The following is a 456,426-nucleotide window of genomic DNA, read 5'->3' on the forward strand; positions in this document are numbered from 1 at the left end:
CGGAAACGACATCGCCGATGGCGCCGAGCTTCTCGACGCGTTCGAGGAGGATGATGTCCATGGGTCTAGCCCCCCTTACTTGACGATGTAGGGCAGCAGGCCGATGTGCCGGGCGCGCTTGATCGCCTGGCTCAGCTCACGCTGCTTCTTTGCGGAAACCGCGGTGATGCGGCTGGGAACGATCTTGCCACGCTCGGACATGAAGCCCTGGAGCAGACGCACGTCCTTGTAGTCGATGGCCGGAGCGTTCTTGCCCGAGAACGGGCAGGACTTGCGGCGACGGAAGAATGCACGTGCCATGGAAATCAGTTCCCTTCACGTTCGCGACGGCGCGTACGCTCGCGGTCGCTCTTGCGCATCATGACCGACGGACCAGCTTCATGCTCGTCGACGCGGATGGTCAGGTAGCGGATGACGTCTTCGTTGATCTGCGTCTGACGCTCGAGCTCGGCGATGGTGTCGCCGGGAGCTTCGATGTTGAGCATCACGAAGTGCGCCTTGCGGTTGCGCTTGATCTTGTACGCGAGATTCTTCAGGCCCCAGGTCTCGGTCTTGGTGACCTTGCCCTGGTTGGCTTCGACGATCTCGGTGGCGGCGGCGGCAAGCGCATCGACTTGCGCCTGGCTGAGGTCCTGGCGAGCCAGGAACACGTGCTCATACTGAGCCACGGCAGCTTCCTTTATCTTGTCTAACCGATCGCTGGCTTGTCCGCGGGATTGCGGGGCCCCTCCGGCTTTCTTCCTTCCCGTCCGGCATGCGGCATGGCGCACGAGACGGAAGGCGCGCCCTTAGCGTATCGGGCGAAGAACGCAAGCAAAAGCTGATCGGAAGCCCGGTGCCTGGCGGGGCTGCATGGGGTGCTCCGGTCCCCAAGTCTCTTGGCCTGCACGACTTTGTCCGGTTTCGCTTGATCGCCGGACCGTTACCCCGCATGGCTTGCGCATTCTCAACCTCAGGGGTTTCTTCTCAGATGGCTTCCGGCCTCGTAGCTCTTCTCGATGACGTGGCGGTGATCGCCCGCGCTGCCGCAGCCTCGCTGGACGACGTTGGGGTAGGAGTCGCCAAGGCCGGCAGCAAGGCGGCGGGCGTCGTGATCGACGACGCGGCGGTAACCCCCGGCTATGTCACCGACTTTACTCCGGAACGCGAGCTGCCGATCATCTGGAAGATCGCCAAGGGCAGCCTGTTTAACAAGCTCGTGATCCTGCTGCCGATCGCGCTGCTGCTGAGTGCTTTCCTGCCCTGGCTGATCACGCCGATCCTGATGATTGGCGGTGCCTATCTCGCCTTCGAGGGTGCCGAAAAGGTGATCGAGAAGTTCGGCGGCGAGCATCATGGCGAGACGCTGGAAGAACCTGTCGAGGATGTCGCCGCGTTCGAGAAGAGCAGGGTCTCCGGCGCGATTCGCACCGACCTTATCCTCTCGGCGGAAATCATGGCGATCGCTTTGGCGGAAGTGGCGGACAGTTCGCTGATTACGCGGGCGGTGGCTTTGGCGCTGGTCGGCATCGTCATCACTGCGGGGGTCTATGGCGCGGTCGCGCTGATCGTGAAGATGGACGATATCGGGCTGCACCTCGCCAAAAGGCAGGGTGCGGGAACGCAGGCTTTCGGTCGTATGCTGGTCAATGGCATGCCCAAGGTGCTGACGGTGCTGGCCTCGGTCGGGACGCTGGCGATGCTCTGGGTCGGTGGCGGGATCGTCCTGCACGGGCTGGAGGAACTGGGCGTTCCGGCGCCTGCGCATGTCGCGCATGGCTTCCAGCACTGGCTGGCCGAACTGGGTGGACCGCTGGGCGGTGCACTGGGCTGGCTGGGCTATGCTGTCGCTTCGGCGGTGGTAGGTCTGGTGCTGGGCGCGGTGATCGCGGTTCTGGTGCACCTCGCCGCGAAGGCTCGCGGCAAGGCGCACTGATCCCGCGCGCTTAGAGTCGGGCCAGCAGGTCTTTCGCGAAGACCGTCAGCGTATCGTCGCGCGCGCCCATTACGACCACGCGGTCGCCGGGTTGGGCGATTTGGACTATACGACTGGCGCAGTCTTCGCGGGAGGGCACGTATTCCGCCTTGCCGCCGTCCGCTTCGATGAGCCGCACGATGCGTTCGCTGCCTTCGGAGCGGTCCACGGTGCCGCCGAAATAGACCGGATCGCACAGGATCGTCATGTCGTCCGGCCCCAGCTTGGTCGCGAGCACTTCGGCCAGTTCATGGCCCATCTGCTTGAGTGGGCCGTAGCCGTGCGGCTGGAAGAACGCGATCACGCGGCCGGGATGGGCCTTGAGCGTCGCCAGCGTGGCCGAAACCTTGTCCGGGTTGTGGCCGAAATCGTCGATCACTGTCACGCCCGAGGACGAGGTGCCGACGATATCGAACCGGCGCGCCAGACCCACGAAGCTGCCCAGCGCCTCGACCGCCTCGGCCACCGAAACTCCGGCGGCATTGGTCGCGGCGATGGCGGCGAGGGCGTTGTAGAGGTTGTGGCGACCCGGCACCTTCAGGGCCAGCGCATGCAAAGTTCCATCCCGCCGATCCAGAACGGTGGCGGTCAGAGAGGTCGGTCCTTCGACCACATCGCTCGCGCCGATCTGGGCATCCGGCGATACAATGCCGAAGGTAACCAGTGCCTTGGCATGCGGGGCGAGGGCGGCGGTTTCCGCATCGTCGAGATTGATCGCCGATACGTCCGCACGGGCAAGGAAGTCGCCGAAAAGCTGGCGCAGTTCCTCAAGGCTCTTGTGGTCTAGGCTGACGTTGCCCAGCACCGCGACTTTCGGGCGATAGAGCGCGATCGAGCCGTCGCTCTCGTCCACTTCCGACACGAAGACCTCACCCTGACCCACGCGAGCGCTGGCGAAGGGTGCGTCGGGGCTAGCGAAGTTCTTCATCACCGCGCCGTTCATGATCGTGGGGTCGCGGCCCGCGTGGGTCATGATCCAGCCGGTCATGCCGGTGACGGTCGACTTGCCCGAAGTGCCGCCGATGGCAATCCCGAAGGGCGCGGCATTGAACAAAGTCGCCAGAAGCTGCGCGCGGCTCATGCGCGGGCAGCCGAACTCTTTCGCGCGCACCACTTCCGGCACCGTGTCTTCCACCGCTGCCGAGGCGACCAGTGTCTGCTCCGCGCCGGTGATGCCGCTGCCGTCCTGCGGGTGCAGGTCGAAACCGAGGCTTTCCAGCCAGGCGAACTTTTCAGGTGTGCGGCCCTGATCGCGACTGCGGTCCGATCCGGCGACTTTCGCGCCGTGTCCCTTGAGGATCAGCGCGAGCGGCAACATGCCCGATCCGCCGATGCCGCAGAAGAACCAGGGATGAGAGGTGAGGTCGTGATGCTCGGAAGTCATGACGCTTCGGTATGCGGCCTTGTTCGTCCTGACAACCTCGATAGGAAGGAGCCATGACCCGTATCGCAGTTTGTGCACCGTCCACCCCGATCACCCGCGAGGATGCGGAGGCCGTCGTCGCTCTGGCGGCCGCCGAGTTCCCAGAAGTGGAGCTGGTGATCCATGATCAGTGCTTCGAAGTGGAAGGCCATTTCGCCGGCAGCGATGCGCGGCGGATCGCGGCGCTGGTGGAGTGCGCGAACGATCCTTCGGTGGACGCGGTGTGGTTCGCGCGCGGCGGCTATGGCGCGTGCCGGGTGGCGGAAGCGGCTATCGGCAAGTTCACGCACGATGCGCAGGCGAAGACTTTCCTTGGCTATTCCGATGCAGGCTATCTATTGGGCGGGCTCTATCGCGCGCGCATCGGCAAGCCTGTGCATGGCCCGATGCTGGCCGATATCCGGCGCGAGGGCGGGGCGGAAGCGGTGCGCCGCGCGCTGCGCTGGCTGACCGGCGATGCCTCGGGCGTCGAGCCGACCGGCGACGATCACCCGCGCGTGGCGTTCAACCTGATGACGCTGGCGATGCTTTGCGGCACGCCGTTGATGCCGGGGCTGGCCAAGCATGTCGTGCTGGTCGAGGAAGTCTCCGAGTATCTCTACGCCGTCGACCGGCTGTTCTTCCACCTCACCGCGCACCTTGGCGGCGTGGCGGGGCTACGCCTCGGCCGGGTCAGCGACGTGCCGGAAAACGACCGTCCGTTCGGCATCGAGGCAGAGGAAATCGTGCGCCACTGGTGTGCGCATCACTCCATTCCCTACCTTGGCAGCGCCGATATCGGGCATGACGCGATGAACCGGATCGTCCCGTTCGGGCTTGCCGAACGACCGCAAGGTCAATAACGCGCCGCGCCACATAGAGAGATTCACAAACCGGCAGGGCGCAATTGCCCGCCCGCCGGACAGAAGGAGCCGCCAAGATGCGTGCATTCGTTTTTCCCGGACAGGGCAGCCAGAAGGTCGGCATGGGCGCCGAACTCGCCGAAGCCAGCGCCGTCGCGCGCGAGGTCTTCCAGGAAGTGGACGAGGCGCTCGGCCAGAACCTCTTCCGCGTGATGACGCAGGGCCCCGAAGAGGAGCTGACCCTGACCGAGAACGCCCAGCCGGCGATCATGGCCAATGCCATCGCCGTCCTGCGCGTGCTGGAAAAGGAAGGCGGCATTGCGCTCGCCGACAAGGCGGACTTCGTGGCCGGTCACTCGCTGGGCGAATATACCGCGCTCTGCGCCGCCGGTGCCTTCAGTCTTGCCGACACCGCGCGCCTGCTGAAGCTGCGCGGCCAGTCGATGCAGGCGGCCGTTCCGGTCGGCCTTGGCGCCATGGCTGCGCTGCTCGGTGCTGATATCGAAAAGGCGACCGCGCTGGCCGAAGCCGCCGCTGAAGGTCAGGTCTGCACTGTCGCTAACGACAACGACCCGTCGCAAGTCGTGATCTCGGGTCACAAGGAAGCCATCGAGCGCGCGATTGCGCTGGTGAAGGACCACGGCATCAAGCGCGGCGTGCTGCTGCCGGTGTCGGCGCCGTTCCACTGCCCGCTGATGCAGCCCGCTGCCGATGCCATGGCGGAGGCGCTGGCCAAGACTCCTCCGGGCAGCCTGCACGTGCCGCTGTTCGCGAATGTCACCGCCTCGGTCGTCACCGATCCTGCCGAAGTCCAGCGCCTGCTGGTCGAGCAGGTGACAGGCCGAGTCCGCTGGCGCGAAAGCGCGATCGCCATGCGCGAGGCGGGCGTCGAGACGTTCGTCGAACTCGGCGGCAAGGTGCTGGGCCCGATGATCAAGCGTTCGGCTGGTGAGGTGGAGGTGATCTCCGCTGTCACTATGGCCGAGATCGAGGAACTGGCGAAGGGCCTCTGATTGGCGCGCCGGGCTTGACCCGGAGCACTCTAAGGTTTGAAGAAAGGCCCCGTCCAGCGGGCCGTCGCCGCCGATCAGGCAGGCGATTCACGGAGATTTGAAAAGATGTTCAACCTCAACGGAATGACCGCCCTCGTCACCGGCGCCTCGGGCGGCATCGGTTCCGCCGTCGCCCGCGCGCTGGCCGCGCAGGGTGCGCGCCTTGCCATCTCGGGCTCGAACGCGGACAAGCTGCGCGCCTTCCGCGACGAGCTGGACGAGCACACCCCGCAGCACCTGCAGGACGTCGACCACGTCGCCATCGCCTGCAACCTGGGCGATCCTGAGCAAGTCGAGAAGCTGGTTCCCGCCGCGCTCGAATCGCTCGGCAAGATCGATATCCTGATCAACAACGCCGGCATCACCCGCGACAACCTCGCGATGCGCATGAAGGACGAGGAGTGGGACCAGGTCATCAAGATCAATCTCGAATCGACCTTCCGCCTGATGCGCGCCGTGACCAAGCCGATGATGAAGGCCCGCTTCGGCCGCATCATCAACGTCACCTCGGTCGTCGGCACCACCGGCAATCCCGGCCAGATGAACTACTGCGCGGCGAAGGGCGGCATCACCGCCATGTCGAAGAGCCTTGCGCAGGAACTCGCCAGCCGCAATGTCACCGTGAACTGCATCGCGCCGGGCTTCATCCGCACCGCGATGACCGACGTGTTGCCCGATGCGCAGAAGGACGCGCTGAACGCCCGCATCCCGATGGGCCGCATGGGTGAGGGCGACGACATCGCCTCTGCCGCCGTGTTCCTCGCCTCGAAGGAAGCGGGCTACGTCACCGGCCAGACGATCCACGTCAACGGCGGCATGGTGATGATCTGACGTGATCTCGGGATCGCCGCGGATGGTGAGGGTCGAACCTTGCGATCCGCGCGATCCCGATGCCGCGGCCGTGATGGCGCGCCTGTCACGGGCGCTGGCTGCCATCACGGGCGATTGCGGCACATCCTCGTTCGATCCGGGCGATGTCCTCGTTCCCCGTGCGTTGTTTCTCGTGGCGCGTGGCGGGGAGGGTGCCGTGATTGGCTGCGGCGCCTATCGCCCGCTGGATGGCGATATCGCCGAAATCAAGCGCATGTATGCCGAGCAAGGCTGCGGCGCTGCGCTTCTGGAGGCGTTGGAGGCGGCGGCCGTGGCCGATGGCTACCGCGAAGCTCGCCTCTCCACGCGCAGGATCAACAGCCGCGCGATGACTTTCTACGAACGGCACGGTTATTGCCGGATTGCGCCTTATGGACGCTATGTGGGCCGGGAAGAATCGGCTTGCATGGGTAAGGCCTTGTTTGAAGCACTTTGAATGCACTGCAGGCAATTCGCGTTCGAATGACCTGAAAAAGGTCCAAAATCCCCCCATTTATCCCCAGAAACGCCAAAGGGCGGGCAATAGTCGCTTGCCGCCTGTTTTCCGTTCGCTAGAGATATTCGTCCTGAAATTCGGGATGTGCGCATCCCTAGCCCGACCAAGGGGGACTTGAGGCTGCCATGAAGGCCACAATCGAACGTTCCACGCTCCTGCGCTGTCTCTCGCACGTGCAGTCCGTTGTCGAGCGGCGCAATACCATTCCCATTCTCTCGAACGTGTTGATCGAGGCCTCGGGTTCCGGGTCCTTGCGCATCATGGCGACCGACCTCGACTTGCAGGTCGTCGAAACCCTGGGCGCGGTCTCGGTAGAGCAGGCCGGTGCGATCACGGTTTCCGCGCACCTGCTGTTCGACATCGCCCGCAAGCTGCCCGACGGTAGCCAGGTCAGCCTCGACGCTTCGGACAACCGCATGGTCGTCAAGGCCGGTCGCAGCCGCTTCCAGCTGCCGACCCTGCCGCGCGACGATTTCCCGGTCATTGCCGAGGGCGAACTGCCGACCAGCTTCGAAGTGCCGGCCGCCACGCTGGGCCAGCTGATCGACCGCACCCGCTTCGCGATCTCGACCGAGGAAACGCGCTACTATCTCAACGGCATCTTCCTCCACGTCTCGGACGAGGAACTGAAGGCTGCCGCCACTGACGGCCACCGCCTCGCGCGCTTCACCCTGCCGCGTCCGGACGGCGCCGATGGCATGCCTGACGTGATCGTGCCGCGTAAGTGCGTGGGCGAACTGCGCAAGCTGCTCGAAGAAGCGCTCGACACCAACGTGCTCGTCGACCTTTCGGCCAGCAAGATCCGCTTCACGCTCGGCGGCGAAAACGGTGTCGTGCTGACCAGCAAGCTGATCGACGGTACGTTCCCCGATTACACCCGCGTCATCCCGACCGGGAACGACAAGCTGCTCAAGATTGATCCCAAGAGCTTCTTCGAGGGCGTGGACCGCGTGGCGACCATCGCCACCGAAAAGACCCGCGCCGTGAAGATGGCGCTGGAGCAGGACCGCGTGACGCTTTCTGTGACTTCGCCGGATAACGGCACGGCGGCGGAAGAAGTCCCGGCGGACTATGCCTCGGACGGTTTCGAGATCGGCTTCAACGCCAATTATCTCAAGGATATCCTCGGCCAGATCGACGGTGACACGGTGGAACTCCACTTGGCCGATGCCGGTGCGCCGACGCTGATCCGCCAGAACGACCAGAGCCCGGCGCTCTACGTTCTGATGCCGATGCGGGTCTGAGCTTACTGGCTCAAGGCAAACAAAAAGGCCGGGGCGTAACCCCGGCCTTTTTTGTGATCAGCTCTCCTGAATCGAGGGATGGGCCTTGGCGATCATGCGGTCGACCTCGACGAACTTCTCGCGCGGAGCGCCCTGGCGGGCATTGGCGACTTCGGCTTCGTCGATCTTCTGCCATTCGGTGAACTTCACGAAATCGATACCGCGCTTTTCGGCGAGGGCTTCGAAGCCGAGGCGGCCCGGCTTGCCGGTGCCGCCGTCGGGGCCAAGGTCGGCGTCGATCTTCTCGACGATCGCGAAGCCGTCCGGGCGGTTGGTGCCGATGGTGCCGGTCGGCCCGCGCCGCGCCCAGCCAACGCAGTAGAGGCCGGGCATGACCCGTCCCTCGACATTGGCGAAGCGCCCACCCTGTTCGTCATAGGGAACGTCGGGAATGCGCGAGGTCTGGTAGCCGATGCAGGCGACGACGATGCCTGCCGGGATGTGGTAGGTCTCGCCGGTGCCCACGGCCTTGCCGTCGACCAGCCTGGTGCGTTCGATCTCGATGCCCTCGACCCGGTCGGTGCCGAGGATTGCGCGCGGGGCGGCGAAGAAGTCGAACTCGATGGCGATGTCGCGGTCGGGACAGATCGCGCCATTGCCGTTGTCATTGGCCGTGCCCCCCGCCATCGCGAAGCTGCGCAAGTGACCCATGGTCTTGCGCATGCCGGGATCGAGCGCGGCATCTTCGGCCAGCGGCGGCAGGTCGGCGGGATCGACGCGGGGGCAGGCCCGCGCGAGCTTGGCGAGTTCGCCCAGTTCCTTCGGGGTCATCGTCACCTGGTGCGGCCCGCGCCGCCCGAGCACGACGATCCGCCGGATCTGCGACCCTTCCAGCGCCGAAAGCGCATGGGCGACGATATCGCTGCCCGCGAATTCCTCCCCGGACTTGGCGAGAATCCGCACGACATCGAGCGCGACATTGCCGTTGCCGACGATGACGGCGGTCTCATGGCTGAAATCGGGATGGAGTTCGGCGAACTGCGGATGCCCGTTGTACCAGCCGACGAAAGCCGCGCTGCCGAAGACATTGGGCAGGTCCTCGCCGGGAAGGCTGAGCTTGCGGTCGTTGGGTGCGCCGGTCGCCAGTACGACGGCATCGTAGAGTTCGCGCAGTTCGTCGATGGAGATGTCGCGACCAACCATGACATTGCCGACGAAGTGGACGTTGTCGCTGAGCGCGGTCAGTTCGTACCGCCGGGCGACGCTCTTGATGCTCTGGTGATCGGGGGCGACGCCGGTGCGGATCAGTCCGAAGGGAACGGGCGAGGAATCGAAGATGTCGACCCGGACATCGTCCCTCCACTGCTTGAGCGCTGCCTCGGCCGTATAGTACCCGGCCGGTCCCGATCCGACGATGGCGATATGTCGCATGGATGTTTTCTCCCAAGCGGACGGAAACTGGATCAGTGCGCCCGCCACTTGTGAAGCAAACATGCTTCCGGATCGGCGGCAAGTGAAATCCGGTGGGACGGGCTTCTCGTGACATATCCGGTAAGGATTGGATTTGCCCGATTATGGATTTGGTTGCCGGAACTTAACACTTTCGCAATGGGGGCAGGGCAAAAGCCGATGCAATGGTGTGGTTGGGGACCCAAGAGTCGAACGAAATCGCGCGCGAAAGTGCGACGAAATCCCGCGCGCCCGTAGAGCGCGCCGAGAAAGACACCCGAAACCCCGTTCCGAATTTCGCTTTCCTGCGCCCGCGCGGGCCGAGCAGCGATCCGCTGCATTTCTTCATCGCGCGGCGCTGGGAACTCATGGCGCCGGGTATCGTCTGCAACATGGTGGCGATGGGCGTCCTGTCCCGCAGCGCGCCGCAGCCGCTGTCGCTCTCGCTGGCGTTCGCGGCCATATTGCTCTGCCTGGGCGCGCCGCTGCTGGCGACATTGGAAGGGCGGCTCCATCACCGCAGCTGGAAGCGCTATCCGCTGATGCTGCTGGCGGTGGCGCTGCCGATGCTGCTGTTCGGCGTTGCGGCCGCGCAGTGGACCCATGATGCCGCCGCGCTGAACTGGCAGGTGACGATCAAGGGCTACGGCCTGCTGACCCTGCTGGCGACGGTGCTGCTCGAGCGCCGCCTGACCTCGATCGTTGCCGCGACGGTGGCCATATGGGCAGGGGCCTCGATCCACTCGGCTTCGCTGGCGACGCTCGGCCTGCTGGCGGCGGGCACCGGCATCGGACTGATCGTGGCGATGCGGCAGGCGCGGCTGGCCCGCGCGGAATCGACGCGGCTCGCGGCGCAGGAGCGCGAACAGCACCGGGCCGAGGAACTCCTGCGCGAATACGAGGAGACCGGGCAGGGCTGGTTCTGGGAAACCGACCGGCGCGGCATGATCGCCTATGTCTCGCCGCGGATCGCCGAACTGGTGGGCTGCCCCCAGGCGGAGCTTTACGGACGACCTTTCCTCAGCCTGTTCCGCCTGCGCGCCGAGGACCATGACAGCGAGCGCACGCTGGCCTTCCATCTCTCGACCCGTTCCTCGTTCCACGACATCGCCGTGCGCGCCGCGACCGACGAGAAGGACGAGCGCTGGTGGTCGATCAACGGCAGGCCGGTGCTGGACCAGTTCCACAATTTCCTCGGCTTTCGCGGCTCGGGCATTGATCTCACCGAGACGCGCAAGTCGCAGCAGCACGTCACTCAGCTCGCCCGTTTCGATTCGCTGACCAAGCTGGCCAACCGCTTCCAGATGTCGGAGTGGCTGGAGAAGGTCATCAACTCGCCGCGCATCGAGAACCGCGCCTGCGCCGTATTCCTGCTCGATCTCGATCGCTTCAAGCAGGTCAACGATACCATGGGCCATCCGGCCGGTGACGCCTTGCTCAAACAGGTGGCGGAGCGCCTGCGCGCGACGGTGGCCAACATGGGCAGGGTCGGGCGCCTCGGCGGCGACGAGTTCCAGGTGATCCTGCCGGGCTATCACCAGCACGAGGGCCTCGGCCATCTCGCGCGCCGGGTGATCGAGAACCTCTCGCAGCCCTATACCATCGATGGCACGCGGGTGACGATCGGCGCTTCGGTCGGCATCGCCATGTGTCCGGAGGACGGAACCACCGTCGAGGCGCTGATCCGCAATGCCGATCTTGCGCTCTATGCCGCCAAGGGCGGCGGGCGCGGGCGCCATCACTTCTACGACGACGATCTCCATTCCGATGCCCGCGAGCGCCAGCAGCTGGAACAGGACCTGCGCGACGCGATCGATGCGGGCGCGCTGGAACTGCACTATCAGCCCCAGGTCCATACGACGACCGAGCGGATCACCGGGTTCGAGGCGCTGCTGCGCTGGAAGCATCCCAAGCACGGCTATCTCTCGCCCGCGAAGTTCGTGCCGGTGGCCGAGGAAACCGGCCTCGTCTCGGAAATCGGTGAATGGGCACTGCGCAAGGCCTGCCGCGACCTCGCCGCCTGGCCGCATGACGTGCGCGTGGCGGTGAACGTCTCGCCGCTGCAATTCGCCAATCCTGAACTGCCTGCCGTGGTCACGCGCGCCATTGCCGAATCGGGCATCGATCCCGCCCGGCTCGAACTGGAGATCACCGAGAGCGTCTTCCTCGGCGAGGGCAAGTCCACCGAGGCGATGTTCGGCGCGCTCAAGGGCATCGGCGTGCGGCTGGCGCTCGACGATTTCGGCACCGGCTATTCCTCGCTCGGCTATCTGAAGAAGGCGCCGTTCGACAAGATCAAGATCGACCAGAGCTTCGTGCGCGGCGCCACCATCGAGGGCAGCCGTAACGGCGCGATCATCTCCTCGATCGTCGGGCTTGCCGAGGCGCTGGGGATGGAGACGACGGCGGAAGGCGTGGAGACGCTGGACGAACTGGACCTCGTGCGCCTGCTCGGATGCAGCCATGTCCAGGGCTTCATCTATGAAAAGTCGCTGACGGCGGCGGAAGTCATGGCCCGGCTCGATCGCGGCCTGATTGCCGTCGCCACCGGCCCGCGCTCGGCCCGCGCGCCGCGCCGGACGATGCTGCGCAAGGTCGTGCTGGAGCACGGCGGCCACATCTATCACGGGACGATCCGCAATATCTCCAGCACCGGGGCCATGGTGGAAGGCCTCTGGAACGTGCCGGTGGAGACCCAGTTCGGCCTCCATCTGGCCGATGACAACGTGGTTCTGGCCACGGCCCGTTGGTGCCGGGAAGACAGCATGGGCGTGGAATTCCTGCGCCCGCTCGAACTGGACGGCAGCGGCTCGGTTGTCTTCGCTCCCGCATGCGCCGAAACGCTTTCTGGCAGCGACGACGAAAGTTTGCTGCGCAGGGCTGGCTGACACGCTGAAAATGCGCGCGCACCGCATTTTCAAATGGTCCAAGCGCTGCTAACGGCGCATCCATGACCGAACTCGCCCAGATCCGTAATTTCTCGATCATTGCCCATATCGACCACGGCAAGTCGACGCTTGCCGACCGCCTGATCCAGCGCACCGGGGGCCTCTCCGACCGCGAGATGAGCGCGCAGGTGCTCGATAACATGGATATCGAGAAGGAACGCGGGATTACCATCAAGGCGCAGACCGTGCGTCTGAACTACACGGCCTCCGACGGGATCACTTATGAGCTGAACCTGATGGACACGCCGGGCCACGTCGACTTCGCCTACGAAGTCAGCCGCAGCCTTGCCGCCTGCGAAGGCGCGCTGCTGGTAGTGGATGCCGCGCAGGGCGTGGAAGCGCAGACCCTGGCCAACGTCTACCAGTCGATCGAGCACGACCACGAGATCGTGCCCGTCATCAACAAGATCGACCTGCCCGCCGCCGAGCCGGAAAAGGTGCGGAGCGAAATCGAGGAAGTGATCGGCATCGACGCTTCCGAAGCCGTCATGGCCTCGGCCAAGTCGGGCATCGGCATCGACGAAATTCTCGAAGCCGTCGTCGCCAAGATCCCGGCGCCCAAGGGCGACCGTACCAAGCCGCTCAAGGCGATGCTGGTCGATTCCTGGTATGATCCCTATCTCGGCGTCGTCATTCTGGTGCGTGTGATCGACGGCGTCATCAAGAAGGGCCTCAACGTCAAGTTCATGCAGGGCGGCACCGACCACCTCGTCGATCGCGTCGGCTGCTTCACGCCCAAGCGCATCGACCTGCCCGAACTCGGCCCCGGCGAAATCGGCTTCATCACCGCGCAGATCAAGGAAGTGGAGCAGGCCAAGGTCGGTGACACCATCACCACCGTGAAGCAGGGCGCCACCGAGGCGCTGCCGGGCTACAAGGAAGTGCAGTCGGTGGTGTTCTGCGGCCTCTTCCCCGTCGACGCCAACGACTTCGAGAAGCTGCGCGAATCGATCGGCAAGCTGCGCCTCAACGATGCCTCTTTCAGCTTCGAGATGGAATCGAGCGCGGCGCTGGGCTTCGGCTTCCGCTGCGGATTCCTGGGCCTGCTGCATCTGGAAATCATCCAGGAGCGCCTGAGCCGCGAATACGACCTCGACCTCATCACCACCGCGCCTTCGGTGGTCTATCGCCTGACGATGACCGACGGCACCGTGAAGGAACTGCACAACCCGGCCGACATGCCCGATCCGGTGAAGATCGACTTCATGGAAGAGCCGTGGATCAAGGCGGTGATCTACACGCCGGACGAATATCTCGGTTCGATCCTGAAGCTTTGCCAGGACCGTCGCGGTATCCAGAAGGACCTGACTTACGTCGGCGGCCGTGCGCAAGTGACCTACGAACTGCCGCTCAACGAAGTGGTGTTCGACTTCTACGACCGTCTGAAGTCGATCAGCCGCGGCTATGCCAGCTTCGACTATGAGCAGATCGGGCTTCAGGAGGGTGACCTCGTGATGATGAACATCCTCGTGAACAACGAGCCGGTCGATGCGCTGTCGATGGTGGTCCACCGCAGCCAGGCCGAACCGCGCGGTCGCGCGCTGGTGGAGCGTCTGAAGGACCTGATCCCGCGCCACATGTTCAAGATTCCGATCCAGGCGGCGATCGGCGCCAAGGTGATCGCGCGCGAGACGATTTCGGCCATGCGCAAGGACGTTACCGCCAAGTGCTATGGCGGCGATATCACCCGCAAGAAGAAGCTTCTGGAAAAGCAGAAGGAAGGCAAGAAGCGCATGCGCGAGTACGGCAACGTGCAGATTCCGCAGGAAGCCTTCATCGCTGCGCTGCGCATGGGCGAGGAATAAGGCTGGGAGCGGCCGGGCGGCATCGCTGCCGTCTTCCGGTCGCTCGGCTCCATCCGGCACTTTGCCGTTCATGACCTGCAAAAGGCGCGTACCGACAGGGTGCGCGCCTTTTGCATTTCTCGATCCGTTATCGATGCAATTGTGTTTGGTCCCTGGCCGATATCGGGCGACTCATTGCATGAGTAAGATTGGTTAAGCTTAGTCGCCTAAGTCTGACTGTGTCGGGGGACGATTCGGCCTGTAAGGCAATCGTTTTCGGCGCCATGTCGTGATTTGCGCCACATGCAGATCGGTCGGATGTGGTTAAATTGATACCGGTGACAGCTTGCCTGTAGCGGGTTGATAGTGCGATTGCAGACGATCATACTCCGCTACAAACGGATGACGTTTGCGGGGAAGGGCGGAACGAGGGTGGCTCGGTAGCGTTATGGACCTTGGGCGAACGGACGCTGGCGGCGACATGACGCAGTTGCAACGCATCATGACGGTTTTTCCGTCCCTGACTTCCAAGCAGCACGAAGTTCTGGCCTTCGTGGCCGAAAACCGCACGAGCAAGGAAATCGCCTGGGAACTCGGCATTTCCGAAAGCGCGGTCAACCAGCGGATCGAGGGCGTGCGCAGCCGCACCGGTTCCCCGCCCCGCGCCGAACTGGCGCGCGCTTACAGGCAGTACCAGCAGGACCAGAATCAGTCGGAGCAGGACGAAGCCTGTAATCCGCTACCAGAGAAGAATCCTCAGGTTCCGGCCATACCCCTCTTCGATGAGGATCGGGGCAGGGACGAACTGGTCGAAAGGCTCACCCTGGCAGATGGCGCCACGTTCAAGATAACGGCACCTTGGCAGGAAGAGAACTTCACCCGGGTCGTTCCGGAGGTGCTCGATGGAGCGAATGCGGGTCTCAGCCGCACGGCCGCCATGATTGCCATCGCCGGAGGACTTCTCCTCGTTGCGGTGTTCGGTCTGGACCTGGCGACCAAGCTGAGCGGCCTGCTTTGATCCAGCCTCCAGCCACGACGTTTTCAGGCGCATCGGTCGGGCCGGTGACGCAGGATGGGGGTCCTTATGTCGATCACGATTTCCGCTGCCACTGCCCGGATCGCGCGTCAGCTTCCCGAGGCCGAACTCTCGCTCGACTCCGCACTGCTGGCTTCGGCCCGCCTGATGGAATCGATGCTGCTGGCCCGCCAGGCGGACGGCGTGGCAACTTTCACCGGCCAGACGGCCCTGATGCGCCTCGCCAAGACGCAGCGCACCTTGCTCGAAAGCCAGAACGACATGATCCGCGTTCATCAGGAACTGCTGGGCATCGGCCGCGAGGTGAAAGCCATCGCCGACGAGCCGGAAGCCTGCCCGAACCAGGCACAGCTTGTGGACGGCGCGCCGATGGCTCAATCGGCCTAATCGGCCCAGGCCCAATTGCGGGTTCCGCGCGTTTCGGACGGCATGGCCATGGGGGGCTTGGATGCTGACCTGGGGCGCGCGGGCCTACCTCCAATATGGGGTCTATCTTCTTCTCTTCCTCGTGGCCTGGCGGCGCGGCGCGGCGCCTGAGCGCATCCTGGCCGGGATCATGCTCGGCATGGTCGTCGCCGACCGGATCTATCATCTGGGGCGCGGCACCGACCTGCTGGTCTATTACGGGGTCGATGTCGTTCATCTGGCGATCGACACGTCGAGCCTCATGGGGATCGGTTACGTCGCGCTTCATGCCAACAGGTTCTACCCGTTATGGATAGGTGGGGCGCAGATCATCGCCTTTTCGAGCCATTTCTACCGGCTGGGGATCGTGGATATCCACACGACGGCCTATCAGGTGATGGCGATCATGCCCTCCTACGTCCAGCTTCTGGCGATGGGGCTTGGACTCGGCTGTCACATGTGGCGGCAGAAAAGACAGGGCAATTATCCGTCCTGGCGCAGATACTCCGTCCGGTCGTCGGTGAGCGGAGCGAGGACGTCGCCCGCCGTCTGATCCAGCGCTTCGGATCACTGAGCACGATCTACACGGCCTCGGCGCAGAATCTGGCCGAGGAAATCGACGAAACGGGTCTCAATCGCCAGGCCATCGCCGCGATGATCCGTGCCGCGCGCGATCTCGCCGCCGTTGCCGGGCACGAGATGGTACTGGGCGAGCCCATCGACACGACCAGTTCCGCGTTCCGCCAGTATCTCGCGCGGCGCATGCTGGGGCGGCGCGAAGAGTGCGTCATGGTGCTGTTCTTCAACGGCGATGGCCTGTTCCTGGGCGAGGAGTTTCATGTCGGGACGCGCCAGTCGACGTGCGAACTGCCGCTCAGGCACACCGTGCGGCGGGCTTTCGATCTCGATGCCCGTCGTCTGATCCTGGCGCACAACCACCCCTCCGGCGATCCCAAGCCCAGCGCCGACGACCTGCAATCCACACGCACCTTCCGACAGGTCATGGCCGCGCTGGAACTCAAGCTGGACGATCATTTCGTCGTGGCGAAGGGCGGTATCTTCAGTATGAGCGACAACGGTCTGATTTAGATGGCGATTTGACTTAAGAGACGTGCAACCCGATTGTCGTAGAGGCTATCTATACCGGCAGGCGCATTCGCGCTTCACGTTCTTGTGCCGCACGTCCTCATGGAGATTGGGTTTGACCGACATCGTTACCGTACCGACCACGCCGTTCGAGGGACAGGCGCCGGGAACGTCCGGCCTGCGCAAGAAAGTGCGCGTGTTCCAGCAGCCGGGCTATGCGGAGAACTTCATCCAGTCGGTGTTCGATGTGGTGAATCCGGAAGCAGGCGCGATACTGGTGATCGGCGGTGACGGACGTTACCACAATCGCACGGTGATCCAGCAGGCCATCCGCATGGCCGCCGCCAACGGCTATGCCCGTGTGATCGTGGGGCAGGGCGGTATTCTCTCGACCCCTGCGGCCAGCCATGTGATCCGCAAGTACGGCGCCGCTGGCGGGCTGATCCTTTCCGCCAGCCACAATCCCGGCGGCCCTGACGAGGACTTCGGGATCAAGTACAATATCGCCAATGGCGGCCCGGCACCGGAAAGCGTAACGGGCGCGATCCTCGCCCGCACGAAGGGAATCGATCGCTGGCTGACCGTGGAGGCCGGGGATATCGACCTCGATACCCTGGGCGAGGTCACGGTCGGCGATCTGGTGGTACAGGTGCTCGATCCGGTCGCGGACTATGCCGACCTGATGGAAGAGTTGTTCGACTTCGATGCCATTCGCAAGGCCGTTTCCAGCGGCTTCACAATGCGCTTCGACGCGATGAGCGCAGTGACCGGGCCTTACGCGGTCGAAATTCTCGAAAACCGCTTGGGCTTTGCCGCGGGAACCGTAGTGAATGAAATACCGCTGGAGGATTTCGGCGGCCATCACCCCGATCCCAACCTGATCCACGCCAAGGACCTCTATGACGCGATGATGGGGCCGGACGCCCCAGACCTCGGCGCGGCATCGGACGGCGACGGGGATCGCAACCTCATCATCGGTCGCGGGCGCTTCGTCACGCCTTCGGATTCGCTGGCGATGCTGGCGGCCAATATCGAGATCGCTCCGGCTTATCGTGGCCGCTTGACCGGGATCGCCCGCTCGATGCCGACCAGCGCCGCTGCCGACCGGGTGGCCGAGGCGCTCGGCATCCCCTGCTTCGAGACGCCGACCGGCTGGAAGTTCTTCGGCAACCTGCTCGATGCCGGAATGGCGACGATCTGCGGCGAAGAAAGCGCGGGCACCGGCTCCGACCATGTGCGCGAGAAGGACGGTCTCTGGGCCGTGCTGCTCTGGCTGAACATTCTGGCAGTGCGCGATATCAGCGTCGACCAACTGACCCGCACCCACTGGGCGCGGTTCGGTCGCAACTACTATGCGCGCCACGACTACGAAGCGGTCGACAGCGAGGCTGCGGCCACTCTCATGAGCGAACTGAAAGCCGCGCTGCCGACGCTGCCGGACAAGACTTTCGGCCCGCTCACCGTCTCTCATGCCGACAACTTCGCCTATACCGATCCGGTCGATCATTCGGTCAGCGAGAACCAGGGCGTGCGCGTCCTGTTCGAAGATGGCAGCCGCGTGGTCTTCCGCCTTTCCGGCACCGGCACGCAGGGCGCGACCCTGCGCGTCTATCTGGAGTGCTATGAGCCTGCCACCGGCCATCTCGATGCGGATACCGGCGCCATGCTCGAGCCGCAGATCGCCGCCGCGCAGGAGATCGCGGGAATTGCGCGCCATACCGGGCGCACAATTCCAGACGTGGTGACCTGACCTTGTGATGCAGGAACCCGCCGCTCTCGCTTGAGGGCGGACGGGTTCCTACATCATTACCGCGCTGCTCTCGTAGACCCGCCGCACCAGTTCCGCCTGCCCGCGCACGCCCAGCTTGGCATAGAGCCGCTTGGAGTAGTTGCGCGCGGTTTCCAGCGTCAGACCCATGCGCTCCGCCGCTTCGGCGATGGAGTGGCCATCGGCCAGCGCCATCGCCAGTTCCGCCTCGCGGCGGGGCAGGTCGAAGATTTCGGTCAGGCGCTCGGCGCTGCGGTCGGAATGCGGGCGGGGCAGGGTGCAGAGCGCCAGGATCGCGGGAATCGCGAGGGCTTCGGCATTCCCGGCGGGCATCAGCAGTGCCTCGATATGCGGATTGTTCCGCAGCAGCACAGGCCGCGCGGAGGGCGTTGGGGCCTGAATCATGTCCGCCGCGATGGCCGCCAGCTTGCGCTCGGCGGCAAGGTCCAGGCCCAGCACGCGCTCGCCGGGACGCAGCACCGCGCCGCAATGCGCCTGCCAGAATTCCGCGAGCGCCGGATCAGCCTCCAGCACGCGCGCTTCGCCGTCGAGCAGCATCCAGCCCTTTCCCGTGCGTTCCAGCCCCGCGGCGTTGATCCGGGCCGAAAGCCGGTCGCGGTCCATCGCCACCAGGTTTTCGACCGCGATGGCTACGTAGGGGGCCAGGCTGGAAAGCAGGGCACTGTCGGCGGCGGAGCATTCGCGCGCGCGGGCCATCAGCAGCCAGGCGCTGTAGCGCTCGCCGCCAGCGATCCGTACTACGCGCGCATCGCCGATGCCGAGCCTCGCCATGCGGCGGCCGCGGTCGGCACGGGCGGCCGGGTCGTGGCCGATCATCTCCCCGATCGAATAGACCCGGCCCGGGCGCAGGCTGTCGTAGAGGTAGCGGTCGAGATCGAACGGTCCCGGCTGCTCCTGACCTTCGGCATGTGTTCGCAGGTCGATTCCGGCGTAATTCTCGACGATTGCGGCATGCGGGGCCTCCCCCATGCGGAGAACCAGACTGACGTAATCGGCTTGGGTGCGACGGCGCAGTCTTTCCAGAAATGTCGAAAATCGCGGATTTTCAGTGCCTCCGCGAAAGAGCGGGATCAGCAGATCGGTCTCGTCGTTGCTTGTGAGGGCCATAACCTCCCATATGGGAGGTTCGCGAAAATGTCATCCCTGCAATCGCTGTTGGAACAGGCCGAGGGGCACGCGCCCAGGCAGAGGAAGATCCGATGAAGACACTGACGCACCTGGAACGCCTCGAAGCCGAGAGTATCCACATCATCCGCGAAGTCGTCGCCGAGGCCGAGAAGCCGGTGATGCTCTATTCGGTCGGCAAGGACAGCGCGGTGATGCTGCATCTCGCCCGCAAGGCGTTCTATCCCTCGCCGCCGCCGTTTCCGCTGCTCCATGTCGATACGACGTGGAAGTTCAAGGCGATGTACGAGCTGCGCGACAAGATGGCGCGGGACAGCGGCATGGAGCTGCTCGTCTACCAGAACCCCGAAGCGCTGGAAAAGGGCATCAATCCCTTCGACCACGGCGCGCTCCACACCGACATGTGGAAGACCGAGGGGCTGAAGCAGGCGCTCGACAAGTACGGTTTCGACGCGGCCTTCGGCGGCGCCCGCCGCGACGAGGAGAAGAGCCGCGCCAAGGAGCGCATCTTCTCGTTCCGCACCTCTTCGCACGGCTGGGACCCGAAGAACCAGCGCCCGGAGCTGTGGAACCTCTACAACGCCAAGAAGGCGCGCGGGGAATCGATCCGCGTGTTTCCGATCTCCAACTGGACCGAGCTGGACATCTGGCAGTACATCCACCTGAACGACATCCCGATCGTGCCGCTCTACTTCGCCGAAAAGCGCCCGACCGTGGAGCGTGACGGCATGTTGCTGATGGTGGACGACGAACGCTTCCCGCTGAAGGAAGGCGAGGTTCCCGTCGAACGCTCGATCCGTTTCCGCACGCTCGGCTGTTACCCGCTGACCGGCGCGGTGGAGAGCGAGGCGAAGACGCTTCCCGAAGTGATCCAGGAAACGCTGCTCACCACCACATCCGAGCGGCAAGGCCGCGCCATCGACAAGGACGCCGGCGGTGCCGGCATGGAAGTCAAGAAGCAGCAGGGGTACTTCTGATGGCCGACGTTGAAACCAAAGAAGCGGTCTACGTCACCGACCAGCTGATCGCGGACGATATCGACGCATACCTCGTCCAGCACGAGCACAAGACGATGCTGCGCTTCATCACCTGCGGCAGCGTCGACGATGGCAAGTCCACCCTGATCGGGCGCCTGCTCTACGATTCGAAGATGATCTTCGAAGATCAGCTGGATGCGCTCCAGTCGGACTCCAGGAAGGTCGGCACGCAGGGGCAGGAAATCGACTTCGCGCTGCTGGTCGACGGTCTTGCCGCCGAGCGTGAGCAGGGCATCACCATCGACGTGGCCTATCGCTTCTTCAACACCGAGAAGCGCAAATTCATCGTCGCCGACTGCCCGGGCCACGAACAGTACACCCGCAACATGGTCACCGGCGCATCCACCGCCGACCTTGCGGTGATCCTGATCGATGCGCGCAAGGGCGTGCTGGTGCAGACGCGCCGCCATTCGTATCTGTGCCACCTGATCGGCATCAAGAACATCGTCCTTGCGGTCAACAAGATGGACCTGGTGGATTACAGCCAGGAGGTCTTCGACAAGATCCTGGCGGACTATACCGAGTTCGCCGCGTCGATCGGGATCGAGAGCTTCACCGCCCTGCCGATCTCGGGCTTCAAGGGCGACAACATCACCACGCTTTCGGACAAGACGCCGTGGTACAAGGCGCCGCAATACGCTGGTATCCCGCTGGTCGAGCATCTGGAAACGGTGGAGGTTCTCTCCTCGGTCGATGCCGAAAAGCCGCTGCGCCTGCCGGTGCAGTGGGTGAACCGTCCGAACCTCGACTTCCGCGGGTTCTCGGGCCTGATCGCTACCGGCTCGGTGAAGGCGGGCGACAGGATTCGCGTCCTGCCCTCGGGCAAGACCAGCACGATCACCCGCGTCGTCACGTATGACGGCGACCTGGAGGAGGCGGTCGCCGGTCAGTCGGTGACGGTCTGCTTCGCGGACGAGATCGACTGTTCGCGAGGGTCGGTGATCTCGGTCGCCGACAATCCGCCGCAGACCGCCGACCAGTTCGAATCGACTTTCGTGTGGATGGCCGACGAGGCCATGGTGCCCGGCCGCGCCTATTGGCTGAAGATCGGTACGCAGATGGTCTCCGCGACGGTTGCCGAGCCGAAGTACGAGATCAACGTCAACACGATGGAGAAGCTCGCGGCCAAGACGCTGGAGTTGAACGCGATCGGCGTGGCGGAACTGACCACCGACAAGCAGATCGTCTTCGAATCCTATGCCGACAACCGCACGCTCGGCGGCTTCATCCTGATCGACAAGATGACCAACGCCACTGTGGCGGCGGGCATGATCCACTTCTCGCTGCGCCGTTCGCAGAACGTGCACTGGCAGGCGGTGGACATCGATCGCAAGCAGCACGCGGGCCTCAAGAACCAGCGCCCGGCGGTGCTGTGGTTCACCGGCCTTTCGGGCTCCGGCAAGTCGACCATCGCCAACCTCGTCGAGAAGAAGCTGCACCGGATGAACCGGCACACCTTCCTGCTCGACGGCGACAACGTGCGTCACGGGCTTAACAAGGATCTGGGCTTCACCGAGGCGGACCGCATCGAGAACATCCGCCGCGTGGGCGAAGTCTCGAAGCTGATGACCGACGCGGGCCTGATCGTCATCACCGCCTTCATCTCGCCGTTCCAGGCGGACCGCGAGATGGTGCGTTCGATGCTGCCGGAAGGCGAGTTCTTCGAAGTGTTCATCGACACGCCGCTGAAGGTGGCCGAGGCGCGCGACGTCAAGGGTCTCTACAAGAAGGCGCGTTCGGGCGAGCTGAAGAACTTCACGGGGATCGACAGCCCCTACGAAGCGCCGCGCAATCCCGAAATCCGCATCGACACCACGGTCGTCTCGCCGGAAGAGGCCGCGAACCTCATCGTCGATACGCTGCTGGGAGACGCCTGATGAGCCTTAATGACGGCGATCTCGCCGCCCATCTGGCCGAAGTGGCGGGCAAGATCCTGCTCGACGTGAGGGCTTCCGGCCTGTTCTCGGGCAAGGCGCTGGGCAAGGCGGGGGACCAGACCGCCAACCAGTTCCTCTGCCACGCCCTTCGCGCGCAGCGGCCCGAGGACGGGCTGCTCTCCGAAGAGGAGAAGGACAATGCGGAGCGTCTCGCCAAGGAGCGGGTGTGGATCGTCGACCCGGTCGACGGCACCCGCGAATATGGCGAGGAGCGTGCCGACTGGGCGGTCCATGTCGGCATGGCGGTGGACGGCGCGCCGGTGCTGGGCGCGGTGGCGCTGCCGGGCGCGGGTGTGGTCCTGCGCTCAGACCAGCCCGGCGAAGTTCCGCCCGCGCCGGAAGTGCTGCGCATGGTCGTCAGCCGCACGCGACCCGCACGGGAAGCGACCGGCGTGGCCGAAGAGATCGGCGCCGAACTGGTGCCGATGGGATCGGCCGGGGCCAAGGCCATGGCGATCCTGCGGGGTGAGGCGGATATCTACCTCCACTCCGGCGGCCAGTACGAGTGGGACAGCTGTGCGCCTGCCGCCGTCGCGCTCGGTTGGGGGCTGCATGTCTCGCGCATCGACGGCAGCCCGCTCGTCTACAACCGGGAAGACGTTTACATGCCCGACCTGCTGATCTGCCGGAAAGAGCATGCCGAACTGGTGCTGGAGAAGGTGAAGGCCTTCCTTGCCTGATGCTACTGGCTTGGCGGCGTGGCCTGATCGCCGCCGAGCACGCGGTAGAGCGTGATGCGGTTGCTGGCGACGGCGAGGCGCACGGCGATCTCCTGCTGCCGGGCGCTGTAGAGGCTGCGCTGCGCGTCGAGGTTCTCCAGCGAACTGGTGATGCCCTGGCGGTAGCTGGCCTCGGTCAGGCGCGCGGTGTCGCTGGCGGCTGCGGTATAGCTTGAGGCAGCGCGCAGGCGTTCCGACAGCGTGCCCTGATCGGCGAGAGCGTCCGAGACTTCGCTAAAGGCGGTCTGGATCGCCTTTTCGTACGTGGCGAGGGCAGCGTCGCGCTGGGCCTTGGCCACTTCGACATTGGCGCTTCTGCCTCCGGCGTTGAAGATCGACCAGCTGGCGGCGGCCGTGCCGGTGGCGGCGAAGGCGCCCTTGTCGAACAGCGCCGAAAGCGCGTCGCTGGCGAAGCCGAGCAGGCCGGTCAGCGAGATCGAGGGGAACAGTTCGGCCCGCGCAGTGCCGATATCGGCATTGGCGGCGCGCAGCGAATATTCGGCCTCCACTACGTCAGGACGGCGCAGGAGCACTTGCGAACTGGTGCCTGCGGGCAGAACAGCCAGCGACTGGTTCACTTCGTCCACGCCGCCGGGCAGCAGGCTCTCGTCGAAATCGGTGCCGACGAGCAGGCGGATCGCATTGACGTCCTGCGCCAGAGCCGTCGTCTGCGAGGCGACATCGCCGCGAGCCGTTTCAAGCACTTGCTCGGCCTGTCTCAGGTCCGTTCGCGGAGCGACACCGCCCTTGAGACGGGCGCCGGTGAGGGTGACGCTGCGCTCGGCATTGGCGGCGGTCGCCTCCGCGATGCGCAGCAGGTCCTTGTCGGCCGCGTAAGTCGCCCAGGCCTGCGCGAGGTCGGCGACGAGGCCGAGCCGCACGGTGCGGGCCGCCGCTTCGGTGGAAAGCGCGGTGTTGCGCTGGGCCGCCGTGGCGCTGGCGTACTTGCCGAAGAAGTCGAGTTCGAAGCTCGAAATGCCGCCTTGCAGGGAATAGGACGAGCGGTCGCCGCTCGTGCTGCTGTCTGTCGAGCCGCCGTTCGTCTCGGTGCGGCTGGCCGAACCGCTCACGCCAATGGCGGGAAACTGGTTGGCCCGGACCACCCGCACTTGCGCCCGCGCGGCAGCGAGATTGGCGGCGGCGACGCGCAAGTCGCGGTTGTTGGCAAGCGCCTGCTCGACCAGCGACTGGAGCCGCCGGTCGCGGAAGATCTCGGTGTAGGAGACCAGCGGCAGCGCGGCTTCGCTCTGGGCGAGATAGGCGTCGCCGACGGGCCAGGAGGCGGCGACTGGCGACGTCGGTGCGACGTACTTGGGCGCCATCGAGCAGGCACCCAATGCAAGCGCGGGCAGGGTGAGGGCGGCGAGACGGAAGCGGATCATGCGGCGTCTCCCTTGGGCTGGCGGCGTTCCTGGATGTGCTTGCGGACTGCGGCAAGACCGTCGCGCACGCCGCGCCGCACGAGCACGAAGAACAGCGGGATGAAGAAGATCGCAAGCAGCGTGGCGGTCAGCATGCCGCCGACGACGGCGGTGCCGATGGCGATGCGGCTGTTGGCGCCCGCGCCGCTGGCGATGGCGAGCGGGATCACGCCGAAGATGAACGCGAAGCTGGTCATCAGGATCGGGCGCAGGCGGATGCGGGCGGCTTCGAGGGCGGCTTCGATCACCCGCTTGCCCTGGCGTTCGGCCTGTTCGGCAAATTCGATCATCAGGATCGCGTTCTTGGCGGCGAGGCCCATGGTCGTCAGCAGGCCGATCTGGAGATAGACGTCGTTTTCAAGGCCGCGCAGCGTCACCGCCATGATCGCGCCAAGCAGGCCGAGCGGAATGACGAGGATCACCGCGATCGGGATCGACCAGCTTTCGTAGAGCGCGGCAAGGCAGAGGAACACCACAAGCAGCGAGAGCGCATAGAGCAGCGGGGCCTGACCCGAGGAGAGGCGCTCCTGATAGGACGATCCGGCCCAGGCGACGGCGGTGCCGGGGACCTGGCTCGCCAGTTCCGCCATCACGTCCATCGCCGTGCCCGAGCTGACGCCGGGGGCCGGGCTGCCCGAGAATTCGTAGGCCTGGAGGCCGTTGAAGCGCGAGGACGAACTGGGCGCGGTCGACCAGCTGATCGTCGAGAAGGCCGAGAACGGCACCATCTGCCCGCTCGTGCCGCGCACGAACCAATTGGCAAGGTCTTCGGGGCGCGAGCGGAACTGCGCATCGCCCTGCACGAAGACGCGCTTGACGCGGCCCTTGTCGATGAAGTCGTTGACGTAAGTGCCGCCCCAGGCGGTCTGGAGGGTCGAGTTGGCGCTGGCGGCGGTGACGCCGTAAGTGGTCAGGGCGGGGGTGTTCGTCTTGATCTTCAGCGTCGAAACGTCTGGGAGATCGCTCAGGCGCACGTTGGTGAGGCGCTCGTCCGCAGTGGCTTTCGCGAGCAGTTCGTCGCGGGCCTTCTGGAAGTCCGCGCGGGCCATGCCGTTGCGGTTCTGCAGTTCCATGGTGAAGCCGGCGGACGAGCCGAGGCCGCGGATGGCGCCGGGGACCAGCGTGAAGACCTGCGCGTCGCGAAGGCCGCGGAACGCTCCGTTGGCGCGCTGGACGATGGCGTCGGCGCTGTTCTTCTTGCCGGGGCGCTGCTCCCAGTCCACCAGCGTGATGAAGGCCTGACCCGAGTTCTGGCCCGAGGCGCCCTGACCGCCGCCGGACAGCGTGAACATGCTGGCGACGTTGCCCTTCTCGTACTTGGTGAAATAGTCCTCCACCTGGCGCTGCACTTCCTCGGTGCGGGTGCGCGGCGAACCAGCGGGCAGGCGCCACTGGACCATGATCGTGCCCTGGTCCTCGTTCGGCAGGAAGCCGGTCGGCAGGCGCTGGAACAGGCCGTAAGTGGCGACGCAGGCGATTCCGAAGAGCAGGAGCCAGCGCCACTTGTGCGCGATCACGCGCTCCACGCGGCGGCCATAGGCCTCGGTCATGTTCTCGAAGCTGCGGTTGAACCAGGTGTGGAAGCGCTCCCAGGGGACCAGGAGCCAGGGCATGCGGCGCTGGATGAAGCCGGGCTTCTCTTCGCCTTCCTTCGCCTTGGCCTTGAGCAGGGTGGCGGTGAGCGCCGGGCTGAGGATCAGCGCGACCAGCACCGAGAGCACCATGGCGACCACGATCGTCAGCGAGAACTGGCGGTAGATCACGCCGGTCGATCCGCCGAAGAAGGCCATCGGCAGGAACACCGCCGAAAGCACCAGGGCGATGGCGATCAGCGCGACCTGGATTTCCTCCATCGACTTGATGGTGGCTTCGCGCGCGGACATGCCCGGATTTTCTTCGAGCAGACGCTCGACGTTCTCGACGACGACTATGGCGTCGTCGACCAGGAGGCCGATGGCGAGGACGAGGCCGAACAGGGTCAGCGTATTGATCGAGAAACCGGCGACGTAGAACACCGCAAACGTGCCGAGCAGCACCACCGGCACCGCGATCGCCGGGATCAGCGTGGCGCGCCAGCTTTGCAGGAACACGAACATGACGATGACGACCAGCACGATCGCCTCGAACAGCGCCTTTTCGACTTCCGCGACCGAGAGCTTGATGAAGGCGGTGGAGTCGTTGCCGTAGGTATATTCAAGGCCGTCGGGCATGCCTTCGGCCAGCTGCTTCATCTCCGTCTTGACCAGTTCGGCGGTCGCCAGCGCGTCGGCGCCGGGCGAGAGCGAGATGGAGATACCGGCGCCGGGGTGGCCGTTGATGCGGCTGATCGTATTGTAGTTCTCGGCGCCGATCTCGACGCGGGCGACGTCGGCGATGGTGACGACCGAACCGTCGGTATTGGTCTTGAGGACGATGTTGCGGAACTGCTCGGCGGTCTGGAGGCGCGAACCGGCGGTGACGATGGCGTCGATCGCCTGGTCCTTGGGCGCGGGCAACCCGCCGATCTCACCGGCGGCGATCTCGGTATTCTGGGCGGTGATCGCCGAAGTCACGTCGCTGGGCATCAGCGACACGGCGGCCAGCTTGGTCGGGTCGAGCCAGATGCGCATCGCGTGGGGGGCGCCGAACACGTTGACGTCGCCCACGCCTTCGAGGCGCGAGAGCGGGTCCTGGATGTTCGAGGCCAGATAGTCCGACACGTCCTGGTTGGAGCGGCTGTCGGTGGCGTCGTAGACGGCGACCAGCAGCAACTGGTCGGGGTTGGACTTGGTGACGGTGACGCCCTGGTTCTGCACCGCCTGCGGCAGACGGGAGAGCGCCGACTGGACCTTGTTCTGGACCTGGACCTGGGCGATGTCGGGGTCGGTGCCCTTGGCGAAGACCGCGCTGATCGTCGCCTGGCCGCGGTTCGAGGACTGCGAGTTGAAATAGAGCAGCCCGTCGATGCCGGTAAGCTGCTGCTCGATCACCTGGGTGACGCTGTTCTCGATCGTTTCGGCCGAGGCGCCGTTGTAGGTGGCGCGGATGTTCACCTGCGTCGGCGCGATGTCCGGATATTGCTCGTTCGGCAGGAAGGCCAGCGCGCCGAGGCCCGCCAGCATGACGATGATGGCGAGGACCCAGGCGAAGATCGGCCGGTCGATGAAGATGCGCGACATGGGAGGCTCAGCGACCCTTACCGGCGGAAGAAGCGCCGGAAGAAGCGCTGCCGGCCTTGCCGCTGGGCGGCACGACGGTCTGTGCGGTCGAGGCCGGAACCGGCTTGATCTCGGCGCCCTGCTTGAGGCCGTTCAGGCCCTGGACGATGACCTTGTCGCCCTTCTGGAGGCCCGAGGTAACGACGGTATTGGTGCCCTGGGTGCGGTCGGCGGTGACCTTGCGGCGGGCGGCCTTGTTGTCGGCACCGACGACCATGACATAGGCCGAGCCGTCGAAATCGCGCTGGACCGAGTTCTGCGGCACCAGGTAGGCGCCCGGATCGGTCGCCTGATCGAACACCGAGGAGACGAACATGCCGGGCAGCAGGAAGCCGTCCGGATTGGGGAACTTGGCGCGCAAGGTAACGGTGCCGGTATCCTCGGCAACGGTGACGTCCGAGAATTCGACGGTGCCGGACAGGGGGTACTGCGAGCCGTCGTCGAAGCGAAGATGAACCTGGGTGCTGCCCGGCGTGACGCCGCCTGCGGCCAGCTTGCGGCGCAGCGCGGTGAGGTCGGTTGCGGACTGCTGCATGTCCACGAAGATCGGGTCCATGCGTTGGATCACCGCCAGCGGATCGGTCTGGCTGGCGCTGGCGAGGGCGCCCACGGTCGAGAGCGAGCGGCCGATGCGGCCGCTGATCGGTGCGGGCAGGGTGGTGAAGCGCAAATTGATCTTCGCGGTGTCGAGCGTGGCGGCGTTCTGGGCGATCGAGGCCTTGGCCGATCGCGCCGTGGCGAGGGCGTCGATGTAATCCTGCTTCGCGACCGCTTCCATGTCGGCCAGCGGCTTGTAGCGCTGGGCCTTGGCACTGGCGGCCTCGGCGGTGGCGCGGGCGCTGGCGAGATCGGCCGAGGCCTGGTTGACGGCGGCGCGATAGAGGCTGGGGTCGATCTGGTAGAGCGGCTGTCCGGCGCGGACCATGCTGCCCTCGGTGAAGAGGCGCTTGACGATCACGCCGGTCACCTGCGGGCGGACTTCGCTGGTCTCGAAGGCGACAGTGCGACCGCTGAGCGTGACCGCGAGCGGAACGGCGGCAGGCTGCACCACGATATAGCCGACTTGCGGCGCGGGGCGCTTGTCGTCCTTCTTCTCGCCGCCCGAACAGGCGGCAAGGAGGGCAACCGAAATGAAGGCAAATCCGGCGTTGAAACCGGCCTGACGCAGAAAGGGGAATGCCGCAGTCGAAGAAGACGTGATTTTCAAGTCGCGCACCGTCAAAAGTCTTGTCGGCGCTGCTATTCAGCCAATTGTTGCCGCCCGCAAGCCGGGTTTTCGCAAGTGCGACAATTTGCGACTAAAAACGAAGATTCTGGCGCTTTTGCGACTTCCCATTACGTCAACTGCCCGCACTAACTGAGAGGCGAGCACGCCGCCTACTGGTAGCGTGCCAACATCTGGAGCGAGGCGGCGTAATAGTCGTTGGTGAGCACCGAAGGCTGGGCACTGCCGAGCAGCCGCCCCACGACCGCGGCGCCGCCAGCTGACATCGCATAGTTCGCTTCCTCGCCCGTCACCACGTCGACCCAGGCAGGAATCGGCTTGTTGGCGGAGAGGCAGCCGCGCCAGTAGGCGGCGATGTCAGGCACCAGCGACTGGCGCCCGCCCAGCGCCGCATAGAGCGGCACACGGATCGCGTCGTAGCCGAACCGCGGCGGCTTGTCGCGGGCCGGGGCGACCTGGTTCGGCGCGCTGATGACCACCCAGTCCGTCGGCAGGCGGTGCGGGCCGAAGCGGGAGAGGCGGGTGATCGCCTCGCTGTCGCTGATGACGCGGCCCCAGACCTGCTGGCCGTCCGCCTTGGCGAAAGCGTCGAGCGCGGGCCAGGCGAAGTAGGAGGGGTTCAGCGTCACTTCGTCGCCGTTGACGAAGCCCTGGATGCCCGGAAGCAGCAGTTGTCGGCCGTGCCGCTCGATCACGCAGTGGCTGCGCACTGCCGAGCGAATCTGCGCGGCGCGCGCGGTATAGTCGGCGCGGTTCCACCGCTGACCGGCCATGGCCAGCGCCCAGGCGATGACGAGATCGCCGTCGGTCGCATTGTTCTGGTCGGCCACCGGATTGGGCGCGGAAGGATCGTAGCGCCAGGCGTGGAGCGCCATGTCCGGGCGCGAGAGTTGGCTCTGGGTCCAGCCCGCGATTTTCTCGAAAGCTTCGGCATCGCCGGCCTTGTAGGCGAAGAGCAAGCCGTAGCTCTGGCCTTCGCTGTGGCTGACGCCGTTGTTGCCGGTATCGACGACGCGGCCTTCGGGCCTCAGGTACATGTCGCGCCAGGTGCGCCAGAAGGCGTCGCGCACGGGGGCGCGGCTTTGGGCGTCGGTGTTGCAGGCAGCGGTCATGGCCAGCATTGCCCCCAGGGTGAAGTTGCGGCGGGTCATGCCGCTATCGAATGGGAAATTCATGCCGATGCTTTCTCGTTGATCGACGTAATGCCGCTCAGCGCCCGTGGCGCAGTTCGACCATGTCGCCCTGCCACTGCGCGACCGTATGCAACGCGGGGCCGCTGCCGAGCACGCGGAACCAGGCGTCATAAGCGCCCTGCAGCAGGCCCAGCAGCATCGTGGTCCAGTTGTGCTGCTGGTCGGCAGTGAGGGCCTTGGGCAGGCTGCGGTGATGGACCACGATCGCATCGTCTCCCACCGCCAGCTGGATTTCGCCCCATCCAAGGTCCTGCCAGAAGCCGTTGATCCGCGCGGCGAGCACGGCGGCATCGCTGACGCCTTCGAGTGGCTCCAGCGCGGCCATACGCCGCCCGATCGCCGCGAAGAAGCCCTGGGCCTGGCTGGTGGGGGCGCCTTCGCAGACTTCGGCGGCGGCCATCATCGCGAAGAGCGCCAGCCCTCCGGCGCCGCTCTGTTCGCCTTCCGGGCGCGGAGAGGGGAATGCGTGCAGTTTCATCGGCCAGTGCTCCCGAAATTCTGTCTCACGCCGAACATGCTCCGGAACTCGTCGTAAGATCCGAAGGTGTTGTAGCTGGCCTCGCCGCCGATACGGGTGGTCGGGCTCAGCTTGTAATAGATAGACAGGTCGCTCGAAACCGCAAATCCGGTCTTGCTGATGCTGTCGTAATAGGAACGCACGTCGTTGTTGGCATCCTTGAGCGCATCGAGCACCGTCTGGAGCGGGGCGTTGATGGGATAGAGGTCGGTCTGATCCTGCTTGTAGCTCTGGAAACCGGGCGTGAACGAGGCGCGGATGTCGAAGAGTTCGTCTTCCATCGTGTAGTTCACCGGAAGGCCGACGCTGATGAAGTGCTGCGGGCTGAAATAGCCGCCGTTGCCCCAGGTGAAGTAGTTCTGGCTCTTGTCGTAGCCCTGGTAATTGACGTTGAGGCCCACGGTGAGGTTCGCGCGGGTGCCGTGATAGGCGCGCAGATAGCCGCCGACATTGGCCTCGAAACCGTTGTTGCGGGCGACGTTGGTGCCGCGGAAGCGATAGTAGCGGCCCTCGGCGTAGACGCCGCTGCCGTCCTCGTCATAGGACAGGCCCGCGCCGCCTGCCGTGCGCATGACCTGGCCCCAGCGCATGCCGGTGACGGGATCGCGGGTGCCCGCATAGGAAAGCACGCTGTCGGTCACGGGCTGGCGTTCGGCGAAGACCTTGCCGCGCACCGTGGGCGAGAGCTTGGGCGTGGCGGCGGCGCGGAATGTCGCCTCGGTCTTGCCCATGCCGACCGGGGTAGTGCCCGCTTCCAGTTGGACGCTGTCGCTTTCGTAGCCCGCCGAGAAGGCGACACCCGAGGCGTTCTGGGTCTGGGCGGCGGGGAACACCGAGGGTACTTCTGCGACGATGGACGCTGCCTCGATCAATCCGTTGGTGCCGAAGCGGGCCTGGCCGGACTGGTTGGCGCGCCCGGCATCGATCACCGAGGCTTCCGCCTTGGCATAGACGCGGCCGCCCGGCGCATCGGTGGAGAAGCGGGCCGAGCCCTTGATCTCGTCGAGCTGGCTGAGGCCTGCCTCGCCGGAGCGGCGGCGGTAGCCTGTGTCGATATCGACGCGCGGGCCGGTATCGTGAGACATTTCGGCGATCTGCGACTGGATCTGGGCGATAACCGGGTCTGCCGAGTAGGCGGTGGTCGAACCGGCATCCATGCCGGTGTCGCCATAGCTGCCAGTGTCGCCGTAACTGCTGCCGGTGGTCGGATAGGCCGCCGAGGCCATGGCGGGGGCGGCATAGCTCTGGCCGCCGTAGCTGGGCGCGGTGCCATAACCCGAGGGCGCGTTATAGGTGGGCGCAGCGGCATAGGAAGCGGGCGTGCCGGCGCTGCCGTATCCGCTCGAACGGCTGTTCGGAATACGGGTGCCGCCGCCGAGCGCGAAGGGGTTGACCTGCTGCGGTGTGGCCACCGGGCGATCCCGGAACGGGTTCGATCCGCCTGCCGGGGTCATCGCCGCGAAGGGATTGCCGCCTGCAAGGCCGTCGATCGAAGTGCCGCCCTGGCCGCGCGCATAGAGGTTGCGGGCTTCCTTGAGCATGGCCATCGCCGCGCGCTCGTTGCCGCGGGCGCGCTCGACATTGGCGAGCGATAGGCGCACCTGATAGTCCTGCGGGAAGGCGCGGAGCACATCGTTCTGGGCGCGGCGCGACAGGTCGTTGTCGCCTGCCGCCTGCGCCGTCTCGGCAAGGCCAAGCAGGGCGTCCTTGTCGCCCGGCTTGCGGGCGAGCACCAGTTGCCAGGTCTGCGCGGCGCGGGCGGGCATCTGGCCGCCCTGGTAGAGCCGCGCGAGACCGGCGAGAATGTCCATGTTCTCGGGGGCGGCAGCCCAGGCGCTCTGGAGAATGTCGAAGGATTCCGCGAAGCGACCGGCCTGTCGCGAACGGTCGGCCTGGCTGACCAGCAGCGCCGCGTTCATCCGCGCATAGGCCTGCTGGCCTTCCGCCGAAGTGCCCGCCATCGCGCCTGCGCGTTGCAGGGCCTGCTGGGCAAGATCGTCGCGGCCGACGCGGGCGAGCACGCCGATCAGGCCTTCGTAATCGGCCACGCTGGACATCGGCGCCTGCGCGGCGTTCTCGGCCACGCTGGCGGCGCCCTGCGCGTCGCCCAATTCGTAGAGCGCATTGGCGACGGCGGCCTGCTTGCCGACCGGGATCGCCGACATCGCGCCGAGCTGGCGCAGCGAGGCGAGGGCCTGGGCCTGCTGGCCCTGCGCGGCCATCGACTTGGCGCGGGCGATCGCGGCATCGGTCTTCACGCCGATCGCGAAGCTGCGCATCGGTGCGGTGCGCTGTGCCTCGGGGATCATGTCGATCAGGCGCGCGGCTTCGGTGGCGCGGCCGAGGTCGTTGTTGAGCAGGGCGGCGGCATAGAGCGCGTCGGGCTGGCCCATCGAGGTGAGCGAGCGCAGCAGCGATTCCGCTTCGGGCACGCGGCCGCGCTTGATCTGGAACTCGGCGAATTCGTAACGAATCCAGGGGTCGGTGGGATCGAGGACCAGACCGTTCTGGAACTCGCGCATGGCGCCCATGTCGTCGTTGTTGGCCGCGGCGGCGAGCGCACGGCCGCGGGCGGCGCGCATCTGCAGACGCTTGTCGTCGGCGCTGCCACCGCCTTGGCTTGCCTGGCGGTAGAGATCGGCGGCGTCGGCGTAGCGGCCCTGCTTCTCGTAGATGTCGGCGAGGATTTCGAGCGCCGGGCCGGGTTCCTTATAGCCCGAGCGGATCAGGCCTTCGGTCACCGACTGGGCATCGGCAAGGCGGCCCTGCGCCACGAAATTGCGGGCATCGGCAAGACCGGCGAAGAAGCGGGCGGAACCGAGGCCTTCGGCCCACTGGCTCGCCTTACCGTAGCGCGAGGCCTGTTCGAGGTAGTTTGCCGCTTCCGCGAAGTTGCTTTCGCGCAGGCGCACGAGGCCGAGGCCGCCGAGCGCATCGGGGTCGCGCGGGTTGACCGAGAGGGCGCGCTGGAACTGGCTGGCGGCGGAGGCGAGGTTGCCGTCCTCCAGCGCGTCGAAGCCCGCGACGCGGGCCTGCCCGGCGCGATTGGCCGAAGTGGTCGGGGCGGGGGCGCTGCGGGCGGGCGCGGCGGCCTGTGTCGGGCGCTGGGCGGGCGGCGCGGCAGGCGTGCGCGTCGGTGTCGGGCGCGCGGCCTGTGCCGGTTTGGCGGCAGGCTTGGCAGCCGGTTGCGGCGCTGGCTTGGGCGCCGCCGGCTTGGCGTTCAGCGCCTGATTGACCGAGGCATTGCCCGGATCGAGCGCCTTGGCGCGGCGCAGCGCCTGCTGGGCAAGGTCCTCACGGCCCTTGGAACGCCAATACTTCGCCTGTTGCAGCAACGCATCCACGCCCGCCGCCTGGGCATGGGTAACGCCGACATGGGTAACGGTCGTCGCGGTGGAGAGCAGGAGCGCCAGGCCGACGAGGCGCAGGCGGGTCATCGCGGCATTCATGCGTTATCGTCCTGCTGGCCGAGGCGGCGCTGGGCCTGGCGGCGGAAGTAGAGGTAAGCGGGGCTGGCGAGGACCGCAGCGAGCAGCAGCGAGAACAGACCCATCAGCATCGGACGTTGGCTGAACCAGTAGGCGAGCTTCATCCAGATCGGCAGCGAGCCGACCCAGTAGCGATCGCCGATGGCGAAGCTGGTCATGCCGTCGCCCTTGGTGACGGCAAGGTCGCCCTGGATCGCGGCGTTGATCTTCTTGTCGGCCATGCCGTCGACAAGGGCGGGCAGGGCGGCGGCATTGTCGGCCAGCAGCGCGACCACCGTCCGGTCGGACGAATAGGGCGAGCGGAAGCTGACGATGCCGGAGAACCCGCGCGCATTGTAGACGAGCGGCGCGGCGACCATCGGATCGTTGCGCTCGGTGCCGCCGAAGAACGAGGTGGCATATTGCAGCGGCGAGCGCTCGGTCACTTCGAGGTGGCCGTTGACGTAGCGAACGGGGGCCTTGTCGAACAGCGTGCCCGCCGAGGCGAGTTCCACGCCGCCCACGACCAGCACGTCCTGATCCTGAAGGTCCGCAGCCGAGACCGACGAGGTCACGGTGATGCCGGTGACCGGAACGCCGGTGGAATCGCCGAAGCGGCCCATCAGGTCGAGGAAGGCCTCGACCGAGGCGGGCGAGGGGTTGGCGGCCATGACCACGGTGGTCTCGGCAAGGTCGGGCGCCACCGTGAAGGGGAAGCCCGCACCCGCGAACGTGGCGAGGTCCGGCATCAGAAGCGCGTGATAGGCCGAAGTCAGGTCGATCGTGCTGTTGGGATCGATCGAGGTCCGGACGTTTTCCGGCAGGGTGCCGGTGCACTTCTTCTTGTCGGCGATGATCAGGTTGTAGTCGAGCGCCAGCTCGTTCTGGCCGAACAGGTTGTAGCGCGGCAGCACCACCTTGGCCGACGAATCCTGTCCGCGCGCGCCCGAGCCGCCGAACAGGTTGCTCCACCAGGTCGAGCTGAGCGGCAGGGTCTTGAGGTACTGGCCGTTGAGCGAGACGTCGAGGCGCGAGCCGCGCTGGTCGAGCCAGTCGGCCACCGGATAGCGATAGGTCAGGTTCAGGTGGCCGCCTTCGCGGGGCCAGAAGAACAGGTCGGGCGCGACGCGGAAGCTGGCGGTCAGCGGGCCGGGGCGCAGGCCCATACCCTGGAGCGCATAGGCAGACATGATCTTGCCGAGCTGCACCGGCTTGTCGGTGGAAATCCAGCGCAGCGCGCCGTAGCGCGGCCAGGCGGGAATGCGCACGCCGTCGAAGGCCATGCGCTGGCCGCCGAACACGCCGCGTCCGAGCGCGACGGCGCCTGCCGCCACCCGCAGGTCCGCGTCGTTCCGGCCCATCAGCACCAGCAGGGTGCCGGTAGGATCGGCCGGATTGCGCACGACCGCGGCGGTCGGGCCGGTGGCGGGGGCGATGTCGAGACCGGGGATCGACTGCCCGGCCTTCAGGAAGACCACGGCATTGCCCTTGGGCAGCGAGCCGTAGACCGGCTTGAACGAGAAGCCGCGATAGGATGCTAGCGAACCCAGCCACGAAGCGGTGGCGGCGGCGGCTTCCAGCTCGCCCTTGTGCGGCTGTCCGGCGAAGACGAAGGGCATGCGCAGCGGCACGTTCTGGCCCTTGTCGAAGAACGGCAGCGGCATGCGCGAAAGGTCGGGCTGGAAGGTGAGCGCCTGATATTCGACGTCGAGGAACGAGCGCGTGTTGCTGATGTTCGTCCAGAGCGAGCTGTGGAACGGGTCCTCGCAGTCGCGGGCGTAGTGGCCGAGGAAGCGGATGTTGAGCTGGTTGTCGCCGGGCAGCAGCAGGGCGCCGTTGATCGGGATACGCAGGGCGTGGCCGCCCGCTTCGGCGCGGGTCAGCGGCACGGCCTGGACCACTTCGCCGTTCACGATGACGACGAGCTGGCTGATGTCGTCCAGCATCTGTGCAGACCACGAGATCTGCAGCGTCAGCACGGCGGAGGTGACGACGCGATCCTGCCGCATGCCGAAGGGAATGCCGATCTCGCCCGCCGTGCCCTGAAGGCGGATCGGGCTGGCGACGCGCATGTCCTTGAGCGTCAGGCGCTCGCTGAGGCCGCCGCGCGCGGCGTCGGGCGCTCCATCGGCTGCGGGCGTGGCGGCAGGTGCAGCTGCCCGAACCGGCGCGGCGTGGACTTCACGGCTGCCGAGCACGATCGTCGCGACGCCCAGTGCCAGCGCGGTGGCGACACCGGCGGCCTTGGCCAGCGGCAGCAGGCCTTTGGCCTTCTTCTTCGCCTTCTTGTCGGCGGGGATCGCGGGCGTGCTGGGGGCCATGGCGCCCATGGCGCGGCGTTCGGCAAAATTGAGACGCAACATGCGTTTGATCGTCACCATGTCGACAAGGATGATGTCTGCCAGCGAGCGGAGGCCGCTGACTTGCGGATTGGGGCCGGTGGGCTGCCAGGCGTCGGCCCGGCCCATGACGGCGCGGACGAGGTGGCGGTTCGCCAGCATGTCCAGCTGTTCGAAGCGGACGAAGGCCTTGTTGCCGCTCATGCGCATCGTGCGAACCGGGATCGAGAGCACCTCATCGCCCATGGCCATCGTCATGTGCGTCACTTCGGCCTCGCGCGCGGGCAGTTCCACCGGCAGGGCGAGGGCGGCGCCGCCCATCGAGATGTCGATCGTGGTCGCGCCCAAGGTATGGCCGGAGGAGAGGTAGGCGGTGACCGGCAGGGCCACCGGGATGCGGATGTCCTGACGGGCCTGGCGCGTCTCGCGAGCGACCGAGACGGCGGCGAGCAGGATGATGAGGCTGAAGATCGCCCAGGCGCAGTTCAGCACCAGCGTATCGGTCTGGATGTTGAACATGTAGGGGAAGAACGCCCATTTCCCGACCGCGAGCGCGATGCCGCCGACCAGCAGGCCGATGCAGATCAGGTGCGGCTTCACCACGTCCCAGTCGAAGTAGGTCTTGTCCAGCAGCGAGCCCTTGTCGGTCACGTTGAACTTGCCCTTGCGGGGTTGGAACCAGGTCATGACGGTCGGCTTGACGAGGTGGAAGGCGAGAATCGTCTCGTAGACTTCGCCCCAGAACGGGCGGCGGTCGCCGCCCTGGGTGCGCTCGTTGGCCACGGATGAACAGAACAGGTGTGGCAGGGCATAGGCGAAGATCAGCGAGGCCGAGGCCTGGATGATGTTCTGACCGAAGATCAGATAGGCGAGCGGGCTGGTCAGGAAGGCGATGCGCGGTAGCGGATACTGGAAGTGCAGCATCGCGTTCAGGTAACAGAGGCGCTGCTGCCAGGTCAGGCCCTTGCCGAACAGCGGGCAGTCGATGCGCAGGATCTGCGTCATGCCGCGTGCCCAGCGGATGCGCTGGCCGACATGAAGCACCAGGCGCTCGGTGGCGAGACCGGCGGAAAGGCGCGCGCTGATATAGGCGGTGTTCCAGCCGGTGCGCTGCAGCTTGAGCGCGGTATGGGCGTCCTCGGTCACGGTCTCGCCCGCGAAGCCGTTGGTCTCCATCAGCGCCTCGCGGCGGATGATCGCGCAGGAACCGCAGAAGAACGTGGCGTTCCAGAGGTCGTTGCCGCCCTGGACCGGGCCATAGAACAAGTCGCCTTCGCCCGGCATCTCGCCCATCGTCGAGGCGAGATTGCGCTGCACCGGATCGGGCGAATACATGTGATGCGGCGTCTGGATCAGCGCGAGGCGCGGGTCGGTCTGGAACCAGCCCACGGTCAGCTGCAGGAAGGCGCGGGTGGGAACGTGGTCGCAGTCGAAGATCGCGATCAATTCGCCGTCGGTCTTCTTCATCGCCGCGTTGAGATTGCCCGCCTTGGCGTGAAGGTTGTTGTCGCGGGTCAGGTAGCCGCAGCCGGCTTCCTTGGCGAAAGCGCGGAATTCGGGACGCTTGCCGTCATCGAGGATGAAGATGCGGTAGCGGTCGACCGGATAGTCGAGGTCCATCGCCGCGAAGACCGTGTTGCGCACGATCTCCAGGCTCTCGTTGTAGGTCGGGATGTAGATGTCGACCGTGGGCCAGGTCTCGGGATCGCCCTTGGGTTCGATCACCGGCCGGTCGAGCGGCCAGCTGGTCTGGATGAAGCCCAGGATCAGGATGACCCAGGCATAGAGTTCGGCGAGGTAGAGGCCGGTGCCGAACAGGAATTCGGGCAGGGTGCCGAACGCCAGCGTCTGCGTCGTGCGCCAGAACATGTAGCGCGTGGACATCAGCACCGCGAGCAGGCCCAGCGCCAGTGAACCCTTGCGGCCCGGCCAGCGCTTCATGATGAGCGTGCCGAAGATCGTCACGCCCGCGAACATCCACTGGGCATTGATGTCGAGGGGGACCCCGATCACCATGGCCGCGATCAGGACGATCGGAACGATCGCCAGCAGTCGGACGGCGCGGTGCGAAACGAGCTTTCGGATCATGCGGCGCGGCTCACCGGAGCTATCCACGCCTGGGTCGTCGAATCGAGCGTGGGGGCAACGGCTTCCGCGATCTGCTGAACGTCGGACAGGGCGACACTGGCGGGCGCATAGCGGCTCAGCATCTTGAGCGAGGCGATGGATTCGGGAACCGCTTCGTCCATGCGGATGCGGCCGATCAGGCGCGGGCCGGCCAGTTCGCGGATGAAGGCGGAGCCGTGACGGCCGAGGCGGCGCGTCTCGTCCAGCGCATTGATGACGAAGGCGGTGCGGGCGAGGCCCTCGATACCGGCTTCGCCGAAGACCTGCGGCAGCAGCGCGAGGGTGTCGGGCTGGGCGTTGATCGTGCAGACGTGGGCGCAGGCATGGTCGATCAGGCGGCGGGCGAGGCGGGTTTCGCTGGAAGGCACGTCCACCACCAGCACGCGGTCCTTGCCGGGCTGGAAGTAGCCGAGATCGTTCAGCATCGGCACGAAGTCGAGATCTTCGGGCGCGCGGCGCCAGCTGCGCAAGTTGATGCCGCCGACCAGCACGGCTTCGTCAGCAGGCGCGGTGAGGGCGGGGAGGGCAATGGCCGGCGTCAGGCCGAAGTGCAGCGGCAGCGTATCGCGCGCGGCGATGCTCACCACGGTCACGTCTGCGCCCTGGGCGGAGAGACCCATGGCGAGGTGAGCGGCCACGAAAGTGTTTCCGGTACCCCCCTTGGGACCGTGACAGACGATCATCGGCATCAGATTTCCCCCCGGGCGCCAAGGTCCGACAAATGACGCAACATGGCTCGTACATCGCGAACCGGCTCTTCAACAACAGGTTTTGCAATCGATGGAGAAACAGATTGTTGCTCATAGCGGCTGAACAGGTTTTTCAGCGGCTCGGCAGCCAGTTCCGGATCGACAGTTTCGGTCTCCGGCACCGTGCCGTCCGAAACGGATTGGTCGAGAGTCTGAAGGCGCGGATCGCGCAACAGTGCCTCAAGGATCGGCCAGAGTTCCAGGTCGGAAAACCGATCCTCGAATTCCTTGTAGGCAAATTCGTTGCGACCCAATCGGTCCAGAAGGTTTCTGGCATCAATGCGCATGACAATCCCCGTTGTTGCCCGGTCAGAACTGGCAACTAATGGTTAACATCATCTTTATAGGTGAAATCGAGGTCCGAAAAACCCTGCTTTCGCAGCTTCTTTCACGCCTCGCCTTGTAAAATTCCGCCGGTTCAGCCCGTTTTTCGGCCGGTGTGCCCACATGTACCCTTATAGGAAGGGCGGAGCGGAATCGGTTTCGTATTAGCCTTGGGGCTAACGCCTGTTGCGATTCGTTAAGGGGGAGCTGCAAAGAAAAAGGCACCACCCTCAGAAGAGAGTGGTGCCCGGGGACGGGATCGAACCGCCGACACTATGATTTTCAGTCATATGCTCTACCAACTGAGCTACCCGGGCAAAACCAAGCTTTTCAGCGAATTTTCCGACTGCCGAAGCGGCCGTTCGCTGCTGGTGGCGGGCCTATGAAGAACCTGGACCGGCTTGGCAACCCTAAAATGACGATCTCGTTTCAATCGTCTTGTGGATAAATATCCGGGTCCGGATTTTGCGGTGCTGCCGGTCCGGGAATGGCATAGCCGTCGCCCAGCCATTGCAGCAGATCGCGGTCGCGGCAGGGCTTGGAGCAGAAGGGGGCATGCTGCGCATTGCGCGGCTTGCCGCAGATCGGGCACTTGGCATTGGCCCTTACGGTGGTGTTGTCGCTCATGACGTGATCGCCTGCGCGAATCCGCCGCCCAGTGCAAGGCCGGGGTCTTCCCGCCAGGCCAGCACGCGCCCGGTGCGGCGGGCGAGTTCGGCTTCCCATTCGCTGCGCACCCGCGCACGCACGCGGGGATGGGCGGTCAGCAGCAGCGTGCCGGGTTCCTGTACCCGCTCCGCCTGTCGCAGCAGCAGCCGGGCGCAGGCTCCGGCGGGATCGTGGCGCAGGCGGTGGAGAATCGAGGGGCGCTCCAGCCTGGCGACGAGATGGACGAAGCCGAAGCCGTTCATCGCGGTGTGCTGGTGCGGCCAGTGGTCGAGCGCCGCAGCGAGCGCTTCGTCCACGGCGCGGCGGTCCTCCTTGCCTTCCAGCGAGGGGAAATCGATGCCGATCGAGCCGCCGAGATCGAATTGTCCGACGGCCTGCGCGATAGCCGGGATCGCCGCCAGCGCGAGGGCGCGCGGGGGCAGGGTGCCGTCGATATCGATCAGCGTCATCGCCGGGGTAGGGATGACGAGAATCGCGCCGCCCTCGAAAGCGATCTCGCCGCCGAGCGCTTCGGCGAAGAGTTCGGGCCAGGGGTCCTCGGGGAACTTGCGGAGCGTGCGGACCGGATGGCCGGTTTCTTGCAGTGCTTCTGCCAGCGACGGGGCGGGACGGGGCGGAAGTTTCGTCGGCCTGGCCTGGGCGCGTTTCAGGCGCCCGGTCTCGGCCATGGCGGCGCGGGTGATCTGGGCGCGCAGCGGTGCGCCTTCGCTGGCTTCCGGCGGCAACCCGCTGATGAGCGCTTCCTCGCTCGAGGGGAAGCGCAAGGTGCCGCGCCTTGCGCCTTTGGCCCGGGAGACGAGCACGGCATCGGCCACTTCACCGGGGGCGAGAGCACCGTCCCATTGCAGCCGGGCCGCCAGCACTTCGCCGTTCTCGACGAGGATCGCGCGCGCTTCGCCGATCCCGTCCTCGACGAGCCACTCAGCCAATCGCGAATCCTGCGGCCTTCAGCAGGGCGCGGGTCTCGAACAGGGGGAGGCCGACGACGCCCGAATGGCTTCCGGCGATTTCCGCGATCAGGCCCTCGGCGCTGCCCTGGATGGCATAGCCGCCCGCCTTGCCGTCCCACTCGCCGCCGGCGATATAGGCTTCGATCTCTGCGGGCGAGAGCGACTTGAAGCGCACCACCGTTTCGGAAAGACGTTCGCGCAAAGTGCCGTCGGGCGAGCGGAGGGCGATGGCGGAAAGCACGCGGTGGCGACGACCGGAGAGCAGCGTTAGGCAGGCGCGCGCGGTGGCTTCGTCCTCGGCCTTGGGCAGGATACGGCGGCCGCAGGCAACGACGGTATCTCCGGCGAGGACGTGCGCGCTGTCATCTGCTGCTGCCAGCGCCTTTTCGCGCGCCATGCGGCGGGCATAGGCGCGGGGCACTTCCCCGGCAGCGGGCGTCTCGTCGATGTCGGCAGCGGTGACGGCGTGGGGCGCAATCCCCAGTCGGCCGATCAACTCGCGTCGGCGAGGGCTGGCCGAGGCAAGGATCAGCCGCAAGTCCGGCCGAGGGGCGGTCAGGTCTCCCACGGGAGACGCGAGATCAGTACTGACCGGGGCCACCGCGACCAGGCATGAAGCGGTAGGTGATGCGACCCTTGGTGAGGTCATAGGGGGTCAGTTCGACGAGAACTTCGTCGCCGACCAGCACGCGAATGCGGTTCTTGCGCATCTTGCCTGCAGTGTGGCCGAGAATTTCGTGGCCGTTTTCCAGCTCTACGCGGAACATCGCGTTGGGCAGGAGTTCGACGACCCGGCCGCGCATCTCGAGGAGTTCTTCTTTCGCCATTGGCGATCAATACCCGTAAGCTTGCTGATGATTGCGGCGCGCCATAGCCACGACTCACCGAAAATGGAAGCCTTGCCGTTCCAACTCTTCCCGGCGGGGCAGCGGTAGCGCGCTTTTCTCCGGCCGCGTTTCAAAAATGCCGCATCGAAAGTCTTCGCGGCGGCTTTGACTTTCGCAGGACAGTTCCCCGAACCAATTCGCCGGGAGGGCGCGACAAAATGTTACCCGGCAGCACCTTGCGGCGTCTTCGCAGACGCGGCATCAGCCTCGCCGCGATGGCGTGAATTCTTTTATTGGCGGAGTGTTGATTTGCGGTGCGTGCATCTGGCCCCTCTGCTTGGGTCGCTGGTCGCGGGCGTTTGCCTGCCGGCCCTGGCCCAGGCTGAAACTGTCCCGCTGTCCGCGGCGGGGGTAGCTCTTGGCGGCGCGGCGGTGTCGGGCGATCCGGTCGATGTCACGCCTCCCGAGGATGAGGAGAAGAAGGACGATCCGCTGGAAGTGACGAGCGGCGACATCGTCGTCGTCGCGCCGCGCATCCGCGGGCAGCTTGAGGTTCCGAGCGCGCCGATCGCGACGTTCGACGAGGGTGACATCGCCGCCTATGGCGCGGATTCGATCGGCGACCTGATCGATGCGATCTCGCCCCAGACCGGAAGCGGGCGTGGGCGCGGCTCTGGCATGCCGGTGATCCTCGTCAACGGCCAGCGCATCACCAGCTTCCGCGAGATGCGCAACATCCCGCCCGAGGCGATCCGCAAGATGGAAGTCCTGCCCGAGGAAGTGGCGCTGCGCTTCGGCTATCCCGCCAACCAGCGGGTGGTGAACCTGATCCTCAAGGACCGCTTCTCGGCGACCACGCTGGCGGGCGAATACAACCGCCCGACCCGCGGTGGCTACGACAATTACGAACTCGAAAGCGGGCTGGTGAAGATCGCCGGGCCGCGCCGCTACAACTTCAATGCCAAGTATACCGACACCTCGATGCTCACCGAGAATGAGCGGAACGTGCGCCAGGCGGACGGCTCGGTGCCCACGGTGGCGGGCGACCCGAACCCGGCGCGCTATCGCAGCCTTGCTGCTGCCGACGCCGAACTGGTGCTCAACGGCACGATGACGCAGAGCCTCGGCGAAAGCGGTCTGGGCGGCGCGATCACCGCCAACGGGTCCTACACCCGTTCGAAGATGACCACGCTTTCGGGGCTGGATACCGTCACGCTGGAATCGCCGTCCGGAAGCGAGGCGGTGCGTGCTCTGCCCGGTCCGCTGCGCTCGCAAGTGGTGACGGACATCTTCGAGGCCGGTCTCGGCTACAATACGATGATCGGTTCGTGGATGTTCAACGTCACCGGCGACGGCAGCTATACCGACGCCGAGACGCATACGGACAAGCGCCGCGATCTCTCCGGCTTGCAGGCGGATGCGCTGGCCGGGACGCTCGCTATCGACGGTCCCCTGCCGCTGGTGCCGGGGGCGGGGCGCGACTTCGCGCGCAGCCGCACCATGGCGCTGTCCTCGCTGGCGACGCTCTCCGGCATGCCGTTCCATATGCCTGCGGGGGATGCCAACCTTACCGTCAAGGGCGGCTACGATTTCAGCCGGGTCCGCAGCACGGATACGGCATCGAGCGGCCCCGCTGTCCGGCTCAATCGCGGCGACCTTTCGGGCGGCATCAATCTCGCACTCCCGCTCACCAGTCGCGGCGATTTCCTGGGCGGGATCGGCGATCTGGCGCTCAATCTCAGCGCGGGGCTGAACCATCTCTCGGACTTCGGCACGCTGACCGACTGGAGCGCAGGACTCACCTGGTCGCCCACCAGAAAGCTGACGATCCAGGCCAGCTATCTGTTCGAGGAAGCCGCGCCCAGTCTGGCGCTGCTCGGCGCGCCGAACGTGCTGAGCTATAATGTCTCGGTCTACGACTTCACCAAACGCACTACGGCGCTGGTGACGGTGCTGACCGGCGGCAACCCTGATCTCGTCAAGGAGACCCAGCGCGACATCAAGCTGTCGGCCACTTGGGAACTGCCGTTCATGGAACGCTCGAACCTGCTGGTGGAATATTTCCGCAATCGTTCCTCGAACGTCAGCGAGGCGTTTCCGATGCTGACGCCTGCCGTCGAGGCGGCATTCCCCGGTCGTGTCGAGCGCGACGAGAAAGGCAACCTGACCTATATCGACCGGCGCGCCGTGACTTTCGATGAGGAAGTGAGTTCGCGCATCCGCTGGGGCCTCAATTTCCAGGGCAAGCTCGGCAGCGATCAGGCTCCGAGCGGTCCTCCTCCGGGCGCTCCCGGCGCAGGCAAGCCCGGCCAGAATGCCGCGCCCCGTCCGGCGGGGCCGCCGATGATGGGACCTGGCGGCAAGGGCGGGCGCTGGAACTTCTCGATCTACCACACCTGGCGCTTCACCGACCGCGTGACCCTCGCGGACGGGGTTGCACCGTTCGACCAGCTGAACGGCGAGGCGCTCACGGCGGGAGGCGTGCCGCGCCATGCCTTCGAGGCCGAGGGCGGTATGTTCCGCAATGGCTACGGCTTGCGTCTCAAGGCCGAATGGGAAGCGCCCACCCACGTCAACGGCAGCGGCGCGCCGTCGAGTTCCGACTTGCGCTTCGGCAGCACGTTCGACGTGAACCTTCGGCTTTTCGCCGACCTCGGCCGGAACGAGGCGCTCGTGGCGAAGATGCCGTTCCTCAAGGGCGCGCGGGTCTCGCTGGTGGCCGACAACCTGCTCGATTCGCGGCAGAAGGTCACGGATGGGAACGGCGTCGTGCCGATCGCTTATCAGGCCGCCTATCGCGAGCCGCAGGGCAGGGTGCTCGGGATCGATCTGCGCAAGATGTTCTGAGGATTCATCGCGGCCGGGTCTACCCGATCCGGCCGCGATGTCCTATCTGGCGCTCATGGCGCGAACACCTGCCGGAACTCCCGAACACCCCCAGGGCACCGAACGCTTCAACGAGGAGCGGGCGACTTTCGCGCTGCGCGGCTCCGACCAGCCCGATCTCCAGACCGGGGTCGAGGCGATCCGCGAAGTGGTGCGCACTTTGCCCGCCAAGCCCGGCGTCTACCGCATGCAGGACGCGCGCGGCGACGTGCTCTATGTCGGCAAGGCCCGCGTGCTGCGCAACCGCGTGACCAACTACACGCAGTGGGAACGCCTGCCGATCCGCCTGCAACGCATGGTCAGCCAGACGCGCAGCATGACCATCGTCACCACCAATTCCGAGGCAGAGGCACTGCTGCTGGAAGCGCAGCTCATCAAGCGCTTCCGTCCCGCCTACAACGTGCTGCTGCGCGACGACAAATCGTTCCCCTTCATCCTGCTGCGCGCTGAGCACGAGTTCCCGCGCATCATGAAGCATCGCGGCGCGCGCAAGATGAAGGGCAACTATTACGGCCCCTTCGCCAGCGCCGGTTCGGTGAACACCACGATCAACGCGCTCCAGAAACTGTTCCTGCTGCGCTCCTGCACCGACAGCTTCTTCGCGAGGCGCGACCGGCCCTGTCTGCTTTACCAGATCAAGCGCTGCTCAGCGCCTTGCGTCGGGCGGATCGACGAGGCGGGATACGGTGAACTGGTGAAGGAGGCCAAGGACTTCCTCGGCGGCAAGTCCAGCGCGGTGCAGAAGAAGATCGAGAGCCAGATGGCCGAAGCCGCCGAAGCGCTCGACTTCGAGCGCGCGGCCATGCTGCGCGACCGTCTGCGTGCGGCGACCTTCATTCAGGGCAGTCAGGCGATCAACGCCGAGGGCATGGACAGCGCCGACATCTTCGCCATGGCCTGTAAGAACGGCCAGATCGGCGTGCAGGCCTTCTTCATTCGCGGCGGCCAGAACTGGGGCCACCGCGCCTTTTTCCCGACGCATACCGAAGGGCTTTCGGAAGAGGAGGTGTTCCAGAGTTTCCTCGCCCAGTTTTACGAGGAAGTGCCGCCTTCGCGGACGATTCTGGTCGACCGCGAATTGCCCGAGGCCGAACTCATGGCCGAGGCTTTCCGCGAGCTGGCGGGCGGCAAAGTCGAGATTTCGGTGCCCCAGCGCGGCAGCCGTCGCCGCCTGATGGATCAGGCCGTGCGCAATGCCGTGGAGGCGCTCGACCGCCGCATGGCCGAGCGCGGCTCGCGGGCGAAGATCTGGCGCGAGATGGCGGAATTCCTCGAACTGCCCGACCTGCCGCAGCGGGTGGAAGTCTACGACAACTCGCATATCCAGGGCAGCAAGGCGGTCGGCGCGATGGTGGTGGCGGGGCTGGAGGGCTTCCTCACCAGCCAGTACCGCAAGTTCAACATCCGCGAGGCGCAGTCGAACGACGACTTCGCGATGATGCGCGAAGTCATGACGCGCCGCTTCGGGCGGGTGCAGGAGGAAGACCCCGAACGCGAGAGCGGCACCTGGCCCGACCTCGTGCTGATCGACGGCGGCAAGGGCCAGATGAGCGCGGTGAAGGACGCGCTGGAAGAACTCGGCATCGAGGACGTGAACCTCATCGCCATCGCCAAGGGGCCGAACCACGGACGCGAGGGGCGCGAAGTGTTCCACTTCCCCGATGGGCGCGAGAAGATGCTGCCGGTGAACTCGCCGCTGCTGTTCCACCTCCAGCGGTTGCGTGACGAAGTGCACCGTTTCGTCATCGGCGCTCACCGGGCCAAGCGCAGCCGGGCGATCACCGCCAGTCCGCTCGACGAGATTCCCGGCATCGGTCCGGCCCGCAAGCGCGCGCTGCTGCTGCACTTCGGCACGGCGGGCAAAGTGCGCGCGGCGAGTCTGGCGGACCTCCAGCGGGCGCCCGGCGTCAGCGCGGCGGTGGCACAGACGATCTACGACTTCTACCATCCGAACGGCTGAAATTCCCGCTTTCGCAAGATTCTGCATGTTCGGCCCGGGTGGTCCGTAAGTTTCAGATTAAATTATGAAAAGTGGAAACGCAGTTTTGCCAATTGCCTGAATCGCGGCTAGGGCAGTTGTATGGCTGACAGTGATAGCAATTGGCGACTTTGGGGTGAACGGGACCCCTATTACGCAGTTCTTACCGATCCGCGCTTCCGCGGTGGTAGCATAGAGGATAATCGCAAAACTTTCTTCGAAAGCGGTGAACTCTTCATTCGGCACTGGCTTGCACAGATAGAGGCGCACTTTGGTGCTTTACCGCGCGGGCGGGCGCTCGATTTCGGCTGCGGGGTTGGACGGTTGACGCTTCCGTTGACGGACCATTTCGAATCGGTAGTCGGCCTCGATATCTCCCCGGCCATGTTGGAGGAGGCGCGCCGCAACAGTGTCGGCCGCCGGATCGACTACCTGTTGTCGGATGATGCCCTGTCCCGCGCGGAGGGGCAGTTCGATTTCGTGAACAGTTTCATCGTGTTGCAGCACATTCCGGTCAAGCGTGGGCTGAGGGTGCTGGACCGGTTGCTTGACAGTGTCGGCCCAGGCGGTGGCTGCCTGATCCAGTTTTCGATCCGGCGTCGGCACGGCTGGCGGCATGAATTGCTTTATCGACTGCGCCACCGCGTACCCGGCGGGCAAGCGCTGATGAACCTGCTGCGCGGCAAGGCGGTCGATGCGCCAGCGATGCAGATGAATGAATATTCGCTGGATGTTGTGCTGCGCCGGTTCCACGAATGCGGCTTTGCCGACATGCTGGTACGTTTCGAGGACCATGGCGGAACAGATACCGCGATGATTCTGGCGCGACGAGGCTGACGGGACAGCAAGCGTCCGCAGCGGTCCCGGGTTCGATACGAACGACCGACTCTGCTCGACGAACAGCATTTACGGCGGGTGGTGGTCCCGAGCGCTTCAGGCTACTACGCGCACATCCAGCGCGCGCATCACCGCGCGAAAGCCCCCGTTCTGCCTATTTCGCTGATCGGTCTTTCGGAGCCTTCCTGACCATGCGTTTTACCCTGCGTAACCTCACCACGGCCGGTGCCGTGATTGCCTTTGCCGTTTCCGCGGCCTTCTCCTCGCAAGCCTTTGCCGCATCCGTGCCGCCTGCCGCCTTGGGTGCGCCGGTGCCGCTGGCCGAGAGCGTGCCGAGCGACCTGCCGCGCAACGCCCGCCCGACGCACTATCGCATCGAAGTCACCCCCGATGCCGAGAAGCTGACGTTCACCGGCCAGGTCTCGATCGACCTCACCGTCTTCACCGCCAGCGATTCGCTGACTCTGAACGGCAACGGTCTCACCGTCTCCGCCGCGAAGCTGGTCGCCGAGAACGGCACGCAAATTGCGCTCCAGACCAGTGCCGACGAAAAGACCCAGACCCTGCGCTTCGCCGCCGGAAAGGCCATCGCTCTGGGCAAGTACCGCCTCGACGTGACTTATGCGGGCAAGATCGGCACGCAGCCCTCGGGCCTCTTCGCGCTCGACTATCCTGACCGTCGCACCGGCAAGGAGGTGCGCGGCATCTTCACCCAGTTCGAGGCGCCCGACGCCCGCCGCTTCGTCCCCAGCTTCGACGAACCCAGCTACAAGGCGACCTTCGACCTCACCGCCGTCGTCCCCGCCGACCGCATGGCCGTGAGCAACATGCCGGTAAAAGGGCAGGAAGTGCTCCCCGGTGGCCTCAAGCGCGTGACCTTCGGCACCACCCCGAAGATGAGCTCCTACCTGCTGTTCTTCGGCATGGGCGACTTCGAGCGCAGCGCCATGAAGGCGGCGGACGGCGTGGAAGTGGGCATTGTCTCGCCCACCGGCAGCGGCGCGAAGGCGGACTATGCCCGCGACGGTCTCGCCCAGATCCTGCCCTGGTACGACGACTACTTCGGCGTGAAGTTCCCGCTGCCCAAGCTCGACAACATCGCGGCCCCCGGCTCGTCGCAGTTCTTCGGTGCGATGGAGAACTGGGGTGCGATCATGACTTTCGAGCGCATCCTGTTGCTCGATCCCGCCGTGACCAGCCCCTCCGGCAAGCAGAGCATCTACAGCGTCCAGGCGCACGAAACCGCGCACCAGTGGTTCGGCGATCTGGTGACGATGGCCTGGTGGGACGACATCTGGCTGAACGAAGGCTTCGCCAGCTGGATGGCCGACAAGGTCACCGATCACTTCAACCCGGACTGGAACTGGAAGCTGAACGGCATCGACGGCCGCGAAGGCGCCATGGCGCTCGACGCGCTGCCGACCACGCACCCGGTGGTGCAGAAGGTCCGCACCGTTTCCGAGATGGAGCAGGCCTTCGATTCGATCACCTACCAGAAGGGGCAGGCGGTCATCTCGATGCTGGAGGACTACGTGAGCGCCGATACCTGGCGCGCGGGCATGCAGACCTACATGCGCAACCACGCCTATTCCAACACCAGCAGCCGCGACCTCTGGGCGGCGATGGAATCGGCGGGCGGCAAGGATGTGGACCTCATCGCCGAGGCCTTCACCCATACGCCGGGCGTGCCGCTGCTGCGTGTGAACGTCTCGGCCTGCGCGGGCGGCAAGACCCGCCTCGACCTGACGCAGGACGCCTTCTCGCTCGATCCTTCGACGCGGGGCGGCGAGAAGCCGACCTGGCCGATGCCGCTGCTGATCCGTGCCGGCAACGGCGAACCCATGCGCCACCTGATGACCGGCCGGACCGAGAGCCTGACCGTCGACAGCTGCGATGCCGTGCTCGTGAACGCAGGCCAGCTTGGCTACTACCGCACGCTCTACGACGGCAAGGCGCTCGATGCGCTGATCGCGACGTTCGGCTCGCTGGCGCCGATCGACCAGTATGGTCTGCTGCGCGACAATCTCTCGCTGTCGCTGGCCGGTTATCAGGACATGTCGGCGGGCCTGCGCTTGCTCTCCTCGGTCCCCGGTACGACCGACGCGACGCTGGCGGGCAAGGTCGTCGGCCAGTGGGAAGGCGTCTATGGCCTGCTCGACGACGCCAAGGTCAAGGACAAGCTCGCCGCGCGCATCTCGAAGACCTGGGCGCCGCGCCTCGACACGCTCGGCTTCGATCCGGTCGCGGGTGAACCGCTGACCGACACCAAGCTGCGCGCGCAGCTGATCGACACGCTTGGCTCCATCGGTGACAAGCGTGTCGTGGCCGAAGCGCGCCGCCGTCTCCAGGGCCTCGCCGCCGATCCCAAGTCGCTCGACGGCCCGCTCAAGGCGACCTGGCTCGGCGTCGCCGCCACCAACGCCACCCGCGCCGACTGGGACCTGCTGCGCCAGCAGGCCGCCAAGGCGGGCAGCTTCGTCGAACGCCAGCTCTACTACACAGACCTCGGCATGGCGCGCGACGAGGCGATCGCCAAGGATGCCCTCGCACTCGCGATTTCGGGCACACCGGACGCGACCAGCGCCTCGCAGATCATCGCTACGGTCGGCCGCGCGCACCCGGAAATGACCTTTGATTTCGTCCGCGAGCATCAGGCGGCGATCGACGGGCTGATCGAACACTCGGGCCGCGCGCGCTTCTTCGCACGCATCGTTGCGTCGAGCACGAATCCGGAGATGGTCGGCAAGATCGAGGCCTATGCCGCGACGCTTCCGGCCGACGAGGCGAAGCCGGTGGTGCAGGCTCTGACCGGGCTGAAGGAGCGTCTGGCCAATCGTCCTCGGCAGCGGGTTGAGGTTGCGGCTTGGGTTAAGAAGGCGAAGTAAAAAAGAGGGTAGATTCCGGGGGATGATCCCCCGGACCCTCGGAATGTCGTCGTCGTGCGCTACCTATCCGGTGTGCGCTCCCTGCGGCGCAGCCAATAAGTCTCCCGACGCAGCCATGAGCGCACAACGGATTTGGTCCGCGTGACCTAAACGGTATTGGGGGTGCAGGGGGTGTTGACCCCCTGCTTCTCCCTTACTTTCTGAACCTGCGAAGCACCCGCCAGGCCATAGCCTTGCCCTGGTTCCGCGCAGGCCACCGTCCTGTCCGGCGCGGCGTCAGTCCAAGCCCCCGCAGCCATCCGTTGAACGCCCGCGCGTCCGCTTCGGCGAAGCTCCATTCCGAGCGCCAGGTGATCGACAGCGAGACCGAGGGCGCGGTGCCGTTGCGCACGAAGTGCGGCGCCATGACCGGCACGTAGACGGCTTCTCCCGGCGAGAGCGCGAATTCGGTGCCGCCGGGGAGCAGGTCGTCGCGCCATTTGAGTTCGCGGCCGCCGCCGGTGTGGTAGGTTTCGTGCACCTGGTCCGGCGCGAAGCGGGGATCGCCGGCGGGGAACTGGGTCATGACCTTGGTGCCGCGCAGTTGCAGCAGGATATTGTGCTCGGGATCGAAGTGGTAGGGGGTGACGCCGCCTGCGGATGTGACGAAGGCGAAGGCCTGTAGCTTCATCATCCGGCCGGTCTTCGCTTCGATGGCGGGGCGCAGTTCGGCCAGGAGTTCTTCGAGCAGGCGGGCGTAGTCCGGGTGCTGTTCGATGTTCTTGATGACGGCCCAGGAGTTGGTCGTCTCGATCTCGCGGATGGTGCGGCAGATGGGAATGCCGGTCGGCGCTGGCTTGCCGTCGACGCCGAGGGGCTGGTTGCCGAAGTTGTACTCGACCGAGGCTGCGGGCAGCGATTCCGCGAGGGTGGCCAGCGCTTCCAGCGTCATCAGGGGGTGATCGCCGAGGGCGTGGGGCAGCTTGTGCGGCACTTCGGGGTAGTTCGCGGCGAAGCGGGCGCGGGTTTCCTCGGGGAAGACGGCGGTGCTGGCCGTTTTCGAGAACAGGTTCACGGGCGTTATCCTGCGGGGCTGCGCGCGATCTCGGCGCGGACGAAGTGGCGGAACAGGCGGCGGCGGATCGGGCTGCCGATGGCGATGGAGAGGCGCGCCATGGTGCGGCGTTCGCGCCAGAGGTGGTCGATCATCGGGTGGTCGGCGGCGGCGCAACTGTCGGTCCAGTCGATGTCCGCGCGTTCGAGAATGCGCAGGTTTTCGCGCTGGAGCAGGACGCCGGGGGAGAAGCGGGAATAGTCCTCGTCGAAGGCGGTCTTGAAGGAATAGGCGCCCGGCGGGGTAAGGAAGCTGGCGAGCATGGCGATGGGGCGGCCGTCCAGCGTGAGGGCGAGGCGTTCGAGGCGGCCGCGCTCGGCGGCGCCGTGCAGGCTGTCGCGGAAGAGGCTGTTGGTGGCGGCTTGGTTCGCCAGTGCGGAACCGGCCTTGCCTTTCCAGCCCGAGGCTTCGAGCGCGAGGAAGGCGTCGCACCATGCGGCCACATCGTCTGCGTCTGTGCGCCGCTCGACTGCGAGCGTTCCGAGTTCGGCAAGCCGGCTGGCCTGACGACGCAGTTCCTTGCGCTTCTTACCGGAAAGCGAGGTTTCCAGATAAGCATCCGGCGCGAGTTGCGAGGCGAGCAGGGCGCGGTCCTCGCGCGAGACGACTTCAGAGTGCCGATGCTGGTCGGTCAGGACCTCTGCAAGCGCGGCATGAAGCGGGCCTTCGAGCGGCAGGCCGCGCAAGTGCAGGAACAGCGCCCGGCCTGCCGTCTGGTCCGCCCAGTCTAGCACCGCGCGCCAGAATGCGATTTCCGCGCCGCGCCGGACCAGTGGAGCGCCGCAGAAGCAGTTGTCGTGGAGCCAGCTTGCGAGGTTCGGCACCGGCCAGCGATAGTAGCGCGGGCTGCGCAGGACCGGCAGCAGTCCGGCAAGCCGTCCGCCCATTTCGAAGCGCAGGATCGTGACGGCTTCGGTCTGCGGCAGGTGGCGCAGCGAGGGGAGGAGATACCAGCTTTCGAAAAAGGGATTGGGTTCGCTGGCTTCGAGGGCGAGGCGATCCCAGGCCGGAATCTCGTCTTCCAGCGTCCGCCAGGGCACGCAGCGCAGCGAAGGGGCCGCCGAGGCGGTCTCTTCGCGAACCGAATGGGCCTCTGGGTCGAACATGGTCTCGCCTGCTTATCCTCGGGGGCGGTCTAGCGCATCGCTCTCAAGGAAGTGCTAACGCGGGCATGTAAAAGCCCCGGCGGATCGCTCCGTCGGGGCCTTCTTTCGATCAGGTCCGCTCAACCCGCCGCCAGTGCCGCCAGCAGCAGCAGGGCGACGATATTGGTGATCTTGATCATCGGGTTCACCGCAGGCCCGGCGGTATCCTTGTAGGGATCGCCCACGGTGTCGCCGGTAACGGCGGCCTTGTGAGCTTCCGAACCCTTGCCGCCGTGGTGGCCGTCCTCGATGTACTTCTTGGCATTGTCCCAGGCGCCGCCGCCCGAGGTCATCGAAAGCGCCACGAACAGCCCGCCGACGATCACGCCGAGCAGCAGCGCGCCCAGCGCCGCGAAGCCATTTTCCGTGCCCGCGACGGCGGAGATCGCGAAGTAGACCACGATCGGCGCCAGCACCGGCAGCAGCGAGGGAACGATCATCTCCTTGATCGCGGCCTTGGTCACGAGGTCCACGGTCCGCGCGTAGTCGGGCTTGGACTCGTAGGTCATAATGCCGGGATTGGCCTTGAACTGCTCGCGCACGTCCTTGACCACGTCGCCCGCCGCGCGGCCCACGGCGGTCATGCCCATGGCCCCGAACAGGTAGGGCAGCAGCGCGCCGAGCAGCAGGCCGACGATGACGTAAGGGTTCTCCAGGCTGAAATCGACCGAGAGTCCGGGGAAGAACTCACGAAGGTCGGTCGTATAAGCGGCGAAGAGCACCAGCGCGGCAAGGCCCGCCGAGCCGATCGCATAGCCCTTGGTCACGGCCTTGGTGGTATTGCCCACGGCGTCGAGCGCGTCGGTCTTCTCGCGCACCGCGTCGTCGAGGCCCGCCATTTCGGCGATCCCCCCGGCATTGTCGGTGACGGGACCGTAAGCGTCGAGCGCGACGACCATGCCCGCTAGCGCCAGCATCGCGGTGGCCGCATAGGCGATCCCGAGCAGCCCGGCGAGCTGGTAGGCGATGATGATGCCCGCCACGATCACCAGCGTCGGCAGCGCCGTGGCTTCGAGGCTGATCGCGAGGCCCTGGATCACATTGGTGCCGTGGCCGGTCTCCGAGGCCTTGGCGATCGAGCGTACCGGGCGGTAGCCGGTGCCGGTGTAGTATTCGGTGGTCCAGATGATGAGGCCGGTGATGACGAGGCCGAGCAGCGCGCAGTAGAACAGCGTGCGGCCGGTGAAGCCGGTCTCGCCGATCGCCGCGTTGATGCCGCCGAGGGCATAGTCGATCGCCCACCAGATCGCCGGGACCGAGAGGACCGCCGTGACGAGGAAGCCCTTGTACATGGCCCCCATGATGTTCTGCGAACCGCCGAGCCGCACGAAATAGGTGCCGACGATCGAGGTGACGATGCAGACGCCGCCGATCAGCAGCGGCAGCGCCATCAGGCCGGAGAAGTTGTCGATGCCCTTCATCAGGAGGGCGGTCAGCACCATCGTGGCGCCGACGGTGACGACGTAAGTCTCGAACAGGTCGGCGGCCATGCCGGCGCAGTCGCCCACGTTGTCTCCCACGTTGTCGGCGATGACGGCGGGGTTGCGCGGGTCGTCCTCGGGAATGCCCGCCTCGACTTTGCCCACGAGGTCGGCGCCGACGTCGGCCGCCTTGGTGAAGATGCCGCCGCCGAGGCGCGCGAAGATCGAGATCAGCGAGGCGCCGAAGGCGAGGGCGGTGAGGCCCTGGACCACGGTGCGGTCCTCTCCGCCGACGTCATGCCCGCCGGGGCCGGTCAGATACCAGTAGAACACCGCGATCGCGAGCAGCGCCAGCCCGGCGACGAGCATGCCGGTGATGGCGCCCGCGCGGAAGGCCAGCGTCAGGCCCGGCTGCAACCCGGTCTGCGCGGCGGCGGCGGTGCGCACGTTCGAGCGGACCGAGATGTTCATGCCGATGAACCCGGCGACGCCCGACAGGATCGCGCCGATGACGAAGCCGATGGCCGAGACCGTCCCCAGCGTGACGACGATGATGAGCGCGACGACGATGCCGACTATGGCGATCGTCGAATACTGGCGCTTGAGGTAAGCCTGCGCGCCTTCCTGAATGGCCGCGGCGATTTCCTGCATCTTTTCGTTGCCGGCTGGCGAGCCGAGCACCTGGCGGCTGGTGACGAAGCCATAGAGAATGGCCAGAAGCCCCAGGACAATTGCGATCGTGACTGGATTCACAAAACGCCCCCTTTTTCCCAACGATGTACCGACGGGTTCTCCCGTTCTGAAGGTAAAGGGCTATAGACAAGCACGATTACTGGCAAGCGACTTCGTTTGCGGGCGATTTTCTCGGAATGGGAAGAGCGTGGGTGGTGGGCAGTTTGGTGACGGCATTGGGTTGATTGCGGATTAACTTCCGCCGGGCCTCAACCTCATCCCGCTCAGGCTGAGCTTGTCGAAGCCCGCCCGCAACGCCAGAGCATCAGGCAACCGGACCGCAGCGCCAAGCCTCGAGGCCTTCGACAGGCTCAGGCTGAGCGGTCAGCTTTGGGTGGATGGCGATCATTGTCGCAATCGTGAGCGAAGGTCTGCAATCCGAAGTTTCGGTTCAAAAGCCGCCCTTCCGGACACGCCGACAAAGCAGACGTTGATATCAATCCGACACGCCCGTAGCATTCAACAATGATATTCATTCGTGCAACGCTTCGTCTCTGCTTGACCATCGGCTGCAATGCCGACGCTATGATGCCGATTTTCGATGTTAGTCGCGGCAAAGCTTTGGAGTTTCTCTCTATCTCTTGTGAAGAGTCATGACTGCAGCCATCTCCATCGGGACATTGCTAACGCAAGTGCCAACCGGCGAAGACCGGATTTTTCGCGCCCCCATCACCGGGGCTATCGAGGAGCGATTTTTCAAGGTTCACGGCAACCGGGATTATATCCTCTGGCCTGATTGGCAAAACCAGCCGTCGATGGAACAGTCTCCATGGACAGGTGCTCGAACCATGCAGCGAATATCGCTTTCAACGCTTCCGTCGCCATTTGTGACGTTTGCAGGTGCTTCAGAACACCTCACAGACTTTTACTCCACCGCAGGCCATGTCTGGTTCCTTTCCGACCGTTTAGTGAATTTAATCGAAACTTTGGACCCAGGATCGCTCGACTGTCTTCCGATGACGATTGAAACTCAGGATAACGCCATCCCGTTTCACGCCGTGATGCCAGCGCGCAACATAGAAGCAGTGGATCCGATGCGCACAAATGTACGAATAGTCGACAAGAACTACTCTGGTCACTGGATTCGTAGCGTGGATTTCCCGGAGACCGTCGTGTTTCGATCTGAAGTTGTGAAAAATCTCCATACGTTTTCCGACATTGACATTCGTGGATGGTTTTGGTCTCGCGAACTCATTGAAGCGGCTATAAAATCCTGCATCAAGGGGCTATATACAACAACGATCGGCGGGCAATCACGTCAGGTGCATAGATTATAAGAGTCACCTATCCCGACATTGATGCCGTAGCGCTCGAAGCTGGGACGGCTTGAAAGCCGCCGTTCATTCCCAATGAGTTGAATGACCGACTTGGGGCGCAATCGGCTTTATGACGGCGCCCAGCACACGGCACCCTTAGTGCTGATACCCCAGCCTCTCCGGCAGCGGGACCGGCGCGCCGTTCCATTCCAGCGCGATGCCGCTGCCGTCAGTTACCGTGCCGATGGCATGGACGCTGGTCCCGAGTGCCTTGGCGGCGGCGCGGACGTAGGCGCTGTTCACGGGCGGGGCGGTGAACAACAGGACATAGTCGTCTCCTGCCGTCATCGCCGAAATGCGCTTGTCGAGATCGTCGCCGAGGGTGGCGACGAAGGCGCGGGAAAGCGGAACATCCTCGGCGTCAATGACGATCGAGACTCCGCTGGCCTCGGCCATGCGCCGGGCATCGACCAGCAGGCCGTCGGACACGTCCATCATCGCCGTCGTCAGCGGGGCCAATGCAACGCCAAGTGCCGGTTCGGGCATCGGGCGGCGGTAGCGGTCGGCCAGCCAGGCGGCTTCCGGGGTCTGCACCTTGCTGCCCGATGTGAGCAGTTCGAGGCCGAGGCCGGAATCACCGAGCGTGCCGCTCACCCAGACGAGATCGCCGTTTTGCGCGCCGCTGCGCGAGGGGACTGGGCAGTCCTCGGGGCCGCGGCCAAGGGCCGTCAGCGAGAAGCTGCGCGCCGAGCCTTGCGGCATGCGGACGGTATCGCCGCCGAGCAGCGGCAGGTGGAAATGGCGGCAGGCCAGCTCCATTCCGGCGAGGAAGGTGCGGTCCCACTCATCATCGCCGAGCGCGTGCGACTTGAGGCAGCCGAGCGGCTCGGCGCCCTTGGCGGCAAGGTCCGAGGCATTCACGGCGACGAGTTTCCACGCGACGTCCTCGGCCGGGTCGTCGGGCAGGAAGTGGACGCCTTCGACGAGCGTGTCCATCGTCAGCACCAGCTTTTCGCCGCCGAGTTCGAGCACGGCGGCATCGTCCGCAAGGCCCCGTGCGGCGGGGCTTACGGCAATGGCGCGCAAGGCGTCGATGAAGGCGAATTCGCGGGTCATGACATGACAATGGGCCCCGCAGGGCCCATTGTCGAGATCATGTGTGCACGGTCATGCCGCGCACAACAAGTGCAGCAATTCAGCGGACGTCCTTGGCCACGGCATCGAGCACGCCGTTGACGAACTTCGCCTCGCGCGCGTCGAAGAAGGCGTGGGCGACGTCGAGATACTCACCGATCGCCGCGCCGGTCGGCACGTCGGCGCGGGCGAGCAGTTCGTAGACACCGGCGCGCAGGATCTGCAGCATGGTCTTGTCGAGACGGGCCAGCGACCAGCCGTCGGCCAGCTTGGCGGAGAGCAGTTCGTCGATCTCGTCGCGGCGGGCGATCACGCCCTTCACCACGTCGTCGAAGAAGGCGACTTCGGCCTTGGCGTACTGGTCCTCGTCGATTTCCGCGCCGAGCCGGTGGCGGTGGAATTCGTCGAGCAGGATGGCCTGCGCGGTGCCTTCCATCTCGAACTGATAGAGGGCCTGGACGGCGGCGAGGCGCGCGGCGGAGCGGGCCTGCTTGGAATTGGGCTTGGAATTGCTCATCGGGAAAGTCTCACGGAAATGGAGCGCGCGTGCGCGGGAAGCCCTTCGGCATCGGCAAGGGCAACGGCGGCGGGGCCAATGGCCTCAAGCGCCGCCTGGTCGAGCTGGATGAAGCTGGTGCGCTTCATGAAATCGAGAACGGAAAGCCCCGAGGCGAACCGCGCGCGGCGCCCTGTGGGCAGCACGTGGTTGGGTCCGGCGACGTAATCGCCGACCGCTTCGGGGGTCATGCGGCCCAGGAACACCGATCCGGCGTGGCGGATCTGGCGGAACAGGATTTCGGGATCGTCGGTGGCGATCTCAACGTGCTCAGCGGCGAGGGCATCGGCCAGCGCCGGAGCCTCGTCGAAGCTGTCGACGACGACGATCACGCCGTAGTCGTTCCACGACTGGCGCGCGGTCGCCTCGGTGGCGAGGGCGGAGAGTTCGATCTCCACCGCTTCGGCAACGGCGTCCGCATAGGCGGCATCGTCGGTGATGAGAATCGACTGCGAGGTGGGGTCGTGCTCGGCCTGGCTGAGGAGGTCGGCGGCGATGCGGCGCGGGTCGTTCTTGGCGTCGGCGATCACGAGGATTTCGCTGGGACCGGCCACCATGTCGATGCCGACGACGCCGTAGAGTTGACGCTTGGCTTCGGCCACCCAGGCATTGCCGGGGCCGGTGATCACGTCGACGGGCGCGATCTTGCCCGTGCCGTAGGCCAGCGCGCCCACGGCATGGGCACCGCCCACGCGCCAGACTTCATCGACACCGGCAAGATGCGCGGCGGCGAGGACGAGCGCATTGACTTCGCCCTTGGGAGTCGGTGTGACGACGACGAGACGCTCCACGCCCGCGACTTTGGCGGGGATCGCGTTCATCAGCATCGAGGAGGGATAGGCCGCGCGGCCGCCCGGCACATAAAGCCCGGCGGCATCGACCGCGCGCCACACGGCGCCGAGACGCACCCCGGCGGCATCGGTGTAGTCGCGGTTTTCGGGCAGCTGAGCTGCGTGATACGCGCGGATGCGCTCCGCTGCGAGTTCGAGGGCGCTGCGCAATTCAGGCGATAGCGCCTCGAAAGCGGCGCGGCAGGTCTCGGCGTCGATGCGCCAGCCGGTCTGGTCGAGATCGTGGCCGTCGAAGCGGGCGGTGTAGTCGGCCAGCGCCGCGTCGCCCCGCTCGCGCACGGCAGCGAGGATATCGGCCACGTCGCGGGCCACGTCCGTCGCGCTCTCGCGGCGGTCGGCGACGACGCGCTGGAAGGCCTCGGCGAACCCGGCGTCCTTGCTGGAAAGGCGCTGCATTAGGCGGCGGCCTTCCGTTCGGCCACCAGCGCGCGGAAGGCATCGACCAGCGCGGCGACACGGTCGTCGGTCTTGAGGGCAGCGCGGTTGACGATCAGGCGCGCGGAAATGTCGAGAATGCGGCTCGTTTCGACGAGGCCGTTCTCCTTGAGAGTGCGCCCCGTGGAGACGAGATCGACGATGCGGCTCGACAGGCCCAGCGAAGGCGCCAGTTCCATCGCGCCGTTCAGCTTCACGACTTCGGCCTGCACGCCCAGCTTCTCGTAGTGCTTGCGTGTGAGGTTCGGATACTTGCTGGCGACCCGCAAGTGCGAGGGCAGGGCGCCGCCCACTTCGCCTTCACGCTCGGCGACCGACAGGCGGCAGTGGCCGATATCGAGGTCGACCGGGGCGTAGAGGTCGGGATAGGCGAACTCTTCCACCACGTCCGAACCGACGATGCCCACTTGCGCTGCGCCATGCGCCACGAAAGTCGCCACGTCGAAAGCGCGCACGCGGATCAGGCGCATGTCGCTGTTCTCGCACGCAAAAGAGAGTGCGCGGGACTTCTTGTCGTGGAACTCCGCCTCGGGCACCACGCCTGCACGCGCCATCAGCGGCAGCGCTTCGTCGAGGATTCGGCCCTTGGGCACGGCGAATGTCAGAGTTGTCGGCATGGTGCGCGCATTAGGCTGGCATTGCGGAAAGGGCAACCGGGATAAGAATCCCGGTCTCGGTCACTCTCCGGGCGCGCGGGCCTTGATGGCGATGGCGTGGACGCGCTGGCCGGGAATGTCGCCGAGCGCGGCATTGACGAGGCGCTGGCGCTGGAGGCGCGAAACGCCCGCGAAGGCGGGGCTTTCGATTTCGATGGTGAAGTGCGATTCGCCGGTGCCGTCGTCGCCCATATGGCCCGCGTGACTGGCGGAATCGTTGACGACATCAAGGTGGGTGGGGGCGAGGGCGGCTTCTAGAAGCTGCCGCATTTCCTGTGCGATCGGTCCGGTCATGACTTCCATTTAGGCGCTCGATCCCCCATCTGGAAGCCGGTGAGACATTCTAGATTTCATGGCAGGGTCGAATCCGGTGGTCGCGCGTGCAGCTGGCCGGGGTGCGAAGAGGCGGGCGAGTTCCGCGCGCCGGGCGCGCGGCTGCCCGGTTTCGACGGTCCGGGCGACTACCGCTGGTTCTGCCTCGACCATATTCGCGAGTTCAATGCGGGATACGACTATTTCGACGGCATGAGCGCGGAGGAAATCTTCCGCGCGCAGTCCCCGCTGCACGGCTGGGAAGCGCAGAGCCGCGCGTTCCGCCCCGATGCAGGCGTGGACGGCACCCCGCGCTGGGCCGATTTCGCCGATCCGCTGGAGGCCATCAGCGGCCGCGCCAAGGCGCACATGCGCCAGCGCCAAGCCGAGATGAAGTCCGAGATGAAGCCGGAGAATGCCCGCTTCAACCCCGAGGAGCGACGCGCGCTCGGCGTGCTGGGGCTGGACGGCGATATCGACAGCAAGACCCTGCGGCTGCGCTACACCCGGCTGCTTCGCCAGTATCATCCCGACCACAACGGCGGCGACCACAGCCGCGCCTCGCGTCTGCAAGGTGTGGTGGAGGCTTATCAGCTGCTGCGGAAGTCACCTGCCTTGGCATAGAAAGCGCATCGGCTTGGCTGGTGTGATCGATCGCCCCCCCGCGCCCCCGTCATCCATGCCTCCGCGGGAACAAGCCTGCTCCTCACCCCAGTTTCGCAGGCAAGGAAAAGAGGCCGATGAAGCGCTCGGCCAGCATTGCATCTCCCTCAACCGAGAGCTTGCCGCCCGCCTCCGCCACCGAACGCTTGCCGTAGAATACCGGCAGGAAGTCCGTCGCCGTTTCCGCCGAGAAACGCAGGTCGGTGGCGGTGAGATCCGTTCCGACAGGCTCGATCCGCAGTTCATCATGCCCGAGCGTGCCGACGAACCGCGCCGTGCCCACCTCGAAAAGAACGCGCAGCGCAAGATCGCTGATCCGCTTGGGCACCAGCATCGTCCGCAGCGAGAGCATGAAGGCCACCGGCGTCAGCGGCAGCATCGGATCGTGGCCCGGCGAGCGCACCGCCCAGCGGCCGAGTTCCTGCATTACCGGCTCCAGGCCGAGTCCCCATTCCGTCAAGGCATAGGCCTGTATCGACGCGGGCGGTGGCAGGGTTACACGGCGGACGATGCCGCTGGCTTCGAGGCTCCCCAGCCGCTCGGTCAGCACTTTGGCGCTGAGCCCCGGCAGGGCGGCGCGAAGGCCGTTGAAGCGGCGCGGGCCGAGCATCATCTCGCGCACGATCGGCAAGGTCCAGCGCTCGCCCACCAGTTCCATGGCGAAGGCCGCACCGCAGGCGTCGCGATACCAGCGGCCATGGGACGCGCCGTCCGGCGTGGGATTCATCTCGTTCATCGCAGGCGGTGTCCGTTTCGCCACGATGCGGTTTCTCTTTTCAACTTCATGGTTGCTTTTTGTAACCTGAATGCTCACCCTCCGGCAATAACGAATCGCCCTTAAGCGACCTCAAACCCCGGAGAGTGCCGATGCCCCGCAGCGAAACCGCGCGACCGGTCTTCACGGCCTATGCCGATGTCCCCCCGCCCGTGCGCGGCCAGGTCCGTGATCTGCGCCTGCGCTGGGCGCATGAGGAACTGGGCCGCGACTACCGGGTGGAGGAGCTCGACGTCTATCACCCGCGCCCGGATGTCTACCTGGAATGGCAGCCCTTCGGGCAAGTCCCCGCCTTCGACGACGGCGAGCAGCGCCTGTTCGAAAGCGGCGCCATCCTGCTCTATCTCGGCGAGCAGGACGCCCGGCTGCTACCGCAGGACCCCAAGGCCCGCTGGCAGACGATCACCTGGCTTTTCGCGGCACTGAACAGCGTGGAGCCGTTCGTTGCCCAGATCGGCGCGCTCGACTTCTTCCATGCGGGCAAGCCTTGGGCCGCGCAGGCCCGGCCGAGCGCGCTGCGATTGCTGGAATCGCGCCTCGCCAATACCGAGGCGGCGCTGGGCGAGAAGGACTGGCTCGCCGGACAGTTCTCGATCGCGGACATTGCGATGGTCACCGTACTGCGCATCCTCGATCATACGCAGATTCTCGATGGCTACCCTAAACTTGCCGCCTACAAGGCGCGCGGGGAAAGCCGCCCGGCCTTCCGCCACGCCCTTGCCGAACAACTCGAAAGCTACGCCTCTCCCGCCAACTAGGAGAACCGCAATGCCCTACGTCGATGGTTTCGTGCTTGCCGTGCCGCTCGCCAACAAGGACAAGTTTATCGTCCACGCGCGCGAGATGGACGAATACTTCCTCGAATACGGCGCCACCCGCGTCGTCGAATGCTGGGGCGACGACCTCCAGCACGGCAAGCAGACCGACTTCTTCCGCTCGGTGGAGGCCAAGGAGGACGAGACGGTCTGCTTCAGCTGGATCGAATGGCCGGACAAGGAGACCCGCGACCGGCAGATGGGCCTGCTCATGGAACTCATGAAGAACGACCCGCGCTTCGATCCCGCGAGCAACCCGCCGCCTTTCGACGGCAAGCGCATGATCTACGGCGGCTTCGATTCCGTCGTCGAACTGGGAGGAGCGTGACCATGGGCAACCCTGTCGGCAGCTTCATCTGGTACGAACTGCTCACCAGCGACATCGCGGGAGCGGCGGCCTTCTACCGCGAGGTCGTCGGCTGGACGATCTCCGGCGAGGCCGATCCAGATGCGGGCGGCATGGACTACCGCATGATCGTCCGCGACGACGGCGGCATGGCGGGCGGCGCGATGGAGATCACGCCGGAAATGGCAGAAGGCGGCGCAAGGCCGATCTGGTTGCCCTACTTCTACGTCGAGGACGTCGATGCGGAAGTGGCGGCGATCACGGCAGAAGGCGGCAAAGTGCAGATGCCCGCGATGGACATCCCGGTCGGCCGCATCGCCATGGTCGCGGACCCCCAGGGCGTGCCGATCTACCTGATGAACCCGATCCCGCCCGCCGACCAGCCGGATGCCTTCAGCGATGTCTTCTCGGTCTCCGAGAACCAGCACGTCCGCTGGAACGAGCTGGCCAGCCCCGATCAGGCCGGGTCCATGGCCTTCTACGGCAAGCACTTCGGCTTCACCTTCGACGAGAAGATGTCGATGGGCGAGATGGGCGACTATTGCTTCATCGGCCATCACGGGCAGACCCTCGGCGCGATCATGCAGCGCCAGGACGAGAACCAGCCGCCGGTCTGGATGTTCTACTTCGGCGTGCCCTCCATCGCTGCGGCGAAGACGGCCATCGAGTCGAACGGCGGACAGGTCCTGATGGGGCCGCACGAGGTTCCCGGCGGCGACTGGATCGTCGTCGCGCTCGACCCGCAAGGCGCCGGTTTCGGCCTCGTCGGCACGAAAGGCGACTGAGACGCGACGAGCTAAAAGGGCCATTGACGGCGGAGCAATGTTCTAGGATTGTTCTGCAACAGGACAGGACGATGGAGCAGGGATCATGGCCGATTACACCTTCTACACCAATCCGATGTCGCGCGGTCAGATCGCCCGCTGGGCGCTCCACGAAGCCGGGGCCGACTACCGGCAGGTGCTGATCGACTGGAAGGACAAGCCCTCCACGTTTCTCGCCGTGAACCCCATGGGCAAAGTGCCCACGATCGTTCACCACGCCGAAGGCGGCGACCGCACCGTCACCGAGGCCGCGGCGATCTGCCTCTACCTGGCCGAAATGCACCCCGAGGCGGGCCTGCTGCCGAGCGACGGCGAAATGGCGGACTATTACCGCTGGACCTTCTTCGCTTCCGGCCCGGTCGAGCAGGCGATCACCTCGCGTCACTTCAAGTGCGAACCCTTGCCCGAGCAGGAGATGATGGCGGGCTGGGGCAGCTTCGAGCGCACGATGAACACGCTGGAGAGCCATTTCGAGCAGGCGAAATACGTTTGCGGCGACCGCTTCACGATGGCCGACGTCTATGTCGGCAGCGCGGTGGACTGGGGCCTGACTTTCGGCACGATGCCCCCGCGCCCGGCCTTCGTCGCCTATGCCGAACGCCTTCAGGAGCGCGAGGCCTACAAGGCGGCCAAGGCGGTGGACAACACCCTGATCGCGGAGATGAAGAAATGACGGCAAAAAACCGCGTCTGCCTTTGGTACGACGCCGCCGCCGAGGAAGCGGCGAACTTCTACGCCTCGGTCTTTCCCGATACTCATGTCACCCGCGTCGTCCATTCGCCTACTGATTACCCGGATGGCAAGGCAGGCGATGTCATCACCGTCGAGTTCACGGTCATGGGCATCGAATGCATCGGCCTCAACGGCGGCCCGGCCTTCCCGCAGAGCGAGGCCTTCTCCTTCCAGGTCGAGACCCTGAACCAGGAAGAGACCGACCGCTACTGGGACGCGATCGTCGGCAACGGCGGTGCGGAGAGCATGTGCGGCTGGTGCAAGGACAAGTGGGGCCTTTCCTGGCAGATCACCCCCAAGGCACTCAGTGATTCCCTCACCAATCCCGACCGCGCCGCGGCCAAGCGCGGAATGGAAGCGATGATGACGATGCGCAAGATCGACATCGCCGCGATCGAGGCCGCCGTCGCCGGAACCTCTGCGTGAACCCGGAGCCGAGCCTCGAACTCTTCGGCCATCCCTTTTCGTCCTACACCTGGAAGGCGCTGATCCCGCTCTACGCCTATGACGTGCCTTTCGCGTTCCGGATGCTCGACCAGGACCATCCGGATCATGCCGAAGTGGTGCAGATGGCCGGGCCGCTCGGCAAGTTCCCGGTCCTGCGCGACGGCGAAAGCCTGCTGTTCGAAGCGACGACGATCATCGAATATCTCGATCGGCACCATGTCTCGCCGGGCATGCTGATCCCCGAAGACCCCGATGCGGCAACGGCGGTCCGCATGCTCGACCGGGTCTTCGACAACTACGTCATGAACGTGATGCAGATCGTCGTGGACGAGTACATCCGCGATGCCGCCGCCCCCGACCAGACCCGCTGCGCCGAAGCGCGGGCGCAGCTCGACCGGGTCTATGCCTGGCTGGAAGGCTGGCTGCGGTTCTACCCGCAGATCGACCAGATCTCGCTGATCGAATGCGCGGCGGCGCCCTCGCTGTTCTATGCCGACTGGGTCCACCCGATCCCCGAGGACCGCCCGCGCCTGCGCGCGTGGCGCGCCCATCTGCTGGCCCTGCCGCCGGTCGCGCGCTGCGTCGAGGATGCCCGGCCTTTCCGGACCTACTTCCCGCTCGGCGCACCCGATCGTGACTGAAAATTACCGCGATTGAGGAGAGACTGCATGAGCGATACGGATAACGAACTCTCGATCACCCGCACTATCGCGGCCCCGGTCGCGCAAGTCTGGGACGTCATGGCCAACCGGCAGGAGGAATGGTGGTGCCCCCGCCCCTGGCGCGTCGAGATCGACGAACAGGACCGCCGCCCCGGCGGCGTCTGCCGGATGACGATGTACGGCCCCGACGGCGAAGTCGCGCCGCAGAACGGCATCTATCTCGCCTATGACGAGGGCCGCCGCTTCGTGACCACGGATGCGGTTACGGGAGAGTTCCGGCCCGCCGGTCCCTTCATGATCGGCATCTGGGAAATCGCCCCCGAAGACGAGGGCACCCGCTACACCGCCAGCGCCCGCCACTGGCGCGAGGAAGACCGCAAGATGCACGAGGACATGGGCTTCGTGGACGGCTGGAGCGCCTGCGCCGATCAACTCGCGGAAATCTGCGAGCGGGAGAAAAGCTAAACTGGTCGTCCGTCAACTTTTGATCCGAAGCCGGCTTTTCGTTGGTGCCTTGCATTGCGGACCCCAGTTGCCTGATGCATTTTGCAGATCATGAAGTCGCCTCCTTCAAAATCCGCGCGCATGGAAATCCGCAAGGCCATGGGGAACCGTACGGTGCCTGGCCCATACGTGTGCCGTTATCATCGCGGGCCTGATTACCTCATTGCCCACGCCTGCTTTGATTGCAGAAAATCATGGAAACTACCCGAGGAGAGCACGGCGATTTGCCCTCAGTGTAGCAATCCATTGAGTTGGATGGGACGGGCATTCAAGGCGCCGAAAAAGACGAACATGGAGCAATGGCGGAAGGTGGAACGGCTCTGGAAGGCCGGATTCCGCTTTAATCCGAATACTGGTTGGCGTGACGTTCAGCCATATCCCATCCGGCTCCGTGATGTTGAGGCGTTTATTCGCCAGAACCAGAAGCATCCTTTCCGCGTATTCGTATAAGGTCCGCTAACCCGCATTTTTCGCGCAGAGGAGTTATGAAAGCGGACATTCCCATAAGCGTGAATACCGGAGAATTTCCGCATACGTGTTTATTTGTTCTATTTTGCGACGCAGCAGTTCCATGTGCTCCGATACCCGTCGCCGTGGTGATAGGCGTGTAGATCGGTCCAGCAATTGCGGCGGCTTAAAATAGTCGCGCATGGACGGAGGTGGGGGCCGGCAGACCGTGGATGACAGAGCTTTGATGTGCGGTTTGGTTATGCGGTTCCAAGTATGCATTCCAGGGCCGATGCGTGCTTGCAGCGGGTGCCGGCCATAAAAAGCTGCGCGAATGTTCCCACGCCGTTTCCTCCCGCTGCGCTTTCAATAAACCGCAAAGCCTGTTGCGGTGCAGCGCCCGCTTGTCTACGCGGTTAGACACGATGACTGAGACCGAGACCATGAAAGCCGAGAATCGCGACGCCACCGTGCTGGCTGCTCCCGACATCGAACTCGACGTGCGCGAGACCTTTGGAATCGATATCGACTGGAAGGTGCCTGCCTTCTCCGTCGCCGACGAGCGCGTTCCCGACCTCGACGAGACTTATGTCTTCGATCCGGACACCACGCTGGCGATCCTGGCGGGCTTTGCCTACAACCGCCGCGTCATGGTGCAGGGCTATCACGGCACCGGTAAGTCGACCCACATCGAACAGGTCGCAGCCCGCCTCAAGTGGCCGTGCATCCGCATCAACCTCGATGCGCACATCAGCCGTATCGACCTGATCGGTCGCGATGCCATCGTGCTGCGCGACGGCCTCCAGGTCACGGAATTCCGCGAAGGCCTGCTGCCCTGGGCGCTCCAGCACCCGGTCGCGCTGGTGTTCGACGAGTACGATGCGGGCCGTCCGGACGTGATGTTCGTGATCCAGCGCATCCTCGAAACCGAGGGCAAGCTGACCCTGCTCGACCAGAACCGCGTGATCCGCCCGGATCGCAATTTCCGCCTCTTCGCCACCGCCAACACGGTCGGCCTCGGCGACACTTCGGGTCTCTACCACGGCACCCAGCAGATCAACCAGGGCCAGATGGACCGCTGGAACCTGGTGGTCGGCCTCAACTACCTGCCCGAACCGGTCGAGACCGACATCGTCTCGAAGAAGGTGCCGCAGGTGGACGCCGCGACGATCTCGCAGATGGTCAAGGTGGCCGACTTCACCCGCCAGGGCTTCATGAACGGCGATATCTCGACCGTGATGAGTCCGCGTACCGTCATCACCTGGGCGCAGAACTCTGCGATCTTCAAGGACGTGGGCTTCGCCTTCCGTCTCTCGTTCCTTAACAAGTGCGACGAGACCGAGCGGGTGATGGTCGCCGAATATTATCAGCGCGTGTTCGGCAACGACCTGCCGGAAAGCGTCGTCGGCAAGGCCTGAGGTCTGCGGCGATAGAGAACAGGGAAGGGGAGGTCGCGGCCTCCCCTTTTTTGTGCCGAAGCGGGGACGATTTTCCTACAGACAGGCGGTGCTGTAGGATGGCGCCATGCTCTCCACGGCCTTTCATCCCGCTATTGTCCGCTACAAGGTGACAGGTCCTGCCGGGAGCGACTTTTTTCGCTCAGGACCGTGTCAACTGTGTCAACCAAAGTGTCACCTTGTGCAGGCGCGCTCAGTCTTCGGGATAGATCGCCTTCACGAAATAGAGTCCGTCCGGCGGCGAATTGAGGCCCAGCGCCTGACGGTTGCGGGCTTCCAGCGCCTCGGCGACCTGCCGTACCTCCCAGCGCCCCATGCCGACGAGCGCGAGGCAGCCGACCATCGAGCGGACCTGATGGTGCAGAAAACTGCGGGCCTCGGCCTCGATCAGCACCATCTCGCCCTCGCGCCGCACGTCGAGGCGGTCGAGCGTTTTGAGCGGACTTTGCGACTGGCAATGGGCGGAGCGGAACGTGGTGAAATCGTGCAGGCCCACGAGAATCTGCGCGGCGCGGTGCATGGCGGTCTCGTCGAGCGGCTTGGGCACCTGCCAGGCCTTGCCGCGCTCCAGCGTGAGCGGCGCCCGGCGGTTGGCGATGCGGTAGATGTAGGAGCGGCCGATGCACGAGAAGCGCGCATGCCAGTCGTCCGGCACCACCTCGCAACCGACCACCGCGATCGGATGGGGCCGCAGGCGGGCGTTCAGGCCTTCGGTGAACTGGAAGGGCGTGAACGGCTTGGCTATGTCGATATGCACTTTCATGCCGAGCGCATGGACGCCCGCATCGGTGCGCCCGGCGGCATGCATGCCCGTGGTCTCGCCGGTGAGCGCGAAGACGGCTTCCTCGACACTCTGCTGCACCGAAGGGCCGTGTGCCTGGCGCTGGAGACCCATGTAGGGCGCGCCGTCGAATTCGAGAGTGAGGGCGAAGCGGGTCAAGCGAGCCTCGTTCCGGCGGGAACGGCACGGCCGCGCAGCAGGTCTGCGGTGTCCATGGCAGGCTTGCCCGCGCGCTGGATGCGGGTGACACGCAAGGCGCCTTCGCCGCAGGCCACGGTCAGCGAATCGTCGAGCGTGACGCCGGGTTCGCCAGTGCCCTCCACGACATCGGCGGCGAGGACCTTGTACCGCTCGCCATCCAGTTCGAAGAAGGCGCCCGGTGCGGGCATGAAGGCGCGAACCTGCCGCTCGACCTGCTCGGCGGGAAGCGTGAAATCGAGCCGGGCCTCGGCCTTGTCGATCTTCTTCGCATAAGTCACGCCGTCTTCCGGCTGGGTGACGGCGCGGTGCACGGCAAGATCGCGCAAGGTGCCGACCATGAGCTGCGCGCCCCTTTCGGCGAGTTCCGTGGTCAGTTCACCGGCAGTCTTGCGCTCGATGGTGGTGCGCAGGGTGGCCAGCATCGGCCCGGTGTCGAGACCGATCTCCATCTGCATGATGGTGACGCCGGTGGTCGGATCGCCCGCGAGGATCGCCCGCTGGATCGGCGCTGCCCCGCGCCAGCGCGGCAGGATCGAGGCATGGATATTGAGGCACCCCAGGCGCGGCGCGTCGAGCACCGCCTGAGGCAGCAGCAGGCCATAAGCGGCCACCACGGCGATATCGGCGCCGAGCGCGGCGAACGTCTCCTGCTCCTCCGCGCCCTTGAGCGAAACCGGATGGCGCACCTCGATCCCGCGCGCCTCGGCTTCCTTGTGGACGGGCGAGGGGGTCAGTTCCTTGCCGCGGCGCCCGCCGGGGCGCGGCGGCTGGCTGTAGACAGCGACGACCTCGTGCCCGGCCTCGACCAGCGCGACGAGGGCGGGCACCGCGAAATCGGGCGTACCCATGAAGACGATGCGCATGGTGTGGGGAATTCTCCGAAGGTCTTTCTCAAAAGCTCCGGAGGCCCTATCTCCGCCGCCATGGCATCGCAAGAGATCGAGACGCTTACCGCCGCGCTGTCGCGCCTTCCCGGCCTCGGCCCCCGTTCCGCGCGCCGGGCGGTGCTCTGGCTCATCAAGCGGCGGGAGACCTCGCTGGTGCAACTGGTCGATGCCCTCGCGGCGGTGCGTGAAGCGCTGGTCGAGTGCCGCACCTGCGGCAATATCGATACCGCCGACCCTTGCGGCATCTGCGCCGATGCGCGCCGCGACGCGCGCTCGCTCTGCGTGGTGGAGGAAGTGGCGGACCTCTGGGCGCTCGACCGCGCGCGGCTGTTCAACGGTCGCTACCATGTTCTCGGCGGCCGTCTTTCCGCGCTCGACGGCGTGCGGCCGGAAGATCTGGCGATCGACAGCCTGCTGCGCCGCGTGGAGGAGGGCGGCATCGACGAAGTGGTTCTCGCGATGAACGCCACGCTCGAAGGGCAGACCACGGCGCACTATATTGCCGAGCGTCTCGAAGGACTTCCGGTGCGGATCACCCAGCTTGCCCATGGTCTCCCGGTGGGCGGTGAACTCGACTATATCGACGAGGGAACGCTGGCTCAAGCCATCCGCGCGAGGAGGCCCGTGGCCTAGGAGGCTGTTTGGAAATTCGCAGAATGCGAATTTCGCGGCACCGGCCCTCGCCCCCACCCGACCTCCCATCAGGATACACTCGTGGGAGGTCGGGTGGGGGCGAGGGCCGGTGCCGCTGACGAAAATGCCCCGTTTGGCATTTTCCAAACAGACTCTCGATCACTGTCATCGAAGCGTCCATCTTGCGAGAATCGGCCATCGCGCTTATTTGCGGGGCATGGCTATCCGTGAAATCCTCGAAGTTCCCGATCCGCGTCTCAAGCAGGTTTCGGTCCCCGTCGAAAAGTTCGACGACGAGCTGAAGACGCTTGTCGAAGACATGTTCGAAACCATGTACGATGCGCCGGGCATCGGCCTCGCCGCGATTCAGGTCGGCGTGCCGCTGCGCGTGCTGGTGATCGATCTCCAGCCCGATGACGAGGATGCGGAGCCGGAAGTGTGCACGTCGCACGGCGGCCACCACCACACCCACCAGCCGACGAAGCGGGAACCCCGGATCTTCATCAATCCGGAAATCCTCGATCCTTCCGAAGACCACACGGTCTATCAGGAAGGCTGCCTCTCGGTTCCCGAGATTTACGCCGACGTCGAACGCCCCTCGCGCATTCGCGCGCGCTGGCAGGACCTCGACGGTACGGTGCATGAAGAGAACATGGAGGGCCTGATGGCCACCTGCCTCCAGCACGAGATGGATCACCTCGAGGGCATCCTCTTCATCGACCACCTCTCGCGCCTCAAGCGCCAGATGGCGCTCAAGAAGCTCGACAAGCTGCGCAAGGCGGCCTGATTTCGCTGAATTGGGGGAAGCCGCTCTAAGGGCTGGCGTTCCCCTAATGTTCTGGCTATGCTGCCGGGATGGAAATCGCTGTCGTCGCCATTCTAGCGCTCGTTGTCGGTCTTGGGGCCGGCTGGTTCTTTGGTTCCAGACCGGCTGCGGACTGGCGAAATCGCTTCGAAACCCGTGATCGCGAAGCGCGCGAACTCGACGAGAAGTTCCGCGCCGCGATTCGCGATCTCGCTTCGGCTAGCGAACGCGCCAGCCGGGCGGACGAACTTTCCGATGCCCTCGAACGCACACGCTTCGAGCATAACCAAGCCATGGAACTCACCCGGCGCAGCCATGGCGATGCCATCGAGCGCCTCCGCAGCGAATTATCGGAAATCCTTGAGCGAACCCGCATCGCGCATGCCGGCAAGATCGAGGCGCTGAGCGACGAATTGAGGGTGAAAGCAGAGCAACTCGCCACTCTCCAGGAAAAATCGGCCAATTTCGACGAGCAGAAGCGCCTGCTGATCGAAGCGCAGGAAGCGCTGCGCAAGGAGTTCGAGAACGCCGGGGCCAAGGTTCTGGCCGGTGCGCAGGAAGCCTTCCTGAGCCGCGCCGGTGCGCGTTTCGAGGAAAGCGAGAAGGCCAATGCCGAGCGTATCCGCACGCTTCTCGCTCCCGTTGGAGAGCGGCTCAAGAGTTATGAGGAGCAGGTCGCCACGCTCGAAAAGCAGCGCACCGATGCCTTTGCGACGCTGACCGGTCAGCTCGTCGAACTGAGCGCCGGGCAGGAGCGGGTTCGCACCGAAGCCGCGCGGCTCAGTAATTCGCTGCGCAATGCCCCCAAGGCGCGCGGGCGCTGGGGCGAGCAGCAGCTCAAGAACGTGCTCGAACAGTGCGGCCTTACCGAACACACCGATTTCGAGACCGAACAGTCGATCGAGACCGAGGACGGGCGCCTGCGCCCCGACGCGATCGTGCGCATTCCCGGCAACAAGCAGCTGGTGATCGACGCCAAGGTTTCGCTCAACGCCTATCAGGACGCCTTCGAGGCCGATGACGAGACCGTGCGCAAAGCCTTCCTCGATCAGCACGCGGCCTCGATGCGCAACCACATCCAAACCCTGGGCAACAAGTCCTACCAAAGCCAGTTCGAGAATGCGCCGGACTATGTGCTGATGTTCGTGCCCGGCGAGCATTTCATCGCCGCCGCGCTCGACCACGATTCCAGCCTGTGGGACTATGCCTTCGAGCGGCGGGTGCTGCTCGCCAGCCCAACCAACCTCGTCGCCATCTGCCGCACTATCGCGCAAGTCTGGCAGCAGGAGGGCCTCGCCAAGGAAGCGCGGGAAATCGGCAAGCTGGGCAGCGATCTCTACGACAGCCTTGCCAAGACCCAGGACGACCTGAGCAAAGTCGGCGTGCATCTCGGCCGTGCGGTCAACAGTTTCAACGACTTCGCCCGCACTTACGAGGGCAATGTGATGAGCCGCGCGCGCCGCCTCACCGAGAAGCACATCAAGATCGGCAAGCGTGAGATTTCCGACGAAGTAACGCAAGTCGAAGCGGTGCCGCGCTTTGGTGCCGAGCCGGGTACTGCCGCTTTGCCGGATACGGGAACACTGCCCGAAGCGGCGGAATAGTCCTCAGCTACCGTCGGCGGTTCGCGTCGGGCGTTCCATGGGGCCGCCTTCGCGGACGAGTTCGGCGGTATGGCCGCTCGATTGCAGGATCATGTGGTTGCCGTCGATAGCGAAGCGCGGCGTCGCCACGAGCAGGGCGTTCACGGCCTTTTCCTGATCCCAGGCGGGAACCGTGCAGGTCATCTCGGTCAGGGCGAGAGGGCCTGCGATCAGGCGTTCCGAATCTATGCGCCAGGGGCCGTCCATGCGGTTACAGCCGACCTGAACACCGACTTTGCTGCCCTCGAACGTCAGGCGGGCATCGGCAGAGTCCGGCCTCTGGCCGTCGATCAGGGCAAATCGCCAGGTCGTGCGAGCGAGAGGCGAATCCTCGCCCTGAACGGAGCAGGCGGCGAGGGACGGCAGGAGGCAGAAGGTAAGTAAGGCTAAACGCATGGTCCGGGCACTCTACACGTCGCGGATGATGCCCGGATGAACGCGCTATTCAGTTTCCACCCTCAAGGTGGGCAAGAGCCTCGTAAGCGAGCACCGCGCCCGCGACGGCGGCATTCAGGCTGTCGGCCCGGCCGCGCATCGGAATGGTGACACGCAAGTCGCAGGCTTCCTCGTAAGCCTGCGGCAGGCCCTGCGATTCGTTGCCGACCATCAGGAAGCACGGCGCCGCATAAGGCGCGCGGCGATAGTCGGTGGGATCGCGCAGCGAGGCGGCCACCAGTTGACCGTCTCCGGCGCGCAGCCAGTCCTGGAATTCTTCCCAGCGGGCGATGGCGATCTTCTGCGTGAAGATCGCGCCCATGCTGGCGCGCACCGCTTCCACCGAGAAAGGGTCAGCGCAGTCGTCGAGCAGGATCAGCCCGCCCGCGCCGACGGCATCGCCGGTCCGCAGCATCGTGCCGAGGTTGCCGGGATCGCGCAGCGCCTGCGCCACCAGCCAGATCGGTGCGGCGGTACGGTCGAGATTGGCGATCCGCGTGTCGAACTCTGCGAAGACGCCCGCGACGGCCTGCGGATTGTCCTTGCCGGTGACTTTGGCGAGGATTTCCTCGTCCATCTCGACGACCTCGCCGCCCGCGGCGATGACGGCTTCTTCAAGAGCGTCCAGCAGCGGGTGCGGATCGCGGCCCACGGCCATGACCAGCATTTCCGGCACGATGCCGCATTCGCGGGCATCGGTCAGCAGGCGCAGGCCCTCGGCGAGGAAGCGCTGTTCCCGCTTGCGGTGCTTCTTCTCCCGCAAGGAGCGCAGGAACTTGACCAGCGGGTTCGAGAATCCGGTAATGGTGCGGCGATAGGCCGCGCGGTCGGCAAAGGTCATTCTTCGCCGAAACCGTCGCGCACGAGGGTTGCCAGGACCGAGAGCGCATCCTGCGCGCCTTCGCCCTTGCAGGCGATCTCGATGCTGTCGCCCTTGGCGGCGCCGAGCATCATCAGGCCGAGGATGGAATTGCCCGCCGCTTCGGTGCCGTCCTTGCCGACCGTGACGAGCACGGATTCCGGCAGTTCGGCGACATGGTTGACGAACTTGGCGCTGGCGCGGGCGTGGAGACCGCGCTTGTTCACGATGAGGACGGTTTCGCGGAAATCGCTCATGCGGCGTCCTGTCCGAGATATTCGCTGGCGATCGTGATGTAGTTGCGCCCGGCGTCGCGCGCGGCGGCGGCGGCTTCACGCACCGACATGCAGGCGCGCGCCTTGGCGAGACGAATCAGCATCGGCAGGTTGATGCCGGCGATCACTTCGACGCGGCCCGCTTCCATCAGCGAGATCGCGAGGTTGGAGGGCGTGCCGCCGAACAGGTCGGTGAGGATGATGACGCCTTCGCCGCTGTCCACGGCGGTGATCGCCTCGGCGATCTCGCTGCGGCGACGCTCCATATCGTCGTTGGGACCGATGCAGACGGTGGCGACCGCCGACTGGTCTCCGACGACGTGCTCCATCGCGTGTACGAATTCCTCGGCGAGATTGCCGTGAGTGACCAGGATCATGCCGATCATGCTGGGGTTTGGCTCCGAATTTCCTGCGAATGCGACCGGGTTATATAATCTTCTTTCACGCTACCGGACCCCTTCGAGAATTTCCCCCCTCGAGAAGATCAGCAGCCCGCGAGCCCAGGTTGCGATGCAACAATGTGGGCGAAAATCCCGCTTCGCGCAAGGCCGCTGCCATCTGCTCGGCGGTAAAAACGGAGCGGTGTCGCCCTCCGGTACAGCCGAAAGCGATGTGAACATAGGCCTTGCCTTGCGCGCGATAACGCGGAAGCAGCGGCAGGAGCAGGTCGCGAATCCGCGCAAATGCTTCGTCGAAGGCCGGATCCTTGCGGATATAGTCACCCACCGGAGCGTCCTGTCCGGTCATCGGGCGCAGCTCCGAATCCCAGTGCGGGTTGTCCACGAAACGCATGTCGAACACGAAATCGGCGAGCGGCGGCATCCCGCGCGAGAAGCCGAAGCTGGAGACGGTGATCGTCAGGTCTTCCGGTTCTTCGGCGGCGAAGCGCTCGCGAATCGCGCGTTGCAGGTCGTTGGACGTGAATTCGGTGGTTTCGACGAGAATGTCGGCCCAGCGGCGCAGCGGCGCCAGCAATTCGCGTTCGGCGCGAATGCCGGTGTCGACGGGCGCGTCGGCGGCGAGGGCGTGACGGCGGCGGGTCTCGTTGAAGCGGCGTTCCAGTTCCTTGCTCGAACAGTCGAGGAACAGCGTCGAGACTTCGAGGTCCTCGCGCTCGCCGAGCGCCTTGACCTGGGCGATGACCCGCTCCGGATTGAACCCGCGCGTGCGGCAGTCGAAGCCGATCGCCAGCGGCGACGGGTCGTCGGAGGGCTGGCCCTCGATCATGCGTTCCAGCAGGCGGACCGGGAAATTGTCGATGATTTCCCAGCCGAGATCTTCCAGCACCCGCAGCACCGTGGTCTTGCCGGCGCCGAGCATGCCGGTCACCAGCAGCACTTTCTGTCGCTGGGCCGGGGAGGGCGCGGATTGCGCGTCTTCGGGGGGGAGATCGTCCTGCATCCGGGGCTGTTTGCGCCGGGTTGCCGGGAAAGAAAAGAGGCGTTCTTACAGGTTTGTCACCCGGTGAGGCCATAATGCAACAACGCTAACTCCACCTTCAGCGCCAGGGGCTCGGCGCGGGGCGTGAGGCGCAGCGCGGGCAGTGTCACGCCCCCGATCTCGACGCTGCCTGCCGTCTCGATGAAGCGCGGTGCTTCGCTATCCAGCATGACGACCAGCGAGACCGGGGCCTCCTCGCGGCACGGGAAGGGCAGGATGCCGAGATTGCGGACTTCGATCAGACTGCGCGTGTTCGGATGGGGCTGCGCGAGGAGCCGTCGTTCGGATTCGTGAAGCAGCACGCCGTCGTCCCCGACAAGCTCGGCGCCGCGATCGATCAGGGCGAGAGCGAGGCTGGACTTGCCCGTGCCCGACGGCCCCTCGATCAGCACCGCGCGTCCCTCTATGGCAACGCAAGTGGCTTGCCGCGTGAAAGGCGCCGCAACCGTCATTCGCCTTGCCATGCCGGGAGCGAGATCAGCAGCCGTGCGCCGCGCGCACCGTCGGTGCGGTCGGTCGCGCGCAGCTTGCCGTAGTGCGCCTCGACGATGGTGCGGGCGATCGCGAGGCCGAGGCCGGAGTGCTTGCCGAATTCCTCGCTGGCGGGGCGCAGCGAGTGGAAACGCTCGAAGATTTTTTCGCGCGCGGCTTCCGGTATGCCGGGGCCGTGGTCGGAAACGGAAAGGGTGATCCGTCCTTCGCTGCGGCCCACGGCGACTTCGATGGGGGTGCCTTCGGGCGAGAAGGAGATCGCGTTGTCGAGCAGGTTCTGGAGCACGCGCTCCAGCCGCGAGGCGTCGCCGGGGACAAAGAGGTCGCCGTCGGCCTCGCGGATGACCCGGATCGGGCAGGCGCCGTTGACGCCGCGCTGTTCGCGTTCGGTGACGAGCGCGCGGACCAGTCGCAGCATGTCCACCGGCTCGAACGTCGTGCGGCTGAGTTCGGCGTCGATGCGGCTGGCGTCGGCGATCTCGGTGACGAGGAAGTCGATCCGCCGCACGTCGTCCTTGGCGATGCCGAGAAGCTGGCGGCGCAAGGCGGGATCGTCGACCCGTTCGAGGTTTTCGAGGGCGCTGCGCAGGCTGGTGAGGGGGTTCTTCAACTCGTGGGCCACATCGGCGGCGAAGCTCTCCACCGCGTCGATGCGCTGGCGCAGGGCGCCGCTCATGTCCGAGATCGCGCGGGCGAGCAGGCCGATCTCGTCGCGCCGGTCGGGCAGGCGCGGCACCACGACGCTGCGGTCGCGGCCGAGGCGCACGCGCACGGCGGCGCGGACGAGCTTGCGCAGCGGCTCGACGATGGTGCGGGCGAGGAACAGCGAAAGCAGGATCGAGACGGTCAGCGCTGCGCCGACGATGATGGCGAGCGTCTGGCGCGCCATGCGCACGTTTTCGGTGATGTCGCGGGCGTTGCGGGTGACGAGCAGGGCCTCGCCGCGCTTGCCGACCGGGGTTGCGGCGATGATGACCGGGGTGCGGTCCGGCGCGGCCTTGTGGCTCACTTCGGTGCGGCCACTGGCCAGCGCGGCGGCCACTTCCGGCCAGGCCGAGGCACCGGCACCCGGCGCATCGTGATAGTCCGCAACCGGCGGCGAGCCGAGCACCCAGTCCATACCCTTGTCGAGCGCGCGGGCGGCGTCCTGAAGCCATGGTTCGGTGGCGGGGTCGATGAGCCGGTAGGACGGCTTCGCCAGTGCGAAACTGTCGGCGACGAGCTTGCCGCTGCGGTCGAACAGGCGCAGGCGCAAGGCCTGGCCGGAGCCGATCCGCGCGATCAGGTCGCGGCGGTCCTCGGCGTTTTCCCCAGCCAGGGTGATGGCGACGACTTCGGCTTCCGAGCGGGCGAGGCGGAAGCGTTCGCCCAGCAGTTCGCGCCGGTAGGAGTCGATGTAGAACAGGCTTCCCGCCAGCAGGGCGAGCGCGATCACGTTCACCGCGAGAATGCGCGCCGTCAGCGAGACGCGCCATGACAGGCCGAGCCGGACGAGCATCGGTGCCTTGCGGCGCTTGCGCGCGGGATTAGGAGCCATCGGTGTAGGAATAACCGGCGCCATAGAGCGTATCGATGGCCGAGAATTCCGGATCGACGGCGCGGAACTTGCGGCGCAGGCGCTTGATGTGGCTGTCGATCGTGCGGTCGTCGACGTAGACGTCCTCGCTGTAGGCGGCGTCCATCAGCTGGTTGCGGCTCTTCACCACGCCGGGGCGCAGGGCGAGCGCTTCGAGGATCAGGAACTCGGTGACGGTCAGCGAGACCGGCTCGCCGTCCCAGGCCACCTGATGGCGGGCGGGGTCGAGGCTGAGGCGGCCGCGCACGACCGGGTCGGGCAGGTTTTCCTGCACGCTTTCTTCGTTGCTCGCCTTCGCCAGTTCGCTGCGACGCAGGATGGCGCGGATGCGGGCGACGAGCAGGCGCTGGCTGAACGGCTTGGTGATATAGTCGTCCGCGCCCATCGCCAGGCCGAGGGCTTCGTCCGGCTCCTCGTCCTTCGAGGTCAGGAAGATCACCGGCAGGCTCGACTGTTCGCGCAGGGCCTGGAGCAGGTGCAGCCCATCCATGCGCGGCATCTTGATGTCGAAGATGGCGAGGTCCGGCGGGTTCTCCAGCAGAGCCTTCAGCGCGGTCTCGCCATCGGTGTAGAGGCGGGTCGCGAAGCCTTCGGCCTGGAGACCGATGGAGACGGTGGTGAGGATGTTGCGGTCGTCGTCCACCAGCGCGATGGACTGCTGACGGGCCGGAACAGGGATCGATGCGATCTCTTCGAGAGAGGCTGGCGCGGGTGTGGAAGATGCCGTGGGGTCTGCCATGGGACTGCGCTGCGTTCCTTCCGATGAAACCGGGCGATGCAACCGGGCGACCGTGACTAGCCTCTGCCGGGGCGAGCGTCCACGCCTTTGCGGCTCGTCCCGAAATTGCCCCGGAATGGTCGAAGTGCATTCGTCCTACCTCGCTCGCTCCATTTATTTTTGCGAGAATTTGGCGGACAACGGCGGCGGGCGAACAATCGCCGACCGATTCTCGGGCAAAAATGTCGGGGCGTGTCCGGTTCCCGCCGGACCCGCCTTAAATGGAGGAGATGACATTGGCCGCTACCCTTAACTATCCGCTCGCCAGTCAAGGCATAGAAACCGGGGCGAAGATCCTGGCCAACCTGGGCACCGCGCCGCTGGTCGAGCAGGCCATCCGGAACGGCGAGGGCGTGCTGGCCGCAGATGGCCCGTTCGTCGTGGCGACCGGCAAGCACACCGGGCGTTCCGCCAAGGACAAGTTCATCGTCAAGGACGCCGAGACCGAGGATACGGTCTGGTGGGGCAAGACCAATGTGCCGATGACACCGGAGCACTTTGCCGCGCTGAAGGAGGATTTCCTCGCTGCGCTCGGCGGCAAGGACCAGCTCTATGTCGCCGACCTGTTCGGCGGCTCGCAGCCGGAACACCGCGTCAACGTGCGCGTGATCAACGAGTTCGCCTGGCACAACCTGTTCATCCGCACCCTGCTGGTGCGCCCGAGCGAAGCCGAACTGGCCGGGTTCGTGCCGGAATATACCATCATCGACCTGCCGAGCTTCCGCGCCGATCCCGAGCGCCACGGTTCGCGCACGGAGACGGTGATTGCGGTCAACTTCACCGAGAAGCTGATCCTGATCGGCGGCACCGCCTATGCGGGCGAGATGAAGAAGTCGGTCTTCGGCATCCTCAACTACCTGCTGCCGACCAAGGGCGTGATGCCGATGCACTGCTCGGCCAATATCGGCCCCGAGGGTGACACCGCCGTGTTCTTCGGCCTCTCCGGCACCGGCAAGACCACGCTTTCGGCGGACGCTTCGCGCACGCTGATCGGTGACGACGAGCATGGCTGGTCGGACACCGCCGTGTTCAACTTCGAGGGCGGCTGCTACGCCAAGATGATCCGCCTCTCGCCAGAGGCCGAGCCGGAAATCTTCGCGACGACCAAGCGCTTCGGCACTGTGCTCGAAAATGTGGTGATCGATCCCGAGACCCGCCAGATCGACCTCGACGACAACGCGCTGGCCGAGAACAGCCGCGGTTCCTACCCGATCGACTTCATCCCGAATTCTTCGGAGAAGAACCTCGGCCCGGTTCCGCAGAACATCATCTTCCTCACTGCCGATGCTTATGGGGTGCTGCCGCCGATCGCGCGTCTGACCCCAGATCAGGCGATGTACCACTTCCTCTCGGGCTATACCGCGCGCGTCGCGGGCACAGAGATCGGCGTGACCGAGCCGGAAGCGACGTTCTCCACCTGCTTCGGCGCGCCGTTCATGCCGCGTCATCCTTCGGTCTATGGCAACCTGCTCAAGGAGCGGATCGCCAAGGGCGGGGTGAAGTGCTGGCTGGTCAACACCGGCTGGTCGGGCGGCATGGCGACGATGGAAGGCATCAAGCGCATGCCGATCAAGGCCACCCGCGCGCTGCTCAACGCCGCGCTCGACGGTAGCCTCAATGACGCCGAGTTCAAGGAAGACCCGAACTTCGGCTTCGAGGTTCCGGTGGCAGTTCCGGGTGTTGACAGCAAGCTGCTCGACCCGCGCGGAGCCTGGGCCGACGGCGCCGAGTACGACAGGACCGCGCAGACGCTGGTGAAACAGTTCATCGACAACTTCACCCAGTTCGAAGCCCATGTCGACGAAGGCGTCCGCAAGGCGGCTCCCGTCGCGGCGTGATTTCTCGCTGAACAGCGCGCAATAACAACGGGGCCTCGGAACTTGCGTTTCGAGGCCCTTGTTTTGTCATCCAGACCGTGCATCTTCCAGTTCCCCTCTTTCCAGGAGAACGACCATGGGACTTTTCGACGGTATCCTTGGACAAGTCAGCGAACATGCCGATGTAGCGAACCTCGCCTCGAAGCTCGGCATCGAGCCGGCGCAGGCGGAAAAGGCGATTGCCGCGCTGGGCCTTGCGCATCAGGAAGAGGGGGACACCGCGCTGTTGGCGGCGGAGAAGACCGGCCTCGGCGTGGGCACGATCCAGCAGATCATCTCGGCGATCGGCGGCGAAGGCTCGCTCGGCCAGTTCGCCAGCCTCGTCGGCAGCGATCCGTCGAAGTTTACCGCCTTCCTCGACAAGGACGGCGACGGCAGCGTCATCGATGACCTGACCGATCTGGCCAAGGGCTTCTTCGGCAAGAAGTAGGCGCGAACGCGCCGTCCCGAATGTGATCCGGGACGGCGCTTCTCGTTTCGATCAGCCCGCCTTGCCGATGGCGATGTAGCTGTCGATGTTCTTCGCCAGCACGTCGAGCGGCACGTTGCCGCCGTCGACCACGGCTTGATCGAAGTCGCGCAAGTCGTAGCGCGTGCCGAGGGCCGCCTGGGCGCGGCTGCGCTGGCGGTTGATCTCGGAGTGCCCCATCTTGTAGCCGCAGGCCTGGCCCGGCCACGAACAGTAGCGGTCCACTTCGTTGACCACTTCCTCGCGCTTGTTGCCGTTCTGCTCCATGAAGAAGCGGACCGCCTGCTCGCGGCTCCAGCCCTTGGAGTGTAGGCCGGTATCGACGACCATGCGGCAGGCGCGGAAGGCGATCGACTGGAGATAGCCGAGCTGGCCGACCGGATCGTCGGCATAGGCGCCGAGTTCGTCGGCCAGCTGCTCGCCGTAGAGCGCCCAGCCTTCGGAATAGGCGTTGAAGGCCAGGATCGAGCGGATCAGCGGCAGGCGGTTAGCATATTCGCCCTGCCAGACGTGGCCGGGGATCGCCTCGTGATGGACCAGCGTGGGCAGGTCGTACTTGCGGTGCAGGTCGGTGGTGCGCAAGTTGATCCACATCTTGCCCGGCACCGAACCGTCGATCGAACCGGCGCCGCCGTAAGCGGTCGGCGCGCCGGGTTCCTCGGCCAGCGGCAGGCGGCGCACTTCGACATTGCCCTTCACCGGATCGCGGAAGGCGCGCGGCATCTGGGCGCGGATCCAGTCGACGCGCTGGCGGATGAAGGCCATGATCTCGGCGCGGCCGGGGTCGCCTTCGGGGAACATGAAGCGCTTGTCGGTGCCGAGCGCGGTCATCCGCTCGCCGACAGTGCCGGTGGTGTAGCCGAGTTTCCCCAGGATCGGGTCCATGCGGGCATGGAGCGCCGCCAGTTCCTCAAGACCGCGCTTGTGGATTTCCTCGGCGGGCACCGGGGTGGTGGTGCTGGCGCGCAAGGCCCAGGCGTAGAATTCGGCGCCGTGCGGACGCTCGCGCATGCCCGGATCGCCCTTGGCGAGGCCTCGCTGGCGCTTGAGTTCGGCGAGCTGGCGTTCGAGTGCGGGAACGACCTGCGCGGAAACGATGCCCTTCGCGCGACCTTCCCAGTCGCCGGGAATCGCCTTGGTGCGGCCGGTCAGCGAAGAGACGAGGCCGCCGCCGTTGTTGCGGGCGTCCTCGATCGTGCTGGTCATCTGGGCGATGGCGCGGTCAAGCAGGAAGTCCGGCGGGACGAGGCCCTGGTCGGTGGCCTTGCGGATGCGCTCCAGCTCGCCGTCGAGCTGACCGCCGAACTGCGAGAGGCGCGACACATAGGCCTCGGCATCCTCGGCGGTCTTCACCGGATGATCGGCGTCGAGGAACTTGGGGGTGTCGAGATAGGCGCCGACGTTCTGGATCACCACGTAGGGCGTATTGCGCCAGCCGCCCACGGCAACGTCGCCGTAAGGCTGGGCGAAGCCATCGAGCGAGGTCTTGTAGGCGCTGCGCACGACCGCAAGGCTGGTCTGCGTCGCATGGTCGAGGCCGCTTACCGGGAATGCCTCGACGCGGGCTAGGTCCTCGCGCAGGGTCCTGGCGACTGCGGCGCGGCCTGCAAAGGAGCGGTCCTCGGACTTGCTGCGCAGCGCGGCATGGGCACCGATATCGATGCCGAGGCTGGTCGCGTTCTCGGGATTGTGGTCCAGCAGACGCCAGGCGATCGAATCGAGCAGGGCGGCGGCGTCCTGCTGGTTCGAAGCGGTGGCGGCGCGCGCCACGCCGGGCAGGGCGATACCTGCTGTTCCGGCGGCGAGGAGCTGGAGGGTGGTGCGCCGCGAGAGGGAGGCGGCCGTCATGTCAGGGTTCTTCATGGCGGCGAAATCTGGCGAGGCCGCCTGTCCCTGTCAAACCCGCTCGCGCCGGGCGAAGGCCTGCGTTAGGGGATAAGCCATGGATATTGCCCTCTCGCTCATGACCCTGACCATCGCCGCGCTCGTGCTGGGAGCGATTGCGCTCTGGCGGCGGGGCGGCAGTCGCAAGCAGGCGGGGCTGATGCTGGTGCTGGCGGCGGTGCTCATCGCCAATGTCGCGATCTGGACGCTGCCGAATTCCGAGGGCGAGTCGCTGGTGAGGGCGGCAGATACGAAAAAGGCACCGGAGTAGGCCCCAGCGCCTTTTCGGTTCGACAGTATTTCCCGCTTATTTGATCGGGCAATCCGGCGCGAGGCGCATGTCGAGATAGTTGTCCACCGAGCGCATCAGGTCGTCCATCTCGTTCTCGAAGAAATGGTTCGCGCGCGGGATTTCATCGTGGTGGATGGTGATGTGCTTCTGCGTGCGCAGCTTGTCGACGAGCTTCTGCGTCGCGACCGGGGTGGCGACCGTATCGCCTGCGCCCTGGATCAGGATGCCCGAGGCCGGGCAGGGTGCGAGGAACGAGAAGTCGTACATGTTGGCGGGCGGTGCCACCGAGATGAAGCCGCGAATCTCGGGACGGCGCATCAGCAGCTGCATGCCGATCAGCGCGCCGAACGAGTAACCGGCGATCCAGGTGGTCGAGGCTTCGGGATGGATCGACTGTACCCAGTCGAGCGCTGCCGCCGCGTCGGACAGTTCGCCCACGCCGTTGTCGAAGCTGCCCTGGCTGCGGCCGACGCCGCGGAAGTTGAAGCGCAGGGTCGCGAAGCCGCGCGCGACGAAGGTCTTGTAGAGGTGCTGGGTGATGCGGTCGTTCATCGTCCCGCCCGCCTGCGGATGCGGGTGAAGGATCATCGCCACGGGCGCACGAGGACGCGGAGCGGGCTGGAAGCGGCCTTCGAGGCGGCCTTCGGGGCCGGGGAAGATGACTGCGGGCATGAGTTTCGCGAACCTGACCTGTTGAAACTCCCGCGAAAACGGCAGCGATTTGCTCGCCGGCCATCGCGGGAGTGGAAAAAGGGAAGATCGCTATATAGAAACCTTCGCTCCGAAAACAACTTTTCAAGCGATGTCAGCCCCACAGATCTATCTCGACCACGCGGCGACCACGCCGCTCCTGCCTCAGGCGCGCGAGGCGTGGCTGGAAGGCGCTGCGCTCTGGGCCAATCCGTCCAGTCCGCACAAGCAGGGCCGTGCCGCCCGCGCGGCGCTGGAAGACGCGCGAGAGCGGGTGAAGAAGGCGCTCGGCTGGCAGGGTGAAGTGATTTTCACCTCCGGGGCGAGCGAGGCTTTGGCGATCGGTCTCGGCCGGGCCAAGGCGGAGCGGCGGCTGGTCTCGGCGGTGGAGCACGATGCCGTGTTTCGCGCGGCACCCGATGCGCAGGAAATGCCGGTGCGGGAAGGAGAGGTCGATCCCGATGCATTGGCCGCTGCACTGGTGGAAGGCGGGCGGGCCGTGGTTGCTGTCCAGTCGATCAATTCGGAAACCGGCACGGTTCTGCTGCCCTATGCACATAACCCGTTGATCGAGCAGGTTCGCGCGGCGGGCGGGCTGGTTCTCGCGGATTGTTCGCAATCGGCGGGTAAGTCGCCGCTGCCAGAGGCGGACATGGTGGTGCTTTCGGCGCACAAGCTGGGTGGCCCGATCGGCATCGGCGCGCTGCTGGTCAAGGACTGGGCCATGCTGGAACCGAGTGGCGGGCAGGAGCGCGGCTATCGCGCCGGTACGGAGAACCTTCCGGGCGCGCTCGGTTTCGCGGCGGCTTTTGAAGCGGGGGGCATCGAGAACTGGGCGACGACAGCGGAGCAGCGCTTCGACTTCAGGAATGCGCTGTCGCGGCACGGCGAAGTTCTCCAGCCGGGCGTGCAATGCTCACATATCTTTGCTGTGGCCGCACCGCGACTGGCGGCGACGGCGATGCTGATCCGCATGGACGCCGCCGGGTTCGCGATCTCGGCGGGGAGCGCCTGTTCCTCCGGCACGCTTAAGCAGAGCCGGGTGCTCAAGGGATTCGGCATCGACGAGGACCTCGCCCGCCGCACCGTGCGCGTCAGCATCGGCTGGAATACGACGCCGGAACACCTCGACGCTTTCGCCGAGGCCTGGGCGCAAGTGAACGCATGATCTACCTCGACTATCAGGCGACCACCCCGCTGGCCCCCGAAGCGCGCGAGGCGATGCTGCCGTGGCTGGGCGGACCGGAAGCCATGGGCTTTGCCAATCCGCATAGCCCGCACCGTCCGGGCCGCGCCGCCGCCGCCATCGTCGAGGTGGCGCGCGCGCAGGTTGCCGCGCTCCTGCCGCCGGGAGGGCGCGTGATCTTCACTTCCGGCGCCACCGAGGCGATCAACCTTGCCTTGGCAGGAAGCAGCAGGAAGCGGCTTGCCGTCTCCGCCATCGAACATGCCGCCGTGCTGGATACCGCACGGGCGATCGATCCGGCGCTCTCCATTCTGCCGGTGGACAGCGAGGGGCTGGTCGATCCCGCCGCGCCGATCCCGGAAGGGACCGGCCTCGTCGCGGTCATGCAGGTCAACAACGAGATCGGCACTGTCCAACCGGTCGAGGCGCTGGCAGAAAGTGCCCATGCGATGGGCGCGCTGTTTCTCTGCGATGCCGTGCAAGGCGCGGGCAAGCTGGCGGCGCCCACCGGGGCCGACCTGATCGCGGTTTCGGCGCACAAGCTCTACGGCCCCAAGGGCATCGGCGCGCTCTGGGTGCGCGACGGGCTGGACCTCGCGCCGATGATCCATGGCGGCGGGCAGGAGCAGGGGCTGCGTTGCGGCACACTCAGCCCAGCACTTTGCGCCGGATTCGGCGCAGCCGCTGTGCTTGCAGCGAAGCGCATGGAGCAGGACGCGGCCCACGTCGAGGCCTTGTGGAGCGCCGCGCGGGAAGTGCTCTCGCGGTGGACGCTCAACGGTTCGGCGGAGCAGCGCTGGCACGGGAATCTCAATCTGCGGCTGCCGGGCCTCGACGTGGCGCGGCTCATGTCGGACCTCAGGAACATAGCCTTTTCTGCCGGTTCCGCCTGCGCCAGCGGTTCGGGACGACCGAGTCATGTGCTCAAGGCGATCGGACTTGCCGATTCCGATGCCAAAGCCTCTATCCGTCTGGGATTCGGGCGATATAGTGATCTCGGGGAGCTTAAGGATGCCTGCGAACGCATAGAAGCCGCAGCAGCGGCGCAGGGAGTCTGAGTTGCTGAACGTGAGGTTTTTGACCGCGGAAGGAAAACTCGTCGTGGCCGAGGCCGAGACGGGCGATGTCCTTCTGCGTGTGGCGCAGGGCGCCGGAATGCCGCTGGAAGGCACGTGCGAGGGCCAGATGGCCTGCTCGACCTGCCATGTGATCGTCTCGCCCGACTGGTTCGACCGGCTCGAACCCGCCTCGATGGACGAGGAAGACATGCTCGACCTTGCTGCCGGAGTGGCGCGGACCAGTCGCTTGTCCTGCCAGATCGAACTGAGCGAGGCGCTCGACGGGCTGGAAGTGCGCATCCCCGGCGTTTCGCGGGATATGCAGATCGGTTGATCGGTGAAAAATCGGAACGAATCGGGAAATCAAGTTCTGGAAAACGCTGGAATCCGACTTGGCACCGGGCCGAGCGCTGCTAGGTTCCCGGCATGGTGACCACGACCGACGAAGACTCAGATCCGTTCGACGCCATCGTCGATGCGCCTTTCGATGCCGCGCTGTCCGAGCGCTATCTCGTCTATGCGCTTTCCACGATCACGGCGCGTTCGCTGCCGGACTTGCGCGACGGGATGAAGCCGGTCCACCGGCGCCTGCTCTGGGCAATGCGGCAGCTCAAGCTCGATCCCGCCAGTGCCTACAAGAAGTCGGCCCGCGTCGTCGGCGACGTTATCGGTAAGTATCACCCGCATGGCGACGCCTCGGTCTACGATGCGATGGTGCGCCTCGCGCAGGATTTCTCGCTGCGCTATCCGCTGGTGCAGGGGCAGGGCAACTTCGGCAATATCGACGGCGATAACGCGGCCGCCTACCGCTATACCGAAGCGCGCCTGACGCGCACGGCGATCCACCTCATGGCGGGGCTGGACGAAGGCACCGTCGATTTCGTTCCCACCTACAACGGAGAAGAGAGCGAGCCGGAAATCTTCCCGGGTATCTTCCCGAACCTGCTGGCGAACGGCTCCACCGGCATCGCTGTGGGCATGGCCACTTCGATCCCCAGCCACAATGTCGCCGAGATCATCGACGCGACCTTGATGCTGATCGACAATCCCCATGCCGAGCACGACCAGCTCATGCAGGTCTTCCACGGCCCGGACTTCGCGACCGGCGGCCTCGTGGTCGACAGCCCCGACGCGATCAGCCACGCCTATGCCACCGGCAAGGGCGCCTTCCGCGTGCGCGGGCGGTTCTCGACCGGAAAGGATGAGGCAGGCAACTGGGAAGAAACCGGCGTCGAGAAGCTGGGCAGCGGCCAGTGGCAGCTGGTCATTTCCGAAATTCCCTACATGCTCGCCAAGGGCAAGCTGATCGAGCAGGTTGCCGCGCTTATCGCGGACCGCAAGCTGCCGATCCTCGAAGACATTCGCGACGAGAGCGACGAGCAGATCCGCATCGTCTTCGTGCCCAAGAGCCGCAATGTCGATCCCGAGATGCTCAAGGAGAGCCTCTACAAGCTCACCGATCTGGAAAGCCGCTTCTCGCTGAACCTCAACGTGCTGGATTCGCACCGCACGCCGGGGGTTTTGGGGCTGAAGCTGCTGCTGTCCGAATGGGTCTATAGCCAGATCGACATCCTGCTGCGCCGCACCCGGCACCGGCTGGAGAAGATCGCCTCGCGGCTGGAACTGGTCGCGGGCTATATCATCGCCTATCTCAACCTCGACCGGATCATCGAGATCATCCGTACCGAGGACGAGCCCAAGCCGGTGATGATGGCCGAGTTCGGGCTGACTGACCGCCAGGCCGAAGCCATCCTCAACATGCGCCTGCGTAGCTTGCGCAAGCTGGAGGAAATGGAGCTTCGCAAGGAGCACGAGGACCTGCTGAAGGAGCAGGACGAGCTCAACAGGCTGCTCGAAAGCCCGGCCCGCCAGCGTACTCGTTTGAAGCGCGATCTCACCAATCTGCGCAAGGACTATGCCGAGAACACCGAACTCGGCCGTCGCCGCACCACGATCGCGCAGGCGACGCCGACGGTCGAATTCTCGATGGACGCGATGATCGAGAAGGAGCCGGTGACGGTGATCCTCTCGGCACGCGGCTGGATTCGCGCGGCCAAGGGCCATGTCGCCTTGGACGGCGATTTCAAGTTCAAGGAAGGCGACGGCCCGGCCTTCGCATTCCATGCGCAGACGACCGACAAGATCCTGATCGCGGTGGACAACGGGCGCTTCTACACACTCGGCGCCGACAAGCTGCCGGGCGCGCGCGGTTTCGGCGAGCCGATCCGCACCATGGTCGATATCGACGCCGAGGCGCATATCGTCGCGGCGCTGCCCTATAAGCCTAAGGCGCAGCTGCTGCTCGCCTCGAACGTGGGGCGCGGCTTCGCGGCCGAGGCGGACGAGTTGCTCGCCGAAACCCGCAAGGGCCGCGCAGTCATGTCGACCAAGCAGGGCGTGCAGCTTGCCTTCGTGCGCGAGATTCCGGCGGAGCACGATCACGTCGCGGTCGTCGGCGACAATCGCAAGCTGGTGATCTTCAGCCTTGAGGAACTGCCGGTCATGGCCAAGGGGCAGGGCGTCACGCTCCAGCGCTATCGTGACGGCGGGCTGTCGGACATCATCACGCTCAAGCTGGAGGACGGTCTTTCCTGGACCATGGGCGGCGATACCGGCCGCACGCGGACCGAGAAGGATATGGTCATGTGGAAGGTCGCGCGCGGCGCGGCAGGCCGCCTGCCGCCAGTCGGGTTCCCGCGGGATAACAAGTTTCAGGGGTGAGCGTAGGGGGCATGTCTCAGGGCTCCCCAGTGTTCGTCATTGCGAGCGTAGCGAAGCAATCCAGAGTCGCGCAGAGCCGCTCTGGATTGCCGCGTCGGCTTCGCCTCCTCGCAATGACGAAGGGGGGGCTGAATGGATCGACGTTCGCGAAGGTGCCTTACGTCTCGGCTTGCGGATGATGCGGCACGAGGATCAGCGTCCGTCCCTCGACCCGCCAGCTCGCCAGCCGCGAGAGCAGGTTCATGCCGATGACGTTCTGGTCTTCCAGCCCCGGCGCCACCACCACGTCGAGTTGACGGGCGACGATGCTGCCGAAGCGAAGTTCGTCCACCGTGCCCAACTCGGCCGCGACAGTACCGTTGGCCGTGCGCATGGCGATGTTCTGGCGCAGCGGCTGCGCACGGACTTCGGCGGTATTGGCTAATCGTGGCGAGATCGCCGTCAGCGTCGCGCCGGTGTCGACGAGGAAATCGCCTGCGACGCCGTTGATCGTCGCGTGAACCCAGAAATGGCCGTCCGGCTTCATCGGCACGCGGGTCTCGCCGCCGCTCACGCTCTGGCGCGAGAGGCCGAGTTCCGGGAGTTCGACGCCCGGTAGGGCGAAGTCGGTACCGCTGGTGAGGCGGGTCGCCTGCGCCACCGTCAGCAGCAGCGCGGCGACGAGGCCGAGATTGCCGACCCCGCGAATGAAGCCGCCCAGCAGCGGCAAGGGACCGCGCAGCAATCCGCCCAGCACGGTGATGAAGATCGCCGCCAGTGCGAGCGCCAGCAGCGGTTGGCTCGCCAGGAAAGACAGGAGTTCGGGAAAGTCCATCAGCGGCCCATAACAGGAACACCCTGTCGGAATGCTGACCGGATCACGGCTTAGGTGCGGCGCGCGGCACGAGGATCAGGCGGTTGTTCTCGACCCGCCAGCTAGCCAGCTGCGAGAGCAGGTTCATGCCGATGACATTGGTTTCCACCTCGCCGTTAAGACGGGCCTGCACCCAGTAGTGTCCATCGGCGCGCAGCGGGATCACCGTTTCGCTGCCCTCGATCGCGGGCGGCCGCGTCTCGTCCAGCCAGAGTGCGGCTTCCGAGCGGGTGTTGTGGAGCGCGATCTGCGTCACCGTCAGCAGCAGGGCAGCCACGAGGCCGAGGTTCGACAGGTTCCGCAGGCTCTGGCCAAGGCGTGGGCGGCGTTGGGCCAGCATTCCCGCCGCCACTGCGACAAGAATCGCCAGGATGGTCAGCGCGAGCAGCGGCTTCGCGTAGAAAAGGCTGCCCAGCTCGCCAAGGCTCATGAGTTCAGGCCGGCCAGTTCGGCATCGAGCAGGGCCGAGACGCGGGCTTCGTCCGGGAAGCCCTCGGCGATCCAGCGGTCCTCGACCCGGCGCAGCAGGCGGGCGACTTCCGGCCCGGCGCCGACTCCGCGCGCGACGATCTGCCCGCCCTTGAGGGGGAAGGCCGGAACGTCCCAACCGGAAAGCGGCGAGGCATCGGCTCCGGCGATCAGCATGCGGTCCAGCGCGCTTTCGGTGCCGAGGCGGTAGGCGAGGGCGCGGGGCTCTCCGGTCTCCTCGGTGCGGGCGGCAGCGGCGGCGAGGCGCTTCTTCTGCGCGCCCGAAAGGCGGAAGCGCGAGGCGACCTGTTCGGCCAGCGGCACTTGCGCGGGCAGCAGCGCGGCAAGGCGGCGGATCGCTTCGGGGGCGATACCCTGCACCTGCTCCACTGCGACGAGAGCGGCGAGCGCTTCCGGGTCGGCCTCGGGCAGGATCACTGCCAGCACGCCGAGTTCGGCCATGCGGGCCACGGTCGGCGCCGGATCGGGCAGGCCGAGCAGGTTCATCATCTCCATGCCGACCCGCTCGCGCGACAGGCCCTTGAGGGTTGGCGCGAGTTCGGCGCAGGCGCTTTCGGCCTCCGGATCGGCAGGGACCGTGCCGAAGCGGGCCTGAAAGCGGAAGTAGCGCAGGATGCGCAAGTGATCCTCGCGGATGCGCTGCCGGGCATCGCCGATGAAGCGCACATGCCGTGCGGTGAGGTCCGCAAGGCCGCCGAACCAGTCGAAGATTTCGCCCGTGGCCGGATCGGCGTAGAGCGCGTTGATCGTGAAATCGCGCCGCGCCGCATCCTCGCGCCACTCGGTGGCGAAGGCGACGGTGGCGCGGCGACCGTCGGTGGAGACGTCGTGGCGCAAGGTGGTGATCTCGACCGGGCCGCCGGGCAGCACCGCCGTGACGGTGCCGTGCTCGATGCCGGTGGGGACATGGCGGATTTGCGCGGCCCAGAGCCGCTGCATGACGTCTTCGGGCAGCAGCGAGGTGGCCATGTCGATGTCCTTCACCGGCTGGCCGAGCAGGGTGTCGCGCACCGCGCCGCCGACGTAGCGGGCCTTGTCATGGCCGAGCGCGGCGACCAGCGCGGCAAGATCGTCGCGGGTCATCCAGTCGGCGGTCAGTTTCTCAGTCATTCCAGTTCAGCCTGCGGGCAAGATTGTGAAGGATGGCGCCGGTGACGCCCCAGATGCGGTGGTCGTGCCAGTTGATCTCGACGAAGGCATGGCGGGCGCCTTCGGCTTCGATCCATTTCGTCTTCTGGTTGGCCGGGTCGAGCACGAATTCGGCCGGGGCCTCGAACCACTGCGCCACTTCGGCAGGGTTCGGGACGATCGGCAGGTCGGGCGGGATAACGCCGATCACCGGGGTGATCTCGTAGCCGCTGCCGGTGCGATAGAGGTCGCCGGTGCCGATCACCTGCACGTCGCGAGGACGGATGCCGAGTTCCTCGTGCGCTTCCCTGAGCGCGCCCTCGACGGCGGTCTCGCCGGGATCGAGGCGGCCGCCGGGGAAGGCGATCTGGCCGGGATGGGCGCGCATCGTCGAGGGGCGGTGCAGCAGCAGCATGCCGGGGCGCGGGCGCTCGGTCAGGGTGATGAGCACGGCGGCGGGCTTGAAAGTCTCGATCCGGTTGATGCGCGGGTCGATCCAGAGTTCGCCGGGCGCGTCCTTCTTTCCGGCGGCAAAGCGGCGGGAGACATCGTCGAACAAGGTGCTCATGCCGGGAGGAGCCCGAAGCGTGCGCCCTGGCTCACCACCGTGAGGTCGTCCCCGCCCGCCAGCGCGATTTCGGCAAGCTGGCCGTAAGTGCTGCGGTTGAGGCGGGCCTCGGTGCCGTTGCGGACGCCGAGGTAGATCGCGGGCGTTTCAGGATCGCCCTCGCTGCGGATCGGGTGGTCCGGTCCGGCGATGACGAACTCGTCGGTGTTGAGGCGGAATACCAGCGTATCGCCGTCCTGCCGCACGTCGACGGCAATGAAGGGAGCGTCCTCGACTTCGATCGACAGCTTTTCGACCGGCGTGACCAGCCAGTGCTGGCCGTCCTTGCCCCGCAGCAGCAGCGAGGCGAAAGCGCGGACCATCGCAGGGCGGCGGATTTCGCCGCCCTGATGGAACCAGCGACCATCGGCGCGGATCGTCATCTCGCTGTCGCCCAGATGCTGCGGCGACCATTCGGAGACGGGTGGCAGACTGCGGGCCGCAACCAGCTCGGCCACCTGGGTGAGCGAGAGGGCGTTCAGATCGGGCGGCGGTTCATAAGGCATGGTTTCCCGATGCCAGATAGGGCGCTATGCGCCAAGGGCCAGATAAGGCGCTGTGCGCCAAGGGTAACAACCGATCAGCGCAGCCAGGGACCGAGCATGCCTTCGCGGGGCAGCACGGCGGGGTTCTCGCAGCGGACGAGCAGGCGGTGCCGCTCGAACGGGCCGGGCAGGTTCCAGCCTTGCGTCCACTGGTTGGTGTAGCCCCAGAAGCGGCCGTAGTACTCGGGATCGCCGACCATGACCTGCGGCAGCGGCGCGCGCGAATCGATACCCGCCATCGCCGCCGACATCAGCGCCTGACCGTAGCCCTGGCCCTGATGGCCGGGCATGACCGCGACCGGGCCGACCATGATCATCGGGTGGGCGCGGCCTTCCGGATCGTTGAGAGCGACCGGCCAGCACTGGATCGTGCCGACCAGCATCTCGTCGGCATCGAGCGCGGCGAAGCTGAGACCGGGGAGCCAGTCCACGCCCACGCGCACCTTGTAGGCAGTGCGCTTGTGTCGCTCGGGTTCGAACGCGCTGTCGAGCAGAGCCTCGACGAGAACGGGATCGACATTGTCGAGCGGAATGAGAGTGGCAGCTTCGGACATGGCGCGCGCCACTAGGTGCGGCGGGGGCATTTGTCGATTCAATTCGCAATGGGTCCCGCCGGTGTCATCCGGGCGAGCGGTCTGTTTCCACGTCATGCTGAACTTGTTTCAGCATCCATTTTGCCGAACAGACCGAAGCCCGAGCGGCGCGATGGATGCTGAAACAAGTTCAGCATGACGAAGGTTGTGAACGCGAGGCCTTGCCTCGACGGTTACGTTTTCGGTGTCAGTTTCAGCAAGTGTCCCGAGGCATCCGCCGGGCCGTCTTCCAGCAGCCAGATCGTGCCATCGGCGCCTTGCTCGATCTCGCGGATACGGTTTTCGAGCGGGTAGCGGGCTTCTTCCACCGCCTTTTCGCCGTCGATCCGGACGCGGATCACGCCGGGCACGGTGAAGGAGGCGATCAGCACCTGGCCCTTCCATTGCGGGAACAGCGCGCCCGAGTAGAAGATGAAGTCGCCCGGTGCGATCACCGGGTTCCAGCTGATCGCCGGGGCGGCGAGATCGGGGCGCGTGGAATTGCGGGGGATCGGCTTGCCGTCGTAGTGGTCGCCGTCCGACACCAGCGGCCAGCCGTAGTTCTGTCCCGGCTTTACGAGGTTCAACTCGTCACCGCCCGCCGGGCCGTGTTCGAGGTCCCAGAGCCGCCCCTGCGCGTCGAAGGCGAGGCCGAGCACGTTGCGGTGGCCGTAGGACCAGATCTGGTTGGTCGGCGCGGGCTTGTCGGCCCAGGGGTTGCCGGGCGCGGGCGTACCGTCGGGCAGGAGGCGGACGATCTTGCCGAGATTGGTGCCGAGGTCTTGCGCGGGCGTGAACTTCTGCCGCTCGCCGGAACTGACGTAGAGGTACTTGCCGTCGGGCGAGAAGGCGAGGCGGTGCGAGTAGTGGCCCTGTCCGGTGACTTTGGGCACCTGCCGCCAGATCACCGAAAGGCCCTGGATTGTGCAGGTCGTCGGCTGCGGGCAGGAGAGGGTGCCTTTGCCGACTGCGGCGCCGCGGGTGTCGCCCTGACCGGCTTCGGCCCAGCTCAGGTAGATCACCCGGCCGTCGAGCGTGGCGCCGCTCTGGTCCGGCGCGAAGATCACGTCGCCAAGGCCGCCCTGGCCGCCGTAATCGACCTTGGGGGCGCCGGAGACGGTGCCGGGAGTGCCGTCCGCGAGGCGCAGCTTGATCGTGCCCTTCTTCTCCGTGACGATCATCGCGCCGGTGGCCTTGTCGATCGCCATGGCCCAGGGCTCGTCGAAGCTGGCGACCTGTTCCACTTTGAACGGCGTTTCGTCGGAAGATGCGGCGGAGGCCTTGTCCCCGGTGACTGCGGCGCCGCAGCTTGCCAGCACGAGGGCGACGGGCGATACCGCCGCAAGGAACGATCTGGAGATAATCGGCTTCGTCATGACGGTCGCACCCCTGAAAGAATCTGGCCTGAATGAATCTGGCTTCCCTCTAACGAACCGCCTCGTCATCGGTGTCGATGAGGCGGGGCGAGGGCCTCTGGCCGGTCCGGTTGTGGCGGGCGCGGTGGTGCTGTGCAAGCCCCGGCCGTCCGGGCTGGACGATTCCAAGAAGCTCTCGGCCAGGCGCCGCGCCGAACTGGAAGCCGCGATTAAGCGCCGCTGCCGCTGGGCGGTGGGCGTGGTGGACGTGGAGGAGATCGACCGCATCAACATCTTCGGCGCGACGATGCTGGCGATGACCCGCGCCGTCGCCGCGCTGTGCGAGCAGATCGGGCAGGACCCGCACGAGGTGCTGATCGACGGCAACATGACGCCGATGAACCGCACCGCCGAGTGGCGCTGGCAGGCCCGCGCCATCGTCGGCGGCGATGCGATCGAGCCTTGCATTTCCGCCGCCTCGATCATCGCCAAGGAACACCGCGACCGCCTGATGCGCGAACTGGCCGAGGCGCATCCGCACTACGGGTGGGAGCGCAATGCCGGTTACGGCACGGCGCAGCATCTGGCGGCGCTGCGCCTGCATGGACCCACGCCGCACCACCGCCGCAGCTTTTCGCCGGTCGCGCAGCTGGAGATGGCGCTTTGACGGGCTTCACCGCAGCCTCGGTCGCCGGACAGGGGGGCAATTGCTTCCTCGTCACCGGGGCCAATACCGGAATCGGCTATGAGACGACCCGCGTGCTGGCGGCGCGCGGCGCGCGGGTGCTCATGGCCTGTCGTAGCGAGGACAAGGCGCGGCTCGCGATGGAGCACATCCGGATGGAAGTGCCCGGCGCCAATCTCGCCTTCGTGCCGCTCGACCAGGCCGACCTGTTCAGCGTCCGCGAATGCGCCGAGCAGGTCGCGCGGGATGAGCCGCGTCTCGACGTGCTGGTCAACAACGCCGGGGTCATGGTGCCACCGCTCGAACGCACGGTGCAGGGGCACGAGTTGCAGTTCGGCGTGAACCACCTCGCGCCTTTCGCGCTGACCGGGCTGCTCCTGCCCAAGCTGGCCGAGACGCCCGGCGCGCGTGTCGTTATCACGGCCAGCCTTGCGCATATGCGCGGGCGGATCGACTGGGACGATCTCGATGCCCGGCGCAGCTACCGAGCGCGCCAGCGCTACGGCGACAGCAAGCTGGCCAACCTGCTCCACCTGCTGGAACTGGACCGCCGCCTGCGCGCGGCCGGGTCGCCGGTACGTGCCATGGCCTGCCATCCCGGAATCGCCGCGACCGAACTCGGCCGTCATTCGCTGGGGTTCCGGCTGCTCTTCCCGGTGGCGGGCGTAGTGCTCAACAGCGCCGAGGACGGCGCCTGGGCGACGCTCCAGGCCGCGACCGACGCAGGTGCGCAGCCGGGCGAATACTATGGCCCGCAGCGCTTCTTCGGCATGTCCGGTCCTTCCGGCATCGCGCGGCGCAACGCTGCGGCGCGCGATGCGGTGGCGGCGCGCAGGCTCTGGGAAGTCAGCGTGCAGATGACGGGTATCGACTGCGGCCTCGCAGGGCTCTGAAGCGTGCTGCGAATGCCGGTTTGAATCTTTCCGGGGCAATGCCCTGCGGAGAAGATTCAGTAGGTCCGGGGCGAGCGTTCAGGGGCTTCCGGCAAGGACCTGAAATGCCGACCATCGGGAAATTTTTTGCGGTGAGTCCCGAGAGTCACAACCCCCATATCTTGAGTCTCCCGAGTCGATAGTGACTCGACATCTTGTGCCGGATTCGTTTTGTTCCGTTTGCTGAAGGGCTGAATCACTAGGGAATCCCACGAGTCGCGGGTTGACGTTGAGTCCGGAAAGACTCACTAGGGCGTCAATCCACAGTTCAATTTCCCGGAGCAAACATGGGCCAGATACTCGTCAAGCAGAAGATCCGCGCAGCCGCGCCGGCGCCTACGCCGAAGGAACTTCTGCCGCTTGGCCAGATCATTCCGGGCGACTGCATCGAAGCCATGCGCTCGATCCCCGATGCCAGCGTCGACATGGTCTTCGCCGATCCGCCGTACAACCTCCAGCTCGGCGGCGACCTCGCCCGTCCGGACGGCAGCCACGTCGATGCCGTCACCAACGACTGGGACAAGTTCTCCAGCTTCGCCGCCTATGACCAGTTCACCCGCGACTGGCTGACCGAAGCACGCCGCGTGCTCAAGCCCGAGGGTTCGCTGTGGGTGATCGGTTCGTACCACAATGTCTTCCGCCTCGGCGCGATCATGCAGGACATGGGGTTCTGGATCCTCAACGACATCATCTGGCGCAAGGCCAACCCGATGCCGAACTTCAAGGGCACGCGCTTCACCAATGCGCATGAGACCCTGATTTGGGCCTCGATGGGCGAGAAGTCGAAGTACACCTTCAACTACCGCGCGATGAAGACGCTCAACGACGAACTGCAGATGCGTTCGGACTGGGTCCTGCCGATCTGCAACGGTTCGGAGCGCCTGAAGAAGGGCGGCCGCAAGGTCCACCCGACGCAGAAGCCGGAAGCGCTGCTCTACCGCGTGATGCTGGCCACCACCAATGCGGGCGATGTCGTGCTTGACCCGTTCTTCGGCACCGGTACCACCGGCGCCGTCGCCAAGCGCCTCGGCCGCGAGTGGATCGGCTGTGAGCGTGAGGGCGATTACCGCGAAGCCGCGCTGGAACGCATCGAGATGGCTCTGCCGCTCGACGAACGCGCGCTCAAGACCATGCAGTCGAAGCGCAGCGCCCCCAAGGTCGCTTTCGGCACCCTGATCGAGACCGGCTGGATCAAGCCCGGCACCAAGTTGACCGACAAGAAGGGCCGCTTCGAGGCGGTCGTCCGCGCCGACGGTTCGCTGGCTTGCGGCAATGCCAATGGTTCGATCCATGGCCTCGGCAAGGAATTGCAGGAAGCGCCCTCGTGCAACGGCTGGACCTTCTGGCACCTGGAGCACGAAGGCAAGGTCAAGCCGATCGACGCGATCCGCCAGCTCTATATCCTCGCCACGGAGCCGTGAGGTTGGGGCGTAGCCTTCTCGCGCCCTTGTGAGCGTAACAAAGAAACCCCGGAGCGGCTTTTGTCGCTCTGGGGTTTCTTCGTTGGTTTCGCCTCTTCGCGGATATCCGGGGATTGAGCGTCGGCCTGGGTTTGAGAGGTGTGCCGGTTTGCGAGGCGCGCGATTAGTCAGAGGTAATCGCGCGCCTCGCAAAACCTGTTCTGCATGGGCAGCGCCCACGCTATGGGGCCAGTCATGACCCGCACCGTTTACATCCGCCCGACCGCCTTTGCCGACAGCCCTCAGAGTGAGGAGGGCGAAGCAATCCGCCTGGGCGGTTCGATGGCCTGGGCCAGCCGGTTCGCGCTGATCGTACGGGAGAACGGCAAGGTTCTCTCCCGCCGCCGGTTCGGGGCCGGAGAGGCCGCGGAGGCCCTGGCGACGCTTCCTGCCGATCTTGGTGCCGAGGCGGAACTCCAGTGGTCCAACTTGCGCAAAGTCCATGCTCCGCTGGTCTGTGGCGCGCGCACGATCCGGCTGGAGCAGCCGCAGATCGCCGGCATCCTCAACATCACGCCCGACAGCTTCTCTGACGGCGGCAAGTTCCTCGATGACGCGCAGATCGCCTCGGACCATGCCGCAGCGATGCTGGAAGCGGGCGCTGCGATGATCGACATCGGCGGCGAATCCACCCGGCCCGGCGCGGCGGCGGTGTGGGAAGGCGACGAACTCCGGCGCGTGGTGCCGATGGTCGAGCGGCTGGCGGCAATGGGTGCGGCGATTAGCGTCGACACGCGCCGCCCGGCGGTGATGGAGGCGACGCTGAAGGCAGGCGCGCATATCATCAACGACGTTTCCGCCTTGCGCCACGATCCGCGCAGCCTCGAATTCGCGGCGGCTTCGGGCGCGCCGGTGGTGCTGATGCATGCGCCGGGCGACGGCGACGATCTCCACTCGAACGGCAGCTATGACGATGTCGTGCTCGACGTGTTCGACTGGCTGCGCGAATGCCGCGACATCGCGGTGGCGGCGGGGATCGCGCCGGAGAACATCCTGCTCGACCCCGGCGTCGGCTTCGGCAAGACGCTGACCGAAAACCTCCAGCTCATGAACGGGCTGGCGCTGTTCCATGCCCTCGGCCAGCCGCTCTTCGTTGGGGCCAGTCGCAAGCGCATGATCGGCGCGCTGTCGAACGAGGCGCCCGCGCACCAGCGGCTCGGCGGCTCGGTGACGCTGGCGCTCAAGGCCATGGAGGCGGGCTCGCACGTCATCCGCGTCCACGACGTGGCGGAGACGGTTCAGGCCGCCCGCGTCTGGCGGGGGCTGCGCGATGCGGCGCTCACCGACTTCGCGCAGCTTCCCTGAACGCGCTCAGACTGCCAGATAGCCGCCGTCGACCGGATAGTAGGAACCGGTCACGAAGGACGCGCGCCCGGAGAGCAGGAAGGCCGTGACCGAGGCGATTTCCTCGGGGCTGGCGAGCCGGTTCAGCGCGTGCTTTGCCGCAAGCCCGGCGCGTTCCTCGGCGGTCATGGTCTTTTCCAGTGCGGGTGTGGAAACGAAGCCGGGGCCGACAGCATTCACGCGCAGGCCCGCATCGGCATAGTCGAGCGCGGCCACTTTGGTCATGCCGACAAGCGCGTGTTTTGCCGTGACGTAAGCGGCCGAGCCGGACCAGCCGACCGCGCCAAGGATCGAGGCCATGTTGACGATCGCGCCGCCGCCGCGCTCGACCATCGCCGGAATCTGGTACTTCATCGCGTAGAACACGCTGTTGAGATCGACGTCGATCACCCGCGACCAGGAATCGAGCGGGATATCCGCCAGCTTCATCGAAGGGGCACCGATCCCGGCATTGTTCACCGCGAAGTCCAGCCGGTCGAACATGCCGAGCGCGAAGGCGACCAGCGCCTCGTTCGCCGCCGGGTCCGCAACATCGAGCCGGAACACCGCCGTACGCTCGGCGCCGAGTTCCTGCGAAAGCGTGCGGGCGGCTTCCTCGTCGAAGTCGGCGATGACCACGCTGGCGCCGAGGCGCACCAGTTCGCGTGCCACCGCCGCGCCGATCCCCGAGGCAGCGCCGGTCACGATGCCTGCCTTGTCCTTGAAATCCATGATTTTCATCTCCTGCTGCGGGCTTAACGGCGAAGCTAGCAGGGAGTTCTCGATTGGCCGGGTGACTTGTTTGCAAGGCGCGCCGCGCGAAACGGCACGTCCTGTATTTTCGATTCCGGCGCGCGCTCAGGCGGCGTTGTCGATGCCGAGTTCGCTGAGCTTGCGGTAGAGCGTCGAGCGGCCGATGCCGAGCCGCCGTGCCACTTCGGTCATGCGGCCGCGATAGAGGCCGATGGCGAGTCGGATGACGTCGGCTTCGATCTCGTCGAGCGGGCGCAAGTTGCCATCCGCCGTATAGAGCATGACGCCCGCGCTTTCCTGCATCGGGTTGCCGGAGGCGACCGTCAGCCCGGAGCCGAGAATGTTGAGAAGTTGCGGGAAGTCTTCCGCGGTCAGCGCATCGCCGTCGCAGAACACCGCCGCGCGGAACAGCACGGCCTGGAGCTGGCGGACGTTGCCCGGCCAGTCGTAGGCGGCGAGCAGCGAGAGCGCGCCGTCGGTGATGCCCAATTCCCGCAGGCCTGGTTGCTCGCCGATGCGGGCGAGGAAGAAGCGGGCGAGGGCGGGAATGTCGCCGATGCGTTCGCGCAAGGGGGGTAGGCTGACTTTGGTGGGAGACAGCGCTTCCAGCAGTTCGGGTAGGAAATGGCCTTCGCTGACGAGGTCCTGCAAGGGCAGGTTGCTGGCGGCAATCAGGCGGGCGTCGATGCGGAACGAATGGCGCGCGCCGATCGGGCGCACGTCGCTCTTGCGGATCGATTCCAACAGGCGCTCCTGCACCGAGAGCGGCAGGCGGTCGATCTCGTCGAGCGCGAGCGTGGCGCCGTCGCAGTGCTGGAGCGCGCCGATCTGCCGGTCGAACGCGCCGGGGAAGGCGCCTTTCTCATGGCCGAACAGCGTGGATTCGATGGAGTTGGCGGGAAGGCCGCCGACATTGACGATCCGCAGCGGCGATTTCGAACGCGGGCTGGCCGCATGCATCGCCCGGATCAGCATTTCCTTGCCCGATCCGGTCTCGCCCTCGATCAGCACCGGACCATGCCCGCGCGCGGCCTTGGCGGCGACGGCCAGTGCCTTGCGGAAGTTCGGCGCGGCCCCGATCATCGATTCGAAATCGGGGTTGGAGGGCATCTTCTCGGTCAGCGGCGCCAGTTCGTCGCGCGGAGCTTCGCGGGTGGTGGCGGAGCGCAGCGCGTGCATCAGCCGGTCCGGTGCGACCGGTTTGACCAGATAGTCGGTCGCGCCCGCGCGCATGGCCTCCACCGCGAGCAGCGGCGAAGTGCTGGCAGTCAGCATCAGGATCGGCAGGGCCGGGCGGCGGGATTTCAGCTCTGCGATCAGTGCGCAGGCATCGTCTCCGGGAACCCATTGGTCGAGGACGATGGCGGAAAGCTGCATGCCCTGACGGGTGCCGAGCGTGGCGATCGCGGTTTCTGAATCGCGTGCGATGACCGTGCGCCAGCCTTCCCGCGCCGCCAGCGCGGAGATCAGGCGGCTCTGGGCCGGCTCGTCATCGATGAGCATGAGGAGGCGCTGTTCCTGGTCCGCCATAATTCGCCCGCCCGTATCGCCTCCTTGGTGTCGCCTAGCGGATCTAGAAGAAACCGGTAAAGACCAAATTAAGGCTCCGGTCGGTTCACCGCAAACAACGGAACTCTATTTGAAAATTCGCCTATGGCAAATCTTCTGGTGTTTGCGCCGGATCGTATCCGACCTGGATCAAATGACAGGGCGCTTGGCTCTTGATGCGGAAGCGTTCCTGCGGTTAAGTATCCTCCACAATAGAATAATGAGCAGGGGATACCGTTTCATGGCTTCAGGCAACGATATCAAGACCGCTACCGAGACCTACAACGGCTTCGTGAAGGTCACGGCCTGGAGCACCGGGATCATCATTCTCATCGTCGCCTTCGTCGTCAGCCTGATCGCCGCGTAAGTCGTGGCGACAGGCACGCGGATCGCCGTTCTTCGCGAGCGGGCATCCGGTGAGACGCGGGTTTCGGCAACGCCGGAAACCGTCCGCAAACTGATCGGCCTCGGCGCGCAGCTCGCGGTCGAGAGCGGGGCGGGGCTGACCGCCAGCATCGCCGATGCGGACTATCTCGCGGCGGGCGCCGAAGTCGGACCGGCCGAACAGGTGCTGGCCGGGGCGGATATCGTCTTCGGCATTCAGGGACCGGACCCGGCGCTGCTCGGGCCGGTTCGTCCGGGGGCCTGGATCGTTGCCGGGCTCGATCCCTTCGGCCAGCGGGCGCGGATCGAGGGATATGCGGCGGCGGGGTTGGAAGCGCTGGCGATGGAGTTCATGCCGCGCATCACCCGCGCGCAGTCGATGGATATTCTCTCCTCGCAATCCAATCTGGCAGGTTACAAGGCGGTGCTGGTCGCCGCCAACCTCTATGGTCGCGCCTTTCCGATGATGATGACCGCCGCCGGTACGATCAGCGCGGCCAAGGCTTTCGTCATGGGCGTGGGTGTCGCGGGATTGCAGGCGATCGCGACGGCCCGTCGCCTCGGCGCGCAAGTCTCGGCCACGGACGTGCGTTCGGCAACGAAGGAACAGATTCTATCGCTCGGCGCCAAGCCGATCTTCGTCGAGAACGTCGCCGGGATCGAGGGCGAGGGCTCGGGCGGCTATGCTACCGAAATGAGCGAGGAATACCAGCGCGCTCAGGCGGAGCTGGTCTCCAGCCACCTCGCCAAGCAGGACATCGTCATCACCACGGCGCTGATTCCGGGGCGGGCGGCACCGCGCCTGATTTCGGACGCCCAGATCGCGACGATGAAACCCGGCAGCGTGATCTTCGACCTCGCCGCGCCGCAGGGCGGCAATGTCGAAGGCTGCGTGGTGGACGAGGTGGTGGAGCGTCACGGGGTGAAGATCGTCGGCTACTCGAATACGCCCGCACTCCTGCCTGCGGACGCCTCGGCGCTGTTCGCGCGAAACCTGTTCAACTTCCTCTCCGCGTTTTGGGACAAGGAACAGGGCAGGCCCGTCCTCGACGAGGAAATCGGCAATGCCATCCGCCTGACTCAGGGCGGGAAAGTGGTTCACGAGCGGCTGCTCGCCTGAAGAGCGCTTAGAAGGGAAGGGGGCTCATGGACTTCATCTCGATCCTGTCGATCTTCGTATTGGCCTGCTTCGTGGGCTATTACGTCGTCTGGTCGGTGACACCGGCACTGCATACGCCGCTCATGGCGGTCACCAATGCGATTTCCTCGGTCATCGTCGTCGGCGCGCTGGTGGCCAGCGCGGCGCAGGGATCGCCGCTCGCGAAATGGCTGGGGCTGGGCGCGGTGGTGCTCGCCAGCGTCAATATCTTCGGCGGCTTCGCCGTCACCGAGCGGATGCTGGCGATGTACAAGAAGAAGGACAAGCCAGCGCCGAAAACCACCGATAACGGAGGCACGCGCTGATGGAGGTTCATGCCGTGAACCCATGGGTCGCCGGAGCCTATCTGGTGGCTGGTGTCTGCTTCATCCTTGCCTTGCGCGGACTTTCCTCACCGGCCACGAGCCGGCGCGGCAACCGCTACGGCATGATCGGGATGGGCATAGCCGTCGCGACGACGCTAGTGACGCACGAGATAGCCAGCCTGCCTGAGATCCTCGTCGCCATCGCGATCGGTGGCACCTTCGGCTTCGTGATCGCCCGGCGCATCCAGATGACGGCGATGCCGCAACTCGTTGCTGCCTTCCATTCGCTGGTGGGCCTCGCGGCGGTGCTGGTCGGCATTGCCGCCTACTACAACCCGGCGGCTTTCGGCATTCTCGATGCGAGCGGGCTGGATATTCTCAAGGGCAGCCGGATCGAGATGGGGCTGGGCGTCGCCATCGGCGCCGTGACGTTCTCCGGCTCGGTGATCGCTTTTGCCAAGCTCAACGGCAACATGAGCGGCGCACCGATCCTGCTTCCCGCCCGCCATGTCATCAATCTCGGCACGCTGCTCGCGATCGTCGTGCTCGTCGGCCTGTTCCACTGGAACACGCCTGCGCTGTTCTGGACGATCGTGCTGCTGAGCTTCGCGATCGGCTTCCTGCTGATCATCCCGATCGGCGGGGCGGACATGCCGGTCGTCGTCTCGATGCTCAATTCCTATTCGGGCTGGGCGGCGGCGGCGATGGGCTTCACTCTGCACAATACAGCGATGATCATCACCGGGGCGCTGGTCGGTTCCTCGGGCGCGATCCTCAGCTACATCATGTGCCGGGCGATGAACCGCAGCTTCCTGTCGGTGATCGCGGGCGGTTTCGGAGCTGAGGCCGGAGCGGGCGGCGCGGCTGCCGCGACGGATCGGCCGTGGAAGCGCGGTTCGGCCGAGGACGCGGCGTTCCTGATGAAGGAGGCGGAGAACGTCATCATCATCCCCGGCTACGGCATGGCCGTGGCCCAGGCGCAGCATGTCCTGCGCGAGATGGCGGACCAACTCAAGGCCCACGGCGTCGGCGTGAAATACGCGATCCACCCGGTCGCTGGCCGTATGCCGGGGCACATGAACGTGCTGCTGGCCGAAGCCAACGTGCCTTACGACGAAGTCTTCGAACTGGAGGACATTAACGGCGAGTTTGCCCAGTGCGACGTTGCCTTCATCATCGGCGCAAACGACGTGGTGAACCCCGCCGCCAAGACCGACAAGACATCTCCGATCTACGGTATGCCGGTCTTCGACGTGGAGAAGGCCAAGACGATCTTCTTCATCAAGCGCTCGATGGGCGGGCAGGGCTATGCCGGGGTCGACAACGACGTGTTCTATATGGACCAGACGATGATGCTCCTCGCCGATGCGAAGAAGATGGTCGAGGATATCGTGAAAGCGCTGGCGGACTGAGGCTGCGGCTCTATAGGGCCGCCCCATGTTGCGCATGTTCAAGCGAATCCTGCTGCTCGTCGGTCTTGTCTTCGTGCTCGTGCTGGGCGTCCATCTCTATGCGGGGTGGCGGCTGCACACGGCGCTGGTGGAGGCGGGTATATCGAAGCCGGTCGCCACCTGCATGACCAAGCGCATGGTCAAGCGGCTCAGCCTGCGGCAATTGATGAAGCTCCAGAACCTCGAAGGCGATAAGCCGACGCTCGGCGCCTGGGTGAGGGCAGTGAAGCAGGTCGACGACAGCAAGGTCATTCTCGTCACCACGTCGTCGGCGGCCTTGTGCAGGACGGGATTTGCTCGCTAGTAGGGCGCCGAGAGCCATCCTTCTTCGGGCCAGCCTGCTTTCGGGAAAGACACCAGCTTGACCCCTGAACCTACCCTCGCACCTTACGCTTCCGATCCGGCCCGTTCGCGCGGCCGCGAGTTTTTCGTTGACGCGGGCTTGCCGCGTGGCCAGCGCAGCCCCTACCAGCGCGACCGCGACCGGATCGTCCATTCGATCGCCTTCCGCCGCCTGCGCTACAAGACCCAGGTGTTTATCGCTCCGGATGGCGACCACTATCGCGTACGCCTGACGCACAGCCTGGAAGTGGCGCAAGTCGCCCGCGTGATCGCCCGCATCCTCCGCCTCGACGAGGACCTGACCGAAGCGCTCGCGCTTGCGCACGATATCGGCCATCCGCCTTTCGGCCATGCCGGGGAAGACGCGCTCGACGCGGCGCTGCACAAGGCGGGTGGGTTCGACCACAACGCCAATTGCCTGCGCACGCTGATGCGGATCGAGAGCCCTTATTGCGATCATGACGGGCTGAACCTGACCTGGGAGACGCTGGAAGGTCTCGCCAAGCACAATGGTCCGGTCAGCGAGCCGAACTGGGCGCTGGCCGAACTCGACGCGGCTTATGGGCTGGAGCTGGGCACTTATGCCTCGCTCGAAGCGCAAGTGGCGGCGCTGTCGGACGACATCGCCTACGACAACCACGATATCGACGACGGCCTGCGTGCGGGCTTCCTCGATCTCGACGAACTGCTCGCCCATCCCTTCATCGTCCCGCGCTGGGCCGAAGTCGAGCGCCGCTATCCCGGCGTACCGCGCGATCGCCAGCTCGCCGAGCTGATCCGCAGCCAGATCGGCTTTATGGTCAATGACTTGCTGGACGAAACGAAGAAGCGTCTGATCGGCATCGAGAGCGTCGATCAGGTGCGCAGCGCCGGTCGCCAGCTCGTCGCCTTCTCGCCCGAAGTCGAGGAAGGCGAGCGCCAGTTCAAGCGCTTCATGTACGAAAAGCTCTATTACCACCCCGAACAGCTTGAGACCGCCCGCCGCGCCCGCGCGCTGCTGGCGGAACTCTATTCGGCCTACTCGCAGGAGCCGGTGCTGATGGAGGAGAGCTGGATCGACGGACTGCCGCGCCACGAACCCGCGCGCAGCCGTCACATCGCGGATTACATCGCGGGCATGACCGACCGCTACGCCATCTCGTGCCATGCCCAGATCTACGGCAGCACCCCTGAAGGGTTGCGGAATGTCTGACTCCACTGCGGCGGGGCGACGGATCTGCCTCGTCGGTGCCAGCGGTCTCGTCGGTTCGGCGGTGATCGAGGAAAGCATCGGCCGCACCGATCTGCGCATCATCGGCGTGGCGCGGCGCGAAGTGTCCTTGCCCAAAGGCGCGCGGTTGGAAATCCTCCTCGGCGATACGGCAGAGTGGCCGGTCCTGATCGAGGCTGCCCATGCCGATGTGCTCGTCTGCGCGCTCGGCACGACCCGCAAGGTGGCGGGCAGCGACGAGGCCTTTCGATCCGTCGATCACGATCTCGTGCTGGAGACCGCCAAAGCGGCGCGTCTGGCCGGGATCGAGCGGATGATCCTGGTTTCCTCGGTGGGCGCCGATCCCGAGAGTGCTAATCTCTACTTGCGCACCAAGGGGGAGGTCGAGAACGCGCTGGGGGAACTCGGTTTTGCCCGTCTCGACATTCTTCGCCCCGGTTTGCTCCGCGGCAAACGCGAGGAAGACCGGCCGCTTGAACGGGCGGGGCAGGTGGTTGCGCCGCTGGCAGACATTCTGGTGTTTCATGCAAGGCTGCGCCGGTTCCGCTCGATTGCTGCGGTCCGTCTGGCGCAAGTGATCCTGGCGCTTTCCGGAGAAACTGCGCCCGGCCGGTTCGTTCACGAACACGATTCCATGGTGGAAATCCTGCGCGGCGCATGATTCTGAGGCGATATTCCGGCAAGTCGTGGAAATTGTGATGCAGTGCAGCGTGATTGCGTTGACTTGCACGCGGCGCTCCAGCAATTGACGAAACATCGCTGACAGCGCGGGAGAGACCTGCTGATTCGCCTATGCGAAGATGCAGGCGCCGAAGGAGCAACCGCCCCGGAATCTCTCAGGCAAAAGGACCGCGCAGCGTCGATAGCGAGACTCTGGAAAGTGTCTCATTCCCTTGGGATGAGGCCGCCGACGGTGTAACTTTGGCCTGCCTGTCATGGGCGTGCCAAGGGAAGCTCTCAGGTTTCCGTGACAGAGGGGGCACCTGGAATGGTGTACCAAACTGTGCGGAGTCATGTCTTGAGCGAATACCCGATTTCCGATTCCGATCAGGAACCCGAAGACCTCGCGCCGATGCTGCTGCCGCTGGATGGCTGGCACCGCGACCACGATGGCCGCATGGTCGAATTCGCCGGTTACATGATGCCTGTCCAGTATGAGGGCATCATGGCCGAGCACCTCTGGACGCGTGAAAGCGCGGGCCTGTTCGACGTCAGCCACATGGGCCAGCTGTACCTTTCGGGCGAGGGTGTGGAACCGGCGCTTGAAGCTGCGCTGCCCATCGATCTTTCGACGCTGAAGCTGAATTCGGTGCGTTATTCGCTGCTGCTCGACGAGAACGGCGGCGTGCTCGACGATCTCATGGTCACGCGTCAGGATGACGGCTTCTACGTCGTGGTCAATGGCGCGACCAAGTGGGACGACATCGCCACGTTCCACGAGCTTCTGCCTGAAGATGTGACGCTGAACCACCTCGATGACCGTGCGCTGCTGGCGCTTCAAGGCCCCAAGGCGGTCGACGCGCTTGAGCGCGTTGCGCCGGGCGTGGCCGCGCTGACCTTCATGAAGGGCGGCCGCTTCACGCTGGGCGGCGTCGACGCCTGGATCAGCCGCTCGGGCTACACCGGCGAAGACGGGTTCGAAATCTCGATCCCCGGCGAATCCGCCGCCGACGTGGCGGACCTGCTGCTGGCCCAGCCCGAAGTGAAGCCGATCGGCCTTGGCGCGCGCGATTCGCTGCGCCTTGAAGCCGGTCTTCCGCTCTATGGCCACGATATGGACCCCGAGCGCGGCCCGGTCGAAGCCGGTCTTGCTTTCGGCATCAACAAGCGCCGCCGCCTCGAAGGCGGTTTCCCCGGCGCGGAGCGTGTTCAGCGCGACTTTGCCGAGGGCACGGCCCAGAAGCGCATTGGCCTCAAGCTCGAAGGCCGTCAGGCCGCGCGCGAAGGCGCCAAGGTTTTCCATGGCGAACAGGAAGTTGGCGTGGTGACCTCGGGCGGTTTCTCGCCCTCGCTCCAGCGCCCCATCGCCATGGCCTATGTCGACGCGGCACTCGCTGCGGACGGCACGGCCCTTTCCATCGAAATCCGGGGCAAGAAGCTCGACGCCACAGTCGCAGCCATGCCCTTCGTCCCCAACCGCTATCACCGCTGAGGAACTTCTCCCATGACCCGTTATTTCTCGCAGGAACACGAGTGGATCGAAATCGAGGGTGACCTCGGCACCGTGGGCATCACCGACTATGCACAGGGCCAGCTGGGCGACATCACTTTCGTCGACCTGCCGGCCGAAGGCGCCACCTTTGATAAGGGCGATTCGGTTGCCGTCGTGGACTCGGTGAAGGCCGCTTCGGACGTCTACACCCCGGTTTCCGGCACCATCGCCGAAGCCAACGATGTTCTGGCCGACCAGCCGGAACTGGTGAACACCGACGCCGAAGTTGGCGGCTGGCTGTTCCGCATCACCCTGTCGGACGCTTCGGAACTGGAAGCGCTGATGGATGAAGCGGCTTACAAGGACTATGTCGCAAGCCTCTGAGCTTACGATCCTCCCCCACCGGGGGAGGGGGACCGCCGCGAAGCGGTGGTGGAGGGGTATCCCGGCCCGCGGCGTGGCTCCACGCCGAGAGCATGACACCCCTCCGTCAGCCCTCAGGGCTCTGCCTTTCCTTTGGCACCTCCCCTTGCAGGTGAGGATCTTCGAGATTTCTGACCAGGAAACCCCATGCGCTACCTTCCCCTGACTCCGGCCGACCGTGCCGAGATGCTCGGCGTCATCGGCGCCGCCAGCGTCGACGATCTCTTCGTCGATGTGCCCGCCGAAGCCCGCCTGTCCGGCCCGATCGCAGGCCTGCCCGCCCACGCCAGCGAAATGGCGGTGGAGCGGCACATGTCCGCGCTTGCGGCCAAGAACCTCTCGGCCGGCACGGCGCCGTTCTTTATCGGTGCCGGCGCCTATCGCCACCATGTTCCGGCCTCGGTCGATCACCTGATCCAGCGCGGCGAGTTCCTGACCGCCTACACGCCCTATCAGCCGGAAATCGCGCAAGGCACGCTGCAGGTGCTGTTCGAGTTCCAGACGCAGGTCGCGCGCCTGTTCGGCACCGATATCGCCAACGCCTCCATGTACGACGGTTCGACCGCGTGCTGGGAAGCCATCCTGATGGCCAGCCGCATCACCCGCAAGGACCGCGCGGTGCTGTCCAGCGGCCTCCACCCGCACTACGCCGAAGTGGTGCGCACGATGGCCAAGTTCACCGAAGACGACATCGTCTCGCTCAAGGCGCAGCTGGTTCCGCAGGCCGATGACGCCGCCGTGATCGCCGCGATCGACGACAAGACCTCTTGCGTCGTCGTCCAGTATCCGGACGTGATGGGCCGCATTCCCGATCTGGCCGCGATTGCCGATGCCGCGCATGCCAAGGGCGCGCTGCTGATCGCCGTCGTCACCGAGCCGGTTGCGCTGGGCATGATCGAGGCGCCGGGCGCGCTGGGTGCCGATATCGTCGTGGGCGAAGGCCAGTCGATCGGCGTGGGCCTGCAGTTCGGCGGCCCGTACCTGGGCCTGTTCGGCTGCCGCGAGAAGTTCGTGCGCCAGATGCCGGGCCGTCTCTGCGGCCAGACCGTGGACGCAGAGGGCAAGCGCGGCTTCGTGCTGACGCTCTCCACGCGCGAACAGCACATCCGCCGCGAGAAGGCGACCAGCAATATCTGCACGAATTCAGGGCTTTGCGCGCTGGCCTTCAGCATTCACCTGACCCTGCTGGGCGGTGAAGGTCTGGCCCAGCTTGCCGCCGTGAACCATGACAAGGCGCAGGCCATGATCGAGCGTCTGGCCAAGGTGCCGGGCGTGACGGTGCTGAACCAAGCCTACTTCAACGAGGCGACGCTGGTGCTGAACCGCGATGCCCGCGAAGTGGTCCGCGAACTGGCCGACCGCAAGGTGCTGGGCGGCGTCTCGCTCGGCCGCCTGTTCCCCGAGGATAGCGATCTCCACAACGGCCTGCTGGTGACGGCGACCGAGACCGTGACCGACGAGGATATCGAAACCTTTGCCCGTGAGCTTGAAGGAGTGCTGGCATGAACGCGGTAAACGCAAGCGGCTGGCGCCCGAGCATGGGTGAAGCCGGTGAGGGCACGACCTTCAAGACCGCCTCGGGCGACTACGGCCTGATGCTGGAAGAAGCGCTCAGCTTCGAACTCGGCTCCTCGGCCAAGTGCGGTGTTGATCTCGACACGCCCACACGCCCCGTTGCTTCGGGCCTCTCGAAGTTCCTGCGCAAGGCGGCGCCGGCTCTCCCGGGCCTGACCGAGCCGGAAGCGGTGCGCCACTACACCCGCCTGTCGCGCCAGAACTACGCGATCGACCTCGGGCCGTTCCCGCTCGGTTCGTGCACGATGAAGCACAACCCGCGCCTGAACGAGAAGATGGCCCGCCTCCCGGGCTTTGCCGACGTTCACCCGCTCCAGCCGCAGAAGACTGTCGAGGGCGCGCTGGAAGTGATCGAGCAGCTGGCCGACTGGCTGATCACGCTGACCGGCATGGCATCGGTGGCGATGAGCCCCAAGGCCGGCGCGCATGGTGAGCTGTGCGGCCTGCTCTGCATCCGCGCCGCGCTCGATGCGCGCGGTGAGAAGCGCGACGTGGTGCTGGTGCCGGAAAGCGCCCACGGCACCAACCCGGCAACCGCCGCTTTTGCGGGCTTCAAGGTGCAGTCGATTCCGGCGACGCCGGAAGGCCGCGTCGATGTGGAAGCGCTGAAGGCCAAGCTCGGCCCGAACGTGGCCGGCGTGATGATCACCAACCCCAACACCTGCGGCCTGTTCGAGCCGGAGATGAAGGCGATTGGCGACGCGGTTCACGCAGCCGGTGGCTACGTCTATTGCGATGGTGCGAACTTCAACGCCATCGTCGGCAAGGTGCGCCCCGGCGACCTGGGCGTCGATGCCATGCACATCAACCTGCACAAGACCTTCTCGACGCCCCACGGCGGCGGCGGTCCCGGTGCCGGCCCGGTCGTGCTGTCCGAAGCGCTGGCGCCTTTCGCGCCGCTGCCTTTCGTCAGCCGCGGTGAAGACGGCCGCATCCACCTCGTCGAGGAAGAGAACCGGGGCGAGGGCCATGCGCAGGCATTCGGCCGCATGGTCGCCTTCCACGGCCAGATGGGCATGTTCACCCGCGCGCTGACCTACATCCTCAGCCACGGCGCGGACGGTCTGCGCCAGGTGGCCGAGGACGCGGTGCTCAACGCCAACTACGTCCTGCGTTCGTGCGAGGACCTGCTGCCCGCTCCCTTCGCCAAGAGCGGCCCGTGCATGCACGAGGCGCTGTTCAGCGATGCCGGTCTGGCCGAGGGCTTCTCCACGCTGGACATCGCCAAGGGCCTGATCGACGAGGGCTTCCACCCGATGACGGTCTACTTCCCGCTGGTGGTGAAGGGCGCGATGCTGGTCGAGCCGACCGAGACCGAAAGCAAGGCCGGCCTCGACCGCTTCATCGGTTCGCTGCGCAGCCTTGCCCAGCGCGCCAAGGACGGGGACCAGAGCCTGCACAGCGCACCGCACTTCGCACCGCGCCGCCGGCTTGACGAAACGCTCGCGGCGCGCAAGCCTGTGCTCGTGTGGCAGGGCACGCCGGGTGAGCCGGGGACGCCCTCGCTGAGCGAGTTCGGGGGTAGCTGAAGACTATGGGGGGAAACGGATACGCGGCCTGGCTGCCGTTGGCGATATTCGCCGGGATCATGGCCTGGCGCTTTCGCAGCCTTGAAAAGGCCCGACCGCTCCGTCTCCCCCTACTCTGGATCGCGCCGGTGATCGTCACCGCGGCGGTCAGCTTCGCGCTTTACGGGATGCCGCCCAGCCTGCTGGGCTGGGGCGCGTTGGCGGCCGGTTTTGCCATCGGCGGCGGCATCGGCATGCAGCGCTCGCGCCTTATGCGGCTTCACGTCGAGGGCGAGGGGGCCGAGGCGAGGGTGATGATGCGCCAGTCGCCGCTGGCGTTACTGTTGCTGCTCGCGGTCTTTGCGGCGCGGCGCATGATCCTGCCCGGAGGCATGGCCATGGGCGCCGCGCATCCGGCAGCGAATGCGCTGATCATGACCGATGCCATGCTGGGCTTCGTTCTGGGCATGGTGCTGGTGAGCCGCCTCATTCTCTGGCAGCGGGCGCGAGCGATGGTGGCCGCGCATATCACGGACAGCTGATACTTCGGCTGCGGCGTTCATAAAAAATGCGGCGCGAAACGGGCTATTCCGTTTCGCGCCGCATTTTTTGAGCGGGTCGCTGAAGTCAGGTCGCGCGGTCGACTGCGTTTGCCGCCGATTCGATGTCCTGGCCCACGCCGCGAACGGTATTGCAGGCTGCGGCACCGAGCACGAGGCCCGAGACTGCGAGCGCCAGAACCGCTTTCCTGATCATGTCTGCCTTACCCTTCCAGAGGAGCGCCCGGAACGAGCGCTTCCAGTCGTCGCTAATCCATTCGGAAATCGAGGGGAAGAGGGCCGCGTTCACAAGCTGCCATGCCGATGCGGCGTTATGTCGCATCGGCATGGCAGTCGCTTTCTCGTTACTTGATGGCGTCTTCGCCAGCCTGGCCGACCGACTGGACGTCCTTGCCGGCGCCCTTCACCGTATTGCAGGCCGATGCCGAAACGACGATGCTGCCAACCACGAGGGCGAGAACGAGTTTCTTGACCATTGTCGGACTCCTTTTTTGCAGGTTCCCGGAAATTCATGCGGGAGCGATGGGAGCAACTCGCGGTCGGGCGCAGGGTTCCCGTTTTACGTCGCGCGGATGTCGGGAACGCTCTCTTCCGCGGCGCTTTCATCGAGCGCAGATGTGGGGGAGATTCGTTTCGACAAGTGATGCTCGCGCCAGGTGATGATCAGCCCGGCAGCGATGATGAGCGGCGTGCCGAGCCAGGTCGAGGCGGGGGGCAGGTGGTCGAAGATCGTGTAGCCATAGGCCGTAGCCCAGATCAGTGCGGTATAGTCCATGACCACGACGGTGGCGACCGCGCCATAGCGCAGCGCGGCGGTAATGAGCAGTTGCGCTAGCGTTCCGGCCAGGCCCACGGCCACCAGCAGCAGCCAGATATGCGGTTCGTGCCACCGGCCATAGAACGGCAGGAGGACGGATGCGAACAGCGAGCCGAAGAAGGCGAACCAGAACACGCAGGCGATCGGCGCCTCGGTTCGGGCGAGATCGCGGATCTGGAAACTGACCATGGCGACGATCACGCCCGCGCCAAGTCCGGCGGCGAGACCGGCGAGAGGGAGAGCTCCGGCCTCGCCGTCAATCAAGTCGGCGGGCTGGGTGATGACGAGCACGCCGATGAAGCCCAGCACGACGGCCAGCCAGCGCCATGGCCCGATGCGGTCGCGCAGGACGATGGCCGCAATCAGCACGGCGAAGAGCGGGGCGGTAAAGCCCAGCGTGGTCCCCACCGAGAGAGGCAGCAACATCGCCGCCGTCACGTTACAAACCAGGCCCAGCGTGCCCGAAGTGGCGCGGAAGGCGTGCGATGAGAGCCGCTTGGTCTTGAGTAGTCCGATGCGGCCCGTCGCCAGCAGCCAGCCGGCAATGAGCGGCACGGCCATGGCCTGTCGCCAGAACACCATCTCTGGTGCCGATACCCCGCGCTCGCCCGCCAGCTTGACGAGCATGAACATCGTCGAGAGCATGACCATTGCCAGCAGTCGCAAGGCGATGGCCAGCAGGGGGCGATCGGTACGGTTTTGGGCCGTATGGGTTTTGGGCACGCTCACCGCTTGGGCTTTAACTTCGTGGCGGAAGGAGGCAAGGGCGCCTCATGAACGATTCGGACAAGATCATGGCTGCCGTCGGCGGCCTGGCGGCGCTCGTGGCTGTCGTCGCCTGGATCGGCGACCGTCGCCGCATGAAGCGCAGCGATCTCGACAGCGTCGGCTTTATGCCGTGGACATCCGTATTCTTTTTTGCCCTGATGGCGGCGGTATTGCTGCTCGGCGTAGTTGGAAAGGATTTTTTCGGGGGCTAGGTCCGCTCAGAGGCAGGCTTCGAGGTAGGCCTGGTCGAAACCGAACTGACGTGCCTTTTCCAGCGTGTAGGGGCGCAGGCCGGAGCTGCGGAACTCGCCGATGATCTTGCCGTCATCGGTCTCGTCCAGATATTCGAACTTGAAGAGTTCCTGGGTGACGATCACGTCGCCCTCCATGCCGATCACTTCGGTGATGTTGGTGGTGCGGCGCGAACCGTCGCGCAGGCGCTTCACCTGCACGATGATGTCCACCGACTCGGCGATCTGGCGGCTGATGGCTTCCTTGGGGATCTTGATGTCGCCCATCAGGATCATGTTCTCCATACGGCCAAGGCATTCGCGCGGGCTGTTGGCGTGGAGCGTGCACATGGAGCCGTCGTGGCCGGTGTTCATGGCGGCGAGCAGGTCGAAACACTCGGCGCCGCGGATTTCGCCGAGGATGATGCGGTCGGGACGCATACGCAGGGCGTTCTTCACAAGATCGCCGATGGTGATCGCGCCCTGGCCCTCAAGGTTGGGCGGGCGGGTTTCCAGTGGCAGCCAGTGGGGCTGCTGCAGGCGCAGTTCGGCGGCATCCTCGATGGTAAGCACACGCTCGCCCGGATCGATCATCTTCGACAGGGCGTTGAGCATCGTCGTCTTGCCGGAGCCCGTACCGCCGGAGATCACCACGTTCATGCGGCAGGCACCGGCGATCTTGAGCGCGGTGGCCATCTTCTCGCTCATCGAACCGAAGTCCTTGAGCATGTCGATGGTGATCGGCTTCTCGGAAAACTTACGAATCGAGATGGCAGTGCCGCGCAGTGACAGCGGCGGCACGATCACGTTGACGCGGCTGCCGTCCTTCAAACGGGCGTCGGCAAGCGGCGTGGTCTGGTCGACGCGGCGGCCGACCTGGTTGACGATGCGCTGGGCGATCTGGAACAGGTGCTGTTCGTCGCGGAACTTGGTGGGCGCGAGCTGGAGGCGCCCCTTCTTTTCGATGTAGGTCTGGTTGGGGCCATTGACCATGATATCCGAGATGTCAGGGTCGTTCAGCAGCTCTTCCAGCGGGCCGAAGCCGAGCAGTTCGTCGATCAGCACTTTCTCCAGCGCGAACTGTTCGCGGCGGTTGAAGGTGATCTTGAGCTCGGCAAGGACCTCCATGATGATCGGACGGAATTCCTCGGACAGCTCGTCCTTGGTCAGCGTTGCGGCGGCCTCGGGATCGACGCGCTCCAGCAGGCGGGGCAGGACCTGTTCCTTGATCTTGTGGATCGAGGCTTCGAAGCCGCTATGATCGGACTGGTTTTCGTGCACGGCATTGGCACGGTCGGCGAGGCGCGACATGGCATCCTCGCGCGAATTCTGCGCAGCCGCCGGTTCGGGGGTGGGGAAGGGATCGCCCGGAATCGGTGCGGCGATTAGCTCACCTCCGACTTTGAGGGGCTTGGCCACGCCGAACGCGGGCCGGGCTCCCTGGCCCAGTCCGCCCATCCCGCCACGTCGCCCGAATGCCGTCATTTATTCATCAACCCTTTCAGCGCCGGAGCATCGTCAAATGGCGATAGGCCAGCGAATGGGCGCAGGATTAAGGTTGAAACTTTGATAACTTACTAATGCTGACGGAAAGCGGGACATGGTGATGGCGCATCAGAGCGAGGCTTGCTGGCTTTGCGGACGAGAATTGGGGCAGCGGATCGAATGGCACCATCCCGTGCCCAAGAGCAGGGGCGGACGGGTGACGGTGCCGCTTCATCCGATCTGCCATCGCACTCTTCATGCAACTTTCACGAACGCCGAATTGGGGAGGATGGGAGGCGACCGGGATGCCCTGCTAGACAATGAGCATGTGGCGCGTTTCGTTGCATGGGTAGCAGGCAAGCCAGCCGACTTTCACGCGCCTACTATGCGTAGGCGCTGATATTCAGCGACCGCCGCAGAGGCTGTAGACTCGCTGCTCCTGCCTCGGTTCTTCGAACGTGTGAAGCGTGAAGGATCGCATCTTGCGGCAGCTCCTCAGGTAGGCGCGCACGGCGTCGTTGTTTTCGATGTTTTGAGGCTCCCACTCATCAATGACGGCTTCGTATACGACAGTTTCCGGCCGAGCCTGCAATATGCGGCGGAGCTCGCGATGTTCATCCAACCCGGTAACGCCGGATTCGGCTTTATCGAAATAGTGATGCGGGAAAGCTATCGGTGAGGGTAGCGGCGCGTGAGTGAGTGCGTAGAGATAGTTTGCCGAACTATAGACCAACAATTTTCGATCCGGCGTTTGCGATTGGACGTAGGATGCGATTGCATCCCCACTGCGCCGCGCTTCACGCCTTTCCCGGAAGTCGAACTGTCCGCCAACGATAAAATTGTAGACAAGCATCATCGCTAATCCAGCCAATCCAACTTGGTTTCTGGCGCAATATCGCGCTGCCGGAATGCACAAGGGTGCAGCAAGCGGAAGGGCGTAATGGACATAGATGTTCGGGAATAGCAAAACTGCGGCGAAGGCGATTACAGTCCAACCGGCAAGGAACGCCAGTATGAGGAATGACTTTCTTTCACGCGTTGCGGCGATGAGGCCCATGGCCGAGAATGCGACAAAAGGGGCGAGCCGCCCTAGGACGACTGCACCTCGCCACAATCGAGTCTGAGGCGTTTCATATGCACGATTGAGATTGGATAGCACGAGTGCGTTCCACACCTCGCCAAAGTGCCCGATCACCGCGAAGTAGAGGAAAGTGATCAGGTATGGGGCCAGCGCAAGCACAGCGAGGGCAAGAACCTGAATGAAAACGCGGAAGCGGGGGCAGGGCGATCGCCAGAGCAATGCCAGGATGACGATACCGAAATAGGCACCTTCGATCGCCGCGACGGCCTTCACAGCCATGGCCAGGCCCGCGCATATGATCCCCAGGTAGACAGCCGGCGGAACTTTGCCTGAGCGAAGCCGATCCAGGTTGGTGGCGATGGTATAAGCAGCAACCAGCATGAGCGTGTTGTAGAACACCGGCGACTGACCTCCGCCGCCGCCGAAATGCGCCAGAAGCCCGTAGTAGCTCACGCCTGCCAGAAGCGCATATCGCACTTCGGTCAATCGCGCGGCCAGCCGGGTGATCAGGAAGGCGCCGAGCGCCGCGCTGATCGTGGCTGCGATCTGATAGGACAGGACGCTTTTCGAGATCAGCGCGCAGGCGGCATAGATCAGGAAAAGCACTGGGCCTTTGCGATCCCAGATATCGACGTAGAGCAACTTGCCCTGAAGCATGCGCTGTCCGACGAGCGAATAGAACTGCTCGTCTGTGTGGTAGGTCCAGTCCCCGAAAACCGTGATGCGCACCGCGAAAGCGACAACCACCAGCGTCGCGAACTGAAGCGCACAACTGCTTTCGAGCGCGGCGAGCGCGCCGGTCCAGAACGAAGCAGGGCGGCTGCGGAATTCCTCCGCAGCCGCCCCTGAAATTCGCGATTCCGCTGAAGTCATAGCAGTTTACTAACTGCTATCCCTTAAAGAACCGGAAAGCTGATCAGCCGACGTGCTCGGCAAGCACGGTCAGGCCCTTGTCGCCCACTTCGGCGAAGCCGCCGGTGATGCGGATCTCTTCCGGGGCGGCGCCGTCGGTCTTGTAGACCTTGAGCGCGCCGTCGGCGATCGTCGACATGAAGGGCGCATGGCCCTCCAGCACGCCGAACTCGCCTTCGGTGCCGGGGACGACCACCATGTGGACGTCTTCCGAGCGGACGAGCTTCGCCGGCGTGACGAGTTCGAAGTGCAGTGCCATGATCGATTACGCCTCTTCGGCCAGCTTCTTGGCCTTTTCGACCGCTTCGTCGATGCCGCCGACCATGTAGAAGGCTGCTTCGGGAAGATGGTCGTATTCGCCTTCGACGACGGCCTTGAACGACTTCACGGTGTCTTCCAGCTGGACGAACTTGCCCGAGATGCCGGTGAAGACTTCCGCAACGTGGAACGGCTGCGACAGGAATTTCTGGATCTTGCGGGCGCGGGCGACGGTCAGCTTATCTTCTTCCGAAAGCTCGTCCATGCCCAGGATCGCGATGATGTCCTGAAGCGACTTGTACTTCTGCAGGGTTTCCTGAACCTTGCGGGCGGTCTCGTAGTGCTCGGCACCGACGACGCGGGGTTCGAGAACGCGCGAGGTCGAGTCGAGCGGGTCGACGGCCGGGTAGATGCCCAGTTCCGAGATGGCGCGGTTCAGCGTGGTCGTTGCGTCCAGGTGGGCGAACGAAGCGGCCGGTGCCGGGTCGGTAAGGTCGTCCGCGGGGACGTAGATCGCCTGGACCGAGGTGATCGAGCCTTTGGTCGTCGAGGTGATGCGTTCCTGCAGCTGGCCCATGTCGGTGGCAAGGGTCGGCTGATAGCCCACGGCCGAAGGAATACGGCCGAGCAGAGCCGACACTTCCGCGCCCGCCTGGGTGAAGCGGAAGATGTTGTCGACGAAGAACAGAACGTCCTGGCCTTCCTGGTCGCGGAAGTACTCGGCCATGGTCAGGCCCGAGAGCGCGACGCGGGCGCGGGCGCCCGGCGGTTCGTTCATCTGGCCGAACACGAGAGCAACCTTCGAACCGTCCGAGGTGGCGTTGCCTTCGGCGTCCTTGGCGATAACGCCCGCGTCGAGGAACTCGTGGTAAAGGTCGTTACCTTCACGGGTACGTTCACCGACACCCGCGAAGACCGAGACGCCGCCGTGGCCCTTGGCGATGTTGTTGATCAGTTCCTGGATGAGAACCGTCTTGCCAACGCCGGCGCCGCCGAACAGGCCGATCTTGCCGCCCTTGGCGTAAGGGGCGAGAAGGTCGATGACCTTGATGCCGGTGACGAGGATCGAGGCTTCGGTCGACTGGTCGATGAAGGCCGGGGCTTCGGCGTGGATCGGGGCGAACATGTCCGAACCGACGGGACCACGCTCGTCGATCGGGTCGCCGACGACGTTCATGATGCGGCCGAGGGTCTTCGGACCGACGGGGACCGAGATCTGCTTGCCGGTGTTGGCGACGGGCTGACCGCGGGTCAGGCCATCGGTGCCGTCCATGGCGATGGTGCGGACGGTGTTCTCGCCGAGGTGCTGGGCGACTTCGAGAACCAGCTTCTGGCCGTTGTTCTCGGTCTCGAGGGCGGTGAGGATCGCCGGGAGTTCACCTTCGAAGGTGACGTCGACGACGGCGCCGATGATCTGGCTGATCTTGCCAGTGGCGGTCAGGTTTAGCACGGGTGCGGTGGCCATTTTGGTTTCCTTGCCTGCGGTTACTTACAGCGCTTCCGCGCCAGCAATGATTTCAACGAGTTCAGTCGTGATCGCGGCCTGACGGCTGCGGTTGTACTGGATGGTCAGCTTCTTGATCAGGTCGCCCGCATTGCGCGTCGCGTTGTCCATCGCGGTCATCGACGCACCCTGTTCGGAGGCGGCATTTTCCAGGAGGGCGCCGAAGAGCTGCGTGCGCAGATAGCGCGGCAGCAGCGCGGCGAGGATTTCTTCCTCTTCCGGCTCGTATTCGGTCACGGCGTCCGCAGCGGCAGTTGCAGCAACGGCCTTGGGTGCGGGGACAGGGATGATCTGCTGGTCGGTCGGTTCCTGAAGCAGCGCCGAGCGGAACTTCGAGTAGAACAGATGCGCGACGTCGAACTTGCCGTCCTCGTAGAGGGCGACCAGTTCGTTGGCGATGCGCTCGGCTTCGTCGAAGCCGGGGTCACGCACGTCGGTAGTGTCGAACATGTGCGCGATCTGCTTCGGGAACTCGCGGCGCAGCGGCGCGCGGCCCTTGCGACCGACGAGGTAGAACAGGACGGTCTTGCCCTGTGCTTCCAGTTCCTTCGCCTTGACGCGTGCGGCCTTGACGATGTTCGAGTTGAACGCGCCGCACAGACCCTTGTCCGAGTTGGCGACGACGAGCAGGTGCACCTTGTCGCTACCCGTGCCGGCGAGCAGCTTGGGGCTGTTCTCGCTGACGGTGATCTTGCTCGCGAGCGAGCCCATCACTTCGGCGAGGCGGGCAGCGTAGGGACGCGCGGATTCCGCGGCGGCCTGCGCCTTGCGCAGCTTGGCCGCAGCGACCATCTGCTTGGCCTTGGTGATCTTCTGGGTCGACTTGACCGAGTTGATGCGGCCTTTGAGTTCCTTGAGCGAAGCCACTCAATTTTCTCCATTGGTCATCCCAGCGAAAGCTGGGACCGTTGGCAACCAAGCAAAGCCTGGCCGAGAACTGCCCCGGTTTGCACCGGGGCGGCCCAGATCAGGCGAACTGCTTGGCGAAGGCGTCGAGCGCGGCCTTGGTCTGCGCCTTGGCGTCGTTGCCGAAGTCCTTGGTCGTGCGGATCAGTTCCAGAACGTCGGCATGCTTCTCGTGCATGAAGTCGAGCATTTCGGCTTCGTACTCGGTGACCTTCGCAACCGGCAGGTTGTCGAGGTAGCCGTTGGTGCCGGCGAAGATCGACACGGTCTGCTCTTCGAACTTCAGCGGCGAGAACTGCTTCTGCTTGAGCAGCTCGGTCAGGCGCGCACCGCGGTTGAGGAGCTTCTGGGTCGAGGCGTCGAGGTCCGAACCGAACTGGGCGAAGGCCGCCATTTCGCGGTACTGCGCCAGCTCCAGCTTGATCGAGCCGGCAACCTTCTTCATCGCCTTCGTCTGAGCCGAACCGCCGACGCGCGACACCGACAGACCCACGTTGATGGCCGGACGGATGCCCTGGTAGAACAGGCCGGTTTCAAGGAAGATCTGGCCGTCGGTGATCGAGATCACGTTGGTCGGAATGTAGGCCGAGACGTCGCCAGCCTGCGTTTCGATGATCGGAAGCGCGGTGAGCGAACCGTTGCCGTTCTCGTCGTTCATCTTCGCGGCGCGCTCAAGCAGGCGGCTGTGGAGATAGAACACGTCGCCCGGGTAAGCTTCGCGGCCCGGAGGACGACGCAGCAGCAGCGACATCTGACGGTAGGCGACGGCCTGCTTCGAAAGGTCGTCGTAGACGATCACGGCGTGCATCGCGTTGTCGCGGAAGAATTCGCCCATCGCGGCGCCGGTGTAGGGCGCGAGGTACTGCAGCGGAGCGGGCTCGGAAGCGGTGGCGGCGATGACGATGGAGTATTCCATCGCGCCGTTCTCTTCGAGCTGGCGGACGATCTGCGCGACGGTCGAGCGCTTCTGGCCAACGGCGACGTAGATGCAGTAGAGCTTCTTGCTCTCGTCGTCGCCCGCGTTCGCTTCCTTCTGGTTGATGAAGGTGTCGATGGCAACGGCGGTCTTGCCGGTCTGGCGGTCACCGATGATCAGTTCGCGCTGGCCGCGGCCGACGGGAACGAGGGCGTCGATCGCCTTGAGGCCGGTCTGCACGGGTTCATGCACCGACTTGCGCGGGATGATGCCGGGAGCCTTGGCTTCGACGCGGGCGCGCTTTTCGGCGACGATCGGGCCCTTGCCGTCGATCGGGTTACCGAGAGCGTCCACCACGCGGCCCAGCAGGCCCTTGCCGACGGGAACGTCGACGATGGTGTTGGTGCGCTTGACGCTGTCGCCTTCCTTGATCTCGGCGTCCGAGCCGAAGATCACGACGCCGACGTTGTCGGCTTCGAGGTTGAGCGCCATGCCCTGAACGCCATTGGCGAACTCGACCATTTCACCGGCCTGGACCTTGTCGAGGCCGTGGATGCGGGCGATGCCGTCACCGACCGACAGAACCGAGCCGACTTCGGAAACCTGGGCTTCGGTGCCGAAGCTGGCGATCTGGTCCTTGATGACCTTCGAGATTTCTGCTGCGCGGATATCCATTGTTCTGCCTTTCTTAGCCCTTCATGGCCTGGGCGAGCGAATTGAGACGAGTGCGGATCGAGCTGTCGATACGCTTGGACCCGATGGTCACGACGAGGCCGCCGAGCAGGTCGGGGTCGACGCTGGTCCTGACCTTGACCTTGCGGCCCTCGCGCAGTTCCAGCTTCTGGCGCAGTTCGTCGACCTGCTGGTCGGTCAGCGCGTGAGCGGACGTGACTTCGGCGGTCGATTCGCCGCGCTGGGCGGCAGCGATCGAAGCGAAGGCGCGAATGATTTCGGGCAGGGCGGCCAGACGGCGGTTGCCCGCCAGAACGCCCAGGAAGTTCTTGGTCAGCGGCGCGAGGCCGAGGACGTCGGCAACGGCTTCGATAGCCGCACCGGCAGCCTTGCGGCTGACTTCGGGGTTGCGAATCAGCTCGGCCAGATCGGCGCTTTCGCTGATGGCGAGGGCGATCTTGTCGAGGTCGGATTCGACCGTCGTTACGACGCCGTTCTCGCTGGCAAGATCAAACAGCGCCGAAGCGTAGCGTCCTTGCAAGCTGGCCTTGATGCCGCCGGAATTCTCCACGCGTGTCCTATCCTTACATCGGGTGGGCTGGGACACTTTGGGGCGCACGACAATGACGTGCCCCCCGGCCCGCAGACGGGGCGCGCATAGCGACGATAGTGTCATGATGCAAGCTGCCGGAGACGGCCTGGGGACAATGGCCGGGAAAGCGCTTTAAAAGCAAGGGGCGGGAAGTATCGCCCACGCGGCTGTTGCAAGGTCATGACAAAGGATTGAACGGAGTTTGCCATGACGTATCGAATCAGCGACCGGGCCGTTTCTTCAGGGACCGTCCATGCGATATGTTTGGGCGAGCAGCTGTCGAGCGGCCCGAGCGGCGGGCAACGGAGAAATAGTGTGAGCGGTAACGGGAATGAGGTGAGCGACGATCGTGCCTGGCAGGCGGTCGAGGCGCGCGACCGTTCGTTCGACGGGCGCTTCGTCACCGGCGTGCTGACGACGGGCATCTATTGTCGCCCCTCCTGTTCGGCGCGGCACCCCAGGCGCGAGAACGTGCGCTTCTTTGCCGATGCGGGCGCTGCGGAGCGGTTCGGGCTGCGCGCCTGCCTGCGCTGCCGCCCGAACGACGTCTCGCGCGACGAGGAGGCCGTGGCCACGGCGCTGCGGATGCTTGATGCGGGTGAGGAGAAGGCACCTGGGCTGGCCGAACTGGCCGAGGCGGTGGGCTATAGCCCGACGCATTTCCAGCGCGTGTTTAAGCGCGCGGTCGGCCTGTCGCCTTCGGAATACCTGCGGGCGCGGCGTGTCGAGCGGGCAGGGGATGCGATGAGCGGCGGCGCCAGCGTGACCGAGGCGATCTACGAGGCCGGGTTCGGCGCGAGTTCGCGCTTCTACGAGGCAAGCGAGGGGAGGCTGGGCATGAGCCCCTCTGCCTGGCGCGACGGCGGGCGCGGGGTGACGATCCACTGGGCCGTCGTGACGACGAGCCTCGGGCAGATGCTGGTCGCGGCGACCGAGAAGGGTATCTGCCGCCTCTCGTTCGAGGAAGGGTGCGAGGAACTGGCCGCGCGGTTTCCCAAGGCGGAACTGATCGAGGGCGGCGCGGCGTTCGAGAGCCTGCTCGAAAGCGTTGTAGCCGAAGTCGAGCAGCCGGGCCAGTCGCGGACGATCCCGCTCGATGTCCAGGGTACCGCCTTCCAGGAGGCGGTGTGGCGTGAGTTGCAGCGCATTCCTCCCGGCGAGACCCGCAGCTATGCGCAGATCGCGGCGGCGGTCGGCAAGCCCGGCGCGGTGCGCGCGGCGGGATCGGCCAATGGCGCAAACAATGTCGCGGTGCTGATCCCCTGTCACCGGGTGGTCCGCTCCGACGGCTCGATCGGCGGCTATGCCTATGGCGAGGCGATCAAGCGGGAACTGCTGAAGCGCGAGCGGTCCTAGCTCAGACGAACGAGTAGGGGTCGACGTCTATGTGTACCCTGACCCCGCGTGGGAACCGTAACGGCTCCAGCCACTCGCGCAGCATCTTCTGCAGTTCCGCCGAGCGCCGCGCATTGATCAGCAGGCGGAAGCGATGGCGCCCGCGCAGCAGCGAGAGCGGGGCGGGAGCCGGGCCGAGCACCAGCATGTCCGGATGGTTGGGCGCGGTGCCGCCAATGGCGCGGGCGGCGGCCTTGGCTTCGGCCTGATCCTCCGAAGAGACGATGATCGCCGCCCAGCGCCCGAACGGCGGAGCGTTGGCATCGCGCCGGGCCTCGATTTCGGCGGCATAGAAGGCATCGCGGTCCCCGGCGGCGAGCGCCGAGATCACCGAGGCTTCCGGATGACGTGTCTGGATCAGCACTTCGCCGGGCTTCTCGCCGCGTCCGGCACGTCCGGCGACCTGAGCGACCTGCTGATAGGTGCGCTCGGCCGCGCGCAAGTCGCCGCCTTCGAGGCCGAGATCGGCGTCGACCACGCCCACGAGGGTCAGGTCGGGGAAGTGATAGCCCTTGGTGACGAGCTGGGTGCCGACGATCACGTCGATCGCCTTGCCCTCGGCCTTGGCGACGAATTCGCCGACCGCTTCGGCTGTGTTCATGGTGTCCGAAGTGACCAGAGCGACACGGGCTTCGGGCAGGATCTCGGCCACTTCGTCGGCAATGCGCTCGACGCCGGGGCCGCAGGCGACGAGGCAGTCGCCGGTGCCGCATTCGGGGCAGGCCTCGGGCACCGGCACTTCGTGGCCGCAGTGATGGCAGGCGAGGCGCTGCGAGAAGCGGTGCTCGACCAGCCAGGCCGTGCAGTTCGGGCACTGGAAACGGTAGCCGCAGTGGCGGCAGAGCGTCAGCGGTGCATAGCCCCGGCGGTTGAGGAAGAGCAGCGACTGTTCGCCGCGCGCCAGCCGCGCCTTCATCTCTTCAACCAGGCGGGGGGCGAGCCACTTGCCGCGCTCCGGTGCTTCCTGACGCAAGTCGAGGATCTTGATGTCCGGCAGCTGCGCGCCGCCGAAGCGCGAGGGCAGGTCGATCTTGCGGTAGACCCCGGCCTCGGCAAGCTGCATCGATTCCAGCGCCGGGGTGGCGCTCGCCAGCACGACCGGGATCGCCTCGAACTTGGCGCGCATCACCGCCACATCGCGGGCGTTGTAGCGCACGCCGTCGTCCTGCTTGAACGAGATTTCGTGGGCCTCGTCGACGACGATCAGGCCGAGGCTTGCATAAGGCAGGAACAGCGCCGAGCGGGCGCCGACGACGACTTGCGCTTCGCCCGCCCCGATCGCCCGCCAGGCCCGACGGCGCTCGCTGGACTTGAGCGAGGAGTGCCAGAGGATCGGCGGCACCCCGAAGCGATGCTCGAAACGGCGCAGGAAGTTCTCGGTGAGGGCGATCTCGGGCAGCAGGACGAGCACTTGCCGCCCCAGCCGCAAGGCTTCGGCCACGGCCTCGAAATAAGTCTCGGTCTTGCCCGAGCCGGTCACGCCGTCGAGCAGGAAAGGGGCGAACTTGTGGGCCTGCACCGCCTCGACGAAGATGTCGGCGGCGGCCTGCTGGCCTTCCGAAAGCGTGGGCTGGGCGTGCTCGGGCCGGGCCGGGGGATAGCGGCGGTCGAGATCGACGACGACCGGCTCCAGCAGCCCGGCGCCGACCATGCCGCGCAGCACGCCTTCCGAGACCGAGGCCAGCTCGGCCAATTCCTTGATCGAGGCCTGCTCGCCCTGAAGCGCATCGAGCGCGGCGGCGCGCTGCGGGGTGAGGCGCGCTGGTTCCTGTCCGGTCAGGCGGTATTCGGTGGTCGTGCCGCCGCCGCGCAGCGCGGCCATGCTGCCCAGCGCCATGCGGGCGACCGAGGACAGCGAGGCGCAGTAATAGTCGGCGGTCCATTCGATCAGACGGCGCAGACGCTCGGGCAGGGGCGGCACCGGCAGCACTTCCAGCAGCGGGCGCAGCTTCGATTCCGGCACATCCTGTGTGCTCAGGCGATCGGGCTCCCAGACGATTCCCAGCACTTGCCGGGGGCCGAGCGGTGCAATCACTACGGCGCCGAATTCTATCGCCATGCCCTCGGGGACGCGGTAGTCGAGGACGCCAAGTGCGGCGTTGAAGACGAGGATTCGGACGCGTTTCATGTCACTTGCATATAGGCACTGCTGCCTGGGGGCGTGAAGGAGTTGATGATGGTGAACTGGGGAACAGGGGATAATTCGGCAGTGGCGGCTGAGAATATGGGTGCGGACTGGAGCCGTCGCGGCGTTCTCATGGGCCTGCTCGCCACCGGAGTGATGATGCTTCCGGGCTGCTCGACGCTTGCCGGTTCGGGGTCTTCGGCCAGTGCCGATCCGGTGCGCCGCCTCATGCGCACTTCCTCCGAGCGCGCCTTTGCGTGGCTCGGGCAGCCCGAGGGCTTCTGGACCAGCCCGGTCGCGCGCATTCCGATGCCGGTGCTGTTCGGGCGTCCGGGCAAGACGACCACCGGCGTGCTCAAGTCGAAGGCCTTCCGCGACAAGCTTCAGTACCAGCTCAACCTCTTCGCCACGCCCGGCGCGCGGGCGGCGGGGCCGCTGGTGCTCAAGACCGTGCAGAGCGTGGCGATCCCCAACCCGGGCGAAGTGCTGGCGGGCGGCAATACTGCGGCGACCACCTTGCTGCGCCGAACGATGGGCCCGGCGCTCGTCAATGCCATGATCCCCGAGATCGAGCGCGCCATCAGCGAGGCGCAGGACAAGACGCTCAACCAGGCGATCGCCGCGCTCAAGGGGGTGACGGTGCAGGACACCGCCCATGCCCTCGCGCTCGATGCCGACAACGGCATCTGGTACGAGATCGGTGCGGCCGAGGCTGCGATCCGTCAGGACCCGGCGGAAACTGGCGACGCGGTGCTGATCGGCGCGCTGAAGAAGGGCTGATTCGGCAGGCCGAGGGAAGGGTAGCGGGGACGGGCCCGCTTCCCTATAGGGAGCGCCAGAATCGGCGGGCACGGAACGCCCGTCGGCACCCCCGCACCACAGGAACCGCGCCATGAAGTTCTTCGTCGACACCGCCGACACCAACGACATCGCCGATCTCGCCGCCACCGGCCTGCTCGACGGCGTTACCACCAACCCCTCGCTGATCGCCAAGTCCGGCCGCGACTTCCTCGAAGTCACCAAGGAAATCTGCGGTCTCGTCGATGGTCCGGTCAGCGCCGAAGTCGTCGCGCTCGACCATGAAGGCATGATGCGCGAGGCCGAAATCCTCCGCAAGATCGCCGACAACGTCTGCATCAAGGTGCCGCTGACGATCGACGGCCTCAAGACCTGCAAGAAGCTCACCTCGGACGGCACGCTCGTCAACGTCACGCTCTGCTTCTCGGCTAACCAGGCCCTGCTCGCCGCCAAGGCCGGTGCCAGCTTCGTCTCGCCCTTCGTTGGCCGCCATGACGACAACGGCTTCGATGGCATGGACCTGATCCGCGACATCCGCCTGATCTACGACAACTATGCCTTCGAGACCGAGATCCTCGCCGCCTCGATCCGTCACCCCGTCCACGTCCTCGAATGCGCCCGCATCGGCGCCGACGTCGCGACGATGCCGCCGGCGGTCATCAAGAACCTCGTGAAGCACGTCCTGACCGACAAGGGCATCGAAGGCTTCATGGCCGACTGGGCCAAGACCGGCCAGTCGCTCTAAGAGAGATTGAGCGTCGCTTCCGGGACGAAGCCGGTGGCGACGCTCGATCATCCCGGCTTGCACCGGGCGGGCTAAGCCGCCATTGAGCGTGCCATGTCCGAAGAAACTCCCGTCGATCGCTTCAAGCTGGCCCTGACCGGCGCCTCTCGCGCCATTGCGCAGGACGCCGAAGTCGAGGTCAACTGGACCGCCGACGCCCCCAGCTCCACGGGCCAGACCTTCCGCGTGCCGATGCCCGGCCGCTCGATTCCGCAAGCCGCAGCCATGCAGGCGCGCGGCTATGCGGACAGCTTCGCGCTCCGCCTGAAGCACCACAACGACAAGCTGCACATGCGCAATGCCCCGGCCGATCCCTCGGCGCGGGCCTGTTACGACGCAGTCGAGACGGTGCGCTACGAGGCGCTCGGCGCCAACAGCTACGACGGGATGCGCGCGAACCTCGACGCCTCGCTGGAGGCGCGCATTGCCAGCGATCCGATCACCCGCGCGGACAGCCCCGACGGCGTGCCGATCCCGACCGCGCTGGCACTCCTGCTGCGCGAACGCCTGACCGGCCAGCCCGTGCCCGAAACCGCGCAGTTCGGCGTCGACATGGTGCGCCGCTGGATCGAATCGAAGGCAGGCGACGATTTCGAGGCGCTCGCCGGTTCTCTCGAAGACCAGAAGGCCTTCCAGAAGCTCTCGCTCGACATGCTCATGCACCTGGAGATGACCCAGGCCGAAAAGATCGAGCAGCCGCCCGAAGAGTCCGAGGACATGGACGGCGACGACGAGACCGAGGAAGACGAGACCGGCGACGAGAGCGGCAAGGAGGAGCAGTCCACCGAAATGGCCGCGGAACCCTCCAGCGGTCAGGACGAAGGCGAGAGCGAGGCCGAGGGCGAGAACTCGGACGAGATGGAAGACGGCGAAGAGGGCCAGGAAGGCGAGGAGGGCATGATGCCCGTCCGGCCCAACCGCCCCTGGACCGACATTCCCGAAAGCTTCGACTACAAGGTCTTCACCGAGGCTTATGACGAAGTTGTGGTGGCCTCCGAGCTTTGCGACGACGAGGAGCTGACGCGCCTGCGCGCCTATCTCGATGCCCAGCTCAAGGGGCTTCAGGGCGTCGTAACCCGGCTCGCCAACCGGCTCCAGCGCCGCCTCATGGCGCAGCAGAACCGCTCGTGGGACTTCGATCAGGAAGAGGGGCTGCTCGATGCGGCGCGGCTGGCCCGCGTGGTCGTCTCGCCCGGCCAGTCGCTGTCCTACAAGGTCGAGCGCGACGTGGAGTTCAAGGACACCGTCGTCACCCTGCTGCTCGACAATTCCGGCTCGATGCGCGGCCGCCCGATCTCGATCGCGGCGATCAGCGCCGACGTGCTGGCCCGCACGCTGGAGCGCTGCGGTGTGAAGGTCGAGATCCTCGGCTTCACCACCCGCGCCTGGAAGGGCGGGCAGAGCCGCGAGTCCTGGCTGGCGGGCGGCCGCCCGCAACATCCGGGCCGTCTCAATGACTTGCGTCACATTATTTACAAGAAGGCTGATGATCCGTGGCGCCGCGCGCGCAAGAATCTCGGCCTGATGATGCGCGAGGGCCTGCTCAAGGAAAACATCGACGGCGAGGCGCTGCTGTGGGCGCATAACCGCATGCTCGCGCGGCCCGAGGACCGGCGGATCATGATGGTGATCTCCGACGGCGCGCCGGTGGACGATTCGACGCTCTCGGTGAACTCGGCCGGTTATCTCGAAGCGCATCTGCGCCGGGTGATCGAATGGATCGAGGCGAAGTCGCCGGTCCAGCTCGTCGCCATCGGCATCGGCCATGACGTGACACGCTACTATCGCCGCGCAGTGACAATCATGGACGCCGAGCAACTTGGCGGCACGATGATCGAGCAGCTTGCGGGATTGTTCGAGGAAGAGTGAGGGTTTGAGAATCCCGTCGTCCCGGACTTGATCCGGGATGACGAAGGATTGACCTCGGCTCGGCCAGCCGCTTATGCGCGGACGCATATGACCGATGCATCTTCGCTGACGCTGTTCAACAGCCTGACCCGCCAACTGGAACCGTTCCAGCCCGTCCATGCCGGTGAGGCGCGGGTCTACAGCTGCGGGCCGACGGTCTACAATTACCCCCATATCGGCAATATGCGCGCCTATGTCTTCGCGGATATTCTCGGCCGGACGCTGAGCCATAAGGGCTACAAGCTCACCCACGTCATCAACATCACCGACGTCGGCCACCTGACCGACGATGCCGATGCCGGCGAGGACAAGATGGAGAAGATGGCGCGGACCCAGTCCCAGTCCATCTGGGACATCGCCGAACATTACACCCAGGCCTATTGGGCCGATATCAAGGCGCTGAACATCCGTCAGCCGGCCAAGTGGTCGATCGCGACCGACTACGTGCCGCAGATGATAGAATTTGCCGAGAAAATCGCTCCAAATCATTGTTATGAATTGGAAAGTGGTCTCTATTTCGACGTTTCTACCGTCGCCGACTATGGCCGCCTCGCGCGCGCCGTGACGGATGAAGGTGAGGGGCGGATCGAAGCCGTCGAAGGCAAGCGCAATGCCGCCGACTTCGCGATCTGGCGCAAGACCCCCGCAGGCGAGAAGCGGCAGATGGAATGGGATTCGCCCTGGGGGCGCGGCGCTCCTGGCTGGCACCTCGAATGCTCGGTCATGTCGGGAGACCTGCTCGGCTTCCCGTTCGACATCCATACCGGCGGCATCGATCACCGCGAGATCCACCACCCCAACGAAATCGCCCAGAACCAGGCCTTCTGCTGCAAGCCCGAAGACGCCTGCGGCCTCGACGTGCCCGCAAATTCCGGCGCCAAGATATGGATGCACAACAACTTTCTGGTAGAACGCTCCGGCAAGATGAGCAAGTCGTCGGGTGAGTTCCTGCGGCTGCAACTCTTGATCGACAAGGGCTATCACCCGCTCGGCTACCGCATGATGTGCCTTCAGGCTCATTACCGTTCGGAGCTTGAGTTCTCGTGGGAAGGCCTCGCCGCGGCGCTGGTGCGCCTCAAGCGCATGATCATCGTGGTGGAGCGGCTCAGTGATGTTGAGGCGGGCGATGCCGGTCATCCCAAGCTCGCGCCCATGCTCGACACTTTCGAGAAGGCGATCGGCGACGACCTCAACACCGCCGTCGCGTTGACCGCGCTGGAAGAGGTGCTGGCGGCCAAGAAGGTCGATCCTGCCGCCAAGCGCGCGGTTATCGAGCGGATGGATGCCGTGCTTGGTCTCGACCTCTTCGGCACGAGCCGCGCCGACTTGCGGCTTCGCCCGAAGAGCGCCGAAATCACCGAAGCCGAGATCGAGGACGTACTTGCTCGCCGCAAGGCCGCACGCGCTGAAAAGGACTTCGCCACATCCGACGCCCTGCGCGACGAACTTGCCGCCAAGGGCGTTGAGGCGATGGACGGCGATCCGCTCGGCTGGGAATGGAAGCTGGCCTGAAACGCCTGGAGCAGTTCCCGATCCGATTGTATCGGATCAACTGCTCTGAGCTTTTGGTTTGCCGCATTTTCCGAATCATCAGGTGATTTTACCTGATTAGAAAATGCTTTAGCGTTTGGGTGTGACCACCAGCTTGTAGGGCATGTAGAGCAGGACTTCGGACAAGCCCGAGCGTGCCCATTCGACGGGGCGATTGAGGCCTTCGATCTCCACGCCATAATCGGTGCCGAGGCGTGCGGCCATGGCCTTTGCATCGGCGGCGATCGCATCGGCGATCTGGCCGCGATATTGATCCGGAGCGACAACGGATAACGTGAGGTCGCCGGTCTGGGAGAGCAGGGCGCGCCCGACCGGTTTCACGGTTTTCACGAAAGCGGTGATCGCGGCCTGCGCCGACTGCGCATCCGTCGATCCGGTCAGCGGCACTTTCACGAGAAAGCTCGTGCGCTGGCTGTCGGGACGGGAATCGTTGCTCAGCGAAAGCGCGCGATAGTTCTGGGGCGTAAGCGGCTGGAGCGTTCGTTCGCCATACGCCAGTTGAACGCCCGCGCGCGGAGCGGCAGCTATGGCGCTGCGGATCATGTCGTAGATTTCGCTCTCGCGCTGCGCCTTGTCGCGCGTGTCGCCTGCGACGGTCACGTTCACTACTGCGAAATCAGCCTTCCGGCGCAAGCCTACGGCAGGCATGTCGGACGAATAATCGTCGGCATCCCGGCGCATGGCCGTTACCACGACTTCCAGCGCGCCTTCGTCCTGGGCCCTTGCGGCAGGCGCCATCGTTGCTCCCAAAAGTGCAACGGTCAGAATCACTCTCGCCCTTGTCATCGTAGTCCCCCGCGCCGATCTACCAAGTCTCAGATTTTCCCCAATTTCGGAGCCTGTCAATGACCATCGCCGTGATCAACGCCAAGTCACGCGCCTTGCTGGAGGGGCATCTTCCCGCCGGTATCGAGCCGCTGTGGTATGAGGATGGCGAGCAGCTTCTCGAACTGGCGCCGCGTGCCGAGATCGCTTGGCTGGACCCCGTCGCGCCGGCGCTGGCCGCCGAATTCATCGCCGCGGCAGGCAATCTGCGTTGGTACACAGCGCTGTCTTCGGGTGTCGACTGGCTTCCCCTGCCGCTCATTGCGGAGCGGGGCATCAGCTTGACCAACGGTTCGGGCATTCACGCCCAGTCGGTGGCGGAATATGCGGTGATGGGGATGCTGACCGTCGCGAAAGACTGGCGCGCCGTGGTACGGGCGCAGGATCGCCACGAGTGGCTGGCGCAGCCGCCGGGCAAGCGTGAACTCCTCGGCGCGAAAGTGCTGGTCGTGGGTGCCGGGGAGATCGGCGGCCGGATTGCTGAAATCCTTCGCGTGTTCGGCGCCGAAGTGACCGGCGTGCGTCGCCGTCCGGGGCCGAACGATCTCGGATCGGACGATTGGCGCGGTCAGCTCGGCCGCTTCGACTGGGTGATCGCGATCGTTCCTTCCACCCCCGAAACCCAGCGCATGTTCGGCGAAGCGGAGTTTTCGGCGATGAAGCCGGGTGCGGTTTTCCTGAACTTCGCGCGGGGAACGGTGATCGAACAGGATGCCCTGCTGGCGGCCATCGATTCGGGGCACCTTGGCGGCGCTTTCCTGGACGTGACCGAGCCGGAGCCGCTTCCCGCCGATCATCCGCTGTGGGCACGTGAGAATATTCACATCTCGATGCACCTGGCGGGGCGTGCGCAGGATACCCTGTTCGAGCGGGGTGCCGCGCGCTTTCTTGCCAATCTCCAGCATTTCGTGCGGGGGGAGCCGTTGGAGCACGGCGTCGATCTTTCGCAAGGCTACTGAGCGGGCATCGTTTCCGGAGCGCGAGGTGTCTTCGAGTGGAAAAGGCAGGGCGTTGGCCCTGCCTTTTTTGTTTTTGCCGATCAGGAATCTTCGAGCAGGAGCAGTTCGAGTTCGAGAGTGAGGCAAGGCGGCGGTCCGGCACAATGCTCAGCCTCGCTTACGGCTGCGTCCGCGACCAATTGACGGGGTATCGTGAATTCATGCTCGGGCAGGGCTTCGATCAGGCGGTCCCCATCGGCGATCGCGTCCTCGCCGGTGAAGGCAAGCGCGACGCTATGGCGCGATCCGGAAAATGTCGCGCTGTTCCAGGGGCGTTCGGCATGTCGCAGGAATTCGGCGCGCGTTCCCGCCAGCTTCAGGATTTCTGCCAGCAGAGGCAGCCATGGGCCCCGCGTATATGACCCTTGGCCGGATTCGCCCATGGCCATTCGAGCCGACTGGAGCATCGAGCGGTCGTGGGCAGGATTAACGTGCATAGGGGCTCTCCAGATAAATCGTCATGAAGGATCGGATGCGAGCGGCGGTCGGGCGACGGGGGCGGCGTCCGTTGCGCAAATCGCCGACGAATCGCGGGTCCTGCGCGGCGAGGCGACCGAACCGGGTCCAAGGCATCCGGGTGAGCCGCAGGAAGTGCTCTATCTGGCTCAGAAGCATGGGATGGGCGCTCCAAAACACGGGAATCGCGATTCTATGTTTCTATTATGTTCCATCCAAAAGCCCCTTGTCTAGGAAATTTCCTATGCGTAGGATTACAAGATGGAAAACGCCGAAATCCGCCGTCGCTTGCTGGAACTGGCCGAAGAACGCGGCATAAGCCTTTCTTCACTTTCCAGAATGATTGGAAAGAATACTACTTATCTTCAGCAATTCATTAGAAAAGGCAGTCCAAGAAAGCTGGAAGAGGGGGATCGCGGGACATTGGCGCGGTTCTTCGGGGTCGATGAAGCCGAATTCGGCAAGGTGAAGGAAAATTCCTATGACCTTGCCCGAAATTCCTACAAGAGTGATTGGGTGGATGTACCGCGTCTGGCCATCGGCGCCTCTGCCGGACCGGGGGCCTTGCCGGGCGGGGAAGAGGTGTTCGGAACGATCCGGTTCTCGCCCCGCTGGCTTCGCTCCATGGGGCTGCGACCGGAAATGCTCTCGGCCATCGTCGTCAGCGGCGATTCGATGGAGCCGGTGCTGCGCGACGGCGACGAGATACTGGTCGATCGGGACTGGAGGCCCTTGCGTGACGGCATCCATGTCGTCCGGCTCGACGATACGGTTCTGGTCAAGCGACTGGAATCCGGGCGGGCAGGGCGGATTGCGCTGCTCAGCGACAATCCCGCCTATCGTCCGATCGAATGCGCGCTGGAGGAAATCGAGGTGATCGGCCGGGTCGTTTGGAAGGGCGGGCGCATCTGACCGAAGAGGGGCAAGGTTGCATTCCTTCGGCCTTCCCGCCATTTCCGGAAGTATGAGCGAAAACCCAGAGCAGCAGCCGATGCGCGTCGGCATCATTCCCGTTACGCCGCTTCAGCAGAACTGCTCGCTGATATGGTGCACCAAGACCATGCGCGGCGCTTTCGTCGATCCGGGCGGGGACTTGCCGAAGCTGCGTCAGGCGCTGGAAAAAACCGGCGTGACGCTGGAGAAAATCCTCGTGACGCACGGGCATCTCGACCATTGCGGCATGGCCGGGGTCTTCGCGAAAGAGATGGGCGTGCCCATCGAAGGCCCGCAGGAAGAAGACCGTTTCTGGATCGCCCAGCTCAACGACGATGGCCCGCGCTGGAACATGGAGGCCCATACTTTCGAGCCGAACCGCTGGCTGGAGAATGGCGACAAGGTGACGGTGGGCGAGCTTGAACTCGATGTCGTCCATTGTCCGGGGCACACGCCGGGCCATGTCGTGTTCCACCACGCGCCCAGCAAGTTCGCGATGGTGGGGGACGTGCTGTTCCAGGGCGGCATCGGGCGCTGGGATTTCCCGCGCGGCAATCTGGAGGACCTCGTCGATTCGATCACCGGCAAGCTCTGGCCGCTTGGTGATGACGTGACTTTCGTTCCGGGGCACGGGCCGATCAGCACGTTCGGGGATGAACGGCGGACGAATCCCTATGTGGGCGATGCTGCGCTGGAGCGCGGACTTCCGGCCTGAGTCGTTGTCCTGCCATATATAAGGAATGGGCGGTGCCGTCGGCGCCGCCCATTTTCGTTCTCAGAGCCTGCCAAGCGCGATCAGCAAGGCCACCGCAGATAGCCCGAGCAAGGTGAGAACGGTGAAGAGGACGCCGAGGATTCGCAGCGGATTGGGCCTGTCGATATCCATGCCCAGCGCATGGGCGACACGGCCGAGCATGAACAGCGCGCCAAGGATCGCCAGCCAGGTGCCGCCTTTCCCGGTCATTTCGATGGCTCCGGCCAGGATCAGCACAAAGGGTGTGCTTTCGACGAAATTGAGCTGCGCGCGCATGCGGCGCGACAGCAGGTCGTGGCCGCCGTCCCCGAACAGCACTTTTTCTTTCATGCGCAATTGGGCGATACGCACTATATGCCAGAAGGTGATCACGCCCGCTGCCGCCGCGAGGCATAAAGTTGTCTGTAGAATCATGGATCGATTTCCCCCTGGGTGAATTTCGCTTTCATGCTGCGCAGAGGAACGGGTTGCAACTCGTGCGAAATGGGTTATAGGCGCGCCTTCGCAAGCCGCCGGTCCGCGAATACGGTTTCCGGCGGCCTTTTTGACATTCAATTCCAGGAACAGGTGCCGAAATGGCTGTCCCTAAAAGAAAGACCACCCCCTCCCGCCGTGGCATGCGTCGTAGCCACGACGCGCTGAAGGTTGAGGCTTTCCACGAGTGCCCGAACTGCGGCGAGCTGAAGCGCCCCCACAACCTCTGCAACGCTTGCGGCCACTACAACGGTCGTGAGATCGTCGCGGTCGAAATCTAAGACCAAGACGATTTTCGGAGGTTGCCCATGAGTCTGCCGCGTATCGCTATAGATGCGATGGGCGGCGACGAGGGCGTGCGCGTCATGATTGAAGGCGCTGCTCTCGCGCGCCGTCGTCACGATCGCTTCAAGTTCCTGTTGGTCGGTGATGAGCCGCGGATCAAGGCCGCGCTCGAAAGTCATCCGAACCTCAGGGCAAGTTCCGAGATCCTGCACACTGAAGGCGTCATCAGTGGCGAGGAAAAACCCAGCCAGGCCCTGCGCCGGGCCAAGGGTACCTCGATGGGGCGCGCTATCGAGGCGGTGAAGGCGGGTGACGCCGGAGCCGCCGTCAGTGCCGGCAATACCGGCGCGCTGATGGCGATTTCCAAGCTTGCGCTGCGGACGATGCCCGGCATCGATCGCCCGGCGCTGGCCGCTCTGCTGCCGACTCTCGAGGAACATGACCTGGTCATGCTCGATCTCGGCGCCAATGCCGAGTGCGATGCGCGCAACCTCGTGCAGTTCGCGATCATGGGCGCTGCCTATGCCCGCGTCGCCACGGGACGCGAGCAGCCGCGCGTGCGCCTGCTGAACATCGGTACCGAGGAAACCAAGGGCACCGAGGACCTGCGTGAAGCAGCGGCGATGCTCAAGGCTTCTGCTGCCGATCTGTCGATTTCCTTCGACGGGTTCACGGAGGCCGACAAGCTGGGGCGCGGCGACATGGATGTTGTTGTTACCGACGGTTTTTCCGGCAACGTCGCGCTCAAGGCCGTCGAAGGCACGGCGCGTTTCGTGGCCGAGCTGCTGCGACGGGGCTTCACGAGTTCACTGCGTTCGAAGATCGGGTTCCTGATCTCGAAACCGGCGACCGAGCTGCTCAAGCACCATCTCGATCCCAACAATCATAACGGCGCGGTTTTCCTGGGTCTCAACGGTATCGTGGTGAAGAGCCATGGCGGTGCAAATGCTGCCGGCGTTGCCAATGCCGTGGCGGTCACCGCACGCCTCCTGGAGGAAAACGTGACCGAGCGGATCTCTGCCGACCTCGCCCGCCTGGGCGGGACGTCCTTGCGCAAGCCCCGCGTCCAGCAAGAGAGCGCCTGATGCTTCGTTCGGTTCTCGTCGGTACGGGTTCTGCCCTGCCGCGTCGTTCGGTCAGCAATGCGGAACTGGCCGAGAAAGTCGATACCAGCGACGAGTGGATCGTCGAGCGTACCGGCATTTCAAACCGCCATATCGCAGCGCCTGACGAGACGACCTCCAGCCTTGCCACCGATGCGGCGCGCAAGGCGATCGAGGCCGCTGGTTTCGAGGCATCGTCGATCGATCTGATTGTGCTGGCCACGGCCACGCCTGACCAGACTTTCCCGGCTACCGCCACGATCGTCCAGAACAATCTCGGTTGCCGGGGCTGCATCGCCTTCGACGTTGCCGCAGTCTGCTCGGGCTTCCTCTACGCGGTCGGCGTTGCCGATTCGATGTTGCGTTCGGGCATGGCCAAGCGGGCGCTGGTGATCGGTTCGGAAACTTTCAGCCGTATTCTCGACTGGGAAGACCGCACCACTTGCGTCCTGTTCGGCGACGGTGCCGGTGCGATCGTGCTTGAAGCGCAGGAACAGGGCGAGGAAGCGCCGCGCGGCGTTCTCGCCACGCGCCTTCACGCCGATGGCGCACACAACCAGTTGCTCTACGTCGACGGCGGTCCCTCGACCACAGGCACGGTCGGCAAGCTGCGCATGAAGGGCCGCGAGGTCTTCCGCCACGCTGTCGTCAATCTGGCCGATGTTCTCAAGGAAGTTCTTGAGGAAACAGGACATTCTCCCGAGGATATCGACTGGTTGGTGCCTCATCAGGCCAATGCCCGCATCCTCGATGCGACCGCGCGCAAGCTCAATCTGCCGGCCGAGAAGGTGGTCATGACGGTTGGGCAGCACGCCAATACTTCCGCTGCCTCGGTGCCGCTTGCGCTCGATCAGGCAGTGCGCGACGGGCGTATCCACGAGGGTGATCTCGTGGTGCTGGAAGCGATGGGCGGCGGCTTTACCTGGGGCGCCAGCGTTATCCGCATCTGATTTTTGCCCCATTGCGGAACATCGGCGAAACGTTTGCCGGGAACCATTGCTTTTCCCACATATTTTCATAATATTGTTGGAAGGGGGGTTGTCGCAGGAGGGGATGCGGGACTTATGCGCTCCACGGACACGTTGACCAGGGCGGAAATCGCTGAAGCCATCCACAGGAAGCTCGGTCTGTCCAGATCCGAGTCGCTTGCGATGGTGGAAACTATATTGCAGCATATGACTGACGCCCTCTCAGAGGGTGAGAATGTCAAGATTTCGGGATTCGGGACTTTTCTTTTGCGCGACAAGGGTGAAAGAATCGGACGCAATCCGAAAACAGGTGTGGAAGTGCCTATCACTCCCCGCAGGGTCATGACGTTCCGGGCCAGTCAGATGCTGAAGGATCGCATTACCGGCTGATCCGGATTCAGCATCAAGTCGGTGATACGGAGAATTCAGGAATGACGGATTCCATCTTCAACGATGGGAAGGCGCCGGATGCGCTTCGCACGATTGGTGAAGTGACAAAGGCGCTCGGCATTCGCCAGCATGTGCTGCGTTATTGGGAAGAGCAGTTTCCTGCGCTTCAGCCAATCAAGCGCAGTGGCAACCGTCGCTATTACCGGCCTGAAGATGTCGCGCTGATCGCGGGCATCGACAGGCTGGTCAATCGCGAAGGCTATACCTTGCGCGGTGCACGCATGGCGCTGGAAGGCAACGAGCCGACCGAGATCGTCGTTGCCAGCGCGGCTGAGCCTGCTTCTGCGGTTCTGCCGGATTTCGTGGAACAGCAACTGCTGCGGATTCGCACGCGACTGGCTGACGCGCTCGCGGCGGCCTGATTTCGAATCCGGTCGGATTTTAGTCGAGAAGCGTAGGTCCCAGTTCGGGGTCGAGATCGCGCGGGCGCTTCAGATGGATGAGGCGGCCGCCATTCTCGGTGATCTGGTCCCAGGATTCGATGTCGAGTTCGATCACCGCATAGGCCGCGGTCGGGAATTTCTCTTCTACCATGTCGCGCATGGGGCTGCTGCCGTCGTCGGGCACGAGGTCGAAGATCAGGTCCTCGAGGCCGGGATTGTGGCCCACGAGCATGATCGAGCGCGGATCGCCGGACTGTTCGCGCAGCAGATCGAGCAGGGTGGCAGAACTCGCCAGATAAATCCGCCGGTCCCATGTTACGGGCGGCATTTCGCCCGCAGCCTCTCCAGCCAGTTCGAGCGTCTGGGTGACGCGGACGGCGGGCGAGGCGAGCACGCGCTTCCAGCCTACTGCATGGTCGCGGATATGCAGCCCCATCAGAGCGGCGCCCTTGCGTCCGCGCTTGTTGAGCGGGCGGTCGAAGTCCCGCAGGCGGGCATCGTGCCAGTCGGACTTGGCGTGGCGGAAGATTCCAAGCGTTTTCATGCTAGCCCTTAAATGGCGATGCTCAGGCGTCCGGCGCGACGGATGGACTTGGCGCGCTGCCGCGTTTTTCGCTTTCCCCTGAACCATTCCACGCCACGCGATGCAAGGCCTCCTCCAGCGAAATGCGAAGAACCGGGGTTCCGGCGGGGAAGGCGCTGAGCAGGCGCGACGGGAATGCCGAGGACAGCACCACGAAATGACCGCGATCGCCTTTGCTGCGGATCAGGCGCCCGAACGCCTGGGCGAGCTTGGCCCGGATCAGGCCGTCGTCATAGACCGAGCCGCCGCCCGCCACGCGCCGGGCGCGATGGAGAATGGTCGGCCTCGGCCAGGGTACTTGCTCCATGACGACGAGGCGCAGCGATTCGCCGGGCACATCGACGCCGTCGCGCAAGGCGTCGGTACCGAGGAGTGAGGCGGCGGGATCGTCGCGGAAGATATCGACCAGAGTGCCGGTGTCGATCGGATCGACATGCTGTGCGTAAAGCGGCAGGCCGCCGCGCGCGAGGCGGTCGGCAATGCGGCCATAGACCGCGCGCAGGCGGCGGATGGCAGTGAACAGGCCGAGCACACCGCCGCCAGCGGCCTCGATCAGCCGTCCATAGGCACCTGCGAGCGCGGGAATGTCGCCGCGCGGCACGTCGGTGACGATCAGCACTTCGGCCTGGGTGGCATAGTCGAAGGGGCTGAGGTGTTCGGAGAGCTTCGGCGCGACATCGATATGGTTGACGCCGGAGCGGGCCACGGCCTTGTCCCAGCTTTCGCCGTCGCGCAGGGTCGCCGAAGTCATGACCACGCCGTGGGCGGGTTCGAGCACGGTGCTGGCGAAAGGCTTCATCGGGTCCAGCCAGTGGCGGTGAATGCCGACATCGTATTCGCGCGCTTCGGAGCGGTCGAGCGCTAGCCAGTCCACGAATTCCGGATCGGCGGGGCCGCCGAGGCGCCCCAGCATCGCTTCCCAGGCGAGCAGGATATCGACGCGCCAGCCCAGCGACTGGCGTGCGCCTTCGATGCGGGCGCGGCCCGGACCGTCGAGCCAGTCCGGCCCGTCCTCCAGAAGCGCTTCGAGCCTTAGGCCTAGTCTGACAAGGGGTTGGCGCAGTTCGCCCAGAGCATCGCGCGCGGCTTCGGCCACTTCGACGAACGAGCCGTCGAGGCCCGCCGCCTCGGTCTCCAGTCCGTAGCCCGCTTCCTGACCGCCGCTTTCGTCGCGGGCGTAAACGGCGGCGCGCACGGCGGCGAGCAGTTCCTCGATCGGACCGGACGGTTCGCCTTCGGTCAGGCGCTGCATCCAGCCGTCGCCGGGCAGGGCTTCGGCGGCGGCGCGGGCGGCGTTGATCGCCCTGGCCCCGGCCTCGTCATAGCTGGCGACATCGGCGAGACGGGCGGAAAGGCCGCGCCGCCGTCCGCGTGAGGCCTTTTCCGGGCCGATCACCCAGCGGCGCAGTTCGATCGCCTCGGTGCCGGTGAGGGCGGCGGCGAAAGTCGAATCGGCGGCATCGAAGACGTGATGGCCTTCGTCGAAGACGATGCGCGTGGGCCGGGCGGCATGGTCGCGGCCGCGCGCGGCGTTGATCATCACCAGCGCGTGGTTGCCGATCACCAGATCCGCCCCGGCGCTGGCGCGGGCGGCGCGCTCGATGAAGCATTTCCGATAGTGCGGACAACCGGCATAGACGCATTCGCCGCGCCGGTCGGTGAGGGCGTTGATGCCGCGCTGGCGGAACAGGGTGCCGAGCCAGCCGGGCAGGTCGCCGCCGATCATGTCGCCGTCCTGCGTATAGGCGGCCCAGCGCGCGACGAGCTGCGCCATGATCGCCGGGCGTCCGGTGAAGCCGCCTTGCAGGGCGTCTTCCAGATTGAGCAGGCAGAGGTAGTTCTCGCGGCCCTTGCGCACGACCACGGGCGGGGTGCCGTCCGCGCGCCGTTCGGGCCAGGCGCGGCGGCTCTCCTTGCGGAGCTGGCGTTGCAGCGCCTTGGTATATGTCGAAACCCAGGTCGTGCCGCCCGAAAGCCCGCTCCAGAGCGAGGCGGGGGCGAGATAGCCCAGCGTCTTGCCGATCCCGGTGCCCGCCTGTGCCAGCACCACATGCGGACGTCCCGAGGACTGGCGCGGCGCGAAGGCGGCGGCGGCCTCGGCGGCATAGGCCTGCTGGGAGGGGCGCTGCTCGGCGCTGCTGCCGGTCAGTTGTGCGAGGCGCTGGAGCACCTCGCCCTTTTCGAGGACGATCTGCCGGGGCTGCGGCAGTTCGGGGCTTTCCTCCCATTCCGGCAGCTTGGTGAAGAGCCAGCGCTCGGCGCGTTCGGGCTTGGCGATGCGCGGACCGAGCAGGCTGGCCCAGGGCCAACGCATCCGCACGAGCGATTGCAGCGAAGTCCAGGCGCCTTCACGCTCGGACCAGGTCGGGCTTTCGCAGATATCCAGCAGGGCGCTCGCCGCTTCCTGGAGCAGGCGGGGCACATCGGCATCGTCCTGCGGCACGTCGAGGTCGAGCGCCTGGGCGAGGCCCTTCGGCGTCGGCACGACGAAGCGGGCCGGATGCACGAATGCGTATAGTTCCAGCAGGTCGAGCCCGGACAAGTCCGGATAGCCAAGGCGCGTCGCCACCAGCGGGGCGTTGAGGATCAGTAGCGGCGTATCCGCCGCCGCCGTGACCGATTCGCCTTTCGAGACCCGGCGCGTATGGCCCGATCCGTCGCGGAGCCAGGAACCGCCATGGCTGGCGTGAAGGGCAGGAATGGGCAGGGCGGCCATGGCCTTCGTCTTAGGCAAGGCGCGGACAAAAGGGAAACCTTGCAGGCGCGGCTTCCGTCGAAAACCGGACCATCCAGATAAAAAATACATCAAGATACATTTTATGGCCTTGCAGGAGATGCTTTAAGATATATCTTGATGCCATCATGAAGAGGAACGATATGAGAGATTTCCATTCTCACCGGCGCGGCATGGGCCGCGCAGAACGCGGCGAATGCCGCCACCAAGAAGATCACGCACCGCGCGGGATGCGCGGTCGCGGCGGATTCGGCATGGGCCGCAGTCCGTTTGGCCGCGACGATGACGGCTTCGGCGGCGGCGTTCCCGGTGGCCGGGGAGGTGGTCGCGGCGGTCGCGGCGAAGGTTTCGGGGGCGGCTTCGGGGGCGGTCGCGGTGGACCCATGGGGGGCGGACGTCGCAAGCGTCTGTTCGACCAGACCGAGCTTCAGACCCTGCTGCTCGCACTGATCGCCGAGACCCCGCGGCACGGCTACGACCTGATCCGCGAGATCGAAAACCTGTCCGGCGGCGACTATGCGCCGAGCCCCGGCGTGGTCTATCCGGCGCTCACTTACATGGAAGAGTCCGGGCTGATCGCTCCGGCAGCCGATGCTGGCTCGCGCAAGTCCTATGAGGCGACCGAGGAAGGCCGCGCGCAGGCTGCAGCCGATGCCGACAAGGCCGAGGCTCTCAAGACCCGGCTTTCCGCGCTTGCCGAGGCGCGCGAGAAGGTTGACCCTGCACCCGTCCGCCGCGCCATGCATGCGCTGAAGATCGCGATGTTCGACCGTCTGTCGAAGGACGGCGCCAATCGCGAGGTGATCCTCCAGATTGCCGATGCGCTCGACGAGGCGACCCGCAAGATCGAAAGGATCGAAGGATGAGCACGATCACGGCCCGCGTCGCCACGGAGAGCGGCGGCAAATATGTCCGCCAACTCTGCAAAAACTGGAGTCACAAGTTCCAGACCGAAGTGGACGGCGATACCGGCACGGTTACGTTCCCGAACGCCGTCGCCACCATGGCGGCGGATGGGGAGGGCATCACCATCGCCATCACCGGCGAGAAGCGCGAAGATGTGGAGGGCCTGACTGACGTGGTTGCCCGTCACATCGACCGTTTCGCCTTCCGCGAGGTGCCGCTCGCTTACGACTGGCAGTGGCGGGAAGGCTGATCGGAGCGGCCTGTTTCGTCCGGCACCCTGACCCCACGTCGTCCCCGCGAAGGCGGGGACCCCGCTTTTTTCGCAGAGACGCAGAGAAAACTGTGCAGCAATACCTTGGAGTTCTCTGCGTCTCTGCGTGCCAAAAGGAAAGCGGGATCCCCGCCTTCGCGGGGACGACGGGGTGGGGCGGTGAGGGAGGGGCTTCCGAGATAGTGCGATGGTTCGGACTTCGCCTTGATCCGGTCAGGTTGCGATTTACCGGCGTCCGCCAGCCTGTCGTTCTTCGCTCTTGCGAAATGCGCGCTTTTGGCCAAAGAGCGCTGCCATGACTGAACAAGCCCTGATCGAAGCCGCACGTGTGTCCAAGGCCTGGCCCTTCCAGGAGGCCCAGAAGCTGCTCAAGCGTTATCCGCAGGGCAAACCCGGTGGCGCGCCTGTGCTGTTCGAGACCGGCTATGGCCCCTCGGGCCTGCCGCATATCGGCACGTTCCAGGAAGTTCTGCGCACCACGCTCGTCCGCCGCGCCTATGAAGCGCTGACCGGCGGCGCGCCGACGCGCCTCGTTGCCTTCTCGGACGACATGGACGGGCTGCGCAAGGTGCCCGACAATATCCCGAATTCCGAAGTTCTCGCCGCCAATCTCGGCAAGCCGCTCAGCCGCATTCCCGATCCCTTCGGCACCCACGAGAGCTTCGCGCATCACAACAATGCGATGCTGCGTGAGTTCCTCGACCGTTTCGGCTTCGACTACGAATTCGTCTCGGCCAGTGACCGCTACAATTCCGGTGAATTCGACGCTGCGCTGAAGCGCGTGCTGGAATGCAACCAGGGCATTCTCGACATCATGCTGCCGACCCTGCGCGAGGAGCGTCGCAAGACTTATTCGCCGGTCCTGCCGGTCTCGCCCACCACGGGCGTGGTGCTTCAGGTGCCGGTCGAAGTGCTCGATCCCGCCACCGGCCTCATCCGTTTCACCGACGAGGACGGCTCCGTCGTCGAGCAGTCGGCCTTCGGCGGCAAGGCCAAGCTCCAGTGGAAGGTCGACTGGGCCATGCGCTGGTATGCGCTCGGCGTCGACTACGAGATGTGCGGCAAGGACCTGACCGATTCGGTCACCCAGTCGGGCAAGATCGTGCAGGTACTGGGCGGCCGGAAGCCGGAGGGTCTGATCTACGAACTGTTCCTCGACGAGAACGGCGAGAAGATCTCCAAGTCCAAGGGGAACGGTCTCACCATCGAGCAGTGGCTGACTTACGGCACGGAGGAGTCCTTGGGCTTCTACCTGTTCCGCGAACCCAAGAGCGCCAAGCAGCTTCACGTCGGCGTGATCCCCAAGGCGGTCGACGAATACTGGCAGTTCCGTGGGAATCTCGCAGGGCAGGCGCTGGACAAGCAGCTTGGCAATCCGGTCTGGCATCTGCTGCGCGCGAACGGTGAAGAGGATCAGGGTGCGGGCGATACCGTGCCGGTGACGTTCTCGCTGCTGCTCAATCTCGTGGGCGTGCTCGGCGCCGATGCGACCGCCGATCAGGTCTGGTCCTATCTCGGCAACTATGTGGCGGACGCCAATCCCGAGGCCCATCCGGAACTCGGCGAGATGGTCCGCGCCGCGCTTGCCACCAACCGCGACTTCATCGCGCCGACGCTCCAGCGCCGCGCACCCAGCGCCACCGAAGCCGAAGCGCTCAAGGTGCTCGACGCCGAACTGGAGAAGGCCGGACCAGAGGCGAGCGCCGAGGAACTCCAGAACGTGGTCTACGAGATCGGCAAGAACGAGGCCTATCAGTTCGAAAGCCTGCGCGACTGGTTCAAGGCGCTTTACGAGACGCTGCTCGGCAGCCCGCAGGGGCCGCGCATGGGCAGCTTCATCGCCCTTTATGGCGTGCCCGAAACGCGCAAGCTGATCGCCGAGGCGCTTTCGGCGGCGAATTGAGGCCGTAGATGCACAAGAACCCCAGAACGCCCGAGGAACTCGCCGAAGAGCTGCTCGGGCGTCGGTTCGACGATCTCGACAAGGAGGACCGGGAGGTCCTCCGCCGCATCGCGACCGGAACCGTCGTCGGTCCCAATGCGGATGAACTGGCGGCTCTTCACGCCACGCGCGGGGACCGGCTGGCCGATCGGGTTGCGGCGGTCGGCGGAAGCTGGGGTTTCATCATCGCTTTCGCGGTGGTGCTGTTCGGCTGGATGCTGCTCAACAGCAGTGTCCTGCAGGCGCTGGGAATCAGGCCCTTCGATGCCTATCCCTATATCTTCCTGAACCTGATGCTCTCGATGTTGGCGGCGATCCAGGCGCCGGTCATCATGATGAGCCAGAACCGGCAGGCCGAGAAGGACCGCATAACCGCGCGGCACGACTACGAGGTGAACCTGAGGACGCAGCTGGAAATCATCCGCCTGCACCGCCGGTTCGATCATCTGGTGGAATATCTGGAAGCACGTCGTTCGGCGGAGGACGGCGAGGAAGCCTGAGGGGCTTACTTCCAAGGCCTTATTTCCAGGGTCTGGCGCGGAACCATTTCGTCGCCACGTACTTGACGCCGCGCAGCACTGGACGAGCAGCATGCATCGTCAGCGGGTTCGGCGAGCCGTCCGGCAGGGCGTTGTTCCAGATCAGCAGCGATCCGGCTGCCGGCGACACCTTGAGATCGAGGTGGATGAAATCGGTGGTGCCGCCTTCCTCCACGCCGTTGAGATAGACCATCGCCGTCCAGCTGCGCTGCCCGCCGTTGCGGTTTTCGCGGCCCCAGTAAGGCGCCTGGGTATCGAACCAGTCCCAGTGCTCGCGATAGTATTCGCCACGATTGTAGCGTTGCCCCTGCACGGATTCGCCGTGGCCCTGGGCGATGCCGGTAAGCGCGGTCAGCCGCTCGTCAAGCGCGCGGACAATGCGGTCCTGCGGGTCGATATCGCCGGAGAAGCTGGTCCGGTATCCTTCCCAGTCGCTTTCCTCGACGAGGCGGGATGGGCAGGCGACCTGGTCGATCAGGTCCATGATATGACGACAATGCGCATCGCTGATAAATCCGGGCGCGCTGTAGATTTCCGCGCCTTCCACAGCCAGCCGGGCAAGCGCGGGATTTTCCGCCAGGCGCTTGCGAACGTGGCTGCCCGTCCTTGCCAGAGCGTCGCAATCGGGATGGACGGGTTTCATATGTCGAGACTAGCCGCCTGCGGGCCGGGATCAATCGGATCGCGCCACGAAAGCTGTGGGCGACGAAACCGGGGGCTTTGGAGGCGGATGCGAAAAGCCCCCGGATCGGCTGATCCGGGGGCTTTCCTGGGCGATTACCAGAAGAAGTCGTAGATCACGTCCACCACTTCGCCGGAATAGACGTCCACCAGCAGCACGTCGTCGTAATAGCGGACCCAACGATAGGGACCGTAGACGGGCGGCAGGCGATATTCCCAGGGATCGTTGATCCAGTAGTTGCTGCCGTAGAACAGCGACCCCAGCGAGAAGCCGATGCTCAGGCGGCGGTAGGCATAGCCGCGATAGGGCGCGTAATAGCCGCCCATGCGGTAGACCGAGCGGTTGCGGTCGCGATAGCGCTGCCAGTCGTAGCGGTTGTCGCGGCGCCAGTCGTTACGGTCCCACCGGCGGTTGTCGTTGCCGGCCCAGCGCCGATCGTCGTTTCGGCGATCCCGACCCCAGGCGTTACGATCGGGGCGGTTGTCGTTGTTGTTCCAGCGGCGATCGTCGTTACGGCGGTCCTTGCCCCAGGCATTCCGGTCGGGACGATTGTCGTTGTTGTTCCAGCCGGGACGGCCATCGGGACGCCCGTCCGGACGGTTATCGCCGGGGCGAACATCGGGTCTGGCGTCAGGCCTATCGGGGCGATTTCCGGCATTCCAGCGGCGGTCGTCGTTGCCGCGCGAGCCTTGCCAGCCTCCCGGTACTCCGTTGTTGCCCTGCCAGCGATTGCCGGACTTCCAGCTCGGCTGGCCCTGATCGGGGCCGCGATCAGGGCGGGCGTCCTGCTGGGCCTGCCGGGGTGGGCGAGCCTGCTGCAACTGGGGACGATCACCGCCGCCACGCCACGCCGACGGGCGCTCTGTTCGCTCCACACGCTGGGGCGCTTGCGGGCGTTGGACGTCTGGGCGCGCCTGCTGTTGCTGGGCGGGGCGGTACATGCCGCCATTGCCGCCACGGCGTTCACCGCCACCGCGATCCTCGCCGCGAGCACGCTCGGGGCGCGGGTCGGCCATGGCCGCAGTCGGAACCGCAAGTCCCACAGCGGCAACGACCATTGCGCCGAGTGCGGCAGCGGAAAGGAGCGTCTTCGCCTTCAGTGTATGTTCCTTTGTCATTTTCCGGTCTCCAAACCGGATTTCCCGCCCGGCGATGACGGTTCATCCTGGGCCTATGTCTAGGCCATATGCGCTGTCGGAATGGTGAACCGCGATTGCGCTGATTGTTCAGGTTCGTCTCGCTCTGAATGAACAAAGCCGCCGTCCAGTAGCCTGGACGGCGGCTTCGCTTGCTTCATCCGATCGGAAAGATCAGCGCGTCGGCTTCTTGCCCAGCGCGTCAGCGCGTCAGCTTCTTGTATGCCAGACGGGTCGGACGGTCGGCCGCATCGCCGAGGCGGCGGCGCTTGTCTTCTTCGTAAGCCTCGAAGTTGCCTTCGAACCATTCGACGTGGCTGTTGCCCTCGAAGGCGAGGATGTGAGTCGCCAGACGGTCGAGGAAGAAGCGGTCGTGGCTGATGACCACGGCGCAGCCGGCGAAGTTTTCGATGGCTTCTTCCAGCGCGCCGAGCGTTTCGACGTCGAGGTCGTTGGTCGGTTCGTCGAGCAGGAGGACGTTGCCACCCTCCTTCAGCATCTTGGCCATGTGCACGCGGTTGCGTTCACCGCCCGAAAGCTTGCCGACGTTCTTCTGCTGGTCGGCGCCCTTGAAGTTGAACGCACCGACATAGGCGCGGGTCGACATGTCGTGGCCGTTGACCTTCATATAGTCGAGGCCGTCGGACACTTCCTCCCAGACGTTCTTCTTGGGGTCGAGATGGTCGCGGCTCTGGTCCACGAAGCCGAGGTGCACGGTCGAACCGATCTCGATCGAACCTTCGTCCGGCTGTTCCTTGCCGGTGAGCATCTTGAACAGCGTGGACTTGCCGGCGCCGTTCGGGCCGATCACGCCGACGATTCCGCCCGGCGGCAGGATGAACGACAGGTCCTCGAACAGCAGCTTGTCGCCGAACGCCTTCGAGATGCCCTTCACCTCGATGACCTTGCCGCCCAGACGCTCAGGCACCTGGATGACGATCTGCGCCTTGCCGGGCTTGCGGCCGGCCTGGGCTTCCTGAAGCTGTTCGAACTTGCGGATACGCGCCTTCGACTTGGTCTGGCGGGCGGCGGGGGTCTGCCGCATCCACTCCAGCTCGTCCTTGAGCGCCTTCTGGCGGCCGGATTCCTCGCGGTCCTCCTGCTCCATGCGCTTGGCCTTCTTCTCGAGGTAGGTCGAGTAGTTGCCTTCGTAGGGGAAGTACTTTCCGCGGTCGAGTTCGAGGATCCAGTCCACCACGTGGTCGAGGAAGTAGCGGTCGTGGGTGATCATCAGCACCGCGCCCGCGTATTCCTTCAGGTGGTTTTCCAGCCATTCGACGGATTCGGCGTCGAGGTGGTTGGTCGGTTCGTCGAGCAGCAGGATCGACGGCTTCTGGATCAGCAGGCGGGTGAGGGCCACGCGGCGCTTTTCACCGCCCGAGAGCTTGTCGACGGGCCAGTCGCCCGGCGGGCAGCGCAGCGCTTCCATCGCGATTTCGAGCTGGTTGTCGAGCGTCCAGCCATCGACCGCGTCGATCTTGTCTTGCAGCTCGCTCATCTCGGCACCGAGCGCTTCGAAATCGGCGTCTTCCTCGCCCATCTCCATGCCGATGGCATTGAAGCGATCGACCATGTCGGCGGTCGCGCGGGCGCCGTCCTTGACGTTTTCGAGCACGGTCTTGGTCGGATCGAGTTCCGGTTCCTGCTCCAGGTAGCCGACGGTGATGTTCTCACCCGCCCAGGCTTCGCCGGTGTAATCGGTGTCGATGCCGGCCATGATCTTGATCAGGGTCGACTTGCCGGCACCGTTCGGGCCGACGATGCCGATCTTTGCACCCTGGTAGAATTGCAGGTTGATGTCGTTCAGCACCGGCTTGGGCGCGCCGGTGAAGGTCTTGGTCATGCCCTTCATGACGAAGGCGTATTGGGCAGCCATCGGTTTCCTCTGGAAATAGGATCTGGATCGGAAAAGTTGCCGCTCGCTCTACAGGTGCGAGGCCTGATTGCCAAGGGCAGGGGGTTCGGTGCCTCCGAGCCGGCGTTTCAGGGGGTGACAAACAATTGAAGCAGTCCGGGGAGACAGTCCGGTTGGCAGAAGCGGCAGGGCGCGTTACGCAGTTGTCATGCAACGCAGATTCTCCCGCGCGGCGCTTCTCGCCGCCTCTCCGCTCCTCGCTGCCTTCCCGCTTCTCGCGGCTCCCGCACAGGCCACGCCGACCGAAGGTTCGGGCGTCGCCTGGGAGATCGTCGAGGGCCTGACCACCGAGATCGGTGCACGCCTCGCCGGATCGCCCGAGGAAGCCCAGGCCCGCCTCTGGGCCGAGGCCAAGCTCAATGCGCTGGGCTTCCAGAACGTGAAGATCGAGCCATTCAAGACGCTCGTCTGGAAGCGCGGCGAAGAGCACGCGAAGCTGACCGCGCCTTATGCGCAGACGCTGACGATCACCGCGCTCGGCCTTTCGGCGCCGACGCCTGCCAAGGGCATCCAGGCCGAAATGGTCTATTTCCCGACGCTCGATGCGCTGAAGGCGGCCCCGGAAGGATCGCTAAAGGGCAAGGTGGCCTTTGTCGATCATGCCATGCGCGCGGCACAGGACGGTTCGGGATATGGCCCTTACGGCGATGTGCGCCGCCGCGGCCCGTCGATCGCCTCGCAGAAGGGGGCTGCGGCCATCGTCATCCGCTCGGCGGGGACGGACAGCCACCGCAACCCGCATACCGGCGTCACCGTCTTCGCCAAGGACGTGGCCGCCATTCCGGCCGGCGCGGTCTCCAACCCGGATGCGGACCTGATCGCGCGCATCGCCAAGCGTGGCAAGCCGATGAAGATCGATCTGACCATGCTCGGCAAGCCGTTCCCCGATGCGCCGTCGGGCAATGTGATCGCCGATCTGCCGGGCCGCGATCCCTCGCTGCCTAAGATCGTGCTCGCCTGCCATCTCGATTCCTGGGACCTTGCGACCGGCGCGATCGACGACGCTTCGGGCTGCGGGATCGTCACTGCTGCGGCATTGGCCGCACAGAAGGATGGCAAGACCCTGCGGACGATCCGCGTGCTCTGGGCGGGCAACGAGGAAATGGGCGTCACCGGCGGCGGCAGCAAGGCCTATGCCGAGATGCACGGAAACGAGCCCCACGCCGTGGCGATGGAGAGCGATTTCGGCGCCGACAAGGTCTGGCAGTTCCGTCTGACCCTGGCCGACAGCAACAAGGCCGTGGGCGAGAAGATCAAGGCGGCGCTCTGGCCGATGGGTATCGTCCACCACGACGGTGCGGCCACCGGCGGCGCGGATGTCTCGGGCATCATCGCCAAGCAGGAGCTGGCGGTGGTCGATCTCGGCCAGGACGGTATGCACTACTTCGATCTGCACCACACGCCGGACGATACGCTCGACAAGGTCGACCCGACGGCGCTTCAGCAGAACGTCGATGCCTGGACGGCGGTGCTCAAGGTGATCGCCAACGAGCCGGGCGAGATTGCGCGCGTGCCGGGATCGAAGGGAGAAGGGTAAGTATGAAGCAGGGGGCCATCGCCCCCTGCACCCCCAGGACTGTCGAGGTCGCGCCCTGCGCTATCGGTTGGCGCCAGAGTCGCGCCGGAAGACGACTGGCTGCGCCGCAAGGAGCACAATACGTCTAGCAGTGCGCGACATCGACATTCCGAGGGTCTGGGGGATCATCCCCCAGGACTTTCCTTCTACATCTTTTGAATAAGGTCGGAAACCTCCACGAGCCGCCGTGCCTGCTCCAGATGCAGCAGTTCCGTCATCCGGCCATCGACCCGGATTGCGCCTTTGCCCCGGTTCTCGGGCAGGGCGAACGCCTCGATCACGCCTTGCGCCCAGGCGAGATCGGTCTCGCTAGGGGAGAACACGGTGTTGCAGGGTTCGATCTGTGCTGGGTGGATCAGGCTCTTGCCGTCGAAGCCGAACATCAGGCCCTGCTGCGCCTCGGCCTCGAAAATGGCAAGATCGCGGAATTCGTTGCAGACGCCGTCGAGGATCGCGAGGCCATTGGCGCGCGCGGCAGCGACGGCCATTGCGAGGAAGGGCAGGAACGGCGCGCGGCAGGGCGAGAGCTGGGCGCGCATTTCCTTGGCGAGGTCGTTGCAGCCCATGATCCAGAGCGACAGCCGCGTGGTGCCGGCCATGGCGGCGATGGCGGGCAGGTTGCCGACGCTCTCGCAAGTCTCGATCATCGTCCAGAGCTGCATCTGCGGTGCGGCACCGGCGAGCGCCGCATCGTAGCGCGCGATATCCTCCGGTGAATTGACCTTGGGCACGAGCACGGCGTCGGCCTGCGAGGCGGCGATGGCGGCAAGGTCGGCGGCGCCCCATTCGGTGTCGAGACCGTTGGCGCGGATAGCCACTTCGCGGTGCCCGAAACCGCCCTCGGCAACGGCGGCGATGGCGGCGGCGCGGGCCTCTTCCTTGGCCTCGGGGGCGACGGCGTCTTCAAGGTCGAGCACGACCATGTCGCAGGGCAGGGTGCGGGCCTTGGCGATGGCTTTGGCGTTGGAAGCGGGCAGGTAGAGTGCGCTGCGGCGCGGGCGGTTGTCTTGTTCGGAGACGGCCATGGCTTGGGGTTCCTCTCGGTTGCAGGAGCGATTGCGGAAGAGAGGCGGGCAGGTCAAGCCATTGGCCCGGCCGTTCCGCGGCGGCGCTGGCGGCGGATCGTTTGCCAAAATAAATTGCCTTATGTTTTCCGGCAGGGCTGTTGTGTAGTGCAATCGTTTAGAAAATAAGGTAGCAGCACGCCGTCGTCATCGATCGAACCTCCTCCACGATCGATTGCGCGGGCCGGAAACATTCGGCTCACGTTGCGACAGCCCTTCACGGGTCGCACGCCGTCTCGCGACCGCTTCACCAAAGAAGCGGCGCGGGGCGGCTTTTTTCTTCTGCGACCGAATTTTGGCATGGCTCAGGGGATGGGGAAGGGCTGGACAGTCCCTTTTTCGCGGTCCAGATTGCTGCCCATGCGCAAGATCCTGCCTGCCGCCGTCGCGGCTTTCGCCCTCGCTGTTTCTGCCGGTTCCGCTGAGGCGGCCTTGCCGGTCGGGGCGAAGGCGCCCGCGTTCTCCACCCAGGGTGCGAAGGGCGGCAAGGTCATGGCCTTCGACCTCAAAGCCGCGTTGAAGAAGGGGCCGGTCGTGCTTTACTTCTACCCCAAGGCCTTCACGCAGGGCTGCACGCTGGAAGCCCATGCCTTCGCCGATGCGACCGACGATTTCGCCCGGTTCGGCGCGACGGTAGTGGGCATGTCGAACGACGACCTGCCCACGCTCCAGAAGTTCTCGACCGAGGCCTGCCGCGACAAGTTCGCCGTCGCCGTGGCGACGCCTGCGGTCATCAAGGCCTATGATGTCGCTCTGAAGCGCGAAGGCGCTCCGGCGGGCATGACCGACCGTACCAGCTATGTCATCGCGCAGGACGGGCGGATCACGATGGTCCATTCCGACCTCGATTACCGCGATCATGTGAAGCTGACGCTGGAAGCGGTGAAGAAGCTCAAGCATTGAGGCGGGCTGCCGGGCGGGACGGGGCTTTTCACATCCTGCCTTGAACAAGGCCCCCATAGACGGGTAAGAGCGCCGTTTCCGTGCGGGACTATCCCCGTGCGCTTTACTTATGCCGTCGCTGCGCTATGCGCGCGCTGTCGCTTCTTGGGAGTTTCAAGTCATGCGTGCCGAAGGGCAGGCCCACATTGCGCGTATCGAGAAGGCCCTCGCGCTGGTCCGCAAGTTCCTCGATTGGGATCGCGCCCTGCGCCGGTTCGACGAGCTGAACGCGCGCGTCGAAGATCCCACGCTGTGGGACAAGCCCAAGGAAGCCGAAGCGGTGATGAAGGAACGTCGCCGCCTCGAAGCCTCGATCGGTGCGGTGAACGAGATCGGCCGCGAGATGCAGGACGCCGTCGAGTTCGTCGAACTGGGCGAGATGGAAGGCGACGAGGATACCATCAACGAAGGTATCGCCGCGCTCGCCGCCCTGGCGGAACGTGCCGATCACGACAAGGTGACCGCGCTGCTCTCCGGCGAGGCCGACTCCAACGACACCTACCTCGAAGTCCACGCCGGTGCCGGCGGCACCGAGAGCCAGGACTGGGCTGAGATGCTCCAGCGCATGTACACGCGCTGGGCCGAGCGCCATGGCTACAAGGTGGAACTGGTCGACTATCACGCCGGTGAAGCCGCGGGCATCAAGAGCTGCACGCTCTTGATCAAGGGCGAGAACGCCTATGGCTATGCCAAGACCGAGAGCGGCGTCCACCGCCTGGTCCGCATCAGCCCCTATGACAGCTCGGCGCGCCGCCACACCAGCTTCTCGTCGGTCTGGGTCTATCCGGTGATCGACGACAGCTTCGAGATCGATATCAACCCGGCCGACCTGAAGATCGATACCTATCGTGCTTCGGGTGCGGGCGGCCAGCACGTCAACACCACGGACTCGGCGGTGCGTATCACCCACGCGCCTTCGGGCATCGTCGTGGCGAGCCAGATCGACCGTTCGCAGCACAAGAACCGCGAAATCGCCATGGGCATGCTGAAGGCACGCCTGTTCGAGGAAGAAATGCGCAAGCGCGAGGAAGCGGCAAGCGCGGAACATGCCTCGAAGAGCGATATCGGCTGGGGCCACCAGATCCGTTCCTACGTTCTCCAGCCCTATCAGCAGGTGAAGGATCTGCGCACCGGCGTCGTCTCGACCGCGCCGGGCGACGTGCTCGACGGCGCGCTCGATCCCTTCATGGCCGCCGCGCTTTCGCAGCGCGTGACGGGCGAGAAGGTCGAAGTGGAAGACGTCGACTGATAGTGGGAACGGCCCGACCTCGGCATGACTTTGCCAAGAGCGGGCCGAACCGCTAAAGGGCCGCATGCGTTTGTCGTTCCGCCTTTCCTGTCGTGCCGCGCTGATGGCGTCGACACTCGCGTTCGGGCTGACCCTCGGCGCTTGCCACCGCGAGCCGGTGGACGAATCGCGCGCGGAAAGCGCGCGGGCCTTTCCGGTAGCCGATCGTCCGGTATCCAAGACGCCTGACGGCGCCGTAGGCACCGAAGTCCAGCGCGACAGCCTCAACGAAGCCCAGGTCGTGATGGACCTGGCGCGGATCGAACCCGGCATGAGCGTGGCCGATCTCGGCGCGGGCGAGGGGTATTATACCGTGCGCCTGGCGCAGCGCGTGGGTGCCAAGGGGCGCGTTCTGGCCGAGGATATCGACCGTGCGGCAAACGAGCGGCTGGGCAATCGCGTCATGCGCGAGGAGCTGGAAAACGTTTCCATCAAGCTCGGCACGCCGGACGATCCCAAGCTGCCCGAAGACAGCTTCGACCGTATCTTTCTGGTACATATGTACCACGAAGTTGCCGAGCCTTACGCTTTCCTCTGGCGCCTGCGTCCGTCGCTGCGCGAGGGCGGCCGGGTGGTCGTGGTCGATGTCGACCGGGCCAGCGACAGCCACGGCATTCCGCCGCAACTGCTTTTCTGCGAATTTGCGTCCATGGGGTTTCGCCTGACGGAATTTGTCCGTAAGCCGGAGCTCCAGGGCTACTACGCACAGTTCGAGGTTGCCGGTCCAAGGCCGGAACCGGAAAACATCGTACCTTGCCGGATATCCGGCAACACCATGACGCAAAAGTAGTGCGTCAGTAGCACAGGGCGTATACAGGGCCGCTGAACCGGCGTGCCATGCGCCGGGGGAAAGACGAAAGAGAAGATGGGTTTCAAGGGTCTCAAGCCGATTGTCTATGGTGGACGCGAAGTCTGGCCGCTCGTCGAGGGTGGCAAGGGCGTTGCCGCGACCAATCACATGAGCTCGGGCGCCTGGGCGGCGGCCGGCGGCATCGGTACGGTCAGCGCCGTCAATGCCGACAGCTATGATGCCGAAGGCAAGATCGTCCCGCAGGTCTACAATGCCCTGACCCGCAAGGAGCGGCATCAGGAACTGATCGACTACGCCATCGACGGCGCCGTCGAGCAGGTCCGCCGTGCCTACGAGATTTCGAACGGCCAGGGCGCGATCAACATCAACGTCCTGTGGGAAATGGGCGGTGCCCAGACCATTCTCGAAGGCGTTCTGGAGCAGACCCGCGGCATGGTCACGGGCGTTACCTGCGGCGCGGGCATGCCTTACAAGCTGTCCGAGATCGCGGCACGCTTCAATGTGAACTACCTGCCGATCGTCAGCTCCGGCCGCGCTTTCCGCGCGCTGTGGAAGCGGGCCTATCACAAGGTTCCCGACCTGCTGGGCGCGGTGGTCTATGAAGACCCGTGGCTGGCGGGCGGTCATAATGGCCTTTCCAACGCCGAAGATCCGCTGAAGCCGGAAGATCCCTATCCCCGCGTCAAGGCGCTGCGCGACACCATGCGCGCAGAAGGCATTGCCGACAGCGTGCCGATCGTCATGGCCGGCGGCGTGTGGTTCCTGCGTGACTGGGAAAACTGGATCGACAATCCGGAACTGGGTTCGATCGCCTTCCAGTACGGCACCCGCCCGCTGCTGACGCACGAAAGCCCGATTCCTCAGGCGTGGAAGGATCACCTGCGCACGCTCGAACCGGGCGACGTGCTGCTCCACCGCTTCTCGCCGACCGGCTTCTATTCCTCGGCCGTGCGCAATCCTTTCCTGCGCAATCTCGAAGCGCGTTCGGAGCGCCAGATTCCCTATTCCAAGGTCGAAGCGGGCGAGCATACCGTGCGCCTCGACGTCGGCGTGAAGGGCAAGAACTTCTGGGTCGCTCCCAAGGATCTCGACCGCGCCCGCTCGTGGTCGGCCCAGGGCTTCACCGATGGCCTGCGTACGCCCGACGACACGATCATCTTCGTCGATCCGGCTGAGCGCGACGTCATCCGCAAGGACCAGGCCGATTGCATGGGCTGCCTGTCGCACTGCGGCTTCTCCTCGTGGAAGGACCATGACGACTACACCACCGGACGTCTGGCCGATCCGCGCAGCTTCTGCATCCAGAAGACGCTTCAGGACATCGCCCATGGCGGGCCGATAGACGAGAACCTGATGTTCGCTGGCCATGCGGCCTACAAGTTCAAGCAGGACCCGTTCTACTCGAACGGCTTCACCCCCACGGTGAAGGAACTGGTCGACCGCATTCTGACCGGCGACTGATCCCCCCCGGTCTTGCAGACAAACGGAAAGGGCGGCTCTTGGGCCGCCCTTTTTTGTTGCAGAGGAGAAAGGCCTATCGAGCCGCCTGCGGATCGTCGGCGAGAAGCGCGCGGCAGATGCGATCGCGCCCGGATCGCTTGGCCTCATAGAGCGCCTCGTCAGCGAGGTGCAGCGCCGCTTCGATATCTTCGCCGCTCCAGCAGCAGAGACCGGCGGAGAAAGTGATCGGTCGCCCGTCGACCGTACCGATCGGTTCCTCGCGCATGCGGGCGGCGATCCGGGCGAGAGTCCAGTCGGCCTCGTCCTCGATGCATTCGTGGAACAGGATCGCGAACTCCTCCCCGCCCCAGCGGGCCACCATGTCGGCGCGGCGGATTTGCGAGGAGAGGCGGTCGGCGAAGGCGCAGAGCACCCGGTCGCCCTCGTCGTGGCCGAGCTTGTCGTTGACCTGCTTGAAGAAGTCGATGTCGACGATGGCGACGCAGCCGCGGCGCTGGTCGGCGGGGAGGGCGTTCAATTGCTCCAGGAAGCCGCGGCGGTTGGCGATGCCGGTCAGTGGGTCTTCGAGGGCGGCGATGCTGAGGTCTTCCATCTGCGCGCGGGTTGCGGTGGCGGCGCGGTGGACACCGGCGTAGAGCGTCTGGATCACGTCGCCTACTTCGGGAAGCGCGGTTCCGTCTTCCTCGCTGCGGTTAAGCGCGTCGGCCAGCGCGTGGATCGGGTCGAGCAGCGCGCCGATGCCGAACAGTGCGAGCACCGTGCCGATCACGGTGGCCAGCGTCAGCAGCACGAACTCGAAAAGGGCTATTCGTCCGGTGGACAGGCCCCAGGCGCAGTAGCCGATGAGGGGAAGGTGCGTGGCGACAAAGCAGAGGGCGAACAACCTCAGTCGCAGCGAACGCGGAAAGATGAAGGACGTCGCAAGGTAGAACTGCATAGGCATCCCGGTTCCTGTTGGATTTGCCGGGAAAAATTGGCTGGGCCTCTAAACGGTTCCTGAAGGAACATCGTTAATTTGCGTACGCAAGATGAGCCGTGCGCCTGCCATGATCGGCCGTGTCACTATGTTCGCAGTGAACATAACGAAAAAGGCGGAGATCCGAAAACCTCCGCCCCAATCGATTTCAAAATGCCCGGATGGATCAGGCGGCGCGTACCGTGTTGGCGGCGCTGAGCACGGCGCGGACGCTGGCCGTGGCCACGTCCTCGTCGATGCCGACACCCCAGACCACGCGGCCGTCCGGCGTCACACATTCGACATAGGCGGCGGCGCGGGCATCGGTGCTCTTGCCCATCGAATGCTCGGCATAGTCGCGCACGTCGAGCGAGACGCCGAAGCTTTCGGCCAGCGTTGCGGCGACCGAGGAGATCAAGCCGTTACCGCGGCCCGATACCGACTGTTCCTGGCCGTCCACGCCGATCTTGCCGGCGAAGACGCGGGTGCCGTCGGCGGCCTTGGCTTCTTCCCAGTCGATCAGCTGGAAGTGCTGGGGATCGTCGATGCGGTAGGTCTTGCGGAACACGTCCCAGATGTCGGCGGCCTGCAATTCGCGGCCCAGTTCGTCGGCCAGTTCCTGGACGTGCTTCGAGAAGTTGGCCTGCATGCGCTTGGGCAGCTTGAGGCCCTGGTCCTGCTCGATCACCCAAGCGAAGCCGCCCTTGCCCGACTGCGAGTTGACGCGGATCACCGCCTCGTAGTCACGGCCGAGATCGGCGGGATCGATCGGCAGGTAGGGCACGGCCCAGATCTGGTCATTGCGCTTTTCCTGCGCGGCGAAGCCCTTCTTGATGGCGTCCTGGTGGCTGCCCGAGAAGGCGGTGAAGACCAGTTCGCCGCCATAGGGATGGCGCTCGGCGACCTTGAGCTGGTTGCAGTATTCCACCGTCTGGATCACTTCGTCGATGTCCGAGAAGTCCAGTTCCGGGTTCACGCCCTGCGTGTACATGTTCATCGCCACGGTGACGAGGCAGCAGTTGCCGGTACGCTCGCCATTGCCGAACAGGCAGCCTTCGACGCGGTCGGCGCCCGCCATCAGGCCCAGTTCGGCGGCGGCGACGCCGGTGCCGCGGTCGTTATGGGTGTGCAGCGAGATCACCGCCAATTCGCGGTTCGGCAGGTTGCGGCAGAAGTACTCGATCTGGTCGGCATAGACGTTGGGCGTCGCCGCCTCGACCGTCGCGGGCAGGTTGAGGATGATGGGGTTTTCCGGCGTCGGCTGGAGAATGTCCATCACCGCCTCGCAGACCTCGATCGAGAAATCGAGTTCGGCGGTCGAGAAGGTCTCCGGCGAATATTCGAACTGCCACTTGGTGCCCGGATACTTCGCGGCCTGATCGCGCAGAATCTTGACGCCGCTGGTCGCGATGTCCTTGATCTGCTGCTTGTCCATGCCGAACACGACGTTGCGCCACAGCGGCGAAACCGCGTTGTAGAGGTGGACGATCGCGCCGTGCACGCCTTCCAGGCTCTCGAACGAGCGGGTGATCAGGTCTTCGCGCGACTGGGTCAGTACCTGCACCAGCACGTCTTCGGGAATGCGGTCGTTCCTGACCAGACCGTTGATGAAGTCGAACTCGGTCGCACCGGCGCTGGGGAAGCCGACTTCGATTTCCTTGAGGCCGACCTTGACCAGCAGGTCGAAGAAGCGGTTCTTCTTTTCCGCGCCCATCGGGTCGATCAGCGCCTGGTTACCGTCGCGCAGGTCGGTGGAGAGCCAGCGCGGCGCCTTGGTGATGACCTGCGAGGGCCACTGGCGGTTCGGCAGGTCGATCTGCGGGAAGGGGCGGTACTTGACCGAGGGGTCTTGCAGCATGGTCATGGGTAATCTCGCTCGGAAATGATCTTCGTATCAGTGGCTTTGCCGGCCTGCGTTCGGCCGGTCTTTGCGGGTCCCCTTGAGCGCCGAGCGCGCCGCAGGACCGACGCGTCACCTCACGCCCAAGGGCGGATAAGTCGCAGGGTTAGGCCAAGACGAAGGGTCATGCCGGAGCCTATGAGGATTCGCATCGCCGATGTAAAGCGAAAAGGCACGGCTTCTTGCGGCGGGTGCGGGGACCTGCGCAACAAACTTGCCCAATTCAATCAGCTATCGGCGGGCGGCACACGGTCCAGGAACAGGCGGTCGAGGAAGCTCCATGGCAGCATCCAGAACACCGCGACCACGGCAGCACAGGCCACGCCCAGCCAGGGTGACAGGAACGTCAGCGGAATGCCGAGGGCATAGACACCGGCAGCCGCCAGCCCCTTGCGGTGCGAGGCCTTGTGGTAGCGGCGGCTGGCGACGGTCTGCGCGCCGGTCGCCGCGACCCGTGCCTGCAGCAGGACGTAGGCGAGGGCGGGGGTGAGCATCGTCACCAGATAGAGCAGCGTCGCCTCGCGGCTGAAGTGGTGCTCGCCGAGGTAGGCGGTGGAGAAGGGGATCAGCGAGAGAGTGAAGAGCAGCAGCATGTTCGACCACAGCAGCCCGCTCGTCACCACCCGCGCATGGCCGAGCAGGCGGTGGTGGTTGACCCAGTAGATCGCGACGTAGGCATAGCTCAGCACATAGGCGATGAAGATCGGCCAGAGCGGCCATAGCGCGGTCAGCCCTTCGGTGACCGGCGTCTTCAGTTCCAGCACCATGATGGTGATGATGATGGCGAGCACGCCGTCCGAGAAGGCTTCCACGCGGGTAAGGCTGTCCTCGCGTGCGATATCGTCTGTTCCGTTCATCCGGGGCCCCGTTACATTTCAGCTAGGGTGCTTGGCGGAGCGGAGCGCCCGGATCAAGATGTCGGATGGTATGGATCAGGTACAGGTGAAGCCGGTGATCTTGCCGTCCTCGCCGACCTGCACGTTCAGACGATCCGGACGATAGTCCATGGTGACGGCGGTGCCGGGGCGGATAACCCGCATCGGCTTGTCGCCGCGCCAGGCGGTGATCTTCGCGATGATATCGTCGCTGGCAGGCTGACCGACGTAGGACGCAAGCTGGTCGGCGCCGCAGCTCGGCTCCATTGACGGCGGCGGGGGAGTTTCAGCCACTTTGTCGCCTCCGGTGCCGGTGCAGGCCGAAAGGGCGAAGAGGGCCGTGGCCAGGGTGATGGTGGCGGTCAGTCTGGTCTTCATGGCGCTCTCCTTTCGGGCGGTATCTGGACTGCGCTTATCGCGCAGTCGCCGTGAATGGTAGATTGCGCAGAGCGTTACTGCTTTTCGAAAGCCGCATTGATGACCAGTACGGTCTCGTCCGAGACCAGCGGCACGTACTTGGAAACGCCGAAGTCCGAGCGCTTGATGAGCGCACGGCCAAGGAAGCCGATCGAATCTTTCTTGCTCATCGGGTTTTGCGCGGCGCCGAAGAAGCGGGCCATGATCGTAATCGGCCTGCTGACGCCGTGGAGGGTGAGCGTGCCGTCGATCGAAGCGGCGTCCGGCCCGCGCGGCGTGACGGAGGTGGCGACGAAGGTGGCGGTCGGGAATTTGGCGGCGTCGAGCCAGTCGGCGCTGCGCAGTTCCTCGGTCAGCTTGTCGCTGGTGGTCTGGACCGAAGTGACCGGGATGGTGACGCTGAGCTTGGTGGCAGAGAGCTTGTTCGGATCGAGAGTCAGCGAGCCGCTGGCGCCCGAGAAGGTGCCCGCGAAAGGCGAGATTCCCATGTGCGACACGCTGAAGGTGACTTGCGTATGCGCAGGCTCGACCGCGTAAGTCCCGGCCTTGACGTCGGCAGGAGCGCCCGATCCGTGGAGCATTTCCATGCGCTCGCGCCCGCCGCCGGGGCCGGGCTGAGCAATGACGGGGGCCGCAAGCGCGGCAGCGGCAACCAAGGCGAAGGCGATATGCGGTCGGCGCATCGGGTCTGCTCCTGAACAAAAAGAGGCGGCGCATTTCTGCGCCGCCTCCGATGTTTCGTCAAACGCCAAAGCGCCTGGGCGAAACTTAGTTCTTCGCCTTGTCCACCAGCGCGTTGGCGCCGATCCAGGGCATCATGGCGCGCAGCTTGGCGCCGGTTTCCTCGATCGGGTGACGCTTGGCGGCGATGCGCGAAGCCTTCAGTTCCGGCTGGCCGGCGCGGTTGTCGAGCACGAAGTCCTTCACGAAACGGCCCGACTGGATGTCTTCCAGAACGCGCTTCATTTCCTTCTTGGTCTCTTCGGTGATGAGGCGCGGACCGGTCTTGATGTCGCCGTATTCGGCGGTGTTCGAGATCGAGTAGCGCATGTTGGCGATGCCGCCTTCATACATCAGGTCGACGATCAGCTTCAGCTCGTGAAGGCACTCGAAGTAGGCCATTTCCGGCGCGTAGCCGGCTTCGACCAGCGTTTCGAAACCGGCCTGGACCAGGGCGGTGGTGCCGCCGCAGAGCACGGCCTGCTCGCCGAACAGGTCGGTTTCGCATTCCTCGCGGAAGTTGGTCTCGATGATGCCCGAACGGCCGCCGCCGACGCCCGAGGCGTAAGCCAGGGCCACGTCCTGCGCGTTGCCGGTCACGTCCTGGTGGATCGCGATCAGGCAGGGCACGCCGCCGCCCTTGAGGTATTCGCCGCGCACGGTGTGGCCCGGGCCCTTGGGGGCGATCAGGAACACGTCGATGTCGGTGCGGGGTTCGATCAGGCCGAAGTGGACGTTGAGGCCGTGAGCGAAGGCCAGCGCGGCGCCGGGCTTCAGGTTGTCATGGATGTCGGCGGCGTAGATTGCGGCCTGATGCTCGTCGGGTGCGAGGATCATGAGAACGTCGGCCCATGCGGCGGCTTCGGCGTTGGCAAGCACCTTGAAGTCGGCGGCTTCCGCCTTCTTGGCCGAAGCCGAACCTTCGCGAAGCGCGATGGCCACTTCCTTGACGCCCGAATCGCGCAGGTTCTGCGCATGGGCGTGACCCTGGCTGCCGTAGCCGAGGATCGCGACCTTCTTGTCGGCGATCAGGTTGATGTCGCAATCGGCGTCGTAATAGACCTTCATTTTAGTACCCTTTCGACGGCCCTTTCCCGTGAGGCGGGGCCTGATTGATATGCGCCGGTGGCGCGTGGTTCGTTGTTTCCGGCAAGGCGTGCCGGAGGATGTGTCAGGCTTCGTGTGGTCCGCGGATCATCGCGACGATGCCGGTGCGGCCGACTTCGACAAGGCCGAGATCGCGCATCAGCGTCACGAAAGTATCGATCTTGTCCGGCGCGCCGGTGAGTTCGAAGATGAAGCTCCCGGTCGTGGTGTCCACCGCCTTGGCGCGGAAGATATCGGCCAGACGCAGCGCCTCGACGCGCTTTTCGCCAATCCCGGCCACCTTGATGAGCGCCAGTTCGCGGGCGACGTGCGGGCCTGCCTCGGTCAGGTCCACCACCTTGTGTACCGGCACCAGGCGTTCGAGCTGGGCGTGGATCTGGTCGATCTGGCTCGGCGGGCCGTGGGTGACGATGGTGATCCGGCTCACCTCGTGGTTGTCGGTGATGTCGGCCACGGTCAGGCTGTCGATGTTGTAGCCGCGTGCGGTGAACAGACCGGCGATCTTGGCGAGAATGCCCGCCTCGTTGTCGACGGTGATGGTGAGGACGTGACGTTCCTCGGCCTCTTGCTTGATGTGCATCATGTTATGTCTTTCAGATCCTGCGCGCGCGTTCTCAGACCAGAGCCTTGGCTTCGTCATCCATCGTGCCGGCGACGGTATCGCCGTAGAGGATCATGTCCGTATGGGCGGCGCCCGAGGGGATCATCGGGAAGCAGTTCGATTCCTTGGCGACGAGGCAATCGACGATGACGGGGCCGTCGTAGTCGATCATCTCCTGGATACCGGCATCGAGCTGGCTTTCGTTCTCGATGCGGATGCCCTTCCAGCCATAGGCCTCGGCCAGCTTCACGAAGTCCGGCAGGCTGTCCGAATAGGACTGCGAGTAGCGGCTTTCATAGGTCAGCTCCTGCCACTGGCGGACCATGCCCATCCACTCGTTGTTGAGGATGAAGATCTTCACCGGCAGGCGGTACTGGGTGGCAGTACCCAGTTCCTGGATGTTCATCTGGATCGAGGCGTCGCCGGCGATGTCGATGACGAGGCTGTCCGGGTTGCCGAGCTGCGCGCCGATCGCGGCGGGCAACCCGTAGCCCATCGTGCCGAGACCGCCCGAGGTCAGCCACTTGTTCGGACCGAAGAAGTGGAAGTACTGCGCCGCCCACATCTGGTGCTGGCCGACTTCGGTGGAGATGACCGGGTCCTTGTCCTTCGTCAGCTCGAACAGGCGCTGCACCGCGAGCTGCGGCATGATCGCCTTGTCCGAGAGCGGGAAGTAGAGGCTGTTCTTGCCGCGCCATTCCTCGACACGCGCCTTCCACGGCGTCAGGTCCTGCGCCTTGCGGTCGCCCCAGAGCGTCAGGATCTGGTCGAGCACGGTGGCGCAGTCGCCGATGATCGGCAGGTCGACCGGGACCGTCTTGTTGATCGAGGCGCGGTCGATGTCGATGTGGATCTTGGTCGAATTCGGCGCGAAAGCGTCGAGGCGGCCGGTCACGCGGTCATCGAAGCGGGCGCCGATGCAGACGATCAGGTCGGCCTGGTTCATTGCCAGGTTGGCCTCGTAGGTCCCGTGCATGCCCAGCATGCCCAGCCAGTCGGCATGGTCCGCCGGGAAGGCGCCGAGGCCCATCAGCGTGGAGGTGACGGGGGCGCCGGTCTTCGCTTGAAGCTCGCGCAGCAGCTCGGTGGCACGCGGGCCGGAGTTGATGACGCCGCCGCCGGTATAGAGCACCGGAGCCTTGGCCTTGGCGATCAGGTCGACGGCCTGCGCGATCTCGTCCGCCGTGCCTTCGGTGCGCGGGGCATAGCGCTGGCGGCGCTGCGTCGGCGTGTCGTTCCAGACGGCGCTGGCGATCTGGACATCCTTGGGGATGTCGATCAGCACCGGACCCGGACGGCCCGAGGTGGCGATCTGGAACGCCTCGTCGATGGTCGCGGCGAGGTCGGCCGGGTCCTTCACCAGGTAGTTATGCTTGGTGCAGTGACGCGAGATGCCGACCGTGTCCGCTTCCTGGAACGCGTCCGAGCCGATCAGCGCGGTCGGGACCTGGCCGGTGATGACGACCAGCGGAATCGAATCCATGAAGGCATCGGCAATGCCGGTGATGGCATTGGTCGCGCCGGGACCGGAGGTGACCAGAACGACGCCGGGCTTGCCGGTCGAGCGGGCGTAACCTTCCGCAGCGTGGGCCGCGCCGGCTTCGTGACGGACTAGGATGTGCCGAAGTCGCTCGTCGCCGAATAGAGCATCGTAGATCGGTAGCACGGCACCGCCGGGATAGCCGAATACGAATTCGACTCCCTGCTTGACCAGGCTTTCGACCAAGATGTTCGCGCCGCTGCGCTCTTCAGTCACAACACATTCCTTTTCCGACTCGTGGGCGTTTCCCGAGGGATGGGCTGCCCTTCGAATATTGCGCACGGTTTGCAGTGCGCATTACCAAAAAACCACAATTCGCTTTCCGGCGAACTATAATGAAACCGACCCGACACAGCGGGTGCCATGCCGGGTCCTCCCTCTCCTGACTGCGTACTTTCATCAGCAGGTGAGGGCGCTCTAAGGGGCCGAAAATATTACGTCAACCCCATAACCTGAAATAATCTATCTCTCAGTGATTTTTCATCGAAATATTCGAACTCAATCCTTGTCCAATCTTGCGGGGGTTGATGGCGCAGCCAGGTGAACTGACGCTTGGCGTAATTGCGCGTGGCCTGCGATCCGCGGGCTATCGCCTCCTCCAAAGTGCCTTCCCCGCGCACCACGGCGGCAAGCTCGGGCACGCCGATTGCGCGCATCACCGGCAGGTCGGGATCGAGATTGCGGGCGAGCAGAGCCTCCACCTCGGAGAGGGCGCCGCGTTCGATCATGCGCTGGAACCGCAAGTCGCAGCGGGCGTAGAGCGCCTGCCGTTCGGGCAGGAGGATCGCGGCGCGAACCGCGACATCGTCGCCGATCCCGCCGCTGGTCTGCGCCTGCCAATGGGCGATCGGCAGGCCGGTCGAGCGCACGACTTCGAGGGCGCGGGCGATGCGGGTGGTGTCCGCCGGGGCGAGGCGCGCGGCGCGTTCGGGGTCCTCGACTTGCAGCGCCGCATAGGCTTCGGCAACGGGCAGGGCGCGCACTGTCTCGCGGACTGCGGGATCGATGGGCGGGACGGGGGCGATACCGTCCAGCAGGGTGCGTATATAGAGTCCGGTGCCGCCCACGAGCACGGGCACGGCCTGCTCGGCATGGATCGCGGCAATGGTCTCGCGCGCGGCGCGTGCCCATTCGGCGGCGGAGCAGGTCTCGGCGGCGTCCCAGGCGCCGAACAGGCGGTGCTCGATGCCGCCCATCTCCTCCGGCGTGGGGCGGGCGCTGAGAACGGTCAGGTCGGCGTAGACTTGCGAGCTGTCGGCATTGACCACGACCGCTCGTTGTCCGCGCCGTTCGAGTTCCTGTGCCAGCGCCACGGCACAATCGCTCTTGCCGCTGGCGGTTGGCCCTGCGATGAGCGCGAGCGGCGGCTTGTGTCCCGCGGACGCATCGCCGGTGGAATTTTCATACGCAGCTTCAAGGGAATTCGCAGTGCTCATTGCGCGGCTGATAGCAGAACCGGACCACCTCTCGGCAAGAATCGATGCGGCCCGTGCCGAAATGCAGGAAAGCGGCGTGCGGCTGGCTTCGGCAGAGATGCTCGATTTCTGCGGGCAGACCATGCAGATCGCCTCTCCCGACGAGGATGCGGCGGCGCTGCGGGGGGCGCTCGACGACCATTTTTCGCCGACCGACGGCCTTGTCTGCGATCATGAGCCGACGATCCCCGGCCTGTTCATCTCCGACATGGATTCGACCATGATCGGTCAGGAATGCATCGACGAACTGGGCGATTTCGCCGGTCTCAAGGACCGCATTGCCGAGATCACCGAGCGGGCCATGCAGGGCGAACTCGATTTCGAACAGGCTCTGCGTGAGCGAGTCGGCCTGCTCAAGGGCCTGTCGATCGATGCCATCGAGGAATGCCTTGCCAGTCGCATCAAGCCGATGCCCGGCGCGCGCACGCTGGTGGAGACGCTGAAGAAGTTCGGCTGCCGCACCGTGCTGGTGACGGGCGGCTTCCACCACTTCGCCGATCCCGTCGCTGCCTCGCTCGGCTTCGAATATGTCGTCGGCAACCGGCTGGAAGTCGTGGACGGAAAGCTGACCGGCGGCCTTGCCGGGCCGATCGTCGACAGTTCGGTCAAGAAGGCCACCCTGCTGGCCGAAGTCGAGACGCTTGGCGGCCATGTCACCAGCCTTGCCACGGGCGACGGCGCCAACGACATTCCGATGCTGGAAGCGGCGACTTACGGTATCGCCTATCACGCCAAGCCCAAGGCCCGCGCGGCGGCCAACGGCTGGGTCGACCGGGGCGACCTTACCAGCGTCCTGCGCCTGCTCGGCATCGACGAGCAGGAATGGGTTCGCGTATAACAGAGAGGCGAAAGCGATGGCCGGGCAAGATTCCTTTCTGAACCGGCTGTCGCACCCGCGCTATCTCCTGTTTCTTGGCGTTCTGGCGATCTCGCCCTGGCCGCTGCTGGCGAGGATGCCGGTGGTCGAGGCTGTGGTTACCGCCTTCGATCTCGCCGTCATCGTTTTCGTGCTGAGCTGCATTCCGCTATGGCGGGGCGGCAATGCCGATCTTATGCGTAGTCAAGCCAAGCGCGACGATGCCGGGCAGGTCATGCTGCTGCTGCTGACGGCGGTGATCACCTCGATCATCCTCGCCGCGCTCGGCACGCTGGTGCTCGACAACCGCAATCTGGTGCCCGGTGAGATCGCGCTGCTGGTGGTGACGCTGCTGGCCTGCTGGACTTTCGCGAACCTGATCTACGCCTTCCACTATGCGCGGCTCTACTATTCCTCGCGTGGTGGATCGGACCATGAAGGTCTCGATTTTCCAGGCGATTGCGTGCCGGACTTCGCGGATTTTGTGAACTTCGCCTTCGTGATCGGCATGACCTGCCAGACGGCCGATATCGAGATCACCGATTCCGCCGTGCGCCGGGTCTCGACGTTCCACGGACTGTTCGCCTTTGCCTTCAATCTCGGCATTCTGGCGCTGACGGTCAACGTGCTGGCGTCATCCACCGGCGGTCACTGAGCCTGAAACGAAAAAGGGCGCCCGCTGGGGGCGCCCTTTCGATTTCGCTTCAGGGAAGGAAGGCGATCAGGCCTCCATCCAGTCCTTGAAGAAGGCCTCGTTGGCTTCGCGAAGCGCGGTGACTTCGTTGCCCGCCACCTTGGTGCCCGCAACCGTACCGATGCGGACGGCGCCGGGAAGCTCGGTGCCTGCAGGTGCGGTGACGACATAGCGGCTCTGGTCTTCGCCGAAGGCCTCCGCCGTGGTCAGTTCCACTTCGAGATTGCAGCCGAGGCCGCTGGCCATCGCCATTTCGGCAAGGGCGACGAGCAGGCCGCCGTCGCTGACGTCGTGGACGGCAGTCACCTTTCCGGCGTTGATCCAGTCACGGATCGAGGCGCCGTTCTCGGCCTCGACCTTGAGGTCGACCTTGGGCGCGTCACCGGCTTCCTGCCCGGCGATTTCGCGCAGCCAGAGCGACTGGCCGAGGTGGCTGCCCTTGCCGCCCAGCACGAAGATTTCGTCGCCTGCGTTCTTGAACGCGACGGTTGTCATCTTCTCGTGGTCGGCCAGCAGGCCGACGCCGCCGATGGCCGGGGTCGGCAGGATCGCCGAGCCGCCGCCGGTGGCCTTCGATTCGTTGTAGAGCGAGACGTTGCCCGAAACGATCGGATAGTCGAGCGCGCGGCAGGCATCGCCCATGCCGTTAAGGCAGCCGACGATCTGCGCCATGATTTCGGGACGCTGCGGGTTCGCGAAGTTCAGGCAGTTGGTGATGGCGAGCGGAAGGCCGCCGACGGCGCTGATGTTGCGATAGGTCTCGGCCACGGCCTGCTTGCCGCCCTCGTAGGGGTCGGCGTAGCAATAGCGGGGCGAGCAGTCGGTGCTGATCGCCAGCGCCTTGGGCGTGTTGTGGATGCGCACCACGGCCGCATCGCCGCCGGACTTCTGCATCGTGTCGCCGCCGACCTGGCTGTCGTACTGCTCCCAGATCCACTTGCGCGAGGCGAAGTCGACCGTGCCCATCAACTTGAGCAGGTCGGCGCCCACGTCGGCGCTTTCCGCGACTTCGCCCATGGCCGGAACCTTGGCCCAGGCCTTGTATTCCTCGGGGGTGACGTAAGGACGCTCGTATTCCGGCGCATCGTCGGCCAGCGGGCCGAGCGGGATGTCGCAGACCACTTCGCCGTTGAATTCGAGAACCATGTGGCCGGTGTCGGTCACTTCGCCGATCACCGCGAAATCGAGTTCCCACTTCTTGAAGATCGCCTCTGCCATCGGCTCCTTGCCGGGCTGGAGCACCATGAGCATGCGCTCCTGGCTTTCCGAGAGCATCATCTCGTAAGGCGTCATCGCCTCTTCGCGGCAGGGCACGGCGTTCATGTTCAGGCGAATGCCGGCACCGCCCTTGCTGGCCATTTCGACCGACGAGGACGTAAGGCCCGCTGCGCCCATGTCCTGGATCGCGACGATGGCGTCGGTGGCCATGAGTTCGAGGCAGGCCTCGATCAGCAGCTTTTCGGTGAAGGGATCGCCCACCTGCACGGTCGGGCGCTTCTCGTCCGAATGCTCGTCGAAGTCGGCCGAGGCCATGGTGGCACCGTGGATGCCGTCGCGGCCGGTCTTGGAGCCGACGTAGACGATCGGATTGCCGAGGCCGGTTGCGGCCGAGTAGAAGATCTTGTCCGTCTCGGCGACGCCCACGGTCATGGCGTTGACGAGGATGTTGCCGTCGTAGGCCTTGTGGAAGTTCGTTTCGCCGCCGACGGTGGGCACGCCCACGCAGTTGCCGTAGGAGCCGATGCCCTCGACCACGCCCTGGACGAGGTGCTTCATCTTCGGATGATCGGGACGGCCGAAACGCAGCGCGTTCATGTTGGCGACCGGGCGGGCGCCCATGGTGAAGACGTCGCGCAGAATGCCGCCGACGCCGGTCGCGGCGCCCTGGAACGGCTCGATGTAGCTGGGGTGGTTGTGGCTTTCCATCTTGAAGATGGCGGCCTGGCCGTCGCCGATGTCGATCACGCCCGCGTTCTCGCCGGGGCCGCAGATGACCCAGGGAGCCTTCGTGGGCAGCTTCTTCAGGTGGAAGCGGCTCGACTTGTACGAGCAGTGCTCGGACCACATGACCGAGAAGATGCCGAGCTCAACCAGATTGGGCTCTCGGCCGAGCGCGTTCAGGACCCGCTCGTATTCCTCGGAATTGAGGCCGTGGGCCTCGACGACATCGGGGGTGATTTCGGACATGCGACGCGCCTTAGCGCCGAGTTGAACGCTTCGCTAGACGGAAAAGCGAGGCGATATCGAGCCGATCGTCGAGGCGCTTCGATGCGAGGCCCCGCATCCCGCCTTGACCGGCGAACGCGGGGGCTTCATTGCAGGGTTCATGACTGAGAAGAGTGCCGAAATCGGCGAAATCGCTGGGATGAGTTTCGAGGATGCGCTGCGCGCTCTGGAAGACGTGGTGCGCCGTCTGGAAAGCGGCGACGTGCCGCTCGACGATTCGATCACGCTCTACGAACGCGGCGAAGCGCTGCGCCAGCATTGCCAGAAGCGGCTCGATGCCGCGCAGGCACGGATCGAGCGCATCGTCGCCGGGCCGGACGGGGTTCCGACCGGAACCCAGCCGTTCGACGCGGCGGATCGCTGATTCGTGGGTGAGGTCAGCGTGACCGACCCGATCCTCTCCGAAGGCCTCGCCCGCATCGCCGAGGAGATCGACGGCGCTTTCGACGCGCTGCTGCCGGTGCCCGACGATGCCCGCGCGCGGCTGGTCGAGGCGATGCGCTATGCATCGATCGGCGGCGGCAAGCGGCTCAGGCCGCTTCTGCTGACGGCGGTGGCGGAGATGTACGGCGTCGTGCGCGAGGCGGCGATCCGCGCGGCGATCGCCATCGAATCGATCCACGTCTACTCGCTGATCCACGACGATCTGCCTTGCATGGACGATGATGCCGTGCGCCACGGCAAGCCGACCGTGCACCTCGCCTTCGACGAGGCGACGGCTGTTCTTGCTGGCGATTCGCTCCATGCCTTCGCGTTCGAGGTGCTGGGCGATCCGGCCACCAGCGCCGATCCCTTTACCCGCATCGAACTCGTCCAGGCGCTCGGCCATGCCAGCGGCGCGCAGGGCATGGCGGGCGGCCAGATGATGGACCTCGTGGCCGAGACCAGCGAGTTCGATCTCCAGACGGTCACGCGGCTCCAGCAGCTCAAGACCGGCGCGTTGCTTGGTGCGGCGGTGGAAATGGGCGCGATCCTCGGCCGCTTGCCGCCGGAAGGGCGCGCGCATCTGCGCGGCTATGCCCGCGATATCGGCCTCGCCTTCCAGATCGCCGACGACCTCATCGACCACGAGGGCGATGCCTCGGTGGCGGGCAAAGCGGTGGGCAAGGACGCCGAGGCGGGCAAGGAGACTTTCGTCTCGCTGCTCGGCCCCGACCGCGCCCGCGATCAGGCGCGCATGCTGGTGGAGCAGGCGATCGGCCATCTCGCCCAGCACGGCAAGGAAGCCGACCTGCTGCGCGCGGTGGCGCGCTACATCATCGAGAGGGATCATTGATGAGCCTTGGGGAACGCATCGGGGTCTATCCCGGCACTTTCGATCCGATCACGCTGGGGCACGCCGATATCATCCGGCGCGGCGCCAAGCTGGTCGATCGGCTTATCATCGGGGTGACGACGAACCCGTCGAAGAACCCGCTCTTCACCCCCGAGGAGCGCATGGCCATGGTCGAGCGCGAAGTGGCGGCGCTCGGGATCGAGAACGTCACTGTCGTCGGTTTCAATGCGCTGCTGATGAAGTTCGCGCAGAAGCAGGGCGCCAGCGTCATCATCCGGGGGCTGCGCGCCGTCGCCGACTTCGAGTACGAATACCAGATGGCGGGCATGAACCAGCAGCTTAACCCGAACATCGAAACGGTGTTCCTGATGGCGGATGTCAGTCTCCAGCCGATCGCTTCCAAGCTGGTGAAGGAAATCGCCATGTTCGGGGGCGATATCTCCCGCTTCGTCAGCCCCGCCGTCCGCGAGGACGTGGTCGGCCGGATCGCCCAGAACGGGCTGCTCGGCGACTATTGAAACCCCTCGAAAGCCACTTGCGACAAATTCATTCATTGTCACGTCAGCACCGGGGCACTATCGCCGCGGGCCTGAACGGCTTCCTTCCTGTGAGTATTCGATGAAGTTTCGCCTGACCCTTACCGCGACGATGATCGGCCTGGCCCTGGCGGCTACGCCTGCCCTGGCCAAGAAGAAGGAAGACCCGACCCCGACTCCCGCAGCCGCGCCGCTGCCGACTTTCGTCGATCCCGACGTGACCCATCAGCCGGAGAACGTGCTGCTGCTCGATCTTTCGGACGGCGGCCGCGTGGCGATCCGACTGATGCCGGAATGGGCGCCGCACCATGTCGAGCGGATCAAGACGCTCGCCTCGCAGGGCTTCTACAACGGCCAGATTTTCCACCGCGTGATCGACGGCTTCATGGCGCAGACCGGCGACCCGACGGGCACCGGGCAGGGCGGCTCGCAGCTTCCCGACCTCACCGCCGAATTCAACGCGATGCCGCACGTTCGCGGCACCGTGTCGATGGCGCGCACTAACGAACCGAATAGCGCGAACAGCCAGTTCTTCATCGTGTTCTATCCGCGCTTTTCGCTCGACCGGAAGTACACCAACTTCGGCCGCGTGATCTCGGGCATGCAGTATGTCGACGCGATCCAGCGCGGCGAGCCGCCGCAGAACCCGACCAAGATCGTGCAGGCCTCGCTGGCGTCCGAGAACAAGGCCCCGCCGCCTGCTCCGGTCGCTCCGGCTCCGGCCAAGATCACCGCCGATCAGCTGACGAACTCGAAGTCGAACTGAGTCAGCCGAAAAAGGATGACGCGCAGGGAGCACGCCTCTAGAGGGGCGCCCCATGCGCGTTGACCTTTTCGACTTCGACCTCCCGCCCGAGAACATTGCCCTGCGTCCCGCGCGTCCGCGCGATTCGGCGCGGATGCTGGTGGTTCATGGCCGCGAGCAGGGGCCGATGACTGAGCGCGTCGTGCGCGATCTTCCCGGCGAACTGCGCGCCGGGGACGTCCTCGTCTTCAACGACACCCGCGTCATTCCCGCCCAGCTCGAAGGGCGCCGCGGCGAGGCGAAGATCGGCGCCACGCTCCACAAGCGCATCGACCTGCGCCGCTGGCAGGCCTTCGTCCGCAATGCCAAGCGCCTGAAGGCGGGCGATCGCATCGAATTTCCCGCCGATGTCACCGCGCTTGCCGAAGAACGCCACGAGGACGGCAGCTGGACCCTGCTGTTCGAGGGCGACGAGCCGGTCGAAGTCCTGCTGGAGCGGGCAGGGCGCATGCCGCTGCCGCCCTATATTGCCGGCAAGCGCGAGACCGACGAGCAGGACGCCAGCGACTACCAGACGATGTTCGCGCGCGAGAAGGGCGCCGTCGCCGCACCCACCGCCGCACTACACTTCACGCCCGAACTGATCGAACGGCTCGACGCGGCGGGCATCCGGCGCGAGACGCTGACGCTTCATGTCGGCGCGGGCACTTTTCTGCCGGTCAAGGCGGACGAGACGCAAGACCACAAGATGCACGCCGAATGGGGCCGCATCGATGCGGAGACGGCGGATCGCCTGAATGCCGCGCGTGCGGCGGGGGGGCGGGTCATCGCCGTCGGCACCACCAGCCTGCGCCTGCTTGAAAGCGCGACCGGCGAGGACGATGTGATTCGTCCCTTCGAAGGTGACACCTCGATCTTCATCACGCCGGGCTACCGCTTCAAGGCGATCGACGGCTTGATGACCAACTTCCACCTGCCCAAGTCCACGCTGTTCATGCTGGTCTCGGCGCTGATGGGGCTGGAGCGGATGCAGGAAGTCTACGCCCATGCCATCGGCGAGGGGTATCGCTTCTATTCCTACGGGGATTCCAGTCTTCTTTTGCCCTGAGGGGACTTGGAACTGTCACCGGTTTCGCGCATCACGCGGGGCATGGAACCCATTCTCGAAATCAGCGGTCTGACCAAGACTTACGCCGGGGGATTCACCGCGCTCCAGGGCGTGGACCTCACGATCAACAAGGGCGAGATTTTCGCGCTGCTCGGCCCGAACGGCGCGGGCAAGACCACGCTGATCGGCGCCGTCTGCGGGCTGGTGCGACCGACGAGCGGCACCATGCGGGCTTTCGGCGAGGACATGGACCGCAACTGGCGTTCGCTGCGGGCAAGGATCGGCCTGGTCCCGCAGGAACTGGCGACCGACATGTTCGAGACGGTGCTCCATTCCGTGAACTATTCGCGCGGCCTCTACGGGCTTGCTCCGAGCCCGGAGCGGATCGAGGAAATCCTGCGCGCGCTCAGCCTCTGGGACAAGCGCAAGGCGCAGATCCGCGCGCTTTCGGGCGGCATGAAGCGCCGCGTGCTGATCGCCAAGGCGCTGGCTCACGAACCCGATCTGCTGTTCCTCGACGAACCGACCGCCGGTGTCGATGTTGAACTGCGCCGCGACATGTGGGCGCAGATCGCCCAGCTTCGCGACCGGGGCACGACGATCATCCTTACCACGCACTATATCGAGGAAGCCGAGGAAATGGCCGACCGCGTCGGCATCATCCAGGCGGGCAGCATCCGCATGGTCGAGGAAACCCGCTCGCTGATGAAGCGGCTGGGACGCACCGAGGCGCATATCGGCCTCGCCACGCCGCTTGCCGTCGTTCCCGAGGTGCTGGCGGCCTACAATCTCACGCTCGCGAATGGCGGACAGGAGCTGCTCTATCGGGGCGGCGACGGTGCGGGTGGCGGCAAGGCCGAGGTTGCCCGGCTGACCAAGGACCTCGCGGCGAACGGGATCGACTACACTTCGATCGACATCCGCGAATCGAGCCTCGAAGACATCTTCGTCGATCTTCTGGAAGGAGCGGCGGCATGATCGCCTTCAACGCACGCAGCGCCTGGACCATCTACAAGCGCGAGGTCGTGCGCGCGCTTCGCACTGCCATGCAGTCGATCCTGGCGCCAGTGTTGACGACGACGCTCTACTTCGTCGTGTTCGGTGCCGCGATCGGCAGCAAGATGGATTCGGGCATGGCCGGCGTGAATTACGGCGCCTTCATCGTGCCGGGCCTGCTGCTGCTGACCCTGCTCAGCGAAAGCACCTCCAACGGCAGTTTCGGTATCTACATGCCGCGCTTCACCGGCGCGATCTACGAATTGCTTTCCGCGCCGGTCGGAGTGGCTGAGACACTGATAGGTTTCGTGGGAGCTGCGGCTACCAAGTCCCTGATTCTGGCGGCTATCATCCTGATAACCGCAACCTTCTTCGTGGACTATACGATCGCTCATCCATTCTACGCTCTTGGCTTTATCCTTCTGGTTTCAGCCAGTTTTTCACTTCTCGGCTTCATTCTCGGCATCTGGGCGGACAGCTTCGAGAAGCTCGGCATCGTTCCGGTGCTGTTCATCATTCCGCTCACATTCCTCGGTGGCACGTTCTACTCGATCGACCTGTTGCCCGAGCCCTGGCGCTCGGTGGCGATGGCCAATCCGGTGGTCTATCTGGTGAACGGACTGCGCTGGTGCTTCTACGGCAGTTCCGATTTTCCGATCGGTCTTTCGCTGGGCATGACGCTGGGCTTCCTTGCCCTCTGCGTCGCAGTCATCGCCTGGATCTTCCGCACGGGCTGGCGCCTGCGCGCCTGAGTGGGTAATATCGTTTCATGACAATGCGTTTTGTTGTTTCGTTGGGTGCCTCTTCTCTGGTTGCGGCGCTTCCCGCACAGGCTCAGGTTCTCCCGTCGAACCAGTTCGACGCGTTCGAGTTCCACCTGTTTCCCGGGTTGGAAGTCGTGCCGGTGGAGTCCGTGGAGGAACTGCCGATACGCCTCGTCCTGCCGGACTACGTTGCGCCGCCGCCTTTTATCGCCGCCCCGGCGCCGCACTTGCCGGACAATGTCAGGACGATGATCGAAGCCGCTGTAAAGACGAAGGATTCTTCCGTCGTCGGGGCCGTGGTAAAGGCGGCGATCTCGACGCAGCCTTACGACAAGGATGAGATCCGCGCGATCCATCAGGCCTTCCTCGACGCGAACGCCCAGGAAATCGCGGACAAGGCCAACGCCGAACGCGAGCGCATCCGCCGCGCCGCGCTGCTGGAACTCTGGACCGGCAAGGTCGAGCTCGGCGCATTCCGAGCGACTGGCAATACCAGCAATTTCGGCTATACCGGCGCGGTCAAGCTCGACCGCAAGGGCCTCAACTGGCAGCATACGGTCCAGCTCAATGCCGATTATCAGAAGGATCGCGGCGTTGTCTCGCGCGAGCAGTACGGCGCCAGCTACCAGCCGCGTTACACCCTGAACGACGGCCTCTTCACGTATGGCCGCATGCAATACGAGAAGGATCGCATCCAGGGCTTCCTCGATCGTTACTCGCTCTCGGGCGGTCTCGGTTATCGCATCCTCAAGCGCGACAACGTGACGCTGTCGATGGAAGTCGGCCCGGCGCTTCGTCGCACGCGCTATGTCACCGTGCCCAGGGAGACGACCTGGTCGGCGCTGACTTCGGTCGATTTCGACTGGCAGATAAGCCCGACGATCAAGCTGACGCAGGATGCCTCGTCCTATGTCGAGACCGGCAACAGTACCTTCACTTCGGCGACCGGCCTCGAAGCCGGCATGGCCAAAGGCTTGAAGGCGCGGATGTCCTATTCGATCGAGCACGAAACTTCGCCGCCGGACGGATCGCTGCGCACCGACACGATCTCGCGCTTCTCGCTGGTCTACGGCTTCTGAAGTCTGTAACGGGCGGGGCATGAACCCCCGTTTCGAATTCTCCATCCATGCCACCGACGGCAAGGCCCGCACCGGCACGATCAAGATGCGCCGCGGCGAAATCCGCACGCCCGCCTTCATGCCGGTCGGTACCGCTGCCACCGTGAAGGCGATGAAGCCGCAGGACGTGCGCGCCACCGGCGCCGACATCCTGCTCGGCAATACCTATCACCTGATGCTTCGCCCCGGCGCCGAGCGCGTCGCGCGGCTGGGCGGGTTGCACAAGTTCATGAACTGGGACCGCCCGATCCTGACCGACAGTGGCGGCTATCAGGTCATGAGCCTGTCGGACTTGCGCAAGATCACCGAGAACGGCGTGACCTTCGCCAGCCACCTCGACGGATCGCGCCACCTGCTAACGCCCGAGCGCTCGATGGAGATCCAGCGCCTGCTCGGCTCCGACATCGTCATGTGCTTCGACGAATGCCCCAAGATCGATCAGCCGCGCGACGTGATCGCGCGCTCGATGGAAATGTCGATGCGCTGGGCCAAGCGCAGCCGTGATGGCTTCGACAGCGGCGGCGAGCATGCCGCCAATTCGGCGCTGTTCGGCATCCAGCAGGGCGCGCTGGACGAAGGCCTGCGCAAGGCTTCGGCCGACGCGCTGATCGACATCGGCTTCGACGGCTATGCGATCGGTGGTCTTGCGGTGGGCGAGGGGCAGGAGGCGATGTTCTCGACGCTGGAATTCGCACCCGGTCAGCTTCCCGCCGATCGTCCGCGCTACCTTATGGGTGTGGGCAAGCCCGACGATCTCGTTGGCGCAGTGGAGCGCGGGGTCGACATGTTCGACTGCGTGCTGCCCAGCCGCTCGGGCCGCAACGGTCAGGCCTTCACCTGGAACGGCCCGCTCAACTTGCGCAATGCCCGCCATGCCGAGGACAACAGCCCGCTCGACGAACGCTGCAAGTGTCCGACTTGCGGTACCTACAGCAGAGCCTATCTGCACCACCTCGTGCGCTCGGGCGAAATCCTCGGTGCGATGCTGATGACCGAGCACAATATCTCGTTCTACCAGCAACTCATGCAGGCCATGCGCGATGCCATTGCCGAAAGCCGGTTTGCAGCGTTCACCCGCCAGTTCCGCGCGGATTACTTTTCCCGTTAACTTTCTTTAATCGCCTCAGAGCCTTGCCAGTGTTTGGAGCGCTTCACATAATTTTCGCCTGACATTCTGAGATCAGGGGGAAATATGCGAGTATCTTGGAGGCATGGTCCGATGGCATCGGCCATGGCGCTGGCGCTTGTCGGGGCCTGCGCATCGGGTGATGCATGGGCGGCCGATGCCGCAAGCCTGTTCGGCGCCCGAGAGGATGTGCGACAGATCAGCCTCTCGCCCGACGGGACGCAGGTGGCCTTTATCTCGTCGCGCAACCCGCGCGGGGAAGTGCTCTATGTCGTTCCGGTTGCTGGAGGCGAGCCGAAAGTCATTCTGACAAGCGCGGGGGGCGGCGAGCATCTGCGGCAATGCAACTGGATTTCGGCCAGCCGCCTGATCTGCAACATGACCGTGACCATGAAATTGGCCAATATGCTCGGCACTTTCCAGCGAATGTTGGCGATAGACAGCAGCGGCGCGAATGTGAAAGTGCTGTTTCGCCAGCAGTCGGTATTTCGCGAGCAGGGCTTTACCCAGGACGGTGGAAACCTGATCGATTTCAACGGCGGAAAGCCCGGCGAAGTGCTGGTGACCCGTGATTTCGTACCTGAGAAATCGATCAACACCCGACTAGCGGAAACGCGCGAGGGGTTAGGCGTCGATCGCCTCGATGCATCCACGTTGAGCCGTCGTGTCGTCGAGGTGCCGCGCAAGAGTGCTGTCGAATACATCACCGATGGCAAAGGCAATGTGCGCTTGATGGGGCTGCAACCCGATGGCCCCAATGGCTCTGCGGGTTCGTCGATCGAATATGTCTACCGTAAACCGGGCAGCGGTGCGTGGGAGACCTTGAGCAAGTTGCGCATCGATGGCACCCGCGCGCAGGGGTTCAATCCCGTGGCTGTCGATCCCGGCCTGAACGTCGCTTACGGTTTCGATGATAAAGATGGCTTTGAATCTCTGTTCCGGATCAAGCTGGACGGCAGCATGGCCCGCGAACTGGTGGTTTCCCATGATGGCGTCGATGTGGATGGGCTGATCCGGATCGGCAGGGACCAGCGCGTCGTGGGTGCCAGTTATGCTGACGATTATCGCCATGAAGTGCTGTTCGATCCCGATCTGGTGAAGCTCATGGCGGCCCTGCGCAAGGCATTGCCTGCGAACACGTCTCTGGGCGTTCTCGATGCCAGCGCGGACGAAAGCAAACTGTTGCTGATGGCAACCAGCGACGTCAATCCGGGTACGATCTATCTGTTCGACAAGGCGGCGCACAGCCTGAACGAAGTCGTATCGGTGCGGCCGCAGATCGCGGACATGAAGCTGGCGCCGATGAAGCCTGTTAGTTTTGCTGCCGCTGACGGCACAATGGTTCCTGCCTACCTGACACTTCCGCCGGGCAGCGACGGGCGCAACCTGCCTGCCATTGTCATGCCGCATGGCGGACCCAGTGCTCGTGACCAATGGGGCTTCGATTGGCTCGTCCAATATTTCGCGCATCAGGGTTATGCGGTGTTTCAGCCCAACTATCGCGGCTCGTCAGGGTTTGGCGGCAGTTGGCTGATGAAGAACGGTTTCCAATCCTGGCGTAACGCGATCGGTGATATCGACGACGCCGGGCGCTGGCTGATCGGGCAGGGTATTGCTGCCAAGGACAAGCTGGCGATCGTCGGCTGGTCCTATGGTGGCTACGCGGCGCTGCAATCGGGCGTCACCGAGCCGGGACTGTTCAAGGCGATCGTTGCGGTGGCGCCGGTAACCGATCTCGAGCAACTGCGTGAGGACAGCCGCGATTACACGATATTCTCTCTGGTCAACCGCCAGATCGGCGAAGGGCCTCATATCAATGCCGGATCACCCGCGCAGAACGCTGCCAGGATTACGGTTCCGGTCCTGCTGTTCCATGGCGACATGGACGAGAACGTGAAAATCGGCCAGTCGCAGCTCATGGACAAGCGTCTTCGCGATGCGGGCAAGTCGGTTGAGTTTGTACAGTTCCCGGGGCTCGATCATCAGCTCGACGACACGGATGCGCGTACGCGCCTGCTGGGCGATACCGATACCTTCCTACGGAAGGTGATGGGAATGCCGGCAGCCATTCCCGTCGCGGCGGGAGGTTAGCGGGATACCTCCAGCCGGGTTCCTGGATAGGCGATGAAGTTGCCGCTGCGCAGGTCTAGGAATCCGGCTCCGATCTGCGCGGCGAAACGCTGCGCCAGTTCGAGAGTGGCATACCATTTGCCGGTGCGGTGCGGGGTAACGAAACGAAAGCGATTCATGCTGACCCAATGCCGCGCAACCATGTCGGTTCCCTGACAGATCGTTCGTTTCGGCGCATTTTTCCGGGCTTCATCGCACAAGCAAAAAGGGCGGCTCCTTGCGGGGCCGCCCTTTCCGTTTTTCTGGTCCGAGGACCCGATACTTAGCGCGAGTAGAACTCGACGACCAGGTTCGGTTCCATCTTCACCGGGTAAGGCACTTCGTCGAGCGTCGGGACGCGGACGAAGGTCACCTTGTCGGTGCCGTCCTGAGCGACGTAGTCGGGGACTTCACGCTCGGGGAGGTTCTGGGCTTCGATGATCAGCGCCATTTCCTTGGCCTTGTTGCCCAGGCTGATGACGTCGCCGACGCGGATGCGACGCGAAGCGATGTTGCACTTCACGCCGTTCACGCGGATGTGGCCGTGCGAAACGATCTGACGAGCCGCGAAGATGGTCGGAGCGAACTTCGAGCGGTACACCACCATGTCCAGGCGCTGTTCGAGCAGGCCGATCAGGTTCTGGCCGGTGTCGCCCTTCATGCGCGAGGCTTCCTGGTAGGTAGCCTTGAACTGCTTCTCAGTCACGTCGCCGTAGTAGCCCTTGAGCTTCTGCTTGGCGCGCAGCTGCAGACCGTAGTCCGACAGCTTGCCCTTGCGGCGCTGGCCGTGCTGGCCCGGGCCGTAGCTGCGGCGGTTGACCGAGCTCTTGGGGCGCCCCCAGATGTTCTCGCCCATGCGGCGGTCGAGTTTATACTTGGCACTTTTACGCTTCGACATATGTCGTCTCCTTTTCTGCTGCCGCATCCACTGTGGATGCGGTCCATGTTTTCCCGGGGCGCACCATTCCGCCTATTTCGCGGAATGCGGCCGCCGCTTCACCGGGGTGCGGGGCCGAATGGACGGACCTGTCAAGAAGGCAGGCGCCATGTGAAGGGGTGCCCCATACGGGCTCGGTCAGGAATGTCAAGCAAGACTGGGCTTTTTGAAGAATTCGCCACAAGCGAATTCCTGCGGCACCGGCGTGAGCCGGGGCAAAAAACTCAACTCCGCGGGCGACGCTCGTTTCCGAGGGCAGAGAGCACACCGCGAAGGGTGCGCACTTCGAGGTGATTCCAGCCCGGCTTCGTCAGCAGGTTGCGCAAGGTCAGCCGGTTGGCTGCCGCGCGCGTTTCGGGCCAGAAATAGTTTTTGGGTTCGAGCAGTTGCTCGAAGTGGCTGATAAGGCCTTCCAATTCTTCCTGCGGGGCAGGGGGGAGCAGTTCCTCGACGGTCGGCTGGGCGAGTTCGCCGGAGCGGGCGGCGCCCTTCGACCATTCGTAGGAACAGAGGATCACCGCCTGCGCCAGATTGAGCGAGGCGAACTCCGGATTGATCGGAACGGTCAGGATCGCGCGGGCCAGCGCAACGTCTTCGGTTTCCAGACCCGAGCGTTCGGGGCCGAACACGTAAGCCGAGCGGCCCTGCGCCTCATGAACTTCGCGCGCAGCCTGCTCGGGCGTGACGACCGGCTTGGTGACACCGCGCTTGCGCACGGTAGTGGCGTAGACATTGCCGCAGTCGGCGACCGCCTCGGCCAGCGTCTCGAAGACTTCGGCGTGTTCGAGCACGGTGTCGGCACCGGCAGCGGCAGGACCGGCCGAGGGATTGGGCCAGCCGTCGCGCGGGGCGACGAGGCGCATCTCGGTCAGGCCGAAGTTGAGCATGGCGCGGGCGGCCTTGCCGATGTTCTCGCCCAGCTGCGGGCGGACCAGTACGATGACCGGTTTCTTTACGTCAGTCATCGCTGCGACCTTCCATGGCGCCCGGACCTGCGACATCGCGCACCGTCCCGGCAAATTCCTCGAAATCGCGCGCTTCGTTGAAGGCGCGGTAGACCGAGGCAAAACGAATATAGGCGACCGAATCGAGCTGGCGCAGACCTTCCATCACCATCTCGCCGATCTCGCGCGAAGAGACCTCGGATTCGCCGAGAGTCTCGACTTGGCGCTGCACGCCGGAGACGAGCTGGTCGATCTTCTCCCGCTCGATCCCGCGCTTGCGGCAGGCGAGCGTGGCCGATTTCTCGATCTTGGCGCGGTCGAACGGCTCGCGGGTATCGTCGCTTTTGACGACGGTGATCTCGCGAAGCTGGACGCGTTCGAAGGTCGTGAACCGTGCGCCGCAGCTGGAACACTGACGGCGACGACGGATCGCGGTATTGTCCTCGGTCGGGCGGCTGTCCTTGACCTGGGAATCATCGTGGGCGCAAAAAGGACAGCGCATTCAGGCAGTTACTTTCAAAGTATCAGGCAAGACTTCAAGAACTTTCAGGGACGTACGCGCTTGTAGAACTGGTATCCCGCACCGACCGCAAGGCCGAGCGGGATCGAGACGAACGGGAGCACGAGGCCCGCGACCGCCCCGGCCGCGCCCCAGGCGAGCACCGGCTTGGTGGAGGGATGGTCGAGGCCATCCTGAAGCATCCCGGCAAGCTCGTGGCGAGCGTCCGCGATGAAATCACCGGTATCGTTGGGGCGGTTCGGGTCGGTCATGGCACTAAGGCTCCTGAATCAGTCCTCGTAGATCGGGAAACGATCGCACAGAGCCTCAACGCGCGCACGCACGTTCTGCTCCACCTGAGCGTCGCCCGCTTCGCCGCACTTGGCAAGGCCGTCGAGCACGTCGGCGACCATGTTGCCGATTTCGCGGAACTCTTCCGGGCCGAAACCGCGGGTGGTGCCGGCGGGCGAACCCACGCGGATGCCGCTGGTCTTCATCGGCGGCAGCGGATCGAAGGGGATGCCGTTCTTGTTGCAGGTGATGCCCGCACGTTCCAGCGCCTCGTCCGCATCCTTGCCGGTCACGCCAAGCGGCGAGAGGTCGATCAGCGCGAGGTGGGTGTCGGTGCCGCCCGAAACGATCGCGGCGCCGCGCTCCTTGAGGGTTTCGGCCAGAACCTTGGCGTTCTCGATCACGCGCTCGGCGTAGTCCTTGAACTCGGGACGCAGCGCTTCACCGAAGGCAACGGCCTTGGCGGCGACGACGTGCATCAGCGGACCGCCCTGAAGGCCGGGGAAGACCGCCGAGTTGATCTTCTTGGCCAGCGCCTCGTCATTGGTGAGGATCATGCCGCCGCGCGGACCGCGCAGCGTCTTGTGCGTGGTGGTGGTGGCGATGTGCGCGTGCGGGAAGGGCGAGGGGTGCAGGCCGGCGGCAACAAGACCGGCGAAGTGCGCCATGTCGACCTGGAACAGCGCGCCAACAGCGTCTGCGATTTCGCGCATGCGCTTGAAGTCGATCACGCGCGGATAGGCGGAGCCACCGGCGATGATGAGCTTGGGCTGGTGTTCCTTGGCGAGGGCCTCGACCTCATCGTAGTCGATCAGGTGGGTGTCCTTGGTCACGCCGTACTGCACGGCCTTGAACCACTTGCCCGAAAGCGCGGCGCGGGCGCCGTGCGTAAGGTGGCCACCGGCATCGAGGCTCATGCCCATGATGGTGTCGCCGGGCTTCACGGTCGCCAGAAGGACGGCGCCGTTGGCCTGCGCGCCCGAGTGGGGCTGCACGTTGGCGAACTGGCAGTCGAACAGCTGCTTGGCGCGTTCGATGGCCAGCGTTTCGACTTCGTCCGAAGGCTCGCAGCCCTGGTAGTAGCGCTTGCCGGGGTAGCCTTCGGCGTACTTGTTAGTCAGCACCGAGCCCTGCGCTTCGAGCACGGCCTTGGAGACGATGTTCTCCGAGGCGATCAGTTCGATCTGCTTGCGCTCGCGGCCGAGTTCGTGGCCGATGGCCTTGGCGACGGCGGGGTCGCTCTGGGCAACGCCGTCAGTGAAGAAACCGGCGGAACGGATGGCGGTGTCTACAGTCATGTTCGGGTCTCTCCGTTTCAGAAGACGGGGTTGGAAAGCTTTTCGACGCGGCCCGCGTGGCGTCCGCCACCGAACTCGGCCGAAAGGAAGGCATCGAGGCAGGCCTTGGCCATGTCTTCGCCGGTCAGGCGCGCGCCCATGGCGATGACGTTGGCATCGTTGTGCTCGCGGGCGAGGGCAGCCGAGAGCGGCTCGGAAACGAGCGCGCAGCGGCAGGCGGGATCGCGGTTGACGGCGATCGAGATGCCGATGCCGGAGCCGCAGAGCGCGACGCCGAACTGCGCGGTGCCGTCGGCGACGACCGAGGCCAGCTTGTAGCCGTAGTCGGGATAGTCGACGCGGTCGGCGGTTTCGGGGCCGAGATCGGCGACCTCGTGGCCGAGTTCGATGAGATATTCACGCAGTGTCGCCTTGAGGTCGACGGCGGCGTGGTCTGAAGCAATCGCAATGCGCATGGGATCGGGCTGCCTGTCCTGATGCGGAGATTCGTTGCGCCTCCCATTAGTCGCGAGTTCGTCTTATTGCCACCATTGTTGGCAATCGGTGGCTGCAATTGCCGGAAGTGGTCAAATTCGAAGCGTTTTTCGCAGGGATGCGGGGAATTCGGCAGAGGCTCGGGCGATTGGCGCCGCATTTTCAACCGTTCCGGCAAAAGGCTGCTGGTAATTGACAGTCCGTGCTTCAAGGCGGATGTTTCGGCATTCTATCAAGGGGTTGGCGGTGAAATCTTCAAGGTATCTCATCGTTGCGCTGCTGCTGGCGCTGGTTCTGGCGATTTTGGGGACGACTCCGCCGCGTCCGGCTCCGGTCGATGCGCCGCCTGAAGCGTTCTCCGCCGGGCGGGCCATGAAGGATATCGAGCGCATCGCCCGTGCGCCGCATCCCAGCGGTTCGGCAGAGCATGCGGCCTTGCGCGGATACCTGATGCAGCGCCTAGGCGAACTCGGTCTGACCGTGCGCACGCAGGAAGGGCAGTTTCCTGCCGATGCCCGCGCCGAGTTGGACCGTCGGGGAGGCAAGGCTGCGTCGCGCGTTCCCCTGACTAATGTGTTGGGCCTGCTGCGAGGGAGCGATCCGAACCTGCCCGCCCTGGCGCTGATGGCGCATTACGACAGTGTGCCGGGTTCGCCCGCTGCCGCCGACGACGGAGCGGGGGTGGCTTCCATTCTGGAGACCCTGCGCGCGCTCTCGCTCGACAGGCAGCGCAAGCGCGACGTGCTGGTGATCCTGACGGACGGCGAGGAATCGGGCTTGCTCGGCGCCCGGATGTTCTTCGCGCAGGCGCAAGAGGCGCGGCGGATCGGGGCGATCGTCAATCTCGAGACGCGCGGGGGCGGGGGCAAGGCCAACTTGTTCCAGACTTCAGCCCGCAACGGCGAGGTGGCCCGCCTCTGGGCGCAGACCGCGCCGCATCCGGCGGGGACTTCGCTGGCGACCTTCATTTACAGCGTCCTGCCCAACGATACCGACCTGACGGTGGCCCTGCCGCACGGCTATCCGGCATGGAACTTCGCTTTCATCGGCAGGCCCGGTCTCTATCACTCGCCTTTGGCGACGGCAGCGAACCTCGATCGCGGTTCGCTGCAACAGATGGGCGAGCAGACACTCGGGCTGGCGCAGGCCTTGACGAAGGCGAGCGACCTGCCGCGTCGCGCCCCGGATCTGGTGTTCTTCGATGTCTTCGGCCTTTTCGCGGTTCACTATGCGCCGTCGTGGGGCTGGGCGATGCTGGCGGTTGCGCTTCTCGGTTATGGGCTGCTCGTTCTGAGGCGACCGGAACCTGCGGAAATACTGCGCGGCGCGGGGAGAATGCTGGCGCTTGTCGTCCTGACCGGAGCGCTGCTCTGGGCGCTAAACATGGTGTCCGGGGCGGATGGGCCAGTGAACTATTACGACCGGCTAGCGGCGATACCCCGGCTTCAGGGCGTCGCTCTCTGTGCTTCGCTGGCGATGACGGTGTTCCTGCTGGGGCGGCGGCCGGTATCGGTGTCCGGCGAAGTGGGGCTGCTCCTGCCGGTGTGGCTGGCTGCTGCCGCGTTTCAGGCTTTCGCGCCATCTGCCGCTTATGTGCTGACCGTGCCGTTGCTGCTCGGCGGTACGGCGGCGTTGCTGCGCGGGCTTGCGCCTCGACGCGAGTGGCGTGTGGTGCTCGTGATCGTCGCGGCGCTGGTGACGGGTTATGCGCTGCTGCTCGGTTATTCGCTGCTTCAGGCCGTGGGACCGGCGCTGCTGATGGTGTGCCTGCTTTCGCTGCTGATGGCCGTGCCGGTTCTCGTGCCGCTGCGGGCGCCGATGCCGGTCGGCGTGGTGCGCGGCATGGCGGGACTGCTGCTGGTTGTGGCTTTCGGTGTGGCGTTATGGGTGCGATGGGATGCGCCTGCCGCGAGCATCGCGACTTATGAGCAAGCCCGAAGCCTCGGCACGAAGGGCTAGGTTTCATTCAGGACGGGAAATGCGTCATGGGCTTGCGATAATCGCAACTCTGGCGCAGTCTTCGCGGGCCGGGTTAGATCGGCAAACGGGAGATCGGCCATGAAGCGTATCTTGCTGTCGTCGTTCGCTATCGCAGGTGTTCTGGTACTGACGGGATGCATGGAGACGATGCCGGGACCGGATCGTCCGCACCGGCCGCGCCCGGAGAAACCCGCCATGTGCACGCGCGAATATGCGCCGGTTTGCGGGGTGAAGCGCGGCAAGCGCGAGACGTTCAGCAATGCCTGCATGGCCCGCGCGAAGGGCTATACGATAGTCGATCAGCGTCCCTGCGGACGATAGACCAAAAAAAGCCCCGCCGAGGCGGGGCTTTTTCTTGGATGTCGTAGTTCCTCACTGATCGAGGAACGAGCGCATCTTGCGGCTGCGGCTCGGGTGCTTGAGCTTGCGCAGGGCCTTCGCCTCGATCTGGCGGATACGTTCGCGGGTCACCGAGAACTGCTGGCCGACCTCTTCAAGGGTATGATCGGTGTTCATGCCGATGCCGAAGCGCATGCGCAGCACGCGTTCCTCACGCGGGGTGAGCGAGGCAAGGACGCGGGTGACCGTTTCCTTGAGGTTCGCCTGGATCGCCGCGTCCACCGGGATGATCGCGTTCTTGTCCTCGATGAAGTCTCCGAGGTGCGAATCTTCCTCGTCGCCGATCGGCGTTTCGAGCGAGATCGGCTCCTTGGCGATCTTCATCACCTTGCGCACCTTTTCGAGCGGCATCGACAGGCGCTCGGCCATTTCCTCGGGGGTCGGCTCGCGGCCCTGCTCGTGGAGGAACTGGCGGCTAGTGCGGACCAGCTTGTTGATCGTCTCGATCATGTGGACCGGGATGCGGATCGTGCGGGCCTGATCCGCGATCGAGCGGGTGATCGCCTGCCTGATCCACCAGGTTGCATAGGTCGAGAACTTGTAGCCGCGGCGGTACTCGAACTTGTCGACCGCCTTCATCAGGCCGATGTTGCCTTCCTGGATGAGATCGAGGAACTGCAACCCGCGGTTGGTGTACTTCTTGGCGATCGAGATCACCAGACGCAGGTTCGCTTCGACCATTTCCTTCTTGGCGATGCGCGCCTCGCGCTCGCCCTTCTGGACCATGTTGACGATGCGGCGGAACTCGGGGAGCGCCATGCCGGTGGCGGCGGCGATGTCCGCAACTTCGGAACGGATGCGCTCGACCGGATCGGCCTCGGCTTCCGCGAAGGCGGCCCACTTCTTGTCCTTCTTCGCCATGTCCGACAGCCAAGTGTCGTCCAGTTCACGGCCGACATAGGTTTCCAGGAAGTCGGCGCGCTTGACCTTGTGACGCTCCGCCAGGCGCAGCATTTGGCCGCCCAGCGTGGTGAGGCGGCGGTTGAAGGCGTAGAGATTGTCGACGAGATACTCGATCTTCGTCGCGTGGAACTTCACCGATTCGACTTGCGCGGTGAGGTCTTCGCGAAGCTGCTGGTACTGGTCTTCCTTGGCAGCGGGGAAGTCGATGCCGAGCGCCAGCGCGTCGAGACGCTCCGACTGGAGACGTTCGAAGGCCTGGAACAGCTCGGTGATGAGCATGAACTTCTCAAGCGCTTCGGGCTTCAGAGCCGCTTCCATCTGGGCGAGGCTGAGGGTGTTGTCCTCTTCCTCTTCCTCGGCCTGGCGCTTGGGGATCGGGTTGCCGTCCTCGTCGACTTCTTCCGAGTTGTCCTCGTCGGAATCGTCCTCGTCCTTGAACGAGGGACCGGCAGTCTTTTCGCTGATCTCGCCGTCGTCGTCGCTCTCGCCGTCCTCATTGAGGCTTTCGGGCGCGGGCTCCTTGGAGAGCATGGCGTCGAGATCGAGAATCTCGCGCAGCTGCATCTCGCCGTTGTTGAGCGCTTCGGACCACTGGATGATCGCGTGGAAGGTGATCGGGCTTTCGCACAGGCCCAGGATCATCATGTCGCGGCCGGCTTCGATGCGCTTGGCGATGGCGATTTCGCCCTCGCGGCTGAGCAGTTCGACGGCGCCCATTTCGCGCAAGTACATGCGCACGGGGTCGTCGGTGCGCTCGACCGTTTCCTTCTTCTTGGTCTCGACGACCATGCGCGGGCCGGCATCGTCGCCGTCACCATCGGCTTCGTCGGTGTCGGAATCGCGATCCGAATCGCCGTCTTCCTGGCCGTCGGCATCTTCGTCGCTATCGACGATGTTGACGCCCATCTCGTTAAGGGCGGAGGTAATGTCCTCGATCTGGTCGGACGTCATGTCCTGGGGCAGGGCTTCGTTCAGTTCGTCGTAAGTGATCACACCGCGACGTTTGGCGCGGGCGATCAGCTTCTTGAGAGAAGCTTCGTTGAGATCGATCAGCGGCGCGTCGTCGTTCTGTTCGCCGGAGTTGTCGTTCTTGCTCATTCTTCGCCGTTATCCCCGTGCATTCAACCCGATTATAACATCAGGACGAAGCCGCCTGTCTTGTCGCCATTTGCCTGAGGCGATTATCAAATTCCAGCTTTCTCTTAAGGAGGCGTTGTTGCTCGGCAAAAGCTTCTTCCGAAAGCTCGCTTTCTAGCCTCGCCGTCGCTCGCGCCAAGGCTGCATCCAGAACTGGACGTTCAACCAAGAGATCGACTGCCTGGGCCAAATCCTCTGCCGCCTGGTCTGCGCCTGTTTCGGTGTTCAGGAACCCGAAGCGCAATCCTGAGTATTCTGCGGTGCCGGGGATCTCCAGGCCATTGTCGATCAATATGGTGGCAAGACGATCGCTTTCAAGCGGCTCGCTTGCCTGGGATATATCGAGCAGCAATCCGAAGCGGGGGTCGAGGTCCGGGGTACGGGCCAGCGCCTCGGCATGACGCCGGATCAGGGCGGGCCAGCGGATCAGTCCGGCAAGCACGGCGGCGGAAAGGGCGTCGCGCGCACCGCCGCCGGTGGCGCGGCGCAGGCGTTCGAGCGATTCCGGTGTCGATTCGGCCTGTGGCTGCCAGCGGCCGTTCTGGAAAGTCCCGCGGCCGCCGCGCTGCTGGCCGGAGCGGAATTGTCCACCTCCGCCCTGTTGCCAGCGGCTCTCGCGCTTGGGGAAGGCGAATTCGGAATAGCGGTCCTGCAACTCGCGGCGGTAGAGACTGGCGATATCCGGGTGCTGGATCGAATCGACATGCGCCATCAGCCGGGCCTTGAGACCTGCCTTGTCCTCGGGCGTGTGGAGTGGCTGGGCGTCGCGTTCGACTTCCCAAAGCACTTCGATTAGGCTCTTGGCGGCGTTCAGGACCTCTTCCATGGCGCGGGCGCCCTTGGCCTTGATCAGGTCGTCGGGATCGAGCCCTTCGGGCAGGCGGACGATCCGCAGGGAATGGGCAGGGCGCAGCAGGGGCAGGGCGCGGGTGACGGCGCGCATGGCGGCACGCTGGCCCGCCGCATCGCCGTCGAAGCAGAGGATCGGCATTTCGACGTGGCGCCACAGCATCTCGATCTGCTGCTCGGTCAGCGCCGTGCCGAGCGGGGCGACGCATTCGCCGATCCCCGCCGCCGCCATCGCGACCACGTCCATATAGCCCTCGACCACCACCATCCGGCCCGACTGGCGCGCGGCGGGGGCGGCGCGGTGCAGGTTGTAGAGCGTGCGGCCCTTGTCGAAGAGGGGGGTATCCGGAGAATTCAGATACTTCGGCGCATCTGTTTTCTCCTTGGTGAGAATACGCCCACCGAAGGCGATCACCCGCCCGCGTGCATCCTCGATCGGCAACATCAGGCGGCCACGGAAGCGGTCGTAGGGATCGCGGTTCTCGACTTCGATCCGGAGGCCTGCCTCGATCAGCATGGGTTCGGGATACTTGCCGAGCGCTTCCTTCATCGCCTGTCGTCCCTCCGGCGCATAGCCGAAGCCGAAGCGCTGGAGCGTGTGGGCGTCGAACCCGCGCGTCGCCAGATAGGCGCGCGCCGATTCGCCGCCGGGGGAGGAGAGGTTCTGCACGAACCAGCCCTGCGCAGCGGCCATCACGTCATGCAGCGTATCGCGCTTTTCCGCCGCCTTTGCCGCGCGCGGATCGGGGGCGGGCACGTCCATTCCCGCTTCGGCCGCCAGTTCCTTGACCGCATCCATGAAGGACAGGCCCTGATGGTCGGTCATCCAGCGGATCGCATCTCCATGTGCGCCGCAGCCGAAGCAGTGATAGAAGCCCTTCTCGTCGTTGATGGTAAAGCTTGGAGACTTCTCGTTGTGGAACGGGCAGCAGGCCTTGAACTCGCGCCCCGCCTTGGTGAGGCGGGTCGAGCGACCGATCAGTGCGGACAGGGTTATCCGCGTGCGAAGCTGGTCGAGCCATTGAGGGGTAAGCACGGTCCTGCCGCCCGATCTGTCAGGTCAGGCCAGCGCCGCCTTCACCCAGCCCGAAGCCTTGCCCATGTCGAGTTCGGTACCGTGACGCGCCTTCAGCGCGGCGACGACCTTGCCCATGTCCTTCATGCTCTCGGCGCCGACTTCGGTCTTGATCGCCTCGATCAGGGCCTTGGTCTCTTCCTCGGAGAGCTGGGCGGGCAGGAATGTTTCGATCACATCCAGTTCGGCCTTCTCGTCGGCAGCCTTTTCGGGGCGGCCACCTTCTTCGAAGAGCTGGATCGATTCGCGGCGCTGCTTCACCATCTTTTGGAGCACGTCGATCACCATGGCATCGTCGTCCGGAAGAGAATCGGCGGTGCGCAGTTCGATGTCGCGGTCCTTGATCTTGGCAAGGATGAGGCGAACCGCGGCGAGACGCGGCTTGTCGCCCGCCTTCATCGCAGTGATCTGGGCGGCCTTGATCGAATCACGAAGCATTGTTTTCCTGCTGTTCTGATAGGGTTGGAAAAGGGTGATGGCGCAAAAGTAGCAAGCCGCGCGCCAAATTGCACCTGTCGCGCCTTGACGCGGTGCACAACCCTGTCTAGCGGGCGGGCCTTAGCACACATAGTCAGAAACGCCGAAAACGGAGCGACCCACCATGGCCGACGCCGCATATACGCTTGCGCCCAAACCTGAAGGGGCGACAGGCGTTCTCGTCCTGAGCGATGGACACGTGGTCTGGGGCCGCGGCTTTGGAGCCGTTGCCGAAGCAGTCGGCGAAGTCTGCTTCAACACCGCGATGACCGGATATCAGGAAGTGATGACCGATCCGTCCTACGCGGGCCAGATCGTCACTTTCACGTTCCCCCACATCGGCAACGTCGGTGTCAACGACGAGGACCTCGAGTCCAAGGTCGATGGCGCCGTCGGCTGCGTCGTCCGCGAGGACGTGACTCTGCCTTCGAACTTCCGCTCTGCCGGTGAGTTCGGTGACTGGCTTGCCGCCAAGGGCAAGGTCGGTCTCGCCGGGGTCGATACCCGCGCCCTGACCCGCCGCATCCGCCTTCAGGGCGCGCCCAACGCGGTGATCGCCCATAACCCCGAAGGCGAGTTCGACATTCCGGCCCTCATCAAGAAGGCGCAGGAATGGCCGGGCCTCGAAGGCATGGACCTTGCCAAGATCGTCAGCCGCGAAATCCAGGAGGGCTGGGAAGGCTCGACCTGGGAACTCGGCGAGGGCTTCGGCGCCGCTGAGGGCGATACCCAGCCCCACGTCGTCGCCATCGATTACGGCGCCAAGGACAACATCTTCCGCAACCTGGTGAAGGCCGGCGCGCGGGTGACGGTGGTTCCCGCCGAAACCTCGCTCGACTCTATCCTCGCGCTGGAGCCGAAGGGCGTGTTCCTCTCGAACGGACCGGGCGACCCGGCGGCGACCGGCACTTATGCCGTGCCCGTCATCAAGTCGCTGCTCGACCGCGACGTGCCGGTCTTCGGCATCTGCCTCGGTCATCAGATGCTCGGCCTTGCCGCCGGTGCGAAGACCTCGAAGATGCATCAGGGCCACCGCGGCGCCAACCACCCGGTGAAGCGTCTTGAAGATGGCGTCGTCGAGATTACCTCGATGAACCACGGCTTCGCGGTCGACAACCAGTCGCTGCCCGAAAACGTCGAGGAAACGCACGTCTCGCTGTTCGACGGTTCGAACTGCGGCATCGCGATCAAGGGCAAGAAGGCATTCGGCGTGCAGTACCACCCCGAAGCCAGCCCCGGACCGCAGGACAGCTTCTACCTCTTCGAGAAGTTCGTGGGCATGCTCGCCTGACCGGCGGCAACCACGAACCGAAACGCGGTTTTCCTCGGAAAACCGCACACTATTGATCAGATCTTCAAGGCGGAATTGCCCATGCCCAAGCGCACAGACATCTCCTCGATCCTCGTCATCGGCGCCGGCCCGATCATCATCGGCCAGGCCTGCGAATTCGACTATTCGGGGACCCAGGCGATCAAGGCGCTGAAGGAAGAGGGCTACCGGGTCATCCTGGTGAACTCGAACCCGGCCACGATCATGACCGATCCGGACATGGCCGACGCCACTTATGTCGAGCCGATCACCCCGGAAGTGGTCGCCAAGATCATCGAGAAGGAGCGCCCGGACGCGGTGCTCCCGACGATGGGCGGCCAGACCGCGCTGAACTGCGCGCTGGCGCTGTTCAACGACGGCACGCTGGAGAAGTTCGGCGTGCAGATGATCGGTGCCGACGCCGACGCCATCGACAAGGCCGAGGATCGCCAGCGCTTCCGCGACGCGATGGACAAGATCGGCCTCAACTCGGCCCGTTCGGGCGTGGCCCACACCATGGAAGAGGCGTTCGCGGTTCTGGAGCGCACCGGCCTGCCGTCGATCATCCGTCCCAGCTTCACGATGGGCGGCACCGGCGGCGGCATTGCCTATAACAAGGCCGAGTTCGAGACGATCGTCCGTTCGGGCCTCGATGCCTCGCCGACCACCGAAGTGCTGATCGAGGAATCGCTGCTCGGCTGGAAGGAGTATGAGATGGAGGTCGTGCGCGACAAGCACGACAACTGCATCATCATCTGCTCGATCGAGAACGTCGATCCGATGGGCGTCCACACCGGCGACTCCATCACTGTCGCCCCGGCGCTGACGCTGACCGACAAGGAATACCAGATCATGCGCAACGCCTCGATCGAGGTGCTGCGCGAGATCGGCGTCGAAACCGGCGGTTCGAACGTGCAGTTCGCGGTCAATCCGAAGGACGGCCGCCTGATCGTCATCGAGATGAACCCGCGCGTCTCGCGTTCGTCGGCGCTGGCTTCGAAGGCCACTGGCTTCCCGATCGCGCGCGTCGCGGCGAAGCTGGCCGTGGGCTACACGCTCGACGAGATCATGAACGAGATCACCGGCGCCACGCCGGCCGCGTTCGAACCGACCATCGACTACGTCGTCACCAAGATCCCCCGCTTCGCCTTCGAGAAGTTCAAGGGCGCCAAGAACGACCTCACCACCGCGATGAAGTCGGTTGGCGAAGTCATGGCGATCGGCCGTAACATCAAGGAATCGATGCAGAAGGCCCTGCGCGGCCTTGAAACCGGTCTCGACGGTTTCAACCGCGTGGTTGAGCTGGAAGGCGCGGGCCGCGATGTGATCACCGCTGCCCTCTCGAAGGCTACCCCGGAGCGTCTGCTGCACGTCGCGCAGGCCTTCCGCGAAGGCTTCACGGTCGACGAGATTCACGCGATCGCGCACTACGACAAGTGGTTCCTGCGCCACATCGAAGAGATCATCGCCGAAGAGGCGAATATCATGAAGCATGGCTTGCCGGTCGATGCGCAGGGTCTGCGCCGCCTGAAGGCCATGGGCTTCTCGGACAAGCGCCTTGCCACGCTTGCCGTGCGTTCGGTCGGCGTTGCCGGCGGCATGGGTGAGACCCAGGCCAAGCGCTCGGGCCTGCTGCACGACGCGCTGCTCGCCATGGCCGGTGCCACCAGCGAGGACGAAGTGCGCAAGCTGCGCACCAAGCTTGGCGTCCATCCGGTGTTCAAGCGCATAGACTCCTGCGCGGCTGAGTTCGAGGCGGTGACGCCTTACATGTACTCGACCTATGAAGCCCCGATCTTCGGTGAGCCGGAGAACGAAGCCAATCCGTCCGACCGCAAGAAGGTCGTGATCCTCGGCGGCGGTCCCAACCGCATCGGCCAGGGCATCGAGTTCGACTATTGCTGCGTCCACGCCTGCTTCGCGCTCTCCGAAGCCGGCTACGAGACCATCATGGTCAACTGCAATCCCGAGACAGTCTCGACCGACTACGACACTTCGGACCGTCTCTACTTCGAGCCGCTGACCGGCGAGGACGTGCTCGAAATTCTGCGCGTCGAACAGTCGAAGGGTGAGCTTGTCGGCGTTATCGTGCAATTCGGCGGCCAGACCCCGCTGAAGCTGGCGCAGACGCTGGAAGATGCCGGTATTCCGATCCTCGGAACCTCGCCCGACGCGATCGACCTTGCCGAAGACCGTGAGCGCTTCTCTGCGCTGGTCGAGAAGCTGGGCCTCAAGCAGCCGGCCAACGGCATTGCCCGCAGCCGTGACGAAGCCGTCGCCGTCGCCAACCGCATCGGCTACCCGGTTCTCATGCGTCCGAGCTACGTGCTGGGCGGCCGCGCGATGGAAATCGTCGACAGCGAACAGCAGCTTGACGACTACATCACCACCGCCGTGCAGGTCTCCGGCGACAGCCCCGTGCTGATCGACCAGTATCTGCGCGATGCCGTCGAGTGCGACGTCGATGCGCTTTGCGATGGCGAGCAGGTCGTCGTGGCCGGCGTCATGCAGCACATCGAGGAAGCGGGCATCCACTCGGGAGACAGCGCCTGCACCCTGCCTCCCTACAGCCTCCCGGCCGAGATCATCGCCGAGATGGAACGTCAGGCCGAAGCCTTGGCCTTCGGTCTCAAGGTGCGCGGCCTGATGAACATCCAGTTCGCGGTGAAGGACGGTGAGGTCTACCTCATCGAGGTCAACCCGCGCGCTTCGCGTACCGTGCCGTTCGTCGCCAAGGCGCTCGGCCAGCCGGTCGCCAAGATCGCCAGCCGCGTGATGGCGGGCGAAAAGCTGTCCGACTTCCCGCCGTTCAAGCGTGACCTGCCGTATATGGCGGTGAAGGAAGCGGTGTTCCCGTTCTCGCGCTTCCCCGGCGTCGATCCGGTGCTGAGCCCCGAAATGAAGTCGACCGGCGAAGTCATGGGCCTCGATGCCGATTTCCCGCGCGCCTTCCTCAAGGCCCAGCTCGGCGCCAGCATGCGCCTGCCCGATAGCGGTACGGTGTTCGTCTCGGTGAAGGACAGCGATAAGGCCGTGATCCTACCCGGCGTGCAGACGCTGGTGAAGGAAGGCTTCAAGATCGTCGCGACGGCTGGCACCCACAAGTACCTGACCGAAGCCGGCGTTCCGGTCGAACTGGTCAACAAGGTCGTGGAAGGCCGTCCGCATATCGTCGACAAGATTGTCGATGGCGAGATCGCGCTGATCTTCAACACCACCGAAGGCTGGCAGAGCCTCAAGGACTCGCAGTCGATCCGCGCTTCGGCGCTGACCGGCAAGATTCCCTACTTCACCACTGCAACCGCCAGCGTCGCTGCTGCACAGGCAATTTCTGCCTTGCGCGGGACCCAACTTGAAGTGCGTTCGTTGCAGGATTATTATAGCTGAAATCGATCTAGCCTCCCCACATCGCTGCGGATCGGCCCCGTCCCCGGGAATACCCTGAGGGACGGGACAGGAAACTAGTCTCCTCCGACTGGTTTCGCGTGCGGGGAGGCAGCAGGAAGGAAGTAATTGATGGCCAGTATCGAAAAGCTCCCCATGCTCGCCGAGGGGTATGAGAAGCTGACCGCCGAGATCAAGGCGCTGCGCGAAGAGCGCCCCCGGATCGTCGATGCGATCGAGGAAGCCCGTGCGCATGGCGATCTCTCGGAAAACGCCGAGTATCACGCGGCCAAGGAGCGCCAGGGCCAGGTCGAGGCGACGATCGCGGACCTCGAAGACAAGATCACGCGCGCCCAGATCGTCGATCCAGCCACGCTGTCGAGCGACAAGATCATCTTCGGCGCAACGGTGACGCTGCTCGACGAGGACGACAAGCCGGTGAAGTACCAGATCGTCGGTCCTTACGAGGCGGATGCCCGGATCGGCCGGATCAGCTACAACTCGCCGCTCGGCAAGGCGCTGATCGGCCGCAAGGTCGAAGAGGAAGTTGAAGTCACCGTTCCGGCGGGCGACAAGTTCTACCTGATCGAGAAGATCGAGTTCATCTGAGCCGATCTTTCGGACTTTGGATAAAAGAAAAGGCCGGCATTTCTGCCGGCCTTTTTCGTTTTCGCCGTTCCCGGCGAAAGAAGCTCAGGCTTCCGACTGATCGGGCTGAAGCAGGCGGTGCAGATGCACGATCACGTACTTCATCTCGGCATCGTCGACAGTGCGCTGGGCGGACGAACGCCATGCATCTTCGGCTGCAGCGTAATCGGGGTAAACGCCGACGAGATCGAGTTCGTTGAGGTCGGCGAATTCAAGGCTGCGGGGGTCTTTGACCCGGCCGCCCATCACAAGGTGAAGCTTCTGCATGGGACCGCTTTCGTGAGTGGGAAGAAAGATGCGGGTCCCATACGTTTTGACAGGTTGCAGGGCAAGAGCGGATCGCGCAGGCGATCCGCTCCTATATATGATATTGCTTCTCAATTGCGATAAGTTAAGTTCAGTGCGGCAGACGCTGCGCCAGTCCGCTGACCAATTCGGCGATGCGATGCGAGCCGGAACTGGCGGTTTCGCTGGCATTCTTTCCGATTTTCTGCGCCTGACGGGCAGCCGCTTCGCCTGCCTCGCTGGCGCGCTTGGCAGAGGAGCGGCCCAGGGCACTTGCAGCAGCCAGCGCTGCCATGCCGTATTTTTCAAGTCGCTCGGCGGCAAGCTCACCGCTTTTCTCGGCGCGGTCCGCAATGGTGCCTGCCTGCTTGCGCGCGCCGAGACTAAGATCGTGGACCTTCTCCGCCGCTTCCTTTCCGAAGAGGGCGGTCGCTGCGCCTGCCGCCTCTGCGAGATGAGCACCCTTGGAAAGGCCGCGCGACAGCACGCCGCGGGTCAGTCGGCGCGGCAACAGGGCGCTGACCAGCACGCCTGCGGCCACTCCGCCTGCAACCACCAGCACGGGATGGCTTTTCACGAAAGCGACGACCTTTTCCGAAGGGCGCGGCTCTGCCTTCGCCGCATTGAGAACCACCACTTGCCCGGTGTTCGCACCGCTGGCGGAGGTTTCGGGGATCTTGGGGGTGGTTGGTTCAATCTTGCTCACCGTCGGACTCCTTCGGATGTCGGCCGGAACCGAACAGGCGTTCGATCCCGGCGATGATCGGGTTACGCAAAAGCCAAAGCGCCAGCGCGGTAAAGGTTCCGCCGATCGCGACGGGATGTTCCTCCACGACGGCGACCGCTTCGTCGAGCATGTCAGCCGCCTGTTCTATGGCTTCGTCGAGAATGCGCCCCGTCAGGCCGCGCACTTCGAAATCGGCCTTGAGCGCGCCGTAGCGCGCGTCGAACACCGCCTTTGCGGTATCGCGGGTAGCGCGATCTTCGGCGAGTTGGCGGGCGAGGGCGCTCATTCGACATCTTCCTTGCTGGAAAGCAGCGCCATCATCCGCTTTACGCGCGTACGTGCTGAGACAGCCATGATCGCTGCCACGACCAGCACTGCAACGGGAACGACGATCATTGCCAGCCATGGGCCGATCAGCGTGCCGAGCGCGATGACAAGGCCCAGGACCAGCGCCACGACTGCGAACAGCACCAGTACCACGGCGCCGATTCCCAGAACCGCGATCGAGCGCGTCTCCGCCCCGACGAAGGCGGCGCGGGTCTTCTGATAGGCCAGTTCGGCCTGAGCGAATGTGCGCGCCTCGCCTACGAGCAGGCGCACGTCTTCCATAAGCGAAAGGTCCTCCCCCTCCGTGACGGGAGGGGGGAGGGCGGCTTGGGTGTCGAGCATACTATTGCGAACGCTAGGCGATCAGCTGCTCTTCTTGAACAGGCGCGCGATCAGGAAGCCTGCCGCCGCTGCGATACCGACGGCGGCTACCGGGCTGCGGCGCACGAATTCCTTCGCTTCCTCACCCAGTTCGTCGAGCGACTTCTCGTCGAGCTTGGTGGCGGTATCGGCGAGCGACTTCGAGGCCGTGCGCGCATAATCGCCGTACTTTTCACCGGCCTTTTCGTCGATCAGTCCGGCATTGTCGTCGATCAGCTTCGAAAGGCCGACGATCGCCTGGCTGGCCTTGGCCTTGCCCTGGTTGGCGAGATCGGTCGCCTTGACCTTGGCATCGTCGGCAAAGGCGCTGGCCTTGGCTTTGGCGTCTTCGGAACGGACCTTGGCCTCGTCCGACCATTCGCCCTTGGTCTGGCTGAACTTTTCATGGCAGCTGTCGGCCATGGCCAGAACGCCTGCCTTTGCTTCGTCCACGGCCTTGCTGAAGTGGCTCTTCGCGTTCTCGGTGCCGTTTCCGGTGCTAGTCGTCTCGGACATTGCAGATTCCTTCCTTGTTTGCCGCTGCGCCACATTCGCCGCGCCGTATTGACGGGTATCTAGGCGCTTAGCGCCAAGAGTAACACAACTTGTCGTCGAAATGGCAACGCAACTTGTCAGGCGTAGTTCCCCTGCTAAGACGCCAGCGAGAGTGCGCTGAGGCGCCTCATGGTTCGCCTTGCAGGAGGAATAGCCTTTTATGACCGCGATTATCGATATCCACGGCCGCGAAATTCTCGACAGCCGCGGCAATCCCACTGTCGAAGTCGATGTTCTTCTCGAAGACGGTAGCTTCGGTCGTGCAGCGGTTCCCTCGGGCGCTTCGACCGGCGCCCATGAAGCCGTGGAACTGCGTGACGGCGACAAGTCGCGTTATCTCGGCAAGGGTGTGCTCAAGGCTGTCGATTCCGTAAATGGCGACATCGCCGAAGCTCTCGTCGGCCTCGATGCCGAAGATCAGCGCGACCTCGACCTCGCCATGATCGAACTCGACGGCACCGAGAACAAGAGCCGTCTGGGCGCCAACGCCATTCTCGGCGTCAGCATGGCAGCGGCGAAGGCCGCCGCCAATGCGCGCGGTCTGCCGCTCTATTCCTATGTCGGCGGCGTTTCGGCGCATGTCCTGCCGGTGCCGATGATGAACATCATCAACGGTGGCGAACATGCCGACAACCCGATCGATTTCCAGGAATTCATGATCATGCCGGTCGGCGCCGATTCGATCGCGGAGGCGGTGCGCTGGGGTTCGGAAATCTTCCACACGCTGAAGAAGGGGCTGCACGAGAAGGGCCTCGCGACCGCAGTCGGCGACGAGGGCGGTTTCGCACCGAACCTCGCCAGCACTCGCGATGCGCTGGACTTCATCATGGCCTCGATCGAAAAGGCCGGTTTCAAGGCGGGTTCGGAAATCCAGCTCGCGCTCGACTGCGCTTCGACCGAGTTCTTCAAGAACGGCAAGTACGAGATCAGCGGCGAGGGCCTGAGCCTCTCTCCGGTCGCTTTCGCCGACTATCTGGCCGATCTGACCGATGCCTATCCGATCGTCTCGATCGAAGACGGCATGGGTGAAGACGATTTCGAGGGCTGGAAGGCGCTCACCGACAAGATCGGCCACAAGGTCCAGCTCGTCGGCGACGATCTCTTCGTCACCAACCCGAAGCGCCTGACCATGGGCATCGAGAAGAGCCTCGCCAACTCGCTGCTGGTGAAGGTCAATCAGATCGGCACCCTGACCGAGACGCTGGAAGCCGTCTCGATCGCCCAGCGCAGCGGCTATACCGCCGTGATGTCGCACCGTTCGGGCGAGACCGAGGACGCGACGATCGCCGACCTCGCCGTCGCCACCAACTGCGGCCAGATCAAGACCGGCTCGCTCGCGCGTTCGGACCGGCTTGCCAAGTACAACCAGCTCATCCGCATCGAGGAAGAACTGGGCAAGGCCGCGCGCTACGCCGGTGCTTCGGCTTTCGGTCGCCTTTCGCGCTAAGAACCCAGCCGGTTACGGCAAAAAGACCCGGTCTCCTTGCGGAGGCCGGGTCTTTTCCTGTCCGGAATCGAAGCCGGGTGGCCGGTTTCCATCAAGGAAGGCCGACCACTCGGTCGCCGCCGCAGCCGCTTGCGCCTGATTACCCCCCTGTGGGGCGGAACGGGTCGGTTTCAGGCTCGCTTATCGGGCTGCCAGGACCCCGGGGCGGGGATCGTCGAGCAGCACCACGGATCGCGATGCGGAGGCGAAGTATTCGAGCATCGCGGCGTAACCCCGCGCGCTCAGTTTGACGTAGACGCGCCGGGCATCGCCGGGATCGGCTTCGCGGACGAGCAGGCCCTGTTTTTCAAGGATGGTGATCCAGCGCAGGGCCGTGGTGGAAGGGACGGCGGAGCCGATGCAGGCGCTCGTTACCGAAACGCGCCGCCGTTCCTTGGCAGCGATGAACAGATCCAGCAGGATATCCCAGGCCGGTTCGCCGAAAAGGTCTTCCGATTGGAAGATCTTCGTTCGCCTGCGGCGGTCGTCGTAAGTCTGTCGGGCCAGTTCCACCCAGATCGGGTGATCCTGGCTGGCAGCAGTCCTGCCGCTTTCGCGGACTTCCGGCGGAATGCCTATATCGCCGAAATCCGGGGTGAAGCTTGCGCCGATTTCGAGTTCGCGGGCCATTGCAAGAAGTTCATTGGCGATACCGATCAGACGAATGGCTTTCGCCCGATTGCGCATCAACTGATCGGTCTTCTCCATAAATCCGTGCCACCAGCGCTTGACCGCAAAGCAGATCGCAGCATCGTCGTGCGACGAAATCCAACGATGTTTGCAGTTGTTACCCCCATTTTCATGAATGCCCGCAATGAACACTGCCGAATGAGGCAGTTCTGTTCGAAGCGATAACAAAATTCATGAACGAGATTATGGATAACCACAGAGCCGTTACGACGTCTTGTGCAGGTTACTCCGGTTTGGAGTGAGTTCGCTCGATTTCGCGGTGAAAACGCAGGGAGTCGATCGCAGCCTGAAGATGGGCTGCAGCAACGAAGGCGCCCATTTCTTCAAGTTCTTCCAGCTTTTCGTCAAGTTCGCCGATCAGTTGAGTCATGTTCGCGTCCCTAATCACGTTATGTTTCTCCAGCAGGCGAACGTACTTCGCCCGAGCCTGATCGGCCGTATTTCCCCGAGGTTTTCAACCAAGGCGCGTGCCGGCAGGCGTTTTGGTTAATGAATGCTCCGATTGCGATCAATATCGGAGGCATTGATCGTGCAATTACAGAATTTTCACCGTCTTGGAATAAGAGAATTGTGACTGTCCAGCTTCTGAACAGCTCTGTTTGTTCCATTAATGAGGTGAAAATATTTATATGTACGTATTTACACATAAATTTATCGGGCTGGTCAAAGCGCCTTAGGGCGCTTCAATTGTATGAATTGACGCGTAAATCTTTAGCGCACGAAGTCATATTTGACGCTGGCCTGTATCCGGCTGGCACTGCGGGTGCTGCCGTCCTGGCGCTTCAGGCGACCATACAGACCCTCGATTCCGACCGAGAACGACGAAACCGGAGACCAGATCAGGTTCAACGCGCCGTAACGGGATTCCGAAAAGGCGTCGCCGGGCAAGAGCCCTTCATCGCGCAGGCCGAGCACGCCGGCGACCATGTTGCTCCGGAAGGCTGTCGACCAGTTGTGGGTATAAGCGCCGTAACCGCCCAGGTGTTCGATCAAGTGCAGGCTGCCATCGGAGCGGATTGCTGCATCGAGTCCCAGGCCGTTGATATCGTTGATGGTATGTGCCGCGCCCTTGCCCCAGAGCGCACCTGCCGAAACGGCATTGGCCTCATCGAGCGAGAACGAGCCTGACGCGGAGAGCGCAAAGCCCATGGCATCGTCTTTCGGTCCGCCGTCAGCGCTCCGATAGCCGATCCGGCGCAGGATGCCGCCCAGTTGCAGGTGGCCTTTCGAACCCTCGTAACGCCCGACCAGCACCAGGTCAGGCATGGTCTCGGCCCCCTTCTGGTTGTCGGCGAGTTGAAGGTCGGTGTCGGGCTGCTCCAGCGAGAGGGTGAGGTGCGTGTCGGGGGCCACCTTGAACGACTGGCGAACGGACGCCGTGCGCAGGAAGATCGCGCCTCCCGGCCCCCAGTTGTCGAGCGTGTCGGGCAAGGCATCGGCATCGACGAGTGCGGAATAGCCGTAGCCGCCATAAGTGTTGCCGACCTGGCCGTAGGCGTGGTTGAGATGGAAGCTATAGCTGGTGCCGTCTCCGTAGAAGTCGTTTTCGACGTAGAAACGCAAGTTGCCGAGCGAGGAGGGGCGGCGCACTTCGAGGCTGAAACGGGTGGCGCGGGCGCTGACGTCGGCGCGGTTGCGGGCCTTGTTGCCGAAGGGGATCGAGGGGACGCCGAACTGATCGCGGTCGCCCACGAAGCGGGGGTCATAGATCAGGTCGACTTTGGCGAAGCCGCCGATGCGCACGGCGGTTTCGGTGCCGGGGATCGGGATGAAGCCTTTGAGGTCGGGATCATTCGGCGGGCTCTGGTTGTCGGGGCGGCTGGCGCCGGTGATGCGGTCCCCGATGGTGTCGCGGCCCGGCAGCGGCGAGGCGGTGACACCAAGGTTGCTGGCGGCGCTGGCGACTTGCTTGCTGCCTGGATGGGCAGGCGGTGCGGCGGGGGGTTCTCGAGGTGCTGCTGCCACTTGCGCAGGGGGGGCGCCGCTCTGTCGCATCGCCGCGATCTCGGCCTTCAGTGTTTCGACGGTAGCCTTGAGGTCGGCCACTTCGCCGCGCAATGCGGCGACGTCGTTATTCTGGGCCTTGGCAGGCAGGGCGGCTGCAGCGGAGACTGCCGCGCAGGCCAGAGCGAGGCTCCGGCCGGAAGAGTGGATCATGCATAACCCCCTTCATCAGACAGGGCGCACGAGCATCCTCGCTTCGGGGCCGTAGCCCTTGGCCGGATCGAGCAGCCCGTCGCCGAGCAGTTCGAAGCCCTGCTTTTCCCAGAAGCCATGGGCGTCCCCCACGGCGATCAGCACCACGCGGGAAAGCCCGCGCGCCTTGGCCTCGTCCACCGCGATCCGTACCGCCTCGCCTGCGAAACCCCGCCCGCGCGTGGAGGCGCCCAGGGCAAGGTCGTGCAGGAAATAGCAGTCGAACGGCTCGGCAAGGCCGGTCATCGGCGCGTCTATCACCGGCGGCCGGTCCTGCCGGCCGGGGTGGGAGACGAGGTAACCGGCGACCTTGCCGTCATCTCCTTCCAGCACGTGGCAGCCGGACGGGTAATGCCGGAAGCAGGCGGCGAAGACTTCCGCGTTCTCGGGATAGTCGAGGTGGACGATGTCCGCCACGTCCGCCACATGAGCCACGTCGTCTTCGCGCATTTCCCGCCAGTGCATCGTCTTGCCGTTCCCTTAGTTCGCGCCGGACGGCGCCATTTGCTGCGCGGTCTCCCCGGCCTCCGCGGGCGCCTGTTCGCGCGAGCGGAGGTCGAGATCGCTGTGCCGTCCGACCGATAGCCAGAACATCACGACAAGGGCAACGATGGTCACGCCGAGCGCAAGGTAGCGCACCCAGACCGGGGCCTTGCCGCCGGGGTGGATGTGCTTCTCCTCAAGATCGCGCTTGCGGGTGATGGAGGCCGAGTAGAACACGATGGTGGCGATCACGAAGATCAGCGACCAGCGCGTCTGCTCACCGTCCGAACCGACCAGCGCGATCATGCAGTAGATTGCCCCCGCAAGCCCCGCCGCCACGAAGAAGGTGTACTGGCCGTGCGGCATCTTGCCGTAGCCCAGCACCTTTATCGCGATGCAGGAGTAGATGTAGGGCAGCAGCGTCATGATGACGGCGATCGAGGCGATCTTGCCGAATTGCTGGCTGGCGGTGGGGGACATCGTGGCGAGCACCTGCACGCTCATGATGACGGCCACGATCACCAGGCCGAGCGAGGGCACGCCGCGCTTGTTCACTTTGGCGAAGATGCCGGGGAACAGCCCGTCGTCCGCTGCCGCCTTGGCCGACTGGCCGACCAGCAGGGTCCAGCCCGCCAGCGAGCCGAGGCAGCCCACCGCTGCGCAGAGCGCCACGGTGCTGCCGGCAAAGTCGCCCAGTGCCAGCCGGGCTGCGTCCGCAAAGGGCGCGGAGGAGGCGATCAGTTCCTTGTTCGGGATCATGCCCATGATGACCGAGGAACTGAGCACATAGGCCACCGAGGCCAGGACAACCCCGCCCACCGTGGCGATCGGCACATTGCGCGAGGGATTGGCGACGACGCCGGCCGAAACCGAGGCACTCTCCACCCCGATGAAGGCCCAGAGCGTGAAGGTCAGCGTGGCCATCACCGCGTTCGGGCTGGACTGGCCCGAGACGTTCCATGCAGACGAGAAGATCTCCGGCTTGAACCAGAACCAGCCGAACAGCGCCATGCCGAAGATCGGCACGAGGGCGAACACCGTGGTGAAGCTCTGCAGCCGCCCGACGACCTTGGGGCCAAGGATGTTGGCGTAGGCGAAGAACCAGATGATCGCGATGGACCCGAAGGCCATCACGATCGGGATCTTCAGCGCCGGGAAGAAGTGTGAGAGATAGCCCAGCCCCGCCACGGCCAGCGCCACGTTGCCGACCACATTGGCCAGCCAGTAGATCAGGTTGGTCTGGTAGCCCATGTAGTCGCCATAAGCCTTGCGGGCATAGGCGTAGGGTCCGCCCGCCGCCGGATCGATGGCGGAAAGCTTGGCGAAGACCAGCGCCAGCGCTACCGCGCCCACCACGGTCAGAAGCCAGCCGATCAGCGCGATGGAGCCGATGGCCGAAAGGTTGGCGGGCAGCATGAACACGCCCGATCCCATCATGTTGCCCGCCACCATCAAGGTGGCGGGAACGAGTCCGATCTTGCCGCTGTCGTCGGCCGCTGCGGTTGCCATCACCGGTCTCCCCTCAGGACTTCTTCACGACGAGAACGTTGTAGACCCCGTCCTCCGCTTCCACCCCGTGGGTATCGTGGCCGAACCCCGGGAAGCGCAGGTCGTACCGCTCCAGCGCGCGCAGGTAGCCGATCAGCGCGCCCTCGGCGGGCCCGGCATTCTCGCCCGGCATCAGCAGGGGGATGCCCGGCGGATAAGGCACGATGCCGGTGGCGAGGGTGCGCCCGGCCAACCCGTCCAGCGTCACCTTCTCGATATTGCCGCGCACCAGTTCCTCGTAAGCGGAAACCGGGCTCATGTCGGGCTTGGGCAGGATGCCGAAAGCTTCGGACATGGTGGCGGTGGTCTTGAGGTCGCCCATCGCCGCGAACATCAGGTCCGCCAGTTCGCGCAGGCCCATGCCGGAATAGCGGTCCGGGTAGTCGGCCACCAGCGAGGGGATCGTGCGTTCCAGTGGCGCGTTGGCGTCGTAGTCCTTGCGGAAGTCCAGCAGGGCATTGACCAGCGTGCCCCACTTGCCCTTGGTCACGCCCAGCGAGAACAGGAACAGCACGGTGAAGTCCGTGGTCTTCTCCACCACGATGCCGCGCGCGCTGAGGTAGGACGTCAGGATGCTGGCGGGAATGCCCACAGCGCGCAAGCTGCCGTCCGGGTCCATGCCGGGGGTCAGCACCGAGACCTTGATCGGATCGAGCATGCAATAGCCCGGCTCGATATCGCCGAAGCCATGCCAGTCGGCACTCGGCACCAGTTGCCAGCAGGTGGGATCGGTGGCCAGATGCTCGGGATCGCATTCGTGGAATGGCACGCCGCGGCCGCGCGCGTCGTTCACTTCGGCGGGTTGCCAGATGTCGAAGAACCACGCGTTGTCGTCCGCGCTCTCGGCATTGAGCCTGGCGACCATCTGGCGGAAGGCCACCGCCTCGCGGATCGACACATCGGTCAGATGCTCGCCCGAGCTTTCCATCATCGCCGCCGAGACATCGTTGGAGGCGATGATCGGATAGCAGGGCGAAGTGGAGGCATGCATCATGAACGCCTCGTTGAAGCGGGCATGATCGATCGGATTGCGCCCGTCGCGCACATGGATCATCGAGGCCTGCGACAGCGCGGCGAGCAGTTTGTGCGTCGATTGGGTGGCGAAGACCGTGGGCTTCGATTTGTCGCGCGTGGCGGGATCGCCGTGCATGCCGAAGCGTTCGCGGTAGATCGGGTTGAAGCGGGCATAGCCGTACCACGCCTCGTCGAAATGCAGGCGGTCGACGGTGTCGCCCAGGAGTTCCTCGACCCGGGCGACGTTGTAGCACAGGCCGTCATAAGTCGAATTGGTGACCACCGCGTGGACCGGCTTGGCCCCTTCGGGCGCCAGCGGATTGTCCGCCACCAGCAGGCGCAAGTGCGCGGGGGTCAGATGCTCGGGCGGGATCGGGCCGATGATGCCCAGCGCATTGCGCTTGGGCATCAGGTAGCACGGGATCGCGCCCGAAAGCGTCATCGCGTGCTCCACTGACTTGTGGCAGTTGCGGTCGCACAGCGCCACCTGATCGCGGGTGACGGATGCCATCAGGATCACGCGGTTCGATGTGGAGGAGCCGTTGGTGACGTAATAGGTGCGGTCCGCCCCGAAGACGCCCGCCGCATAGCGCTCACCCGCACCGATCGGCCCGGAATGGTCGAGCAGCGAGCCGAGATCGCCGACCGAGATCGACAGGTCCGAACGGAACAGGCTTTCCCCGAAGAACTCGAAGAAGGCGCGGCCGGCAGGGGAGGTGAGGAAGGCGGTGCCGCCGGTATGGCCGGGGGTGTGCCAGGAATATTCGTAAGTCTGCGCGAACTTCACCAGCGCGCCGAACATCGGCGGCAGCACGGTGGAGCGATAGCGCTCTACAGCGGCGCGGATGCGGCCGCCGATGAAATCGGTGGTGTCTTCCAGCAGCCAGACGAAGTCGTCCGCCTTGGTCATCGCGTCCACCGGGATCGCCGAGGCGGCGGAACGGTCGGCCAGCAGGAAGATCGGCACGTCCTTGTTGAAGGCGCGCGTGGCGTCCAGCACCTTGTGGGCATCGGCGTGATCGGCGCTGTCACCAATATCCCAGTCGAGCAGCAGGCACTGGATCGAGGGATCGGTGGAGGCGACCGCGATGGCATCTTCCACATGATCGGAGATGATGACCTCGATCTCGCGCCGGTCCAGTTCCTCGACCAGCGCGGTCAGTGCGCGGCCGGGGGCGGAAACATCCTCGAAATCCTCGCGCACCAGCAGGGCGCGCATGGCCAGTCTCAGGCTCGAACGCGATACCATCTGAATAGGCTCCTCAAACTCGTGATCCTGTCGACCCGGCGATGAGCGTGCTGCAATCGAACGTGCAGCATCTGATATCTTATCCGTTAATCCGTACTTCTGGAAAATGTATCGTTTGCGAAAAGTAGCGCAGATGCCGAACCCTATTGGCAAGCATTAGGCTGTGTTCGGGCGTGGTGACGAAATGGGGTCCTTTTTCATATCGCGACAACTCGCGATTCGATTTACCCTGACCACGGACCGGAACATTGATCGAAATTTCTTTTCGTTCAAGGGGAAATATGTAATTCGTTGCAGGTCCCATTTGTGGTGAACCATGATTGACGGCAGCGATTTTCGAAATCGAACTGTAGTAGTCTGGGCCGGTGTCTTTGCGATGCTGGCTGCTTGTCCGAATTCTGCTTTCGGGCAGGATCGTGGTAAAGAAGCTGTTCAGGACGAGAATATCCCTGCGGCTTTGTCTTTCGATGCAGCACGTCAGCGGCTGGACCGTGTGTCTTTCGCACTGGGCGCCGCTTCGGACGAATTGAACGCGGCGGAATCGACCGCTCATGCGCTCAAGGCGCTGAACCGACCGGTCGTATCCACTTCGGTTTCTGTGATTGCCTATCAGAAATCGCTTTCGGTCGACCTGACCGGGCAGAAGGACAGCTTCAGCAATGCTGCAGGACAGTTCCTCGAAGGCCTGCCCGGAGAGTTCCCGTCCGAGTTCTCCGGCATCGTCCAGCAAGTGACCGGGCGCGTGGGCGAGGCGCTTCCCGGACTGCTCTCGCAGATTCCCGACGAACTCGATTTCCGCGCGCGGCAGACGGTGATCAGGCCCAATGTCACGGCGGTCATGCCGCTCTATTCGGGCGGGGCGATCCCGGCGGTCCAGCACGGGGCGGAGGCCGGCGCGGAACTGGCGCGGGCGAAGCAGGCGGGCGCGCAGGACCTGTCGCAAGTGCGGCTGGTGCAGAGTTACTTCGGCCAGCAACTGGCCGCCGCGCTGCTCACCTCCGCGACCGGTACGCGCGATGCTTTCGACAGGCATCTCGCCAATGCGCAGACGCTGTTCCGGGAGGGCGTCATCCCGCGTTCGCGCGTTCTGGAGGTGCAGGTGGCCCGCGATGCTGCGCAGCGCGCGCTCGAACGGGCGCGCATGGAAGAGCGCAACGCCTCGGACTCGCTGGCCCGCCTGCTCGATGCGGGTGGCGGCGTGACGCCGACGACGCCGCTTTTCGTAAACGGTAGCGGCCTTGAACCGCTGGACGATTTCCTCGCCAGCGCGACTTCGCCGGGACAGTCGCAGATGCGTGCGGCGGAAGCGGCGCGCGATCTTGCCGGTTCGGGCGTCGATCTTGCCAGGTCACGCATGAGGCCGCAGGCTTTTGCGTTCGGGTCGTACAATTTCAACCGCAGCGATGCGATCCCGGTCGATCCGGACTGGATCGTCGGCCTCGGTTTGCGCTTCACCCTGCTGTCCAACATCGACCGCCGCGACACGCTCGATGCTGCGCGCTCGCGGCAGAGTGCGGCGGAAAATGCTGCGCGGGATACGCAGAAGACCATCGAGATCGAGACCAGCCGTGCCTACAACTTGGTCGAGACTGCGCGCCGCTCCTTCCTGCTGCTGGACAGCAACATGAAAGCCGCCGAAGAGAACCTGCGCGTCCACGAAATCGGTTTTCGCGAAGGCGAGGATACCGCCAGCCAGTTGATCGATGCGCGCAATGTGCTTTCGCTCGCCCAGACGCAGCGGATCGCTTCTGCCTATGAATATGTCGTCGCTCTCGCCGTCTTGCTGGCGGCCAGCAACCGGGGCGAAAGCTTCCGCGATTACCTCCTCCGTCCCGACAGGATCACCGCACCATGAGCGAAGTCGAGCAGGCGCCCCCGGCAGCGCGCGGCAGGTTTCGCCTGCTGGTGGCGGGACTGATACTGCTGGCGATCCTGCTCCTTCTCGGCTTGTGGATCGCCGCGAGGCCCGCGCCGGACCAGTTGCAGGGCATGGTCGATGCCGATGAGGTCAACGTCGCCACGAAGGCGCTGGCGCGGGTCGAGCGCCTGCTGGCCGAAGAAGGCGCAACGGTGACGGCGGGAACGGTGCTGGCAGTGCTCTCCAGTCCGGAGATTGACGGCGGACGGCAACAGGCGCAGGGCGCGCTTGCGGGCGCCGAAGCCATGCGCAATCTTGCCGACAGCGGCGCCCGCAAGGAGGACGTGGAATCGCTGCGCGCGGTCTGGCAGGCGGCGCAGGCGGGAGCGGACCTTGCCGCCGTTACGGCACGGCGGGCGGACAATCTCTATGCGGAAGGGGTGATCGCCGCGCAGCGCCGCGATGAGGCCCGCGCCGCGCGTGACGCCAGCGCTCGTCAGGCCGAGGCAGCGAAGTTGCAATATCTGAAGGCCCAGTCCGGCGCGCGCTCGGAGGAAAAGGCGGCTGCGCAGGCGCAAGTGCAGGTGGCGAAAGGCGGCGTGTTCATCGCCGATGCGCTTGCTGCCGAAAAGACGCTGGTGGCACCGATCGGCGGCGAAGTGACCCGGCGGCTGGCCGAGCCGGGCGAGATCGTCGCTCCGGCTGTCCCGGTGTTCCAGATCATCGATATCGCCCATCCTTGGGTCTCGCTCAACGTGCGAGAGGATCAGTTCGATGCGTTGCGCAAGGGCCAGGAGTTCATCGGACGGATTCCCGCTCTGGACGGCCGTAAGGTCCGCTTCCGCGTGACCTACATCAGCCCGCAGGGCGATTTCGCGACCTGGCGCGCGACCCGGCAATCCTCGGGCTTCGATGTGCGCAGTTTCGAAATCAGGCTTCGTCCTGCCGAGCCGGTGAGAGATCTGCGTCCCGGCATGAGCGTGCTGTTCGACTGGCCGCAATGACCTCGTTCCGAACCGGTTTCCGGTCTGCCTTGCGCCGTGAACTCGGCCATCTTCGGCAGGATCGCTGGGACTTGGGAATGCTCACCCTGTTTCCGGCCCTAGCGATCCTGATCGTGGCGGCGATGCTGATTGCCGGGGTGCCGCGCGCCTTGCCGGTTGCGGTGGTAGACGAGGATAACGGCACGCTCAGTCGCGCCATTGTTCGCGCCGTGTCGGCAAGCCCGGCGGTAGCCATTGCCGCGCGTCCGGAAAGCATGGTTGCGGCCGAGCGATTGGCGCGGGAAGGGCAGGTCTGGGCGATCCTGCGCATTCCGCGCGGTGTGGGCAATGGACTGGAGCGCGCGACGACGCCGGCGATCCAGATTTTCTACAACGCGTCGTTTCTGACGATCGGCGGCAGCGCGCAATCCGGCATTCGCGCGGCGGTGGACGCCGTGCTGATAGAGCGCGGGTTGGACGCAGCGCGGGCAAGGGGGCTTCCAGCGATCCGCATTCGCCCGCCGGTCGTCCAGGCTACGATCCTGTTCAATCCGCAGGCCAGCTTCGAGTGGTACTTGCAGGCGCTGATCCAGCCTGCCGTGCTTCATTTGCTGACCGGCTGCGTCGCGGTGATGGCCATGGCGCGAGAGTTGCAGGGACGGTCGCTCGCGCGCTGGAAGGCCGAGACCGGCGGCGGCCTTCCAGCGCTGGCGGGGAAGCTGCTGCCCTACGTCGCGGCAATCTCGATCTGGGGCATGGTCTGGATGATCTGGCTGGTCGGCATTCGCGGCTGGACGATGAACGGCAGTCTGCTCCTGACCCTTGTCGCGCAGAGCCTGCTATTCGCCGGAACCTCCGCGATTTCCGCCCTGTTGGTGATTGCGGCGCGCAAGCCGAGCTTCGCCTTTTCGGCCACCGCGCTCTATGCGGGGTCGGCGCTCGCCTATTCCGGCGGAACCTTGCCGCTGAACGGCGGCTCCGCTTTCGCGCGCGGCTGGAGCGAGGCTTTGCCTTTCACCCATTACCTGCGCTTGCAGATGGACCAGTTCCTTGGCGCACCGGTATTCGTGGCGCTGCCACAAATGGCCATTCTGTCGCTCTATCTGCTGGTACCGCTGGGCCTCTGTCTGTTCCTGCTGCGCCGGGCGGAGCCGGCTGCGTGACGTTCGCGCAAGGCTTCGCTTCGGTCTTCAGGGCCGTGTTGTCCACCTTTGCGCTGGCCTCGATCGTCGTTCTGGCCGTCGTGCTCTACGGCTTCTATTATCCGGCGCCTTACGCACAGCAGACCGCACGCCAGCTTCCTGTCGTAGTGGTGGACGAGGAACGCAGCGATCTGACGCGGGCGCTCGTCCGCAAGCTCTCCGACCTTCGGGAAGTGCGGATCGTAACAGAGGCGGCGTCGATCCGCGAGGCGGAGGAGCAGGTCCGCAACCGCCAGGCCGACGGCATCCTGCTGCTGTCGAGAGGCTTCACCCGCAGCTTGCTTACCGGCGCACCGGGCGGAGGGATCGGTATCTGGGTCAACGGGACTTACCTGATCCGGGCCAGGGATATCGGCGGTGCCGTTCAGGCAGCCGCTCTGGCCACTGCGACCGAGCGGCTGGGACCGCTGGCTCAAGGGCTGCATCTGCGGGCACCCATTACGGTTGTAGAGCGGCCATTGTTCAACACGCGGGAAGGCTACGCGGATTACGTATTCCCTGCCGTGTCGGCGATCATTCTTCAGCAGACGCTGCTGTTCGGCACCGCGATGCTGGCAGCGGGGCAGCTGGCCAGGGTCCGGAATGGCCAAGCCGCTCCGCTCACACTGCCGGAGTTTTTCGGTGCATGGTGCGCTCTGGCGCTGATCGGCTGCCTGGCGGCGATGTTCTATTTCGGCTGGATATTCTGGTATCAGGATGTGCCGCGCGCCGGAAACATGGTGGGGCTGTTTGTCGCCGTTCCGCTTTTCGCCGCTGCCGTTTCCGGGCTTGGCCTGCTGCTCGGCAGCCTGTTCGACAGCGCCGAGCGGGCCTTGCAGGTGCTGATCCCGACTTCGATCGTGCTGTTCTTCCTGGCCGGCGCGGCTTGGCCGCTTTCCTCCATGCCGGATTGGGTATCGGGCCTTGCCCATCTCTCTCCCGCAACATGGGGCGTGCAGGCCTTCGTGCGCTTTAATGAAATGGGGGCCGGTCTGGGAGATGTCGCACCCTATCTCGCGGGGCTTGCCGCACTGGCCCTTGCCTATGGCGGTGCGGCGGCATGGCGCCTGACGAAGCGAGCGGCATAAAACCGTCACGGGAACGCCATCCAATCTTCATTTATCGCTCGTAACCCGCCGAACCGTAAGCGCATTCGCTCAGGGGAAACGGTAATGAAATTCGGTACTTGCACCGCAGCTCTGCTCGCGGGAACCGCCCTTGCAGGGCTACCTGCGACAGTTCACGCAGCCGAAGCGGAAACGGCCGAAAGTACCGATCAGAATACCATCATCGTCACCTCCCAGAAGATCGAACAGCGGGCGGTGGACGTTCCCATCACGCTCTCGGTGCAGACCGGCGAGCGTATGCGCGAACTGGGCGTGACCGACATCGGCGAACTGTCGAACTACGTTCCGGGCCTCAATGTCCAGGTGCAGAGCGCCAACAATCCCGGTTTCGTCATTCGCGGCATCACCTCGGACAGCGGCTCAGCCCAGCAGGGTCCGCGCGTCACGCTCTACTATAACGGCATCGATATCTCGCGCTCGCGCGGGGCCTATCAGGGCATCTACGATCTCGACCGCGTGGAAGTGGTCAAGGGGCCGCAGGCGACGCTGTTCGGCACCGCCGCCACGATCGGCGCGATCAGTTTCGTATCGGCCAAGCCGCAGGCCGGCACTTCGGCCTCGCTGACGGGGGCCTACGGCAACCTCGATGCGACCCGCGTCGAAGGCTTCGTGAATGCGGGCAACGACGTGATCGCCGCGCGCATCGCCGGGCAATGGAAGAAGCGCGACGGCTATATCGAGAACCTCGCACCGGGTCAGGACGATCTCTATGCGCAGGACCAGCTCGGCCTGCGCGGGTCGCTGCGCTATACGCCGACCAGCGACTTCACCGCGGACTTTGTCTTCACTTACGATCGCCAGCGCAATTCCGGCACGCCGTTCCTCTCGAAAAACCTCGGTTCCACTTCGGTCAACGGGCTTTACGACGCGGCCTATCTCGGCGGCTCGCCGCTTTCCGCACAAGTTCTCGGTTCCGATAAGCTCGGCCTCGACCGGGATGTCTATGACGCCAACCTGACACTGGGATGGGACTTTGCGGAGGGCTGGAACTTCACCACCGTCAACGGCTACCGTCACTTCGATGCGCTGGAAGTGTTCGACGCCGATGGCTCCGCCGCCTGGTATCTCGAATTCGCCGAACGCGCCAAGGGCTGGCAGGCCAGCCACGAAAGCCGCTTCACTTATAGCGACGACCAGTGGCGCGCCTCGTTCGGGTGGAACTACTTCATCGAGGACAGCTACCAGTACGTGCCGATGTCGTCCGAAGTCGGCACGTACCTCCAGTGCAGCGCCAACCTGATCCCCGGCCTCGGCTGCGTGGCGGCCGACAACACCGTCACGGCAGGACGGGCGACCTCGCTGCTGACCGGCGGTGCCTATACCGCGGTGCCCTATTCGAGCTGGTACAAGAATGAAGGCCGCAACCAGTCGTGGTCGATGTTCGGCGACGTGACCTGGAAGCCCGTGACTGCACTGGAACTGACCGCCGGTGCGCGTGTGCTGATCGAGAAGCGCCGCTCGGGCTACTCTGCCTATCAGCCCAACGCCCCGGTCTATGGCCAGCCTTTGCTGCCGCTGGTCGACACCGGCGGACAGACGTTCTACGCCCGCAAGTCCTATGCTGCGGTGCTGCCGCGCTTCAATGCGCTCTATCACCTGACGGAGAACCTTAACCTCTACGCGACGATCTCGGAAGGTCGCCGCTCGCCGGTGGTCCAGCTCTCCGCCGCACGAGGGCCGGTGGCCGATCTCGACCTCATCAAGTCGGAGACGGTCTGGAACTACGAGGCTGGCATCAAGGGCTCGGTCGGCATGTTCTCCGGCTCGCTCGGCGTCTATTACGACAAGTACAGCAATTTCCAGGTTTCGGTGCTGGATGCGACAACCGGCGTCGCCCGTACCGAGAGCGCGGGTTCGGCCTCCAACCTCGGCGTGGAAGCCGAACTTGAGGCGCGCTTCACCGATTGGCTGAGCGCTTTCGGAAACGTCGGCTTCATCAGCGGCGGGATTGACGACAAGGCCGCCAACGGCGTCTACGCCGGGGACCAGTTCCGCCTCCAGCCCAAGTGGCAATGGGCCGCCGGTTTCAACCTCAACCTGCCGGTCAACCAGAGCACCAGCGTGTTCCTGACGCCCAGCGTCACCTATCGCAGCAAGATCTACTTCGAGATTCCCAACCGAGAGGTGACCAGCCAGGGGCCGGTCACGCAGATCAATGTTCGCGGCGGCGTCTCGCTGATGGACGGCAAGTTCCAGATCGCCGGTTACGCCCGCAACCTGACCGACCGGAAGTACCTGCTCGACGCAGGCAATACCGGCGGTTCGTTCGGCTATCCGACCTTCATCCCCGCCGAACCGCGCACTTACGGCATCGAGTTCACCGCGCGCTACTGACCGACCAGACTCAAGGATAATCCATGACCCTTCAACTCGACCGCCGCCTGCTGCTCAAGGCAGGCGCCTTCGGCCTTGCAGCGCTCTCGACACCCGGCGTCGCCCAGATCCTCACCGCGCGCGGCTTTACCCACGGCGTGGCGAGCGGTGAGCCTGCCGCGAATTCTGTCCTGCTCTGGACCCGCTATGTCGGCAGCGGCGATACGAAACTGCGCTGCGAGGTCTCGGCGGACGAGAGTTTCCGCAAGGTGGCAAGCGGCGGCGAAGTGATCGCCTCGCCCGCGCACGACAGCTGCGCCAAGCTGGTGGTTTCGGGGCTGACGCCGGGGCAGTGGTACTTCTACCGCTTCATCGCGCCGGACGGCACGAAGAGCGAGGTTGGCCGCACGCGCACCCTGCCGGTGGGTGAGGTCAATCGTTTCGGCATCGGCCTGTTCTCCTGCTCGAACATGCCGTTCGGCTGGTTCAACGCCTATGCCCATGCGGCGGCGCGCGACGATCTCGACCTGATCGTCCATGTCGGGGACTACTTCTACGAGTACGAATACGGGCACTATCCCGACAATCCGATGGCGGGCCGCCCGATCGAGCCGCAGAACGAGACGGTGTCGCTGGCCGATTACCGCCTGCGCTTTGCCAGCTACCGCCTCGACCCCGATCTTCGCCGCATCCACCAGCGCTTCCCGATGATCGCCCAGTGGGACGACCACGAATTCGCCAACGACACCTGGAAGGGCGGGGCCGAAAACCACCAGCCGGAGAAGGAAGGCGAATGGTCGGTGCGCCGCGCGGCGGCGGAGAAGGCCTATCGCGAATGGATGCCGGTGTCGGATGCGCTTTACGACAGCTTCCAGATCGGCTCGCTGGCGACGCTGTTCCGCCCGGAAACGCGCATAACCGGCCGCATGGAGCAGCTCGATTTCGGCGCGGTCATGGCAGGAGCCGCAAAGGGCGGCCAAGCGGAGATCGCCAAGGCTCTCATGCAGTTCCGCGACGGGCCGTGGATGTCCTCCGACCGTACGCTGATGGGCGCAACGCAGGAGGCGTGGCTCAACAAGGGGCTGGTGGATTCCGCGAAGTCCGGCACGCGCTGGCAGGTGCTGGCGCAGCAGGTCGTCATGGGTTCGCTCAAGGCGCCGCCGCAAATGGCTGACCTCGTTCCGGCGAGCGGCGATCCCAAAGTACGTCAGGCGCTGATGGCCATCGCCGCCGCCTCGCAAGTGGGCCTGCCGTTCAACATGGACTCGTGGGACGGCTATCCCGCCGCGCGCGAACGTCTGCTGCGCGCGGCCCGTCAGGCGGACTGCAACCTCGTGGTCCTCGCGGGCGACAGCCACAATGCCTGGGGCAGCGAGCTTTCGGTCGATGGCACGCCTGCGGGTGTCGAATATGCCGGGCACTCGGTTACCTCGCCGGGCTACGAGGAATACTTGCCCTCGGTCCCGCCCGCCGATCTGGCCAAGGCGCTGCGCGGCGCCAATCCGGGGCTGGCCTATGCCGATACCAGCCGCCGGGGCTATGTCTCGCTGCAACTCACGCCGGAACAGGTCCGCGGCGAGTGGCACTTCATGGGCACGATCGCGCAGCGCACCACCGCGGGCACGACGAGCGAGGGCCTGTCGGTGAAGTGGAACGAGCGGCGCTTCGCCAAGGCCTGAAGGTTCCTGCAATGACGAAATGGGCGTTCCGGTTCTGTCGGGGCGCCCATTTCACATGGAGACCTGCTTCGGCGATGATACAGGATATCCTGAATGGTTGACGTCTCTCCATCGAGACAGCAAACAGCCGGAAACATATCTCCCCAAGGAACCTCCATGACCGATTCCGATCTTCCCGAACCACAGGCCGAGAACCCGGTCGTGCGTCCGGACCGCCGCGACTTCCTCGGCGGTCTTGCCGCTGCGATTGGTGCCGCGGCCGTTGCCGGTGGTACGGTGGAGAGCGCCGAGGCGCGCCCGGCCAAGGGTTCGTCGTCGCGTCCGGTCAGCGATGCGAAGCTGCGTGAGGCGATCGATACGGTCGTGGTGATCTTCGCGGAGAACCGCAGCTTCAACAACCTCTTCGCCGACTTCCCCGGTCTCCAGCAACCGCTGGCAGAAGTCCCCGCCGAGCGCACCCGTCAGCGCGACCGCGACGGCAAGGTGATGGAACGTCTGCCGAAAATCTGGGAAGGCCTTGTGCCCTCCAAGCAGGTGGTTGAGCATGCCGAATACCAGATCGGCCCGGACGACCTTGCGCCGATCCCGAACGGTCCCTTCGCGCTCAAGACGCCCGAGGGCGATCCGCTGCCGCACGGCCTCGTCACCCGCGATCTCGTCCATGCGTTCTACCACAACCAGATGCAGATCAACGGCGGCGCCAACGACCAGTTCGTCGCCTGGGGGGACAGCGGTGCGCTGGTCATGGGCCACTATGGCGACATGCGCGCGCAGCTCCGCATGTGGCAGATCGCGCGCGAATTCACGCTCTGCGATAACTTCTTCATGGGCGCGTTCGGCGGCTCGTTCCTCAACCACCAGTACCTGATCGCCGCGCAGCCGCCGTTCTACCCGCATGCCGACAAGAGCCCCGCCGCCAAGCGCATTGCGAAGCTTGAAGGCAATGACCCCAAGGGCACGCGGCTCAAGGTAGACCCCAAGACGCCTGCCAGCGCGCTCGACGGTCCGGCGGTGTTCGGCGCCAATACGCTCTCGCCGGACTTCTGGGCGGTCAACACGATGCTGCCGCCCTATGCGCCGACTTACGAACTCGACGCGGAAAAGCCCGGCTATGCCAATGCCGCCAGTTCGCACACGCTGGTGCCGCAGCAGCACAAGACCATCGGTGACATGCTCTCGGCCAAAGGCGTGGACTGGGCCTGGTACGCGGGCGGGTGGAACGCCGCGCTCGAAGGCCACATGAACGACGCCTCGTTCCCCTCGCGCCCGAACTTCCAGCCGCACCACCAGCCGTTCAACTACTACGGCCGCTTCGCCCCCGGCACCGCCGACCGCGCGAAGTTCCTGCGCGACGGTGGCGAGGGCAGCACCGCGCGCACCAACAAGTTCCTCGCCGATGCCGAGGCAGGCAAGCTGCCTGCGGTGAGCTACTACAAGCCGCAGGGCAACCTCAACATGCATGCGGGCTACTCGGACATTGACGCGGGCGATCGCCATATCGCCGCCGTCATCGACGGCCTTCGCGCCAGCCCGCAGTGGGAGAAGATGCTGGTCGTCATTACTTTCGACGAGAACGGCGGCTGGTGGGATCACGTTGCGCCGCCGAAGGGCGACCGCTGGGGACCGGGCACGCGCATTCCCGCCGTCATCGTCTCGCCCCATGCGAAGAAGGGCGCGGTCGATCACACGATCTATGACACCGGCTCGATCGCCCGCTTCCTCACCCGTCGTTTCGGGCTGGAGAAGCTGGAAGGCCTGAAGATGCGCGAGGAGGCCATGGTCGCGGCAGGCGGCGTGGCGCCGGGCGATCTGACCGGAGCGCTCGATCTGGGCTGATCCGCGCAAAACAGGTGCGCCTGCTCACTGATTGCGACAATGTGCCGAGGCCGGACCCGATTCTCCATCGGTTCCGGCCAGACACAAACTTCGGATCGCACTAATTCTTCAAATTTCAGGGGGCAAAATATCTATGCGGGTCATCGCATCCACCGTCTTCACGCTCGGCGCAATTCTCGCGGTGTCCACCGGCGCCCAGGCCGCGCCCAAGGCCTATCCCGAGGCCGAGAAGCAGGTTCTCGAAGTCTCGAAGCAGGCCATTGCGCTGCGCTCGGTCGAAGGTGAAGGCAACCAGACGCAGCAGGTCGCGGAACTCTTCCGCAAGGAACTGCTGGAGAACGGCTGGGACGCCAGGGACATCGAGATCGTGCCCCACAAGGACACGGCCTACCTGATCGCCACCTGGCCGGGCAGCGATCCCTCGCTGAAGCCGCTGGTGGTCTCCGCGCACATGGATGTGGTCGAGGCCAAGCCCGCCGACTGGGAGCGCGATCCCTTCACCCCGGTCGTCGAGAACGGCTACCTCTACGGACGCGGTGCCAGCGACACCAAGTTCGAAGCGGTGCTGGCGATGGAATCGATGATCGAACTGCGCAAGCAGGGTTTCAAGCCCAAGCGCACCCTGGTCATCGCCTATTCCGGCGACGAGGAAACCTCGATGGCAACCTCGAAGCTGATCGCCGAGCGGCTGAAGAATGCCGAACTCGTGCTCAATGTCGACGGATCGTCGGGCACCCTGTCGGAGAAGACCGGCAAGCCCGCGTTCTGGTCCTGGGGCGGGGCGGAAAAGACTTACGTCGACTACCAGATCGAAGTGACCAACCCCGGCGGCCATAGCTCCGCGCCGCGCACGGAAAACGCGATCGTCCAGCTTTCCGAGGTATTGGAGCGGATCGGCCACTATCACTTCAAGCCCGAACTCAACGACATCACTCGCGCTTATTGGGTGGAGGCGGCGAAGCTCGAACCCGATGCCACGCTGGCTGGCGCCATGCGCGCGTTCGCGGCCAATCCGAACGACGAGGCGGCGCTCAAGGTGTTGCGCGCCAATCCCTCCATGGTCGGCCGCACCGGCACGACCTGCGTGCCGACGATGATCTCGGGAGGCCATGCCCAGAACGCCCTGCCGCAGCGCGCCACGGCGAACATCAACTGCCGCATCTTCCCCGGCCACACCCGCGAGGAGATCATGGCAGAACTGGAGAAAGTCGCGCAGATGCCTGCCGCGAAGTTTTCCGACGTGACCGGCGATGCCTCGACGATGTCGCCCGCCTCGCCGATGCGGCCGGACTTCGTGGCGGCGACGCGCAAGGCAGTGACGGCGGCCTGGGGGCCGATCCCGATCATCCCTTCGCAGGCCTCGGGCGCTTCGGATTCGATGTGGTATCGCGCCCTCGGCGTGCCGAGCTACAGCGCCAGCGCCTCGATGATGAAGGACTCCGACGAGTTCGCCCACGGCCTCAACGAACGGCTGCCGCTGCTCAACGTGCGGCCGGGGATCACCTACTACCTCAGCCTCTACCGGGATCTCGCCGGGAAGTGAGCCTTGAGAGACTGGCGGCTCAGGCTGCCGCCAGTCTCTTTCCGCTGAGCCGTCCCCCGCTGAGGATACGCGCGGGTCCCGGCGCGGCGCGGCTGAGCAGGGTGCCCAGCAGGACGACGGTCAGCAGCACGATCAGCGGCTGGGCGACCAGATAAACCGGGTAGAGCGGCGAGCCGAGCGTCCCGAACAGCCTGCCCAGCAGCGGCCCGCCCAGCCAGATCAGGATCAGGTGCGAGCAGAACAGGAAGAACGCGAAAGGCTCGATCCTGAGCAGCGGCTTGCGCACCACGGTTCCGGCAACGCTCCAGGAAATGCGCCAGTAGGCAAGCGCTGCCGAGATGCGCACGGCAAGGTCGAGCGTCGCGGCCGGGAGGCTGATCGGGGATGCGTCCACCACCAGCGTGAAGTAGAGCTGCACGGCGGTCAGCACGGCGAACGGGGCCAACGCCATGGCCAGCGGCCATTCGGCGATCCGGTCGGACAGGTTCTCGCGCCGGGCGATGATGCCAAGGGTGAAAAAGAACGGGATCGAGGCGCGCATGAACACCGGCGGCCCGAAGCCCGCGATCTGGCAGACCGCCGCGATCAGCGCCACCGCAAGCAAGGTGCGCTTGCCGCAGCGTACCAGCAGCGGGGCCAGCATCATGCAGAGGAACAGGTCGCGCAGGAACGGCATCTGGACGTTGATGTCCGGATTGCGGCTGGCGATGAACACTTCCTGGAAGACCCAGTCGAGCGACTGCGGCGTCGGCGCGGCGAGCCGCGTCGCGACGGCCGCGCCGGAGACCAGCAGGATCGCCAGCGCGTTCCACAGCACCATCGGCAGCAGGATCGTTTTCGCCTTGCGGCCGACATGGCTTGCCCAGTCGAAGGTGCGGCTCGATCCCGCGACCAGCCAGCCGGAAATTAGCCCGAGCAGGGGAACGGCGCTGCGTCCGAACACATCCATCAGCACCCAGCGCAAGTTCTCCTGCGGGGTGCCGTGGGCAAGCTGGAGGTCGTATCCGGTAAGGCCGGTCCAGGCGTGGACATAGACGACGCCGAGGATGCAGATGACGCGCGCAACCGAAATGGCATCGGACCTGCGCCGCGCGTCGAGTGTGAGAGTGTCAGGCAAACCGTCTTCCCATTTTGTCGCAACCCGCCGAACTGCCTTGGTTTTTCGCCTTTGAGGCCGGTCACGAAGGAGTTCGGATCGCAATGACAAACCAACAGCTGGGCAATAGGTCTGTCGCTAATCGGCAGGGCGACCCGGAGGAGGGACGAAGCGGGGGTTTTACGGGCAGTAGCGTAATATCCACCGTCGCCCCCGCGAAGGCGGGGGTCCCGCTTACTTCTGCGACCTCTCGTGTTACGCAAGAAAAGCGGGACCCCCGCCTTCGCGGGGATGACGGATGTGTGTTGCTATGTTTTCGCAGGCTGTGGACTACAGGAAGCGACTGTAGGGGCCGCCCCAGCGCTTGGTGTCCGCGATTACCTCATGCGCGCAATTGTGCCCCGGCGCGCCGGTCACGCCGCCGCCGGGGTGCGTGCCGGAGCCGCACATGTAGAGCCCCTTGATCGGCCCGCGATAGGCGCCGTGCCCCAGCACTGGCCGTGCCGACCACATCTGGTCGAGCGTCAGGTTGCCGTGCATGATGTCCCCGTCGACGAGGCCGAACTTGCGCTCCAGCCCCTTGGGACTGAGCACCTGTCGCCCGAGGATCGAGGCGCGGAAGCCCGGCGCGTATTCCTCCACCGTGTCGATCACGGTGTCTGCCGCCTTGTCTTCTTCGGCATCCCAGTCACGCCCATCGGGAAGCTCAGGGGCGAACTGCTGGCAGAACAGGCTGGCGACATGGTGGCCTTCGGGTGCGAGGCTGTCGTCCACGGTCGAGGGGATCAGCATCTCGACGATCGGCTTCCTCGACCAGCCATGGACTTTCGCATCGAGGAAGGCGCGGTCCATGTAGTCGAGCGTCGGCGCGATGATGATGCCGGACTGGTGATGCTCGCCCGGCGCGGGCAGGCAGGTGAACTTCGGCAGTTCGGAAAGCGCCACGTTCATGCGGAACGTGCCGCTGCCGGTCTTGAAACCCTTCATGCGGCGCCGGAAATCGGGGGTGAGGTCGCCTTCCGCAATCATCCTGCCGTAGAGCAGCTTGGGTCCGACATTGGCGATCACGCGGGTGGCGGCAATTTCCTCGCCGCTTTCAAGCCGCACGCCGGCGACCTTGCCGCCATCGACGAGCACCTGATCCACCGGGCTTTCAAGGCTGATCTCCACGCCCAGCTTGCGGCAGACCTCGCCCATGATGCGGGTGATATTGCCCATGCCGCCGACCGAGTGGCCCCATGCGCCCTTCTTGCCATTCACTTCGCCGAAGACGTGGTGCAGCAGGACATAGGCGCTGCCCGGCGTATCGGGCGAGGCATAGTTGCCGACGACTGCGTCGAAGCCGAAGGCGGCCTTGACCGCCTCGCATTCGAACCAGCCGTCCAGCAGCCCGCGCGCGGACTTGGTGAAGAGGTCCAGCACATCGCGCTGCGCTTCGAGGGAAAGGCCCGTTAGCCTGCGGCCCTGAAGCGCCGCGTCGATCAGTCCGCGCCAGCCGTCACCGGCGTTGGGCGGCGATTTCAGCGCCAGATCGCGCAGCACTTCGGCGACGGTTTCCAGCGCATCGTAATAGACGGGCAGCACTTCGGCATCGTGGGCGGAGAAGCGGCGAAACTCGGCCTGGGTGCGCTCCAGCCCGCCGCCGAGCTTGAGGTAGCCGCCGTCTTCCTGCGGCAGCAGGTTGGAGATCGGACGCTCGATCACGCGGTAGCCATGGTCGGCCAGCCGCATGTCGGCGATGACTTTGGGCTGGAGCAGGCTGACGGTGTAGCTGGCCACCGAATTGCGGAAGCCAGGGTGGAACTCCTCGGTCACGGCAGCCCCGCCGATCACATCGCGGCGCTCCAGAATGCGGACCTTCAGCCCCGCGCGGGCAAGGTAGAACGCGCAGACGAGGCCGTTGTGGCCGCCGCCGATGATGACGGCATCGTAGGACTTCGTCATGTCGTTCTCCAAGCGATCAATCGACTTCGTTACGCTTCAGCCAGAGCCAGATCGGCAGGCCCAGAACCATGAGCACGAAACTCAGCCCGCTGGCACCGATCCCGGCGCCCCACAGGGTCCAGAGCGCATAAAGCGCGCCGATCAGCGCCGGAATACGGGCAACGCCCAGCGTCAGCGCCGCCAGCGCGCAGGCAAGATAGAGCCAGAGCGTCGCGGACGTGGAGAGCAGCAGCAGGTATTCGAACAGCGCCTGCATCGTCCGGCTAGCGTTCATCGCCGCGAAGAAGCTGGCGACGAGGGCGGACGTCAACAGGGCGCGGCGGGCGGTGCCCTGCGCATCGATTTCGGCGAACCACTGCGGCAGCAGGCGGCGCGCGGCCATGTCGCGCATCATCTCGGCCTGGAGCAGGGTCCAGCCGTTGAGCGCGCCGATGCAGCTGATGACGGCAAAGACTGCGACGAGGGTGGCGACGTCTCCGTCGAGGAAGCGGGCGACGAAAGTGGCGAAAGGCGCGGCCGAGTGCGCGGCGAGGTCGCTCGGCAGCAGCAAGGCGATGGCCGAGCAGACCATGAGATAGAGCACGCCGGTTAGCGCCGTACCCCAGAGCGTGGCGCGCGCGACGTTGACCTCGGGATTGCGCACGCGCGCGGCGGCGACGCTGGCGGATTCGAAGCCGAGCAAGGCCCAGAGCGTGAGGGTCGCAGCGCCGTTGATGGCGCCGGTATGGACGAGCGAGGCGTCGAAGCGGGGAAGCTGCGCCTTGCCGCTCGACAGGACGTAGACGGCCAGCACGATCACCACCAGCAGCGGGATCACCTTGAGCGCCAGCGTGACGATCTGGAACTGGCCCGCCGCGCGGGTGCCGCGCAAGTTGACCAAGGTCATCAGCCAAAGCAGCGCGATCGCGGCCAAGGCGGGAACATGCTCGCCGCGCCCGAGGAACGGTACCATGCTCGAAAGATAGGAGACGGTGGCCACGGCGATGGTCACTACCGAAGTCCAGAGCGAGACGAGGTAGATCCAGCTGATGAAGAAGCCGGTCCTTTTCCCGAAGGCATCGGTGACGAAACCGGCAGGCCCGCCAGCTTGCGGTCGGGCGCGGGTCAGGCGGCTGAGGACATAGGCGAGAACCAGCGCGCCGGTGATCGTGGCGAACCAGCCGATCACCCCGTTCCAGCCGAACGGGGCAAGGCTGGCGGGTAGCAGGAACACCCCGGACCCGATCATGTTGCCCATGACCAGTGCGATCGCCGCCATGAGGCCGAGGCTGCCCGTGGTCGAGCGGATGGCCGCAGCCTCGGCCCGTCCCTCGATCTGTTCGTCTTGATCGCCCGGCATGTCGTTTCCCTGGTTGAAAGGCAGCGGCCCCTAGGGGAACTCTATGGCATTTTCAACGCGAGGAAAGGTGAACCGGGTTCAGAACCCCCGCGCGACGCCCTCGCGGCGGGGATCGGCACCGCCCAGATAGCCCTTCGGTATGGTGATGATCGCCTGCAGGCCGGATTCCTCACCTCTGGACGTCGAAAGCGGCATGTTCCGCGCGGCAAGGGCATCCATGATCGGCTGCGGGAACTTGTCGGCGCTATAGCTGTCGCCCTTGGCCACGAGATTGGGCAGCGAGACGGCCTGCTGCGGCGCCATCTTCCAGTCGAGCATGGCGACCAGCACCTTGAGATTGTAGGCCTGGATCGCCGAGCCGCCGGGCGATCCCGCTGCCGCCACGAACTTGTGCTTCGGCGTCAGCACGATCGTCGGTGCCATCGTCGAACGCGGACGCTTGCCTGGCGCGGGCGCATTGGCCGCTTTGGCGCCGTCCTCGTCGGTGGGATTGAACGAGAAGTCTGTAAGCTGGTTGTTGAGGAAGAACCCGCCGACCATGCGGCCGGACCCGAAGATGTTCTCGACCGTGGTGGTCATCGACAGGGCATTGCCCTGCGCATCGACGATAACGATGTGGCTGGTGCCGCCCGGTTCGTCGGTCGCGTCCGGTCCGACCTCGGGCGCCCCCTTGGGCATGCCGGACGCCACCGGCCCGGCCCTTTCGCCGATCTCGGCGGCGCGGCTCTTCAGGTATTCGGGATCGAGCAGGCCTTCCAGCGGCACTTTCACGAAGGCCGGATCGCCGACATAGCGGTCGCGGTCGGCATAGGCGAGGCGGCTGGCCTGGGCGAACTCGAACCAAGCCTTCTCGTCGGAGGCATTGCGCTTGTCGATATCGGTGTGTTCGAGCACGCCGAGCGCAATTTGCAGGCCGGGGCCCCCTGATGGCGCCTGCGGCGTGCAGACGAGGTAGAGGCGGTAGGGCTGACAGAGCGCGGCGCTGGCATGCGGTCGGTAGTTCGCCAGATCGGCCAGCGAGAGCGTGCTCGGGCGCGGCCCTTCGTGCACCCGGTCGACGATCTTCTGGGCGAGGGGGCCGGTCAGCAGGCCCGAGGCACCGTACTTCGCGATCCGTTCCAGCGACTGGGCGTAGTCCGCATTCTTCAGTCGGTCTCCGGCGACGTAAGCCGTGCCGTCGGCCTTGGTGAAATAGCGCTTCGCATCCGGCGCGGAAGCCTGCGGGGCCTTGCTGGCGATCATACCGGCGAGACGCGGGCTGACGATGAAACCGTCCTCAGCCAATATGTGTGCCTCGTTGAAGAGCCCGGCCCAAGGTAGTTTGCCATGTTCGCGATGCGCCATGTCGAGCATGGCGACCGCGCCGGGGACGCCGGTCGAGATACCACCCAGAACCGCCTCCATGAAGGGCAGGCGCTTGCCGTCCTCGTCTAGGAACAGGCGGTTCGTCGCGCCCGCGGGAGCGGTCTCGCGCCCGTCGTAGGCCGTCACCTTACGGGTCTTGGCGTCGTAGTAGACCATGAAGGCGCCGCCACCGAGGCCGGAGCTTTGCGGTTCGACCAGACCGAGAACCGCCTGAATCGCAACCGCGGCATCGATGGCCGAGCCGCCCGCCTTCAGCACGTCCACACCGGCTTTCACCGCCAGCGGATTGGCGGCCGCAACCATGGCATGGCGAGTGCTTGCCGATTGCTCGACGCGCGGCGGGTTCGCGGTTGCGGTCCGCTCCGCCAAGGCTGTCGTTTGCGCTGCAACCGACTGACCGGAAGCGAGGGCGGCAGCAAGCACACCAACGGACAGGCCGAGGGCGAGGATCGGTCGGCGCAAGGGCATTCTCCGGGAGACGATAGGCATTTGCAGGGACTTAGCGCTCTCCACCGGGGCGCGCCACCCCGTCCGTGTCCGTTTTGTGTCCAGCGCGCGATCGTCATTCGACGGTCATCGTAACGCCATCGAAATGCCCTCGAACTGACCACGGGAAGTCAGAAATATCAGTCACATGCTGCGCCGCAATACGGTCTTCAGGGGAACCACGATGCGCGCATCGACCATTCGCAATTTCTATCTCGTCGGCACCAGTCTGGCCGCACTGGCACTCGCGGCTCCGGCCTTTGCCGAGGAAGCACCGGCGGACAGCGCCGCAGGTGAGTTCGACGGGGAAGCCATCGTCGTCACCGGCCAGCGCACGACCTACAACAATGCGGCGCTGACCGAGGATCTCATCACCCAGCAGCCGCCGCTGGTCTCGGCGCTCGATCTGGTGGATACGCTTCCGGGCGTGCAGGTGAACGAGGGCGATGCCTTCGGTTTCGACGACTGGTCGACCACGATCTCGGTACGCGGCTATCAGACCAACCTCGACACGCAGCAGGTTGGCCTGACCATCGACGGCCTGCCCAACGGCGGTTCGGGCTATGGCGGCGGCGCCAAGGCCAACCGCTTCGTCGATACCATGAACATCGGTACGGTTGAGGTATTCCAGGGTACTGCCGACATCGGTTCGCTCTCCAACGAGGCATTGGGCGGCACGATCAACTTCGTCACGTCGGACCCGCTGGCCGAACGCCGTCTGCGTCTCTCCGGTTCGGTGGGCGATTTCGATGCGAGCCGCTATTATGGCCGCTTCGATACCGGCACGATGCTGAACGGCACGACCCGAGCCTGGATATCCTACTCGCACCAGCAGGCTTCCGACTGGATGGAGGGTTCGGCGGACAACTGGCGCGATAACGTGGCGGCCAAGTTCATCGTCGATACCCCGGTCAAGATCACCGGCTATGTAGACTGGGACAAGGCGCACGAGAACAACTACGACCAGATTTACTCGGCGGCTCAGTTCGCGGCCAATCCGAACAGCGACGGTCTCGTCGGGGTCTGGACCGGCGTTCCCTATCAGGATCAGGCCTATCGTCAGGTCTGGGCGACGCACCGCGAGAACTTCTTCGCCTATCTCAAGGCCGAGACGAAGATCGCGAACTCCATCGATCTCGATGCCACCGTCTATTACCACGACATGGCCGGGCGCGGTGACTGGGCGCCGCAATACGTGGTCGACGTGACCAACGACGGGGCGGGCAATCCCCAGAGCGAAATCTCGGGCACCGGCACCGTGCGCGGCGGTTCGCCGCTCGGCTCGATCTACTTCGTGGATGCCAGCGGCGTGGCGCTCAGCCCGCGTGCGGGTTGCACGGGGTCGATCGGTTATCCTTACGGCGGCACCACCGACCCCAATTACGATCCCTCGTGCTATGCGGCGGGCGCGATCGCGGTGCAGTCCTATCGCCACACCCATTACCGCAAGGACCGCCTTGGCGGCACGGCCAATGCCGCATGGAAGATGGGCTTCGGCGCTTTCGACAATACCCTGCGCGGCGGTCTCTGGTACGAGGACACCCATCGCCGCGAATGGCGCGACTGGCACAATGTCACCGACACCGCCGTCGGCCCGGCCTATGACGCGACGCCCTACTGGACCCAGTACGACCGCAAGTATCCGCAGGACACCTTCAAGTGGTACGTCCAGGACCAGGTAGAGTTCGGCCCGGTCACGGCCAACTTCGGCGTGAAGCAGTTCATCAACCACATCGATCGCATCGATCTGATCGGCCAAGGCGACAATGCCCGCATCTCGTCGAAGTCCAAGGTGCTGCTCTCGGGAGGTCTCCAGATCGAGCCGATGGCGGGCCTGAACGTGTTCGGCGGCTATTCGGAGAACTACAAGGCGCTCTCCGACACCTTGCTGGAATACAACGACGCCGACTTCAGCAGCATCAAGCCCGAGACAGCGGAAAACTGGGAGGCGGGTGTCCGCTACAGCACGCCGTTGATCCAGGCTTCGGCCACCTGGTTCAAGAGCAAGTTCTCCAACCAGGTGATCTTCGTGCCGAACTCGACCCAGGCCGGTAACGACTACCTGGGCGAAGGCGACGGCAAGTTCTTCAACGCCGGCGGTATCGACTCGCAGGGCTTCGAACTGCTCGCCAGTCTGACCCCGGTGGACGGCCTGCACCTCTACGGCGCCTATACCTATATCGATGCGACCTATCGCGGGACCGGCAATGCCGAACTCGATGCGGAACAGGGCATTCGCGCCGGAAACCGCGTGACCGGCATTCCGAAGAACATGTGGGTGCTCGCGGCGAACTACCAGTACGGCCCGGTCCGGCTGGGCGTGACCGGCAAGTATACCGGCGACCGCTACGTCAACGCCTCGAACGCCTGGCAGGCCGAGAACTACTTCCTGACCGACCTGACCGTCGGCGTGAAGGGCGATGCCCTGAGCGACTGGCTGAAGGCGCTGGACTTCACGCTCAACGTCACCAACCTCACCGACAAGCGCTACATCGGCGGCATCTCGGGCGGCTACGGCTTCCTCGGTGCGCCGCGCACGATGGTCTTCACCGTTACCGCCGACTTCTAAATCCCGTTCGGACCATGAATGCGAAGAGGGGGGCGTCCTTTGCGGCGCGCCTCTCTTTTCGTTTGTGGGTAAGGCGATGACCGGGGGGCTGCATTGCAATAAGTGCAACGGTGATGCGATAATATCCACGAGGAGCCATCTTGCGTGGATTAGTTAGCACTCTAATTACCCTTGCATGCAAGATCGACAATCGAGCGAGAAGGCTCTGGCTGCAAGGCTGGGGCCGGTTTCGCGTTCATGGCAGCAACTCGCCGATTCGGCGCTTTCCTCGCTGGGGGTCTCCAACTCCTCAGGCTGGGCGCTGGTGCACCTGCTCCGCCTCGGCGACGAAGTGCGGCAGGGCGATCTCGCACGCGTCATCAACGTGACCGAACCCTCGCTCGTCCGGACCCTCCACTTGCTGGAGGACGCCGGTCTCGTCGAGCGCCGCGCCGACGACAGCGACCGGCGCGCCAAGAACCTTTGCCTCACGGAGGAAGGCGTTGCCGCCGCCCGGCGCATCGACAAGCGATTGATCGAGTTGCGTGCAAGCCTTCTCGATGGCATTCCAACGGAAGATGTCGAGACTGTCGTGCGGGTGCTTGATCGCATCGCCGCACGCATTGCGGAAAGCGCCGCCCGGCAATGACGAAGCGTTTCGGACTGGACGCCGCGCTGTTCTCCGTGAAGGCCTACCTGGCCTCGATGCTGGCCATCTATATCGCGCTGTCGATCGGGCTGGAGCGCCCCTACTGGGCCTTCCTCACCTCCTATATCGTCGCGCAGCCGCTGGCGGGTGCCGTGGTGTCCAAGGCGATGTTCCGCGTGGTCGGCACTTTCGTCGGCGCGGGGATGGCGGTCATTCTGGTGCCGAACCTGGTGCAGAAGCCGGAACTGCTGGTTCTCGGCATCGGCGCCTGGCTGGCGCTCTGCGTCTTCATCTCGCTGCTGGACCGCACGCCGCGCTCCTATGCCTTCGTGCTGGCGGGCTATACCGCCGTGCTGATCGTCCTGCCGACCGTCGACGTGCCGGACACGATCTTCACCGTTGCGACCTTGCGCGTGCAGGAGATCACCATCGGCATCGTCTGCGGCAGCTTCGTCCATGCGCTGGTGCTGCCGCGCTCGGTCTCGGCCTTCCTGTTGCAGCGGGTCTCCACCATTCTGGCCGATGCCGAGCGGTGGTCGAGCGATTCGTTGCTGCTGGAAACCGATCCGGCGATCGACAAGGAGCGCCAGCGCCTTGCGCTCGACGTGACCGAACTGCACCAGCTCTCGATCCACCTCCCTTACGAGAGCACGCGGATCGCGCCGCGTATCCGCACCGTGCGCGCGCTGCAGGACCAGCTTTCGCTCATCATGCCGCTCGGCGCCGCGGTGACGGACCGGATCGCGCAGCTTCATGCCGCCGATGCCGTTCCCGAAGCGGTTGCCACACTGCTTGCGGATACGCGGGACTGGTTCGGGCGGCTGGATACCCTGACGCTGGCGGAGCGCGAGGAGGCTGCTGTCGCCTTGCAGCAGCGCAGCCGCGCGCTGGAGCCGCCGGTCGGTCCGGACGCTTCATGGAACGAACTGATCCTGCTCAGCCTGCTCTCGCGGCTTTCCGCCTTGATCGGCGCGCATCGCGACTGCCGCATCCTCGCCGAGCAACTCGGCACGCCGAGCACCCGTCCGGTCAGCCCGCGCGCGGCCGAACTGGTGGAAGGTCGGCGCGGGCGCGAACTGCACGTCGATGTCGGCGGCGCCACGCGCGGTGCGATCGGGGCCTTCCTGACCATCGTTCTTGGCTGCACACTGTGGATTGGCTCCGGCTGGCACGAGGGCGCCACGGCGATCATGCTGGCAGGGGTCTTCACCGCGCTCTTCGCGGCGGCGCCGGACCCGCTGGCGCCTCTGCGGGCGTTCTTCATCGGCACGCTCATCGCGACGCTGATCGGGCTGCTATACGGTTTCGTGCTCATGCCCCGGCTCGACGGGTTCGGCGAGTATGCGGCGGCCATGGCACCGATGCTGTTCATGCTGGGAGCGCTGATGCAGTCCCCGCGCTGGGGCGGGATCGCCTTGCCGATGCTGCTGGGCCTGGGCTCGCCGGTGCTTGTTTCGGACCGTTACGTCGGCGGTTTCGCCGGTTTCGTGAACGGCGCATTCGCCCAGCTCGTGGGGATTCTCTTCGCGATCACCGTCATCCGCCTGCTCAACTCGACCGGCACCCACGCCGCGATCCGCCGCACGGTCCGGGCGGGCTGGGCCGATATCGCGGAACGCGCCAATGCGATGCGCCCGCCCGATGTGCGCGCATGGATCAACCGCATGCTCGACCGTATCGCGGTGCTGGCCCCGCGCCTCGCCATGGCGGGACGCTCGCCGGGCGCGCCGCTCTACGACGCGCTGCGCGATCTGCGCACCGGCGTGGCGATCGGCGAGCTACGCGAACTGCGCCTCGCCATGCCGCCCGCCAAGCGGGGGCCGCTGACCGAAGTTCTCCAGAAAGTGGGCGAGTATTACCGGGGCCTCGACCCCGACCGGCCCGCGCCCGCCGACCCCATCCTGCTTGAGGATATCGACATTGCCATGACCGCCGTCCTGAACGACGAAGACCCGCAGCTAAGCCGAGCGGGGGCGCTGGGGCTGGTCAGCCTGCGCCGCAATCTCTTCCCGGCCTCCACGCCCGTGCGGAACGCGCATCCGGTCGAGTTGCCGGCATGAGGGGCGAAATATCCTTCGATGGGGTTTTCCTCCCCACGCTGCTGGTCCTTGCGATCGTCGCCTCGATCATCACCCTGGTGCTGATGCGCATTGCCAATGTCATCGGTTTCTACCGCCTCTTCGCCTATCGGGCGATGGTGGACCTGTGCCTCTACATTCTCGTGCTCGGGCTTCTCGTCTGGGCCTCCCCCATGATCGGTTTCCGCCAATGAAGCGCTTTCTTGCCCGCATCGCCCCGAGTCTTGCCACCACCGTGCTCGTCGTCATCGCCGCCGTCATCGCGATCTGGCTCTGGCGCCATTACGAGGACAGCCCCTGGACCCGCGACGGCCGCGTCCGCGCCGATGTCGTGCGCGTCACGCCGGATATCGGTGGTCTCGTCACCTCGGTCGAGGTGAAGGACAACCAGACGGTGAAGGCCGGAGACCTGCTCTTCGTGATCGACCGCCCGCGCTATTCGCTGGCGGTGGAGCAGGCACAGGCCGCCGTGGCCAGCGCGCAGGCGCGGCTGGGACAGGCCCAGCGCGAGGCCAAGCGCGACCTTGCCCTTGGCGATCTCGTGGCGACCGAGACCCACGAGCAGAACGTCGCAGCCGTCGCCACCGCGCGTGCTGCGCTGGACCAGGCATTGAGCGCGCTCGACAAGGCCAAGCTCGACCTTGCCCGCACCAATGTCCACGCCTCGGTCAACGGCACCGTCACCAACCTCGACCTGCATCCGGGCGACTACGTGGCGCCGGGTAATCAGGCGATGGCCCTGATCGACAGCGATTCCATCCGCGTGGAGGGGTACTTCGAGGAAACCAAGCTGGCCAACATCCATGTCGGCTCGCCGGTCACGGTCGTGCTGATGGGCGAGGATCGCCCGCTCAAGGGCGTGGTCGAAAGCATCGCGGCGGGTATCAACGACACCACCCGCAGCGATTCCCGCAACCTGCTACCGAGTGTGGACGCCACCTTCACCTGGGTCCGTCTCGCCCAGCGTATCCCGGTGCGCGTGCGCCTGACGCAGGTGCCCAAGGACGTCAGCCTGATCTCCGGCCGCACCGCGACCGTGACCATCGAGCAGCCCGGTGATCGCAAGGCCGCGCAGCAGCAGAAGACGCCTGCCGTGGAGGCTACGCAGTGATCCGCCACGGAGCCTCTCTCGTTGCCCTGGCGCTGCTGGCCGGTTGCGCCACTGCCGGGCCGGACTATGCGCCGCCCGAGCACTCAGCGGCGACGACGCCCGCAGCCAACGGCGCTTTCGTGTCGGGGCAGGGGGCGGAGTTCTCGCAGGCGGAGCTGCCCGACCGCTGGTGGCGCCTCTATGACGACCCGCAACTCGACGGTCTCGTCGAGCAGGCGCTGGCGGCGAATGCGAACATCCGCGCCGCCGATGCCAACTTGCGCAAGGCCGACGCGGTCCTGCGCGAGACCACCGGGCAGAAGGCGCTGAACACCGCGCTCGGCGCCAAGGGCAATCTCGAACGGGACTATTCCACGCCGTCCGCCGGAACCGACATACCCGGCGTGCTGACGTATAATATCGGTCTGACGCTGTCCTACCCGCTCGATCTCAACGGCAAGATCAAGCGGGCCATCGAAAGCAGCCTGGCCGACCGCGAGGCCGTGGAAGCGGCGCGCGATGCCGTGCGCATCAGCGTCGCGGCGGCGACGACCAAGGCCTATGCCGATGTTTGCGCGGCGAACTACCAGATCGCGACGGTGCAGCGGGTCATCACCCTGCAACAGCAGACGCTCGATGCCACCGGCCGCCTGCAGCGCGGCGGTCGCGGCACGGCTTTCGATGTTAGCCGTGCCCGCACCGCCGTCGAGAGCAGCCGCGCCAATCTTCCGGGATTCTACGCCAAGCGGCAGTCGGCGCTCTATCTGCTCGCGACGCTGCTCGGCAAGGCGCCGGCGGAGTACCCCAAGGAGGCCGAGCGCTGCGCGACGCTGCCCCGTCTGTCGCAGCCGATGCCGATCGGCGACGGCGCTGCGCTGATCCGTCGCCGCCCCGATATCCGGCAGGCCGAACGCCTGATCGCGGGGGACACGGCCCGCATCGGCGTCGCCACGGCGGACCTCTATCCCACGGTCAGCATCGGCGGCGGCATTATCAACGACGGCAGGCTGGAGAACTTCGGCAAGACGCATAGCTTCGGCTTCAGCCTGGGGCCGCTGCTGAGCTGGTCGTTCCCCAACCGCCCCATCGTGAAGGCGCGGATCGAGGCGGCCAATGCCCAGGTCGAGGCCGATCTCGCCCGGTTCGACCAGACCGTGCTGGATGCCCTGCGCAGTACCGAAACGGCGCTGGAAACCTATGCGCGCGATACCGACCGGGCCGAGGCACTCGGCAGGGCAAGCGACAGCGCGGGCCTTTCGGCGCAGCAGGCGGGCAAACTGTTCCGCTTCGGTCGCAGCGATTTCCTGAACCTGCTGAGCGCGCAAGGCGCGCTGGCGACTGCGCAAGTCAACCATGCGGCGGCGCAGACGGCACTGGTGGACGATCAGATCGCGGTCTTCCTCGCCCTCGGCGGCGGTTGGCAAAAGGCGGAGTAGGCGCCTTTCAGGCCGCCTTACGTCGCCTGTGCAAACAGGCGGCGTAAGCGGCGAAGAGGTCGCGGAAGTGCTCGTCCATGGTGCGAGCACTGACCGCCGGACGAGGGCGGTCGCGCACGACTTCGAGGATCGCCTCGGCGGCCGCGTTGCTGTCGGCGGCGGCATAAGTCCGGCCGGCGCCGCCCGCCGCGTGATCCGCTGCGCCGCCTGTGTCAGGGACTACCACGGGAATGCCACTCGCCCGCGCTTCGGCGGCGGTCATGCAGAAAGTCTCCGCCTCGCAGCCGTGAACAAGTGCATCGGCGCTCGCCATGATCTGCGCGAAAGCGCCACGATTGCGCTCGGGCGCGAAGAGACGGACGTGCGGGTTTCCGGCGATATGGCGCAGTATCGAGCGCTGTTCCCGCCCTTCGCCGAGCATGACGAGGCCGATCGGCGTCTGCTGGCTGGCCAGGCTCACTGCGTCGATGACCAGCGGCCAGCGCTTTTCCGGCGCGAGCCGCCCGACGCCGAGCAGCAACGCGGCGCTTTCGGGGAGGCCGCAGTCCGCCAGCAGGCGCGCCCGCAATGCCGGGTCGCGGTGGGTGGGCGAAAAGCACTCCCGTTCCACGCCCATCGGGATGGTGATCGTTTGCGCCACGCCGCCCGCGTCAAGGCGCCGTGCCAGATCGCTGTTGGCGCAGACCACATGATCGAACTTGCGGCTGTGGCGGCGCAGATGTTCCCAGAACAGCGAGAATTGCCGGTCGATCGTCCGGCGCGAGAAGATGTTGCCCAGCCAGCGATAGGCATAGGCCGAAAGCGGGTCGGCATGCATGACCAGACTGCGCGGCGCCGTACCCGGCCAGTCCGCCACCAGCCCGGCGCTGCGCCAGGGCGAGGTGGCTTCGACGAAATCGGGCGCTTCGGCATCGAGCGCGGCGTGGAGCTGCCGAGCGTCCGCGAAATAGCCGTATTTGCGGTCGAGCGGGAAACGCGGGCTTCTGATCGTGACGATCTTCGCGCCCGCACCGCGTTCGATCACCGCATCTTCGTCGCCGGGGGCGAGGATGACGATCTCGTGGCCAAGCGCCGGGCCGATGCGCAGTTTCTGCTCCACGTAAGTGCGCACGCCGCCGCCGCGGGGCGAGTAGAAGGCGCAGACGTCGACGATCTTCATACGGAAGGCTCCGGCGCCGTAAGGTCCTTGATTGCCAGAAGGCCGCCGAGCAGCAGGTGCGCCGCCAGGATCAGTCCGGCCATCAGCGTCATCAGCGCGCCGATATCCCGCTCGTGACCGAGTGCCAGCACCGCGACCCCGGCGAAGAGCAGGTCCTTGTTCGGGATCAGCGGTAGCCGCGACACGAGCAGACGCAGCGTCGCCAGGAACAGCCACCAGGACAACGGTACTTCGGGCAGGACGAGGTGCCAGAGCACGGCGTTGAACAGTGTCGTCAGCGCGATGCGGCCGAGGTGGATCTGGGTAATCATCGATAGGTCAGTGCGGGGAAGTGTGAAGATCCGGCGGCGGAACAGCATGGCGACGGCGGAAAGCAGCACCAGCACGCCCAGCGAGAGCATGAACATGCGCGTATCCAGGCCGAGCCTTGTGGTGTCCATGAACGGCACCATCATCGCGAGCAGGGCGATCGTGACACCGTTGCCGGTCATCGCCGACAGAATCGCCACATCCTTGACCGCTCCGAAGGGAGCGGCTGCGAGCGATACGCGGCGGCGCGCCCAGGTGTAGAAGTAGGCTTCGCCCAGGTAACCGAGAAGCAGCTCGTTGTAGACCTTCTTACGCAGCAGCGCGAACATGCCGGAGCCGGGAATGCCCCAGAGACGGCGGAAGATCAGCCACTCGCTGGCGGGAGTGACGAGGTAGCTTGCGGCAAAGGCCAGCCAGAACGCGGGGTTTGCCGGAACCATCGCGGAAAGCCGCCGGACGTCCAGCCCGCCCATCTCATGGAACACGGCGACGATCACGGCAAGGGAAAGGGCGATCGAGAACAGGGCATTGCGTCCGCGGTGCGGGTTGCGGTCCTGTGGGGTAAGCGCGATGATCGGGGCGTCGGGCACCAGGGCCGCGGCGGTTTCTCTCACGAATTTCTCCGCTCGGGGCTATCGGGTCAAAGCGATCGCTGCCAGGGGGAGTGCGTTGTCCATGCACTCAGTCCCAGACGTCGGCGGCGCTTGTCGTCGCGTTCGCGGCGGACTTGCGCCATCATGTCGAGGTAGCGTTGCGCCGCCTTCTCCACTTCGTAGCGGGAGGCGATCGCACGGGCGCGCTCGGGGTCGCCTGCGAAGTCGCGGATTCGGGCAAGACCTTCGGCAAAGGCGTGTTCGTCGTTTCTCGGCACGAGCAGGCCGGTGCGGCTGCCTTCGATCAGGCACTCCATGCTGACGCAGCAATCCGTCGAGAGTACGGGAACCCCGGCCGCCAGAGCCTCGACGACGACGCCGGGAAGGCCTTCGTAGTCCGAACTCAGCAGGAAGGCGTCGGCTTCGGCCATGAGCGGGTCGATGCAGGCAAGGTGCCCTGCGAGATGCACGCGATCGCCGATCCCCAGTTCGCCGGCGAGTCGTTCGATCGCGCAGCGCTCGGGGCCTTCGCCGGCGATCGTCAGCGTGTCGGAAGGGCGCGCCGCGCGGGCGAAGGCGCGCAGCATCATGACATGGTTTTTCTGCGAAACGAGACGTCCGGCCGTCAGGAAGCGGGTGCCCCAGACCGACGCCGCGCGGCGTTCGCGCTTCGCCAGTGTGTGCAGCCGGGCGCGGGAAAGGATGGGATTGGCAATCACCTCGATCCGCTCGGCGGGCGTCCCGGTGATCTCGCGAATCTCGCGCGCCATGGGTTCGGAAAGGCCGATCATGCGCTCGAACAGCCGGCCCTGGGCGCGCAGCCATACGCTGTAGCCCCGCCGCAGCGGCGCGGGCATGTCGGGGCGGCGGAGGGCATTGCTTACCTTGAGCGCCATCGGCGGCGCATGATCGCCTAGCAGCAGCTTGATCGCCGCGCCCACCACCGCATAAGTGTTGCCGGGAAGGAATAGCACATCGGCCTTGTGCGCGATCAGATAGCTGTAGAGGCAGTAGACCATCCAGGGCGTTTCCCAGGAGGCCGTAGGCACGCGGGAGGGGATTTGCCAGTAGTCCAGCGCCGGAGCGCTCGCGAGATGGGGGCTGCCGGAACGCCCTAGCACGATCGTCACCTGGTGTCCGGCCTGCCGCCACTGCGCGGCAAGGCCGAGCGCGACGCGCTCGACGCCGCCCGGATCGAGGCTGTGGATCGGAATGACGATCCTGAGCTTGTCCTTCATGCCAACCCTGCGGCTCCGGTGAGAATATCGACACGCAGAGCGCTCCTATGGGGAGCACATGTCGAGTTCGTGACTCCGGTAGGGACGGTCATGCGCAAGACGTGAAAGTGCGTTGAAAGCGTCACCGTCACGCCATGAAGTCGTACAAGTCCCGGTATTTCGACGGCCTGTGCGTGGCGGCGAAGCGCGTCAGGGTGGCGTCGATGCTGCCGAGAAGCGAGGTCTTGGTGACGTCTCCGGGATGGGCGGCGATCCTGACGGTCCGGGTCAGAGGCAGGGCGGCCCGGGCCATCGCCGCGAAGGCCAGCGAGGACGCAGTGCGCACGGTCGAGCGGCTCGCCCAGGTGATGACGGGACCGCGCGCCAGAACCCTGCCGTTCCCCGCCGTCCAGACCCGCCAGTGATCTTCGGCAAGCGGCATTCCGGCGCGGCGCAGCGCCGAGCGGGCGCCTTCGCCATAGAGCCAGGCAGGGGCGACGAACCCTGCCGTGGGAAGGCCGGTCACGTCTTCGATCAGCGTCTTGCCGTCGCGCATGCGGGAGAGGGCGGTGCCTTCGTCGAGGCCGAGAAACTCGCCTTCACCGGCCGTCATGTGTCGGGCCTTGAACCGGGCCGCGCCTTGGTGCTGTGCTTCGTCCCTGTGATACCAGCCATGCACGAACATCTCGATCCCGGATTCGGCCCAGCGTCGCAGGCGCCGCTGGAATGCCCTGTCTTCCGAAAGCGGATGGCACCCCCAGTGGTTGGGCACGACCAGCATTGCGTAGCGCGGGCCGCCCAGGCGGCGTTCGAACAGGTCGGCAAGTTGGACGACGGCTCTTTCCGAGCCGGGGCCGACGTCGTGGATCGATGCAAGCAGGCGCTTGCTGCGCGTGTCTTCGGTCATGGCTGGCTCCAGGCAACCTGGACGGAGCGGCTAGGCGCACTTCATTAAAGCCACATGACGGGGCGGCTTTTTCGCGGCCAAGTGGCCGGGAAAAGGCATCATCTTGCGACGATGCGAGCGAAAATTCGCATGTCGCGCAAGGCCATTGTTGCCTTTTGTGAAATTGGTGCGCGCCAAAGCCGAGTTTTTTGTCTATGGAGCGCGGCAAGAAGGGCCCGTTGGGTCGCATACTCCACGCCAGGCTCACCCATTACAGACCGCTTCAGCGGCACAGGACAGATTCAGAACGCATGACTTTTACCCAGCTCCCCCAACCTCTCGCCGATGCGCTGACCGCGCAGGGTTACGAGAATCTGACCCCGGTTCAGGCCGCCGTCGCCGAAGCCGAGGCGCGTGGGCGCGACCTGGTGGTTTCGGCACAGACCGGCTCCGGCAAGACCGTCGCCTTCGGCATCGCCATGAGCGACGAGCTGCTGGCGGATGGCTCCATCCCTTACGCAGAGGCGCCTCTGGCCCTCGCCATCGCCCCCACGCGCGAACTGGCGCAGCAGGTCAGCCGCGAGCTTGAATGGCTCTACGGCAAGACCGGCGCGCGCATCGTGACTTGCGTCGGCGGCATGGACCCGGTGCGTGAGCGCAAGGCCCTCGAACGCGGTGCGACGATCGTCGTCGGCACGCCGGGCCGCCTGCGCGACCATCTGGAACGCGGCAAGCTCGACCTCTCGGCGCTGCGCGTGGTCGTGCTCGACGAGGCCGACGAAATGCTCGACATGGGCTTCCGCGAAGACCTTGAGGAACTGCTCGATGCCAGCCCCGAGGGCCGCCGCACGCTGCTCTTCTCGGCCACCATGCCGCGCCCGATCGAAGCGCTGGCCCGCCGTTACCAGACCGATGCGCTGCGTATCTCGACCGTGAGCGAGAATCGCGGTCACGGCGACATCACTTATCAAGCCGTGACCGTGGCTCCCGCCGACGTCGAGAACGCGGTGGTCAACCTGCTGCGCCTTCACGATGCCGAAACGGCGATCCTGTTCTGCGCCACCCGCGACAATGTGAAGCACCTGCACTCCACTCTGACCGAGCGCGGTTTCTCCGCTGTGGCGCTGTCGGGCGAGCACTCGCAGAACGAGCGTAACAACGCGCTTCAGGCGCTGCGCGACAAGCGCGCCCGTGTCTGCGTGGCCACCGACGTTGCCGCGCGCGGCATCGATCTTCCCTCGCTTACGCTCGTCATCCACGTGGAAATTCCGCGCGATGCCGAGACGCTCCAGCACCGTTCGGGCCGCACCGGCCGCGCCGGCAAGAAGGGCACCGCCGTGCTCATCGTGCCGTTCCCGCGCCGCCGCCGCGTCGAAGGCATGCTGCGCGGTGCGCGCATCGAGGCCGAATGGATCGCCGCGCCGACCCCGGAAGTCATCCGCGCCGCCGACCGTGGCCGCCTGATGGAAAAGCTGCTGGCTCCGGTTGAGGCTGACGAGGAAGATCGCGAGATCGCTCGTGAAATTCTCGAAAAGGTCAGCGCGGAAGACCTCGCTGCCGCGCTGGTTCGTGCCCACCGCGCCGCCATGCCGCAGCCGGAAGAACTGATCGGCAACAGCCCCGAGGCCCGCGAAGCGCGCCAGCGCCCCGGCTTCGACGATGTCGTGTGGTTCACCATGGACGTGGGCCGCCAGCAGAATGCCGATCCGCGCTGGATTCTGCCGCTGCTGTGCCGCCGTGGTCATGTCACCCGCAATGCGGTCGGCCAGATCCGCATCATGGCCAACCAGACCTACTTCCAGATTCCGCGTGCGCAGGCCGACCAGTTCATGCGCGCCGTCGAGCGTACCGCGCAGGACGATAGCGGTGATGTGGAGAACACCATTCGCATCGAAACAGCGCAGGACACCCCGCGCGAAGTCGCCCGCGAGCGCCGCCGCGAAGGCCCGCAAGGTCGCGGTCGCAAGCCGCATGGCGGCCGTGAGGAAGGCCGTGGCGGTTACGAAAGCCAGCGCTATCAGCCGCGCCCGACCGGCGGTGCGCGTCCCGAGCGCAGCGGTGGCGGCGGCAAGCCGTTCCACAAGAAGCCGAAGAAGGGCAACTGGTAAGCTCTTCAAGGCTGATGTTTAGGAGAAGGCGGGGCTTGATTCCCCGCCTTTTTCGTTGGGTCTGGGGACTGCGCCGCAACCCAGACCGCGCCGGTTTATTTCAAACCCATATCCGTCATCCCCGCGAAGGCGGGGACCCCGCTTTTCTCGCGGTTCTCGGATAGCCAGCAGAAGAAAGCGGGCCCTCGCATTCGCGAGGGCGACGATGTGGCTTTGCGTAAGGTTAAGACGCAGAGTGTCTCAAACGCGCAGCCCAAGCACCTCGATAGCCTCTTCCTGACCGTTGAAATCGACGAAATCGCCGACTTCGCCCCCGAGCAGTGCACGGGCAAGCGGAGCGGTAAAGGCGAGGGCGCCCTTGGCCGGATCGGCCTCGTCATGGCCGACGATATGCACTTCGCGCTCCTTACCATTCAGGGCGAAGCGCACGCGGTGCCCGAACATCGCCCTGTCACCAGAGGGGGCGGGCTGCAATTCCGCCGTCGCGAGGCGCCTCTGCCAGTAGCGCAAGTCGCGCTTGGCCGCATTGAGCGCGGTCTCGTCGGTGAGAGCTGGAATTTCAGCTTCCAGCATCGCGATGCGCGTGTCGATCAGGGCGCGTCCCTCGGCGGTGACGAGGTTCGGCCCCGGTGGGATCGGCACTTCGAACTTGGGTTCGAGATGTTCCTCGTCGCCGTCGCGCCGGAAAGCGACGCTCACGCGCCGCCGCCCATATATTCGTCCATGGCCTCGCTCGCCGCGAACCAGCCGAGTTCGGCCGCTTCCAGTTCCTCGGAAGCCTGCGTGCGGCGCTTGCCGATCTCACCGATGCCCAGCTTTGCGAGGTCGCCCTTGACCGAGGAAGGATCGGCAAGCGCGGCATCGAGCGCCTCGATCTGCTGCTGGATGCGCTTCATGCGCGTCTCGGTTTCGGAGACCTTCTTGCGCAGGGCCTTGAGTTCCTCGCGGGCGACGGCGCCGTTCTTGCGGGCGGGCTTGGCATCGGCCTGCGCCTTGCCGTCGCCCTTGGGCTGGTTCCGTCCGAGCACGAAGTCGATGTAATCCTCCATCGATCCGTCATAGTTCTCCGCCGTGCCCTGATCGACGAGCACCAGCCGGTCGGCCGCCAGTTCGACCATATGGCGATCGTGGCTGACGAGGATCACGGCCCCTGCAAAGTCGTTGAGTGCCTGGACCAGCGCCTCGCGTGCGTCGACATCGAGGTGGTTGGTCGGTTCGTCGAGGATCAGCATGTGCGGCGCGTCGCGGGTCACCAGTGCAAGGGCGAGTCGCGCGCGTTCACCGCCGGAAAGCGTACCGATCCCGGCGGTCGCGCGGGGGCCGGAGAAGCCGAAGCGGCCAAGCTGTCCGCGCACCGCGACCGGCGGCTTGTCGGTCATCGCGCGGGTCATCAGTTCGAGCGGGGTCGAATCGGAAGGCAGTTCCTCCACCTGGTACTGGGTGAAGTAGCCGATGCGAATCTTGGGCGAGAAGGTGAGCGAACCTTCCATCGGTTCGAGCTGACGGGCGAGCAGGCGGGCCAGCGTGGTCTTGCCGTTGCCGTTGCGGCCGAGCAGGGCGATCCGGTCCTCCGGATCGATGCGCAAGTTGAGGCGGCGCAGGATCGGCTTGTCCGCCTCGTAGCCGACAGAGGCAAGATCGAGCGTGACGAGCGGCGGGCGCAGTTCGTCGGGACTCGGGAAATCGAAGCTGAGCGAGGAATCCTCGGCCATGGCTGCGATCGGCTGCATCCGTGCGAGCATCTTGGCGCGCGACTGTGCCTGCTTCGCGGTGGAGGCGCGGGCGGAATTGCGGGCGACATAGTCGGCCAGCTTCTTGCGCTGCGCGTCCTGATTCGCGCGTGCCGCGGCGGCCTGTGCGGCGCGTTCGGCGCGGATTCGTTCGAAGCTGTCGTAAGTGCCGGGATAGAGCGTCAGCTTGCCTTGCTGGAGATGCAGGATGTGATCGACCACATTGTTGAGCAGATCGCGCTCGTGGCTGATGACGATCAGCGTCTTGGGATAGCTCTGGAGGAAGTTCTCCAGCCAGAGCGTCGCTTCGAGGTCGAGGTGGTTCGAAGGTTCGTCGAGCAGCAGCACGTCGGGCTGCGAGAACAGCAGGCCGGCGAGTGCCACGCGCATCTTCCAGCCGCCGGAGAAGCTGTCGAGCGGGCGCCCCTGCATCGCCTCGTCGAAGCCGAGGCCGACGAGGATGCGCGCGGCGCGGGCCTCGCCGGTATAGGCGTCGATGGCGATCAGGCGGTCGTGCAAGTCACCTAGGCGGTTGGGATCGGTGCAGGTCTCGGCCTCGGCAAGCAAGGACATCCGCTCGGCATCGGCGTCGAGCACCGCCTGAAGCGCGGTCTTGTGTCCTGCCGGTGCTTCCTGCGCGATATAACCCAGGCGGGCGCGACGCGGCATCTCCACCGAGCCTTCGTCGGGTTCCAGTTCGCCGATGATGGCTTTCACCAGCGTGGACTTGCCCGCGCCGTTGCGGCCGATCAGGCCGACCTTGCCATCCTTGGGAATGGTGGCGGCGGCCTGGTCGAGGATGGTGCGCCCGCCAAGGCGAACGGTGATATCGCGGATCGTCAGCATCGGGAGCGCCTAGAGGATTTTGCCTCCGGTTGGAAACATCTTCCGGACCGCTCTTTGCAGAACGTTATGTGCACCCGTGAACGCGCCGGGGGCCAGTAATCGAGTTATCAACACCAATATGCCCGCCATTGCGATGACAGGTTCCGTTACGACCTGTTCCGCAGCCGTGCGAATCGGTTATCAATTCTTCTTGCAACGCGGAATCACATGTGATTCTATCGCTTTTCATGAGGCCTCATTCTCCCGTCATGCGTCAGGACGCCAGCCTTGCCAAGGAACGCCTGGTCCAGGGCATCGCGCTTGCGTTGCTCCTGCTGATGGGGGCTTTCGTAATCGCTGGCCCCAGCGGATTGATCGCCTGGACCGAGAATCAGCATATGCTGGAAGAGCGCCGCACGAAACTGGCAGAACTTCGTATCACCCGCGATCACCTGAAAAACCGGGTGGGTCTGCTCGATCAGAATCACGTCGATCCCGATCTGGCCGGTGAATTGCTGCGCAGCAATCTCAACGTCGTGCGGCCCGACGAAATGGTGATGATGCTCGACAAGTGAGCGCGGTTCAGGTGCCTCGTGCGCCTGCCGTTATCGTCCGCAACTGCCTCCGATTCAGACCAATTGTGGCCATTCCGTTGCGGGTTGCCATAATTTTTGTGCCACCTGCGGCAAATTTCCTTCATCGCGCTTTTGATTTCCGCTGGGCGTCCTATAAAGCGGCCCGAAATCAATCGAACCAACGATGGGGAGTCCCGTTGCCCAAAGCCAAGACTGACGCCGGGTCCGGCGCTGAGCCAGCCGTAGTACCGGCAGTGGACGAAGACTTCGCGCTGCACAGCCTCCAGGAGAAGCTCGCGGCCGATCGGCGCTATGCGCCGAACAAGGAAGAACTTCTCAACCTCTATGAGCAGATGGTCCTCATCCGCCGCTTCGAAGAACGCGCAGGCCAGCTTTACGGCCTGGGCCTGATCGGCGGCTTCTGCCACCTCTACATCGGTCAGGAAGCCGTTGCAGTGGGCCTTCAGTCCGCGCTCGATTCCGATCGCGACTCGGTCATCACCGGCTATCGCGACCATGGCCACATGCTTGCCTACGGTATCGATCCGAAGGTGATCATGGCCGAACTGACCGGCCGCGAAGCGGGTATCTCGCGCGGCAAGGGCGGCTCGATGCACATGTTCAGCGTGGAGCATAAGTTCTACGGCGGACACGGCATCGTCGGCGCCCAGGTCTCGCTCGGCGCCGGTCTCGCCTTCGCGCACAAGTACCGTGAAGACGGCGGCGTCGCGATGGCCTACTTCGGCGACGGCGCGGCCAACCAGGGCCAGGTCTACGAGAGCTTCAACATGGCGGCTCTCTGGAAGCTGCCGATCATCTTCGTGATCGAGAACAACGGTTACGCGATGGGCACCGCCGTGAAGCGCGGCTCGGCCGAGACGCATTTCCACCGCCGCGGCACCGCGTTCCGCATCCCGGGCATGCAGGTCGACGGCATGGACGTGCTCGAAGTCCGCAAGGCTGCCGAAGTGGCGCTGGAATATGTCCGCGCGGGCAATGGTCCGGTTCTCATGGAACTGAACACCTACCGCTATCGCGGCCACTCGATGTCCGACCCTGCGAAGTACCGCAGCCGTGAGGAAGTTCAGGACGTGCGCGAGAAGCGCGATCCGATTGAGCACGTGAAGCACGACCTCGCCGCCCTCGGCGTCGACGAAGCCGCGCTGAAGGAAATCGACAAGCGCGTTCGCGCGCAGGTCGCCGAATCGGCCGACTTCGCGGAAAATTCGCCCGAGCCGGAACCCTTTGAACTCTATACTGACGTCCTGGTGGAGCGCTACTGATGGCGATCGAACTGAAGATGCCGGCGCTCTCTCCGACGATGGAAGAGGGCAAGCTTGCCCGCTGGCTGGTTAAGGAAGGCGACGAAGTCTCCTCCGGCGACATCCTCGCCGAAATCGAGACCGACAAGGCGACGATGGAATTCGAAGCCGTCGACGAAGGCACCGTCGGCAAGATTCTCGTGGCCGAAGGCACCGAGGGCGTGAAGGTCGGCACGGTCATCGCCGTGCTCGCCGGTGAAGGCGAAGACGCTTCGGCGGTCTCGGCTTCGGCGCCGAAGGCAGAGGCTGCTCCCGCCGCCGATGCCGCTCCGGCTGCCGCTCGCCCCGAAGCACCTGCTCCGGTCGCGAAGAAGGACCCCGAAGTCCCTTACGGCACCAACATGAAGACCTCGACCGTCCGCGAAGCCCTGCGCGACGCGATGGCCGAGGAAATGCGCCGCGACGACCGCGTCTTCGTGATGGGCGAGGAAGTTGCCGAGTACCAGGGCGCCTACAAGGTGACCCAGGGCCTGCTGGAAGAGTTCGGTGCGCAGCGTGTGATCGACACGCCGATCACCGAATACGGCTTTGCCGGTATCGGCACCGGCGCCGCCATGGGCGGCCTGCGTCCGGTGATCGAGTTCATGACGTTCAACTTCGCCATGCAGGCGATCGACCACATCATCAACTCGGCCGCCAAGACCAACTACATGTCCGGTGGCCAGATGCGCTGCCCGATCGTGTTCCGCGGCCCGAACGGCGCAGCGGCCCGCGTCGGCGCGCAGCACTCGCAGAACTACGGTCCGTGGTATGCCAATGTGCCCGGCCTGGTCGTGATCGCGCCTTACGACGCTTCGGACGCCAAGGGCCTGCTCAAGGCCGCAATTCGCAGCGACGACCCGGTCGTGTTCCTCGAAAACGAGCTGGTCTACGGTCGTTCGTTCGAACTGCCCGAACTCGACGATCACGTCCTGCCGATCGGCAAGGCGCGCATCATGCGGGAAGGCAAGGACGTGACGATCGTGTCCTACTCGATCGGCGTCGGCCTCGCGCTCGAAGCTGCCGAGCAGCTCGCCGGTGAAGGCATCGATGCCGAAGTCATCGACCTTCGTACCCTGCGTCCGCTCGACAAGGAAACCGTGCTGGCCAGCCTCGCCAAGACCAACCGCATGGTCGTGGCCGAAGAAGGCTTCCCGGTCTGCTCGATCGCTTCCGAGATCATCGCGATCTGCATGGAAGACGGCTTCGACAACCTCGATGCCCCGGTCGTCCGCGTCTGCAACGAGGACGTGCCGCTGCCTTACGCGGCCAACCTCGAAAAGCTCGCGCTGATCGATACGCCGCGCATCGTCGAGGCGGTCCGCAAGGTCTGCTATCGCTGACTTGGCGTAAGCGCTGAAAAGTAGAGCGGCGGCGAAGCGGAAGCTTCGCCGCCGTTTTGCGTTACGGGCTTGCGCAAGGAACCGCGCGGGCTAGAGAGACCTCGTGTCCGAGCCAACCGTCCCCATAAGCCGTCCCGAAGACTTGCTGCTGCCCGCGTTGCCGCAGACGATGCAGCTTGCGCTGGCCTATGCGCCGTCACGCGCGAAACTGCCGACTCTGGCCTTGCTGGCGCTGGATCAACGACTTGCCGGACTGCTTCGCCATTCGCGAGAGCCGATGATGGCGCAAATCCGTCTGGCCTGGTGGCGCGAGACGCTGGGGCGCGAGGCTGCGGAATGGCCGGAAGGCGAGCCGCTGCTGGCCGCATTGCGAAGCTGGAATGGCGGCCACCTAGCTCTCGTCGCGCTGGTCGATGGCTGGGAAGCGCTGACCGGGGAAGCCCCGCTGGCGCCGGAAGCCTTGGAAGAGATGGTCGATGGCCGTGCCGCAGCTTTCGCTGGCCTTGCCGAAGCGCTGGGCCGCCCGAACGAGGTCGATGCGGCGCGTGCGCTGGGGCGTCGGTGGGCGCTGGCGGATCTCGCCACGAAGCTTAATCATCCCGGCGAAAGCGTTGTCGTAAAGCGACTCGCGCAGGCCGAGCAGGGTCGCTTGGCGCGGGTCTCGCGGGCGCTGCGACCGCTGGCGGTTCTGGAGGGGCTCGCTCGCGACAATCTGGCCAGCGGCGGGCAGGGCTCGGCGCGGACGGTGCTCAAGGCCTTGCGGATCGGCCTACTCGGGCGCTGAATCCGCTCTGATAACAGACATGTAATTTCCTTGTTACGCCAGTCCGAGGGGATAAGTCGCGCGATTTCAGGGAGATTGGCGATGCAGCGCTTCATTCTCGGCGGGGTGACGGCATGCGTGATGCTGTCCGTCGGGCTGTTCTGGTGGCAGGGGCGGGCGGAAGTGGAAAAGGCGGCACCTTTGCCGCAGGCCATTGCTGCCGCGCCTGATCCGCAGGAAATGCCGAGCGCGGATCTCGGCGATTTCGAAGGCCCGGAATTGCCCGAGGCGACCGAGCAGACGCGTGAACAGCGGCGCTTCGGTCGCTACGATCGGGATCGCGACGGGCGGATCACCCGCAACGAGATGCTTTCCACCCGTGTCGATGCCTTCCGCAAGCTCGACAAGGACGGCAACAACCTCCTGACTTTCGAGGAATGGGCGGTGGCGACCGTCACGAAATTCGATGGGGCCGATACGAACCACGACCAGTGGCTCTCACCCGAGGAATTCCGCAAGACCGCACCGCCTCCGGCCAAGGCGAAGCCCCGGCCGAAGTGCAGTTGCTGATGGCAGCCGATCAGGCGGCGGGCGTCAGGCTATCGAGCCAAGGCACGATTTCCTGCTTGGCGCGCTCGGTATAGGCTTCCTTGCGCTGCTTCTTCTTCACGTCGTGGAGCGGCGGGAAAAGGCCGAAGTTGACGTTCATCGGCTGATAGCTTTCCGCTTCGGCATCGCCGGTGATGTGCGAAAGCAGGGCGCCCAGCGCGGTGGTGCGCGGCGGGGCCTGCCAGTCGCGGCCCGCAAGCTGGGTGGCCGTCATCAGGCCGGCCATCAGGCCGACGGCCGCGCTTTCGACATAGCCCTCGCAGCCGGTGATCTGCCCGGCGAAGCGGACGTGAGGCGCGGTCTTGAGGCGAAGCTGGCGGTCCAACAAGACCGGCGAATTGATGAAGGTATTGCGGTGCAGGCCGCCGAGCCGCGCGAACTCGGCATTTTCGAGACCGGGGATCGTGCGGAACAGGCGCACCTGCTCGGCATGCTTGAGCTTGGTCTGGAAGCCGACCATGTTCCAGATCGTTCCGAGCTTGTTGTCCTGTCGCAGCTGCACGACCGCATAGGCCCAGCGGCCCTTGGGGTGTTCCTCGGTCGCCCAGTGCGGATTGTCGAGGCCTACCGGCTTCATCGGCCCGAAACGCAGGGTTTCGACGCCGCGCTCGGCCATGACCTCGATCGGCATGCAACCGTCGAAGTAGGGGGTGTTCTCTTCCCATTCCTTGAAAGCTGTCTTCTCGCCGTCGAGGAGGGCCTGATGGAAGGCCAGGTATTGCTCCTTGTCCATCGGGCAGTTGATGTAGTCCTTGGTCTCGCCCTTGTCCCAGCGCGAGGCCATCCAGCACACGTCCATGTCAATGCTCTCGCGGTAGACGATGGGGGCGATGGCGTCGAAGAAGGCGAGACTGTCGGCGCCGGTGGCGTTGCCGATGCTGCCTGCGAGCGATTCTGCCGTCAGGGGGCCGGTGGCGATGATGGTGGTGCCCGTCTCGGGCAGTGTGTCGATGCGCTCGCGCACGATCTCGACGTTGGGGAGCGCGGAAAGGCGTGCCTCGACTTCGGCGGAGAACACGTCGCGGTCGACCGCCAGCGCGGAGCCTGCGGGCACTTGCGCCTTGGCCGCTGCCGACATGATCAGCGAATCGCAGCGGCGCATTTCCTCATGGAGCAGGCCGACGGCGTTCTTTTCGTGGTCGTCGGAACGGAACGAGTTGGAGCAGACCAGCTCGGCCAGCCCGTCGCCCTGGTGGGCCGGGCTACGCTCGCCGGTTCCGCGCATTTCCGAAAGGCGCACGCGGAAACCGCGCCGCCCGAGCTGCCAGGCCGCTTCGCTCCCGGCGAGGCCGCCGCCGATGATATGGACGTCTTGAGTCATGGCGCCAGCGCCTAGACCTTTGCGCGCCGTCAGGGAAGGGCGCGCGGGATTTCAGGCGCCGGGCAGGACCAGCTTTCCGGATTCGTCCCGTTCTACCGGACCATGAGCGATCACGGCGGAAAGCGGCAGGTCGGCGTAGATATGCGGGAACAGCGCGCCTCCTCGCGAGACTTCCCACTTCACGCTATCGCCCAGCGCCGAGAGATCGACGGCGGCGATGCCGAGGCCGGTCTGGCCGGCGAAGTGCTTGTCCAGCGTCTCCTGCGCCTGCGCGGCAGTCGACATATGGATGTAGCCGTCGGTCAGGTCGATCGGCGCGCCAGTAAAGGTCCCGTCGGAGAGCAGCGTTTGCAGCTGCTCTCCGGTCAGGATCTTGTAAGCGACGGTATCGGTCATGCTTCGGTGTCCGGCGCTTCGCCTTCCGGCGAGCCTGCTTCCGGAGCCTGATCGACAGCCGGGGTCTCGCCTTCGGCAGCCGTTTCGATCACGTCTTCCTCGGCCGGTTCGTCGAGGCGCACGGCACTGACGACGTGTTCGTTGTTCGACACGTTGAACAGACGCACGCCTGCCGAACCGCGACCGATCACGCGCAGCGATTCGAGCGGCAGGCGGATCAGCTTGGCCTGGTCGGTCACGAGCATCAGTTGGTCGGCGCGGGTGGCCGGGAAGCTGGCGACGACCGGGCCGTTACGACCGATATTGTCGATATTGGTGATGCCCTGGCCGCCACGGCCGGTGCGGCGGTACTCGTAGGCCGAGGACAGCTTGCCGTAACCGTTGGCGCAGACCGTGAGGATGAACTGCTCCTTCTCGACGAGATAGGCCAGGCGTTCGGGATCGAGCGTGCTCTCGCCGTCGCGTTCGCCCTTCCACGGGGCGAAGCGGAGATAGGCCTCGCGCTCGTCCTGGTCCTGCACGCCGACGCGGTGGAGGATCGAGAGCGAGATCACCTCGTCGTCGTCCTTCAGCGTCATGGCCTTGACGCCGGTGGAAGTGCGGCTCGCGAATTCGCGCACGAGGTCGCCGGCGAAGCGAATGGCCTTGCCCTGACGGCTTGCCAGCAGCACGTCGTCCGACTGGTCGAGCAGGGCGACGCCGATCAGGCGATCCGCGCTGTCCTCGTCGAACTTCATCGCGAACTTGCCGTTCGAGGGGATGTTCGCGAAGGCGTCCATGGCGTTGCGGCGAACGTTGCCCTTGGCCGTCGCGAAGACGACCGAGAGCTTGCTCCATTCCTTCTCGTCCTCGGGCAGCGGCAGGACAGTCTGGATCGTCTCGTCCTTGTCCAGCGAGGGCAGGAGGTTGACGATCGGGCGTCCGCGCGTGGTCGGGCCGCCTTCGGGCAGCTTGTAGACCTTGAGGCGATAGACCTTGCCCGCCGTGGAGAAGAACAGCACCGGATTGTGCGTCGAAGTGACGAACATCGTGGTGACGACGTCCTCGTCCTTCGTCGCCATGCCGGCGCGGCCCTTGCCGCCGCGCGCCTGGGCGCGGAAGGTCGAGAGCGGGGTGCGCTTGATGTAACCGTCCATGGTGACGGTCACGACCATTTCCTCGCGCTCGATGAGGTCCTCGTCCTCGATGCCGTCGGCAGCGCCGGTCAGCAGCGAGACGCGCGGGGTGGCGTAGAGTTCGCGCACCGCCACCAGTTCCTCGCGCATGACGCCGTAGAGCTTCACGCGGTCGGCGAGGATCGAGAGGTATTCCTCGATCGCGGCGGCCAGTTCCTTGAGCTCGTCGCCGATCTCGTCGCGGCCGAGCGCCGTCAGGCGGTGCAGGCGCAGGTCGAGGATCGCCTTCACCTGGATCTCGGACAGGCGATAGGTACCGCCGTCCTGCTCGGCGCTGGGCTCGATCGCCTCGACGAGGCGGATGTAGGGCGCGATGTCGCCGATCGGCCATTCCTTGGCCATCAGGCGCTGGCGGGCCGTTGCCGGGTTCGGCGCGCTGCGGATCATCACCACGACTTCGTCGAGGTTCGAGACCGCGACCACGAGGCCCAGCAAGATATGTGCCCGGTCGCGCGCCTTGTTCAGTTCGAACTTGGTGCGGCGGGTGATGACTTCTTCGCGGAACTGGATGAAGGCCTGAAGGAAGTCCCGCAGGTTCATCACTTCGGGGCGGCCGCCCTTGATCGCCAGCATGTTGGCGGCAAAGTTCGACTGTGCCGGGGTGTTGCGCCAGATCTGGTTGAGCACGACCTCGGGGGTGGCATCGCGCTTGAGATCGACGACGACGCGAACGCCTTCGCGGTTCGATTCGTCGCGGATGTCGGAGATGCCCTCGATCCGCTTTTCCTTGGCGGCTTCGGCGATCTTCTCGACGAGGTTCGACTTGCCGACCTGATAGGGAATCGAGGTGAGCACGATCGAGCGGCGATCGCCGCGGCCTTCCTCGATCTCGTGGCGGCAGCGCATGATGATCGAGCCGCGGCCCGTCATATAGGCATTGCGGGCGCCGCCCTGGCCGAGGATCAGCGGGCCGGTCGGGAAGTCCGGTCCCGGAATGATCTGGATCAGGTCCTCGATCGTCGTGGCCGGATTGTCGATCATGGCCAGGCAGCCGTCGATCACTTCGCCGAGGTTGTGCGGCGGAATGTTCGTGGCCATGCCGACCGCGATGCCGCCCGCGCCATTGACCAGCAGGTTCGGGAAGCGCGCGGGAAGCACGGTCGGCTCGCTTTCGGAGCCGTCGTAGTTGTCGGCGAAGTCGACGGTGTTCTTGTCGATATCGGCGAGAAGCTCGTTCGCGACCTTGTCGAGGCGGGCTTCCGTGTAACGCATGGCGGCCGGCGGATCGGGGTCCATCGAACCGAAGTTGCCCTGGCCGTCGATCAGCGGGAGACGCATCGACCACGGCTGCGTCAGGCGCGCCAATGCGTCGTAGATCGCGCTGTCGCCATGGGGGTGATACTTACCCATGACGTCGCCGACGATGCGGCTCGACTTGCGGTAGGGACGACCGGCGACGTAGCCCGCTTCCTGGCAGGCATAGAGAATGCGGCGGTGGACCGGCTTCAGGCCGTCGCGCACGTCGGGCAGGGCGCGGCTCACGATCACGCTCATCGCGTAATCGAGATAGCTCGTCTTCATCTCATCGACGATGTCGATGCGGGTATATTCGCCTTCGGGACCGATGTGCTCGGGGCCGTTCATGTCGGTGTCGTCGCTCACGCGCTGGATCGTTCGTTGCTGCGGGACAAAGGGTGATGGATCGCACTAGGACATGCGCGGGGGGAAAGCCACCTGAACGGCAGGGGCTGGAGGGGCCTGCGTGTTTTTTTCCACACTTATGGGCCGAGTAGAGCGAGTCGGTCGTCGCTGCGCAAACGAGGGAACCGACGGGGCTGCGGTGAATTGCATTCAAACAGCGTTCAGTGGCGGAGTTCTAATTCCGCCGCGAGGTTGCCAAGCGGACGTTTCGCCGCCACACCGGCAACACCGAATTCATGGAGTCACGCTTTTACGGCGCGTCTCCCCGTGTCTTGATGAGGAGTAGGCCTGAATGGCTCGCAAGTTCCTGATTTCCCGTATCGCCCTGGCCGTGGCCATGACCGGCGGAATGGCAGCTGCCGTGGTCCCGACGATGGTCGTGGCCAAGGAGAAGGCCGCTGCCGGGAAGACCCCCTTCTCGAAGGAATATGCCGCTGTCGCCGCGCCGGTTGACAAGGCGATCGCCGACGCGAAGGCCAATCCCACCGTGCAGGCCGCCTCGCAGAAGGCCCAGGCCGCCAAGACCGATGCCGAGAAGGCTGCTGCCAAGGCAGAAGTCGATGCGGCCATGGGCGGCATCCTGGCTCAGCTTCAGGCGGCAGAGGCTCAGGCCACGCAGCCCTACGACAAGCTGAAGCAGGGCGAGATGACCCGAAACGTCGGCGTTCTGATGAATGACACGGCGATGCAGCACAAGGGTCTCGTGCTCATGCTCGACAGCGGCCAGACCAGCCCGGAATCGCTGGGCCAGGTGCAGTATCTTGCAGGCGTCACCGCCTATCAGAGCGGTCAGTACGACGTTGCTGCGCGTTACCTGCAGCAGTCTTTCGATGGCGGCTATCGCGACCAGCAGAACATGATCCAGCCGCTGCTGGCCGATTCCTACAAGCGTTCGAACAATCCACAGGCAGCGCTGGCGATGGTTCAGAAGGAGCTTGAGGCTGCCAAGGCCAATGGGACCAAGCCCAGCGAAACCTCGATCCGCAGTGCGCTCCAGGCTTCCTATGACGCCAAGCAGCTTGCGCCCTCGGCCGAATATGCGGCGATGCTCGCGCAGTATTACCCGAGCCCCGATTCGTGGAACATCTCGATCTCGATCGTGCGTCAGCTGGCCTCGCTCCAGAATGCGGAAAACCTCGATCTGATGCGCCTGATGTCCGCAACCGGTGCGATGAAGACCAAGGGCGACTACTTCGAATACCTCCAGAACGTCGACCCCCGTGCGTTCCCGGGTGAGGCCGTCAAGGTTATCGACCAGGGTCTCGCCAAGGGGCTGCTGACCCAGGCCGAAGTCGGTCAGGACCGCGCCAACGGCGCCGGACGTGTTGCTGCGGACAAGGCCTCGCTGCCTGCCACCGAGCGTGACGCCCTCAAGCCGGGCGCAACCGCTGCGGCCGTCACGGGCGCTGCCGACGTGTTCCTGAGCTATGCGGAATACCCGAAGGCGGAAGAGCTTTACAAGGTCGCGCTCGGCAAGCCGGGTGTCGATGCCAACAAGGCGAACATGCGCCTCGGCATGGCGCAGGCCATGCAGGGCAAGGCTGCCGATGCACAGGCGGCGCTGGCCAAGGTCACCGGCACCCGTGCGCCGGTTGCCAAGCTCTGGGCTGCTTATGCCGCAACGAAGGGCACACCGGCTTCCTGAGCCGGTCTTCCCGACTGACAAAGCAAAGGGCGGCGGGATATCCCGCCGCCCTTTTTGTTTGCCTGCCTGGGAAAAGGGCGGTCCGACCGGGCCTCCTTTTCTGTCGATGGTTCAGCTGACCGGTGCGAATTCGCCACTGGTCTCGTCCATGAGATGGAGCTGACCATCGGAAATTGCGAAGAAGGCCCCGCGCAGCTTGAGGTCACCGTTCTTCACCTTGCTGCGCACGCAGGGGAAGGTCATCAGGTTGTCCAGGCTGACGCGCACGGCGGCCTGTTCCATCTGGCGCTCGGCCGGGCGGCCCGAGGTGCCGAACTCGGCGGCGACGGGGGCGCGGGCCTCGTCCAGCATCGAGATCCAGTCGGCGATGAAGCCGCCCTGGCCGGGTTCGGCGCCGTGCAGTTCCTGGGTCAGCGCGGCCTTGCAGCCGCCGCACATGCCGTGGCCCATGACCACGACTTCCTTCACCTTGAGCACCTGCACAGCGAATTCGAGCGCGGCTGAGACACCGTGGTGGCCGGGCGTGGTCTCGAAAGGCGGGACGAGCGCGGCGACATTGCGGACCACGAAGATTTCGCCGGGATCGACGTCGAAGATCTGGGCGGGATCGACGCGGCTGTCCGAGCAGGCCACGATCATCACTTCGGGCTGCTGGCCTTCGCTGAGGCGCTCCCATCGCTCGCGATTGGGGCTCCAGCCGCTGCTGCGAAAGCGGCGATATCCGTCGAGAAGGGTATCGAGGACGCGTTGTTCGGGTTGCGGGGCGCTGGAATCGGTCATGGTTTGCCTCCATTGAAACGCACGCAATCCATAGAGCGGATATTCGCACTGGCAAGCGGGCAAGCTTGCGACTATCTGGACGCCATGAACGATCTTTCCTCCGTGCCGAGCCCAGAGCAGAAGCCCGAACGTCAGCGCAAGCCCGACTGGATCCGCGTGAAGGCGCCGACCAGCAAGGGCTACGGCGAAACGCGCCAGTTGATGCGGGATCTCAAGCTCAACACGGTCTGCGAGGAAGCGGCCTGTCCGAACATCGGCGAGTGCTGGACCAAGAAGCACGCCACGGTGATGATTCTCGGCGACACCTGCACCCGCGCCTGCGCGTTCTGCAACGTGAAGACCGGCATGCCGGGCCGCGTCGATCCTTCCGAGCCGGAACATGTCGCCGAACTGGCGCTCAAGACCGGGCTCGAACATATCGTCATCACCTCTGTCGACCGCGACGACCTGCCCGACGGCGGTGCGAACCAGTTCGTGAAGGTGATCCAGGCTCTGCGCGCCGCGACCCCGAACACCACGATCGAGATTCTCACGCCCGACTTCCGTGGCAAGATGCGCCGCGCCGTCGAGGCGATCGTCGCGGCGGGGCCGGACGTCTACAACCACAACCTGGAGACGGTTCCCCGCCTCTATCCGACCATCCGCCCCGGCGCGCGCTACTATGCCTCGCTGCGCCTGCTGGAAGAGGTCAAGGCTCACAATCCGCTGATCTTCACCAAGTCCGGCGTCATGCTCGGCCTCGGCGAGGAACGCCTGGAAGTCCATCAGGTCATGGACGACATGCGCTGCGCGGACATCGACTTCCTGACCATGGGCCAGTACCTGCGCCCGACGCCCAAGCATGCCGAGGTCAAGGAATTCGTCACGCCCAAGGCGTTCGACGCCTATGGCGCGATTGCCCGTGCGAAGGGCTTCCTTCAGGTGGCGTCCTCGCCGCTGACCCGTTCGAGCTACCACGCAGGCAAGGACTTCGCCGAAATGCGCGCTGCGCGTGAGGCGAAACTCGCTAAGGCTGCGCCGAAAGCCTGACGCATGCCCGGAATTCATGAGACCCAGCGGCTGCCTTACAGCGCCGAGCAGATGTTCGACCTCGTTGCGGACGTGGGCCGTTACCAGGAGTTCCTTCCCTGGGTGGTCGCCACTCGCGTGAAGTCGGATACCGGGACCGAAATGGTTGCGGACATGCTGGTCGGCTTCAAGGCCTTGCGCGAGAAGTTCACTTCGCGCGTCGAGAAAGTACGTCCGCGCGAGATCAAGGTCCATTACGTCGATGGTCCGATGAAGGACCTGCACAACCACTGGACCTTCCATCCGGTGGATGCTCATAGCTGCGATATCGAGTTCGACGTGCGCTTCAGCTTCCGCAACGCCTTGTTCGAGAAGCTGGCCGGGCAGTACTTCGACAAGGCCTTTCGCAAGATGGTAGCGGCTTTCGAGACCCGCGCGCACGAGCTTTACGGCGAGCCGGTCTGATTTAGGATCGTCGTCCTGGACTTTGGTCCGGGACGACGGGTCCTTTTCAGTCTGCGTAAGCGGGCAATTCCGTTCCCGGTAGCAGCAGTTCTAGCGCTACCACGGCGGCGTGATGGCGGATTTCCGCGCGGTTCGCGCCCTCGATCAGCTTCTGCTCGGCATGGACTTCTTCCTCGCCGCGATGGGCGCGGGCGAAGACCACGGTGCCGACCGGCTTGAGGTCGCTGCCGCCGTCCGGACCGGCGATGCCGCTGATCGCCACGGCCACATCGGCATTGCTGTGCAGAATCGCGCCTTGCGCCATGGCCCAGGCCGTCGCGGGAGAGACCGCGCCGAGCGTGTCGATGATGTCCGAGGGGACGCCCAGCAGTTCCTTTTTCGATTCGTTCGAATAAGTCACGAAACCGCGATCGAGCACGGCGGAAGAACCCGCCACTTCGGTCAGCGCGGCGCAGACGAGGCCGCCGGTGCAGCTTTCGGCCAGCGCTACCTTGCGGCCGATCGCCTTGTTCTCGGCGATCACACGCGCGGCGAGGTTGTAGAGGTCCTGCGGGAAGAGGATGTCGGCCATGTCAGTCCTTGCAGAGCGAGAAGCCGCCGAGCTTCGTCTTTCCGGGCGCGACCTCGTCGGCCTTGGAAGTAGCCTCGATCAGCAGCGCGATCAGGCTGGCGGTGTTCTCGGGCGGAAGCGGGGAGAGCAGGTCAAGCGCGAGGTCGACCTTGTCGCAGGATTTCAACGGAAGCTCCTGGGAAACAAGGCCTTCCACGGTGATATCGACCAGCGGACGCAGCGATTCGTCGGGCAGGTTACGCGCAAACTGGCCGACCTGGGCGTCCTTGCTCTGGCCGAGCTTGAGGAAGGCGGCCTTGGCCTCGGGCCAGTAACGGGCCTTCTGAGCGGAATAGCGCGTAACCAGTTCGGCGCCGTGGCTGCGCAGGAACGAATCGCTCGGCAGGACCTGCGCACAGCGCTTGCTGGTGCCGGAAATTACTTGCGGCAGGGCATAGCCGAACAGCGAGCGGGCCTCGGCCTTGGTCAGGCACGACTGCTGGGCGCTGGCCACGCTGGGCACAATCGCCAGCGCGGATACCAGGGCCAGGGTAATGGTCTTGCGCATCGTCATCTCCTTACATCCGCACCAGGCTGACGGCGGCCTGGCAGGCGATCCCTTCCGACCTGCCGGTGAAACCCAGCTTCTCGGTAGTGGTTGCTTTTACGCTGATGAGCGATGGGTCTACGGCGAGAATTTCCGCCAGGCGCGCGCGCATGGCTTCGCGGTGCGGGCCGATCTTGGGCGCCTCGCAGATGATCGTCACGTCGGCATTGCCGAGCGCATAACCCGCCTCGGCCACGAGCTTTCCGGCATGGGCGAGGAAGCGGTCGGAGGCCGCCCCTTTCCACTGCGGATCGCTGGGCGGGAAATGCTGGCCGATGTCGCCCCGACCGACCGCGCCGAGCAGGGCATCGACGAGGGCGTGGATGGCGACGTCGGCATCGCTGTGGCCGGACAGGCCGTGGGTATGTTCGATCTTCACACCGCAGAGCCAGAGTTCCTCGCCTTCCTCGAGCCGGTGGACATCGTAGCCGGTGCCGACCCGGATGGGCGGGGCACCGACGGCGAAATCGGAGGCGTAGGTCAGCTTGTGCAAGGCTTCGTCTCCTTCGACGAGAGCGATCCTGAGGCCCGCGGCTTGTGCCACCTGGGCATCGTCTCCGGCGGTGGTCGGGCCGTCCCAGGCGCGGTGGGCGGTGAGGATTTCGGGAAAGCGGAAGGCCTGCGGGGTCTGCACCCGGCGCAAGTCCTCGCGGCGGGCGGGGGCGCCCATCACTTCGATGTCGTCCTCATGTTCGGCATGAGCGAGGCTGTCCGCGACCGGCAGGACGGGGATCGCACCGGGCAGTCCCGACAAGGCGCCGAGCAGGCGCTCGATCACCGCCGAGGGAAGCATTGGGCGCGCGGCATCGTGGATCAGCACGAGATCGGGCTTGCTGCCGGCCAGCACTTCCAGTCCTAGGCGCACCGATTCCTGCCGCGTTTCGCCGCCGCTGGTGAACCGGACGCCCCCAATGCCGGCAAGGGCTTCGGCGGCCAGATCCTCGGCACCCTGCGGGATCACCACGAGGATCGGCGCGACTCCGGCATGGGCCAGCGCTTCCACCGAATGGCGGATCACACGCTTGCCGCGCCAGAGGGCGAACTGCTTGGGAACGGGCTGTCCGGCGCGCAACCCCTTGCCTGCGGCCACTACTATGGCTGCCGTGGAGGGATGCGAGAGGGGACGCCGGGGCGTTTCTGACAGGTCTTGCGACATTGTCGTTGCCGGTAATCGCTTGCCGAGGCGAGGGCAATCCACTATGCGCTGCCTGTTTTTTAGGCACATCCTGTTTTCTAGGCATTTTACGGCGCGCGCAATGAACACACTGCCCACTCCTCCGGCTCTGAAGCCGATCCAGGTCGGCCCGGTCACGATCGATTGCCCGGTCGTGCTCGCGCCGATGACTGGCGTCTCGGACTTGCCGTTTCGCCGCATGGTGCGCGGATTCGGCTCGGGCCTCAACGTCACCGAGATGATCGCCAGCCCGGCGGCCATCCGCGAGACGCGCGTATCGCTGCAGAAGGCGATGTGGGACCAGATCGAGGACCCGGTCTCGATGCAGCTGGTCGGCTGCGAGCCTGAGCAGATGGCCGAGGCCGCCAGGCTGGTGGAAGATCGCGGCGCCGCGATCGTCGACATCAACATGGGCTGCCCGGTTCGCAAGGTCGTCAACGGCGACGCCGGTTCCGCGCTGATGCGCGACGTGCCGCTCGCCACCCGCCTGATCGAGGCGACGGTGAAGGCCGTGAAAGTGCCCGTCACCGTGAAGATGCGCATGGGCTGGTGCCATGACAGCCTAAACGCCCCCGAACTCGCGCGCATCGCCGAGGATCTTGGCGCGCAGATGATCACCGTCCACGGCCGCACCCGCAACCAGATGTACAAGGGCTCGGCCGACTGGGCCTTCGTACGCGGCGTGAAGGAAGCGGTCTCGATCCCGGTGATCGTCAACGGCGATATCCTCGATATCGAAGACGCCGCGACGGCGCTGGAGCAGTCCGGCGCCGACGGCCTGATGATCGGGCGCGGCTCCTATGGTCGGCCCTGGGCGCTCGCCAAAGTCATGCAGTGGTGGCGCGGCAACGGGCTGATGGAGGAGCCGGGCTTCGGCCAGCAGTACGAGATCATCCGCGAACATTACGTGGACATGCTCTCGCACTATGGCCGCGATACCGGGGTGAAGATGGCGCGCAAGCACCTGGGCTGGTACATCAAGGGCATCAAGGGCTCGGCCGAGTTCCGCAATCGCATCAATTTCGTCAGCGATCCCGACGAAGTGCTGCGCCTGCTCGCGGAGTTCTATGCACCCTACCGCGATCAGGACGACGCATCGGCAGACCGTCAGGCTGCATGAGCCTCGCGCCGCACACGGCATTACCCGCAGCATCCCGGCTTCTCGCAAGCCTGCCGCAGGCTGTCGTGCTGCTTGAGCCGGGCCTGCGGATCGCCTCGCTGAACCCGGCGGCCGAGCAGTTCTTCGGCCAGTCGCTGCGCCTGCTGGTGGGAACCCCGCTTCAGGATATCCTGACCTTTTCCGACCCCTTGCTGCTGGAGCGGCTCGACGATTACGAGACGCCGGTTTCCGCCCGCGAAGTCGCCGTTGCGCTCAAGGGTCGCGGTGCGCGTCGGATCGATATCAACGTCGCGCCGGTGGCCGATACGCCGGGCTGGCAGGTCCTGACGATCCACGACAATACTGCCACCGAGGCACTGGGCGACGATTCCGGCGGCCCCGACAATGCCGTGCTGCGCGGGCCGGAGATCATGGCCCACGAAATCAAGAACCCCCTCGCCGGCATTCGCGGCGCTGCCCAGCTTCTCGCCCGCAAGGTCGAGGACAAGGACCGGGCGCTGACCGATCTCATCACCTTGGAGGTCGACCGGATCGCGGGGTTGATCGACCAGATGCAGAAGCTCAGCCGCCGCACCGCGCCGCCGGTCGAACCCTGCAATCTCCACGAGGCCGCGCGCCGGGCGCTCGACGTGATGTTGGCTGCAAACGGCGCGGCGCCGGAGCGGGTCAGGCTGGTCGAGGAGTTCGATCCTTCGCTGCCCGCCGTGCTCGGCAGTCCCGATGCGCTCGTACAGGTCATCATCAATCTGCTCGCCAATGCCTCGGAAGCCTGCGCGCATGAGGAAAAGCCGCGTGTGACGATCCGCACTCGCTTCGCCAGCGGACTTCAGCTCCACACGAGCGATTCGGGAGAGCCGGTGCGCCTGCCGGTGGAACTGCGCGTCACCGACAACGGCCCTGGCGTCGATCCGGCGATGCGCGATCATATCTTCGAGCCTTTCGTCACCACCAAGAAGACCGGGCAGGGCCTTGGCCTGCCGCTCGTGCGCAAACTGGTGCGGGACATGAACGGGCGGATCACCCATGAACGTGACGAGGAGGGGGGCTTCACCCACTTCCGCGTCCACCTGCCGCTGGCGCGAGAGACGCGCAGCCGCCCCATCAGAAGGAGACCGGCAGCATGAGCGTGCTGCTCGTCGAGGACGACCTTTCGATCGCCATCGTCATCACCGCCGCGCTGGAGGCGGAGGGCTTCAGTGTGATCCACTGCCAGTCGATCGCCGAGCGCGACCGATTACTGGGAGAGGGACATTATCAGGCGCTCGTCACCGACGTGATGCTTCCCGACGGCGATGGGATCGAGACGATCGACCGGGTGAGAGCCTTGCACCCCGCGCTGCCGATCGTGATCCTCTCGGCGCAGAATACGCTCGATACCGCTGTCCGCGCCACCGATACCGGCGCCTTCGAGTATTTCCCCAAGCCTTTCGACATCGACGAACTCGCCCGCACCGTCCGCCAGGCGGCGGGCGCCGGGCAGGGTGCTGCCGTCGAGGGCGAGGAACCGCTCGGGGAAGGGCTGCCGCTGGTCGGGCGCAGCACGGCGATGCAGACCGTGTTCCGCATGATCACGCGCGTCCTGCGCAATGACCTGACCGTGCTGATCCTAGGCGAATCGGGGACCGGCAAGGAACTGGTGGCCGAGGCGGTGCACAATCTGGGTCATCGCCGCACCGGACCGTTCATCGCCGTCAACACTGCCGCGATTCCCGCCGAACTCATCGAAAGCGAGCTGTTCGGCCACGAGAAGGGCGCTTTCACCGGCGCTGTCGCCCGCCATGTCGGCAAGTTCGAGCAAGCGGCGGGAGGCACCCTGTTCCTGGACGAGATCGGGGACATGCCGATGCAGGCTCAGACCCGACTGCTCCGCGCGCTCCAGTCCGGCACGGTGCGCCGCGTCGGCGGGCGTGACGAGATCCGGCTCGACGTGCGCATCATCGCCGCCACCAACAAGGATCTCGAACCCGAAATTGCCGCGGGGCGGTTCCGCGAGGATCTCTATTACCGCCTCAACGTGGTGCCGATCCACATGCCGCCGCTGCGTGATCGGCGTGACGATATCGAGGTGCTGGCCCGCCACTTCCTCCAGCACGCCGCGAACGAAGGCCTGCCGCGCCGCCAACTGACGCCTGAGGCGGCGGAATTGCTCAGCCGCCAGCCTTGGCGCGGCAATGTGCGCGAACTCAAGAACTTCATCTATCGCCTCGCCCTGCTGGCACGCGAGGATGCGATCGATCCCGAGAGCATCCAGTCGCTGCTGGTCGCGGAAGCTCCGGCGCCCAGCGAGGAGGAGAGCGGCGACATTGCGCAGGCGGTCACACGCTGGCTTGCCTTGGAACGCCCCGCCAGCGGCACGATCTATCAGGCCGCCGCCGCTGCGTTCGAGCGGCCGCTCTTTGCCGAAGTGCTGCGGGAGACCGGTGGCAACCAGCTTCGCGCGGCGCAGGCACTCGGGATAAATCGCAACACCTTGCGCAAGCGCCTCAGCGAACTGGCGCTGGACCCCGAGGAATTCGCTCGTCGCTTATGATACGTCCCTGATGGATTTGCCCTTGCAAAGCAGCAACACTGGCGTTGTAACGGTGCAACGATGAGCGAGACACTGGTTCAAAAACGGGCATGGCCGCGCTGGTGGAGGCGGATGCAGGTAGCTGCCCGCCGCGCGAACTTCTTCGCGATTATCACCGTAGTGTCGATTGTTCTGTTCCTGGCCATGACGGCGATCACTTGGATCGCCCTGAATTCGCGGGACAAGGGCCAGCTTCTGCCTTCGAACCTGACCGCGACGCTGCTGGTGGGGACGCTGGTCCCCGCCATGGCGATCCTCGTCCTGCTTGGCCGCCATCTCGCGCTGCGGCGTGCTGCGGAGAGCATCGGCGGAACCGGACAGATGCACGTCCGCCTGGTGTTCATCTTCTCGTTGATCGCTGCCGTGCCGACTTTACTGGTCGTCATTTTCGCGTCCTGGCAATTCCAGTCCGGCGTCGAGTTCTGGTTTTCCGATTCGTCGCGCGGGCTTCTGGAAAACGCCAACAAACTGGCGCGCGGATACTACGAGCAGACCCAGCGCGAAGTGGGATATGAGACCGCGGCCATGGCCAAGGACACAGGCGACGTGCTCGCCGAGTTTCCGGTGGCCAGCAAGCGTTTCCAGCAGTTCTTCGGCGGTCAGGTCTACAGTCGCAATCTCTCCGTCGCTGCGATCATCCAGGTGGCGCCGGACGGGAGCCAGCGCATCCCGATCATCGTCGATCCGGAAGGCAAGACGGAAGACAAGCGCATAACGCCCGAAGCGTTGAAACGGCTGATCGGTGGCGAACAACTGGTGGTCAGTTCAAACAACGACCGCATCGTCGCGATTGCGCCGATCGATCAGGAAGCTGGCGTCTATCTCTATGCCGCGCGCAGTTCCGAACTTCTCGCGCTCAGCCAGGGCCAGCGCGCTGAAAATGCCGAGAACATCGTCCGCGCGTATGAAGTGCTGACCAATCGCGCCCGCGTGTTGCAATTGCGCTTCAACGTCGCGCTGTTCGTGGTCTCGCTGGCGCTCGTCGGTCTCGCGGTCTGGTTCGCGCTGCGGTTCGCCGACCGGCAGGTCAAGCCGCTCTACGAGCTGGTCGATGCGGCCCGCCGGGTCGGCAGCGGCAATTTCGCACTGCGGATCGAGGGACGTACCGGCGCCGACGAGATCGGCCTGCTCAACCGCGCCTTCAACCGCATGACCGCGCAGATCGAGAAGCAGACCCAGGCCCTTCTCGGCGCCAACCGCCAGCTTCACGAACGCCGCGTTTTCATCGAGGCCGTGCTGGAATCAGTGACTTCGGGCATCGTCTCGCTCGATCCCGCAGGCCGTATCCTGCTGATGAACAGCACTGCGCAGAAGCTGCTGACCGACCGGGCCGAATTACCCGAGGACATGCCGCTTGCCGATCTCGCGCCGCAGCTGGCGGCGCTGATCGAGCAGGGCAGTTCGGGCGGCCTCGTCCAGTACAATCGCAACGGCGATCTGCTGACGTTCGCGGTAAAGGTCACGCGCGACGTCACCGGCTTCGTCATCACTTTCGAGGACATCACCCGACAGCTGCTCGACCAGCGCACCGCCGCCTGGTCCGACGTCGCGCGCCGTATCGCCCACGAGATCAAGAACCCGCTCACGCCGATCCAGCTCGCTACCGAACGGCTCAGCCGGCGCTATCGCAAGCAGATCGTCGACAATCCGGAACTGTTCGAGGACCTGACCCGCACGATCATTCGGCAGGTCGGCGAACTGCGCAAGATGGTGGACGAATTCTCGTCGTTCGCGCGCCTGCCCAAGCCGGTGTTCCGCCCGGAAGACCCGGTCGCGCTCACCCGGCAGGCCCTGTTCCTCCAGGAAGTGGCACGTCCGGATATCGGCTTCCGCTTCGAGAGCGACCCGTCGATCGGCGCGATCGACTGCGACCGCCACCAGTTCGGCCAGGCCATGACCAATGTGCTCAAGAACGCGGTCGAGGCTATCGAGGCCAAGGCCAAGGATGCCGATCCCGACTATCGGGGGGCTATCGGCGTCTCGGTGGAAGCGCTGGAAGGCGCGATCGTGGTGCGCATCGCCGACAACGGCATCGGCCTTTCGCAGGACCGCGAGCGCATCATCGAGCCTTACGTCACCACGCGCGAGAAGGGCACCGGCCTCGGCCTCGCCATCGTCAACAAGATCATCGAGGAACATGGCGGCGAAATGCTGTTCCTGCCCACGCCGGGCGGCGGCACCACCGTCACCATGCGTTTTGCCGCCGATCCCGTAGCCCATGCCCGCAAGCAGGAGGCCGCCGAATGAAGCCGGCCCGTCGCAACCTGCTTTCCCCCTCCATCTCCCTCACCAAGAAGACAATCCCATGGCTCTCGAAATCCTGATCGTCGACGACGAGCGCGACATCCGTGAACTGGTCGCAGGCGTCCTGAGCGACGAAGGCTACGAATGCCGCACCGCCGGAGACAGCGAGGCGGCGCTGGCCGCGATCGACGCACGCCGCCCCTCGCTTGTGCTGCTGGACGTCTGGCTTCACGGCAGCCCGATGGACGGCCTGGAAGTGCTCGACGCGATCAAGGCGCGTGAACCGGAGCTGCCGGTCATCATCTTCTCCGGCCACGGCAATATTGACACGGCTGTTGCGGCGATCAGCCGCGGCGCGGTGGATTTCATCGAGAAGCCGTTCGAGGCGGAAAAGCTGCTGCACCTCGTGGGCCGGGCGACCGAAACTGAGCGCCTGCGCCGCGAAAACGCGCAGCTTCGCCATGATTTCTCGAATGGCGAGGAGTTCACCGGATCGAGCGGCGCCATCAACCAGGTCCGTGCGACGCTGAAGCGCGTGGCCAATACCGGCAGCCGCCTGCTCATCACCGGCCCGGCCGGTTCGGGCAAGGAAGTCGCGGCAAGGCTGCTCCACGCCTGGAGCCCGCGCGCAGGCAATGCCTTCGTCAGCGTCAATTCGGCGCGCATCACGCCGGAGCGCTTCGAGCAAGAACTGTTCGGAGAGGAGGCCGACGGCGCCCTGATCCGCCCCGGCCTGCTGGAAACGGCGGACAGCGGCACGCTTTACTTTGACGAAGTGGCGGACATGCCGCTTTCGACCCAAGCCCGCATTCTGCGCGTGCTCACCGATCAGGCCTTCGTGCGCGTGGGCGGCACCCGTCAGATTCGCGTGGACGTGCGGGTGGTCTCTTCCACCTCGCGCGATCTCGAAAAGGAAATCGCCGAACGCCGCTTCCGCGAGGACCTGTTCTACCGCCTCAATGTGGTGCCGGTGTCGATTCCGGCGCTGCGCGAACGGCGGGACGACATTCCCGCGCTGATCGACCATTTCTTCGCCCGCTACGCCAACGAGCAGGGCGTGGCCCCGCCGCAAGTCAGCGCCGAGGCCATGACCGCGCTGCAGGCCTACGAATGGCCGGGCAACGTGCGCCAGCTTCGCAATGTCGTGGAGCGCACGGTCATCATGGCCCCACGCGAGAAACTCGCCCGGATCGAGGCCGACATGTTGCCGCCGGAAATCTTCAACAGCCGTGGCAACGGCGATGCCGGGGTCTCGGTGATGATGAGCGCGCCCTTGCGCGAAGCCCGCGAGAGTTTCGAGCGTGAGTACCTCCGCGTCCAGATTCGGCGGTTTTCCGGCAATATCTCGAAGACGGCATCTTTTATCGGGATGGAACGTTCGGCGCTGCATCGCAAGCTCAAGCTGCTCGGCATGGCCGACCGGCGTGAGGGGGAAATTGACGGCGACGATCCGCTCTGAGGCGCGTAAAAATATCTATCTTTCAGATGATTGGTAATCACACATGAGCGGCCTCTTCGGTCGTTTTCTGAGAACCTGTCACAAGAAAGCGACATTTTTGGCGTTTACTGCATTGCAGCAACTGGGTAGATTCCGATTCGAGAACGGTCTCGGGAAGTTCCGATGGCCAGATCGCGGACCGCAAAGCGGCCGCCAAAAAGAAGGAGAAATGATATGGCCGGCCGTACGCTGACCGCTCGTCCGCGAGCCACGACCTCCGAGGTCGAAACCGAAGCCGCTCCGTCCACGCCCGCCGTGGCACCGCCGCCGATTTCCGCCGGTACCTCTTCGCCCAGCACTTCGGCAGGGAAGGGGCAGAACCTCCAGGACCAGTTCCTGAACCTCCTGCGCAAGAACAAGACCCCCGTGACCATGTTCCTGGTCAAGGGCGTGAAGTTGCAGGGTATCGTCACCTGGTTCGACAACTTCTCGATCCTCCTGCGCCGCGACGGCCAGTCGCAGCTCGTCTACAAGCACGCGATCTCGACGATCATGCCCTCGACCCCGGTCGATGCGCGCCAGTTTTCGAGCGGTGCCGACAATGGCAAGAAGACACGCGTTCTTCAGGACGTGTTCCTTTCCAGCATCCGCAATGCCGGCGTTCAGGTCACGATGTTCCTGATCAACGGCGTCATGCTGCAGGGCCGTGTCGCCGCTTACGACCTGTTCTGCATGCTGCTGGAACGCGAAGGCTACGTCCAGCTCGCTTACAAGCATGCCGTTTCGACGATTCAGCCCGTGACTCCGGTCGATCTTCAGGCGCATGAAGAAGCCGAAGACTGAGAACACTCCGGACCGAAGCTGAACTGATTTGAACGACGAACTCAAGGGCGAGGTCACGCGCGGTGCGCGTGCCCTCGTCGTCTATCCGCAGATGCGCGGCAGGGGCGACCTCGATACCGAGGCGCGCCTTGAAGAGGCCAGGGGACTTGCGCTGGCGATCGGACTTGTCGTGGCGGAAGCCATGGCAATCCCGATCCGCGAACCCCGCGCCGGTACGCTTTTCGGCGAAGGCCAGATTCAAAACATCTCGGTTGCTTGCGAACTGAACGAGGCAGAGCTGATCATCGTCGATGGCTCGCTGTCGGCGATCCAGCAGCGCAATCTCGAAGAAAAGCTCAAGCGCAAGGTCATCGACCGCACCGGGTTGATCCTCGAAATCTTCGGTGAGCGCGCGGCGACCGCCGAAGGCCGTCTTCAGGTCGAGCTGGCACACCTGGATTATCAGGCCGGTCGTCTGGTGCGCAGCTGGACTCACCTCGAACGTCAGCGCGGCGGCTTCGGCTTCCTTGGCGGTCCGGGGGAAACGCAGATCGAGGCGGACCGCCGCATGATCCGCGATCGCATGGGCAAGATTCGGCGCGAGCTGGAACAAGTCCGCCGCACGCGCGGCCTCCACCGCGATCGCCGCGAGAAGGCACCTTGGCCGATCGTCGCTCTCGTGGGTTATACCAATGCTGGGAAATCGACGCTTTTCAATTACCTGACCGGCGCCGAGGTCATGGCCGAGGACCTGCTCTTCGCCACGCTCGACCCGACCATGCGGGCGATTCGTCTGCCTGCGGTCGAGAAGGCGATCCTGTCCGATACCGTGGGCTTCATCTCCGACCTGCCGACCCAGCTCGTCGCCGCTTTCCGCGCGACGCTGGAGGAAGTGAATGCGGCCGACGTGATTCTCCACGTCCGCGACATCCACAATCCCGACACGGAATCGCAGAAGCGTCAGGTTCTGGAAGTCCTTGCCGACCTCGGTGTGATTGCCGGGGAAGGGGATAACGATGACGGGGAGGGCGCCGCGCCTGCGATCCCGATCATCGAAGTCTGGAACAAGTGGGACCTCCTGACCCCGACGCAGGCAGCTGACTTGCGCGACGTCATGGCGCAGCGTCCGGACGAAGTGATCGTGCCCGTCTCGGCGCGGACGGGGATGGGCTGCGACTTCCTGCTCGAAACGGTCGGCGCTACGCTGACCTCCGATGCGAAAGTCTATACTTTCGTCATTCCCGCTGCCGACGGACAGCGCATCGCGTTCCTGCATGCACGCGGCGAAGTCCTGTCGGAGGAAGACGCGGGAGAGGGCGATGAAGGCCCGCTGCTGCGTCTTCAGGTCCGACTGGCCGAGCGCGAACTAGGCCGTTTCAGCGCGCTCTGACGCTTTCACTTCCTGCCAGTAGGCCTCCTGCTCATCCAGCGGGAGGCCGTCGAACGGCCTTCCGTCGCGCTGGGCAAAGGCTTCCATCGCGCGGAATCGGCGCTCGAACTTGGCATTGGCGGCGCGCAGGGCATCCTCGGGCGCGATGCCATTGAGGCGCACGAGATTGACCGCCGCGAACAGCAGGTCTCCGGCTTCTTCCAGCTTTTCGGCATCGGATGCCTCGGCCAGTTCGTCCATTTCCTCGCGCACCTTGTCGGCGGCACCGCTGGGATCGGGCCAGTCGAAGCCGACGCGCGCGGCGCGCTTCTGGAGCTTTTCGGCGCGCATCAGGGCGGGCAGCGCGATCGCGACGCCGTCAACGGCGCTGGTCTCGCCCTTGGCGCTGCGTTCGCTGGCCTTGACCTTTTCCCAGCGCTCGGTCTGGGCGTCTCCGGTCTTGTCGTCACCGAAGATATGGGGGTGGCGCGTTTCCAGCTTGTTCGAAATAGCATTGGCGACATCATCGAAGGCGAAGTGACCGTCTTCTTCGGCCATGCGGGCATGGAAGACTACCTGGAGCAGCAGATCGCCGAGTTCGTCACGCAGCGCCGCAAGATCCTCGCGCGCGATGGCATCGGCGACTTCGTAGGCTTCCTCGATCGTATAAGGTGCGATCGTCGCAAAGTTTTGCGCCAGATCCCATTCGCAGCCCGAAACCGGGTCGCGAAGGCGTGCCATGATGAACAGGAGACGGTCGAGTTGCTGGTGACGAGGTTCTGTCATATAAGTTGATAATACATCTTATGTTAAATCATGGATGGCGAGAGGGCTCGATCATTGCCGGATTTGGAAGCCGCTAACCTGGATGATCAACACCAGGCCGATGATGATCGCCGCCCAGATCAGCACCAGCTTGAGCTTCGTGCCCATCGGCGTCGACCGGAACCGCGAGCCGCTGGTGACGAGAATGAGCGAACCGATCACGGAGATGACGGCGACGATCATTCCTGTCTGGCTCATGGTTCGATCACCATCCCGTCAAATGCGACCCGGACATTCTCGGGCACTTCACCGCTGAGTGTCGCATAATCCATGCTCTTGTCGAGATGCGTCAGCACGGCCTGGCCGACGCGGCAGACTTCGGCGATCTCCAGCGCCATGCCGAGATGCGCGTGCGTCGGATGCGGTTCGCGGCGCAGGCAGTCCACCACGAGCAGATCGGCGCCGTAGCACAAGTCGATCATGCCTCTGGTTATTTCACTGAAGTCTGTCATGTAACAGACTGATTTTCCGTCACAATCGAAGCGAAATGCGGTCGATTCGGTCGGGCCGTGCGGCATCTGCACATGGTCGACGCGGAAGCCTTCGCAGAGCCGCAAGGTATCGAGATTGTCGAGCGAGATCAGCGTCGGATAGCCGAATTGCCCGGCGAAGACGTAACCGAAACGCTGGCGAAGGCGCCGCACCGTTTCCGAATTCGCGAAACCGGGGATCGGCCCGGCGCGGCCGTAGCGTAGCGGCCGCAGGTCATCGATGCCGTGGCAGTGGTCGGCGTGATCGTGGGTCCAGAATACCGCGTCGATCCGGTGGATGTCGTTTGCCAGAAGCTGCGCGCGCAAGTCGGTCGAGGTATCGACAAGAATGCGGCTGCCGGCATCGCTTTCCAGCATGATCGACACGCGGGTACGTCGGTTTTTCGGCTCGCCCGGATCGCAAAGGCCCCAGTCCGCGCCGAATTCGCCGCCGAGACGCGGCACGCCGGTCGAAGTGCCGCTGCCGAGAATGGTAACTTTCACGCGGCGGCTTTCTTGAACAGATTGAAGAAGTTGCGCGTAGTCGTCTCACCGAGTTGTTCGATGGAAACATGGCGCAAATCGGCCACGAACTTGGCCGTATCGGCGGTATAGGCCGGTTCGCAGCGCTTGCCGCGATGTGGCACCGGGGCAAGGAACGGTGAGTCCGTCTCCACCAGGATGCGATCTTCCGGAATGGTCGGAACTACGTCCTGCAAGTCCTTGGCATTCTTGAAAGTCACAATGCCGGAAATTGAGATCGAAAGACCGAGATCGAGAACTTTCCGGCCGAAATCGGCGCTGGCTGTGAAGCAGTGGATCAGCGCCGGGAAGGCCCCCTTCCCCGTCTCGTCCTCGAGGATGCGGAACGTATCGTCCTCGGCATCGCGCGTGTGGATGATCAGCGGCAGACCGGTTTCGCGCGCGACGGTGATGTGCGTGCGGAACAGGGCCTGCTGAACCTCGCGGTCCGACTTGTCGTAATAGTAGTCGAGGCCGGTTTCGCCGATGCCGATAACCTTGGGATGGCGAGTCGCTTCGAGCAGCGCCGCTTCGCCGAGGTCGGCGTGCTGGTCGGCCTCATGGGGATGAATGCCGACCGAGGCCCAGACGTCGGGATGGCGGGCAGCGGTGCCGACCACCCTCTCCCACTCGCTGCGTCGGGTCGAGATGTTCAGGAATCCGCGAATGCCTGCCGCACGGGCGCGGTCGAGGACGCCGTTCTGGTCCTCGACGAGCCCTTCGTATTCGAGGTGGCAATGCGAATCGATGAACATCAGGCGCTGGCCTCTTCCGGGAGTTCCAGGCGGGGGAACACGCCGACGGGCTTGTCCACCTTGAAGCCGGTGGCGACGAGCGCTGCGAACCAGTCCTTGTCTACCAGAGCGGCATAGTCGCGCGCTTCTGCTGTAAGGCCCATCTGGTCGAGCAACTTGTCGATCGAGGTCGGCACAACCGGGCGCACGGCAATGGCCAGATCGCGCACGACGCGGAACAGCATCATCAGCACGGCTTCCATGCGCTGCGGATCGGACTTGCGCAGCGCCCAGGGCGCCTGCTCGTCGACGTACTGGTTGCAGGCGAAGACAGCACGCATCCACGCTTCCAGGCCTTCGCTGAACGAGAGTTCGTCGAAGCTCTTGCGCAGGCCCGTGATGCCTTCGGCAACGGCGGCAAGCAGTGCGGTGTCGGCCTCGGTTTCCGGAAGTCCTGACTTAACAACGCCGTCCATGTTCTTGAAAATCATGGATAGGCTGCGCTGGGCAAGATTGCCGAAACTGTTCGCCAGCTCCGCGTTTGCGCGCGTGACGATGGCCTCGGCCGACCACGAACCGTCCTGCCCGAAAGCCACCTCGCGCAGGAAGAAATAGCGCAGGGTATCGACGCCGAAGGTTTCGGCGAGGCCGATCGGGTCGGTCACGTTGCCGAGCGACTTCGATTCCTTCTGCCCGCGATTGAGCAGGAAGCCGTGGCCGAAGACCTGCTTGGGCACTGCGAGACCGGCGCTCATCAGGAATGCGGGCCAGTAGACGGTGTGGAAGCGAACGATATCCTTGCCGATCAGGTGGACGTCGGCAGGCCAGAACTTCGCGAAATCGCCGGTTTCCTCGGGGAAGCCGAGGCCGGTGATATAGTTCGTCAGGGCGTCGACCCAGACGTACATCACATGGTTCTCGCTTCCCGGAACCTTGATGCCCCAGTCGAAGCTGGTGCGCGAGACCGAGAGGTCGCGCAGGCCGCCTTCGACGAAGCGCAGGATTTCGTTCTTGCGCGTTTCGGGGCGGATGAAGTCGTTCGAATTGTAGAGTTCGATCAGCTTGTCCTGATATTTAGACAGGCGGAAGAACCACGATTCCTCGACGGTCCATTCTACCGGCGTGCCCTGCGGAGACAGCTTTTCGCCATTCTCTCCGGCAACGAGTTCACCCTCGTCGTAATAGGCTTCGTCGCGGACCGAGTACCAGCCCTCGTAGCGGTCGAGATAGAGGTCACCATTGGCTTCCATCCGGCGCCAGAGTTCCTGCGTCGCGGCGTGGTGGCGCGGCTCGGTGGTGCGGATGAAGACATCGTAACCGATGTTCAGAGCGTCGCACATGTCCTTGAAGTGACCGGACATTTCCGTGGCGAGCTGCGCGGGCGTGATGCCGAGGTCGCGGGCCTTCTGGGCCATCTTCAGCCCGTGTTCGTCGGTGCCGGTCTGGAAGCGGACATCGAAGCCTTCGGCCTTCTTGAAGCGGGCGATGACGTCGGCGGCAATCGCTTCATAGGCATGGCCGATGTGCGGCTTGCCGTTGGGGTAGCTGATCGCGGTGGTGATGTAATAGGGCTCGCCCATGCGGCGTCGCGCTTTCTTTTCAAGAGTGCCAGAGCATTTTCTAATCAGGTGGAATCACCTGATGACTCGGAAAATGCGCCAAACCAACAACCTAGAGCAGTTGATCCGATATTATCGGATCGGGAACTGCTCTACCGAGCCGCTTCTCTAGGCATCGCCGTCGATGCCAGCAACCCGCCAATTTCCATAATCAGGAGCCCGGCGTCGAAATTGTAGGTCGGCGCCTGGGTGGACAGCTTGGTGAGCGTGCCGTGTGCTTCGATCAGCCGCATCTGGCGCGCGGGAGACGCGTGCGGCAGTTCGTTGGCCAGCACGGTGCGGGCCAGTTCCAGCGTGGCCAGTTGCCGGTCCCGCGCGGGGCGGGCGCCCATTTCTTCGGCCAGGCTACCGCGCAAATGGTATTCGGCGTCACCCTCCCGCAGGATCTGCATCATCAGCCCGTGGATCGCGCCGAGGTCATGTTCCACGAAACTCAGCGCCACGCCGGGCGAGCCGTGCGCGGCGGCAATGGCGGCGCGGCGCATCTCGGCATCGGACTGAGGCAGGTCGCGGCGGATGACCTCGTCGAGCTCGCGCTCGTCCAATGCGGCGAAGCGCAGCACACGGCAGCGCGAACGGATGGTTGGCAGCAGGCGCCCGGGCTGGTGGGCGAGCAGCAGGAAATAGGTTCCCGCCGGTGGCTCTTCCAGCGCCTTGAGCAGGGCGTTGACCGCGCTCTTCTCCATGTCGTCGGCGGGATCGATGATGATCGCGCGGCGATCGCCCATGGTCGGCTTGGTCGCGAGGCGGCGGATCATCTCGCGGACCTGATCGACCGAGATGTTGCGCTTGGTCTGGTAGGGCTTGCCCTCGGCCTTCTTTTTCGCCTCGTCGTCATTGGCGGGAAGATGTTCGAGGATGTGGATGTCCGGGTGCATTTCCGGATCGGGGCGTGGCTCTCCCGGCGCCCGCACAAGCTGCGCGGCAGCCGTGCGCGCAAAGGCGGCCTTGCCGAGACCCTTGCTTCCGGCGAGCAGCCAGGCGTGGTGCATGCGTTCGGAATCGATCGCGGAGAGCCATTCGTTCCAGGCGGCGCGTTGGCCGATGAAGGGAAGATCTTCGCTCACCGGATAGCGTCCAGCGCGGCGAGGATGCGGGCGCAGGTCTCTTCCGGCGTGCCGTCGCCGTCGATGCGGGCGAAGCGCTCGGGTTCGGCATCTGCGAAACGGGCGAAAGCCTGCGCCACGCGGTCGTGATAGGCGGCCTCGCGCCCGCCGATCAGGTCGGTGCCGTTGACATCGCGCAAGGCGAGGCGTTTGGCCGCGACTTCGGGAGAGACTTCGATCAGCACCGTCACGTCGGGAAGCATGTCGAGGCTGCCGATCCCGTGGAGCGTGCGGATGTCTTCGTCCGAAAGCCCGCCGCCGCCGCCCTGATAGGCACGGCTTGAATCGAGAAAGCGGTCGCAGATGACCCAGGCACCGCGCTCCAGCGCAGGCCGGATCAGCCGTTCGACATGGTCCGAGCGGGCAGCGGCGAAGAGCAGCGCTTCGGCGCGGGCGCCCCAGCCTTCTCCGCCGACACCGTCCAGCACGAGCGCGCGGATAGCTTCGGCCCCGGCGGTGCCGCCCGGCTCGCGCGTGGTCACAACTTCGATGCCCTGCGCGCGCAAGGCTTCGGCCAGCAGGCGCGACTGGGTGGACTTGCCTGCCCCCTCGCCGCCTTCCAGCGCAATGAATCGTCCTCGGATCATGAGAAGAAGCTGATAAGCCCGTTCATCATTCTGTCCAGCGGTCCGGCGACGCCGACGTCCTTGCCGGCGTAGAGCGGGATATGGCCCGGCGCGAGGCCCTCGACCTTGATCTCCAGCTCGCCGACCTGATCGCCCTTGCGGATCGGCGCGACCAGCGGCCCCTTGTAGTGGACCGCCAGCGAGACTTTCTCGTGCCCGCCCTTGGGCAAGGTGGCATGGACCTCGCGGTCGGCGACGAGCGGCACTTCACGGGCGTCGCCGCCCTGCACTTTCGCCTGGGCGACGGGCTGCCCCTTGTCGAAGAGATGGCGCGCTTCCCAGGCCGAGAAGCCCCATTCGAGCAATGCCTTGGCGGCATCGTCGCGGACCTTGGGCAAGGGCGAAGCTGCCAGCATCATGACCAGACGGCGCCCGCCGCGTTCGGCGGTGCCGAGGAAGTTGTAGCCCGCCTCGCGGGTATAGCCGGTCTTGATGCCGTCCGCGCCGGGGATCACGCCGACCGTGGGGTCGTGGCTGCGCAGGGGGATGTCGCGCCACATGTAGTGCTTCACGCCCGAGAACTCGTGAAAGAGCTGCGGATGGCGCGTGATCATGGCATCGGCCAGCCTGACCATGTCGCTGGCGGTAATGTAGGTATGGCCGTCGTCCATCCAGCCATTGGGCGTGTTGTAGTGGCTGCCGGTCATGCCGATGCGGTGCGCGGCGGCGTTCATCATCGCGGCCCAGGCGGGGACACTGCCTGCGTATCCTTCGGCGAGGACCACCGCGCCGTCGTTGGACGAGGCGGTCATGACGCCGTGAAGAAGGTCTCGGACGGTAGGATGATCCTTTTCCGTCAGATACATGGACGTACCTTTTGCGAACCATTCCCTGGCCGTCTCCGGGCGGACGGACATGCGACGGTCAAGACTGAGGCGCCCTGCGTCGATCTCCTCGAAGGCGACGAAGGCGGTCATGACCTTGGTGACCGAAGCAGGCAGGAACGGCACGTCCGGGCGGCGCTGCACGAGCACCTGACCGGAGCCGATGTCGACCAGTATGCTGACCGGCACCGGCGCGAGTTGCGGCGGCGGCGCGGGAATCGCGGCACTGGCGGCGCTGGACAGGCTGGCGGCGACGACACTCGCCGGAGCGGCGAGCAGGAGGGCAAACTTCACTAGGGATTTCAAGACGCGACTTCTCCCCGCGCGCCCGGGACGGACGCGGTGGCCTGCGCGAAACGACCCGACATCAATCCGCGCGCTGGATTCGTGCGTCGCTATACCCTGCCGCCTTGGCCTTCTCCAGCGCTGCGGCGGCTTGTGCACGGTTTGCGAAAGGACCGATCTGGACGCGCCAGAACTTGCCGGATTTGATCACATCGGCGCCGACTTGTTTGGCCGCCTTGCGCGCATTGGCCTCGATGGAAAAGGCGCCGACTTGTACGATTTCGCCACCTTTCGTCACCGGGGGGCGTGTGGGAGGCTTGGGCTTCGTCACCTCGGCAGGTTCCGGCTTTGGCAAAGGTATTGGTTTGGGAGCCTGAGAGGCAGGAGTGATTGGTTTTTGCGGCGCCGATTTCACTGCGGGAACGGGAGCCGGTGCCAACGGCGTCGGCGGGGTGAGAGCTCCTTTCGGCATCGTCGGCGGTGTGGAAGGCGGAGGCAGAAGCGGCGACTGCTCGGCGAGCTTGCGGCGCAGGACCTTGAGCAGGCCTTCCGGCGTCTCCATCCGCTCGGGTGCCTTGCTGCCGGAACGGAGCGCGGCCCGCTCGACTTCGGGAGGATTGACGCGGCGAACCCGCACGGGAGCGTGGCTGCCCGGCGTCAGACCAAGCTGTGCCGCGGCATTTGCCGAAAGCTCTACCAGTGCATCATTGACCATCGGCCCGCGCCGTTCGAGCCGGATGAGGATCGTGCGGCCGGTATCGAGTGCGGTCACTTCCACGTAGCTCGGCAGAGGCAGGGTCTTGTGCGCGCCGCTGGTTCCGCCCCCCTCCCCGATCACGGCATAACCTACCGCATCGTAGCTGAGCTGGTCCGTCGGCGTCCAGGTGACGCTGCCGATCGTGAACGGCTCGCCCACCACCACGGGATAGTCCGCAGCGGGTCCCGTCGCCGGAGCTGCCTGCGCCCCAAAAACGGGAGCAGCAAGGAACAGCGCCGCAAACGGCACGCAATGGCTAACGGGCAATCTCATCTGCAAGCAATCCCACGGACAACGCGTAATAATTCGAGCAGTTGTACTGGAGGATCACCCGATAATTACCGGTTAACAGATAGGCCGGCGTCCCCGGTCCGTCGGGCTGGAACAGCGAGGCCTGCACGTCGCTGCCGATGGCGCTCTGTGGGGTGACGCCCAGTGCGCGCCACTCGGATACGGACTTCCATTGGCCGTGGCGGGCATGGACCCGGTCGCAGGTCGGTGCGGCGAGCTTGGAGGCATAGGCGTTAGCGTCGAAACCGGCAGGCAGGGAAACGCGCACACCCCAGGGCTGGCCCGGACGCCATCCGGAATCGCGGAAGTAGTTGGCGATCGAAGCGATGGTATCCGCCGGGCTGGTGAAGATATCGCGCGTGCCGTTGCCGTCGCCGTCCACCGCGAGGCGCAGATAGACGCTCGGCAGGAACTGCGGGTAACCGAAGGCCCCTGCCCAGCTTCCCTTCAGCCGATAGGTCGGCACCCCCTGGTCCACCATCTTGAGCAGCGCGATCAGCTCGCCTTCGAACAGGCTGCGGCGGCGCCCTTCCCAGGCAAGCGTCGCCAGCGATCGCGCGAGATCGAAATCGCCCACGTAGCTGCCGTAGTTCGTCTCATGCCCCCAGATCGCGAAGAGCACCGGAGCGGGCACGCCATAGCGCCGCTCGATCGAGGGAATGATGCCGGAAAGATCGGCATAGCGTGCGCGGCCCCGTGCGATGATGTTCGGGCCGACGTGCTGGGCGATGTAAGGTCCGATCGGCGGCGGCGTGGTCGCGCGGCTCGGCTGCGCCGAATCGAGTTCTACAACCCTTTGATTCGGCGTAAGTCCCGTCAGGACGCGCGAAATCGTCGCTTCGCTGACGCCTTCCCGGCGCGCACGGGCGCCAACCGTTTGCAGATAGCTCTCGAAACTCTGGGTGGGACCAGCCTGGCTGCCGATATTCTGAACGACCGGCTGCGCATCCGATGAGACCATCGGCACGGCGGCAAGAACGGCGGCAACGAGCGGAAAGCGCAAGGAACGAAGCTTCGAAGCAAAAGTCATCACCAGCAAATCTGGCACATTGCTGCGCTCTTGCAAATGCCCGCCGAGCATCGCCCGTGGACAGTCATCGCAAGCGTGTTGCCGTCCATCCCAAACGGACTTTGCAGGCAGGGCTTGCAAGCCGCCCCGATTTCTCTATGCGCTGGAGCCAACGGACAGGTGGCCGAGTGGTTTAAGGCAGCGGTCTTGAAAGCTGTTGGGGGGAGCGTCCCCGTGCAGAGTGGACTGGCGGAAAAGGAGCTTAGTTAGAATCGCTTAGCAGCGGGTCTGGAAATGGCTAAAAAGGGTGGCAGCGCCGCCTTCTAGCAGATTTCTAACCGCGCCGCCAAAATGGTATGGAAGTGTGGCCGAGTGGTTTAAGGCACTGGTCTTGAAAACCAGCGACGGTGCAAGCCGTCCGTGGGTTCGAATCCCACCGCTTCCGCCAACAGCGGACACCCTGTCCGCCAAGTGCCCCTCCCAAGACATCCCAAAAAGTCCCAAAAACGGCTGATTTTCGCCGATTTATCTGCTATCATCGGTCCCGCTTAGACCCGCTTTGTTCCACTCTAGCCCATGGCAGAGTGGGGTACAAAGTGGGGTATCGGAATCGGGAAAGTGGGGTATCGTGCTTACGGACAAACAGGTGCTGAACGCCAAGCCGAGAGAGAAGGCTTACAAGCTTTCGGATTCGGGCGGGCTGTTCCTTTATGTGACGAAAGCCGGCCTCAAATCCTGGCGGATGAAATTCAAATTCGAAGGCAAGGAGAAGCTCCTGACCTTCGGATCCTACCCGGACGTCAAGCTTAGCCAGGCCCGGGACAAGCGAGACGCTGCTCGCAAACAGATTCAGGACAATGTCGACCCCTCCGGTGTCCGTAAGCGTGCCCTTGAGGCCAAAGCAGCTGAAGCCGCTGAACTGGCGAAACTGGTTACCTTCGAATCTGCCGCTCGAACATGGTTTGGAATGCACGCCTCTCGCTGGACGCCGGTCCATGCCGACGACGTGATCACAAGCCTTGAGCGGGATATCTTTCCTCTGCTGGGAGCAAAGCCGGTCGTGGCCATCGATGCACCCGCAGTTTTGAAGACGCTTCGCATCGTTGAGGATCGTGGGGCGATCGAGACGGCCAAAAGGCTGAGGCAGCGTATTTCGGCTGTTTACGCCTACGCAATCTCCGAAGGGATTGTGGGGCATGATCCGGCAGCAATCGTCGGTAAGGCACTGAAGCCGCTTCCCAAGAAAGGGAAACAGCCAGCAATTACGGATCCGACCGAAGCGCGTGAGGTCCTCATCGCCGCCGAGGCATCGGGTGCATATCCGATAACAAAACTGGCTTCCCGTTTGCTTGCACTCACTCAGGCCCGGCCGGGAATGATCCGGGGCGCAGAGTGGACGGAGTTCGAAGGCATCGATTGGGCGGACGCATCATTTGGACCAACTCTTCCGATGTGGCGTGTTCCGGCAAACAGGATGAAGCTCGTCCTTGATCTTAAGGATGAAGCATCGTTCGAGCATCTCGTTCCATTGTGCTGGCAGGCGGTTGAGGTCCTGCGTGCTGTGCGTCCGCTAACCGGTCGTGGAAAGCTGGTTTTTACCAGTCAGCGTCACGGACATCGCCCTCTCAGCGAGAACGCCATGGGCTACCTGTATAACCGCGTTGGTTTCTACGGACGGCACGTCCCGCATGGATGGCGGTCCTCGTTCTCGACGACAATGAACGCCCGCGCCGTGAAGCGGAGGTTGATGGCTGACCCCGAAATCATCGAGCTGATGCTGGCCCACGTTCCTCAGAACAAGGTGAAGGCGGCGTATGACCGCGCGGGCCACATGGAGCGCCGGCGAGAGCTCAGTCAGGAATGGGCTGATTTGTTGATGGATGGCATGGCGCCGGCGAGCAGCCTGGTTGAGGGGCTGCGCCGAAATTAACGAAGAGAACTTGGTAAGATGGTTGGGGTTTGCTCATATATTAATGATATTAAACGATTAATGTCATGCAATCAGCAAGCCTAACCGGCGTCGGTTTTCGGTTTGGAGAGTTGACTAGCTTCGTTTTTGGGCGAGCCAAACGGTTCGATGGCCGCAGGTAGGATCTTCCTCTCTGTGGTCGATCACCTCGAAACCGGCCGAGGAGAGCAAAGTCCTGTATTCTACGGGGGATAGGCTGCCGTGATAAAGGGGAGCTCCTTCCAGGTCGCCTATCGCACTGCCCTCGCGCGGGCCGCTGGTAAACATCAATGCGGCACCATTGGCGGCATGGACCCCAAAGCGCTCAAACATGGGGCGCTGATCCTCAGGCGAGAGATGGAAGAAGCTATCCCATGCTAGCAGTCCATGGAATTGCTGAGGCAGCGCGAGCTTTCTCATATCCATGAGATGAGCTTGCGCACCTGGCATGTTGGCCTTGAACATTGAGAGCATCGCGGCCGCTGCATCGACGCCGGTAATGACAAAGCCCCGGCTAGCCAATTCGCGTGCAAGTGGAAGACCAGAGCCGCAGCCTATATCGAGCACCGCCGCGCTTTTCGGGAGCAGCGCCGAAAAGCGATCAAGCCAATCCCCCTCCGAGAGCTTGTTGCCCCGTAAAGCCGCCCATGCCGTTCCGTGGCGCTGATAGACGTCGATAACATCGAGAGGTGCTGGTTCGTTTGACACGAATGCGGTTGTACAGCGGTTTGGAGGGGGTGATCCACACTCGTCTACCAATCGTCGGCAGCTTCAACCGGAGGCTTGCGCAGCCACTCCTCAACAGCACTTTCCCTCCAGGCCGTGCAACGCGACGAAATGCGGACCTGTCGCGGAAACGTCCCTTGGTCGATTTTTCTGTATAAAGTAGAGCGTGTTAGGCCGGTTATCTCCAAAACTTTGTTAAGTCTCAGAAAGCGATCGGTGATCCCATTGTTCATATAGAATCTCCATAAAACAGAAACTTAAGTTGAAAATCTCATGCTGATACTAGAATATCTGTTATTCAGGCCTCGGGGGTGATTTTCGCTGTTGATTGCCACTGAGAAGTGACCCGGGAAGCGCCCAAATTTCCATTGAGAATTGACCCATGTTGAACTCGGCCCTGGCTTTGGCGAGCGAGGGATCATGGAGTGTTGGACATGGCGTTATTGAGCGTTATCCGGCGCTGGCATTACCGCGATCACCTTTCGATCCGCGAGATTGCGAGACGGACCGGCCTTTCACGTAATACGATCCGCAAGTATCTGCGGTCGGACACGATCGAACCCCATTTCAAGGTGCCGGATCGTCCGAGCAAATTGGACCCATTCGCTGATCGTTTGTCGGCCTGGCTAAGGCGAGAGATGAGCAGGTCGCGCAAGCAGAAGCGCACGATCAAGCAACTGTACGCCGACCTGCTCAGCTTGGGCTACGATGGCTCCTACAATCGGGTCGCGGCGTTCGCCCGGAGCTGGCACGAGGAATATCGCCGGCAGCAGCACATAAGCGGCCGCGGCACATTCGTGCCGCTTTCCTTCGCCGCCGGAGAAGCTTTCCAGTTCGACTGGAGCGAGGATTGGGCGATCATCGCCGGCGTGCGCACCAAACTTCAGGTGGCTCACTTCAAGCTCAGTTACAGCCGCGCGTTCGTCGTCAGGGCCTACTTGCTGCAAACGCATGAGATGTTGTTCGATGCCCATAACCACGCATTCCGTGTGCTGGGCGGCGTGCCGCGCCGCGGGATTTACGACAACATGCGCACTGCGGTCGACAAGGTCGGGCGAGGCAAGGAGCGAAGCGTCAACACCCGCTTCCTGACGATGGTCAGCCACTACCTGTTCGAAGCCGAGTTCTGCAATCCGGCCGCAGGGTGGGAGAAAGGCCAGATCGAGAAGAACGTCCAAGATGCACGGCACCGTTTGTGGCAACCGATCCCACAAGCGCAGAGTCTCGATGCGCTGAACCGGTGGTTGGAGGAGCGCTGCAAGGCGCTGTGGCAGGAGATCCCACACGGGATCGAGCCGGGCTCGGTTGCTGATGCGTGGGCGGACGAGGCAGAATACCTCATGCCAGTAGGGCGGCCGTTTGACGGCTTCGTCGAACATGGCAAACGCGTCTCTCCGACCTGCCTCGTCCATTTTGAACGCAACCGCTACAGCGTACCGGCCTCCTTCGCGAACCGGCCAGTGAGCCTTCGGGTCTATCCCGACCGCTTCCTGGTGGTCGCCGAAGGCGGGATTGTGTGTGAGCATCTTCGGATCATCGATCGATCCCATGATAGCCCAGGCCGCACGGTCTACGATTGGCGTCACTATCTCGCGGTGGTTCAGCGCAAGCCAGGAGCCTTGCGCAATGGCGCTCCGTTCCTGGAGCTTCCCGACGCCTTCCTGCGATTACAACGCCATCTGCTGCGCATTCCCGGCGGTGATCGGGAGATGGTCGAGATCCTGGCCTTGATCCTGCATCACGATGAAGAAGCGGTTCTCACCGCTGTGGCCATGGCCTTGGATACGGGCGTTCCAACCAAAACCCACATCCTCAACCTCCTCCACCGATTGCTCGATGGAAAGCCGGTCACCACCCCGCCGGTTACGGCGCCGCAGGCGTTGAAACTGGTCAGTGAGCCCATGGCCAATGTCGAGCGCTATGATGCTCTGCGTCAGGAGAACCGCCATGCGTCATGACCCTGCCAGCGGCGCCATCGTCGTCATGCTTCGCGACCTCAAGATGCACGGGATGGCCCAAGCCGTCACCGACCTCATGGCGCAGGGTGCGCCTGCCTTCGAGGCCGCAATCCCGATCCTGTCGCAGCTGCTGAAGGCCGAGACAGCGGAGCGCGAGGTGCGTTCCGTCGCCTATCAGCTCAAAGCTGCGCACTTCCCGGCGTATCGCGATCTGGCCGGCTTCGATTTTACCAGCAGTGAAATCAACGAGGCCCTGGTACGTCAGCTCCACGCCTGCGATTTTATCGACGTTGCCGACAACGTGGTCCTGGTCGGCGGTCCGGGAACCGGCAAGACCCACATCGCGACGGCCCTGGGCATCCAGACCATCGAACACCACCGCAAGCGCGTCCGCTTCTTCTCAACGGTGGAACTGGTCAACGCGCTTGAGCAGGAAAAGGCGCAGGGTAAGGCCGGACAGATTGCGGGAAGGCTGGCCCATGCCGACCTCGTGATCCTCGATGAGCTGGGATATCTGCCGTTTAGCGCCTCAGGCGGAGCGCTGCTGTTCCATCTGCTCAGCAAGCTTTACGAGCGTACCAGCGTCATCATCACCACCAACCTCAGCTTTAGCGAATGGGCCAGCGTGTTCGGCGATGCCAAGATGACAACCGCGCTTCTCGATCGCCTTACTCATCACTGCCACATCCTCGAAACCGGGAATGACAGCTTCCGGTTCAAAAACAGCTCCGCCCAGCGAGGCAGACCACGAAAGGAGAGACGCCAGCTTGACCCGTCGCTGACACAAGAAACATAATCACAAGCCGGGTCACTTCTCGATGGAAATCCCGGGTCACCTCTCAGCGGCAATCAACATGCAATGGACACCTACCGATCGCGTTACGGTGTCTGCCGCGATTTTGCGCACCTGATGATCAGCATGACGAGGGCAAGTGCTATCCCTGCGCGCTTCTGTAGTGTTTATGGGATCGGCGTGGAGCCTCAGGACTTCCACGCTGTGGCCGAAGTCTTTCTGGACAACACTTGGTATTTGGTCGATCCGACGGGGATGTCTAAGGCCGACACGATGGCCAAGATCGGCGTGGGCCGCGATGCCGCTGACGTGTCATTCCTTACCAGCTACGGGAGCGTCGAGATGCAGAGCCAATCGGTACAAGTAACGCAGGTGGCTTGAGGCCGCCCTTAGTCGATCTTGTGGGTACAGAATTTGGACCCGAATGGGCAAGGACGGCTTTATTAGCGCTGGAGAAAGAACCGCCTGTTTTGATGGCAAAAGATGATTTTTTGCGCATCGGGGCGGTTCCTGTATGCCTATCCGATTCTCTGAGCGGTGGGATCCTCAGGCGCGCACCGTTCGCAGTTCGGTCAAATCTTGAGCTACTCGTCCTTAATCGAGGAACGCGCGCATGATGCGCGATCGGCTCGGGTGCTTGAGCTTGCGCAGCGCTTTGGCCTCAATCTGACGGATACGTTCGCGGGTCACCGAGAACTGCTGCCCAACCTCTTCCAGCGTATGGTCCGTCGGCATACCGATGCCGAAGCGCATGCGCAGCACGCGTTCCTCACGAGGCGTCAGCGATGCCAGCGTGCGAGTGATCATTTCCTTCAGGTTGTTCTGGATCGCCGCGTCCACCGGGATGACGGCGTTCTCATCCTGAATGAAGTTGCCGAGATTGCTATCTTCCTCGTCGCCGATCGGCGTTTCAAGGGAGATCGGCTCCTTGGCGATCTTCAGCACCCGCTTCACCTTTTCGAGCGGCATCGAGAGCTTCTCGGCCATTTCCTCGGGCGTGGGCTCGCGGCCCTGATCGTGAAGGAACTGACGGCCGGTGCGGACCAGCTTGTTGATCGTCTCGATCATATGGACAGGGATACGGATCGTGCGGGCCTGGTCCGCGATCGAGCGCGTGATCGCCTGCCTGATCCACCAGGTCGCGTAAGTCGAGAACTTGTAACCGCGGCGGTACTGGAACTTGTCGACCGCCTTCATCAGGCCGATGTTGCCTTCCTGGATGAGATCCAGGAACTGCAGACCGCGGTTGGTGTACTTCTTGGCGATCGAGATCACCAGACGCAGGTTCGCCTCGACCATTTCCTTCTTGGCGATGCGTGCCTCGCGCTCGGCCTTCTGGACCATGTTGACGATGCGGCGGAACTCGGGAAGCGCCATGCCGGTGGCGGTGGCGATGTCCGACACCTCCAGACGGATGCGCTCCGCAGGCTCGGCCTCGTTTTCCGCGAAGGCGGCCCACTTCTTGTCCGTCTTGCCCACTTCGGCGACCCAGGTGTCATCCAGTTCGCTGCCTGTGTAGGCCTCAAGGAAGTCGGCGCGCTTCACCTTGTGACGCTCTGCAAGTCGCAGCATCTGACCGCCCAGTGTCGTGAGGCGACGGTTGAAGGAGTAAAGATTGTCGACCAGATGTTCGATCTTGGTCGCGTGGAACTGCACGGATTCGACTTGCGCGGTGAGATCCTCGCGCAGTTGCAGGTACTGGTCTTCCTTGGCGGCCGGGAAATCGATGCCCAGCGCCAGCGCTTCCAGACGATCGCTCTGCAGGCGCTCGAAGGTGCGGAACAGTTCGGTGATGAGCGCGAATTTCTCCAGCGCTTCCGGGGTAAGCGCAGCTTCCATCTGGCCAAGTGAGAGGGTGTTGTCCTCTTCATCGTCCTCGACCCTGCGCTTGGGAATCGGGTTGCCGTCCTCGTCGACCTCCTCCGAGCTGTCCTCGGCGGAATCGTCATCGTCCTTGAAGGAAGGGCCGGCGGTGGCGGCGGAAATCTCGCCGTCGGCTTCACCGTCCTCGCCCAGGTTCTCGGGCTGCGGCTCCTTGGAGAGCATCGCGTCGAGATCGAGGATCTCGCGAAGCTGCATCTCGCCATTGTTGAGCGCCTCGGACCACCCGATGATCGCGTGGAACGTCATGGGGCTTTCGCACAACCCCATGATCATCATGTCGCGGCCGGCTTCGATGCGCTTGGCGATGGCGGCCTCGCCCTCGCGGCTGAGCATCTCGGCCGCGCCCATTTCCTGCAGGTACATGCGCACCGGGTCGTCGGACCGCGCGGCCGTGTCGGCCTTGCGGGTCTCGCCGGGACGGCGCCGTGAATTGCCGTAGTCGAACTCGGAATCCGAGCCGCCCTCGTCATCGCGACCATCAACGGCCTCGACACCGTTTTCTTGCTCGCCGTCCTCATCGTCATCATCGTCGTTTTCGATGATCTTGACGCCCATTTCCGAGATCGCGGCCATGATGTCCTCGATCTGATCGGTGGTCATCTGATCCTGCGGCAGAGCGGCGTTCAACTCCTTGACCGTGATGACGCCCTGGCTCTTGGCACGCGCGATGAACCGCTGGACGGAACCCTTGTCCAGGTCGAGGAGAGGAGAGTCGTTGTCGCCGCTGCGATCGTCGTTAGTCATGCAATCCGTTGTCGTCTTATTGGCCTTCATGACGATCGTTCCGTCAGGACAAGGCTGGGTTTTCAGATCATCAGGCTGACAAGGCAGCTGGGGAGCAGCCTTTCAGACAGGAATGAACCACCGTTGGTATGGGGTTCAGGTAATGCGGCCGGGCATTAATTCCAGAAGAAATCTGGTTCGCCCACAGCAGGGTGCGTTGCGTGTCCGAGAGAGGACGGCACGTCATCGCCCCAGCGGACAGTCTGTCGAAGGCGTGTGGTCGGGCGTTCGACATGAGATGCACCTTGATCGCGATACGATCAAGGAGAGCCGGAAATAAGGCCATGGCTACTTGGGCAGCCATGGCCGGATTCCTCAACGCTGAACCAGATTCACGGCCGACGCCTTGCCGCGGCGATCGATCTCGATCTCGAATTCTAGCTGATCACCTTCCGAAAGGCCGTGCAGACCGGATCGCTCGACGGCACTGATATGCACGAACGCATCAGGCTGGCCATCATCGCGGACGATGAAGCCGAAGCCCTTGCTACCGTTGAAGAACTTGACGGTGCCGGTAGCCTTTTCCCCAGTCGACTGGCGCGGAGCAGGAGCGCGCTCGCGGCGCTCGGCAGCGATGACCTCGCCAACGATCGTCAGATCGGATGCGGAAACCTTGCCGTTACGCTCGACCAGCTGGAACTCCAGCTGCTGACCTTCGGCCAGTGTTTCGAGGCCGGCGGACTGCACGGCGCTGATGTGCACGAATGCGTCGTCGCCGCCGCCCTCAAGCTGGATGAAGCCGAAACCCTTGTCAGGATTGAAGAACTTGACCGTACCCCGGCCTTGGCCGACGACTTGGCCTGGGCCGCCGCGCGAACCGCCGCCTCTGCCAAAACCACCGCCGCGCGATCCACCGAAGCCGCCACCGAATCGATCACCTGCGCCGCCGAACCGGTCACCACCGCCAAAACGGTCGTTACCGCCGCCCCAGCGATCATCACCACCGCCGAACCGGTCACGACCGTGACCGCGATTTCCCCTGTCGAAAGTCATTTTCTTATTACCTTGCGCTACGCTCGAAGAAACCAATCCTCGCGAGTGAACGTAACACGCAAGGCCGCAGGACCCGTTTCAGGATGCAGGATAAAAGACGATAGCAGTGTAGCGACACCTTGGCGACCAGAGTTCTGCGCACAGCTTGATGTTTTGCCGGTTCGCGGCTTCGTTACAGGGGGGGGCAAGATTTTGCTCACGTTCGATAAGCAATCGGGCTGCGGCCGCCGTTTCTCAGTCCTTAATTTCCATGGCTGCAGTTGAGCCGACCGCATTTCTTCAGCGTGTTCGGCACGGAAAATCCTGAAGTGCAGAGAATTATTCTAAGGTCTGTCTTTGTTTTATTACCGAGGAAACGACCACTCCCCGGTCTCGCAGTTTTTCGGATCGAAAGAAGCAATTGCGAGCATGGTATGAGCAGGTTTACCGGGCAAGGTGATGAGGAATCTGACCGAAGCCACCCATTTGCCACCAAGCTTCTTCCTGCCAACCTTCAGATCCCTGAACTCGAAGCCGTTGCTGCCGGGTGGCAGACCGTTGCTTATCTGCAGCAGCAGATCGCGCAGGAAGGTGGGATGACGCGTGCGGCAAATGTCTTTGGGCTCGGCGGCTGTGAGGTCTGCCTTTTCGATGTCATAGGTGGTTGGCATTGACTTGGGTTCCCTTGCGTCGGGACTGCACCCGGACATTGCGGTAGCAACTAGATACGCGCCGGTTATTGTGGCTGCGAAATTTCTCATCACCTTCTCCGAAAATCGGCCTGGGGCGCTCTGTTGCGAACATTTGAAGTTTCTTTGTCCCAATGAACGACCCGATGTTCAGGTATCACTGATCTGCAGAAAAGCAGGCAATCTAACTGATCCTCAGGCGCGTTCCAGCCTTAGACCCTTCAGACCGTTCAACTGTCGGTTCTTACACCCCTGATGCAGGCGTTCCGCTGGCCCGAATACCGTCCTTGCTCGGCGTCTGGCTCAGCCATCCGCCGACAAGGTAACACCCTCCCATTCATCGATCTTACGTTCCATGTGCTTGTATCGTTCGCTTACCAGGCGCAGGGCGTCGCTACCCAGCAGCAACTGCTGTGGCGGCGCGTCGGCATTGATCAGGGCGAGGACAGCCTGGGCGAGCTTAGCGGGATCGCCAGCCTGCTTACCGCTCTTTTCCTTGCGCGCAGCCCGGATCGGATCGAACTGGGCGTCGTGGGCGGCGATCACGCGGAAGCTTCGGACCATCGATCGTCCTGCCCAATCTGTGCGGAAGGGGCCCGGGCAAAGAGCCGTGACGTGCACGCCAAAGGGTGCCATTTCCGCGCGCATTACTTCGGAAATGCCCTGAAGGGCAAACTTGCTGCCGCAGTAGTAGGCAATCCCCGGCATGGTAATCATCCCGCCCATCGAGGTCACGTTGACGATGAAGCCGCGGCGACGTTCACGAAAACGCGGTAGCAACACCTTGGCGACCGCGACCGCTCCAAAGACATTGACGTCGAACTGACGGCGCATTGCTTCTGCGGTCAACCTGTATCGCCCCGGACAGGATCGACCGCGCATTGCCACGATTTGTCAAAGGTCAAAAGATCAAAAGGTATCGTTTCGACTGCAGCCGATGCCCTTCGATACAGCAGTTAGTTGTGGTGAATGACGCTGATAGCGATCGATGTGCAGTCAAATAAGAAAGTGAAATCGCTGGAATCAGAGCAGGAATCTTCGCGCTAAATAGCGAGAGTGATATTTTTGTCACGACCAAAAACTCTTGTTTCGGGTGGAAACCCTTTTCAATCGTACCGGTTAAATTGCCATAGGTATTTATCTATCGTGTTTTATATTGGAGGTATTTATGAAGATACTTCTTCTTGCGGCCGTTACCTGCTGCTTTCTGCCTGCTTTGGCTTCGGCACAGGAAACTGCGCCAGATGGAACCGATGCATTCGGGGTCGAGCCATACGTCGGGATCCTTGGCGGATATCACACTTTCGACAAGGATAGCGAGTTCGGCTCACCACGCGGCGGCAGCTTGAACGGCGCACTCATCAGCGGGATCGCCGGTGTCAACATCCCTCTCGGACCCGTGTTTGTGGGCGCTGAAGGGAACGCCAGCAAAGGCTTCAGCGACATCGATTGGGAATACGGCGTTCGTGGCCGGGTCGGGGCACGCGCGGGTGAAAGCGGGATGGTATTCGCTTCGGCCGGATATCAATGGGTCAACGGCAAGCGCGCCTATAGTGATCAGAAGGACTGGATTTATGGCGTAGGCGTCGAGGTCGGTCCCAAGGACATCGGCCTCGGGGGCGTGACCGGCAAAAGTGGAATTCGCATTCGCCTTCAAATGGAAACCTACGATTTCGACAGCCTGCGTCCCATGGGCGGCGTGGTCTTCCATTTCTGAAGTTCCGTCTAAATCCGCCGCTGCCAACATGAGCAGCGGCGGACTTGCTTTCAGTCATAGTCACCGGCTGAGTGCCCAGGGACACAATTGTCCCAACCCGGCAAACCGAATATTCTTCCGGTCACCGAGGTCAATCGCTCGCAGATCGCAAAATTTTTGGGCATGGATTGTTCGTTATATTTTTGCAGATGGCTGCTGTTTCGAACTTCAACCTCGTACCATCACTCTGAACAATCGAGCCCACATCGGGGAGGCAATGGCGGGCGCCCTACCCTGCGAATCCATACCGAAATTTGGGAAATTTGCTTGTCGAAGCGAGGATGCGGTACGTTCTCCAGCGCGGTGGTTCGGCTGCTACGCCGGCAACCCGCAAGGCGGGCAACTACGGTTGGCGAGTCTTATTGAAGGTCGCGACCCGATAGAAATAGGCAATGGCGATGAATATCATGATCAGGGTACCGGCAGGTCCCATGTACCGATCGACCTGATCGAACTTGTCTCCCAACAGAAAACCGGCAACTCCCAAGAGGCTTGTCCATGTGCCAGCGCCGAGAAGGGTTAGGAGGAGGAAGCGAACAGGTCTCATCCTGAAAACGCCAGCGGGTATCGAAATGAGCGTTCGGATACCTGGAACAAGATGGCCGATCGGGACAGCCCAACCGCTGGACTTGCGAAAACGCTCTTCCAAAGCCGCTATATGTTCAGCAGAAAGAGTTATCCAGCGTCCATGCCTACCTGTCCATCGTTTGAGACGCTCAGCGCCTGTCCATCTGGCGATGATGTACCAGAAGATCGCGCCAGCGGTCGTTCCAAGGGTGCCTGCGATCAGAATGCCGGGGAGCGCAAGTTTGCCCTGACTGGCGGTGAAACCTGCCATGGGCATGATGACTTCGGACGGAAGCGGTGGGAACACGTTCTCCAGAAACATCAGCAGGGCTATGCCGAAATAGCCCATTTCTTCGATCAGATTTGTAATCCACTCCGTCACAAACAGTCTCTCGATGCGGGAATTCCCGAACTGCAGCAGTTTGGAAAGGCAGGATCAAGTGATTGAGCCGGCGTGCACGTGTGAAAGCCCCCAGCTCCGCATTGAAAATATCTGGAGGGATTTCCGCGTCGTTTGATGTCGTCGCGTTGCCGAGACCGCCAACGGGAAGTGCGCCTGGTGCTCAAGAGTTTGACCCGATATTATCGTTGCTGCCCAGGATTGCCGGTTCCGCTACAAAGCGGCAAATGGGTCGATGTCGAGAGGCGCTCGAAATCCTGGCCCTGCCATTTTGAAGGCGGATCCTGCCGCCCAAATCAGGTGGTCCTCGAGTGCTCGACCGGGTCAGCGAGGTCCCGCCTCCACCTATCGAGGTGGTCCTTCATATTCTGATGAAGCGAGTGCAAGAGTTCGATGTCCAGCCCTGGACCTGAACTCGGTTGCATTGCTGCCTTGATGGCACAGTCCAGGCGATCCCGTTCCAAGGCCAAAAGGTTGAAGAGCTTTTCTGGCATATTCAGGGGGTCCGGTAGGAATTGCAGTGCATCTTGAGCATATCGCTCAGATGCTTGCTGAGGTTCCCAATGGGGCGAACCTTAATCGCAGACAATCGACACGTTACAAGGATGACAGCAAGAATAGCTGCTCGAATTTCTCGGTCCGTCTTCGGGCGGGATCAGGTAGGCAATCATGGAGGCCGCCCCTCACAGGAGGGACGGCCTCGAGATCGGCGCCGCCGGGGGTAGGTCCGCCGCCGAGCTTGGAGGATGTAACATCCCGCAGGACTTGTTGTTCCCTAACCGAACGTCGGCAATCTCGTGGCAGTTGCAGGCAAATGGAAGCTGCGACAGTTCTGTGGAAACGGTGAGCCAAGAATCCCGCCCTGAAACGCGACTGCGGCGCGGAACGAGACCATGGGCTGCACTATCTGCGGAACCTTGAAATTTGCACCTCATTCTCAGGACTGTTCTCTCGGGGCGATACCAATAATTGTTCGTTTCTCGCCGCCTAACAGGCTGCCTTGTATCTGCGGCATCTTCCCGCAAACGAACGATCAGTCGCAAATCGGCAGGATCGAACGGTGAAGCAGGTGGTTGAAACAGGGTCTGCCACACCGCCTTTTTGCAAAATCTTGCAGGGAGTTCCGGTGTATTCATTACCCCAGGAGATGTCATGTCCCTTGAAAATCGCTCGATCGCCCTGCTCATCGCGCCGCGCGGGACCGAGGAACCCGAATTCGTGAAGCCCAAGGAAGCGTTGGAACAGGCCGGTGCACTTGTTACCGTCATTGGCTTGGACAGCGGGATTGCACAGACGAACAACAATGATCTCGATCCTGGCGGAAGCTATGTCGTCGACAAGAGTTTTTCGGACGTGTCTGCCGACGAGTTTGACGGCCTCGTGATACCCGGCGGCTGCGTAGGTGCCGATAAGCTTCGCGGCAGCGAGGCAGCGGTAGCATTCGTGCGCGCCTTCTTCCGGGCCGGTAAACCCGTAGGCGCGATCTGTCATGCTCCCTGGCTGCTTGTGGAAGCCGGCGTGCTGGATGGCCTGACCGTCACTTCCTTCCCTACTGTCAGAACCGACATCGAGAATGCCGGAGGCAACTGGTTCGACGAAGAAGTCGTCGTCGATCAACGGCTTGTCACCAGCCGCACTCCGGACGACCTCCCCGCCTTCTGCGCAAAGCTCATCGAGGAGTTCGCGGCGAAGTAGGCAAGATGGCTGTCGGGGCGAGCCTGCGCTTTGTTAAATCGAGGAGGCTCGCATCGATCGTGCGGGTGCGCCGGGGATCAAGCCCGTCAAGGTATCCGATCCAAGGTTATATGGAATTAGCAAGCCGCTTGACGGCTTGCTTCCGCCTTCTTGCTTTGCGTGATCAACGGATTTTCCTGGCGCCCCATGGTCCAGTTCTTCCCGAGGCGAACGGTCGCATTCGGGGCGCACCAGATTTCGCCTGAGCTGTCGAGCGCAGTGACCCAGATGAGATTGTGCTCCTGGCCGTAGTCGATCATTCCAATCGCGTAGCCATCGCCTTTTCCTACCACGTGTAGGGGAATTGTGGGATTGAGCTGAGTGAACATTCAGCACCTCTGCATCACAGCAAAAGGGCCGGTGCACAGCTGTGCACCGGCTCCTATTCGGTTTACTTGGGTTTGCCGGTTCCCGGCTCGGAGGTCTTCGGCGACTTGCCGTCCTCGATCCGGCCTTCATTTCGGAGGTCGCGGCCTTCCTGTGCCTTGCGCTGCGCTTCCGGCGACTTGCCGTGCTCGTTCAGCTCTTCCTTGATGAAGCCTGCAGCTTCCTTCATCTCGCCCTTGATACTCATCGACCTCTCCTCTGAAACATCGTCACGATGACGTGTGACAGATCATAAAGGCACGAGATGGAATATGGCTCCTAAGTACAAAAGTGGCCATTTTGCGGGAGTTTCGCTCGAAACCGAAGCAACGAAATTACTCTTCCGTCAGAAACTGGTCCATCATTCTACGACGCCTCCGCGCTCAATCCCGGCGCTGCCGGAATACCACCGGATCCAGGCACGAAACGCGGGCATGCAGATGGTCACGGTCACGCTCAAGACATCCAACGCCCGCAGATAAAATTGCGGGGCAGGCATCCGATGGATGCCCGCCCCGCATTGCCTCGGATGGCAGTGAGTTCTCTTACTTGAAGCGAACGCCGATACCGGCCATCAGGCGCTGGCGTGCCGAATTGCCGTGATAGTTCGAATAGACGTACTGAGCGTTAACATAGACCGGCGCGCGGCTATCCGGGGTCAGGGTATATTCGGCGCCGCCGCCGACCTGGTAGCCGTCTGCGCGATAATGATCGTAGACCAGAGTTTCGCCAGCCGGGCCGACAAGGCGCTTGCGCTGCTCTCCGTTCACGTAACCGGCCTTGCCGAATACGAGGAACTGCGGACTGACGAGGTAGCCAGCGCGCACCGCTGCACCCCACTCCTCGAAGGCCTTGTGATTCATGGTGTAGCCGCCGCCGAGATCGGTCGAATTCTCATTGCCGCTGCCGGGCTTCCAGAAGCTGCCCTCGGCACCGATCACAAAACGTTCACCGATGGTGCCATCGAAACCAACTGTGCCGCCGAAGCCGAACTTGTTGTTGTGGTTGCCTTCGGACTGGAAGCGGTCGCCTCCGATATTTCCTTCAACGCGGATACCGCGAAATGACGTACCGTTAGGCGCTACCTCAGCGCTGCCGGTGTCCTGTGCAAACGCGGGCTGTGCCGAGAGGCCGGTGGCCGCGGCCAGCATCGCGAGAGTGAGCATCCTGGACTTCATGTAACTTCCTTTTCTTCATCGATCGTAGGGGAGACCTGTTCGCACCCGTCGAAATGCAAACCCCCGCCGGAAAAGGAAGGTTTCCGAAAACCTTTCCGGAAAGCGGCTTTAGCGACGATCATGTGACGAATATGACACAGCGCCCAGGCGGCACCTCAAAGGAAACGCCGCTTGCGCATTACCCGCGCAAAAGTTGATGGGACCCGCAGCTCCAGCGCATCTCATCCCCTCGTCGCAGATTACCGCGCGGTTCAATCAGCCAGACGATTACCTGATGCCGGCACTGAAACCGGATCGGGTCTCGTCGCTTACCACGGCTGCAATCACAGGAGCCGTTATGCGCAAATCTACGATCGCCCTTGGTCTGGTCGGCACCACGTTTGTGCTGGGCGCCTGCAGCCTAATTCCGCGCCCCGGTCCTGTCGGAAACAATGCGGTTCCGCCGCCTGCGAAGCCGATCGACATCGAAAGGTACATGGGCCGCTGGTATGAGCAGTTTCGTTACGAGACTTCGTTCCAAAACGACATGGACGGCGTCATGGCCGAGTATTCACTCAGCAACGACGGAACCGTAAGAGTCGTTAATCGCGGTCTTCGGAACGGCAATTGGAAGCAATCGGTCGGCAAGGCCAAGATCGTTGATTCAGCCAGCAAGGCCAAATTGAAGGTTTCCTTCTTTGGACCATTCTACGGCAATTACTGGATCCTCGATCATGGCGAGGAATACGAATGGTCGATCGTCGGCGAGCCCTCGGGGCGCTACCTGTGGGTTCTCACACGCGAACCCCGACCCGGCACCGAGCTGCTTGAAGAACTGAAATCGCGGGTGGAAGCATTGGGATACGATTGGGCACTGGTTCGCAAGACGCAGCAATAGGTAGGGCAAACCGCGCCCGTCGGCTTCACCTGTCACCGAGAAGAGACCGGCGGGCGCGCCTTTCCCGCGACAATGCGCTATTGCATGTTTACAAGACCCGGCGGGATACCTTCCTTTGGAGCGCCACAAAGCCTCGTCGATATTCTGATGTCCGCCGATTTCATCTAGCCTGCGCCATCCAGGATCGCGCGCAGTTTGACAGCAAGCTGATCGACGGTGAACGGCTTGGCGATCAGTTCGACGGCTGCATCCGCTCTACCGTTGTGAACGGCTGCATCCCGTGTGTAGCCGCTGGTGTAGAGAACTTTAAGATCGGGCCGCCGCCGAAGCGCTTCTTCTGCAAGCTTGCGCCCGTTGATATCGGGCATGACGATGTCGGTGAACAGCAAAGCGATCTCGGGTTCAGCATCAAGCAGCCGCAATGCCGCAAGAGCGCCGTCCGCCTCCACGACACGGTAACCCAGGTCGATCAGCGCCTCGACACTGATTTGCCGAACCGCGGCCTCGTCATCGACGACCAAGATGACTTCCTGCCGCCCGCCGAGGCCTGGGCCCTGCGAGGGCCGAGCAGCAGCGTCGCCGTCATTGCCCATGAAACGGGGTAGATAGAGCTTGAGCACCGTGCCCTTCCCGGGTGCCGACCGAAGTTTCACATACCCTCCGGACTGCCTGACGAAGCCATAGACCTGGCTAAGTCCCAGACCAGTACCCTTGCCGACCTGCTTCGTCGTGAAAAAGGGATCGAATGCCTTGGCGGCCACGTCCTCCGACATGCCAACTCCCGTATCCGAAACAGTAATCACGACATATTGCCCTGCCGGAATCCCGGAATCTGCTGTGCCCTCCCATTTGGCAAGATCCAGATTCCTGGTCTCGATGATAAGGCCTCCCCCATCGGGCATCGCGTCGCGGGCATTCACCGCGAGATTGAGAATCGTATTTTCCAGCTGGTTGCGATCGGCATGGGTGCGCCAGAGACCGCCAGCCAGCACGGTTTCCAAGCGTATGTCAGCACCGAGCGAATGACGAAGCAGCTCCGACATGCCGGGGACGAGCTTGTTCGCATCGATGACTTCGGGATTGAGCGGCTGCTGCCGGGCGAAGGCCAAGAGACGCTGTGTCAGTGCCGCAGCGCGCTGCGCCCCTTCAGCGGCAGCATCGATATAGCGCCTGATCTTGGCATCGCCGGTGTCAACGCGGCGACTGAGTAAATCCAGCGAACCTATCACCACCGCAAGCATGTTATTGAAGTCGTGAGCGATCCCTCCGGTGAGTTGCCCCACCGCCTCCATCTTGCGGGACTGCCTCAGCGCATCCTCGGCTGCCGTTCGCTCGGCTACCTCTGCTGCTACACGTGCCTCCAGCGTTTCGTTGAGTTCACGCAGGCTTGCCTCGGTCCGCTTGAGCTCGGTAATATCAACGACCGTGCCGATGAAATGAATGGGTTCGTTCTCATCGGTAAAGATAGAGCGGCCCCTCGCCGCGACCCAGCGCTCGATACCGTCTTCGATACCGATCGTGCGGTATTCGATATGGTACTGACGGGTGCCGCCGGGAGAAATCGCTGCTGCAACTGCCGCTTCGGTCGCAGCCCGGTCGGCTGGATGGAGACCGCGAAGGAAGCTGCCCTCGTAAGTTACCGCCGCTTTCGGGGAAAGGCCGAATAGGGCCTTCGTGCGCGCATCCCAGCGCAATTCTCCGGAGCGAAGATCAAGGTCCCAGGTGCCGACCGCTGCTGCTTCCGCTGCAAGTCTTGCACGTTCCTCACTTTGCCGAACTGCGGCTTCGCGCACGCGTCGCTCGGTAAGGTCCTGCATGGCACCGATCATGCGCATTGGCTTGCCGTCGTCCGAGCGCAGTAGAAACCCCCGGTCGAGAACATCCGCATAGGCCCCGTCGCCGCATCTGAACCGATACTCGGATGTCCATGCCGTCCCTACCCCGTCGATTGCGGCATGAATTTCCTGGTCCACACGCTCGCGGTCGTCGGGATGGATATGATCGAGCCACCACTGCGCGGTGGTTGCGGTATGGGCATGACCGTAGCGTCTTTCCAGCGCCTCGTTCCAGACGACGTGACCGTCGGAAATCCGCCAGTCCCATACGGCATCGTTGGTCGCCCGCGCCGCCAGCCGGTAACGCTCTTCGGTCTCGCGCAGTTCGGCTTCGGTGGCCCGGCGGTCGGTGATGTCTACAGAAGAGCCGATGAGGCCGACAACTTGCCCGCTCTCGTCGCAGAACGGCGCTTTGGTCGAAAGCCAGATCGCCATCCGGCCGTCCGGATAGGAGACCTGTTCTTCGATCATGGTCACCTCGCCGCCGGCCATGATCGCCGCATCGCGCTCCATGACCCCGGCTGCTTCGACCGAGTTGCCAAGGGTCTCGAGGTCGGTCTTGCCGATGATGTCCGCAATCGGCCTGCCCACCAACTGGGCCGTGCCGCGATTGGCGACCATCATGCGGCCTAGTCGATCCTTGGCGTATACTACGCCGGGCACGGCCTCGATGAATGCCTCGAGCAGACGCATGGCCCTGTCCCGCTCCTCCATGAGGCTATGGCGTTCATTGATGTCGATGAGCACTCCGGGAAAGGTCACGGTCCCGCTGGCTGTGTCCTTGTCGACCCTGCCATTGGCCTCGATCCAGTGCCAGGTTCCATCGCGTCTCTGAACCCGGTAATGATGCGCGTAGGCCCCGCCGCGGGCGATCACCTCGGCGATTGCGGCGGACAGGCCTTCCTTGTCGTCGGGATGCACCGTGGCGACGATCTGTTCGAGACTGAGGCCGGAGCGGCCAAGCGCCGGATCGATGCCGAAGGCATCGGCAAATTGTTCGTCCACCGTAAAGTTGTCCGCAGTCACGTCCCAGAACCAGGTTCCCACGATCGCGCCTGCGGCAAGCGCGAGACGGACGCGTTCGGTATCGGACAGGCCCTCCACACCCGGTTCGGCACTTTCGGAAGGGCTCATGCGGCTATCGCCTGCATGCTCGTCGAAATCATATGGCCCTGTCCTGTCGGGGCGTGGGCCAGCGGAAAGTGTGAAAATGTGCACGCGATGACCATTTGTACTGCTCCACCCACCAGAGATCCAAGACGCACGAACGCTCTGCCGGGCGAAAGCGTTGCCTCGGACCCAGAGTGTAGACGCTTTTTAGGGCCTTTTCGGGATCATCCCGGCGGCTCGTGCGTATCTTCTGCTCCATTCGCAGCGCCGCCGCGCATACGATCACCATCAAGCGGACCGTTCATCGATGAAAGCTGAAATCAGGGACCTGTCAGACCAAATCGCCCGCGTCCAGATTGTGGTCCCCACGCACCATCAGGCGTTCTCATATCAGATTTTCGCAAGCCCGGCGCTTGCTCGGCACCTTGCAGCCCTGCCCGGCCTGCCGATTTCCGTTATATGCCGGACTGACAATCCTGCGCCCGGCTTCGCAATTCCCCAATCCGACACCGATTGATCGCGGATGGACGTCATTCTCTTGAATTCGACCGACCCGCATCGGTTTTCCGAAATTGGCAACCCCTGCATGCGGGCGCCGTCCGGTTTCGAAAATGATCTCCGCAACGGTCCTATCGCTGCCCGCGTGCCCGCCGGTTTGGCCCGTAAGCCCGGCGGCAGATTGCGCCCCCGCCTCCGGGCTTCAACGCGAGAAGCTTGGTCCCGAAGTCCCGCCTTCAGCTTGCAGCCGGTCGAGTTCGCGTCTGTGCGAACGCTTTTCCGCCAGGAGTATCGATGTGCCCGATCGCGACGTGCCTGACGAACTCCTCGCCTTCTTCGCGGACTCGCCGGTGGCCCTCGCGCTAGGTGAGCCCGGGGGCGACAACGCGCTTATCCTGGTAAACGGCCGGTTCACGGATCTCACCGGGTACGGACAGGAGGATCTGGCCGGTCGCAATTGCCGCCTGCTTCAAGGCAAGGCCCAGGATCATCAGGCTCGCGCCCGTTTGCGTTCCTTCCTGCGCGAAGATGCCGCACCCAACGTGCGCACGCCGATCCTCAATTTCCGCAAGGATGGAATGCCCTTCGTAAACCTGCTGTACATGTCGCGCCTACGCAATCTCGCTGGCAGGACGCACTTCATTTTCGCCTCCCAGTTCGACGTCAGCCGGGCACAGCCCGAACGACTGAAAGCTTATGACGCCGAGCTTGGAGAAGCGCTATCCCGGCTCGGACCGGTCGCTGCCGAAAGCGGGATCATCGTCGAGGGAACTCTGACCACCATCGCCAATTCCGCCGCCCTGATTGCCCAGGCCAAGCTGACCCTTGCCAATCTCGATGCCAGTTCGATCCTGTGATCGGCAATAATCCCCATGCGAGTGTCCCGGTCGTCGGCATCGGCGCGTCGGCTGGCGGCCTCGAGGCGCTGCGTGAAATGCTCGGTGCCGCGCGCCTGCCAACAGGAATGGCCTTCGTCGTGGTTCAGCATCTCGATCCCAACTACGAGAGCATGCTTGCGGAGCTCCTGGACCGCGCCACGACGTTGGATGTCTTACAGTGCGAGGGCGGTGAAGAGCTTTGTCCGGACACGGTCTACATCATCCCGCCGGGCCGAGGACTTGCCTTGCAGGATGGACGTCTGGAGCTGACCGATTTTGCCCAGCCGCGCGGACTCCGGCGGCCGATCGACGACTTCTTCATCTCTCTGGCCACAGAGAAGCAGACCGAAGCTGCCTGCGTCATTCTTTCTGGCACCGGTGCCGATGGCTCGACCGGCCTGCGCGCAATCAAGGAACATGGCGGCGTCTGTGTTGTCCAGAGCCCCGATAGTGCCAGGTACGACGGTATGCCGGTTTCTGCCGTCGGAACCGGTCTTGTCGATTACGTCAAGGAGCCCAGCGAAATTCTCGATTGCCTCGGCGCCTTTTTTCAGCGCCGCCAGGGTGGGCCGCACCGACAGGAGGCCGAACTGGTTGCCGACCGCGTTGACGAGCTGTGCTCCATCCTGCGCAAGACCGTCGGTCACGACTTCTCCGGCTACAAGCGTTCGACTTTTGTGCGGCGGGTGGAGAGGCGCATGCATGTCCTGAACATCGAATCGGCAAGCGGCTACCTCCGATACGTGCGCTCCGACACTGCCGAGTGCGAGGCATTGTTCCGCGACCTTCTCATCAATGTCACCCGCTTCTTCCGCGATCCCGAGATGTTCGGCGCTCTTCGCGATAAAGTGGTCGAGCCGCTGGTTCGCAGCCGCACCTTCGACGAGGAAGTGCGGGTTTGGGTGCCGGGATGTTCGAGCGGCGAGGAAGCTTACAGCATCGCCATGCTGTTCGCCGAAGCGGCGCGGGACTTGGGCCTCTTCAATCCGGTGCAGATTTTCGCAACCGACATCGACGAGCAGATGCTGCAGATCGCCCGCGAGGGTGTCTACCCCGCCTCCGCGCTGGCCGACATCCCCTCCCCGATGCGCGAACGCTGGACGGTCCCGCGCGGCGACAAGTTCGCGATCTCCAGCCAGATCCGCGATCTGATCCGCTTCTCCAATCATTCGATAGTCAAAGACCCGCCATTTTCGCGCATCGATCTTGTGTCTTGCCGAAACCTGCTGATCTACTTCGACGACCGTCTGCAGCAGGCGGTTATGCCGATCCTTCACTACGCGGTCCGACAGGGAGGCTATCTGTTCCTGGGACCTTCGGAGAGTCTCGGCCGCTTCGACCACCTGTTTCCCGCGATCGACCATCATTCGCGCATCTTCGAGCGAGGTCCGGGAAACCCCAGTTATCCTCTCGAATTGCCCGGAGGAGAACGGGGAACACACCGTCGCCGTGGAGACACCACCGAGCGTGACAGCCGGCGCAAGCAAGGCGAGACAGGCATTTCCGTCCAGCGCCTCGTGGACCGGTACTCACCACCAGCCATGGTTCTGAGCCAGGACGGAGCTGTCCTGGCCGCTTATGGCAAGCTGAGCCGCTACTTCGATTTTCCAGTGTCCCGGACCGGCGGCTCCAATGCCATTTCGCTCGCCAAGCCGGGCCTTCGTGACATCATCGGTCCGCTGGTCCGCCAGGCTCGCGATGAGCGCAAGCGCGTGGTGGCCCGCGATGTGGACGTGCGCTCGGACTACGGCACCCAGCCGGTAGAGGCGATCTGCGAGCCCTTGCCGGACGGAACGCTGCTGCTGGTGCTGCGCGATCGGGGAGCCTTTCTGCCGTTCGACGGTCCGGAGTACACCGAGATCGAAAGCGGCGATGACCACATGGAAGCGCTCGAAGAGGAATTGCGCCTCACGCGGCACAAACTGCGCACCGCGGTGGAGGAGCTGGAAACAGCCAACGAGGAACTGAAAAGCTCCAACGAAGAAATGATGTCGATGAACGAGGAGCTCCAGTCGACCAACGAGGAGTTGTCCACGGTAAACGACGAGCTCAAGAGCAAGGTTGATCAGCTTACTGTCGCCAACTCCGATCTGCGAAACTTCTTCGAATCGACCGAGCTTGCGGTCATCGTTCTTGACGGCGCATTGCGTATCCGCAGCTTTACCGAGGCAGCGACGAGCATATTTCCGCTTCAGCAGACCGATCGGGGACGCCTTCTCGCCGATGTCGCGACGCGCCTCGATGACGGCAGCTATCTCGACGAGGCCCAGCAAGTCGCCGAGAGCGGAGAAGCGCTGCACCGGCGCGTGCGAACCCGCGACGGAAGCCGGACCTTGTCGCTGCGCATTTTGCCTTACCGCACGCAGTACGGGACGATCGACGGCGCGACGCTGGTACTGACAGACATCACCGTGGCGCTCCTGATGGAAGGTGATCTCGCGGCCGAGCGTGAGCGGCTCGATCTTGCCGTCCGCTCCGGCGGGATCGGCATATGGGAATATCGGCCCGACGAGGACGAGGTCATTCTGGACGCCGCTAGCCGAACACTCCTTTCACTGGCGCCGGATGAAGAACTCGGGCTTGAAGACGTGCTGGAGCGTGTTCATCCCGGCGATCGCATGGCGACCGAGAACAACATTACTCATGCTCTCGACAATGGCAGTGATCTGGAGATGGCCTTTCGCGTTTCCGATCCCGGCTCTCCCGACAATGTTTATCGCCATCTCAAGGCCTATGGCCGCCTGATCGGCTCCCGCCCGCGCCGCCTGGTCGGTGCAGCGATCGACACGACTGCGGAATATACCTTGGCCGAGACGCGCGGCCTCATGCTGCGAGAGATGAACCACCGGGTCAAAAACCTGTTTGCCGTCGTCAGCGGGATGATCGCTGCTGCCGCAAGGTCGCACGACGACGTGCGCAGTTACAGCGAAGATCTGCGCGAACGCATTGCTGCGCTCGGCCGCGCACATTCGCTTGCAGCGCCGTCGGGCGGCGAGGAACAGGCGATCTCGCTGCGCGCACTCGTCGAAACGACTACTGCGGCTTATGCCGGACGCTCGGAGATCCAAGTCGAGGGGCCGGAAGTTGCCATCGATCGAAGCTGCCTGTCGTCTCTGGCGCTCATCTTGCACGAATGGACGACCAATGCCGCCAAATACGGCGTTCTGGGCCCGCGCTCAGGAACTCTTTGTGTTCGGTGGACTTTAGGCGCCGAGGGAATCGAACTGGTGTGGGACGAAGTTGGTGCCGATAAGCTTGAAGTGGCCGAAGGGTCGGGTTTTGGAACGCTGCTCGTCACAACCTCGGTTCGCCAGCTTGGCGCCTCGGTATCCCACATGGTCCATGAAGGGCATTTCAGCCTTCGACTGCAACTTCCCGGCAGCGTAAGCGCGCGATGAGTGACATGGTTCTGATCGTTGAAGATGAATTGTTCGTGGTGCTCGACCTGGAAGATCTCGTGGCCGAGGAAGGGCTCGGAATATCCGCGCATTGCGGCACTGTTGCCGCCGCGATGAAGGCGATAGAGCGCCAGCGTCCGCGCTGTGCTATCCTCGATGTCCGGCTGCCGGACGGCGAAGTATTTCCCGCCGCCGACAGGATGCGCGAGATGAATGTGCCGATGATCTTTCATTCCGGCCACGCCGACCAAGGGGCGTTGCGCTCACGTTACCCCGACGCACAGATATGCCCTAAACCCAGTTCCCCCTCGCAACTGCGCAGCGCCCTTCGCAAAGCGGTAACCGGGACCGCGTGAACTGTCTCTCGCTCCGGTAGTTCCGGGGTCTGGAAAGTTGGTCTATGCAGGCCGGACGATCGGGCGGACAGGAACTGTATCGCCGGCACCTTCGAACCGCTGTCAGGATTTTGCTTCATGTCCACCGCGCCGATTATCGGTCACCCGGCGCCTTCAGGCGATCTTTCCTTTCTGAACGGTGGCGGCGTTGCCGACCTGATCCTGGCGGCGGACTGGTCGGGCTCGCCGCTTGGCCCGGTCGAGCTGTGGCCCCGGTCCCTCACCTGTGCGCTTTCGATTGTCCTGCGCGCGCAAGTGCCCATGGCGCTGCTGTGGGGCGCGGAAGGTGTCATGCTTTACAATGAGGCCTTTTCGCGTTTTGCAGGCGAATATCATCCCGCAGCGCTGGGCTCTGCGGCAGGTGTTGCCTGGCCTGAAATGGCTTTCATTTGGGAGACAGCCATCACCGCCGGCCTCGCAGGAGACACGATGCATTGCCGCGAGCGGGAAATGACAATGCTGCGCGGCGGTGCGCCGGAAACGGCTTGGGCCGATCTCGATTTCTCCCCTGTGCCCGGCGACATGGGGGCGCCCGAGGGCGTTCTGTGTATTCTAACCGATGCCACGCAGCGCGTGGCGGCGGAGCGGCGCAGCGAATTTCTGCTTTCCCTGTCCGATGACCTGAGGTCGCTCAAGACACCGGCCGAAATAACCGATCTGGCGGCCCGGCGGATCGGCGAACTGCTCGGCGCGAGCCGGGTATTCTATGCCGAGATCACGAGCAGCGGCATGATGACCGTGGAGCGCGATTATGCGCGCAGCGTCGGCTCCATTGCAGGCGTTCATTCGCTCGCATCCTTCGGTCCGGACCTGCTGGCCGCCTACAGAAACGCCGCACCGGTAGTTGTGCGCAATGTCGGTGCGGACGAAAGACTGAGCGAGCCGGCACGATCCGGTCTTTCAGCGCGGGAAGTCGGCGCCTTCATCGACGTCGTCCTGTTTGAGGAAGAGCAATGGGTCGGCCTGCTTGCCGTGCAGAATGCTGCGCCGCGCAACTGGACTGCGGCCGAGGAAACACTCGTCCAGGAAGTGGGGGAAAGGGTCAAGGCAGCCATCGAACGTGCCCGCGCAGAGCGCGATCGCCTCTGGGATCTGTCACAGGATCTGCTGGCCCGGGCAGACGCGGCGGGCATGATGTCGGCGGTCAATCCGGCCTGGACGCAGGTTCTGGGCTGGAGCGAGAATGACTTGCTCACACGGGGATATGCAGGCTTCATGCATCCTGATGACCGGGCGGCTTCGCTTGAGGCAATCGCGTTGATGGCACGGTCGCATCGGCCCACGCGTTTCGAGAACCGCGTAGCCGTGCAGGAAGGCGGCTGGAAGAGCATCGAATGGACGGCGGCGCCCGAACCCGATGGTCTCAACTTCGTGGCGGTCGGCCGCGATCTTACCGAAGCCAAAGCGCGCGAGAGCGAGCTGGAAACTGCGCGCGAGGCCCTGCGGCAGAGCCAGAAGATGGAGGCAATCGGGCAGTTGATGGGCGGCATCGCGCACGACTTCAACAACATGCTCACGGGCATCATCGGCGGTCTTGACCTCGTTCAGCGCAATATCGCATCCGGCCGGCTTGACCGGGTGGATCGCTTTATCGATGCCGCCAATACGTCCGCCCAGCGTGCTGCGGCGTTGACCTCGCGCCTGCTGGCGTTCGGGCGGCGACAATCGCTCGATCTGCAAGTCATCGACGTCAACGCGCTGGTGACGGGCATGAGCGAGCTGTTGGTCCGAACGCTCGGCGAACAGACGGTGCTGGAGACCCATCTTTGCGAAGGCCTGTGGATGGCCTCGACCGACAGCAACCAGCTTGAAAGCGCCCTGCTCAATCTCTGCATAAATGCCCGGGACGCGATGCCCGGCGGCGGCAAACTCACCGTAGAAACCGGCCATGTTCATCTCGACGAGCGCTACACCCGCGACCATCCAGACGTGGCTCCGGGCGAATACGTGGTTCTGAGCGTGAGCGATACCGGCATCGGCATGGCACCCTCCACCGTCGATAAGGCCTTCGAGCCGTTCTTCACGACGAAGCCGGTCGGTCAGGGCACGGGTCTTGGACTTTCCATGATCTACGGATTTGCGCGCCAGTCGGGCGGCCATGCGCGTATCTACAGCGAGGTCGGGCTTGGCACGACCGTCAAACTCTTCCTTCCACGCGCCGAGGGCCGTGCGTCGACGGATTTGCAAAGCGCGAGCGACTATCCGGCCGGGTTCGGCGAAACCGTGATGATCGTCGAGGACGATCCGTCGGTGCGAATGTTCGTGACCGAAGTGCTACGCGAGATCGGCTACAGGACGATCGAGGCGACTGATGCCCAGACCGCTATTCCCCTGCTGCAGGCGACGGGGACGATCGACTTGCTGGTCACGGACGTCGGGCTCCCTGGCCTCAATGGTCGTCAATTGGCGGAGATCGCGCGCGAAACCCGGCCCGGACTGAAAATCCTTTTCATCACTGGCTATGCCCAGAATGCCACGATCCGTTCGGGATTTCTCGACGAAGGCATGGAGATGTTGACCAAGCCGTTTTCCGTGGAAGCGTTGGCAATCAAGATCAGGGATATGGTCGGCGACTGAAGGTCGCCGCCTAAGTCTCTTCAGACGAGGCCCTGCTGTCTTGTCTGGATCCGGTTGCCCGCTCGCTTGACGAATGATCCTGGTACCGCTTCCTCGAATTAAAAAACGACCCCGCGTTTCACTGGAGGAAAACGTGGGGCCAGAGGAGGTAAATCGCACGTCAAGGCTCCTCCATGAGGGTAGAAGAGCCGCGACAGCTGTAGAGCCCTCGAAGCCGGCTGATGTTTCGCGCTTTTTAGAAATATTCGCAGATACCTTCGATGCCGGACGGGGCCGGCGCGCGGGCGGTACCCAATTATCCTAGCGTAATGGGCTGACGTAAACAGTGACACATCAGCTGTCGATCACGGCGTGTTTCGGCTGAAGCCCGCGACACCTGGCTGTGCGCCCAAATTGCCGGAGGATGTTCGAAGCTCTGCAACCGAGGTTCTCAGGGAAAGTCTCACAGTGCCTGTAGGGAGGCATTGCGGACCGCTAGGCACAAGGGTGTGGGGATGGGCGGCGTTGTAGTGGTCATGCATTGCCGTTTCTGCGCCGGGTTTCCCATCCCTTCCGTGCAGCAGCTGATCGTTGTTCCGCCGAACCGGCCTTATGCGCCTTGCCGCCCCGGGATGATGCACTCCGGTTTTCGGTCTTTCCTCGACCCGATCCGGATTTCTTGCCGCCGCCGCTTTCCTTGTTGACGGTTGCCCAGGCGCGACTTTCGGCCTCCTTTTTTGGGGTACCCCGCTTTTCATAGCCCTTTTCTATATGCGCGGCGCGGCGCTTCTGCTTATCTGTGTAGCTGCTCTTGTCACCTCTAGGCATCTCTACTTTCCTTCATCCCTTCCTCGCCGCGGTAGCTCCTGTTCTGCAATGGTTTCAGGGCTTGTCCGGTAATCCATCCGGGAACTTGCCAGCTGTCGCTGCACCGCTGGGACCGCGTTCCGGGCGGTCTGCGGTCGGTTCGGGGGCACCGGGCTCGTCAATTTCCGTGGTGACGATGGCCGGGCTGCCATGACCCTGCCCTGAGATCGTTGCGCTGTTATCTCCGGGCGAGACTTTTTCCTCTGCCTTTCGGTTAGTGCGCTTGCCTGCTCCGGTCTCGTCCGGGCCTTCCGTCGTTTTGGGTGTCGACGACATGATCGGGCTCCTTTCATCGCGATTTCGTTGGATTCAACACAACGCGTGGGCAAATGGTTTCACGGCTGAACCGGAATGGACAGTTTACAACGGCACGCCGAGTTTAGCCGAAGTGCGACCCCAGTAGCTTTTAAGCTGACTTAAGAGGGGCGAGGAATTGACTGGCGTCGAGAAAGATGGCCTAGTTTCGGATAGAGTGCATCACGGATCGAATATATAAATGTGAATGGTCCCATGTTCGGCGATGAGGTGCGCATATGCCTTCGTCTTCTAGTCCCCTGATTTTTGCGGCGTTCGCCATGGCTTCAGCGCCATCGAACTCGTTCGGCCAATCTACGGGATTGGAGGATTTGGTCGGAGCCCGGGCCGGACAAGCCGACGGGGAACTTCAGCGTCGCGGCTATCGAAATGTGGGCGGTGAGAAGGGCGATGATCGCAGTTACTCCTATTGGTGGAGCCACGAGCGCCATCGGTGCGTAGCTGTCGCAACGATGGACGGACGCTATAGTTCGGTCACACCCACGCTGCCGGCCGATTGTGGCAAGAGTGACGGCCACGATGATCACCGCGCTAGCAGACATGATCCTCGCGGCGCACCCTCCCACGGCTACGTCGCCGGAAACGAACTTTCCCGGATTTGCCGCAATGAGGCCAGTGTCCGGTTCGATCGCCGTCCGAGCGAAATCACGGCGAATGCTCCCATCGAGCAGCGCAGCGGGTACATCGTGCAGGGATGGTATGACCGTCCTGATGGCAGCAAGGGCACTAAATTCTTCAACTGCCGCTTCGATGCGGATGGTCAGTTTCTAGGCGTAAACTGACAGGTTGGCAGAAGAAATCGCCGCTGCTGCAAGCCATGCACAGATCCTCACCGACAGCGAGACGCGCATTTCTGTGTTGGCAACCGATCGGCCGGCTCACACGCGGCCTAATGCCTGGATGACGTTAACCCTGTGTTCCGACCGAACCGAAGGCAACGATAGGTGGTCGGTACGAAGGTCAAAGCTTATCGCAACGCAAAATCTACAATTCGGAATCTCAATTTGTGCGAAGACAAATAGTGTTGCGGCACTTTGCCAATCCCAAGCGTTCTATGTCTGATTGAACAATAAAGCGAATGGAGAGGCAATTCGCCGACGGTCGACAAGCGTATCCAGACAGACGAGGTACGGTCCTCGACTGCGCTGTGCGGGCGGTCGAGGCCGAAGCGACCTTGAATCGGTTTCCATTGAAGCGCCGCACCAACGGAGGTGACCGAAAATGCGGGAAGTCGCCCTTGCGCTATTTTTGCTATGCGGGTGCGATGCGCTGCCACGCGATCCGGCCGGTACCTCGAACCGGATCGAGCAGAGGGGCACCTTTACCGTTGCGGCGCTCGAGGCTTCCGCTCGCTCGGCGCCTCAAGCCGGCAACCTCATCTCGGAGATCGAAAAGCGGACACATGCTCGCGCGCAGTGGCGCAGTGGATCGGGCGAGTCTGTCCTGCAGCAGTTGGAAGTAGGTAAACTCGACGTTGTCGTTGGCCACTTCAAGGCGGACAGCCCTTGGAGGACGGAGGTTGCCTTCGCTCCCGCCCTTTCGACGACCGGCCCCGATAATGCGCCACTCGAGCTGAAAGCAGCGATGCGAAATGGCGAGAATCGATGGATCATGACTGTCGAGCGGGCCAGCCGGACGGTATTGCAGAAAGCGGGGCAGCCATGAATGAGACCAGCCTGCCCGGTGAACTACGCCAGACCATGGCCAGGGCGATGCGCCTTGAATATTGGAACATTTTTTGGACACTTACCATTATCGTCACCATGGGACTGGTGCTGGGCCAAAGCGAGACGATGAAAACCGCCTGGATCGAGGACACGCTGGGTCTGATACCGCCAGTCATGTTTCTGGTCGCTGCTCGCATGGAGCGCAGAAGCCATAGCTCGCGCCGCTTTCCATTCGGCTTCGAGCGGGTCAACGGTCTTGGTTTCTTCGTCGCTGCGGTCGCGCTTGCGGCGGTCGGCGCGCTGCTGCTTTACAATGCGCTGATGGCACTGGGCTCACAGGAACATGCGACTGTCGGTTCCGTTGCCATTCTGGGCCAAGATATTTGGCTCGGCTGGCTGATGATCGCGGCGCAAATCTACTCGCTAATCCCTCCGCTGTTCATCGGTCGCAGGGAGCTGCCGCTTGCAAAAGCGCTCAACGACAAGTTGCTCCATACCGATGCGCTCATGAACAAGGCAAACTGGCTGACCGGTGCAGCGGGGCTGGCCGGCGTCATCGGCCTCGGACTTGGTTGGTGGTGGGCGGATTCAGTCGCCGCGGCGATCATTTCGGTCGATGTGCTCAATGATGGTATCAAGGCATTGCGCTCCTCTACCGCCGAACTGGTAGACGGCGCGCCCCGTGCGCTGTCCAGCACCGAACTGTCCCAAGATGCGCAGAAGGTCTGTGATCGGCTTCAGGCCGAGTTTCCCGGTGCGACGGTCCGCCTGCGCGAAACCGGGCGGCTGATCCGCGCTGAAGTGCATGGCGCGCACCCGCCGTCAGAATGCCGCCATCCCCGTCACTACTGGCCGGGTGATGACGATCGGGCTTGGCGGCTTGCACAGGTCAGCTTCATCCCCCCGACCGGGAAGGAGAAAAAGCAATTGGAGGGGCAAGAGCGCGGATAATCAGTTCGAACATTTCGTGATTGCATAGCCGATTTTCGGATCAAGCAGCGATCCCGTCATCGGGCAATGGCGCGCTTCGGAATACGAAGCGTGACCACCCGCTCAACACCTTCCCAGGCAACCTCCATACTGGCCTCTAGTCCGCGAATGGCGGCGCGGACGAGTTGGGTGCCGAATCCACTTCGGGTTTCGTCGGGGCTTCCACCTTTCTCACACCAGCGAATGATGATGTCATCATCCTCATGTTCAAAGCCTACGCGGAGATTTCCACCAGGGGTCGACAAACCGCCGTACTTCACCGCATTTGTAGCCAGTTCGTGAAACAGCAAGGCCAATGACGTTGCGCTGCCCTTCCCCACGGTGATCTCGCACGAAGAAAGCCGGATACGTCCGGCATCCCGATATGGTGCGAGCACCACATCGATCAGTCCGGAAAGCGAAGCTTCCGCCCTGCCTTCTGTACTCAAGGTTTCGCTCGGCAGCAAAACAAGGTTCTGCGCGGCGTCCAGCGCGGCAATCCGGCTGCTGAGATCACTGACGAACTCGTCAATGGAGCCGTGTCTCGGACCAATGCGCACCAATGCCTGAATTGTCGAGAGAAGGTTCTTGATGCGATGCTGCATCTCTCGCAGCAGGAGTTCCTGTTCCTGCGTGTAGCGCACTCGCTCGCCGATGCCGCGTGCGATCTTGGACGCACCGATGATATCGCCCTTGGCATCGCGGACGGGAGAAATCGTCACTTCGATATCGATGAGTTCGCCGTCATTGCGGCGGCGAGTCGTTGCCAATTGCTCAATGCGTTCGCCTGCGCGCAGTCTGGCGATGATAGAGGCTTCCTCTTCAAGCCTGTCGTCGGGAATGATTATGGTGATCGGCTTGCCGATCGCTTCCCCGGCCGTGTAACCGAAAAGCTTTTCAGCGCCGATATTCCAGCTGGTTATTATGCCGTCGAGCGTTTTACTGAGGATCGCATCGCTCGAACTCTCGACAACTGCCTTGAGCCACGCACCGGCATCAGGATCGGCACCAAACACCCGGCCTCCAGGATCTGCAAACCGGTGCGGGCTGCTACTCGCATCGTCCCCTCGGTTCTCCAATACCGATCACCGTAGACACGTGGGCAAATGTGGACAATGGCTGGTCAGGCAACTGTCTTTATAACATTTATCAATCTAGCGGTTCGGCACTGCCGCTTTTATGTTTCAGCGCTTCGCGACCCGCCCTGGCCAGACTTTCGCCGGTCGCAATCGCGGCCTCGGGCGTAAGTGTGATGGCGATACCATTGGGACCGTCGAGCAGGACGTGACCGTCCTCCACGCTGGCAACCCCTGGCTCGTCATATGGCTGCATTTGCGGGTACGGCATCATCCAGCTCCTGTATTACGTCGGCGCGACCGGGTCCAGATAGAGATAGCGAGGATCGAAGTCCGCCCGCCTGACAAGCTGGGCGGGATCCATGATCTCTACCAGCGATGCGCGCATCTGGCATAATCCGGCTTCGCGCAACTGGCGCAGTACGCGATTGGTGTGGACGGTTGTCAGACCGCAGATTTCAGCGATGTCTGCCTGGGTCAGGGACAGGGCAAAGCGATGACCGTCTGAAAGGCCGACCGCCTGAAGTCTTGCGTTCATCTCACACAGAAAGTGCGCTACTCGGCCAACCGCATCGAGGCGACCTACACGGAAAAGCCAGGCTCTGTGCATAGCTGCGTCGATGAGCGTTGAAAACCAGAGCTTGCGGGCAAGTTCCGGCCTCGGATCAATCACTTCTTTCAGCGCGGCATGGGGCACTATCGCCACGGTTGCAGCCGTGAGTGTGCCGATGCTGTGATCGAGGCGTTTCATTGGAAACGCATGAAGGTCGACGAATTCGCCGGGCACATGCACGGCGACCAGCTGACGCAGCCCCCGCCGGTCGTCGATATAGCGAGACATGATCCCGTCGATCAGCATCGTGCTGACATCCACCTTCGTTTCGGCATGGATGAGGGTCTGACGCGCTTCGATGGTGCGCACCTCGCTGATGATTCCCTCCAGCAAACCTCGCTCGGCGTCAGTCAGATTGACGCCGCGACGATTCGCGAGAAGGCGGTCCATGAACATTTCCGTACTGACTCCAAAAAGCAGGTCGGATGCTCATAGAACCGGTTAGTCCCGGCGGTGATCCCATGGACCCCACAAATCGTCATAATCAATGTTAATCCATCGGCATGATCGCGCCTTATCGCGGCAATGCCGCAAGTCAGGACAGTCACCGGGAATTCGGCACATGGACGCTTCGGATCGAATTTCCCGGGTTCTACATGACGGTGGAAGAAATGCGTCGAGCGCGATCAAGGTCTTGGATCGGTGAGGATGTTCGAGGCCGCCGCCGGTCTCGTCCGGCCCTTTTCTCGAAAAGTTAATCTATGTGATGATCAATCAGGTCGATGCCAGCTAGACGGCGCGTTCGAGGCGTTTACGCAATTTGGTCGGCAAGGTTAAAAAGCGGGCAATGGCAGCACAATCAATTCAAATCGACAAAGCGATCCTCCAATTCGAAGGCGCTATTTTCTGTTTACGCGACATACTAGCCAGACTCATTATTCATACCCCCGGTGTGCAGGCAGAGACAATGATACAGTTGTTATCTGACCGCGCCCATATTTTCTCGGGGCAGCTCGGCCCGGATAGGCTGACCGGTTACATCGACGAGCTGCAAATGCTTCTCACGGAAATCAGTGAAATCAGGGTTCCTAGTGAGCACGCTTGAGGCCTAATTGGAGGATTGCGGTCGCAGCCTGCGTCATCAATCATTGGCGTCGATAAATGAGCCTTCGTGATCAAGGTGCAGGTAGTTCGGATTGAACATGGCAGCCGCTTCCAGGCCTTCCAGACTGAGCACCAGAAGGCGTCGTCCCCGCAGTTCGATGAGATGATCGCGGCGCAGATCCTGAATGGTTCGATTGACGTGAACTTGCGTCAAGCCCGTGGCTTCGGCGATCTCCGACTGGGTCATGGGGAATTCGCAGGCGTTTCCCTGGATCAATCCTACCGTCCGCAATCGCACGAAAATCTCGCAGAAGAGATGGGTGATCCGTTCGTAAGCGGTCCGCTGCCCGATGTTGGTGGTCCATTCGCGCTGGGTTGCCACCGCCACCAGTTCGCTCCACCAGAGTGCCTTGGAAATCCGCGGCGAATTCTCCATCATTTCCTGGAATTCTGCCTGCGAAATTTCCGCCAGCGCCACCTCGGTTACGGTCGATAGCGAATGATCCATCTTTCTCAGGATGAAGACATTGGTATCGCATAAGTCGCCAGCGATGAAGAATGACAGTATCTGTCGGCGGCCGTCGGCTAGTTGTTTGTAGCGCTGCGCCCAGCCTTCAAGGATCACGTTCACGAACCTGGGGCGATCTCCCTCCCGAATGATGTCATGCCGGGGCGGCAGAACTCGGATCCGCTTGCTCAGCGCCGTTGCAAGAATTTCCCTGTCATGTCCGGACAGCCTCACGAAGGCAGAAAGATGCAGCGTCAGGAAATTGCCTCGCATCATTGATCAGTCAACCCGTTGCAATTCGAGATTTGTTCCGGCGGTCCATCGCTTCTCCGATTAATGCGATCGATTTTTAGCGTCTCGCTCCCGTCGAATGCGGTGAAGCGCCTCGGTTTGCTCTTTTTCGCCTTCAACTATCGAATCCGGTCGGCCCGTGATTTCGCCTGCCAATCTTTTTGCGTAACCTTTCACGATTTCGGCCGCCTCGTGCAAATCTTCCTTCTTGTCGGCCATTACTAGCTCCTGTGATCTTCTTTCCATCCTTTCGGTAACGGCTGCGGTAACGCCGCGTTCCCCTACTCTGATGACCAAGGTCGAGGGGAACTACTCTCGAACGCCGGACCGAGCCGGGAACGAGTACGCCTCCGGCGCGCTTATTGTTGCAATCTCGAAGCACGGAGCGCGGCATTGTAGGCCGGCGCAGCACCGGCGGCGTTAAGCGTGCGCCAGAATGGAGAGTTACCATGCCGCAAATGACTAATTATCGGCCGAGAAGGCGTCGAGATGACAGGTGATAGGAACAAGCCCAGTTCGCGAAAATTAGGACGGGCAGGCGTGATGGCCGCGGCTATCGTTCTTGCCGTCATTGTCCTTGTCTTTGTGGGACGCAACATCTGGCATGCCGAGCAACTCGAAGAGGAGCAGCGAACCGGCGTGAAGGAGCGCAGCGGCCTCAACTGACCATTGAAAGCGGGTGATCGATCGGGGCTGGAACTCTCATTCTCGCGTCGGGCCAAGAGAGGACGTAACTCTTGTTCCCCGATGTGATTGCAAGAAATCCTGGGCGCATCCCTGCGTGACAAGGCGAGCCCTGATCGCTCGCCGCTTAGATCCGTACAGTTTTAGGTCTGTTTGAACGCAAACTGCTTCAGGACCATGCTTCCAAACGGCATGATCCTGAAGCAGGATTTCCAGCTCAAGGCATAGCAGAAGGTTTCTGACTACGGGAATGCCTCGGGCCGCCGGGGGTCAAGGAACTCTTTTTCCCCGACCGAAGAAGAAGCCAAGAACCAGGATTACGACCGCGACGAGAAGGAAGACCTTTGCAAGACTTGCTGAAAGGCCAGCAACGCCTCCAAAGCCCAGCAGCGCCGCGATAAGTGCAACAACAGCGAAAATGATGGCCCAGCGAAACATGGGGCTCTCCCTTGATACGAACGCTGCATCGACCTTTTCGAGCAGCTCGGTTCTATAACATCTGTTCTGCGCCTATGTTCCGCAAATCTTGCAAACGGGGGGGGCGGCGAGACATGGCTGATCATTGCCAAGCAAACCGTTAAGAACCGGCTGGAGTGCCTGCATCCTGATCGGGCGGGAGAGCGATCGGGGTGGCGGCGCAGATGGTACGCAGCGCCTTTTTCAGCCCTTCCTCCAGGGTAGGGTGATAGAAGGGCATGTTCAGAAGCTGCGTCGCGGTGAGGCCACCCTGCACTGCCCAGGCCAGCATATGCGCAAGATGCTCGCCCGCAGGCGCGATCAGGTCGGCACCGATCAGCCTGCCGTCCGGCGCTGCGGCATAGAGCGTTAGGATTCCGCGATTGAGCCCGTCAACGCGCGCTCGGCCCTGGTCGGAAAAGTCTGCCGAACCGGTGACGGCCCCCTCGTCTTCCGCCTTGCCGATCGTAGCCAGGACCGGCTCGGTGAACGTGATGGCAAAAGTCGTATTGCGCTCGACCGGGATCGGCGCAGGAAAGGCTGCAGCGTTTCGCCCGGCGATGGCGCCCTCGTGCGAGGCTTCGTGCAGAAGTGGCAGGTCCGCCGCTGCATCTCCCGCCATGAAGACAGAACTTTCCCCGCAGCGCATCGTCGTGCGCTCATAGCGGGGGACGCCGTGTTCATCGAGGTCGAGCCCGGCCTTGTCGAGATCGAGCCTGCCCAGCTGCGGTTTTCGCCCGACCGCGACAAGCACCTGGTCGAACAATGCCTCGCCCTCGCTCGCCCCGCTCCAGTTCAGGCGCACGCCATGGTCCGACACATGCGGCGTGATGTCGACACCGAGATGCAGGGCGAGATTGTTCTCCATAACTTCGCGGAGCTCACCGTGTACCTTGTCGCAGCGAACCTTGGCCATGCGCTCGCCCTTGTCGAACAGCGCCACTTCGACGCCAAGGTGGGCGAAGGCCTGCGCAAGTTCGAGGCCGATGGCGCCCGAGCCGACCACGGCAAGGCGTCGGGGCAGGTCCTCCAGGTCGAAAACCGTGTCGCTGGTGAGCGCAGCCGCGCCCAGCTCTGCGAAAGGCTCCGGCAGGATCGGCGCAGAACCGGTCGCGATGACGATCGTTCGCGCTTCTACCCGCCGCCCGTCGCCAAGAAGGAGGCGCCCCGGCCCCTCGAAACGGGCGCGGGCACGGATCGCCACCTCCTTCGGCAACCGCGCGATGGCTTCGCGCGTGAGGCGGGCGAACCTGTCTCGCTCGGTGCGTACACGCCGCAGCACGGCAGGACCGTCGATTCGCACGCCCTCCACTTCGATCCCGAACAGTCCCGCCCGTTCGATGCGTGCGGCTTCCCGGCTTGCGGCGATCAGCAGCTTGGAGGGCATGCAGCCAACCTGCGCGCAAGTGGTCCCGTTGAACTCGGGATCGATCAGCAGGGTGGAAGCCCCGTTCTTGCGCGCGGCGCGCTCGGCAGCGAGACCGGCAGTCCCCCCGCCGATCACCGCGACGTCGGTCTTCAGGACAAGTGTGCTGGCTTGATTGTCGCTCATGGTCTGGTGTTTCCGCTAGAATGGAGAGAACGCGCCCGGCATCAACCGTGGCGCGCGCGGTGACGGCCTAGTGTCCCGGCTGCAGCGCAGAGCGCATGCGTCACTTCCTTGCGCCAACCGCCGGGGCGAAGGCGTCGCGCGGCCGAGTGCGCGGCGCAGACGATCGGCGTTGCTGCCCAGTCGCGCGCAAGATCGCCGGCCCATGAGGCAAAATCGTCGGCGGCGCCGGGACGGCGCTGCAATGCCTTTCCCAGCATCGGATGAAAGCGCAGCCGCGATTGAGGCAGGATGCGGCCGAGCAAGCCGGGCGCTGCCAGCACCATCAGCGTATCGTCGACATGGACTATGCCACTCTCCCGGTGCCGGACAAGGACGGAAGCGGCATGGACGCTGTCGTCTCCGGTCACCAGATCGAGCCCGGAAGGAACCGAGAAGTCGAGACCCTCGAACCGGGCCTGCGTCGCAGCGTCCTCTATCGCGGCATCTTCCCAAGGAAGCTCGGGCGCATGCTCGCGGTGCCGCCGGGTCCCGAACAGCTGCGCGCGCGGGGCCAGTTCGTGGGCTGCACTGCAATGCAGGGTATGGAAGGGGTGGACGTTTACGATCGTGTCGATGGCTTCGCCGTTTCCGGTCAGCTTCAGCAGTGCATCGCGGTCGGCGCCGGACACGCCGTAGCTGTCGATCAGGGTGAAGCGCCCATCGGGTCTGCGCACCAGCGACATGTGGGTGCCGAGATCGAGGATCCCTGCCACCTTGAACGAACCGCGGAAATTCCAGAAATTCTCGGCAAGCTGCTGCATGGTCGGCCTCGCTCCGCCGTTGAAAGCGGATGATGATCCGCCGGGATGCGAGTGCAAACCGCCGGAGCCGCCAACGTTCCTGCCGAAAATCCCGCAGGCGGCCAGAATTCGCAAGACGCGCGGCGAACTGCGATCAATCCGGGCCGGAACGCCGCGCCGAAGTGCAACTCGTGACGGATGTCGCCGTTGTCATTTCAAATCCTTCGAACCACAGGAGCATTCATGGCCGACCGCCTCACGATGCAGGATCCCCGCAGCCAGTACCCCAAGCCCCCCTTCCCTGAGCAGCCTCAGCCCCGCCCCGGCATTGTCGGCAAGCTGGAGCCAAGGCCCGATCACGGCGAGGAAAGCTATGTCGGTGCGGGCAAGCTCGAGGGGCGCAAGGCACTCGTCACCGGGGGCGATTCCGGCATCGGGCGCGCCGCTGCGATCGCCTATGCCCGCGAGGGCGCGGACGTTGCCATCGCCTATCTGCCGAGCGAGGAAGAGGATGCGCGCGAAGTCATCGCCCTGATCGAGGCGGCGGGGCGCAATGCGGTGGCATTGCCCGGAGACGTGAGCGAAGAAAGCTGGAGCCGCCAACTGGTCGAGGACGCGGTAAAGGGGCTTGGCGGTCTCGATATCCTGGTCATCAATGCGGGGCGCCAGCAATTCCGGGAGAATGTGAGCGAAGTCTCGTCCGAGGATTTCGACAAGACGCTCAAAACTAACCTCTATGCAATGCACTGGATCACCCAGGCGGCGGTGCCGCACCTGCCGGTGGGCGCCTCGGTCATCACCACGGCATCGGTGCAGGCTTACGAACCTTCGGATATCCTGCTCGACTATGCCACGACCAAGGCGGGCATCGTCGCCTATACCAAGGCGCTCGCCAAGCAGCTGATGGAGAAAGGCATTCGCGCGAACGTGGTGGCGCCGGGGCCGTTCTGGACGGTGCTTCAGGCCAGTGGCGGGCAGCCGCAGGAGAAAGTTGCCCATTTCGGCGAGCACAGCCGCTTCGGCCGCCCCGGCCAGCCCGTGGAGATTGCACCGGTCTATGTCCTGCTCGCCTCGCAGGAAGGCAGCTACATCACCGGCGAAGTCTACGGCGTTACCGGCGGAGCGGGCATCGCCTAGAGCCCGCAATCGCGCGGAGATGCGGGAATTTCAGAGCAACTTGTCGAGCGTAATCGGAAGATCGCGCACCCGTTTTCCCGTAGCGTTATAGACGGCATTTGCGACCGCGGCCGCCGTGCCGGTAATGCCGATCTCGCCGATGCCCCGGGCGCCCATCGGCGTGTGCGGATCGGCAATGTCGGTCCAGATCACGTCGATCTCGGGCACGTCCATGTGAACAGGCACATGATATTCGGAAAGGCTTGGGTTCATCACCCGGCCACTTCGCTCATCAACCAGGGTTTCCTCCATGAGCGCAAGACCAAGGCCCATGATGATACCGCCACGGAACTGGCTTGCGGCGGTCTTGGGGTTCAGGATGCGCCCGCAGTCGAACGATCCGAGGAAGCGTGTGACCCTTGGTTCGCCGGTCACTGCATTCACCTGCACTTCGCAGAACATCGCGGCATGGCTGTGCATCGACCAGTGCATGAGTTCTAGTGGTGGCGGACCTTCGCCTACAACCTCGATGAAATCCCGTCCGGCGCGGGCAAGGATGGAAGCATAAGTCTCGTGTCGTTCCGGGTCGTCCCGGACGCACAGGCCTGCATCACGGCATGCAACATCGTTGGGTTTGATGCCAGCCAGAGGAGAATCGTTGCCGACGATATCAAGCAGTTCTTTGATAAGCAGGTGATGCGCGGCGATTACCGCTGCGCCGATGGAGGCGGTCTGCTGCGATCCACCGGCAAGCACCGTGCCGGGAAGCCTGGAGTCCCCGTAATGAAACTCCACCGCTTCGATCGGCAGGCCGAGGCGTTCGGCGGTAACCTGCACTTGCGCGGTAGCCGTGCCCATACCCATTTCATGAGCAGCAATTCCGACGCTGGCGCCGGTCGGCGATAGGGTCAGGCGCGCCGCACCTCCCGGCATGCGATAATAGGGGTAAGTGCCCGTAGCGCAGCCCATACCGACCAGCCACTCGCCCTCCCGCCTGCTGCCAGGTGTCGGACTGCGCCGCGACCACCCGAACGCTTCTGCGCCCGCGCGCCAGGCATCGACGATCCGGCGCGAGGAGAACGGCAACCCGCTCAGCGGATCGACATCGGGCTCGTTACGGATGCGCAGTTCGATGGGATCGAGATCCACTGCTTCGGCCAATTCGTCCATTGCGGACTCCAGGGCGAAGGTTCCCACGGATTCACCCGGTGCGCGCATGAAGGTATTGGCCAGCAGGTCCAACTCGACGCTATGCACATCGAGTTCGATCGCTTCGGCGGCATAAGCACTGCGAGACGCGAGAATGAATGGCTCCGGCATCACGTTCGAGGGGGTCTTCGCCGTCAGGCCGCGATGGATCAGGGCCTTCAGCCTGCCATCCGCATCCGCGCCCAGGCTCACCTGCTGCTCGGTAAACGAACGGCCTCCGACCAGCCGATAGACACCTTCGCGCGAGAGGACTAGCCTTACGGGGCGTCCGCAAAGTTTCGCTGCCGCGGCAGCCAGGACATGGTGCTGCCACATGCACTTACCGCCGAAGCCGCCACCGACATAAGGCGAGGTAACGAGAACCTTGTCTTCCGGGATGCCGAAGATCTGACCAAGCGACCAAGCTGTATGGCTGACCAGCTGGGAGGCATCATGAACGCGAAGGATTTCGTCCTGCCATGCCACCGTCACGGCGTGCAGTTCGATGGCGTTATGATTATGGCGCGGGGTTCGGTATGTGGCATCTATGCGGACGGCAGAAGCGTGCAAGGCGGTCTCGGCCTTTCCTTTCTCGTCATGCAGCGGTTCACCCATGAATTCCGCAGGCCTGGCATGGGAACGAGCTTCGTCGAACGCGGTAATAGCCGGTTCGGTCTCGTATGCCGCTTCGATCAGGGACGCAGCGTGGTTGGCCTGTTCCTGCGTTTCCGCGAGCACCACGGCTACCGGCTGACCGTTCCAGTGGATCCGGTCGTCCTGCATCACCGGCAGATTGTCTCCGCCCGCTGCCTTGGGGTTCGACATGAACACGGGCGGCGGTGATATGCGGGGGGCATTATGGTGTGTCATCACTTCGACCACGCCCTGAGCCGTCCGCGCACGCGCCGTATCCAGAGTGACGATGCGCCCCTTGGCGATGGTACTGAAGACAATGGCCGCGAACACCAGGCGCTCCATGGAAAACTCGGCGGCAAACCGGGCCTTGCCCGAGACTTTCAGCGGTCCGTCGATCCGGGATACCGCGCGGCCGACATGGCCATGCTGTCGGCCGATCAGCGGATCTGGTACGCCCCCAGGCACCCAGGCGTCGGGCGCCAGCGCGACTGCCTTGGCCATCAGCCCCTGCGCGGCGCCCTGGATGAGACCCTTAGCATCTTTGGCGATGCTCATGGCCGTTCTCCCGTCAATTCCTCGAGCACCGCGACGATCGTGCGGCGTGCCAGTTCGATCTTGAAGCCGTTGTCCTTGAGCGCACGAGCCTCGGCCAGTTCGGCATTTGCGGCAGCCACGAACCCAGCCCGGTCGGCAGCGCCTCCGCGCAGGATGTCCTCTGCACGGCGCGCACGCCAGGGACGGTGAGCAACCCCTCCGAGTGCAAGACGCACATCTCGGACCCGGCCGCGTTCGACATCTACCGCGCAGGCCACGGATATCAGGGCGAAAGCGTAGCTCGAACGGTCGCGTACCTTGCGATAGGTCGAACGGGGCAATGCAGGCGGCAGCTCGACTGCGGTGATCAGCTCGCCCGGTTCAAGCATCGTCTCGATATCGGGGCGATCGCCGGGCAGGCGATGCAGATCCGCAAGCGCTATGTGTCGCTCTCCTTGCGAAGTGCGCGTGTGAACGACTGCATCGAGCGCGGCAAGTGCCACGGCCATGTCCGAAGGGTGCACCGCTACGCACGCGCTCGAGGCGCCGAGGATCGCATGGTTGCGATTGAAGCCGTCCAATGCATCGCAGCTCTGTCCTGGGTGTCGCTTGTTGCATCGGGCACCCGACTCATCGTAAAAATAGCTGCAGCGGGTGCGCTGAAGCAAATTTCCGCCCGTTGTCGCCATGTTTCGGATCTGGGCGCTGGCGCCAGAGAGGATCGCGCGGGCGAGAGCGGGGTAGCGCGTTCGCACGACTGGATTCGCCGCAACGGCAGTGTTGCGTGTCGCGGCACCGATGAGCATGCCGCCGTTACGGGTTTCCTCGATTTCAGTTGCAAGGCCTGAGACATCAACCAATGCTTCCGTGCGCTCGATCGTCTCACGCATCAGATCGACCAGATTGGTGCCGCCGCCAAGAAACCTCGCACCGGCCTGAGCCTGAACCACGGCATCCTGTGCGTCGAGGGCACGGGAATAGCGAAGCGGAGTCATTCTGCTATCTCCGGCTCAAGCGCAGCCACGAACGTTGCAGCGATGGCTTCGACAATCCCGTTGTGCGCGCCGCAGCGGCAAAGGTTGCCGCTCATCCTTTCGCGTATTTCCTCACGGCATAGCGCAATTGCGGTCAGGTCGAGATCAACGGTGGCGTGGCTCGGCACGCCGCGGCCGATTTCGTCTGCCATGCCGATCGCCGAGCAAATCTGTCCGGGCGTACAATAGCCGCACTGGAAGCCATCATGTTCGATGAAGGCCTGCTGCAGCGGGTGCAGTTCAGTGGCCGTGCCGACGCCCTCTATCGTGGTGAGGCAACGTCCATCGTACTGAACCGCCAGTGCCAGGCACGACAGGATGCGCTCTCCGTCCGCCAGGACAGTGCAGGCTCCGCACGCGCCTTGATCGCAGCCCTTCTTTGTACCGTGGAGATGGAGGCCGTCGCGCAGAAAATCCAATAGGGAGACGCGTGAGTCAGATGGAACTTCAGCCGTCAATCCGTTTACGATCATGCTCATTGCACAAACCTCCCGCTACGGCGAAAACTTTCGATTGACGCAGCCTGTAACGCCGGGATGCGCCCTGAGTGCCCATTCCAGGTCACGGTGGTGTCGCAATCAGCCGAAATGATGGTATCTGCGCGACATAATCGTTCGGCTGCGATCGGCGATGGGCACGATCTCGCTCCCCATGGTGGATGGCGCGCCTATATCGCTGCGTCGTCTAGCGGCTAGGTCAATTGGGAACCACATGCGTTGGTTTGGCCAAAGACGGGGCAGACGATCAGCGGGCGGACACCACCGGGGCGGCATCTGAGCGCAGGGCGGTTCTCGGCTCGTCGCTGGTTGAAGACCGTGCTGGGTTCATGAACAAGCCGGGCGGCATCATCGAAGCAGAAATCTACATTGCCGGCTTCCTAGCCGCGAGTTGTTGCCATTGTCGCCCTAACTGCCTTCAGTCACGGGAGAATTTGCGCTATCCTGGCGTCATGCCCACCTTGGGATGGATCGATGAATGCTTCGGAAGAAGCGATAGTTTGCGGCAAGCCGTCCAGTCGCGATTCTAGTTCGTGCACCGCTGGGAACGAGTTCCTGAGCCGTTCGCTTAGTGCGAAACATGCGAACAAGAAGGATGCCATGACGGACGTGTTTACCGATGCCATCGCCCTGTTGAAAGCAGAACATCGTAAGATGAAAGATCTATTTCGGCAATTCGAACACGCGAAATCTGCGTTGCGCAGGAAGGAATTGGCGCAAGAGATTTGCAGTGAAACAGAAGTTCATCTACAGATAGAAGAAGAGATGTTCCATTCATGTTTCGACGGAAATGAAGACCACGAGTCAGCGAAAATGATGGTGCGCGATATTAAAGCAGCTTTGGCTAGAGATATCGCCTTCACGTCCATGGTTGCGGCGCTTTCCCGGCAAATCGGCCTCCACATCCATGACCAGGAAAGCCTGTCGGGGGGACTGTTTGCATCGAGCCGAAAATCCGGCCTCGACCTTATTGAGCTGCAAAAGCAGATTGAAGTACGTAGGAAGGAACTTCTCGTTCAGTCTGAATTGCGCGGCCCGGCGGCCGCCCAGGCAGCAGTGCCAGACGAGTTCCTTGCCGCCGCTTGATGCCGCCATTTGATAGACGTTAGTCGAGGCTCTTGCCGCAAATCGATATTCACGACACGCAAGGCAAATGCAAATGATCAGGCTTGGATGATTGGTCTGGATAATACTGCAATTTATTCGTTTTCCCGCCTCAGCCTCGAGGGGCGACTGTTGCGTTCCAGCTGGTCTTGAAAAGCGGCCCTCCCGTAACCGGTCAGAAAGGCGGTTCCGGCCGGATCCTGAACGATCCAGATTTTCGCTATGTTTCTGGGAACGACGTGCCAAGTCGCCTCGATCGAACGCCAAGCTCCATCTAGCGTCAATTCCTCCCCTGGATGAAAGTCCTGCGTTTCGGCGCCCATATACGAGATTGCGCTGACCAAACGAGGCCGGGTTGAACAGCGCCAAAAGATTACGCCGGAAGGTTGGCGGGGCTCGGCAATCGAGCGCCCTGTTCACGGTCTGTCAGGGTGCCGGGCGCAACCTTTGGAGGCGGGGCCCGCATTGCGATGGATCATCTCCGCTCGCTGCGCGTTGAAGTGGCTGGAGAAGGAGCCTGAAAATGTCGCCTGTCACTGCTGCCGTTACCGGCGCTCGCCGCGAATTGTTGACGCGGCCTGTACTCTCGCTGGTGCAGTCCGCCCTGCCCGCGCTGTCCGCCACCGAAAACGAGGCGATCGAGGCCGGAAACACCTGGTGGGACGCCGCGCTCTTCACCGGCAATCCAGACTGGGAAGCCCTGCTCGCCGTACCGCCTGCTACGCTGACGGCAGAGGAACAGGCTTTCATGGCCGGACCCGCCGAGAGGCTCTGCGCGATGATCGACGACTGGCGCATGACCTGGGAAACCCACGATCTGCCGCCCGAGGCCTGGGATTTCCTCAAGCGCGAAAAGTTCTTCGGCATCATCATTCCGAAAGAGCACGGCGGCCTCGGCTTTTCCAATTTCGCCCATAGCGAGATCGTCCGCAAGATCGCGACGCGCTCGGTCTCCGGCGCGGTTACCGCCATGGTTCCAAACTCGCTGGGACCGGGCGAACTGATCCTACGCTTCGGCACCCCGGAGCAGCAGGAGTACTGGCTGCCTCGCCTGGCTGACGGGCGCGAAATCCCCGCCTTCGGCCTCACCAGTCCGGAAGCCGGATCGGACGCCGCGGCGATGGTCGATGAAGGCGTCGTCTGCCGGGGCGAGTGGCAGGGCGAAGAAGTGCTCGGAATCCGCCTCAACTGGCACAAGCGCTATATCACTCTCGGCCCGGTAGCGACGATCCTCGGCCTTGCCTTCAAACTGCGCGACCCCGATCATCTGCTCGGCGGAGAGGACGAGATCGGCATCACCGTCGCGCTGGTGCCGACCGACCTACCCGGCGTCAGCATCGGGCGCCGTCATATCCCCTCGATGCAGACCTTCCAGAACGGACCCAACCAGGGCAAGGACGTGTTCGTTCCGCTCGAAAACGTGATCGGCGGACCAGAACGTGTGGGTCAGGGCTGGAAGATGCTGATGAGCGCGTTGGCCGCAGGGCGCGGCATCTCGCTGCCCTCCCTTTCGGCGGCGGCGGGCGCTTTTGCGGCGCATACGACCGGCGCCTATGCGAGGCTCCGCTCGCAGTTCAACCTTCCGATCGGCAAGTTCGAGGGGATCCAGGAACGACTCGCCCGGATCGCAGGGAATGCCTATCTACTCGACGGCGCGCGGCGGCTTACTTGCGCCGGGCTCGATCAGGGCAACCATCCCGCCGTGATTTCCTCGATCCTGAAGCTCCATGCGACCGAGCGGATGCGCGTCGTCATCAACGATGCGATGGACGTCCACGGCGGCAAGGCGATCATCGAGGGGCCGCGCAACTACATGGGCAGCCAGTACCGCGCCGTGCCGGTCGGCATCACCGTTGAGGGCGCGAATATCCTGACCCGCAGCCTGATGGTCTTCGGCCAGGGCGCGATCCGCGCCCATCCCTATCTGCTCGACGAGATTCGCGCGGTGGGCGATGCCGATCGCGGGCGTGCGCTGGCGCAGTTCGACCGGGTGCTATGGAAGCATGTCGGTCACGCGCTCAAGACCGCGATCCGCGCTTTCGTGCGGAGCTGGAGCGGCGGCGTCTTCGCCCCGGCGCCGAGGGCCGGAAAGGCGACGCGCTACTACCGCCAGATGAGCCGTTACGCCGCCGCCTTCGCCTTCTGCTCGGACATCGCCTTCCTGACGCTGGGCGGCGAACTCAAGCGGCGCGAGCTGCTCTCGGCAAGGCTGGGCGACGTATTGTCCGAACTCTACATGCTCTCGGGCGCGCTCAAGCACTGGGAAGACGAGGGCCGACAGGACGACGATCTGCCGCTGCTCGACTGGTGCATGCAGGGCGGTTTCGCGAGCATCGAGCAGAGCTTCGCGCAGATCATCGAGAACTTCCCGGCCCGCCCGGTCGGCTGGATGCTGCGGCTCTTCGTTATGCCCTGGGGGCGCCGCCGCCATGGCCCCTCCGACCGCACCGTGCGCCGCTGCGCCGAAATCCTGCTCGAACCCTGCCCGGCGCGCGACCGCCTGGTCGAGAACGTCTATATCGGCGGTGAGGACGAAGCCGTCGCGCGGCTGACCGAAGCCTTCCGCAAGACCGTCGCCACCCAGCCGATCCACGACCGCATGAAACAGGCCCGTATCCGCGATGCCGACAAGGCGCAGGCGGCGGGACTGATTTCCGCCAGTGAGCGCGAAAGGCTGCGGGAAGCCGACGCTGCCGTTGCCGAGGTCATCGCCGTCGACGACTTCGCGCCCGAGGATCTGGTCCGCCCTTCCCCCGGTCAGTCTGAGAGACTGCTGCACGAGGCCGCCGAATGAGCCGCGCGGTCTATATCGTCGACGGCGCGCGCACGCCGTTTCTCAAGGCGCGCGGCGGTCCCGGTCCGTTCACGCCGGTCGATCTTGCCGTGCAGTGCGGACGCCCGCTTCTGCTTCGCCAGCCTTTTGCAGCGGGCGATATCGATCAGGTGATCCTCGGCTGCGTCAACGTCATCGCCGACGAGGCCAACCCGGCACGCGTTGCCGCGCTGCGGCTCGGCTGCGGGACGCAGACCACCGCCTTCACCGTCCAGATCAACTGCGGATCGGGGATGCAGGCGATGGACACCGCCTATCGCTACATTGCCGACGGCGGCAGCGACCTGATCCTTGCGGGCGGGGCCGAAGCGCTCAGCCACGCACCACTGGTGCTGCGGCAGGACGCGGTGGAATGGCTGGCGGCGATGCAGGGCGGCAAGGACGGTCCGCTCGGCAAGCTGAAAGCGGCGGCGCGGTTTCGGCCCGAGTTCCTGAAGCCCATCGTCGGCCTCGAACGCGGTCTGACCGATCCGATCACCGATCTCGGCATGGGCCAGACCGCCGAAGTGCTCGCCCATCTTTTCGATATCTCGCGCGAGCAGGCCGACGCCTATGCGGTGGAAAGCCACAAGCGGCTCGCACGCGCACAGGCCGAGGGTTGGCTCAAGGGCGAACTCGTACCCGCCTTCGCCCGCGACGGCACGGTCTACGATCATGACGACGGCGTCCGGCCCGACAGCGCTGCGGACAAGCTGGCCAAGCTGCGCCCTGCCTTCGAGCCGCCCTACGGCAAAGTGACGGCGGGCAACAGTTCGCAGATCACCGACGGCGCCTGCTGGACGATCCTGGCGTCCGAGGAAGCGCTCGGGAAATACGGCCTGACGCCCCGCGCGCGGATCGTCGACAGCCAATGGTCGGCGCTCGATCCGGCGATCATGGGCCTCGGCCCGGTGCTGGCATCGACGCCGCTGCTGAAGCGCGCCGGGCTTGAACTGAGCGACATCGACCTCTGGGAACTCAACGAGGCCTTCGCCGCGCAAGTTCTCGCCTGTCTGGCCGCCTGGGAGGACGAAGGCTTCTGCCGGGGTGTCCTCGGCCTCGACGGCGCGGCGGGCAGCATCCCGCGCGAGCGCATCAATGTCGATGGCGGGGCGATTTCGCTGGGTCATCCGGTCGGCGCCAGCGGTGCGCGCATCGCGCTTCATCTGGTTCAGGCGATGGAGCGCCTCGGCAGCGCGCGCGGCATTGCCACCGAATGCATTGGTGGCGGCCAGGGCGGTGCCATGCTGATCGAACGAATGGGAGCAGGCGCATGACCATGCAGGACCCGGTATGGGCCTATCTGAAGGACCGCGACCTCACCCTCGGCCCTCCGCCGCACAAGTCGGAAGCGCTGCGTCACTGGACGCTGACCCGCGATGCGCAAGGCGTCGCCTGGGCGGTTCTCGACAAGCAGGGCGCGAGCGCAAACACCCTGTCTCAGGATGTGCTGAAGGAATTCGCGCGGATCCTCGATCAACTCGACGAACGCATGCCCAAGGCCCTCGTCATCCGCTCCGCCAAGCGCGAAGGCTTCCTGGCGGGCGCAGATATAGCCGAATTTCGCGGCGTGACCGACGAAGCCGCGATCCGCAGCCGCATCGCGGCGGCCCATGCCGTGGTGGACCGGCTCGCGGCGCTGACAATCCCGACCGTGGCCGTCATGCATGGCTATGCCATGGGCGGCGGTCTCGAGATCGCGCTCGCGTGCCACCAGCGCATAGCGGTGGAAGGCACGCGTTTCGGTTTTCCGGAGGTGCAGATCGGCCTTCATCCGGGCCTCGGCGGCACGGCCCGCTTCACCCATACTTGCGATCCGATCAAGGCGATGGGTTTCATGCTCACCGGCAAGACGATTCACGACCGGCAGGCCAAGGCCATGGGTCTGGTCGATGCCGTAGTGCCCGAGCGCCATGTCCAGGCGGCCGTCGATGCGGCCGTGGCAGGTACGCTCCCGCAGGCGCGGCAAAACCTGCTCGACCGGGCGAAGGACAGCGCGCCCGCCCGCCGCATCGCCGCCCGCCAGATGCGCGCCGAAGCCGAGCAGCAGGCGCCCTCCGCGCATTACCCGGCGCCTTACGCCCTCATCGACTTGTGGGAGGAGCACGGCGGCGACCTCGACGCGATGAAGCACGCGGAAATCGCCTCCTTCGCGCGGCTCATGCTGACGGACACCGCGCAGAACCTTATCCGCGTGTTCTTTCTGCGCCAGAAGCTCAAGGACCTCGCGGGAGAGGCGGTATCGCCGATCCGGCACGTTCACGTCATCGGCGCGGGCGCAATGGGCGGCGATATCGCTGCCTGGTGCGCGTGGAAGGGCCTGCGAACCAGCCTTTCCGACGTAAAGCCGGAGCCGATCGGTGGCGCTCTCGGCCGTGCCGCCAAGCTCTACGAAAAGATCGCGCACGGCGACCGCCTGAAGCTGCGCGACGCGCTTGACCGGCTGATCCCCGATCCGGACGGGCTCGGCATCGCGCAGGCCGATCTCGTGATCGAGGCGGCGCCGGAAAAGGCCGAACTCAAGCGCAAGCTCTATGCAGAAGCCGAGCCGCGCATGAAGCCCGGCGCGATTCTGGCGACCAATACTTCGTCCATCCCGCTGCCGGAACTGCGCGAGGGGCTGGCGCGGCCGGAACGGCTTGTCGGCATCCATTTCTTCAACCCGGTCTCGCGCCTCGATCTGGTCGAAGTGATTGCACACGACGCACTCGCGCCGGACGTGGAAACGGCGGCGCGCGCTTTCGTCGGGCGGATCGGCAAGCTGCCCGCCCCGGCCCGCAGCGCGCCGGGCTTCATCGTCAATCGCATCCTGACGCCCTACCTGGCCGAAGCGCTGATCCTGATGGACGAAGGCCTCGCTCCCGAAGCCATCGACCGCGCCGCCACCGACTTCGGCATGCCGATGGGGCCGCTGGAACTGGCTGACCAAATCGGGCTCGACGTGGCGCTGGACGTGGCCGCAATGCTGAAGCGCGAGCTTGGCTGGCCCCTGCCGGACGCGCCGCAGTGGCTTTCCGATAAAGTCGCGGCAGGCGACAAGGGCCGCAAGACCGGCAGGGGCATCTACGCCTGGCAAGACGGCAAGCCGGTGAAAACCAAGGCCGAGCCCCCATATCCGGAACTGGCCGACCGGTTCATCCTGCCGATGGTCAATACGGCCGTCGCCGTGCTGCGCGAAAAGGTCAGCGACGATGCGGACGTGATTGACGCGGCCATGATCTTCGGCACCGGCTTTGCGCCTTTCAGGGGCGGCCCCATCCATTACGCGAGGGGACGCGGGATCGAGGAAGTCGTCACCGCGCTTCACGCGCTCGAAGAGCGGCACGGCGCCCGCTTCGCGCCCGATACGGGGTGGGACGCCCTGCGGTGAGCACCACACTATCCGACCCACACGAGGTCGCGCGGCGCATTGTCGAACATACCGGCGGAAAGGTCGTTCTCGGCCTGCCGCTGGGGCTGGGAAAATCGCCGCATATCGCCAATGCCCTCTTCGAGATGGCCCGCGCCGATCCCGCCATCAGCCTCTCGATCTTCACCGCGCTGACCCTGGAGAGGCCTCCACTCGGCAGCGAACTGGAGCGGCGTTTCCTCGAACCCGTGTTCGAGCGGACCATGGGCGGCTACCCCGAGTTCGCCTATGCCGCGGCCCAGCGCGCCGGAGACATGCCGCCCAATATCGAAGTCAACGAATTCTTCTTCCAGGCCGGAAGCCGCCTTGGCAATGAAGCGGCGCAGCGCAGCTACATCTCGGTCAATTACACCCATGCCATGCGCTGCCTGATCGACCAGGGTGTCAATGTGATCGCCCAGATCGTCGCGCGCCGGGGCGACCGCTTCAGCCTGAGCTGCAACACCGACATGACGCTCGACCTGCTGGCAGCCCGCGACACGGGGAAGGCCGATTTCCTGCTTGTCGGCCAGGTCAACGACGAACTGCCATTCATGACCGGTCCCGCCGAACTGACTGCCGACCGTTTCGCGATGATCCTCGACAGCGAGGACACCCACTTTCCGCTATTCGGCCCGCCCAAGCAGCCGATCAGCCCGGCGCAGCATGCGATCGGCATGCACGTCGCCTCGTTGGTCCCCGACGGCGGCTCGTTGCAGATCGGCATCGGCGAGATCGGCGATGCCGTGGCCGATGCCCTCATCCGCAGGCACCGCGAGCCTGAGCGCTTTGCTTCCATTCTGGCAGACGTTACGGTCGGTACGCACCCGGCTGTCGAAACCGCGCCTTTCGAACAGGGCCTCTACGCGCCGACCGAAATGCTGGTCGACGGTTTCCTCGAACTGCTTCGGGCAGGAATCCTCAGGCGCGAAGTCGAGGGGGCTGTGCTGCACGGCGGTTTCTTCGTCGGCCCTCGCAGTTTCTACGCTGCCTTGCGCGAGTTGGATGAAGAGACGCGAGGCCGCATCCATATGCGCGGGATTTCCTGGATCAACGCCCTTTATGGCGACGAACAGGCCAAACGCGCCGCCCGCGTAGGTGCCCGTTTCGTCAACAGCGCGATGATGGTGACGCTGCTGGGCGCGACCGTCTCGGACGGGCTGGAGGACGGACGCGTGGTCAGCGGCGTCGGCGGTCAGTACAATTTCGTCGCTCAGGCGCTGGAACTCGAAGACGCCCGCTCGATCATCACCCTGCCCGCAACCCGCCTTCATGATGGCGAACTGTGCTCCAACATCGTGTGGTCCTATGGCCACGAGACGATCCCGCGCCATTTGCGCGATATCGTAGTGACCGAATACGGCATCGCGGACTTGCGCGGAATGAGCGACGAGCGGGTGATCCAGCGCCTCGTCGCCGTCGCCGATAGCCGGTTCCAGGACGAGCTGATGGAGGCTGCGCGAGAGACAGGCAAGCTCGCAGAAGACTGGGAACCGGACGAAATCCATCGGCACAATTTGCCAGATCGGTTGACATCGGCCCTGCCCGGCTCCGAGTTCGCGCCCTATCCGTTCGGCACCGACTTCACCGCCGTGGAGCAGCGGCTTCTGCCGGCGCTTCAGTTCCTGTCGCAAGCTGCGCACCGGCCTACTTCTCTGGCGGGGCTGATGGCGCGCGGACTTGCCGTCACCGAACCGAGCGCGGAGGAAACCGAAGCACTCGAACGGATGGAACTGGCCGAGCCTCGCGGCGTCCGGGAGCGCAGTTACCGCGCCCTGGTGCTGGGCGCACTGCGGCATGAGGACTGAATTGCACTTTTCAGGATCGCGAACATCCGCTCGCGCGTTAGTTCTACATGAAAAGGAGCATGCCGATGCCGGATGACAAGGCGGAAGCCGTACCGCTGGATTGTTCCAGGATTTCGCTTCATGACGAGCGCGAGGTCGCTTACTGGACGGAACGTTTGCAGCTCGATCGGACCCGGCTCGAAAGCGCCGTCAGGGTTGTCGGGCCGGAGGTCGAAGCGGTAAAGGCGCTGCTCAGGCGATGACCGCGAAACGGACCAGTTACTCGAAGATACGCACCTGCCATTCCTCTTGAAGCTTCCGCTGCGGCAGGGGCATTTTCACTGCAATCGACTTGCTGCCTAGCGTGCGAACGACACGCCAGCAGTCGTCTTCCTCCGTGAGGGTGTATTTGCCCCTTGTGAAGAGATCGGCATGGCCACGCCGAAGATGCAGCAACGTGCGGGTAAGGCTCCGTTTGCGCGCCGAGAGCGCAGAAGATTCGCTTCTGTTCTCATCAGGACTGCCAAAATCCACGGCCCGGCGATTGTCCGGATCGGTGAGCTGCGAGGCAAGGAATTCGCAGCCCTGATAGATGTCGGGAATGCCCGGCGCCGTCAGCTGAAGCATGACCTGCGAGAGCACGATCTGTTCGCGGCGCTTTTGGAACCGGTTCCATTCGTCCGCTGCACCACCCTCCCCCTCCACGATAGCGTCCAGCAGCTCCCGGCCGAGATCGGCAAGTCGGCCTTCGGCGACTTCGTCCGGAGCCTCGTGCTGCGACAGGTCCTTCGCCTCGCGCATCGCTTTCGACAGGTGGGCGCACAGCCGCTCCGCCGCGTACGGCTCGCCGCGTAGCATCAGCGCCGATTGCAGGACATAGAGACCCCAACGCGGCGGAAGATCGTGTTTCTTCGCGCTTTCTTTCGCCGCCGCAAACAGGCGTTCGGCAAGGTCCGGAAAATGACCCAGCGCTATGACTGCCGCCCGCGCGTCGGCGGAGCGCTTGGTATCATGTGTCGACAGCGTATCGAGGCCGAGCGGCCACCGCGACGCCCGCCCCTGCATGAGCGTTGAAAATTCGCCGATCGTCATTGCCGTCAGATCCGGCTCGGCACCGACTTCGCAAAAAGGAAGATAGGCCGTCATCCGGAAGAATACGGTGTCCTCCTCGGACTTGGCTGTAAGGGCGCCGGTCAGCTGTTCGAAGCGGCTGGCGAAAAGGCGCGCTGCCCCGTCCGTTTCAGTATCCCGAGCAGCGGCATGGAGGAGGTCCAGCAGTTCGCCCGGCAAGCCGGGTGCGCGCAGCGCTTCGAACCGGGGGCCCAGAGGATAGCCGTCCGCTGCATAGGAACGATAGACCGGCCAGTTCACCGCCAGATCCGCGACAGCTTCGGCAAGCCTGCTGCGCGCCTCGGCCGCAACCGATCCCAGCGCGGTCGATGCAGCGGCTTTCACCCGGCGCAGTTCGGGAGCGAGCGAGGTTTCAAGCAATTGCTGGCGCACCGTTCGCACTTCCGCCTGCATGTGCTCGGGGACCGCTCCGGCGGCGGCATTTCTCATGACGGCAAGGCCGTCAGGACTCGTCAGAAGCCGGGTCACCGGGGTCATGAATTCGTAGCCGGTCATGCCCTCGATCGGCCAGTTCTCGGGGGTATCCTCGCCCTGCTTGACGATCTTCTCGGCCCAGACCGGCACCGTCTTCACCGCTTCGCGCAGCCGCTTCAGATAGCCGCCGGGGCGCGCCAACCCGTCGATGTGGTCCACCCTGAGACCCTGGATACGCCCGGCGTCCACTTGCGCCGCGATCCAGCGATGGGTGAGATCGAAAACCTCGGGGTCTTCCTGAAGGACGCCGATCAGGCTGGTGATGTTGAAGAAGCGGCGATGGGTGATCGCATCCGCCGTCTCGCGCCAGTCCCCGACGGACCACCACTGTTCGGAAAGCAGTGCTGCCAGACTCTCCGCGTCGAGTCCCTCTGCTTCCACCAGCCGCCGAGCCAGCGGTGTCGCGCGCAGCGGATAGGTCTCTGCATAAATCGCCAGAGCGGGGTCCTGCGCAGTGCCCGCCATCGCGATCTGCCCGTTCTCGAGCACGGCCGCGACCGTGCCGTCCAGTACCGGGAAGTGCAGCGGCCCCTTGTCCCAGTCGATATCGAAGACGCGGGCGAACCGGCTGTTCCGACCGTGGCGCAGGATATCGGCAAGGAAACGGTTTTCCGGGGTGAACGCCATGTGGTTAGGCACGATGTCGAGTACCAGGCCGATCCCGGCATGGCGCGCCGCATCGCTGAGGGCGATGAACGCCGCCTCCCCGCCAAGCACGGGATCGACGGCATTGGGGTCGATGACGTCGTAGCCATGGGTCGAACCCGAGGCCGCATGGAAGAGCGGCGAAAGGTAGAGGTGGCTCACTCCGAGGTCGCTCAGGCGGGGTAGCAGGCCTCGCGCCTGATCGAGGTCCACGCCATTGCGGAGTTGCAGACGGTAAGTGGCGACGAAAGAAGGAGAACCGGTCATGCAGGAAGCTCCGCAAGGAGAGCGGCGGAAAAGGCAAATTGGCTGGCCCCGTCGGCAATGACGAAGAGCGGATCCTGGTGCGGTTCGAATGTTCCCTCGCCAAGCCGCGCGCGCAGCGCCAGTCGGGCCTCTCCGAAGTCCCAGACCGCATCGATTGCCGCCCCTCCCCGCTTCACCGTGACCCGCGGCGAGGCGTTCGCGGCCAGCAGTGGCATGACATGGGCGCGCCGCAAGGCAAGGAGGTTGCCAACGAAGCGCGCGTGCTCGAACTGTTCCTGGCGCAGCGGGCAGCCAATCCTCGACGCCTGGAACGTCTCCGGCGAGATCGGATCGGGAACGTCGCCGCCGAAAGCCTCGAACTGTGCGAATTCTTCGGCGCGGCCCTTGCGGACAGCTTCCGCGAGATCGCCGGTGAAGTCCGCGAAGAACAGGAACGGCGCATCGGAGAGGAACTCGTCGCCCATGAACAGCATCGGCACGAAGGGCGCCAGCAGGGTCAGCGCGGTGACGACGCGAAGCGCGGTGCGATCCGTGGTAAGCTGGTGCAGGCGTTCGCCTCTCGCCCGGTTGCCGATCTGGTCGTGGTTGCCGAGAAAATTCACGAAAGCGGTGCGCGGCAGGGCGCCGGAAGGTTCCCCGCGAAGATGCTGCGAGGCCCGACGTTCCTGTCCCTGCTCGACATAGCCGTCACGCAAGGCCGTCTCGATATCGGCGAGCGGATCGACGGCGAACGGCGCGTAATAGGCCTCGTTCTCTCCAGTCAGCAGGCAGTGTATGGCGTGATGCCAGTCGTCGTTCCAGGTCGCGTCGAACGGGGCGTCGGGGATGAAATAGCGCGCAAGGTTGCGCTCGTCCTCGGTAATGAGGTGGACCGGGCGCCCCCAGTCCTCGGCCCGCACGCGCGCGCCCAGTTCGTCGAGGAAATGGACGGCGGAATGGTCCTCGATGGCATGGACCGCATCGAGCCGCAGCCCGTCCAGCCGATATTCGCTCAGCCAGTAGAGCGCGTTCTCGATGAAATAGTCGCGCACGGCGGCGATTTCGTAGGCAATCCCCTGCCCCCAGGGCGAGCGCCGTTCAGCATGGAAGAATGCCGGGTTCCAGGCTGCAAGGTAGTTTCCCGAGGGGCCGAGGTGGTTATAGACGACGTCCAGCACCACCCCCATGCCGAGCGCATGGGCCTTGTCGACGAAGCGCCGGAAATCGTCCGGCGTGCCATAGGCATTATGCGGAGCGTAAGGCAGTACCCCGTCATAGCCCCAGCCGCGCCGGCCATCGAACTGGGCAACCGGCAGAAGTTCCACCAGGGTGATCCCTAGATATCGGAGGCGGGGCAGTTCTTCCTCCGCGGCGGCAAAGGTGCCTGTCTCGGTGAAAGTGCCGAGATGCAACTCGTAGACGACCGCATCGCTCCACTGCAGGCCGCTCCAAGCGCTTTGCCATTCGAAGGCACCGGGATCGACCAGCAGCGAAGGGCCATGAACATCGCCCTGCTGCGCGCGCGCTGCGGGATCGGGATAGGCAGTTCCATCGACGACGAAGTGATAGGCCTCGCCCGCTAAGCCTGCGGCCTCGACGCGCCACCAGCCGTTCGGCTCCCTTGCCAGCGCAGCAGGACCGTTGACGAGTGCCACCGAAACTGTCTCGGCCTCCGGCGCCCAGAGGCCGAAGCGCCAGCGTCCGTCCTGCAGCGGCTCGGCGCCCCAGGAATTCGGCCAGGATGTCACCCGGGATTTGGCGAAAGGGGATGAGCCGCTCATTCCGGCGCAAACACGCAGACGCTCGCGGCCGGAACGATCGCCGAGCCGTTCTCCACCGCCTCAGGCCCAAAGGCATCCTCGCGCGCCGTATCGAGTACCCGGTGCCACTGCACGATGCCGTTATGCTCGGGCAAAGTGAACGTGACTTCGTCCCCGGCATTGAGCACGATGAACAGCGGCCGCTCGCCTTCGACGAAAGCCTCCTGCGCGGAATAGCTCAGGAAGAACCCCAGGACACGCAGCTCTGCCTGGCCCCATAGCTCGGCGTCCATTTCCCGGCCGTCGGGCTGGTGCCATGCGATCTCCACTCGGCCGTCTTCGCCAGCCTCGCCGCTCAGGAAATTGTCTTGCGCGAGCACTGGATGGTCACGCCGGAAGGCGATCATGCGCTTGCAAAAGTCCACCAGCACTTCGTCCTTGGCTTCCCAGTCGATCCACGCAGTCTCGTTGTCCTGGCAATAGACGTTGTTGTTGCCCTTTTGGCTGTTGCCCAGTTCGTCCCCGGCGAGGATCATCGGTACGCCCTGGCTGAGCAGCAGGGTCGCCAGCATCGCGCGGCGGCGCTGGGCGCGGGCCGCTGCAATTTGCTGGTCCTCCGTCGGGCCTTCTGCGCCCATGTTGTCGGAGAGATTGTTATCGTGTCCGTCGGCCCCCCCTTCACCGTTCGCCTCATTGTGCCGGTCGTTGTAGGAGACCGTGTCGAGCAGCGTGAAACCGTCATGCGCGGCAAGGAAATTGATCGACGAAGTCGCCCCGCGATCGGAGTGGTTGAACTGCTCCGGCGAGCCTATCAGGTGGTTGGCCAGATCGCCTACCAGCGCCGGATCGCCGCGCCAGAAGCCCCGTGCGGTGTCGCGGAACTTGTCGTTCCATTCGCGAAATGGATAAGGAAAGCCCCCAACCTGATAGCCGCCGCTGCCCACGTCCCAAGGTTCGGCAATCAGTTTCACCCCGGAGAGGATCGGGTCCTGCCGGATCGCGTCGAAGAACCCGCCCTCCCGGTCGAAGCCCATGGCCTCGCGCCCGAGCGTCGAGGCAAGGTCGAAACGGAACCCGTCGACATGCATGGCCTGGACCCAATAGCGCAGGGAATCCAGCACCATGCGAATGACCATCGGATGCGCGACGCTGAGCGTATTGCCGGTGCCGGTCTGGTCGAAGCTATAGCGCGGGTTCTCGGGCGAGAGGGCATAGTAGCTGGCATTGTCGAGGCCGCGGAAGCACAGGGTCGGGCCGCGCTCGGAGCCTTCGGCGGTGTGGTTGTAGACCACGTCCATGATGACCTCGATGCCCGCCTGGTGGAAGCGCTTCACCATGTCCTTGAACTGGCGGATAGCGGGCGCTTTCCCCCGGATCGGACCGAGATAGCGCGGCTCCGGCGCGAAATAGCCGAGCGTCTGGTAGCCCCAGTAGTTCGACAGGCCCTTGTCCAGCAACATGCGGTCGTCGAGGAAGAACTGGCAGGGCAGCAGTTCGATCGCCGAGACGCCGAGCTTCAGCAGATGATCGAGAATGGGAGGGCTGACCATGCCGGCATAAGTACCGCGCAGCTCCTCGGGAACGTCCGGGTGGTTCATAGTCAGCCCGCGCACATGGGCTTCGTAGATCAGCGTCTCGCCCCAGGGCCGACGGATGGAATTGTCGCCCTCCCAGTCGAAGGCCGGGTCCTGCACGACGCCCTTGACCATGAACGGTGCGGAATCGCGCCCGTCGAACGTGAGGTCGTCCCCCGTCGAAAGATCGTAGCCCCAGAGCGCATCATCCCATTGCAAGGCACCGGCGATCTCGCGCGCATAAGGGTCGAGCAGTAGCTTGTTAGGATTGAAGCGGTGGCCCTGTTCCGGTTCGTAGCGGCCGTGGGCGCGATAGCCGTAGAGCTGGCCGGGCTTCGCGCCCGGAACATATCCGGAGAAGATCGATCCTTCGCGGCTGGGCATTTCCAGCCGCGCCAGTTCCTCCGCACCGTCCGGCGAGAACAGGCACAGTTCCATGGCCTCGGCATGTTCGGAAAAGATCGCGAAATGGGTCCCGTCCCCCGTAAACTCCGCGCCCAGTTCATGCTGCTGCCGCTCCGGCTTGGCAAAGGCGAAAGTCATGGTTTCATCCCTCGATCGCTTTGCACGAGAATGGTTCGGGACGGCTCGGCGCGTTTCGAAGATCTCATATGCCCCCTGCGTCGGTGTTGGGTCCGGCGAAACAAATCACGATGCGCCTCCCGGTTCCTTCGCCGCCTGCAACTTCGATCGTCGCTTGTTCCTGCCGCTGGCCGGGATTTGCCGGGAACAGCGCTCCGCATCATCATTTTTCCGAAATGGAGCCTGCGAATTTGGTTTCCGCAGGGAACGAATGCCGAGATATCCAAAGGCGAGTGGCATCGGGAGATGGCCTGGGTGAGAGACGTCCTGCAATATTATGGTGCAAGCGCCGCCGTGCTGGCCTCGCTGCTGGTTTCGCTAAACCTCGGCAGGCTATGGACCGGTGCGGCGATGGCGATCTTCGTTTCCAGTTCACTCGCGCTGATCGCCTGGGGATTTCTCAATCCTGACAGTGAAGGGATCGGCTGGCAGAACGTGATCCTGCTCGCCATCAACGCAATAGGTGTGTGGCGCTATCTCATCGCAGGCCGCGGACAATAGCGCGCAGATTGTTCGAGTCACTACCGCCCCGCACCTGGCGGAGAAATGCGGCCCGCGAAGGTTTCCCGTGTTGATCGGATTTCCTGGGCGATTCACGAACCGGAAGGCAGGATTGGTTTCATCGGTACCGGTGAAGAGGGACCGGGTCTTCAAAACCGGAGAGGGTGAAAACGCGTTCCGACCAAGCGCTGGGCCTATCCGGGTTGCTGCCAGTCGCGGATAGCGGCTCGGCTCAAACCGTTTTCGTCCGAGCGCAGCGGCATTCTTCGCGAGGGGACAACAGGAACCCATGTTCCTGGCGCCGGTTGAATCCAGCAAACCAAAAGCCCGAGGACAGTCCATGGCAACCCGCGATACCTCACTAACGCCCGCCGTATCTCCTGCCGCGACGAATTCTCTCGATCAACACCAACCGGGATCGGGAAATGCCCCGCACAAGAACGAGACCGGTAACGGCGGAGAAGTCCATCAGGATGTGAAGTCTGAGGACGCCGGCCCGGAAAACTTTCTGACCGATAACTTCGGTCACCGTATTTCCGACAACCAGAACAGCCTCAGAGCAGGCGAGCGCGGGCCGACCCTTCTGGAAGATTTCGTCCTGCGCGAAAAGATCTTCCACTTCGACCACGAGCGCATCCCCGAACGCATTGTCCATGCGCGCGGCTCGGGCGCGCACGGCGTGTTCGAATGCACCAAGGCCATTCCGGAACTCACCAAGGCATCGATCTTTCAGAAGAAAGGCGAAAGCTGCCCGGTCTTCGTGCGCTTTTCGACGGTGGCAGGCGGCGCCGGGTCGGTCGATACGCCGCGTGATGTGCGCGGATTTGCCGTCAAGTTCTATACCGATGCAGGCAACTGGGACCTCGTTGGCAACAATATCCCGGTCTTCTTCATCCAGGATGCGATGAAATTTCCCGATCTCGTCCATTCTGTGAAGATGGAAGCCGACCGCGGCTATCCCCAGGCCGCATCGGCGCACGATACGTTCTGGGATTTCGTCTCCCTGATGCCGGAGACGATGCACATGATCATGTGGGCGATGTCGGACAGAGCCATCCCCCGCTCCCTTCGCATGATGCAGGGCTTCGGCGTCCATACCTTCCGCTTCGTCAACGCTTCCGGCGAAGGCAAGTTCGTCAAGTTTCACTGGAAGCCGGTTCTGGGACTGGAATCGCTGGTCTGGGACGAAGCCGTGAAGATCGCGGGCGCCGATCCGGACTTCCACCGGCGCGACTTGTTCGAGGCGATCGCGGCTGGTGATTTCCCGGCCTGGGATCTTGGCGTGCAGGTCTTCGACGAGGAATGGGCCGAAAAGCAGCCCTACGACGTGCTCGATGCCACCAAGCTCGTTCCGGAAGAAGAAATCCCGGTCGAAATCGTCGGCCGCCTGACGCTCAACCGCAATGTCGACAATTTCTTCGCCGAGACCGAGCAAGTGGCGTTCCTGCCCAGCAATATCGTGCCGGGGATCGATTTTACCAACGATCCGCTCTTGCAGGGCCGGTTGTTCTCCTATCTCGATACCCAGAAGTCGCGGCTCGGCACGACGAACTTCCACCAGATTCCGATCAATGCGCCCAAATGCCCGTTCCACAACTTCCAGCGTGACGGGATGATGCAGACGCTGGTTCCCACCGGCCGCGCCAACTACGAACCGAACAGCCTTGCCGAGGCAGGCGAGAGCGGCGGTCCGCGCGCCGATCCACAGAGCGGCTTTTCCACCTTCACCGAAAATGCCGAACGCAATGAGCCCGAAAGCAAGCTGCGCATCCGCGCGGAACTCTTCGCCGACCATTACAGCCAGGCCCGGCTGTTCTATCGCTCGCAGACGGAGAGCGAGCAGGCACATGTTGCCTCAGCCATCGTGTTCGAGCTCTCGAAAGTCGCGCTCGCCCACGTGCGCGAAAGGGTGGTCTCGCGCCTGCGCAACGTCGACGAGACGCTGGCCGAGCGCGTGGCGGAGGGGCTGGCTATGAAACTGCCGAAGCAGGCCCCCGCCGCGCGCGAACCGATCGAGATGGCGCCTTCCGACGCGCTCTCAATCCAAAAGAACGCGCTCGCCACGCTGCAAGGTCGCAAGATCGGCATTCTCTTCGACGAAGGATCGGACAAGACCGCCATCGACAAGCTCAGGAACGACATCGAAACGGCCGGTGGAACCGCCTTCCTTGTGGCTCCGAAAGTCGGAGGGCTGAAACTGAAGGGCGGCACGCTGCAGGCGGACGGGCAGCTTGCCGGTTCGCCGTCGGTCCTGTTCGACGCCGTCGCCTCGATCCTCATGCCCGAGGCGGCGGAGAAGCTGGCGATTCAGGGCGCTGCGGTTCAGTGGTTCATGGATGCTTATGGTCACTGCAAGACCATCGCCCACTGCAAGGGCACTCAGGTGATCCTCGACAAGGCGGGCGTGGAGGCGGACGAAGGCGTCGTGCCGGTCGAAGGGTTTATGGACGTGGGTGCCATTCGGCACTGGGCGCGTGAACCCAGGGTCCGGGATCTCGCCTGAAGCAGCGTTGCGTCCGGCAGGCAGAAGGCCAGCAACTTTTTGTAACAGGGTTATCGAACGGTATCGGCGAACCGTCCTGTCCCTGAGGCGTTGCTACCGGACGCCTCAGGGAAGAAAGCCTTTTGCCAAAATCCTTTGCCGGAAAACTCCTGGCCCTGTGGCCGCTGATGCTGGGTGGCTGCAACCGCCACCAGTCGGCATTGGCCCCATTCGGGCTGGAAGCGCGCTCGACGCTATGGCTTACGATCGTACTTGTGGCCGGAGGTCTGATCGTAGCCCTGGGTGTCGCAGCAATCTACACAGTGGCCGTACGCGCACCGGAAGGAAGGCTCTCACACGAGCGCGGCATGCGCCTTGTGCTCTGGCTCGGCGCTATCGTTCCGACAGCGGTCTTGACTGCACTGCTGATTTGGTCCCTTCCCGCCATGCGTCCGTTGGCCGCCGCCGGGCAGGACTTGCACATTCGGGTCGAAGGCGAACAGTTCTGGTGGCGCGTTACTTATCGGGAGGCAGGTCGCGAGCCCCTGCTTTCCGCAAATGAAATCCGCCTGCCGGTCGGGCGGACGGTCGTGTTCGATCTCACGGCAACCGATGTGGTCCACAGCTTCTGGATACCCGGCCTCGCGGGCAAGATGGACATGATCCCCGGCCGCACGAACCGACTTGTCGTGAAAGCCGAAAAGCCGGGCAGATATCGCGGTGTCTGCGCCGAATTCTGCGGGCTGAGCCACGCCCTCATGGCTTTCGACGTCATCGCCATGGAGCCCGCTGCCTTCGACGAATGGCTTGCGGCTGCCCGCGTGCCGCCGCGCCGGAACAACAAGTCCGTCCCCGACCGGGGCGCGGTGATCTTCGCGCGCGAGGGTTGCGGAAGCTGCCATTCCGCGAGCGGCGGCTCATCTGCGAAAATCGGCCCCGACCTCACCCGCTTTGGCGAGAGACGAACGCTCGGTGCGGGCATTCTCGCGCCGACAACCGAGAACACCGCAACTTTCATCCGCGATCCGCATCGCTTCAAGCCCGGCGCCCGCATGCCTGCCTATCGCCACTTGCGGCAGGACGAGGCGCTGGCCCTGGCGGTCTGGCTCGAGCAAGCCGGTAAGCAGGAGGCGAAGCGATGAGCCTGCACGACCAGGACGACCCCACCCTCCGCGCCGCACAGGAGCAGCGCCTGCGCGAAGTCTGGGCGCCGCCGAAAGGCCTGTTCCTGCGCTGGACGGACACCAACAACAACCAGGTCGGCAACTGGTACGTCCTCACCGCGTTTGCGTTCATGCTCTTCGCAGGCGTGCTGGCACTCATCATGCGGACGCAACTGGCCGTTCCCGACAACGATCTCGTCGGCCCCGGCAAATTCAACCAGCTCTTCACCCTGCACGGCTCGGTGATGATGTTCCTCTTCGCGGTGCCGATGTTCGAGGCCGTCTCGATCATCCTCCTGCCCCAGCTTCTGGGCGCACGCGACCTGCCGTTTCCGCGCCTCTCGGCTTTTGGCTACTGGTCCTTCCTGCTCGGCGGGGTGTTCGTCTCGGGCTCGATCTTCTTCGACGCCGCGCCTGACGGTGGCTGGTTCATGTACCCACCGCTGACTACGCGGACGGACCTCTCCGGTCTCGGCGCCGACATCTGGATGCTCGGGCTTTCCTTCATCGAGGTCTCTTCGGTCGCCGCCGCCGTCGAACTGATCGTCGGCGTGCTCAAGTGCCGCCCGCCGGGCATGCGGCTCAACCTCATGCCGCTCTATGCCTGGTACATCCTGGTCGTGGCGGTGATGATCCTGTTCGCCTTCCCGCCGCTGATCGCGGGAGACGTGCTGTTCGAAATGGAGCGCCTGCTAGACTGGCCCTTTTTCGACGCCTCGCGCAGCGGCGATCCACTGCTCTGGCAGCACTTGTTCTGGATCTTCGGTCATCCCGAAGTCTACATCGTCTTCCTGCCCTCGATCGCGCTCTTCGCCATGCTGGTGCCGACCTTCGCGCGGCGCCACCTGCTGGGCTATCCGTGGATCGTGCTGGCGGCGGTCGGGACCGCATTTCTGTCCTTCGGCCTCTGGGTCCACCACATGTTCGCGACCGGGCTGCCGAAGATCAGCCTCGGCTTCTTCTCGGCCGCCTCGGAAGCCGTGGCGATACCGACGGCGGTGCAGATATTCGTCTTTATCGTGACCTTGTGGGCAGGCCGCGTGGTCTGGTCGACGCCGCTGCTCTACGCGACCGGAAGCCTCGCGATCTTCGTGATCGGCGGGCTGACCGGCGTGATGGTGGCACTGGCCCCCTTCGACTGGCAGGCCCACGACACCTACTTCGTCGTCGCCCACCTCCACTACGTGCTGATCGGCGGCACGCTGATGCCGCTTTTCGCCGGGCTCTACTATTACTGGCCGCTGGTGACGGGCAAGAAATTGTCCGACCGGCTCGGACGCACCGCCTTCTGGCTGGTCTTCGCCGGCGCCAACCTGTGCTTCTTCCCGATGCACCTCTCCGGCCTCGAAGGCATGCCGCGCCGGGTCTTCACTTATCCGGCGGACCTTGGTCTCGGCGGCCTCAATCTCGCCTCCACCATCGGTTCCTTCGTGATCGCTGCCGGGGTCGCGGTGATCGTGCTCGACCTTGTCCGCTCCCCCTGGCGGCCGCGTTCGCCGCGCAATCCGTGGCAGGCCGGAACGCTGGAGTGGCTTGCCCACCCGGAGGACGAGAACTGGGGCATCCGCTCGATCCCGCTGATCGAAAGCCGCTATCCGATCTGGGACCAGGAAGACTTCGTGCGCAAGGTGGACGAAGGACGCTACTTCCTGCCCGACGCCGAGGAAGGTCGCCGCGAGACGATCATCACTTCGGTGCTCGATGCACGCCCGATCTCGGTCATCCGCCTCGGCGCGCCGAGCTGGAAGCCGATGCTGACGGCACTCGCGCTTGGCGGGGTGTTCATCCTGACGACGTATCATCTCTACTGGCTGGCGCTCGTCTCGGGCGTAGCGACGCTCGCCATGGTGCTCTGGTGGCTCTGGACCGGGACCGCGGAAATCCCCGAGAAGCCACGCAAGCCGATCGGCCACGGGATGGAACTGCCGCTCTATATCTCGGGGAGCGCATCGCCGGGGTGGTGGGCGATGTTCATCACCATGATGGCGGACGCGACTGCCTTTTCCGGTCTGGTCTTCGGTTACTTCTTCTTCTGGACCCGGCACGAGGCCTTTCCCCCGCCCGAAATGGCCTCGGCTCCAGGCATGGCCTGGCCGCTCCTCGCGCTCGCACTTGGCCTCGCGGGCTGGCTCGCGACGATCGCGGCGCGCGAGGTCCATGCGCGGGGGGCTGTCGGCATGGCGCGCCTGCTTCTGCTGCTGGGCCTGGCGGCCAGCATCTCAGGCGTTCCGGCAGGCCTTGCCGGGCCTTGGCTCTCCGGCATGGATCCCACCACGCACAGCTATCCGGCCATCGTCTGGACCCTGGCGATCTGGGCCTGCCTCCATGCCGCCGTCGCCGCGATCATGCTGGCTTATGTGCTGGCACGCAGCCTCGCAGGCCGGATGACACCCCGTCACGACGCCGATCTCCGGAACGTCGCGGTCTACATGCACTTCTTCGCGCTCACCGCCGTGGTCGCCTATGCCACCATCGGCCTGTTCCCGGAGGTGGCATGAGCGACGAGAAGCGCAAGTGGCACGAGCGGCTGCAAGTCACGCTCTGGACGCTGATCGTCCCGCCGACGGTCTGGGCCGTCCATTTCCTGTTCTCCTACCTCTGGGCCGCGATCTCCTGCGCCAAGGCAGGCGTCTTCGCCGAGTTCCCCACGCTCTTCGTCGCCGGGACCGTGCTGGCGCTGGTAGCCATCACGCTCTCGGGCTGGATCGCCCACCGCCAGACCCGCCTGCGCGGCGATCCACCCCCGCACGAGCAGGGCACCGACATCGACCGCCTGCGGTTCCTCGCGAAATCCACGCTGCTGCTGGCAGGCCTGAGCTTCGTCGGCGTGCTGTTTACCGCCCTGCCCGTGGTCTTCATCGGAGACTGCCGGTGAAGCGGGCGTCGCTCATTAGCGGCCTCGCGCTGCTGCCGATGGGCTGGGCTGTCGCGCCGATGGGCATGACCGGCCATATGACCGGGCACATGATCGCGGTCGCCATTTCCGCGCCGCTCTTGGCTGTAGGCCTCGCGGGAGGTCCTTTCGACCCCGCGCGGCGCTGGCCCCGCGTGGTGACGCCCATGGCGATGATGCTGCTTGAACTCCTTGCGGTCTGGTCCTGGCACTTGCCCGCGCTACGGCGTCTGGCCATCGGGGTTCCCGCCCTCGCCGCCGCCGAACACGCCATCTTCCTTGCCGCCGGGCTCCTGCTCTGGAGCGCAGCGCTTCACGCCCCGAGCCGCGCCGCCGGGATCGGGGCATTGCTGCTAACCTCGATGCACATGACCTTGCTCGGCGTGCTGATCGGCCTTGCACCGCGCCCGCTCTACGCCGCGCACCGCCATGCCGCGCCGTTCGGTCTCGAGGCCCTCGCCGACCAGCAGCTCGGCGGTGTGGCCATGCTGGTGATCGGCAGCGCCAGTTACCTTCTCGGCGGTCTCACCCTGCTCGCTGGCCTGCTCAAGGTCCGACCGGAAACCTCCACATGACGATCAGACTGACCTGGAAGCGCCTCGTTCTCGGCCTGCTCGCCCTCGCCCTGCTCGGCATGGGTTTTGCCTGGTCGGGACTGTTTCCGATCGCCGCCTCGTCGGGCCACTGGCCGATCACCGACTGGTTCCTCCACTGGACCATGCAGAACTCGGCGCGGACCTACAGCACATTCCAGACACCGGAGGAGGTACGCGACGACAGCGCCTTGGTCAGCGCAGCCGGACATTTCCGCCAATCCTGCGCGGTCTGCCACGGCGCTCCCGGCGCGCCGCCCTCGCCGGTCATGCAGGCCGCCACTCCGCCCGCGCCGGATCTTGCGAAGACGGTGGGAGACTACAGCGACCGCGAACTCTTCTGGATCGTGCGCCACGGCGTGAAGTATACCGGCATGCCCGCCTGGCCCGCCGCCGAACGTCCTGATGAAGTGCGCCGCATGGTCGGCTTCCTGCGCCGCCTGCCCGGCATGAGCGCCGAGGACTACCGCGCCCTGATCGCTGCTCCTCCGGGGCCGCTGGCGCGCTGCACGGGATGTCACGGCAGCGACGGCCAGGGGCGCGGGCAAGCCGACATCCCGGTCATCGCCGGGCAGAAGGAGCAATTCCTGTTCTCTGCCCTGCGCGACTTCGCGTCCGGAAAGCGCGAGGGCGCTGTGATGGAGGCTGCGGCCAGCGGCATGACCGAGACCGAAATGCACACAGTGGCACGATATTTCGCGGGCCTGCCCGGCCTTCGCTCTGGTTTGCCCACGCAGAGCCATCCCATCGCCGACCGGGGCCTACCCGGCAAGCAGCTTCCCGCCTGCCGCTCGTGCCACGCGCCGGGGAAGGCCGCCCCGGTCCTGTCAGGTCAGCGCCGGGAATACCTCGCAGCGCGGCTGCGCCAATGGCGGGGCGAGGAAGCCGTGATCGATGCCCGAAAGCCGCGCGATCCGATGGCCGTCATCGCCCGGCGCATTCCGGAGGACGAGATCGACGGCCTCGCCGAGGCACTTTCCCGCTGAAGATCGCGCATCGAATACCATCCTCACGCGTTGTCTCCACAGACATAACCGGAAGAGGATGGCCCCGATGACATGGACGCTTGCAGAGCTTTCCAGCAAGATGAAGGATATCGACTTCGCGATGCTCGCGACCCACTCGCAGGGCGGAGCGATCGCAGCGCGGCCGATGAGCAACAACCGCGAGGTCGATTACGACGGCACCGCCTGGTTCTTCACCGAGGACAGCGCCCTGATGGTGGCTGACATCGCGGCCGACCCCAAAGTAACCTTGTCCTATCAGGGCAAGTCCGGATTGCTCGGCCAGAGGCCGTTCTTCCTCGCCGTAGAAGGCCATGCGAGGCTCGTTCGCGAGAAGTCTGCGCTTGCCCGGCACTGGACAGACGGCCTTGATCGCTGGTGGCCGGAAGGCCCGGATACGCGCGGCCTCGTCCTGATCGAAGTCGCTGGCGACCGGGCCCATTACTGGGACGGTGAGGAGGAGGGCGAACTCGTTCTGACACGCACCTCATGATCCAGCCCCCCGAATGGAAAAGGGAATGACGGCGGGCATTGGCGGGGGCACCTCCCTCCCCCTGACGGAGGCGCGGGACCTGCGGACCGGCAAGGTTCCATGGCGGGAAAAGGACTGGCTTCCGCCAGCCAGCAGTGAACTGCCTACAAACCATGTCGACATCGCCATCCTCGGCGGCGGCATCATGGGATCGATCCTCGCCGAGAGGTTGAGTGCGGCTGGACGCACGGTCGCGATCTGCGATCGCCGCGCTCCCGGAACAGGAAGCACGGCCGCCTCGACGGCGCAGCTCATGTGGGCGATGGACGTTCCCCTCACCGCGCTTTCTAATCGGCTTGGCGAACAGGAAGCGGCGCGGCGGTGGAAGCGCGTTTTCACCGCTCTGGAACGCTTCGGTCGGCATCTGGACACCATCGGCGGGGATCTGAAGCAGGATAGTCCAACCCTCTATCTCGCCGGTGACGTGCTTAGTCCTGACGCTCTTGCCGCCGAAGCCGCGCTCCATTGCAGGCACGGTCTGCCCTCCTGTCTTCTCGCAGCCGAGGAGGTAGCCGAACGCTTCGGCATTGCGCCACGGGCAGGCCTAGTGTCGACCGGCACATTCGCCATCGACCCGGTGCGGACCTGCCATGCCTTGCTGGCGCGTGCACAAGCCCGACGGACTGCGATCGCCTATCCCGTCGATATCGCCGCGCTCCATCCGTCGCCGCGCGGTATCGTATTGGAAACGGCGGAAGGTCGATCTTTCGTAGCCGGAAAAGTCATTCTTGCGACCGGCTATGAAAGGGCTCGCCTGTTCCTGCCCGAAGCCTTCTCGCTGCTTTCGACATTCGCGATCGCCACCCGGCCCGGCACCGCTCCGGTCTGGAAGGAAAACGCCATGATCTGGGAGGCCAGCGATCCGTATCTCTACGTGAGAGCAGGGAATGACGGCAGGATCATCGCGGGCGGCGAGGACATCGAAATTGCAGACAGCGAGACGCGGGACCGAGTGCTTCCGGGCAAGGCGGGCGCCATTGCCGCCAAGCTGGCAGCGATGCTCGGGCAAGAAAAGATCGACTGGGACTGCGAGTGGGCGGCAACGTTCGGCAGTTCCCCGGACGGCCTTCCCGCGATCGGTCCGGGCCGCAACATGGAACACCTCTGGATCGCTGCAGGTTTCGGCGGGAACGGCATTGCCTTTGCCGCACTGGCCGCCGAAATCCTGGAAGGCGCTCTGAACGGCACGCCTGACCAGGACGCGCCCTGTTTCGCCCCCTACCGTTTCGACAACGAGTAGAGGCCGGAAATCATCACTTAGCCGTTCACCACGACCCCGCCGTTTGGATGAAGCACCTGCCCGCTCATGTAGCTGGAATCCTCGCAGGCCAGGAACAGGAACGAGGGGGCGACTTCATTGGGCTGACCCGGACGGCCCACCGGCGTATCCTCGCCGAAGTGTTCGAGCTTCTCCTCGCTCGCCCCGCCACAAGGGTTGAGCGGCGTCCTGATCGGTCCCGGTACCACCGCGTTCACCCGGATGCCTTCGCCGACAAGGTTTTCGGAAAGCGAACGGGTAAATGCGGTGATGGCGCCCTTGGTCGAACTGTAATCGAGCAATTCCGCGCTGCCCTTGTACATCGTCACGCTGGTACAATTGATGATGGCCGCGCCGCTCCCGAGATGCGGCCGGACGGCCTGTACCAGAAAGAACATGCCGAAAATGTTGGCCTGGAAGGTGCGGCGTAGCTGCTCTTCGGAAATCTCGGTAATGTCCTTGTCGGGATGCTGCTCGCCCGCATTGTTGACGAGTTCGTCGATACGCCCGAAGGCCTCCATCACCTGGCGCACCGCGTCATCGCAGGCCTCGCGCGATCCGACATCGGCGCGGATCGCAATCGCTCTGCGCCCTTCCCTCTCGACGATGCACTTCGTTTCCGCTGCGTTGTCGTCCTCCAGGAGGTAAACGATGGCGACATCGGCACCTTCACGGGCGAACAGTGCGGCGACAGCCCGTCCGATGCCGCTGTCCGCGCCCGTGACGATCGCGACCTTGCCTTGCAGCCGTCCGGAACCGGGGTCGCGAGGCTGCCGCTCCGGCCTGGGATCGAGCCTGCTCTCGTGACCTGGCAGCGCGTCTTCATGGATCATTTCGGCGTCCGGCGGCAAGGGCGTACATGTCGTCGTCCCGCTGAAGCGTGGGCAAGACTGGGGCACCACAAGGACTTCGCCCGCCGCTTCGCGGAAGCCATGAGCCTCTCGCAACCGGAGCGCTATGTGGCGATCATGAGCAAGGCGAAGCGAAAGGGGCGCATTTTCATCGACTGGCTGCGCAACCAGCGCGGCGCCACTGCCGTCCTGCCCTACTCGGCGCGCGCCCGCGAAGGCGCCCCGGTGGCGGTGCCAATCTCGTGGGACGAACTGGACCGCATGAAGGACGCGCATCCCTTCTCGATCGCCGATGCCGCCACGCTGACCCAGCGCGCACAGGACCTGCGAGGCTGGGGCTTCGCCGAACAGTCGCTGCCGGGAATATGACGGCTATTCGATCGATCGGCCAGTCGCCTAACGGGCCGCCCTAACGGTACAAAAACGCCCGAAAAAGGCAGGTGCAGCGAACAAACGGCCACGCGGACCATTTCCTCTTTATCGAAACATCTTCCGCAGGGTGCGATGAATCTACAACAATGGCTGTCGGTAACTCTGCTTTGCGCAATGATGGCGCTGTTCCTCTGGGGGCGTTTCCGTTTCGACATAACCGCGATCATCGCCTTGCTCGCTGCAGTCGCACTGGGTCTGGTGCCGCCTGAAAGGGCGTTTTCCGGCTTTTCCGACGACATCGTCATTATCGTCGGGTCGGCGCTCGTGCTGTCGGCGGCGGTTCAGCGCTCGGGACTGGTCGAGGAAGCCGTGGACCGGCTGGGCCGCCGCCTGCGCCGGGCAGGGTCGCAGCTGTTCGTATTGACTGCTCTGGTTGGCGCGGCGTCGGGCCTCATCAAGAACATCGGCGCGCTGGTCATGCTCATGCCAGCAGCAACCCAGCTCGCGAAGAAGAGCGGTACCAATCCGTCTCGCTTCTTCATGCCGATGGCCTTCGCCTCGCTGCTGGGCGGCTTGACGACGCTGGTCGGGACATCGCCGAATATCATCGTCAGCCGCGTGCGCGAGGAAATGACCGGCGAACCTTTCGGAATGTTCGACTACCTGCCGACCGGACTGGGGCTGTTGCTCCTCGGCCTGGTCTTTCTGCAACTCGGGAAAAGGCTGCTGCCGGAGCGGCAGGCGCCGATCACGATGGGCCAGGCGCTCAACATCTCGGCCTATACGACCGAAGCGACAGTCACACCGCAGGCCTCCATCATCGGGGATACCGTAGCCTCGTTCATCGAGAGCCAGGAAGGTGCCATAGAAGTGACTGCGGTGCTGCGTCACGGCCTTCGGGCGCAAGTCCAACCGGACACCATAATCGAGCAGGACGATATCCTGATCCTGATGGGCGATCCCGATGCCCTGGAACGCGCCATCGCCGCGACGGGTCTCGCGCTTCACGACGCCGAAGAGGCCGAACAGCCAGGCGACGAAACCGGGGTCATCGAGGCCGTGGTGACGGCCGGATCGGTCCTCGTCGGCTCCAATGCGGGACGGCTGATGCTGAAGGAACGCCTGGGAATAAGGCTCATCGCCATTTCCCGCGAAGGGAGCCGCCTCAGGAGCAAGCCGAGCGGCGAAAAGCTGCTGGCCGGCGATATCCTTGCCCTGCAGGGCGTGCTCGATGCCATGCCGGGACAGCTCGGCCAGTTGGGGCTGCTGCCGCTGGCGCAGCGACAAATCCGCCTCGGCCGCCAGCGCAAGGGATGGCTGGCCATCGCCATTCTTGCCGGAGCGATGCTGGCAACGGCCACCGGCCTCGTGCCGGTGGCACTGGCATTCTTTGCAGGGGCCGGTCTGGTGCTCATCACCGGCGCCTTGCCGGCCGAGGACGCCTACGAAGCGATCGAGTGGCCGATCCTCATCATGCTGGGAGCGCTCATCCCCGTCAGCGAGACGCTGCAGACCACGGGGGCATCGAATGTTCTGGCCGTCGAACTCGCCGATCTGGCGGTCCATCTGCCGCCTTGGGGAGCGGTGGCCCTTGTCCTGCTCATCTCCATGGCGGTAACGCCGTTTCTCAACAATGCCGCGACCGTGCTCGTCATGGCGCCGATCGCGGCGGTCTTCGCCCACGATCTGGGCTACCGACCGGAAGCCTTCCTGATGGCTACGGCGATCGGCGCGGGATGCGATTTCCTCACGCCGATCGGGCACCAGTGCAATACGCTGGTCATGGGACCGGGCGGCTACCGGTTCACCGACTATGCTCGGCTTGGGGCGCCGCTATCCTTGCTGGTACTCGCCGCCGGACCGCCGCTGATCCTGGCGGTATGGCCGCTGTAGCACTGCAGCCCGCCCGTCTGAAGGCAGAGTTCGCAAGTGCTGTATCCGCCAGCGGGGGAACGCTGCTCCCCCGCACGCGTTGAAACCTCCTGACGCAGTTTTCAGCCCCCGGTTCGGAAAGGTGCAGGAATGGACAGGCGCGAAGACGAAGTGCATCTCGACAAGAACGAAGCTCGCGCCGGTGCGACCCCGGGCGTGGTGCGATACATTCTTCTGATCAGCCTCGTATTGGCTATCGCGGCTCTGTCGCTGATCTGGATCGTCGGGGCCGTCCAGGCGCCCGAGAACACGGGCGGAACCAACGACACCCGCCAGGCGGTAGAGCAAGGTGATGTGACGCCACACGATCAGCCCGGCGCGCAGACCCCGGCACCGTAAGCCAGCAAGCCCAAGACCCTTCGGTTGTGAAAGCTCCAGGGGCGTCGTGGTTTGGTTAGAAGGCTATTTTTCCTTTCCGCGTGCGGATGATGGAACGCCTCGATCGCTGATGAACTTTCCCGCCTGCGGCAGTTCCCGACCTACGCCTTTCCTGTCAGGTTCTTGCATTCACCTTGTACGCAGGCTTCCCCTGCCACCCGGACGCTCGGCGGTTCCCGCGTAGTTTTCGCAAGCGAACAGCGGCTGAAGTCGAGGCTGGCCTCAAACCACGTCAGGCCTCGCGGTCGCCATCTTCATCTTTCTGACCCGCGGGATAGTTGCCTATCTCGATCCCTACCCTAGCGCAATTGCGCAGCGGCTGCTGGCTCTGTGCGGGTAGAAATATCGATTAATGTCCGGTGGGGTTTATCGTCCGATCGTGGCGGGTCTGCGCCTTCCTGCGAAACCAAACGGCTTCCCATCATTTAGGGCGATATGGATGCAACGACGCAGATCGATGCGCGGACGGGTTCCAGCGCAGCGGCGACGGAAGCGGAAAATCCGCAACTTCGCGCGAGGCGGCGCCTGCACATCCTGCGCAACATAATGCTTGCGATCGTGATCGCGGTTTTCGCAGCCTGGCTCGCCCTCTTCATCACCAAGGGCCGGTTTCTGAAGCACCCGTTCGAACGCATCGCAGGCTCTCTGGCCGGGCGGCAGGTGCAGGTCGGCGGCGACTTTCAGCTCTACTTCGCCCCGCTTCAGATCAAGTTCCTTGCCGAAGGACTCAGTGTCTCCAATCCTGACTGGGCCGTTCGCCCCGCTTTCTTCTCGGCAAGGCGCATAGATGCACGCATCGCACCGCTCTCGCTGCTGTTCGGCCAGCGGCACGTTCATTCGCTGGATCTCCAGGGCGGCGCCGTCGATCTGGAATGGGACAAGGCGCATGGCCGCAATACCTGGACGTTCGGTAGCGGTGAAGGCGGCAAGCCTTTCGAGTTCCCCCGCATAGACCGCGCAGTCGTGGCAGACACCCGCATCCATTATGCCGATCCCCGCATGCCGCTGCTGGCCGATCTCCGGGTCGACCCGATCGCTTCCGCCGATGCCCGGATCGGCAAGTCCGTAGGCGTTCAGGGCGAAGGCATCTTACGCAAGACCCCGTTCCGCGTCACCGCGCGCCTGCTGTCACCGGACGCCACCGTCAATCGCGGACGCAATGCACTGGAACTCACCGCCTGGGCTGCCGGGAACCGGATCGACGTTTCCGGCTCACTGCCCTCTATCGCCGATTTCGAGAAAGTCCCCCTCAAGGTCCATGCGCGCGGAGACGACTTGTCCGACCTGTTCGCCATCATCGACGTCGCCATTCCGCAAACCCGCCGCTACGGCCTTGCCGCGCAGCTCGTGAAGGACGGCGAGACCTATAGTTTTACCGGTCTGAGCGGCACTTTCGGCCAATCCGACATTTCCGGCAAGCTGACCGTCACCAATGCCAAGCGCTTGCGCCTGGATGCCGAACTCGCGACACGGCGGCTCGACATCGTCGATGCGGCGCCGTTCATCGGCTACAATCCCGATATCGTGGCCGCGAAAGGCGCAGTTGCCGCCGCCGCTGCCACGGGCGCAGGATCGCGCCGTGTCCTGCCCGATGCCGCGCTGCCGATCGAGACGATGCAGCGCTTCGACGCCGCGCTGGACTGGAAGATCGGCACCGTCCGCTCTCGCAATATTCCGGTGCAGAACATCGCGCTCAAGCTCTCACTCGACCGTGGGCGCCTTGCGCTGTCTCCGTTGACCTTCTCCATGGCGCGCGGCGACGTGTCGTCCAACCTCGTGTTCGACACCAGACAGCGACCGGCCGCGACGAGCTACGACATCCGCCTGGCGCCGACGCCGACGGGGCGTCTCCTGGCAGGCTACGGCGTCGCTGAATCCGGTACGACGGGCACCATCAGCGGCCGCATCAAGCTTGAAGGCAGGGGTGACACGATCCACGATTCGCTGGCCTCCTCTGCCGGACGGATCGCCTTCGTCATGCCGCGCGGCACCTTCTGGACCCGCAACGTCCAACTGGCCGAGCTGGATTTGGGAACGTTCGCCTCGAAGATGTTCGAGGGCAAGTTGAAGAAACCGGTGGAGATCAATTGCGGCCTCATCGCCTTCACCGTGCGCAGCGGCACGGCAGCAGCAGACCCGATCCTCATCGACACGTCGAAGAACGTCATCACCGGACGTGGAGGCTTCAGTTTCGAAACCGAAGCGCTCGATCTGGCTTTCCGGGCAGACGGAAAGAAATTCAGCCTCTTCTCGGGGCAATCGCCGGTTGGGATCGGAGGGCGCTTCGCCCAGCCTTCGCTCCAGGTCGTCAGCCCCCAGCTGCTGGGCCGCGCCGGTGTCGGTCTGGGGCTCGCGGTGGCGGCAACGCCAGTCGCCGGACTTTTGGCCTTCGTCGATGTGGGTGATGCAAAGTCAGCAGCCTGCGGCCCGATACTGTCCGGAGCGCCCGCTTCCGCGCAGCGGACCAGCAAGGGCAAGCCTCGCGACGATGTCAGTTCAAAGCATACGGGCGCTGCCCGAAAGCGTTGAGCTCGTTTCTCAGAGCACTTCTACCATTCTGGGTGTATCCTCCTCCCCTCATCGTTCTGATGACGGCTGCTGGCATTCCGATGGCGACGGCCCATGATCAGAAGCCTTCCGGTACCTTGCTGGCATTCAGCGTGAAATCGAGCTTCCGCGTCCCCGTACAGAGCGAAAGCGGTGCGAGCGAGAAGGATCATTGGCTACCGCGTTCTCGCGGTCCCTGAACGCGAAGCCGGTTGCGCGGGCGGTCAGCTTTCCTCAGGCGAAAATAGTAAGATTTTCTCAGTCGGGCCGGTTGGCGAAGACTTGCAACTACGTCGGCTTCGGCACCGGTGTGGCCGCAAACGCGGATGTGGTGATGCCGATCGAAAGGCCTGCGCTTGCCAGCAGGAACCGTCTCGGAGCCATCATTGGCGGAAACTCAGCGAATGACCGCTTCAGGTTGCTGCCGTCGAGCAGTTAAGTGACCGGGACGGGGCGCCTGGCCGACATTCTCAAGGCTAAATCAGATGAGAGGTGATTCGGGATCACACTTATTCACGCAAGATTGTGGGTTCGATTTCCTGCAACTAGGCAGACGAAAAGTGGGGTACAACGTGGGGTATTCTGCTGAATGCGATTGAATGAATCTCTTTTAAATCAGCAGTTACGAAGTCCTTTCGAATCCCACCGCTTCCGCCACCATGTTCGGAGATTCTAATGGAAGGACCCACGTTTCCCTGTGATGCCTGCGGCAGACAATATCGGCACGGCCCTCATCGGTACGAGGGGCATAAACTCCACAACTACGACATGATGGTTTGCGATACCTGCTACAAGGCCAACCATGATGGCTGGGGGCCGATGCTAGAGCCGCGCATCATCGAGCACCTTAAAGCGAAGGGATTGCCCATCCCGAAACGCAACTCAAAGGGATGGTTTCCCCGCGGAGGATAGCAACGCCCCGCGCCTCTTCAGCGCAAGGCGTTCGCAATACCCATCTTTAGGAACCGCTCGCCCTTCTCTTGTCGAATCATTTTGAGATCAAGCCGAACCTAATTCCGGTTTCAACTGCACTACATCGAGATACTTGGGGCCAGACCGATAGAGGTTGGCGGCTTTTGCAAAGAGCAGCAGGCCAAAGCATGGATGACCACCCTTCAGGGATTCTGGTCCATTTCCAATATCTGGTTCTCTGACAGGAGAAGTTGTTTCAGGATCCCATAATCGACATCCTGCACGTTTTTGCTCTGCTGGATTGCGATGGATGCGGCAGCGGCGGCCGATTGTCCCAGAATCATGAAGACTGGCTCCATCCGGATCGAGCCATAGGCGATGTGCGATGCCGACAAGGCGACCGGGACGAGCAGGTTGGTCGCTTCCTTGCGCTTTGGGATGATCGCATCATAGCTGATTGGATAGGCGCGCCCGGGACTGACTTCGATATTCCCTTCGTTGCGTGCGAAGCCTCTTCCATCGACGATCCGTCGGACATTGTGCGAGTCCATATTATATGACCCCATGCCGATTGGTCGGGGCGTCGCCTTGGTGCCGCGCAGATGCGGTTCCGCCATAACGAAGTCCGAAAGCATGCGCCGCGCTTCGCGTACATAGACTTCCCGCGGCCAGTTGCCATTGCCGATGAATTCGTCCTTGCAAAGGCCCCAGCGCGACATTTCAGTGCGCGTCTCGATCGGTACACCGGGATCGTTTGCCATGAACCACAGCAGTCCCTGCTGATAGTCCACATGCTCCTGGATGATGGCAGCCCGTTCGGCGTCGGTCCCCTCAGGATAGCGATAATTCATGCCGATATCATCGAACGAGAAGCCGCCGAAATTGTTGGTATCGGTCTTGCCGTTTGGAATGCGGTCAAATTTGCGGAAGAAGTCGCGATAGCCGGCATCCATATAGCGTTTGAGCAGGCCATATTGGTTCGGGTCGTAATGGCGTGGCTTGGGAAATGGCGTACGATTGGCTGGTACGTCAGTCAGACACATTCGGAATGTGTAGGCCTGTATGCGATGGTCGCCTGTGCCATCTGGCGCGATCGGGTCTGACGTCACCCGTGGCAACAGACCACTGCCGGGCTTGCCGGGGACGACATAGGGATCAACATCCAGGGTGAATTGATGGTTGGTCGTGTTAGCCATCTGGACGCCGTTCAGCGTCTCGCCATACGTGGCATTTGCCTCGCGCCCGACCGCAAAGCCCACCCCTGCCCCAGCCATCAGATCGCCTTCATAGCTGGCGTCGATGAAGATACGTCCGGCAAACCTGCGGCCGATCTTGGAGCGGAACGCGACAATCCGACCGGCCCTTACCTCGACGGCTCCGTCCCCCCGATCGATCGGCTGGGATCGAATAACGGTAACGCGGGCCTCCTTCAGCCAGGCCTCGTAAATCCCCTCGGCCACCTTGGGCTCGAACTGCCACATCGCGTCGTCATTGACGAAATTCTCGGCTTTCTCCGGACGCTTGGCAAAGGTCCAGGCCGCCGGATCGTCATAATGACGCTTCACCCGCCGATAGAATTCGAGCGAGAGGCCCCCAATAGCGCGATGATTGCCGGTGTCGGACCAGCCAAGGCCATTGGTCGTCATGCCGCCGACATAGGCATCACGACAGACCAGGAGCACCGACCGGTCCAGCCGCCGTGCCTCGATCGCAGCGATGACGCCGGCTGAGGTGCAGCCATATATCACGATATCCGCCGGTGGTTCTGCAACCGCTCTGGCATCGGTCGCGGCGGCCAGCAGGAGGGCCACTACGAACATCGGGCGAAACGTCTTGATCCTGCCAGCCATCAGAAAGTCGCCGCCAGACCGAAGAAGAAGCGGCGCTCCTCTCGTAGCGAACTGAGCAGGCGCGCCGGATCCTGGAGATATTGCCGTTCGACGGACCGAGTGAGATTGATGGCTTCCGCCGTCAGGCGGACAGTCTTGGTCAGGTTGATCTGAGCGGAAGCGTCAAGTTGTCCCCTGGCCTGCATATAGGAGCTGCCGCCCGATGCGGCGCTGCCTTGGCCCTGCAGATATTTGCTGCGGTGGATATAGGCGACCCGGATGGACAGCAACTTGTCCTCATAATAACCGATGAGATTGTAGCTATGCTTCGACAAGCCCGGCAACGGCAGGGCCAACTGGGTCGCCTCGTCGACCAGAGGCGTCTTGCTGTCGACGAAGGTGTAATTGGCCTGGATGCCGAGATTGTCGAAGGGCGCGGGCAGGAAACGCAGCGCATGCTGATAGGCCAGTTCGAATCCCTTGATGGTACCCGACTTGCCATTGACCGGCTGGGTGATCTGGAATAGGTCGTCCGGCCCCGTCGACAGGCCAGGCACAAATTCCGGTCGGGTCGTGTTGATGGTGAAGGAACTGACGTCCTTGTAGAAACCTGCAAGCGTCAGCGCGCTGGACGGCGCAAAATACCATTCCAGTGTCGCATCATATTGCGTTGCCTGGAACGGCCGCAGAGCGGGGTTGCCGCGCGATCCCGTGCGGGCGACGATAAACGGGATGAAGCTCACCCCTACATCGTTGAGGCTGGGCCGGGCGACCACCTTCGCAGCGGCAGCGCGGAACATAAGGCTAGGCGACAGTTCGAGCGAGAGGTTGGCGCTCGGCAGCCAATAATCGAAGCGCGATTTCGACGCGGTTGCCTGCGTATCGGACAGATAGCCCGAAGATATACGCTCTATACTGATATAGCGCACGCCCGCATTGCCGGTGATCGGCATCGATCCGATCTCGCTCTTGAAATTGGCTCGGACATAGAAGGCAAGCGTGTCCTGATCCACGTCGCGGATCGATACACGGCCTAGCGGGATCGTGTCGGCGCGAGGGATTGGCAGACCGAATGCGTCGCGTGCCACATCCTTGTCCACGGTTCCGGTCAGCAGATCGCGGGGAAAATCGCCCGAGGCGCCAGGAAAGAAGCTGCTCATGCTATTGTCATAATTGAGTCCCGGCATCTCATCGACGGTGATGATGCCGTCGCCATTCTTATCGCCGACAGCCAGCAAACTTGCCGCAGACGGAACGCTCTGTGGCGATTCCGAATAAAACTTGATCTTCTCGTAGCGCGAGCCGACCTGGATCGAACTGAGCAAGCCCCAGTCGGTGCGGATGTCGAAATCTACACGGCCGTCATATCCGCTGTTGTTGGTAATATTGTCGCCATCGAAAATCGATGCCAGCTGATATTGCGCCGGATCGTTGCGGTCGAAATTAGTGTCAAGAGACAGGTCGGGTACAGGGCCGCCGCGCGAGAAATCATAGCTCGCATTTGTGACGTTGCCGGCACGCGGAACCACCACATAGGTGAAGGATGCGCCAGGGCCACCATCCGTGCCCTTGCCCTTGCTGTAGGACGCGTCCGCCGACATTTTCACGACATCACCATCATATTTGGTCGAGAAGCCGAGATTGGTAGATCGGAATTCGGTCGGTTCGTCATAGATTAGCGGCCGCAGCGTCACCCCCGTGAAAGTGCCGCTGACGACGGTGCCATGTTCGTCAGCGATTGCATCGACGTCATTATTGTTGAAGAGAATCTGGTAATTGGCGCTGTTGCGTTTCCGTTTCAGCCGGGAATAGGTGCCGTCGAGAATAATCTCCCAATTCTCGGCGGGGCGAAACTGCAGCGAACTGTTAAGTGTCAGGCGCTGTTCCCGCCGATCATAGATGCGCGCCATGAAACGATTCGGTCGGAAGAGGCCGGGATCGTCGACACCGTCACCATTGCCGTCGATCGCGTCGGTACGGGTCCAGCCGCCGGAATCGAACGACTGTCCTTGGGTATGGGTGTTCGAATAGGCTATGCTGGCAAGGACGCCGAAGCGATCGTCGAAATTCTTCGAGACCAGGGCAGAGGCTCGGTAGCCAAGATGATCGGCCTGGTCGGTATAGGCACCCTGCAGCCGACCGCTGATGACAAGATCGTCGAGGTCGAGCGGGCGCTTGGTCTTTAGATTGACGGTGGCGCCGAGCGCCCCTTCGGGCATGTCGGCGGTGGGAGACTTCGAAACGACGATGCTGCCGATGATTTCCGGGCTGATCGATTCAAGCGACGCGCTGCCCCCTGCGCCCGGCCCCAGGAAAGTGCGGCCGTTGATTTCCAGACGGTTCTGGGAAATGCCGCGGACGGTGAAATTGGAGCCGTCGCCTTCGCGCCGTGTGATCTGGACACCGGTGATGCGGCTCATCGATTCGGCGACATTCTGGTCGGGCAGCTTGCCGATATCCTGCGCGGTGATGACATCGACGATGTTGCTGGCGCGACGCTTCACATTGATCGACTGCTGCAGTGAGCCGCGAATGCCGGTGACGATGATGTCCTGCGTTGCCTGATTGTCGGTAGGGACAATCTCATCTGGTGCTGCGCCCGCCGCTTCATTCACCTGTGGATTGAGCTCGCCCGCCGGCATCATGGTGAAAGCGACTGCCGGGATCGGACCGGCTTTGCCTCGCTTGAGGACGATGGCACTGCCGACCCTCACCATGATGAGATCCGTGCCGGCAAGCAGGCGCTGAAGCGCCTGCGACACATCCATCGCCCCTTTGACACCGGAAACGGTGATGCCTTCGGCTGTGGGCGCCGACACCAATATTTGAATGCCGGCCTGTCTGGCAAAGAGCGGGATGCCGGTGCGCGCTGGTTGTGCGGAGATATCGAATCGCCGGACCTGTGCCGCCGCCTCAGTAGGTGAAGTGATGCTCCAAGCCAGGCTAGCTGAAGCGGCAAGAAAATGGGCGCGCGAAGCTCTCATACATCCTCCCCTGTCTGGCGCCCTGTTTTCGGGTGCGCTCTCGACCATCAAGAGGCGGGCGGGTCGATTTTCCGTCAGCTGCCTGTGATCTTTTTTCGCGAAAGGCGAATTTCCTCCGCCGTTATCGTTACTGAAATATCGAGGGAAATGGCCAGGGTCCGCGCAAAACCTGCCGGATTGTCGATCCGGAAAAGTCCGATCAGCTTCTCATTGGCGAGGCTTGTGTCGGACAACACCAATTGCTGCTTGTTGTATCGGTTGAAGCGGGCAATGGCATCAGCCAGCGTGTCTCCTTCGAGCGCGATTTCACCGACCCGCCAGGCTAGCGACCTTTCAATCGCCTGCGGCGAATTGCCAGTGGTGGGAACCAGAGCTCCCCGTTCGAAGGTCGCAAAATCCCCGACCCTGAGGATGGTCATTGTTCCGGCCCCGTTACGAGCCCAGGTCGCGACGACCCCCTCGGTCACGGCAATCTGCACGCCATTTTCGGTCCGACTGACAGAAAAGGCCGTGCCGATCGCCCTTACCTGAGCAATGCCCGCATCGACGATGAACGGACGCCGACGGTCCTTCGCAACCTGAAACCAGGCCTGGCCTTTTGCCAGCGTGACGCGTCGGCTTTCCTCGTCGAGGGCGACCCGTAGGTCGCTGCCGCTGTCGATCGTTGCGATCGAACCATCCTTGAGCGGAAGGCGACGGATTTCGCCGCGCTCGGTCGCGATATGCTCGCCCCCCCATCGCGAAAACCCGACAATGCCCGCAATTGCCGCCGCCATGGCGCCGCCAAATCCGGCCGCCATCCATCGACGCCGCGTCCAATGAGAGCCTTGCTCAGGCCCGGCATCGGCAACAAGCGTTTCCTCCACCACGACCAGGGCGGCCTGCGCACGCAGTAGCGCCCCGGCATGGAGTCTGTCCCGTGCGAGCCACGCGTCGAGAGCGGCCTGCTCCTGCGCATTCAGGGGATGGCGCATGGCCCAGTTCGCGGCTGCCTCGTCAATGCTTTCGCGCATGAACACCTCCGCTGGTGGAAGGATGATCCTGTTCGGACTCCGTCAATTCGCGAAGAATGGCTCTCAAGCCCCGGCTAGCCTCATTTTCGACAATGGTTTCGCTGACTCCCAGTGTCTGGGCGATCGTCTTCTGGCTCAAGCCCTCGACCCTGCGCATGATAAAGATACGGCGGGCACGATCCGACAGCTTTGCGAGCGCCGCCTGTACCCTGGCCAGTTCCTGCCGCCCCTGCGCGAAGCGCTCGGGCGTCAAAGGATCGCCTTCCTCTTCCCAGCTGGACATGTCGGACGCGGTTTCGATGCGAACAACCCGCGCCCGCTCCGCCTGTCGTTGCAATATGTGTCGCGCCACTGTGAAAAGATAAGCGCGCGGCATGGCGATATGCGCGACATCGGGCAACTGGGCCAGACGGCAATAGCATTCCTGCACGATATCCTCCACATCGGCCGGCGCAAGCACGCGCCGCCGCAACCAGCTCCGCAGGTCACGTTCATGGGGCAGAATTTCCCTCGCTACCCATCTGGCAAGCGCGTCGCGTTCCGTAGATTTTCTCCTCTCTCGTTGCCAAGAGGCATGGATGAGACATTCCCGTCACGGCGAAAGCATTTTATTTATAGAAGGCGTGAAAGGTGTCGGCACGCTCAGCCATCCGTCGACAAGGTCAGGCCTTCCCATTCATCGATCTCACGTTCCATGTGCTTGTATCGTTCGCGTACCAGGCGCAGGGCGTCGCTACCCAGCAGCAACTGCGGTGGCGGCGCGTCGGCATCGATCAGGGCGAGGACAGCCTGGGCGAGCTTAGCGGGATCGCCAGCCTGCTTACCGCTCTTTTCCTTGCGCGCAGCCCGGATCGGATCGAACTGGGCGTCGTAGTCGGCGATCATGCGGGAGCTTCGGACCATTGATCGTCCTGCCCAATCTGTGCGGAAAGAGCCCGGGCAAAGAGCCGTGACGTGCACGCCAAAGGGTGCCATTTCCGCGCGCATTACTTCGGAAATGCCCTGAAGGGCAAACTTGCTGCCGCAATAGTAGGCAATCCCCGGCATGGTAATCATCCCTCCCATCGAGGTCACGTTGACGATGAAGCCGCGGCGACGTTCGCGAAAACGCGGCAGCAACGCCTTGGCGACCGAAACCGCTCCAAAGACATTGACGTCGAACTGGCGGCGCATTTCTTCGAGCGGGGATTCCTCGATGACACCTTCATGGCCATAGCCCGCGTTGTTGATGAGGATATCGATCGGACCATGATCGCTGTCGGCTCGATCGACAATTCCAGCAACCGCCTCGAGCTGCGTAACATCGCACAAGACCGTTACGACTTCCGGCAGACGTTCAGCCAGACGATCTCGTGCCGTCTTGGACCGAACCGCGCCGATTACCCGATGGCCAGCCTCTAGTGCAGCCTTGGTGATTGCAAAGCCGAAACCGGAATTTGCGCCGGTTATGAAGAAAGTATGCCGCGACATGGCGTTGCTCCCGCTGGTTGCGTTTGTGCTTTGCCAAATGGTACAATCGCGCTGAGCCGAAAATGGCAATTTCTCTGAATCCCTTGCTCAATCCTATGATACAATCCTTGGAAATGACCGATCTTGTCGAACTGGCGGCCGCGCTCGCGCCCCGGCATGGGTACAATTCGACCAGCCTTCCCGGCCTGCGTATCCTGCGTTCGGAAGCCATGCTCGAGGACGTGCCGGTGCTTTACCGGCCCGGAGCCGTCTTTGTCTTACAGGGATCGAAGCAGGGCTTTCTTGATGGCGATATGTATCGCTACGATGCCGATCACTACCTCGCCATCTCGGTGCCCGTGCCATTTCGCATGGCGTCACAGGCGGATGCTGGCTGCCCCTTGCTCGCCATCTATCTCGATTTCGACCTTCATCTTGCGGCCGAGATCGCCGCGGTGATAGCCAAGCCGGACGCGCCGCACGCCCGCGAGCAAGCACGCAGTCTTGTCTCAAGCCCGATGGAGCCCTCCATTCGCGATGTGCTGCGCCGGCTGCTGGTGGCTCTGCAGACCGTGCAGGAGTGCATTATCCTGGGACCTGGCCTCATTCGTGAATTGCATTTTCGCGTGATGATGGGGCCGCAAGCTCGGCCGCTCCTGGCCGCCCTTCAACACGAGGGGACGGCGGATCGGGTCGTGAAGAGCCTGTCAGAGATTCGCAAACGCTATCACGAGAAACTCACCGTTCCCGCCCTGGCCCAGGCTGCGGGGATGAGCGTTGCTTCGTACCACTCCGGATTCAAGGCTCTCACCGGAAGTTCGCCCATTCAGTACATCAAGGCCATGCGCTTGCACGAGGCGCGCATGATGATCGCGCGGCGCGAAGCCCCCATATCAACCGTCGCGATGCAGGTCGGCTACGCCAGCCCTGCGCAGTTCAGCCGTGATTTCAAGCGCCATTTTCATCGCAATCCGAGCGATGAGGCCCTCTGGCTGCGTGAGCATATCGGCGAGGTCTCTTAGGTACGGGAAGCTGCAACGCGTTGCCATAAAAGGAATTTCGGCGATCTGCACCCAGGGAGCGTCGGTTTCCGTACGCAAGGCTCTCCAATCCTGACCGAGTACAAGGTCGCAGCTCCCGCCAAAAGCAGGGCAGTATCATGGTGACGCGGCTTGGACGGGCTCATAGCGGACCGGCCACCTTCGAAACGACCGATCTCAATCTGCGTTCAAGCCATTGCAGAAAGGCGACAATCCATCATTCCGCTCGAATTTGTGCCGTTTTGGGGCACATCCAAATATGCTGGCAATGTGTTCACTTGTGCATTTTCTGACGTCGTCCGCGCAGTGCAAGAACGTCTTCAGCTCGAGGGGGCGGCGGCGGATGCCACAGGGCAAGGTAGTGTTTTTCAACGCGCGGAAGGGATACGGCTTCATTACGCCCGTTGACGGCGGAGCGGATTGCTTTGTCCACTTATCCGCAGTGATCGCGTCGGGAATTTGGAATCTCGAAGCCGGCCAGGCAATCGGATACGACCTGCTTGTCGCCCGCAACGGGAAGGTTTCAGCGGTCAACCTGTATCGCCCTGGACAGGATTGACCGCGCCTTTGCCACCAATTCCAATAGCTGGCGCTCATCAATGGCGAGATCTTCTACAGCCTCGCTGAGGCCAAGGTGCTGATCGAAGCCTGGCGGTGGCACTACAACACCGCCTGCCCGGATTGTTGACGAGTACGTCGATACGCCCGAAGGTCTCCATCACTTGGCGCACCGGGTCATCGCAGGCCTTGCGCGCCCGACGTCGGCGCGGATCGAAATGAATCTCCGCCTTTCCCTCTCGGCGATGCGCTTCGTTTCCGCTGCGTCATCGTCCTCCAGGAGGCCCTTGCCTTGCTGCCACTCCGGCCTCGGATCGAGCCTGCTCTCGTCACCGGGCAGCGCGTCTTCATCGATCAAATCGGCATTCTGGCTTATGGTCGTCTCCTTTCAAGGGGAACGGCCCTCGGAGGTTTTGGTTTTGCTGCCCGCCGCGTCGCCGATGCGGCTGATGGCTGTTGCTACCGGCGTCCCGCCGACTTCACGAAATGCCGCCTTCACGGCAATGCATAAGCGACAACCTCGTCGCCTATCGGCGTCTCCATGAAATGATGGCCACCCGGTGCGATTACCAGATATTGCTTGCCGCCTATCATGTAAGTCATCGGCGTGGCCTGTCCGCCGGCAGGCAGCACGTCCTTCCACAGGACCTTGCCGGTCCTGAGGTCGATCGCGCGGATCAGGTTGTCCGTTGCCGCCGCAATGAAGATCACCCCGCCCGCCGTCACGACGGCACCACCGTTGTTCGGCGTCCCGATGGTGAGCGGCAACATCGACGGGATACCGAAAGGTCCGTTGGTGCGAGCCTCGCCCAAGGGGCGGTCCCAGATCGTGCGGCCCGTCGCCATATCGATCGCGCGGATGCCGCCGTAGGGCGGTTGCTTGCAGAGCATTCCGGTAAGCGGCAGGCGCCAGCCGGCATTGACGTCGATGGCATAGGGCGTGTGCGCCTGCGGATCGCCCGCGCCTTCGGCGCCGCCGATCTCGCCGCGTGCCTGATCGCGCGGCGCCCAGCCCTTCCTGTCCGCCTCGGCGCGCGGAACCAGGCGCACATAGTTGGGCATGTCATTGTAATTGGCGACGATCACGCCCCGGCGCGGATCGACGGCGATGCCGCCCCAATCGGTTCCGCCGTTATAACCGGGATATTCGATCGAGCGCCGGTCGCTCTCGGGAGGCGTGAAGAAGCCCTTGTAGCTCGCCTTGCGAAACTGGATGCGGCAGATCATCTGGTCGATCGGCGACATGCCCCACATATCGCGCTCGGTGAGATCGGGCTTGCGCAAGGTATGCCATAGGGAGACCTGCTGCACCGCAGCGCGCTGAGCCGGTTCGACCCCGCCGCCCGGCGCCTTGATCGTACCGACCGGCGTGAGCGGCCTGCCGGTCTGGCGGTCGAGCACATAGATGTCGCCCTGCTTCGACGGCAGGATGAGCGCAGGCGTTCCCTTGAAGTCGACTAGCGTCGCCTGTGCGCCGAAATCGTAGTCCCAGACGTCGTCGCGCACGGCCTGGAACTTCCAGCGCGGCTTGCCCGTCGTCACGTCGAGCGCGACCAGCGAAGTTGCGAAGTCCCTCTCCTGCGGGCGGCGCAGGCTGGAATAATAGTCGGCCGCGGCATTGCCCATCGGCAGGTAGACGAGGCCAAGCTGCTCGTCGCCGCTGGCGATGGTCCACATGTTCGGCGTGCCGCGCGCCCAGGTCCGGCCTTGCGGCGGATAGCCGTTCCAGTCGGGGTGCATCATGTCCCAGGCCCAGCGCAGCTTGCCGGTAACGGCATCGAAGCCCCGGATCACACCCGAAGGCGCCCAGCGATCCTGACCGTCGAGCACCTGATGTCCCGTCACGACAACGCCGCGAACGATGGTCGGCGGCGAATTGATGGAGACGTATCCCGCAGGGGTGTCGCCCATCCCGATCTTGGTATCCACCTCCCCGTTAGCGCCGAAGCCCGCGCAGCGCGCCCCTGTGCGCGCATCGAGTGCAAAGAGGCGGGCATCGAGCGTCCCGTAGATGATCCGCCGCGCACAGGGCTGGTCGGCGGGCGCGTTCGGTACCGCGAAATAGCTGACGCCGCGGCATGCCGCCGTATAGGGAATGGCATCGTCGGGCACCTTGGGGTTGAACTTCCAGCGCTGCTTGCCCGTGGCCGGGTCGAGTGCGAGAACCATGTTCTTGGGCGTGCAGACGTAAAGCATGTCGCCGATCTTGAGAGGTGTATTTTCGCCGCCATAAGTCTTGGCGATTTTGGCCGACGACGGCGTATCCCCGGTATGGATCAGCCATGCGCGCTTGAGCTTGCCGACATTCGCCGCCGTGATCTGGCCGAGCGAAGAGAAGCGCCGTGCCGCCTCGCTGCCGCCGTAGGCAGGCCAGTCATCTCCGGCAGAGGCCAGCGACGGATCATTCATCTCGAAACGCAAGTCGGGAAGCGCCGACATCGGCCCGGTGTCGGCCATCCGGGCAAAGATCGTCGCGGTCACGCCCGTCAGCGCAATTGCAGCGACGCTGGCACCAATTCCCAGATTCCAGCGTCCCGGACGCGCAGAGAGCGTCGGCATGACCAGGAAACAGGCGATGAGCAGGACGAGCGGCGCCACGACACGCGGCACCAGTGCCCAGTTGTTGGCACCGACTTCACCCAAGCCCCAGATCACCGTCAGCACGAATATGACGCAGTACAGCCAGGCGCCGAGAATGCTCCGGCGGATCAGAAGCCCCCCAGAACCGAGCAAGCCTAGACCGGCAAGAATGTAATAGATCGAACCGCCGAGCCCCGCGAGCCAGATGCCGCCGATCGTCAGTATAATCCCGATCGCCGCGATGATGGCGCCGAGAATAACGGGGGCAAGCGAAGATGAACGATACTGCGGATTTCGGTTCTGCACCATTCACACTCCGGAAACATTTCGGCCGCGAGTAGGGAATGATGGAATCGTCCTAATGTTCCGAAACTGTTCGCGTTCGTTTCGAAAACGCAAATGGCCGCGGCTCCAGAGGAACCACGGCCATCTCCTACCGGATGTTTACCGGTCGGGCGGGATCAGGAAGAACTGCCCGGCGTCGAGCCAGTCGTCGGCGACGTGGATGTGCCGCCGACAGCAGAACTGCCCGTCGTGCTCGATCTTGCGGCGGAACCGGTCGTGCCGCCCTGCCCGGTATCGGTCCAATCGGTCGCGCCGACCACGCGCAGATTGTTCTGCACATGCTTCACCCCGGACACGTCCTCGGCAAGATCTTCCGCGCGGCGCTTGGCCTCACGGCTGCCGACCGTACCGTCGAGGGTGACTTCGCCATCCTTGGCGAGCACGCGGATGTTCGTCGCATCCACGCGCCAGTCCTGCGTGAGACGATCGTTCACATCTTCGCGAATGCGCTCATCGGATCGCGTATAATCCGACGGACCGCGGCCGCGGTGATCCTGTTCGCGGCGACGGGCGGCATCTTCGTCGCCGAACCAGCTGGCGATCTCGTCGCCCGCGCGCCGCAGGAAGCCGCGCTCCTCACCATATTCGCGCCAGTCGCCATAGTCGCGATGACCGCGCTCATTGTCCGGTCGATCATCGCGAGAGCGATAGTACCCGCGGCCGAACGTATCAAAGGTCGGTCGGTAACTGAAGCTGGGGCTCATACCGCCGCCGCCACCGCCGCGGCGGGCGTAGAAGTCGCGCCCCCCGTAGTCCTCGCTGGTGAAATTGGAGAAGTCGTTACCTCCGCTGGCGTCGTATTCGCGGATGGGATAAACGTCGCGCTCGCCTGAGAAGCGATAAGCCTGCGCGCTACGCGCCTGACGATCATCGCGATAGCGGTCTTCGCTATATGTCTGCCCCCGAGACTGGTCGCCATAGCCTCCAGTCTCGCGATAGCGCTGATGTCCGCGCTCTCCACCTCGGAATCGGGCTTCGCCCTCTTCTTGTCTGGAACTCCGGGGCGGGGCGTCGTCGCGATAAGAGCTGCCTTCGGTTTCGCCCCAGCCACCACTGGAGCCACCACCGGTCTGCCGGGATGCGTCGTCCTGCCACTGATTGGCTTGACGCGGCGATTCCCAGCCGGAGTTTTCATCACGATATCCGCCGGACTGACGGCTGGCCGGGTTCGAATCACGCCGATTCATCGTTGCTCTCCTTGATGTCGCTGTTTTATGCCGAGAACGGCCCAACCGACTTGCCGGGGCGTTCTTGCGTCGACTGATGATGAAACGGCGCAAGGCACCGGACGATCCACTATCCGACGCACATTCCGGCGCACTCGCCGCAAGGCCATGGCACAGTGTGCGAGGAAGCCGGGGAACTCCCCGGTCGTTCGCGCCTTTCTCCAGACGAGAAAGGACGCGCCCATGCCTGCTCGTGCTTACTGGAAAGGCCAGATCCGTCTGGCACTCGTTTCGATCCCGATCGAGGTCTATCCGGCGACCCGGTCCGGCGCGGCCATTTCCTTCCACCAGATCCACGAACCCAGCGGCAAGCGCATCCGCTATGAGAAAGTCGCACCCGGCGTCGGCCCGGTCGACCGCGACGAGATCATCAAGGGTTTCGAGGTCTCCAAGGGCAATTACGTCCTGCTCGACGAAGAGGAGATCGAGGCGGTCAAGATCGAGAGCCGCAAGACCCTGGAACTCGTGCAGTTCGTCGATGCTGACGAGATCGACGTGCTCTATTACGAAAAGCCCTACTTCGTCGTCCCCGCCGACGATCTGGCGGAAGAGGCTTATACCGTCCTACGCGAAGCCTTGCGCCGGACGCACAAGGTCGGGCTTGGCCAGCTGGCGGTGCGCGGGCGCGAGCAACTGGTCTCGATAAAGCCCTGCGGGCGGGGCCTTGTCATGGAAGTGCTGCGCTATGCCGACGAGGTGCAAAAGGCGCAGGGCTATTTTCGCGATATCGAGGATGCCAAGCCCGACGCCGACCTTCTCGACCTTGCCACGACCCTGATCGAAAAGAAGACCGGCCCTTTCAAGCCTTCCGAATTTCACGATCGCTACGTCGATGCGCTTCACCGCCTGATCGACAAGAAGGCCAAGTCCAGAGGCAACAAGCGCATCCTCGAGGACGTCGAAGAGCCGTCCAGCGGCAAGGGCAATGTCATCGACCTGATGGCGGCGCTCAAGAAGTCGGTCGGCGAAAGCGGGACGAAGGCTGCCAAGCCGTCCTCCTTCCGCAAGGCGGCGGCGAAGAAGGCGACCTCCACTTCCCGCACCCGCAAGCGCGCCTGACAGGCTTCTCTAAACCCCGCGCAGGTATGACCCGTGAACGAGCACGACCCCACCGCCGACCTGCTTGCCGAGTACAACCGCAAGCGCGACTTCGCCAAGACCGCCGAACCTGCCGGAAAGCGCGGCAGGACAGGCGGCAACAGCTTCATCGTCCAGAAGCACGCGGCGACGCGGCTGCACTGGGATTTCCGTCTTGAAATCGACGGCGTGCTCAAGTCCTGGGCAGTGACGAAAGGGCCGAGCGCCGATCCCGATGACAAGCGTCTGGCGGTGCGGACCGAAGACCATCCCCTGTCCTACGGCACCTTCGAAGGCGGCATTCCCAAGGGCGAATATGGCGGGGGCACGGTCATGCTCTGGGATCGCGGCACATGGGCGCCGATTGCGGGAAAGAGCGCGAGGGACATCGACGCAGGGCATCTTCACTTCACGCTCGACGGTGAGCGGATGAAGGGCGAGTGGCTGCTCGTGCGCATGAAGCCCCGCGCAGGCGAAAAGCGCGAGAACTGGCTCCTGCGGAAGGTCGGCGATGCCTTCGCACGGCACGGCGATGTCCTTGTGGAGCAGGCACTCACCAGCGTCCTGACCGGGCGAACCATGGCCGAGATCGAGGCCGACAAGGGCGCCGTCCATTCGCTCAAAGACAAGAAGGGCGATGCCTTTGCCGAGATCATGACAAAGGCGGCGGCAAGCAATGCCGGCAAGTCACCGCCCGCCAGCCGAAAAAACGGGAAGCCGCCGAAGTTTCGCCCGGTGCAACTCGCCACGCTGGTCGACGCCGTGCCGACCGGGAACCTGTGGATGCACGAGATCAAGTTCGACGGCTACCGTGCGCTTGTCGCGGCGGCGGGCGGAAAAGTCGCCCTCCATACCCGCAGCGGCCTCGACTGGACGGACAAGTTCGCACCCTTGGCCGCGCATCTCGCGGCGCTCAGCCTCCCGCCCTGCCTGATCGACGGCGAGATCGTCGCGCGCGGCAAGGATGGCAATCCCGACTTCTCCAGCCTCCAGGCGGTCCTCAAGCGCGGCCACGGCAGCCAGACCGACAGCGATGCGCTCGAATTCCATGCCTTCGACCTGATCGAACTGGATGGCGAGGATCTTGCCCCGATGCCGAACATCGAACGCAAGGAGCGGCTGGAAGCCCTGCTCGCCGAAGCGCAGCCGCCCGTCTTCGTTGCTGACCATGTGATCGGCGCTGGCGAGAAGCTCTACGGTGCCATGTGCGCGGCCGGGCAGGAAGGCATCATCGCCAAGCGGGTGGACGCGCCCTATCGCGGCGGACGCACGAAGAACTGGGTCAAGGTCAAGTGTACGCGGCGGCAGGAGTTCGTGATCGTCGGCTGGACCCGCTCCTCTGCAAAAGGCCGCCCCTTCTCGTCCCTGCTGCTGGGACAATACGAGGGCAAGCATCTCGTCTATCGCGGCAAGGTCGGCACCGGCTTCGATGGCGAAAGTCTGGCCGCCATAGCGGCGATGCTGGCGAAGATCGTGCGCAAGACGGCGCCGGTCAATATAGACCGCACGGAGGCACGCGGCGCCAGTTGGGTAACGCCTAAGCTGGTGGTGGAAGTCGCCTTCGCGGAATTCACCGGCGAAGGACGCGTGCGTCATGGCAGCTTCCTCGGCCTGAGAACCGACAAGGACGCCGAGGCAGTCGTCCCGGAGCGCGCCCAGACTGCTCCCAAGGCGGAAATCGACATGGCAATCAGCAATCGGGACCGGGTGATCTACCCCGAAAGCGGCGAGACCAAAGGCGACCTAGCCGACTACTACGCCGCCGTTGCCCCCCTCATGCTCCCCTTCGCCGCCAATCGCCCGATCAGCCTGGTCCGCTGCCCGCAGGGCCGCGCCAAGAAGTGCTTTTTCCAGAAGCATGACAGCGGCACTTTCGGTGAACATGTCCGCCATGTCCCGATCCGCGAGAAGGACGGCGGCATGGAGGACTATCTCTATCTCGGCGATGCGGAGGGATTGCTCGCCTGCGTGCAGATGGGCACGATCGAATTCCACGGCTGGGGCGCGCGCATCGACGAGGTGGATTCGCCCGACCGCATGATCTTCGACCTTGACCCTGACGAGGGGCTGGATTTCGGTCTGTGCGTGCGTGCGGCCAGGGACATTCGGGCGCGACTGGCCGACCTCGGGCTGGTGACGTTCGCCATGCTGTCCGGCGGCAAGGGCGTACATGTCGTCGTCCCACTGAAGCGTGGGCACGACTGGGACACCCACAAGGACTTCGCCCGCCGCTTCGCGGAAGCCATGAGCCTCTCGCAACCGGAGCGCTATGTGGCGACCATGAGCAAGGCGAAGCGAAAGGGGCGCATCTTCATCGACTGGCTGCGCAACCAGCGCGGCGCCACTGCCGTCCTGCCCTACTCGGCGCGCGCCCGAGAAGGCGGCCCGGTGGCGGTGCCGATCTCGTGGGACGAACTGGACGGCATGAAGGACGCGCATCCCTTCTCGATCGCCGATGCCGCCACGCTGATCCAGCGCGCACAGGACCTGCGAGGCTGGGGCTTCGCCGAACAGTCGCTGCCGGGCATATGACGGCTATTCGATCGATCGGCCAGCCGCCTAACGGGCCGCCCTAACGGTACAAAAACACACGAGAAAGGCAGGTGCTGCGATGAATCTGCAACAATGGATCGGATTGCGCACGCCCGGATCGAGCGCCGCCATTTCCTTTTCTTCTGCCGTGGCAGGAACGGCCCCCACGAAGAAAGCCGCGCCTGTCAGGCTCATCGCCATTGCAAATCGGATCATGGCTTACATGGCCTCGCCGATGGCTTCGAGCGAACGCCGCTTGGTCTCGGGGAAGAAGATCAGCACGGCCACGAACTGAAGCGCCATCATGCCGGCGAAAAGCCAGAACGGCAAGGCGCGGGCATGGGCGGCCATCAGCGGGAAGCCGAAAGCGATGATCGCATCCATGAACCAGTGGACCGAGGACCCGAGGCTCTGCCCGCGTGCACGCACATCGGTCGGGAAGATTTCGCTGATGTAGACCCAGATAACCGCCCCTTGCGAGAAGGCGAAGAACGCGATGAAGCCGATCAACAGATAGAGCAGCCAGCTCTGGGGCGCCCCACCGCCGAAGATCACGGCGACCCCCGCCAGCGCGGCAGTCAGGCCGACCGAGCCGATCAACAATAGGGTCTTGCGACCGATCCGGTCGATCACGGTCAGTGCCAGCGCGGTGAACAGCAGGTTGCAGGCGCCGATGACGATGGCCTGCCGGTCAGCCGAGACGCTGGTGAAACCGGCCGCCGCGAAGATGTCATTGAGGTAATAGAGGATCGCATTGATGCCGGAGAGCTGATTGAACGCGGCAATGGCGATCGCCAGCAGCATTGGCTGATGATGCCGTTTCCAGCTGAGGCGCGCAGTATGCCCCTGCTCGTCCGCGCGCCGCCAGGCGGTAATCTCATCCGCAACATCGGCGTTGCCCAGTCTGGTAAGTACGATAGCCGCCTCAGCCTCACGCCCCTTGGCGAAAAGCCAGCGCGGGCTATCGGGAATGGTGCGCATCATCACCAGCAGCACGACCGCCGGGATAGCGGTGACGCCGAACTTCACGTGCCAGTCGATCGCACCGAGGTCGAGACTGGAGACGAAGTAGTTGCTCAGATAGGCAACAAGAATGCCCAGCACGACATTCAGCTGGAACGCCCCCACCATCATCCCGCGCCGCTCTGCGGGTGCGATCTCGGCAATGTAGACCGGCGCCAGTACCGAAGAGGCGCCGACCGCGAAACCAGCCAGCACGCGCATGACAAGCAGCATCGGCCAGTTCACCGCCAAGAGGCAGCCGATGCCGGAGATGAGATAGAGTAGCGCGATAACCGTCAGCGAAGACCGCGCGCCATAGCGATCACCGGGGATACCAGCGAGCAAGGCGCCCGCCAGCGTACCCCAGAGCGCGCTGGAGACGGTGATCCCGACGCCGGTGGCATCGAGACCGAAGGCTGCGCGGATTCCTTCCGTGGTGCCGGCGATGACCGCCGTATCAAAACCGAACAGGAGCCCGGCCAGTGCCCCCACCAGCACGCCCCGGAAAAGCGTTGCATTCATCATCCCGTCCCCTTTTTTCCGACCGCCACATCGTTAAGCGCACGCCGTCGCAGAAGTGCGGCCGATCGCGTCGAAGTCGGAGATACCCGAGGGACCGTTGGCCACATAGGGATTTATCAGCTTGTTGAAGATGTTGGTGACGCTGAATTAGGCCTCCCAGTGTGGTCGACCGGGACCCTGGCGACGATACGGGTATCGAACAGCCCTGTCCGGCAAAACGGCGCTGCGGCAGATCGTCAGCCACCGTGCCTTTGTTGAAAGCGCTGCCGCCAATGAAGCGGGCCCAGGTGTGTGGTGCAGTATGTGATGGTGCGGGTTTGAACCGATCTCGGTGTCCGCCAAACCGGCAGCAAGTCAGAATGCTGCGATATTGACCGGATGTAGATCATGCAGAAATTCATCATCCTGTACGAGGATCGCGGAACTAGCCGCATCGGAGCAATACGTGGCGATGGAACTGTGGCGCGGGGCAATGGCGGCTCACAGCGTAGTGATCGGTCGCGATTACGAGCAGCGGATCGACGTCGCGGAGGCCATGACCCATGTCGCTCTAGGCAGTTTCATGCTCCGCAGCGACCATCTGCCAGGCGACTACTTCATTTATTATTGCAACTAATTCGCAAATGCACTAGCTGCACGCCAACCGCCGGTCGCACGGTGCAAATGGGAAAATCTCATCATGATCGAACACCATCCGGGCCGGCGCGCTCCGATTACGCTCGCCTGGGTTCTGGCGCTTGGCGCCGCACTGCCACAGGCGGCCCAAGCCGAAGAAGCGGATGCCGCTTCCGATCCGGTAAAGTCGTCTGAGATCACAGTGCTCGGTCAGCGCAGCGAGGACTACAAGGTCGAGCAGCTCACCACGGCCACCCGCACCGGCACGAATCTCATGGACGTGCCGCAGTCGATCCAGTTCGTGCCGCGCGACGTGATCGACGACCAGCAGATCCTCGACCTGACGAGTGCACTGCGCAACGTCAGCGGCATCCAGGCAGGCACCAACGCGGGCAACCGCTCGGAAAGCTTCACCATTCGCGGCTTCCGCTCGTCGTACTACGCCATCGACAGCATTATGCTGAGCCCGGCGATCGAAACCAACGACAGCTACCGCGATATGGCCAATATCGAGCGCATCGAAGTGCTCAAGGGTCCGGCCTCGGTGCTTTACGGGCGCGGCGATCCGGGCGGCCTGATCAACATCGTCACCAAGCAGCCGCGTTTCGAGCGGGGCATGAACTTTTCGGTACAGGCCGGCAGCAACGATTTCGCGCGCGGCCAGATCGACGTGACCGGCCCGGTCGATGCCGCCAAGACGCTGGCCTTCCGCTTCATCGCCGCCGCCCAGACCGGCGACACGTTCCGCGATGTGTTCCAGCCTTATCGTCGCCAGTTCCTTTCAGGCTCGGTGCTGTGGGAGCCGGATGACAGGACCCGCGTGATCGCCAGCCTGACTTACGCGCACCAGTACAACCAGACCGACCGCGGCATCGTTGCCACCCCCGATGCGGACGGCGATCTCGTCGTCAATCTGCCGCGCTCGCGCTTCCTTGGCGAGAAGTGGGCGACCACCGAATCCGAGCGCTACGAGTTCAACTACCGCATCGAGCGTGAGCTGACCGACTGGCTGACCATCCGCCAGATCGGCCACTACGACGAAGGCAAGCTGGACCTGTTCGGCATCAACTACGGCAACAGCGTCGCCACGAACGCTACCATCGGCGCCCGCACGGTAACCCGCACCGCCGTCGAGCAGCATGAGAACAACCACAATTACGACGCGCAGGCCGATATGGTCGCCCGCTTCGGCACTTTCGGTATCAACCATACCGTGGTGTTTGGCGGCGAATATGTGAAGTCCTACCGCTTCCGCACGTTCGCCCGCGCCACGCTGGCGGCAATCAATATCGACAATCCGGTTTACGGCGCGACGCCGGGCACTTTCGTGCCCGCAGCCGACCGCAAGGTACAGGCCAAGTCGTGGTCGGGCTACTTCCAGGACCAGATCGACATCGGCGATCACTTCAACCTGCTGGCCGGCGTGCGTTACGACCATGCGCAGCAATCCGACTTCGGCACCACGCAGTATGCGTCCGACGACAAGGCATGGTCGCCGCGCGTCGGCCTTGTCTACAAGCCGGTTTCGAACGTCTCGCTCTTCGCCGACTTCACCCGCTCCTTCCAGTCGAAGCCCGAGCCGACCATCGACGGCAAGCCGATCGATCCGGAAAAGGGCAAGCAGTATGAAGCGGGCGTGAAAGCCGAACTGTTCGGCGGCCGTCTGGGCACGACGCTTGCGGTCTATCAGCTGACCCGCGAGAACGTGACCCAGCAGGACCCCAACAACGTCGGCTACAACATCAACGCCGGCGTGCAGCGTTCGCGCGGCGTGGAATTGGACATGTCCGGCTCGATCAGCCCCAGCGTGAAGTTGATCGCCAACGGCACCTACACAGACGCGACGGTGCGGGAATCGACCGACTATGCCCGCGGCAACAAGTTGATCGGCGTGCCCAAGTGGAGCGGCAGCTTGTGGCTGACTTGGGAACCGACCGACGGTCCGTTGCGGGACTTCGGCGTGGGCGGCGGCGTCTTCGCGGCCAGCAACCGGCAGGGTAATCTTGAAAACACTTTCTCGATCGGAGGTTACACGCGGCTCGACAGCAGTGTCTGGTACAAGCTGGCCGACAAGGTGCGCCTGACGCTCAACGTCAAGAACATCACCAACGACTACTACATGGAAGCGTCGGTTTCGCGCTCGCAGATTACGCCGGGCGAAGGCCGCAGCTTCCTCCTCGGCCTGAGCGGGAGCTTCTGACGATGCGAGGGGCGCTTGCCGCCGCCCTGTTGCTGGCAGGCGCCACGCTTCCAGCCTCCGCCCAGGCGGTGGAGGCTGGAAAGATCCTGTTCCTGATGCGCGCAGACCCTCCGGGCGGCTCGGCCGATCCGCAAGTGAAGGCGCATCTGGAGCAGCTGGGCTATACGGTCAGCGTCAGCGAAGGCCTGCCGGCGATGCCCGATCCTTGCGGGTTCGATCTCGTGGTGATGTCCTCGACTGTGCGGTCGAACCAGTTCACCGCACAGCATCAGAGCGTCGAGCGCCTGCGCGACATGGGCGTGCCGCTCGTCACCTGGGAAAACGACCTGCTCGACGATCTGTGGATGACAGGCCTGCGCCGCGACACCGACTTCGGCGAACTGGAGACGGGCCATTACTTCTGGCTCGTCCGCGCGCCGCATCCGATGGCGGCGGGCGTTCCGGCCGGGCTTGGCACCTGGACCGAGGCGCGGACGCCTGCCGGTTGGGGCAAGCCGGGCCTTGGCGCAGACGTGATCATGACCTGGCCGGGTGAGCCGGACAAGGCGACGCTGTTTGGTTACGAAACCGGTGCGACGATGGACCATGACCACCTCGCCCCTGCCCGCCGCGTCTTCATCGGCATGGAAAACAACAGCTTCACTCGCATGACCGATACCGGCCACAAGCTGTTCGATGCGGCCATCGCCTGGGCCAAGGCCGGGCGCAAAAGCTGCAGAACGAAGAAATGAAGCGGATAGGCAGCTCGTTTCAACGATATTGAGGCGATCTCACCACGTTTTCTCCCGCTGTGACGGTCCCGACAAGGTGCCAAGGTCGTCGGCGCGCACAAGGCCTCGCTCGATCTACCTATCCGGATGAACCGGGGCAGACCGCGCAATTCCATGTACGGAACTGAACCTGCGTGATATCCTGAGGTCCGGCCGATCCGCTCGGCCGTGGCGGAGGAGCATCACGAAGGCATTGCTTGCCCTGGCACCGTGCTTTTTTCCCAGTTGCGCCGTGATACGTCCGAGAGAGGCGCGCGGCACTGGAGAGGACCGGCACGATAGAGGTTCATTGCCAAGATTCATTGCAACGTCCGGCGCACTTCAAGAACACAGCAAGGGGCAAGCCAGCGACATGACGGTTTCCACGGATGCGATACTGGATGTGATAGCGCAGGAATCCGGCCTCGATGCCGCGGCCTTGCGCCCGGATGCCACTTTCGAGCAGCTCGACATCGGCTCGCTCGACGTTGCCAGCACGCTTTTCGCCATCGAGGACAAATTCGGCGTGGCGATCGATCCCGATCAGTTGAATCCCGCCTCGACGATTGCCGAGTTCGTGAACCTCGTGCGGCAACTGGCACCTTCATGAGCCGAAAGGTGGTGCTGACCGGCTTCGGCTGCGTCAGCGGCCTGGGGGTCGGTCTTGCGGAAACATGGCGAAAGATCGCGCAAGGCGACGGGGCGATCCTCCCGCTGTTGCGCGAGGCCCCGCAGGACCATCCTGCCCGGCGTATCGACGGCCCTGCCGCCTGGGTCGATGCCGAGGCATGCCGGGCCGCACTGGCTGCAGAGGACCTGCGCCCGATGGGGCAGCTCGACCCGCTTTCGCTCTACGCTCTGGCGGCAGGTCTGGAGGCGGTCGATGCCGCCGGGCTGCGCGGCCATGTCTCGCTGGCGCGCCGCACCGCCATCCTCGTCGGCTGCGGAAGCGGCGGCAATGCGACGATCGACCAGGCTTTCGAGCGGCTCTACGCCCGCGAACTGGCGAAAGTGCATCCCCAGACCATTCCGTCCTCGATGATCTCCGCACCGGCCAGCCATCTGGCGATGCTGTTCGGTTGTCATGGGCCGACGTTCGTGATCTCCAGCGCCTGCGCCTCGTCCGCCCATGCCTTGGGAGAGGCGATGCACATGATCCGCTCCGGCCGAGTGGATGTCGCTCTCGCCGGCGGGAGCGAGGCCTGTCTGACCACGGGGTCGTGGGTGGCATGGAACTCTGTGGGCGTCATGGCCGACGATACCTGCCGGCCCTTTTCGCGAGAGCGCAAGGGCATGGTGCTGGGCGAAGGCGCGGCCATGGTCGTGCTGGAAAGTGAGGAGCATGCGCTCGCGCGCGGTGCGGCAGTGCTGGGCGAACTAGCCGGTTACGGCAGCAGCAGCGATGCCGCCGACATGACCGCCCCGGATATGTCCGGCATCGAGGCCGCCATCCGCAGGGCTCATGAGGATGCCCGGATCGCGCCCCAGGAACCAGCGCTGATCTCCACCCACGGTACCGGAACCCGCCGCAACGACCCGGTGGAAACGGCGGCTCTGAAAGCGGTCTATGGCGCGGCGCTTTCCGGCCACACGGTGATCGCCACGAAGTCGGCGCATGGCCACCTGATCGGTGCGACCGCCGCCATGGAGTTCGTCATCGGCATGACTGCACTTGGGCGGGGGGTGGCGCCTCCGGTGCTGGGCTTTCTCGGTATCGATCCGGAGTGCGACCTGCCGCTGGCCCTCCAGCCCACTCCCATCGATCACCGTGTGCTGGTCTCCAACAGCTTTGCTTTCGGCGGGCTCAACGCCGTCCTCATCGGCAGGCTTGCGGCATGACTGCAACCGCGCACATCAACGCCGTCGGTACGGCGGTCCCGCCGCATCAGGTCCATGACGCTTTCGTCAGCTTCGTGCGCGCCGGACTGCAGGACCCTGCCCATGCGCGCCTGTTCGATCGCATGGTCGCCCGTTCGGGAATCGAGCGGCGCTTCTCGTTCATCGAACCCGAGATGCTGCCGGATGGCCGCATCACCGATCGCGATCGCTTCTACGGCCTGGGCGATTGGCCCACGACCGCCGAGCGCATGATCCGCTACGAGCGCGATGCCCCTACCCTGGCGCTGCAGGCCGTGCGCGCCCTCAGCCCCGATATCGCGGCCGCGGGCGTGACCCATCTTGTGCTCGCGTCCTGCACCGGCTTCGTAGCGCCGGGGCTGGACCAGGTGCTGGTGGCTCAGGCTGGGCTTGACCCTGCCGTGGAGCGCACGGTCGTGGGCTTCATGGGGTGCTATGCCGCGGTCAACGCGCTGCGGTTGGCCCACCACATCGTCCGCTCCGAATCGGAAGCGCGGGTGCTGGTGGTCAATGTCGAACTCTGCACGATCCACTTCCAGCGCACACAGAACCTGGAGAAGCTGCTGTCGATGCTCCTGTTTGGAGACGGTGCCGCCGCCGCGCTGGTCACGGCGGAGCCGCACGGCATCGCCCTCACCGACTTCCGTTCTGCCGCCATCCCCGGTTCCGGCGAGGCGATTACCTGGCGGATCGGCGACCAGGGTTTCGACATGCACCTCGACGGCCAGGTGCCGAGCCTCATCGCCAATGCCCTGCGTGCGGAGTGCAGCCGCAACGACGACCGGGGCCTCTTTCGCGGGCTTTTTCCGGCAGACTACGAGCTTTGGGCCGTCCACGCGGGAGGGCGCACGATCCTCGATGCGGTGGACCGTGCGCTGGACCTTCCCTCTGCCGCGCTCCACCCTTCGCGCGAAGTCCTGCGCCGCTTCGGCAACATGTCTTCGGTGACGCTGATGTTCGTGCTGGCGGCGATGATGGAGAACGCGAGGACCGGTGTCGCGGGGAACGGAGGTAGGAACGGGATCGCCATGGCATTCGGGCCGGGTCTGGCCGCGGAAACCTTCCGCTTCAGGATGGTGCCGCCATGATCGATCTGAGCCGGCGATCCTGCGAGGCCGAATGGATGGACGGTGACGCCGTAACGGCCGAGGAATTCGCCGCCTGTATCGAGGATCTGGCGAGAGTGAACACGGTCACGCTGGCAAGGCCGCCGACGCTGGCCTTTCTCGACCGGGCCTTTGCCGCAACGCCGCCGGAACGGAGGCTTACAGTGGTCGATGTCGGCTTCGGCGCGGGAGACATGCTGCGGGCACTCGCAAGCCATGCGCAAAAGAGAGGCCGCCCGGTGCGGCTCATCGGTTTCGACATCAACCCTCGCAGCGAACCCGTAGCCCGCCGCCTGACGCCGCCCGCCATGATGATAGACTACCGCACGGGTGACGCTTTCGCGATGGCGGAGGACGAGCCGGTCGATCTCGTGGTGAGCTCGCTGGTCACCCACCACATGTCCGACATCGGGATCGTGGAATTCCTGCAATGGATGGAGCGGAAGGCTGTGCTGGGCTGGTTCGTGAACGACCTGCACCGCGATGCCCTCGCCTACTACGGTTTCCTGCTGCTGTCGGCGGCGATGCGCTGGCACCCTTTCGTGCGTCATGACGGCCCGCTGTCCATTGCTCGCGCCTTTCGCCGCGACGACTGGGATGTCCTGCTCGGCCGTGCCGGGCTGATCGGCGCGGCGCGCGTGAACTGGCGCTTTCCCTTTCGCTACTGTGTGGAGCGGACGAGGTGGTAGAACCCGCAGCGGTGTTGGGCGGCGGCTTGGCCGGGGCAGCGATCGCGCTCCGGCTGGCCCGTGCCGGCATCGCCGTGGAGCTGTTCGAACGACAGGCTGTTCCCCATCACAAGGTCTGCGGCGAATTCCTCTCGGTGGAGGCCCAGCGCGATCTTCGCGACATGGCATTCGATCCGCTGCGCCTAGGTGCTGTGCCGATCGACCGCGTGCGTCTCATCAGTGGCCGTAAAAGTGCAGAATCTCGCCTGCCCTTCACGGCACTTGGGATCAGCCGGGAGATGCTGGACGAAGCTCTGCTGGATGCGGCTGCCGATGCGGGAGCCATGGTCCGGCGCGGCATCCGGGTCACGGCTATTGAGGAGGATGGCATCAGGACCAGCGTGGGCGAGTTTCGCGCCGGAACCCTGTTCCTCGCCACCGGCAAGCACGACTTGCGAGGCCTGAAGCGGCCAAATCCGGGGGCGCGACCCGAATATCTAGCCTTCAAGATGCATTGGCAAATTGCGCCCAGGCAGGATGAGGAACTCGGCCATGCCGTCGAACTGGTGCTGTTCGACGGAGGCTATCTGGGGCTTCAGCGTGTAGCTGCGCGGGTGATGAACCTTTGCGTACTGGTCCGGAAAGATCGCTTCGGCGGGACCTGGGCGGACTTGCTGACGCAGTTGCTGCGCGAAGATCATGTCGCCCGGCGGCTGGACGGCGCGCGCGAACTGCTGGACCGCCCAGCCTCGATTACCGGTCTTCCCTATGGCTACGTCCATCGGCCCGCCGACGATCGCAAGGAGCTGTTCCGCCTTGGCGATCAGGCCGCGCTCACCGCGCCGCTCACCGGAGACGGCATGGCCATAGCACTGCGCAGCGCAGCGGTGGCTTTCGATTGTTTCCGCTCCGGACTCGATCCGGCCACTTATACCAAACAGCTCCAGCGCGAGATCGGCGGGCAAGTGCGCAAGGCGATGATACTCCATCGCGCAGCGGGCATGCCCTTTGCATCGCTGGCGCTTGGCTTGCCTGTATTCTGGCCGGGTTTGCTGGGCCGCTTGGCCGGAGCGACGCGCCTACCAGGCAGAATTTGCGTGATGGAGTAAGTCGGGCCGTTGGGGCCTCCGCATCATTACGGCGTGGTCGGTCCCGAGCTTAACATCGCTGCGATATCCCGTTCGGCAGCCGTCGCCTCATTTGCCAGCTGGCGCAATGCCTTTGCGGTGTCTTCCATGAGGCCGGTGCCAAGAGGGCGCTCGCCATTTATGAAACGTCGGATCGCCCGTTCATCTATGCCAAGACGACGCGAAAACGCCGTGGTCCCGCCGAAGAGTTGGACGCAATAAGCGAAGTGCTCACGTTGTTCATCTATTGAAGATAATGCCATCTTGCCTGCTCTTTTTTTGACCGGCTTTGCCACAAGCGATCCTGCCAATGACGCGACGCGGAGAGAATATTTCAAACTGGTCAGCCATCGCTGGGCGACCATGCTTCGCTTGATCGCGCTATCACTGATAGCGCAGCAAATTTTCGAACCCTTCGTTCGCCTTGGTCATCCTGGCGAGCTTTCTCAGGTTCGCCCGGATGTGCCTTTCGACGCGGCGATCGTCGTGAATACCCGTGATCCGATAGTCATCCTGCGCCAGCAATTGCTTGAGGCGATCCGCAAAGGCGGCCTGTTCGCCCGTCTGTGCCACGGCCCTCAGGCTGCGGCACACCCATTCTTCGGCGGCGGCCTTGTCATACTCGTCCTGGGCCTCGTATCCACGCTTGTCCGCCGCAGCCTGATCGCGCGCCGCTGCGTCGATGCGGTGCTCCAGCCATCTGGAAACCTGCGCGCCGTCCCACGGCCTCGACGAAACGCTCATCGCTCTCTCCCGATACCGTCGCGAGCCATGGCTCAGTTTCCTTCTGCGTCGACTGTGAAGACCATGGGCTTGCCGCGAGACTCGGGTTCCCATCCGGCCAGCAGGGCTGCCCGGATGCCACGGGATACGACCGCGTCGCCGATCTGAAGGCGGCCTCGCTGCATGCCTTTCAGCAAACGCTTTGGCGGAGGAAACTCCAACAAGGCTCCCCGCTGGGTGTGCTTTCGGAGCAATGCGACTGTCATGCCTCTCCAGCCATCGGCATCGCCCCATTGCGGCTCGCTCCGCAGCTCCCATTCATATTGATGTCCATCGACCTCGACGATACCGGCTAGCCTGTTACTCATGCGGACATGCCTAGAGCATTTTGCAACCTGGTGAAATCACCGGATGACTCGCAAAATCCGGCAAATCAGAAATGGGGTGCGGATGATGTGCTCGCTTCTGCCAAGCTGTCCCGTCGCTCAAGTATGGGGCTAGGTCAGTCTCATTATTGGCAATGATTTGAAATATTTAAGTACACTTCATTTGTTGAAAATGCGAGGCGTTCGCACTATCGGCTTCCGCAAGAAGTAATGACCTGTGTCGAATAGGAGTGGAGCTGTCAGCCCGGACCGGAGCTTGTCTTGCCCGCCCTCCTCTTCGCTGCGGTTCCTGCCAGTCGGAGCCGTATATGCTGAAGCGAACTCATCTTCTTCTCTGTGCACCCGCCGCCCTTCTGCCGGTATCCGGAGCGCAGTCCCAAGAGGTGCAGGACGAAATTATCGTCAGCGGGCGGGCCGAAAAACTGTACCGTGTGACCGAAACCGAAATCGGGCGTTTCGCAGCCGACCCCATGGACATTCCGCAGTCTTTGCAGGTCATCACTGCCGATCTGATCCGGGATCAGGGTGCGCGCGACATCACCGATCTCTATCGCAACGTCGCCGGGGTCAGCGAGAACCAGTATGCGACGGTGACCTATCGCGGGTTCCGCCAGGACGGAATTTTCTACGACGGACTGCGTGGCGATCCGTTCCAGAGCTTTTCGGTGCCCAGCCTGTTCGGGGTGGAGCGCGTGGAGTTCCTCAAGGGCCCGGTCGGCATGCTCTATGGCGCGAGCGCGCCGGGCGGCATGATAAATTACGTGACGAAGAAGCCCTCGGACCGCTTCGGTGCCTCGATGCGGGCCATCGTCGGCAATTTCGATCGTCTGGGCGGATCGGCGGAACTGACCGGCCCGCTCGATAAGGCCGGAATCCTTGCCGGTCGGGCGGGCGCCTTCTACGAAACGGTTGACGGCGTGCAGCGCGGCGCGCGGACCGAGACGCTGATGCTCGACGGCGGATTGACCATTGCCCCGTCCGCCGACACACGGCTGGTGCTGCAGGTCACCCGGTTCCGCCAGGACCTGCCGGGGAACCGGCTGCGCGGCATTCCCACCACTGCCGACGGCGTTTTCCTGGCCCCCCGCAATTGGAACCACAACGAGGCGACTGACGCCACCCGTCTCAACGGCACGGTGCTGCAAGGACGGCTGGATCAGCGCCTGTCCGAGGCGGTCTCGATCAATGTCGCCAATCGGTGGTTCCGCTATAAGGAAGATCAGGACTTCCACGATCCGGTCGGGCGGATCGACACCGATGGCGACGGTGTGATCGATGCCGTCTCGCGCGAATTCCGGCGACAGCATCGCAATATCCAGGGTCTGACTTTCTCCGGAAACCTGACGGCGAAGTTCGAGACCGGCCCGGTCCACCACAGCTTTTCAGCCGGCGGGGACTGGTACTGGCAGAGCGGCTGGTCGCTGGGACAGCGCACGCGCGTTGGCGTGCCCGCAATGTCGCTGCTCGATCCGGTCTATGGTCTGACGCGCGGCGACGATTACGACCTGACGCAGGGACGCCGCGATGTCGCCGACACGCGCTCCCATCGTTACGGCATCTATGCCCAGCACCAGATGGAGATCGGACGACTGATCCTTGTCGGTGGACTACGGCAGGACTGGTTCGATGACCGTGACGTGGGCGATCCAAAGACTTCCGGAGACCGGCTGAGCTGGCGTCTGGGAACGGTGTATCGCCCGGTGCAGCCGCTTTCGCTTTACGCCAGCTACTCCCAGAGCTTCGAGCCGCAGGACCCCGGATCGCAAAGCGCCGATGTCGGCGGTCCTTTCGCGCCGATCGCCAGCAGGCAGATCGAAGTCGGCGCCAAGGGCGAATTGCTCGACGGGCGCCTGCAGCCGACGATCGCGCTCTATCGCATCGTCCGCAACAATATCCTTCAGGAAGATCCGGACGCGGCGCCGGTCGGCGGTTTCGACCAGCTTCGCCCGATCGGGGAAGTGACGAGCAAGGGCGTGGAAGTGACCCTGGCTGCCGACGTGACGCCGGACTGGGTCCTTACCGCAAACTATGCCTACAACGATACCCGGATTACCGGCGGCGTGAATGGCGCCGTCATCGACAGTTCCTTCGCCGGGCGCTTTCCCAATGCCCCGCGGCACCAGTGGGGACTGTGGTCGCGCTATCAGTTCCCCAAGGCGGACCTCAGCGTGGCAGCAGGCGCCCGCTCGGTATCGCGGCAGTCCGATCGGAGGGGCAACCGCATTGCCGGCTACACGATTTTCGACGGCACCGTGACCAAGGGTCTGGGCTTTGCGGAAGTCATGGTCCGGGTCGAGAACATCTTCGACAGGACTTATGCCGTTTCCACTCTCGACGAAATCCGCGGTGCCTTCGTGGGGCGGCCGCGGACGGTGTTTGTCGAGATGCGCAAGAACATGTAGTCTTCCGCTATCATCGGCAACCGGGACTGACAGGGCAATCTTGCAGCGACTATTCGTGGAACGGAGATAGTCGCTGCAAGGATTGGCCGGAGTGAGGAGCCGTAGCGGTGATCGCGCGTATCAGGCTGCGTTTGCGGTTTTTCCGCGCGAACCGCGCCTGATGAAGACGAAGGCCAGAGCGGCAAAGACAGCGGCTCCAAGACCCATCAACCAGGGCATCAGCTTGAGCAGCAGAGGCTTGGCGCCGCCGGCACGAGCGGCTGCGACCATGTCGGTCGTCACCTTGGTGTCCGGGCGGCCGAAGCGACCCAACACGTGATTGGCAACCGCGGCGATCTGGCTGTCGGTCATCTGATTGGCGAAGGCGGGCATGAAGGCATGGCCCACGCCGCTGTCGCGATCGACGCCGCCGAGGATCGTCATGACCAGGTTGGCCGGATTGACCGCGCCGGTGGTGACGCTGCCGACCAGCGGCGGGTAGAAGTGATCCTTCGTGCCCTTGCCGTCGATCCCGTGGCAGGATGCGCAGGCACCGGCATAGAGAAACGCACCGTCGGTGGTCGAACTGTCGGCATAGGATGCCTCGCTCGTACCGTTGCCCGGCTCGTATGCGGCCAGTTGCACAGGGCGCGCTTGCGTCCAGGCGAAGGCGGGGCGGGTCTCGGCCGGATCGCGGATTGGCTTGCTTGCCTTGAGGTAGGCGGCGATCGCGGCGAGATCGGCTTGCGGCAGGTGCTGCAGCGAGTGCTCGACAGCTTCGGCCATGCCGCCTGCGGCCACGCCCTTGCCCGGCGCACGGCCGTCGCGAAGATAGGCGATAAGCTCGTCCTGGCGCCAGCCGCCGATGCCGCTGACGGGATCGGAGGTGATGTTCGGGGCATGCCAGCCGCCGATGTCACCGCCGCCGAGCGCTTCGCCGGACTTTTCCGCCATCAGCGCGTTGCGCGGGGTGTGGCACGACCCGCAGTGACCGAGCGTTTCGACGAGGTACTGGCCGCGCTGCGCCTGCGGGCTGAGCGAAGCGTTCGTCTTGTACGGCTTGTCAGGCGTGAAGAGCCAGTTCCACGGCCCCATCAGCATGCGGATACCGAAGGGGAACGGCAGGTGCGTTTCCGGCGCCTTGGTGTCGACCGGCTTCACCCCGTGCAGGAAGTAGGCATAGAGCGCCTGCATGTCGGCCGTGCTGATGCCCTGGTAGGCGGTATAGGGCATTGCCGGATAAAGGTTGGCGCCGTCGCGGCGCTTGCCCTTGCGCATGGCCTGGTCGAAGTCGGTGAAGCTCCAGTCGCCGATGCCCGCCGTTTTCGACGGCGTGATGTTGGGCGCGACGATGGGACCCAGTGGCGATTCGATCTTGTAGCCGCCGACGTACTGCGCGCCGTGCGGTTCGACAGAGCGGTGGCAGGCGGCACAGTCGCCGGCTGTGGCGACGGCGGCACCACGTGCGATCAGGGCCTTGTCGGTGAAGTCGGGCGCGGCATCCTGCGCGAAGGCGGGAGTTGCCGCTGCCAGCGAAAGGCAGGCGGCCGTCACGGAAATCAGGGATTTCATCGCGTCAGACCTCCTTCGCGATGGTGTCGGCGATGCGGATCGAGAGCGCCACCCCGGTCAGGGTGGGATTGATCACGCCCGAGGCGGGGATCACACCCGTCGTCGCAAGGAAGAGGTTGTCGTGATCGTGGGTGCGGCAGTCGCCGTCCACCACCGAGTCCTTCGGATCGGCGCCCATGATGACCGAACCCATGAGGTGGTCGCGGTTCTGCCAGCCTTCGCTGATGTCGATCAACTGGCCGTTCATGCCCTTCACGAAGGTGTGGAAGTCGGCCTCCGCGTGCGGCCTTGCTGCCTTCACGTAGTCATCGACATCGTAGTGAACGGTCAGCGTCGGGATACCCAGCGCGTCGCGGCGGGTCGGGTGCGGCTGCACGCGGTTGGTCGGATGGGGCAACATTTCGAACACGGTCGAGAATTCCACCCAGCGCGAGGCCTCGTCGCGGATGCGGCGATCGAGTTCGGGGCCGAGCACGCCCTGTTCGATCAGGCGCGCGGTTACCGCCGGGTTGGGCACCGGGTTGGCGATGGCGTGCTTGATCGCGGCATATTCACGGCGATGTTCGCCATCGCGGCGGTTGAAGACACCGCCTTGCTGCACGGCGCCGCGTCCGCCCCAGACTTCCTCGTCGGCCAGGAAGTGCATGCCGATGCCGGTGTGGTCCATCAGGTTGCGACCCACCTGGTCCGAGGAGTTGGCGACGTCCGACATCAGCAGCAGCTTGGGCGTTTCCAGCCCGTGGGCGGCGACGACGAAGTAGCGCGCGGTCAGACGGATGTCCTCGCCCTTCGAGGTGCGATAGTGAACGGCGACGATCTTGCCGTTTGCGCCCTTTTCCAGCTTGTAGGCGGTAGCGTCGGTCAGCAGCTTGGCACCGGCGGCCTCGGCGTGGTCGGCATGGAAGCCGCCCGAGTACATGGCGCCGATCGGGCAGACCGGCATGCAGTTGTTGTTGCCCGCGCAGGCCGGACGCCCGTCATAGGGCTTGGTCACGCGCGCGTTGGGTTCGTGGATGAAGTTGAAGCCGAGCGGGGAGAGGCGCGCCTCCAGCCGCTGGAACATGTAGGTCTTGCCCTCGGGCGGTAGCGGATAGGGCTTGGAGCGCGGCGGGAAGGCCGGGCCGCCCTGCCCGCTCTGGTCCTGTTCGTCCGAACCGACAACGCCGAGCGCTTCTTCGGCACGCTGGTACCAGGGTTCCAGATCGTCGTAGCTGATCGGCCAGTCGCGGCCCACGCCGTAAGTCGACTTGAGCTTCATGTCCGACGGCAGATAGCGCCAGGTCGCGGCCGCCCAGTGCCAGGTGGTGCCGCCCACCAGCTTGAGCATGCCGGGACGCAGATCGAACGAGCCGGTATTTTCAAGATACTCGTCGGACTCGGTGGTGCGCGCCCACTCGACGTCGGGATAAGGACGGTTGTAGTCCGAGCGGCGCGAGGAGTTGCGTGAGTTCTGGACGATCTTCCAGCGCGGAATACGCAGGCCCGCTTCCATCAGGATGACGGATTTACCCGCCTTGGCGAGTTCGTAAGCGGCATTGGAGCCAAGCGCGCCGGAGCCGACGACGATCACGTCGGCGTCAAAAGTCTCGGCCATGATTTAAGCTTTCTTCGAAGATTGCGAGGAGCGGGCGGAGCCTTGCCATTCGGCGATGCTCTGCGGCCCGCCGGATGCCGGAGTGCCGGCAGGCGGGCGCACCCAGAAATCGGTGCCGCCGCGCGCGTAAGTGGGGATCACGGTGGCGTCGATCGTCGGGCGCCACATCAGCGCGCCGGTGAAGGTGACGAAACCGGTGGTGTCCTTGTGACCGGCGGATGGCGGAGTGCCGGTGAAGCCGAGGTAGAACGCCGAGGTGATGGTCCGGGCCGTGGCCAGCAGGGCCTCGTCCTTGCCGATCGGAGCGGCGAGGAATTCTGCCATGCCCTTGAGGCCCGAGGAACCGATCGCCGCGCTCAGCTTCTCGACCGCCTGCGGGAAGCCGCGGTCGAGAGTGGAAAGCTGCGTCCATGCCCGCTTCACCGCGACATCGTCGTCGAGCGGTGCACTGGTGACGAAACGGCTTGCGTGCAGGAAGGCGGCGCTGGGCTTTGCCTGCTCGGCCCGCGCCAGCAGCGCATCGACGGAAATACCCGCGCCGGCCAGGAAGGCGACCGCGCCGATACCGGCAAGCAGGTCACGGCGTCTGAGCGCGGAAAGGGGCTGAGCGGCAAGAGTCGGGCGACTCGCCTCTGTTGGGGTCATGGATGCTTCTCACGTTCTGGTTGGCCATACTTTGGCCTTGCGGCGCCTCTGCGCCCCTTGGCCTGTATTTTCCATCCCCACAGGCGCCCCGTAATCGCGAAGGCTGCCTTCCCGGATCGCGAAAGCTAGGTGAGCGCGCTCTCTATCTCGGGATGGCAAAGAACTTCGCGCCGCAGTTCGCCTTGCAGGAAGTCGATGAAGGCGCGGATGCGGGCGGGCTGGTGGTGGCGCGAGGCGAACACCGCCTGGATCGGGATCGCGGGCGGCACCCAGCCTGACAGCAGTTCGACCAGGCGCCCCGCTGCCAGGTCCTCGCGTGCGTCCCAAATGGACTTGAGCGCGATGCCGGCGCCGCCAAGGCATGCAGCCTGCGCCGCCGCGCCATCGTTGGCGAGCAGGGTCCAGCCGACTTCCACGCCGATCTTGCGGCTTCCGCGCTGGAACCGCCATAGCGTGACCGGCGGATCGCCCAGCACGATGCAATCGTGATCGGCCAGATCCTGCGGCACGCGCGGACTGCCACGCCGCTCGATATAGTCCGGAGATGCCACCAGCACGCGGCGATCCGGCGCGATCGTGCGCGAAACGAGGTCGGAATCCGGCAGAGTCGCCTGCCGGATCGCCACGTCGACATTGTCCTGCACGATGTCCAGCATCCGGTCGGTCGACAGCAGCTGGATTCGCAAGTCGGGGTTGGCCTGAAGGAACCGGCCGAGGCGCGGGGCGATCTGACCCACGCTGAACGCGATCGTGGCAGTGACGCGCAGCACGCCCGCAGCAGCGGTGCTGCGCGTCTGCAGGGCGGCCTGCGCCTCTTCCACTTTGCCGAGTATCTCGCGCGCGCGCGGCAGCAGTTCGAGGCCGTCGTCGGTCAGGCTGATGCGGCGCGGGGAGCGGTTGACGAGGCGGACCTGAAGGTCGCTCTCCAGTCGGGCAAGGCGCTTTGAAACGACTGCCAGCGATATACCGTCAAGTCTTGCGACTGCGGACAGGCTGCCCGCGCTCGCAACACGTACGAAGACGGCCAAATCCTCCAAGTGTGTCATGGTTGTCAACCTCTAGTGGCTGCCGGCGCCATCGGGAAGAGAATTCGCATGCATCGTGCGGCCCCTGCCCTGCTTGCCTGATCCTCGCGGGGGGACCAAGGGCGCCCTGGACATGCCGCCAGCCTATGTGCGGCCCCCTCACCCCGCTCTTTTTCGCCTGCCTGTTCCAGGGATTTTTACGCCATGACAATTCGATCGCATCTGCTGCTGCTCGGCGCGGCCATTCCCGGCATTGCCCTCGCGCCGGACGCCTGGGCCAACGAGAATCCTGCACCGATCGCCCAGCAAGGCACGGCTCAGCAGGCGTCGGGAGCGTCTCCGACGCTCACCGGGGATTGGGGCGGACTGCGTTCTGATTTGCGGGATAAAGGGGTCGATCTCTCGATCGGCTACACCAGCGAAGTCGCCACCAATGTCTCGGGTGGCACCCGCAAGGCGGTTACCGAGACCGGACAGGTCACCGTGGGCGCGGCAATCGATGCGGACAAGCTGGTCGGCCTGCATGGCGGCAGCTTCCAGGCGAGCGTGACCTATCGCCGCGGCCACAATCTGTCGCAGACGGCCGGGCTGGATACGCTGTTGCAGGTCCAGGAAGTCTACGGACGTGGGCAGACTTTCCGCCTGACCGAGTTCTCCTATGCACAGGATCTCGGAGGCGGCGTGGATGTGAAGCTGGGGCGCCTGCCGGTCGGCAACGATTTCAGCAGTTTCCCGTGCGATTTCATGAACGGCAGTTTCTGCGGTGCGCCGATCGGCAATATCGGCGGCGACTTCTGGTACAATTGGCCGGTCAGCCAGTGGGCCGCCCGCCTGCGTGTCAGGCACGGCTCTTCCTATGCGATGGTCGGAGCCTATGAGGTGAACCCGCGCAATCTGGAGAACACGTTCACCATCGGCCACTTCAAGGGTGCCACGGGCGTGCTGGTGCCGTTCGAGGCAGGCCATCGGGTACGTCTGGGCGCAGCTGGATTGCCGGGGCTTTACCGTGTGGGCGGCTGGTACAGCACGGCGAATGCCGATGACGTCCTGCTGGGCGCCGATCACCGCCCTGCCGCTCTTGCATCGCAGCCGATGCTGCAGCGTTCCGGCCGCTACGGTGGCTTCGTGATGCTTCAGCAGCAGTTGACCGGCCACTACGTCGAGCAGGCGAACGGCGAAACCCGGACCACAGCGGGTCTTACTGCATTCGCCACCTTCACCCAGGCGGACCGCAATACCGCGCGGGTCGACAATCAAATCACCGCCGGACTGCGCTATCTCGGTTTCGCATCCGGGCGACCCGATGACTTCATCCAACTGGGCGCGGCGCGGACCCATCTCAACGGCCGGGCGGCACTGCGAGACGAACTGGAGTCCGGATTGCCGATCGCCCAAGGCGCCGAATATGCGATCGAGGCCGACTACGGCCTGAAACTCGCGCCCTGGATGAGCGTGCAGCCCAATGTCCAGTACGTCGTCAATCCGGGCGGCGACAGGGATCACCATGCCATCGTCGTGCTGGGCGTGAAGACCGCGATCGCGATCTGACGGCATGTCCTGAGGAACGGTCATGCGCCTGTCCTGAGAGGAGGAATATTTCCTGATCGCTTGCGGTTGATGGAACGTCTTGCCCGCTGGTGAATTTGCCCGCATGCGGGAGGTTAAGCGGTCTTCCGGCGTACTCCTTTCCTGGCAGGTTCATGCATTCACCTTTCACGCAGGCAGCTCCTGCCAAGCGAACGTTCGACGGTTCCCAGGGAGCTTCCGGTTCTCAGGGAGTATTCACCAAGCGGCGGCGATGGCAGCCGGGGCTCGACCCGAGGACTTCCTTCGGCCTCGCGGTCGCCGTCCTGTTCTTCGTGGCCAGCGGGGCGATGGCCTATCTCAATGTCCGGGTCCTCAGGGACGACGCCCGGAAGATCGTCCACTCGCACGAGGTCATCATCGCGCTGAACGGCCTGCTGTCGGCGGTGCAGGATGCCGAGACCGGGCAGCGCGGCTTTCTGCTGACCGGGCGGGAGAGCTATCTCGATCCCTATCGCAGCGCGCTCGCTGATGTCGGCGGGCAGTTCGAGGCGATTGCCGACCTTACCCGCGACAATGCTGAGCAGCAGGACCGTCTCCGCCCGTTGCGCCGCCATATCGATGCCAAGCTCGCCGAACTGCGCGAAACCATCGAGACCCGCAAGCGCGGCGGCCTGGAAGCGGCCCTGCCGCTGGTCGCCTCGGATCGGGGAAAGACCGAGATGGACGCGATCCGTGCCCAGCTCGGCCTGATGCAGCAGGAAGAGGGGCGGCTGCGACAGCAGCGGCTCGAAGAAATGGAACAGGCCTATCGTTCCGCCTGGGCGAGCGGTGTGGCCTCCTGCCTGCTCGGCATCGCGCTGACACTGGTAATCGGCTTCCTCATCCGCCGCGCGGCGATTGCTGCCGGTCAGCGCCAATGGCTGCAATCGGGACAAGTCGCGCTTGCCACCGCGATCCTCGGCGATCAGCCGGTGGAGCCACTGGGCGAGAGCATCCTCGCCTTCCTGGTGAAGTTCGTAGGCGCGCAGGCCGGTGCAGTCTTCTCGGGAGATGGCCACCATTTCCGCCGCATCGCATCCTACGGCGTGCCTGCCGATGCCGGGATCGTCGAACGCTTCTCGCTGCGGGAAGGCCTGTTGGGCCAGGTCGCGAACGACGGCACCCCTGTGCTGCTGACCGACATCCCCGAAACCTACCTGACCATCGGTTCCACCTTCGGCAGCGACAAACCGCGTCACCTGCTGATCGCACCTGCGGCGGCGGACGAGACGGTGCACGGCGTCATCGAACTCGGCTTTCTCCAGCCGGTGGACGATCATGTCCTTGCTTTCCTCGCCGAAATCTCGAACGCGGTGGGCGTTGCCCTGCGCTCGGCGCGCTACCGGGCCGAGTTGCAGCACCATGCCGAGGAGCTTCAGGTCCAGAGCGAGGAACTACGCGTTTCCAATGAGGAACTGGAAGAACAGGGCCGCGCGCTCAAGGAATCGCAGGTCCGGCTCGAACACCAGCAGGTCGAGCTGGAACAGACCAATTCGCAGCTCGAGGAACAGGCGCAGCAACTGGAGCATCAACGCGACGATCTCGCGCGTTCCAACACGGCGGTCGAACTCAAGGCGCAGGAACTGGAGCAGGCCAGCCGCTACAAGTCAGACTTCCTCGCCAACATGAGCCACGAACTGCGCACGCCGCTCAATTCGTTGCTGATCCTCTCCAAGCTGCTGGGCGACAATCCCAAGGCCAATCTCACCGACGAACAGGTGCAGTATGCGCGCACCATCGAGTCATCGGGCAACGACCTGCTGGCATTGATAAACGACATTCTCGATCTTTCGAAGATCGAGGCCGGGCACTTGCAGATCCGGCCCGAAACGGTGCTGCTGGAACGGCTTGCCGGCGACATGCGGCATGTCTTCCAGCCGGTCGCGCAGAACCGCGGACTGGATTTCGAGATTCGTGTCGCGCCCGGTTGTCCCGTCACGCTCGACACCGACCGGCAGCGCCTGGAGCAAGTGCTCAAGAACCTGCTCTCCAACGCCTTCAAGTTCACCGAGACAGGCGGTGTGCGGCTGGAAATCGAGCCGGACGGTGCCTTGGATAGCGCAGGCGCTCTGTTGCTATCGGTGACCGACACCGGGATCGGCATTCCCGAAGACCAGCAGCGCGCGATCTTCGAGGCTTTCCGGCAGGCCGACGGCACTGTCAATCGCAAGTACGGCGGCACCGGCCTTGGCCTTTCGATCTCGCGCGAACTGGCCCGCCTGCTGGGCGGTGCGATCTCGCTGGCGAGTGTGGCCGGTCAGGGAAGTCGCTTCACACTGCGCCTGCCGCTGGTTTACGATCCCGCGCTGGCCGGATCGGCGCAGATCAAGCCGAACGGCCCGGCACCCGTCGCGGCCATCCCGCCCTTGGTATCCAACGCCGCTCCGGAACCGGCCGCCTTGCTTCGGCAGGTAGAGGACGACCGCGATAGCGCCGCCAATGCCCAACGTGTCCTGCTCGTTGTTGAGGACGATGCCTCTTTCGCGGGCATCGTTCGCGACATGGCGCGGGAAATGGGCTTCCGGTGCCTCGTCGCCGGAACCGCCGAAGAAGCGCTCCAGCTTGCGCGCAGCTTCCGCCCCCATGCGGTCGTGCTCGACATCGGGCTGCCCGACCAGTCAGGTCTCGCCCTGCTCGACCGCCTGAAGCGCGACGTCGAGACGCGGCATATCCCTGTTCATGTCGTCTCCGGCACCGACCATACCCAGACGGCGCTGTCGCTGGGGGCGGTGGGCTACCTGGTGAAGCCGGTGAGGCGCGAGGACCTTTCGGGTGTGCTGGAGAAACTGGCAGCCCGGCTCGATACGCCCACGCGCCGGGTGCTGATCGTGGAGGACGATCCGGTCCAGCGCGATGCCGTGGCGCGGCTGCTGACCTCGGGCGATGTGGAAACGGTTGCTGCCGCGACGGCCGCCGAATGCCTCGAACTGCTGGCAGAGCAGACGTTCGACTGCATGGTGCTGGACCTCGCCCTGCCCGATGCCAGCGGCTTCACGCTGCTCGAAACCTTGAGCCGTGAGGGCGGTTATGCCTTCCCGCCGGTGATCGTCTATACCGGCCACGACCTCACGGCCGACGAAGAACAGCGCCTGCGCCGCTATTCGGATTCGATCATCATCAAGGGCGCCCGCTCGCCCGAGCGGCTGCTCGACGAAGTCTCGCTGTTCCTGCACCAGGTCGTCACCGAACTGCCGGCCGAACAGCAGACGATGATCCAGCAGGCACGGGGCCGCGACGCGATCCTCGAAGGGCGCCGCATTCTCGTGGTCGAGGACGACGTGCGCAACGTCTATTCGCTCACCAACATCCTCGAACCGCAGGGCGCGGTGGTGGAGATCGCGCGCAACGGACAGGAGGCCATCGATGCGCTGGACCGCTCGGCAGGCGATAAGGCGCGCGGCATCGACCTCGTGCTGATGGACGTGATGATGCCGGTGAAGGACGGCCTCACCGCCACTCGCGAAATCCGCCGGGACCCACGCTGGGCGCGGCTGCCGATCATCACGCTCACCGCCAAGGCCATGCCGGATGACCAGGAGCGCTGCATCGAGGCAGGCGCGAACGACTACATGTCGAAGCCGCTCGACGTCGACAAGCTGCTCTCGCTCGTGCGCGTCTGGATGCCGCGGTGACGTGGGGGCGCTGATGGACGAGGAGCAGATCGAGGACATCGAGATAGGCCTCCTGCTGGACGCGCTCTATCGCCGTTATCACTACGACTTCCGCGATTACGCGCAGGCCTCGCTGAAGCGCCGGTTGCGGCAGGCGCGGGACCAGATGGGCCTGCCGACTTTTTCGGCACTCCAGGACCGCCTGTTGCGCGATCCGGCGACCGTCTCGCGCCTGCAGGACTTCCTGACCGTGCAAGTCAGCGAACTGTTCCGCGATCCGGACTACTTCCGTGCCATCCGCGAGAAAGTCGTGCCGCATCTGCGCACCTATCCTTCGCTCAGGGTATGGATTGCGGGGTGCAGCAGCGGTGAGGAACTCTACTCCTTCGTCATCCTGTTCCGCGAGGAAGGGCTGGAAGATCGCACGCTGTTCTACGCGACCGACATCAATCAGGACGCGCTCGATGCTGCCGCACGGGGCATCTATCCGCTCGACCGCATGGCCGCCTTCACCGAGAACCATCGGCTCTCGGGCGGAAAATCGCCGCTTTCGGACTTTTATTCCACCGCCAAAGGCCACGCCGCCTTCGACAAAAACCTGCGCGAGCGCGTGGTCTTTTCCGACCACAGCCTCGTGACCGATGCGGTCTTCGCGGAAATGCACCTGATCTCCTGCCGCAATGTGATGATCTACTTCAATCGCGACTTGCAGGACCGCGCCCTCGGACTGTTCCGGGACTCGCTGGCGCGCAGGGGCTTCCTTGGCCTCGGTGCGCGGGAGAGTCTGCGCTTCTCGCGCCATGCAGGCGATTTCGGTGATTTCGTGCGCGAGGAGAAAATCTACCAGCGGCGCGATCCGTGATCCGGCCGCGCGCGGGCCTCCGGCCTCCGCTCTGAGCCGGGATCGATCGTTCAGAAAAAGAGGATGGCGGAAGCAGTTCCGCCATCCTCTCCATAGCTCGTTCCTAAGCGCTTACGACTTGACGAAGGCGAGCAGGTCGGGGTTGATCACGTCGGCGTGCGTGGTCAGCATGCCGTGAGGGTAGCCCTTGTAGATCTTGAGTTCGCCGTGGCGGAGCAGCTTGATCTGCAGCATGGCCGCGTCGGTGTACGGTACCACCTGATCGTCGTCGCCCTGCATCACCAGTGTCGGGACGGTGATGGCCTTGAGGTCTTCGGTCTGATCGGTTTCCGAGAAGGCCTTGATGCCCTCGTACTGCGCGAGGGCGCCGCCCATCATCCCCTGGCGCCACCAGTTGTGGATGACCGATTCCGAAACCTTCGCACCGGGGCGGTTGAAGCCGTAGAAGGGACCCGACGCGACGGCGGTATAGAACTCGGCGCGGTTGGCGGCCAGAGCGGCACGGAAGCCGTCGAACACGGACATCGGCGTACCGCCCGGATTGGCTGCCGTCTTGAGCATCAACGGGGGAACGGAGCTGACGAGCACGGCCTTGGCGACGCGGCCCTGCGGCTGGCCGTAACGGGCAACGTAACGGGCCACTTCGCCGCCGCCGGTGGAATGGCCGATATGGATCGCATTGCGCAAGTCGAGATGCTCGACGACGGCCGAAGCGTCGGCTGCGTAATGATCCATGTCGTTGCCGGTGTCGACCTGCGAGGACCTGCCATGGCCGCGACGATCATGGGCAACGACGCGGTAGCCGTTGGCCAGGAAGAACAGCATCTGCGTGTCCCAATCGTCGGCCGACAAGGGCCATCCATGATGGAAGACGATAGGCTGCGCGGTCTTCGGTCCCCAATCCTTGAAGAAGATCTGGGTGCCGTCTTTGGTCTCTACAAAGCCACTGCTCATGGTCACGTCTCCGTGCGTGTGATGTGTATTGAATTGGGCGAATGCTGATGATGGCAACAATGTCGAAATCGTTCCGACTGCGCACCCAAGCAAGGCGGTTCGTCGCGATATTACTAACGGCGAAGGTGACATGTTCGTGTCCGATCATGCTTTGGCGCTTCATGCGCTGAATGGACTGTTGATTGTTCGAGGACTGTATTCAGGATGCGCAGGTTGATGATGGGAGGTTTATTGTGCTCCCGTGATTGTTTTCGGCTGCCTCGATGATGTAGATATTTAGCCTTCGCGGCGAAATAGCGCGATGGTTTAGCCGCCGGTATATCCTGGTATAGTGTCCAAGCCGATGTTGCGTGCGAGATGCATGATCGCCTTCTGGATGGAGACGACAGTCGAAGGCGCGTCGTCGTCGTCGGCGATCTCGATCAGAGCCAGAACATAGGAAGCATGATGGCTTTCAGTGACGCAGTGCAGGAGAGCTAAGCAGTCGCTTGTAAACTCACCTTGTCCGTCACCATGCCTGCGAGCCGCGTGGCGATGATGCCTTCTGCCTCGCGCACGATCCTGCTCACGAGATCGGCGCATGTGGGGATGTCGTGGATCAGGCCCTGCACCTGCCCGGCCCAGACTAGCCCGGCATCGAGGTTCCCCGTTTCCAGCGCTGTCCGGCCCTTCGCGCCCGAGACCAGCGGGCGGATGTCCTCGAATACCGCGCCTTCGCGCGTCGATATCTCGACCACCTGATCGGAGACACTGTTCTTCGCGACGCGCCCGGTATTGTGGAATTTGCGGAAGATCAGGTTGGTGCCGCGCTCGTCGTTCTCGACGATGAACTGCTTCACCCGCTGATGGATCGGCGCTTCTACCGTGGCGCAGAAGCGGGTGCCCATGTTGATCCCTTCCGCCCCCAGCGCCAGCGCGGCGGCAAGGCCGCGTCCGTCACCGAAGCCGCCGCTGGCAATCATCGGGATCGTCAGCTTGTCGGCCGCTGCCGGGATCAGGATCAGGCCCGGAATATCGTCCTCGCCCGGATGGCCCGCGCATTCGAATCCGTCGATCGAGATCGCGTCCACGCCCATCCGCTCGGCGGAGAGGGCATGGCGCACGGCCGTGCACTTGTGGATCACCGTCACGCCGTGGGCCTTGAAGTCCTCGACATGCTCCTGCGGACGGTGGCCTGCCGTCTCGACCACGGTGACGCCACTGTCGATGATGGCCTTGCGGTATTCCGCATAAGGCGGCGGCGAGACCGAAGGCAGGATCGTCAGGTTTACGCCGAAAGGCTTGTCGGTCATCGTCCGGCAGCGCTCGATCTCGCGGTGCAGTTCGTCCGGTGTGGGCTGGGTCAGCGCGGTCAGAATGCCGAGGCCGCCTGCATTCGAAACCGCTGCGGCCAGTTCGGCGCGGCCCACCCACATCATGCCGCCCTGCACGATGGGATGCTCGATGCCGACAAGCTCGGTGAAGCGCGTGCGCAGGGTCATGCGGGGGCTCCAGGATGTCGTTCCGTCCGGACGGTTTCGATACCGCCATTGCCTGACTTGAAGATCGGCGCGCGCTTTTCGAAGTAGGCGGCAAGGCCCTCGCGGCATTCGGGGGCGGCGCCCGAACGGGTGATCGCGGCGACCTCGCGTTCCAGTTGTGCTTCGAGGCTCGTCTCGAAGCTCTGACGCAGCAGCGCCCTCGCCGCGCCGAGGGCACCGACGGCGGCATCGGCAAGCTGGATGGAGAGCGCGTCGCCCTCGCCCGCCAGCGCCTCGTCGTCGACGGTGCGGGTGACCATGCCGATGGCTTCGGCTTCGTCCGCCTTGATGCGGCGGTTGGTGAGGATGATCTCCTGCGCCTTGCGCAGCCCCACGAGGCGCGGGAGCCACCAGCTCATGCCGCCGTCGGGCGTCAGGCCGAGCGCCCCGTAAGCTGCGGTGAAATGCGCCGAACGGGCGCAGAGCACCACGTCCCCGCCGATCGCGAGGCTGAGGCCGGCTCCCGCCGCCGGGCCGTTGACCAGCACCAGCAGCGGCTTGGCCATGCGCGCAAAGCGGGTGAGCGCCATGTGCAGCGTGCCTGCGAGTTCGCTGAGCAACGCGTCGACATGGTCGCCCGAGGACTTGAACAGGCTGACATCGCCGCCTGCGCAGAACAGCCGTCCGGCGCCGGTGAGGACCACGCAGCGGATATCCGCGTCGGTCTCGCAGCGGATGGCGATCTCGGCCAGCGCGCGGGCCATGGCTAGGTCGATGGCGTTGCCCGCCTCAGGCCGGTTGAGCGTGACGCGGGCGATGCCTTCGGTGACATCGAAAAGGACGGGTGCTGCGCTCAACGGCAGGCCTCCATGCTCTCCACCGCCAGCGCAATGATGCGCGGCAGGCTGGCGGCGCGTTCGCGGGCGTGTTCGGAGGCGGCGGTGCCCCGGATCACGCGCCCCTTGATGCCGTGGAAGATCGCCGCCAGCCGGAAGAAGTTGAAGGCGATGCAGAACGCATAGTCCTGCTCCGAGATCGGCGGCCTTCCGACATTGCGGCAATAGGCATCGCGGTATTCGGCCTCGGTCGGGATACCGAGCGCGGCGATATCCGCCCCGCCCAGACCTGCGACGATATCGGGCGGCATGCGGAACATCATTGCATGATAGGCGAAGTCCGCCAGCGGATGGCCCAGCGTCGAGAGTTCCCAGTCCAGCACCGCCAGAATGCGCGGCTGCGTGGGATGGAAGATCATGTTGTCGCAGCGGAAATCGCCATGGACGATGCGCGTCTCGTCGCCTGCGGGGATTGCGGTGGGGAGCCATTCGATCAGCCGGTCCATGCCGGTGTCGCGGCCCGCCTCGGTGTCTTCGAGGTATTGCTTCGACCATCGCGCGATCTGGCGCTCGAAGTAATTGCCGGGGCGCCCATAGTCGCCAAGGCCGATGGCTTCCGGCTCGATCCGGTGCAGCGCCGCGATCGTCTCGTTCATCGCGGCGAAGTAGGCTGCGCGCTCATCATGCGGAACGTCGGGGAAAGTCGCGTCCCAGAAGATGCGGCCTTCGACCATCTCCATCACGTAGAACCAGCTGCCGATCACGCCTTCGTCCAGGCACAGGCCGTGGACATGCGCCACCGGGAAGCCGGTGCTGCCCAGCGCCGAGAGCACGCGGGCCTCGCGCTCCACCGCATGGGCGCCTTTCAGCACCTGCCCCGGCGGCTTGCGCCGCAGCACATAGGACCGGCCCGGCGTCACCAGCTTGTAGGTCGGGTTGGACTGCCCGCCCTTGAACTGCTCGACCGTGAGCGGCCCGGTAAAGCCCTCGACATGGGCTTCCATCCACGCAGCCAGCCGGGCCTCGTCGAAGGCGTAGCCCTCGCGCACGGCGCCGGTACCGGCATTGGCGGCAGCGTCAGTGCTGCTCATGAGCCGCCTTCCAGTCGCGCTTGATCTTCTTGGCGAGGCTCCACTTGTGGACTTCGGTGGGGCCGTCGTAGATGCGGAAGGCGCGGATTTCGCGGAAGACCTGCTCGACGATCGTATTGTCGGTCACGCCCGATCCGCCCATCACCTGCACGCAGCGATCCGCCACCCGCATCAGCGCCTCGGAAACCGCGACTTTGGCCATCGAGCTTTCCGCGCCGCCGCCCTCTCCGGCATCCAGCACGCCCGCGCACCAGTCGATGATGAGTTCGCTCTGCTTGAGGTCGATCAGGTTGTCGGCCAGCATGAAGCCGACGCCTTCGTGGTCGATCAGTGTCTTGCCGAAGGCCAAGCGGCGGTTGGCGTAGTCGGTGGCGATCTCGTTGGCGCGGATACAGGCACCGAGCCAGCGCATGCAGTGCGAAAGCCGCGCCGGGGCGAGCCGCACTTGCGCATAGCGGAACCCCTCGCCCGACTGGCCCAGCATCTGGTCGGCAGGCACCCGCAGGTTGTCGATCGTGACGACGGCATGGCCGCCGGGCATCGAGGAATCGATGGTATTGGGCACATGTTCGATGCGGATCGCCGGGTCGGGCAGGTCGACCAGGAACATGCAGGCGCCGTCATCGGACTTCGCCATGACAATGCCCACTTTCGCGCCGTCGGCGCCGGTGATGAACGCCTTCCTGCCGTTCACGACCCAGTGATTGCCGTCGAGACGGCAAGTGGTCAGCATCATCGAGGGATCGGAACCGGCACCGTTCTCGGCCGCCGGTTCGGTCATGAAGAAAGCCGAACGTCCGCGCCCTTCCACCAGCGGCTTCAGGAAGCGCTCCTTGATGGCCGGGCTGCCGACTTTGCCGAGCAGGTACATGTTGCCCTCGTCCGGCGCGGCGGTGTTGACCGCCAGCGGCCCGAGCGGCGACAGGCCCGAGGCACGCAGCACCACGGCGGTCTCGCGCTGCGTCAGATGGCGCCCGTCCCCCAGGATATGCGGCGTTAGCACGCCGGCAGCCCGTGCCTTGCCCTTGAGTTCGGCGACAAGTTCCTCGCTCGGGCAATCGTGGTGATCGCGGCGCGAGTCCTTCTCGTAAGGCACGACGACCTCGCGGACGAAGGCTTCGACTTTCGCGGCGATCTCGGCGGTCAGTTCGGGACCGGCACCTTCTGAATGTTCCATTTGGGCGCTCCTCACTTCGGTGCCATCCTGATCGCGCCGTCGAGACGGATGGTCTCGCCGTTGAGCATCGGGTTGGTGACGATGCTCTCCACCAATTGTGCATATTCGTCGGGCTGGCCGAGGCGGCTTGGGAAGGGCACTTGCTTGCCCAGTGAATCCTGCGCCTCCTGCGGCAGGCCGGCCAGCAGCGGGGTCCAGAAGATGCCGGGGGCAATCGTCATCACGCGGATGCCGTAGCGCGCGAACTCCCGCGCCACGGGGAGCGTCATGCCGACGATGCCGCCCTTCGATGCGGCATAGGCCGCCTGCCCGATCTGGCCGTCATAGGCTGCGACCGAGGCGGTATTGACGATCACGCCGCGCTCCTCCCCCACCGGCTCGGCATCGTGCAGTCGCGCCGCGAACTTGGAGAGAACGTTGAAACTGCCGATCAGGTTGATCGAGACAGTCCTGGAAAACATCGCCAGCGGAAGCGCCTTGCCCTCGCGGTCGATCACTTTGGCGGGCGGAGCGATCCCGGCGCAGTTGACCAGGATGCGGGCCTTGCCGTGCAAGCCTTCGGCATGTTCCAGCGCGGCGTCGACGGCAGCCTCATCGGTCACGTCGACCGCCGCGAAGTGCCCGCCGATTTCGCGCGCGGTGATTTCGCCGAGTTCCGGATTGAGATCGAAGATAGTCACTTTCGCACCGGCTGCGGCCAGCCGCCGGGCCGTGCCTGCGCCGAGGCCCGATGCTCCACCCGTCACGATCGCCGCGACGCCGTTGATATCCATGCAAGACTCTCCAAAAACTTTGCGGTGCATTTATGCACTCATGAGTGTATTGCATCTCCTGAAGTTTCCTGTCAACGCTCCCGGCGAAGAAAAGAGGATACCCATGCCGTCGCCGTCACCCTTTCGAACCGCCGCCCAGAAGGAAGCGGAGCGCGCCGCCAAGCGGGATGCGGTGCTGCGAGCGGCAGTGCGCATGTTCAACGAACGGGGGTTCCACGCGACCTCGCTGGACGATGTCGCCGCCAGCCTCGGCATCTCCAAGCGCACGATCTATCATTATCTGGCGAACAAGGATCAGGTGCTGCTCGAATGCGTGACCATCGGCCTTCAGCAATTGCTGGAAGCGGCGGACCGGGCGCGCCGCGAACCGGGCGACGGCCGCCACCGACTGACGCGCTTCCTGCGCCGCTATGCCGAAGTGAACATGGACGATTTCGGGCGCTGCGTGATCCGTACGGGCGCGGAGGCGCTCTCTCCCGAAAGCCTGCCGCGCTACCGCGAACTCAAGCGCCAGATCGATAGCGCCCTGCGGACCATGATCGAACAGGCAGTGGCCGACGGTTCGATTGCCCCCGTCGACGTCAAGATGGCGGCCTTCACTCTGGCAGGGGCGCTCAACTGGCCCGCCCGCTGGCACGATCCCGAAGGCGAACTGCCAGTCGAGACCATAGCGCAGACACTGGTCGATATCCTCACCCGCGGGCTCGATCCCCGCCCCTGATGAACTTGCGCACCCTGACGGATTTCCGTCAGTCGCGCCTCCGGTCGCCTCTGTTCCATCCTGCCGATCCGAAAACAGGCAGGAGCTTAGAGGCATGCGATTTGCGAACAGGGTTGTCATCGTCACGGGCGGCGCATCGGGCATAGGCGAGGCCGCCGTGCGCCGTTTCGCGGCGGAAGGCGCCTCGGTGGTGGTTGCGGATATCCGGCCCGATGCACTGGAGCGGGTCGTCGGCGATCTGGGCCGCGAAAGGCATCACGCGGTCGAGGTCGACATGCTCGATCCCGCCGCGATCGACCGCATGATCGACGAGACGGAGGACCGCTTTGGACGGATCGACACGCTCGTCAACAATGCAGGCATGGGTTCGTTCGGCCGGGTGACCGAGATCGATCTCGACCACTGGCGGCAGGTCATGGCCATCGACGTCGAGGCCGTGTTCTGGGCGAGCCGCCAGGCGATCCCGCACTTGTCCCGAGTCGGCGGCTCGATCGTCAATATCGCCTCGGCTTCGGGCATGGCGGCGGACTATGGCTTCGCCGCTTACAATGCCGCCAAGGCCGCCGTCATCAACCTGACCCGCGCGATGGCCATCGATCATGCGCCCGAGATCCGGGTCAATGCCGTCAGCCCCGGCCTCACCGCCACGCCGCTGGCCACCGGGCTTACCGGCAATCCGGTCGTCATGGCCGCCTACGAGCCTGCGCTCGCCATGAAGCGGCCCGCCGAACCTTCTGAAATCGCAGGCGCTATCGCTTTTCTCGCCTCCGAAGACGCCTCTTACGTGAACGGCCACAATCTCGTCGTCGACGGCGGCATGACCGCGCATACCGGCCAGCCCAACTTCACGCGCCTGCTGGGCGGGACGAGCCATCTCGCCGATGCCGAAAGTGCCGTCCGGCGCTGAAGGACAGGACGGGTTTCCGTCAATCGACCCCGCCCGCCGCGGAGCGCTATCCCGGCAAGATATAAAAACATCGATAATGGAGGAGGAACATGAAAGCGATCTATCGTACCGCCGTGGCCGCACTCGCGCTGACCAGTCCGGTCGCAGCATGGGGGCAGTCTGCAACGCCCGCATCGGCTCCCCCCGAACAGGTGGGCATTCAGGACATCGTCGTTACCGCCAACCGCCGCGAGGAGAAGTTGCAGAACGTCGGCGCCTCGATCAGCGCCATGTCCGGAGACCAGATGCGCGAACTGGGCGTGACCACCGCGCTCGACGTTGCCAATTTCACGCCGAACATCGAGATCGTCCGCTCCTACGCCTCGCCCGGCTTCAACACCCAGATCACCATTCGCGGCGTCGGCCAGCCCGACTTCCAGGATACGACCGAGGCGACCGCCACCGCCTATGTCGACGAATTCTACATGATCGGCGCCGGACAGGCGGACTTCCTGAGCTTCGACATCGCCCGCACCGAAGTGGCGCGCGGGCCGCAGGGTACGGTCCAGGGCCGCAACGCGACGGCGGGCAGCATCAACTACTACACCAACCGCCCGACGTTCGATGGCACCAGCGGTCGTATGTCCGTGACCGTGGCGGAGCGCGGCACGATCCGCACCGAGGGCTTCCTCAACGTGCCGGTCAGCGACACCCTGGCGCTGCGCGGCGCCTTCTCGACCGACCACAGCGACGGCTATCTGCGCAACATCAATCCGACCAGCAACTGGCGCAAGGGCGCGGCGGGCAAGTTCTATGCGGGCCGCCTCCAGGCGCTGTTCCAGCCGACCGACAACCTCTCGCTGTTGCTCAAGGCTGAAATCGGCAAGATGGGCCCGGTCGCGGGCGGCAACGAAAAGGCCTATCCGGTCGGCCAGATCGCGGGACTGCCCGGCACTTACGCGATCCCGACCGACGCCTTCGGCCAGAACCAGGCCAATATCGGCGCCGGGGCAAGAGACGTCACCAATGCCGACGGCAGCAACGAACTGCAGAGCAAGATGCAGCACTACCTCGCCACGTTGAACTACGATGCAGGCGGCGGGGTCAACGTCACCGTGCTGGGCGGCTGGCTGCAATCGAAGAAGTACAGCATCGAGGACTGCGACCACACGCCGCTGCCGCTCTGCAACTTCTCCAACAAGGCCCGCTCGCGCCACTGGACGGCGGAAGGGCGCGTCAACTGGGACACCGGCGTGCTACGGCTGACGGCGGGTGCCAACTATCTGCATCAGTCGATCTTCACCACGTCCGCCTCGCCGCTGTTCTTCGGGCCGACGGTGACGCCTTTCGGCGACACGCTTTACGGGCAGGCCTTCCGCGACGGGCAGAAGCTGAGCAGCTACGCCTTCTTCGGACAGGCGGAATACGACCTGACCCCGCAACTGACGGCCATCGCGGGCATTCGCTACACCCATGACAACAAGCGGCTCGACAGCGTGAACGCAGCGACCACCTCGCTGCCGATCGATACGCCGCTGCCGATGTCGATCGGCGCCTACGAGGCTCTGCGCGAACAGATATTCGCCTCGCCCGATGCGGTCTTCACCCGGCTCACCGTGGCCGACAATGGCGATCTCGCGCGGTTCCGCAAGGGGCTGGTCAACGCCAACCTGCAGCTCAACTACAAGCCGACCGACGATCTGCTGGTCTACCTCAGCTACAAGCGCGGGCAGAAGAGCGGCGGTTTCATCACCGGCAACGTCACCGGCACCGCGCCGGAATTGCGCCCCTTCAAGGAGGAAACCAACAATGCCTTCGAACTGGGCGTGAAGTCGGACCTGCTGGGCAAGATGCTGCGCGTGAACGGTGCGGTGTTCTATTACGATTACCAGAACATGCAGAACACCAGCCTGATCGGCATCACCAATGTCATCACCAACAACGATGCGAAGATCTGGGGCGGCGAAGTGGAAGTGACCGCCACGCCGACGCGGGGCCTCTCGCTGTCGGTTTCGGGCGGCTATGTCCACACCCGCGTCCAGGACATCTACAATCCGACCGGCGCGGTGGCGATCCTGTCCGACAACCGCCTGCCGCTGGCACCGCGCCTTACCGGCAATGCGCGGGTGCGCTACGAGTGGGACCAGTTCAGCGGAAAGCTCTTCGTGCAGGGCGCAGCACGCGGGCGGACCTGGATGTACCGGGATTCGCTCAACAACCCCTCGACGAAAATCCCCGGCCTCTTCGTGGCGGATGCGCAGGCCGGCTATACGGCGGACAACTGGTCGCTCAGCTTCTACGTCGACAATGTGTTCAACACCCGCCGCGCGATCAACCTGTTCGACATCTCCTCGGTCGCGAACAGCGGTGAAGTGGTCTACCAGATGCCGCGCTGGTTCGGCGGCACTTTTTCGGTCAACTTCTGAAGGCCGCCGAGGGGGAATGTGAAGTCGTTCCCCCTCGGCGATAATTCTCCCCTGCCCTCACCGCGTCATATAGGCGACCAGCGAGGAGCGGTTGTGGATCGACAGCTTTGCATAGATGCGCCGGAGATGGTTCTCGACCGTGTGCTCGGACAGGCCGGTGCTATAGGCGATCTCCTTGTTGAGCTTGCCCTGGCACACAAGCTGCGCAATCTCCGTTTCGCGCGGCGAGAGCGGCGTTGAAGAGGCCGCCTCGGTCCGCCGGAAGTAGCTCGTGCGGAACGTGCTGAGGCCATTGGCCTTGTCGAGCAGTTCGCGCAGCATGTGCCCCGCCACCATGTCCTGCAAGCGTGGCGCCAGCTGGTTCAGCAGTGGCATCGACACCGGGTCCGGTCGCTTGACGACACGCTTGCGGTGGAAACCGATCGTCGAATAGATTCCCGGCATCAGGCGCCGGGTCGAGGCACCGATCACGTCGATGCCGTAGTGGTACATGAACTGCCAGTATTGGCTGGTCGGCTTGGCGATGGTTTCCACCCGGCGATCCGATCCCACCAGCACGCCGTCGTCGTCTACCCGGTCCGGCTGCTCCTGCAGGCGCGGATCGGTGAAGGGATCGTGCTCGAACACCGCCTTGCTGTGATAGATTTCCTTCACTTCCTCCGAAATGCCGGTGTGGAAGAGGTAGGAAAGTTGCGGCTTGTTCGAAACCCGGTCGCACAGGAATATCGAGGCACTGTCCAGGTCGCACGTCTCCACGATATGCCGCGTGAAATCGCAGATACCGCCTGTAAGCCTGACGTTCATCTCCATGTCACTCTCCCGTCCGGCCCGTTTTCCGGGCCCGGATATTTCGACCACCCTACAGCCGCGCGCGCGGCGTGGGTAGCCCTTCCCATCTAGGGTCTGTGGCGACACGTCCCAATAACGGGTTTCCGTCAATCCCCACCCCGGCCCTCCCCGGCTAACCTGTCCTTCAATGCGATAAACGGCAAAGGGATGCAGGAATGGCCGAAGGGCAGAAGATCATCACGGACGGCGGCGCGCTGGTCGCAAGCACGCTGCGGGAAGCCGGTGTCACCACGATATTCGCGCTCCACGGCGGCCATCTCGATGCCGCCTTCAAGGGTTTCCTCGACGAAGGGATCGAACTCGTCGATTCCCGCCATGAGGCCTGCTCCGGCCACGCCGCCGAAGGCTGGGCACGCATTACCGGCGAACTTGGCGTGTGCATGATTACCGCCGGTCCCGGTTTCACCAATGCGCTGACCTGCATGGCCAATGCCCGGCTGGACGGCACGCCGGTCCTGTTCATGGCCGGCGCCCCGCCGCTGCGGGAGGAAGCGCTCAACGTCCTGCAAGGCGGCGTCGACCAGGTGGCCATGGCGACCCCGGTCGTGAAGCACGCGATCCGCATCACTGATCCCGACCGCATTCCCGACCTGCTCGCCAATGCCATCACGATTGCCGTGAGCGGCAGGCCGGGGCCGGTCTTCGTGGAACTGCCGATCGACGTCATGGCCCGCCCGGCCCAGCGGCCCGTTCCCCTGCCGCGTCCGGTCCAGCCGATCCCGACCGCCCCGCTTCCCGCCCACGTCGAGGAAATGGTTGCGCTGTTGAAGCAGGCCAAGCGTCCCGTCGCGATCTTCGGCAGCCTCGCCCGCTACCAGTCCACCCCTGCGCAAGTGCAGGGCTTCCTCGACAGGCTGGGCATCCCCGCTGTCTTCAGCAGCCGTTCGCTCGGCCTGCTCGATCCCGGCCACCCCGGCTATGCCCATGACCCGAGCGCGATCGCCGTCGCCATCGCGCAGGAGGAAGCGCCGGACTTGATCCTGATGCTCGGCTCGCGCTTCGGCCTGTTCCTGGGCGGCCGAACGCGCGTCTTCTTTCCCGAAGACGCGAAGATCGTGCAAGTCCATGCCGACGCCGCAGAGTTCGGCCGAATTCATCAGCCCGCGCTTGCCACCACGGCGAGCGTCGGCGCGACCATGGACGCACTGGCGCAGGCGTGGGACGAGGCACCGCAACGCTTCGCCGCATGGCGCGATACGATGCGCAAGGCGGCCTCGATCGTCGGTTCGGAGTTCTCGCCCGAGACACCTTCCGGCAAGATCAACCCATACTTTGCCGCCAAGGCTGCGGTTTCGGGCGCGCCGGAAGGCACCACTTTCGTCCTCGAAGGCGGCGAGGCGGGGCTTTGGGCGGGATACCATGCCCGCGTGGCCCATCCCGGCGGGGTCCTGACGTTCGGCCAGCTTGGCGCGCTCGGCGTCGGTTTCGGGCTTGCGGTCGGGGCGGCTTATGCGCGGCCCGGCAAGCCCGTGGTCCAGATTTCGGGAGACGGCGCCATCGGTTTCCACTTGCAGGAGTTCGAGACGATGGTGCGGCAGAAGCTGCCGATCGTCACCGTCGTGCTCAACAACAGCTGCTGGGGACAGTCATTGCACGGCCAGCAGATTCTCTACGGTGAGAACTATAGTTGTATCTCCGTGCTGGGCGACATCAAGTACCACGAGATCGCCAGGGGCTTCGGCTGCTATGGCGAGCGCGTTGACACTCTGGACGAGATCGGCCCCGCCATCGCCCGCGCCTTCGCCTCTGGCCTGCCGGGCTGCATCGACGTGACGGTCGATGCCGAGGTGGTCCTTCCCATGACCGCCGCGATGCTGGGCGAACCGGCGGACAACGAAGTCATGGTCCCCTATTACGAGAACATCCAGCTGTGAAGGCGGCGGTCCTCCACAAGGGCAGGATGCGCGTGGAAGACATGCCGGAACCCGTCCCCGCTGCGGGACAGGTTCTGGTCGCGCCGCTCGCCTGCGGGGTCTGCGGCAGCGACCTTCACGCCCGCGACCACGGCGATCACCTTTGCAATCTCCTCCACCGTGCCGGGTTCCGCGGTTTCATGGACCCGGACCGGCCGGTGGTGATGGGGCATGAGTTCTGCGCCGCGCTGCTGGAACCGGCGGCAGGGCTTCCGGTCGGCCAGAGGGTGGTGGCGCAGCCCTTTCTCGTCGATGCCGAGGGGCTGGTGCTGATCGGCTATTCGAACCGTTACAACGGCGCGTTCGCGGAACGGATGCTGCTGCAAAGCGACGCTCTGCATGCAGTGCCGGACAATGTGCCCACCGAAGTCGCCGCCATGACCGAGCCGCTCGCCGTCGCGGTCCATGCGGTCAACCAGTCCGGCGCGGACAAGGACTGTGCCTTTGCGGTCTATGGCTGCGGCCCGGTGGGGCTGTTCATCATCGCCCGGCTCAAGGCGCTGGGGCTGGGGCCGGTGCTGGCCATCGATCCCGTACCAGCGCGCCGGAGTATGGCGGAAAGGATGGGGGCGGACGCCGTGATCGCCCCCGATGGCGCGGCCAGCACGGCGTGGTGGCGGGGGCATGATCTTCATATTGGCCTGTCCGATACGATGGCGGCGGCAAATGGTACGCATAAGCGCGCGGTGCTGTTCGAATGCGTGGGCAAACCCGGCATGCTCACCGCCATAGCCGAAGCCGCGCCGGTTGCGGCCACGGTCGTCGTGGCCGGGGTCTGCATGGAAACCGATGCGATCGAACCGGCGTTGCTGATCCAGAAGTCGATCCAGTTGCGCTTCGTCTTCGCCTATTCCCCGCAGGAATTCGCCGAGGCTTTCGCGATGATCTGCGCGCGGCCCGAGGCACTGGCGCCGATGCTGACCGGCGAGACGACGCTCACACAAGTCGACCGGGCCTTCGCCGCGCTGACAGCAGGCGGGGAACAGGTCAAGATGATGGTAAAGGCATAACAGGAGAGAGCCATGCGCGAGGCGCTGACATTCTATATCGACGGCCGCTGGGTCGCCCCTTCGACTTCCGCTGTAATCGACGTGATAAACCCCGCCGATGCGGGCGTTGCAGGTAAAGTCGCGCTTGGCGGAGAGGCCGACGTGAACGCCGCGGTCGCCGCTGCACGGCGCGCCTTCGACAGCTATTCCCGCAGCAGCGTGAAGGAGCGCGCCGAACTGCTGGAGGCGATCATCGCCGTCTACCAGAAGCGGGCCGACGATCTGGCATCTGCCGTGACCGCCGAAATGGGCGCGCCCACCTGGCTTGCCAGCGCGGCGCAAGTGCCCATCGGCATCGGCCATCTCCAGATCGCCCGGCAATTGCTCGACAGTTACAGGTTCAGCGAGCAGACGGGCACCACGCGCCTCGTCAAGGAGCCGGTCGGTGTCTGCGGCTTCATCACGCCGTGGAACTGGCCGCTCAACCAGATCGCCTGCAAGGTCGCCCCGGCGATTGCGGTGGGCTGCACGATGGTTCTGAAACCCTCCGAAGTCGCGCCTTTCTCCGGCCAGATCTTTGCCGAGATCATGGCGGAGGCGGGTGTTCCGGCGGGTGTCTTCAATCTCGTCCACGGCGACGGGCCGGGCGTGGGGGCGGCGCTTTCGGCCCATCCCGATGTCGACATGATGTCCTTCACCGGATCGACCCGCGCCGGCGTGGAAGTCGCCCGCGCCGCTGCCGCCACGGTGAAGCGCGTCCATCAGGAACTCGGCGGCAAGTCCGCGAACATCGTGCTGCCTTCCGCCGATCTGAAGGCGGCGGTTTCCGGCGGGGTCGCGGCGATGATGGTCAATTCCGGGCAGTCCTGCAACGCGCCCTCGCGCATGCTGGTCCAGCACGCGCGCATGGCCGAAGCCAAGGCCATCGCTGCCGAGACGCTGGCCGAGCAGACGGTCGGGCGGCCGGACAGCAATGCCAAGCTGGGCCCGGTGGTCAGCGAAGTGCAGTGGAACAAGATCCAGCGCCTGATCGAGGCGGGCATTGCCGAAGGCGCGTCGCTTGTCGGCGGCGGTCCCGGCAAACCCGAAGAGCTTGGTGACGGCTACTATGTGAAGCCCACCGTATTTGCCGATGTCACCAACGACATGACGATCGCCCGCGAGGAGATTTTCGGCCCGGTGCTCACCATTCTCGGTTACGAAGACGAGGAGCATGCGATCGCCATCGCCAACGATACGCCTTACGGGCTTGCCGCCTATGTGCAGGGAACAGGCCCCGAAGCCGAAGCCGTGGCAGGCCGCCTGCGCGCCGGGCAGGTCTATCTCAATTACCCGGAACTCGATCTGACCGCACCGTTCGGCGGCTACAAGCAATCGGGCAACGGCCGCGAATGGGGCGCCCATGCCTTCGGAGACTTTCTGGAGGTAAAGGCCGTGATGGGCGCGGCGGCACAGGGCTGACGGGCGGATGATGCCTTCGCTGATCGACCTGCTGGCGGCCGCGCTCGCGCTGGATGCGGACGCCCCCGCTGTCTTCTATCGCGGGGAAAGCCGCAGCTTCCGCTGGCTTGACGGCCAGAGCGACGGTTTCGCCGCCGCTCTCGCCGAGGCCGGGATCGCGCCGGGCGAGCGGATGCTGCTCTGCCTCCAGAACGTGCCCGAATTCCTCGTCGCCTTGCTGGGTGCGGCCAAGGCCGGGGTGGTCACCGTGCCGATCAACCCGATGTACCGGGCGGCGGAAGTGGAGCGCGTGGCTGCCGACTGCACGCCTCGCGCGGTGGTCTGCGAAACGAGCCACGCGCAGGATGTGATCGGTGATGCACTGCCGGGAATCCTGCGCTTCACGGTGGGAGACGGAGGGACTTTCCCGCAATCGGCGCACGCCCTGCCCTTCGCTGCTCGGCCGCTCGACCCGTTGATGCTGGTCTATACGTCCGGCACCACCGGCAAGCCCAAGGGTGCGGTAATCAGCCATGCCAATCTGCTGGCAGGCGCGGCGTTCTATCGCACGGCGGCAAGTCTCCAGCCCGGCGAGCCGATCCTTGCCGCTGCGCCGCTGTTCCATGTGACCGGCCTCAGCGGGCATATCGGTGCGGCGCTGGCGGCTCGGGCGCCGTTGATCCTGACTTATCGTTTTCAGGCCGAAGCGGTGCTGGAGGCGATCGAGCGGCACCGGCCGACCTTCACGGTCGCGGCAGTGACGGCGCTTGTCGCGCTGATCGAGGCGCCTGCTTTCACTCCCGAACGGGTCGCCAGCCTGCGGACGGTCTTCTCAGGCGGCGCGCCCGTGGCGCCGGCCCTGCGGGACCGGTTCCGGGAGGCGACAGGCGTAACCCTGCGCAATGTCTACGGCCTGACCGAGACGGTGGCGCCGGTTATCGCCTGCCCGGAAGCGCCCGCGGCGCCCGTCGATCTTGCCAGTGGCGCCCTGTCCACCGGTAAGGCCGTGGCGGGCACCACGGTGCTCATCCTCGACGAACGGGGCCAGCCCTGTGCACCGGGCGAAGCGGGAGAAATCGCGGTCGCCGGTCCCAGTGTCGTGCATGAATATTGGCAGGCACCCGAGGCGACGGGCGAGGCCATGCGCGGCGACGGCTTCCGTACCGGGGACATCGGGGTGATGGACGACCAGGGCTGGATCTACCTCATCGACCGCAAGAAGGACATGATCGTAGCGTCCGGCTTCAAGGTCTGGCCGCGCGAGGTGGAGGATGTCCTCTATGCCCACCCTGCGATCCGCGAAGCCGCCGTGGTCGGCGCACCGGACGCCTATCGCGGCGAGACGGTGAAAGCGGTCATCAGCCTGCGCAAGGGCGCCACGCTGGACGAGCAGGAGCTCATCGCCTTCTGCCGCTCGCATCTGGCCGCCTACAAGGTGCCGCGTATCATCGCCGTGCTGGACGACCTGCCCAAGACGCCGACCGGCAAGATCCTGCGGCGTGAATTGCGCGGCTAGAATCCGGAAAATACCGAAAGATCGATCACGCTCCCGTTGGGACAGGAGGCGAATATGAAAGCGGCGCTGTTGCGTGGCCCCGGCGAGCCCGACCAGTTCGAAATCGGGGAAGTCGCTGATCCGGTTGCCGGTCGCGGCGAAGTGCTCGTGCGCGTCGAGGCAATCAGCATCGAAGGCGGAGACCTGATCGCCCGGCGCACCGCAGGCGCGTTCGAGCCGGGCCATGTCATCGGCTATGCTGCGGCCGGGACGGTCATCGCGCTTGGTCCCGCCGTCAGGGGTTTTTCGGTCGGAGACAGGGTCACCACTTTCGACTTCCAGGGCTCCCATGCGGAACTGAGAGCCGTTCCTGCCGCGCAATGCTGGGCCATCCCGCCGGAATTGGCCGCAGCAGTGGCCGCCACCATTCCTTGCGGCCCCGGCACGGCGGCGCATGCGTTGCGGCTCGGAGGCTTCGAGGACGGAACGGGCAAGACCGTCCTGGTTACGGGCGCGGGCGGAGGGGTCGGCTTGGCAGCCGTCCAACTGGCTGCGCGAGCCGGTGCCCGCGTGATCGGCACCGGCTCGAATCGGGCCACGCTGGAGGCGATTCGCCAACATGGTCTCAGCGATGTCATCGTCACAGCCGATCAATCCGCGAGCGAACAGGTTCTGGACCTGCTCGGCGGGCGCGAGGTCGACCTTCTGATCGACAATGTCGGAGGACAGGCCCTTTCTGATGGACTGAAAACCTTGCGCGACGGTGGCAAGGCCGTCCTCGTCGGCGTATTCGGCGGATGGCATGAGCCACTTGACGCCGGCTTCATCCTCAGGCGGCGCATTTCGGTGATCGGCTGCCTGCTGGGGCCGGTCATAAGCGAGCCTGCGAATTACCGGCTCATCGCGGATTTGTTGAATTTGGCGAAGAATAATCGGATTTACACGCCCATCGATGCCAAGTTTCCCTTCCGCGATGTGGCGCAAGCCCATGCCCGTGCGGAACAAAGAGGCCGTCTCGGGCGTGTGCTCCTGCACTGCGATCCGTAATCCGCAAAACCCGACGACCTGCCGGATTCGCCTGATCGTCCGTTGATGAATCGCAGCGTAAATCTCACGGATGGTCGAAACGATCTATTTGCGCTATGAGCAACCCAAGAGACGAGACAAATCCAGTTTCGGGTGCCGTTTCAGGTACCGATTGGCCCTGCGAAGGGTGAGATTTTGTCAAGTTTGAAGGACTTTTGTCAAATGGCGCGATCAGTGCATCAAGCGTTTGGCATGCGAAGAATTTATCGCCGCAAGGTGCTGCATAGTGTTTAGATGTTTCGGCCTTTGAACACGGTGCCTAAAGCGATAAAATGACATAATCAGGAAGCGGTCGAATTTCTGGATCGATGTTCCTGATACCCTGCGTGCTGCGTTCACGCGCACGGGTTGAATTTCTCCGAGCGCAGTGAAGGTATGCTTTTATTCATGTCATTTGACAGAGGAAATCGCGGTAACGGCCGCGACCGGTTCGGTGGTGGCAATGGCCGCTTCGGTGGGGGTGATGATCGGTTTGGCGGCAACGACAGGTTCGGCGGCGACCGGTTTGGTGGCGACCGATTCGGTGGTGGCGGCCAGCGCGGCGGTTTCGGCGGCCCGCGCGGTGGCGGTGCACCGGCCCAGGTGATCGGCGAAGGCAGCGGTGTGGTGAAGTTCTTCAACCCGGACAAGGGCTTCGGCTTCATCCAGCGCGAAGATGGCGGCGACGATGCGTTCGTGCACATCAGCGCGGTCCACGATGCCGGCCTCACGACCCTTGCCGAAGGGCAGCAGCTTGAATTCCAGCTGGTCGATCGTGGCGGCAAGGTCTCCGCGACCAACCTGTCGATCGTCGGCGAAGTTATCGTTGCAACGCGTCGCGAATCGGCACCGGCACAGCGCCAGTCGACTGGTGAGCGCGCCAACGGCACGGTCAAGTTCTTCAACGCGACCAAGGGCTTCGGCTTCATTACTCGCGAAGACGGTCAGCCCGACGCGTTCGTGCACATCAGTGCCGTCGAGCGTTCCGGTCTTTCCGGCCTGTACGAAGGCGATCAGCTTGAGTTCGAGATCGAAATCGATCGTCGCGGCAAGTCCTCGGCTGTCAATCTGATCCAGCGTTAAAGTGTCAGGCCTTGGCTCGCTTTTTGCGGGTCAAGGCCTCGCTTTCTCGTTGATCGTTCGAGGGAACGAATCTCGATCGATCTCTTTGTAGCGGCGTATTTCCGGCCTTTTCGCATCGGTTGCGATGACCGGATCGGTATCTTGATCGCCTCACAGGCACCGTTAGCGGAAAGCTTTGGCAGACAGGGGCGGAAGCGCGCCGCGCAAAAAAGAAACGAGGTACGCCGCGATGCGTGGCATGCACTTGCAATGCTACCTGCGCGGAGCCGCTCAGCCTCGGTCGACCCGATCTTTGGCGAGTATTTTTTCTTCAACTGCTGGCAGCTTGCTGCCGAGCGCGCCGGGAATGAAATTCGGAAGCCGCTGACATCTGACGGCGGAAGGGCGAAATTCACCCGACGACATGGCTGGTGCTTTGCAGCCATGTCAGGCAATGCATTTTCAGACCCACGTCCTTATCCCGGTGAAGCGATCGCCGTGGAAAGGGTGTATCGGATAGAGGCTAACGAATGAGCAACGACGATCACAGCGCGGAAGACGACGCACCGCTGATCGACAATAACCGAGGTTCGGTCAAGCGACTGATCGCTAAAGCCAAGCGCCTCGGAGTGATATCCGTCAGCGAACTGAACGCTGCGCTGCCTCAAGACCAGATGTCCAACGATCAGATCGAAGACGTCATGGCCGCGATTTCGGAAATGGGCGTCAGGATCGTCGAGAACGAAGACGATGACGACACCGCCGAGAACGAAGCGGACCAGGATTCCGACGAGGATCAGGACGGCGAAGGCGACTTTTCGGAACGCGGCGAAGGTCCCCGTCGGCGCACTGCCGATGCCAAGACTGCGGAAGCACTGGGCCGTAGCGACGATCCGGTGCGTCTGTACCTGCGCGAAATGGGCGCAGCCGAGATGCTCAGCCGCGAGGGTGAAGCAGCCATTTCCAAGCGCATCGAAGCCGGGCGCGACATGATGATCCTGGGCCTGTGCGAAAGCCCGATCACCTTCCACGCGATCATCCAGTGGTCCGAAGCGCTCAACAACGGCGAGATGCAGCTGCGCGAGATTCTCGATCTCGACGCCATGCTCTCCAAGGAGCCCGCGCCCGAAAGCCTCAATGAGGACGGCGAGAGCGACGACGACGGCGAGATCAGCGAGAAGACTGCCGGCCCTTCGTTCAAGGACGAGGACGATTCCGACGAGGACAACTCCGAGGAACTCGACGAGGACGGCAACCCGATCCCCAAGCGCCAGGCCGAGGAAGAGGAAGAGGACAACACCCTCAGCCTCGCCCAGATGGAAGCGGCTCTGAAGCCCGAAGCGCTTGAGAAGTTCATGCTCATCACCGAGCTGTTCCAGGCCTTCGAACGTCTCCAGTCGGAGCGTCTCGACGCGCTGGCGCTCGGCATCGACTTCCCCGCTGCCAAGGAAGACCAGTACCAGCAGCTTCGCGAAGACCTCACCGCGCAAGTCGAATCGGTGAAGTTCCACGCGACGAAGATCGAATATCTCGTCGACAATCTCTACGCCTTCAACCGCCGCCTCACTGCGCTTGGCGGCCAGATGCTGCGCCTGGCGGAGCGTCACAAGGTCAAGCGCGCCGACTTCCTGGAAACCTATGTCGGCCGTGAACTGGACGACACCTGGCTGTCGGAAGTGTCCAAGAAGGACAAGAAGTGGGCAGCCTTCGCCGAGGCCGAAGCCGATCCGGTCGAGCGCATCCGCCTGGAGGTTTCGGACATTGCCGCCGCCACCGGCATGCAGCTCGCCGAGTTCCGCCGCATCGTCAACATGGTCCAGAAGGGCGAGCGCGAGGCGCGCATCGCCAAGAAGGAAATGGTCGAGGCAAACCTGCGTCTGGTGATCTCGCTCGCCAAGAAGTATCTGAACCGCGGTCTGCAGTTCCTCGACCTCATCCAGGAAGGCAATATCGGCCTGATGAAGGCCGTCGACAAGTTCGAGTACCGCCGCGGCTACAAGTTCTCGACGTATGCCACTTGGTGGATCAGGCAGGCGATCACGCGCTCGATCGCGGATCAGGCCCGCACGATCCGCATCCCGGTGCATATGATCGAGACGATCAACAAGCTGGTCCGCACCAGCCGTCAGTTCCTTCACGAGCATGGCCGCGAGCCCACGCCCGAGGAGATGGCCGAGCGCCTGTCGATGCCGCTCGAAAAGGTGAAGCGGGTTCTCAAGATCGCCAAGGAGCCGATCTCCCTCGAAACGCCGATCGGTGATGAGGAAGACAGCAGCCTGGGCGATTTCATCCAGGACGCCAACGCAGTCATCCCGGTCGATGCGGCGATCCAGGCGAACCTCAAGGAAATGATCACCCGCACGCTGTCTTCGTTGACACCGCGTGAAGAGCGCGTGCTGCGCATGCGCTTCGGTATCGGCATGCACACCGACCACACGCTGGAGGAAGTCGGCCAGCAGTTCTCGGTCACGCGCGAACGTATCCGCCAGATCGAGGCAAAGGCCCTGCGCAAGCTCAAGCATCCGAGCCGGTCTCGGATCATGCGCGCGTTTCTGGACTAGGGATATCGGATCGGTCGATGGTGTTTGGGCTACCGCCCAATTTCCGTCGACCGATTCGCGTTTGAGCAAGATCCGGCCGGGCTTTCCATTGGTTGGCCCGGCCGTTTTCGTATCAGAAGTCCTTTGAGACTTTGACGGTGAGTCTTCCGTCGCGTTGGTTGGAGGCGCCGCGCAGGCCGAGTTCCATGTCGAAGACCCAGGCGGAGAGGGTGTAGAGGCCGCCGCCGAGGGCCACCTCGTACTGGTCTCGGGTCCAGCCATCGGTGCGGATGCCGTAGAACGCCTGGCCCGGAATGTCGGCGTAGTCGAGGAACTGGGCGCTCGAGTCCTGGAACTCATGCGACCATTCGAGGCGCACGCGGGGGCGGAAGCTGCCGATCAGCAGGCGCTTGTCGAGTTCGAAGCGTCCGCCCAGCACGCCCGCCAGGGAGTTGGCGTCGCGCTTGTCGAAGCGCAGGTCCATGATCCCGGCGCCGTTCTCCCGGTAGGCATCGAGCGTGCCGCTCAGCCATTCACCGCGGCCATAGAGCGACCAGCGCAAGTTGCCGCTGATGCGGTCGATGCCGGTCGAGGCGGCGCCGAACCACATGGAGCCGTCGCGCGATCCGCGCGTCAGCGCGCCGTCGACGATCCGCCGGGTCTTGAAGCGCAAGTCTCCGTAGCCGATCACGAAGTCCACGAACATGCCCGGGAACGGCGCCGTGCTGCCATAGGCGGCGGCCACGCTGCTGCGGCCATGGAGCCGGGCGGCATTGTCGCCGATCTCGCTGTCGTCGAAGCCCATGCCGCCGCCCAGCCCCACGGTGACGTCGGGCGAGAGCTTGATATCCGCGCCCGCGCTCAGCCCGCTGGTGGCGATGGAGATCTTGTCGCGGTCGTTGGTGCGGTTGCGGGTGCCGAGAGCAAGCTGGCCTCCGGTCCAGACGGCGACCGAACCCACCTGACGTTCCGTGCCGCTGCTCGGCGCCTCGCCCTGCCCGCTATCTTCCGGACCTGCGGCCCCTGCATTCGCAGTGCGGGCATTCATCGGTGCGCGCGGATCGAAGCCGGTCGCATAGTTGCCGGGCCGTCCGCGCATCCGGTCGACCAGTTCGAGTTCGTCGACCGGAGTGCCCATGCCGAAGGCGCCCGATACCGATCGCCGCATGTCGAGAATGCCCAGCGAGACACCCATGCGGGCCTTGCCGGAACCGCCCCCGTTATGCAGCTGCTCGGTGCGCTGCAGGAAGTTGCGGCTCTGGGTCTGGGCGAAGCGCCGGGTCGATTCGACCTGGGCATCGCTCAGCGCACGGATGTTCGGATCGAGCGAGGGATCCGGGCGCGCGGTGACGGTGATCGTCACGGTCGCCGGAGCCGAAGTGCCGAACAGGTTCGACAGGGTGTAAGTGACGAGGATCGTGCCGCCGTAGTGCGGCGCGGGCGTCACTTCCAGCCGGTAGGTATGCGCGCCGGTCGGTCCCTCCTCGACGATCTTCGCGGTGGCCTTGTCGGCAGGCGCGATGCTGACGATCGCGGCGCCGGTGAAGGGTCCTTCGGTGGCCCCCTCGGTCAGTTCGATCGAGACGGGCTGGTTGTCGATCGCCTTGGCGGTCTTGGCCGCCGCGGTCGGCACGGTTCCGGTCACGGTGATGGTGACGGTGGCCGGCGCCGAACGCCCGCCCGGCCCCACCGCGACAAACCCGAAGGTGTCGGTGCCGGAGAACCCGGGATTGGGCGTATAAGTCGCGATCGCATTGCGCGTGCCGCGCAGCGCCACGGTGCCGTGCGTGGAGGTTCCGGCCAGTTCGACGGCGGTATATTCGCCCGCCACCAGCGCGGCGAGGTCGATGTCCACCGACTTCTGCGCCTGGGTGGAGGAGACCACCGATCCCGTACCCGCCTTGGCGGTCGGCGCCGGGGGCACCGCGACGTCGAGGCTGACGCTCGCCGTGCCGGAGGTACCGCCGGGGCCGGTGGCGGTGAAGGTGAAGCTGTCGGCGCCGAAGTAGCCGGTGTTCGGCACGTAAGTCGCGGTATTGCCGGCGATCGTCACGCTGCCATGAGCAGGCGCCGCCGCGACCGCGAGGCCGGTGCTGATGCCGCTTACCGAAGGCGAGAGATCGATCGCGGTGCCGGGGCTGTCATAGGGAACGGCGACGCCGCTCCTGTCGTGCACGGTCGGTGCCGGCGGCGTCGCCACCACCAGGCCGACGGTTGCCGGAGCCGAAGTGCCGCCCGGCCCACTCGCCGTGTACGTGAAGCTGTCGGCGCCGAAGTAGGCGGCGGCGGGGACATACGTGATCGTATTGCCGCTGACGCTGGCGGTGCCGTGGGCGGGCGGCGTGGCAATGGCAAGCGCCGTGTGGACGCCGCTCACCACGCCCGAGAGGTCGATCGCGGTACCGCTGCTGCCATAGGCCACGGCCACACCGTCGCGGTTTGCAGCCACCGGCGGTGCAGGCACCGCCACGCTCAGGGTTACGCTGGCCGGGGCCGAAGTGCCGCCCGGCCCACTCGCCGTGTAGGTGAAGCTGTCAGGGCCGAAGTAGGCGGCGGCGGGGACATACGTGATCGTATCACCGCTGACGCTGGCGGTACCGTGGGCAGGCGGCGTGGCGATGGCGATCGCGGTGTGGACCCCGCTCACCGAGGCAGAGAGGTCGATGGCCTGGCCGCTGCTGCCGTAAGCCACGGCTACGCCGTCGCGGTTTGCAGCCACCGGCGGTGCGGGCACCGCCACGCTCAGGGTTACGCTGGCCGGGGCCGAAGTGCCGCCCGGGCCGCTCGCCGTGTAGGTGAAGCTGTCAGCCCCGAAGTAGCCTACCGCAGGGACATACGTGATCGTATCGCCGCTGACGCTGGCGGTGCCGTGGGCAGGCGGCGTGGCGATGGCGATCGCGGTGTGGACCCCGCTCACCGAGACCGAGAGATCGATGGCCTGGCCGCTGCTGCCATAAGGCACGGCAATCCCGGTCCGGTCGGCGACGATGGGGGCGCCGGGCGTGGCGACGATCAGGTTCACGCTGGCCGGTGCAGAGGTTCCGCCGGGTCCACTTGCGGTATAGGTGAAGCTGTCGGCCCCGAAGTAGCCTACCGCAGGGACATAAGTGATCGTATCGCCGCTGACGCTGGCGGTGCCGTGGGCAGGCGGCGTGGCGATGGCCAGCGCCGTGTGGACGCCGCTCACCGAGGCCGAGAGGTCGATGGCGAGGCCCGCGCTGTCATAGGGGACGACCACGCCGCTGCGGTTCGCGGCCGTCGGCGCCGACGGGGTGGCAACGATCATCGTAACGGTGGCAGGCGCCGAAGTGCCGCCGGGGCCGGTCGCAGTGTAAGTGAAGCTGTCGGCGCCGAAGTAACCCGCGGCCGGGGTATACGTCACCACATCTCCGGCAATGCTGGCCGTGCCATGCGTCGGCGCCGTGGCAATCGCAATGCCCGAATGGACACCCGTAATCGAACCGGCGAGGTCGATGGCGGTGCCGCTGCTGCCATAGGGTACGGCGATCCCGCTGCGGTTCGCAGCGGTCGGCGCGGCCGGAGTGGCGACGACGATCGTGACGGTTCCCGGCGCCGAAGTGCCGCCCGGGCCGGTCGCGGTATAGGTGAAGCTGTCCGGGCCAAAGTACGTGGCGGCAGGAACGTAGGTGATCGTATTGCCGCTGACGCTGGCGGTGCCGTGAGCAGGCGGCGTGGCAATCGCGAGCGCGCTGTGGACTCCGCTGACCGCACCCGACAGGTCGATGGCCTGGCCGCTGCTGCCATAGGCGACGGCAACCCCCGTTCGGTCGGCGACGGTCGGCGTGCCGGGCGTGGCAACCGTCAGGGTGACGGTTCCCGGCGCCGAAGTACCGCCCGGGCCGGTCGCGGTATAGGTGAAGCTGTCCGGGCCGAAATACGTGGCGGCAGGAACGTAGGTGATCGTATCGCCGCTGACGCTGGCGGTGCCATGCGCGGGCGGCGTGGCCACGGCGAGCGCGGTGTGGACGCCGCTCACCGCGCCCGAGAGGTCGATGGCCTGGCCGCTGCTGCCATAGGCGACGGCAACCCCCGTCCGGTCGGCGACGGTCGGCGTGCCGGGCGTGGCAACGGTCAGGCTCACGGTTCCCGGCACCGAAGTGCCGCCGGGGCCAGTCGCGGTATAGGTGAAGCTGTCGGCGCCGAAATAGCCCGCGATCGGGGTATAAGTGACGACGCTGCCGGCCACGCTCACGGTGCCGTGCGTCGGCGCGGTGGCGATCGCCATGCTCGAATAGGTGCCGGTGATCGCCCCGGAGAGGTCGATCGCGGTGCCCGTGCTGCCGTAAGCCACGGCAAGGCCCGACCGGTCGGCAGCGACCGGGGCGGCCGGGGTGGCGACCGTCAGGCTGACGGTGGCGACGTTCGAGATGCCGCCGGGGCCGCTGGCGGTGTAGGTGAAGCTGTCGGGGCCGAAATAGCCGCTCGTCGGCGTATAGGTCACCACATCCCCGGCAACGGTGAGCGTGCCGTGCGACGCGGTCGAGGCGATGGCGATGGTGCTATGCGGGCCTCCGCTGATCGAAGCAGAGAGGTCGATTGCGGTCCCGGTGTTGTAGGCGACCGTCACTCCCGGCTTGTCTGCCGCGATGGGCCGGTCGATGAACGTGAAGCTTGCGCCGGTCGGGCTGGTCTGGCCGTTGACGGAAACCGTCACGATGACATTGCCCGAGCCGGTGGCGGGTGCGGTGACGGTGAGTGAGGTGGCGCTGGCACCGGTCACGTTACCTGCGGCCGATCCGAACTGGACGATATTGTTGCCGGGCGTGCTGCTGAAGCCGGTACCGGACAAGGTCACCACCTGGCTGGGCGGTCCGCTGCTCGGTGAGATCGCGGTGACCGTGGGGGTCACGGCGATGGCTGCCGAGACCGCACCGGGGGACGAGGGATAGCCTGCCGGGGTGAAACTGGCGACGCTGAAGCTGGCCAGCCCGGCACCCGAGGCCTGGTAGGGCACGGTCACGGTGCATACGCCTGTAGGGATCTGGATATTGATGAAGTCGAGCTGGGTGCCGCTCGGCGCCGAGGTGTTTCCTGCGGAAATGCCGCAGCTGCCGCCCACACCCGGAAGGCGCGTGAACACGCTGCCGTTGGAATGGAGCGAGGTGGTGAAACCGGGCGTCGTTCCGGCATTGGGATTGATGAAGGTGACGGTGAGCTGGCCGCTGGTTCCCACCGTGGCGGGCGAAGGCGCATAGCTGAGTGCGACACTCACTGCACCGGCAGGGGCGATGGTGAAAGTCTGCTGGGCCTGCGCGGCGGCGTTCCAGTTGGCGTCGCCCGCCTGGTTGGCATTGATCCGGCAGGTACCGGGGCCGGCGAACGTGAGCGTGGTTCCGGCAAGAGCGCAGCCGGTGCTGCCCGCGTCCAGCGAATAGGTCACGCCCAGGCCGGAGGTGGCGCTCGCCGCGACCGTATAGCTGCCGCCGACTGCCGCCGAGGACGGCGCGCTCGACGTGAAGCTGATCGACTGGCTGCCCTTCGCGATCGCGACGGTGACGATCGGGCCAAGAGCCGTGATCGGCTGACTGTCGCTGGCGGAGATCTGGTAACTGAAGCTGCCAGCTACCGTTGGCGTGCCGGTCACGATGCCGGTTGCCGTATTGAGCGAAGTACCCGGCGGCAGCGCACCCGCATTGAGCGCATAGGCGTAAGGCGCGATGCCGCCGGAAGCCGCGTTGTCTGGCTGAACGTGCCGCCCACGATCAGGCCGGTCGCCGCAGCCGAAGTGAGGGCGAGCGGAGCCGGGGTGACGGTAAAGCTGCGGGTCACGCTGGGGGCGGCGCTGTAGCTGCCGTTACCCACCTGATCGGCTTGGACCGAGCAGGTTCCCGGCTGCAGCAAAGTGAGCGTCGTACCGGACACGGTGCAGACCGGCGTGGTCTGCGAGGTGAAGCTGACGGCAAGGCCTGAGCTGGCGGTGGCCGAAAGGGACAGCGGCGAGGCCGCGATCGAAACGTTGGGCAAGGCGCCGAAAGTGATCGTCTGGGTGCCTTGCGCCACGATCAGGCTGACCGTCGCCGGGGCGGAGGTGCCGCCCACACCGGTAGCGGTATAAGTGAAGCTGTCGGGTCCGGCATAGCCAGTGGTGGGTGTATAAGTGACGACATCGCCCGCAATGGCGACGGTGCCGTTGGCCGGTCCGCTTGGAATGGCGATGCTCGTATGGCTGCCGGTAATGGACCCGGTCAGCGTGATCGGGGTGCCGGCACCGAAAGCAACCGTCCCCGCATCGAGGTTGGCGGCGACCGGTGCGGCCACGTAAGTATACTGGTCCGATGCCGAAGTTGCGCTGGTTCCCGCCACTGTCGTGACCCGCACGTCCACGATGCCGCTACCGGCCGGAGCGACCGCGATGACCTGGGTGGCACTGCCTCCCACGAACGAGCTCGAGGGAATCCCGCCGAACGTGACGCCGGTGGGATTGGAGAGGTTGGTGCCGGTGATCGTCACCGTCGTGCCGCCGCCGACCGGACCTGAGTTCGGTGAAATGCCGGTGACGGTAGGCGCCTGGATCACGGTGGTCGAATCGCTGGCCGAAGCGGAAGCACTCGCCCCTCCCCCGGACAAGGTCACCGAAGGCACGAGCGGCGTGCCCGCATTGGCGGCAAACGTTGCGATCAGGTTGATGACGGGGCCCGTGCCGGGGCCGAAACTGCCGGTCCGCGTGCACGAACCGGTCTGGCCCGCCGCCGAGCAGGTCCAGCCCGTGCCGATCAGGCTCGAAATGCTCATGCCCACCGGAAGGTTCAGCGTGGCCGTCAACGGCGCCGAAGTGGTCGCCTCCCCCAACGTGCTCGGCGTGATCGTGTAGCTCATCAAGCCGCCCTGAGCCGCGTTGCCCGCGTGGCTCATCGTGACGCCGAGGACGGGGCCGGATGCGCAAGTCAGGCTGATCGACACGCTGCTGTTCCGCGCCGCAACGTTGGTCTGACTGTCGAAATTCGTATCCATGACGGTGACTTGGAAATAATCGCCGGGGCCCGTGCCGGTCAGGGTGAAGTGGCCCGATCCGGAAGATGCCGTGGAATCGATGATTGCGTCGGGGCCATAGGCATTGCCTCCGCTCTGGGTCCAGAGAACGGAAACGTAGGCGCCTTTCGTGTTGCCGGACCAGGAATAGGTAATGGTTTCGCCATCGTTTACAGGTTGGGCGGCAAGGTCCGTAAACCTTTCCGTACCATTCCCGTCACTATCGATGGTGAATACGCCGCTCATTCCGCTGATTGCGTTGCAACCTGCCGAGGCGGCCCAGGCCCCCGTCGGGAGCAGGACGAGTAACAGCGTCAAAACCCAGCGCAGGATCGCTTGTATGCCGCCATAAAACGCGGAGCAGCGCATCGACAGCAAGCATCCGCGGTTGCGTGAACGAGGAAACTCGGTCCCGAGCTCCTGCATATCATTTCCCCCCAACGCCACGAAGCGTCCGGAGTGCCAAGCCCATAAGGCGCTCCGATACTGCGCACAAAAACACTCCCATCTGGGAATGTAAATTCCGCTCTCTGAAGATTTGAAGTCGATACGATTGTTAATCGGTTAATTTTACGATCGATCTGATTTCAATTTATGCAGGAATTAAAATTTTTAAACCGAACTTGTGTAAATGTTGGCAATGATATCGGGTTGCGGCAGTTCGTATTTAGAATTTTCAGGGACTGCGCGTCCTGGATTCGATTTTTATTCAGGGAGGGTGCGATGAGCGAACCGTTCGTTGGGCAGATAATGCAGGTCGGCTTCAATTTTGCTCCTACGGGTTGGGCATCCTGCAATGGGCAAATCATGGGAATCGCCCAGAACACGGCGCTTTTTTCCCTGCTAGGAACCACATTCGGCGGGAACGGGGTTTCGACGTTCAGCCTGCCGAACGCAGCTGGAAGGTCCTTTCTCGGGCTGGGACAAAGCACCGCAAGCGGGCAGACTTACGTCTGGGGGCAGGTCGCCGGGACCGAAACGGAAACACTGACGATTGCCAATATGCCTGCCCATAACCATGCGGCGAGCTTTATGGGTACCCCGGGCAATACGACGGCAAGCGGCTCGATCCAGGCGGTCACCGGCACCACCAACCAGACGAATAGCCCGGCGGAGGGATCGCTGCTGGCCAACGCTGCGAATGCCGGCCCCAATCAGGTGAAGGTCTATGCTCCGGCAGGAACCACCGGACCCGTCGTCAACCTCGGCGGCGTCGCGATAACCGGCGGCAGCTTCACACCGCAGGGTTCCGTTGCTGTGGGCGTCAGCGGCAGCAATATCCCATTCTCGATCATGAACCCCTATCTCGCGGTACAGACCAACATTGCGCTCTATGGGGTTTTCCCGCCCCGATCCTGAACTTTCATTCGATCCACATAGCACGGCATCGATCCATCAGGGTCGATGTCGTGCTATGCCGGGGGCGTGACGCCTGCCGATCGGCGGGCACGCACTGGAGCCAGGACCTGTCAGGGTATCTCCCAATAAGGCGGATCGCCAAAGCTGCGTCTCAGACTGTCGCCAAGTGCCCGGATCTTTGCGGAAGCGCCATGATCGCGCGGATAACTCAGGAACAGTTCGGCGCCTTCTGCGGGCCATCCGATATCGACGGCCGTTAGCAGGCCCTTCCTGATTTCTTCGTGGATGAAGAAGGTCGGCAGCAGGGCCAGTCCGAGGCCGGCCAGGGCCGCGTCGCGCATGACGAGGCCGTTGTTGACCCTCAGTGCCGTTCTCGGTCGGATCACCGACCATCCCGAGCCGATGTCGAAGCGCCAGTCCCCTGACCTGTTCGCATAGAGGATACCGCGATGACGCTCCAGATCCGACAGCGAAGCGGGCATTCCGTGGGCGGCCAGGTAGGCGGGCGACGCCACCAACAGGCGGCGGCTCGTTGCAAGCCGGCGAGCGATCAGACGTCCATCCCCGAGCGCGCCGTGCCTGAGAACGACATCGAAGCCGCCCGTGGCGGCATCGACGAAACTGTCATCGAGTTCGAGCGACATCTCGATCTCCGGATTCTCTTGAAGAAATCGGGAAATCGCCGGTCCGAGATGGAGCGTGCCAAAGCCGACCGGAGCGGAAATACGCAGCGGCCCGGCGAGCTTGCCGCTGTTGGCCTCCAGTTCGGCGGAGGCCTCCTCGATCTCGCGCAGAATGCGCCGCGCACGCGGCAGGAAAGCCTGACCGGCCACAGTCAGCGCAAGTCGCCGCGTGGAGCGCTGAAGCAATGTCGTTCCGAGCACCCTCTCCATCTCGGCAAGCCTTTCGCTTACCACGGATTTTGCATGACCGAGCCTTCTTGATGCTGCGCTGATCGACCCCTCGTCAACGGCGGCGACAAACGCGGCAATACCGTCGAGTTTCATCATCGTTCGGATATTCCGTCATCAAAGTCCGGAATTGGACGTCTAGTGCGAACAATGAATGATCGGCATCTTCAAGTCCAGACAGCGAGGACGATCCGGCGTTTCAGGGATCTTTCGGCGCTGGCAATCGAACCAGAGGAGACAGATTATGAATGACTTTACCGGAAAGAATGTCCTCGTGCTCGGCGGCAGCCGGGGGATCGGGGCCGCGATCGTCCGCCGTTTCAGCGCGGCAGGCGCTTCCGTCACCTTCACCTATGCCGGATCGCAGGACTCCGCGAACGGGCTTGCCGCGGAAACCGGGGCAAAGGCGATCCAGGCGAACAGCGCCGATCGTGATGCACTCATCTCCACGGTCGCAAGCCGAGGTGCTCTGGACGTCATCGTCATCAATGCCGGCACCCTGGTGCTGGGCGATCCCTTGACTCTCGATGCAGACGACATCGACCGCATGATCGACGTCAATGTGCGTGCGCCTTATCACGCATCGGTGGAAGCCGCACGGCGAATGAACGACAACGGCCGTATCGTCATCATCGGATCGGTCAATGGAGACAGGATGCCGTTTGCGGGCGGCGCGGCTTATGCGATGACGAAATCGGCGGTGCAGGGCATGGTGCGCGGATTGGCGCGCGACTTTGGCGATCGCGGCATCACGGTCAACAGCATTCAGCCGGGACCGACGGACAGCGACATGAACCCGGCCGATGGACCGATGGCTTCGACGATGCACGGGTTCATGGCTATCAAGCGGCATGCCGCCCCGTCCGAGATTGCAGAGCTTGCCGCCTATATCGCCGGTCCTCACGGCGCCATGATCACCGGATCATTGCAGACGATCGACGGCGGCTTCGGCGCCTAGGCAAAGGCTGAAGCGCGAAGGAATGCGGCCGATGCATCAAGCCGATGCATCGGCCGTTTTCGCGCCCTGCCCCGTACACACTCCCCCCGTACACTCCCCCGCACACTCCCCCGCGCGGGGAACGCTGCGAACGGATTGTCCTGTCGATGCCATAATGTCTCGGCGGCGAAGTCTGCCCGGTTGCGCGGCGCCCACCAGATGGGCCATCATCCGCGACGTTTTCGACGGGGGCTTCCTACATGAATCGTTTTCGCGTGATCGCGACCAGTCTGCTCGCACTGGCCTCATCCGCCGCCGGAGCCGAGCAAGGCTTCTATCAATATCCCAGCGCACGCGGGGACGTGCTCGTTTTCGCCAGCGAGGGCGACTTGTGGCGCACGGGCCGCGGCGGCGGCACTGCCACTCGGTTGACCAACCACGTCGCCGAGGAAACCGACGCGCATGTCTCGCCCGACGGGAAGCTGGTGGCCTTCACTGCCAGCTATGACAGCGATCAGGATGTCTACGTCATGCCTATCGCCGGTGGAGCGCCGCGCCGCCTCACTTTCGAGGGCGGCATGCTGCGCACGGTCGGTTGGACGCCTGAGGGCAAGGTGATCTACGCCTCGCGGCTTACCGGCGCGGGACAGGGCGAAATACTCTACACCGTCGATCCGTCCGGTGGCGAAGCGACCCCCATACCGCTCTGGCGGGCCAACGACGCGACTTACGGGCAGGACGGCAGCACGCTCTTCTTCAGCCGCCAGGGCCTGACAGCCCGCGCGCGTGACAACGCGGTGCTCTATCGCGGCGGCGGCATGGAGCAGCTCTGGCGCTGGAAGACCGGATCGACAGACGAGGCCGTCCAATTGCTGGCCGACTTCGGCGCGCCGATCCGCTTCCCGATGGCCTATGGCGGCCGCATCTTCTTCATTTCGGACAAGAGCGGCGCCGATGCGGTCTGGTCGGTGGGAGAGGATGGCAGCGGTCTCGCCAAACTCTCACCGGAACTGCCCTTCCCTGTGCTTCAGGCGAGCCTCGATGCCGGGGATGTCTATCTTCAGAACGGGGCGGACATTCACGTCTTCGCCACCGGCGACGGCAGTCTGCGCAAGCTCTCCATCGACATCGTCACCGACCGCGAACAGATGCGGCTGCGTTCGATCGGAGACCCGCTGAGCCAGCTGGAAGCCGCGCGGATATCGCCTTCCGGCGAAAGCGTTGCGGTGACGGCGCGCGGCCGGGTCGCCCTTGGTGCACCGAAGCATTTGCGCCGGGTGGACTTCTCTATCCCGCTGCAGGCGCGCGGCCGCCAGGCGGTTGCCGCGCCCAAGGGGGAGCGTCTCTTCACGATCCTCGACCAGGGCGAGCGCGGCGATATCTACACGATGCGCGCGGATGGTTCGGGCGAGCCGGTTGCCGTCACCCGCGGCTACGACGCCTATATCTGGTCCTTCGCCGTGTCTCCCGATGGCAAGACCCTGGTTCTCTGGGACAAGCAGGCTCGCCTGCAAAAGGTCGATATCGCCACCGGCCGCGTCACTTTGCTCGCGGCCAGCGATGTGGGTGACGATCAGCCGTTCCAGGGCCTGGTCTTCTCGCCCGATTCCACGCATGTCGCCTATGCTCAGGTCTCGCGCCGCAACAACGGCAACACCACCGAGATTTTCGTGCAGAACCTTGCGGGCGGCGCGCGGGTCAAGGCGACGTCGGGCAAGTACAACGACTATGCTCCGGCTTTCGCGCAAGACGGCGCCTGGCTCTACTTCCTGTCCGATCGCAATTTCGATCCGACCCCCGGCAGTCCCTGGGGCGATCGCAACATGGGCGTGGCCTTCCCAAACCGCGGCGAGATCTATGCCCTCCAGCTCGATCCGACTGCCGGGTTCCGCTTCCACGAGGACAATGAGCTGACCCGCAAGCAGGACGAAAAGCCCGAGGGAGACAAGCTCGAAACCGAAAAGGCCGAAACCGGAAAGCCCGGCGCCACCGACAAGGATCGAAAGGACGGTAAGCAGGACGAGAAGCCCAAGCCTGCCCGCATCGTTCTCGGCGGTCTGGCGGATCGTCTCTACAAAGTGCCGAGCGAGCCGGGCATGAGCGAGACGCTGCTGGCCTCCAAGGATTTTCTCTATAGCCGCAAGGGCGACAAGCTCGTCTCGATCGCGATCGACAAGAGCGATCCGAAAGTCGAGACCTTTGCCGAGAAGGTGCAGGCTGCGGACATTTCCGCAGACGGCAAGACGCTCCTGGTCGTGACCGGGCCAGCCAAAAAAACCGAAACTGATGCTGGTTCCCGCGAAGAACAAGCTGCCCGAAAAGCTCGAACCCGTGGTCGTCCGGCTCGATGACTGGCGCCTTGCGGTCGACCCGGCGGCGGAATGGCATCAGATGTTCGTCGATGCCTGGCGCCTGCACCGCGATTTCGCCTACGATCCCGCGATGCGCGGGGTCGACTGGAATGGGGTTCGTGCCCGGATCGAGCCGCTGATGGCCCGCATCGGGCATCGCGCCGAGCTTAACACGGTCCTGGGCCAGATGGCCTCGCAGCTCGGCATCCTGCATAGCCAGGTGCGCCCCGGCGACTTGCCGAAGGACGGCGAAAACAGCGAAATGGCGTTCCTCGGTGCGCGCTACACGCCGGTGCCGGGCGGGCTGCGCATTGACAGCACCTTCCGCGCGGAAGCGGACCTCGTCTCGACCCGCCCGCCGCTCAGCCGTCCGGGCGTGGACGTGCGCATCGGTGACGTGATCCGCCGGGTCGACGGCCGCCCGGTCGCCTCGCTCGGCGCGCTCCAGCTCGAACTGGCGGCGAAGGCGGGGCAGGAAGTGCGCCTCGATCTCACGCGGGGCAGCAAAGCGCTGAGCGCGATCGTCGAGCCGATGAATTTCGACGGCGAGGTCACTGCCAGTTACAACGACTTCGTCGAAGGACGGCGGCTTGCGACGCAGACGCTTTCGAACGGCAGGATCGGCTATCTGCACTTGCGGGCCATGGGGCCGGAAGACATCGCCGCCTTCGCGCGCGACTACTTCGCGCAGTTGGGCAAGGACGGTCTCGTCATCGACGTGCGCAACAACAACGGCGGCAATATCGACAGCCTGATCATCTCGATGCTGATGCGCCGCGCCTGGGCTTTCTGGGCGAAACCCGACGGCACCGGCGTGCCGACCACCAACATGCAAAATGCCTATCGCGGCAAGGTTGCCGTGCTCATCGACGAGCGGACCTATTCCGATGGCGAGACTTTCGCGGCAGCCATCAAGTCGCTGGGAATTGCTCCGCTGGTCGGCAAGCGCACGGCGGGCGCGGGCATCTGGCTGTCCGACCGCAACCGCTTGAGCGACAACGGTGCGGTCCGCGTCGCCGAGAATGCGCAATATGCCGCAGACGGCACCTGGATCGTCGAGGGACGCGGCATCGGCCCGGACTATGAAGTCGAGAACGGGCCGCACGCCACGTTCGAAGGGAAGGACGCCCAGCTTGAAGCGGCGATCTCGCTGCTGCGGCAGGAGATTGCCAGGGACCCGGTCCGACCGCTCACGCCAAAGCCGTTGCCGGCCCTGGGGACACCCGCGAGCGACGTGCTCCCCCTCGGTCAGAAATCACAGTAACGAAGGATGCCGGTGGCGGCAGTTCCGCCACCGGCATGCGGTTCAGAACTGCGTGCTCAGACCGAAATCGAGCGAGCGCCCCTTGCCCGGAACCGGCCGCAATAGGCCGGTGGCGCCGTAATCGCCCAGCGACACGCCACCGAGCGGCAGCGAGTAGCCGGTGTCGAACAGGTTTCTCGCTTCCACAGTCAGCTTGATACCCTTGGGAAGCACCGGCAGCATGTAGGCAGCCCGCAGGTTCACAAGGGCGTAGCTATCGGTGCGCGGCTCGTTGCGAGTGGCGTCGACACGGTTCTTTTCGGCGACAAACTCGACATCCGCTCCGGCTTCGAAGGCTCCGCTGCGATGCTCGATACCCATCTTCAGGTTGAACGGCATCTGCCGGTAGAGCGGCCCATCGTCGCTGAGGTTGCGGCCATGGACCCAGGCTGCACCAGCGGTGAAACTGGTCTCGGTCCGGTCGCTGCGCCGAAGGGGAATGCTGGCACTGGCATCCACGCCGTAGAATTCCGCCTCCTGATTGGCGAACTGCAACTGCACGAAACCGCTGGGCATGCCCATCATATCGGTGAGGTTCCGCAAGAGGATCGCGTCGATGTAGTCGTTCACGCGGGTATAATAGGGTGAGACCTTGAGCGCAGCGCCGTCCTTTCCGGTGAGGCGCAGCGCCGCACTGACGGTATCCGCGCGTTCGGGCTTGAGGTCGGGATTGCCGACATAGCCGTTACCGTCGCCATACCAGCCGATCATCTGGCTGGACATCGCCCCGCGCCCCCAGGAATAGCGCTCGTAGAGGTTGGGCGAGCGGGTCTTGCGGGCATAGCCCAGTTCGATAGCGGCGACATCCGATGCTTGCCAGCTTACGAGCGCGGTTGCGCTCCAGTTGTTGTCGGCGTGATGGCGATCGGCCGCGTTGAAGGCCGCCGCGGCCATGGCATCGTCCATGTTCATCATCCCATTGCCGTAAGGGCTGACATCGCCGGTGTTCATCGTCACCCGGTCGAACCGCGCTCCGATCAGGGAGGAGAGCTTGTCCGACCAGTGCGATTCCCATTCGCCGAACAGACCGAAGCGGTCGCGCTTGCCGTGGTTGACGTTGAGATAGGCATTCGGCCCCATCATCATCGATCCCGAAACCGGCGGCCACCAGTCGTTCATCCATTCGTGATGGAAATCCCCGCCGACGCGCAGCGTATCCCTGCGGCCGAGCGGCAGGTCCGCTTTGAGCGCCGAGGTGAAACTGCGCACTGCGGTGTTCATGGGCATTGTCCCCGGCTGCTTGTCGGCCAGGAAGTCCATTTCGTGGTCGGTGTCGCGGTAACCCGCCGTGAGATCGATATCGCCCCATGCGAAGACGCCGCGATAACGACCGTTGACGAACCAGGACTTGTTCGAGGTCATGTCCATGTACTGGTTCGGAAACGCTTCGTAGGGTGAGAAGTGATAGCCGCCCTTGATTTCGAACAGCCCCGCGCCGGTCTGGGCCGCGAGTGCAAGTTGGTGATCAGTCTTGGCAAATTCGGTGGAGAGCACCCTGCCCTTGCTGCCACCGCCGTCATAATTGCCGGAGCGGGTGTAGGAACCGCTGTAGGTCGCGCTCAGGCGCTGGCCTGCCATGGTCAACGATACTGCCCCGCCGAAGCCGTCGCCATTGCTGCGATAGAAGCTCGATGCCTCACCCGCGACCAGCATGCCGCCCTCCACCGCAAAGCGCGGCATGCGGCTTTCGACGCGGATGATCCCGGCGATATTGTCCCCGCCCATGCTGACCGGCGAAACGCCCGGCACGACTGCGATCGAGCCGACGGTCTGAGGATCGGTATAGGACAGCGGCGGGTTCATGTCGTTGGGGCAGGCCATGTCGATCGGCAGTCCGTCGACGACGATCCGCACCCGCTGTTCGCTGAGACCGCGCAGCGCGGGCATGGAAGACACGCCGCCGCCGGTGGCGACGCTCACGCCGGGCAAACCGGCAAGGATGGCGGCGGTATCGCTGCTGGAGACGGCCCCTTCCCGGATGCGATGGACCTGAAGCTGTGAGCCGTTGAGCGGCGAGGTGCCAATGTTGCACACGGCCGAATTGAGATCGGTATGAATGACTGGAAGTGTGCCGGCATCGCCAGGCGACGGATTGTCTGTCCCGGCCTCCTGAGCGGAGAGAGTGGCGGGCGCGCAGGCAAGCGCGGCAGCGACCGCGAGAATGGATGTCTTCATCGAAAACCCTGTTGTTTGCACGCTCGCGATCTCGCGGCGTGCAGGCATGACCTGAAATGTTGAACGGCAGGCCGGCACCGGGGACGGCCCGGCCTGCGGCAATCGGTTCAGGCCGGAGGGCCTCTCAAGGGGGGACGAAGATAGGTCGATCGGTCGGCAGGCGCCGCGCGCACAGGCGCGAAACCCAGCGCGATGATGAATGCGATGGCAGAGGCAAGCAGTACGGGATCGGCGCCGCCGAGCGAGGCCATCGACAGCGCGCCGAAGGGACATTCGCCCTTCGCTGGTTTTCCCGGAAGGCGATCCTGCCCGGATTTCAGCGGCACTAGCAATTGTAGCGTTGCGTTGCCGCCCGACGCATCATGGCAGATCTCGACAGTGATGGCGCGATGATCCTGGCCGAGCATAAATCCGGTCGGAAGGAACGCCTTGAGGCAAAGCGCCAATGCCATGAGCACGAGCGCTTGCCGGCAATGCCGCAGGAAATAAGCGCGCAGGATACCCATGAGCCAAGGCCTTAGCGGGGCCTCAGCCGGGTGTCACGAAGACAAAATGTCTTCAGACGGTCAGCCGGATCGGATATTGTCTCTTCCGTTCAGGCTGCAGCGCCCTGTTCCAGGGGACGGTAGTCTGCGGCATGTCGGCTGCGCGGTATCTCCAGCCCCAGATTTCCGCGCAAGGTGTCGGCCTCGTACTCGCTCCGGAACAGGCCGCGCGCGACGAGGATCGGTACGACTTCCGCGCGGAACCGTGCCCAATCGTCCGGATGCTGGACGAACAGGTTGAAGCCGTCGGCGGCGCCGCTGCGATACCATCGCTCGATTTCGTCGGCGATCGTCGTGGGCGATCCGGCAAGGCGCAGCCAGGCCGTGCCGACATTTGCCAGTACCTGCCGCAAGGTCCGCCCTTCGCGCCGCGCGGTTTCGAGGTCTTCGTGGAACCGGCGAATGCCTGCCGCCTCGGTTGGGTGGGGAACGTCCGGGAACGGTGCATCGAGATCGTAGCCCGAAAAATCGTGCCCGCCGAACTGGCGGGACAGCGCGGCAAGCTGCGCGCGCAGGTCGCCCGAAGACTGGCGCGCCTCGAACTTGCGGCGAGCGGCCTCGTCGCTATCGGCGATCGTTACGCTGAGCGCGGGAATGAACAGGATCGATTGCGGATCGCGGCCAAGCCGCCTTGCACGCCCCCTGACATCGGCGGCGAGTTCCAGCGCTTCCGTCTGATCGCGGGCGAAGCTGAAAACGATATCGGCGGCTTCCGCGCTTAGCTCGCGGCCTTGCGGCGAGGTCCCGGCCTGGACCAGCGGCGGCTGTCCCTGTCGCGAGCGCTGGATGTTGAGCGGTCCCGTGACGCTGAAAAACTCGCCGCGGTGATCGAGGCGGTGCTGCTTCGCCGGATCGAGGAATCGTGCTGCCCGGCGGCTCTTGGCGAAGGCCCCTTCCTCGTAGGACTGCCATAACCCCTGAACGACTTCCACCGCTTCGGACGCGCGGCGATAGCGGGTCTCGTAGTCGCCATGCCCGGTCCGGCTGAAGTTTCCGGCGGTGCCCGGATCCTGGCTGGTGACGATGTTCCAACCGGCCCTGCCCTTGCTGATGAGGTCCAGCGAGGCGAGGCGTCGGGCGATGTCGAAAGGTTCGCTGTAGGTCGTGCTGATCGTTGCCACGAGGCCGATCGTGCGCGTCGCCGTCGCCACTGCCGAGAGCAGGGTCAGTGGTTCCAGGCGGTTGAGATGGTGGTTGGGAAAATCGGGGGTGATGTACTGGCTGTCGACGATGAAGACGAAATCGAACTTCGCCTTCTCCGCCTCACGCGCCTGGCGAATGTACCAGTCGATATTGACGCTGGCGTTGAGCGGGATCGCCGGATCGCGCCACAGCTCCTTGCCGGACGCATCGCCGACGCCGATCAGGACCGCTCCGAACTTCAGTTTCTCGCGTACCATCGTCATGCCTTTCAAAAGCTGGTGGGAGAAAGCCGCAGCCCGTCGCTGGCAGCAGCGTCAAGACGGGGTGCCGCCGCGATCAGGGTGCGGGTGTAGGGATGGGATGGGTGCGAAAGCACCTGCTCGGTCGGTCCAAGTTCGACCAGCTTGCCGCGATGGAGCACCGCTACCCGGTGGGCAATCCCGGCCACCGAACCGAGGTCGTGCGAGATGAATATCTGGGCGATGCCGCGCTCGCGGGCGAGGCTTTCGAGCAGGCGCAGGACGTGGATGCGGTTCACCGCATCGAGCGCGCTGACCGGCTCGTCCAGCAGGAGAACCCGCGGATCGAGCACGAGCGCACGCGCGATCACGGCACGCTGGCGCTGGCCGCCCGAAAGGTGTCGGGGTAGACGAGTACCCAAAGCGGGATCAAGGCCGGCAGCCTCCAATGCTGCGTCGACCCGGCGCGCCCGTTCCACGCGATCAATGCCGCCGCGAATGTCGAGCCCCTCACCCACCGATCCGGAAATGGTCATATCCGGATCGAGGCTGCGCAGCGGGTCCTGGAAGGCATATTGGAGCTTGCTGGTGCGGCGGAAGGCCTGAAGCCGGGAGCCCGTCAGCCGCTCCAGCGGCTCGCCGTCCAGCACGATCGAACCGGCGGTGGGTGGTACGAGGCCGAGGATCGAGCGCAAGAGCGTGGTCTTGCCGGAGCCGGTCTCACCGATCAGGCCGAGGATTTCTCCGCGCCCGAGGTCGAGATCGATACCGTCCAGAATCGTTCGTTTGCCGTACCCCGAGCGTAGCCCGCGAATGCTCAATATCGGTGTACGCTCCTGCACCGGCGCGACCTTGCGGGCGGTCTCCAGCGACGAGGCATGGTGTGTCTCGATCAGGCTGCGCGTATAGGCATGGCGCGGGCGTTCCAGCACTTCGCGTGTCGGGCCTGCCTCGACGATCTCACCTCCGCGCATCACGATCACCTGGTCGCAGCTCTGCGCCACTACCGCGAGATCGTGCGAGACCATGATAAGCGTCAGGCCATGCTCTCGGCGCAGATCCTCGATCAGCCGCAGGACTTCGGCCTGTACGGTCACGTCGAGCGCGGTGGTCGCCTCGTCCGCGATCAGCAGCCTCGGCCCGGCGCAGACCGCCACGGCGATCAGTGCCCGCTGCACCATGCCCCCCGAAAGCTCGAAGGGATATTGGCGGAACACCGTTTCCGGCGCGGCGAAACCGACGCGGGCAAGGAGCGTCAGCGCCCGTGCCTTCGCTTGCCGGCGCGAGACCGGGAGAACCGCCCGCATGGCTTCGACGATCTGGCGTCCGATCGGGATCGATGGGTTGAGATAGGAACCCGCGTCCTGGAACACGGCGCTGAGCTGTGTGCCGCGGAGGCGTTGCCAGCTCTTTTCGTCGAGGCGCGACAGGTCGGTATCTGCAAAGCGGATCGTACCCGATGCGACGACGGTTCCCACCGGCAGCACGCCCAGAATTGCGCGGCAGGTGAGCGACTTGCCGCTTCCGGATTCGCCGACGATGCCGAGTGTGCCACCCTGCGGCACGTCGAAGTCGGCACCCTGCACCAGCGTTCGGCCATCGGCTGCGGCGATGGTCAGTCCGCGCACGGAAAGCAATGGCGGCGCCGGAGCTGGGGGTACGCGCGGTTCGAAAGTGATGACATTGCCTTGATGGGTCATGCTTTTGCCTCCGGCGAGTGCGCATCGCGGCGACGCAAGGCGTCCGCGAGTGCATTGAGCGACCAGACGGTCGCCACGATCAGCAGCCCCGGTGCGATGGGACCGAAGGGGCGGTCGTAGAGGGTGGTCAGATCGCTCGCGAGTTCGCCGCCCCAGGTCGGGTCGGGCGGCACGACGCCGATGCCGAGGAACGTCAGCGAGGCGACGATCGACAGGCAGGCGCCGGTCATCGAGGCGGTCGTCACGGCCACGGCGGGAAGCACTTTGCCCAGGACATGACGGCGGATCACCCAGGCAGTGGAGGCGCCGTTCAGCCGCGCCGCCTCGATATAGTCGGCATTGGCGACGGCGAGCGCGGCGGCGCGGCTCACGCGGTAGAAGGCAGGCGCGATGAGGATGCCGACCGCGAACATCGCCTGGACCAGGCCGTTGCCGAGCATCGCCGTCATCGCGATGGCGAAGACCAGGAACGGCAGCATGATGAGCGCATCGACCAATCGCAGGCTGAGCCACTCCGCCCGCCGGCCGAGGAAGACCGAGAGCATGCCCGGCACGACGCCGAGCGCCAGCGCCACGCCCACCGACAGGACGGCAGCGAGGACCGAAACCGTCGATCCCGCCAGCAGGCGGCTCAACACGTCCCGCCCGAGAGCATCGGTGCCCAGCCAATAGGTCGCGCCGGGACCTTGCAGGATTGCGGCGGTATCCTGCGCAAGCGGATCGTGCGGCGCGATGAAGGGACCGCAGGCGGCCAGCATGCTGATACCGAGAAGAAGCGCCAGCGGCGCATTTCGAAGAAGGGCCATCAGGTCAGCTCCTGCGGCGCGAGGCCGGCTGGAGCACGCCCAGCAGCACGTTGATGAGGAGGTTGCTGGCGAGCACCAGCACGATCGAGACGACCAGCGTTCCCTGCACCACCGGCACATCGCCGCGCAGTGCGGAATCGGCCGCGAGACGGCCCATGCCGGGCATGTTGAAGATCGCCTCACTCACCACCGCCCCGCCGATCAGCATCGGCACGCGCAGCGCCAGGATCGACAGCGCCGGACCGGCACCGTTGCGTAGGGCATGGACGAAAAGGATACGCCGGGGCGACAGTCCGCGAATGATCGCGCCGGTCACATAGTTCTCCGAAAGCGCGGTGACGAGCCCGGTGCGAAGCTGCCGCGCGACTTCCGCCACGACGTCCACGCTGAGCGCCATGGCCGGGATCGCGATCGAGCGCAGCCAACCCGCCAGGTCGTCCGAGGGCGGAACGTAACCTGCGGAGGGCAGCAGTTCGAGCCATAGGCTGAACAGCAGAATCATCGCGATGGCGACGACGAAGGGCGGCAGCGATGCGGCGGTCGAGGCGAAGACCGTCACGGCCCGGTCCAGCCAGCCCCCTGCCCTCGCCGCGGACGCGATCCCGAGCATGGTGCCCAGCACCACGCCGATCAGCAGCGCACCGCCTGCGATGGACAGGCTGACAGGCAGGCGCTGGAGGATCAGCTCGGTGACGGGAACGCCGTTGAACCATGAGGTGCCGAGATCGCCGCGCAGCACCCCGCTCATCCAGTCGAGGTACTGGATGGGAATCGGGCGATCGAGGCCGAACTGCGCTCGAAGTTGCGCCACCATTTCCGGCGTCGGATTGTCTCCGGCAAGAGCCGCAGCCGGGTCCAGCCCGCTCGCCACGCCTAGCAGGAACGTGATGAGCGTGGCCAGGAAGAACACCGGAACCGCGATCAGCAGAGTCGAACCGGCAAAGTTCAAAAAGGCCCGGCCATGGCGCAGGCGCACGGTCCAGGGATGGCCGAAACCGGCGGATAGCGCAGGCGCGGTCATTCGACGGTCACCCCTTCCCAGCGGATTTGCGAAGGCAGGATGTTGAGATGCTTTACGCCGGCTCTCGCCCCGACGATCCACGGCTCGCTGTAGAGGTAATTGCTCGGTGACTGCTCCACCCCGGCGCGGACGGCCGCGTGGAGGCGCGCCGAATAGGCGGGATCGTTCGTCGGCGTTCGACGCACCGCATCCAGTGCCTGGAGAAATGCAGGCGCCGCATAAGGCCCGCTAAGGTTCATGATCCCTTCCGGGCCATACGTCGCCAGCAGGTTCTGCACCGGGGATTCCCGGCCGATGGTGCCATCGAGCGCGAGGGCGGGGCGCTTGGCGATGTAGACTTCGCTCTGCCAGGTGGAAGAACCGGGAGGAACGATCCGCAGTGTCGATTTCACGCCGATCCGCGCAAGCTGCGTCTGCACGAGTTCGGGCAGACCATCATTCATCGCCGGGTTGACCGCGATCTCGATAGACAGCGCTCCCGGCGCATATCCGGCTTCGCGCAGCAGTGCACGGGCCTTGTCCGGATCATGGCCCCAGAGCTTTTCGGTGCCTGGATCGAACGCGGCGTTTCCTCGTGGGAACGGCTGGCGGGATACCGTAGCCAGACCCGTGGTGATGGTTCTGACGAACTCCTCCCGGTCGAAGGCATAACGCAGCGCTTCGACCACTTTGGGGTTATCGAACGGGGGCCGGTTACGATTGATCGAAACGTCACGGACATTGAGCGAAGGCGCGATGGCGACCGTCAGCCCCCTGCCCTTCGCCTCTGCCACGCGGCGCGGAGGAATGCGCCCGGCAACGTCGATCGAACCCGAGAGCAGAGCCGCGATCACTGTTGCCGGGTCGGGGGAGTTGGTCAGTTCGAAACGGTCGATGTGGATGTTTGCCGCGTCCCAGTAACCGGGATTCTTCTCGAAGTAGGCATGCGATTCCGGCACGAATTCGGTGATGCGGAACGGCCCCGCACCCACTGGCCAGAGCGCCAGCTTGGCCTTGTCCTTCGCCGCAGCAGTCGGGCTGGCGATAGCGCCGACCCGTCCCGCGAGAATATAGGGGAGTTGATAGTCCGGTTCCCGCAAATGGAAGCTCACCACCAGCGGGCCATCGGCTGAAACGCTCTCGACCCCGCCAAGGTCGCGTTTGATGAAGGAATCCTTCTGGGTCAGCGCCCGGTCGTAGAACGCCTTGACCGCCGCTGCATCGAGCACGGTGCCGTCCGAGAAGGTCAGGCCCTTGCGCAGATCGAAAGTCAGCGCCTTGCCGTCCTCGGAAAAGCGCCACTTCTGTGCGAGGCCGGGTTGCGCTTCGCCCTGCTTGTCGAGGCGGGTGAGCGAGGCATAGGCCAGGCTGATCGTGTTGATGTCGGCGCCGGTCCGGCTCGTCACCGGGTCCCACGAAGTGGGCAGCATGAAGGCCCAGCGCAGCTTGCTGTGCCCGGCCTCCTGCTTGCCCGAACCGCCGCATCCGGCGACGAGCAGGCCCGCCGCCAGTATGGTGAACAGTCGCCGCACGTATCTCCCCGCCTCCTGCCTCATGCGGTGAGCGCCGGTTCGCGCGGCGTCTGCGCGGGAGCACGCACATTGGCGGGCTTCGGCAGACCGAGGTGGTCGCGCAAAGTGGTGCCCTCGTAGTATTCGCGGAATACGCCCGCTTCCTGAAGCAGCGGCACGACTTCGTTCACGAAGCGATCGAACTGGTCGGGATGGCCGAGCATGACATTGAGCCCGTCGAGCGCGCGTTCCTCGAACCAGCGGATGATCGTATCCGCGACGGTGCGGGCGCTGCCGACGAAGGGGCTGCGATGCCCCGCCCGCACCAGTTCCACGGTCTCGCGCAAGGTCAGCCCGCGCGCCACGGCAAGGTCGGTGAGCTTCTTCGCCTGCGTGAAGAAGCTGCGGCGAGCATGTTCGAGCGCCTGCACGGGGAACGGGGCGTCGAGGTCGTACTGGCGGAAATCGTGCCAACCGAACGACCGTCCGAACTCGTTCAGGGCCTGCTCGAAGCTATGGTCCGCCAGCTTGTGCGCCTGTTCGATGCCGCGCGCATCCTCGTCCGTGTCGCCTACGAAGACGCTGACGCCCGGCAGGATGATGACATCGTCCGGATTGCGTCCGGCCGCTTCGGCGCGGCGGGCGATGTCGGCGTAGAAGGCCTTGCCGTCCTCGATCGTTGCGGCATGGGTGAAGATCGCATCGGCGGTCTGCGCGCCGAGGTCGCGGCCCTGATCGGAGTCGCCCGCCTGGAAGATCACCGGCTCCCCCTGCGGCGAGCGCTGGATGTTGAGCGGCCCCGCCACCGAGAAGTGCTGGCCCTTGTGGTTCAGCGCGTGGAGCTTGTCCTTGTCGAGGAACACGCCGCTCTCGCGGTCGCGCGGCAGTGCATCGTCCTCGTAGGAGCGCCAGAGACCGTGGACGACATCGAGATATTCGTGGGCCCGGCCATAGCGGGTCTCGTAGTCGTAGTGCTCGTCGAGGCCGAAATTGCCTGCCGCCCCGGCATCGCCGCTGGTCACGACATTCCAGCCCGCGCGCCCGCCACTGATGAGATCGAGCGAGGCGAAACGGCGCGCAAGGTTGAAGGGCGCGTTGAACGAGGTGGTCGCAGTGCCGACGAGGCCAATATGGCTGGTCGCCACCGCAAGCGCGGAAAGCAGGGTCAGCGGTTCGAGCCGGTTCAGGTAGTGCGGCGGCGAATCCGGTGTGATGAACTGGCTGTCGACGATGAAGACGAAATCGAACTTCGCGCCTTCTGCCTTGCGCACGGCGTCGATGTACCAGCCGATGTTGACGCTCGCATCCGCCGGGATTTCCGGGTCGAGCCAGCGGTTGTGCTGGCCCGGCCCACCGACGCCGGTGGGGACGAGGCCGAGCTTGAGGGTGCGCCTGGTCATGATCTCTGCTCCTTTGCGATGATGGAGGGCGCGCGCATCAGATGCGGCCCTTGAGCGTCACGCCGAAGAGGCGTGGGTCGCCGAGCGCGGCGAGAACGACGCCGAACTGGCCGTAGACGGTCTTGGTGTTGTAGTAGCTCTCGTCGAAGAGGTTGCGGACCCAGACCGAGACATCCCAGCGCTCGTCCTGGCTGCGCACGCCCGCGTGCAGGCCCACGAGGGTCGATTTCGGCACCCAGGAATAGGGATCGAGATTGACCGCCGCGTAATAGCCCGAGCGATAGCTGACATCGCCGCCGAGGTAGACTTTCGCGTTCCCGGCATCGAACGTGTATTCGCCGTTGCCGGTCGCCGCGAGGCGCGGGGCGCCCGAAGCGCGGCGCCCAGAAAGATCGATCACGCCGAGGTAGCTGTTGAGGTACTGTGCGGGGGCGTTCTTGTAGGAACGATACTCCGCATCGTTGTAGGTTCCCGCGAGGCCCAGCGAGAGGCCGTCGAACGGGCTGAGGCGGGCGTCCAGTTCCACGCCGCGCGAACGCACGGTGCCGACATTGGTGATATAGCCGACCGCCGGGGTCACGGCATTGTTGACGTAGTTCGCCTGGTAATTGGCGATATCGGCCCAGAACAGCGAGACGTTCAGTTCCGCCTTGCCGCCAAGCAGGCGGCTCTTCAGGCCGATTTCGTAATTGTCCACTTTCTCCGGCTTCACGAAGATGTCGACGCCCAGCGACTGACGGACAAGGTTGATGCCGGGCGACTTGAAACCGCGCGAGTAGGAGGCATAGCCGTGCAGGTTGTCGTCCAGGTCGTAAGCCGCGATCAGGGTACCGGAAAGATTGTCGGTATTGTTCGAAGCCTTGTAGGCAGAGGTGGGCGCCAGGCTGGCGCGGGTGGCGGCGATCGTGGCCTGAAGTGCCGGTGCGAAACTGTCGATCGGCGCGAAATCGCCGCGCAGGCCGGCATCGTAGAGGCCCGTCTTGTGCTCGTAAGTATAGCGCAAGCCGCCGGTCAGGCGGAACACCGGCGAGATGTTCCAGGTCGCCTGTCCATAGGCCGCATAGCTGTAAGTTGCAGGCACGACATGGGCGAAGGACGTCACCCCTTCCAGCGCCGCCGCCGGGATCGCCGAGACCGAAGCGGCGGGCGTGTTGCCGGTGAGCAGCCAGGCCGCTGCGTCGCGGCCATAAGTCTGGACCACCTTGTCGTCTGCCTCCTGCCAGAAGAAATAGAGACCGGCGGTGTAGTCGATGGTCTTCTCGCCGTTCGAGGCGACGCGGAATTCCTGGCTGAACTGCTGCTGATCGGTATCGACCACACTGTAAGTGATGACATTGGCGCCGATCTGGTCGCCGTCGTAGTTGGGAATCCACTTCCAGTTGCGATAGGCGGTGATCGAGGTCAGCGAGACCGGACCGACATCCCAGTCCGCGCGGGTCTGGAGTCCCCAACTCGGCATTTCGTCATATTGGGAGGAATCGATGTCGGTCGTTCGCGCAAAGGCGTCGACTGTGCTCGGCGTGTACCCGACATCCGCCGCCCTGCGATAGAACCCGCGCACCTCGGCCCCGTTGGTCAGCGTGGTCGGCAATACGCCCGAGACGACCTGGAAGCCCATGTCGCCCTTCTGGATGCTGTAATCGGCGATGAAGCGCAGCTTGAAGTTGTCCGCGGGCTTGTAGAGCAGGTCGAACTTGGCCGCGTGATTGTCCTGGGTGTCCCAGTCCTTGCGATAGGTCGTATTGTAGATCAGGCCGTCGCGGCTCGATCGCAGGTAGCTGACGCGGAAGGCGATATCGTCGCCGATCGTCGAGTTCAGCGCGACATAACCGCGAAACTGATTGCGATTGCCATAGGTGATCTCGCCGCGGGCTTCCTGATCGAAAGCGGGTTCGCGCGTCCTGACATCGAGCGCACCGGCCACGACGTTCTTGCCGAACAGTGTGCCCTGCGGTCCGCGCAGAAGCTGGATGCTCTCCACGTCCATGAGATCGGTGATGACCGAGCCGGTGCGTGGACGGTAAACGCCGTCGATATAGAGGCCGACGCCCTGCTCCAGACCGTCGTTGGTGCCGCCCGCATTGGTGCCGATGCCGCGCACGGTGATCGTCTGGTTGCGCCCACTGAAGCCCTGGATATTGAGGCTTGGAAGCTGCTGGAGAACCTGCTTGAGCGTGGTCGCGCCCTGCGCCGAGAACTGCTCGCCGGTGATGGTGCTGATGGCGATCGGCACTTTCTGTGCGCTTTCGTTGCGATAGCGCGCGGTGACGGTGATCTCGCTGACTTCGGCCCCTGCAGCGGTAGCTGGATCGGCGCCTTCATCTGCGACTGAATCGGCGGCCAGAGCCGGGGACGCCATCCCCATCGCCAGCACGGAGACAGCACCGGCAAGAGCATCAAGACGGCCGCAACGGCCCCGACGGAACAAACGACCAGACTTCAACCAAACCCCCTTTGCCAAGGCCTTGCGGCGATGCGGGGGTAATCCCTTTCATTCTCAACCGATTCAATAGAGTTATCCGGACGCTTGTATGAGTTCTCCTAAAGCAAGCTCTAAGCTGCTCTCCGGCCCAGCGGACGGGCCGCGATGGATCGATCTTGGGAGCCGCCGGATGAGCTTGCGATCTTGGACCCGTCGGCTGTTGAAAACTGGAACTTTGCATTTCGGCCGAAGGCGGACATAGGGCGGATCGGAAATCCCCCGACATGGCTATGGCAAAACGAATCGGGCGATCGCAGGGATAAAGTGAAAATGATACGCATTCGCATATGCAGTAAAGGTCTGACACTCGTGCCCGCCGGGCTGGCTCTCGTGTCAGGAATGCCTGCCGTAGCCCAGAGCGTGTCCGCTGCCGAGGACATCGTCGTCACCGCGCAGCGCGAAAACGAGACGCAAGTCCTGCGCAAGGGCAGCCTGGGCGTTCTTGGCGACAAGGATGCACTGCAGGTGCCGTTTGCGATCAAGAGTTACAGCGAGACGCTGATCCTGAACCAGCAGCCTCTTACCTTGGGCCAGGTGCTGGAAAACGATCCCTCGGTTCGCACCTCGCTGGGCTCAGGCAATGCCTCGGAACAGTTCGTCATTCGCGGTTTCCCGCTTTACGGTGAGGATATCGCCATCGACGGGCTTTACGGCATCACCCCGCGCCAGCTGGTTTCGCCCGAGCTTTACGATCAGGTGCAGATCCTGAACGGCGCCAGCGCCTTCCTGTTCGGCGCAGCGCCCGGCGGCACGGCGCTGGGCGGCACCGTCAACCTCCAGCCCAAGCGGGCCAAGGACCAGCCGATCAGCCGGATCACGGCCAACTACCAGTCCGATGCCCATTTCGGCGGGGCGTTCGACTTCGGCCGCCGTTTCGGCGACCAGGGACAATTCGGCATCCGCATAAACGGGGCTGCACGCGGCGGCGATACGGCCATCGACGGCGAATACCGCAGTTCGGTGGTGACCGGCGCCGCCTTCGACTGGCGCGGCGAGCGTGCACGGCTTTCGCTCGATCTTGCCTATCAGCGCGTCAAGGTGAGGCACATGCGGCCGATGGTCCAGTTGAACGGCGTCTCGGCAGTGCCGGATGCTCCCGATGCCGACACCAATTACGGACAGGAGTGGAACTACACCACGATCCGCGACGTGTTCGGCATCGTGAAGTTCGAATATGACATCACCGACGATTTCCTGTTCTACGCCGCAGGCGGCGCGCGGGATACCGCGGAGCGCGGGGTCTATCAGGGGCTTCAGGTGACCGATGCAGCCACCGGCGCCGCTTTCGTCACAGGTTCGCGCATCCCGCGCAACGACAATAACGAATCGGCCCAGACCGGCATCCGGGGCAAGTTCGCGACCGGACCGCTCACCCACGAGATCAATCTCGGCGGTTCGCATAGCCGCTACATCAATCGCAATGCCTACGAATTCGGACCGTCGACCCGCAATGCCCTCAACGGCAACAATCTCTACGATCCGGTGCAGGTCGCCATTCCCAGCTTCACCCGGCTGCGGGCGGGAGACCTGGACGACCCGAATCCCGCCAACCGCACGCGCCTCTCCAGCCTCTTCGCGTCTGATACCGTCGGCGCCTTTGACGGCTTGGTGGAACTGACGCTTGGCCTGCGACACCAGACGATCTTCTACCGCGCCTACAACATCACAACGGGCGTGCGGACCAGTCGCTACAAGGAAAGCGCCACGACGCCGGTGGTGGGCCTGGTCGTGCGGCCTACGGAGCAGGTCTCGCTCTATGCGAACCGGATCGAAGGTCTTGCCCAAGGCCCGGTTGCCGGCTCCGGAACGATCAATGTCGGCGAAGTCTTCCCGCCCTACAAGACCGTTCAGTACGAAGTGGGCGGCAAGCTGGCGATGGGCCGCTTCAACGCATCGCTGGCCTTGTTCCAGACCGATCGACCCCAGACGCTCAACGAAGTGACGCCGGAAGGTACACTCTTCACGGTCAACGGTCAGCAGCGCAACAAGGGCGTCGAACTCAGCCTGGACGGCGAACCGGCGCCGGGCCTGCGGGTGATCGCGGGCGTATCGGTGACGGATGCGAAGCAGCGCCGTACCACCAACAACGCGACCGACGGCAACGATGCGATCGGCGTTCCCGAATATACCGCCAATGCCAACGTCGAATGGGACCTGGCCTTCCTGCCGGGCGTTACCCTGACCGGCCGGGTGATGCAGACGGGACGGCAGATGGTGAACCTCACCAATACGCTGGAATTGCCGGAATGGACCCGTTTCGATCTTGGCGCCCGCTATGTCGTCGCCATCGCGGACAAGCCTGTCACGTTCCGCTTCAACGTCGATAACGTCGCGAACAAGGGTTACTGGGCTTCCTCGCTCGGAGGATATCTGGTGCAGGGCATGCCTCGCGTCTTCAAGACGTCCGCGACCGTCGAATTCTGACCGGATGGCAGTCTGACCGGGCGGCAGGGCGCGGGCCGAAAGCCCGCCCCTGCCCTTCCCGCAGAACGCCGGACAAAGCGGGCTTGCACTATCGGGTTCAGGCCTGAAAGCGGCGCATCCACGCAACCAGTTCGCTATCGGGGTGGCTGCTCAGGATATGGGCGAGAACGTCCGGTCGCTCATCCTGCCCCAGCTTGAAGACACCCTTGCAGGATCGCACATCGGCGCGAAAGCCGATGATGGCCCCTGCCAGCCGGGCGTGGCGCTCGCCCAGTTCCCCCTTGTGCCAGGGCGACGAACGACCACGCTCCATGCTTTCCGTCAGGATGTCGAGCGCAGGCCCGGTCAGGGCCTCGTCGAAATGCAGATCGGCGACGACACGCAGTTGCACATAGTTCCAGGTCGGCGCCCAGTCGCGCAGCCCGGCATGTTCGGGCGAGACATAGGCCTGCGGTCCGGTGAACAGCAGGTGGACGCGGGGATCGGCCTGCAGGGCCGCGTGCAGCGGATTGTGCCGCGCCATATGCCCGATCAACGCGGCAAGCCTTCCCTCGGCGTCATATTCGCCGATGAGCGGCAGCAAAGACGTGGGAAGGTGGCCTTCCGGATCGCAGGACTGCACGCAGGCCAGCGGATATCGCTCGATCAGCAACCGGACGTCATCTTTACCATAGGACGTAAATGCGTTGTTCAATGCAGGGCTCCACTCGCGCAAATGTGCCGCCTCAACACGGGCGTGCCCGTAGCGCGATCATTCAAGCGACATGCGCTCGCATTTCCGGTCGCTCAAGGTCCAGTAACCGCAAGGCAGCAGGGACCAACAAGAAGATTGCCTCGCCGGAACCGTGGCCCTAAACATGCAGCGAAAACGAGGCAGAATAGAGCCAATGCTGCGCCCCCTACACGTCACGCTGGGTGACAGGATCGATCCTGCACTGCCGACACCGATCTACCTGCAAGTGATTGCCGCGATCGTCCGCGATATCGAACGCGGACGGCTTACGCCCGGCACCTATCTTCCCGGCAGCCGCCAGTTGGCGACAGAACTCGGCCTCAACCGCAAGACGGTGGTGCTGGCCTACGAGGAACTGATCGCCCAGGGCTGGCTGGAATCCGCCGGAACGCGCGGAACCATGGTGGCGACCGGCTTTCCCGATCCGGTTGGCGGCGAAGCCGGGGCGCACAGGGAACTGGTCCCGATCGGCGGGAAGCAGGTCCAGCCCGTGCAAGGCCTGCACGCCTCGATGGCGCCCGAGCCGCAATATCGCATCCTGCCGACCCCGGAGCGTCCTCTGGCACTGCCGACCGGCGATGGCATCAAGCTGGACGAAGGTGCGCCGGATGGCCGTCTGTTCCCGACCGAAGTGCTGGCCCAGGCCTATCGGTCCGCGCTGCAACGTTCCGCATCGCAGAACTACCTGCAATACCGCGAGCCTTTCGGCACCCCCGCGCTGCGGTCCGCCATCGCCGACATGCTACGCCACCAGCGCGGCCTGACGGTCGGCCCGGAGGAAATCTGCATCACCCGCGGCAGTCAGAACGGCCTGTTTCTCACGGCCCAGGCCCTGGTCCGCCCCGGCGACGCGGTCATCGTCGAGGAACTCACTTACGAACCTGCCATCGCCGCTTTCCGCATGATGGGCGCCAGGATCGTTCCGGTTCCTTTCGACGGACGCGCGATCGACATCGACGCAGTGGAACGGGCCTGTCGGCAATACAAGGTACGGGCGATTTTCCTCACGCCGCATCACCAGTTCCCGACGACCGCCGAACTGCGCCCGGAACGGCGGCTGGCATTGCTCAACCTTGCCAAGCAGTTCGGGTTCGCAATCATCGAGGACGATTACGACCACGAATTCCATTTCGCCTCGCAGCCGCTTCTGCCCATGGCCGCCTATGCGCCGGATCATGTGATCTACCTCGGCTCGCTCTCCAAGCTGCTCGTGCCCGCGCTGCGCGTCGGCTATGTCGTGGCGCCGGAGCCGATGATTCGGGCGCTGGGGCATTATGTGTCGCTCACCGATGGCATGGGCAATACCGTCACCGAGGACGCGGTGGCGCAGTTGATCACCAGCGGCGCGCTGCGGCGCCATGCCCGCAAGGCGCGCAAGGTCTACGCCGAACGCCGCACCCGCTTTGCCGCGAAACTGCGCGAGACCTTTGGAGACCGCGTCACCTTCGAGACGCCGGACGGAGGCCTGGCCTTCTGGCTGCGTTTTCCTGGTACCGATCTGGCCGCATTGGAAACCGAAGCGAGATCGCTGGGCTTGCGCTTCGCCTCGTCGGAATCCTTCATGGCGGTACACGGGGGCGAGATGAAAGCCGAAAGCGGGCTTCGCATCGGTTTCGCCAGTCTCACCCCCGCCGAAGCCGACAGCGCCATCCGCACGCTCGCCACGGCGCTGGACCGGGTGGCGCGCCTACCGTCCTGATCCCTGATCCGGCATGGCATTCGCTCCCCTCGGCAGAGTGGAAGCGAAACCTCTGGCCCCCTCTATCCGGAAAAAACTGGAGGATGGCGCCGCTCGCCTGCTCGACCATAGACATGTGATCGTCCAGAATCTCCACCGGAGGCGCCATGTCCCTGATCCTCAACCGCCGATCGTTCCTTGCTGGCGGCACTGCCGCGATGCTTTGCCGTCCGGCTTTCGCGGCGGATCGCACGCTTGACCTTGCTCTGGTCAACGCCCGCGTCTGGACCGGCAAGCGGGGCGGCCATGCCGATGCCATCGGGATTGCCGGGAATCGCATCGCTGCGGTCGGCGCGGCGGCGGTCAAGGCCGCAACCGGGCGCCGTACGCAGGTGATCGATCTTCAGGGTGCGTTCGCGATGCCCGCCTTCACCGACTGCCACACCCACTTCCTGCGCGGCGCGGCCAATCTCTCCCGGCCGGATCTGCTTGAAGCGAAAAGCCGCGAAGACTTCGTCGCCCGCATCGGCGCCGCTGCGCGGGCCTTGCCCAAGGGGGAATGGCTGCTTGGCGGGCCGTGGGACGAACAGCGCATCGGCGGTGTGCTCCCGCGCAAGGAATGGATCGACGCGGTTACACCGGACACCCCGGTCGCGATCCCGCGCACCGACCTGCACTCGCTGTTTCTCAATTCGGTGGCGCTCAGGCTGGTCGGCATCGACCGCAACACGCCCGATGTCGAAGGCGGCGTAATCGAACGCGACGAACAAGGCGAACCGACCGGCGTGCTCAAGGACAATGCCCGTCTACGTGCACTGGCCCGCATTCCGCCACCAAGCCCCGAGCAGGCTGAACGAACCCTTCGCGCAGGCATCGCCTACGCGCTGAGCAAGGGCGTGGCGCAAGTCCACAATACCGAGATCGACTGGTCGGTGCAGGATGCCCTGCTGCGCCTGCGGGCGAACGGCGCGGCGGAAACCGACCTCCGGTTCTATTCCTTCACGCCGATCGGTGATTGGGAACGCATGGCCGCCTTCGTGCGCGAGCACGGGCGCGGGGACGACTGGGTGCACTGGGGCGCGATCAAGTGCGTGTCCGATGGTTCGCTCGGCGCCCGCACCGCCCGCTTTCATGAGGAATATGCCGATGCCCCAGGCCAGCACGGGGTCTGGACGACGCCGATAGACAGCATGCGCGAATGGATACCCCGGATCGATGCCGCGGGTCTGGCCCTTGCCGTCCACGCCATCGGCGACGAGGCCAACGACGTCGTGCTCGATATCATGGCGGAAACGGCGCAGCGCAACGGTCCGCGCGACCGCCGCTTCCGCATCGAACATGCCCAGCATCTCAGCCCCGGCGCCATTGCGCGCATGAAGCGGCAGGACGTGATCGCTTCCGTCCAGCCCTACCATGCGATCGACGACGGTCGCTGGGCGGTTAAGCGGATCGGTGAGGAGCGGCTCGACCGGACATATGCTTTCCGGTCGTTCCTGGAGGCCGGAGTGAAGATGTGCTTCGGTTCCGACTGGCCAGTCGCGCCGCTCGATCCACTGACCGGAATCGATGCCGCGGTACGCCGTCAGACCATCGACGGTCTCAATCCGCAGGGCTGGCATCCCGAGCAGCGCATCGGCGTGGAGGATGCCCTGATCGCCTATACCGCGACGGCGGCCTATGCCGGTTTCCGCGACGACCGTCAGGGCCTGATCGCACCCGGCTATCTGGCCGATATCACGGTACTGGACCGCGACCTGCTCACCGCGCCGCAGGACAGCTACTTGTCGACCAAAGTGCTTCGGACTTTCGTGGGCGGCAAACAGCGTTATTCGACCTGATTGCGACTGGGAAACGGGCCACCCTCGCGACGGCGAGCCGCGAGGGTGGCGAAATCGGTTCTTACCGGACTGTCTCGGCAGAAGTCTGAACCGCAGGAACGGGCGCGGGCGTTGCCACCGTTATCAATTGCGGCTGGACGGCCTGGAAGGCGAGATCCTCATCGAGAAAGCCCTTAACCGCCGAGCCGCTGGCGATGAACGCGCTGGTGCCGGTGGTAAGAAACCCCGCAAGCGGAACCAGCGCAATCGCCGCCACCACGCCGCCGGTGCCTGTCACGCCCTTGTCGTCGAACGTGCCCGACATACGCACATTACGGCCATTGAGATTGAGCGAAACGACGCGCGCGCCGATATAGCCCGACTTGCCCCACATGCCCTTGTTGCGGACCTCGGTCACTTCCCCGATCGCAGACGTGCCTGAAGGTATCACGACGACGCCGTTCTGCGTCACGTTCTCGGCGACCTCCATCTGAAAGCGCTGCCCCACGCGCAGTTTCTTTTTCTTGGTCGTCAGTTCCTCGCGCGTGACCATGGCGATGGCGAGACCGGCCCGCATGATGTCGGGCTGAGCCGCAGGCACTATGGAAACCGCAGGCGCTGCCGCCACGGCCTGCACCGGAGCCACAGGTGCCGCCCCCGTCTGTGCAGTCAGCGTCTGCGCGGCGACAGGATGCGCGATAAGCGCCGCGCAGGGCAGCGCGAGCTTGTAGATAGTCTTCATGAAATACCCCCGTTTGCAGCGAATCATTCGCGTGCAGCAGGGAAATACTGCGGAAACGGTTACTCGAAAATGAGTGGCCAATTCAGGGTGTCGAGATTTTAACCCGGCGAGCTTCCCATCCGTAATGAGGGGGCATGACTGCCGATCCCATTCCGCCGAGCCCGTTTCCGCATTTCCGCCGGAACCGGCCGCTCGGGAGGATATCCGGGAGGAGTAACCTCATGGATAAGGCGGATTAACTCTCATGACGGCTGCTCATATCGATGCCGCTTGGGTGTAGAAGGACCTGGGCCTTCGCACGGGACGATCGTTCGGCGAAGAAGTCGAAACGGCCGGTCGCGCAATGCCGGTAACGGGGGGATTCGAAGGGCGATGGCAACGACGGGCTATCAGCAGGGCTTTCAGCGCGCGTTTGCACGGTTTCACCGCGAGCCTGCCAGTCTCACACGAAAGCGCGCCGTCCTGGTTCTCCCCGGCTTGGCCGCCGGCGGAGCCGAGCGCGTCGCCAACGTCATTGCCGAAGTGCTCGACCGGCGGGGCTGGAGCATCAGCGTGATCTCCTTCGCCGAAACGGGAAGCCCGTCCTATTACGAGTACCCTTCCGGCGTGGACGTGAGCCAGCTCGATCTTCCGCCGCGGCGCCAGTCGATCCTCGCAAGCAGGGTTACTGCCGTAAGGCGTGTCCTGCGGCTCCGCCGTGCCTTGCGCGACGCTGCCCCCGACGTCGTGGTCAGCTTCCTGACGCGGACCAACATTCTCACCCTGATGGCCGGGCTGGGACGGCATACTCCCATCATCGTGTCGGAGCGCAACAATCCTCAGGAGCAGCCGGTGGGGCCGATCTGGTCGTGGCTGCGCGCGCGCCTCTATCCTCGCGCTTTCGGGCTGGTGACCATGACGAAGGGCGCGATGGGCTGCTTTCCGCCTGTCATGCGCCCGCGAGAATGGGTCATCCCCAACCCCGTGCTCCGTTTCGAACGCCGAACTCGGCCGCCTGGAGACATCAGATGGGTCACCGCGGTCGGAAGACTGGTTCCCCAGAAAGGCTTTGACCTGCTGCTGCAGGCCTTTGCGCAAGTCTCGGGCGAATTCCCGATGTGGAACCTGGTCATCTGGGGCAAGGGTCCGGAACGCGAGCGACTGGAGGCCATGGCGCTTGAACTCGGTCTGGAGGGACGGGTGCGTTTTGCCGGTGTCAGTGACAGTCCGGGAGGCTGGGTCGATAGCGCCGATATCTTCGTCATGAGTTCGCGTTTCGAAGGCTGGGGCAACGCTTTGGCAGAAGCACTGGCCGCCGAAATTCCCGCGATCTCCTTCGATTGCCGTTGGGGACCGGGCGAATATATCGAGCAGGACGTCAATGGCAGGCTCGTTCCTCCAGAAGACGTTGCTGCCCTGGCCGAAAACATGCGCGATCTGATGCGTGATCCCGAACTGCGCAGGCGTCTCGGCACCCAAGCCGGAGCTATCGCGGAAGCATTTTCTGCCGAGAGTGTCGTCGACGAATGGGAAAAGGTCATGCAGCAGGCGGTGGAAAGCCGCGTCATGCAGACCTCCCGCCACACCGCGCTCGCCGCTCGGATCGAGACCGGGATTTCGGGCAGACAGCTCACCGGATAGGGATATCGCGCCGGGAACCCTCCACGGTAATTGCGAACGGTTCGCACCTATGGTAGCCGGCAGCCCCTCAACACGCTTTTGCCGGGAACCCTGCTTGGACGATCTGATCCGCCACCGCGCTGCTCTCGTGAGCTATGCGAGGCCGATCGTGCGCGATCGGTCGGAGGCGGAGGATGTCGTCCAGGAAGCGTTCCTCAGGCTGGCCGGTACGGACGACAGAACTGCGCGGCAGGATATTCGCAGTCCGTTGTCCTATCTCTATCGGATCGTGCGCAACATCGCGCTCGACCGGGTGCGCCGCGAGAAGATCGAGCGCCGCGAGGAGGAAGCACCGCAGTGGTGGATGATGCCGGCTCAGGCTCCCAACCCGGAGGATGAAGCCGCGCATCGACAACTGGTTGACCGGGTGGAGGCCGTGCTGCGCGAGATGGAACCACGCATGCGGCTGGCGCTGGAAATGAGCCGTTTCGAAGGCTTCACGCTTCAGGAGATTTCGGAAAGGCTCGGCGTTTCGATCGCCACGGTTCACCGGCTGGTGAAGGAGGCCCTTTCCCGCGTGGCGATGGCGATCGGGGACGACGCGACATGATGCTCCGGAATGCTCCGCACCAAAAATCGCGCTGCCGTGAAAAATTCGCCGCGCTCGTCCGTCATGACGGTTGCCAGAGCACCGGCACCGCAGCAAGGCAGAGACGATGAACCCCGCCCCACTTCCCAAGGAAACGATGGACACCGCCGTCGGTCTCCTGATGGACGCGCAGGCTGCGCCCGGCGATGCGGCCTTGCGCGGGCGGATCGAGGCCTGGCTTGATGAGGCTGCGGACAATCGGCGCGCTTGGGCGCGGGCCCAGCAGGCCTGGGCCATACTGGGCGATGTCGAACCGGAAGGGCAGCATGGCCGGAACGCCGGGTCTGAGGCAGAGATCATCGCCTTCCCCGTCGCCCGGACGCGGCCAGTCAGGTCTCGCCGTCTGGTCGTCGCATTCGGCGCCATGGCGGCGTCGCTCGCTCTGGTCCTGGCGATACAGCCTTCGTTGCTGCTGCGGATGCGGGCGGATCATGCGACCGGCACAAGAGAGCTTCGCGATGTGCGTCTGGCCGACGGCAGCACCGTTCGTCTCGGCGCGCGCAGTGCCATCGACGTGGATATGTCCGGCGGCGAACGGCGGGTTCGCCTGCTTGCGGGCGAAGCGTGGTTCGACGTGGCGCGTGATGCTTCGCACCCCTTCCTGGTCGATAGCGAGGGCACCGAGACCCGCGTTCTCGGCACCGCGTTCGAAGTGCGCGCTCTTGATGACCGTACCGAGGTCGGCGTGGGCCGCGGCCATGTTCGGGTGACGGCAGCGGGACGCAGCCGCGATCTCCTTCCCGGAGACCGTCTCGCGATCAAGCATGGCGACGGTAGGATGCGGGAGGAAAAAGTGCCGGTCGCCACTCTCGGCAGCTGGCGCGAGGGCTATGTCTTCGCGAACGAAGCCACGATAGCCGAGGCCGTTGACGAGATCAGGCGCTACGACAGCGGTTGGATCGTCATTGCCGACCGCAAGCTGGCGCAGCGCCGGATCACCGGCCTCTATGATGCGCGCGATCCGGCCAAGGCCCTGGAAGCCATGGTTGCTCCGGCGGGCGGCTCGATCACCCGGGTCACGCCTTACCTGACGATCGTGCGCGCCCGCTGAATCCGGGGCATTTTCCAAGGCCCCAAAAAATCTTCAGATGCTGTGAAAAATAATCCCGACCACTCCGTCTAACCCGCGATTGCAACGCATTTGCAATGCCAAGCTCCTTGGCCATGTTCCTTTTGGGGGTTACGAATGACGACTTCTCTCCGTGGCGGGCCGCGTCCCCGCCGTGATGCGCTGCGCCCGGCGATCCTGGTTGCCCTTGTCGGTGTGAGCGCCATGGCTCTGACCGCGCCTGCCCAGGCCCAGGCGCAAGAGCGGGCGCAAGAACAGGCGGGGGCCAAGCGCTTCGACATTCCTGCCCAGTCGCTGGCGAGCGCCATCAATGCCTTCGGGCGCCAGTCCGGCCTCCAGATCACCGCCGATGCCGCCGTGGTCAGCGGCATTCGCAGCCAGACCGTACAGGGCGAGATGCCCGCCCTCACCGCACTCAGCCACATGCTGTCGGGCACCGGGGTGACGTGGCGCATGTCGGGCAGCGCGGTCGTGTTGATCGCTGCGCCTCGCAGCGCGGACGGTTCGATCCAGCTCGGTTCGGTGCGCGTCGAAGGCGCGGGAACAGGCGGCGCGGGCTATGCCGGTCCTGCCGACCTTCCCCCGGCCTATGCCGGCGGGCAAGTCGCCACGGGCGGCCAGCTTGGCCTGCTGGGCAATGTCGGCGTGATGGATACGCCGTTCAACGTCACCTATTACACCAACGAACTGATCGAGAACCAGAATAGCCGCGGCCTGCTGGACGTGCTGGACAACGATCCGTCGATCCGCGTCAGCGCTGCGCGCGACGGGGAGTCTGCCACCGTCATCATGCGCGGCTTCGAACTGACCGGGCGCGAAGTGCTCGTCAACGGCATGTTCGGCGCTTCCGACACGCGCGGCACGATGATCGAGGCGGTCGAACGGGTCGAAGTCCACAGGGGGCCGAGCGCGATGCTCAACGGCGTCAGCCCCTGGGGCTCGTCGTTCGGCGGTTCGATCAACTACGTGCTCAAGCGGGCCGGTGACACCCCGCTCAACCGGGTGACCGCGACTTACGCCTCGGAAAGCCAGTTCGGCGCCAATCTCGACGTGTCGCGCCGGTTCGGGGCGAACAAGGGCTTCGGCGTGCGCGTCAATGCGGTCTACCGCGACGGCGCCACCGATGTCGACCACACCGACAATCGCTCGGCCATGGTCGCCGCTGCGCTCGACTATCGCAGTGACGATCTTCGCGTGACCATCGATCTCGGCCATCAGGACCGCCTGCTCAAGGGGGGCTGGAGCAGCACCCGCATCGGCTCGCGTGTGGCCGTGCCCAAGGCGCCCGACGCCCGCACCAATTCCAAGCAGAAGTGGGAGTTCTGGGACGGCCAGACCGACTACGGCATCGGCCGCATCGAATACGATTTCGCGCCGGGCTGGACGGCTACCGCCGCCTATAGCCGCAACCAGTCGGACGAAGTCTATCTCCAGGTGATCGACAGCATCACCAGTGTCCAGGGCGCCAAGAGCGGCTTCCCCTACTGGATACCGGCGCGCAGCCGCAACGAGAGCTACGAGGGTTCGATCAAGGGCAAGTTCGATACCGGCCCGATCTCGCACAGCATTTCGGTGATCGCCTCCGCCAACAATGCGAAGCGTGGCCAGCTGAACTATTACCTCTCCGATTGCGGCACCGGCTGCGCGGCTTCGAACATCTATACGCCGATCTATTACCCGGCCCCCGATAGCAGAGCCCTGAGCAAGAGCGCCGGACGCCTGACATCGCAGTACGACTACGAGGGGCAGGCCGTTGCCGACATCATGAGCATGGCGGACGACCGGGTGGTCCTGATGCTTGGCGCGCGGCGCCAGAAGGTAGGGCAGAAGACCTTCTCGACAGCCGGCGTCCTCACCCGCCGCTATGACCGCAGCCGCGTTTCGCCTTCGGTCGGGCTGGTCGTGAAGCCGGTCGAGAACCTGTCGGTCTACGCCAGCTACATCGAATCGCTCAATCCCGGCGGTATCGCCAGCAGCTATTATGCCAATGCCGGCGACATCTTCATGCCCTTCGTCACCGACCAGTACGAGGCGGGCGTGAAGTACGATCTCGGCACGTTCACGGTGACCGCCGACGTGTTCCAGATCGCGGTCCCCAGTGCCGTCGAAGTCGCCAGCGCCACGACTGGCGGCCAGCCCACGCTGGAATACGACGGCTTGCAGCGCAATCGCGGGATCGAGCTGAACTTCTTCGGCCAGCCCTTCGATCATCTGCGTCTGCTGGGCGGTGCGATGTACCTCGATGCCGAGATGACCCGCACCGAGGGCGGCCTCAACGACGGTCGCCGCGCGCGCGGTTCGCCGGAGTTCAACGTCAACTTCGGCACCGAGTGGGACGTGCCAATGGTTCCCGGCCTGACACTCACCGGGCGTGTCGTCTATACCAGCCGCGAATATATCGACCTCACCACGACCAAGGCCCGCAGCATTCCGGCCTGGACACGCGTCGATGCGGGCATCCGCTATGCCTTCGAGGCCGCCGGGCGACCGATGCAGTTTCGCCTGACCGCGGACAACCTGTTCGACCGCAACTACTGGGCCGCCGCCTCGCGCGGGGTGCTCACGATGGGAGCACCGCGATCGGTGCGCGCATCGCTCGCCGTCGATTTCTGACCCTCGGACATGGCTTACCGGCAGACGTACCGGCCATCGGCCGCCGACCGCGCCCGCGGCCTGTCCATTGCGCTCCTTCTGCACGCCTGTGCGGGGGGAGCGTTGCTCGTCGGGTGGTCCTTCACCGCATCGCCCGCCCTGCATGAGCCGCTGGCCGTCATCGATCTCGCCGCCCCCGCCTCGCCCCCGCAGCCGGAACGGGAGGCCGAGAAGGATGCTCCGGAGCCGGTCGAGCAAAGCGACCCGGTGCCCGCGAAAGCCGTGACGGTCGAGGTCCCGCCCGCCGTGATCGCGCTGGCGCCGCCCCTTCCCGCTGCGGTTCCGGTCGCCGACCCGCAACCGCGGCCGCCACAGGCTGAAAGCGTGGCACCCAAGGCGATCGAGGCGCCGCCTGCGGAAACCGTATCTTCCAATGCCAAGGACAGTTGGGAAAGCCGCGTTCTTGCCCGGCTCGCCAGTCGCAAGCGCTACCCCGCCACGGCACGGGCGCGCCGCGATCAGGGCGTCGCCTGGGTTCGTATCACGATTGACCGGCAGGGACGGGTGCTGGGCGTCGCGCTGGCCCAGGGCTCGGGCAGCGGCGCGCTGGACCGGGAAGCGATCGCCTTGCCGCAGCGCGTTTCGCCCTTGCCGGAGCCACCGAAAGACCGGACGGGAGAAACGCTGGAACTGGTGGTCCCGGTCGAATTCATGCTGCCGCGCTGAACTTACAGGACTTGCAGGAACGCGACGAGCGCCTCGCGTTCCTCCTGCGTGAGGTCGCGGGGCTTCAGCAAGGGATCGGCAAGCGGCGGCGGTGCGGTTTCGGCCGGGGCCCCAGTCTTTGGCCCGGTCTTCACATCGGTCCCTCCCCCGCCCGCATAGAACATCACCACCGGCTCCAGGAAGGGAAAGAACCCGGCGTGCATGTAGGGGCGGGTGTAGATCAGTCCGCGCAAGGTCGGCGTGCGGAAGGCACCGACATCCTCGGGCCTGCCGGTGACTTCCCAGCGACCGAGATCCTGCTTTGCCGTGCCGTAGAAGCTGAGGCCGAGATTGTGGAATCGGTTGTCGGTAAGAAGCGGCCCGCTGTGACAGTTCGCGCATCCTGCTTTCGTGCGGAACAGGTGCAGGCCCTGCAGTTGCCGGTCGCCAAGCACGC

Annotated in this window: 397 protein-coding genes, 2 tRNA genes, 3 pseudogenes and 2 riboswitches (2 of these 404 only partly in view); of the genes and pseudogenes, 206 read left to right on the top strand and 196 right to left on the bottom strand. The window is 64.3% G+C overall.

Translation table 11 applies throughout. The features are described from left to right. The 3 genes in view from rplI to rpsF are tightly spaced (at most 14 nt apart) and all read right to left on the bottom strand, a layout consistent with a single transcriptional unit that may run on beyond the window. On the bottom strand, positions 1–61 hold the start of the coding sequence (gene rplI / locus ACZ1II_RS13945; RefSeq protein WP_465146972.1) for a 50S ribosomal protein L9. Its footprint begins 536 nt before the window's first position; only the first 61 of its 597 coding nucleotides appear in the window; it begins with the start codon at positions 59–61; the stop codon falls past the left edge of the window. 14 nt (positions 62–75) lie between these two features. Further along, positions 76–300 (bottom strand): 30S ribosomal protein S18, encoded by a 225-nt coding sequence (rpsR, locus tag ACZ1II_RS13950; RefSeq protein ID WP_021232952.1) that lies wholly within the window; start codon positions 298–300, stop codon positions 76–78. Positions 301–305: 5 nt separating this feature from the next. Next, the gene (gene rpsF, locus ACZ1II_RS13955; RefSeq protein ID WP_021232951.1) at positions 306–668 is read right to left on the bottom strand and encodes a 30S ribosomal protein S6; all 363 of its coding nucleotides are present in this window, start codon (positions 666–668) and stop codon (positions 306–308) included. 302 nt (positions 669–970) lie between these two features. On the opposite strand from rpsF, the gene ACZ1II_RS13960 reads away from it, so the two are divergent. Next, on the top strand, positions 971–1,915 hold the full coding sequence (locus tag ACZ1II_RS13960) for a DUF808 domain-containing protein (protein ID WP_465146973.1): 945 nt from the start codon (positions 971–973) through the stop codon (positions 1,913–1,915). A 10-nt stretch (positions 1,916–1,925) separates the two neighbouring features. Here ACZ1II_RS13960 and ACZ1II_RS13965 read toward each other — a convergent pair whose 3' ends face one another. Further along, positions 1,926–3,338, bottom strand: coding sequence for a UDP-N-acetylmuramate--L-alanine ligase (locus ACZ1II_RS13965; RefSeq protein ID WP_465146974.1), 1,413 nt, complete (start codon positions 3,336–3,338; stop codon positions 1,926–1,928). Between the two features lie 53 nt (positions 3,339–3,391). On the opposite strand from ACZ1II_RS13965, the gene ACZ1II_RS13970 reads away from it, so the two are divergent. The 5 genes from ACZ1II_RS13970 (at position 3,392) to dnaN (ending at position 7,881) form a co-directional block, all read left to right on the top strand. Then, positions 3,392–4,219, top strand: a complete 828-nt coding sequence (locus ACZ1II_RS13970) for an LD-carboxypeptidase (protein WP_465146975.1) — start codon at positions 3,392–3,394, stop codon at positions 4,217–4,219. 77 nt (positions 4,220–4,296) lie between these two features. Then, positions 4,297–5,232 carry an ACP S-malonyltransferase gene (gene fabD / locus ACZ1II_RS13975; RefSeq protein ID WP_465146976.1) on the top strand — a complete coding sequence of 312 codons (936 nt, stop codon included), beginning with the start codon at positions 4,297–4,299 and terminating at the stop codon, positions 5,230–5,232. Between the two features lie 105 nt (positions 5,233–5,337). Beyond that, positions 5,338–6,102 (top strand): 3-oxoacyl-[acyl-carrier-protein] reductase, encoded by a 765-nt coding sequence (gene fabG, locus ACZ1II_RS13980; RefSeq protein WP_465146977.1) that lies wholly within the window; start codon positions 5,338–5,340, stop codon positions 6,100–6,102. A gap of 25 nt (positions 6,103–6,127) precedes the next feature. Continuing rightward, positions 6,128–6,577 carry a GNAT family N-acetyltransferase gene (locus ACZ1II_RS13985; protein WP_465146978.1) on the top strand — a complete coding sequence of 150 codons (450 nt, stop codon included), beginning with the start codon at positions 6,128–6,130 and terminating at the stop codon, positions 6,575–6,577. A 185-nt stretch (positions 6,578–6,762) separates the two neighbouring features. After that, positions 6,763–7,881 carry a DNA polymerase III subunit beta gene (gene dnaN / locus ACZ1II_RS13990; protein WP_465146979.1) on the top strand — a complete coding sequence of 373 codons (1,119 nt, stop codon included), beginning with the start codon at positions 6,763–6,765 and terminating at the stop codon, positions 7,879–7,881. A gap of 57 nt (positions 7,882–7,938) precedes the next feature. Here the strand turns inward: dnaN and ACZ1II_RS13995 are convergent, their stop codons facing one another. Continuing rightward, on the bottom strand, positions 7,939–9,291 hold the full coding sequence (locus ACZ1II_RS13995; RefSeq protein ID WP_465146980.1) for an FAD-dependent oxidoreductase: 1,353 nt from the start codon (positions 9,289–9,291) through the stop codon (positions 7,939–7,941). A 203-nt stretch (positions 9,292–9,494) separates the two neighbouring features. On the opposite strand from ACZ1II_RS13995, the gene ACZ1II_RS14000 reads away from it, so the two are divergent. From ACZ1II_RS14000 to ACZ1II_RS14030, 7 genes are all read left to right on the top strand, one after another. Further along, positions 9,495–12,197, top strand: coding sequence for an EAL domain-containing protein (locus ACZ1II_RS14000; RefSeq protein WP_465146981.1), 2,703 nt, complete (start codon positions 9,495–9,497; stop codon positions 12,195–12,197). A gap of 62 nt (positions 12,198–12,259) precedes the next feature. Then, positions 12,260–14,062 carry a translation elongation factor 4 gene (gene lepA / locus ACZ1II_RS14005; RefSeq protein WP_465146982.1) on the top strand — a complete coding sequence of 601 codons (1,803 nt, stop codon included), beginning with the start codon at positions 12,260–12,262 and terminating at the stop codon, positions 14,060–14,062. A gap of 481 nt (positions 14,063–14,543) precedes the next feature. Then, positions 14,544–15,059 (top strand): helix-turn-helix transcriptional regulator, encoded by a 516-nt coding sequence (locus ACZ1II_RS14010; RefSeq protein ID WP_465146983.1) that lies wholly within the window; start codon positions 14,544–14,546, stop codon positions 15,057–15,059. A 66-nt stretch (positions 15,060–15,125) separates the two neighbouring features. Then, positions 15,126–15,464: a hypothetical protein gene (locus ACZ1II_RS14015; protein WP_465146984.1), complete on the top strand. Its 339-nt coding sequence runs from the start codon at positions 15,126–15,128 to the stop codon at positions 15,462–15,464. 61 nt (positions 15,465–15,525) lie between these two features. Then, entirely contained in the window at positions 15,526–16,035 is a 510-nt protein-coding gene (locus tag ACZ1II_RS14020; RefSeq protein ID WP_465146985.1) for a hypothetical protein, read from the top strand. Then, the gene (locus ACZ1II_RS14025; RefSeq protein WP_465146986.1) at positions 15,942–16,571 is read left to right on the top strand and encodes a JAB domain-containing protein; all 630 of its coding nucleotides are present in this window, start codon (positions 15,942–15,944) and stop codon (positions 16,569–16,571) included. The genes ACZ1II_RS14020 and ACZ1II_RS14025 overlap by 94 nt, the downstream gene beginning before the upstream one ends. A 112-nt stretch (positions 16,572–16,683) precedes the next feature. Further along, positions 16,684–18,318 (top strand): alpha-D-glucose phosphate-specific phosphoglucomutase, encoded by a 1,635-nt coding sequence (locus ACZ1II_RS14030; protein ID WP_465146987.1) that lies wholly within the window; start codon positions 16,684–16,686, stop codon positions 18,316–18,318. A 48-nt stretch (positions 18,319–18,366) separates the two neighbouring features. On the opposite strand, the gene ACZ1II_RS14035 is transcribed toward ACZ1II_RS14030, so the two are convergent. Next, the gene (locus ACZ1II_RS14035) at positions 18,367–19,464 is read right to left on the bottom strand and encodes a helix-turn-helix transcriptional regulator (RefSeq protein ID WP_465146988.1); all 1,098 of its coding nucleotides are present in this window, start codon (positions 19,462–19,464) and stop codon (positions 18,367–18,369) included. A 41-nt stretch (positions 19,465–19,505) separates the two neighbouring features. Here ACZ1II_RS14035 and cysD point away from each other — a divergent pair, with 41 nt between their 5' ends. From cysD to ACZ1II_RS14050, 3 genes are read left to right on the top strand one after another with little or no spacing between them, the layout of a single operon-like run. Next, the gene (gene cysD / locus ACZ1II_RS14040) at positions 19,506–20,459 is read left to right on the top strand and encodes a sulfate adenylyltransferase subunit CysD (protein ID WP_465147301.1); all 954 of its coding nucleotides are present in this window, start codon (positions 19,506–19,508) and stop codon (positions 20,457–20,459) included. Then, positions 20,459–22,396, top strand: coding sequence for a sulfate adenylyltransferase subunit CysN (gene cysN, locus ACZ1II_RS14045; protein ID WP_465146989.1), 1,938 nt, complete (start codon positions 20,459–20,461; stop codon positions 22,394–22,396). Before cysD ends, cysN begins: the two co-directional genes overlap by 1 nt. Next, positions 22,396–23,136 carry a 3'(2'),5'-bisphosphate nucleotidase CysQ gene (locus ACZ1II_RS14050; protein WP_465146990.1) on the top strand — a complete coding sequence of 247 codons (741 nt, stop codon included), beginning with the start codon at positions 22,396–22,398 and terminating at the stop codon, positions 23,134–23,136. The genes cysN and ACZ1II_RS14050 overlap by 1 nt, the downstream gene beginning before the upstream one ends. A 2-nt stretch (positions 23,137–23,138) precedes the next feature. On the opposite strand, the gene ACZ1II_RS14055 is transcribed toward ACZ1II_RS14050, so the two are convergent. The 14 genes from ACZ1II_RS14055 to infA all read right to left on the bottom strand — a co-directional run bounded on the left by ACZ1II_RS14055 (position 23,139) and on the right by infA (position 42,180). Beyond that, positions 23,139–24,557 (bottom strand): efflux transporter outer membrane subunit, encoded by a 1,419-nt coding sequence (locus ACZ1II_RS14055; RefSeq protein ID WP_465146991.1) that lies wholly within the window; start codon positions 24,555–24,557, stop codon positions 23,139–23,141. Continuing rightward, positions 24,554–27,754 carry a multidrug efflux RND transporter permease subunit gene (locus ACZ1II_RS14060; RefSeq protein ID WP_465146992.1) on the bottom strand — a complete coding sequence of 1,067 codons (3,201 nt, stop codon included), beginning with the start codon at positions 27,752–27,754 and terminating at the stop codon, positions 24,554–24,556. The genes ACZ1II_RS14055 and ACZ1II_RS14060 overlap by 4 nt, the downstream gene beginning before the upstream one ends. A gap of 7 nt (positions 27,755–27,761) precedes the next feature. Continuing rightward, on the bottom strand, positions 27,762–28,925 hold the full coding sequence (locus ACZ1II_RS14065) for an efflux RND transporter periplasmic adaptor subunit (RefSeq protein WP_465147302.1): 1,164 nt from the start codon (positions 28,923–28,925) through the stop codon (positions 27,762–27,764). 245 nt (positions 28,926–29,170) lie between these two features. Further along, positions 29,171–30,169, bottom strand: a complete 999-nt coding sequence (locus ACZ1II_RS14070) for a glycosyl hydrolase family 8 (protein WP_465146993.1) — start codon at positions 30,167–30,169, stop codon at positions 29,171–29,173. Between the two features lie 58 nt (positions 30,170–30,227). Then, positions 30,228–30,689, bottom strand: coding sequence for a cellulose biosynthesis protein BcsD (gene bcsD / locus ACZ1II_RS14075; RefSeq protein ID WP_465146994.1), 462 nt, complete (start codon positions 30,687–30,689; stop codon positions 30,228–30,230). Further along, the gene (locus ACZ1II_RS14080) at positions 30,686–34,177 is read right to left on the bottom strand and encodes a cellulose biosynthesis protein BcsC (RefSeq protein ID WP_465146995.1); all 3,492 of its coding nucleotides are present in this window, start codon (positions 34,175–34,177) and stop codon (positions 30,686–30,688) included. The genes bcsD and ACZ1II_RS14080 overlap by 4 nt, the downstream gene beginning before the upstream one ends. Then, positions 34,174–38,622 (bottom strand): UDP-forming cellulose synthase catalytic subunit, encoded by a 4,449-nt coding sequence (gene bcsA, locus ACZ1II_RS14085; RefSeq protein WP_465146996.1) that lies wholly within the window; start codon positions 38,620–38,622, stop codon positions 34,174–34,176. The genes ACZ1II_RS14080 and bcsA overlap by 4 nt, the downstream gene beginning before the upstream one ends. Next, the gene (locus tag ACZ1II_RS14090) at positions 38,619–39,350 is read right to left on the bottom strand and encodes a cellulose synthase operon protein YhjQ/BcsQ (protein WP_465146997.1); all 732 of its coding nucleotides are present in this window, start codon (positions 39,348–39,350) and stop codon (positions 38,619–38,621) included. Before ACZ1II_RS14090 ends, bcsA begins: the two co-directional genes overlap by 4 nt. After that, positions 39,350–39,697 carry a hypothetical protein gene (locus ACZ1II_RS14095; RefSeq protein ID WP_465146998.1) on the bottom strand — a complete coding sequence of 116 codons (348 nt, stop codon included), beginning with the start codon at positions 39,695–39,697 and terminating at the stop codon, positions 39,350–39,352. Before ACZ1II_RS14095 ends, ACZ1II_RS14090 begins: the two co-directional genes overlap by 1 nt. Before the next feature lie 278 nt (positions 39,698–39,975). Further along, positions 39,976–40,051: transfer RNA gene (locus ACZ1II_RS14100), tRNA-Phe, on the bottom strand. 112 nt (positions 40,052–40,163) lie between these two features. After that, on the bottom strand, positions 40,164–40,361 hold the full coding sequence (locus ACZ1II_RS14105) for a DNA gyrase inhibitor YacG (RefSeq protein ID WP_465146999.1): 198 nt from the start codon (positions 40,359–40,361) through the stop codon (positions 40,164–40,166). Further along, positions 40,358–41,332 carry a ribonuclease gene (locus ACZ1II_RS14110; RefSeq protein ID WP_465147000.1) on the bottom strand — a complete coding sequence of 325 codons (975 nt, stop codon included), beginning with the start codon at positions 41,330–41,332 and terminating at the stop codon, positions 40,358–40,360. Before ACZ1II_RS14110 ends, ACZ1II_RS14105 begins: the two co-directional genes overlap by 4 nt. Beyond that, on the bottom strand, positions 41,325–41,954 hold the full coding sequence (locus ACZ1II_RS14115) for a Maf family protein (RefSeq protein ID WP_465147001.1): 630 nt from the start codon (positions 41,952–41,954) through the stop codon (positions 41,325–41,327). Before ACZ1II_RS14115 ends, ACZ1II_RS14110 begins: the two co-directional genes overlap by 8 nt. Continuing rightward, positions 41,935–42,180: a translation initiation factor IF-1 gene (gene infA, locus ACZ1II_RS14120; RefSeq protein WP_007014967.1), complete on the bottom strand. Its 246-nt coding sequence runs from the start codon at positions 42,178–42,180 to the stop codon at positions 41,935–41,937. Before infA ends, ACZ1II_RS14115 begins: the two co-directional genes overlap by 20 nt. Before the next feature lie 318 nt (positions 42,181–42,498). Here infA and ACZ1II_RS14125 point away from each other — a divergent pair, with 318 nt between their 5' ends. From ACZ1II_RS14125 to ACZ1II_RS14140, 4 genes are all read left to right on the top strand, one after another. Continuing rightward, positions 42,499–45,027 (top strand): TonB-dependent receptor, encoded by a 2,529-nt coding sequence (locus tag ACZ1II_RS14125; RefSeq protein ID WP_465147002.1) that lies wholly within the window; start codon positions 42,499–42,501, stop codon positions 45,025–45,027. Between the two features lie 37 nt (positions 45,028–45,064). Then, positions 45,065–47,026 carry an excinuclease ABC subunit UvrC gene (gene uvrC, locus ACZ1II_RS14130; protein WP_465147003.1) on the top strand — a complete coding sequence of 654 codons (1,962 nt, stop codon included), beginning with the start codon at positions 45,065–45,067 and terminating at the stop codon, positions 47,024–47,026. Between the two features lie 120 nt (positions 47,027–47,146). After that, positions 47,147–47,881, top strand: a complete 735-nt coding sequence (locus tag ACZ1II_RS14135; protein WP_465147004.1) for a class I SAM-dependent methyltransferase — start codon at positions 47,147–47,149, stop codon at positions 47,879–47,881. A 191-nt stretch (positions 47,882–48,072) separates the two neighbouring features. Then, positions 48,073–50,766: a M1 family metallopeptidase gene (locus tag ACZ1II_RS14140; protein WP_465147005.1), complete on the top strand. Its 2,694-nt coding sequence runs from the start codon at positions 48,073–48,075 to the stop codon at positions 50,764–50,766. Between the two features lie 193 nt (positions 50,767–50,959). On the opposite strand, the gene ACZ1II_RS14145 is transcribed toward ACZ1II_RS14140, so the two are convergent. The 3 genes from ACZ1II_RS14145 to ACZ1II_RS14155 form a co-directional block, all read right to left on the bottom strand. Continuing rightward, on the bottom strand, positions 50,960–51,820 hold the full coding sequence (locus ACZ1II_RS14145; RefSeq protein WP_465147006.1) for a transcriptional regulator: 861 nt from the start codon (positions 51,818–51,820) through the stop codon (positions 50,960–50,962). Between the two features lie 5 nt (positions 51,821–51,825). Beyond that, complete coding sequence (locus tag ACZ1II_RS14150) at positions 51,826–52,965, bottom strand: GNAT family N-acetyltransferase (RefSeq protein WP_465147007.1); 1,140 nt, start codon at positions 52,963–52,965, stop codon at positions 51,826–51,828. Positions 52,966–53,084: 119 nt separating this feature from the next. Further along, positions 53,085–55,178, bottom strand: coding sequence for a sodium-translocating pyrophosphatase (locus tag ACZ1II_RS14155; RefSeq protein WP_465147008.1), 2,094 nt, complete (start codon positions 55,176–55,178; stop codon positions 53,085–53,087). Between the two features lie 572 nt (positions 55,179–55,750). Here ACZ1II_RS14155 and ACZ1II_RS14160 point away from each other — a divergent pair. Next, positions 55,751–56,434 (top strand): imm11 family protein, encoded by a 684-nt coding sequence (locus ACZ1II_RS14160; protein WP_465147009.1) that lies wholly within the window; start codon positions 55,751–55,753, stop codon positions 56,432–56,434. A 135-nt stretch (positions 56,435–56,569) separates the two neighbouring features. Here ACZ1II_RS14160 and thiL read toward each other — a convergent pair whose 3' ends face one another. From thiL to ACZ1II_RS14185, 5 genes are all read right to left on the bottom strand, one after another. After that, the gene (gene thiL / locus ACZ1II_RS14165) at positions 56,570–57,529 is read right to left on the bottom strand and encodes a thiamine-phosphate kinase (RefSeq protein ID WP_465147010.1); all 960 of its coding nucleotides are present in this window, start codon (positions 57,527–57,529) and stop codon (positions 56,570–56,572) included. A 79-nt stretch (positions 57,530–57,608) separates the two neighbouring features. Further along, complete coding sequence (gene nusB, locus ACZ1II_RS14170) at positions 57,609–58,064, bottom strand: transcription antitermination factor NusB (RefSeq protein ID WP_465147011.1); 456 nt, start codon at positions 58,062–58,064, stop codon at positions 57,609–57,611. Continuing rightward, positions 58,061–59,350: a histidinol dehydrogenase gene (gene hisD, locus ACZ1II_RS14175; RefSeq protein WP_465147012.1), complete on the bottom strand. Its 1,290-nt coding sequence runs from the start codon at positions 59,348–59,350 to the stop codon at positions 58,061–58,063. The genes nusB and hisD overlap by 4 nt, the downstream gene beginning before the upstream one ends. Then, positions 59,350–60,006, bottom strand: coding sequence for an ATP phosphoribosyltransferase (hisG, locus tag ACZ1II_RS14180; RefSeq protein ID WP_147219730.1), 657 nt, complete (start codon positions 60,004–60,006; stop codon positions 59,350–59,352). The genes hisD and hisG overlap by 1 nt, the downstream gene beginning before the upstream one ends. Before the next feature lie 60 nt (positions 60,007–60,066). After that, positions 60,067–60,339 carry a BolA family protein gene (locus ACZ1II_RS14185; protein WP_465147013.1) on the bottom strand — a complete coding sequence of 91 codons (273 nt, stop codon included), beginning with the start codon at positions 60,337–60,339 and terminating at the stop codon, positions 60,067–60,069. A 39-nt stretch (positions 60,340–60,378) separates the two neighbouring features. Here ACZ1II_RS14185 and ACZ1II_RS14190 point away from each other — a divergent pair, with 39 nt between their 5' ends. Further along, complete coding sequence (locus tag ACZ1II_RS14190) at positions 60,379–60,981, top strand: DnaJ domain-containing protein (protein ID WP_465147014.1); 603 nt, start codon at positions 60,379–60,381, stop codon at positions 60,979–60,981. Between the two features lie 82 nt (positions 60,982–61,063). Here ACZ1II_RS14190 and ACZ1II_RS14195 read toward each other — a convergent pair whose 3' ends face one another. Continuing rightward, the gene (locus ACZ1II_RS14195; RefSeq protein ID WP_465147015.1) at positions 61,064–61,756 is read right to left on the bottom strand and encodes a winged helix-turn-helix transcriptional regulator; all 693 of its coding nucleotides are present in this window, start codon (positions 61,754–61,756) and stop codon (positions 61,064–61,066) included. Positions 61,757–61,887: 131 nt separating this feature from the next. On the opposite strand from ACZ1II_RS14195, the gene ACZ1II_RS14200 reads away from it, so the two are divergent. From ACZ1II_RS14200 to cobS, 9 genes are all read left to right on the top strand, one after another. Then, entirely contained in the window at positions 61,888–62,553 is a 666-nt protein-coding gene (locus ACZ1II_RS14200) for a glutathione S-transferase family protein (protein ID WP_465147016.1), read from the top strand. 10 nt (positions 62,554–62,563) lie between these two features. Continuing rightward, positions 62,564–62,938, top strand: coding sequence for a DUF1428 domain-containing protein (locus ACZ1II_RS14205; RefSeq protein WP_465147017.1), 375 nt, complete (start codon positions 62,564–62,566; stop codon positions 62,936–62,938). A gap of 2 nt (positions 62,939–62,940) precedes the next feature. Further along, positions 62,941–63,741, top strand: coding sequence for a VOC family protein (locus ACZ1II_RS14210; RefSeq protein WP_465147018.1), 801 nt, complete (start codon positions 62,941–62,943; stop codon positions 63,739–63,741). Positions 63,742–63,826: 85 nt separating this feature from the next. Next, complete coding sequence (locus tag ACZ1II_RS14215) at positions 63,827–64,453, top strand: glutathione S-transferase family protein (protein ID WP_465147019.1); 627 nt, start codon at positions 63,827–63,829, stop codon at positions 64,451–64,453. Beyond that, entirely contained in the window at positions 64,450–64,938 is a 489-nt protein-coding gene (locus ACZ1II_RS14220) for a VOC family protein (protein WP_465147020.1), read from the top strand. Before ACZ1II_RS14215 ends, ACZ1II_RS14220 begins: the two co-directional genes overlap by 4 nt. Continuing rightward, complete coding sequence (locus ACZ1II_RS14225) at positions 64,935–65,600, top strand: glutathione S-transferase family protein (protein ID WP_465147021.1); 666 nt, start codon at positions 64,935–64,937, stop codon at positions 65,598–65,600. Before ACZ1II_RS14220 ends, ACZ1II_RS14225 begins: the two co-directional genes overlap by 4 nt. A 27-nt stretch (positions 65,601–65,627) precedes the next feature. Continuing rightward, positions 65,628–66,086 (top strand): SRPBCC family protein, encoded by a 459-nt coding sequence (locus tag ACZ1II_RS14230; RefSeq protein WP_465147022.1) that lies wholly within the window; start codon positions 65,628–65,630, stop codon positions 66,084–66,086. Positions 66,087–66,206: 120 nt separating this feature from the next. Then, positions 66,207–66,575 carry a hypothetical protein gene (locus tag ACZ1II_RS14235; RefSeq protein WP_465147023.1) on the top strand — a complete coding sequence of 123 codons (369 nt, stop codon included), beginning with the start codon at positions 66,207–66,209 and terminating at the stop codon, positions 66,573–66,575. A gap of 422 nt (positions 66,576–66,997) precedes the next feature. After that, positions 66,998–67,990 carry a cobaltochelatase subunit CobS gene (cobS, locus tag ACZ1II_RS14240; RefSeq protein WP_465147024.1) on the top strand — a complete coding sequence of 331 codons (993 nt, stop codon included), beginning with the start codon at positions 66,998–67,000 and terminating at the stop codon, positions 67,988–67,990. A gap of 232 nt (positions 67,991–68,222) precedes the next feature. On the opposite strand, the gene truA is transcribed toward cobS, so the two are convergent. Beyond that, a complete protein-coding gene (gene truA / locus ACZ1II_RS14245; RefSeq protein WP_465147025.1) occupies positions 68,223–68,969 on the bottom strand; it encodes a tRNA pseudouridine(38-40) synthase TruA in 747 nt (248 codons plus the stop codon). Beyond that, the gene (gene fmt, locus ACZ1II_RS14250) at positions 68,966–69,874 is read right to left on the bottom strand and encodes a methionyl-tRNA formyltransferase (protein WP_465147026.1); all 909 of its coding nucleotides are present in this window, start codon (positions 69,872–69,874) and stop codon (positions 68,966–68,968) included. The genes truA and fmt overlap by 4 nt, the downstream gene beginning before the upstream one ends. A gap of 60 nt (positions 69,875–69,934) precedes the next feature. Between fmt and recR the strand changes: the two genes are divergently transcribed. From recR to ACZ1II_RS14265, 3 genes are all read left to right on the top strand, one after another. Further along, positions 69,935–70,531 carry a recombination mediator RecR gene (gene recR / locus ACZ1II_RS14255; RefSeq protein WP_465147027.1) on the top strand — a complete coding sequence of 199 codons (597 nt, stop codon included), beginning with the start codon at positions 69,935–69,937 and terminating at the stop codon, positions 70,529–70,531. 217 nt (positions 70,532–70,748) lie between these two features. Continuing rightward, on the top strand, positions 70,749–71,318 hold the full coding sequence (def, locus tag ACZ1II_RS14260; protein WP_147219714.1) for a peptide deformylase: 570 nt from the start codon (positions 70,749–70,751) through the stop codon (positions 71,316–71,318). Between the two features lie 68 nt (positions 71,319–71,386). After that, positions 71,387–72,940, top strand: a complete 1,554-nt coding sequence (locus ACZ1II_RS14265) for a DNA recombination protein RmuC (protein WP_465147028.1) — start codon at positions 71,387–71,389, stop codon at positions 72,938–72,940. A 3-nt stretch (positions 72,941–72,943) separates the two neighbouring features. On the opposite strand, the gene ACZ1II_RS14270 is transcribed toward ACZ1II_RS14265, so the two are convergent. Genes ACZ1II_RS14270 through ACZ1II_RS14305 form a run of 8 tightly spaced genes read right to left on the bottom strand, consistent with a single transcriptional unit; the run spans position 72,944 to position 78,795 of the window. Then, positions 72,944–73,375, bottom strand: coding sequence for an META domain-containing protein (locus tag ACZ1II_RS14270; RefSeq protein ID WP_465147029.1), 432 nt, complete (start codon positions 73,373–73,375; stop codon positions 72,944–72,946). 49 nt (positions 73,376–73,424) lie between these two features. Further along, positions 73,425–74,255, bottom strand: coding sequence for a TrmH family RNA methyltransferase (locus tag ACZ1II_RS14275; protein WP_465147030.1), 831 nt, complete (start codon positions 74,253–74,255; stop codon positions 73,425–73,427). Next, positions 74,252–74,530 carry an HPr family phosphocarrier protein gene (locus ACZ1II_RS14280; protein WP_086490403.1) on the bottom strand — a complete coding sequence of 93 codons (279 nt, stop codon included), beginning with the start codon at positions 74,528–74,530 and terminating at the stop codon, positions 74,252–74,254. Before ACZ1II_RS14280 ends, ACZ1II_RS14275 begins: the two co-directional genes overlap by 4 nt. After that, complete coding sequence (locus tag ACZ1II_RS14285) at positions 74,527–74,934, bottom strand: PTS sugar transporter subunit IIA (protein WP_147219710.1); 408 nt, start codon at positions 74,932–74,934, stop codon at positions 74,527–74,529. Before ACZ1II_RS14285 ends, ACZ1II_RS14280 begins: the two co-directional genes overlap by 4 nt. 55 nt (positions 74,935–74,989) lie before the next feature. Then, positions 74,990–75,949: an RNase adapter RapZ gene (gene rapZ, locus ACZ1II_RS14290; RefSeq protein WP_465147031.1), complete on the bottom strand. Its 960-nt coding sequence runs from the start codon at positions 75,947–75,949 to the stop codon at positions 74,990–74,992. 56 nt (positions 75,950–76,005) lie between these two features. Further along, complete coding sequence (locus ACZ1II_RS14295) at positions 76,006–76,452, bottom strand: HPr kinase/phosphorylase (RefSeq protein WP_465147032.1); 447 nt, start codon at positions 76,450–76,452, stop codon at positions 76,006–76,008. Next, a complete protein-coding gene (locus ACZ1II_RS14300) occupies positions 76,437–78,017 on the bottom strand; it encodes a sensor histidine kinase (RefSeq protein ID WP_465147033.1) in 1,581 nt (526 codons plus the stop codon). The genes ACZ1II_RS14295 and ACZ1II_RS14300 overlap by 16 nt, the downstream gene beginning before the upstream one ends. Continuing rightward, positions 78,007–78,795, bottom strand: a complete 789-nt coding sequence (locus ACZ1II_RS14305) for a response regulator transcription factor (RefSeq protein WP_465147034.1) — start codon at positions 78,793–78,795, stop codon at positions 78,007–78,009. The genes ACZ1II_RS14300 and ACZ1II_RS14305 overlap by 11 nt, the downstream gene beginning before the upstream one ends. A gap of 269 nt (positions 78,796–79,064) precedes the next feature. Between ACZ1II_RS14305 and ACZ1II_RS14310 the strand changes: the two genes are divergently transcribed. Together ACZ1II_RS14310 and ACZ1II_RS14315 are read left to right on the top strand one after the other, a co-directional pair. After that, the gene (locus ACZ1II_RS14310) at positions 79,065–80,672 is read left to right on the top strand and encodes a phosphoenolpyruvate carboxykinase (RefSeq protein WP_465147035.1); all 1,608 of its coding nucleotides are present in this window, start codon (positions 79,065–79,067) and stop codon (positions 80,670–80,672) included. Positions 80,673–80,787: 115 nt separating this feature from the next. Beyond that, entirely contained in the window at positions 80,788–81,141 is a 354-nt protein-coding gene (locus ACZ1II_RS14315) for a hypothetical protein (RefSeq protein ID WP_465147036.1), read from the top strand. 51 nt (positions 81,142–81,192) lie between these two features. Here ACZ1II_RS14315 and ACZ1II_RS14320 read toward each other — a convergent pair whose 3' ends face one another. Continuing rightward, a complete protein-coding gene (locus ACZ1II_RS14320; RefSeq protein WP_465147037.1) occupies positions 81,193–83,028 on the bottom strand; it encodes a DUF885 domain-containing protein in 1,836 nt (611 codons plus the stop codon). A gap of 94 nt (positions 83,029–83,122) precedes the next feature. On the opposite strand from ACZ1II_RS14320, the gene ACZ1II_RS14325 reads away from it, so the two are divergent. Next, the gene (locus ACZ1II_RS14325) at positions 83,123–83,335 is read left to right on the top strand and encodes a hypothetical protein (protein ID WP_147219703.1); all 213 of its coding nucleotides are present in this window, start codon (positions 83,123–83,125) and stop codon (positions 83,333–83,335) included. A 36-nt stretch (positions 83,336–83,371) separates the two neighbouring features. On the opposite strand, the gene ACZ1II_RS14330 is transcribed toward ACZ1II_RS14325, so the two are convergent. Further along, positions 83,372–84,028 carry an alpha/beta hydrolase gene (locus ACZ1II_RS14330; protein WP_147219702.1) on the bottom strand — a complete coding sequence of 219 codons (657 nt, stop codon included), beginning with the start codon at positions 84,026–84,028 and terminating at the stop codon, positions 83,372–83,374. A gap of 130 nt (positions 84,029–84,158) precedes the next feature. Between ACZ1II_RS14330 and ACZ1II_RS14335 the strand changes: the two genes are divergently transcribed. The 4 genes from ACZ1II_RS14335 to parC all read left to right on the top strand — a co-directional run bounded on the left by ACZ1II_RS14335 (position 84,159) and on the right by parC (position 89,011). Further along, a complete protein-coding gene (locus ACZ1II_RS14335; protein ID WP_465147038.1) occupies positions 84,159–85,214 on the top strand; it encodes a cysteine desulfurase family protein in 1,056 nt (351 codons plus the stop codon). After that, entirely contained in the window at positions 85,211–86,290 is a 1,080-nt protein-coding gene (locus tag ACZ1II_RS14340; RefSeq protein ID WP_465147039.1) for a cysteine desulfurase family protein, read from the top strand. Before ACZ1II_RS14335 ends, ACZ1II_RS14340 begins: the two co-directional genes overlap by 4 nt. A 1-nt stretch (position 86,291) precedes the next feature. Continuing rightward, positions 86,292–86,624: a 2Fe-2S iron-sulfur cluster-binding protein gene (locus tag ACZ1II_RS14345; protein ID WP_465147040.1), complete on the top strand. Its 333-nt coding sequence runs from the start codon at positions 86,292–86,294 to the stop codon at positions 86,622–86,624. Between the two features lie 92 nt (positions 86,625–86,716). Further along, the gene (gene parC / locus ACZ1II_RS14350) at positions 86,717–89,011 is read left to right on the top strand and encodes a DNA topoisomerase IV subunit A (RefSeq protein ID WP_465147041.1); all 2,295 of its coding nucleotides are present in this window, start codon (positions 86,717–86,719) and stop codon (positions 89,009–89,011) included. Positions 89,012–89,168: 157 nt separating this feature from the next. Here parC and ACZ1II_RS14355 read toward each other — a convergent pair whose 3' ends face one another. The 7 genes from ACZ1II_RS14355 to ACZ1II_RS14385 form a co-directional block, all read right to left on the bottom strand. Continuing rightward, a complete protein-coding gene (locus tag ACZ1II_RS14355) occupies positions 89,169–89,825 on the bottom strand; it encodes a retropepsin-like aspartic protease family protein (protein WP_465147042.1) in 657 nt (218 codons plus the stop codon). Between the two features lie 43 nt (positions 89,826–89,868). After that, positions 89,869–90,294, bottom strand: coding sequence for a hypothetical protein (locus ACZ1II_RS14360; RefSeq protein ID WP_465147043.1), 426 nt, complete (start codon positions 90,292–90,294; stop codon positions 89,869–89,871). Beyond that, positions 90,291–91,463 (bottom strand): CCA tRNA nucleotidyltransferase, encoded by a 1,173-nt coding sequence (locus ACZ1II_RS14365; protein ID WP_465147044.1) that lies wholly within the window; start codon positions 91,461–91,463, stop codon positions 90,291–90,293. Before ACZ1II_RS14365 ends, ACZ1II_RS14360 begins: the two co-directional genes overlap by 4 nt. After that, positions 91,456–92,049 (bottom strand): CoA pyrophosphatase, encoded by a 594-nt coding sequence (locus ACZ1II_RS14370; protein WP_465147045.1) that lies wholly within the window; start codon positions 92,047–92,049, stop codon positions 91,456–91,458. Before ACZ1II_RS14370 ends, ACZ1II_RS14365 begins: the two co-directional genes overlap by 8 nt. Continuing rightward, complete coding sequence (locus tag ACZ1II_RS14375; RefSeq protein WP_465147046.1) at positions 92,046–92,594, bottom strand: DUF1285 domain-containing protein; 549 nt, start codon at positions 92,592–92,594, stop codon at positions 92,046–92,048. Before ACZ1II_RS14375 ends, ACZ1II_RS14370 begins: the two co-directional genes overlap by 4 nt. 74 nt (positions 92,595–92,668) lie before the next feature. Continuing rightward, positions 92,669–93,217, bottom strand: coding sequence for a GNAT family N-acetyltransferase (locus ACZ1II_RS14380; protein ID WP_465147047.1), 549 nt, complete (start codon positions 93,215–93,217; stop codon positions 92,669–92,671). Between the two features lie 182 nt (positions 93,218–93,399). Beyond that, on the bottom strand, positions 93,400–94,581 hold the full coding sequence (locus ACZ1II_RS14385; RefSeq protein ID WP_465147048.1) for a PQQ-dependent sugar dehydrogenase: 1,182 nt from the start codon (positions 94,579–94,581) through the stop codon (positions 93,400–93,402). On the opposite strand from ACZ1II_RS14385, the gene ACZ1II_RS14390 reads away from it, so the two are divergent. The 4 genes from ACZ1II_RS14390 (at position 94,580) to folP (ending at position 98,942) form a co-directional block, all read left to right on the top strand. Beyond that, positions 94,580–95,227 (top strand): ribonuclease HII, encoded by a 648-nt coding sequence (locus ACZ1II_RS14390; RefSeq protein ID WP_465147049.1) that lies wholly within the window; start codon positions 94,580–94,582, stop codon positions 95,225–95,227. The two genes, ACZ1II_RS14385 and ACZ1II_RS14390, sit on opposite strands and share 2 nt — an antisense overlap. Then, positions 95,224–96,138: an oxidoreductase gene (locus tag ACZ1II_RS14395; RefSeq protein ID WP_465147050.1), complete on the top strand. Its 915-nt coding sequence runs from the start codon at positions 95,224–95,226 to the stop codon at positions 96,136–96,138. The genes ACZ1II_RS14390 and ACZ1II_RS14395 overlap by 4 nt, the downstream gene beginning before the upstream one ends. Positions 96,139–96,464: 326 nt before the next feature. After that, on the top strand, positions 96,465–97,598 hold the full coding sequence (locus tag ACZ1II_RS14400) for a DNA methyltransferase (RefSeq protein ID WP_465147051.1): 1,134 nt from the start codon (positions 96,465–96,467) through the stop codon (positions 97,596–97,598). Positions 97,599–97,832: 234 nt separating this feature from the next. Continuing rightward, on the top strand, positions 97,833–98,942 hold the full coding sequence (gene folP / locus ACZ1II_RS14405; protein WP_465147052.1) for a dihydropteroate synthase: 1,110 nt from the start codon (positions 97,833–97,835) through the stop codon (positions 98,940–98,942). A gap of 6 nt (positions 98,943–98,948) precedes the next feature. Here folP and ACZ1II_RS14410 read toward each other — a convergent pair whose 3' ends face one another. Together ACZ1II_RS14410 and ACZ1II_RS14415 are read right to left on the bottom strand one after the other, a co-directional pair. Next, on the bottom strand, positions 98,949–99,692 hold the full coding sequence (locus ACZ1II_RS14410; protein WP_465147053.1) for an SDR family NAD(P)-dependent oxidoreductase: 744 nt from the start codon (positions 99,690–99,692) through the stop codon (positions 98,949–98,951). 126 nt (positions 99,693–99,818) lie between these two features. Next, entirely contained in the window at positions 99,819–101,243 is a 1,425-nt protein-coding gene (locus tag ACZ1II_RS14415) for a sigma-54-dependent transcriptional regulator (protein ID WP_465147054.1), read from the bottom strand. 259 nt (positions 101,244–101,502) lie between these two features. Here ACZ1II_RS14415 and ACZ1II_RS14420 point away from each other — a divergent pair, with 259 nt between their 5' ends. The 12 genes from ACZ1II_RS14420 to ACZ1II_RS14475 all read left to right on the top strand — a co-directional run bounded on the left by ACZ1II_RS14420 (position 101,503) and on the right by ACZ1II_RS14475 (position 112,312). Continuing rightward, the gene (locus tag ACZ1II_RS14420; protein ID WP_147219684.1) at positions 101,503–101,628 is read left to right on the top strand and encodes an aa3-type cytochrome c oxidase subunit IV; all 126 of its coding nucleotides are present in this window, start codon (positions 101,503–101,505) and stop codon (positions 101,626–101,628) included. A gap of 3 nt (positions 101,629–101,631) precedes the next feature. Continuing rightward, positions 101,632–102,765, top strand: a complete 1,134-nt coding sequence (locus ACZ1II_RS14425; protein WP_465147055.1) for an NAD(P) transhydrogenase subunit alpha — start codon at positions 101,632–101,634, stop codon at positions 102,763–102,765. Positions 102,766–102,791: 26 nt separating this feature from the next. Beyond that, entirely contained in the window at positions 102,792–103,109 is a 318-nt protein-coding gene (locus ACZ1II_RS14430; protein WP_334182373.1) for an NAD(P) transhydrogenase subunit alpha part 2, read from the top strand. Further along, entirely contained in the window at positions 103,109–104,521 is a 1,413-nt protein-coding gene (locus ACZ1II_RS14435) for an NAD(P)(+) transhydrogenase (Re/Si-specific) subunit beta (RefSeq protein ID WP_465147056.1), read from the top strand. Before ACZ1II_RS14430 ends, ACZ1II_RS14435 begins: the two co-directional genes overlap by 1 nt. Before the next feature lie 34 nt (positions 104,522–104,555). Further along, positions 104,556–104,864, top strand: a complete 309-nt coding sequence (locus tag ACZ1II_RS14440) for a hypothetical protein (RefSeq protein ID WP_465147057.1) — start codon at positions 104,556–104,558, stop codon at positions 104,862–104,864. Positions 104,865–104,921: 57 nt separating this feature from the next. Next, the gene (locus ACZ1II_RS14445; RefSeq protein ID WP_465147058.1) at positions 104,922–106,094 is read left to right on the top strand and encodes a deoxyguanosinetriphosphate triphosphohydrolase; all 1,173 of its coding nucleotides are present in this window, start codon (positions 104,922–104,924) and stop codon (positions 106,092–106,094) included. Continuing rightward, a complete protein-coding gene (locus ACZ1II_RS14450) occupies positions 106,087–106,773 on the top strand; it encodes an NAD(P)H-binding protein (protein WP_465147059.1) in 687 nt (228 codons plus the stop codon). The genes ACZ1II_RS14445 and ACZ1II_RS14450 overlap by 8 nt, the downstream gene beginning before the upstream one ends. Before the next feature lie 97 nt (positions 106,774–106,870). Then, positions 106,871–106,974, top strand: a riboswitch (glycine riboswitch). A gap of 1 nt (position 106,975) precedes the next feature. Further along, a riboswitch (glycine riboswitch) is annotated at positions 106,976–107,096 on the top strand. A 34-nt stretch (positions 107,097–107,130) separates the two neighbouring features. After that, positions 107,131–108,264 (top strand): glycine cleavage system aminomethyltransferase GcvT, encoded by a 1,134-nt coding sequence (gene gcvT, locus ACZ1II_RS14455; protein ID WP_465147060.1) that lies wholly within the window; start codon positions 107,131–107,133, stop codon positions 108,262–108,264. Between the two features lie 12 nt (positions 108,265–108,276). Then, complete coding sequence (gcvH, locus tag ACZ1II_RS14460; protein ID WP_465147061.1) at positions 108,277–108,648, top strand: glycine cleavage system protein GcvH; 372 nt, start codon at positions 108,277–108,279, stop codon at positions 108,646–108,648. 186 nt (positions 108,649–108,834) lie between these two features. Continuing rightward, positions 108,835–110,193 (top strand): aminomethyl-transferring glycine dehydrogenase subunit GcvPA, encoded by a 1,359-nt coding sequence (gene gcvPA, locus ACZ1II_RS14465; RefSeq protein WP_465147062.1) that lies wholly within the window; start codon positions 108,835–108,837, stop codon positions 110,191–110,193. Then, complete coding sequence (gcvPB, locus tag ACZ1II_RS14470) at positions 110,190–111,791, top strand: aminomethyl-transferring glycine dehydrogenase subunit GcvPB (RefSeq protein ID WP_465147063.1); 1,602 nt, start codon at positions 110,190–110,192, stop codon at positions 111,789–111,791. The genes gcvPA and gcvPB overlap by 4 nt, the downstream gene beginning before the upstream one ends. A 5-nt stretch (positions 111,792–111,796) precedes the next feature. Further along, a complete protein-coding gene (locus ACZ1II_RS14475; RefSeq protein ID WP_465147064.1) occupies positions 111,797–112,312 on the top strand; it encodes a CcdC protein domain-containing protein in 516 nt (171 codons plus the stop codon). Between the two features lie 85 nt (positions 112,313–112,397). Here the strand turns inward: ACZ1II_RS14475 and ACZ1II_RS14480 are convergent, their stop codons facing one another. The 3 genes from ACZ1II_RS14480 to ACZ1II_RS14490 form a co-directional block, all read right to left on the bottom strand. Next, complete coding sequence (locus ACZ1II_RS14480; protein ID WP_465147065.1) at positions 112,398–112,658, bottom strand: hypothetical protein; 261 nt, start codon at positions 112,656–112,658, stop codon at positions 112,398–112,400. A 16-nt stretch (positions 112,659–112,674) separates the two neighbouring features. Then, positions 112,675–112,806, bottom strand: coding sequence for an entericidin A/B family lipoprotein (locus tag ACZ1II_RS14485; protein ID WP_147219672.1), 132 nt, complete (start codon positions 112,804–112,806; stop codon positions 112,675–112,677). An 83-nt stretch (positions 112,807–112,889) separates the two neighbouring features. Continuing rightward, the gene (locus ACZ1II_RS14490; RefSeq protein ID WP_465147066.1) at positions 112,890–113,876 is read right to left on the bottom strand and encodes a DMT family transporter; all 987 of its coding nucleotides are present in this window, start codon (positions 113,874–113,876) and stop codon (positions 112,890–112,892) included. A gap of 44 nt (positions 113,877–113,920) precedes the next feature. Here ACZ1II_RS14490 and ACZ1II_RS14495 point away from each other — a divergent pair, with 44 nt between their 5' ends. Next, positions 113,921–114,127 (top strand): hypothetical protein, encoded by a 207-nt coding sequence (locus ACZ1II_RS14495; protein ID WP_465147067.1) that lies wholly within the window; start codon positions 113,921–113,923, stop codon positions 114,125–114,127. Between the two features lie 6 nt (positions 114,128–114,133). Here the strand turns inward: ACZ1II_RS14495 and ACZ1II_RS14500 are convergent, their stop codons facing one another. Beyond that, entirely contained in the window at positions 114,134–115,630 is a 1,497-nt protein-coding gene (locus ACZ1II_RS14500; RefSeq protein ID WP_465147068.1) for a CpaF family protein, read from the bottom strand. Between the two features lie 121 nt (positions 115,631–115,751). Here ACZ1II_RS14500 and ACZ1II_RS14505 point away from each other — a divergent pair, with 121 nt between their 5' ends. Then, positions 115,752–116,030 (top strand): HNH endonuclease, encoded by a 279-nt coding sequence (locus tag ACZ1II_RS14505; RefSeq protein ID WP_465147303.1) that lies wholly within the window; start codon positions 115,752–115,754, stop codon positions 116,028–116,030. A 3-nt stretch (positions 116,031–116,033) separates the two neighbouring features. Here the strand turns inward: ACZ1II_RS14505 and ACZ1II_RS14510 are convergent, their stop codons facing one another. The 6 genes from ACZ1II_RS14510 to ACZ1II_RS14535 all read right to left on the bottom strand — a co-directional run bounded on the left by ACZ1II_RS14510 (position 116,034) and on the right by ACZ1II_RS14535 (position 122,450). Then, positions 116,034–117,584 carry a hypothetical protein gene (locus ACZ1II_RS14510; protein ID WP_465147069.1) on the bottom strand — a complete coding sequence of 517 codons (1,551 nt, stop codon included), beginning with the start codon at positions 117,582–117,584 and terminating at the stop codon, positions 116,034–116,036. Between the two features lie 43 nt (positions 117,585–117,627). Then, positions 117,628–117,882 carry an ATP synthase F1 subunit epsilon gene (locus ACZ1II_RS14515; RefSeq protein WP_086490360.1) on the bottom strand — a complete coding sequence of 85 codons (255 nt, stop codon included), beginning with the start codon at positions 117,880–117,882 and terminating at the stop codon, positions 117,628–117,630. 6 nt (positions 117,883–117,888) lie between these two features. Further along, positions 117,889–119,346: a F0F1 ATP synthase subunit beta gene (gene atpD / locus ACZ1II_RS14520; RefSeq protein ID WP_334182360.1), complete on the bottom strand. Its 1,458-nt coding sequence runs from the start codon at positions 119,344–119,346 to the stop codon at positions 117,889–117,891. Positions 119,347–119,370: 24 nt separating this feature from the next. Continuing rightward, on the bottom strand, positions 119,371–120,252 hold the full coding sequence (locus tag ACZ1II_RS14525) for a F0F1 ATP synthase subunit gamma (RefSeq protein ID WP_465147070.1): 882 nt from the start codon (positions 120,250–120,252) through the stop codon (positions 119,371–119,373). 100 nt (positions 120,253–120,352) lie between these two features. Then, on the bottom strand, positions 120,353–121,882 hold the full coding sequence (gene atpA / locus ACZ1II_RS14530; protein ID WP_465147071.1) for a F0F1 ATP synthase subunit alpha: 1,530 nt from the start codon (positions 121,880–121,882) through the stop codon (positions 120,353–120,355). 13 nt (positions 121,883–121,895) lie between these two features. Further along, positions 121,896–122,450 carry a F0F1 ATP synthase subunit delta gene (locus ACZ1II_RS14535; RefSeq protein ID WP_465147072.1) on the bottom strand — a complete coding sequence of 185 codons (555 nt, stop codon included), beginning with the start codon at positions 122,448–122,450 and terminating at the stop codon, positions 121,896–121,898. A 357-nt stretch (positions 122,451–122,807) separates the two neighbouring features. Between ACZ1II_RS14535 and ada the strand changes: the two genes are divergently transcribed. Beyond that, positions 122,808–123,827 carry a bifunctional DNA-binding transcriptional regulator/O6-methylguanine-DNA methyltransferase Ada gene (ada, locus tag ACZ1II_RS14540; RefSeq protein ID WP_465147073.1) on the top strand — a complete coding sequence of 340 codons (1,020 nt, stop codon included), beginning with the start codon at positions 122,808–122,810 and terminating at the stop codon, positions 123,825–123,827. A gap of 1 nt (position 123,828) precedes the next feature. Here the strand turns inward: ada and ACZ1II_RS14545 are convergent, their stop codons facing one another. Beyond that, the gene (locus ACZ1II_RS14545; RefSeq protein ID WP_465147074.1) at positions 123,829–125,994 is read right to left on the bottom strand and encodes a primosomal protein N'; all 2,166 of its coding nucleotides are present in this window, start codon (positions 125,992–125,994) and stop codon (positions 123,829–123,831) included. Between the two features lie 81 nt (positions 125,995–126,075). Between ACZ1II_RS14545 and ACZ1II_RS14550 the strand changes: the two genes are divergently transcribed. From ACZ1II_RS14550 to cysS, 4 genes are all read left to right on the top strand, one after another. Next, on the top strand, positions 126,076–126,771 hold the full coding sequence (locus tag ACZ1II_RS14550) for a DUF4197 domain-containing protein (RefSeq protein WP_465147075.1): 696 nt from the start codon (positions 126,076–126,078) through the stop codon (positions 126,769–126,771). Positions 126,772–126,883: 112 nt separating this feature from the next. Continuing rightward, positions 126,884–127,534 carry a fructose-6-phosphate aldolase gene (gene fsa, locus ACZ1II_RS14555; RefSeq protein ID WP_132263009.1) on the top strand — a complete coding sequence of 217 codons (651 nt, stop codon included), beginning with the start codon at positions 126,884–126,886 and terminating at the stop codon, positions 127,532–127,534. 93 nt (positions 127,535–127,627) lie between these two features. Beyond that, positions 127,628–129,442 carry a cobaltochelatase subunit CobT gene (cobT, locus tag ACZ1II_RS14560; protein WP_465147076.1) on the top strand — a complete coding sequence of 605 codons (1,815 nt, stop codon included), beginning with the start codon at positions 127,628–127,630 and terminating at the stop codon, positions 129,440–129,442. Between the two features lie 87 nt (positions 129,443–129,529). Next, on the top strand, positions 129,530–130,993 hold the full coding sequence (gene cysS, locus ACZ1II_RS14565) for a cysteine--tRNA ligase (RefSeq protein ID WP_465147077.1): 1,464 nt from the start codon (positions 129,530–129,532) through the stop codon (positions 130,991–130,993). A gap of 108 nt (positions 130,994–131,101) precedes the next feature. On the opposite strand, the gene ACZ1II_RS14570 is transcribed toward cysS, so the two are convergent. Further along, positions 131,102–131,770: a TonB-dependent receptor gene (locus ACZ1II_RS14570; protein WP_465147078.1), complete on the bottom strand. Its 669-nt coding sequence runs from the start codon at positions 131,768–131,770 to the stop codon at positions 131,102–131,104. Between the two features lie 107 nt (positions 131,771–131,877). On the opposite strand from ACZ1II_RS14570, the gene ACZ1II_RS14575 reads away from it, so the two are divergent. After that, on the top strand, positions 131,878–132,816 hold the full coding sequence (locus ACZ1II_RS14575) for a D-2-hydroxyacid dehydrogenase (protein WP_465147079.1): 939 nt from the start codon (positions 131,878–131,880) through the stop codon (positions 132,814–132,816). Positions 132,817–132,896: 80 nt separating this feature from the next. Here ACZ1II_RS14575 and ACZ1II_RS14580 read toward each other — a convergent pair whose 3' ends face one another. Further along, positions 132,897–133,292: a hypothetical protein gene (locus tag ACZ1II_RS14580; protein WP_465147080.1), complete on the bottom strand. Its 396-nt coding sequence runs from the start codon at positions 133,290–133,292 to the stop codon at positions 132,897–132,899. A 280-nt stretch (positions 133,293–133,572) separates the two neighbouring features. On the opposite strand from ACZ1II_RS14580, the gene ACZ1II_RS14585 reads away from it, so the two are divergent. Together ACZ1II_RS14585 and ACZ1II_RS14590 are read left to right on the top strand one after the other, a co-directional pair. Continuing rightward, positions 133,573–134,223: a LexA family transcriptional regulator gene (locus ACZ1II_RS14585; RefSeq protein WP_465147081.1), complete on the top strand. Its 651-nt coding sequence runs from the start codon at positions 133,573–133,575 to the stop codon at positions 134,221–134,223. A 52-nt stretch (positions 134,224–134,275) separates the two neighbouring features. After that, positions 134,276–134,959 carry an MBL fold metallo-hydrolase gene (locus ACZ1II_RS14590; RefSeq protein ID WP_465147082.1) on the top strand — a complete coding sequence of 228 codons (684 nt, stop codon included), beginning with the start codon at positions 134,276–134,278 and terminating at the stop codon, positions 134,957–134,959. A 60-nt stretch (positions 134,960–135,019) separates the two neighbouring features. Here the strand turns inward: ACZ1II_RS14590 and ACZ1II_RS14595 are convergent, their stop codons facing one another. Continuing rightward, a complete protein-coding gene (locus ACZ1II_RS14595) occupies positions 135,020–135,553 on the bottom strand; it encodes an MAPEG family protein (RefSeq protein WP_465147083.1) in 534 nt (177 codons plus the stop codon). A gap of 20 nt (positions 135,554–135,573) precedes the next feature. Here ACZ1II_RS14595 and rpmF point away from each other — a divergent pair, with 20 nt between their 5' ends. From rpmF to ACZ1II_RS14620, 5 genes are all read left to right on the top strand, one after another. Next, positions 135,574–135,753: a 50S ribosomal protein L32 gene (rpmF, locus tag ACZ1II_RS14600; RefSeq protein ID WP_013833797.1), complete on the top strand. Its 180-nt coding sequence runs from the start codon at positions 135,574–135,576 to the stop codon at positions 135,751–135,753. Positions 135,754–135,780: 27 nt separating this feature from the next. Then, positions 135,781–136,842, top strand: a complete 1,062-nt coding sequence (plsX, locus tag ACZ1II_RS14605) for a phosphate acyltransferase PlsX (protein ID WP_465147084.1) — start codon at positions 135,781–135,783, stop codon at positions 136,840–136,842. Continuing rightward, the gene (locus tag ACZ1II_RS14610; protein WP_465147085.1) at positions 136,842–137,810 is read left to right on the top strand and encodes a beta-ketoacyl-ACP synthase III; all 969 of its coding nucleotides are present in this window, start codon (positions 136,842–136,844) and stop codon (positions 137,808–137,810) included. Before plsX ends, ACZ1II_RS14610 begins: the two co-directional genes overlap by 1 nt. 114 nt (positions 137,811–137,924) lie before the next feature. After that, positions 137,925–138,218, top strand: a complete 294-nt coding sequence (locus tag ACZ1II_RS14615) for an integration host factor subunit alpha (protein ID WP_465147086.1) — start codon at positions 137,925–137,927, stop codon at positions 138,216–138,218. Positions 138,219–138,259: 41 nt separating this feature from the next. Continuing rightward, positions 138,260–138,640, top strand: coding sequence for a MerR family transcriptional regulator (locus ACZ1II_RS14620; protein WP_465147087.1), 381 nt, complete (start codon positions 138,260–138,262; stop codon positions 138,638–138,640). Positions 138,641–138,659: 19 nt separating this feature from the next. On the opposite strand, the gene ACZ1II_RS14625 is transcribed toward ACZ1II_RS14620, so the two are convergent. Further along, positions 138,660–139,205 (bottom strand): SixA phosphatase family protein, encoded by a 546-nt coding sequence (locus ACZ1II_RS14625; protein ID WP_465147088.1) that lies wholly within the window; start codon positions 139,203–139,205, stop codon positions 138,660–138,662. A 22-nt stretch (positions 139,206–139,227) separates the two neighbouring features. Beyond that, the gene (locus ACZ1II_RS14630; RefSeq protein WP_465147304.1) at positions 139,228–141,960 is read right to left on the bottom strand and encodes an ATP-dependent DNA helicase; all 2,733 of its coding nucleotides are present in this window, start codon (positions 141,958–141,960) and stop codon (positions 139,228–139,230) included. Positions 141,961–142,151: 191 nt separating this feature from the next. Here ACZ1II_RS14630 and ACZ1II_RS14635 point away from each other — a divergent pair, with 191 nt between their 5' ends. The 4 genes from ACZ1II_RS14635 to ACZ1II_RS14650 all read left to right on the top strand — a co-directional run bounded on the left by ACZ1II_RS14635 (position 142,152) and on the right by ACZ1II_RS14650 (position 145,597). Then, entirely contained in the window at positions 142,152–142,844 is a 693-nt protein-coding gene (locus tag ACZ1II_RS14635; RefSeq protein WP_465147089.1) for a PadR family transcriptional regulator, read from the top strand. Next, positions 142,841–143,134 carry a DUF2218 domain-containing protein gene (locus ACZ1II_RS14640; protein WP_465147090.1) on the top strand — a complete coding sequence of 98 codons (294 nt, stop codon included), beginning with the start codon at positions 142,841–142,843 and terminating at the stop codon, positions 143,132–143,134. Before ACZ1II_RS14635 ends, ACZ1II_RS14640 begins: the two co-directional genes overlap by 4 nt. A gap of 316 nt (positions 143,135–143,450) precedes the next feature. Then, positions 143,451–145,058 carry a lysine--tRNA ligase gene (locus ACZ1II_RS14645; protein WP_465147091.1) on the top strand — a complete coding sequence of 536 codons (1,608 nt, stop codon included), beginning with the start codon at positions 143,451–143,453 and terminating at the stop codon, positions 145,056–145,058. An 8-nt stretch (positions 145,059–145,066) separates the two neighbouring features. Continuing rightward, on the top strand, positions 145,067–145,597 hold the full coding sequence (locus ACZ1II_RS14650; protein WP_465147092.1) for a DUF1003 domain-containing protein: 531 nt from the start codon (positions 145,067–145,069) through the stop codon (positions 145,595–145,597). A gap of 19 nt (positions 145,598–145,616) precedes the next feature. Here the strand turns inward: ACZ1II_RS14650 and ACZ1II_RS14655 are convergent, their stop codons facing one another. From ACZ1II_RS14655 to ettA, 3 genes are all read right to left on the bottom strand, one after another. Next, a complete protein-coding gene (locus ACZ1II_RS14655; protein ID WP_465147093.1) occupies positions 145,617–146,279 on the bottom strand; it encodes a 2OG-Fe(II) oxygenase in 663 nt (220 codons plus the stop codon). Between the two features lie 134 nt (positions 146,280–146,413). Continuing rightward, the gene (locus tag ACZ1II_RS14660) at positions 146,414–147,436 is read right to left on the bottom strand and encodes an RcnB family protein (protein ID WP_465147094.1); all 1,023 of its coding nucleotides are present in this window, start codon (positions 147,434–147,436) and stop codon (positions 146,414–146,416) included. 220 nt (positions 147,437–147,656) lie between these two features. Next, positions 147,657–149,330, bottom strand: coding sequence for an energy-dependent translational throttle protein EttA (gene ettA, locus ACZ1II_RS14665; protein ID WP_465147095.1), 1,674 nt, complete (start codon positions 149,328–149,330; stop codon positions 147,657–147,659). A 187-nt stretch (positions 149,331–149,517) separates the two neighbouring features. On the opposite strand from ettA, the gene ACZ1II_RS14670 reads away from it, so the two are divergent. Further along, entirely contained in the window at positions 149,518–150,906 is a 1,389-nt protein-coding gene (locus ACZ1II_RS14670) for a M28 family peptidase (protein WP_465147096.1), read from the top strand. Between the two features lie 185 nt (positions 150,907–151,091). Here ACZ1II_RS14670 and ACZ1II_RS14675 read toward each other — a convergent pair whose 3' ends face one another. Then, positions 151,092–151,970 (bottom strand): HpcH/HpaI aldolase/citrate lyase family protein, encoded by an 879-nt coding sequence (locus ACZ1II_RS14675; protein ID WP_465147097.1) that lies wholly within the window; start codon positions 151,968–151,970, stop codon positions 151,092–151,094. Between the two features lie 399 nt (positions 151,971–152,369). Here ACZ1II_RS14675 and ACZ1II_RS14680 point away from each other — a divergent pair, with 399 nt between their 5' ends. From ACZ1II_RS14680 to ACZ1II_RS14695, 4 genes are all read left to right on the top strand, one after another. Continuing rightward, the gene (locus tag ACZ1II_RS14680) at positions 152,370–152,912 is read left to right on the top strand and encodes a peroxiredoxin (RefSeq protein WP_465147098.1); all 543 of its coding nucleotides are present in this window, start codon (positions 152,370–152,372) and stop codon (positions 152,910–152,912) included. A 160-nt stretch (positions 152,913–153,072) separates the two neighbouring features. Next, complete coding sequence (prfB, locus tag ACZ1II_RS14685; RefSeq protein WP_465147099.1) at positions 153,073–154,200, top strand: peptide chain release factor 2; 1,128 nt, start codon at positions 153,073–153,075, stop codon at positions 154,198–154,200. 64 nt (positions 154,201–154,264) lie between these two features. Next, positions 154,265–155,029 (top strand): SAM-dependent methyltransferase, encoded by a 765-nt coding sequence (locus ACZ1II_RS14690; protein ID WP_465147100.1) that lies wholly within the window; start codon positions 154,265–154,267, stop codon positions 155,027–155,029. 75 nt (positions 155,030–155,104) lie between these two features. Continuing rightward, entirely contained in the window at positions 155,105–156,511 is a 1,407-nt protein-coding gene (locus tag ACZ1II_RS14695; protein ID WP_465147101.1) for an NAD(P)H-dependent flavin oxidoreductase, read from the top strand. Positions 156,512–156,584: 73 nt separating this feature from the next. Here the strand turns inward: ACZ1II_RS14695 and ACZ1II_RS14700 are convergent, their stop codons facing one another. The 9 genes from ACZ1II_RS14700 to miaA all read right to left on the bottom strand — a co-directional run bounded on the left by ACZ1II_RS14700 (position 156,585) and on the right by miaA (position 166,062). Further along, positions 156,585–157,448 carry a GGDEF domain-containing protein gene (locus ACZ1II_RS14700; RefSeq protein ID WP_465147102.1) on the bottom strand — a complete coding sequence of 288 codons (864 nt, stop codon included), beginning with the start codon at positions 157,446–157,448 and terminating at the stop codon, positions 156,585–156,587. Positions 157,449–157,653: 205 nt separating this feature from the next. Then, positions 157,654–159,330 carry a 2-isopropylmalate synthase gene (gene leuA / locus ACZ1II_RS14705; RefSeq protein WP_465147103.1) on the bottom strand — a complete coding sequence of 559 codons (1,677 nt, stop codon included), beginning with the start codon at positions 159,328–159,330 and terminating at the stop codon, positions 157,654–157,656. 263 nt (positions 159,331–159,593) lie between these two features. Continuing rightward, positions 159,594–160,223 (bottom strand): TMEM175 family protein, encoded by a 630-nt coding sequence (locus ACZ1II_RS14710; protein ID WP_465147104.1) that lies wholly within the window; start codon positions 160,221–160,223, stop codon positions 159,594–159,596. Between the two features lie 75 nt (positions 160,224–160,298). Further along, positions 160,299–160,619, bottom strand: coding sequence for an I78 family peptidase inhibitor (locus tag ACZ1II_RS14715; RefSeq protein ID WP_465147105.1), 321 nt, complete (start codon positions 160,617–160,619; stop codon positions 160,299–160,301). A 74-nt stretch (positions 160,620–160,693) separates the two neighbouring features. After that, a complete protein-coding gene (locus ACZ1II_RS14720; RefSeq protein ID WP_465147106.1) occupies positions 160,694–161,341 on the bottom strand; it encodes a YceI family protein in 648 nt (215 codons plus the stop codon). An 85-nt stretch (positions 161,342–161,426) separates the two neighbouring features. Next, positions 161,427–162,446, bottom strand: coding sequence for a ketol-acid reductoisomerase (ilvC, locus tag ACZ1II_RS14725; protein WP_465147107.1), 1,020 nt, complete (start codon positions 162,444–162,446; stop codon positions 161,427–161,429). Positions 162,447–162,549: 103 nt separating this feature from the next. After that, the gene (gene ilvN / locus ACZ1II_RS14730; protein WP_465147108.1) at positions 162,550–163,068 is read right to left on the bottom strand and encodes an acetolactate synthase small subunit; all 519 of its coding nucleotides are present in this window, start codon (positions 163,066–163,068) and stop codon (positions 162,550–162,552) included. 31 nt (positions 163,069–163,099) lie between these two features. Beyond that, positions 163,100–164,842, bottom strand: a complete 1,743-nt coding sequence (gene ilvB, locus ACZ1II_RS14735; RefSeq protein WP_465147109.1) for a biosynthetic-type acetolactate synthase large subunit — start codon at positions 164,840–164,842, stop codon at positions 163,100–163,102. 218 nt (positions 164,843–165,060) lie between these two features. Beyond that, positions 165,061–166,062, bottom strand: a complete 1,002-nt coding sequence (miaA, locus tag ACZ1II_RS14740) for a tRNA (adenosine(37)-N6)-dimethylallyltransferase MiaA (RefSeq protein WP_465147110.1) — start codon at positions 166,060–166,062, stop codon at positions 165,061–165,063. Between miaA and serB the strand changes: the two genes are divergently transcribed. Together serB and ACZ1II_RS14750 are read left to right on the top strand one after the other, a co-directional pair. Next, positions 166,055–166,939 (top strand): phosphoserine phosphatase SerB, encoded by an 885-nt coding sequence (gene serB / locus ACZ1II_RS14745; RefSeq protein WP_465147111.1) that lies wholly within the window; start codon positions 166,055–166,057, stop codon positions 166,937–166,939. The genes miaA and serB overlap by 8 nt on opposite strands. Positions 166,940–166,955: 16 nt before the next feature. Then, positions 166,956–167,612, top strand: a complete 657-nt coding sequence (locus ACZ1II_RS14750) for a DUF1345 domain-containing protein (RefSeq protein ID WP_465147112.1) — start codon at positions 166,956–166,958, stop codon at positions 167,610–167,612. A gap of 66 nt (positions 167,613–167,678) precedes the next feature. Here the strand turns inward: ACZ1II_RS14750 and purL are convergent, their stop codons facing one another. Beyond that, on the bottom strand, positions 167,679–169,838 hold the full coding sequence (gene purL, locus ACZ1II_RS14755) for a phosphoribosylformylglycinamidine synthase subunit PurL (protein ID WP_465147113.1): 2,160 nt from the start codon (positions 169,836–169,838) through the stop codon (positions 167,679–167,681). 139 nt (positions 169,839–169,977) lie between these two features. Here purL and ACZ1II_RS14760 point away from each other — a divergent pair, with 139 nt between their 5' ends. The 10 genes from ACZ1II_RS14760 to ACZ1II_RS14805 all read left to right on the top strand — a co-directional run bounded on the left by ACZ1II_RS14760 (position 169,978) and on the right by ACZ1II_RS14805 (position 179,637). Then, positions 169,978–170,241 carry an exodeoxyribonuclease VII small subunit gene (locus ACZ1II_RS14760; protein ID WP_147220516.1) on the top strand — a complete coding sequence of 88 codons (264 nt, stop codon included), beginning with the start codon at positions 169,978–169,980 and terminating at the stop codon, positions 170,239–170,241. 3 nt (positions 170,242–170,244) lie between these two features. Then, positions 170,245–171,153 carry a polyprenyl synthetase family protein gene (locus ACZ1II_RS14765; RefSeq protein ID WP_465147114.1) on the top strand — a complete coding sequence of 303 codons (909 nt, stop codon included), beginning with the start codon at positions 170,245–170,247 and terminating at the stop codon, positions 171,151–171,153. Continuing rightward, on the top strand, positions 171,153–171,671 hold the full coding sequence (coaD, locus tag ACZ1II_RS14770; protein WP_465147115.1) for a pantetheine-phosphate adenylyltransferase: 519 nt from the start codon (positions 171,153–171,155) through the stop codon (positions 171,669–171,671). The genes ACZ1II_RS14765 and coaD overlap by 1 nt, the downstream gene beginning before the upstream one ends. A gap of 100 nt (positions 171,672–171,771) precedes the next feature. Beyond that, complete coding sequence (locus ACZ1II_RS14775; RefSeq protein ID WP_465147116.1) at positions 171,772–172,455, top strand: peptidylprolyl isomerase; 684 nt, start codon at positions 171,772–171,774, stop codon at positions 172,453–172,455. A 52-nt stretch (positions 172,456–172,507) separates the two neighbouring features. Further along, positions 172,508–173,542 (top strand): tRNA preQ1(34) S-adenosylmethionine ribosyltransferase-isomerase QueA, encoded by a 1,035-nt coding sequence (queA, locus tag ACZ1II_RS14780; protein ID WP_465147117.1) that lies wholly within the window; start codon positions 172,508–172,510, stop codon positions 173,540–173,542. A 42-nt stretch (positions 173,543–173,584) separates the two neighbouring features. After that, the gene (locus tag ACZ1II_RS14785; protein ID WP_465147118.1) at positions 173,585–174,520 is read left to right on the top strand and encodes an ABC transporter ATP-binding protein; all 936 of its coding nucleotides are present in this window, start codon (positions 173,585–173,587) and stop codon (positions 174,518–174,520) included. Continuing rightward, positions 174,517–175,290 (top strand): ABC transporter permease, encoded by a 774-nt coding sequence (locus tag ACZ1II_RS14790; protein ID WP_465147119.1) that lies wholly within the window; start codon positions 174,517–174,519, stop codon positions 175,288–175,290. The genes ACZ1II_RS14785 and ACZ1II_RS14790 overlap by 4 nt, the downstream gene beginning before the upstream one ends. Positions 175,291–175,307: 17 nt before the next feature. Continuing rightward, positions 175,308–176,381, top strand: a complete 1,074-nt coding sequence (locus ACZ1II_RS14795) for a DUF481 domain-containing protein (protein ID WP_465147120.1) — start codon at positions 175,308–175,310, stop codon at positions 176,379–176,381. Between the two features lie 19 nt (positions 176,382–176,400). Continuing rightward, complete coding sequence (gene tgt / locus ACZ1II_RS14800; RefSeq protein ID WP_465147121.1) at positions 176,401–177,528, top strand: tRNA guanosine(34) transglycosylase Tgt; 1,128 nt, start codon at positions 176,401–176,403, stop codon at positions 177,526–177,528. A gap of 111 nt (positions 177,529–177,639) precedes the next feature. Beyond that, positions 177,640–179,637, top strand: coding sequence for an alpha/beta hydrolase family protein (locus ACZ1II_RS14805; RefSeq protein WP_465147122.1), 1,998 nt, complete (start codon positions 177,640–177,642; stop codon positions 179,635–179,637). Here the strand turns inward: ACZ1II_RS14805 and ACZ1II_RS14810 are convergent. From ACZ1II_RS14810 to rpiB, 7 genes are all read right to left on the bottom strand, one after another. After that, positions 179,634–179,795 carry a hypothetical protein gene (locus ACZ1II_RS14810; RefSeq protein ID WP_465147123.1) on the bottom strand — a complete coding sequence of 54 codons (162 nt, stop codon included), beginning with the start codon at positions 179,793–179,795 and terminating at the stop codon, positions 179,634–179,636. The genes ACZ1II_RS14805 and ACZ1II_RS14810 overlap by 4 nt on opposite strands. A gap of 143 nt (positions 179,796–179,938) precedes the next feature. Next, a complete protein-coding gene (gene rpsD / locus ACZ1II_RS14815; RefSeq protein WP_086490306.1) occupies positions 179,939–180,553 on the bottom strand; it encodes a 30S ribosomal protein S4 in 615 nt (204 codons plus the stop codon). Between the two features lie 263 nt (positions 180,554–180,816). After that, positions 180,817–181,557, bottom strand: a complete 741-nt coding sequence (locus ACZ1II_RS14820; protein WP_465147124.1) for an RNA methyltransferase — start codon at positions 181,555–181,557, stop codon at positions 180,817–180,819. Beyond that, on the bottom strand, positions 181,550–182,038 hold the full coding sequence (nrdR, locus tag ACZ1II_RS14825) for a transcriptional regulator NrdR (RefSeq protein WP_147220525.1): 489 nt from the start codon (positions 182,036–182,038) through the stop codon (positions 181,550–181,552). The genes ACZ1II_RS14820 and nrdR overlap by 8 nt, the downstream gene beginning before the upstream one ends. Positions 182,039–182,082: 44 nt before the next feature. Then, positions 182,083–182,307 (bottom strand): hypothetical protein, encoded by a 225-nt coding sequence (locus tag ACZ1II_RS14830; protein WP_465147125.1) that lies wholly within the window; start codon positions 182,305–182,307, stop codon positions 182,083–182,085. 18 nt (positions 182,308–182,325) lie between these two features. After that, positions 182,326–183,624, bottom strand: a complete 1,299-nt coding sequence (gene glyA, locus ACZ1II_RS14835) for a serine hydroxymethyltransferase (RefSeq protein ID WP_465147126.1) — start codon at positions 183,622–183,624, stop codon at positions 182,326–182,328. 17 nt (positions 183,625–183,641) lie between these two features. Next, positions 183,642–184,079 carry a ribose 5-phosphate isomerase B gene (gene rpiB / locus ACZ1II_RS14840; protein ID WP_159827962.1) on the bottom strand — a complete coding sequence of 146 codons (438 nt, stop codon included), beginning with the start codon at positions 184,077–184,079 and terminating at the stop codon, positions 183,642–183,644. A gap of 265 nt (positions 184,080–184,344) precedes the next feature. On the opposite strand from rpiB, the gene ACZ1II_RS14845 reads away from it, so the two are divergent. Both ACZ1II_RS14845 and ACZ1II_RS14850 read left to right on the top strand, forming a co-directional pair. Next, positions 184,345–186,057: a M20/M25/M40 family metallo-hydrolase gene (locus ACZ1II_RS14845; RefSeq protein WP_465147127.1), complete on the top strand. Its 1,713-nt coding sequence runs from the start codon at positions 184,345–184,347 to the stop codon at positions 186,055–186,057. A 99-nt stretch (positions 186,058–186,156) separates the two neighbouring features. Next, on the top strand, positions 186,157–186,399 hold the full coding sequence (locus ACZ1II_RS14850; RefSeq protein ID WP_465147128.1) for a hypothetical protein: 243 nt from the start codon (positions 186,157–186,159) through the stop codon (positions 186,397–186,399). A gap of 51 nt (positions 186,400–186,450) precedes the next feature. Here ACZ1II_RS14850 and rpoD (ACZ1II_RS14855) read toward each other — a convergent pair whose 3' ends face one another. The 3 genes from rpoD (ACZ1II_RS14855) to ACZ1II_RS14865 are packed head-to-tail and all read right to left on the bottom strand — an operon-like array spanning position 186,451 to position 190,879. Beyond that, a complete protein-coding gene (gene rpoD, locus ACZ1II_RS14855) occupies positions 186,451–188,478 on the bottom strand; it encodes an RNA polymerase sigma factor RpoD (RefSeq protein ID WP_465147129.1) in 2,028 nt (675 codons plus the stop codon). Positions 188,479–188,518: 40 nt separating this feature from the next. Next, complete coding sequence (gene dnaG / locus ACZ1II_RS14860) at positions 188,519–190,402, bottom strand: DNA primase (RefSeq protein ID WP_465147130.1); 1,884 nt, start codon at positions 190,400–190,402, stop codon at positions 188,519–188,521. Between the two features lie 24 nt (positions 190,403–190,426). Then, entirely contained in the window at positions 190,427–190,879 is a 453-nt protein-coding gene (locus tag ACZ1II_RS14865; RefSeq protein ID WP_465147131.1) for a GatB/YqeY domain-containing protein, read from the bottom strand. 163 nt (positions 190,880–191,042) lie between these two features. On the opposite strand from ACZ1II_RS14865, the gene carA reads away from it, so the two are divergent. From carA to greA, 3 genes are all read left to right on the top strand, one after another. Then, a complete protein-coding gene (carA, locus tag ACZ1II_RS14870; protein WP_465147132.1) occupies positions 191,043–192,209 on the top strand; it encodes a glutamine-hydrolyzing carbamoyl-phosphate synthase small subunit in 1,167 nt (388 codons plus the stop codon). Between the two features lie 81 nt (positions 192,210–192,290). Next, the gene (carB, locus tag ACZ1II_RS14875) at positions 192,291–195,614 is read left to right on the top strand and encodes a carbamoyl-phosphate synthase large subunit (protein ID WP_465147133.1); all 3,324 of its coding nucleotides are present in this window, start codon (positions 192,291–192,293) and stop codon (positions 195,612–195,614) included. Between the two features lie 129 nt (positions 195,615–195,743). Further along, complete coding sequence (gene greA / locus ACZ1II_RS14880) at positions 195,744–196,220, top strand: transcription elongation factor GreA (RefSeq protein WP_465147134.1); 477 nt, start codon at positions 195,744–195,746, stop codon at positions 196,218–196,220. An 84-nt stretch (positions 196,221–196,304) separates the two neighbouring features. Here the strand turns inward: greA and ACZ1II_RS14885 are convergent, their stop codons facing one another. The 5 genes from ACZ1II_RS14885 to ACZ1II_RS14905 form a co-directional block, all read right to left on the bottom strand. Next, complete coding sequence (locus ACZ1II_RS14885) at positions 196,305–196,526, bottom strand: DUF4170 domain-containing protein (protein WP_465147135.1); 222 nt, start codon at positions 196,524–196,526, stop codon at positions 196,305–196,307. A 130-nt stretch (positions 196,527–196,656) separates the two neighbouring features. Further along, on the bottom strand, positions 196,657–197,250 hold the full coding sequence (locus ACZ1II_RS14890; protein ID WP_465147136.1) for a hypothetical protein: 594 nt from the start codon (positions 197,248–197,250) through the stop codon (positions 196,657–196,659). After that, entirely contained in the window at positions 197,237–197,557 is a 321-nt protein-coding gene (locus ACZ1II_RS14895) for a hypothetical protein (protein WP_465147137.1), read from the bottom strand. The genes ACZ1II_RS14890 and ACZ1II_RS14895 overlap by 14 nt, the downstream gene beginning before the upstream one ends. Further along, positions 197,554–197,940 (bottom strand): phage holin family protein, encoded by a 387-nt coding sequence (locus ACZ1II_RS14900; RefSeq protein WP_465147138.1) that lies wholly within the window; start codon positions 197,938–197,940, stop codon positions 197,554–197,556. Before ACZ1II_RS14900 ends, ACZ1II_RS14895 begins: the two co-directional genes overlap by 4 nt. Positions 197,941–197,961: 21 nt before the next feature. Beyond that, the gene (locus ACZ1II_RS14905; RefSeq protein ID WP_465147139.1) at positions 197,962–198,474 is read right to left on the bottom strand and encodes a hypothetical protein; all 513 of its coding nucleotides are present in this window, start codon (positions 198,472–198,474) and stop codon (positions 197,962–197,964) included. Between the two features lie 199 nt (positions 198,475–198,673). Here ACZ1II_RS14905 and eno point away from each other — a divergent pair, with 199 nt between their 5' ends. Continuing rightward, the gene (gene eno, locus ACZ1II_RS14910; RefSeq protein WP_465147140.1) at positions 198,674–199,960 is read left to right on the top strand and encodes a phosphopyruvate hydratase; all 1,287 of its coding nucleotides are present in this window, start codon (positions 198,674–198,676) and stop codon (positions 199,958–199,960) included. Positions 199,961–200,140: 180 nt separating this feature from the next. Here the strand turns inward: eno and ACZ1II_RS14915 are convergent, their stop codons facing one another. From ACZ1II_RS14915 to ACZ1II_RS14940, 6 genes are all read right to left on the bottom strand, one after another. Next, on the bottom strand, positions 200,141–200,707 hold the full coding sequence (locus tag ACZ1II_RS14915; RefSeq protein WP_465147305.1) for a MarR family transcriptional regulator: 567 nt from the start codon (positions 200,705–200,707) through the stop codon (positions 200,141–200,143). Positions 200,708–200,912: 205 nt separating this feature from the next. Further along, the gene (locus ACZ1II_RS14920; RefSeq protein WP_465147141.1) at positions 200,913–201,059 is read right to left on the bottom strand and encodes a hypothetical protein; all 147 of its coding nucleotides are present in this window, start codon (positions 201,057–201,059) and stop codon (positions 200,913–200,915) included. A gap of 341 nt (positions 201,060–201,400) precedes the next feature. Beyond that, positions 201,401–202,846, bottom strand: a complete 1,446-nt coding sequence (locus ACZ1II_RS14925) for a DcaP family trimeric outer membrane transporter (RefSeq protein WP_465147142.1) — start codon at positions 202,844–202,846, stop codon at positions 201,401–201,403. Between the two features lie 15 nt (positions 202,847–202,861). After that, positions 202,862–203,350 (bottom strand): GNAT family N-acetyltransferase, encoded by a 489-nt coding sequence (locus ACZ1II_RS14930; protein ID WP_465147143.1) that lies wholly within the window; start codon positions 203,348–203,350, stop codon positions 202,862–202,864. Between the two features lie 15 nt (positions 203,351–203,365). Continuing rightward, entirely contained in the window at positions 203,366–204,877 is a 1,512-nt protein-coding gene (adiC, locus tag ACZ1II_RS14935) for an arginine/agmatine antiporter (RefSeq protein ID WP_465147144.1), read from the bottom strand. A 13-nt stretch (positions 204,878–204,890) separates the two neighbouring features. Further along, positions 204,891–207,179, bottom strand: a complete 2,289-nt coding sequence (locus ACZ1II_RS14940; RefSeq protein ID WP_465147145.1) for an Orn/Lys/Arg family decarboxylase — start codon at positions 207,177–207,179, stop codon at positions 204,891–204,893. A 493-nt stretch (positions 207,180–207,672) separates the two neighbouring features. On the opposite strand from ACZ1II_RS14940, the gene ACZ1II_RS14945 reads away from it, so the two are divergent. The 8 genes from ACZ1II_RS14945 (at position 207,673) to ACZ1II_RS14980 (ending at position 219,699) form a co-directional block, all read left to right on the top strand. Further along, entirely contained in the window at positions 207,673–209,034 is a 1,362-nt protein-coding gene (locus ACZ1II_RS14945) for a TolC family protein (protein WP_465147146.1), read from the top strand. After that, positions 209,031–210,041, top strand: coding sequence for an HlyD family secretion protein (locus ACZ1II_RS14950; protein WP_465147147.1), 1,011 nt, complete (start codon positions 209,031–209,033; stop codon positions 210,039–210,041). The genes ACZ1II_RS14945 and ACZ1II_RS14950 overlap by 4 nt, the downstream gene beginning before the upstream one ends. A gap of 77 nt (positions 210,042–210,118) precedes the next feature. Next, the gene (locus tag ACZ1II_RS14955) at positions 210,119–211,183 is read left to right on the top strand and encodes an ABC transporter permease (protein WP_465147306.1); all 1,065 of its coding nucleotides are present in this window, start codon (positions 210,119–210,121) and stop codon (positions 211,181–211,183) included. Further along, on the top strand, positions 211,180–212,289 hold the full coding sequence (locus ACZ1II_RS14960; RefSeq protein ID WP_465147148.1) for an ABC transporter permease: 1,110 nt from the start codon (positions 211,180–211,182) through the stop codon (positions 212,287–212,289). Before ACZ1II_RS14955 ends, ACZ1II_RS14960 begins: the two co-directional genes overlap by 4 nt. A gap of 84 nt (positions 212,290–212,373) precedes the next feature. Continuing rightward, on the top strand, positions 212,374–214,662 hold the full coding sequence (locus ACZ1II_RS14965) for a TonB-dependent receptor (RefSeq protein ID WP_465147149.1): 2,289 nt from the start codon (positions 212,374–212,376) through the stop codon (positions 214,660–214,662). Between the two features lie 23 nt (positions 214,663–214,685). After that, a complete protein-coding gene (locus ACZ1II_RS14970) occupies positions 214,686–216,320 on the top strand; it encodes an alkaline phosphatase D family protein (protein WP_465147150.1) in 1,635 nt (544 codons plus the stop codon). Positions 216,321–216,476: 156 nt separating this feature from the next. After that, complete coding sequence (acpA, locus tag ACZ1II_RS14975; protein ID WP_465147151.1) at positions 216,477–218,156, top strand: acid phosphatase; 1,680 nt, start codon at positions 216,477–216,479, stop codon at positions 218,154–218,156. Between the two features lie 133 nt (positions 218,157–218,289). After that, the gene (locus ACZ1II_RS14980; RefSeq protein ID WP_465147152.1) at positions 218,290–219,699 is read left to right on the top strand and encodes a M20/M25/M40 family metallo-hydrolase; all 1,410 of its coding nucleotides are present in this window, start codon (positions 218,290–218,292) and stop codon (positions 219,697–219,699) included. Between the two features lie 19 nt (positions 219,700–219,718). Here the strand turns inward: ACZ1II_RS14980 and ACZ1II_RS14985 are convergent, their stop codons facing one another. The 4 genes from ACZ1II_RS14985 to ggt all read right to left on the bottom strand — a co-directional run bounded on the left by ACZ1II_RS14985 (position 219,719) and on the right by ggt (position 225,911). Next, a complete protein-coding gene (locus ACZ1II_RS14985) occupies positions 219,719–220,816 on the bottom strand; it encodes an acyltransferase family protein (protein WP_465147153.1) in 1,098 nt (365 codons plus the stop codon). Positions 220,817–221,125: 309 nt separating this feature from the next. Further along, positions 221,126–222,739 (bottom strand): phytoene desaturase family protein, encoded by a 1,614-nt coding sequence (locus ACZ1II_RS14990; RefSeq protein WP_465147154.1) that lies wholly within the window; start codon positions 222,737–222,739, stop codon positions 221,126–221,128. A 16-nt stretch (positions 222,740–222,755) separates the two neighbouring features. Then, on the bottom strand, positions 222,756–224,078 hold the full coding sequence (locus tag ACZ1II_RS14995; protein WP_465147155.1) for an amino acid permease: 1,323 nt from the start codon (positions 224,076–224,078) through the stop codon (positions 222,756–222,758). Positions 224,079–224,156: 78 nt separating this feature from the next. After that, positions 224,157–225,911 carry a gamma-glutamyltransferase gene (gene ggt / locus ACZ1II_RS15000; protein WP_465147156.1) on the bottom strand — a complete coding sequence of 585 codons (1,755 nt, stop codon included), beginning with the start codon at positions 225,909–225,911 and terminating at the stop codon, positions 224,157–224,159. A gap of 202 nt (positions 225,912–226,113) precedes the next feature. Here ggt and ACZ1II_RS15005 point away from each other — a divergent pair, with 202 nt between their 5' ends. The 6 genes from ACZ1II_RS15005 to ACZ1II_RS15030 all read left to right on the top strand — a co-directional run bounded on the left by ACZ1II_RS15005 (position 226,114) and on the right by ACZ1II_RS15030 (position 233,730). Then, positions 226,114–228,498 (top strand): TonB-dependent receptor domain-containing protein, encoded by a 2,385-nt coding sequence (locus tag ACZ1II_RS15005; RefSeq protein WP_465147157.1) that lies wholly within the window; start codon positions 226,114–226,116, stop codon positions 228,496–228,498. Between the two features lie 175 nt (positions 228,499–228,673). Next, a complete protein-coding gene (locus ACZ1II_RS15010; protein WP_465147158.1) occupies positions 228,674–229,126 on the top strand; it encodes a MarR family winged helix-turn-helix transcriptional regulator in 453 nt (150 codons plus the stop codon). Further along, on the top strand, positions 229,123–231,186 hold the full coding sequence (locus ACZ1II_RS15015) for an FUSC family protein (RefSeq protein WP_465147159.1): 2,064 nt from the start codon (positions 229,123–229,125) through the stop codon (positions 231,184–231,186). The genes ACZ1II_RS15010 and ACZ1II_RS15015 overlap by 4 nt, the downstream gene beginning before the upstream one ends. Continuing rightward, entirely contained in the window at positions 231,183–231,398 is a 216-nt protein-coding gene (locus ACZ1II_RS15020) for a DUF1656 domain-containing protein (RefSeq protein WP_465147160.1), read from the top strand. The genes ACZ1II_RS15015 and ACZ1II_RS15020 overlap by 4 nt, the downstream gene beginning before the upstream one ends. Then, on the top strand, positions 231,395–232,315 hold the full coding sequence (locus ACZ1II_RS15025; RefSeq protein ID WP_465147161.1) for an efflux RND transporter periplasmic adaptor subunit: 921 nt from the start codon (positions 231,395–231,397) through the stop codon (positions 232,313–232,315). Before ACZ1II_RS15020 ends, ACZ1II_RS15025 begins: the two co-directional genes overlap by 4 nt. Further along, a complete protein-coding gene (locus tag ACZ1II_RS15030; RefSeq protein ID WP_465147307.1) occupies positions 232,315–233,730 on the top strand; it encodes an efflux transporter outer membrane subunit in 1,416 nt (471 codons plus the stop codon). The genes ACZ1II_RS15025 and ACZ1II_RS15030 overlap by 1 nt, the downstream gene beginning before the upstream one ends. Positions 233,731–233,737: 7 nt before the next feature. Here the strand turns inward: ACZ1II_RS15030 and ACZ1II_RS15035 are convergent, their stop codons facing one another. The 4 genes from ACZ1II_RS15035 to ACZ1II_RS15050 form a co-directional block, all read right to left on the bottom strand. Further along, complete coding sequence (locus ACZ1II_RS15035) at positions 233,738–234,889, bottom strand: glycosyltransferase (protein WP_465147162.1); 1,152 nt, start codon at positions 234,887–234,889, stop codon at positions 233,738–233,740. After that, positions 234,886–235,812 (bottom strand): hypothetical protein, encoded by a 927-nt coding sequence (locus tag ACZ1II_RS15040; protein WP_465147163.1) that lies wholly within the window; start codon positions 235,810–235,812, stop codon positions 234,886–234,888. Before ACZ1II_RS15040 ends, ACZ1II_RS15035 begins: the two co-directional genes overlap by 4 nt. A 26-nt stretch (positions 235,813–235,838) precedes the next feature. Next, the gene (locus ACZ1II_RS15045) at positions 235,839–237,029 is read right to left on the bottom strand and encodes a glycosyltransferase (RefSeq protein WP_465147164.1); all 1,191 of its coding nucleotides are present in this window, start codon (positions 237,027–237,029) and stop codon (positions 235,839–235,841) included. Positions 237,030–237,156: 127 nt separating this feature from the next. Next, positions 237,157–237,915 (bottom strand): DUF2334 domain-containing protein, encoded by a 759-nt coding sequence (locus tag ACZ1II_RS15050; RefSeq protein ID WP_465147165.1) that lies wholly within the window; start codon positions 237,913–237,915, stop codon positions 237,157–237,159. Between the two features lie 290 nt (positions 237,916–238,205). Here ACZ1II_RS15050 and ACZ1II_RS15055 point away from each other — a divergent pair, with 290 nt between their 5' ends. Then, complete coding sequence (locus ACZ1II_RS15055) at positions 238,206–240,002, top strand: DEAD/DEAH box helicase (RefSeq protein ID WP_465147166.1); 1,797 nt, start codon at positions 238,206–238,208, stop codon at positions 240,000–240,002. Positions 240,003–240,242: 240 nt separating this feature from the next. On the opposite strand, the gene ACZ1II_RS15060 is transcribed toward ACZ1II_RS15055, so the two are convergent. Both ACZ1II_RS15060 and ACZ1II_RS15065 read right to left on the bottom strand, forming a co-directional pair. Beyond that, positions 240,243–240,701: a GreA/GreB family elongation factor gene (locus ACZ1II_RS15060; protein WP_465147167.1), complete on the bottom strand. Its 459-nt coding sequence runs from the start codon at positions 240,699–240,701 to the stop codon at positions 240,243–240,245. Next, positions 240,698–242,578 carry an ATP-binding cassette domain-containing protein gene (locus ACZ1II_RS15065; protein WP_465147168.1) on the bottom strand — a complete coding sequence of 627 codons (1,881 nt, stop codon included), beginning with the start codon at positions 242,576–242,578 and terminating at the stop codon, positions 240,698–240,700. Before ACZ1II_RS15065 ends, ACZ1II_RS15060 begins: the two co-directional genes overlap by 4 nt. Before the next feature lie 227 nt (positions 242,579–242,805). On the opposite strand from ACZ1II_RS15065, the gene ACZ1II_RS15070 reads away from it, so the two are divergent. The 5 genes from ACZ1II_RS15070 (at position 242,806) to ACZ1II_RS15090 (ending at position 247,109) form a co-directional block, all read left to right on the top strand. Then, on the top strand, positions 242,806–243,132 hold the full coding sequence (locus tag ACZ1II_RS15070) for an FtsB family cell division protein (protein ID WP_465147169.1): 327 nt from the start codon (positions 242,806–242,808) through the stop codon (positions 243,130–243,132). A 197-nt stretch (positions 243,133–243,329) separates the two neighbouring features. After that, complete coding sequence (gene pdhA, locus ACZ1II_RS15075) at positions 243,330–244,415, top strand: pyruvate dehydrogenase (acetyl-transferring) E1 component subunit alpha (protein WP_465147170.1); 1,086 nt, start codon at positions 243,330–243,332, stop codon at positions 244,413–244,415. After that, positions 244,415–245,776 (top strand): pyruvate dehydrogenase complex E1 component subunit beta, encoded by a 1,362-nt coding sequence (locus ACZ1II_RS15080; RefSeq protein ID WP_465147171.1) that lies wholly within the window; start codon positions 244,415–244,417, stop codon positions 245,774–245,776. Before pdhA ends, ACZ1II_RS15080 begins: the two co-directional genes overlap by 1 nt. 103 nt (positions 245,777–245,879) lie before the next feature. After that, complete coding sequence (locus ACZ1II_RS15085) at positions 245,880–246,560, top strand: hypothetical protein (protein WP_465147172.1); 681 nt, start codon at positions 245,880–245,882, stop codon at positions 246,558–246,560. Positions 246,561–246,641: 81 nt separating this feature from the next. Next, on the top strand, positions 246,642–247,109 hold the full coding sequence (locus tag ACZ1II_RS15090) for an EF-hand domain-containing protein (protein ID WP_465147173.1): 468 nt from the start codon (positions 246,642–246,644) through the stop codon (positions 247,107–247,109). A gap of 10 nt (positions 247,110–247,119) precedes the next feature. On the opposite strand, the gene trmFO is transcribed toward ACZ1II_RS15090, so the two are convergent. Genes trmFO through gyrA form a run of 3 tightly spaced genes read right to left on the bottom strand, consistent with a single transcriptional unit; the run spans position 247,120 to position 251,624 of the window. After that, complete coding sequence (trmFO, locus tag ACZ1II_RS15095; RefSeq protein WP_465147174.1) at positions 247,120–248,469, bottom strand: methylenetetrahydrofolate--tRNA-(uracil(54)-C(5))-methyltransferase (FADH(2)-oxidizing) TrmFO; 1,350 nt, start codon at positions 248,467–248,469, stop codon at positions 247,120–247,122. 51 nt (positions 248,470–248,520) lie between these two features. After that, positions 248,521–248,865 carry a DUF952 domain-containing protein gene (locus ACZ1II_RS15100; RefSeq protein WP_465147175.1) on the bottom strand — a complete coding sequence of 115 codons (345 nt, stop codon included), beginning with the start codon at positions 248,863–248,865 and terminating at the stop codon, positions 248,521–248,523. Further along, positions 248,862–251,624 carry a DNA gyrase subunit A gene (gene gyrA, locus ACZ1II_RS15105; RefSeq protein ID WP_465147308.1) on the bottom strand — a complete coding sequence of 921 codons (2,763 nt, stop codon included), beginning with the start codon at positions 251,622–251,624 and terminating at the stop codon, positions 248,862–248,864. Before gyrA ends, ACZ1II_RS15100 begins: the two co-directional genes overlap by 4 nt. A gap of 349 nt (positions 251,625–251,973) precedes the next feature. Here gyrA and ACZ1II_RS15110 point away from each other — a divergent pair, with 349 nt between their 5' ends. After that, the gene (locus tag ACZ1II_RS15110) at positions 251,974–253,326 is read left to right on the top strand and encodes an SGT1 domain-containing protein (protein WP_465147176.1); all 1,353 of its coding nucleotides are present in this window, start codon (positions 251,974–251,976) and stop codon (positions 253,324–253,326) included. A gap of 111 nt (positions 253,327–253,437) precedes the next feature. Here the strand turns inward: ACZ1II_RS15110 and ACZ1II_RS15115 are convergent, their stop codons facing one another. Beyond that, the gene (locus ACZ1II_RS15115) at positions 253,438–254,106 is read right to left on the bottom strand and encodes a carbonic anhydrase (protein ID WP_465147177.1); all 669 of its coding nucleotides are present in this window, start codon (positions 254,104–254,106) and stop codon (positions 253,438–253,440) included. Between the two features lie 84 nt (positions 254,107–254,190). On the opposite strand from ACZ1II_RS15115, the gene lipA reads away from it, so the two are divergent. Together lipA and ACZ1II_RS15125 are read left to right on the top strand one after the other, a co-directional pair. After that, entirely contained in the window at positions 254,191–255,135 is a 945-nt protein-coding gene (gene lipA / locus ACZ1II_RS15120) for a lipoyl synthase (RefSeq protein ID WP_465147178.1), read from the top strand. A gap of 3 nt (positions 255,136–255,138) precedes the next feature. Then, positions 255,139–255,579, top strand: a complete 441-nt coding sequence (locus tag ACZ1II_RS15125) for a type II toxin-antitoxin system RatA family toxin (RefSeq protein ID WP_147220578.1) — start codon at positions 255,139–255,141, stop codon at positions 255,577–255,579. A 46-nt stretch (positions 255,580–255,625) separates the two neighbouring features. Here ACZ1II_RS15125 and ACZ1II_RS15130 read toward each other — a convergent pair whose 3' ends face one another. The 3 genes from ACZ1II_RS15130 to ACZ1II_RS15140 are packed head-to-tail and all read right to left on the bottom strand — an operon-like array spanning position 255,626 to position 257,892. Then, positions 255,626–256,150 carry a CinA family protein gene (locus ACZ1II_RS15130; RefSeq protein ID WP_465147179.1) on the bottom strand — a complete coding sequence of 175 codons (525 nt, stop codon included), beginning with the start codon at positions 256,148–256,150 and terminating at the stop codon, positions 255,626–255,628. Position 256,151: 1 nt separating this feature from the next. Then, complete coding sequence (locus tag ACZ1II_RS15135; RefSeq protein ID WP_465147180.1) at positions 256,152–256,697, bottom strand: hypothetical protein; 546 nt, start codon at positions 256,695–256,697, stop codon at positions 256,152–256,154. Between the two features lie 10 nt (positions 256,698–256,707). Further along, positions 256,708–257,892 carry a bifunctional 2-C-methyl-D-erythritol 4-phosphate cytidylyltransferase/2-C-methyl-D-erythritol 2,4-cyclodiphosphate synthase gene (locus ACZ1II_RS15140; RefSeq protein ID WP_465147181.1) on the bottom strand — a complete coding sequence of 395 codons (1,185 nt, stop codon included), beginning with the start codon at positions 257,890–257,892 and terminating at the stop codon, positions 256,708–256,710. Between the two features lie 100 nt (positions 257,893–257,992). Here ACZ1II_RS15140 and dusB point away from each other — a divergent pair, with 100 nt between their 5' ends. The 7 genes from dusB (at position 257,993) to hflX (ending at position 267,493) form a co-directional block, all read left to right on the top strand. Beyond that, on the top strand, positions 257,993–259,030 hold the full coding sequence (dusB, locus tag ACZ1II_RS15145) for a tRNA dihydrouridine synthase DusB (protein WP_465147182.1): 1,038 nt from the start codon (positions 257,993–257,995) through the stop codon (positions 259,028–259,030). Beyond that, complete coding sequence (locus ACZ1II_RS15150) at positions 259,027–260,154, top strand: two-component system sensor histidine kinase NtrB (RefSeq protein ID WP_465147183.1); 1,128 nt, start codon at positions 259,027–259,029, stop codon at positions 260,152–260,154. Before dusB ends, ACZ1II_RS15150 begins: the two co-directional genes overlap by 4 nt. Beyond that, positions 260,151–261,560 carry a sigma-54-dependent transcriptional regulator gene (locus ACZ1II_RS15155; protein ID WP_465147184.1) on the top strand — a complete coding sequence of 470 codons (1,410 nt, stop codon included), beginning with the start codon at positions 260,151–260,153 and terminating at the stop codon, positions 261,558–261,560. Before ACZ1II_RS15150 ends, ACZ1II_RS15155 begins: the two co-directional genes overlap by 4 nt. A 111-nt stretch (positions 261,561–261,671) precedes the next feature. After that, positions 261,672–263,846, top strand: a complete 2,175-nt coding sequence (locus ACZ1II_RS15160) for a sensor histidine kinase (RefSeq protein ID WP_465147185.1) — start codon at positions 261,672–261,674, stop codon at positions 263,844–263,846. Between the two features lie 58 nt (positions 263,847–263,904). After that, on the top strand, positions 263,905–265,302 hold the full coding sequence (gene ntrX / locus ACZ1II_RS15165) for a nitrogen assimilation response regulator NtrX (protein WP_465147186.1): 1,398 nt from the start codon (positions 263,905–263,907) through the stop codon (positions 265,300–265,302). 213 nt (positions 265,303–265,515) lie between these two features. Then, positions 265,516–266,124, top strand: a complete 609-nt coding sequence (hfq, locus tag ACZ1II_RS15170) for an RNA chaperone Hfq (RefSeq protein WP_465147187.1) — start codon at positions 265,516–265,518, stop codon at positions 266,122–266,124. A 28-nt stretch (positions 266,125–266,152) separates the two neighbouring features. Further along, positions 266,153–267,493 carry a GTPase HflX gene (gene hflX / locus ACZ1II_RS15175; protein ID WP_465147188.1) on the top strand — a complete coding sequence of 447 codons (1,341 nt, stop codon included), beginning with the start codon at positions 266,153–266,155 and terminating at the stop codon, positions 267,491–267,493. Here hflX and mazG read toward each other — a convergent pair. The 10 genes from mazG to ACZ1II_RS15225 form a co-directional block, all read right to left on the bottom strand. After that, complete coding sequence (gene mazG, locus ACZ1II_RS15180; RefSeq protein WP_465147189.1) at positions 267,470–268,258, bottom strand: nucleoside triphosphate pyrophosphohydrolase; 789 nt, start codon at positions 268,256–268,258, stop codon at positions 267,470–267,472. The two genes, hflX and mazG, sit on opposite strands and share 24 nt — an antisense overlap. 51 nt (positions 268,259–268,309) lie before the next feature. Further along, positions 268,310–268,480: a hypothetical protein gene (locus tag ACZ1II_RS15185; protein WP_465147190.1), complete on the bottom strand. Its 171-nt coding sequence runs from the start codon at positions 268,478–268,480 to the stop codon at positions 268,310–268,312. An 11-nt stretch (positions 268,481–268,491) separates the two neighbouring features. Further along, entirely contained in the window at positions 268,492–269,271 is a 780-nt protein-coding gene (locus ACZ1II_RS15190) for an MBL fold metallo-hydrolase (protein ID WP_465147191.1), read from the bottom strand. Then, positions 269,268–270,044, bottom strand: coding sequence for a TatD family hydrolase (locus ACZ1II_RS15195; protein WP_465147192.1), 777 nt, complete (start codon positions 270,042–270,044; stop codon positions 269,268–269,270). Before ACZ1II_RS15195 ends, ACZ1II_RS15190 begins: the two co-directional genes overlap by 4 nt. After that, positions 270,044–271,603, bottom strand: coding sequence for a methionine--tRNA ligase (metG, locus tag ACZ1II_RS15200; RefSeq protein WP_465147193.1), 1,560 nt, complete (start codon positions 271,601–271,603; stop codon positions 270,044–270,046). The genes ACZ1II_RS15195 and metG overlap by 1 nt, the downstream gene beginning before the upstream one ends. Before the next feature lie 131 nt (positions 271,604–271,734). Continuing rightward, complete coding sequence (locus ACZ1II_RS15205; protein ID WP_465147194.1) at positions 271,735–272,709, bottom strand: AAA family ATPase; 975 nt, start codon at positions 272,707–272,709, stop codon at positions 271,735–271,737. Continuing rightward, positions 272,706–273,335: a dTMP kinase gene (gene tmk, locus ACZ1II_RS15210; protein ID WP_465147195.1), complete on the bottom strand. Its 630-nt coding sequence runs from the start codon at positions 273,333–273,335 to the stop codon at positions 272,706–272,708. Before tmk ends, ACZ1II_RS15205 begins: the two co-directional genes overlap by 4 nt. After that, positions 273,332–274,492, bottom strand: coding sequence for a D-alanyl-D-alanine carboxypeptidase family protein (locus tag ACZ1II_RS15215; protein ID WP_465147196.1), 1,161 nt, complete (start codon positions 274,490–274,492; stop codon positions 273,332–273,334). Before ACZ1II_RS15215 ends, tmk begins: the two co-directional genes overlap by 4 nt. Positions 274,493–274,565: 73 nt before the next feature. After that, the gene (locus ACZ1II_RS15220; protein ID WP_465147197.1) at positions 274,566–275,513 is read right to left on the bottom strand and encodes an SPOR domain-containing protein; all 948 of its coding nucleotides are present in this window, start codon (positions 275,511–275,513) and stop codon (positions 274,566–274,568) included. Continuing rightward, positions 275,497–276,561, bottom strand: a complete 1,065-nt coding sequence (locus ACZ1II_RS15225) for a lytic murein transglycosylase (protein WP_465147198.1) — start codon at positions 276,559–276,561, stop codon at positions 275,497–275,499. The genes ACZ1II_RS15220 and ACZ1II_RS15225 overlap by 17 nt, the downstream gene beginning before the upstream one ends. A gap of 337 nt (positions 276,562–276,898) precedes the next feature. Between ACZ1II_RS15225 and ACZ1II_RS15230 the strand changes: the two genes are divergently transcribed. Both ACZ1II_RS15230 and ACZ1II_RS15235 read left to right on the top strand, forming a co-directional pair. Next, positions 276,899–276,988: transfer RNA gene (locus ACZ1II_RS15230), tRNA-Ser, on the top strand. 180 nt (positions 276,989–277,168) lie between these two features. Further along, positions 277,169–278,470: a tyrosine-type recombinase/integrase gene (locus tag ACZ1II_RS15235; protein ID WP_465147199.1), complete on the top strand. Its 1,302-nt coding sequence runs from the start codon at positions 277,169–277,171 to the stop codon at positions 278,468–278,470. A 114-nt stretch (positions 278,471–278,584) separates the two neighbouring features. Here ACZ1II_RS15235 and ACZ1II_RS15240 read toward each other — a convergent pair whose 3' ends face one another. Both ACZ1II_RS15240 and ACZ1II_RS15245 read right to left on the bottom strand, forming a co-directional pair. Further along, entirely contained in the window at positions 278,585–279,196 is a 612-nt protein-coding gene (locus ACZ1II_RS15240; protein ID WP_465147200.1) for a class I SAM-dependent DNA methyltransferase, read from the bottom strand. Positions 279,197–279,240: 44 nt separating this feature from the next. After that, positions 279,241–279,447 (bottom strand): helix-turn-helix transcriptional regulator, encoded by a 207-nt coding sequence (locus tag ACZ1II_RS15245; RefSeq protein ID WP_465147201.1) that lies wholly within the window; start codon positions 279,445–279,447, stop codon positions 279,241–279,243. A gap of 201 nt (positions 279,448–279,648) precedes the next feature. Between ACZ1II_RS15245 and istA the strand changes: the two genes are divergently transcribed. From istA to ACZ1II_RS15260, 3 genes and pseudogenes are all read left to right on the top strand, one after another. Beyond that, a complete protein-coding gene (gene istA, locus ACZ1II_RS15250; protein WP_465145349.1) occupies positions 279,649–281,172 on the top strand; it encodes an IS21 family transposase in 1,524 nt (507 codons plus the stop codon). Further along, positions 281,162–281,968, top strand: a complete 807-nt coding sequence (gene istB, locus ACZ1II_RS15255; RefSeq protein ID WP_465145348.1) for an IS21-like element helper ATPase IstB — start codon at positions 281,162–281,164, stop codon at positions 281,966–281,968. Before istA ends, istB begins: the two co-directional genes overlap by 11 nt. A 30-nt stretch (positions 281,969–281,998) precedes the next feature. Further along, positions 281,999–282,346: pseudogene (locus ACZ1II_RS15260) on the top strand (transglutaminase-like domain-containing protein); the annotation flags it as partial. A 213-nt stretch (positions 282,347–282,559) separates the two neighbouring features. Here the strand turns inward: ACZ1II_RS15260 and rpoD (ACZ1II_RS15265) are convergent. The 5 genes from rpoD (ACZ1II_RS15265) to ACZ1II_RS15285 form a co-directional block, all read right to left on the bottom strand. Next, positions 282,560–284,593, bottom strand: coding sequence for an RNA polymerase sigma factor RpoD (gene rpoD / locus ACZ1II_RS15265; protein WP_465147202.1), 2,034 nt, complete (start codon positions 284,591–284,593; stop codon positions 282,560–282,562). 70 nt (positions 284,594–284,663) lie between these two features. Continuing rightward, positions 284,664–284,936: a hypothetical protein gene (locus ACZ1II_RS15270; protein WP_465147203.1), complete on the bottom strand. Its 273-nt coding sequence runs from the start codon at positions 284,934–284,936 to the stop codon at positions 284,664–284,666. 11 nt (positions 284,937–284,947) lie between these two features. Continuing rightward, entirely contained in the window at positions 284,948–285,625 is a 678-nt protein-coding gene (locus ACZ1II_RS15275) for a cold-shock protein (protein WP_465147204.1), read from the bottom strand. A 344-nt stretch (positions 285,626–285,969) separates the two neighbouring features. Then, the gene (locus tag ACZ1II_RS15280) at positions 285,970–286,275 is read right to left on the bottom strand and encodes a hypothetical protein (protein WP_465147205.1); all 306 of its coding nucleotides are present in this window, start codon (positions 286,273–286,275) and stop codon (positions 285,970–285,972) included. Between the two features lie 321 nt (positions 286,276–286,596). Further along, positions 286,597–287,142 carry an SDR family NAD(P)-dependent oxidoreductase gene (locus ACZ1II_RS15285; protein WP_465147206.1) on the bottom strand — a complete coding sequence of 182 codons (546 nt, stop codon included), beginning with the start codon at positions 287,140–287,142 and terminating at the stop codon, positions 286,597–286,599. A gap of 319 nt (positions 287,143–287,461) precedes the next feature. Between ACZ1II_RS15285 and ACZ1II_RS15290 the strand changes: the two genes are divergently transcribed. Beyond that, the gene (locus ACZ1II_RS15290) at positions 287,462–288,010 is read left to right on the top strand and encodes an opacity protein (protein ID WP_465147207.1); all 549 of its coding nucleotides are present in this window, start codon (positions 287,462–287,464) and stop codon (positions 288,008–288,010) included. Positions 288,011–288,392: 382 nt separating this feature from the next. Here ACZ1II_RS15290 and ACZ1II_RS15295 read toward each other — a convergent pair whose 3' ends face one another. Next, positions 288,393–288,998 (bottom strand): DedA family protein, encoded by a 606-nt coding sequence (locus ACZ1II_RS15295; RefSeq protein WP_465147208.1) that lies wholly within the window; start codon positions 288,996–288,998, stop codon positions 288,393–288,395. Positions 288,999–290,168: 1,170 nt separating this feature from the next. On the opposite strand from ACZ1II_RS15295, the gene ACZ1II_RS15300 reads away from it, so the two are divergent. Beyond that, a complete protein-coding gene (locus tag ACZ1II_RS15300) occupies positions 290,169–290,711 on the top strand; it encodes a type 1 glutamine amidotransferase domain-containing protein (RefSeq protein ID WP_465147209.1) in 543 nt (180 codons plus the stop codon). A 116-nt stretch (positions 290,712–290,827) separates the two neighbouring features. Here ACZ1II_RS15300 and ACZ1II_RS15305 read toward each other — a convergent pair whose 3' ends face one another. The 3 genes from ACZ1II_RS15305 to ACZ1II_RS15315 all read right to left on the bottom strand — a co-directional run bounded on the left by ACZ1II_RS15305 (position 290,828) and on the right by ACZ1II_RS15315 (position 292,294). Then, positions 290,828–291,079: a hypothetical protein gene (locus ACZ1II_RS15305; RefSeq protein WP_465147210.1), complete on the bottom strand. Its 252-nt coding sequence runs from the start codon at positions 291,077–291,079 to the stop codon at positions 290,828–290,830. A 62-nt stretch (positions 291,080–291,141) separates the two neighbouring features. Continuing rightward, complete coding sequence (locus tag ACZ1II_RS15310; protein ID WP_465147211.1) at positions 291,142–291,324, bottom strand: hypothetical protein; 183 nt, start codon at positions 291,322–291,324, stop codon at positions 291,142–291,144. 337 nt (positions 291,325–291,661) lie between these two features. Then, positions 291,662–292,294 (bottom strand): outer membrane beta-barrel protein, encoded by a 633-nt coding sequence (locus ACZ1II_RS15315; RefSeq protein WP_465147212.1) that lies wholly within the window; start codon positions 292,292–292,294, stop codon positions 291,662–291,664. Between the two features lie 337 nt (positions 292,295–292,631). On the opposite strand from ACZ1II_RS15315, the gene ACZ1II_RS15320 reads away from it, so the two are divergent. Next, complete coding sequence (locus ACZ1II_RS15320) at positions 292,632–293,171, top strand: lipocalin family protein (RefSeq protein ID WP_465147213.1); 540 nt, start codon at positions 292,632–292,634, stop codon at positions 293,169–293,171. 164 nt (positions 293,172–293,335) lie between these two features. Here the strand turns inward: ACZ1II_RS15320 and ACZ1II_RS15325 are convergent, their stop codons facing one another. Continuing rightward, positions 293,336–296,140 carry a PAS domain-containing hybrid sensor histidine kinase/response regulator gene (locus ACZ1II_RS15325; protein ID WP_465147214.1) on the bottom strand — a complete coding sequence of 935 codons (2,805 nt, stop codon included), beginning with the start codon at positions 296,138–296,140 and terminating at the stop codon, positions 293,336–293,338. Between the two features lie 770 nt (positions 296,141–296,910). Here ACZ1II_RS15325 and ACZ1II_RS15330 point away from each other — a divergent pair. The 4 genes from ACZ1II_RS15330 to ACZ1II_RS15345 all read left to right on the top strand — a co-directional run bounded on the left by ACZ1II_RS15330 (position 296,911) and on the right by ACZ1II_RS15345 (position 303,862). Then, positions 296,911–297,471, top strand: a complete 561-nt coding sequence (locus tag ACZ1II_RS15330; protein WP_465147215.1) for a PAS domain-containing protein — start codon at positions 296,911–296,913, stop codon at positions 297,469–297,471. A 77-nt stretch (positions 297,472–297,548) separates the two neighbouring features. Next, positions 297,549–300,890 (top strand): CheR family methyltransferase, encoded by a 3,342-nt coding sequence (locus ACZ1II_RS15335; RefSeq protein ID WP_465147309.1) that lies wholly within the window; start codon positions 297,549–297,551, stop codon positions 300,888–300,890. Positions 300,891–300,895: 5 nt separating this feature from the next. Continuing rightward, entirely contained in the window at positions 300,896–301,246 is a 351-nt protein-coding gene (locus ACZ1II_RS15340) for a response regulator (RefSeq protein WP_465147216.1), read from the top strand. Between the two features lie 117 nt (positions 301,247–301,363). Continuing rightward, positions 301,364–303,862 carry an ATP-binding protein gene (locus tag ACZ1II_RS15345; protein ID WP_465147217.1) on the top strand — a complete coding sequence of 833 codons (2,499 nt, stop codon included), beginning with the start codon at positions 301,364–301,366 and terminating at the stop codon, positions 303,860–303,862. Positions 303,863–304,375: 513 nt separating this feature from the next. Here the strand turns inward: ACZ1II_RS15345 and ACZ1II_RS15350 are convergent. Both ACZ1II_RS15350 and ACZ1II_RS15355 read right to left on the bottom strand, forming a co-directional pair. Then, positions 304,376–304,669: a plasmid stabilization protein gene (locus ACZ1II_RS15350; RefSeq protein ID WP_465147218.1), complete on the bottom strand. Its 294-nt coding sequence runs from the start codon at positions 304,667–304,669 to the stop codon at positions 304,376–304,378. A 54-nt stretch (positions 304,670–304,723) separates the two neighbouring features. Continuing rightward, on the bottom strand, positions 304,724–304,984 hold the full coding sequence (locus ACZ1II_RS15355; protein WP_465147219.1) for a hypothetical protein: 261 nt from the start codon (positions 304,982–304,984) through the stop codon (positions 304,724–304,726). 299 nt (positions 304,985–305,283) lie between these two features. On the opposite strand from ACZ1II_RS15355, the gene ACZ1II_RS15360 reads away from it, so the two are divergent. From ACZ1II_RS15360 to ACZ1II_RS15370, 3 genes are all read left to right on the top strand, one after another. After that, positions 305,284–305,805: a hypothetical protein gene (locus ACZ1II_RS15360; RefSeq protein ID WP_465147220.1), complete on the top strand. Its 522-nt coding sequence runs from the start codon at positions 305,284–305,286 to the stop codon at positions 305,803–305,805. A gap of 439 nt (positions 305,806–306,244) precedes the next feature. Next, on the top strand, positions 306,245–306,688 hold the full coding sequence (locus ACZ1II_RS15365; RefSeq protein WP_465147221.1) for a hypothetical protein: 444 nt from the start codon (positions 306,245–306,247) through the stop codon (positions 306,686–306,688). Beyond that, positions 306,685–307,641 (top strand): cation efflux transmembrane domain-containing protein, encoded by a 957-nt coding sequence (locus ACZ1II_RS15370; RefSeq protein WP_465147222.1) that lies wholly within the window; start codon positions 306,685–306,687, stop codon positions 307,639–307,641. The genes ACZ1II_RS15365 and ACZ1II_RS15370 overlap by 4 nt, the downstream gene beginning before the upstream one ends. 56 nt (positions 307,642–307,697) lie before the next feature. Here ACZ1II_RS15370 and ACZ1II_RS15375 read toward each other — a convergent pair whose 3' ends face one another. The 3 genes from ACZ1II_RS15375 to ACZ1II_RS15385 all read right to left on the bottom strand — a co-directional run bounded on the left by ACZ1II_RS15375 (position 307,698) and on the right by ACZ1II_RS15385 (position 309,744). Further along, positions 307,698–308,675 (bottom strand): sensor histidine kinase, encoded by a 978-nt coding sequence (locus tag ACZ1II_RS15375; protein ID WP_465147223.1) that lies wholly within the window; start codon positions 308,673–308,675, stop codon positions 307,698–307,700. Positions 308,676–308,808: 133 nt separating this feature from the next. Continuing rightward, positions 308,809–309,006, bottom strand: coding sequence for a hypothetical protein (locus tag ACZ1II_RS15380; RefSeq protein WP_465147224.1), 198 nt, complete (start codon positions 309,004–309,006; stop codon positions 308,809–308,811). 15 nt (positions 309,007–309,021) lie between these two features. Next, a complete protein-coding gene (locus ACZ1II_RS15385; RefSeq protein ID WP_465147225.1) occupies positions 309,022–309,744 on the bottom strand; it encodes a Crp/Fnr family transcriptional regulator in 723 nt (240 codons plus the stop codon). Between the two features lie 391 nt (positions 309,745–310,135). Between ACZ1II_RS15385 and ACZ1II_RS15390 the strand changes: the two genes are divergently transcribed. Continuing rightward, positions 310,136–310,393 carry a hypothetical protein gene (locus ACZ1II_RS15390; RefSeq protein ID WP_465147226.1) on the top strand — a complete coding sequence of 86 codons (258 nt, stop codon included), beginning with the start codon at positions 310,136–310,138 and terminating at the stop codon, positions 310,391–310,393. A 36-nt stretch (positions 310,394–310,429) separates the two neighbouring features. Here ACZ1II_RS15390 and ACZ1II_RS15395 read toward each other — a convergent pair whose 3' ends face one another. Together ACZ1II_RS15395 and ACZ1II_RS15400 are read right to left on the bottom strand one after the other, a co-directional pair. Continuing rightward, positions 310,430–311,173, bottom strand: a complete 744-nt coding sequence (locus tag ACZ1II_RS15395) for a Crp/Fnr family transcriptional regulator (RefSeq protein ID WP_465147227.1) — start codon at positions 311,171–311,173, stop codon at positions 310,430–310,432. Between the two features lie 60 nt (positions 311,174–311,233). Then, a complete protein-coding gene (locus tag ACZ1II_RS15400) occupies positions 311,234–311,410 on the bottom strand; it encodes a hypothetical protein (protein ID WP_465147228.1) in 177 nt (58 codons plus the stop codon). A gap of 324 nt (positions 311,411–311,734) precedes the next feature. Here ACZ1II_RS15400 and ACZ1II_RS15405 point away from each other — a divergent pair, with 324 nt between their 5' ends. Beyond that, positions 311,735–311,857 carry a hypothetical protein gene (locus ACZ1II_RS15405; RefSeq protein WP_465147229.1) on the top strand — a complete coding sequence of 41 codons (123 nt, stop codon included), beginning with the start codon at positions 311,735–311,737 and terminating at the stop codon, positions 311,855–311,857. A 288-nt stretch (positions 311,858–312,145) separates the two neighbouring features. Here ACZ1II_RS15405 and ACZ1II_RS15410 read toward each other — a convergent pair whose 3' ends face one another. From ACZ1II_RS15410 to ACZ1II_RS15420, 3 genes are all read right to left on the bottom strand, one after another. Further along, on the bottom strand, positions 312,146–312,313 hold the full coding sequence (locus ACZ1II_RS15410; RefSeq protein ID WP_147223179.1) for a DUF1328 domain-containing protein: 168 nt from the start codon (positions 312,311–312,313) through the stop codon (positions 312,146–312,148). Between the two features lie 139 nt (positions 312,314–312,452). Beyond that, complete coding sequence (locus ACZ1II_RS15415; protein WP_465147230.1) at positions 312,453–313,883, bottom strand: dihydrolipoyl dehydrogenase; 1,431 nt, start codon at positions 313,881–313,883, stop codon at positions 312,453–312,455. 41 nt (positions 313,884–313,924) lie between these two features. After that, positions 313,925–314,683, bottom strand: a complete 759-nt coding sequence (locus ACZ1II_RS15420) for a hypothetical protein (RefSeq protein WP_465147231.1) — start codon at positions 314,681–314,683, stop codon at positions 313,925–313,927. A gap of 222 nt (positions 314,684–314,905) precedes the next feature. Here ACZ1II_RS15420 and ACZ1II_RS15425 point away from each other — a divergent pair, with 222 nt between their 5' ends. Beyond that, positions 314,906–315,799: an SDR family oxidoreductase gene (locus tag ACZ1II_RS15425; RefSeq protein WP_465147232.1), complete on the top strand. Its 894-nt coding sequence runs from the start codon at positions 314,906–314,908 to the stop codon at positions 315,797–315,799. A 30-nt stretch (positions 315,800–315,829) separates the two neighbouring features. Here the strand turns inward: ACZ1II_RS15425 and ACZ1II_RS15430 are convergent, their stop codons facing one another. Genes ACZ1II_RS15430 through ACZ1II_RS15440 form a run of 3 tightly spaced genes read right to left on the bottom strand, consistent with a single transcriptional unit; the run spans position 315,830 to position 319,649 of the window. Continuing rightward, positions 315,830–318,157, bottom strand: a complete 2,328-nt coding sequence (locus ACZ1II_RS15430) for a xanthine dehydrogenase family protein molybdopterin-binding subunit (RefSeq protein WP_465147233.1) — start codon at positions 318,155–318,157, stop codon at positions 315,830–315,832. After that, a complete protein-coding gene (locus tag ACZ1II_RS15435; protein WP_465147234.1) occupies positions 318,154–319,131 on the bottom strand; it encodes an FAD binding domain-containing protein in 978 nt (325 codons plus the stop codon). Before ACZ1II_RS15435 ends, ACZ1II_RS15430 begins: the two co-directional genes overlap by 4 nt. Then, positions 319,128–319,649 (bottom strand): 2Fe-2S iron-sulfur cluster-binding protein, encoded by a 522-nt coding sequence (locus ACZ1II_RS15440; protein WP_465147235.1) that lies wholly within the window; start codon positions 319,647–319,649, stop codon positions 319,128–319,130. The genes ACZ1II_RS15435 and ACZ1II_RS15440 overlap by 4 nt, the downstream gene beginning before the upstream one ends. A 492-nt stretch (positions 319,650–320,141) precedes the next feature. Between ACZ1II_RS15440 and ACZ1II_RS15445 the strand changes: the two genes are divergently transcribed. The 6 genes from ACZ1II_RS15445 to ACZ1II_RS15470 all read left to right on the top strand — a co-directional run bounded on the left by ACZ1II_RS15445 (position 320,142) and on the right by ACZ1II_RS15470 (position 329,021). Beyond that, positions 320,142–320,753: a hemerythrin domain-containing protein gene (locus ACZ1II_RS15445; RefSeq protein WP_465147236.1), complete on the top strand. Its 612-nt coding sequence runs from the start codon at positions 320,142–320,144 to the stop codon at positions 320,751–320,753. 541 nt (positions 320,754–321,294) lie between these two features. Beyond that, positions 321,295–323,565: an acyl-CoA dehydrogenase gene (locus tag ACZ1II_RS15450; protein ID WP_465147237.1), complete on the top strand. Its 2,271-nt coding sequence runs from the start codon at positions 321,295–321,297 to the stop codon at positions 323,563–323,565. Next, on the top strand, positions 323,562–324,860 hold the full coding sequence (locus ACZ1II_RS15455; RefSeq protein ID WP_465147238.1) for an acetyl-CoA C-acetyltransferase: 1,299 nt from the start codon (positions 323,562–323,564) through the stop codon (positions 324,858–324,860). The genes ACZ1II_RS15450 and ACZ1II_RS15455 overlap by 4 nt, the downstream gene beginning before the upstream one ends. Continuing rightward, positions 324,857–326,953 carry a 3-hydroxyacyl-CoA dehydrogenase NAD-binding domain-containing protein gene (locus ACZ1II_RS15460; RefSeq protein WP_465147239.1) on the top strand — a complete coding sequence of 699 codons (2,097 nt, stop codon included), beginning with the start codon at positions 324,857–324,859 and terminating at the stop codon, positions 326,951–326,953. The genes ACZ1II_RS15455 and ACZ1II_RS15460 overlap by 4 nt, the downstream gene beginning before the upstream one ends. Beyond that, on the top strand, positions 326,950–328,779 hold the full coding sequence (locus tag ACZ1II_RS15465) for an acetyl-CoA hydrolase/transferase C-terminal domain-containing protein (protein ID WP_465147240.1): 1,830 nt from the start codon (positions 326,950–326,952) through the stop codon (positions 328,777–328,779). The genes ACZ1II_RS15460 and ACZ1II_RS15465 overlap by 4 nt, the downstream gene beginning before the upstream one ends. 65 nt (positions 328,780–328,844) lie before the next feature. Continuing rightward, positions 328,845–329,021: a DUF3606 domain-containing protein gene (locus ACZ1II_RS15470; protein ID WP_465147241.1), complete on the top strand. Its 177-nt coding sequence runs from the start codon at positions 328,845–328,847 to the stop codon at positions 329,019–329,021. Positions 329,022–329,037: 16 nt separating this feature from the next. Here the strand turns inward: ACZ1II_RS15470 and treY are convergent, their stop codons facing one another. From treY to glgX, 3 genes are read right to left on the bottom strand one after another with little or no spacing between them, the layout of a single operon-like run. Next, on the bottom strand, positions 329,038–331,275 hold the full coding sequence (gene treY, locus ACZ1II_RS15475; protein WP_465147242.1) for a malto-oligosyltrehalose synthase: 2,238 nt from the start codon (positions 331,273–331,275) through the stop codon (positions 329,038–329,040). Next, positions 331,272–333,002: a malto-oligosyltrehalose trehalohydrolase gene (gene treZ / locus ACZ1II_RS15480; protein WP_465147243.1), complete on the bottom strand. Its 1,731-nt coding sequence runs from the start codon at positions 333,000–333,002 to the stop codon at positions 331,272–331,274. Before treZ ends, treY begins: the two co-directional genes overlap by 4 nt. 29 nt (positions 333,003–333,031) lie before the next feature. Next, on the bottom strand, positions 333,032–335,131 hold the full coding sequence (gene glgX / locus ACZ1II_RS15485) for a glycogen debranching protein GlgX (RefSeq protein ID WP_465147244.1): 2,100 nt from the start codon (positions 335,129–335,131) through the stop codon (positions 333,032–333,034). A gap of 285 nt (positions 335,132–335,416) precedes the next feature. On the opposite strand from glgX, the gene ACZ1II_RS15490 reads away from it, so the two are divergent. The 9 genes from ACZ1II_RS15490 to ACZ1II_RS15530 all read left to right on the top strand — a co-directional run bounded on the left by ACZ1II_RS15490 (position 335,417) and on the right by ACZ1II_RS15530 (position 345,578). Continuing rightward, the gene (locus ACZ1II_RS15490) at positions 335,417–335,671 is read left to right on the top strand and encodes a hypothetical protein (protein ID WP_465147245.1); all 255 of its coding nucleotides are present in this window, start codon (positions 335,417–335,419) and stop codon (positions 335,669–335,671) included. Positions 335,672–336,011: 340 nt separating this feature from the next. Then, the gene (locus ACZ1II_RS15495) at positions 336,012–338,174 is read left to right on the top strand and encodes a catalase (RefSeq protein ID WP_465147246.1); all 2,163 of its coding nucleotides are present in this window, start codon (positions 336,012–336,014) and stop codon (positions 338,172–338,174) included. A gap of 167 nt (positions 338,175–338,341) precedes the next feature. Next, a complete protein-coding gene (gene coxB / locus ACZ1II_RS15500; RefSeq protein ID WP_465147310.1) occupies positions 338,342–339,295 on the top strand; it encodes a cytochrome c oxidase subunit II in 954 nt (317 codons plus the stop codon). Beyond that, on the top strand, positions 339,292–341,814 hold the full coding sequence (locus ACZ1II_RS15505; RefSeq protein WP_465147247.1) for a cbb3-type cytochrome c oxidase subunit I: 2,523 nt from the start codon (positions 339,292–339,294) through the stop codon (positions 341,812–341,814). Before coxB ends, ACZ1II_RS15505 begins: the two co-directional genes overlap by 4 nt. Then, on the top strand, positions 341,811–342,191 hold the full coding sequence (locus tag ACZ1II_RS15510; protein ID WP_465147248.1) for a hypothetical protein: 381 nt from the start codon (positions 341,811–341,813) through the stop codon (positions 342,189–342,191). Before ACZ1II_RS15505 ends, ACZ1II_RS15510 begins: the two co-directional genes overlap by 4 nt. After that, complete coding sequence (locus ACZ1II_RS15515) at positions 342,188–342,784, top strand: cytochrome c oxidase assembly protein (RefSeq protein WP_465147249.1); 597 nt, start codon at positions 342,188–342,190, stop codon at positions 342,782–342,784. Before ACZ1II_RS15510 ends, ACZ1II_RS15515 begins: the two co-directional genes overlap by 4 nt. Then, positions 342,781–343,788 (top strand): c-type cytochrome, encoded by a 1,008-nt coding sequence (locus ACZ1II_RS15520; RefSeq protein ID WP_465147250.1) that lies wholly within the window; start codon positions 342,781–342,783, stop codon positions 343,786–343,788. The genes ACZ1II_RS15515 and ACZ1II_RS15520 overlap by 4 nt, the downstream gene beginning before the upstream one ends. A 67-nt stretch (positions 343,789–343,855) precedes the next feature. Beyond that, a complete protein-coding gene (locus tag ACZ1II_RS15525) occupies positions 343,856–344,299 on the top strand; it encodes a pyridoxamine 5'-phosphate oxidase family protein (protein WP_465147251.1) in 444 nt (147 codons plus the stop codon). 25 nt (positions 344,300–344,324) lie between these two features. Further along, on the top strand, positions 344,325–345,578 hold the full coding sequence (locus tag ACZ1II_RS15530; protein ID WP_465147252.1) for an NAD(P)/FAD-dependent oxidoreductase: 1,254 nt from the start codon (positions 344,325–344,327) through the stop codon (positions 345,576–345,578). Between the two features lie 17 nt (positions 345,579–345,595). Here the strand turns inward: ACZ1II_RS15530 and ACZ1II_RS15535 are convergent, their stop codons facing one another. Then, entirely contained in the window at positions 345,596–346,429 is an 834-nt protein-coding gene (locus ACZ1II_RS15535) for an SDR family oxidoreductase (RefSeq protein WP_465147253.1), read from the bottom strand. A gap of 7 nt (positions 346,430–346,436) precedes the next feature. Here ACZ1II_RS15535 and ligD (ACZ1II_RS15540) point away from each other — a divergent pair. From ligD (ACZ1II_RS15540) to ACZ1II_RS15555, 4 genes and pseudogenes are all read left to right on the top strand, one after another. Beyond that, positions 346,437–346,816, top strand: a pseudogene (gene ligD / locus ACZ1II_RS15540) (non-homologous end-joining DNA ligase LigD); the annotation flags it as partial. Between the two features lie 135 nt (positions 346,817–346,951). Then, entirely contained in the window at positions 346,952–348,712 is a 1,761-nt protein-coding gene (locus tag ACZ1II_RS15545) for an SLC13 family permease (protein ID WP_465147254.1), read from the top strand. 129 nt (positions 348,713–348,841) lie between these two features. Beyond that, complete coding sequence (locus ACZ1II_RS15550; protein WP_465144546.1) at positions 348,842–349,090, top strand: hypothetical protein; 249 nt, start codon at positions 348,842–348,844, stop codon at positions 349,088–349,090. Between the two features lie 474 nt (positions 349,091–349,564). Beyond that, entirely contained in the window at positions 349,565–351,658 is a 2,094-nt protein-coding gene (locus ACZ1II_RS15555) for an AsmA family protein (RefSeq protein ID WP_465144547.1), read from the top strand. A 1,133-nt stretch (positions 351,659–352,791) separates the two neighbouring features. On the opposite strand, the gene ACZ1II_RS15560 is transcribed toward ACZ1II_RS15555, so the two are convergent. The 5 genes from ACZ1II_RS15560 to ACZ1II_RS15580 all read right to left on the bottom strand — a co-directional run bounded on the left by ACZ1II_RS15560 (position 352,792) and on the right by ACZ1II_RS15580 (position 359,884). Beyond that, positions 352,792–354,438, bottom strand: a complete 1,647-nt coding sequence (locus tag ACZ1II_RS15560) for an FAD-dependent oxidoreductase (protein ID WP_465144548.1) — start codon at positions 354,436–354,438, stop codon at positions 352,792–352,794. Beyond that, the gene (locus tag ACZ1II_RS15565) at positions 354,438–357,401 is read right to left on the bottom strand and encodes a TonB-dependent receptor (RefSeq protein WP_465144549.1); all 2,964 of its coding nucleotides are present in this window, start codon (positions 357,399–357,401) and stop codon (positions 354,438–354,440) included. The genes ACZ1II_RS15560 and ACZ1II_RS15565 overlap by 1 nt, the downstream gene beginning before the upstream one ends. Positions 357,402–357,475: 74 nt before the next feature. Then, on the bottom strand, positions 357,476–358,414 hold the full coding sequence (locus tag ACZ1II_RS15570; protein WP_465144550.1) for a FecR family protein: 939 nt from the start codon (positions 358,412–358,414) through the stop codon (positions 357,476–357,478). Beyond that, the gene (locus tag ACZ1II_RS15575; protein WP_465147311.1) at positions 358,398–358,919 is read right to left on the bottom strand and encodes an RNA polymerase sigma factor; all 522 of its coding nucleotides are present in this window, start codon (positions 358,917–358,919) and stop codon (positions 358,398–358,400) included. Before ACZ1II_RS15575 ends, ACZ1II_RS15570 begins: the two co-directional genes overlap by 17 nt. A 137-nt stretch (positions 358,920–359,056) precedes the next feature. Beyond that, the gene (locus tag ACZ1II_RS15580) at positions 359,057–359,884 is read right to left on the bottom strand and encodes an oxidoreductase (RefSeq protein WP_465144551.1); all 828 of its coding nucleotides are present in this window, start codon (positions 359,882–359,884) and stop codon (positions 359,057–359,059) included. 113 nt (positions 359,885–359,997) lie between these two features. Between ACZ1II_RS15580 and ACZ1II_RS15585 the strand changes: the two genes are divergently transcribed. From ACZ1II_RS15585 to ACZ1II_RS15595, 3 genes and pseudogenes are all read left to right on the top strand, one after another. Further along, positions 359,998–360,885 (top strand): AraC family transcriptional regulator, encoded by an 888-nt coding sequence (locus ACZ1II_RS15585; protein WP_465144552.1) that lies wholly within the window; start codon positions 359,998–360,000, stop codon positions 360,883–360,885. 361 nt (positions 360,886–361,246) lie between these two features. Next, positions 361,247–361,462, top strand: coding sequence for a cold-shock protein (locus ACZ1II_RS15590; RefSeq protein ID WP_465144553.1), 216 nt, complete (start codon positions 361,247–361,249; stop codon positions 361,460–361,462). Between the two features lie 33 nt (positions 361,463–361,495). Continuing rightward, positions 361,496–361,582: pseudogene (locus tag ACZ1II_RS15595) on the top strand (integrase core domain-containing protein); the annotation flags it as partial. A 39-nt stretch (positions 361,583–361,621) separates the two neighbouring features. Here the strand turns inward: ACZ1II_RS15595 and ACZ1II_RS15600 are convergent. The 3 genes from ACZ1II_RS15600 to ACZ1II_RS15610 all read right to left on the bottom strand — a co-directional run bounded on the left by ACZ1II_RS15600 (position 361,622) and on the right by ACZ1II_RS15610 (position 365,573). After that, entirely contained in the window at positions 361,622–361,819 is a 198-nt protein-coding gene (locus tag ACZ1II_RS15600; RefSeq protein WP_465144554.1) for a hypothetical protein, read from the bottom strand. A gap of 137 nt (positions 361,820–361,956) precedes the next feature. After that, entirely contained in the window at positions 361,957–364,350 is a 2,394-nt protein-coding gene (locus ACZ1II_RS15605; protein WP_465144555.1) for a membrane-bound PQQ-dependent dehydrogenase, glucose/quinate/shikimate family, read from the bottom strand. 152 nt (positions 364,351–364,502) lie between these two features. Further along, positions 364,503–365,573 (bottom strand): BON domain-containing protein, encoded by a 1,071-nt coding sequence (locus ACZ1II_RS15610; RefSeq protein ID WP_465144556.1) that lies wholly within the window; start codon positions 365,571–365,573, stop codon positions 364,503–364,505. Positions 365,574–365,795: 222 nt separating this feature from the next. Between ACZ1II_RS15610 and ku the strand changes: the two genes are divergently transcribed. Next, complete coding sequence (gene ku, locus ACZ1II_RS15615; protein WP_465144557.1) at positions 365,796–366,671, top strand: non-homologous end joining protein Ku; 876 nt, start codon at positions 365,796–365,798, stop codon at positions 366,669–366,671. Between the two features lie 33 nt (positions 366,672–366,704). Continuing rightward, positions 366,705–369,221: a DNA ligase D gene (gene ligD / locus ACZ1II_RS15620; RefSeq protein WP_465144558.1), complete on the top strand. Its 2,517-nt coding sequence runs from the start codon at positions 366,705–366,707 to the stop codon at positions 369,219–369,221. A gap of 27 nt (positions 369,222–369,248) precedes the next feature. On the opposite strand, the gene ACZ1II_RS15625 is transcribed toward ligD (ACZ1II_RS15620), so the two are convergent. Both ACZ1II_RS15625 and ACZ1II_RS15630 read right to left on the bottom strand, forming a co-directional pair. After that, on the bottom strand, positions 369,249–369,416 hold the full coding sequence (locus ACZ1II_RS15625) for a hypothetical protein (RefSeq protein ID WP_465144559.1): 168 nt from the start codon (positions 369,414–369,416) through the stop codon (positions 369,249–369,251). Between the two features lie 24 nt (positions 369,417–369,440). After that, entirely contained in the window at positions 369,441–370,745 is a 1,305-nt protein-coding gene (locus tag ACZ1II_RS15630; RefSeq protein WP_465144560.1) for a sugar porter family MFS transporter, read from the bottom strand. Positions 370,746–371,190: 445 nt separating this feature from the next. On the opposite strand from ACZ1II_RS15630, the gene ACZ1II_RS15635 reads away from it, so the two are divergent. The 8 genes from ACZ1II_RS15635 (at position 371,191) to ACZ1II_RS15670 (ending at position 379,049) form a co-directional block, all read left to right on the top strand. Further along, a complete protein-coding gene (locus tag ACZ1II_RS15635; RefSeq protein ID WP_465147374.1) occupies positions 371,191–371,361 on the top strand; it encodes a hypothetical protein in 171 nt (56 codons plus the stop codon). A 63-nt stretch (positions 371,362–371,424) separates the two neighbouring features. Beyond that, a complete protein-coding gene (locus tag ACZ1II_RS15640) occupies positions 371,425–373,560 on the top strand; it encodes a TonB-dependent siderophore receptor (RefSeq protein WP_465144561.1) in 2,136 nt (711 codons plus the stop codon). A gap of 2 nt (positions 373,561–373,562) precedes the next feature. Next, complete coding sequence (locus tag ACZ1II_RS15645) at positions 373,563–374,291, top strand: hypothetical protein (protein ID WP_465144562.1); 729 nt, start codon at positions 373,563–373,565, stop codon at positions 374,289–374,291. Positions 374,292–374,682: 391 nt separating this feature from the next. Next, entirely contained in the window at positions 374,683–374,919 is a 237-nt protein-coding gene (locus ACZ1II_RS15650; protein WP_465144563.1) for an acyl carrier protein, read from the top strand. Continuing rightward, positions 374,916–376,148: a beta-ketoacyl-[acyl-carrier-protein] synthase family protein gene (locus tag ACZ1II_RS15655; protein ID WP_465144564.1), complete on the top strand. Its 1,233-nt coding sequence runs from the start codon at positions 374,916–374,918 to the stop codon at positions 376,146–376,148. Before ACZ1II_RS15650 ends, ACZ1II_RS15655 begins: the two co-directional genes overlap by 4 nt. Then, the gene (locus ACZ1II_RS15660; RefSeq protein ID WP_465144565.1) at positions 376,145–377,254 is read left to right on the top strand and encodes a type III polyketide synthase; all 1,110 of its coding nucleotides are present in this window, start codon (positions 376,145–376,147) and stop codon (positions 377,252–377,254) included. The genes ACZ1II_RS15655 and ACZ1II_RS15660 overlap by 4 nt, the downstream gene beginning before the upstream one ends. Continuing rightward, positions 377,251–377,961 carry a methyltransferase domain-containing protein gene (locus ACZ1II_RS15665; protein WP_465144566.1) on the top strand — a complete coding sequence of 237 codons (711 nt, stop codon included), beginning with the start codon at positions 377,251–377,253 and terminating at the stop codon, positions 377,959–377,961. The genes ACZ1II_RS15660 and ACZ1II_RS15665 overlap by 4 nt, the downstream gene beginning before the upstream one ends. Next, positions 377,955–379,049, top strand: coding sequence for an NAD(P)/FAD-dependent oxidoreductase (locus ACZ1II_RS15670; RefSeq protein WP_465144567.1), 1,095 nt, complete (start codon positions 377,955–377,957; stop codon positions 379,047–379,049). Before ACZ1II_RS15665 ends, ACZ1II_RS15670 begins: the two co-directional genes overlap by 7 nt. 26 nt (positions 379,050–379,075) lie before the next feature. On the opposite strand, the gene ACZ1II_RS15675 is transcribed toward ACZ1II_RS15670, so the two are convergent. Genes ACZ1II_RS15675 through ACZ1II_RS15685 form a run of 3 tightly spaced genes read right to left on the bottom strand, consistent with a single transcriptional unit; the run spans position 379,076 to position 380,158 of the window. Continuing rightward, positions 379,076–379,432: a hypothetical protein gene (locus ACZ1II_RS15675; RefSeq protein ID WP_465144568.1), complete on the bottom strand. Its 357-nt coding sequence runs from the start codon at positions 379,430–379,432 to the stop codon at positions 379,076–379,078. A gap of 19 nt (positions 379,433–379,451) precedes the next feature. Beyond that, the gene (locus ACZ1II_RS15680) at positions 379,452–379,811 is read right to left on the bottom strand and encodes a hypothetical protein (RefSeq protein ID WP_465144569.1); all 360 of its coding nucleotides are present in this window, start codon (positions 379,809–379,811) and stop codon (positions 379,452–379,454) included. Positions 379,812–379,843: 32 nt separating this feature from the next. After that, positions 379,844–380,158 (bottom strand): hypothetical protein, encoded by a 315-nt coding sequence (locus ACZ1II_RS15685; RefSeq protein WP_465144570.1) that lies wholly within the window; start codon positions 380,156–380,158, stop codon positions 379,844–379,846. A 449-nt stretch (positions 380,159–380,607) separates the two neighbouring features. Here ACZ1II_RS15685 and ACZ1II_RS15690 point away from each other — a divergent pair, with 449 nt between their 5' ends. Then, positions 380,608–382,578, top strand: coding sequence for a TonB-dependent siderophore receptor (locus ACZ1II_RS15690; RefSeq protein ID WP_465144571.1), 1,971 nt, complete (start codon positions 380,608–380,610; stop codon positions 382,576–382,578). Between the two features lie 120 nt (positions 382,579–382,698). Here the strand turns inward: ACZ1II_RS15690 and ACZ1II_RS15695 are convergent, their stop codons facing one another. From ACZ1II_RS15695 to ACZ1II_RS15710, 4 genes are all read right to left on the bottom strand, one after another. Further along, positions 382,699–384,129 carry a c-type cytochrome gene (locus tag ACZ1II_RS15695; protein ID WP_465144572.1) on the bottom strand — a complete coding sequence of 477 codons (1,431 nt, stop codon included), beginning with the start codon at positions 384,127–384,129 and terminating at the stop codon, positions 382,699–382,701. Between the two features lie 4 nt (positions 384,130–384,133). Further along, positions 384,134–385,723, bottom strand: a complete 1,590-nt coding sequence (locus ACZ1II_RS15700) for a GMC family oxidoreductase (RefSeq protein ID WP_465144573.1) — start codon at positions 385,721–385,723, stop codon at positions 384,134–384,136. A gap of 3 nt (positions 385,724–385,726) precedes the next feature. Continuing rightward, entirely contained in the window at positions 385,727–386,368 is a 642-nt protein-coding gene (locus tag ACZ1II_RS15705; RefSeq protein ID WP_465144574.1) for a sugar dehydrogenase complex small subunit, read from the bottom strand. A 125-nt stretch (positions 386,369–386,493) separates the two neighbouring features. After that, positions 386,494–387,414, bottom strand: coding sequence for a LysR family transcriptional regulator (locus tag ACZ1II_RS15710; protein WP_465144575.1), 921 nt, complete (start codon positions 387,412–387,414; stop codon positions 386,494–386,496). A gap of 183 nt (positions 387,415–387,597) precedes the next feature. Between ACZ1II_RS15710 and ACZ1II_RS15715 the strand changes: the two genes are divergently transcribed. The 3 genes from ACZ1II_RS15715 (at position 387,598) to ACZ1II_RS15725 (ending at position 393,432) form a co-directional block, all read left to right on the top strand. Then, a complete protein-coding gene (locus tag ACZ1II_RS15715) occupies positions 387,598–388,941 on the top strand; it encodes a carbohydrate porin (RefSeq protein WP_465144576.1) in 1,344 nt (447 codons plus the stop codon). Between the two features lie 326 nt (positions 388,942–389,267). Further along, positions 389,268–392,591, top strand: coding sequence for a response regulator (locus ACZ1II_RS15720; protein ID WP_465147312.1), 3,324 nt, complete (start codon positions 389,268–389,270; stop codon positions 392,589–392,591). A 13-nt stretch (positions 392,592–392,604) separates the two neighbouring features. Beyond that, complete coding sequence (locus ACZ1II_RS15725; protein WP_465144577.1) at positions 392,605–393,432, top strand: CheR family methyltransferase; 828 nt, start codon at positions 392,605–392,607, stop codon at positions 393,430–393,432. Positions 393,433–393,543: 111 nt separating this feature from the next. On the opposite strand, the gene ACZ1II_RS15730 is transcribed toward ACZ1II_RS15725, so the two are convergent. The 6 genes from ACZ1II_RS15730 to ACZ1II_RS15755 form a co-directional block, all read right to left on the bottom strand. Next, positions 393,544–394,386, bottom strand: a complete 843-nt coding sequence (locus ACZ1II_RS15730) for an alpha/beta fold hydrolase (RefSeq protein WP_465144578.1) — start codon at positions 394,384–394,386, stop codon at positions 393,544–393,546. Between the two features lie 476 nt (positions 394,387–394,862). Then, the gene (locus tag ACZ1II_RS15735; protein ID WP_465144579.1) at positions 394,863–395,867 is read right to left on the bottom strand and encodes an NAD(P)H-dependent flavin oxidoreductase; all 1,005 of its coding nucleotides are present in this window, start codon (positions 395,865–395,867) and stop codon (positions 394,863–394,865) included. Next, positions 395,864–396,703 carry an enoyl-CoA hydratase/isomerase family protein gene (locus ACZ1II_RS15740; protein WP_465144580.1) on the bottom strand — a complete coding sequence of 280 codons (840 nt, stop codon included), beginning with the start codon at positions 396,701–396,703 and terminating at the stop codon, positions 395,864–395,866. The genes ACZ1II_RS15735 and ACZ1II_RS15740 overlap by 4 nt, the downstream gene beginning before the upstream one ends. Beyond that, positions 396,700–397,773: a phosphotransferase gene (locus ACZ1II_RS15745; protein WP_465144581.1), complete on the bottom strand. Its 1,074-nt coding sequence runs from the start codon at positions 397,771–397,773 to the stop codon at positions 396,700–396,702. The genes ACZ1II_RS15740 and ACZ1II_RS15745 overlap by 4 nt, the downstream gene beginning before the upstream one ends. Further along, positions 397,760–398,950, bottom strand: coding sequence for an acyl-CoA dehydrogenase family protein (locus ACZ1II_RS15750; RefSeq protein ID WP_465144582.1), 1,191 nt, complete (start codon positions 398,948–398,950; stop codon positions 397,760–397,762). Before ACZ1II_RS15750 ends, ACZ1II_RS15745 begins: the two co-directional genes overlap by 14 nt. Positions 398,951–398,961: 11 nt before the next feature. Then, positions 398,962–399,723 carry a 3-hydroxyacyl-CoA dehydrogenase gene (locus tag ACZ1II_RS15755; protein WP_465144583.1) on the bottom strand — a complete coding sequence of 254 codons (762 nt, stop codon included), beginning with the start codon at positions 399,721–399,723 and terminating at the stop codon, positions 398,962–398,964. A gap of 103 nt (positions 399,724–399,826) precedes the next feature. On the opposite strand from ACZ1II_RS15755, the gene ACZ1II_RS15760 reads away from it, so the two are divergent. The 3 genes from ACZ1II_RS15760 to ACZ1II_RS15770 all read left to right on the top strand — a co-directional run bounded on the left by ACZ1II_RS15760 (position 399,827) and on the right by ACZ1II_RS15770 (position 403,756). Beyond that, on the top strand, positions 399,827–400,444 hold the full coding sequence (locus ACZ1II_RS15760) for a TetR/AcrR family transcriptional regulator (RefSeq protein ID WP_465144584.1): 618 nt from the start codon (positions 399,827–399,829) through the stop codon (positions 400,442–400,444). 94 nt (positions 400,445–400,538) lie between these two features. Further along, positions 400,539–401,351 (top strand): meso-2,3-butanediol dehydrogenase, encoded by an 813-nt coding sequence (gene budC / locus ACZ1II_RS15765; RefSeq protein ID WP_465144585.1) that lies wholly within the window; start codon positions 400,539–400,541, stop codon positions 401,349–401,351. 89 nt (positions 401,352–401,440) lie between these two features. After that, positions 401,441–403,756 (top strand): TonB-dependent receptor, encoded by a 2,316-nt coding sequence (locus ACZ1II_RS15770; protein WP_465144586.1) that lies wholly within the window; start codon positions 401,441–401,443, stop codon positions 403,754–403,756. A gap of 57 nt (positions 403,757–403,813) precedes the next feature. On the opposite strand, the gene ACZ1II_RS15775 is transcribed toward ACZ1II_RS15770, so the two are convergent. Continuing rightward, positions 403,814–404,566 carry a response regulator transcription factor gene (locus tag ACZ1II_RS15775; RefSeq protein WP_465144587.1) on the bottom strand — a complete coding sequence of 251 codons (753 nt, stop codon included), beginning with the start codon at positions 404,564–404,566 and terminating at the stop codon, positions 403,814–403,816. A gap of 194 nt (positions 404,567–404,760) precedes the next feature. On the opposite strand from ACZ1II_RS15775, the gene ACZ1II_RS15780 reads away from it, so the two are divergent. From ACZ1II_RS15780 to rpoD (ACZ1II_RS15815), 8 genes are all read left to right on the top strand, one after another. Then, positions 404,761–406,479, top strand: coding sequence for a thiamine pyrophosphate-binding protein (locus tag ACZ1II_RS15780; protein WP_465144588.1), 1,719 nt, complete (start codon positions 404,761–404,763; stop codon positions 406,477–406,479). Next, a complete protein-coding gene (locus tag ACZ1II_RS15785) occupies positions 406,476–407,528 on the top strand; it encodes a zinc-binding dehydrogenase (protein WP_465144589.1) in 1,053 nt (350 codons plus the stop codon). The genes ACZ1II_RS15780 and ACZ1II_RS15785 overlap by 4 nt, the downstream gene beginning before the upstream one ends. 12 nt (positions 407,529–407,540) lie before the next feature. Further along, positions 407,541–408,968: an aldehyde dehydrogenase family protein gene (locus ACZ1II_RS15790; RefSeq protein WP_465144590.1), complete on the top strand. Its 1,428-nt coding sequence runs from the start codon at positions 407,541–407,543 to the stop codon at positions 408,966–408,968. A gap of 7 nt (positions 408,969–408,975) precedes the next feature. Then, positions 408,976–410,463 carry a class I adenylate-forming enzyme family protein gene (locus ACZ1II_RS15795; RefSeq protein WP_465144591.1) on the top strand — a complete coding sequence of 496 codons (1,488 nt, stop codon included), beginning with the start codon at positions 408,976–408,978 and terminating at the stop codon, positions 410,461–410,463. A 54-nt stretch (positions 410,464–410,517) separates the two neighbouring features. Further along, positions 410,518–411,489, top strand: coding sequence for a quinone oxidoreductase family protein (locus ACZ1II_RS15800; protein WP_465144592.1), 972 nt, complete (start codon positions 410,518–410,520; stop codon positions 411,487–411,489). 426 nt (positions 411,490–411,915) lie between these two features. Then, positions 411,916–412,590 carry a cold-shock protein gene (locus ACZ1II_RS15805; RefSeq protein WP_465147313.1) on the top strand — a complete coding sequence of 225 codons (675 nt, stop codon included), beginning with the start codon at positions 411,916–411,918 and terminating at the stop codon, positions 412,588–412,590. A 141-nt stretch (positions 412,591–412,731) separates the two neighbouring features. Then, entirely contained in the window at positions 412,732–413,103 is a 372-nt protein-coding gene (locus ACZ1II_RS15810; protein WP_465144593.1) for a hypothetical protein, read from the top strand. Continuing rightward, positions 413,100–415,130 carry an RNA polymerase sigma factor RpoD gene (rpoD, locus tag ACZ1II_RS15815; protein ID WP_465144594.1) on the top strand — a complete coding sequence of 677 codons (2,031 nt, stop codon included), beginning with the start codon at positions 413,100–413,102 and terminating at the stop codon, positions 415,128–415,130. The genes ACZ1II_RS15810 and rpoD (ACZ1II_RS15815) overlap by 4 nt, the downstream gene beginning before the upstream one ends. Positions 415,131–415,242: 112 nt before the next feature. On the opposite strand, the gene ACZ1II_RS15820 is transcribed toward rpoD (ACZ1II_RS15815), so the two are convergent. Both ACZ1II_RS15820 and ACZ1II_RS15825 read right to left on the bottom strand, forming a co-directional pair. Next, entirely contained in the window at positions 415,243–420,714 is a 5,472-nt protein-coding gene (locus ACZ1II_RS15820; RefSeq protein WP_465144595.1) for an Ig-like domain-containing protein, read from the bottom strand. Beyond that, positions 420,711–422,345 carry an IPT/TIG domain-containing protein gene (locus ACZ1II_RS15825; RefSeq protein ID WP_465144596.1) on the bottom strand — a complete coding sequence of 545 codons (1,635 nt, stop codon included), beginning with the start codon at positions 422,343–422,345 and terminating at the stop codon, positions 420,711–420,713. The genes ACZ1II_RS15820 and ACZ1II_RS15825 overlap by 4 nt, the downstream gene beginning before the upstream one ends. Positions 422,346–422,822: 477 nt before the next feature. Between ACZ1II_RS15825 and ACZ1II_RS15830 the strand changes: the two genes are divergently transcribed. Then, complete coding sequence (locus ACZ1II_RS15830; RefSeq protein ID WP_465144597.1) at positions 422,823–423,458, top strand: phage tail protein; 636 nt, start codon at positions 422,823–422,825, stop codon at positions 423,456–423,458. Positions 423,459–423,568: 110 nt separating this feature from the next. On the opposite strand, the gene ACZ1II_RS15835 is transcribed toward ACZ1II_RS15830, so the two are convergent. Continuing rightward, a complete protein-coding gene (locus ACZ1II_RS15835) occupies positions 423,569–424,468 on the bottom strand; it encodes a LysR family transcriptional regulator (RefSeq protein WP_465144598.1) in 900 nt (299 codons plus the stop codon). Between the two features lie 145 nt (positions 424,469–424,613). Between ACZ1II_RS15835 and bdcA the strand changes: the two genes are divergently transcribed. The 3 genes from bdcA to ACZ1II_RS15850 all read left to right on the top strand — a co-directional run bounded on the left by bdcA (position 424,614) and on the right by ACZ1II_RS15850 (position 428,921). After that, the gene (gene bdcA, locus ACZ1II_RS15840; protein ID WP_465147314.1) at positions 424,614–425,327 is read left to right on the top strand and encodes an SDR family oxidoreductase; all 714 of its coding nucleotides are present in this window, start codon (positions 424,614–424,616) and stop codon (positions 425,325–425,327) included. Positions 425,328–425,566: 239 nt separating this feature from the next. Beyond that, positions 425,567–427,657, top strand: coding sequence for a S41 family peptidase (locus ACZ1II_RS15845; protein WP_465144599.1), 2,091 nt, complete (start codon positions 425,567–425,569; stop codon positions 427,655–427,657). After that, the gene (locus tag ACZ1II_RS15850) at positions 427,593–428,921 is read left to right on the top strand and encodes a S41 family peptidase (protein ID WP_465144600.1); all 1,329 of its coding nucleotides are present in this window, start codon (positions 427,593–427,595) and stop codon (positions 428,919–428,921) included. The genes ACZ1II_RS15845 and ACZ1II_RS15850 overlap by 65 nt, the downstream gene beginning before the upstream one ends. Before the next feature lie 42 nt (positions 428,922–428,963). Here the strand turns inward: ACZ1II_RS15850 and ACZ1II_RS15855 are convergent, their stop codons facing one another. The 9 genes from ACZ1II_RS15855 to ACZ1II_RS15895 form a co-directional block, all read right to left on the bottom strand. Then, a complete protein-coding gene (locus ACZ1II_RS15855; RefSeq protein ID WP_465144601.1) occupies positions 428,964–431,135 on the bottom strand; it encodes a TonB-dependent receptor in 2,172 nt (723 codons plus the stop codon). A 107-nt stretch (positions 431,136–431,242) separates the two neighbouring features. Then, a complete protein-coding gene (locus ACZ1II_RS15860; RefSeq protein WP_465144602.1) occupies positions 431,243–431,641 on the bottom strand; it encodes a hypothetical protein in 399 nt (132 codons plus the stop codon). An 89-nt stretch (positions 431,642–431,730) separates the two neighbouring features. Then, on the bottom strand, positions 431,731–433,080 hold the full coding sequence (locus ACZ1II_RS15865) for an NtaA/DmoA family FMN-dependent monooxygenase (protein WP_465144603.1): 1,350 nt from the start codon (positions 433,078–433,080) through the stop codon (positions 431,731–431,733). 11 nt (positions 433,081–433,091) lie between these two features. After that, complete coding sequence (locus ACZ1II_RS15870) at positions 433,092–434,762, bottom strand: ATP-binding cassette domain-containing protein (protein ID WP_465144604.1); 1,671 nt, start codon at positions 434,760–434,762, stop codon at positions 433,092–433,094. Next, positions 434,759–435,568 (bottom strand): ABC transporter permease, encoded by an 810-nt coding sequence (locus ACZ1II_RS15875; protein ID WP_465144605.1) that lies wholly within the window; start codon positions 435,566–435,568, stop codon positions 434,759–434,761. Before ACZ1II_RS15875 ends, ACZ1II_RS15870 begins: the two co-directional genes overlap by 4 nt. A gap of 4 nt (positions 435,569–435,572) precedes the next feature. Beyond that, positions 435,573–436,589 carry an ABC transporter permease gene (locus tag ACZ1II_RS15880; protein WP_465144606.1) on the bottom strand — a complete coding sequence of 339 codons (1,017 nt, stop codon included), beginning with the start codon at positions 436,587–436,589 and terminating at the stop codon, positions 435,573–435,575. After that, the gene (locus ACZ1II_RS15885) at positions 436,586–438,100 is read right to left on the bottom strand and encodes an ABC transporter substrate-binding protein (protein ID WP_465144607.1); all 1,515 of its coding nucleotides are present in this window, start codon (positions 438,098–438,100) and stop codon (positions 436,586–436,588) included. The genes ACZ1II_RS15880 and ACZ1II_RS15885 overlap by 4 nt, the downstream gene beginning before the upstream one ends. A gap of 20 nt (positions 438,101–438,120) precedes the next feature. Further along, a complete protein-coding gene (locus ACZ1II_RS15890) occupies positions 438,121–439,479 on the bottom strand; it encodes an LLM class flavin-dependent oxidoreductase (protein ID WP_465144608.1) in 1,359 nt (452 codons plus the stop codon). A 37-nt stretch (positions 439,480–439,516) separates the two neighbouring features. After that, a complete protein-coding gene (locus tag ACZ1II_RS15895; protein WP_465144609.1) occupies positions 439,517–441,838 on the bottom strand; it encodes a TonB-dependent receptor in 2,322 nt (773 codons plus the stop codon). A 462-nt stretch (positions 441,839–442,300) separates the two neighbouring features. On the opposite strand from ACZ1II_RS15895, the gene ACZ1II_RS15900 reads away from it, so the two are divergent. Beyond that, positions 442,301–444,385 (top strand): TonB-dependent receptor, encoded by a 2,085-nt coding sequence (locus tag ACZ1II_RS15900; RefSeq protein WP_465144610.1) that lies wholly within the window; start codon positions 442,301–442,303, stop codon positions 444,383–444,385. 97 nt (positions 444,386–444,482) lie between these two features. Here ACZ1II_RS15900 and ACZ1II_RS15905 read toward each other — a convergent pair whose 3' ends face one another. Next, the gene (locus ACZ1II_RS15905) at positions 444,483–445,079 is read right to left on the bottom strand and encodes an FMN-binding negative transcriptional regulator (RefSeq protein ID WP_465144611.1); all 597 of its coding nucleotides are present in this window, start codon (positions 445,077–445,079) and stop codon (positions 444,483–444,485) included. A 193-nt stretch (positions 445,080–445,272) separates the two neighbouring features. Between ACZ1II_RS15905 and pdxR the strand changes: the two genes are divergently transcribed. Beyond that, positions 445,273–446,817, top strand: coding sequence for a MocR-like pyridoxine biosynthesis transcription factor PdxR (gene pdxR / locus ACZ1II_RS15910; protein WP_465144612.1), 1,545 nt, complete (start codon positions 445,273–445,275; stop codon positions 446,815–446,817). A 146-nt stretch (positions 446,818–446,963) separates the two neighbouring features. Beyond that, complete coding sequence (locus ACZ1II_RS15915) at positions 446,964–448,634, top strand: amidohydrolase (protein ID WP_465144613.1); 1,671 nt, start codon at positions 446,964–446,966, stop codon at positions 448,632–448,634. A gap of 61 nt (positions 448,635–448,695) precedes the next feature. Here the strand turns inward: ACZ1II_RS15915 and ACZ1II_RS15920 are convergent, their stop codons facing one another. Continuing rightward, positions 448,696–449,355: a hypothetical protein gene (locus tag ACZ1II_RS15920; protein ID WP_465144614.1), complete on the bottom strand. Its 660-nt coding sequence runs from the start codon at positions 449,353–449,355 to the stop codon at positions 448,696–448,698. A gap of 372 nt (positions 449,356–449,727) precedes the next feature. On the opposite strand from ACZ1II_RS15920, the gene ACZ1II_RS15925 reads away from it, so the two are divergent. The 5 genes from ACZ1II_RS15925 (at position 449,728) to ACZ1II_RS15945 (ending at position 455,990) form a co-directional block, all read left to right on the top strand. Then, positions 449,728–450,975, top strand: coding sequence for a glycosyltransferase family 4 protein (locus ACZ1II_RS15925; RefSeq protein ID WP_465144615.1), 1,248 nt, complete (start codon positions 449,728–449,730; stop codon positions 450,973–450,975). A gap of 94 nt (positions 450,976–451,069) precedes the next feature. Next, positions 451,070–451,564, top strand: a complete 495-nt coding sequence (locus ACZ1II_RS15930; RefSeq protein WP_465144616.1) for an RNA polymerase sigma factor — start codon at positions 451,070–451,072, stop codon at positions 451,562–451,564. A 106-nt stretch (positions 451,565–451,670) separates the two neighbouring features. Beyond that, positions 451,671–452,654, top strand: coding sequence for a FecR family protein (locus tag ACZ1II_RS15935; protein WP_465144617.1), 984 nt, complete (start codon positions 451,671–451,673; stop codon positions 452,652–452,654). Positions 452,655–452,789: 135 nt separating this feature from the next. Further along, on the top strand, positions 452,790–455,285 hold the full coding sequence (locus tag ACZ1II_RS15940) for a TonB-dependent siderophore receptor (protein ID WP_465144618.1): 2,496 nt from the start codon (positions 452,790–452,792) through the stop codon (positions 455,283–455,285). A gap of 102 nt (positions 455,286–455,387) precedes the next feature. Next, positions 455,388–455,990, top strand: coding sequence for an energy transducer TonB family protein (locus tag ACZ1II_RS15945; protein WP_465144619.1), 603 nt, complete (start codon positions 455,388–455,390; stop codon positions 455,988–455,990). Positions 455,991–455,992: 2 nt separating this feature from the next. On the opposite strand, the gene ACZ1II_RS15950 is transcribed toward ACZ1II_RS15945, so the two are convergent. Beyond that, positions 455,993–456,426, bottom strand: partial view of a cytochrome-c peroxidase gene (locus ACZ1II_RS15950; RefSeq protein ID WP_465144620.1) — the 3' portion only. 670 nt of this gene lie beyond the right edge of the window; only the last 434 of its 1,104 coding nucleotides appear in the window; its start codon lies beyond the right edge, outside the window — the gene reads right to left on this strand; its stop codon occupies positions 455,993–455,995.

Source organism: Novosphingobium sp. BL-S-20, from assembly GCF_055521635.1.

What these genes read in the sequence shown, in the direction of transcription:
- rpsR (WP_021232952.1), bottom strand. Translation starts at nt 300, where the DNA reads ATGGCACGTGCATTCTTCCGTCGCCGCAAGTCCTGCCCGTTCTCGGGC.
- ACZ1II_RS13960 (WP_465146973.1), top strand. Translation starts at nt 971, where the DNA reads ATGGCTTCCGGCCTCGTAGCTCTTCTCGATGACGTGGCGGTGATCGCC.
- ACZ1II_RS13965 (WP_465146974.1), bottom strand. Translation starts at nt 3,338, where the DNA reads ATGACTTCCGAGCATCACGACCTCACCTCTCATCCCTGGTTCTTCTGC.
- ACZ1II_RS13970 (WP_465146975.1), top strand. Translation starts at nt 3,392, where the DNA reads ATGACCCGTATCGCAGTTTGTGCACCGTCCACCCCGATCACCCGCGAG.
- fabD (WP_465146976.1), top strand. Translation starts at nt 4,297, where the DNA reads ATGCGTGCATTCGTTTTTCCCGGACAGGGCAGCCAGAAGGTCGGCATG.
- fabG (WP_465146977.1), top strand. Translation starts at nt 5,338, where the DNA reads ATGTTCAACCTCAACGGAATGACCGCCCTCGTCACCGGCGCCTCGGGC.
- dnaN (WP_465146979.1), top strand. Translation starts at nt 6,763, where the DNA reads ATGAAGGCCACAATCGAACGTTCCACGCTCCTGCGCTGTCTCTCGCAC.
- ACZ1II_RS13995 (WP_465146980.1), bottom strand. Translation starts at nt 9,291, where the DNA reads ATGCGACATATCGCCATCGTCGGATCGGGACCGGCCGGGTACTATACG.
- ACZ1II_RS14000 (WP_465146981.1), top strand. Translation starts at nt 9,495, where the DNA reads ATGGTGTGGTTGGGGACCCAAGAGTCGAACGAAATCGCGCGCGAAAGT.
- lepA (WP_465146982.1), top strand. Translation starts at nt 12,260, where the DNA reads ATGACCGAACTCGCCCAGATCCGTAATTTCTCGATCATTGCCCATATC.
- ACZ1II_RS14010 (WP_465146983.1), top strand. Translation starts at nt 14,544, where the DNA reads ATGACGGTTTTTCCGTCCCTGACTTCCAAGCAGCACGAAGTTCTGGCC.
- ACZ1II_RS14015 (WP_465146984.1), top strand. Translation starts at nt 15,126, where the DNA reads ATGTCGATCACGATTTCCGCTGCCACTGCCCGGATCGCGCGTCAGCTT.
- ACZ1II_RS14020 (WP_465146985.1), top strand. Translation starts at nt 15,526, where the DNA reads ATGCTGACCTGGGGCGCGCGGGCCTACCTCCAATATGGGGTCTATCTT.
- ACZ1II_RS14035 (WP_465146988.1), bottom strand. Translation starts at nt 19,464, where the DNA reads ATGGCCCTCACAAGCAACGACGAGACCGATCTGCTGATCCCGCTCTTT.
- cysN (WP_465146989.1), top strand. Translation starts at nt 20,459, where the DNA reads ATGGCCGACGTTGAAACCAAAGAAGCGGTCTACGTCACCGACCAGCTG.
- ACZ1II_RS14050 (WP_465146990.1), top strand. Translation starts at nt 22,396, where the DNA reads ATGAGCCTTAATGACGGCGATCTCGCCGCCCATCTGGCCGAAGTGGCG.
- ACZ1II_RS14055 (WP_465146991.1), bottom strand. Translation starts at nt 24,557, where the DNA reads ATGATCCGCTTCCGTCTCGCCGCCCTCACCCTGCCCGCGCTTGCATTG.
- ACZ1II_RS14060 (WP_465146992.1), bottom strand. Translation starts at nt 27,754, where the DNA reads ATGTCGCGCATCTTCATCGACCGGCCGATCTTCGCCTGGGTCCTCGCC.
- ACZ1II_RS14070 (WP_465146993.1), bottom strand. Translation starts at nt 30,169, where the DNA reads ATGACCCGCCGCAACTTCACCCTGGGGGCAATGCTGGCCATGACCGCT.
- bcsD (WP_465146994.1), bottom strand. Translation starts at nt 30,689, where the DNA reads ATGAAACTGCACGCATTCCCCTCTCCGCGCCCGGAAGGCGAACAGAGC.
- ACZ1II_RS14080 (WP_465146995.1), bottom strand. Translation starts at nt 34,177, where the DNA reads ATGAATGCCGCGATGACCCGCCTGCGCCTCGTCGGCCTGGCGCTCCTG.
- bcsA (WP_465146996.1), bottom strand. Translation starts at nt 38,622, where the DNA reads ATGATCCGAAAGCTCGTTTCGCACCGCGCCGTCCGACTGCTGGCGATC.
- ACZ1II_RS14090 (WP_465146997.1), bottom strand. Translation starts at nt 39,350, where the DNA reads ATGCCGATGATCGTCTGTCACGGTCCCAAGGGGGGTACCGGAAACACT.
- ACZ1II_RS14095 (WP_465146998.1), bottom strand. Translation starts at nt 39,697, where the DNA reads ATGCGCATTGATGCCAGAAACCTTCTGGACCGATTGGGTCGCAACGAA.
- ACZ1II_RS14105 (WP_465146999.1), bottom strand. Translation starts at nt 40,361, where the DNA reads ATGAGCGACAACACCACCGTAAGGGCCAATGCCAAGTGCCCGATCTGC.
- infA (WP_007014967.1), bottom strand. Translation starts at nt 42,180, where the DNA reads ATGGCGAAAGAAGAACTCCTCGAGATGCGCGGCCGGGTCGTCGAACTC.
- uvrC (WP_465147003.1), top strand. Translation starts at nt 45,065, where the DNA reads ATGTCCTATCTGGCGCTCATGGCGCGAACACCTGCCGGAACTCCCGAA.
- ACZ1II_RS14135 (WP_465147004.1), top strand. Translation starts at nt 47,147, where the DNA reads ATGGCTGACAGTGATAGCAATTGGCGACTTTGGGGTGAACGGGACCCC.
- ACZ1II_RS14140 (WP_465147005.1), top strand. Translation starts at nt 48,073, where the DNA reads ATGCGTTTTACCCTGCGTAACCTCACCACGGCCGGTGCCGTGATTGCC.
- ACZ1II_RS14150 (WP_465147007.1), bottom strand. Translation starts at nt 52,965, where the DNA reads ATGTTCGACCCAGAGGCCCATTCGGTTCGCGAAGAGACCGCCTCGGCG.
- ACZ1II_RS14160 (WP_465147009.1), top strand. Translation starts at nt 55,751, where the DNA reads ATGACTGCAGCCATCTCCATCGGGACATTGCTAACGCAAGTGCCAACC.
- thiL (WP_465147010.1), bottom strand. Translation starts at nt 57,529, where the DNA reads ATGACCCGCGAATTCGCCTTCATCGACGCCTTGCGCGCCATTGCCGTA.
- nusB (WP_465147011.1), bottom strand. Translation starts at nt 58,064, where the DNA reads ATGAGCAATTCCAAGCCCAATTCCAAGCAGGCCCGCTCCGCCGCGCGC.
- hisD (WP_465147012.1), bottom strand. Translation starts at nt 59,350, where the DNA reads ATGCAGCGCCTTTCCAGCAAGGACGCCGGGTTCGCCGAGGCCTTCCAG.
- hisG (WP_147219730.1), bottom strand. Translation starts at nt 60,006, where the DNA reads ATGCCGACAACTCTGACATTCGCCGTGCCCAAGGGCCGAATCCTCGAC.
- ACZ1II_RS14185 (WP_465147013.1), bottom strand. Translation starts at nt 60,339, where the DNA reads ATGACCGGACCGATCGCACAGGAAATGCGGCAGCTTCTAGAAGCCGCC.
- ACZ1II_RS14195 (WP_465147015.1), bottom strand. Translation starts at nt 61,756, where the DNA reads ATGAACGAGATGAATCCCACGCCGGACGGCGCGTCCCATGGCCGCTGG.
- ACZ1II_RS14200 (WP_465147016.1), top strand. Translation starts at nt 61,888, where the DNA reads ATGCCCCGCAGCGAAACCGCGCGACCGGTCTTCACGGCCTATGCCGAT.
- ACZ1II_RS14205 (WP_465147017.1), top strand. Translation starts at nt 62,564, where the DNA reads ATGCCCTACGTCGATGGTTTCGTGCTTGCCGTGCCGCTCGCCAACAAG.
- ACZ1II_RS14210 (WP_465147018.1), top strand. Translation starts at nt 62,941, where the DNA reads ATGGGCAACCCTGTCGGCAGCTTCATCTGGTACGAACTGCTCACCAGC.
- ACZ1II_RS14215 (WP_465147019.1), top strand. Translation starts at nt 63,827, where the DNA reads ATGGCCGATTACACCTTCTACACCAATCCGATGTCGCGCGGTCAGATC.
- ACZ1II_RS14220 (WP_465147020.1), top strand. Translation starts at nt 64,450, where the DNA reads ATGACGGCAAAAAACCGCGTCTGCCTTTGGTACGACGCCGCCGCCGAG.
- ACZ1II_RS14230 (WP_465147022.1), top strand. Translation starts at nt 65,628, where the DNA reads ATGAGCGATACGGATAACGAACTCTCGATCACCCGCACTATCGCGGCC.
- ACZ1II_RS14235 (WP_465147023.1), top strand. Translation starts at nt 66,207, where the DNA reads ATGGAAATCCGCAAGGCCATGGGGAACCGTACGGTGCCTGGCCCATAC.
- cobS (WP_465147024.1), top strand. Translation starts at nt 66,998, where the DNA reads ATGACTGAGACCGAGACCATGAAAGCCGAGAATCGCGACGCCACCGTG.
- fmt (WP_465147026.1), bottom strand. Translation starts at nt 69,874, where the DNA reads ATGCGCATCGTCTTCATGGGTACGCCCGATTTCGCGGTGCCCGCCCTC.
- recR (WP_465147027.1), top strand. Translation starts at nt 69,935, where the DNA reads ATGGCATCGCAAGAGATCGAGACGCTTACCGCCGCGCTGTCGCGCCTT.
- def (WP_147219714.1), top strand. Translation starts at nt 70,749, where the DNA reads ATGGCTATCCGTGAAATCCTCGAAGTTCCCGATCCGCGTCTCAAGCAG.
- ACZ1II_RS14265 (WP_465147028.1), top strand. Translation starts at nt 71,387, where the DNA reads ATGGAAATCGCTGTCGTCGCCATTCTAGCGCTCGTTGTCGGTCTTGGG.
- ACZ1II_RS14270 (WP_465147029.1), bottom strand. Translation starts at nt 73,375, where the DNA reads ATGCGTTTAGCCTTACTTACCTTCTGCCTCCTGCCGTCCCTCGCCGCC.
- ACZ1II_RS14275 (WP_465147030.1), bottom strand. Translation starts at nt 74,255, where the DNA reads ATGACCTTTGCCGACCGCGCGGCCTATCGCCGCACCATTACCGGATTC.
- ACZ1II_RS14280 (WP_086490403.1), bottom strand. Translation starts at nt 74,530, where the DNA reads ATGAGCGATTTCCGCGAAACCGTCCTCATCGTGAACAAGCGCGGTCTC.
- ACZ1II_RS14285 (WP_147219710.1), bottom strand. Translation starts at nt 74,934, where the DNA reads ATGATCGGCATGATCCTGGTCACTCACGGCAATCTCGCCGAGGAATTC.
- rapZ (WP_465147031.1), bottom strand. Translation starts at nt 75,949, where the DNA reads ATGCAGGACGATCTCCCCCCCGAAGACGCGCAATCCGCGCCCTCCCCG.
- ACZ1II_RS14295 (WP_465147032.1), bottom strand. Translation starts at nt 76,452, where the DNA reads ATGGCAAGGCGAATGACGGTTGCGGCGCCTTTCACGCGGCAAGCCACT.
- ACZ1II_RS14300 (WP_465147033.1), bottom strand. Translation starts at nt 78,017, where the DNA reads ATGGCTCCTAATCCCGCGCGCAAGCGCCGCAAGGCACCGATGCTCGTC.
- ACZ1II_RS14305 (WP_465147034.1), bottom strand. Translation starts at nt 78,795, where the DNA reads ATGGCAGACCCCACGGCATCTTCCACACCCGCGCCAGCCTCTCTCGAA.
- ACZ1II_RS14310 (WP_465147035.1), top strand. Translation starts at nt 79,065, where the DNA reads ATGACATTGGCCGCTACCCTTAACTATCCGCTCGCCAGTCAAGGCATA.
- ACZ1II_RS14315 (WP_465147036.1), top strand. Translation starts at nt 80,788, where the DNA reads ATGGGACTTTTCGACGGTATCCTTGGACAAGTCAGCGAACATGCCGAT.
- ACZ1II_RS14320 (WP_465147037.1), bottom strand. Translation starts at nt 83,028, where the DNA reads ATGACGGCCGCCTCCCTCTCGCGGCGCACCACCCTCCAGCTCCTCGCC.
- ACZ1II_RS14325 (WP_147219703.1), top strand. Translation starts at nt 83,123, where the DNA reads ATGGATATTGCCCTCTCGCTCATGACCCTGACCATCGCCGCGCTCGTG.
- ACZ1II_RS14330 (WP_147219702.1), bottom strand. Translation starts at nt 84,028, where the DNA reads ATGCCCGCAGTCATCTTCCCCGGCCCCGAAGGCCGCCTCGAAGGCCGC.
- ACZ1II_RS14335 (WP_465147038.1), top strand. Translation starts at nt 84,159, where the DNA reads ATGTCAGCCCCACAGATCTATCTCGACCACGCGGCGACCACGCCGCTC.
- ACZ1II_RS14340 (WP_465147039.1), top strand. Translation starts at nt 85,211, where the DNA reads ATGATCTACCTCGACTATCAGGCGACCACCCCGCTGGCCCCCGAAGCG.
- parC (WP_465147041.1), top strand. Translation starts at nt 86,717, where the DNA reads ATGGTGACCACGACCGACGAAGACTCAGATCCGTTCGACGCCATCGTC.
- ACZ1II_RS14355 (WP_465147042.1), bottom strand. Translation starts at nt 89,825, where the DNA reads ATGGACTTTCCCGAACTCCTGTCTTTCCTGGCGAGCCAACCGCTGCTG.
- ACZ1II_RS14360 (WP_465147043.1), bottom strand. Translation starts at nt 90,294, where the DNA reads ATGAGCCTTGGCGAGCTGGGCAGCCTTTTCTACGCGAAGCCGCTGCTC.
- ACZ1II_RS14365 (WP_465147044.1), bottom strand. Translation starts at nt 91,463, where the DNA reads ATGACTGAGAAACTGACCGCCGACTGGATGACCCGCGACGATCTTGCC.
- ACZ1II_RS14370 (WP_465147045.1), bottom strand. Translation starts at nt 92,049, where the DNA reads ATGAGCACCTTGTTCGACGATGTCTCCCGCCGCTTTGCCGCCGGAAAG.
- ACZ1II_RS14375 (WP_465147046.1), bottom strand. Translation starts at nt 92,594, where the DNA reads ATGCCTTATGAACCGCCGCCCGATCTGAACGCCCTCTCGCTCACCCAG.
- ACZ1II_RS14380 (WP_465147047.1), bottom strand. Translation starts at nt 93,217, where the DNA reads ATGCCCCCGCCGCACCTAGTGGCGCGCGCCATGTCCGAAGCTGCCACT.
- ACZ1II_RS14390 (WP_465147049.1), top strand. Translation starts at nt 94,580, where the DNA reads ATGACGGTCGCACCCCTGAAAGAATCTGGCCTGAATGAATCTGGCTTC.
- ACZ1II_RS14385 (WP_465147048.1), bottom strand. Translation starts at nt 94,581, where the DNA reads ATGACGAAGCCGATTATCTCCAGATCGTTCCTTGCGGCGGTATCGCCC.
- ACZ1II_RS14400 (WP_465147051.1), top strand. Translation starts at nt 96,465, where the DNA reads ATGGGCCAGATACTCGTCAAGCAGAAGATCCGCGCAGCCGCGCCGGCG.
- folP (WP_465147052.1), top strand. Translation starts at nt 97,833, where the DNA reads ATGACCCGCACCGTTTACATCCGCCCGACCGCCTTTGCCGACAGCCCT.
- ACZ1II_RS14410 (WP_465147053.1), bottom strand. Translation starts at nt 99,692, where the DNA reads ATGGATTTCAAGGACAAGGCAGGCATCGTGACCGGCGCTGCCTCGGGG.
- ACZ1II_RS14415 (WP_465147054.1), bottom strand. Translation starts at nt 101,243, where the DNA reads ATGGCGGACCAGGAACAGCGCCTCCTCATGCTCATCGATGACGAGCCG.
- ACZ1II_RS14420 (WP_147219684.1), top strand. Translation starts at nt 101,503, where the DNA reads ATGGCTTCAGGCAACGATATCAAGACCGCTACCGAGACCTACAACGGC.
- ACZ1II_RS14430 (WP_334182373.1), top strand. Translation starts at nt 102,792, where the DNA reads ATGGACTTCATCTCGATCCTGTCGATCTTCGTATTGGCCTGCTTCGTG.
- ACZ1II_RS14435 (WP_465147056.1), top strand. Translation starts at nt 103,109, where the DNA reads ATGGAGGTTCATGCCGTGAACCCATGGGTCGCCGGAGCCTATCTGGTG.
- ACZ1II_RS14440 (WP_465147057.1), top strand. Translation starts at nt 104,556, where the DNA reads ATGTTCAAGCGAATCCTGCTGCTCGTCGGTCTTGTCTTCGTGCTCGTG.
- ACZ1II_RS14450 (WP_465147059.1), top strand. Translation starts at nt 106,087, where the DNA reads ATGTCTGACTCCACTGCGGCGGGGCGACGGATCTGCCTCGTCGGTGCC.
- gcvH (WP_465147061.1), top strand. Translation starts at nt 108,277, where the DNA reads ATGACCCGTTATTTCTCGCAGGAACACGAGTGGATCGAAATCGAGGGT.
- gcvPA (WP_465147062.1), top strand. Translation starts at nt 108,835, where the DNA reads ATGCGCTACCTTCCCCTGACTCCGGCCGACCGTGCCGAGATGCTCGGC.
- gcvPB (WP_465147063.1), top strand. Translation starts at nt 110,190, where the DNA reads ATGAACGCGGTAAACGCAAGCGGCTGGCGCCCGAGCATGGGTGAAGCC.
- ACZ1II_RS14475 (WP_465147064.1), top strand. Translation starts at nt 111,797, where the DNA reads ATGGGGGGAAACGGATACGCGGCCTGGCTGCCGTTGGCGATATTCGCC.
- ACZ1II_RS14480 (WP_465147065.1), bottom strand. Translation starts at nt 112,658, where the DNA reads ATGCCGATGCGACATAACGCCGCATCGGCATGGCAGCTTGTGAACGCG.
- ACZ1II_RS14485 (WP_147219672.1), bottom strand. Translation starts at nt 112,806, where the DNA reads ATGGTCAAGAAACTCGTTCTCGCCCTCGTGGTTGGCAGCATCGTCGTT.
- ACZ1II_RS14495 (WP_465147067.1), top strand. Translation starts at nt 113,921, where the DNA reads ATGAACGATTCGGACAAGATCATGGCTGCCGTCGGCGGCCTGGCGGCG.
- ACZ1II_RS14500 (WP_465147068.1), bottom strand. Translation starts at nt 115,630, where the DNA reads ATGACGGCATTCGGGCGACGTGGCGGGATGGGCGGACTGGGCCAGGGA.
- ACZ1II_RS14505 (WP_465147303.1), top strand. Translation starts at nt 115,752, where the DNA reads ATGGCGCATCAGAGCGAGGCTTGCTGGCTTTGCGGACGAGAATTGGGG.
- ACZ1II_RS14510 (WP_465147069.1), bottom strand. Translation starts at nt 117,584, where the DNA reads ATGACTTCAGCGGAATCGCGAATTTCAGGGGCGGCTGCGGAGGAATTC.
- ACZ1II_RS14515 (WP_086490360.1), bottom strand. Translation starts at nt 117,882, where the DNA reads ATGGCACTGCACTTCGAACTCGTCACGCCGGCGAAGCTCGTCCGCTCG.
- atpD (WP_334182360.1), bottom strand. Translation starts at nt 119,346, where the DNA reads ATGGCCACCGCACCCGTGCTAAACCTGACCGCCACTGGCAAGATCAGC.
- atpA (WP_465147071.1), bottom strand. Translation starts at nt 121,882, where the DNA reads ATGGATATCCGCGCAGCAGAAATCTCGAAGGTCATCAAGGACCAGATC.
- ACZ1II_RS14545 (WP_465147074.1), bottom strand. Translation starts at nt 125,994, where the DNA reads ATGAAACGCGTCCGAATCCTCGTCTTCAACGCCGCACTTGGCGTCCTC.
- fsa (WP_132263009.1), top strand. Translation starts at nt 126,884, where the DNA reads ATGAAGTTCTTCGTCGACACCGCCGACACCAACGACATCGCCGATCTC.
- cobT (WP_465147076.1), top strand. Translation starts at nt 127,628, where the DNA reads ATGTCCGAAGAAACTCCCGTCGATCGCTTCAAGCTGGCCCTGACCGGC.
- cysS (WP_465147077.1), top strand. Translation starts at nt 129,530, where the DNA reads ATGACCGATGCATCTTCGCTGACGCTGTTCAACAGCCTGACCCGCCAA.
- ACZ1II_RS14570 (WP_465147078.1), bottom strand. Translation starts at nt 131,770, where the DNA reads ATGGCGCCTGCCGCAAGGGCCCAGGACGAAGGCGCGCTGGAAGTCGTG.
- ACZ1II_RS14575 (WP_465147079.1), top strand. Translation starts at nt 131,878, where the DNA reads ATGACCATCGCCGTGATCAACGCCAAGTCACGCGCCTTGCTGGAGGGG.
- ACZ1II_RS14580 (WP_465147080.1), bottom strand. Translation starts at nt 133,292, where the DNA reads ATGCACGTTAATCCTGCCCACGACCGCTCGATGCTCCAGTCGGCTCGA.
- ACZ1II_RS14585 (WP_465147081.1), top strand. Translation starts at nt 133,573, where the DNA reads ATGGAAAACGCCGAAATCCGCCGTCGCTTGCTGGAACTGGCCGAAGAA.
- ACZ1II_RS14590 (WP_465147082.1), top strand. Translation starts at nt 134,276, where the DNA reads ATGAGCGAAAACCCAGAGCAGCAGCCGATGCGCGTCGGCATCATTCCC.
- rpmF (WP_013833797.1), top strand. Translation starts at nt 135,574, where the DNA reads ATGGCTGTCCCTAAAAGAAAGACCACCCCCTCCCGCCGTGGCATGCGT.
- plsX (WP_465147084.1), top strand. Translation starts at nt 135,781, where the DNA reads ATGAGTCTGCCGCGTATCGCTATAGATGCGATGGGCGGCGACGAGGGC.
- ACZ1II_RS14610 (WP_465147085.1), top strand. Translation starts at nt 136,842, where the DNA reads ATGCTTCGTTCGGTTCTCGTCGGTACGGGTTCTGCCCTGCCGCGTCGT.
- ACZ1II_RS14615 (WP_465147086.1), top strand. Translation starts at nt 137,925, where the DNA reads ATGCGCTCCACGGACACGTTGACCAGGGCGGAAATCGCTGAAGCCATC.
- ACZ1II_RS14620 (WP_465147087.1), top strand. Translation starts at nt 138,260, where the DNA reads ATGACGGATTCCATCTTCAACGATGGGAAGGCGCCGGATGCGCTTCGC.
- ACZ1II_RS14625 (WP_465147088.1), bottom strand. Translation starts at nt 139,205, where the DNA reads ATGAAAACGCTTGGAATCTTCCGCCACGCCAAGTCCGACTGGCACGAT.
- ACZ1II_RS14630 (WP_465147304.1), bottom strand. Translation starts at nt 141,960, where the DNA reads ATGGCCGCCCTGCCCATTCCTGCCCTTCACGCCAGCCATGGCGGTTCC.
- ACZ1II_RS14635 (WP_465147089.1), top strand. Translation starts at nt 142,152, where the DNA reads ATGGGCCGCGCAGAACGCGGCGAATGCCGCCACCAAGAAGATCACGCA.
- ACZ1II_RS14640 (WP_465147090.1), top strand. Translation starts at nt 142,841, where the DNA reads ATGAGCACGATCACGGCCCGCGTCGCCACGGAGAGCGGCGGCAAATAT.
- ACZ1II_RS14645 (WP_465147091.1), top strand. Translation starts at nt 143,451, where the DNA reads ATGACTGAACAAGCCCTGATCGAAGCCGCACGTGTGTCCAAGGCCTGG.
- ACZ1II_RS14650 (WP_465147092.1), top strand. Translation starts at nt 145,067, where the DNA reads ATGCACAAGAACCCCAGAACGCCCGAGGAACTCGCCGAAGAGCTGCTC.
- ACZ1II_RS14655 (WP_465147093.1), bottom strand. Translation starts at nt 146,279, where the DNA reads ATGAAACCCGTCCATCCCGATTGCGACGCTCTGGCAAGGACGGGCAGC.
- ACZ1II_RS14660 (WP_465147094.1), bottom strand. Translation starts at nt 147,436, where the DNA reads ATGACAAAGGAACATACACTGAAGGCGAAGACGCTCCTTTCCGCTGCC.
- ettA (WP_465147095.1), bottom strand. Translation starts at nt 149,330, where the DNA reads ATGGCTGCCCAATACGCCTTCGTCATGAAGGGCATGACCAAGACCTTC.
- ACZ1II_RS14670 (WP_465147096.1), top strand. Translation starts at nt 149,518, where the DNA reads ATGCAACGCAGATTCTCCCGCGCGGCGCTTCTCGCCGCCTCTCCGCTC.
- ACZ1II_RS14675 (WP_465147097.1), bottom strand. Translation starts at nt 151,970, where the DNA reads ATGGCCGTCTCCGAACAAGACAACCGCCCGCGCCGCAGCGCACTCTAC.
- ACZ1II_RS14680 (WP_465147098.1), top strand. Translation starts at nt 152,370, where the DNA reads ATGCGCAAGATCCTGCCTGCCGCCGTCGCGGCTTTCGCCCTCGCTGTT.
- prfB (WP_465147099.1), top strand. Translation starts at nt 153,073, where the DNA reads ATGCGTGCCGAAGGGCAGGCCCACATTGCGCGTATCGAGAAGGCCCTC.
- ACZ1II_RS14690 (WP_465147100.1), top strand. Translation starts at nt 154,265, where the DNA reads ATGCGTTTGTCGTTCCGCCTTTCCTGTCGTGCCGCGCTGATGGCGTCG.
- ACZ1II_RS14695 (WP_465147101.1), top strand. Translation starts at nt 155,105, where the DNA reads ATGGGTTTCAAGGGTCTCAAGCCGATTGTCTATGGTGGACGCGAAGTC.
- ACZ1II_RS14700 (WP_465147102.1), bottom strand. Translation starts at nt 157,448, where the DNA reads ATGCAGTTCTACCTTGCGACGTCCTTCATCTTTCCGCGTTCGCTGCGA.
- leuA (WP_465147103.1), bottom strand. Translation starts at nt 159,330, where the DNA reads ATGACCATGCTGCAAGACCCCTCGGTCAAGTACCGCCCCTTCCCGCAG.
- ACZ1II_RS14710 (WP_465147104.1), bottom strand. Translation starts at nt 160,223, where the DNA reads ATGAACGGAACAGACGATATCGCACGCGAGGACAGCCTTACCCGCGTG.
- ACZ1II_RS14715 (WP_465147105.1), bottom strand. Translation starts at nt 160,619, where the DNA reads ATGAAGACCAGACTGACCGCCACCATCACCCTGGCCACGGCCCTCTTC.
- ACZ1II_RS14720 (WP_465147106.1), bottom strand. Translation starts at nt 161,341, where the DNA reads ATGCGCCGACCGCATATCGCCTTCGCCTTGGTTGCCGCTGCCGCGCTT.
- ilvC (WP_465147107.1), bottom strand. Translation starts at nt 162,446, where the DNA reads ATGAAGGTCTATTACGACGCCGATTGCGACATCAACCTGATCGCCGAC.
- ilvN (WP_465147108.1), bottom strand. Translation starts at nt 163,068, where the DNA reads ATGATGCACATCAAGCAAGAGGCCGAGGAACGTCACGTCCTCACCATC.
- miaA (WP_465147110.1), bottom strand. Translation starts at nt 166,062, where the DNA reads ATGAGCACTGCGAATTCCCTTGAAGCTGCGTATGAAAATTCCACCGGC.
- ACZ1II_RS14750 (WP_465147112.1), top strand. Translation starts at nt 166,956, where the DNA reads ATGGCCGGGCAAGATTCCTTTCTGAACCGGCTGTCGCACCCGCGCTAT.
- purL (WP_465147113.1), bottom strand. Translation starts at nt 169,838, where the DNA reads ATGTCCGAAATCACCCCCGATGTCGTCGAGGCCCACGGCCTCAATTCC.
- ACZ1II_RS14760 (WP_147220516.1), top strand. Translation starts at nt 169,978, where the DNA reads ATGACTGAGAAGAGTGCCGAAATCGGCGAAATCGCTGGGATGAGTTTC.
- coaD (WP_465147115.1), top strand. Translation starts at nt 171,153, where the DNA reads ATGAGCCTTGGGGAACGCATCGGGGTCTATCCCGGCACTTTCGATCCG.
- ACZ1II_RS14775 (WP_465147116.1), top strand. Translation starts at nt 171,772, where the DNA reads ATGAAGTTTCGCCTGACCCTTACCGCGACGATGATCGGCCTGGCCCTG.
- queA (WP_465147117.1), top strand. Translation starts at nt 172,508, where the DNA reads ATGCGCGTTGACCTTTTCGACTTCGACCTCCCGCCCGAGAACATTGCC.
- ACZ1II_RS14785 (WP_465147118.1), top strand. Translation starts at nt 173,585, where the DNA reads ATGGAACCCATTCTCGAAATCAGCGGTCTGACCAAGACTTACGCCGGG.
- ACZ1II_RS14790 (WP_465147119.1), top strand. Translation starts at nt 174,517, where the DNA reads ATGATCGCCTTCAACGCACGCAGCGCCTGGACCATCTACAAGCGCGAG.
- ACZ1II_RS14795 (WP_465147120.1), top strand. Translation starts at nt 175,308, where the DNA reads ATGACAATGCGTTTTGTTGTTTCGTTGGGTGCCTCTTCTCTGGTTGCG.
- tgt (WP_465147121.1), top strand. Translation starts at nt 176,401, where the DNA reads ATGAACCCCCGTTTCGAATTCTCCATCCATGCCACCGACGGCAAGGCC.
- ACZ1II_RS14805 (WP_465147122.1), top strand. Translation starts at nt 177,640, where the DNA reads ATGGCATCGGCCATGGCGCTGGCGCTTGTCGGGGCCTGCGCATCGGGT.
- ACZ1II_RS14810 (WP_465147123.1), bottom strand. Translation starts at nt 179,795, where the DNA reads ATGAATCGCTTTCGTTTCGTTACCCCGCACCGCACCGGCAAATGGTAT.
- rpsD (WP_086490306.1), bottom strand. Translation starts at nt 180,553, where the DNA reads ATGTCGAAGCGTAAAAGTGCCAAGTATAAACTCGACCGCCGCATGGGC.
- ACZ1II_RS14820 (WP_465147124.1), bottom strand. Translation starts at nt 181,557, where the DNA reads ATGACTGACGTAAAGAAACCGGTCATCGTACTGGTCCGCCCGCAGCTG.
- nrdR (WP_147220525.1), bottom strand. Translation starts at nt 182,038, where the DNA reads ATGCGCTGTCCTTTTTGCGCCCACGATGATTCCCAGGTCAAGGACAGC.
- ACZ1II_RS14830 (WP_465147125.1), bottom strand. Translation starts at nt 182,307, where the DNA reads ATGACCGACCCGAACCGCCCCAACGATACCGGTGATTTCATCGCGGAC.
- glyA (WP_465147126.1), bottom strand. Translation starts at nt 183,624, where the DNA reads ATGACTGTAGACACCGCCATCCGTTCCGCCGGTTTCTTCACTGACGGC.
- rpiB (WP_159827962.1), bottom strand. Translation starts at nt 184,079, where the DNA reads ATGCGCATTGCGATTGCTTCAGACCACGCCGCCGTCGACCTCAAGGCG.
- ACZ1II_RS14850 (WP_465147128.1), top strand. Translation starts at nt 186,157, where the DNA reads ATGAAGCGTATCTTGCTGTCGTCGTTCGCTATCGCAGGTGTTCTGGTA.
- rpoD (WP_465147129.1), bottom strand. Translation starts at nt 188,478, where the DNA reads ATGAGCAAGAACGACAACTCCGGCGAACAGAACGACGACGCGCCGCTG.
- ACZ1II_RS14865 (WP_465147131.1), bottom strand. Translation starts at nt 190,879, where the DNA reads ATGCTTCGTGATTCGATCAAGGCCGCCCAGATCACTGCGATGAAGGCG.
- carA (WP_465147132.1), top strand. Translation starts at nt 191,043, where the DNA reads ATGGCCGACGCCGCATATACGCTTGCGCCCAAACCTGAAGGGGCGACA.
- carB (WP_465147133.1), top strand. Translation starts at nt 192,291, where the DNA reads ATGCCCAAGCGCACAGACATCTCCTCGATCCTCGTCATCGGCGCCGGC.
- greA (WP_465147134.1), top strand. Translation starts at nt 195,744, where the DNA reads ATGGCCAGTATCGAAAAGCTCCCCATGCTCGCCGAGGGGTATGAGAAG.
- ACZ1II_RS14885 (WP_465147135.1), bottom strand. Translation starts at nt 196,526, where the DNA reads ATGCAGAAGCTTCACCTTGTGATGGGCGGCCGGGTCAAAGACCCCCGC.
- ACZ1II_RS14895 (WP_465147137.1), bottom strand. Translation starts at nt 197,557, where the DNA reads ATGAGCGCCCTCGCCCGCCAACTCGCCGAAGATCGCGCTACCCGCGAT.
- ACZ1II_RS14900 (WP_465147138.1), bottom strand. Translation starts at nt 197,940, where the DNA reads ATGCTCGACACCCAAGCCGCCCTCCCCCCTCCCGTCACGGAGGGGGAG.
- ACZ1II_RS14905 (WP_465147139.1), bottom strand. Translation starts at nt 198,474, where the DNA reads ATGTCCGAGACGACTAGCACCGGAAACGGCACCGAGAACGCGAAGAGC.
- eno (WP_465147140.1), top strand. Translation starts at nt 198,674, where the DNA reads ATGACCGCGATTATCGATATCCACGGCCGCGAAATTCTCGACAGCCGC.
- ACZ1II_RS14915 (WP_465147305.1), bottom strand. Translation starts at nt 200,707, where the DNA reads ATGGAGAAGACCGATCAGTTGATGCGCAATCGGGCGAAAGCCATTCGT.
- ACZ1II_RS14920 (WP_465147141.1), bottom strand. Translation starts at nt 201,059, where the DNA reads ATGACTCAACTGATCGGCGAACTTGACGAAAAGCTGGAAGAACTTGAA.
- ACZ1II_RS14925 (WP_465147142.1), bottom strand. Translation starts at nt 202,846, where the DNA reads ATGATCCACTCTTCCGGCCGGAGCCTCGCTCTGGCCTGCGCGGCAGTC.
- ACZ1II_RS14930 (WP_465147143.1), bottom strand. Translation starts at nt 203,350, where the DNA reads ATGCACTGGCGGGAAATGCGCGAAGACGACGTGGCTCATGTGGCGGAC.
- adiC (WP_465147144.1), bottom strand. Translation starts at nt 204,877, where the DNA reads ATGGCAACCGCAGCGGCCGACGACAGCGGCAAGATCGGACTCGTTCCC.
- ACZ1II_RS14940 (WP_465147145.1), bottom strand. Translation starts at nt 207,179, where the DNA reads ATGGTATCGCGTTCGAGCCTGAGACTGGCCATGCGCGCCCTGCTGGTG.
- ACZ1II_RS14950 (WP_465147147.1), top strand. Translation starts at nt 209,031, where the DNA reads ATGAGCGAAGTCGAGCAGGCGCCCCCGGCAGCGCGCGGCAGGTTTCGC.
- ACZ1II_RS14955 (WP_465147306.1), top strand. Translation starts at nt 210,119, where the DNA reads ATGCTCACCCTGTTTCCGGCCCTAGCGATCCTGATCGTGGCGGCGATG.
- ACZ1II_RS14965 (WP_465147149.1), top strand. Translation starts at nt 212,374, where the DNA reads ATGAAATTCGGTACTTGCACCGCAGCTCTGCTCGCGGGAACCGCCCTT.
- ACZ1II_RS14970 (WP_465147150.1), top strand. Translation starts at nt 214,686, where the DNA reads ATGACCCTTCAACTCGACCGCCGCCTGCTGCTCAAGGCAGGCGCCTTC.
- acpA (WP_465147151.1), top strand. Translation starts at nt 216,477, where the DNA reads ATGACCGATTCCGATCTTCCCGAACCACAGGCCGAGAACCCGGTCGTG.
- ACZ1II_RS14980 (WP_465147152.1), top strand. Translation starts at nt 218,290, where the DNA reads ATGCGGGTCATCGCATCCACCGTCTTCACGCTCGGCGCAATTCTCGCG.
- ACZ1II_RS14990 (WP_465147154.1), bottom strand. Translation starts at nt 222,739, where the DNA reads ATGACGAAGTCCTACGATGCCGTCATCATCGGCGGCGGCCACAACGGC.
- ACZ1II_RS14995 (WP_465147155.1), bottom strand. Translation starts at nt 224,078, where the DNA reads ATGCCGGGCGATCAAGACGAACAGATCGAGGGACGGGCCGAGGCTGCG.
- ggt (WP_465147156.1), bottom strand. Translation starts at nt 225,911, where the DNA reads ATGCCCTTGCGCCGACCGATCCTCGCCCTCGGCCTGTCCGTTGGTGTG.
- ACZ1II_RS15005 (WP_465147157.1), top strand. Translation starts at nt 226,114, where the DNA reads ATGCGCGCATCGACCATTCGCAATTTCTATCTCGTCGGCACCAGTCTG.
- ACZ1II_RS15010 (WP_465147158.1), top strand. Translation starts at nt 228,674, where the DNA reads ATGCAAGATCGACAATCGAGCGAGAAGGCTCTGGCTGCAAGGCTGGGG.
- ACZ1II_RS15015 (WP_465147159.1), top strand. Translation starts at nt 229,123, where the DNA reads ATGACGAAGCGTTTCGGACTGGACGCCGCGCTGTTCTCCGTGAAGGCC.
- ACZ1II_RS15020 (WP_465147160.1), top strand. Translation starts at nt 231,183, where the DNA reads ATGAGGGGCGAAATATCCTTCGATGGGGTTTTCCTCCCCACGCTGCTG.
- ACZ1II_RS15025 (WP_465147161.1), top strand. Translation starts at nt 231,395, where the DNA reads ATGAAGCGCTTTCTTGCCCGCATCGCCCCGAGTCTTGCCACCACCGTG.
- ACZ1II_RS15035 (WP_465147162.1), bottom strand. Translation starts at nt 234,889, where the DNA reads ATGAAGATCGTCGACGTCTGCGCCTTCTACTCGCCCCGCGGCGGCGGC.
- ACZ1II_RS15045 (WP_465147164.1), bottom strand. Translation starts at nt 237,029, where the DNA reads ATGAAGGACAAGCTCAGGATCGTCATTCCGATCCACAGCCTCGATCCG.
- ACZ1II_RS15050 (WP_465147165.1), bottom strand. Translation starts at nt 237,915, where the DNA reads ATGACCGAAGACACGCGCAGCAAGCGCCTGCTTGCATCGATCCACGAC.
- ACZ1II_RS15055 (WP_465147166.1), top strand. Translation starts at nt 238,206, where the DNA reads ATGACTTTTACCCAGCTCCCCCAACCTCTCGCCGATGCGCTGACCGCG.
- ACZ1II_RS15065 (WP_465147168.1), bottom strand. Translation starts at nt 242,578, where the DNA reads ATGCTGACGATCCGCGATATCACCGTTCGCCTTGGCGGGCGCACCATC.
- ACZ1II_RS15070 (WP_465147169.1), top strand. Translation starts at nt 242,806, where the DNA reads ATGAGGCCTCATTCTCCCGTCATGCGTCAGGACGCCAGCCTTGCCAAG.
- ACZ1II_RS15080 (WP_465147171.1), top strand. Translation starts at nt 244,415, where the DNA reads ATGGCGATCGAACTGAAGATGCCGGCGCTCTCTCCGACGATGGAAGAG.
- ACZ1II_RS15090 (WP_465147173.1), top strand. Translation starts at nt 246,642, where the DNA reads ATGCAGCGCTTCATTCTCGGCGGGGTGACGGCATGCGTGATGCTGTCC.
- trmFO (WP_465147174.1), bottom strand. Translation starts at nt 248,469, where the DNA reads ATGACTCAAGACGTCCATATCATCGGCGGCGGCCTCGCCGGGAGCGAA.
- ACZ1II_RS15100 (WP_465147175.1), bottom strand. Translation starts at nt 248,865, where the DNA reads ATGACCGATACCGTCGCTTACAAGATCCTGACCGGAGAGCAGCTGCAA.
- gyrA (WP_465147308.1), bottom strand. Translation starts at nt 251,624, where the DNA reads ATGAACGGCCCCGAGCACATCGGTCCCGAAGGCGAATATACCCGCATC.
- ACZ1II_RS15110 (WP_465147176.1), top strand. Translation starts at nt 251,974, where the DNA reads ATGGCTCGCAAGTTCCTGATTTCCCGTATCGCCCTGGCCGTGGCCATG.
- ACZ1II_RS15115 (WP_465147177.1), bottom strand. Translation starts at nt 254,106, where the DNA reads ATGACCGATTCCAGCGCCCCGCAACCCGAACAACGCGTCCTCGATACC.
- lipA (WP_465147178.1), top strand. Translation starts at nt 254,191, where the DNA reads ATGAACGATCTTTCCTCCGTGCCGAGCCCAGAGCAGAAGCCCGAACGT.
- ACZ1II_RS15125 (WP_147220578.1), top strand. Translation starts at nt 255,139, where the DNA reads ATGCCCGGAATTCATGAGACCCAGCGGCTGCCTTACAGCGCCGAGCAG.
- ACZ1II_RS15130 (WP_465147179.1), bottom strand. Translation starts at nt 256,150, where the DNA reads ATGGCCGACATCCTCTTCCCGCAGGACCTCTACAACCTCGCCGCGCGT.
- ACZ1II_RS15135 (WP_465147180.1), bottom strand. Translation starts at nt 256,697, where the DNA reads ATGCGCAAGACCATTACCCTGGCCCTGGTATCCGCGCTGGCGATTGTG.
- ACZ1II_RS15140 (WP_465147181.1), bottom strand. Translation starts at nt 257,892, where the DNA reads ATGTCGCAAGACCTGTCAGAAACGCCCCGGCGTCCCCTCTCGCATCCC.
- dusB (WP_465147182.1), top strand. Translation starts at nt 257,993, where the DNA reads ATGAACACACTGCCCACTCCTCCGGCTCTGAAGCCGATCCAGGTCGGC.
- ACZ1II_RS15150 (WP_465147183.1), top strand. Translation starts at nt 259,027, where the DNA reads ATGAGCCTCGCGCCGCACACGGCATTACCCGCAGCATCCCGGCTTCTC.
- ACZ1II_RS15155 (WP_465147184.1), top strand. Translation starts at nt 260,151, where the DNA reads ATGAGCGTGCTGCTCGTCGAGGACGACCTTTCGATCGCCATCGTCATC.
- ACZ1II_RS15160 (WP_465147185.1), top strand. Translation starts at nt 261,672, where the DNA reads ATGCAGGTAGCTGCCCGCCGCGCGAACTTCTTCGCGATTATCACCGTA.
- ntrX (WP_465147186.1), top strand. Translation starts at nt 263,905, where the DNA reads ATGGCTCTCGAAATCCTGATCGTCGACGACGAGCGCGACATCCGTGAA.
- hfq (WP_465147187.1), top strand. Translation starts at nt 265,516, where the DNA reads ATGGCCGGCCGTACGCTGACCGCTCGTCCGCGAGCCACGACCTCCGAG.
- mazG (WP_465147189.1), bottom strand. Translation starts at nt 268,258, where the DNA reads ATGACAGAACCTCGTCACCAGCAACTCGACCGTCTCCTGTTCATCATG.
- ACZ1II_RS15185 (WP_465147190.1), bottom strand. Translation starts at nt 268,480, where the DNA reads ATGATCGTCGCCGTCATCTCCGTGATCGGTTCGCTCATTCTCGTCACC.
- ACZ1II_RS15195 (WP_465147192.1), bottom strand. Translation starts at nt 270,044, where the DNA reads ATGTTCATCGATTCGCATTGCCACCTCGAATACGAAGGGCTCGTCGAG.
- metG (WP_465147193.1), bottom strand. Translation starts at nt 271,603, where the DNA reads ATGGGCGAGCCCTATTACATCACCACCGCGATCAGCTACCCCAACGGC.
- tmk (WP_465147195.1), bottom strand. Translation starts at nt 273,335, where the DNA reads ATGATCCGAGGACGATTCATTGCGCTGGAAGGCGGCGAGGGGGCAGGC.
- ACZ1II_RS15220 (WP_465147197.1), bottom strand. Translation starts at nt 275,513, where the DNA reads ATGAGATTGCCCGTTAGCCATTGCGTGCCGTTTGCGGCGCTGTTCCTT.
- ACZ1II_RS15225 (WP_465147198.1), bottom strand. Translation starts at nt 276,561, where the DNA reads ATGACTTTTGCTTCGAAGCTTCGTTCCTTGCGCTTTCCGCTCGTTGCC.
- ACZ1II_RS15245 (WP_465147201.1), bottom strand. Translation starts at nt 279,447, where the DNA reads ATGAACAATGGGATCACCGATCGCTTTCTGAGACTTAACAAAGTTTTG.
- istA (WP_465145349.1), top strand. Translation starts at nt 279,649, where the DNA reads ATGGCGTTATTGAGCGTTATCCGGCGCTGGCATTACCGCGATCACCTT.
- istB (WP_465145348.1), top strand. Translation starts at nt 281,162, where the DNA reads ATGCGTCATGACCCTGCCAGCGGCGCCATCGTCGTCATGCTTCGCGAC.
- rpoD (WP_465147202.1), bottom strand. Translation starts at nt 284,593, where the DNA reads ATGACTAACGACGATCGCAGCGGCGACAACGACTCTCCTCTCCTCGAC.
- ACZ1II_RS15270 (WP_465147203.1), bottom strand. Translation starts at nt 284,936, where the DNA reads ATGGCTGCCCAAGTAGCCATGGCCTTATTTCCGGCTCTCCTTGATCGT.
- ACZ1II_RS15275 (WP_465147204.1), bottom strand. Translation starts at nt 285,625, where the DNA reads ATGACTTTCGACAGGGGAAATCGCGGTCACGGTCGTGACCGGTTCGGC.
- ACZ1II_RS15280 (WP_465147205.1), bottom strand. Translation starts at nt 286,275, where the DNA reads ATGCCAACCACCTATGACATCGAAAAGGCAGACCTCACAGCCGCCGAG.
- ACZ1II_RS15290 (WP_465147207.1), top strand. Translation starts at nt 287,462, where the DNA reads ATGAAGATACTTCTTCTTGCGGCCGTTACCTGCTGCTTTCTGCCTGCT.
- ACZ1II_RS15300 (WP_465147209.1), top strand. Translation starts at nt 290,169, where the DNA reads ATGTCCCTTGAAAATCGCTCGATCGCCCTGCTCATCGCGCCGCGCGGG.
- ACZ1II_RS15305 (WP_465147210.1), bottom strand. Translation starts at nt 291,079, where the DNA reads ATGTTCACTCAGCTCAATCCCACAATTCCCCTACACGTGGTAGGAAAA.
- ACZ1II_RS15310 (WP_465147211.1), bottom strand. Translation starts at nt 291,324, where the DNA reads ATGAGTATCAAGGGCGAGATGAAGGAAGCTGCAGGCTTCATCAAGGAA.
- ACZ1II_RS15315 (WP_465147212.1), bottom strand. Translation starts at nt 292,294, where the DNA reads ATGAAGTCCAGGATGCTCACTCTCGCGATGCTGGCCGCGGCCACCGGC.
- ACZ1II_RS15320 (WP_465147213.1), top strand. Translation starts at nt 292,632, where the DNA reads ATGCGCAAATCTACGATCGCCCTTGGTCTGGTCGGCACCACGTTTGTG.
- ACZ1II_RS15325 (WP_465147214.1), bottom strand. Translation starts at nt 296,140, where the DNA reads ATGAGCCCTTCCGAAAGTGCCGAACCGGGTGTGGAGGGCCTGTCCGAT.
- ACZ1II_RS15335 (WP_465147309.1), top strand. Translation starts at nt 297,549, where the DNA reads ATGCTCGGTGCCGCGCGCCTGCCAACAGGAATGGCCTTCGTCGTGGTT.
- ACZ1II_RS15340 (WP_465147216.1), top strand. Translation starts at nt 300,896, where the DNA reads ATGGTTCTGATCGTTGAAGATGAATTGTTCGTGGTGCTCGACCTGGAA.
- ACZ1II_RS15345 (WP_465147217.1), top strand. Translation starts at nt 301,364, where the DNA reads ATGTCCACCGCGCCGATTATCGGTCACCCGGCGCCTTCAGGCGATCTT.
- ACZ1II_RS15350 (WP_465147218.1), bottom strand. Translation starts at nt 304,669, where the DNA reads ATGCCTAGAGGTGACAAGAGCAGCTACACAGATAAGCAGAAGCGCCGC.
- ACZ1II_RS15355 (WP_465147219.1), bottom strand. Translation starts at nt 304,984, where the DNA reads ATGTCGTCGACACCCAAAACGACGGAAGGCCCGGACGAGACCGGAGCA.
- ACZ1II_RS15360 (WP_465147220.1), top strand. Translation starts at nt 305,284, where the DNA reads ATGGCTTCAGCGCCATCGAACTCGTTCGGCCAATCTACGGGATTGGAG.
- ACZ1II_RS15365 (WP_465147221.1), top strand. Translation starts at nt 306,245, where the DNA reads ATGCGGGAAGTCGCCCTTGCGCTATTTTTGCTATGCGGGTGCGATGCG.
- ACZ1II_RS15370 (WP_465147222.1), top strand. Translation starts at nt 306,685, where the DNA reads ATGAATGAGACCAGCCTGCCCGGTGAACTACGCCAGACCATGGCCAGG.
- ACZ1II_RS15380 (WP_465147224.1), bottom strand. Translation starts at nt 309,006, where the DNA reads ATGCCGTACCCGCAAATGCAGCCATATGACGAGCCAGGGGTTGCCAGC.
- ACZ1II_RS15385 (WP_465147225.1), bottom strand. Translation starts at nt 309,744, where the DNA reads ATGTTCATGGACCGCCTTCTCGCGAATCGTCGCGGCGTCAATCTGACT.
- ACZ1II_RS15390 (WP_465147226.1), top strand. Translation starts at nt 310,136, where the DNA reads ATGGCAGCACAATCAATTCAAATCGACAAAGCGATCCTCCAATTCGAA.
- ACZ1II_RS15395 (WP_465147227.1), bottom strand. Translation starts at nt 311,173, where the DNA reads ATGCGAGGCAATTTCCTGACGCTGCATCTTTCTGCCTTCGTGAGGCTG.
- ACZ1II_RS15400 (WP_465147228.1), bottom strand. Translation starts at nt 311,410, where the DNA reads ATGGCCGACAAGAAGGAAGATTTGCACGAGGCGGCCGAAATCGTGAAA.
- ACZ1II_RS15405 (WP_465147229.1), top strand. Translation starts at nt 311,735, where the DNA reads ATGGCCGCGGCTATCGTTCTTGCCGTCATTGTCCTTGTCTTTGTGGGA.
- ACZ1II_RS15410 (WP_147223179.1), bottom strand. Translation starts at nt 312,313, where the DNA reads ATGTTTCGCTGGGCCATCATTTTCGCTGTTGTTGCACTTATCGCGGCG.
- ACZ1II_RS15415 (WP_465147230.1), bottom strand. Translation starts at nt 313,883, where the DNA reads ATGAGCGACAATCAAGCCAGCACACTTGTCCTGAAGACCGACGTCGCG.
- ACZ1II_RS15420 (WP_465147231.1), bottom strand. Translation starts at nt 314,683, where the DNA reads ATGCAGCAGCTTGCCGAGAATTTCTGGAATTTCCGCGGTTCGTTCAAG.
- ACZ1II_RS15425 (WP_465147232.1), top strand. Translation starts at nt 314,906, where the DNA reads ATGGCCGACCGCCTCACGATGCAGGATCCCCGCAGCCAGTACCCCAAG.
- ACZ1II_RS15430 (WP_465147233.1), bottom strand. Translation starts at nt 318,157, where the DNA reads ATGAGCATCGCCAAAGATGCTAAGGGTCTCATCCAGGGCGCCGCGCAG.
- ACZ1II_RS15435 (WP_465147234.1), bottom strand. Translation starts at nt 319,131, where the DNA reads ATGACTCCGCTTCGCTATTCCCGTGCCCTCGACGCACAGGATGCCGTG.
- ACZ1II_RS15440 (WP_465147235.1), bottom strand. Translation starts at nt 319,649, where the DNA reads ATGAGCATGATCGTAAACGGATTGACGGCTGAAGTTCCATCTGACTCA.
- ACZ1II_RS15445 (WP_465147236.1), top strand. Translation starts at nt 320,142, where the DNA reads ATGAATGCTTCGGAAGAAGCGATAGTTTGCGGCAAGCCGTCCAGTCGC.
- ACZ1II_RS15450 (WP_465147237.1), top strand. Translation starts at nt 321,295, where the DNA reads ATGTCGCCTGTCACTGCTGCCGTTACCGGCGCTCGCCGCGAATTGTTG.
- ACZ1II_RS15455 (WP_465147238.1), top strand. Translation starts at nt 323,562, where the DNA reads ATGAGCCGCGCGGTCTATATCGTCGACGGCGCGCGCACGCCGTTTCTC.
- ACZ1II_RS15460 (WP_465147239.1), top strand. Translation starts at nt 324,857, where the DNA reads ATGACCATGCAGGACCCGGTATGGGCCTATCTGAAGGACCGCGACCTC.
- ACZ1II_RS15470 (WP_465147241.1), top strand. Translation starts at nt 328,845, where the DNA reads ATGCCGGATGACAAGGCGGAAGCCGTACCGCTGGATTGTTCCAGGATT.
- treY (WP_465147242.1), bottom strand. Translation starts at nt 331,275, where the DNA reads ATGACCGGTTCTCCTTCTTTCGTCGCCACTTACCGTCTGCAACTCCGC.
- glgX (WP_465147244.1), bottom strand. Translation starts at nt 335,131, where the DNA reads ATGACTTTCGCCTTTGCCAAGCCGGAGCGGCAGCAGCATGAACTGGGC.
- ACZ1II_RS15490 (WP_465147245.1), top strand. Translation starts at nt 335,417, where the DNA reads ATGGCCTGGGTGAGAGACGTCCTGCAATATTATGGTGCAAGCGCCGCC.
- ACZ1II_RS15495 (WP_465147246.1), top strand. Translation starts at nt 336,012, where the DNA reads ATGGCAACCCGCGATACCTCACTAACGCCCGCCGTATCTCCTGCCGCG.
- coxB (WP_465147310.1), top strand. Translation starts at nt 338,342, where the DNA reads ATGCTGGGTGGCTGCAACCGCCACCAGTCGGCATTGGCCCCATTCGGG.
- ACZ1II_RS15505 (WP_465147247.1), top strand. Translation starts at nt 339,292, where the DNA reads ATGAGCCTGCACGACCAGGACGACCCCACCCTCCGCGCCGCACAGGAG.
- ACZ1II_RS15510 (WP_465147248.1), top strand. Translation starts at nt 341,811, where the DNA reads ATGAGCGACGAGAAGCGCAAGTGGCACGAGCGGCTGCAAGTCACGCTC.
- ACZ1II_RS15520 (WP_465147250.1), top strand. Translation starts at nt 342,781, where the DNA reads ATGACGATCAGACTGACCTGGAAGCGCCTCGTTCTCGGCCTGCTCGCC.
- ACZ1II_RS15525 (WP_465147251.1), top strand. Translation starts at nt 343,856, where the DNA reads ATGACATGGACGCTTGCAGAGCTTTCCAGCAAGATGAAGGATATCGAC.
- ACZ1II_RS15530 (WP_465147252.1), top strand. Translation starts at nt 344,325, where the DNA reads ATGACGGCGGGCATTGGCGGGGGCACCTCCCTCCCCCTGACGGAGGCG.
- ACZ1II_RS15535 (WP_465147253.1), bottom strand. Translation starts at nt 346,429, where the DNA reads ATGATCCATGAAGACGCGCTGCCAGGTCACGAGAGCAGGCTCGATCCC.
- ACZ1II_RS15545 (WP_465147254.1), top strand. Translation starts at nt 346,952, where the DNA reads ATGAATCTACAACAATGGCTGTCGGTAACTCTGCTTTGCGCAATGATG.
- ACZ1II_RS15550 (WP_465144546.1), top strand. Translation starts at nt 348,842, where the DNA reads ATGGACAGGCGCGAAGACGAAGTGCATCTCGACAAGAACGAAGCTCGC.
- ACZ1II_RS15555 (WP_465144547.1), top strand. Translation starts at nt 349,565, where the DNA reads ATGGATGCAACGACGCAGATCGATGCGCGGACGGGTTCCAGCGCAGCG.
- ACZ1II_RS15560 (WP_465144548.1), bottom strand. Translation starts at nt 354,438, where the DNA reads ATGGCTGGCAGGATCAAGACGTTTCGCCCGATGTTCGTAGTGGCCCTC.
- ACZ1II_RS15565 (WP_465144549.1), bottom strand. Translation starts at nt 357,401, where the DNA reads ATGAGAGCTTCGCGCGCCCATTTTCTTGCCGCTTCAGCTAGCCTGGCT.
- ACZ1II_RS15570 (WP_465144550.1), bottom strand. Translation starts at nt 358,414, where the DNA reads ATGCGCGAAAGCATTGACGAGGCAGCCGCGAACTGGGCCATGCGCCAT.
- ACZ1II_RS15580 (WP_465144551.1), bottom strand. Translation starts at nt 359,884, where the DNA reads ATGTCGCGGCATACTTTCTTCATAACCGGCGCAAATTCCGGTTTCGGC.
- ACZ1II_RS15585 (WP_465144552.1), top strand. Translation starts at nt 359,998, where the DNA reads ATGACCGATCTTGTCGAACTGGCGGCCGCGCTCGCGCCCCGGCATGGG.
- ACZ1II_RS15590 (WP_465144553.1), top strand. Translation starts at nt 361,247, where the DNA reads ATGCCACAGGGCAAGGTAGTGTTTTTCAACGCGCGGAAGGGATACGGC.
- ACZ1II_RS15605 (WP_465144555.1), bottom strand. Translation starts at nt 364,350, where the DNA reads ATGGTGCAGAACCGAAATCCGCAGTATCGTTCATCTTCGCTTGCCCCC.
- ACZ1II_RS15610 (WP_465144556.1), bottom strand. Translation starts at nt 365,573, where the DNA reads ATGAATCGGCGTGATTCGAACCCGGCCAGCCGTCAGTCCGGCGGATAT.
- ku (WP_465144557.1), top strand. Translation starts at nt 365,796, where the DNA reads ATGCCTGCTCGTGCTTACTGGAAAGGCCAGATCCGTCTGGCACTCGTT.
- ACZ1II_RS15625 (WP_465144559.1), bottom strand. Translation starts at nt 369,416, where the DNA reads ATGAGCCTGACAGGCGCGGCTTTCTTCGTGGGGGCCGTTCCTGCCACG.
- ACZ1II_RS15630 (WP_465144560.1), bottom strand. Translation starts at nt 370,745, where the DNA reads ATGAATGCAACGCTTTTCCGGGGCGTGCTGGTGGGGGCACTGGCCGGG.
- ACZ1II_RS15640 (WP_465144561.1), top strand. Translation starts at nt 371,425, where the DNA reads ATGATCGAACACCATCCGGGCCGGCGCGCTCCGATTACGCTCGCCTGG.
- ACZ1II_RS15645 (WP_465144562.1), top strand. Translation starts at nt 373,563, where the DNA reads ATGCGAGGGGCGCTTGCCGCCGCCCTGTTGCTGGCAGGCGCCACGCTT.
- ACZ1II_RS15650 (WP_465144563.1), top strand. Translation starts at nt 374,683, where the DNA reads ATGACGGTTTCCACGGATGCGATACTGGATGTGATAGCGCAGGAATCC.
- ACZ1II_RS15655 (WP_465144564.1), top strand. Translation starts at nt 374,916, where the DNA reads ATGAGCCGAAAGGTGGTGCTGACCGGCTTCGGCTGCGTCAGCGGCCTG.
- ACZ1II_RS15660 (WP_465144565.1), top strand. Translation starts at nt 376,145, where the DNA reads ATGACTGCAACCGCGCACATCAACGCCGTCGGTACGGCGGTCCCGCCG.
- ACZ1II_RS15665 (WP_465144566.1), top strand. Translation starts at nt 377,251, where the DNA reads ATGATCGATCTGAGCCGGCGATCCTGCGAGGCCGAATGGATGGACGGT.
- ACZ1II_RS15675 (WP_465144568.1), bottom strand. Translation starts at nt 379,432, where the DNA reads ATGGTCGCCCAGCGATGGCTGACCAGTTTGAAATATTCTCTCCGCGTC.
- ACZ1II_RS15680 (WP_465144569.1), bottom strand. Translation starts at nt 379,811, where the DNA reads ATGAGCGTTTCGTCGAGGCCGTGGGACGGCGCGCAGGTTTCCAGATGG.
- ACZ1II_RS15685 (WP_465144570.1), bottom strand. Translation starts at nt 380,158, where the DNA reads ATGAGTAACAGGCTAGCCGGTATCGTCGAGGTCGATGGACATCAATAT.
- ACZ1II_RS15695 (WP_465144572.1), bottom strand. Translation starts at nt 384,129, where the DNA reads ATGAAATCCCTGATTTCCGTGACGGCCGCCTGCCTTTCGCTGGCAGCG.
- ACZ1II_RS15700 (WP_465144573.1), bottom strand. Translation starts at nt 385,723, where the DNA reads ATGGCCGAGACTTTTGACGCCGACGTGATCGTCGTCGGCTCCGGCGCG.
- ACZ1II_RS15705 (WP_465144574.1), bottom strand. Translation starts at nt 386,368, where the DNA reads ATGACCCCAACAGAGGCGAGTCGCCCGACTCTTGCCGCTCAGCCCCTT.
- ACZ1II_RS15710 (WP_465144575.1), bottom strand. Translation starts at nt 387,414, where the DNA reads ATGACACACTTGGAGGATTTGGCCGTCTTCGTACGTGTTGCGAGCGCG.
- ACZ1II_RS15715 (WP_465144576.1), top strand. Translation starts at nt 387,598, where the DNA reads ATGACAATTCGATCGCATCTGCTGCTGCTCGGCGCGGCCATTCCCGGC.
- ACZ1II_RS15720 (WP_465147312.1), top strand. Translation starts at nt 389,268, where the DNA reads ATGGCCTATCTCAATGTCCGGGTCCTCAGGGACGACGCCCGGAAGATC.
- ACZ1II_RS15725 (WP_465144577.1), top strand. Translation starts at nt 392,605, where the DNA reads ATGGACGAGGAGCAGATCGAGGACATCGAGATAGGCCTCCTGCTGGAC.
- ACZ1II_RS15730 (WP_465144578.1), bottom strand. Translation starts at nt 394,386, where the DNA reads ATGAGCAGTGGCTTTGTAGAGACCAAAGACGGCACCCAGATCTTCTTC.
- ACZ1II_RS15735 (WP_465144579.1), bottom strand. Translation starts at nt 395,867, where the DNA reads ATGACCCTGCGCACGCGCTTCACCGAGCTTGTCGGCATCGAGCATCCC.
- ACZ1II_RS15745 (WP_465144581.1), bottom strand. Translation starts at nt 397,773, where the DNA reads ATGAGCAGCACTGACGCTGCCGCCAATGCCGGTACCGGCGCCGTGCGC.
- ACZ1II_RS15750 (WP_465144582.1), bottom strand. Translation starts at nt 398,950, where the DNA reads ATGGAACATTCAGAAGGTGCCGGTCCCGAACTGACCGCCGAGATCGCC.
- ACZ1II_RS15755 (WP_465144583.1), bottom strand. Translation starts at nt 399,723, where the DNA reads ATGGATATCAACGGCGTCGCGGCGATCGTGACGGGTGGAGCATCGGGC.
- ACZ1II_RS15760 (WP_465144584.1), top strand. Translation starts at nt 399,827, where the DNA reads ATGCCGTCGCCGTCACCCTTTCGAACCGCCGCCCAGAAGGAAGCGGAG.
- budC (WP_465144585.1), top strand. Translation starts at nt 400,539, where the DNA reads ATGCGATTTGCGAACAGGGTTGTCATCGTCACGGGCGGCGCATCGGGC.
- ACZ1II_RS15770 (WP_465144586.1), top strand. Translation starts at nt 401,441, where the DNA reads ATGAAAGCGATCTATCGTACCGCCGTGGCCGCACTCGCGCTGACCAGT.
- ACZ1II_RS15775 (WP_465144587.1), bottom strand. Translation starts at nt 404,566, where the DNA reads ATGGAGATGAACGTCAGGCTTACAGGCGGTATCTGCGATTTCACGCGG.
- ACZ1II_RS15780 (WP_465144588.1), top strand. Translation starts at nt 404,761, where the DNA reads ATGGCCGAAGGGCAGAAGATCATCACGGACGGCGGCGCGCTGGTCGCA.
- ACZ1II_RS15790 (WP_465144590.1), top strand. Translation starts at nt 407,541, where the DNA reads ATGCGCGAGGCGCTGACATTCTATATCGACGGCCGCTGGGTCGCCCCT.
- ACZ1II_RS15795 (WP_465144591.1), top strand. Translation starts at nt 408,976, where the DNA reads ATGATGCCTTCGCTGATCGACCTGCTGGCGGCCGCGCTCGCGCTGGAT.
- ACZ1II_RS15800 (WP_465144592.1), top strand. Translation starts at nt 410,518, where the DNA reads ATGAAAGCGGCGCTGTTGCGTGGCCCCGGCGAGCCCGACCAGTTCGAA.
- ACZ1II_RS15805 (WP_465147313.1), top strand. Translation starts at nt 411,916, where the DNA reads ATGTCATTTGACAGAGGAAATCGCGGTAACGGCCGCGACCGGTTCGGT.
- rpoD (WP_465144594.1), top strand. Translation starts at nt 413,100, where the DNA reads ATGAGCAACGACGATCACAGCGCGGAAGACGACGCACCGCTGATCGAC.
- ACZ1II_RS15825 (WP_465144596.1), bottom strand. Translation starts at nt 422,345, where the DNA reads ATGAGCGGCGTATTCACCATCGATAGTGACGGGAATGGTACGGAAAGG.
- ACZ1II_RS15830 (WP_465144597.1), top strand. Translation starts at nt 422,823, where the DNA reads ATGAGCGAACCGTTCGTTGGGCAGATAATGCAGGTCGGCTTCAATTTT.
- ACZ1II_RS15835 (WP_465144598.1), bottom strand. Translation starts at nt 424,468, where the DNA reads ATGATGAAACTCGACGGTATTGCCGCGTTTGTCGCCGCCGTTGACGAG.
- bdcA (WP_465147314.1), top strand. Translation starts at nt 424,614, where the DNA reads ATGAATGACTTTACCGGAAAGAATGTCCTCGTGCTCGGCGGCAGCCGG.
- ACZ1II_RS15845 (WP_465144599.1), top strand. Translation starts at nt 425,567, where the DNA reads ATGAATCGTTTTCGCGTGATCGCGACCAGTCTGCTCGCACTGGCCTCA.
- ACZ1II_RS15850 (WP_465144600.1), top strand. Translation starts at nt 427,593, where the DNA reads ATGCTGGTTCCCGCGAAGAACAAGCTGCCCGAAAAGCTCGAACCCGTG.
- ACZ1II_RS15855 (WP_465144601.1), bottom strand. Translation starts at nt 431,135, where the DNA reads ATGAAGACATCCATTCTCGCGGTCGCTGCCGCGCTTGCCTGCGCGCCC.
- ACZ1II_RS15860 (WP_465144602.1), bottom strand. Translation starts at nt 431,641, where the DNA reads ATGGGTATCCTGCGCGCTTATTTCCTGCGGCATTGCCGGCAAGCGCTC.
- ACZ1II_RS15865 (WP_465144603.1), bottom strand. Translation starts at nt 433,080, where the DNA reads ATGGTACGCGAGAAACTGAAGTTCGGAGCGGTCCTGATCGGCGTCGGC.
- ACZ1II_RS15870 (WP_465144604.1), bottom strand. Translation starts at nt 434,762, where the DNA reads ATGACCCATCAAGGCAATGTCATCACTTTCGAACCGCGCGTACCCCCA.
- ACZ1II_RS15875 (WP_465144605.1), bottom strand. Translation starts at nt 435,568, where the DNA reads ATGGCCCTTCTTCGAAATGCGCCGCTGGCGCTTCTTCTCGGTATCAGC.
- ACZ1II_RS15880 (WP_465144606.1), bottom strand. Translation starts at nt 436,589, where the DNA reads ATGACCGCGCCTGCGCTATCCGCCGGTTTCGGCCATCCCTGGACCGTG.
- ACZ1II_RS15890 (WP_465144608.1), bottom strand. Translation starts at nt 439,479, where the DNA reads ATGACCAGGCGCACCCTCAAGCTCGGCCTCGTCCCCACCGGCGTCGGT.
- ACZ1II_RS15895 (WP_465144609.1), bottom strand. Translation starts at nt 441,838, where the DNA reads ATGGCGTCCCCGGCTCTGGCCGCCGATTCAGTCGCAGATGAAGGCGCC.
- ACZ1II_RS15900 (WP_465144610.1), top strand. Translation starts at nt 442,301, where the DNA reads ATGCCTGCCGTAGCCCAGAGCGTGTCCGCTGCCGAGGACATCGTCGTC.
- pdxR (WP_465144612.1), top strand. Translation starts at nt 445,273, where the DNA reads ATGCTGCGCCCCCTACACGTCACGCTGGGTGACAGGATCGATCCTGCA.
- ACZ1II_RS15915 (WP_465144613.1), top strand. Translation starts at nt 446,964, where the DNA reads ATGTCCCTGATCCTCAACCGCCGATCGTTCCTTGCTGGCGGCACTGCC.
- ACZ1II_RS15920 (WP_465144614.1), bottom strand. Translation starts at nt 449,355, where the DNA reads ATGAAGACTATCTACAAGCTCGCGCTGCCCTGCGCGGCGCTTATCGCG.
- ACZ1II_RS15925 (WP_465144615.1), top strand. Translation starts at nt 449,728, where the DNA reads ATGGCAACGACGGGCTATCAGCAGGGCTTTCAGCGCGCGTTTGCACGG.
- ACZ1II_RS15935 (WP_465144617.1), top strand. Translation starts at nt 451,671, where the DNA reads ATGAACCCCGCCCCACTTCCCAAGGAAACGATGGACACCGCCGTCGGT.
- ACZ1II_RS15940 (WP_465144618.1), top strand. Translation starts at nt 452,790, where the DNA reads ATGACGACTTCTCTCCGTGGCGGGCCGCGTCCCCGCCGTGATGCGCTG.